The sequence below is a fragment of the Nostoc sp. genome, from assembly GCF_036917975.1.
GTDB lineage: Bacteria > Cyanobacteriota > Cyanobacteriia > Cyanobacteriales > Nostocaceae > Nostoc.
This window is the reverse complement of record NZ_JBALEJ010000024.1, coordinates 173,015-634,387: the sequence shown is the minus strand read 5'-3', so window position 1 is coordinate 634,387 and position 461,373 is coordinate 173,015. Positions and strand designations below refer to the sequence as shown.

At 42.1% G+C, this 461,373-nt stretch carries 381 protein-coding genes, 29 tRNA genes, 5 pseudogenes and 1 CRISPR repeat array (1 of these 416 running past the window's edge); of the genes and pseudogenes, 165 read left to right on the top strand and 250 right to left on the bottom strand.

From position 1 onward, the window contains the following. On the bottom strand, positions 1-2,413 hold the 5' portion of the coding sequence (locus V7K76_RS11330; protein WP_334775109.1) for a PA14 domain-containing protein. The gene continues 728 nt to the left of window position 1, outside the view; the window shows 2,413 of its 3,141 coding nt (coding positions 1-2,413); it begins with the start codon at positions 2,411-2,413; its stop codon lies beyond the left edge, outside the window. Positions 2,414-2,594: 181 nt separating this feature from the next. On the opposite strand from V7K76_RS11330, the gene ispG reads away from it, so the two are divergent. Together ispG and ctpC are read left to right on the top strand one after the other, a co-directional pair. After that, positions 2,595-3,821: a (E)-4-hydroxy-3-methylbut-2-enyl-diphosphate synthase gene (ispG, locus tag V7K76_RS11325; RefSeq protein ID WP_334775110.1), complete on the top strand. Its 1,227-nt coding sequence runs from the start codon at positions 2,595-2,597 to the stop codon at positions 3,819-3,821. Between the two features lie 220 nt (positions 3,822-4,041). Continuing rightward, positions 4,042-5,325 (top strand): carboxyl-terminal processing protease CtpC, encoded by a 1,284-nt coding sequence (gene ctpC, locus V7K76_RS11320; protein ID WP_334775111.1) that lies wholly within the window; start codon positions 4,042-4,044, stop codon positions 5,323-5,325. A 64-nt stretch (positions 5,326-5,389) separates the two neighbouring features. Here ctpC and V7K76_RS11315 read toward each other — a convergent pair whose 3' ends face one another. After that, entirely contained in the window at positions 5,390-5,575 is a 186-nt protein-coding gene (locus tag V7K76_RS11315; RefSeq protein ID WP_334775113.1) for a DDE transposase family protein, read from the bottom strand. 39 nt (positions 5,576-5,614) lie between these two features. Here V7K76_RS11315 and V7K76_RS11310 point away from each other — a divergent pair, with 39 nt between their 5' ends. After that, complete coding sequence (locus V7K76_RS11310) at positions 5,615-5,815, top strand: DUF6887 family protein (protein ID WP_334775115.1); 201 nt, start codon at positions 5,615-5,617, stop codon at positions 5,813-5,815. 82 nt (positions 5,816-5,897) lie between these two features. Here the strand turns inward: V7K76_RS11310 and V7K76_RS11305 are convergent, their stop codons facing one another. After that, positions 5,898-7,625, bottom strand: coding sequence for a succinate dehydrogenase/fumarate reductase flavoprotein subunit (locus V7K76_RS11305; RefSeq protein WP_334775116.1), 1,728 nt, complete (start codon positions 7,623-7,625; stop codon positions 5,898-5,900). Positions 7,626-8,309: 684 nt separating this feature from the next. Further along, on the bottom strand, positions 8,310-8,627 hold the full coding sequence (locus tag V7K76_RS11300) for a hypothetical protein (RefSeq protein ID WP_334775129.1): 318 nt from the start codon (positions 8,625-8,627) through the stop codon (positions 8,310-8,312). A 507-nt stretch (positions 8,628-9,134) separates the two neighbouring features. Here V7K76_RS11300 and V7K76_RS11295 point away from each other — a divergent pair. After that, on the top strand, positions 9,135-9,992 hold the full coding sequence (locus V7K76_RS11295; RefSeq protein WP_334775117.1) for a hypothetical protein: 858 nt from the start codon (positions 9,135-9,137) through the stop codon (positions 9,990-9,992). Between the two features lie 56 nt (positions 9,993-10,048). Here the strand turns inward: V7K76_RS11295 and V7K76_RS11290 are convergent, their stop codons facing one another. The 4 genes from V7K76_RS11290 to pds all read right to left on the bottom strand — a co-directional run bounded on the left by V7K76_RS11290 (position 10,049) and on the right by pds (position 14,142). Further along, positions 10,049-11,371, bottom strand: coding sequence for an ABC transporter substrate-binding protein (locus V7K76_RS11290; RefSeq protein ID WP_334775118.1), 1,323 nt, complete (start codon positions 11,369-11,371; stop codon positions 10,049-10,051). 193 nt (positions 11,372-11,564) lie between these two features. Continuing rightward, positions 11,565-11,656, bottom strand: a tRNA-Ser gene (locus V7K76_RS11285). Between the two features lie 130 nt (positions 11,657-11,786). Further along, positions 11,787-12,719 (bottom strand): 15-cis-phytoene synthase CrtB, encoded by a 933-nt coding sequence (crtB, locus tag V7K76_RS11280; protein ID WP_334775119.1) that lies wholly within the window; start codon positions 12,717-12,719, stop codon positions 11,787-11,789. After that, entirely contained in the window at positions 12,703-14,142 is a 1,440-nt protein-coding gene (gene pds / locus V7K76_RS11275; RefSeq protein WP_334775120.1) for a 15-cis-phytoene desaturase, read from the bottom strand. Before pds ends, crtB begins: the two co-directional genes overlap by 17 nt. A 591-nt stretch (positions 14,143-14,733) precedes the next feature. Here pds and V7K76_RS11270 point away from each other — a divergent pair. Next, positions 14,734-15,822 (top strand): glycoside hydrolase family 3 protein, encoded by a 1,089-nt coding sequence (locus V7K76_RS11270; protein ID WP_334775121.1) that lies wholly within the window; start codon positions 14,734-14,736, stop codon positions 15,820-15,822. Between the two features lie 67 nt (positions 15,823-15,889). Here the strand turns inward: V7K76_RS11270 and V7K76_RS11265 are convergent. From V7K76_RS11265 to V7K76_RS11135, 27 genes are all read right to left on the bottom strand, one after another. Then, a tRNA-Lys gene (locus V7K76_RS11265) sits at positions 15,890-15,960 on the bottom strand. A 154-nt stretch (positions 15,961-16,114) separates the two neighbouring features. Beyond that, positions 16,115-16,197: transfer RNA gene (locus V7K76_RS11260), tRNA-OTHER, on the bottom strand. A gap of 6 nt (positions 16,198-16,203) precedes the next feature. Continuing rightward, positions 16,204-16,279 (bottom strand) — tRNA-His (locus V7K76_RS11255). A 5-nt stretch (positions 16,280-16,284) separates the two neighbouring features. Further along, positions 16,285-16,358: transfer RNA gene (locus V7K76_RS11250), tRNA-Ala, on the bottom strand. Between the two features lie 92 nt (positions 16,359-16,450). Then, positions 16,451-16,524, bottom strand: a tRNA-Arg gene (locus V7K76_RS11245). A 6-nt stretch (positions 16,525-16,530) separates the two neighbouring features. Then, positions 16,531-16,606 (bottom strand) — tRNA-Val (locus tag V7K76_RS11240). 5 nt (positions 16,607-16,611) lie between these two features. After that, positions 16,612-16,683, bottom strand: a tRNA-Gly gene (locus V7K76_RS11235). 4 nt (positions 16,684-16,687) lie between these two features. Beyond that, a tRNA-Thr gene (locus V7K76_RS11230) sits at positions 16,688-16,760 on the bottom strand. A 182-nt stretch (positions 16,761-16,942) separates the two neighbouring features. Continuing rightward, positions 16,943-17,019 (bottom strand) — tRNA-Met (locus V7K76_RS11225). A gap of 10 nt (positions 17,020-17,029) precedes the next feature. After that, positions 17,030-17,102, bottom strand: a tRNA-Leu gene (locus V7K76_RS11220). Between the two features lie 5 nt (positions 17,103-17,107). Further along, positions 17,108-17,183: transfer RNA gene (locus V7K76_RS11215), tRNA-Leu, on the bottom strand. A 74-nt stretch (positions 17,184-17,257) separates the two neighbouring features. Beyond that, positions 17,258-17,330: transfer RNA gene (locus V7K76_RS11210), tRNA-Pro, on the bottom strand. 4 nt (positions 17,331-17,334) lie between these two features. Further along, positions 17,335-17,409 (bottom strand) — tRNA-Leu (locus V7K76_RS11205). A gap of 6 nt (positions 17,410-17,415) precedes the next feature. After that, a tRNA-Leu gene (locus tag V7K76_RS11200) sits at positions 17,416-17,518 on the bottom strand. A gap of 6 nt (positions 17,519-17,524) precedes the next feature. Beyond that, a tRNA-Gln gene (locus tag V7K76_RS11195) sits at positions 17,525-17,600 on the bottom strand. 3 nt (positions 17,601-17,603) lie between these two features. Next, positions 17,604-17,676: transfer RNA gene (locus V7K76_RS11190), tRNA-Gln, on the bottom strand. Between the two features lie 5 nt (positions 17,677-17,681). Next, a tRNA-Asn gene (locus tag V7K76_RS11185) sits at positions 17,682-17,756 on the bottom strand. Positions 17,757-17,762: 6 nt separating this feature from the next. Next, positions 17,763-17,837 (bottom strand) — tRNA-Phe (locus V7K76_RS11180). Positions 17,838-17,858: 21 nt separating this feature from the next. Beyond that, positions 17,859-17,933, bottom strand: a tRNA-Arg gene (locus V7K76_RS11175). 4 nt (positions 17,934-17,937) lie between these two features. Next, a tRNA-Ser gene (locus tag V7K76_RS11170) sits at positions 17,938-18,027 on the bottom strand. A gap of 4 nt (positions 18,028-18,031) precedes the next feature. Next, positions 18,032-18,114, bottom strand: a tRNA-Tyr gene (locus tag V7K76_RS11165). A 7-nt stretch (positions 18,115-18,121) separates the two neighbouring features. Next, positions 18,122-18,194: transfer RNA gene (locus tag V7K76_RS11160), tRNA-Glu, on the bottom strand. Between the two features lie 96 nt (positions 18,195-18,290). Beyond that, positions 18,291-18,362 (bottom strand) — tRNA-Trp (locus V7K76_RS11155). Between the two features lie 3 nt (positions 18,363-18,365). Further along, positions 18,366-18,441, bottom strand: a tRNA-Met gene (locus V7K76_RS11150). A 4-nt stretch (positions 18,442-18,445) separates the two neighbouring features. Beyond that, positions 18,446-18,518 (bottom strand) — tRNA-Cys (locus V7K76_RS11145). Between the two features lie 3 nt (positions 18,519-18,521). Further along, positions 18,522-18,598 (bottom strand) — tRNA-Glu (locus tag V7K76_RS11140). 4 nt (positions 18,599-18,602) lie between these two features. Beyond that, positions 18,603-18,676 (bottom strand) — tRNA-Asp (locus tag V7K76_RS11135). Between the two features lie 187 nt (positions 18,677-18,863). Between V7K76_RS11135 and V7K76_RS11130 the strand changes: the two genes are divergently transcribed. Both V7K76_RS11130 and V7K76_RS11125 read left to right on the top strand, forming a co-directional pair. Continuing rightward, entirely contained in the window at positions 18,864-18,986 is a 123-nt protein-coding gene (locus tag V7K76_RS11130) for a hypothetical protein (RefSeq protein WP_334775122.1), read from the top strand. Positions 18,987-19,185: 199 nt separating this feature from the next. After that, positions 19,186-20,031 carry a polysaccharide deacetylase family protein gene (locus tag V7K76_RS11125; protein ID WP_334775123.1) on the top strand — a complete coding sequence of 282 codons (846 nt, stop codon included), beginning with the start codon at positions 19,186-19,188 and terminating at the stop codon, positions 20,029-20,031. Positions 20,032-20,160: 129 nt separating this feature from the next. Here the strand turns inward: V7K76_RS11125 and V7K76_RS11120 are convergent, their stop codons facing one another. The 3 genes from V7K76_RS11120 to V7K76_RS11110 form a co-directional block, all read right to left on the bottom strand. Then, positions 20,161-20,550, bottom strand: coding sequence for an alr0857 family protein (locus V7K76_RS11120; RefSeq protein WP_334775124.1), 390 nt, complete (start codon positions 20,548-20,550; stop codon positions 20,161-20,163). Between the two features lie 16 nt (positions 20,551-20,566). After that, positions 20,567-21,073 carry an HNH endonuclease gene (locus tag V7K76_RS11115; protein ID WP_292851445.1) on the bottom strand — a complete coding sequence of 169 codons (507 nt, stop codon included), beginning with the start codon at positions 21,071-21,073 and terminating at the stop codon, positions 20,567-20,569. A gap of 114 nt (positions 21,074-21,187) precedes the next feature. Beyond that, complete coding sequence (locus tag V7K76_RS11110; RefSeq protein ID WP_334710690.1) at positions 21,188-21,439, bottom strand: hypothetical protein; 252 nt, start codon at positions 21,437-21,439, stop codon at positions 21,188-21,190. A 71-nt stretch (positions 21,440-21,510) separates the two neighbouring features. On the opposite strand from V7K76_RS11110, the gene V7K76_RS11105 reads away from it, so the two are divergent. From V7K76_RS11105 to V7K76_RS11095, 3 genes are all read left to right on the top strand, one after another. Then, complete coding sequence (locus V7K76_RS11105; protein ID WP_096535028.1) at positions 21,511-21,846, top strand: hypothetical protein; 336 nt, start codon at positions 21,511-21,513, stop codon at positions 21,844-21,846. A gap of 590 nt (positions 21,847-22,436) precedes the next feature. Then, the gene (locus V7K76_RS11100) at positions 22,437-24,470 is read left to right on the top strand and encodes a sensor histidine kinase (RefSeq protein ID WP_334952965.1); all 2,034 of its coding nucleotides are present in this window, start codon (positions 22,437-22,439) and stop codon (positions 24,468-24,470) included. Positions 24,471-24,478: 8 nt separating this feature from the next. Continuing rightward, complete coding sequence (locus V7K76_RS11095; protein ID WP_334775126.1) at positions 24,479-25,066, top strand: SRPBCC family protein; 588 nt, start codon at positions 24,479-24,481, stop codon at positions 25,064-25,066. A 90-nt stretch (positions 25,067-25,156) separates the two neighbouring features. Here the strand turns inward: V7K76_RS11095 and V7K76_RS11090 are convergent. Continuing rightward, positions 25,157-25,229, bottom strand: a tRNA-Glu gene (locus V7K76_RS11090). A 121-nt stretch (positions 25,230-25,350) separates the two neighbouring features. On the opposite strand from V7K76_RS11090, the gene V7K76_RS11085 reads away from it, so the two are divergent. Both V7K76_RS11085 and V7K76_RS11080 read left to right on the top strand, forming a co-directional pair. After that, on the top strand, positions 25,351-25,482 hold the full coding sequence (locus V7K76_RS11085; protein WP_334952968.1) for a hypothetical protein: 132 nt from the start codon (positions 25,351-25,353) through the stop codon (positions 25,480-25,482). Positions 25,483-25,556: 74 nt separating this feature from the next. Next, positions 25,557-27,443: a cation:proton antiporter gene (locus tag V7K76_RS11080; protein ID WP_334775127.1), complete on the top strand. Its 1,887-nt coding sequence runs from the start codon at positions 25,557-25,559 to the stop codon at positions 27,441-27,443. A gap of 279 nt (positions 27,444-27,722) precedes the next feature. Here the strand turns inward: V7K76_RS11080 and V7K76_RS11075 are convergent, their stop codons facing one another. Both V7K76_RS11075 and V7K76_RS11070 read right to left on the bottom strand, forming a co-directional pair. Next, complete coding sequence (locus tag V7K76_RS11075) at positions 27,723-28,322, bottom strand: cytochrome b N-terminal domain-containing protein (RefSeq protein ID WP_334775872.1); 600 nt, start codon at positions 28,320-28,322, stop codon at positions 27,723-27,725. Positions 28,323-28,693: 371 nt separating this feature from the next. Then, positions 28,694-29,389, bottom strand: coding sequence for an esterase/lipase family protein (locus V7K76_RS11070; protein WP_335029776.1), 696 nt, complete (start codon positions 29,387-29,389; stop codon positions 28,694-28,696). A gap of 637 nt (positions 29,390-30,026) precedes the next feature. On the opposite strand from V7K76_RS11070, the gene V7K76_RS11065 reads away from it, so the two are divergent. Next, positions 30,027-31,586: a hypothetical protein gene (locus V7K76_RS11065; RefSeq protein ID WP_334775874.1), complete on the top strand. Its 1,560-nt coding sequence runs from the start codon at positions 30,027-30,029 to the stop codon at positions 31,584-31,586. A gap of 152 nt (positions 31,587-31,738) precedes the next feature. Here the strand turns inward: V7K76_RS11065 and petJ are convergent, their stop codons facing one another. The 6 genes from petJ to V7K76_RS11035 form a co-directional block, all read right to left on the bottom strand. Beyond that, entirely contained in the window at positions 31,739-32,083 is a 345-nt protein-coding gene (gene petJ, locus V7K76_RS11060) for a cytochrome c6 PetJ (protein ID WP_334775875.1), read from the bottom strand. A gap of 244 nt (positions 32,084-32,327) precedes the next feature. Continuing rightward, a complete protein-coding gene (gene petE / locus V7K76_RS11055) occupies positions 32,328-32,747 on the bottom strand; it encodes a plastocyanin (protein ID WP_334775876.1) in 420 nt (139 codons plus the stop codon). A 248-nt stretch (positions 32,748-32,995) separates the two neighbouring features. Beyond that, the gene (gene psbV, locus V7K76_RS11050; RefSeq protein ID WP_334775877.1) at positions 32,996-33,487 is read right to left on the bottom strand and encodes a photosystem II cytochrome c-550; all 492 of its coding nucleotides are present in this window, start codon (positions 33,485-33,487) and stop codon (positions 32,996-32,998) included. Positions 33,488-33,622: 135 nt separating this feature from the next. Next, positions 33,623-33,838 (bottom strand): hypothetical protein, encoded by a 216-nt coding sequence (locus tag V7K76_RS11045; RefSeq protein WP_334775878.1) that lies wholly within the window; start codon positions 33,836-33,838, stop codon positions 33,623-33,625. Positions 33,839-34,244: 406 nt separating this feature from the next. Further along, a complete protein-coding gene (locus tag V7K76_RS11040; protein ID WP_334775879.1) occupies positions 34,245-35,081 on the bottom strand; it encodes a carbohydrate ABC transporter permease in 837 nt (278 codons plus the stop codon). Then, entirely contained in the window at positions 35,074-35,985 is a 912-nt protein-coding gene (locus V7K76_RS11035; RefSeq protein ID WP_334775880.1) for a carbohydrate ABC transporter permease, read from the bottom strand. Before V7K76_RS11035 ends, V7K76_RS11040 begins: the two co-directional genes overlap by 8 nt. A gap of 53 nt (positions 35,986-36,038) precedes the next feature. Between V7K76_RS11035 and V7K76_RS11030 the strand changes: the two genes are divergently transcribed. Next, entirely contained in the window at positions 36,039-36,347 is a 309-nt protein-coding gene (locus tag V7K76_RS11030) for a hypothetical protein (protein WP_334775881.1), read from the top strand. Positions 36,348-36,367: 20 nt separating this feature from the next. Here V7K76_RS11030 and V7K76_RS11025 read toward each other — a convergent pair whose 3' ends face one another. The 6 genes from V7K76_RS11025 to V7K76_RS11000 all read right to left on the bottom strand — a co-directional run bounded on the left by V7K76_RS11025 (position 36,368) and on the right by V7K76_RS11000 (position 38,227). Beyond that, on the bottom strand, positions 36,368-36,745 hold the full coding sequence (locus V7K76_RS11025) for a type II toxin-antitoxin system VapC family toxin (RefSeq protein WP_334775882.1): 378 nt from the start codon (positions 36,743-36,745) through the stop codon (positions 36,368-36,370). After that, entirely contained in the window at positions 36,735-36,980 is a 246-nt protein-coding gene (locus tag V7K76_RS11020) for a hypothetical protein (RefSeq protein ID WP_334775883.1), read from the bottom strand. Before V7K76_RS11020 ends, V7K76_RS11025 begins: the two co-directional genes overlap by 11 nt. Before the next feature lie 143 nt (positions 36,981-37,123). After that, on the bottom strand, positions 37,124-37,423 hold the full coding sequence (locus V7K76_RS11015) for a type II toxin-antitoxin system RelE/ParE family toxin (RefSeq protein ID WP_334775884.1): 300 nt from the start codon (positions 37,421-37,423) through the stop codon (positions 37,124-37,126). Further along, positions 37,420-37,641, bottom strand: coding sequence for an addiction module protein (locus V7K76_RS11010; RefSeq protein WP_334775885.1), 222 nt, complete (start codon positions 37,639-37,641; stop codon positions 37,420-37,422). Before V7K76_RS11010 ends, V7K76_RS11015 begins: the two co-directional genes overlap by 4 nt. Before the next feature lie 116 nt (positions 37,642-37,757). Beyond that, positions 37,758-38,027: a type II toxin-antitoxin system RelE family toxin gene (locus V7K76_RS11005; protein WP_334775886.1), complete on the bottom strand. Its 270-nt coding sequence runs from the start codon at positions 38,025-38,027 to the stop codon at positions 37,758-37,760. Next, positions 38,024-38,227 carry a hypothetical protein gene (locus V7K76_RS11000; protein WP_334775887.1) on the bottom strand — a complete coding sequence of 68 codons (204 nt, stop codon included), beginning with the start codon at positions 38,225-38,227 and terminating at the stop codon, positions 38,024-38,026. Before V7K76_RS11000 ends, V7K76_RS11005 begins: the two co-directional genes overlap by 4 nt. 164 nt (positions 38,228-38,391) lie before the next feature. Here V7K76_RS11000 and V7K76_RS10995 point away from each other — a divergent pair, with 164 nt between their 5' ends. Further along, positions 38,392-38,637: a type II toxin-antitoxin system Phd/YefM family antitoxin gene (locus tag V7K76_RS10995; protein ID WP_334775888.1), complete on the top strand. Its 246-nt coding sequence runs from the start codon at positions 38,392-38,394 to the stop codon at positions 38,635-38,637. Positions 38,638-38,652: 15 nt separating this feature from the next. Here V7K76_RS10995 and V7K76_RS10990 read toward each other — a convergent pair whose 3' ends face one another. Beyond that, entirely contained in the window at positions 38,653-39,873 is a 1,221-nt protein-coding gene (locus V7K76_RS10990) for an ABC transporter substrate-binding protein (RefSeq protein WP_335029785.1), read from the bottom strand. A 222-nt stretch (positions 39,874-40,095) separates the two neighbouring features. Here V7K76_RS10990 and V7K76_RS10985 point away from each other — a divergent pair, with 222 nt between their 5' ends. Then, complete coding sequence (locus V7K76_RS10985; RefSeq protein WP_334775889.1) at positions 40,096-41,514, top strand: MFS transporter; 1,419 nt, start codon at positions 40,096-40,098, stop codon at positions 41,512-41,514. Between the two features lie 91 nt (positions 41,515-41,605). On the opposite strand, the gene accD is transcribed toward V7K76_RS10985, so the two are convergent. From accD to ispD, 3 genes are all read right to left on the bottom strand, one after another. After that, a complete protein-coding gene (gene accD / locus V7K76_RS10980; protein WP_334775890.1) occupies positions 41,606-42,556 on the bottom strand; it encodes an acetyl-CoA carboxylase, carboxyltransferase subunit beta in 951 nt (316 codons plus the stop codon). A gap of 631 nt (positions 42,557-43,187) precedes the next feature. Continuing rightward, positions 43,188-43,730: an SMC-Scp complex subunit ScpB gene (gene scpB / locus V7K76_RS10975; protein ID WP_334775891.1), complete on the bottom strand. Its 543-nt coding sequence runs from the start codon at positions 43,728-43,730 to the stop codon at positions 43,188-43,190. Between the two features lie 240 nt (positions 43,731-43,970). Beyond that, on the bottom strand, positions 43,971-44,654 hold the full coding sequence (gene ispD / locus V7K76_RS10970) for a 2-C-methyl-D-erythritol 4-phosphate cytidylyltransferase (protein WP_334775892.1): 684 nt from the start codon (positions 44,652-44,654) through the stop codon (positions 43,971-43,973). A 69-nt stretch (positions 44,655-44,723) separates the two neighbouring features. Here ispD and V7K76_RS10965 point away from each other — a divergent pair, with 69 nt between their 5' ends. Beyond that, complete coding sequence (locus V7K76_RS10965) at positions 44,724-45,683, top strand: glycosyltransferase family 9 protein (RefSeq protein ID WP_334775893.1); 960 nt, start codon at positions 44,724-44,726, stop codon at positions 45,681-45,683. A gap of 284 nt (positions 45,684-45,967) precedes the next feature. On the opposite strand, the gene V7K76_RS10960 is transcribed toward V7K76_RS10965, so the two are convergent. Further along, positions 45,968-46,438, bottom strand: coding sequence for a CRR6 family NdhI maturation factor (locus V7K76_RS10960; RefSeq protein ID WP_334767536.1), 471 nt, complete (start codon positions 46,436-46,438; stop codon positions 45,968-45,970). Positions 46,439-47,105: 667 nt separating this feature from the next. Here V7K76_RS10960 and V7K76_RS10955 point away from each other — a divergent pair. Then, positions 47,106-47,552 (top strand): Fur family transcriptional regulator, encoded by a 447-nt coding sequence (locus V7K76_RS10955; protein WP_179067258.1) that lies wholly within the window; start codon positions 47,106-47,108, stop codon positions 47,550-47,552. A 283-nt stretch (positions 47,553-47,835) separates the two neighbouring features. On the opposite strand, the gene V7K76_RS10950 is transcribed toward V7K76_RS10955, so the two are convergent. After that, the gene (locus tag V7K76_RS10950) at positions 47,836-50,853 is read right to left on the bottom strand and encodes a pentapeptide repeat-containing protein (protein WP_335029775.1); all 3,018 of its coding nucleotides are present in this window, start codon (positions 50,851-50,853) and stop codon (positions 47,836-47,838) included. 409 nt (positions 50,854-51,262) lie between these two features. On the opposite strand from V7K76_RS10950, the gene V7K76_RS10945 reads away from it, so the two are divergent. Beyond that, complete coding sequence (locus tag V7K76_RS10945; protein ID WP_335029774.1) at positions 51,263-53,035, top strand: DUF3685 domain-containing protein; 1,773 nt, start codon at positions 51,263-51,265, stop codon at positions 53,033-53,035. Positions 53,036-53,063: 28 nt separating this feature from the next. After that, positions 53,064-53,780: a diacylglycerol/polyprenol kinase family protein gene (locus tag V7K76_RS10940; protein ID WP_334775896.1), complete on the top strand. Its 717-nt coding sequence runs from the start codon at positions 53,064-53,066 to the stop codon at positions 53,778-53,780. A gap of 33 nt (positions 53,781-53,813) precedes the next feature. Here V7K76_RS10940 and V7K76_RS10935 read toward each other — a convergent pair whose 3' ends face one another. From V7K76_RS10935 to V7K76_RS10920, 4 genes are all read right to left on the bottom strand, one after another. Continuing rightward, on the bottom strand, positions 53,814-53,948 hold the full coding sequence (locus V7K76_RS10935) for a hypothetical protein (protein ID WP_334775897.1): 135 nt from the start codon (positions 53,946-53,948) through the stop codon (positions 53,814-53,816). After that, positions 53,945-55,399: a dihydrolipoyl dehydrogenase family protein gene (locus tag V7K76_RS10930; RefSeq protein ID WP_335029773.1), complete on the bottom strand. Its 1,455-nt coding sequence runs from the start codon at positions 55,397-55,399 to the stop codon at positions 53,945-53,947. Before V7K76_RS10930 ends, V7K76_RS10935 begins: the two co-directional genes overlap by 4 nt. Positions 55,400-55,501: 102 nt before the next feature. Further along, positions 55,502-56,629 carry a threonine-phosphate decarboxylase CobD gene (gene cobD / locus V7K76_RS10925; RefSeq protein ID WP_335029772.1) on the bottom strand — a complete coding sequence of 376 codons (1,128 nt, stop codon included), beginning with the start codon at positions 56,627-56,629 and terminating at the stop codon, positions 55,502-55,504. 26 nt (positions 56,630-56,655) lie between these two features. Continuing rightward, positions 56,656-56,940: an HU family DNA-binding protein gene (locus V7K76_RS10920; RefSeq protein WP_010998076.1), complete on the bottom strand. Its 285-nt coding sequence runs from the start codon at positions 56,938-56,940 to the stop codon at positions 56,656-56,658. 499 nt (positions 56,941-57,439) lie between these two features. Between V7K76_RS10920 and V7K76_RS10915 the strand changes: the two genes are divergently transcribed. Both V7K76_RS10915 and V7K76_RS10910 read left to right on the top strand, forming a co-directional pair. Further along, complete coding sequence (locus V7K76_RS10915) at positions 57,440-57,736, top strand: DUF2288 domain-containing protein (RefSeq protein ID WP_334775900.1); 297 nt, start codon at positions 57,440-57,442, stop codon at positions 57,734-57,736. Positions 57,737-58,024: 288 nt separating this feature from the next. Next, complete coding sequence (locus tag V7K76_RS10910) at positions 58,025-60,547, top strand: endonuclease MutS2 (RefSeq protein WP_335029771.1); 2,523 nt, start codon at positions 58,025-58,027, stop codon at positions 60,545-60,547. Positions 60,548-60,550: 3 nt separating this feature from the next. Here the strand turns inward: V7K76_RS10910 and V7K76_RS10905 are convergent, their stop codons facing one another. Together V7K76_RS10905 and V7K76_RS10900 are read right to left on the bottom strand one after the other, a co-directional pair. Continuing rightward, a complete protein-coding gene (locus V7K76_RS10905) occupies positions 60,551-61,807 on the bottom strand; it encodes a molybdopterin molybdotransferase MoeA (RefSeq protein ID WP_335029784.1) in 1,257 nt (418 codons plus the stop codon). 478 nt (positions 61,808-62,285) lie between these two features. Then, the gene (locus V7K76_RS10900; RefSeq protein ID WP_335029782.1) at positions 62,286-62,774 is read right to left on the bottom strand and encodes an SMI1/KNR4 family protein; all 489 of its coding nucleotides are present in this window, start codon (positions 62,772-62,774) and stop codon (positions 62,286-62,288) included. Between the two features lie 189 nt (positions 62,775-62,963). Between V7K76_RS10900 and V7K76_RS10895 the strand changes: the two genes are divergently transcribed. The 7 genes from V7K76_RS10895 to V7K76_RS10865 all read left to right on the top strand — a co-directional run bounded on the left by V7K76_RS10895 (position 62,964) and on the right by V7K76_RS10865 (position 67,410). Further along, the gene (locus V7K76_RS10895; protein WP_334775903.1) at positions 62,964-63,521 is read left to right on the top strand and encodes an RDD family protein; all 558 of its coding nucleotides are present in this window, start codon (positions 62,964-62,966) and stop codon (positions 63,519-63,521) included. Between the two features lie 43 nt (positions 63,522-63,564). Further along, positions 63,565-63,759: a 50S ribosomal protein L33 gene (gene rpmG / locus V7K76_RS10890; RefSeq protein ID WP_012411241.1), complete on the top strand. Its 195-nt coding sequence runs from the start codon at positions 63,565-63,567 to the stop codon at positions 63,757-63,759. 2 nt (positions 63,760-63,761) lie between these two features. Next, on the top strand, positions 63,762-63,977 hold the full coding sequence (rpsR, locus tag V7K76_RS10885) for a 30S ribosomal protein S18 (RefSeq protein ID WP_012411240.1): 216 nt from the start codon (positions 63,762-63,764) through the stop codon (positions 63,975-63,977). 183 nt (positions 63,978-64,160) lie between these two features. Next, positions 64,161-66,221, top strand: coding sequence for a ribonuclease catalytic domain-containing protein (locus tag V7K76_RS10880; RefSeq protein ID WP_334775904.1), 2,061 nt, complete (start codon positions 64,161-64,163; stop codon positions 66,219-66,221). Between the two features lie 233 nt (positions 66,222-66,454). Beyond that, the gene (locus V7K76_RS10875) at positions 66,455-66,739 is read left to right on the top strand and encodes a type II toxin-antitoxin system ParD family antitoxin (RefSeq protein WP_334775905.1); all 285 of its coding nucleotides are present in this window, start codon (positions 66,455-66,457) and stop codon (positions 66,737-66,739) included. Beyond that, on the top strand, positions 66,739-67,044 hold the full coding sequence (locus V7K76_RS10870) for a type II toxin-antitoxin system RelE/ParE family toxin (RefSeq protein WP_334775906.1): 306 nt from the start codon (positions 66,739-66,741) through the stop codon (positions 67,042-67,044). Before V7K76_RS10875 ends, V7K76_RS10870 begins: the two co-directional genes overlap by 1 nt. Positions 67,045-67,083: 39 nt before the next feature. Then, positions 67,084-67,410: a hypothetical protein gene (locus V7K76_RS10865; protein WP_334775907.1), complete on the top strand. Its 327-nt coding sequence runs from the start codon at positions 67,084-67,086 to the stop codon at positions 67,408-67,410. Between the two features lie 270 nt (positions 67,411-67,680). Here V7K76_RS10865 and V7K76_RS10860 read toward each other — a convergent pair whose 3' ends face one another. From V7K76_RS10860 to V7K76_RS10845, 4 genes are all read right to left on the bottom strand, one after another. Then, entirely contained in the window at positions 67,681-69,288 is a 1,608-nt protein-coding gene (locus tag V7K76_RS10860; protein WP_334730993.1) for a B12-binding domain-containing radical SAM protein, read from the bottom strand. A gap of 315 nt (positions 69,289-69,603) precedes the next feature. Beyond that, positions 69,604-70,563 carry an NAD-dependent epimerase/dehydratase family protein gene (locus V7K76_RS10855; RefSeq protein ID WP_334777516.1) on the bottom strand — a complete coding sequence of 320 codons (960 nt, stop codon included), beginning with the start codon at positions 70,561-70,563 and terminating at the stop codon, positions 69,604-69,606. Positions 70,564-70,725: 162 nt separating this feature from the next. Then, positions 70,726-71,787, bottom strand: coding sequence for a uroporphyrinogen decarboxylase (gene hemE, locus V7K76_RS10850; RefSeq protein ID WP_335029769.1), 1,062 nt, complete (start codon positions 71,785-71,787; stop codon positions 70,726-70,728). Between the two features lie 367 nt (positions 71,788-72,154). Continuing rightward, the gene (locus V7K76_RS10845; RefSeq protein ID WP_334777514.1) at positions 72,155-72,838 is read right to left on the bottom strand and encodes an Npun_F0296 family exosortase-dependent surface protein; all 684 of its coding nucleotides are present in this window, start codon (positions 72,836-72,838) and stop codon (positions 72,155-72,157) included. Positions 72,839-73,650: 812 nt separating this feature from the next. Here V7K76_RS10845 and V7K76_RS10840 point away from each other — a divergent pair. Together V7K76_RS10840 and V7K76_RS10835 are read left to right on the top strand one after the other, a co-directional pair. Continuing rightward, positions 73,651-74,388, top strand: a complete 738-nt coding sequence (locus V7K76_RS10840) for a hypothetical protein (RefSeq protein ID WP_334777513.1) — start codon at positions 73,651-73,653, stop codon at positions 74,386-74,388. Between the two features lie 33 nt (positions 74,389-74,421). Next, positions 74,422-75,045, top strand: coding sequence for a hypothetical protein (locus tag V7K76_RS10835; RefSeq protein ID WP_334777512.1), 624 nt, complete (start codon positions 74,422-74,424; stop codon positions 75,043-75,045). A 194-nt stretch (positions 75,046-75,239) separates the two neighbouring features. On the opposite strand, the gene V7K76_RS10830 is transcribed toward V7K76_RS10835, so the two are convergent. From V7K76_RS10830 to V7K76_RS10820, 3 genes are all read right to left on the bottom strand, one after another. After that, complete coding sequence (locus tag V7K76_RS10830) at positions 75,240-76,559, bottom strand: ABC transporter substrate-binding protein (protein ID WP_334777511.1); 1,320 nt, start codon at positions 76,557-76,559, stop codon at positions 75,240-75,242. A gap of 43 nt (positions 76,560-76,602) precedes the next feature. Continuing rightward, positions 76,603-77,781 carry a glycosyltransferase gene (locus tag V7K76_RS10825; RefSeq protein ID WP_334777510.1) on the bottom strand — a complete coding sequence of 393 codons (1,179 nt, stop codon included), beginning with the start codon at positions 77,779-77,781 and terminating at the stop codon, positions 76,603-76,605. Between the two features lie 208 nt (positions 77,782-77,989). Beyond that, a complete protein-coding gene (locus V7K76_RS10820) occupies positions 77,990-78,649 on the bottom strand; it encodes a glycosyltransferase family 2 protein (protein WP_334777509.1) in 660 nt (219 codons plus the stop codon). An 843-nt stretch (positions 78,650-79,492) separates the two neighbouring features. On the opposite strand from V7K76_RS10820, the gene V7K76_RS10815 reads away from it, so the two are divergent. Further along, positions 79,493-82,078 (top strand): GAF domain-containing protein, encoded by a 2,586-nt coding sequence (locus V7K76_RS10815; RefSeq protein WP_334777508.1) that lies wholly within the window; start codon positions 79,493-79,495, stop codon positions 82,076-82,078. 29 nt (positions 82,079-82,107) lie between these two features. Here the strand turns inward: V7K76_RS10815 and V7K76_RS10810 are convergent, their stop codons facing one another. Next, positions 82,108-83,901 (bottom strand): alkaline phosphatase family protein, encoded by a 1,794-nt coding sequence (locus V7K76_RS10810; RefSeq protein WP_334777507.1) that lies wholly within the window; start codon positions 83,899-83,901, stop codon positions 82,108-82,110. 422 nt (positions 83,902-84,323) lie between these two features. Here V7K76_RS10810 and V7K76_RS10805 point away from each other — a divergent pair, with 422 nt between their 5' ends. After that, the gene (locus V7K76_RS10805; RefSeq protein WP_334777506.1) at positions 84,324-84,815 is read left to right on the top strand and encodes a hypothetical protein; all 492 of its coding nucleotides are present in this window, start codon (positions 84,324-84,326) and stop codon (positions 84,813-84,815) included. A gap of 1,519 nt (positions 84,816-86,334) precedes the next feature. Further along, the gene (locus V7K76_RS10800; RefSeq protein ID WP_334777505.1) at positions 86,335-87,438 is read left to right on the top strand and encodes a response regulator; all 1,104 of its coding nucleotides are present in this window, start codon (positions 86,335-86,337) and stop codon (positions 87,436-87,438) included. Positions 87,439-87,641: 203 nt separating this feature from the next. On the opposite strand, the gene V7K76_RS10795 is transcribed toward V7K76_RS10800, so the two are convergent. After that, positions 87,642-87,878, bottom strand: a complete 237-nt coding sequence (locus tag V7K76_RS10795) for a hypothetical protein (protein WP_334777504.1) — start codon at positions 87,876-87,878, stop codon at positions 87,642-87,644. A 237-nt stretch (positions 87,879-88,115) separates the two neighbouring features. Here V7K76_RS10795 and V7K76_RS10790 point away from each other — a divergent pair, with 237 nt between their 5' ends. Next, positions 88,116-89,807, top strand: a complete 1,692-nt coding sequence (locus tag V7K76_RS10790) for an NAD-binding protein (RefSeq protein ID WP_334777503.1) — start codon at positions 88,116-88,118, stop codon at positions 89,805-89,807. Between the two features lie 312 nt (positions 89,808-90,119). On the opposite strand, the gene def is transcribed toward V7K76_RS10790, so the two are convergent. Next, positions 90,120-90,650: a peptide deformylase gene (gene def / locus V7K76_RS10785; RefSeq protein WP_179068956.1), complete on the bottom strand. Its 531-nt coding sequence runs from the start codon at positions 90,648-90,650 to the stop codon at positions 90,120-90,122. A gap of 128 nt (positions 90,651-90,778) precedes the next feature. Next, positions 90,779-92,041 (bottom strand): HhoA/HhoB/HtrA family serine endopeptidase, encoded by a 1,263-nt coding sequence (locus V7K76_RS10780; RefSeq protein ID WP_334777502.1) that lies wholly within the window; start codon positions 92,039-92,041, stop codon positions 90,779-90,781. A gap of 150 nt (positions 92,042-92,191) precedes the next feature. On the opposite strand from V7K76_RS10780, the gene dnaA reads away from it, so the two are divergent. From dnaA to V7K76_RS10760, 4 genes are all read left to right on the top strand, one after another. After that, a complete protein-coding gene (gene dnaA / locus V7K76_RS10775) occupies positions 92,192-93,574 on the top strand; it encodes a chromosomal replication initiator protein DnaA (RefSeq protein ID WP_334777501.1) in 1,383 nt (460 codons plus the stop codon). 732 nt (positions 93,575-94,306) lie between these two features. Next, positions 94,307-96,952, top strand: a complete 2,646-nt coding sequence (locus V7K76_RS10770; RefSeq protein ID WP_334777500.1) for a sensor histidine kinase — start codon at positions 94,307-94,309, stop codon at positions 96,950-96,952. 87 nt (positions 96,953-97,039) lie between these two features. Next, on the top strand, positions 97,040-99,025 hold the full coding sequence (locus V7K76_RS10765; RefSeq protein WP_335029768.1) for a sensor histidine kinase: 1,986 nt from the start codon (positions 97,040-97,042) through the stop codon (positions 99,023-99,025). A gap of 144 nt (positions 99,026-99,169) precedes the next feature. Further along, positions 99,170-99,967: a Uma2 family endonuclease gene (locus tag V7K76_RS10760; protein ID WP_334776670.1), complete on the top strand. Its 798-nt coding sequence runs from the start codon at positions 99,170-99,172 to the stop codon at positions 99,965-99,967. Positions 99,968-100,134: 167 nt separating this feature from the next. Here V7K76_RS10760 and ligA read toward each other — a convergent pair whose 3' ends face one another. Next, positions 100,135-102,171, bottom strand: coding sequence for an NAD-dependent DNA ligase LigA (gene ligA, locus V7K76_RS10755; RefSeq protein ID WP_334776669.1), 2,037 nt, complete (start codon positions 102,169-102,171; stop codon positions 100,135-100,137). A gap of 866 nt (positions 102,172-103,037) precedes the next feature. Here ligA and dapB point away from each other — a divergent pair. After that, positions 103,038-103,874, top strand: coding sequence for a 4-hydroxy-tetrahydrodipicolinate reductase (dapB, locus tag V7K76_RS10750; protein WP_334776668.1), 837 nt, complete (start codon positions 103,038-103,040; stop codon positions 103,872-103,874). Positions 103,875-103,891: 17 nt separating this feature from the next. Further along, a complete protein-coding gene (locus V7K76_RS10745) occupies positions 103,892-104,578 on the top strand; it encodes a phosphate ABC transporter permease (RefSeq protein ID WP_334776666.1) in 687 nt (228 codons plus the stop codon). Between the two features lie 100 nt (positions 104,579-104,678). Here the strand turns inward: V7K76_RS10745 and V7K76_RS10740 are convergent, their stop codons facing one another. From V7K76_RS10740 to V7K76_RS10715, 6 genes are all read right to left on the bottom strand, one after another. Continuing rightward, positions 104,679-106,091 carry a right-handed parallel beta-helix repeat-containing protein gene (locus V7K76_RS10740; protein WP_334776665.1) on the bottom strand — a complete coding sequence of 471 codons (1,413 nt, stop codon included), beginning with the start codon at positions 106,089-106,091 and terminating at the stop codon, positions 104,679-104,681. Between the two features lie 100 nt (positions 106,092-106,191). Continuing rightward, positions 106,192-106,821, bottom strand: coding sequence for a precorrin-8X methylmutase (locus tag V7K76_RS10735; protein WP_334776664.1), 630 nt, complete (start codon positions 106,819-106,821; stop codon positions 106,192-106,194). A gap of 132 nt (positions 106,822-106,953) precedes the next feature. After that, a complete protein-coding gene (locus tag V7K76_RS10730; protein WP_334776663.1) occupies positions 106,954-107,763 on the bottom strand; it encodes a TPM domain-containing protein in 810 nt (269 codons plus the stop codon). A gap of 187 nt (positions 107,764-107,950) precedes the next feature. Beyond that, complete coding sequence (locus tag V7K76_RS10725; protein ID WP_334776662.1) at positions 107,951-108,490, bottom strand: DUF948 domain-containing protein; 540 nt, start codon at positions 108,488-108,490, stop codon at positions 107,951-107,953. Between the two features lie 11 nt (positions 108,491-108,501). Further along, positions 108,502-108,852, bottom strand: coding sequence for a YtxH domain-containing protein (locus tag V7K76_RS10720; RefSeq protein ID WP_179063835.1), 351 nt, complete (start codon positions 108,850-108,852; stop codon positions 108,502-108,504). Between the two features lie 353 nt (positions 108,853-109,205). Continuing rightward, entirely contained in the window at positions 109,206-109,541 is a 336-nt protein-coding gene (locus V7K76_RS10715) for a hypothetical protein (RefSeq protein ID WP_334776661.1), read from the bottom strand. Positions 109,542-110,369: 828 nt separating this feature from the next. Here V7K76_RS10715 and V7K76_RS10710 point away from each other — a divergent pair. Beyond that, complete coding sequence (locus V7K76_RS10710) at positions 110,370-111,362, top strand: metal ABC transporter solute-binding protein, Zn/Mn family (RefSeq protein ID WP_334776660.1); 993 nt, start codon at positions 110,370-110,372, stop codon at positions 111,360-111,362. Between the two features lie 602 nt (positions 111,363-111,964). Here V7K76_RS10710 and V7K76_RS10705 read toward each other — a convergent pair. From V7K76_RS10705 to V7K76_RS10665, 9 genes and pseudogenes are all read right to left on the bottom strand, one after another. Next, complete coding sequence (locus tag V7K76_RS10705) at positions 111,965-112,462, bottom strand: DUF427 domain-containing protein (RefSeq protein WP_334776698.1); 498 nt, start codon at positions 112,460-112,462, stop codon at positions 111,965-111,967. Between the two features lie 326 nt (positions 112,463-112,788). Next, positions 112,789-114,372 (bottom strand): HlyD family efflux transporter periplasmic adaptor subunit, encoded by a 1,584-nt coding sequence (locus V7K76_RS10700; RefSeq protein ID WP_334776659.1) that lies wholly within the window; start codon positions 114,370-114,372, stop codon positions 112,789-112,791. A gap of 87 nt (positions 114,373-114,459) precedes the next feature. Then, entirely contained in the window at positions 114,460-117,465 is a 3,006-nt protein-coding gene (locus V7K76_RS10695) for a peptidase domain-containing ABC transporter (RefSeq protein WP_334776658.1), read from the bottom strand. Between the two features lie 1,372 nt (positions 117,466-118,837). Continuing rightward, positions 118,838-123,145 (bottom strand): non-ribosomal peptide synthetase, encoded by a 4,308-nt coding sequence (locus V7K76_RS10690; RefSeq protein ID WP_335029766.1) that lies wholly within the window; start codon positions 123,143-123,145, stop codon positions 118,838-118,840. Further along, on the bottom strand, positions 123,142-126,408 hold the full coding sequence (locus V7K76_RS10685; RefSeq protein WP_334776655.1) for a non-ribosomal peptide synthetase: 3,267 nt from the start codon (positions 126,406-126,408) through the stop codon (positions 123,142-123,144). The genes V7K76_RS10690 and V7K76_RS10685 overlap by 4 nt, the downstream gene beginning before the upstream one ends. Positions 126,409-126,485: 77 nt before the next feature. After that, positions 126,486-126,857: a hypothetical protein gene (locus V7K76_RS10680; protein ID WP_335029764.1), complete on the bottom strand. Its 372-nt coding sequence runs from the start codon at positions 126,855-126,857 to the stop codon at positions 126,486-126,488. 195 nt (positions 126,858-127,052) lie between these two features. Beyond that, positions 127,053-127,922, bottom strand: a complete 870-nt coding sequence (locus V7K76_RS10675; protein WP_334776653.1) for a TIGR04325 family methyltransferase — start codon at positions 127,920-127,922, stop codon at positions 127,053-127,055. Between the two features lie 66 nt (positions 127,923-127,988). Beyond that, positions 127,989-133,004 (bottom strand): aminotransferase class III-fold pyridoxal phosphate-dependent enzyme, encoded by a 5,016-nt coding sequence (locus tag V7K76_RS10670; protein ID WP_334776652.1) that lies wholly within the window; start codon positions 133,002-133,004, stop codon positions 127,989-127,991. Between the two features lie 3 nt (positions 133,005-133,007). Then, positions 133,008-134,927: pseudogene (locus tag V7K76_RS10665) on the bottom strand (non-ribosomal peptide synthetase); the annotation flags it as partial. 846 nt (positions 134,928-135,773) lie between these two features. Here V7K76_RS10665 and V7K76_RS10660 point away from each other — a divergent pair. The 7 genes from V7K76_RS10660 (at position 135,774) to V7K76_RS10630 (ending at position 137,689) form a co-directional block, all read left to right on the top strand. Continuing rightward, positions 135,774-136,070: a hypothetical protein gene (locus V7K76_RS10660; protein WP_334776650.1), complete on the top strand. Its 297-nt coding sequence runs from the start codon at positions 135,774-135,776 to the stop codon at positions 136,068-136,070. Between the two features lie 81 nt (positions 136,071-136,151). After that, positions 136,152-136,478, top strand: a complete 327-nt coding sequence (locus tag V7K76_RS10655) for a hypothetical protein (RefSeq protein ID WP_334776649.1) — start codon at positions 136,152-136,154, stop codon at positions 136,476-136,478. A 138-nt stretch (positions 136,479-136,616) separates the two neighbouring features. Continuing rightward, complete coding sequence (locus tag V7K76_RS10650; RefSeq protein WP_334776648.1) at positions 136,617-136,832, top strand: hypothetical protein; 216 nt, start codon at positions 136,617-136,619, stop codon at positions 136,830-136,832. A 45-nt stretch (positions 136,833-136,877) separates the two neighbouring features. After that, complete coding sequence (locus V7K76_RS10645; protein WP_334776647.1) at positions 136,878-137,003, top strand: hypothetical protein; 126 nt, start codon at positions 136,878-136,880, stop codon at positions 137,001-137,003. Between the two features lie 52 nt (positions 137,004-137,055). Next, entirely contained in the window at positions 137,056-137,307 is a 252-nt protein-coding gene (locus V7K76_RS10640) for a type II toxin-antitoxin system Phd/YefM family antitoxin (protein ID WP_334776646.1), read from the top strand. Beyond that, complete coding sequence (locus V7K76_RS10635; protein ID WP_334776645.1) at positions 137,304-137,564, top strand: hypothetical protein; 261 nt, start codon at positions 137,304-137,306, stop codon at positions 137,562-137,564. Before V7K76_RS10640 ends, V7K76_RS10635 begins: the two co-directional genes overlap by 4 nt. Further along, entirely contained in the window at positions 137,453-137,689 is a 237-nt protein-coding gene (locus tag V7K76_RS10630) for a type II toxin-antitoxin system VapC family toxin (RefSeq protein WP_334776697.1), read from the top strand. Before V7K76_RS10635 ends, V7K76_RS10630 begins: the two co-directional genes overlap by 112 nt. Here the strand turns inward: V7K76_RS10630 and V7K76_RS10625 are convergent, their stop codons facing one another. After that, entirely contained in the window at positions 137,690-138,046 is a 357-nt protein-coding gene (locus V7K76_RS10625; RefSeq protein WP_334776644.1) for a DUF433 domain-containing protein, read from the bottom strand. A gap of 293 nt (positions 138,047-138,339) precedes the next feature. Between V7K76_RS10625 and V7K76_RS10620 the strand changes: the two genes are divergently transcribed. From V7K76_RS10620 to rpmB, 9 genes are all read left to right on the top strand, one after another. Next, positions 138,340-139,344, top strand: coding sequence for an LLM class flavin-dependent oxidoreductase (locus tag V7K76_RS10620; RefSeq protein WP_334776643.1), 1,005 nt, complete (start codon positions 138,340-138,342; stop codon positions 139,342-139,344). Between the two features lie 182 nt (positions 139,345-139,526). Then, positions 139,527-140,984 (top strand): MFS transporter, encoded by a 1,458-nt coding sequence (locus V7K76_RS10615; protein ID WP_334776641.1) that lies wholly within the window; start codon positions 139,527-139,529, stop codon positions 140,982-140,984. Positions 140,985-141,102: 118 nt separating this feature from the next. Next, positions 141,103-141,852: an SDR family NAD(P)-dependent oxidoreductase gene (locus tag V7K76_RS10610; RefSeq protein WP_334776639.1), complete on the top strand. Its 750-nt coding sequence runs from the start codon at positions 141,103-141,105 to the stop codon at positions 141,850-141,852. A 488-nt stretch (positions 141,853-142,340) separates the two neighbouring features. After that, positions 142,341-142,544, top strand: a complete 204-nt coding sequence (locus V7K76_RS10605) for a hypothetical protein (protein WP_334776638.1) — start codon at positions 142,341-142,343, stop codon at positions 142,542-142,544. Then, positions 142,525-142,878 carry a type II toxin-antitoxin system PemK/MazF family toxin gene (locus tag V7K76_RS10600; protein ID WP_334776637.1) on the top strand — a complete coding sequence of 118 codons (354 nt, stop codon included), beginning with the start codon at positions 142,525-142,527 and terminating at the stop codon, positions 142,876-142,878. The genes V7K76_RS10605 and V7K76_RS10600 overlap by 20 nt, the downstream gene beginning before the upstream one ends. A 371-nt stretch (positions 142,879-143,249) precedes the next feature. Further along, the gene (metH, locus tag V7K76_RS10595) at positions 143,250-146,777 is read left to right on the top strand and encodes a methionine synthase (RefSeq protein ID WP_335029763.1); all 3,528 of its coding nucleotides are present in this window, start codon (positions 143,250-143,252) and stop codon (positions 146,775-146,777) included. A 434-nt stretch (positions 146,778-147,211) separates the two neighbouring features. Then, positions 147,212-147,853 carry a class I SAM-dependent methyltransferase gene (locus V7K76_RS10590; RefSeq protein WP_334776634.1) on the top strand — a complete coding sequence of 214 codons (642 nt, stop codon included), beginning with the start codon at positions 147,212-147,214 and terminating at the stop codon, positions 147,851-147,853. 222 nt (positions 147,854-148,075) lie between these two features. Further along, positions 148,076-150,064: a molecular chaperone HtpG gene (gene htpG / locus V7K76_RS10585; protein WP_334776633.1), complete on the top strand. Its 1,989-nt coding sequence runs from the start codon at positions 148,076-148,078 to the stop codon at positions 150,062-150,064. 195 nt (positions 150,065-150,259) lie between these two features. Continuing rightward, positions 150,260-150,496: a 50S ribosomal protein L28 gene (rpmB, locus tag V7K76_RS10580; protein WP_292718775.1), complete on the top strand. Its 237-nt coding sequence runs from the start codon at positions 150,260-150,262 to the stop codon at positions 150,494-150,496. A gap of 291 nt (positions 150,497-150,787) precedes the next feature. Here rpmB and V7K76_RS10575 read toward each other — a convergent pair whose 3' ends face one another. Beyond that, positions 150,788-151,465 carry a DsbA family protein gene (locus V7K76_RS10575; protein WP_334950591.1) on the bottom strand — a complete coding sequence of 226 codons (678 nt, stop codon included), beginning with the start codon at positions 151,463-151,465 and terminating at the stop codon, positions 150,788-150,790. Between the two features lie 529 nt (positions 151,466-151,994). Here V7K76_RS10575 and V7K76_RS10570 point away from each other — a divergent pair. The 3 genes from V7K76_RS10570 to V7K76_RS10560 are packed head-to-tail and all read left to right on the top strand — an operon-like array spanning position 151,995 to position 153,091. After that, positions 151,995-152,204 (top strand): DUF2997 domain-containing protein, encoded by a 210-nt coding sequence (locus V7K76_RS10570; protein WP_334776630.1) that lies wholly within the window; start codon positions 151,995-151,997, stop codon positions 152,202-152,204. Between the two features lie 39 nt (positions 152,205-152,243). Continuing rightward, positions 152,244-152,630, top strand: coding sequence for a DUF1257 domain-containing protein (locus V7K76_RS10565; RefSeq protein ID WP_012406942.1), 387 nt, complete (start codon positions 152,244-152,246; stop codon positions 152,628-152,630). Continuing rightward, positions 152,630-153,091 (top strand): ferredoxin, encoded by a 462-nt coding sequence (locus V7K76_RS10560; protein ID WP_179067272.1) that lies wholly within the window; start codon positions 152,630-152,632, stop codon positions 153,089-153,091. The genes V7K76_RS10565 and V7K76_RS10560 overlap by 1 nt, the downstream gene beginning before the upstream one ends. Before the next feature lie 345 nt (positions 153,092-153,436). On the opposite strand, the gene V7K76_RS10555 is transcribed toward V7K76_RS10560, so the two are convergent. The 4 genes from V7K76_RS10555 to V7K76_RS10540 form a co-directional block, all read right to left on the bottom strand. Beyond that, on the bottom strand, positions 153,437-153,721 hold the full coding sequence (locus tag V7K76_RS10555; protein WP_334776695.1) for a YiaA/YiaB family inner membrane protein: 285 nt from the start codon (positions 153,719-153,721) through the stop codon (positions 153,437-153,439). 268 nt (positions 153,722-153,989) lie between these two features. Next, a complete protein-coding gene (locus V7K76_RS10550; RefSeq protein ID WP_334776628.1) occupies positions 153,990-155,627 on the bottom strand; it encodes a DUF4335 domain-containing protein in 1,638 nt (545 codons plus the stop codon). Positions 155,628-155,857: 230 nt separating this feature from the next. Next, complete coding sequence (locus V7K76_RS10545) at positions 155,858-156,463, bottom strand: DUF3038 domain-containing protein (protein WP_179067269.1); 606 nt, start codon at positions 156,461-156,463, stop codon at positions 155,858-155,860. Between the two features lie 756 nt (positions 156,464-157,219). After that, the gene (locus tag V7K76_RS10540) at positions 157,220-158,452 is read right to left on the bottom strand and encodes a cysteine desulfurase-like protein (protein ID WP_334776626.1); all 1,233 of its coding nucleotides are present in this window, start codon (positions 158,450-158,452) and stop codon (positions 157,220-157,222) included. 295 nt (positions 158,453-158,747) lie between these two features. Here V7K76_RS10540 and V7K76_RS10535 point away from each other — a divergent pair, with 295 nt between their 5' ends. Both V7K76_RS10535 and V7K76_RS10530 read left to right on the top strand, forming a co-directional pair. Further along, positions 158,748-158,969, top strand: a complete 222-nt coding sequence (locus tag V7K76_RS10535; RefSeq protein WP_334776625.1) for a DUF4327 family protein — start codon at positions 158,748-158,750, stop codon at positions 158,967-158,969. Between the two features lie 548 nt (positions 158,970-159,517). Continuing rightward, positions 159,518-161,137, top strand: coding sequence for a tetratricopeptide repeat protein (locus V7K76_RS10530; protein ID WP_334776624.1), 1,620 nt, complete (start codon positions 159,518-159,520; stop codon positions 161,135-161,137). A 299-nt stretch (positions 161,138-161,436) separates the two neighbouring features. Here V7K76_RS10530 and leuS read toward each other — a convergent pair whose 3' ends face one another. After that, positions 161,437-164,085: a leucine--tRNA ligase gene (gene leuS / locus V7K76_RS10525; protein ID WP_334776623.1), complete on the bottom strand. Its 2,649-nt coding sequence runs from the start codon at positions 164,083-164,085 to the stop codon at positions 161,437-161,439. Between the two features lie 213 nt (positions 164,086-164,298). Beyond that, positions 164,299-164,424 (bottom strand): annotated as a pseudogene (locus V7K76_RS10520) (serine/threonine protein kinase); the annotation flags it as partial. 554 nt (positions 164,425-164,978) lie between these two features. Here V7K76_RS10520 and acsF point away from each other — a divergent pair. Beyond that, positions 164,979-166,055: a magnesium-protoporphyrin IX monomethyl ester (oxidative) cyclase gene (gene acsF / locus V7K76_RS10515; protein ID WP_334776622.1), complete on the top strand. Its 1,077-nt coding sequence runs from the start codon at positions 164,979-164,981 to the stop codon at positions 166,053-166,055. 254 nt (positions 166,056-166,309) lie between these two features. Here acsF and csaB read toward each other — a convergent pair whose 3' ends face one another. Continuing rightward, on the bottom strand, positions 166,310-167,365 hold the full coding sequence (gene csaB / locus V7K76_RS10510) for a polysaccharide pyruvyl transferase CsaB (protein ID WP_334776621.1): 1,056 nt from the start codon (positions 167,363-167,365) through the stop codon (positions 166,310-166,312). 248 nt (positions 167,366-167,613) lie between these two features. Here csaB and V7K76_RS10505 point away from each other — a divergent pair, with 248 nt between their 5' ends. The 5 genes from V7K76_RS10505 to hflX all read left to right on the top strand — a co-directional run bounded on the left by V7K76_RS10505 (position 167,614) and on the right by hflX (position 172,219). Next, complete coding sequence (locus V7K76_RS10505) at positions 167,614-167,949, top strand: DUF2499 domain-containing protein (RefSeq protein ID WP_334776620.1); 336 nt, start codon at positions 167,614-167,616, stop codon at positions 167,947-167,949. Beyond that, positions 167,946-168,239 carry a DUF3593 domain-containing protein gene (locus tag V7K76_RS10500; protein ID WP_334776618.1) on the top strand — a complete coding sequence of 98 codons (294 nt, stop codon included), beginning with the start codon at positions 167,946-167,948 and terminating at the stop codon, positions 168,237-168,239. The genes V7K76_RS10505 and V7K76_RS10500 overlap by 4 nt, the downstream gene beginning before the upstream one ends. A gap of 34 nt (positions 168,240-168,273) precedes the next feature. Next, positions 168,274-169,047: a 1-(5-phosphoribosyl)-5-[(5-phosphoribosylamino)methylideneamino]imidazole-4-carboxamide isomerase gene (gene hisA / locus V7K76_RS10495; RefSeq protein ID WP_334776616.1), complete on the top strand. Its 774-nt coding sequence runs from the start codon at positions 168,274-168,276 to the stop codon at positions 169,045-169,047. Between the two features lie 367 nt (positions 169,048-169,414). Further along, on the top strand, positions 169,415-170,293 hold the full coding sequence (locus V7K76_RS10490; protein WP_334776615.1) for a peptidoglycan recognition family protein: 879 nt from the start codon (positions 169,415-169,417) through the stop codon (positions 170,291-170,293). Between the two features lie 180 nt (positions 170,294-170,473). Then, positions 170,474-172,219 carry a GTPase HflX gene (hflX, locus tag V7K76_RS10485; RefSeq protein WP_334776694.1) on the top strand — a complete coding sequence of 582 codons (1,746 nt, stop codon included), beginning with the start codon at positions 170,474-170,476 and terminating at the stop codon, positions 172,217-172,219. Between the two features lie 151 nt (positions 172,220-172,370). Here hflX and V7K76_RS10480 read toward each other — a convergent pair whose 3' ends face one another. After that, positions 172,371-172,574 carry a hypothetical protein gene (locus V7K76_RS10480; RefSeq protein WP_335029762.1) on the bottom strand — a complete coding sequence of 68 codons (204 nt, stop codon included), beginning with the start codon at positions 172,572-172,574 and terminating at the stop codon, positions 172,371-172,373. A 77-nt stretch (positions 172,575-172,651) separates the two neighbouring features. Beyond that, on the bottom strand, positions 172,652-172,924 hold the full coding sequence (locus V7K76_RS10475; RefSeq protein WP_335029761.1) for a hypothetical protein: 273 nt from the start codon (positions 172,922-172,924) through the stop codon (positions 172,652-172,654). 209 nt (positions 172,925-173,133) lie between these two features. Here V7K76_RS10475 and grxC point away from each other — a divergent pair, with 209 nt between their 5' ends. After that, positions 173,134-173,406 carry a glutaredoxin 3 gene (gene grxC, locus V7K76_RS10470; protein ID WP_334776614.1) on the top strand — a complete coding sequence of 91 codons (273 nt, stop codon included), beginning with the start codon at positions 173,134-173,136 and terminating at the stop codon, positions 173,404-173,406. Between the two features lie 218 nt (positions 173,407-173,624). After that, positions 173,625-174,599, top strand: a complete 975-nt coding sequence (gene gshB / locus V7K76_RS10465) for a glutathione synthase (RefSeq protein WP_334776612.1) — start codon at positions 173,625-173,627, stop codon at positions 174,597-174,599. A 570-nt stretch (positions 174,600-175,169) separates the two neighbouring features. Here the strand turns inward: gshB and ftsZ are convergent. The 3 genes from ftsZ to V7K76_RS10450 form a co-directional block, all read right to left on the bottom strand. After that, complete coding sequence (ftsZ, locus tag V7K76_RS10460; protein WP_179066944.1) at positions 175,170-176,474, bottom strand: cell division protein FtsZ; 1,305 nt, start codon at positions 176,472-176,474, stop codon at positions 175,170-175,172. A 60-nt stretch (positions 176,475-176,534) separates the two neighbouring features. Then, the gene (locus V7K76_RS10455) at positions 176,535-176,822 is read right to left on the bottom strand and encodes a hypothetical protein (RefSeq protein ID WP_334776610.1); all 288 of its coding nucleotides are present in this window, start codon (positions 176,820-176,822) and stop codon (positions 176,535-176,537) included. Positions 176,823-177,774: 952 nt separating this feature from the next. Continuing rightward, positions 177,775-178,608: a cell division protein FtsQ/DivIB gene (locus V7K76_RS10450; RefSeq protein WP_334776609.1), complete on the bottom strand. Its 834-nt coding sequence runs from the start codon at positions 178,606-178,608 to the stop codon at positions 177,775-177,777. Between the two features lie 964 nt (positions 178,609-179,572). On the opposite strand from V7K76_RS10450, the gene V7K76_RS10445 reads away from it, so the two are divergent. Continuing rightward, on the top strand, positions 179,573-180,904 hold the full coding sequence (locus tag V7K76_RS10445) for a P-loop NTPase fold protein (RefSeq protein WP_334776693.1): 1,332 nt from the start codon (positions 179,573-179,575) through the stop codon (positions 180,902-180,904). Positions 180,905-181,025: 121 nt separating this feature from the next. Further along, entirely contained in the window at positions 181,026-186,077 is a 5,052-nt protein-coding gene (locus V7K76_RS10440) for an nSTAND1 domain-containing NTPase (protein ID WP_334776691.1), read from the top strand. Between the two features lie 259 nt (positions 186,078-186,336). Here the strand turns inward: V7K76_RS10440 and V7K76_RS10435 are convergent, their stop codons facing one another. Continuing rightward, entirely contained in the window at positions 186,337-186,462 is a 126-nt protein-coding gene (locus V7K76_RS10435; protein WP_334950602.1) for a hypothetical protein, read from the bottom strand. A gap of 92 nt (positions 186,463-186,554) precedes the next feature. Next, on the bottom strand, positions 186,555-186,902 hold the full coding sequence (locus V7K76_RS10430) for a hypothetical protein (RefSeq protein WP_334776608.1): 348 nt from the start codon (positions 186,900-186,902) through the stop codon (positions 186,555-186,557). Between the two features lie 762 nt (positions 186,903-187,664). Here V7K76_RS10430 and V7K76_RS10425 point away from each other — a divergent pair. The 5 genes from V7K76_RS10425 to pheT all read left to right on the top strand — a co-directional run bounded on the left by V7K76_RS10425 (position 187,665) and on the right by pheT (position 194,052). Continuing rightward, positions 187,665-188,501: a photosystem II manganese-stabilizing polypeptide gene (locus tag V7K76_RS10425; RefSeq protein WP_334776607.1), complete on the top strand. Its 837-nt coding sequence runs from the start codon at positions 187,665-187,667 to the stop codon at positions 188,499-188,501. Between the two features lie 766 nt (positions 188,502-189,267). Next, entirely contained in the window at positions 189,268-190,044 is a 777-nt protein-coding gene (locus V7K76_RS10420; RefSeq protein WP_334776606.1) for an RNA polymerase sigma factor SigF, read from the top strand. Between the two features lie 164 nt (positions 190,045-190,208). Then, entirely contained in the window at positions 190,209-191,051 is an 843-nt protein-coding gene (locus V7K76_RS10415) for a hypothetical protein (protein WP_334776605.1), read from the top strand. A 2-nt stretch (positions 191,052-191,053) separates the two neighbouring features. Continuing rightward, positions 191,054-191,305 (top strand): hypothetical protein, encoded by a 252-nt coding sequence (locus V7K76_RS10410; RefSeq protein WP_334776604.1) that lies wholly within the window; start codon positions 191,054-191,056, stop codon positions 191,303-191,305. Positions 191,306-191,601: 296 nt separating this feature from the next. Further along, entirely contained in the window at positions 191,602-194,052 is a 2,451-nt protein-coding gene (gene pheT, locus V7K76_RS10405; protein WP_334776603.1) for a phenylalanine--tRNA ligase subunit beta, read from the top strand. 250 nt (positions 194,053-194,302) lie between these two features. Here the strand turns inward: pheT and V7K76_RS10400 are convergent, their stop codons facing one another. Both V7K76_RS10400 and V7K76_RS10395 read right to left on the bottom strand, forming a co-directional pair. After that, positions 194,303-194,650: a hypothetical protein gene (locus V7K76_RS10400; RefSeq protein ID WP_334776602.1), complete on the bottom strand. Its 348-nt coding sequence runs from the start codon at positions 194,648-194,650 to the stop codon at positions 194,303-194,305. Positions 194,651-194,729: 79 nt separating this feature from the next. Beyond that, complete coding sequence (locus V7K76_RS10395; protein ID WP_334950606.1) at positions 194,730-196,217, bottom strand: CIA30 family protein; 1,488 nt, start codon at positions 196,215-196,217, stop codon at positions 194,730-194,732. Positions 196,218-196,436: 219 nt separating this feature from the next. Between V7K76_RS10395 and V7K76_RS10390 the strand changes: the two genes are divergently transcribed. After that, positions 196,437-196,838, top strand: coding sequence for a fasciclin domain-containing protein (locus V7K76_RS10390; RefSeq protein ID WP_292852833.1), 402 nt, complete (start codon positions 196,437-196,439; stop codon positions 196,836-196,838). A gap of 203 nt (positions 196,839-197,041) precedes the next feature. Then, on the top strand, positions 197,042-197,377 hold the full coding sequence (locus tag V7K76_RS10385; RefSeq protein ID WP_334776594.1) for a hypothetical protein: 336 nt from the start codon (positions 197,042-197,044) through the stop codon (positions 197,375-197,377). A gap of 18 nt (positions 197,378-197,395) precedes the next feature. Here V7K76_RS10385 and V7K76_RS10380 read toward each other — a convergent pair whose 3' ends face one another. The 4 genes from V7K76_RS10380 to V7K76_RS10365 all read right to left on the bottom strand — a co-directional run bounded on the left by V7K76_RS10380 (position 197,396) and on the right by V7K76_RS10365 (position 206,624). Further along, positions 197,396-197,938 (bottom strand): GNAT family N-acetyltransferase, encoded by a 543-nt coding sequence (locus tag V7K76_RS10380; protein ID WP_334776593.1) that lies wholly within the window; start codon positions 197,936-197,938, stop codon positions 197,396-197,398. Next, positions 197,935-199,290, bottom strand: a complete 1,356-nt coding sequence (locus tag V7K76_RS10375) for a UDP-N-acetylmuramoyl-tripeptide--D-alanyl-D-alanine ligase (RefSeq protein ID WP_335029760.1) — start codon at positions 199,288-199,290, stop codon at positions 197,935-197,937. The genes V7K76_RS10380 and V7K76_RS10375 overlap by 4 nt, the downstream gene beginning before the upstream one ends. 220 nt (positions 199,291-199,510) lie before the next feature. Beyond that, positions 199,511-206,188 carry an O-linked N-acetylglucosamine transferase family protein gene (locus V7K76_RS10370; protein ID WP_335029759.1) on the bottom strand — a complete coding sequence of 2,226 codons (6,678 nt, stop codon included), beginning with the start codon at positions 206,186-206,188 and terminating at the stop codon, positions 199,511-199,513. Positions 206,189-206,225: 37 nt separating this feature from the next. Further along, positions 206,226-206,624 carry a tetratricopeptide repeat protein gene (locus V7K76_RS10365; RefSeq protein WP_335029758.1) on the bottom strand — a complete coding sequence of 133 codons (399 nt, stop codon included), beginning with the start codon at positions 206,622-206,624 and terminating at the stop codon, positions 206,226-206,228. 838 nt (positions 206,625-207,462) lie between these two features. Between V7K76_RS10365 and V7K76_RS10360 the strand changes: the two genes are divergently transcribed. After that, on the top strand, positions 207,463-207,681 hold the full coding sequence (locus V7K76_RS10360) for a DUF4327 family protein (protein WP_012407469.1): 219 nt from the start codon (positions 207,463-207,465) through the stop codon (positions 207,679-207,681). Positions 207,682-207,767: 86 nt separating this feature from the next. On the opposite strand, the gene V7K76_RS10355 is transcribed toward V7K76_RS10360, so the two are convergent. The 3 genes from V7K76_RS10355 to V7K76_RS10345 form a co-directional block, all read right to left on the bottom strand. Next, positions 207,768-209,051, bottom strand: coding sequence for an FHA domain-containing serine/threonine-protein kinase (locus V7K76_RS10355; RefSeq protein WP_334950627.1), 1,284 nt, complete (start codon positions 209,049-209,051; stop codon positions 207,768-207,770). Between the two features lie 166 nt (positions 209,052-209,217). Continuing rightward, positions 209,218-211,212 (bottom strand): serine/threonine phosphatase, encoded by a 1,995-nt coding sequence (locus tag V7K76_RS10350; protein WP_335029757.1) that lies wholly within the window; start codon positions 211,210-211,212, stop codon positions 209,218-209,220. A 372-nt stretch (positions 211,213-211,584) separates the two neighbouring features. Next, positions 211,585-212,388 (bottom strand): basic amino acid ABC transporter substrate-binding protein, encoded by an 804-nt coding sequence (locus tag V7K76_RS10345; protein ID WP_334776574.1) that lies wholly within the window; start codon positions 212,386-212,388, stop codon positions 211,585-211,587. 322 nt (positions 212,389-212,710) lie between these two features. Between V7K76_RS10345 and V7K76_RS10340 the strand changes: the two genes are divergently transcribed. Next, complete coding sequence (locus V7K76_RS10340) at positions 212,711-212,968, top strand: hypothetical protein (RefSeq protein ID WP_334776573.1); 258 nt, start codon at positions 212,711-212,713, stop codon at positions 212,966-212,968. 114 nt (positions 212,969-213,082) lie between these two features. Beyond that, the gene (locus V7K76_RS10335; RefSeq protein ID WP_334776572.1) at positions 213,083-214,285 is read left to right on the top strand and encodes an aminotransferase-like domain-containing protein; all 1,203 of its coding nucleotides are present in this window, start codon (positions 213,083-213,085) and stop codon (positions 214,283-214,285) included. 258 nt (positions 214,286-214,543) lie between these two features. Here V7K76_RS10335 and V7K76_RS10330 read toward each other — a convergent pair whose 3' ends face one another. Both V7K76_RS10330 and V7K76_RS10325 read right to left on the bottom strand, forming a co-directional pair. Beyond that, positions 214,544-215,377: a metallophosphoesterase gene (locus tag V7K76_RS10330; protein ID WP_334776571.1), complete on the bottom strand. Its 834-nt coding sequence runs from the start codon at positions 215,375-215,377 to the stop codon at positions 214,544-214,546. A gap of 196 nt (positions 215,378-215,573) precedes the next feature. Further along, on the bottom strand, positions 215,574-216,404 hold the full coding sequence (locus V7K76_RS10325; protein WP_334776569.1) for a metallophosphoesterase: 831 nt from the start codon (positions 216,402-216,404) through the stop codon (positions 215,574-215,576). A 527-nt stretch (positions 216,405-216,931) separates the two neighbouring features. Here V7K76_RS10325 and V7K76_RS10320 point away from each other — a divergent pair. Continuing rightward, positions 216,932-218,212, top strand: a complete 1,281-nt coding sequence (locus tag V7K76_RS10320) for an aspartate aminotransferase family protein (protein WP_334776567.1) — start codon at positions 216,932-216,934, stop codon at positions 218,210-218,212. Between the two features lie 61 nt (positions 218,213-218,273). Here the strand turns inward: V7K76_RS10320 and V7K76_RS10315 are convergent, their stop codons facing one another. From V7K76_RS10315 to V7K76_RS10275, 9 genes are all read right to left on the bottom strand, one after another. Continuing rightward, the gene (locus tag V7K76_RS10315) at positions 218,274-218,879 is read right to left on the bottom strand and encodes a DUF4129 domain-containing protein (RefSeq protein WP_334776566.1); all 606 of its coding nucleotides are present in this window, start codon (positions 218,877-218,879) and stop codon (positions 218,274-218,276) included. A 177-nt stretch (positions 218,880-219,056) separates the two neighbouring features. Further along, complete coding sequence (locus tag V7K76_RS10310) at positions 219,057-219,530, bottom strand: DUF2243 domain-containing protein (protein WP_334776690.1); 474 nt, start codon at positions 219,528-219,530, stop codon at positions 219,057-219,059. A gap of 147 nt (positions 219,531-219,677) precedes the next feature. Then, complete coding sequence (locus V7K76_RS10305; protein ID WP_334776564.1) at positions 219,678-220,070, bottom strand: pentapeptide repeat-containing protein; 393 nt, start codon at positions 220,068-220,070, stop codon at positions 219,678-219,680. A gap of 71 nt (positions 220,071-220,141) precedes the next feature. Further along, a complete protein-coding gene (locus V7K76_RS10300) occupies positions 220,142-220,579 on the bottom strand; it encodes an RrF2 family transcriptional regulator (RefSeq protein ID WP_334776562.1) in 438 nt (145 codons plus the stop codon). 568 nt (positions 220,580-221,147) lie between these two features. After that, positions 221,148-222,740 carry a serine/threonine-protein kinase gene (locus V7K76_RS10295; protein ID WP_334776560.1) on the bottom strand — a complete coding sequence of 531 codons (1,593 nt, stop codon included), beginning with the start codon at positions 222,738-222,740 and terminating at the stop codon, positions 221,148-221,150. A gap of 368 nt (positions 222,741-223,108) precedes the next feature. Next, on the bottom strand, positions 223,109-223,975 hold the full coding sequence (locus V7K76_RS10290; protein WP_334776559.1) for a DUF4435 domain-containing protein: 867 nt from the start codon (positions 223,973-223,975) through the stop codon (positions 223,109-223,111). Beyond that, entirely contained in the window at positions 223,972-225,327 is a 1,356-nt protein-coding gene (locus V7K76_RS10285; RefSeq protein WP_334776557.1) for an AAA family ATPase, read from the bottom strand. Before V7K76_RS10285 ends, V7K76_RS10290 begins: the two co-directional genes overlap by 4 nt. 161 nt (positions 225,328-225,488) lie before the next feature. Next, the gene (locus V7K76_RS10280) at positions 225,489-227,765 is read right to left on the bottom strand and encodes a pentapeptide repeat-containing protein (protein ID WP_334776556.1); all 2,277 of its coding nucleotides are present in this window, start codon (positions 227,763-227,765) and stop codon (positions 225,489-225,491) included. A 9-nt stretch (positions 227,766-227,774) separates the two neighbouring features. Further along, the gene (locus V7K76_RS10275) at positions 227,775-228,782 is read right to left on the bottom strand and encodes a zinc-dependent alcohol dehydrogenase family protein (protein ID WP_334776555.1); all 1,008 of its coding nucleotides are present in this window, start codon (positions 228,780-228,782) and stop codon (positions 227,775-227,777) included. 455 nt (positions 228,783-229,237) lie between these two features. Here V7K76_RS10275 and V7K76_RS10270 point away from each other — a divergent pair, with 455 nt between their 5' ends. Then, on the top strand, positions 229,238-229,714 hold the full coding sequence (locus V7K76_RS10270; RefSeq protein WP_334776554.1) for a GNAT family N-acetyltransferase: 477 nt from the start codon (positions 229,238-229,240) through the stop codon (positions 229,712-229,714). Positions 229,715-229,775: 61 nt separating this feature from the next. Here the strand turns inward: V7K76_RS10270 and V7K76_RS34585 are convergent. The 7 genes and pseudogenes from V7K76_RS34585 to petM all read right to left on the bottom strand — a co-directional run. Then, positions 229,776-229,871 (bottom strand): annotated as a pseudogene (locus V7K76_RS34585) (IS110 family transposase); the annotation flags it as partial. A gap of 515 nt (positions 229,872-230,386) precedes the next feature. Further along, on the bottom strand, positions 230,387-230,614 hold the full coding sequence (locus V7K76_RS10260; RefSeq protein WP_334776552.1) for a DUF2949 domain-containing protein: 228 nt from the start codon (positions 230,612-230,614) through the stop codon (positions 230,387-230,389). A gap of 509 nt (positions 230,615-231,123) precedes the next feature. Then, positions 231,124-231,630, bottom strand: coding sequence for a DUF192 domain-containing protein (locus V7K76_RS10255; protein WP_334776551.1), 507 nt, complete (start codon positions 231,628-231,630; stop codon positions 231,124-231,126). Positions 231,631-231,735: 105 nt separating this feature from the next. Further along, the gene (gene nblR, locus V7K76_RS10250; protein WP_334776549.1) at positions 231,736-232,422 is read right to left on the bottom strand and encodes a response regulator transcription factor NblR; all 687 of its coding nucleotides are present in this window, start codon (positions 232,420-232,422) and stop codon (positions 231,736-231,738) included. Between the two features lie 368 nt (positions 232,423-232,790). Next, a complete protein-coding gene (locus V7K76_RS10245; protein ID WP_334776548.1) occupies positions 232,791-233,708 on the bottom strand; it encodes an NAD(+) kinase in 918 nt (305 codons plus the stop codon). 131 nt (positions 233,709-233,839) lie between these two features. After that, entirely contained in the window at positions 233,840-234,838 is a 999-nt protein-coding gene (locus V7K76_RS10240; RefSeq protein WP_334776547.1) for an SDR family oxidoreductase, read from the bottom strand. Between the two features lie 226 nt (positions 234,839-235,064). Then, positions 235,065-235,169: a cytochrome b6-f complex subunit PetM gene (gene petM, locus V7K76_RS10235; RefSeq protein WP_292849136.1), complete on the bottom strand. Its 105-nt coding sequence runs from the start codon at positions 235,167-235,169 to the stop codon at positions 235,065-235,067. A 205-nt stretch (positions 235,170-235,374) separates the two neighbouring features. Between petM and pdxA the strand changes: the two genes are divergently transcribed. Then, positions 235,375-236,487, top strand: coding sequence for a 4-hydroxythreonine-4-phosphate dehydrogenase PdxA (pdxA, locus tag V7K76_RS10230; protein WP_334776546.1), 1,113 nt, complete (start codon positions 235,375-235,377; stop codon positions 236,485-236,487). A gap of 93 nt (positions 236,488-236,580) precedes the next feature. Next, entirely contained in the window at positions 236,581-236,814 is a 234-nt protein-coding gene (locus tag V7K76_RS10225; protein WP_334776545.1) for a hypothetical protein, read from the top strand. Between the two features lie 521 nt (positions 236,815-237,335). Here the strand turns inward: V7K76_RS10225 and V7K76_RS10220 are convergent. Beyond that, complete coding sequence (locus V7K76_RS10220) at positions 237,336-238,055, bottom strand: response regulator transcription factor (RefSeq protein ID WP_334776543.1); 720 nt, start codon at positions 238,053-238,055, stop codon at positions 237,336-237,338. Between the two features lies 1 nt (position 238,056). Between V7K76_RS10220 and V7K76_RS10215 the strand changes: the two genes are divergently transcribed. The 3 genes from V7K76_RS10215 to V7K76_RS10205 all read left to right on the top strand — a co-directional run bounded on the left by V7K76_RS10215 (position 238,057) and on the right by V7K76_RS10205 (position 241,111). Next, complete coding sequence (locus tag V7K76_RS10215; RefSeq protein WP_334776542.1) at positions 238,057-238,260, top strand: hypothetical protein; 204 nt, start codon at positions 238,057-238,059, stop codon at positions 238,258-238,260. 1,135 nt (positions 238,261-239,395) lie between these two features. Next, entirely contained in the window at positions 239,396-240,139 is a 744-nt protein-coding gene (locus tag V7K76_RS10210) for a tetratricopeptide repeat protein (RefSeq protein WP_334776541.1), read from the top strand. A gap of 78 nt (positions 240,140-240,217) precedes the next feature. After that, positions 240,218-241,111 carry an SDR family oxidoreductase gene (locus V7K76_RS10205; protein ID WP_334776539.1) on the top strand — a complete coding sequence of 298 codons (894 nt, stop codon included), beginning with the start codon at positions 240,218-240,220 and terminating at the stop codon, positions 241,109-241,111. Positions 241,112-241,114: 3 nt separating this feature from the next. Here V7K76_RS10205 and gcvP read toward each other — a convergent pair whose 3' ends face one another. The 3 genes from gcvP to gcvT all read right to left on the bottom strand — a co-directional run bounded on the left by gcvP (position 241,115) and on the right by gcvT (position 245,992). After that, complete coding sequence (gcvP, locus tag V7K76_RS10200; protein WP_334776537.1) at positions 241,115-244,093, bottom strand: aminomethyl-transferring glycine dehydrogenase; 2,979 nt, start codon at positions 244,091-244,093, stop codon at positions 241,115-241,117. A 248-nt stretch (positions 244,094-244,341) separates the two neighbouring features. Beyond that, positions 244,342-244,731, bottom strand: a complete 390-nt coding sequence (gcvH, locus tag V7K76_RS10195; RefSeq protein WP_179065104.1) for a glycine cleavage system protein GcvH — start codon at positions 244,729-244,731, stop codon at positions 244,342-244,344. 124 nt (positions 244,732-244,855) lie between these two features. Continuing rightward, positions 244,856-245,992 carry a glycine cleavage system aminomethyltransferase GcvT gene (gcvT, locus tag V7K76_RS10190; protein WP_334776536.1) on the bottom strand — a complete coding sequence of 379 codons (1,137 nt, stop codon included), beginning with the start codon at positions 245,990-245,992 and terminating at the stop codon, positions 244,856-244,858. A 190-nt stretch (positions 245,993-246,182) separates the two neighbouring features. On the opposite strand from gcvT, the gene V7K76_RS10185 reads away from it, so the two are divergent. Next, positions 246,183-246,680 carry a pentapeptide repeat-containing protein gene (locus V7K76_RS10185; protein WP_334776535.1) on the top strand — a complete coding sequence of 166 codons (498 nt, stop codon included), beginning with the start codon at positions 246,183-246,185 and terminating at the stop codon, positions 246,678-246,680. Between the two features lie 204 nt (positions 246,681-246,884). Here the strand turns inward: V7K76_RS10185 and V7K76_RS10180 are convergent, their stop codons facing one another. The 9 genes from V7K76_RS10180 to nfi all read right to left on the bottom strand — a co-directional run bounded on the left by V7K76_RS10180 (position 246,885) and on the right by nfi (position 255,903). Then, on the bottom strand, positions 246,885-247,052 hold the full coding sequence (locus V7K76_RS10180) for a type II toxin-antitoxin system HicB family antitoxin (RefSeq protein ID WP_334699671.1): 168 nt from the start codon (positions 247,050-247,052) through the stop codon (positions 246,885-246,887). A gap of 51 nt (positions 247,053-247,103) precedes the next feature. After that, complete coding sequence (locus V7K76_RS10175; RefSeq protein ID WP_334776534.1) at positions 247,104-248,930, bottom strand: tetratricopeptide repeat protein; 1,827 nt, start codon at positions 248,928-248,930, stop codon at positions 247,104-247,106. Next, a complete protein-coding gene (locus tag V7K76_RS10170; protein WP_334776532.1) occupies positions 248,920-249,174 on the bottom strand; it encodes a UPF0175 family protein in 255 nt (84 codons plus the stop codon). Before V7K76_RS10170 ends, V7K76_RS10175 begins: the two co-directional genes overlap by 11 nt. A 172-nt stretch (positions 249,175-249,346) precedes the next feature. Further along, positions 249,347-251,431 (bottom strand): tetratricopeptide repeat protein, encoded by a 2,085-nt coding sequence (locus tag V7K76_RS10165; RefSeq protein WP_334776531.1) that lies wholly within the window; start codon positions 251,429-251,431, stop codon positions 249,347-249,349. A gap of 51 nt (positions 251,432-251,482) precedes the next feature. Next, positions 251,483-251,860, bottom strand: coding sequence for a hypothetical protein (locus V7K76_RS10160; protein ID WP_334776530.1), 378 nt, complete (start codon positions 251,858-251,860; stop codon positions 251,483-251,485). A gap of 140 nt (positions 251,861-252,000) precedes the next feature. Continuing rightward, positions 252,001-252,321, bottom strand: coding sequence for a hypothetical protein (locus V7K76_RS10155; RefSeq protein ID WP_334776529.1), 321 nt, complete (start codon positions 252,319-252,321; stop codon positions 252,001-252,003). 81 nt (positions 252,322-252,402) lie between these two features. Then, positions 252,403-254,361 (bottom strand): FHA domain-containing protein, encoded by a 1,959-nt coding sequence (locus V7K76_RS10150; protein ID WP_335029756.1) that lies wholly within the window; start codon positions 254,359-254,361, stop codon positions 252,403-252,405. 217 nt (positions 254,362-254,578) lie between these two features. Next, positions 254,579-255,130: an FHA domain-containing protein gene (locus V7K76_RS10145; protein WP_334776527.1), complete on the bottom strand. Its 552-nt coding sequence runs from the start codon at positions 255,128-255,130 to the stop codon at positions 254,579-254,581. 107 nt (positions 255,131-255,237) lie between these two features. Beyond that, positions 255,238-255,903 carry a deoxyribonuclease V gene (gene nfi / locus V7K76_RS10140; protein ID WP_334776526.1) on the bottom strand — a complete coding sequence of 222 codons (666 nt, stop codon included), beginning with the start codon at positions 255,901-255,903 and terminating at the stop codon, positions 255,238-255,240. Between the two features lie 246 nt (positions 255,904-256,149). Between nfi and V7K76_RS10135 the strand changes: the two genes are divergently transcribed. The 7 genes from V7K76_RS10135 (at position 256,150) to V7K76_RS10105 (ending at position 259,285) form a co-directional block, all read left to right on the top strand. Continuing rightward, entirely contained in the window at positions 256,150-256,662 is a 513-nt protein-coding gene (locus tag V7K76_RS10135; RefSeq protein WP_334776525.1) for a hypothetical protein, read from the top strand. A 184-nt stretch (positions 256,663-256,846) separates the two neighbouring features. Continuing rightward, positions 256,847-258,007, top strand: coding sequence for a hypothetical protein (locus V7K76_RS10130; RefSeq protein WP_334776524.1), 1,161 nt, complete (start codon positions 256,847-256,849; stop codon positions 258,005-258,007). Between the two features lie 111 nt (positions 258,008-258,118). Then, positions 258,119-258,382, top strand: coding sequence for a type II toxin-antitoxin system HicB family antitoxin (locus V7K76_RS10125; RefSeq protein ID WP_334776523.1), 264 nt, complete (start codon positions 258,119-258,121; stop codon positions 258,380-258,382). After that, complete coding sequence (locus V7K76_RS10120; RefSeq protein WP_334776522.1) at positions 258,334-258,558, top strand: hypothetical protein; 225 nt, start codon at positions 258,334-258,336, stop codon at positions 258,556-258,558. The genes V7K76_RS10125 and V7K76_RS10120 overlap by 49 nt, the downstream gene beginning before the upstream one ends. Before the next feature lie 30 nt (positions 258,559-258,588). Continuing rightward, complete coding sequence (locus tag V7K76_RS10115) at positions 258,589-258,735, top strand: hypothetical protein (RefSeq protein ID WP_334776521.1); 147 nt, start codon at positions 258,589-258,591, stop codon at positions 258,733-258,735. Between the two features lie 162 nt (positions 258,736-258,897). Further along, positions 258,898-259,095, top strand: a complete 198-nt coding sequence (locus V7K76_RS10110) for a DUF6888 family protein (protein WP_323204487.1) — start codon at positions 258,898-258,900, stop codon at positions 259,093-259,095. Next, positions 259,076-259,285, top strand: a complete 210-nt coding sequence (locus tag V7K76_RS10105; protein ID WP_334776520.1) for a DUF6887 family protein — start codon at positions 259,076-259,078, stop codon at positions 259,283-259,285. The genes V7K76_RS10110 and V7K76_RS10105 overlap by 20 nt, the downstream gene beginning before the upstream one ends. A gap of 55 nt (positions 259,286-259,340) precedes the next feature. On the opposite strand, the gene V7K76_RS10100 is transcribed toward V7K76_RS10105, so the two are convergent. The 7 genes from V7K76_RS10100 to purC form a co-directional block, all read right to left on the bottom strand. Next, positions 259,341-260,609, bottom strand: coding sequence for a DNA cytosine methyltransferase (locus V7K76_RS10100; protein ID WP_334776519.1), 1,269 nt, complete (start codon positions 260,607-260,609; stop codon positions 259,341-259,343). A 49-nt stretch (positions 260,610-260,658) separates the two neighbouring features. Beyond that, entirely contained in the window at positions 260,659-261,870 is a 1,212-nt protein-coding gene (gene lpxB, locus V7K76_RS10095) for a lipid-A-disaccharide synthase (protein WP_334776518.1), read from the bottom strand. A 133-nt stretch (positions 261,871-262,003) separates the two neighbouring features. After that, positions 262,004-262,822 (bottom strand): acyl-ACP--UDP-N-acetylglucosamine O-acyltransferase, encoded by an 819-nt coding sequence (gene lpxA, locus V7K76_RS10090; protein WP_334776517.1) that lies wholly within the window; start codon positions 262,820-262,822, stop codon positions 262,004-262,006. Between the two features lie 310 nt (positions 262,823-263,132). After that, a complete protein-coding gene (gene fabZ / locus V7K76_RS10085) occupies positions 263,133-263,660 on the bottom strand; it encodes a 3-hydroxyacyl-ACP dehydratase FabZ (protein WP_334776516.1) in 528 nt (175 codons plus the stop codon). Positions 263,661-263,741: 81 nt separating this feature from the next. Continuing rightward, positions 263,742-264,608 carry a UDP-3-O-acyl-N-acetylglucosamine deacetylase gene (gene lpxC, locus V7K76_RS10080; protein ID WP_334950646.1) on the bottom strand — a complete coding sequence of 289 codons (867 nt, stop codon included), beginning with the start codon at positions 264,606-264,608 and terminating at the stop codon, positions 263,742-263,744. Between the two features lie 210 nt (positions 264,609-264,818). Next, complete coding sequence (locus V7K76_RS10075) at positions 264,819-267,389, bottom strand: BamA/TamA family outer membrane protein (protein ID WP_334776514.1); 2,571 nt, start codon at positions 267,387-267,389, stop codon at positions 264,819-264,821. A gap of 113 nt (positions 267,390-267,502) precedes the next feature. Continuing rightward, the gene (purC, locus tag V7K76_RS10070) at positions 267,503-268,240 is read right to left on the bottom strand and encodes a phosphoribosylaminoimidazolesuccinocarboxamide synthase (RefSeq protein WP_334776513.1); all 738 of its coding nucleotides are present in this window, start codon (positions 268,238-268,240) and stop codon (positions 267,503-267,505) included. A gap of 668 nt (positions 268,241-268,908) precedes the next feature. On the opposite strand from purC, the gene V7K76_RS10065 reads away from it, so the two are divergent. Continuing rightward, the gene (locus tag V7K76_RS10065; RefSeq protein ID WP_334950796.1) at positions 268,909-269,184 is read left to right on the top strand and encodes a DUF7219 family protein; all 276 of its coding nucleotides are present in this window, start codon (positions 268,909-268,911) and stop codon (positions 269,182-269,184) included. A 108-nt stretch (positions 269,185-269,292) separates the two neighbouring features. Here V7K76_RS10065 and V7K76_RS10060 read toward each other — a convergent pair whose 3' ends face one another. The 4 genes from V7K76_RS10060 to V7K76_RS10045 form a co-directional block, all read right to left on the bottom strand. Beyond that, on the bottom strand, positions 269,293-271,878 hold the full coding sequence (locus tag V7K76_RS10060; RefSeq protein WP_334950649.1) for a GAF domain-containing protein: 2,586 nt from the start codon (positions 271,876-271,878) through the stop codon (positions 269,293-269,295). Between the two features lie 114 nt (positions 271,879-271,992). Beyond that, complete coding sequence (locus tag V7K76_RS10055; protein WP_334776511.1) at positions 271,993-273,138, bottom strand: glycosyltransferase family 4 protein; 1,146 nt, start codon at positions 273,136-273,138, stop codon at positions 271,993-271,995. Positions 273,139-273,144: 6 nt separating this feature from the next. Beyond that, positions 273,145-273,789 carry a DUF4291 domain-containing protein gene (locus V7K76_RS10050; protein WP_334776510.1) on the bottom strand — a complete coding sequence of 215 codons (645 nt, stop codon included), beginning with the start codon at positions 273,787-273,789 and terminating at the stop codon, positions 273,145-273,147. Positions 273,790-273,801: 12 nt separating this feature from the next. Continuing rightward, entirely contained in the window at positions 273,802-274,956 is a 1,155-nt protein-coding gene (locus tag V7K76_RS10045) for an NAD-dependent epimerase/dehydratase family protein (protein WP_179069093.1), read from the bottom strand. A gap of 143 nt (positions 274,957-275,099) precedes the next feature. Between V7K76_RS10045 and V7K76_RS10040 the strand changes: the two genes are divergently transcribed. Next, positions 275,100-275,372, top strand: coding sequence for a hypothetical protein (locus V7K76_RS10040; protein ID WP_334776509.1), 273 nt, complete (start codon positions 275,100-275,102; stop codon positions 275,370-275,372). Positions 275,373-275,659: 287 nt separating this feature from the next. Here the strand turns inward: V7K76_RS10040 and V7K76_RS10035 are convergent, their stop codons facing one another. Next, positions 275,660-276,190 (bottom strand): hypothetical protein, encoded by a 531-nt coding sequence (locus tag V7K76_RS10035; RefSeq protein ID WP_334776508.1) that lies wholly within the window; start codon positions 276,188-276,190, stop codon positions 275,660-275,662. A 142-nt stretch (positions 276,191-276,332) separates the two neighbouring features. On the opposite strand from V7K76_RS10035, the gene V7K76_RS10030 reads away from it, so the two are divergent. The 6 genes from V7K76_RS10030 to V7K76_RS10005 all read left to right on the top strand — a co-directional run bounded on the left by V7K76_RS10030 (position 276,333) and on the right by V7K76_RS10005 (position 281,580). Beyond that, complete coding sequence (locus V7K76_RS10030; protein ID WP_334776507.1) at positions 276,333-276,557, top strand: hypothetical protein; 225 nt, start codon at positions 276,333-276,335, stop codon at positions 276,555-276,557. Positions 276,558-276,757: 200 nt separating this feature from the next. Continuing rightward, on the top strand, positions 276,758-277,111 hold the full coding sequence (locus V7K76_RS10025) for a hypothetical protein (RefSeq protein WP_334694973.1): 354 nt from the start codon (positions 276,758-276,760) through the stop codon (positions 277,109-277,111). Positions 277,112-277,189: 78 nt separating this feature from the next. Continuing rightward, positions 277,190-278,701, top strand: coding sequence for a stress-responsive protein Ycf46 (gene ycf46 / locus V7K76_RS10020; RefSeq protein WP_334776506.1), 1,512 nt, complete (start codon positions 277,190-277,192; stop codon positions 278,699-278,701). Positions 278,702-278,842: 141 nt separating this feature from the next. After that, positions 278,843-279,193, top strand: coding sequence for a DUF1257 domain-containing protein (locus V7K76_RS10015; protein WP_015136553.1), 351 nt, complete (start codon positions 278,843-278,845; stop codon positions 279,191-279,193). 288 nt (positions 279,194-279,481) lie between these two features. Continuing rightward, positions 279,482-281,344, top strand: coding sequence for a DUF4209 domain-containing protein (locus tag V7K76_RS10010; protein ID WP_334776505.1), 1,863 nt, complete (start codon positions 279,482-279,484; stop codon positions 281,342-281,344). Between the two features lie 2 nt (positions 281,345-281,346). Beyond that, positions 281,347-281,580 carry a hypothetical protein gene (locus V7K76_RS10005; RefSeq protein WP_334776504.1) on the top strand — a complete coding sequence of 78 codons (234 nt, stop codon included), beginning with the start codon at positions 281,347-281,349 and terminating at the stop codon, positions 281,578-281,580. Between the two features lie 382 nt (positions 281,581-281,962). Here the strand turns inward: V7K76_RS10005 and V7K76_RS10000 are convergent, their stop codons facing one another. The 8 genes from V7K76_RS10000 to V7K76_RS09965 all read right to left on the bottom strand — a co-directional run bounded on the left by V7K76_RS10000 (position 281,963) and on the right by V7K76_RS09965 (position 288,949). Further along, positions 281,963-282,154 (bottom strand): hypothetical protein, encoded by a 192-nt coding sequence (locus V7K76_RS10000; RefSeq protein WP_334776503.1) that lies wholly within the window; start codon positions 282,152-282,154, stop codon positions 281,963-281,965. Between the two features lie 58 nt (positions 282,155-282,212). Next, on the bottom strand, positions 282,213-282,476 hold the full coding sequence (locus V7K76_RS09995) for a DUF5678 domain-containing protein (RefSeq protein WP_334776502.1): 264 nt from the start codon (positions 282,474-282,476) through the stop codon (positions 282,213-282,215). A gap of 186 nt (positions 282,477-282,662) precedes the next feature. Continuing rightward, complete coding sequence (locus V7K76_RS09990) at positions 282,663-282,998, bottom strand: XisI protein (protein WP_334776501.1); 336 nt, start codon at positions 282,996-282,998, stop codon at positions 282,663-282,665. An 86-nt stretch (positions 282,999-283,084) separates the two neighbouring features. After that, a complete protein-coding gene (locus V7K76_RS09985) occupies positions 283,085-284,461 on the bottom strand; it encodes an alkaline phosphatase family protein (RefSeq protein WP_334776500.1) in 1,377 nt (458 codons plus the stop codon). A 15-nt stretch (positions 284,462-284,476) separates the two neighbouring features. Beyond that, entirely contained in the window at positions 284,477-285,703 is a 1,227-nt protein-coding gene (gene eboE, locus V7K76_RS09980) for a metabolite traffic protein EboE (RefSeq protein WP_334776499.1), read from the bottom strand. A 288-nt stretch (positions 285,704-285,991) separates the two neighbouring features. Beyond that, the gene (gene eboC, locus V7K76_RS09975) at positions 285,992-286,924 is read right to left on the bottom strand and encodes a UbiA-like protein EboC (protein ID WP_334776498.1); all 933 of its coding nucleotides are present in this window, start codon (positions 286,922-286,924) and stop codon (positions 285,992-285,994) included. A 96-nt stretch (positions 286,925-287,020) separates the two neighbouring features. After that, complete coding sequence (locus V7K76_RS09970; RefSeq protein WP_334776497.1) at positions 287,021-287,929, bottom strand: TatD family hydrolase; 909 nt, start codon at positions 287,927-287,929, stop codon at positions 287,021-287,023. A gap of 138 nt (positions 287,930-288,067) precedes the next feature. After that, positions 288,068-288,949: an EboA family metabolite traffic protein gene (locus tag V7K76_RS09965; protein ID WP_334776496.1), complete on the bottom strand. Its 882-nt coding sequence runs from the start codon at positions 288,947-288,949 to the stop codon at positions 288,068-288,070. A gap of 481 nt (positions 288,950-289,430) precedes the next feature. Between V7K76_RS09965 and V7K76_RS09960 the strand changes: the two genes are divergently transcribed. Both V7K76_RS09960 and V7K76_RS09955 read left to right on the top strand, forming a co-directional pair. Continuing rightward, positions 289,431-290,633, top strand: coding sequence for a 3-dehydroquinate synthase (locus V7K76_RS09960; protein ID WP_334776495.1), 1,203 nt, complete (start codon positions 289,431-289,433; stop codon positions 290,631-290,633). Between the two features lie 513 nt (positions 290,634-291,146). After that, a complete protein-coding gene (locus V7K76_RS09955; protein WP_334776494.1) occupies positions 291,147-291,488 on the top strand; it encodes a hypothetical protein in 342 nt (113 codons plus the stop codon). 170 nt (positions 291,489-291,658) lie between these two features. Here V7K76_RS09955 and V7K76_RS09950 read toward each other — a convergent pair whose 3' ends face one another. Beyond that, complete coding sequence (locus V7K76_RS09950; protein WP_334776493.1) at positions 291,659-291,964, bottom strand: HigA family addiction module antitoxin; 306 nt, start codon at positions 291,962-291,964, stop codon at positions 291,659-291,661. A 13-nt stretch (positions 291,965-291,977) separates the two neighbouring features. After that, positions 291,978-292,271 carry a type II toxin-antitoxin system RelE/ParE family toxin gene (locus tag V7K76_RS09945; RefSeq protein WP_334776492.1) on the bottom strand — a complete coding sequence of 98 codons (294 nt, stop codon included), beginning with the start codon at positions 292,269-292,271 and terminating at the stop codon, positions 291,978-291,980. 98 nt (positions 292,272-292,369) lie between these two features. On the opposite strand from V7K76_RS09945, the gene V7K76_RS09940 reads away from it, so the two are divergent. Further along, the gene (locus V7K76_RS09940) at positions 292,370-292,615 is read left to right on the top strand and encodes a type II toxin-antitoxin system Phd/YefM family antitoxin (RefSeq protein ID WP_334776491.1); all 246 of its coding nucleotides are present in this window, start codon (positions 292,370-292,372) and stop codon (positions 292,613-292,615) included. Continuing rightward, entirely contained in the window at positions 292,612-292,920 is a 309-nt protein-coding gene (locus V7K76_RS09935; RefSeq protein WP_334776490.1) for a Txe/YoeB family addiction module toxin, read from the top strand. The genes V7K76_RS09940 and V7K76_RS09935 overlap by 4 nt, the downstream gene beginning before the upstream one ends. A 1-nt stretch (position 292,921) precedes the next feature. On the opposite strand, the gene V7K76_RS09930 is transcribed toward V7K76_RS09935, so the two are convergent. Then, complete coding sequence (locus V7K76_RS09930; RefSeq protein ID WP_334776489.1) at positions 292,922-293,620, bottom strand: YdcF family protein; 699 nt, start codon at positions 293,618-293,620, stop codon at positions 292,922-292,924. Between the two features lie 312 nt (positions 293,621-293,932). On the opposite strand from V7K76_RS09930, the gene ctpB reads away from it, so the two are divergent. Next, complete coding sequence (gene ctpB, locus V7K76_RS09925; RefSeq protein ID WP_335029755.1) at positions 293,933-295,273, top strand: carboxyl-terminal processing protease CtpB; 1,341 nt, start codon at positions 293,933-293,935, stop codon at positions 295,271-295,273. Between the two features lie 275 nt (positions 295,274-295,548). Continuing rightward, positions 295,549-296,538, top strand: a complete 990-nt coding sequence (locus V7K76_RS09920) for a glycosyltransferase (RefSeq protein ID WP_335029754.1) — start codon at positions 295,549-295,551, stop codon at positions 296,536-296,538. Positions 296,539-296,622: 84 nt separating this feature from the next. Here the strand turns inward: V7K76_RS09920 and rpe are convergent, their stop codons facing one another. From rpe to V7K76_RS09840, 17 genes are all read right to left on the bottom strand, one after another. Continuing rightward, positions 296,623-297,390 (bottom strand): ribulose-phosphate 3-epimerase, encoded by a 768-nt coding sequence (gene rpe, locus V7K76_RS09915; RefSeq protein ID WP_334776486.1) that lies wholly within the window; start codon positions 297,388-297,390, stop codon positions 296,623-296,625. 473 nt (positions 297,391-297,863) lie between these two features. Beyond that, entirely contained in the window at positions 297,864-298,307 is a 444-nt protein-coding gene (locus tag V7K76_RS09910) for an RpiB/LacA/LacB family sugar-phosphate isomerase (protein WP_334776485.1), read from the bottom strand. Between the two features lie 463 nt (positions 298,308-298,770). Next, positions 298,771-300,492, bottom strand: coding sequence for an ABC transporter permease (locus tag V7K76_RS09905; protein WP_335029753.1), 1,722 nt, complete (start codon positions 300,490-300,492; stop codon positions 298,771-298,773). After that, on the bottom strand, positions 300,493-301,614 hold the full coding sequence (locus V7K76_RS09900) for an ABC transporter permease (RefSeq protein WP_334776482.1): 1,122 nt from the start codon (positions 301,612-301,614) through the stop codon (positions 300,493-300,495). 15 nt (positions 301,615-301,629) lie between these two features. Then, positions 301,630-303,609, bottom strand: coding sequence for an ATP-binding cassette domain-containing protein (locus V7K76_RS09895; RefSeq protein WP_334776481.1), 1,980 nt, complete (start codon positions 303,607-303,609; stop codon positions 301,630-301,632). A 172-nt stretch (positions 303,610-303,781) separates the two neighbouring features. Then, positions 303,782-305,137: an HlyD family secretion protein gene (locus V7K76_RS09890; protein ID WP_334776480.1), complete on the bottom strand. Its 1,356-nt coding sequence runs from the start codon at positions 305,135-305,137 to the stop codon at positions 303,782-303,784. A 97-nt stretch (positions 305,138-305,234) separates the two neighbouring features. After that, positions 305,235-305,411 carry a hypothetical protein gene (locus V7K76_RS09885; protein WP_334776479.1) on the bottom strand — a complete coding sequence of 59 codons (177 nt, stop codon included), beginning with the start codon at positions 305,409-305,411 and terminating at the stop codon, positions 305,235-305,237. A 410-nt stretch (positions 305,412-305,821) separates the two neighbouring features. Further along, positions 305,822-308,230 (bottom strand): phosphoketolase family protein, encoded by a 2,409-nt coding sequence (locus V7K76_RS09880; RefSeq protein WP_442936175.1) that lies wholly within the window; start codon positions 308,228-308,230, stop codon positions 305,822-305,824. Positions 308,231-308,252: 22 nt separating this feature from the next. Further along, on the bottom strand, positions 308,253-308,753 hold the full coding sequence (locus V7K76_RS09875) for a universal stress protein (RefSeq protein WP_334776478.1): 501 nt from the start codon (positions 308,751-308,753) through the stop codon (positions 308,253-308,255). A gap of 31 nt (positions 308,754-308,784) precedes the next feature. Next, positions 308,785-309,348 carry a DUF3611 family protein gene (locus V7K76_RS09870; protein ID WP_334776477.1) on the bottom strand — a complete coding sequence of 188 codons (564 nt, stop codon included), beginning with the start codon at positions 309,346-309,348 and terminating at the stop codon, positions 308,785-308,787. 275 nt (positions 309,349-309,623) lie between these two features. Continuing rightward, the gene (locus V7K76_RS09865; RefSeq protein ID WP_334776476.1) at positions 309,624-310,178 is read right to left on the bottom strand and encodes an HdeD family acid-resistance protein; all 555 of its coding nucleotides are present in this window, start codon (positions 310,176-310,178) and stop codon (positions 309,624-309,626) included. Beyond that, positions 310,165-310,254 (bottom strand): hypothetical protein, encoded by a 90-nt coding sequence (locus V7K76_RS34580; RefSeq protein ID WP_442936169.1) that lies wholly within the window; start codon positions 310,252-310,254, stop codon positions 310,165-310,167. Before V7K76_RS34580 ends, V7K76_RS09865 begins: the two co-directional genes overlap by 14 nt. A 603-nt stretch (positions 310,255-310,857) precedes the next feature. Beyond that, a complete protein-coding gene (locus tag V7K76_RS09860; protein ID WP_334776475.1) occupies positions 310,858-311,316 on the bottom strand; it encodes a cupin domain-containing protein in 459 nt (152 codons plus the stop codon). A 55-nt stretch (positions 311,317-311,371) separates the two neighbouring features. Continuing rightward, positions 311,372-313,768: a glycoside hydrolase family 15 protein gene (locus V7K76_RS09855; RefSeq protein WP_334776474.1), complete on the bottom strand. Its 2,397-nt coding sequence runs from the start codon at positions 313,766-313,768 to the stop codon at positions 311,372-311,374. Positions 313,769-313,813: 45 nt separating this feature from the next. After that, positions 313,814-314,752 (bottom strand): cation diffusion facilitator family transporter, encoded by a 939-nt coding sequence (locus tag V7K76_RS09850; protein ID WP_334776473.1) that lies wholly within the window; start codon positions 314,750-314,752, stop codon positions 313,814-313,816. 15 nt (positions 314,753-314,767) lie between these two features. After that, entirely contained in the window at positions 314,768-316,888 is a 2,121-nt protein-coding gene (locus tag V7K76_RS09845) for an amylo-alpha-1,6-glucosidase (protein WP_334776472.1), read from the bottom strand. 86 nt (positions 316,889-316,974) lie between these two features. Then, positions 316,975-317,787: an SDR family oxidoreductase gene (locus V7K76_RS09840; RefSeq protein ID WP_334776471.1), complete on the bottom strand. Its 813-nt coding sequence runs from the start codon at positions 317,785-317,787 to the stop codon at positions 316,975-316,977. Positions 317,788-318,212: 425 nt separating this feature from the next. Here V7K76_RS09840 and V7K76_RS09835 point away from each other — a divergent pair, with 425 nt between their 5' ends. The 3 genes from V7K76_RS09835 (at position 318,213) to V7K76_RS09825 (ending at position 319,744) form a co-directional block, all read left to right on the top strand. Next, positions 318,213-319,196 (top strand): VOC family protein, encoded by a 984-nt coding sequence (locus V7K76_RS09835; protein ID WP_334776470.1) that lies wholly within the window; start codon positions 318,213-318,215, stop codon positions 319,194-319,196. Positions 319,197-319,352: 156 nt separating this feature from the next. Next, the gene (locus V7K76_RS09830; RefSeq protein ID WP_334776469.1) at positions 319,353-319,565 is read left to right on the top strand and encodes a hypothetical protein; all 213 of its coding nucleotides are present in this window, start codon (positions 319,353-319,355) and stop codon (positions 319,563-319,565) included. Then, entirely contained in the window at positions 319,565-319,744 is a 180-nt protein-coding gene (locus tag V7K76_RS09825; RefSeq protein ID WP_334776468.1) for a type II toxin-antitoxin system VapC family toxin, read from the top strand. Before V7K76_RS09830 ends, V7K76_RS09825 begins: the two co-directional genes overlap by 1 nt. A gap of 47 nt (positions 319,745-319,791) precedes the next feature. Here V7K76_RS09825 and V7K76_RS09820 read toward each other — a convergent pair whose 3' ends face one another. Both V7K76_RS09820 and V7K76_RS09815 read right to left on the bottom strand, forming a co-directional pair. Further along, positions 319,792-320,334 carry a DoxX family protein gene (locus V7K76_RS09820; RefSeq protein ID WP_334776467.1) on the bottom strand — a complete coding sequence of 181 codons (543 nt, stop codon included), beginning with the start codon at positions 320,332-320,334 and terminating at the stop codon, positions 319,792-319,794. After that, entirely contained in the window at positions 320,331-321,260 is a 930-nt protein-coding gene (locus V7K76_RS09815) for an SMP-30/gluconolactonase/LRE family protein (RefSeq protein ID WP_334776466.1), read from the bottom strand. Before V7K76_RS09815 ends, V7K76_RS09820 begins: the two co-directional genes overlap by 4 nt. 1,074 nt (positions 321,261-322,334) lie before the next feature. On the opposite strand from V7K76_RS09815, the gene V7K76_RS09810 reads away from it, so the two are divergent. The 4 genes from V7K76_RS09810 (at position 322,335) to V7K76_RS09795 (ending at position 328,088) form a co-directional block, all read left to right on the top strand. Continuing rightward, positions 322,335-323,582 carry an MFS transporter gene (locus tag V7K76_RS09810; RefSeq protein WP_334776465.1) on the top strand — a complete coding sequence of 416 codons (1,248 nt, stop codon included), beginning with the start codon at positions 322,335-322,337 and terminating at the stop codon, positions 323,580-323,582. A gap of 689 nt (positions 323,583-324,271) precedes the next feature. Further along, a complete protein-coding gene (locus tag V7K76_RS09805) occupies positions 324,272-325,846 on the top strand; it encodes a GMC family oxidoreductase (protein ID WP_334776464.1) in 1,575 nt (524 codons plus the stop codon). Between the two features lie 295 nt (positions 325,847-326,141). Then, positions 326,142-326,540 carry a hypothetical protein gene (locus V7K76_RS09800; RefSeq protein ID WP_334776463.1) on the top strand — a complete coding sequence of 133 codons (399 nt, stop codon included), beginning with the start codon at positions 326,142-326,144 and terminating at the stop codon, positions 326,538-326,540. Between the two features lie 402 nt (positions 326,541-326,942). Then, positions 326,943-328,088: an endo-1,4-beta-xylanase gene (locus V7K76_RS09795; protein ID WP_334776462.1), complete on the top strand. Its 1,146-nt coding sequence runs from the start codon at positions 326,943-326,945 to the stop codon at positions 328,086-328,088. A 263-nt stretch (positions 328,089-328,351) separates the two neighbouring features. On the opposite strand, the gene V7K76_RS09790 is transcribed toward V7K76_RS09795, so the two are convergent. The 14 genes from V7K76_RS09790 to V7K76_RS09725 all read right to left on the bottom strand — a co-directional run bounded on the left by V7K76_RS09790 (position 328,352) and on the right by V7K76_RS09725 (position 345,652). Then, positions 328,352-329,197, bottom strand: a complete 846-nt coding sequence (locus tag V7K76_RS09790; protein WP_334776461.1) for a WecB/TagA/CpsF family glycosyltransferase — start codon at positions 329,195-329,197, stop codon at positions 328,352-328,354. Between the two features lie 154 nt (positions 329,198-329,351). Beyond that, positions 329,352-330,503, bottom strand: a complete 1,152-nt coding sequence (locus V7K76_RS09785; protein WP_334776460.1) for a glycosyltransferase family 4 protein — start codon at positions 330,501-330,503, stop codon at positions 329,352-329,354. 327 nt (positions 330,504-330,830) lie between these two features. Continuing rightward, positions 330,831-331,724: a glycosyltransferase family 2 protein gene (locus V7K76_RS09780; RefSeq protein WP_334776459.1), complete on the bottom strand. Its 894-nt coding sequence runs from the start codon at positions 331,722-331,724 to the stop codon at positions 330,831-330,833. A 127-nt stretch (positions 331,725-331,851) separates the two neighbouring features. Next, positions 331,852-332,868, bottom strand: coding sequence for a hypothetical protein (locus V7K76_RS09775; protein WP_334776458.1), 1,017 nt, complete (start codon positions 332,866-332,868; stop codon positions 331,852-331,854). Positions 332,869-332,891: 23 nt separating this feature from the next. Beyond that, the gene (locus tag V7K76_RS09770; RefSeq protein WP_334776457.1) at positions 332,892-334,163 is read right to left on the bottom strand and encodes a glycosyltransferase family 4 protein; all 1,272 of its coding nucleotides are present in this window, start codon (positions 334,161-334,163) and stop codon (positions 332,892-332,894) included. 64 nt (positions 334,164-334,227) lie between these two features. Beyond that, positions 334,228-335,055 carry a class I SAM-dependent methyltransferase gene (locus tag V7K76_RS09765; protein ID WP_334776456.1) on the bottom strand — a complete coding sequence of 276 codons (828 nt, stop codon included), beginning with the start codon at positions 335,053-335,055 and terminating at the stop codon, positions 334,228-334,230. Positions 335,056-335,101: 46 nt separating this feature from the next. Further along, positions 335,102-336,331, bottom strand: coding sequence for an O-antigen ligase family protein (locus V7K76_RS09760; protein WP_334776455.1), 1,230 nt, complete (start codon positions 336,329-336,331; stop codon positions 335,102-335,104). Next, positions 336,332-337,285 (bottom strand): glycosyltransferase family 2 protein, encoded by a 954-nt coding sequence (locus V7K76_RS09755; protein WP_334776686.1) that lies wholly within the window; start codon positions 337,283-337,285, stop codon positions 336,332-336,334. It lies immediately after the preceding gene. 24 nt (positions 337,286-337,309) lie between these two features. Further along, positions 337,310-338,632, bottom strand: coding sequence for a flippase (locus V7K76_RS09750; protein ID WP_334776454.1), 1,323 nt, complete (start codon positions 338,630-338,632; stop codon positions 337,310-337,312). 54 nt (positions 338,633-338,686) lie between these two features. Beyond that, on the bottom strand, positions 338,687-339,703 hold the full coding sequence (locus V7K76_RS09745; protein WP_334776453.1) for a glycosyltransferase family 2 protein: 1,017 nt from the start codon (positions 339,701-339,703) through the stop codon (positions 338,687-338,689). 19 nt (positions 339,704-339,722) lie between these two features. Beyond that, complete coding sequence (locus V7K76_RS09740; protein ID WP_334776452.1) at positions 339,723-340,979, bottom strand: glycosyltransferase family 61 protein; 1,257 nt, start codon at positions 340,977-340,979, stop codon at positions 339,723-339,725. 37 nt (positions 340,980-341,016) lie between these two features. After that, positions 341,017-343,221, bottom strand: coding sequence for a GumC family protein (locus tag V7K76_RS09735; RefSeq protein ID WP_334776451.1), 2,205 nt, complete (start codon positions 343,219-343,221; stop codon positions 341,017-341,019). 870 nt (positions 343,222-344,091) lie between these two features. Then, positions 344,092-344,640 carry a phosphate-starvation-inducible PsiE family protein gene (locus V7K76_RS09730; protein ID WP_334776450.1) on the bottom strand — a complete coding sequence of 183 codons (549 nt, stop codon included), beginning with the start codon at positions 344,638-344,640 and terminating at the stop codon, positions 344,092-344,094. A gap of 88 nt (positions 344,641-344,728) precedes the next feature. Continuing rightward, positions 344,729-345,652, bottom strand: a complete 924-nt coding sequence (locus V7K76_RS09725; RefSeq protein WP_334776449.1) for a tetratricopeptide repeat protein — start codon at positions 345,650-345,652, stop codon at positions 344,729-344,731. A 563-nt stretch (positions 345,653-346,215) separates the two neighbouring features. Between V7K76_RS09725 and V7K76_RS09720 the strand changes: the two genes are divergently transcribed. Continuing rightward, positions 346,216-348,264, top strand: a complete 2,049-nt coding sequence (locus V7K76_RS09720; RefSeq protein WP_334776448.1) for an elongation factor G — start codon at positions 346,216-346,218, stop codon at positions 348,262-348,264. A gap of 78 nt (positions 348,265-348,342) precedes the next feature. Here V7K76_RS09720 and V7K76_RS09715 read toward each other — a convergent pair whose 3' ends face one another. From V7K76_RS09715 to V7K76_RS09700, 4 genes are all read right to left on the bottom strand, one after another. Further along, positions 348,343-348,768: a PIN domain-containing protein gene (locus V7K76_RS09715; RefSeq protein ID WP_334950680.1), complete on the bottom strand. Its 426-nt coding sequence runs from the start codon at positions 348,766-348,768 to the stop codon at positions 348,343-348,345. Beyond that, positions 348,758-349,015, bottom strand: a complete 258-nt coding sequence (locus tag V7K76_RS09710) for a hypothetical protein (protein ID WP_334776446.1) — start codon at positions 349,013-349,015, stop codon at positions 348,758-348,760. Before V7K76_RS09710 ends, V7K76_RS09715 begins: the two co-directional genes overlap by 11 nt. A 195-nt stretch (positions 349,016-349,210) precedes the next feature. Further along, a complete protein-coding gene (locus tag V7K76_RS09705; protein ID WP_334776445.1) occupies positions 349,211-350,179 on the bottom strand; it encodes a GGDEF domain-containing protein in 969 nt (322 codons plus the stop codon). Then, the gene (locus tag V7K76_RS09700; RefSeq protein ID WP_335029751.1) at positions 350,176-354,306 is read right to left on the bottom strand and encodes a PAS domain S-box protein; all 4,131 of its coding nucleotides are present in this window, start codon (positions 354,304-354,306) and stop codon (positions 350,176-350,178) included. Before V7K76_RS09700 ends, V7K76_RS09705 begins: the two co-directional genes overlap by 4 nt. Positions 354,307-354,531: 225 nt before the next feature. Here V7K76_RS09700 and V7K76_RS09695 point away from each other — a divergent pair, with 225 nt between their 5' ends. Then, positions 354,532-354,750 (top strand): hypothetical protein, encoded by a 219-nt coding sequence (locus V7K76_RS09695; RefSeq protein WP_334776443.1) that lies wholly within the window; start codon positions 354,532-354,534, stop codon positions 354,748-354,750. Positions 354,751-355,857: 1,107 nt separating this feature from the next. On the opposite strand, the gene V7K76_RS09690 is transcribed toward V7K76_RS09695, so the two are convergent. Further along, positions 355,858-356,094 (bottom strand): hypothetical protein, encoded by a 237-nt coding sequence (locus tag V7K76_RS09690; RefSeq protein WP_179066311.1) that lies wholly within the window; start codon positions 356,092-356,094, stop codon positions 355,858-355,860. Positions 356,095-357,182: 1,088 nt separating this feature from the next. Here V7K76_RS09690 and V7K76_RS09685 point away from each other — a divergent pair. Then, positions 357,183-358,193: a cyanophycin synthetase gene (locus V7K76_RS09685; RefSeq protein ID WP_334776442.1), complete on the top strand. Its 1,011-nt coding sequence runs from the start codon at positions 357,183-357,185 to the stop codon at positions 358,191-358,193. Between the two features lie 263 nt (positions 358,194-358,456). Here the strand turns inward: V7K76_RS09685 and V7K76_RS09680 are convergent, their stop codons facing one another. From V7K76_RS09680 to V7K76_RS09670, 3 genes are all read right to left on the bottom strand, one after another. Then, on the bottom strand, positions 358,457-358,804 hold the full coding sequence (locus tag V7K76_RS09680; RefSeq protein ID WP_334776441.1) for a hypothetical protein: 348 nt from the start codon (positions 358,802-358,804) through the stop codon (positions 358,457-358,459). Positions 358,805-359,662: 858 nt separating this feature from the next. Continuing rightward, on the bottom strand, positions 359,663-360,142 hold the full coding sequence (locus V7K76_RS09675) for a YbjN domain-containing protein (protein WP_334776440.1): 480 nt from the start codon (positions 360,140-360,142) through the stop codon (positions 359,663-359,665). A 353-nt stretch (positions 360,143-360,495) separates the two neighbouring features. Next, the gene (locus tag V7K76_RS09670) at positions 360,496-365,283 is read right to left on the bottom strand and encodes a CHAT domain-containing protein (RefSeq protein ID WP_334776439.1); all 4,788 of its coding nucleotides are present in this window, start codon (positions 365,281-365,283) and stop codon (positions 360,496-360,498) included. 207 nt (positions 365,284-365,490) lie between these two features. Between V7K76_RS09670 and V7K76_RS09665 the strand changes: the two genes are divergently transcribed. Further along, positions 365,491-367,326, top strand: a complete 1,836-nt coding sequence (locus V7K76_RS09665) for a ShlB/FhaC/HecB family hemolysin secretion/activation protein (protein WP_334776438.1) — start codon at positions 365,491-365,493, stop codon at positions 367,324-367,326. A 477-nt stretch (positions 367,327-367,803) separates the two neighbouring features. Then, complete coding sequence (locus V7K76_RS09660; RefSeq protein WP_334776437.1) at positions 367,804-368,058, top strand: DUF7219 family protein; 255 nt, start codon at positions 367,804-367,806, stop codon at positions 368,056-368,058. Positions 368,059-368,275: 217 nt separating this feature from the next. Here V7K76_RS09660 and V7K76_RS09655 read toward each other — a convergent pair whose 3' ends face one another. Then, positions 368,276-369,307 (bottom strand): VOC family protein, encoded by a 1,032-nt coding sequence (locus V7K76_RS09655; protein WP_334776685.1) that lies wholly within the window; start codon positions 369,305-369,307, stop codon positions 368,276-368,278. A 937-nt stretch (positions 369,308-370,244) separates the two neighbouring features. Here V7K76_RS09655 and V7K76_RS09650 point away from each other — a divergent pair. After that, positions 370,245-370,454: a hypothetical protein gene (locus V7K76_RS09650; protein ID WP_179066062.1), complete on the top strand. Its 210-nt coding sequence runs from the start codon at positions 370,245-370,247 to the stop codon at positions 370,452-370,454. An 81-nt stretch (positions 370,455-370,535) separates the two neighbouring features. Here V7K76_RS09650 and V7K76_RS09645 read toward each other — a convergent pair whose 3' ends face one another. The 3 genes and pseudogenes from V7K76_RS09645 to V7K76_RS34575 all read right to left on the bottom strand — a co-directional run. Then, on the bottom strand, positions 370,536-370,853 hold the full coding sequence (locus tag V7K76_RS09645; RefSeq protein ID WP_334776436.1) for a threonine dehydratase: 318 nt from the start codon (positions 370,851-370,853) through the stop codon (positions 370,536-370,538). Between the two features lie 164 nt (positions 370,854-371,017). Continuing rightward, the gene (locus V7K76_RS09640) at positions 371,018-374,770 is read right to left on the bottom strand and encodes a diguanylate cyclase domain-containing protein (RefSeq protein WP_334776435.1); all 3,753 of its coding nucleotides are present in this window, start codon (positions 374,768-374,770) and stop codon (positions 371,018-371,020) included. Positions 374,771-374,897: 127 nt separating this feature from the next. Continuing rightward, a pseudogene (locus V7K76_RS34575) lies at positions 374,898-374,963 on the bottom strand (type II toxin-antitoxin system ParD family antitoxin); the annotation flags it as partial. Between the two features lie 319 nt (positions 374,964-375,282). Between V7K76_RS34575 and V7K76_RS09635 the strand changes: the two are divergent. Beyond that, complete coding sequence (locus V7K76_RS09635; protein WP_334776434.1) at positions 375,283-376,005, top strand: TerC family protein; 723 nt, start codon at positions 375,283-375,285, stop codon at positions 376,003-376,005. Between the two features lie 185 nt (positions 376,006-376,190). Here V7K76_RS09635 and ndk read toward each other — a convergent pair whose 3' ends face one another. Then, complete coding sequence (gene ndk / locus V7K76_RS09630) at positions 376,191-376,640, bottom strand: nucleoside-diphosphate kinase (protein WP_334776433.1); 450 nt, start codon at positions 376,638-376,640, stop codon at positions 376,191-376,193. 238 nt (positions 376,641-376,878) lie between these two features. Here ndk and speA point away from each other — a divergent pair, with 238 nt between their 5' ends. After that, positions 376,879-378,894, top strand: a complete 2,016-nt coding sequence (speA, locus tag V7K76_RS09625) for a biosynthetic arginine decarboxylase (RefSeq protein ID WP_334776432.1) — start codon at positions 376,879-376,881, stop codon at positions 378,892-378,894. A 122-nt stretch (positions 378,895-379,016) separates the two neighbouring features. Here speA and V7K76_RS09620 read toward each other — a convergent pair whose 3' ends face one another. From V7K76_RS09620 to V7K76_RS09610, 3 genes are all read right to left on the bottom strand, one after another. Then, complete coding sequence (locus V7K76_RS09620) at positions 379,017-380,186, bottom strand: NDP-sugar synthase (protein ID WP_334776431.1); 1,170 nt, start codon at positions 380,184-380,186, stop codon at positions 379,017-379,019. 239 nt (positions 380,187-380,425) lie between these two features. Next, entirely contained in the window at positions 380,426-381,235 is an 810-nt protein-coding gene (locus V7K76_RS09615) for a ScpA family protein (RefSeq protein ID WP_334776430.1), read from the bottom strand. Positions 381,236-382,025: 790 nt separating this feature from the next. Then, on the bottom strand, positions 382,026-382,514 hold the full coding sequence (locus tag V7K76_RS09610; protein ID WP_334776429.1) for a P pilus assembly/Cpx signaling pathway, periplasmic inhibitor/zinc-resistance associated protein: 489 nt from the start codon (positions 382,512-382,514) through the stop codon (positions 382,026-382,028). 450 nt (positions 382,515-382,964) lie between these two features. On the opposite strand from V7K76_RS09610, the gene V7K76_RS09605 reads away from it, so the two are divergent. Together V7K76_RS09605 and V7K76_RS09600 are read left to right on the top strand one after the other, a co-directional pair. After that, the gene (locus V7K76_RS09605) at positions 382,965-384,227 is read left to right on the top strand and encodes a sensor histidine kinase (protein ID WP_334776428.1); all 1,263 of its coding nucleotides are present in this window, start codon (positions 382,965-382,967) and stop codon (positions 384,225-384,227) included. Positions 384,228-384,231: 4 nt separating this feature from the next. Further along, positions 384,232-384,894 (top strand): response regulator transcription factor, encoded by a 663-nt coding sequence (locus V7K76_RS09600; protein WP_334776427.1) that lies wholly within the window; start codon positions 384,232-384,234, stop codon positions 384,892-384,894. 229 nt (positions 384,895-385,123) lie between these two features. Here the strand turns inward: V7K76_RS09600 and V7K76_RS09595 are convergent, their stop codons facing one another. Next, positions 385,124-385,549, bottom strand: coding sequence for a nucleoside deaminase (locus V7K76_RS09595; RefSeq protein ID WP_334776683.1), 426 nt, complete (start codon positions 385,547-385,549; stop codon positions 385,124-385,126). A gap of 88 nt (positions 385,550-385,637) precedes the next feature. Here V7K76_RS09595 and V7K76_RS09590 point away from each other — a divergent pair, with 88 nt between their 5' ends. Continuing rightward, complete coding sequence (locus V7K76_RS09590) at positions 385,638-386,429, top strand: ion transporter (RefSeq protein WP_334776426.1); 792 nt, start codon at positions 385,638-385,640, stop codon at positions 386,427-386,429. Positions 386,430-386,740: 311 nt separating this feature from the next. Here the strand turns inward: V7K76_RS09590 and V7K76_RS09585 are convergent, their stop codons facing one another. The 3 genes from V7K76_RS09585 to thrB form a co-directional block, all read right to left on the bottom strand. Continuing rightward, positions 386,741-388,354 (bottom strand): NAD(P)H-quinone oxidoreductase subunit 4, encoded by a 1,614-nt coding sequence (locus V7K76_RS09585; RefSeq protein WP_334776425.1) that lies wholly within the window; start codon positions 388,352-388,354, stop codon positions 386,741-386,743. A 602-nt stretch (positions 388,355-388,956) separates the two neighbouring features. Continuing rightward, positions 388,957-389,466: a hypothetical protein gene (locus V7K76_RS09580; protein WP_334776424.1), complete on the bottom strand. Its 510-nt coding sequence runs from the start codon at positions 389,464-389,466 to the stop codon at positions 388,957-388,959. Positions 389,467-389,507: 41 nt separating this feature from the next. Beyond that, positions 389,508-390,422, bottom strand: coding sequence for a homoserine kinase (gene thrB / locus V7K76_RS09575; RefSeq protein ID WP_334776423.1), 915 nt, complete (start codon positions 390,420-390,422; stop codon positions 389,508-389,510). Positions 390,423-391,037: 615 nt separating this feature from the next. On the opposite strand from thrB, the gene V7K76_RS09570 reads away from it, so the two are divergent. Both V7K76_RS09570 and glpK read left to right on the top strand, forming a co-directional pair. Continuing rightward, positions 391,038-392,330: a hypothetical protein gene (locus tag V7K76_RS09570; protein WP_334776422.1), complete on the top strand. Its 1,293-nt coding sequence runs from the start codon at positions 391,038-391,040 to the stop codon at positions 392,328-392,330. A gap of 284 nt (positions 392,331-392,614) precedes the next feature. After that, positions 392,615-394,129 (top strand): glycerol kinase GlpK, encoded by a 1,515-nt coding sequence (gene glpK / locus V7K76_RS09565; RefSeq protein ID WP_334776681.1) that lies wholly within the window; start codon positions 392,615-392,617, stop codon positions 394,127-394,129. Positions 394,130-394,678: 549 nt separating this feature from the next. Here glpK and V7K76_RS09560 read toward each other — a convergent pair. Then, entirely contained in the window at positions 394,679-395,650 is a 972-nt protein-coding gene (locus V7K76_RS09560; RefSeq protein ID WP_334776421.1) for a LysR substrate-binding domain-containing protein, read from the bottom strand. A gap of 261 nt (positions 395,651-395,911) precedes the next feature. On the opposite strand from V7K76_RS09560, the gene V7K76_RS09555 reads away from it, so the two are divergent. The 3 genes from V7K76_RS09555 (at position 395,912) to V7K76_RS09545 (ending at position 398,148) form a co-directional block, all read left to right on the top strand. Beyond that, positions 395,912-396,619 (top strand): cadmium resistance transporter, encoded by a 708-nt coding sequence (locus V7K76_RS09555; RefSeq protein WP_334776420.1) that lies wholly within the window; start codon positions 395,912-395,914, stop codon positions 396,617-396,619. Positions 396,620-396,667: 48 nt separating this feature from the next. Beyond that, the gene (locus tag V7K76_RS09550; protein WP_334776419.1) at positions 396,668-397,324 is read left to right on the top strand and encodes a hypothetical protein; all 657 of its coding nucleotides are present in this window, start codon (positions 396,668-396,670) and stop codon (positions 397,322-397,324) included. 395 nt (positions 397,325-397,719) lie between these two features. Then, positions 397,720-398,148 (top strand): YidH family protein, encoded by a 429-nt coding sequence (locus V7K76_RS09545; protein ID WP_334776418.1) that lies wholly within the window; start codon positions 397,720-397,722, stop codon positions 398,146-398,148. 265 nt (positions 398,149-398,413) lie between these two features. On the opposite strand, the gene V7K76_RS09540 is transcribed toward V7K76_RS09545, so the two are convergent. From V7K76_RS09540 to V7K76_RS09465, 16 genes are all read right to left on the bottom strand, one after another. After that, positions 398,414-399,136 (bottom strand): class I SAM-dependent methyltransferase, encoded by a 723-nt coding sequence (locus tag V7K76_RS09540; RefSeq protein ID WP_334776417.1) that lies wholly within the window; start codon positions 399,134-399,136, stop codon positions 398,414-398,416. Between the two features lie 482 nt (positions 399,137-399,618). Continuing rightward, positions 399,619-400,323, bottom strand: coding sequence for a mobilization protein (locus V7K76_RS09535; RefSeq protein ID WP_334776416.1), 705 nt, complete (start codon positions 400,321-400,323; stop codon positions 399,619-399,621). Positions 400,324-400,862: 539 nt separating this feature from the next. After that, complete coding sequence (locus V7K76_RS09530; RefSeq protein WP_334776415.1) at positions 400,863-401,579, bottom strand: pirin family protein; 717 nt, start codon at positions 401,577-401,579, stop codon at positions 400,863-400,865. Positions 401,580-402,079: 500 nt separating this feature from the next. Beyond that, positions 402,080-402,655, bottom strand: a complete 576-nt coding sequence (dps, locus tag V7K76_RS09525) for a DNA starvation/stationary phase protection protein Dps (RefSeq protein WP_334776414.1) — start codon at positions 402,653-402,655, stop codon at positions 402,080-402,082. Between the two features lie 115 nt (positions 402,656-402,770). Then, a complete protein-coding gene (locus V7K76_RS09520; RefSeq protein WP_334776413.1) occupies positions 402,771-403,823 on the bottom strand; it encodes an aldo/keto reductase in 1,053 nt (350 codons plus the stop codon). A 610-nt stretch (positions 403,824-404,433) separates the two neighbouring features. Next, positions 404,434-404,727, bottom strand: coding sequence for a CRISPR-associated endonuclease Cas2 (cas2, locus tag V7K76_RS09515; protein WP_334776412.1), 294 nt, complete (start codon positions 404,725-404,727; stop codon positions 404,434-404,436). Then, the gene (cas1d, locus tag V7K76_RS09510) at positions 404,724-405,701 is read right to left on the bottom strand and encodes a type I-D CRISPR-associated endonuclease Cas1d (RefSeq protein WP_334776411.1); all 978 of its coding nucleotides are present in this window, start codon (positions 405,699-405,701) and stop codon (positions 404,724-404,726) included. The genes cas2 and cas1d overlap by 4 nt, the downstream gene beginning before the upstream one ends. 259 nt (positions 405,702-405,960) lie before the next feature. Beyond that, positions 405,961-406,551 (bottom strand): CRISPR-associated protein Cas4, encoded by a 591-nt coding sequence (gene cas4 / locus V7K76_RS09505; RefSeq protein ID WP_334776410.1) that lies wholly within the window; start codon positions 406,549-406,551, stop codon positions 405,961-405,963. Positions 406,552-406,559: 8 nt separating this feature from the next. Then, positions 406,560-407,399, bottom strand: coding sequence for a CRISPR system precrRNA processing endoribonuclease RAMP protein Cas6 (cas6, locus tag V7K76_RS09500; protein ID WP_334776409.1), 840 nt, complete (start codon positions 407,397-407,399; stop codon positions 406,560-406,562). Beyond that, the gene (cas5d, locus tag V7K76_RS09495; protein WP_334776408.1) at positions 407,368-408,159 is read right to left on the bottom strand and encodes a type I-D CRISPR-associated protein Cas5/Csc1; all 792 of its coding nucleotides are present in this window, start codon (positions 408,157-408,159) and stop codon (positions 407,368-407,370) included. The genes cas6 and cas5d overlap by 32 nt, the downstream gene beginning before the upstream one ends. A gap of 109 nt (positions 408,160-408,268) precedes the next feature. Next, complete coding sequence (cas7d, locus tag V7K76_RS09490; protein ID WP_334776407.1) at positions 408,269-409,273, bottom strand: type I-D CRISPR-associated protein Cas7/Csc2; 1,005 nt, start codon at positions 409,271-409,273, stop codon at positions 408,269-408,271. Between the two features lie 318 nt (positions 409,274-409,591). Further along, on the bottom strand, positions 409,592-412,513 hold the full coding sequence (cas10d, locus tag V7K76_RS09485) for a type I-D CRISPR-associated protein Cas10d/Csc3 (RefSeq protein WP_334776406.1): 2,922 nt from the start codon (positions 412,511-412,513) through the stop codon (positions 409,592-409,594). 59 nt (positions 412,514-412,572) lie between these two features. Then, a complete protein-coding gene (locus V7K76_RS09480; protein ID WP_334950698.1) occupies positions 412,573-413,028 on the bottom strand; it encodes a hypothetical protein in 456 nt (151 codons plus the stop codon). Continuing rightward, positions 413,006-414,724: a type I-D CRISPR-associated helicase Cas3' gene (gene cas3, locus V7K76_RS09475; protein ID WP_334950700.1), complete on the bottom strand. Its 1,719-nt coding sequence runs from the start codon at positions 414,722-414,724 to the stop codon at positions 413,006-413,008. The genes V7K76_RS09480 and cas3 overlap by 23 nt, the downstream gene beginning before the upstream one ends. Before the next feature lie 357 nt (positions 414,725-415,081). Continuing rightward, a CRISPR array of direct repeats spans positions 415,082-416,504; the repeat unit is 37 nt; unit sequence CTTTCAAATAAATGATTCCCGGCAACGGGATTGAAAC. Positions 416,505-416,520: 16 nt separating this feature from the next. Next, on the bottom strand, positions 416,521-417,183 hold the full coding sequence (locus V7K76_RS09470; protein ID WP_334776404.1) for a Uma2 family endonuclease: 663 nt from the start codon (positions 417,181-417,183) through the stop codon (positions 416,521-416,523). Positions 417,184-417,209: 26 nt separating this feature from the next. Next, positions 417,210-417,494 (bottom strand): hypothetical protein, encoded by a 285-nt coding sequence (locus V7K76_RS09465; protein WP_334776403.1) that lies wholly within the window; start codon positions 417,492-417,494, stop codon positions 417,210-417,212. A gap of 242 nt (positions 417,495-417,736) precedes the next feature. On the opposite strand from V7K76_RS09465, the gene V7K76_RS09460 reads away from it, so the two are divergent. Then, positions 417,737-418,723, top strand: a complete 987-nt coding sequence (locus V7K76_RS09460; protein ID WP_334776402.1) for a helix-turn-helix transcriptional regulator — start codon at positions 417,737-417,739, stop codon at positions 418,721-418,723. A 76-nt stretch (positions 418,724-418,799) separates the two neighbouring features. Here V7K76_RS09460 and V7K76_RS09455 read toward each other — a convergent pair whose 3' ends face one another. The 3 genes from V7K76_RS09455 to V7K76_RS09445 all read right to left on the bottom strand — a co-directional run bounded on the left by V7K76_RS09455 (position 418,800) and on the right by V7K76_RS09445 (position 423,241). After that, positions 418,800-421,967, bottom strand: coding sequence for a plasmid replication protein, CyRepA1 family (locus tag V7K76_RS09455; protein ID WP_334950703.1), 3,168 nt, complete (start codon positions 421,965-421,967; stop codon positions 418,800-418,802). 212 nt (positions 421,968-422,179) lie between these two features. Next, positions 422,180-422,332: a hypothetical protein gene (locus tag V7K76_RS09450; RefSeq protein ID WP_334950705.1), complete on the bottom strand. Its 153-nt coding sequence runs from the start codon at positions 422,330-422,332 to the stop codon at positions 422,180-422,182. Positions 422,333-422,413: 81 nt separating this feature from the next. Then, on the bottom strand, positions 422,414-423,241 hold the full coding sequence (locus V7K76_RS09445; RefSeq protein WP_179065204.1) for a carbohydrate ABC transporter permease: 828 nt from the start codon (positions 423,239-423,241) through the stop codon (positions 422,414-422,416). Between the two features lie 181 nt (positions 423,242-423,422). Here V7K76_RS09445 and V7K76_RS09440 point away from each other — a divergent pair, with 181 nt between their 5' ends. The 5 genes from V7K76_RS09440 to folE all read left to right on the top strand — a co-directional run bounded on the left by V7K76_RS09440 (position 423,423) and on the right by folE (position 428,289). After that, entirely contained in the window at positions 423,423-424,121 is a 699-nt protein-coding gene (locus tag V7K76_RS09440; protein ID WP_334776399.1) for an aldehyde oxygenase (deformylating), read from the top strand. A 122-nt stretch (positions 424,122-424,243) separates the two neighbouring features. Further along, positions 424,244-425,263, top strand: a complete 1,020-nt coding sequence (locus V7K76_RS09435) for a long-chain acyl-[acyl-carrier-protein] reductase (protein WP_334776398.1) — start codon at positions 424,244-424,246, stop codon at positions 425,261-425,263. 149 nt (positions 425,264-425,412) lie between these two features. Continuing rightward, entirely contained in the window at positions 425,413-426,393 is a 981-nt protein-coding gene (locus V7K76_RS09430) for an acetyl-CoA carboxylase carboxyltransferase subunit alpha (protein WP_334776397.1), read from the top strand. Between the two features lie 355 nt (positions 426,394-426,748). Next, on the top strand, positions 426,749-427,474 hold the full coding sequence (locus V7K76_RS09425) for an SDR family oxidoreductase (protein ID WP_334776396.1): 726 nt from the start codon (positions 426,749-426,751) through the stop codon (positions 427,472-427,474). Positions 427,475-427,581: 107 nt separating this feature from the next. Further along, on the top strand, positions 427,582-428,289 hold the full coding sequence (folE, locus tag V7K76_RS09420; RefSeq protein WP_334776395.1) for a GTP cyclohydrolase I FolE: 708 nt from the start codon (positions 427,582-427,584) through the stop codon (positions 428,287-428,289). Positions 428,290-428,893: 604 nt separating this feature from the next. Here folE and V7K76_RS09415 read toward each other — a convergent pair. Beyond that, positions 428,894-429,550, bottom strand: coding sequence for a phosphoribosylanthranilate isomerase (locus V7K76_RS09415; RefSeq protein ID WP_334776394.1), 657 nt, complete (start codon positions 429,548-429,550; stop codon positions 428,894-428,896). A gap of 121 nt (positions 429,551-429,671) precedes the next feature. Between V7K76_RS09415 and psaK the strand changes: the two genes are divergently transcribed. The 10 genes from psaK to V7K76_RS09365 all read left to right on the top strand — a co-directional run bounded on the left by psaK (position 429,672) and on the right by V7K76_RS09365 (position 441,238). After that, a complete protein-coding gene (gene psaK / locus V7K76_RS09410; RefSeq protein ID WP_334776393.1) occupies positions 429,672-429,926 on the top strand; it encodes a photosystem I reaction center subunit PsaK in 255 nt (84 codons plus the stop codon). Positions 429,927-430,430: 504 nt separating this feature from the next. Beyond that, entirely contained in the window at positions 430,431-431,627 is a 1,197-nt protein-coding gene (locus V7K76_RS09405) for a site-2 protease family protein (protein ID WP_334776392.1), read from the top strand. A gap of 512 nt (positions 431,628-432,139) precedes the next feature. After that, entirely contained in the window at positions 432,140-433,510 is a 1,371-nt protein-coding gene (der, locus tag V7K76_RS09400; protein WP_334776391.1) for a ribosome biogenesis GTPase Der, read from the top strand. A 66-nt stretch (positions 433,511-433,576) separates the two neighbouring features. Next, positions 433,577-434,494: an energy-coupling factor transporter transmembrane component T family protein gene (locus V7K76_RS09395; protein WP_334776390.1), complete on the top strand. Its 918-nt coding sequence runs from the start codon at positions 433,577-433,579 to the stop codon at positions 434,492-434,494. Positions 434,495-435,005: 511 nt separating this feature from the next. Then, positions 435,006-435,305, top strand: coding sequence for a hypothetical protein (locus V7K76_RS09390; RefSeq protein WP_334776389.1), 300 nt, complete (start codon positions 435,006-435,008; stop codon positions 435,303-435,305). A gap of 165 nt (positions 435,306-435,470) precedes the next feature. Further along, positions 435,471-435,749 (top strand): transcriptional coactivator PipX, encoded by a 279-nt coding sequence (gene pipX, locus V7K76_RS09385; protein WP_069068710.1) that lies wholly within the window; start codon positions 435,471-435,473, stop codon positions 435,747-435,749. Further along, positions 435,746-436,414, top strand: a complete 669-nt coding sequence (locus V7K76_RS09380; protein WP_334776388.1) for a YggS family pyridoxal phosphate-dependent enzyme — start codon at positions 435,746-435,748, stop codon at positions 436,412-436,414. The genes pipX and V7K76_RS09380 overlap by 4 nt, the downstream gene beginning before the upstream one ends. Before the next feature lie 367 nt (positions 436,415-436,781). Then, positions 436,782-437,384, top strand: a complete 603-nt coding sequence (locus tag V7K76_RS09375) for a cell division protein SepF (RefSeq protein ID WP_334776387.1) — start codon at positions 436,782-436,784, stop codon at positions 437,382-437,384. A gap of 106 nt (positions 437,385-437,490) precedes the next feature. After that, positions 437,491-438,309: a pyrroline-5-carboxylate reductase gene (gene proC, locus V7K76_RS09370; RefSeq protein WP_334776386.1), complete on the top strand. Its 819-nt coding sequence runs from the start codon at positions 437,491-437,493 to the stop codon at positions 438,307-438,309. Positions 438,310-438,562: 253 nt separating this feature from the next. Continuing rightward, positions 438,563-441,238 (top strand): DEAD/DEAH box helicase, encoded by a 2,676-nt coding sequence (locus V7K76_RS09365; RefSeq protein WP_334776385.1) that lies wholly within the window; start codon positions 438,563-438,565, stop codon positions 441,236-441,238. Between the two features lie 241 nt (positions 441,239-441,479). Here V7K76_RS09365 and V7K76_RS09360 read toward each other — a convergent pair whose 3' ends face one another. Further along, positions 441,480-441,860, bottom strand: coding sequence for a hypothetical protein (locus V7K76_RS09360; RefSeq protein ID WP_334776384.1), 381 nt, complete (start codon positions 441,858-441,860; stop codon positions 441,480-441,482). 797 nt (positions 441,861-442,657) lie between these two features. Here V7K76_RS09360 and bchB point away from each other — a divergent pair. The 10 genes and pseudogenes from bchB to V7K76_RS09310 all read left to right on the top strand — a co-directional run bounded on the left by bchB (position 442,658) and on the right by V7K76_RS09310 (position 455,253). Next, positions 442,658-444,184 (top strand): ferredoxin:protochlorophyllide reductase (ATP-dependent) subunit B, encoded by a 1,527-nt coding sequence (bchB, locus tag V7K76_RS09355; protein WP_334776383.1) that lies wholly within the window; start codon positions 442,658-442,660, stop codon positions 444,182-444,184. A 411-nt stretch (positions 444,185-444,595) separates the two neighbouring features. Next, entirely contained in the window at positions 444,596-444,916 is a 321-nt protein-coding gene (locus V7K76_RS09350) for a hypothetical protein (RefSeq protein WP_334776382.1), read from the top strand. 444 nt (positions 444,917-445,360) lie between these two features. Next, complete coding sequence (locus tag V7K76_RS09345; protein WP_334776381.1) at positions 445,361-447,700, top strand: two-partner secretion domain-containing protein; 2,340 nt, start codon at positions 445,361-445,363, stop codon at positions 447,698-447,700. 529 nt (positions 447,701-448,229) lie between these two features. Further along, positions 448,230-448,589: a Mo-dependent nitrogenase C-terminal domain-containing protein gene (locus tag V7K76_RS09340; RefSeq protein WP_334776380.1), complete on the top strand. Its 360-nt coding sequence runs from the start codon at positions 448,230-448,232 to the stop codon at positions 448,587-448,589. Positions 448,590-448,611: 22 nt separating this feature from the next. Then, positions 448,612-448,873 (top strand): annotated as a pseudogene (locus tag V7K76_RS09335) (cupin domain-containing protein); the annotation flags it as partial. Positions 448,874-449,507: 634 nt separating this feature from the next. Then, entirely contained in the window at positions 449,508-450,707 is a 1,200-nt protein-coding gene (locus V7K76_RS09330) for an ABC exporter membrane fusion protein (RefSeq protein ID WP_334776379.1), read from the top strand. A 135-nt stretch (positions 450,708-450,842) separates the two neighbouring features. Beyond that, complete coding sequence (gene devC / locus V7K76_RS09325; RefSeq protein WP_334776378.1) at positions 450,843-452,015, top strand: ABC transporter permease DevC; 1,173 nt, start codon at positions 450,843-450,845, stop codon at positions 452,013-452,015. A 72-nt stretch (positions 452,016-452,087) separates the two neighbouring features. Next, complete coding sequence (locus V7K76_RS09320; RefSeq protein ID WP_334776377.1) at positions 452,088-452,780, top strand: DevA family ABC transporter ATP-binding protein; 693 nt, start codon at positions 452,088-452,090, stop codon at positions 452,778-452,780. A gap of 872 nt (positions 452,781-453,652) precedes the next feature. Next, a complete protein-coding gene (locus tag V7K76_RS09315) occupies positions 453,653-454,588 on the top strand; it encodes a M23 family metallopeptidase (RefSeq protein WP_334776376.1) in 936 nt (311 codons plus the stop codon). Between the two features lie 125 nt (positions 454,589-454,713). Next, complete coding sequence (locus tag V7K76_RS09310) at positions 454,714-455,253, top strand: late competence development ComFB family protein (RefSeq protein ID WP_118167844.1); 540 nt, start codon at positions 454,714-454,716, stop codon at positions 455,251-455,253. A gap of 189 nt (positions 455,254-455,442) precedes the next feature. On the opposite strand, the gene V7K76_RS09305 is transcribed toward V7K76_RS09310, so the two are convergent. Continuing rightward, positions 455,443-456,063, bottom strand: a complete 621-nt coding sequence (locus V7K76_RS09305; RefSeq protein ID WP_334776680.1) for a L,D-transpeptidase — start codon at positions 456,061-456,063, stop codon at positions 455,443-455,445. A gap of 690 nt (positions 456,064-456,753) precedes the next feature. On the opposite strand from V7K76_RS09305, the gene V7K76_RS09300 reads away from it, so the two are divergent. From V7K76_RS09300 to V7K76_RS09290, 3 genes are all read left to right on the top strand, one after another. Next, positions 456,754-456,906, top strand: coding sequence for a hypothetical protein (locus V7K76_RS09300; RefSeq protein ID WP_334776375.1), 153 nt, complete (start codon positions 456,754-456,756; stop codon positions 456,904-456,906). Between the two features lie 637 nt (positions 456,907-457,543). Then, the gene (locus V7K76_RS09295) at positions 457,544-458,200 is read left to right on the top strand and encodes a sigma-70 family RNA polymerase sigma factor (protein WP_099101330.1); all 657 of its coding nucleotides are present in this window, start codon (positions 457,544-457,546) and stop codon (positions 458,198-458,200) included. A 157-nt stretch (positions 458,201-458,357) separates the two neighbouring features. After that, positions 458,358-458,972, top strand: coding sequence for an anti-sigma factor family protein (locus tag V7K76_RS09290; protein ID WP_334776374.1), 615 nt, complete (start codon positions 458,358-458,360; stop codon positions 458,970-458,972). 9 nt (positions 458,973-458,981) lie between these two features. Here V7K76_RS09290 and V7K76_RS09285 read toward each other — a convergent pair whose 3' ends face one another. Then, positions 458,982-459,437, bottom strand: coding sequence for a gamma-glutamylcyclotransferase family protein (locus tag V7K76_RS09285; RefSeq protein WP_334776373.1), 456 nt, complete (start codon positions 459,435-459,437; stop codon positions 458,982-458,984). A gap of 109 nt (positions 459,438-459,546) precedes the next feature. Next, entirely contained in the window at positions 459,547-459,744 is a 198-nt protein-coding gene (locus V7K76_RS09280; RefSeq protein WP_334776372.1) for a hypothetical protein, read from the bottom strand. 128 nt (positions 459,745-459,872) lie between these two features. Here V7K76_RS09280 and V7K76_RS09275 point away from each other — a divergent pair, with 128 nt between their 5' ends. Beyond that, a complete protein-coding gene (locus tag V7K76_RS09275; protein WP_334776371.1) occupies positions 459,873-460,250 on the top strand; it encodes a hypothetical protein in 378 nt (125 codons plus the stop codon). A gap of 401 nt (positions 460,251-460,651) precedes the next feature. On the opposite strand, the gene V7K76_RS09270 is transcribed toward V7K76_RS09275, so the two are convergent. Further along, on the bottom strand, positions 460,652-461,320 hold the full coding sequence (locus tag V7K76_RS09270; RefSeq protein WP_334776370.1) for a DUF2996 domain-containing protein: 669 nt from the start codon (positions 461,318-461,320) through the stop codon (positions 460,652-460,654). Positions 461,321-461,373: the final 53 nt, after the last annotated feature.

Below are 461,373 nucleotides of genomic sequence, written 5' to 3'. Positions count from 1 at the left end.
GCAGGGCTTGAGCTACACCATTAGCAACTGCACCAATTCGCTTGCCTGCTTCAACAGGCATTAGTAAAGTATCAGCAGATGCATTTCGCCAATCCAGGAAAAGCACTTGAGCTTCACCAAATTGTTTAGCAGCAGTTTTTGCTAGTTGTTCTAGATTTCCTACTGAGTCATTGGCTTTGTTAACCCGTCCATGAGCAACAACGATAGTAGTTTTATTTGGGTCAATTTGTAAGTTTGTTTTGCCATCTTTATTGTACTGGTTCAACTCCCAGGCATAGGAAGTTCCGTTCACTGTCGTAGAATCCTTGAAGCTGTCTATGACATTAAAACTTAAGTTTGCACCGCCGCCACGTTCATAGTAGTCAAGCACAACATTAAAATAACCCCCGTTACCTGCATCGAAAACACCTGTATGGGTAACAGAAGATTGATCCACAAGTCGGTCAATTACAACGTTATTGTTGATAATAACCCGCACTCCATCATCTGAAGTAGTCAGAATTTGGTGACGACCAGGAGCAAAGTAACGTTGTGTTGTTACCCTAGCTGAAAAATTGTCAGAGTTGATTCCTGCACTAGGAGAACTGTTACCCCAGTCGCGTGAGAAGTTTTGACTACCACTACCCCAATCTTGAACAATTACAGGGGTTCCTGCACGATCAACGTTATTGAAAAACTCGGCTTTCCAGTTTCCAATAGGTATATTTGGAAGCGCTTTAGTTGCAAAGTTTAAAGCCGCACCGCCACCACGTTCATAGTAATCAATTTCAACATTAAATTTGCCACCATTTCCAGCATCAAAAATCCCTGTATTCAGAACAAATGACTGATCGACAAGGCGGTCAATGATCGTTTGTCCGTTGATTCGCACTCGTATACCATCGTCAGACTGAACACTAATCTCTTGACGACCTGCACCAAAAGATACTTGTCCAAATATGCGTGCGGAGAAGTTATCAGTAGATACCCAATTTGAAGGTGAACCATTTCCCCAGTTACGATCAAAGCCTGTATTAGTACGACCAAAACTCTCGGCAAAAACAGGGCTACCAGTTCTATCAGTGTTGTTAAAATACTGGGCTACCCAAAACTGCGATCGCGCCTCTGTGCTAGAAGATATACTCTCGTATACTTGCTGCAATGTCCAGCCTTGTGCCAAGTTATTTTGATAACTTTGCAAACCACCTACATCGGCATCACGTAGTAAAATCTTGCGGTAGGCTGTGTTAACTTTGTCCCTGCTTTCTGCACTATAGGCATAAGCCTGTCGGATTTGTTCATAAGTCATTACTCCAGAGGCAAGTTGATTACTTGATATTTGCAAACCACCAGAATCAGCTTCACGTCCAAAAACGTCACGATACAACTGCTTAATGATTTCTTGGGGAGAACTACCATCAAATGCAAAGCCTTTACCTGTGAAACTGATACCTGTTACACCTCTGAGAATTGCAATCAAGTCATCATTGCTATCTATACGAATCTCAGTATCAGAACCAACAGTAACTAAACGATAGCCATAGGCTTTACTACCGTTAGTGACATTATTAGATAAACTTTTCAACTGAATAGTGTCTTCATCTCGATTGAAAGACAAGATTTCAGCGAAATCATTGCGTCCATTTCTTGTGTAGTAAACATTGCCAGAGTTACCGAGAATGAATCGATCTCTGCCTGCCCAACCTGCTAAAAGATCCCTTTCATTATCGCCATTGCCATAGCCATCTAAAGTATCATCGCCATCGTCACCATACAGCGCATCATTGCCACTTTCACCCCAGAGTCTGTCGTTCCCCGGTCCGCCAAAAATCTTGTCATCGTTGCTACCACCATTTAATTCATCATTACCGCTTTCACCATACAATTCATCGTTACCATTACCACCCCAAAGTTTGTCGTTATTATCACCTCCCCTCAGTTGATCATTGCCATCATCACCATACAGCGCATCGTTGCCACTTTCACCCCAGAGTCTGTCGTTCCCCGGTCCGCCAAAAATCTTGTCATCATTGCTGCCGCCGTTTAATTCATCATTGCCACTTTCACCATATAATTCATCGTTATCGTTCTCTCCCCAAAGTTTGTCATCACCATTACCGCCCCAAAGTTTGTCATTATTACCACCTCCCCTCAGTTCATCATTGCCATCATCACCGCGTAGCTCATCATTACCATCTTCTCCCCAGAGCTTGTCATTACCCTGACTACCCCATAGATAGTCATCATTTCCACCGCCGTTTACCTCATCATCTCCTTCATCTCCAATGATGCGATCGCTACCATTTTCTCCCCACAGTTTGTCGTTACCAGAACCCCCCCAAATCTTGTCATCGCCATTCCTACCTTCAATATCTTGACGCTGCATATCATATCTGACTGTTGAATGAATAACAGGTATTGAGGGTTGGTTCATAAAATCAATGGCATTGCTGATAATATGTATAACTCAGCGATCGCTCTTGATCTGTTGTGCTGTGTTATTGTCTGATTTTTTTCTATCTAATCACCCAAAGAGCCACCACCTGTGGCAATCTGGGAAACAGAGATTTATTAAATCTGATATTTGAGCAACAGCAAATTTACCTAATCAGGTTATGCAAACTCTGCCCACAGTAAACACTTCAAGCATCACATCAACTCCAGCCGCCTTTGATACAACTATCAAGCGGCGTAAAACCCGCCCTGTAAAGGTGGGAAATGTCACCATTGGCGGCGGCTACCCCGTTGTAGTGCAGTCAATGATTAACGAAGACACTCTTGATATTGATGGTTCCGTAGCTGGTATTCGTCGTCTGCACGAAATTGGCTGCGAAATTGTCCGCGTCACCGTGCCGAGTATGGCTCATGCTAAAGCTTTAGCAGAAATTAAACAAAAATTAATTAAAACTTACCAAGACGTGCCAATTGTGGCTGATGTCCATCACAACGGGCTAAAAATCGCTGTGGAAGTTGCCAAGCACATAGAGAAAGTGCGGATTAATCCCGGCTTGTATGTGTTTGAAAAGCCAAACATCAATCGAACTGAATATACTAAAAGCGAATTTGACGAAATTGGCGATAAAATCCGCGAAACCTTAGAACCTCTAGTAGTTTCTTTGCGCGACCAAGGAAAATCGATGCGAATTGGTGTAAATCATGGTTCCCTCGCGGAGAGAATGCTATTTACTTACGGTGACACCCCCGAAGGAATGGTGGAATCTGCCATCGAATTCATCCGCATCTGTGAATCTTTGGATTTCCGCAACCTGGTAATTTCCATGAAAGCCTCACGAGTCCCGGTGATGGTAGCCGCCTATCGCCTCATTGCCAAGCGCATGGATGAACTTGGTATGGATTATCCATTACATTTAGGCGTTACAGAAGCCGGTGATGGCGAATACGGGCGAATTAAATCTACGGCTGGTATTGCCACCTTACTTGCTGATGGCATTGGCGATACAATTCGCGTCTCACTTACAGAAGCACCAGAAAAAGAAATCCCCGTCTGCTACAGCATTCTCCAAGCTTTGGGATTGCGAAAAACGATGGTGGAATATGTCGCTTGTCCTTCCTGTGGACGCACTTTGTTTAATCTAGAAGAAGTGCTGCACAAAGTCCGGGAAGCCACTAAACACCTAACTGGGTTAGACATTGCAGTTATGGGTTGCATTGTCAATGGCCCGGGAGAAATGGCCGATGCCGACTATGGTTATGTCGGCAAAACACCCGGTTACATTTCTTTGTATCGTGGTCGAGAAGAAATTAAAAAAGTCCCAGAAGATAAAGGTGTAGAGGAATTAATTAACCTCATTAAGGCAGATGAACGCTGGGTAGAACCTTAAAGGGGGCAGGGGGAGCAGGGGAAGCAGGGGAAGCAGGGGGAGACAAGAAGAATAAACAATGCCCAATCCCCAATCCCCAATCCCCAATACCCAATCCCCAATTTGCCAGATTGTCAAGTATTTTGTGTAAATTAGGAATACATACTCCGTCTGTACAGTGGTAGCCTGTGTTAGATTGAGCATACTGACTATAAATTTTCCCTCTGATGCAGCTGTCATTATGGTGATTACAAAAAGTAGACTTGTTTTGGGTGCTACGGCAGTGACACTCTCCACGATCGCTGTTACTAGCCTTGGCATTCATTCGCGAGGTCAGGCTTTATTTAAAGCGAGTCCTAAAAATTTAGTAGATGAAGTTTGGCAAATTGTTCAACGCCAATATGTAGACGGTACTTTTAATCAGGTTGATTGGCAGGCTGTTCGTAAGGAATACTTGAGCAAGTCTTACAGTAATCCACAGGATGCGTATAAGTCCATTCGGGAAATGCTGAAAAAGTTGCAAGACCCCTACACCCGATTTATGGACCCAGAGGAATTCAAGAATATGCAGGTTGATACCTCTGGAGAATTGACAGGGATTGGGATCACCATTAGCCAGGATGAAAAAACCAAGCAATTGGTTGTAATTGCGCCAATCGAAGATACACCAGCCTTTAAAGCTGGTGTTTTGGCAAAAGATATCATCCTCAAAATCGATGGCAAAGATACTAAGGGGATGGATACCAATCAGGCAGTATCTTTGATTAGGGGTGAAGCTGGAACCCAAGTTAGCCTGACTATTCAACGCGACGCTCAAATAAAACAGTTTGATATCAAACGGGCGCGAATTGAAATCCATCCAGTTAAGTTTTCCCAAAAGCAAACCCCATCGGGGAATCTTGGTTACATTCGCTTGAACCAGTTCAGCGCCAATTCTGGTAAGGAAATGCAAAGCGCTATCAAAAATTTAGAAAGCAAAAAGGTAGCTGGATATATTCTAGATTTGCGTGGTAATCCAGGTGGCTTACTCTTCTCCAGTGTGGATATTGCCCGGATGTGGATAGATAAAGGTAAGATTGTCTCCACTGTTGAACGCCAAGGAGAGGCAGAAAAAGAAGAGGCAAACGGACGAGCCTTAACAAATAAACCTTTGGTAGTACTGGTAGATAAAGGTTCAGCTAGTGCCAGTGAAATTCTCTCAGGGGCTTTGAAAGATAATAAGCGCGCGACTTTGGTAGGTACTCAAACCTTTGGTAAGGGATTGGTGCAATCAGTACGTCCTCTGGAAGATGGTTCAGGATTGGCGGTAACAATTGCTCACTACTATACCCCCAATGGTACAGACATCAATCATAAAGGCATTGAGCCAGATGTGAAGGTGGATTTGACCAAAAAGCAGATGGAAGATTTGTGGCTGCATGGACGCGACAAACTCGCTACCCTAGCAGACCCTCAATTCGCTAAAGCGGTGGAAGTTATAGGTAAAAAAATTGCTGAGAAGGGTACACCCACAGCAGAAAAATAAAGTTAGGAGTGAATAGTGAGGAGTTAGGAATAAAAACCATCATTGTTAACTTCTAACTCCTAACTTAAACTGGTTGGCATTTTCCAGCCCTAATAAGTCCGACACGCCGAGCGATCGCTTCTTCTGGCGAACTAAAAGGCCCCCACTGTTCTATAATTTCTAGATTATCGTTGCCAACTTGGTGGCTGGGGATAATTTCACAGTTTCCAGCAGAGCGCTTGACAATATACCAAGTTTGTGATTTGTTCATATTTTAAATAAAAATCTTGTTTTTATAGTCTGTAGAACTATGAATAAGGTAAACTATGCAGCAATGAGCGACCAAGAGCTAAAGAGTTACTTTATCACCCACAAGGATGATAAGGAAGCCTTTTATGACTACATGGATAGACGAAAATCTCGTCATCGTGATGCTGCAATAAAATTAAATGATCCGGCTTGGGAAGAAAAAATAACAGCTGTAATTCAAAAACAATTAGGCTCTGATTGATAACTTAATAATTTCATATTTTTAATCGAGGTGGACAAAATTTTTGTAGTCACCTCGATTTCTCACATAAATTTACTTTCAACTAATACTTCCGCTCTTTTGGCTCAAACATAGTAATCGCCACCGGTCGATATTGGATATCAATTCCGGCTGGTGAATAGTAAGCCATTGTGTGTTTGAGGAAATTTGCATCATCTCGCTGGGAATAATCTTCGCGGAAATGAGCGCCACGACTTTCTTGACGATTTAGGGCTGATGCCAAAATAGTCTGCCCTACTACCATCAAACTTCGCAATTCTAAAGCTTCTACCAGCTCTGTATTCCAGCAACTACCTTTGTCATCTAAATAAATTTGAGGATATTGCTGTTGTATTTCTTCTAGTTTCTGTAAACCTTCAGTCATTAACGCCTCAGTGCGGAAAACACCACAGTACTCAGTCATACAATCCTGGAAGGCTTCACGAACTTGGTTAATGCGGTACTGTCCTGGTTGTTCTAGTAAAGCTTGAATTTGTTGCTGGGCTTCTGTTACATACTGTTGCTCATCTACAGAGGGTAACTTACGTTTTTGGACAAATTTGGCGATCGCAGCCCCAGTCCGCTTACCATAAACTACACACTCTAGAAGTGAATTACTCCCCAAACGATTTGCACCATGTACCGAAACACAAGATGTTTCACCCGCAGCAAAGAAAGCATCAACTAAACCATCGTCACTACTACGAACTTGCCCATCAGTATTAACTGGGATACCACCCATACAATAGTGAATTGTCGGGCGGACTGGCATCGGTTGAGTTACCGCGTCAACACCTACTAGACGGTGTGCTTCTTCCCAACAGAAGGGAACGCGACTCATAATCTTTTCTTTGCCCAGATGGCGTAGATCCAGATAGACAAAGGGGCCGCCAGCACTACCATCAAGATGAATACCACGTCCGGTGCGAATTTCGTAAGCGATCGCTCGTGAGGTAATATCACGAGGAGCTAGTTCCATGCGACTGGGGGCATAGTTCGCCATAAAGCGATCGCCTTCACTATTAATCAGATACGCCCCTTCTCCCCGTACCGCTTCCGAAATCAGCACCCCTACCGGATATAAACCAGTGGGATGAAACTGCACAAATTCCATATCTTCTAGGGGCAAACCGGCGATCGCAGTCATTGCCAAACCATCACCTGAAGAAGCGTAATCATTAGAGGTAGTGTTATAAACGCGACCATAGCCCCCTGTGGCAAACATCACCGCCTTAGCCCGCACCACCTCTATATGTCCATCCAAAAGATGGAACATTACCACACCCTTTGCCTCATTTTCTTCTAAAATAAGACGCATTACGTACCACTCTTCATAAACTTGCACCCCATAACGCCGCAAATTGTTAACTAATTCGTGCAAAATCGCGTGACCAGTTTTGTCAGCAGCGTAACAAGTCCGGTTGTGGGAGTGTCCCCCAAAAGCCCGTTGAGCAATGCGCCCATCGGGTAATCGAGAGAATAAAACGCCAAGATGTTCCAAGTCAATTACCACATCTGGCGCTTCTTGAGTGAGAATCGCTACAGCATCTTGGTCTGCCAAGTAATCAGAACCCTTGACAGTATCAAAAGCATGTGCTTCCCAACTATCCTCTGAATCAACATTTTTCAGCGATGCAGCCATACCACCTTGAGCTGCAACCGAGTGGGAACGAATTGGGTGGGTTTTGGCAACCACAGCAATATTTAAACTAGGGTCGGTGCGGGCAATTTCCACAGCAGCGCGACATCCTGCTAATCCACCCCCGACAATAATCACATCATGTTCCAGCATATTTAGCCCCCGACTGCAAACCACTGCTGTTCTATTGTAGAGACGTGATGAATCAGGCAGTGGGTTACAACAGTGGCATCTCTACAAAAAATTCCCTGCTTATAGACCAATACGCTTGGGTTAAGACTAAAACCCTTTGTCAAAGTCAATTTTTTTAACGTAGACGCAAAGCGGTGAAGCAGCGCGGTCTTCTCCCAAAGGGAGAGGCTAGCGCCTGCCGTAGGATGCCCGAAGGCTGTAGGGGGTTTGCCCCATGAGCGACTGCTGTTAGCGCAGCATTAGCGACGTTAGGAGCGTCACCCGGAAGGCTTGCCGCAGGCTACCACTCCAGACGCAGAGAAGCCAGTGCGTTGGGCGGGTTCCCCGACTTGAAGCAACTGGCGCGGCACTGAGAGAAGAGACAAATGCTTAACTGAACTGTATTGGCTTATAGACAGGGATGTTATAAAAAATTTTTAAATTAGGAGTGAAAAGTTAAAAATGAAGAGTTATGGAACTCCAAGAAATAAATTATCCAATATTGTGGGGTGGGCATCCTGCCCGCCCAGTCCATAGGGCGGGCGAGACGCCCACCCCACAAGAGTTAATTGGATATTTTTTTATTTGTCAGTCCCTTATGGGACAGATAGAGTGACTCATAACTCCTGTAGAGAGGCGATTAATCACGTCCCTACTCCTAACTCTTTAGCTTGTTGCTTGTACAGGTTGTTGCTGAGACACATTACCTGGTATGGGTTCCATTTTGGTTCCCGGCCCTACAGGAGTGACTTCAATATGATTTAACAAGGTAGTGACAAAGGCAAACAACAAGAAAGGTAGCGATAGCAGAACGACAAGACCCGCCGTTGCTAAAGCATACACGGGTCGCTTGGCACCCATCAATGCCAAAGCTGATGCCAAACTGAGAGTAATTGTAATTAACCAAACAATTATTTGACCGTAGATATCACCGAAAGTCAGGGTACAGACAAACCGATACTTTTGAATATTATTTTCGCTCATCATATTCGCCTCAAGTCTCTCCTAATAGGTTCTACGTTAGAACTATGTTTGCCTTGTCGGCAATTTCTAAATATTTTTGCAAGCTTCGTAATATCACTTCACAATCAAGCCAACTTTGGCAGAAAGGCAGCTATTCTGGAAGAAAACTTTTTCTCTTCGTGGGAGAGGTCGTAATTTTCATAACCTCCTAAACATATAATCTCTTTGCTTAATGTCATCTATCAGATTCAGGATATTCAGAATATCTAGCAATTGTATTTGATTGTGAAAATCGCAACTCACGGATCACTGACTTCTTTAAGAAGTCGGGGATCTTGTTTGTCACAAATGATTCAGATTACTATAGTAGTTAATTTTTTGCGAGTAAAAATTAACTAGAGAAATCAAGTAAAGTCAGGATGGAAAAACAGATTTTTTGATGTTAAATTTTGAGTATTGCCCGAATTTGTTGACTTATAATCGACAAAAATCTTTATTTTTCGTGGCAACATTGTTTTAGGAGTGAACGTGAGTACTATTTTTCTTCGTAAAGGTGTTTTTTGGTTGCCAAGTGTAGCTGCTCTTACATTCCTGAGTAGCGGCTTATCTGCAAGTGCCCAGACTGTGGACAAGTTGGGAAGTCAGCCATTAACCGAGCCTTCCGCAACCGTAGCATCTCCCAACGAGTTTAGTCCAAAACTAGACACTGAAAGCCAAAATCTCTCTACAGAAACAACTGAAATATTTACAGCGACAAATTTAGCTAAGGTACAGCAGTTGCCCAACACTGCAATGGAGCAAAACACCAGCACAACAGCTACACCTGTTCCAGGCACAGTGTCAACCTCATCTGCGACGCTCACCTCTGAGGTTGTACAACCGACTTCTCAATCGGTTTCTCAAACCACTGCTCAACCATCTGCTACCAAAGTGGCGCAATCGGATATTGATTTAGGTAGAACTACCCGTGGTGGCAGCAGCTATGTTGGCGTTGCTGGTAATGTTGGTTTGAATGGTGCTGGTGACGCGTCTTTGGGCGATGGTAATTTTGCGGTAATCAGCAAAATCGGACTGACAAATTCTATATCGGTGAGACCCTCAGCCGTATTCGGGGACAACACCACAATTCTACTTCCTGTCACCTACGATTTTACCTTCAAATCAGCAGATGCTTTTAGCGAACCATTAGCGATCGCACCTTACATCGGAGTGGGCGCAGCTTACAAAACTGGTGATAACTCTAAATTCGCCTTTTTGGCATCTGCTGGCATTGATGTGCCTCTAACTCCTCAATTTACGGCAACTGCTGCTATAAATGCGGGATTTTTCGATACAACTGATGTGGGCTTGTTGTTAGGAGTTGGTTACAACTTCAATGGGCTTTAAAAGTTAGGAGTTAGGAGTTATGAATTTAATCTTAATAACTCGTAACTCCTAACTTTCTATTTGGGGGTAACTTTATCAATTACCTTGATTTTGCCATCATCTCCTACTGTCCAGACATCATAAACACCAACGACATCACCGTTAGCATCAATATCTACATTGCCACTGGCTCCTTGGTAGTTAATCTTTTTACCATCTTTAAGTAACTTTAGTCCCTCGCAGACATCAGTAACTTCTGTGCCAGGCCCATCAGCAACTTCACGGATTTTACTAGCTATGCCAACACCGGTATTTTCCTTAGCAGCTTGTGCTGCCAATGTCAATAAAGCAGCCGCATCCCAAGCTTGAGGAGCGTATTCCCCTGGCTCACTACCCTTTTTATCCTTCCACAGCTTGTTGAAAGCTGCTAATGCTTTACCATCGGAACCGGGTACTGTACCGATCGCTCCAGTTAAAATATATTTACCATCACTGCCTTTACCAACTTGTTCGGGAAAAGTCGGTGATTTTACCCCATCTGTCAGCAGAATTTGTACTCCCTTCGCCACACCTTGCTGATAGGCGGCCTTTAGGAACAAACTACCAGTTTCGGCGTAGAGTACGGCCAGTACTGCATCTGGCTTACCTGCAAATGCCGCCGCCGCCTCTGTATCAAATGTCTGAGCTTTTGGGTCGTAGCGGACAGGCTTATCTTTATCAACGATGGTTCCACCCAATTTTTCAAAGGTTTGCACGAATGCTTTTTCAAAACCAACGCCATAGTCGTTATTAATCACGACTGTAGAAACTCGCTTGAAACCTTTTTTTCTGGCAAGTTGGGCTAAAGCTAATGCTTGGTAGGTATCGGGGGGAGCAGTACGCGCCCAAAAGCCTTTATAGTCACCTTTTTGGGCTTTTTCGGTAAATACAGGACTGGTACTACCAGGGGAAACCAGCATGACTTTATTCGGTGTGGCAATGGAGACTGCTGCACTTGAAACGCTACTGGCGAAGGAACCAACTACACCTGCTACTTTATCCAAAGTTGCCAGTTTGGTCATACCGGCAGCTCCAGCTTTGGGGTCTGTTTGGTCGTCTACTTGCACCAAGGTGACAGGTTCGCCATTTACCCCACCACAAGCGTTGACTGTATCCACTAGTAAAGGTACAGAACCTAGCATCTGCTGTCCCACAGAAGCTAAGTCGCCTGTTGACGGTAGCAGGGAACCAATTTTTAGCCCTTTAGCACTACTTGTAGTAGTTGAGTTTGCTGCTGGGGTAGCGGTGCTGCCGTTGGTAGCTGTGCTGTTGGGAGTACTGTTATCACCACAAGCCCCAACTAGGAACCCAGTTGCTAGGGTAGCTAGACTTAAGGCTAAGGCGGCGCTAATTTTTTTCATAAATCTCTTTCACTCCTCAGATATTTAGGAGCCTAAAAATAAGATTCAACCTAGATTTGTAACTTAGTTGGATCTTAGTCAAGGTTCCAAAGGATAAATCATATCATCCATCTTTGGGAGTAGAAGTATTTACCCCGACATTAATATTTATTTTTGTACACAGAAGATACTCCGTGTATCAAATGCTGAAAAACGGAGAGGGAGGGATTCGAACCCTCGGTACGGAGTTGCCTGCCGTACAACAGATTAGCAATCTGCCGCTTTCGACCACTCAGCCACCTCTCCTGACTCACGAATAATAATGGTAGCAGGTTTGTTGGGAAGAGTCAATAGTCATTTTTAATTGGGCATGGGGCATGGGGCATGGGGCATTAGTCATTGGTTATTAGTGAATAACAAAGGACAAATGACTAATTCAAAGGACTTGCGATCGCATCCAAGCTATGGGCAAGGTGCGTAACTTTTTCCACTGGGGAACGAAAGCCCGTTGACTGAATACATCGTAATCGTTGCGTTCAATCGCCTCTAAAATTTGACCGTACAGCATTGATGCTGCCCACACAGGCCAACGGGCATCGGATGCTAAATAAGTAATTCCTCGGTCGGATGTGGTGTAAAATTGGCGGGCGCGGTCAATTTGAAAGCGCATCAATGCTCGCCAACGATCGTCTACCACACCTTTGAAGAAGTCTTGCTCGCTATAGTTGAATTTTGCCAAGTCTTCCAGGGGAATGTAAATCCGTCCCCGTTTGGCATCTTCTCCCACATCCCGCAGGATGTTGGTAAGTTGATTGGCAATTCCGAGAGCGATCGCTTCTTCTATGGGAACATAAGGTTGTTTATTCTGCCGCCACGGTGCTGTATATATGGTGCTATCCACACCCATAACGGATGTTGACATTAAGCCGACAGTACCAGCAACGCGGTAACAGTAGAGGTATAAATCCTCAAAAGTTTCATAACGACTGCGATATAAGTCCATGCGCTGACCGGCAATCATATCCCGAAAGGGTTGGATGTCCATCGGAAAGCGCTGGAGGGTATCAACTAAAGCTACATCGTAATTTTCTAATGGGCGTCCCGCAAAAATCGATTCCAGCTGCTGTTCCCATAGGTCTAGGGTTTCTGGCGTGGTAATAGCAGATGCGGGGCCATCCACCAATTCATCTGTACGGCGACACCAAGCGTAAATTGACCAAATAGATTGACGTTTTACCGGACTCATCAGCAAAGTACCCAGGTAAAAAGTCTTGGCATACTTTGCTGTGAGATGCCGACAAAGTTTGTATGACTCGTCTACAGAGACCAGCGTTTTCATGCGCGGCGGGGAATCAGGCAGTTGCAGCATTCGTTGCGGGCGGTCGGGTGAGCGTTTGCAGGTTTGAGGAATTTGCTACCGGGAGGGCCTCAGAAATCGCCTGCGCTGTCAGCTTACCAGAAAGTACGGCACCTTCCATACTGGCTAAGTAGCGTTGCATGGTGTAATCCCCGCTAAGATAGAAGTTACTAATGGGGGTTGTTTGCGAGGGACGGTACTGTTGACGACCAGGGGTCGCTTTGTAAACTGAACGGGGCGTTTTCACCACATGAGATTTTAGCAATGTTGCTGGATTGTCTCCCCCAAAGTGGTCGGGGAAGAGTTTTTCTAACTCGGCAATTGTTGCTGCCACAATCTCCTCATCGGATTTGGCAATCCAATCTTTTGCCGGGGCTAGAACTAATTCCAGCATTGAGCGATTGGGGTTGGCGTATTCACGGCAGGTATTGCTCATATCAGCATAAACGCTGAGGAGGGGCGATCGCGAGAATAGCAAGTGATCAATTTGCGTAAGTTTACGATCAAACCACAAATGCACGTTAATCACAGGTACGCCTTCTAAGCCTTCTAGCTTTTGGAAAAACTCCATTTCCTTCCAAGGTGCTGGCAAAATCACCTTCAGAGGGTCAACCGGCATAGCAGATGCATACAAATCCGCCGTGAAAACTTCATCTTTGTCCCCATTCAACCCCCGAATCAAGTATCCTTTGACGCTACCATCGGCGTTCAGCAAAATCTCTTTTAAAGGGGCATTCAAGCGGACTTCTCCACCGCGTTCGGTGATGTAATCCACTAATGGCTGACACAATCGTTCTGTTGGCGAACCATCCAGAAAGGCCATTTTCGAGCCATTTTTTTCCTGGAGGAAACGATTGAGGGCAGTTAAAAGAATGGTTGCTGAAATTTCATCTGGGTCGATGAAATTCAGCGACTTGGCCATGGCAATAAAAACTTCTTTATTAACCCGTTCTGGTATGTTGTGTTTACGCAGCCAGTCTGTCCAGGAATATTTGTCCATTTCTTCAACGTACTTTTGCCCCTGAATCATGACCGGCAATAACCCGATGCCAAAGCGGATTTTTTCTGGCCATGTCAGCATATCGTTGTTTCGCAGAATTGCCACTATACCATTAATCGGTGCTGGCAAATCTGGGAAGTCAAAGCGGCTGTAAGTACCTGGTGCATCCGGCTGGTTGAAGATCATTGTGTGTTCTTTCCACTGCAACCGATCTTCAATATCCAGTTCTTTGAATAACTGCAACATATTGGGATATGCGCCAAAAAAGATGTGCAGACCTGTTTCGTACCAGTCTCCATCAGCATCTTTCCACGCGGCCACTTTACCGCCTAGAACGTCTCGACGTTCCAAGACAATGGGTGTGTGACCTGCATCTGTAAGATATTTCGCGCAGGAAAGTCCTGCTAGTCCCGCTCCCGCGATCGCTACTCGCATGTAACCCTACTGCTCTTCAATATTTCTTAACCGTTTTATCGTTCTCATTATACGTTGCAATCCGTTACATTTGGCAGTTATTGTGCGATCGCTTCCGCAAAAAACTTTTGCCAAAGGGAATTTTACCTACGCGCACCTACCCAAGCAAACTATCAATACCATTGTTGGTAATAGGTTTGAGTGAGCATTTCATCTATCTTTACATGGAGGAAAATTAGGCAAACAAAAGTATTTCCTTTGACTGTGCCAATTTTAGATTTTAGATTGCCGATTTTAGATTTTTTTGGTTTATGCCTCATCCGCAAGTGGCGTGAAACAAATCCAAAATTCCAAGCCCCGTATCCTGGTAGTCGGGGTCAATCCAAAATCCAAAATCCAAAATCGGTTGATTGAAAATAAGTTAATCTCAAATGTGGTCTGAAAGTAGTTGATTTATTTGCTAATTCGTGTATTTGCTTTGAGTAAATATCGGGGGTATTGGTTAAAGACTACTTGGAAAACTTTCTGCTTCCCATAAGGTGTAGGATAAAAATCTATGTCCTCTAGGTTGAACAACCCAGTTGTTTACCGCACAACTTATAGGTAAAAGTTATGGGTGTATCGCAGAAGCTCAAGCGCTTTGGACATCACCTGATTCTAGGTATTTCTGGCACGACATTAAGTGATGATGATAAACGCGCACTCAATGAATTGAAACCGATTGGGGCGATATTTTTTGCTAAGAACTTTTTGGATGGCACCCCATATCAAGTTTGGCTGGAAAGCTTCAAGGATTTAAACAGGCAGATACAAGAATATACTGAGCGTGATTCCATGTTCATCACTCTCGATCATGAAGGAGGTCGTGTAATTCGTACACCACTGCCAATTACCCGCTTTCCTTATGGGTTGTTGCTGCGATCGCACGCTTATGAAGTAGCAAAAGCCACAGCTGTAGAACTAAAATCACTGGGTATTAACTTATCTTGGGCACCCGTAGCCGATATTTTTTCCCATCCCGACAACCCCGTGATTGGGCCTCGCGCCTTTGGTAACACTCCCGAAACTGCTACTCAAGGTGCGCGTGATTACTACCTTGGACTTCGAGATTCAGGAATTTTGGGATGCGCCAAACACTTCCCCGGACATGGAGACACCAGCAAGGACTCTCACATTGAGCTACCAATCCTGAATTTAACTCTAGAAGACCTGCAACTTCGAGAACTTATACCCTTCAAAGCCTTAATCGAAGTCCAGATTCCTTTGATTATGACTGTCCATATCTTATTTCCCAGAATAGATGCTGATGTGCCAGCAACCCTTTCCCAGGCTATCCTCAAAACCATACTTAGAGAAGAACTTGGCTTTGAGGGAGTGGTTGTATCTGATGATTTGGATATGAAAGCTATCTCAGATATGTTTATGAAAACTGGTACTGTGGCGCGGTCATTTAATGCAGGCTGTGACTTGTTTATTGTTTCGCGCAATATCAACTCATCATCTTTAGAAAGAACTTATCGGATTGCTGAAGATTTTGCTGATTCGCTCAGTAACGGTAGCTTAGATGAAGCAGTGGTAGAAGCAGCCAGAGAAAGAATTGAGAAACTACTGGCAGTAACACCGCAATATCCCATACATGCTTTGGATAAAGATGTATTATTGCAACATGCTCAACTAGCGATCGCTAGTTGCTATTCATAACCCAAGTGGATTCAAGTTACATATTAGCTAATTCTTAATTTTGAATTTTGAATTTTGAATTGTTTAATGGGTGGTATAGGGGTCGAACCTATTTCTGCGGGTTAAAAGCCCGCTGCACAGCCGGTATGCCAACCACCCTAGTTAATTTGAAAAAGAAATGAGCAAGTGCGATCGTATTACACCGCAAGTCTTGTAACACCAACACTAGATATAAATCCACCAGGGAGGTACTGCCCCTCCTATTTCTGTGTTATCAGCACAGCGCCTCGCTTTTCGGCTCCAGGTGGATAGGTGGAAGATGGAGGAATCGAACCCCTACAGTTGCCCATACCCTGGTTTTCAAGACCAGTTGCCGTCCATTCAGCGGCATCTTCCATTCAGGGGTGTCTGACGGGACTTGAACCCGTTATGACTGGTTCCACAAACCAGCGCCTCGACCACTTTGGCTTCAGATACCATCAGTGGAATCAATGGGAATTGAACCCATAACCTCCTGCTTGCAAGGCAGGCGCTCTAGCCATTTGAGCTATGACCCCGTCAAATAAGTAAAAAGAGCAAAGTAAAAACTAAAAAGAAAGAGAAATAATTAAATTCATTCTTTTGACTTTTAACTTTTGACTTGTTCAGGCGGGAGTGGTAGGACTTAAACCCACAACCTTCAAGGTAGAAACTTGAAGCTCTATTCCATTGAGCTACACTCCCAAGATTTGGTAGTCCTGGCAGGAATTGAACCCGCGACATTCTTCTTGTAAGGAAGACACTCTACCAATTGAGCTACAGGACTACGCAAGCGAGTGGAGGGAGTTGAACCCACGCACTGAGTATGGCGTACTCAGATGCTACCGACTACATCACACCCGCATCAAGCTGGTAACAGGAATTGAACCTGCAACCTACTGATTACAAGTCAGTTGCTCTGCCAATTGAGCTACACCAGCACTAATTTTGGATTTTGGATTTTAGATTGACCCCATAGCTTCAGATACGAGCTTGAGTAAAGAATTGTAGATTTGGGATGCTCCCTATTTGTTGGACAAATAAAACAAGCTTCCTCTCACACCTTTTTAGATTTTCAGTTTTGAATCAACAATCCAAAATTTAAAATCTAAAATCTAAAATTTGGTGACGGGGGCAGGAGTTGAACCTGCCGATATTCAGGTTATGAGCCTGATGAGCCACCCTTGCTCTATCCCCGCATATTCACCAATACCCCTGACTGGATTTGAACCAGCAACCTCTTCGTTCTAGGCGAAGCGCCTCTTCCGTTGGGCTACAAGGGCAAACTTGGTACTCCCGACAGGATTTGAACCTGCAAAAACTAGATCCTCGGTCTAGTGCGTCTTCCGTTCCGCCACGAGAGCGTTTAGTACCCCTGACAGGATTAAAATCTGGACTCTGATTCCAGCACGTATGCCAGTTCCGTCACAGGGGCGTATCGGGATGGCAGGACTCGAACCTGCGACTCCATGCTCCCAAAGCATGGCTTCTGGCCACTGAATTACATCCCGTTAGTACTCCTGGTGGGAGTCGAACCCACAACCAAACAGATTTTAAGTCTGCCACCTCTTCCAATTGGGCTACAGGAGCAAATTTTGGTACTCTTGGTGGGAGTCGTAGACGCGGAGCGGCTTCCCGCAGGGTACCCACAACATACCGTTTTTGAGACGGCAGCCTCTTCCAGTTGGGCTACAAGAGCAGAGTTTGGCAGCCCCGCCAGGACTCGAACCTGGAATCTTCGCCTTCAAAGGGCGCTATGTTGCCAATTACACCACAGGGCTTTATTGCCAGGGCAGGGTTTGAACCTGCAACCTCATCGTTCAGAGCGATGCGACTTACCAATTCGTCCACCCGGCAATGAATGGCTGCCTCAGTAGGACTCGAACCTACAACCGCGCGGTTAACAGCCGCTTGCTCTACCATTGAGCTATGAGGCAACGAAGCCCCCCAGGTCGGAATCGAACCGACGACCTCCTGTTCTTCAGACAGGCGCTAACTACCAACTGAGCTACCGGGGGATAAAAGAAGAGATTATGTAACGAGAGCGGAGGGAATCGAACCCTCAAATCTTCAGTTTCGTAGACTGAGATGTTATCCAGTTACACCACACTCTCAAAACGGAGAGAACAGGATTTGAACCTGCGACGGGTATTAATTACCCGCTTCCTCTTAGCAGGAGGACGCTTTTAGCCACTCAGCCACCTCTCCATAGTGGGTCGAGCAGGATTTGAACCTGCGCGCAAAAAAGAACAGTTTTACAGACTGTCGCCTTCAACCAGACTCGGCCACCGACCCATAATCATTCCCCCGACGAGAATTGAACTCGCATCTGTGCTTTGAAAGAACACTGACTTAACCATTAGTCCACGAGGGCATAATTGAGTGAATTTTGGATTTTAGATTTTAGATTTTGGATTTTGGATTAAAAAATTTAATCTAAAATTGGCAATCTAAAATCCAAAATTGTCTGACGCAGGGGCTAGGATTTGAACCTAGAACATCGGATTTGGAGTCACGAGGTGTTACCGTTACACCATCCCTGCATTTGGTGGCAGCGGCGGGATTTGCACCCGCATATACCAGGGTATGAACCTGGGGCTTTGCTGGTTAAGCTACGCTGCGACAGAGGTCAGAGCGGGATTTGAACCCGCGCTAATCGGTTTTGCAGACCAACGCCTTACCAACTTGGCTACCTGACCATTTGGGAGTCCCGACGAGATTTGCACTCGCAATCTTCAGCTTGAGAGGCTGACGGCTTAAACTATTCGCCTACAGGACTGCAACCAGGGTGACGGGACTTGAACCCGCAACATTTCCGCAGACAACGGAACGCTCTAGCCAATTGAGCTACACCCCGATTTTTTGGAATCTGTGCCTAAACTTTGAGGTTTTTAGGCACAGATTTTGTTGGTGAACTTGCCCATTTCTTATTTAGTTTTCAAGGTTCAGAAAATTTACTTTTAACTGTTAGAAACTGTTAGGAAAACAACCGAAACTCTAGGTAGCAAGCCTGTTGTGTATTACGGATGTATTCAGTGGTTTTGATGAGTGCAAAATTAGAACTTTTTTCGTTGATTGCCTCTACTGCCGATGGTTTGCAAGTAGGAGCAGCTTTGCTGACTAAGGATTATGGTTTGTTTCAACGCTTTTCCTTTAGTTCTATGTAGAAGATAACTTTGACTCTTGGGAAGCTTGTCTTTTGCTTCACTACAGATATACTACAAAATACTACAAGAGGTGTCAAGGGGTTTTAGAAAGTTTTTTTGAAATTGTCTAGAAAAGCTTCTGCACTTAGATTTGAACTTGCTAAACCCTCTGAAAAGTCAAACTACAGCTTATGATTGGGTGAGTCTTTAAAAGCCTGACGTGACAGACAACTACCTCAAGCGACAAAAAATAATTAGTGTTGTCGCGATCGCCTCTAGTATTACAGCTTGTAGTATTGCTCCAGGCACCTCCCCACAATCGGGGTTGAACCAGCCGGTAAGCAAAAACCATACTGCACTTCAAGATCCAGCGAAGGGGCAAATTAATGCCCAGCTACCGCCATCAGCCAAAGTAGAAAACCCTACTTTTACAGTCCCAGCGAAATTTCAGGGAAAAACAGTTTATAAGGTGCAACCCAGCAACAACGAAAAGGTTATTGCTTTAAGCATTGATGATGGCCCCTGGCCAAAGACAACTCTAGAAATGCTGGACATCCTGAAGCAAAATGATGTTAAAGCGACATTCTTTTGGGTAGGACAAGCTTTACAAGCAAATCCCGACCTAGCCAAGCGTGAAGTAGCCGAGGGACACGCCATCGGCAACCATACTTGGCATCATTGGTATCGGCGAATGGATGAAGCCACAGCCAAGAGTGAAATCGATCGCACATCTGATTTGATATACAAAACTACAGGAGTCAAAACGGCTCTGTTTCGTCCTCCTGGAGGCGTTTTAAACAACGGACTAGCCGCTTACGCTAAAAGCCAGAAAGACGCTGTAATTATGTGGTCGCTAACTTCAGCTGATACCGATCCTCACGCCAAACCGCAGGCATTTGTAAATAATGTCCTGAAAGGCGCGAAACCTGGTTTTATTGTTTTAATGCATGATGGTGGTGGCGATCGCCGCAGAACTGTAGAAGCTTTGCCACAAATCATCAGTGGACTAAAACAACAAGGCTATCGATTTGTGACAATTCCTGAACTGCTGCAAATGAAGGAATGACTTACCTGATTTTAGATTTTAAATTTGGGATTTTGGATTATTTAATCCAAAATCCCAAAAGGTCTGTTCGCACAGGCGAGAACAAATCTAAAATCCAAAATCCAAAATTGAGTCACCCGACTATTTTGTTTATTCGCTCAGGACAGAAGCACAAGATTGAGCTTCCTGCCAAAGTTTGTGCAAAAAGAACTCAGCGCGATCGCTCATAGCGGTGACAAACACACCTACAGAACCCTTAGAACTATCTGATAGCCAAGAACCGCGCAGGGTGACTTCCAGATATTCGGCATCGCAGGCACAGAGGGCAATGATTTCTCTGTCATCTCTTTTTACCTCAGCCCTGAGTACTTCTACTCCTGGTAAATCAACAGGAAGCAAAAAGGAAGCGGTACTGGGTTCAATGCACAAACTTTGCCCAACTCGCAGGGCTAAAATCACTCGCTGCGCTACCCATTCTTCTAGCGACAGAGTGACACATTCCAAATCAAAACTGCTTTCAGTGTAAGTTAATTTCAGCATTCCTTATGCTCTCCTGTTATTCCAGGTTTGCTTGCATATCTATCCAAAACTGTTCAGCAAAAGAAATCGCGGGGTGAATTGGCGCTTTTGGTTTGGTACGCAGTTGCATACCAGCTTCAAACAGGGTGCGATCGCCTTTACGGGAGTTACATCTTTCACAAGCTGCGACTACGTTATCCCAAGTGTGAGAACCGCCTTTAGAACGCGGCATCACATGATCTAGCGTTAGATGTTTACCGCTACCGCAATATTGGCAACTGTGATGATCTCGTCGCAACACTTCCCGCCGATTCACTGGCGGAACTTTCCACATCCGCTCATTGGAAGTGATTGTCAAGCGAATGTGTTTTGGTACATCAATTACCAAATTGGGTGAGTGAACTTGCCAGCCGCCTTCTGTGGTAAAACCCAACGGTTGCGCCTTATTGGTTACTAACAGCACAATCGCCCGCTTAATATTGACCCGACATAGTGGCAAGTAATTTTGGGAAAACACCACCACAGATTGCTCCAACACTTGCATTGCGTTCGCGCCGCGCATGGAAGATATCGTCACAGCTTAACTCCTTATAAAAAAACCCCCGCTTCAAGTTTTCGGTGAAGCGGGGGCTAGAATTGACCGGAAAATTTTCTGGTCTTATATCGGTACAGGATTCCTTTGTCTGTACCCCCCGCTTTGTTCATCTAGTTGTGGTTTTGCAATTAGTGCAATAATGCTGAGATATTTATAATCATCATTACCTTCTGTGATTTGCCCATGATTCCGGCTACCATCGCCCATAAATAAATACTCCACTTCCATAGCGGCTGATTCCCAACTGGCTCGGCAATTGGTGGCGCACAAAATTGAAGTAGAGGTGGGGTAAATGGATTTCACAGAAAATTTCACCTATTGAACATTCCTTTAAACATACTACACTTGTATTACTATCCTGTCTATACCTTTAAGGAGAAAAACTGATGCATACGATCGCCCGCACCCCAACCACTGATATGGAAGTTACCAGCATCCGCCTAGAGAGGGAACTCAAAGATAAGCTCAAAGAAATCGCTGGGAATCAGGGATATCAAGCTCTAATTCGAGATATCCTTTGGAATTATGTCCAGCAAAAATCAGGTGAGTGGAAGCCTAGATTTTCGCGATCCGACATTCGAGCTAGCATAGCTGCCACAGCCCAGCAAGAAGAACGCTGTGTACTAACAGGTCAACTAATTCAACCCCAACAACCGATGTTGCTAGGACTGACGAGGAACGGCGATATGGTTCCTCTGAGTGTCGAGAGCTTGGCTGGATAGTTTTTTATATTCAAATGAATGCAGCCCTGTTATTTTTACTAATAACTGGGCTGCATTCAAAATTTGGACTGGGGACTGGGGATTAGGTACTGGGGAGACAATAGTAACTACTCACTCATCACTCATTACTCATCACTCAATATTTTACTGAGAGTTACGGAGATCAACGAGTAGCTTGTTAAACCTACTAGATTTTAAAAAAATGTAATAAAACTTTATAAATCCAGTTACGTAATTTCACGTGATGTAAAGGGTAATTTTGCTGAAATTCCAGAGAAATTACGGTTTGTGTATACTTACGGACAGGATAAGGTTAGTAAATTATTTCCAGATAGAGCAGTTAAAAATAAGCTCACTGAAGCATTTATAGGATATCTTAAATATTCTATTACTTATCTAACATTGTAGCAATTTTCTTGATACAGGGAAAATTTGGGCATCTGAGATAGAAAAGGGCTATAACAGGTGAGAGAAAGTATTCACACAAAATTTGTCAATTATCAAGGTGTAGCAACACAACTAAAGGTGAAGAATATGCCAATAGGTTGGGTGCAAGAACAATGGAGTTATTATCCAAGGGCGTGCCAAGAATGAAGAAGCCTTTATCATCGCCGCCACATTACGTAGATGACATAGATCGACTACAACCTTACCAAGTCAAGTTGATGCAGCATCAGGAAGAACGTGCCCGCCAGTTGGTACAAAAAATTAACCAAATCATTGCTAATAGCTCCGCTACGGCATTGATGCTGCAAGAGATTGCTCAATTACTAGGAGTTGCTTTTCAAGTAGATTGCTGCTGCTTGGTTTCAGTGGCGGATGAAACATCCGACGAAGCAACTACTATTACGACGACTACTACTAATTGGTGTGGTGATGAGTATCTAGGGTTGCCACACCCAGAAGAAATGTTTTCGATGGAACAGTTACTTATGCACTCGCCAGTGTTGCAATGTGCTGCCCAACCATTGACTATTGAAGACATTTCCATCATTCAGAACAGTCTGGTAATTGGTTGTCAATATTTACCACTACCGATAAAAGCAGTTTTGGCAATCCCCACTCGGTTTGGTGGCAATAATAATGGAGTGATTAATCTGATTAAATTCCAACCTTATGAATGGAGTGAATCAGAAAAAGAATTGCTTAAAGAAGTGGAGTCGGCTTGCGCGATCGCTTTTTCTAGGGTGGCACAAGCTCAATTAATTGCTCATCAAGAGCAGTACGTGCAAAAGAGCAAGCAGCATCAAAGCTTGATTCAGCAACTGACCGTATTAAGTCGTAGCAACTTGGAGCTTAATCAAATGCTTCAGTTAGTTATCGCCTCGACTGCTGAATCTCTACAGGCAGATCGGGGTTTGCTCATATTACTGAAATATACAGATCCACTATTTAGGACTCAAGCTAAAAAACAAATTCCCAAAGCAAGAGCTACGGTGATTGGTGAATGGGCTAGGGAAGCACAAAGTTCCCGCACTAGTAAACCAGACACCTTAGCTCAGTCTTTCTTGATTTCAGAGTGTGGTTTATGCCAGCGTGCCTTCATGGATTCTGGAAAACCAGTAATCTTCGATGACTATACAGACCAAAACGAAACCTTGACAGCGGCCCCATTATTTGCCATAGAGGAATTGCCTGCGGTACTTTTAGTGCCATTAGAGAGTCAAGGTAAAATCTTAGGATTCTTGGTGCTACAGCAATCTGTGATTCGCAATTGGCAACCAGCAGAATTAAATCTTGTGGAAATGGTTTGCGCTCAAATGAGTAACGCCATAATTCAGTCACAGACATTGCGCCAAGTGCAAACTTTGGTAGATGATCGGACGGCGAAACTCCAGAGTAGTATAGAACTTCAGGCAAAATTGCATGAAAAAACACGACAATATGTCGATCAGTTGCAAAAACTTAATGAACTCAAAGATGAATTTTTGAGTAACATGAGCGATCGCCTACGCTACCCCTTGACAAATATGCTGATGTCAATTCGCAACTTGCGTTTGCCAGGAATAGCACCAGAGCGTCAAGCTAGATATCTGGATATCCTTGAGCAAGAATGTTCCAAGGAAATCAACTTGATTAATGACTTGTTGACACTCCAGAAACTAGAGTCGCCTCACGAAGCCCCGCTATTACAATCTATAGATTTAAATACTAGAATCCAAGATATAGCAGCATCTTTTGAAAAAAAACTTGCAGAGAAGGGATTAAGGATTTCTGTAGATTTACCAGAAGATTCGCTAAAACTGCAAACAGAACTGGAGAGTTTTGACCGCATCCTGCAAGAATTATTAACGAATGCCTGTAAATACTCAGAGCAGGATACAATAGTCCGCCTGGAAGCGGCTCACCGAGTCGATCAACAAATCGATCAAGTTATCATAAAGGTGACGAATATAGGACGCGCCATCTCTGAAGAAGAAGCAACCTATATTTTTGACAAGTTCCGTCGCGGAAAAGGGCGCTGGACTCCAGGGACAGGCTTGGGACTTGCTCTAGTCAAGTCTTTAGTGCAGCATTTGAATGGAGCGATCGCAGTTGAAAGTCTCCCCATCTCGGATTCTGAACAAAGCGAAATTTGCTTCACCCTGACTCTGCCCCAATTTTCTGATGAAAGCAAACCATAATTCTGAAAGTGACTAAAAAACAGAACACAACAGAGAACCCTGATTTGCAGTCTCCCAGTGATGACACCGACCTAGAAAGGGATTTGCTTGCTCAGGTAGAAATTCAAATTGAGAAAATAGCAGAGCGACAGCGGCAAATTAGTGCTAAAGTCCAAATTCCCCATCCAGTGGAGCAAATCTGGAAGGTTCTGACAAATTATGAAGCTTTACCAGACTTCCTCCCCAACCTCGCCAAGAGTTGCCTAATCGAGCATCCCAATGGTGGGATTCGACTGGAGCAAGTAGGCTCCCAACGCTTACTGAATTTCAACTTTTGTGCGCGAGTAGTTCTGGATTTGGAAGAATGCTTCCCCAAAGCAATTAATTTCCGCATGGTAGAGGGAGATTTTAAAGGCTTTTCTGGTAGCTGGTGCTTAGAGCCTTATTCCTTCGGTGAGTATATAGGAACAAATTTGTCCTACACAATTCAAGTTTGGCCTAAACTCACTATGCCAGTGGGAATTATTGAAAATCGCCTGAGTAAAGATTTGCGGTTAAATCTTCTAGCTATTCACCAACGTGTAGAAAAACTAGCCAGCAAAGAACCGTATGTATAACAGTTAAACCATCATTCAGGAGTATTACTGGATGATGGTTTTTATCGTTTAACTTCAAACAAAAAGCTTTTGCTTTTTATTGTTTTTAAGTACCCCCAGGGGAATTCGAATCCCCGTTACCTCCGTGAAAGGGAGGTGTCCTAGGCCTCTAGACGATGGGGGCATCAGACTCAGACCTTTTATAAGTTAACCAATTTCCTGGCAGTTGTCAACAGGTTTTGCCAAAAAAAGTTTGTGACAGCTAAACTGGGTGGAGGCAAAAGCTTGAAAGAGGATACAAGGATATGGAGAAACAAAAAGAAGTTCGTAGATGCTGCTACGGTCAGCCGCAGAGTGTGTCAGTTAAGGACGCTGGCGATTTAGGAGGATATACAAATCGAAAAAACGCTCAAGACAGCAAGGAACAAAGGGTATGATGTTGTACCCTGTAGAGTTAATATCTACGGTTTTTTACAAAAGATTTTGAAATAAATCGCTCAAAATCTACAACATGGAAGCATCTTTTGAAATTACCATACAGATGGCGATCGCTGTCTTTGCAGGCATTAGCGCCCAAGTGCTAGCCGCATACCTTCGTGTACCCAGCATCGTCTTGTTATTGCTGTTGGGCATCTTGTTTGGCTCTGATGGCATCGGGCTATTGCATCCCCATTCGCTAGGCACTGGACTAGAAGTTATTGTCGCCCTCGCAACGGCAATAATTTTGTTTGAAGGCGGACTTAACTTGGATCTACGAGAATTAGGCAGAGTTTCAGTCAGCCTGCAATTGCTTGTCACTCAAGGAACGCTGATCACATTACTTGGTGGGAGTATGGCAGCCCACTGGCTGGGGGAATTTCCCTGGAACATAGCTTTTCTCTACGCTTCCATAGTTGTGGTGACAGGCCCCACCGTCGTTGGCCCTTTGCTTAAACAAATTAATGTCGATCGGCAAGTAGCAACACTTTTGGAAGGGGAAGGGGTTTTAATTGACCCTGTAGGGGCTATCCTCGCCTTCGTTGTCCTCGATACGATTTTGAACGGCGATGCTAACCCCATTAAGGCGATCGTTGGTTTATTGATGCGTTTGGGTGTTGGTGCAGCAATTGGTGGTGCTGGCGGTTATCTGATGAGTTTAATTTTCAAACGCGCCAGTTTTCTGTCGTTTGAACTAAAAAATTTAGTGGTGTTGGCGATACTTTGGAGCCTGTTTACCTTATCGCAAATGATCCGCAGTGAATCGGGAGTAATGACAACAGTAGTTGCAGGAGCAGTATTTGCGAACTCCTCAGTCCCAGAAGAACGTCTTTTACGGAGTTTTAAGGGTCAGCTAACAATTCTCAGCGTCTCGGTGCTATTTATCTTATTAGCTGCTGACCTATCTATTGCTAGTGTGTTTGCTTTGGGTTGGGGTAGTTTATTCACTGTTTTGGTACTAATGTTTGTCGTTCGCCCGATTAATATTCTCTTGTGTACTTGGAACAGTGATCTAAACTGGCGACAAAAATTATTTTTAAGCTGGGTTGCGCCAAGAGGAATTGTTGCTGCTTCTGTCGCTTCTTTTTTTGCGATTTCGCTGACACAGCGCGGCATTAACGGCGGTGATTCCATCAAAGCTCTGGTATTCCTGACAATTATCATGACTGTTGTCTGCCAAGGGCTAACAGCTGGTTGGGTTGCTAAATGGCTGCAAATCACCTCTAAAGATGCAATTGGGGCAGTAATTGTGGGTTGTAATCCCTTGAGTCTTTTGATTGCCCGGTTTTTTCAAGAACGGGGAGAAAATGTGGTGATGATTGATACTGACCCCGAATGTCTTGTACAAGCTGAGGCGCAAAATCTTCGGGTGATTGCCAGCAGTGCCCTAGATGCTGCTGTTTTGGAAGAGGCTGGACTTGCCTCTATGGGTACTTTTTTAGCGATGACGAGTAATGGTGAGGTGAACTTTGTTTTGGCTCAACGAGCCGCAGAGGAGTTTAATCCGCCGCGTGTCTTAGCTGTTTTCCCCCGCGATCCGCAGGCGAGTACTTCGGTTAGTAATAAAGTTAATCAAGCTTTTATCCCAGACTTAGCTATTAAAACTTGGAATGAATATCTGAATGATGGGCGAGTTAAATTGGGGACAACCACGCTGAATGAGTCGGAATTTTCTACTCAATCCGATCGCATCCAAGAAAAGATTCGGACTGGGGTGTTGATACCGCTATTGATAGAACGAGAAGAACGCTTACAGGTAATGCCAGCTAACCAAGATTGGGAAATTGGCGATCGCATTATTTACCTGTTATACGACCCCAGACCTAGCCTTTTAAAACGTTTATCTGGTGCCACTCAATCCACTCCCCTCTCTTTAGAAAAGTTACCGGAGGTTGAAGACCTATCCCTCGCTCAATTTTAGATTTTAGATTTTAGATTTTTCCTTCAATCTAAAATCCAAAATTCAAATCCCCTCTCTTTAGAAAATTTAGCGGAGGTTGAAGACTTGTCCCTCGCTCAATTTTAGATTTTAGATTTTAGATTTTAGATTTTTCCTTCAATCTAAAATCCAAAATTCAAATCCCCTCTCTTTAGAAAATTTAGTGGAGGTTGAAGACTTGTCCCTCGCTCAATTTTAGATTTTAGATTTTAGATTTTAGATTTTTCCTTCAATCTAAAATCCAAAATTCAAAATCTAAAATTAAATGGCTTCTAACTCAACTTCCGATTCCTGCCAGAGTAAAGCAGAGAAATGCACTATGGCCAGAATTAGGGTAGCCACCGAAATCAGATAACTGTGTATTGTGTAAAGGTGTTCGACGGTAACTGTGTTAATGGCTCCACCGCCGGTTAGGATGTCGCGCAGTTGGCTACCAATGAAAGGAATAGCTTCGATGGTTCCTAGCTCAATGTTAAAACGCCAGTATCCTTCCTGAGTCCAATCTAAAATCATTGCTGTCCAATCCAGCCCGATCGCACTTAAGGTTAACAGAATCCCACTAATCCAAGCTGTGAGCCAACTCTGGCGAAATTGCCTACCTAAAAACATCACCACAATTTGAATTAAGGCGATCGCAATTAACGCGTTCCCAGCAATGTTATGCGCTCTCCAAAACAACCAGCCGTATGGCAATTGTGTATTAATCATCTTTAAGGAGTTATAAGCCCCGCCTGCTGTCGGTTCATAGTAAAAAGACAGCAGAACTCCGCTAGATACATAAATTAAACACAGAGTCAATATCACGACTGATAATATCGTCGCTATTCGTCGCAAAATCTGATCGAACTGGGTGCTTTGCATAGTTCACCCCTCCTGTTCTTAACTAAGTATTTATTCTTATTACAATTTTAGCTAAGAAATATTAATAAATGTTGCGTTTATCAGAAAAAGATAAAGTTTTTTAAATCTGATATCTTGCGCCATTCTCGATGAGCCAACTAGCCCGCCTCGCACTCAAAGTACAAGGCTAATAGCCCAAGTCCACTTTAAGTGGACTAAAACCGTTAGCTACAAGCAAGAGTAATTCATTACTATGCGATTGCTGGAACTAGTACAATACGGCGTAAATAAACCAACCATTCAAAATCAATGAAACGCTTACGCTGTATTCATTTTGAATTTTGAATTTTGAATTTTGAATTCCGCCTTGCGGTACTAGTGCAAGATATCAGTTAAATCAAATATTGCACCCAAGCTTTTAAGGGTTCTGGTGAGCCATACCAAATCCCAGGACTTCTGGGAGAATGCCTGACACCTTCAATCACCAGATTTTCTGCCCCTTCTAAATGAGCCGCTTCGATAGGGGTGATTCCATCTCCCCAAGTGTTACCCTCACCACAGGTTAATTGGTAGCTGCTGTAAGCTAACCAACTACCAGGCCGCCTTTGGCCAAAGATAGTTTTGCCAGCCACACAAATGTAACAAACGTTTTTGTGAAAGGCTCCTGGGTAGTTATTGGTGACAAAATCTAGGTTGAAGCGCGTCCAGCGTTCTTGGCTAATGTGAGGTGTACCCAAGGTGATGAGATTAGCAACCAGGGGATGTCCTTTCCAGAGAAATGGTTTGACACCACCGCGTCCCAAATAGGGTTTTTCTCCCATGTAGATGCGGGATATCCAACCTCCGGCTGAGTGACCAATTAAGTTAACTTGAGTAGCATTATATTCCTGCAATGTATGCTTGATTGTGCGATCAAGTTGTTGCAAAATAGGTGTTATCGGTCTTCCTCCCAGAGTGGGGAGCCAGTCACGCCGTCGCAGTGGTACTGTAACGGTGGGGAAGTTTAATTCTTGTAAAGATTGTTCTAGTTGGCGATAAGCGATCGCACTTTCTAGATATCCAGGTAAAATAACTGTCGGTAACGGCATTTTAAATTTTGGATGCAGTGATTGTGGGTTTGAACTTTTTGACCGAAGAAGTAGTTATGATTCAAGAGCTAGAATTGCGATCGTCTGACCGACTCCTTTGATAGAAACCCAAATAGCTCTGGTGGGGTTTAGAACGAGAATGCTCATAAAATTGTACAATTTGCAACAGTTTTAGGGGCTGCCGATGTGGTAGTATTTTTACATAGGGACTAGTCTTGGATAAGCAAGTGTGCCATCTGTTACAGAAGCGTAGTTGACTGGAAACCAGTATAAATAACAAGGCAACATCTGCTGAAGTTGTAATTTACCCAGATTTGTGCGTTTACTTAAACTTTATAAATATCCCAGATATTAATTTTAATTAGGTTTAATTGGGTGCGTCATAACAATAAGAAATCAAAAGTGTAATTTTTCAAATATCTCTTTAGCAAGTTCAAATTTTGAAGATTATGATACAGCGTCATTGATTAATTAAAAACTTGAATAAATGGCAATTTTGGCGTTTTGATTGCCAGCAGAGGAAGTTACTATTTCCTTAGAGGAACGCATCTCTTACAAGACTACAAGACATTAAAATATAGTCGGAAAGAGAAAATCGCTAGTCAACTGCAACTGAGTCGAGTGAACGATAACAGCCATGTCTTACGTCTCCCTGCTGAAAAACATACCAGAAATCTTAAGCCAACCAATTGGGATAGCAGCGATCGCATCCCTTGGTATTCACGGTGCGATCGCCATGATTGTGCCATTGATGCCTATGGAGTCTAACAAGCCCAAAGAAATAGCATCATCCAAAACAGTCGGACTTTTGGAATTGAGCCAAGCCGACCAAAACCGTTTGCCCCAAACCACGCCCCAAGTTGCTTTACAACAATTTCCTCCAGTAGCACCACTTTCAGCACCGAACTTTAGCCCCCAAGCTGGATTAACCCCATTAGCGCCACCGCCATCCAGCCAATTCGTACTGCCTCCGCTCCCCGCATCATCGAATAACTATTCAGTGTCATCCTTGCCTACAAGGCAATCCTTGCGGATGATTCCTAGTGATAATTTACGATTTGATGCCTCTAAATTTGACAGTTCTAGATACAATACCAGAGCCAAATTTTCTCCGTCGGTTCCTCGTGTCAATAATATTATTGCCAGCAATAATATTGCCAGTAATAATATTGCCAGCAATTATGAGCCATCTAAGCCGCTAGCTCTAAATAGATTGCCAGAATTGCAGTCACAGAAAATATCGGATGATATTCTGCGGAATCCCCAATCTCCAACATTCTCTAACACTACCCCTATTGCACCAGCACAGGGAAATATGACTTCGCCAATGACGCAACCAGTTAATAATGCGTCTAGAATTGCTCAAAACCCCCTGATAAATTCTCTAAAACAAGCGCCAAGAAATGGGGCTACTTTAATCGGGAGTAGGGGAATCACACCCCAGACACCTGATTTATCGGTGAAAGGAACTCAGCAGGCGATCGCACAGCTAGACTCCTACGCAAACCTGAGAAAAGAAGTCCAGCAACAATACCCCAACGCTGAACAAAAACCAGTCATTCGCCAAACATTACCCACAGATCGGCCGAATCTTCAAGGTGCCGTTTTGGGTGTATTGGTTGTAGATCCTGATGGTAAGGTCTTAGATATCAAGTTTCAAGACAAGCTAATTTCCCCGGAATTGCAACTAAAAGCAAGAGAATACTTCAACAGGCAATCCCCTAAGGGAGATAAACAGATTAGTTCTTATCCCTTTAACCTACGTTTCCAAAACAGCACTAACAATACCAGTGAGACTACTCAAGAGCAAAAGCCCTCGTTATTATCTACACCAGGAATAAATAACAATCAGCTTACGCCTTTACCAGCCGCTACTTCTAAACCGTTACCTGATTTGCGAATCAAAGATAACCAGCCTACGTCCTTACCGACAGGTATTCTGAAACCATTAGCTACACCAGGACTCAATGACAATCAACCTGAGTTATCACCGGCAGCTACTCCCAAACCATTATCTGAACTGAAAATCAAAAATAACCAGTCCATGCCTTCATCGGCAGCTACTAATTCCGAAGCCTTATTGCTGCCAAGGGTCAATAATGGTCTGGCGACACCCTCGGTTGAATCCGAGCAAAAATTAGTAGAAGTATTACGTCAAGTGAAGGAAAACAGAGAAAAGTCTAATCCAGACGAATAATCATCCGCTCGTGATTTTGGATAAAAAACTCCATCCCGCAAGTGGGGTGGAGTTTTTTATTTTTGGAGTAAAAATATCTGTTGGGTTGCGCTCCGCTCCACCCAACCTACGTATTGGGCCCACCCTACAAGAACTAGACGGTATAGCTGCATTTACCAGCCTTGTTCTGCATTATGAAAAACGTAAGCAGCTACCTCCAGAATATCCTCAGCACTTAACTTATCTTTAAAAGCAGGCATGGCATTTTTACCATTTTGTACTTGGTGGATAATCGCCTGGATTGAGTCACTATCATAATTTTCTAAGTATTTTGATAATGCTTCCTTTTTCAAAGTTTTCTGGATAATCAGGATATTACCGCCACCGATATGGCAAGAAGCGCAATTAGCCTCAAAAATTTTAGCACCGTTGGATGTTTCGGCAGCTAGTGCTGGACTAATGAATGTCAATTTGAATATGGCGATCGCCGACACTAGAATTAATAAAAGTATTCTCAACAGAATTTCCTCGCAACAAGCCTCCAGCAAGAGTATAAACGCGATTAATCCTCGATTAAGTCAAATTTGATCAAAATTGGCGGTAACTAGTTCACTCCTACATCGCTACAGGTTACTTAGCGTCTTCGGGAAGGATAGAACTTGTTACCGCCATTGATGTCTTTTGTGCGTCACTCTAGGAGTGTGGCGTGTTGCGATGAACTAATTTCAGTGAGTAATCATCTTGTGTCAAATGCTAGTGTTTCTAGCCCTCGACAGTGATTGTACCAACCATGCCAGCACCACGGTGGGGATTGCAGTAGAAAGTGTAGTCACCAGCAGGTGCATCTGCGGGGAAGATGGTTGTTTTGGTTTGACCAGGATTCAACAGCAACTTGGTATGAGACAGAGATTTTGCCAATTCAGCATTTTTAGTGGGGTTTTTGGCAGCATCAAACACAACATTATGGGGGGGAACTTTGTTGTTCACCCATTCAATTGTGTCACCTGGCTTGATGGTCAACTTTTTCGGTTCAAATGCTAGCAGTCCTTTATCGCTACCCAATTTCACCTTGTAGGTTTCAGCCGAAGCACTGGGAGTAAAAACAGCAAAGCTGTTAACAACTAAAAGGATTGTCAACACAGCTAAACTAAGGCGTCGCCAGCTTGCCGAAATTAATTTCATAGCTCTCTCCTAACAAACAAATTTTTTCCCTTTCTCATTTTAAATAAAATCAACGCCAAATATGACAATCTGTCATAGATAATTTTTTTTTAATATATGGAGAGCAATTTATTGCAAAAACCTGTGCAATCAGTAGTAAATGGGGAATAGGGAATGGGGAATGGGGAATGAGGAATGGGGAATAAATTCTTCCCAATGCCCTATTCCCAATGCCCAATGCCCTATTCCCAATGACTCAGTTCCGGGATTTAGTAATAAATTTTTCCGCCTCCCCACTTAGTACCAACGATTTTGGGTTGTAAAAGAATATGACCAGCGATCGCCTCCAAGTCATCATCTGTCAGATTTCGCACTGCTGTGAAAATATCTGCACTTTTGATACTGGGGTGGATTTCGGAAATCTCTTCTTCCCCATCGTAAGTAGTGGGATTTTTCAGGTAATCCACTAAGCCTTCAATGTTATTACGGTTGGGTGTTGCCAGTGCCAGGTCTTCTGGGGTGAGTCCCACGTTTTGATTTGTCTTGGTAACTCCACCAGCATGACATTGGGCGCAAGCGTAATTAAATAAGCGTTTGCCTTCTTTGACTTGTTTAAGGCTAAGTACGACGGTATCACCTTGAGTATTTAATGGCACTGTTCGGGTAGCTTCGTCCAGTTCCACTGCTGTCGCGCTACCGACAAGCAACTGAAACGAGAGTAAAACAGTAGCCACAACAACGCCAATTAGTCTTCTAAACATGTTTCCCCTTAAAAATTTTGACGCTCAACACAGCTAACTAAGAACGCGATTCTCAATCTCCAAGCTGCTAATTGCTAATGACTCATTGTTTTTTGTCATTAGCTATCAGTGATTAGCTAAAGCCGAGATAACCCTTTAGGTGACTTCGTTATCGCCCACCGAGTCGCTAGTACTTTTTGGGCGTATTTCAGACGATATTTGGGAAATAATTGCCTTTGCATCTTCTAACGCCAAACGGGTCTTTTGGTGTTTGTAGGCGATTCCCAGTTGGTTGCACAGAGAAAACACTTGTTCTACAGGAATGCTGTAGTCGGCTGCTATCTCTGCGATCGATAGGTCTGCAAAACCCATAATGCTTATTAACTGATAGATAGAGATTGAGTCTCTGTAATACCAATATCACGTTAGGAGTCCAATTTGTTGCCGAAAATACTGTTTGGGGATCGGCAGGGGGCAGGGGGCAGGGGAAGCAGGGGAAGCAGGGGAAGAATTTTTAACTCTTGACTAATAACCAATGACCAATAACCAATGACCAATGACCAATGACTAATGACCAATGACTATTAACGAATGGCACTAAGAAAAGCCCAAAAGCTTGTGTAGCCTCGTTCCCAGCCTCCAGGCTGGGAACGTATTCCGAGAGGCTCCGCCTCTGGTCAAGAAAGAGGAGGCAGAGCCTCCCAGAATGGGTTCCTAGCCTCCAGGCTAGGAACCAGTCATGGCAAGGGCTGTATCTTAACTTAGTGCCATTCGACTATTAGCCTTTTCCTCCGGTAAAGGTGACGCTTTGAATAAAGTAACGATTAAAAAAGGCGTAAATACCTAAAGCTGGCAAGGTGAAGACCATAGAAGCCGCCATAATGTAGTTCCAATAGCTGATGTATTGACCTTTGAAGGTGTTCAGCCCTAAAGGGAGGGTAAACATTTCTGGGTCAAATAGGATAACTATAGGTAGTAAAAAATTATTCCAACTTCCCATGAACACAAATACTGCTTGTGCTGCTAATGCTGGTTTTGCCAAAGGTAAGACAATATGTCGGAATATCCCAAAGGTATTTAAGCCATCGAGTTGAGCGGCTTCTTCTAATTCTTTAGGAAAGTTAACAAAAAATTGCCGCATCATAAAGATAAAAGTGGCATTCACCATGCTAGGCACTATCATGCCTTGATAAGAATTTAGCCAGCCGATCGCTTTTAAAATTAAAAATGTGGGAATTAAGGTAATTTGCGCTGGGACTGCTAGCACAGCCAAGATTAGGAAGAACCAAAAACGCTTGCCTACAAAGCGCAGTCTTGCCAAGGCATAACCAGCCATTGAATTTAACAACAAGTTTAAAAGGGTGACGCTGATGGCGATCGCTACACTGTTGAATAACCAGCGCCAAAATAGCGGTTCTTGGAGAAAGATTTGCTTGTAGTTATCGAGAGTAAAATTCTTGGGGAGAAAGTTGGGTTCACCACTGACAATCTCTGATAGCGGCTTAAATGATGCTGAAAGTGCCCAGAGAAAGGGGATTAGGGTAATGATGGCATAAAGTGTCAGCAGGACATATAACAGGGCTTTGAGCCAGGATAAGCCAGAGGTTTTAGTCAAATCGTTCGCCTCCGAAAAGTCGTCGCTGAATCAAAGTTATGAGAATGATCGCTGCTGCTAACAAAAATGCGATCGCAGCTGCATATCCCATTTGTAAATTCCGAAACACAGCTTGATAAATCAGCAGCACCACAGTTAAGGTAGCGTTGTTCGGCCCGCCAGTACCGCCAGAGAAGATGTAAGACTGGTCAAAAAGTTGAAAAGTCCCAATCACCCCCACTGCTACCACAAAGAAAGTTACAGGCTTAAGCAGGGGAAGAGTAATGTAGATAAATTGCTGCCACCCATTTGCGCCATCAAGTTCCGCCGCCTCATAAAGTGTTTGGGGTATATCCTGCAACGCCGCCAGATAAATCACCATGAAAAACGGCGCAGTTGACCAAATGTTCATGATCATAATGCCTTTGAGCGCAACTGCTGGATCGCCCAACCAGTTATAAGTCGGTAGCCCTACAAACGCGAGAAAATCGTTTAGTAGCCCATCAGTGTTATAAATCCACATAAAGATCAGCGTCAGGACTGCTGAAGAAGTGACTGTGGGCAAAAAATAGAGGATGCGCCACCAGTTTTTACCACGAATCCCAGAATTCAGAGTTACCGCCAGAATTAAAGCTAGTACGGTTTGAGTTGGCACAACAATTGCTACATAAGCTGCTGTGTTTCTCAAAGCAATCCAAACCCGTTCATCTTCAGCTAATCGCGTGAAGTTCCGAAAACCGATGAACTCGTACTTAATACCGCCGAGAAGTTGGACTTTTTGTAGGGAAAGAAAAACGGCGTAGAGAATGGGTAAGACTACAAAAGTTCCCAAAACTAGAATTGTGGGCATCATGAACATATACCCAGCCAAGTCTTCAGTGATGTTCCACCTGGGGTTACTCCGCCGCCTGTTGATTTCAAACATTATTTAACCTCCACCTAATCTTGCACTAACCCGGCTGTAGCGATCGGTAGTACATGATTATTTATCGTACTTCGAGCTTTGAACTCGGAACTTCGACCTTTGAACTCGAAACTCCGACCTTTGAACTCGGAACTCCGACTTTTGAACTCGGAACTTCGAGCTTTGAACTCGGAACTTCGACCTTTGAACTCGAAACTCCGACCTTTGAACTCGGAACTTCGACCTTTGAACTCGAAACTCCGACCTTTGAACTCGGAACTTCGACCTTTGAACTCGGAACTTCGACCTTTGAACTCGGAACTTCGACCTTTGAACTCGAAACTCCGACCTTTGAACTCGGAATTGCCAAAATTTTAGAATAGATGATTTTTTTAAACGAACGTTACCAATTGATTGCCGTTAAAATTGTTACCTTCGCAAACTCTTGATCGGCAGTCACCAAACTTGCTGAATTTTGGATCGCCATTGCTGCAATAATTGCATCTGGTAGTTTCAACCCATATTGCTGGCGAATTTCAATGATTTTCTTAATCAAAACAGCATCACTCGCCACTAAATTGACAACCTCAACTCGTTGCAAAAACTGCTCAAAAAGCTGACAATCCTCTTGACTCAGCCCAGAAAACGCCAGAAATTCAATTTGGCTAATAACTGAAACTCCAATCCAGTCAGCATCTTGGAGTAATTGAATCAGCTGAGAATTTCCTTGAAGCAGAGCCACAATCGCATTCGTATCCAACACGTAGCGATTACCACTCATCGCGTAGATTTCTCTGCATTGCTACCGCATCTCCCCGCCAAGTTAATCGCCCCACCAAATCAGAGAAATCATAACTAGGTTGTTTTTCCTCTGATGAAACTGGATTTAAAACAACTACAACGTCTACTTCCATCGCCGCTAACTGCGTTGGTATTTTAAGATTTAAATATCCTGATTCATCGATTTTAGTTGTAAGTTTTAAAACTTCCATTGCCACATAATTAGTAAACCTCATCTTATTCTAGATTTTGTAGAGCAAAGATTGCGAACATTTATTTTACCAACTGCTTGAGAAGTTTTGTGATCATGCCAGATATCCACCAGGTTTTGTGTGATGTTCTAACTAAAAAAGGTAGTTTTTGAGCTAACAGGAGAATTTCAAATATTTCTATCCTGCCATTGTTTAGGGTCGCGTTTGACGTGAAAGCAGGCGATAATAGTAATTACATCTTGTTCTAAAATATACATCACTCCATAAGGAAATCGACGTATTAAAACTCGTCGTACTTGTCGATACACTTGAGGATAAGATAAAGGGTTGCGTCCGATTAATGCCAAACTGCTATCGACAGCACGTACAAATTCTGAACCTAATCCAGAACTACGTTGCTCGTACCATTCAAAACCATCTTGGATATCAAGCTCTGCTTCTCGGCTAATAATTAACTGATAAATCATTGAGAAAAACCCAGTCTTTGCTTAACTTCTTCCCAGCTTGAACCCTGGTTTGGGTTTTGAAGATGTGTTTCTAAACGTCTATCCAATTCTTGTTTTTGCTCTTCGCTCAGAGTTACTGCATTAGTGTCAGTCAGAATGCTATCCCATAAATCCTCTGCAAGTTGTATTCGTTCGGATACGCTTAATTGGGAAATATCAACGTTTAATAGGGGATGCATAGTTATTTGTTATTGTTGACTAAACATCTACAATTTTAAGTCATTGCCCATTCAGATCCCCAGAACCCCTACTTTTCAAAAAAGTCGGGGGTCTTGTACCTCATAGCAGATGTAGTTCATGGGAAATAGCGGTAAATATCCTTACGGTGAAGCACCCGCACAAAGGTAACTGTATCCCCTATAAACGTAAAGCCTACGCGGTAATCACCAACCCGAATGCGATATGTACTATCAGCGTCTTTGAGCTTTTTGAGATTACTTATTTCATCCAGACTGGAATAGCTGGGAATCTCATCAAACACAAGAAATTTAACAGACTCGAACACTGAGGTACTTTTCAACGCCTTGAGGTCTTTGATAAAACTAGGCATATACTCGCAATTCATGGTTGTTCAAGTTCCTCAAGAGCCTCATTCCTGTTTAAAGGTGTTTCGCCCTTAACTGCTTGCATCGCGCGATAAAGTCCTTCGTCTTCAATCGCATCTAATAAGCGCTGATATTCCTCAAACTCTAGGACTACTTTGAGAACTTGACCTTGTTTATCCGTAATTAACTCCTGAACAAACGGATATTCTTCAGCTTTCATATATGACCTAAAGTTATTGTTTAATATCTACTATAAAGAGCGATCGCTTCCCACTCTCCATTTAAACTGAGTTTTGTAATAGGCGATCGCATGTAGTGTTGGTCATAGCCGATAAATATTGAGTAATAGTTCAGGCTATGTCTTATTAGAATATGACTATAGTCATGACTACGGTTATTATGAAATCAATTTCCAAAAATAAACTCAAATCTCAACTTCTTGAGTTCCTACGACTTGTAGAGTCGGAGGGAGAAGAAATTGTAGTTACCGATCGCGGTAAGCCAGTCGTGAAAATTTCCAAATACGCACAAGCACCTTCAACAGAGGAGTTATTTGGGGAAATACGCGGTAGAGTGAAGTACTTTGAGGATTTAACTACACCAACCACTGAGGAATGGGCGCAATTGTGAAGTAAAAAACATTACTCACTCCATCGCCTTAATTTGCTGATTAGCTTCATTCTCTGCCCTTACCATTGCCTGCTTTAATGGTTGTTGCCCCAACAAGGTGCTGACAAACTGGTTATCAAAGTTATTCACGATCGCCCCTGGATATTTCCCCACCTGCCACGGTGTAGCATAATCTACTCCTGCCACTAATGGCGATCGCAATGGGTCTTGGTCATAGCCCAAATTCTTTGCCACTGATTTACGTGTTGGCAAAGCAAACCCTGTTCCTGTCCACTTTTGCATCCCTTCTTTACCCGTGAGATAGGAAATCAACTCCCAGGCTTCGGTTTTGTGTTGTGCTTGCTTATTCATGACGTAGGCAACGGTAAAGACCATCGTGCCTTTTTTGTCATTAATAGTAGGCACTTGTGCGGTAGCAAACTCTACTTGGGGAAAGGTTTCAGTTAGATAGGGAATTGCCCAATTACCCTCAATCACCATTGCCACTTTACTTTGACCAAACATTTCACTACCTGAGTTTGTCCCCACATCCGATTTTTGGGCAGAGGATCGGTCTTTTTGATACTGGTTTACTACCAACTGCAAACCCTGTAAACCTGTCTCACTGGCAAAGGTAGCATAACCGTTTTGATCGATGAGTTGTCCACCAAAGGCTTTAATTTTATAAGCTTGACGTGCCAATTCTGGAATTTCCCCAAAGCCGTATTTGTTAATTTTGCCTGTCAATTGTTTCGAGTAGTTACGTAATTCCTCCCAAGTCGCTGGCGGACTACTCAAGCCGGCGGCGGCGAAGGCTTTTTTGTTATAAAACAGAGCCAGGGTGGAATAGTCTTTGGGAAATCCATAAATCTGGTTTTGATATTTAAAACTGTCGAGTAGGTTATCCTCAAAGTCTGCTAGGTCAAATTTGGGGGTGAGATAAGCATCTAATGGTTCTAAGACATTTTGACTCATCAAAAAAGGAGCTTCCAGCGCATCCAGATAAAAGACATCAGGCGCGGCTTCTCCAACCAAACGAGTTTTAATTACATCCATGTATTGGTCGGAAATTACCTCATATTTGACCTTAATCGTTGGATGTTGTGCTTCAAAGTCTTGCAGTACTTGTCTCAAGAGTTTTTGCTCAACGGGAGAGCCTCCCCAACCACTGAGTTTAATGGTGACTGCGGTAGATGCTAACGGTTTGCTTGGCAATTGTAGACTTTGACAAGCAATAATAGCGATCACTATTACCAATCCCCAAAAATTAAATAATCTTTTCTTGATCACAGATAGATCACAATCTCTTTCTTATTACTTATACCTTCTCTTGCTAAGGAATGAGATTTTACTTATTTAAAATTTTTGTTGAAAATTGCAAGCTAAAATAACGAAAAATTCTCAGCAACGCTAATTAAAGCATACTGATTTCCTCTGCAACCGGATTTATCCAGGGTACTTCACCCATAAACGTAGATTATGGATTCTGTTCAGGTTGAAACAACTGCACCACTGACTCTAGAAATTGCCCAGATTGCCTCACCACCAATAGCAATCTCTCCAAATTCTCGAATTCCCAAGGATAGTATTCGCACTAGTTTAAAAGCATCCACTGCGGATTCTATCTTAGCATCGGTTTATTCTCTTGGAACTAGTGGTATTTTACTCAGCAATTTATTGGTGGAATTGGGTGCTAGTCCAGTGGTATTTGGGATGTTGTCTTCTATCCCGATGTTGGTCAATCTGATTCAGCCTTTGGGTGCTTACTTGTCTGAACGCAGCACCAGCCGTTTTCAATATTCGCTTCGGACGCACGGAATTGGTCGGCTGTTATGGTTGGTTTTAGTAATTGGGATTGTCAGCATCAATTGGGGAGTAATTGATACTCAGCAATTAGTAATATTGACACTCTTGATTGTTCTATTCAGCAATCTTTTGGGAGGATTAGGAACTGCATCGTGGCTAAGTTGGGTGGCAATGATAGTTCCCCGGCGATTACGAGGCAGGTATTTTGGAACACGCAATAGTGCTGCGAACCTCACCACTTTGATTTGCGTACCAATGGCTGGACTAGTTGTATCACATTGGTATGGGGGATCTCTACAAGGTTATGGGGTAGTTCTGCTGATAAGCATTGTCTTTGGAATTATGGGATTGGGGTGTCAATATTTTCAGGTGGATATAAATCCCCAATCGCAAAACACTTATTATGGCAAGTCACCACAAACAAGTGAGATTCAATCAGACACTACAAAAGATGAATCTGAAGTACTTCAGTCAATTCATTTGCCACAAGACCAGTTAACTAACAGTATTTGGAAAAATTCTAACTTTTTGATATTTCTGTTGTATTTCTGCTTCTGGAATCTTGCTGTTAACCTCAGCAGTCCTTTTTTTAACCTCTACATGCTGGACACACTGGATTTGGATGTGAGTTACGTGACTATTTATAACAGCCTTCAGGCGGGGGCGACTTTGCTAATGCTTATTTTGTGGGGAAAATTAGCAGACAAGATTGGTAATCGTCCCATCCTCATCTGTATTGGGATTTTGGTTGGAATCACACCACTCCTCTGGCTGGGAATTGGTGCTAATCGCCTTGATATCTGCTTATGGCTACCTCTATTACACATTTTGGCTGGAGGTACTTGGGCAGCCATTGATTTGTGCAGCAATAATATACAATTAGCGATCGCACCAATTAAAAATCAGTCTATCTATTTTGCGATCGCAGCTGCCGTTGCTGGAGTGAGTGGTGCTTTGGGTACAACGATAGGCAGCTTTCTCGTCCAATTTGCTCAATCTGGAGGCTTACTGGGCTTGTTTGCCCTCTCTGGCCTATTCCGACTAGTAGCCCTTGTTCCACTCATGTTTCTTCAGGAGCCAAGGAGAAGTTAGGAGTTAGGAGTTAGGAGTAAGTTAGGAGTTAGAAGTTAGGAGTTGTAAATTTTTAACTCATAACTCATAACTCATAACTCATAACTTTTGTTTATTCTGCGGCAGTAGAAGTCAAAGACATTGTTTCCCACAAAACCATGTGAGGTGTTGTTAGTACAGGCTGGTGTAGAGCAATCAGCTGGGCTAGGGTGTTCTTTAATTGAGTACGGGGTACGATATCATCGACAAAACCGTGCTGGAGTAAATCTTCAGCAGTTTGAAAGTTTTCGGGTAGTTTTTCCCGCAGGGTTTGCTCAATCACTCGCCGACCGGCAAAACCAATGGTTGCCTTGGGTTCTGCCAAGATAATATCACCCAACATTGCAAAACTAGCGGTAACGCCGCCTGTTGTGGGGTTGGTCAAAACGGGAATATATAATAGTCGGGCATCTTTATGACGCTGTAGGGCTGCGGATATTTTCGCCATCTGCATCAAGGAGAGCATTCCTTCCTGCATTCTCGCGCCACCGGAGGTGCAAATGATCACTACAGGATATCGCCGTTGAGTGGCTTGCTCAATCATGCGGGTGAGTTTTTCTCCCACAACCGAACCCATACTACCGCCCATGAAGCGGAAGTCCATAACTCCAAGGGCAATGGGCAAACCATTGATTTGACCTAAACCAGTGTTAACTGCGTCTATTAAGCCAATTTTATCTTGTGTTTCTCGTAGGCGATCGCTGTAGAGTTTGCGATCGCGAAATTCCAGGGGATCGGTTGGACGCAAATGCTCGTCCATCGGTTTCCAGGTATTATGATCTATCAATTGCCGGATGCGCTCATCGCTGTCTACCCGATTGTGATGACCACATTCAACACAAACCATCTGATTGGCTTTCAGGTCTTTTGTATATGCCAAAACGCCACACTTGGAGCATTTATGCCAAAGTCCATCAGCAATTTCACGTTCTTGGCGTTCGAGGCTGATAGATCCTGACTTCTTTCGATTTGCAAACCAATCAAATAGAGACTTTAAACCACGTGATTCTTCGTTGTTAGCCATTTTTTATTTTATTTTAAGTGGGTATGAGGTCGAAAACATATCAAATCGTATTGCGTTGTCCTTAATCATTAGTCACTTGTCTTTGCTAATGACTTAATGACTACATCGTTAAACTACGCTTTTAAGCAATTCAGACCTTAATTTTCATCTTTGGTTGCCAGCTTAACGAAAATACTTATACCAATACAAGTCTCTTACTCTTTTTTTCAGCAGACTTAATTATATGGACGTACTGACAAAGCTATGAGAATACCAACCTCCAAATAAGATGCTCTCTCCCTCCCACCCAAATCAATTGATTCGTATTTCTAGGTTGTGAACAAGCAGCATCTGTTGCACTAGTTGTACTTGCCAACGGTTAATCGTCGTTAAGAGGGTAATACAAGTCACAAGCTGAATATTATCAAAATGTGAAGGGCGGATGGGGTAATGTTGGTTACAGTAACGAATTTTGAAGAAGAATACAGAATTCAGAATCAAGACGCTCGATAGCGACGTGCAAAGCGAATCCTTGAGCGTCTGACTCGCTCTAGGGGCATTGAAAAGAGGCAGAGGGGCAGGGTGCGGGGTGCGGAGGGGAAAATTCTTCTCCCTGCTCCCCTGCTCCCCTGCTCCCTTCTTCCCCTACTCCCTATTCCCCACTCCCCACTCCCTTTAGTTCTAGTTCTAGTTCTAATTGTTCTTCCTTGTGGTTCGTGGAAAGTATTTGCGGGAGTTGTTCAATTTGGAAGTACTGATGAAATTTCGGGGTTATTTGCAATGAGTAGGAACGAGAATCACTGTCTCGGCGCTTGCGGATGAAACCAAGTTCTACGAGTTCTGGAACGTGCTGATATACTCCTGAACCGCGTAGGTTAATCAAGTCGCTCTGGAGTATAGGACTATTAAGAGCGATCGCAGCTAAAGTCCGCAATGCACCTACACCCAATTCCACTGGTATCATAGTTTGCACCAAATCATGAAAGTCAGACCGTAGTTGCAAACTGTAACCATCTGGGGTTTCTATGACCTCTAGGGCGCTATCTCGGTGAGCATAGTTGTCCATGAGTTCAATTATGCCTTCCTTGACAGTGGCGCGATCGCACGCGGCATACTCGGCGATTTCGCCGAGCGACAAGGGTTTACCCTTTAAATAGAGAATTGCTTCTATCTTCGTCGCTGTGGCTGTAATCATTTAGTCATTGGGCATTGGGCATTGGGAATTGGGCATTGGGATGGGCATGGAGCATTGGGCATTAGTACATGACAACTAACAATCAACAAGTGTGTGGCATTCTATCGTAAATTGTCAAAGTATTTTTTAAAACTTTCAAGTTTGGCATTGGGCATCAGTTATTCTCCTCCTGTTCAACAATTCCCAATCCCCAATTCCCCATGCCCCATGCCCAATGCCCAATGCCCAATGCCCAATAACTTAAAAGCCTCTACTTGTGAGAATAAATTCTGCGATCGCTAAATCTTGTGGAGTGGTCACTTTTAAATTTGTCTCCTCTCCTTCGACAATTCGGACTTCGATGCCGCACTTTTCAAATAAAGCGGCGTCATCAGTTACTTCCCAACCTTGACGGACACCTTCAGCATGGCACTGTTTCAATAACTTGACATCAAATCCTTGGGGAGTTTGTGCTGCCCATAGTTGTCGTCTATCGGGTGTTTCTTGAATTATCCCTTGTTCATCGACAACTTTGATGGTGTCTTTGACTGGCACACCAGCAATTAAACCGGGACAATGGCGAATCGCCTCGGCACAAGAGTTAAATAAATCTGGTGTAGCCAAGCATCTAGCACCATCATGAATCAAAACTTGTTCTGCGACTACTGGCAGAGATTGCAAACCATTGTAAACAGATTCTTGCCGGGTGAAACCGCCTTGAATCAATTCTACTGGTTTGGTCAGCTTCAGATCGGCGAGAATTGCATTGAACTCTGGCCAATCGGTAGACTGAGAAATAATCCCGATCCAACTGATGCTACTGGCGGCTTCTGCGGCTAATAGAGTCCAAGCAATAATTGGTTGCGATCGCACTTTCAGCAGGAGTTTATTGCGGTTACTCCCCATCCTTTTTCCGATTCCCGCAGCTGGAATTAGTAAATACACAGAATTCCTCAATCTTTAAGCTATATATTTTCCCCTAAAATAGGGAGCGAGTAAGCGTCAATAAATATTATGCGAGTAGTAGCCCTTGTACCTGGCGGAATTGGCGACCAAATTCTCTTCTTTCCGACTCTAGATGACCTGAAGCGCCATTATCCTAACGCTCAAATAGATGTCGTTGTTGAACCCCGGTCAAAGGCTGCCTACCAAGTGAGCAAGTCGGTTCACGAGGTACTGAACTTTGATTTTCAAGACCGTAACAGTCTGGCAGATTGGGGTAATTTGGTCGGCAACATTCGCGATCGCGAATACGATGTTGCCATTGCTGTTAAGCAAAATTGGTTGGTGGGTCTTTTACTCTGGTTGACGGGAATTCCTATACGTATTGGCTACCAAGGCAAAGGATCGGGTTTTCTTACCCATGCTGTGCCGTTCAAACCATCCCAGTATGCGGCAGCATTATACCACGATTTGCTGCAACCATTGGAAATAAATAGCCCTGTCCCAGAGTTAGCAGTAAATGTGCCAAAACCAAATATTGAGTGGGCACAAAAAGAACAAAAACGTTTAGGGGTGAATGAAACAGGCTATATCTTGATTAATGGCAGTTCTGGCCAGTTATCCCAGGCTAAAGAACTGGATAAAATCTACCCTGTCGAAAGTTGGCATCAAATTATTCATGGCTTCCAAGACAAGCAGCCGGATCTGCCTGTGTTGGTCGTTAAGGGGACTGATGATGAGCAATTTGTGCGATCGCTCCTGGAGTCTTCTCCAGATATCAAAGTAACTGCCCCCGATGATATTGGCAAGTTAACTGCCATAATTGCCGGCGCAAATTTGCTGCTGTCTACTGATAGTGAGGCATTACAACTAAGTGTTGCTGTCCAAACCTATACCATTGCCCTATTTGGTCCCACCGATCCGGTTAAGTTGCTGCCGAAAAACGATAAATTTCTGGCCATTGAATCCCCCACGGGAAAAACGGCGGATATTTCACCAAACGCAGTTTTAGAGAAGATTTGGGGCGGCTAAACCAGTCGTTTTTTGAAGAATTCAGAAGTCAGAATTCAGAATTCAGAAGTCAGAATTCAGAATTCAGAACAAGAAAGCGGGAGATTCAGGCTATTGGTGTCAACTTAATGGAAAACGGGCGGTTAGAAACCGCGTCTATACAAACAAAACCCACCTCCGTGGGTTTAAAACTCTTAATTTGACTTTAGTCCGCGGAGGCGGACAATGCCAGTATAGCCGCGAATTATATTCGCCAGGTCTTAATTTGACTGAATTCTGGCTCCTGACTCCTGAATTCTTTCTGATTAAAATATCCCAAAAAAAGCATCATCTAATTCATAGCCCAGCATTTGGGCCATAGACTTCAGCCGCGATAGGCTGGGGATGTCTTGCTGTTTGAGCCAATCACCTAAAATAAAGATTTTGTGCATCAAAAATATCTCTAAGGCTTCGGGATTATACTGAATACCTTCTTGGGAACTAAACTGGTGTGGTACAAGCATGGCGGCATAACGAGCAAACTCTCCAGCTTTCCAATCTAGTAAAAATGGCAACCAGGGATATTTGGCATCTAGGCGCACAAACCACAGCCGCACCTCTGGAATTTCTGATAGTTCCCGTGGATCGCCAGGTTCGAGATCGTAATTGATATCAAAGCGTAGCTGCTGTTCATGGGATGTAACCCCATCTTGCAGCAGTTTTTCAATCACCGTTGACGCAGGCGACAGATCCAGATTGTTAATGAAGTCATTATTGAGTGCGATCGCAATTGTTATTGATTCAGCAGCCACTTTCTTGATGCTCAACTGTAGGATCGACAATATACAGTAGCAGCTTTCAGCGATTGACGCTACATTGACCTCTAAAAATCAATTAGTATTTACTGATACTTTTTTGCTGATAATTTGGTCAACCTACACAAGGTTTAAACACAAGTCTGACCTGCTCAAATTTATTTGATACTTTTGCTTAATTTTTGCTGGTTATCATAAAGATACATCTAGTTACTAGCCTTAATATTATCTGTTGGCGATGCCTGCGGCGGGCTACACCTACGCCACTCACTTCACTGATTTTTACTAAAATTAAATATTACTTTTATCATTGCTATAATTACCCACACCTAACTAAATAATTACTACACGATTAATATGGTATTCCATGAGAATTAGCCTACTTGGGTAAGGCAATGCCTGCCCCAAGGTGGACATTTACAGCAATTTTAAGTTAAAGTTGTAATGAGTTTGTTTTAGATTAAGGTCTGACAAAGTAGCCGTCATACAAGCCAAAAAAAAAATCATTATCGCCACCTGTTACTTCCGCAGCATCAGAAGCCAAAACATAAGTACAGGTAAAACAGCGGTGTGCAATAGAGTTGCATATATTAAATAACCAATAAACATTTAGATGGGAAAATTCCCTCAACAGTTAATAAGCTGTAATATGCAAAAACAAACAATTACTACAAAACCAATTCGTTCCTTAGAAGATGCGCTTGAGCGCTGTCAAATCCTGGGTATGCGCGTCAGTCGTCAGCGTCGCTTTATTCTGGAACTACTTTGGCAAGCAAATGAACACCTTGCAGCAAGAGAGATTTACGATCGCTTGAACCTACAAGGCAAAGAGATCGGTCATACTTCTGTTTATCAAAATTTAGAAGCATTATCAAGTCAAGGCATCATTGAGTGTATTGAACGCTGTGATGGGCGTTTGTACGGCAACATCAGTGACTCTCACAGTCATGTCAACTGTATAGATACAAATCAAATTCTTGATGTTCATGTAGAACTGCCAGAAGATTTTATCCGCAAAATTGAAGAACAAACAGGAGTGAGAATTACTGACTACAGTATTAACTTTTTTGGCTACCGTAATTCGCAAGAGGGCTAGGGATTGGGGATTGGGGATTGGGGACTGGGGACTGGGGACTGGGAAGAGAATCAATACTGTTCGGTTAAGACAAAAGACGCGATGAATCGCCGTCTCTACAATACAGCACTTACGGCAGCTATGAGGTACATCCTCAAAACTGAAAGCTATGCTAAGAGGGGGTAAGGATAAAAACTGTATTGCATAATAGCGGGAAGCGCTGTAATCAATATTTTGTAGAGACGGCGATTTATCGCGTCTTTATAATGATTTCTCGGAACTGTTTTGCCCAATGCCCAATGCCCTATTCCCCAATAGAATTATTGCCAAAAACCGTTTCATCATCGGCATCATCATCATATAAATCTAGTGGCAAAATTGCGCCTTCGCAGCTTTCGATTTGTCCGATCGCAGGGGTATTTTTCCAATTAACATCAATGTTTGGGGTGATTTGGACGGTGTTTAAGAAAGGCTGCTGCAATCGCAAATGTTTCAGTCTTTGAAACGACTCTTTGGAGAACAAAGCACCATTATCAGCAGCAAATTTTTTCTCAGTATCAGTGAGAATTGCATCAAATAAACAGGCATTGGTGAGATTGGCAGAATTAAGATTTGTCCCTCTTAGATTCGCCTGTTGCAGGTTTGCGCCTGTGAGATTTGCCTGTTGCAGGTTTGCGCCTGCAAGGTTTGTGCCTGTAAGGTTCGCGCCTGTGAGGTTCGCCTGTTGCAAATTGGCTCCAGCTAAATTCGCCCCCATTAACTCCGCATTGGATAAGTTTGTTTGCTCAAGATTTATCCCAGTTAACGTCACTTGTAATAAAGAGGCTCCCGATAAATTGAGTCCAGCCAGAGATTTGATTCGGGTTGCGAAAGCACTTTTATGCAAGACTGTTGTCCTCGCAATTAGCACACTCAGCATCTCTGGGTTGAATTCTGTCAAATTAACTGGATTCCCACAAGGCCAATAAGGAATTTTTGTTTCTCGGTAGCAAGCACAAAGCAATAAAAATACATTCAGTCCCACAGCAGCATTCACTTGTTCAACATTCACAGGGTTTTGTAGTGCGTGAAAATTAGTTAAAGCTTTGTGGGCTATCCCCTCATCTAACCAACGTCCTTGAGAGTAAGCACGCCAGAAAGATAAAAGACGTTGAAATAAGACTTCAAATGAAAACTTGTGTTTTTGCTGGCGACGTAATCCGGCGATCGCCAGTTCTTCAATTTCTTGGCTAAGTATGCCGTAACCTAGTAAATTATAAATATATTGGGCTAGGCTGCTGGGAGAATCAAGCGCGAAACTGGGCGTACCATAAGCCTCATCTTGGTACTGAGTCAGAAATTTAAGTTGGGCAGCAATAGCATCTGCACAAAGAAATTCTCCTAACTTGATGTGTGAAAACTCAATTAAACTACTTTGGGTTACACTTTCGCCTGAGCTTTCTACATCCCGAATTTTAAAATAAAACTCTGGTAGAGTCTTAAATTCACCAGTGACATTAATTTGATGACGTTGTGAGTGTAAAATTTGAAGAGCGATCGCTTGCATCTGCTCAAGTAAATCTTGAGGATGACGACCAGCAAGTAAATTAGCGATCGCTTCTGGAGTACGGTGGATATGAGCCGATCCTGAACGCAATAGCATTGTTTTAATGCCACCAATTAGCGGATATCCCAATAGCCATCGACTCAGACGATGATGAATCTCCCATAACAGAAAAGACTTTTGGGTATTAGCAGCTAACTGCAATAGTTCATCATCTAGCAATCCGTCGCGGTGCAAAATGCCCAACAAATGCAGCATTAGAGGTTGACGAACAAGGGCAGATAATTCTCTTAATTTGGATTGGCTGGCAAATACCCCTGACTGTTTTAGCAATGTAAATAAATTTTGAGCAATGGGTAATGATTGCACTTTTGCCCACTGCTGAAACCATTGTTTGAGTTCATCTACATCCAATGGCTGGATAATAATTCGCTTCAATAATAGCGGTAGTTCCGAGACGATTTCTGGTAACGTCGTTGAACGACACGTCAACACAACTTTGTGTCGATGCTGAGATTGAAAGTTCAATAATTGCTGAAGAAAAATTGCTTGTGCCCTGATACCCTGAGCAGAATGGGGAAGTTCATCCAAACCATCCAGCAGCAATAGACAAGGGACATTTTCTTGCTCTAACCAAGTTGAAAGATTAACAGGAAAGGCAGAATTTAAGGTTTCGATGAAAGTTTTGCCGTATTTTACATCTCGTAACCGAATTACTATCGGCATCCAAGTAGGGTATAATTCTTGTGCGACTTGTGCTGCCCAAAGTTGGCAAAAACTAGTTTTTCCATAACCAGGTTCCGACTCAATTACAGCGATCGTTTCTAAATCAGTTAGCTGTTGCTCTGCCCATGTCTTTAAATCAACTGGTTTAACAGTTTTTTGATCCTGCTCAGAAATATTTTCTTCTATTGGTAAGCCTTTTTGTGGCACATAGATATCCTGGAGAGCAAAGGATTCCATCAGCAAAGGCTGACTAAGGTTTTGAATCAAACTTGCACGGTAATGTTCTCGGTGCAAATCAATTTTCTCACCGACTGTAGAACCAACTTCTGGGGTGATGAAGCTGGGAGATAATGAAATCCCCAATCGGAAAAATTTTTGTAATTGGGCTAAAGGTGCAGCATTTTCGGTGACAACTACCAGCATGTCACCAGGAAGTGAGTTGACCAAACGCTGTGTTAAGAGTTTAGCTTCAGTTTCCTCTGCACCATTGGCAACTAACCAAGCGATGACAGCGCTATTTATTTGTTGCACTAGCAATGAGTCTGCAACCAAAGATAGTGCTTGTTCAGCTTGAGTATCAGTCAATTTACCTGGGGTGAGAGTTTTCAGCAATCCTTGTAGTTGCGGATCTTGAAGGATGAGTCTACCCACGTCTTCTATAAGAATGTGTGGCTGGACAGGTATACTTGCTCGGTCTAGCCACGGTCTTTGTAGCCTTGACTCCTGCTCTAAAATTGCTTGCAAAGCCTGGAGATAGGCAATCTGAAACGCTAGCCACGTGCCTTCGTTACGTTTTAATGGTTTTTTTTGGCTAAGGCTACGCAACAGGTTTTCTGTCAACCGGGAAATGACACTAATTTCTTCCCAAACAATATTTAAGGGCAGTTCTAAAACCTCTACCAAGGTACAGATATCAAAAGGTACAAGGCTTTTGACTTCCATATCCTGAACAATACGGTAGGCAATACCTGCCAGTTGCCCTGCTGAAAACCCTGTGATTTGATTGATTGCGATATGACGTTCTGCCAACCAGTGCCGAATACTCAGGTTCATTTAATTACATAATGAAGGCTGCATGAGGCAATTATGATCGATTTATCAGTTTGCGAAAACAGGTAACAATGTTAACAATTCAAAATTCAAAATTCAAAATTCAAAATTAAAGAAATTTCAGACGAACGCGAGTGCGTCTCGTAGAGAAGAGAAGTGCCAAGCGATAGTTAAGAGCGTTGTGGCAACTGACACTCCTCCGTCGCTCATAGCGTTGCCATGCCGTTCGCGTTAGCGTCTCTGAAAGAGAAGGCTTTACGCTAGCGCTAACGGGGGATTTAAACCCCTACTGAAATGGGTGCTACATGTAGATTGCAGGTTCTTAAACCCTTTAATTTACGATAAAGACAATAGTTTTGTATCAAAGTTGTTTTTTGATTGGTAAAAACACTGCTTGTGTATTGAGTGGATTATGAGCGATCGCCCGATAAAATTATTGTTAATCGACCAAGACCCAATTTTTCGTCTGGGTTTACAGGTAGCTTTGGAAGCAATTCCTAACTTGGTAGCGATCGCAGCAGTAGAAACTGATACCGTTGCCTTGCAGATTTTAGCAGAAATTGCCGAAAAAGACCCTAACCAGGTAAATTTGGTAGTTTTGGAGTTCGGTAATGGTCGCTCTACCACCAGTCAACAGCTAGGTTTACAATTCTGTCGCCAACTCAGAGCCTTATATCCCAACCTCCCAATTTTGCTCCTCAGTTCTGTCCAAGAACAAGGACTGCTATTAGCGGCAAAATCTATTGGTGTAAATGGCTACTGCCCTAAAGGTACACCACCGCCTGAGTTAGTCGCTGCCATCCAAGAGGTTGCAAATGGAGGTTCTTACTGGTTTGGCGATGCGGAAGCAATCATAACTCCTAATTCCCCACCCCCTAGTACAGACGCGATTAATCGCGTCTCTCCCCACTCCCCACTCCCATTTTCTAAACTCAGAAATAATTTCCGTTTGTCAGGAATCGCTAACATTGAGTCTACCCTGGCCGCAGTAACAGCACAATTACAAGTTCCCGGATTACCAGTACTAGATCGAGCAATTCTAGCTGGACGGCGGCGAGAACTGTTAGCAGCTCGTTGGTTGCTAAATCGGTTATTGGTTTCATCACAAGAAAAGCAAGAGGAAATTTCGATTGCTGATGAGTCGCCTTTGAATCCTTCGTTGAGTAGTGCCATTCAACAAAGGCAAACTGTGTCACCTTTACTTAGTCCGGGAACACTACAATCTGTCTTGTTTGCATCTTGCGTTACTAAACTTCAATTTCCTTTAAAAAATGTCACAGATATACCTTTAGAAATTGACATCTTTCGTGAAGATAAAAAACGGGAATTACTTTATCTGATACTGCAAAAATTAGCTCAACAGTTAGATGAATTACGTGCTTCTAACATTGAGATAAATCAGTTATATGAAGTAAAAAATATCTTGATACGCGACTTATGGCAAGTAGTAGTTACAGATTTCTTTGGGAAATTTTCTCGAATCCAAATAGGTAATCAAAACATAGAAATTGTTAACTTATTGTTACAAAATACAGAAATCGTGCAAAGAGATATTCTCAATAAAATTCCGCTAATTTGTGAGTTATACTCTTATCTAATATTTCAAATAGAATTGAATATTGATAATACCTCATATTCAGTAGTGAGTGCTGAGTCTAAGTCTCAGGCACTAATGATTTTAGAGAACTTGTTAATTCAGGTAGCGAATGGGGTAGTGCAACCATTGCTAAATTCTTTAGCAGATGTAGAAGAGATTAAGCAAAATTTTTATGGGCAGCAATTAATTTCCACAAGAGAGATTGAAAGATTTAGAAATGATTTGTCATGGAAATATCGATTGAGGAATTATATAAAAGAACCAAAAGCAGTTTTTGAAAGTCGCCATGAGTTATTTGTAATTGTGCCTCGTGGCATTGCCAACACTTCAGTTTATGCTCCTCGAAATCAAGAGTTAGTAAGACTTTCTAATATTCCTTTAGTAGTGACATTGCTCCTAGAATTTAGTGATGCGATCGCACCGCGTCTAAAATCACTATTATCTTTTTTAGGTAGCGGTATAGTCTTCATTCTCACTCAAATAGTTGGTCGTGGTTTAGGTTTAATCGGTCGTGGTATTCTTCAAGGTATTGGTAGCGTTTCGTCAGTAGAAAAGAATTTTAGAAGAAATAGCGATCGACCCAAGTGAAGCACTAATGACAAATGACAAATGACAAATGACAAATGATTTTATCGGACTAGCAATTTCTTATGTTTACGCCACCAGTCTGCTTGTCATTGGTGAGGCACTGCGTAGGCTATTTGGTGTGAAAGCAGATTTGACCCGCAAAGTGATTCATATTGGTGCAGGGATGTGGGTTTTCGGTGTCCTGCTGCTGTTTAATAGCTGGCAAATCGGAATTATACCTTTTGCTACCTTTATCGGACTCAATTACCTGTTTTACCGCTACCGAATCATTGGCGCAATGGATACTGAAGATAGCTCACCTGGTACAGTTTATTTTGCTATTTCAGTGACGCTGTTATTCGGGCTGCTGTGGCGACCAGATGGGCCAGTAGATAGCGTTGCGATCGCGGTTGCTGGGATAATGGCAATGACCTGGGGTGATGCGCTAGCAGCATTAATCGGTAGACGCTTCGGACAGCATAAATACCAAGTGGGAAATTCTGTGCGTTCCTGGGAAGGTTCGGCAGCAATGTTTGTAGCAAGTACAGTGGTGATTTTCTTGGTGCTGTTGCTGCTACCTGGTTCGTCGCTGAGTCCCCTAGCAACGCCTTTAGGTTTAGGATGGGCCTTATTGACGGCAGTGGTAACTGCTACTTTCGCCACCCTAGCAGAGGCAGTCTCACCCCACGGCACAGATAACCTCAGCGTGCCTCTAGTAGCAGCCGGAGTAGTGTGGATAATGCAGGCATTTTTAAATAATTTGTAATTCGCCTCGTTCCCAGTCTCCGACTGGGAATGCCTACCAGGAGGCTCCGCCTCCAGGGGCTTGACGAGAGGTAGAACCTCTCGGAATACATTCCCAGCCTGGAGGCTGGGAACGAGGCGAAACTCTTGTACAGACGCGATTCATCGCGTCTCCTAACTCCCCACTCATAAATTCCAATTGCGGCGGAAATGGAAGAAGCCTTCTAAAAACTCTTGCAAAGCAATATTGCTATTTAACTTTTGTTTACTCCACTCTTTTGCAGTCTGTTCCAGAATTACTGAGAAACTGGGATAGACAGGAGATAAATTTGCTAAATCTTTGACTTTAATTTTTTGTGATATTGCCAAGGCAATTAAATTAATTAATTCTCCAGCTTCTCCCCCCAATATCGAAGCTCCCAAAATTTCCCCATTGCGTAGCACAATTAATTTACACATACCAGTAGTTTCGCCGCAAATTTGGGCTGCTACCACTGTTTTAAAATACTGTCGCAAAACTAAAACTTCATTTCTACCAAATTGGCGTTTTGCTTGGGCTTCAGTCAAACCCACTTGCGCCAGCATCGGCACAGAAAATATCGCCCAAGGAGTGGAGCAATAATTTACTCGTAGCCTGGGGAAAAAGAGGGCATTGTTCAGGGCAATTTTGGCTTCATAATTAGCGATATTGGCAAAGTCGTAACCACCAATTACATCACCACAAGCATAAATGCGGTGGTTAGTGGTTTGTAATTTATCATTCACTACTAAACTACGTCGATGCCATTTCACGCCTACTGTTGCCAAATTGAGAGATTCAAGATTTGGCTGTTGTCCAGTCGCCACTAAAATTTCATCAGTTTCAAAGGCCTTATCTCCTGCTTGAATCCACTTTTTATCCTCAATTAGCTTCACCTGAGTTACTGGTTTTTCGGTGAGGACGCGCACACCCTCGACTTCTAACTGCGCCTGGAGCAATATGGCTATGTCAGGCTCTAAATAGGGGAGAACATAAGGATGCTTGACTACTAACGTCACACTACAACCAAACCGCGCTAAAGTTTGAGCGATTTCAATGCTTTGGGGAATTCCGCCGATAATTACCCAATTTTTGGGTAATGTCTCTCCCTGTAAGGATTGCCAAATATTAGACAGGGTTCGATAGCCAGTGTCTTGCAATCCTTCAATCTCAGGAATTTCTGGACGTGAACCAGTGGCTAGCAAATAGGTACGGGCGCGTAATAAGCGATTGTTAACTGCAAAAGCCAATTGGGGGGAAGACTGAAATTGACCACTGCCAACTATGACATCGACTCCCTGCGCGGCTAGGATGGCTGGTGAATGCTGTTCTTTAAGATTTGAGGCGACGCATTGAGCATACAGCATTGCTTCTTGCCATGCCATAGATATATGGCATTTTTCTGAGGTATTAGTGTGGGTGGCGTGAATACCAAAACCAGCAGCATTATTCAACTTCTGTGCCAGTTTAGCAATTTCCGTAAGAGTATGGTGATGAGTAAACCCATAATCTACTTTGGGTTCCACCAGGGCAACTGTAGCACGTAGTTGGGTTGCAGCAAGGGCAGCGTAATATCCAGCAAGACTGCCGCCAATAATTACAATATCGTAGTCATTAGTCACGTGAATTTAGAGTTAGGAATTAGGAGTTAGGAATTAGGAGTTAGGAATTAAGAGTTAAAACCTTTCTTCAACTTATAACTCCTAACTTATAACTTATAACTCCTAACTCTCTTTTAGCGCTGTTAGTAAGCGTTGGTTATCGGACTCTTCACGTACAGCAACCCGGAAAAAGCGATCGCCTAGTTCTTGAAAGCTAAGGCAATCACGGATTAAAATTTGATGATGTTTGAGTAATTTTTGCTGCAACTGCAAAGTAGACTGTTGAGACTCAACTAGTAAAAAGTTAGCAGCGCTTACTTGGGGTTGCAATCCTGGGATTTCAGCTAAACCCTGAAAGAGTTGGTTTCGTGCAGGTGGTAGCCATGCCCAAGTTTGCTGCTGAAACTCCGTGTCCTGGAGTGCTGCAATTGCCGCCGCTGCCGCTAGTGTGTTTACAGGCCAAGGATCGCGCCATAGCTGCCATTTTGCTAGACAATCGGGGTGTGCGATCGCATATCCTAATCGCAATCCTGGGAGACTGTAAAATTTGGTCAGCGATCGCAATACTACTAAATTTGGATATTCCTGTACCACCGGAATCAGGCTTTGTTCCTCATTGGGCGGCAGAAAATCCATAAATGCTTCATCCATCACAACCAAAGCAAATTGCTCCAAGTAGGGCAATATAGAGTCCCGCGAGAATAGCTTTCCGGTTGGGTTGTGGGGATTATTCAGCAATAATCCACAGTGAGTGCTGTTAGCGGCAGTGGGGCGTTGAACTACTGCTGTTAGCGGTAGCAGGGCATTGAGCCAGTGCTGAGTGCTGAGTAAAACTGGTAACTCAGCACTCAGCACTCGTTGCTCAGAACTAATCAGGGGACACTCCAGCACTTTCGCGTCGTATGCCTTTAGGGTTCGGTAGTAGTCGCCAAAGGCTGGAGTTATTAAAATTGTCGCGGCTAATTGAGCTAATTCCCGACCGATTAAAGTGAGTAATTCTGCGGAGCCGTTACCCGGCAGAATCCACTCAGGCGGCAATTGATGGAAGTGACTGAGAGCTAGTCTCAGTTCACTATAATTTGGGTCTGGATAGTGCTTAAGATTACCAATTTGGGACAGTATAGCAGCGATCGCGCTGTTTGGAGGCCCCAACGGGCTGATGCTAGCAGAAAAATCCAGAATAGCATCAGGGGGACAGCCAGCCAGTGCCGCTGCCCAGGCTAAATTTCCCCCGTGTGCAGGTTGCCGCATTAAAAAAGGGTTCCCGAAGACAGAACCTATGCTTTTGGGGGTGCTACCTTTTCTCTAAACAGTTTTCCTGCTGAGAAAGCAGGAACTCTCGTGGCTGGAATTTCCATCTTTTCATTTGTTTTCGGGTTGCGACCTTCACGAGCTTTACGTTCCCGTGATTCAAATGAACCAAATCCCACCAATGTCACCTTATCACCAGAGGAAACCGCTTCAATAATCGTTTCCAAAGCGGCAGTTAAGACTGCATCCGCTTGTTTCTTGGTAACACTAGCTTTTTCAGCTACGGCATCAACTAATTCACCTTTGTTCATGTCAAACTCCTGAAGGTTTACTTGAGATTTCAGTACGGATGCAAATCAATACATCTTATACTGAAAAACTTGTTCGCAGAAATACAAAAATCATCCTTTGGGAGTATTTTTACTCAAAACGGCTGTACATCCCATCGGCTCGACTTTTCAATGAATCATTCTAAGGTGTTGTAGCCTGATGTGGATAGATGAAAGCATTAATTTATATAGATTTCAGGATGTTTTGTAATTTTAGGGTAGTTGTTTCACTAAAAACCACCCCAAAAATAGGAAAAAATACCTATTAAAAACCACGATTTCCCAGAAAACGGGGAATTAGCGAGGTGGGAGATGGTTAGCGTTTGTTGGGATTAATTACCGATGTTAAAGAGTTATTGCTGAGATTAAGGAACTCTATGTGGCAGACGTGTTAAAGCATCTGGAAATATAGCCGTAAGAATCAGATTACGATTTGTAACATTTGTAGAATATTATCTTAGAAAAGACAAATCGGGAAATAATGTCGGATTTAAGAGCGGAATTAACAAAGATTTTGGATGAGGCAGAGTGGGAGTGGCTAATTCCTCATGTACAACGAGACGCAGTAATTTTGGTGGCACCTGATTTAAACTTGATAGATGTTGGAGTAGCGATCGCCAGTGATAACATTCCATCAGTGCAGCAGTGGATTGATGAGCTATTGATTACCAAACCCACGACAGTACAGGTGGGAGAATGGAATCTTGAGCGTAGTAAGCGATTTAATACTCTCATCGTCCAGCCTTACGTTTTGGCACAAGAAATAGCCGCAGCTTAAATAACTTCTGTAGATTTGGCAGCAGATTTTGTAGCAGGTTCTAAAACTCTGCTACAAAACTTAATTACGTTAGCGAGTCTTCTCCCTTGGCGTTAGCCTCTCCTTTTGGGAGAAGGGGAGACGCTAAGGAACATGGATTAAATAAGATGCAAAACTTCATCTGTCTCTAGCTTCCCTCTCCTTTATAAGGAGAGGGATTGAGGGTGAGGTAAACCAGGGAGATAAATTGTATGTCACCCATCTAGGAACTATAATTGTTACGATAATTTCAGATTAGATGTTGAAACCTTGATCCAATCTGAAACCTTAGAACTATTAGAATGGCATCGCCTCTGCCAGCACCTTGCCACCTTTGCGGCAACTAAGCTGGGGGCGACAGCTGCGCGTCATCTGAAAATACCCGATTCTCAGATCCAGAGTGAACAGTTGTTAGAGCAAACCAAAGAAGTCTACCGACTGGAAAATCGCCTGACTACGGGGCTGTCATTTGAGGGAATTCAAGATATTGGCGATTCCTTGGAACGTGCAGAACGCAGTGGAACTTTGACAGGGGATGAACTGTTAGCGATCGCCACTACCCTCGCTGGTGCGAGAAATTTGCGCCGTGTCATTGACAATCAGGAAGATTTGCCGATACTCACTGATTTAGTTGCCGATTTGCGGACTTATCCCGAACTAGAACAGGAAATTCACCGTTGTATTGATGAACGGGGCCAAGTAACTGATCGCGCGAGTCAAAAACTGGGAGAAATTCGCACAGACTTGCGCCGATTACGCAGCCAAATTACTCAAAAACTGCAAAATATCTTACAGGCAAAATCTGGCGCAGTTCAAGAACAGCTAATTACGCAACGCAGCGATCGCTTTGTCATCCCTGTAAAAGCACCCCAAAAAGATGCCATCCCCGGTATTGTTCACGATACCTCTACTAGTGGTGCAACGCTGTACGTAGAACCGAATTCAGTAGTGCCTCTAGGCAACCAACTACGGCAGATTATCAGAAGAGAACAAGCCGAAGAAGAAACCATTCGCCGCATTTTGACAGAACTTGTCGCCGCAGTCAAAGCAGATTTAGAGAGATTGTTAGCGATCGCCACCACTTTGGATTTGGCAACCGCGAGATCGCGATATAGTTACTGGCTAGGGGCGAATCCCCCGCGATTTATCCACCGGGAAGACAAGGAAATCATTACCTTGCGGAACTTACGACATCCTTTGTTAGTGTGGCAGCAACAGCACGAACAAGGGCAACCAGTAGTTCCTGTAGATTTGTTGATTAGTCCGCAAATTCGGGTAGTGACAATTACCGGGCCAAATACTGGCGGTAAAACTGTAAGCTTAAAAACCTTGGGGTTAGCAGCATTGATGGCGAAAGTGGGTTTATTTGTCCCCGCCCGCGAACCAGTGGAAATCCCTTGGTTTGATCAAGTGCTGGCAGATATTGGCGATGAACAATCCTTACAGCAAAGTTTATCCACATTCTCTGGACACATCCGCCGAATTAGTCGGATTTTAGAAGCATTGGGGAATGGGGACTTGGGACTGGGGACTGGGGACTTGGAACTGGGGACTGGGGACTTGGAACTGGGGACTGGGGACTTGGGACTGGGGACTGGGGACTTGGAACTGGGGACTGGGGAAAAGGAAATTCCTAATCCCCAATCCCTAATCCCCAATCCCCAATCCCTAGTATTACTTGATGAAGTCGGTGCAGGAACCGATCCAGTTGAAGGTAGTGCTTTAGCGATCGCCTTGTTGCAATATCTCGCTAACCATGCCCAGCTAACTATTGCCACCACTCACTTCGGCGAACTGAAAGCCCTAAAATACGAAGACGATCGCTTTGAAAATGCCTCTGTAGAATTTGACGAAAGTACTCTCTCGCCAACTTATCGTCTGCTGTGGGGCATCCCCGGACGTTCTAATGCTTTAACTATTGCCCTACGCTTGGGATTAAAACCTGAAGTAGTACAACAGGCAAAAACCCAAGTGGGAGAGGCCACAGATGAAGTTAACCAGGTGATTGCTGGCTTAGAAGCGCAACGCCGCCGCCAGGAAACCAAAGCTGCCGAAGCCCAAATTTTGTTGCAGCAAGCGGAACGTTTATACAAAGAAGTATCCGCAAAAGCCGCAAGTTTGGAGGAGAGGGAAAGCAGTTTGCGGGCTTCACAGGAAGTAGCAGTGCAACAAGCGATCGCTCAAGCAAAAGGTGAAATTGCCCAAGTGATTCGCCGTTTGCAGAAAGGTACGCCCACAGCCCAAGAGGCGCAGCAAGCAACTAATGCTTTGAATCAAATTGGCCAGCAATATCAGCCAGCAATACCAGCAAAACCAAAACTTGGGTTTATGCCCAAAGTAGGCGATCGCATCCGTGTTCCCAAATTGGGACAGGTAGCAGAAGTAATCACCGCCCCTGATGAAGATGGACAGTTAAGCGTTCGCTTTGGGCTAATGAAAATGGCTGTGAAGTTAGAAGATATAGAATCTTTAGATGGTCAAAAAGCCGAACCAGTCGTCAAACCCAAGCCAGCCCCAGCAGCAGTAACCCCGCCACCGCAAAGTGTCCCAGAAATTCGGACTTCTCAAAATACCATCGATTTGCGTGGTAAACGGGTAGCTGATGCCGAATACATTTTAGATAAAGCCATTTCGGAAGCTACAGGCCCAGTCTGGATTATTCACGGGTATGGCACTGGTAAGCTAAGGCAAGGTGTCCACGCCTTTTTGCAACAGCATCCCAGAGTGAACAACTACGAACCAGCAGAACAAGCAGATGGCGGCACCGGTGTTACCGTTGCTCACATCAAATAAAGATTACCCAAGCTGCAAAACTTGCAATTCTTCTTGTGGCGAAATTAATGTTGTACCCATCGGTAAAACAGCTAAAGCATTGGTTTGAGCTAAATTAATTAAATTGCCGGAACTATGACTACCACCAGCTTTGTGAAATTCGTAAACTCCATTAATTAAATGCAATTTACCCCAAAGGTAAGTTTCACGCTTGCCATCCGATCGCAATTCATCATGCGATCGCACTTTCAAAAATACTGATTCCCAACCTTCAGTAATTCCCGAAAGTTTCCTGATTGCTGGTAGCACAAACCGCCAAAATGTCACCAATACAGCCGCAGGATTCCCTGGTAAACCAAAATAAAGCGGGGACTGGGGACTGGGGACTGGGGACTGGGGACTGGGAAAGGTGGCGACGGTGAGGGGTTTTCCTGGCCTCATTTCTACAGCCCGAATGTGAATTTTTGCTCCTAGCGATTCGAGAATTTTGTCAACATAATCATAATCTCCTACTGAGACACCACCAGAGGAGATGACTATATCAGCGATCGCAACGGCGTGGCTAATAACTTTCTCCAGAGCAACTGGATCATCTTTCACAATGCCTAAAATTAAGGGTTCTGCACCACTTTCTCTTACCAAAGCTGCGATCGCATACTGATTAGAATCCACAATTTGCCCTGGTTGTAACGGTTGATCAATTGTTGCCAACTCATCACCAGTGGATAAAATTGCTATCCGTGGACGGCGGTAAACACTTAATTGCGGACACTGTGCTGCTGCCAATACGGCAATTTCTGAGGCATTTAACTTAATTCCTGCTGGTAGTAGTTGTGTTCCAGCTTGGTAAAAAGAGGCTTTGTGTCTGACAAATTCTTGCGGTTTTGGTGCATCTAGGATAAATACGTGCTTGTCTTCCCGGCGTGTCTTCTCTTGCATGACTACAGTATCCGCACCTGCTGGAATCACCGCACCAGTAAAAATCCGCGCAGCTTGCCCTGGTTGAATTGTAGACTTGGGCTGATACCCGGCCGGAATATCTTCAACAATTTCTAAAGCGGCTGATTGTTCGGCACTAGAGTGCTGTACATCTTCGTAGCGGACTGCATAGCCATCCATTGCCGAATTATCCCAATGGGGAAAATCTAGCGGACTGGTGACAGGCGTTGCTAAAATCCGACTATCGGCTGTGAATAAATCGACAACTTCTGTATCCCGTTGATCATCCAACGGTTGTACCAAATTTAAAATAATTGCTTCTGCATCGCTGACTGATAACATAGCGATCGCCTCCTTTTTACCTTTATCCCTGTAAAGTAACACTCACCACTCAATCAAAAGATCATATTATGATGATCTGAGATGAGCAAAAAGTTAAATGCAGTTATTCCAGATCCCCAATTTCTCACGAGTGAGAAAAAATCATTGGCGTGAGCAGAATTTAGGATTTTAATCAATTGGTCTTTATTCAATACTGTTCGGTTAAGGCAAGAGACGCGATAAATCGCCGTCTCTACAAGGAACTGATTGGGAGCATCCCATAATGTAATAAGTAGTGCGAGCGTCTCGCTCGCATAATAGATTCAAGCGAGCAAGATGCTCGCACTACAAAATCAATCTGCCAAATTGGGATGCACCCGAACTGATTATTGTAGAGACGGCGATTTATCGCGTCTTTGTGATCTAGAATTTTCATCAAAAAACCTTAACCGAACCGTATTGGGTCTTTATTTACTTTATGGTTGTAGATGAATCACAATCATAGCCAGGGACTTTGCATTCCCATTGTTTGAATCATCTCTTGAAAACAATGGCATCGAAAAATACCAGCACGACCATTAATTAAAAGCCATGCCTCCCATTCATAATTGTGGATGATCTTAGGATTTAGTAAAACAACACTGCCATCTTCTTCATCACTAATTTGTAGGGCTGTTTGCATATACTCTGTGCGTATAGGTTGGTTCCACAAACAATCTTCCCCATAAACCAAATATTGTTCATCAGTAATTGGTGGAATAAATTTAAGAGCAGCCTTCCATTCATCAATCCAATCCTGATTTTCAGCACAGAACCAATTAATTTCCTCTGTCGAATATAATCTATTAGGCCCAGGTACCGCAGGCCAACCATTTGTAATTTTCAAAAACGTTCGATATGAAGGTGGTAAAATTATACCCAAACGAGTTTCGGCAGCAACGATTTGCTCTTCTGTTGCACCGGGATAACCTAACCATTCAGATTCAATCGTCTCAGGAGAAAGTTCTATAAATCTCCAGTCTCCCTCACCCTTACTTTTTTTTTATCTTTAAAATCCGCAATTATTTTTTGGCTCTCTTTTTTAAGAAAACTTTCCCAATCCAACATATTTAAACCGCCTCTACCTTGAAAACTGTAGTTTTTTTTGTCAACCCCTAAATAAAAATCCCTATTTTGTATGACTATCGAACGACTTCCCCAAAAACACTATCCCAAAGCTGAGATTGGGCGGCGAGGTATGGCATTAGGACTAGATTTCCTTGGTGTCTGGTTAGTCAGTTCCCTGCTAGGAGGTGGCGATATCGGGATTCAATTTGTGGAAATCTTAGTTTTTGTCATACTTTGGCTAGTTTCGCGGGTGCTGCTGCCATATAACAATCAAGGGCAAAGTTTAGGGCGTTGGGCCTTCGATTTAAAGGTGTTGGAAGTCGAAGATGGGCAAGTAGTGGGTAGAATTCCAGATTTGCTCTCATTGGTGAAGCGAGAGGCGATTATCGGCTTGGGTGCTTTATTAGTGTCAATTGCCCTGAGCAATATTAGAGCCAATCCCACTGCTATACTGCTAGTATTTCCCCTAGCGATCGATTGTGGCACTGCCTTCTCTGATACCCAGATGCGGCAGGCTTTACACGATCGCTATTGCGGAACTTTCATCGTCTCGTCGCGCCGTGGCTACTCGCTCGATATAAAAATTAAAAGATTAGTTGATAATATGCGGCGGAATGTGAGAAGATAGTCATTTGTGTTTATTCTCTTCAGGCTCCACTGTTTGTAAGATTATGGCTAAGAGTAAAGGCGCCCGCATTATTATCACACTAGAGTGTACAGAGTGTCGGACAAATTCAGACAAGCGTTCTGCTGGTGTTTCACGTTATACCAGTACAAAGAATCGCCGCAACACGACTAACAGGCTAGAACTGAAAAAGTTCTGCACCCACTGCAACAAACATACCGTTCATAAGGAAATTAAGTAAAGATGAGTTATTTCCGTCGTCGTCTTTCTCCGATCAAGCCAGGAGAACCAATCGATTATAAAGATGTTGATTTATTACGTAAGTTTGTCACCGAGCGGGGTAAGATACTGCCACGTCGGATTACAGGGCTGACATCTCAGCAACAGCGAGAGTTGACATTAGCAATTAAGCGATCGCGGATTGTGGCTTTGTTGCCATTTATCAATGCAGAAGGCTAAAACAATTTTGGATTTTGGATTTTAGATTTTGGATTATTAAAGAGAAAGTCCAAAATCTCAAATCTGAATCAGAGAGTGTAAAATAGATTGCTGCATAAAAAACCCTTGGATTTAGGATTTAACACCAGTTATAAAATCCAAAATCCAAAATCTAAAATCTAAAATTATTAGAGTGCGAGAGTTGTGGAGAAGGGGACGCTAGTTGAATTTAGGGTTCAAGGCGATCGCCGTCTGGGCATCGTAGAACGTCCAGACGGTAAAACCCGCTGGTTTGTGGTAGACGAACGTGGTCAATCCCACAGCCTCGCGCCTAGACAAATAACCTATACAGTTACCGGACAGACTTACAAGACCTCTGAGATTGCCAACTTTTTGGAGCAGGTCAAGCCTTATTTAGACCCGTCTAGCTTAGAGGTAGCTTGGGAATTACTGGTTGAAGATGGGGAAACAGTTACCCCCGACCAAATGGCGAATCTGCTATTTTCCGAATCAGCTGCGCCTCTTTGTTATGCCGCCTATTGCTTGTTATCAGACGATAAACTCTATTTCAAGCAAAAAGGAGACGCTTACGAACCACGAACTACTGCTCAAGTGGCAGAACGCCAGCACCAAGTAGAAGTAGAGGCACTAAAAGCTAAAGGACAGCAGGAATTTTTAGCTCGTGTAGAGCAGTCGCTCAAAGGTGAAGCCGTAGAGTGGGGGCGTCACGATCGCCAGCGCTTAGAAGGACTAGAGAAATACGCAGCGTTAATCGCTGATACCGTGCGGACGGGGGTTAATTATGACTCCTTGGCTCGCGCTTATCCGCCCAGCGCTGCCGTATTAGAAACAATGACCATGCTGGGACGACCCACAACGCCCCAAGGGGCCTTTCAATTATTGGTAGATTTGGGTTACTGGAGTCCTTATGAAAACTTGTTCCTGCGTCGTTCTTCAATTCCGATTCAATTTCCTCATAAGGTATTAGAAGTGGCGCAACAGCGTTTGGATTTCCCGCCAATTGACTCAGATACAAACCGCCTTGATCTGACTCACCTGAAGGTGTACACCATTGATGATGAAACGACCACAGAGATTGATGATGGTCTGAGTTGGGAAGTACTACCCGATGGACGGGAACGCCTCTGGGTGCATATCGCCGATCCCACTAGATGGTTAGTACCGGAAGATGAATTAGATTTAGAAGCCAGAAAGCGCGGTACTACAGTCTATTTACCAACGGGGATGATTCCCATGTTTCCCGAAGTATTGGCAACTGGGCCAATGAGTCTGATTCAGGGAAGAGTTTGTTGCGCCCTGAGTTTCGGGATTATTTTAGGTACAACTGGGGGAGTAGAAGATTACAGTATTCATACCAGCTTGATTAAGCCGACTTATCGCCTCACCTACGAAGATGTCGATGAAATGCTGCAATTACGGGTACAAGCAGAACCGGAAATTGCGGCGATCGCTATTTGGGCACAGCGTAGGAGAGCTTGGCGTTATGCCCAAGGGGCAATTAGCATCACCATGCCCGAAGCAACGATCAAAGTCAAAGGTGAAGAGATCCACATTGATATTTTGGACGATTCCCCATCGCGGCAACTGGTAGCAGAAATGATGATTGTTGCCGGTGAAGTGGCGGCTCGTTATGGTAAAACTCATAACATACCTTTGCCCTTCCGTGGTCAACCGCAACCAGAATTACCTCCAGATGAGGAATTGCTGCTACTTCCAGCCGGATTCGTTCGCGCTTGCGCCATGCGTCGTTGTATGCCCAAGAGTGAAATGAGCATTACGCCTTTGCGTCATGCTGGTTTGGGTTTGGATACTTACACCCAAGCTACCTCTCCTATCCGCCGCTACAGTGACTTACTCACCCACTTTCAAATTAAAGCCCATTTGCGGGGTGAAGTTTTGCCATTTTCCGCAGATCAACTTAAAGAAGTGATGATGACTGTCACCAGTATCACCCAAGAGGTGACAATGGTGGAACGACAAACTAATAGATATTACGCACTAGAGTATTTACGCCGTCATCCAGAAGAAACTTGGGATGTGACAGTGTTGATGTGGCTGCGAGAAGACAGCAACTTAGCCCTAATTTTGTTAGAAGATTTAGGCTTGCAGTTACCAATGGTTTTCAAACGTTCTGTGAACTTGGGCGAACAGATAGTGGTGAAAGTTAGCCACGCCGATCCACAAAAAGATCTGATCCAATTTCAAGAAATAATTTATCAAGAAGCTCAAACAGCTGCGAATTAACTAATTTGTCATTTGTCATTTGTCATTTGTCATTCGTAATACTCGCCTAGTATTATCGATTACGAATTATTTTATACCAATTGGAAAAATGATTGCGACAGATGGAAAACTGAAACACTTATCCAATAGATGTTTCACAATCCAAAATCTAAAATCTAAAATCCAAAATTGTATTAGCCTTGCTCCAATCCCTTTCGGTTACGATATAGAGTAAACGGAATGAGGGAATAATTGTGAATATATCTTTGACCCCAGAACTGGAGCAGTTGGTTAAGGATAAGGTTAGTAGTGGTCGATATCACTCAGTAAGTGAGGTGATGGGTGAAGCATTGAGATTGCTAGATGAACGCGATCGCGTTCAAGAAAAACGTTTAGCAGAATTGAAAGCTAAAATCCAAGTTGGTATCGAAGAACTTGAACGTGGCGAAGGAATTGATGGTGAAGAGGTATTTGCAGAAATAGAGGAAGACATTCGACGCGCCCAAGCCCAAATGCAACAAGCTGAGGCTGCTAAATAATGAGTAGGTGTATTTTAGCGCCTTCAGCTAGATTAGATTTGAAAGAAATTAGTAGCTATATTGCCCGCTATAATCCTGATGCGGCTCAAAGACTCAATGAAAAAATCAAACAGCAGTGTAAACTGTTGGCTGATTTTCCTAATATGGGGCAAAGTTCCGATAATTTTGCCAGTGGTTTACGGAGTTTTCCAGTAGAAGATTACTTAATATTTTATCGTCCTATTGATGGTGGCGTGGAAGTTGTACGTATTGTCAGTGGTTATCGAGATTTAGAGACAGTTTTTTTAAGTGAGGATATTCCTTAATATTGCATTTGATGTAAGCGATCGCTATCTCTAGCCAATATGTCAAAAAATAATCACAAAGTAATTATATTTGATACCACCATGCGTGATGGAGAATTGACGCCTGGTGTAAAGATGAATTTGCAACAAAAAATCACCATCTCCCAGTTACTTGAAGAAATGGGAGTAGATATTATTGAAGTTGGTTATCCAGGAATTTATCAAAAAGATTTTGATGAAGTCTTTAATATTTCTAAAATAATTAAAAATTCTACTATTTGTGGGCTAGCAAGTTCCAATTCCAATGAAATAATCACTCTTGCTGAAGCAATTAAACCAGCAATAAGAGGTAGAATTCACATTTATACTCCAATACGGTTCAGTTAGCGCCAAAAACCCCTCAGATGCGTAGGTTGGGTGGAGGAACGAAACCCAACATTTTCGCGGGTTTGTTGGGTTTCACTTCGTTCCACCCAACCTACGATTATCCTTAACTGAACCGTATTGCTTTATGTCTTTAAACGACAGATTCATTTTAAGGTGTTTTTGCCATTCAGTGAGTGTCGAGTTAGGACTATCATACTTTGAATAGAATACTGGTTTTAGTAACGGGTAATAAGTAATTTTTTAACTCTTACCTATTAACCGTTAGCACATTTAACTGACTACTGCTTCAGCTTTTTCCTCAGTTTTTTCCTTCACTAGCACATAAGGCGTTTCTGCACCTTGTGCTAGATATTCAGCTAGCTGACTTTCAATTTGATCGCGGACTATTTGGCGATACTCTAGAAAATGCTCGTTGTGGGCGCAAGCAGAGATGTAATGCTCAATAACTCCAGGGTTACGCTTGAGAATGCTGAACAAATGATGCCAGAATTTCCAGCGGGTTTCCCGTTTGATGCCTTGTCGCCAAATCACAATCAGCAAGGCTTTCACAACAATCCACTCTGGCATTTTCGCTGGTGCTTTCCAACTTGGCAAACCCATCATCAAGAAGCAGCGATAGGTGCGATCCAAGTATTGCACTGGGTCGTATAAAGTACAAAATGCCTCAATATATTCTCGTGCAAGTTCTTCTAGGGGACGAGTGGGGACAAAGTTCATCAATGTTGTTTGATTGATGTTGGCAATATTGGCATTTTGATTTTCCCGTAGTCGTCCTTCCTTTTTCAAGCGATGCCAAAGGGCGGTATTGGGTAACGCTTGCAACATGGCAAAGGTAGTAGAGGGAATTGCCGCTTGTTCGGCAAAGCGGACAATGCGATCGCCTGCGCCTGCTTTTTCGCCATCAAACCCAATAATAAACCCAGCCATTGGGCGCAATCCCGCTTTGGTGATGGTTTGCACTGCCTCAGTTAGAGAACTGCGAGTATTTTGAAACTTCTTAGTCATTTGCAAACTATCTTCATCCGGCGTTTCAATTCCCAAAAACACCGCCGAGAAACCGCACTCAACCATCAATTCCAACATTTCTGCATCTTGTGCCAAGTCAACTGATGCTTCAGTGTCAAATCGGAAGGGATACTTATGTTCTGCCATCCAGACTTTTAACTCTTTCAGCAACAATTTTACATTTCGTTTGTTGCCAATAAAGTTGTCATCCACCATGAACACACCCCGCCGCCAACCTAGTTCATAGAGATAATCTAACTCTGCTAATAGTTGGGCTGGGGCTTTGGTGCGTGGTTTGCGCCCGTAGAGAACAATAATGTCGCAAAATTCGCACTGGAAGGGACACCCGCGCGAAAACTGCACCGACATCATGTCATAAGCATTCAATTCCAATAAATCAAAACGGGGTATTGGTGTGCTTGTGACATCAGGTTTTTCTGTAGCGCGGAAAGTGCCAGATGTTTCACCCCGTTGAATTGCCTCAATAAACATGGGTAGCGTGATTTCCCCTTCATCCAGAATCAGAAAATCTGCGCCAACATTTTCAACTTCGTGAGGTACAGAGGTGGGGTAGGGGCCGCCAACTGCAACTAGCTTGCCACGTTTTTTTGCTTCCTGGATTTGGTCAAGTAAATCTTGTTTTTGGACAATCATCGCAGAGAAAATTACTACATCTGCCCATGCCCATTCTGCTTCTGTTGCTGGGCGGATGTTGCGATCGACTAGCTTGAATTCCCATTCTTGGGGCAGAATCGCGGCTACTGTTACTAAACCTAGAGGTGGTAGTAAGACCTTGCGATCTACTAACTCCAAGATTTTTTCATAAGACCAAAAGGTTTTGGGAAATATCGGATACACTAACAGGATTCGCATGTAGTATCAATCCTCACACTTTGCTTGTTATCCCACTCTAACGAAAATAAAGAGTTATTGACTTTTTATTAAAGTTGTTTTATTTTACCACTGATGTTTTTACCTGAATGGGGAGCAAGGAGCAGAGGGGAAAGAGGTAATTTTTCATTCTTCTCTATACCTAATTCTTAATTCCCAAGTTTGTAGCTTTTTTAAACGCAGAGGAACGCAAAGTGAAGCGCAGAGGGGCGCAAAGTTTGAGCGGTAGATCCTGCATTGAATATGTTATTTATCTGCTGATATTTGACAAATACTGTCAAAAGCTACAGATTACATCTAATTTTTAGGCCGTTTTATACCACTAATTTTTAAAACATCACTCATGGTTGCACAGTAATTTGGCAAGCCGAAACTATCGGGATTGATGAATTTTTCATAAGTAAAATGCCGATAGTTCATGCAAAACCGATCCCAAGCGGCCATCTGAATGCGGAATAGAACAATAATCAAATTAGCTAAGGCTAAAGATATGGGAATACGAAAGTAAATCTTTTTGCCCAAATAAGCGCAAACTTCTTCTATTGCTTGATTAGCAGTTAACGGTGCTTGACCTAAAACAAGCCGACGTGGTTGATGGTTTTCGGCAGGATAATCGATTAAATATCGCACGACAGTGGCAATATCTCGTCCGTGGATAAAGTGAAAACTGCCATCTGCTTGCAAAAAGCGAATCAAATTAATATATTTCGTAACTTCTGGAATGCCAGATGTGACAGCAGAATAGGGTTTATTGGCATCACCGCCCACTACTAAAGTGGGAAATACTGTGGTAATTTTAGGTGCGATCGCTAAATTTTCTTTTTTCTCTAAGCACTCATACTTAGAACGGATATAATCTGTCCCAATTTCCCCGGCTTCTTTCAATGGTTGATTGTACCGATCTAAAACGCTGGCTGTCGAAAAATAAATCACCTGCTGACAACGTTCTGGATCTAGTAGTTCGAGCAACTCTATAGTCTTGACGACATTAATATCAAATGTCTCATCACCACCCCAAGCTGTGGCTGTGAGTACCGCCGTATCAATTGTGGATAGCAAATCGACAAACTGGCGAATATTCTGCATATCACCTTGCAAAACGTTGATACCTGAACGTGCGTTAGTATCAACTTGCAGTTTGCTTGGGTTCCTAACTAGTAGATATAGTTCGTGATCTGTTTCCTTAATTAAGGCTTCTGTTAAATAATGACCTACACAACCACTTGCACCAGTTACTAAAATCCGTTTCTGGCTCATAGAGAATTTTTCAAAATTTAGGAGTTAAAACTAAAGAGTAAAGAATAAAGTTAAAAGTTCCAAATCAGGAGCTACTCTGGAAATTTTAGATTTTGAATTTTGGATTTTGGATTTAAGTAAAAATCTAAAATCTAAAATCTAAAATCTAAAATTGTATGACTCCTAATTCTTAACTCCTGCAAGATTAAGTTCCTTTGCGGTTTCAAAGAAGAAAGCGACATTTTCTTCGGGAGTTTCTGGTAAGACACCATGACCGAGATTGAGAATATGACCCCAATTACCAGCTTTGCGAACGGTATCAAGGATGCGATCGCGGATAAACTGTTTAGAGCCGAATAGCACGCCTGGGTCAAGATTTCCTTGAACTTTAACTTGCTTACCCAATCTGGCCCGTGCATCTGCCATATCCACAGCCCAGTCTACACTGACAATATCAGCGCCAGATTGTGCCATTCTTTCTAACACACCCGCACTACCGCTAACTAGCAAAATCAAAGGTGTGTCGGGATGGGTTTGCTTAACTTGCTGGAAAACTCTCTGCTGATAGGGGAGAGCAAAGGTATCATAATCTTGAGGGCTTAATTGACCAGCCCAAGAATCGAACATTTGCACAACTTGAGCGCCAGAGTCAATTTGGTAGCGGGCATAGATGGCGATCGCATCTGCTAATTTAGCTAACAATTGATGCAATATCGTCGGATCAGAGAATGCCAGATTTTTGACGATGGAGTAGGTTTTAGAACCTTTTCCCTCAACTGCATAAGCTGCTAACGTCCACGGCGCACCCACAAAGCCCAACACCGTTGACTTATCGCCTACTTCCGAACGCAGCGCTTGCAAAATCGTTTTGATGAATGGTAGTGCTGCTTCTGGTTCTAAGGGATGCAAATTATCAATTTGTTCTTGAGTGCGGAGGGGTGAATGAATGATTGGCCCTTTACCTTCCGCAATATCCATGTCAATGCCCAAACCAGGTAATGGGGTGACAATATCAGAAAATAAAATTACTCCATCTGGTCCAAAAGCTCTCCACGGTTGCAAGGAAACTTCAATTGCTACTTCTGGAATTTCCGAGCGATCGCGAAATGAAGGATACTTATCTCTTAAGTCTCGATATGCTTTCATATATCGTCCCGCTTGTCGCATCATCCATACAGGGGGACGATCTACTACTTCACCACGAGCAGCCCGTAAGAGATGAGGAGTCGTTGAATAAACACCCATTTATTACTTCATCCTATTTATGCCACTGTTTAGCTTATCATTCTGGGATTACGCTTTTCCAGCAGGTTTTCAGGAAAAGGTGAATAGCAGGGCATAATAGTAATATTTTATAATATTTTGATTATTTGGAATATAAGCGCTCGGTTGGCTTAACTACAGTATTAATGCCAGCAAGCGCTAGAATTTATTGTTTTTTTATTGTTTTTTTGGCTTATTCCATAAAATTATTGCTTTGAGTCCTACGTAGAAATACAACTTTCACCTCTGCATCAAGGGAACGTTTGAGGAAAACTGCATAACAAAATGTGTCTCTATGCCAGGCAGAGAGACACATCCTTAAGGTTTTTCAACAGGGATCTCGATAAATTTATCCTTTCACTGCCACTTTCTGTTGTGAGCGTTTGAAGAGTGACATCATACCACAAGCACCTATTGCTAACACACCTAACATCGCATTAGATTCAGGAACGCTGGCTAGTCTATAGGCGTGATTATCTGTTTCAAAGGCAACACCATCTGAGCGCAGCACAACTCGGTTAAATGTTTCTCCTGTATCAGCTACAAGATTGATAAAGAGATTAGATTGAAGGCTAGTCTGGTTACCATCTGCTGTAGCAGTTGGTACATCTGCACCACTAAAAGTCTTTAACAACTGATTCCCATTGTAAATGTCAATATAGTTGTAACTATCCAATGAACCTGCATAAAAACCGTAGTAATTAACAGCTTGTTTGAAGTCAATATTGACAAAACCAGTGTCGCCTGCAACATTACTACCTACTGGGGCAATTGTTAGAAATTTGGTGTTATCCCCATAAGGTGAGGCGTATTGACCAGATACGCTACCTTGAACAATGTTACTAGTAATATTAGAATAAGTAACAAATCCATTAGGATCATTTGCTGTGCCATCGTCAAAGGTGACAGTTTTGGCATCTGTGTAGCTCGAAAACTGACCACTGTTGACTTGTAGAGTGACAGCGCTTGCTGGGTTCGCAGCCATAACCACAGCAGTCATTCCGAGTAAAGCCAAAGAGATTTTTTGCAACATTCTAGTAATAAACCTTGAAGAACACAAAGATAATTAAGACTGAACTTTTTTTGAAACCTAGCTATGAAAAACTGGTTTCCTTACTCCAACAAATTAGAAGAAAATCACAAAGATATTAGGTCTTTATATATGACTCTTGTTGGGTAAGACAAGCTCGAAGATGTAAGTTTATCTTGATGCTTTGTAATCCTATTTTGATTTTTATAACTCGCAAAAGATACGGTATATATACTAAAATATCTTTAAAGATTAAGTGAAGGTTCTTGTGCAGTTATAGCTGAGAGGACAAACGTATATAAAAAGAGTAATGAGTAATGAGTAATACCCATTACTTATTACTCATTACTCATTACTTCAAAATCAAGACAGACACAACGGGAAGAGGGGTTTTTACCTACCTTCAGATACAAGGACTGTTTCGCGCCACTTGCGGGCGAGGTTTTGAACCTTCACTTTTTCGATAAATGACTCTTGCTCACCAGCAAGGTTAAGAACCAAAAAAATCACCATTTCTGGTTTGGTTTAGTTTCCAAGACTCAAAGCCATATCTAAGATGAGCTAACTCGAAATCTTTAGCAATAAGCATGGCTTAATGAGATTAGTTAAGACTCTATTGAGAATAAACTGTGATTATTGACATAATATGCTCATCTTAGGCAAGTAGGGAGTGAAGAATAGGGACTGGTGATTGAGAAATAGGGTAAAACAAGAATCAATATTGAACTGAGGGTTGGGAATTGGGAATTGGTTAATAATCAATAGCTCTTCTTCCCTTACTCCCTCATCCCCATTCCCTACTCCCCTAACTCCCTATGCAAACTGACTCTAACAGTCCCGACCATCTTGCATCTGCTAGTAACGAGCCTAATCCAGGAAAGTATTTGATTCCGCGATCGCAGCGACAGAGGTTCTTTATTCAGTTTACCTTAATGACTCTCATTGGATGGGTTGTGGGTGGCGTTGCTAGTATCGCTTTAGAGAAAATTATTCTCCACAACCTCTCATCTAATATTGCTACCCAAGCACAAACATGGAGCATTTTGGTCAGAAGTCTCAGTAATGTTGTATTTGCCGTGATTTTCGCTGCTGACCAGAGCCTTGTTCTTTACAGATATTTACCGGGTTGGCAGTGGCTATTTGCTACTAGTATCGGTTGGCTGATTGCCAATGGCGTTTCTACAGCTTGGATTAACTATATTTCAAGAATTGCCTCATCATCTCCTGAAGATACTTTGATTTTTGGATTTTTGTCTGCGATCGCTTATATTATTTCTGGTATTTGGCTAGGAATTTGCCAATGGCTGGTATTGAGGCGATACACAGCAGACATTTGGTGGTGGAATTTTTTACCCTCAATCTCTTTCTTCTTGATTACTATTTTGGTTTGGTTGCTTTTTATTGTGCAAAATTTGATTCCAGAAACCTACCGTACTCCCATACTATATTGGAGTGGACAAGGACTGACAGCAGCGATTCTCGGAGCCATACCAGCAATTGGTTTGTGTACATTGAAAAGAAATTTACGTCCCAAACCTGGAGTTTCTTCGTGATTTTTATCCATATATTCCATAATCTTAATGTTTATGACCCGCCCGCGCATTCTCCAACCAGGTCAAAGTTATACATTTAGTAAGTATTTTGAATTACCCTATGCCCCAGCAGATATCTTGGCGGAACTGGGATGTAGTTACGAACGCACATCGCTACAACTACCACAATATTCAGGTACAATTAACTACTTAGAATTTTTGCAGCGTTACTTACAGCGCAATATCATGCGCGTAAATCCTATAAGTGAAGCTGCAAAACGTGAAGTTTTAATTGCTCCTATTTTGTTGGAAATTTGCGACCAAACGCAAACTCAACTTAACATTGAATACCCAATTAATGTTAGCGAACAACTCAGAGGAAGTTTTGATTACTATATTTCATCTTCCAATTCACTGTTAGTAGTTGAAGCCAAGCAATCCGATTTAAGCCGGGGGTTTACTCAACTTGCAATTGAATTAATCGCACTCGACCAATGGACAAATTCTCAAACACCAACTTTATATGGTGCTGTAACAAATGGAGAAGATTGGCGATTTGGGATATTTTATCCGCAAGATAAACTGGTCATGCAAGATATCAAACTTTATCGTGTTCCAGAAGGTTTGGAAGAATTAGTGCGAGTGCTTGTAGGAATTCTTACCAATGCCAGTAGCTAATTATGTACTCAAGCCACTTCACCCCAGAGGATACCACCAGTTCCCCAATGCCTAGTCTCATTTATGAAAAAAGTGAAGGTTCAAAACCTCGCCGTGAGCGAAAGAATCCCTATTTACCAAGGTAGGTAGAAACCCCACCCCAAGTATCTATCTGAATTTAATTTTGAATTTTGAATTTTGAATTTTGAATTGATTCATTTGTCATCCCAAATTAGTTCTAAACGCTCTTGTGCTATTTTGAGGGCTTTTTCAGCAGACTCTCCTAGCAATGTCGCTTCTATGGCTCGACCAAGACTGTCAGAAATACGGCTATATCCAGCAATAATCGGTTGAGAACGTGCTACAGGTAGTTGGTCAAAAAACACTTTTAACATTGGTTTTTCGGTGATAAATTGCTGATAAGCTTTGCTTTGAGCCGATGTGAGAGTAACTGGCAAAAAACCCGTCCCTATACACCATTCGGTTTGGAATTCCTCGCTCAAAACATACTCTAAAAATTTGAGTGCTGCTTGCTCTCTTGCCGGTGTGGTCTTCATCACAAATAAATTTCCGGTACCTGTGACTGTGGCAGGTCTGACACTTGCTGGTATGGGTAATACCTGATGATCGACCTCAGATTTCATAATTAAAGTCCAAGGGCCTGTTATTTGCATCGCAACACGACCCGCAATAAAAGCGTCTTCTTCATAACCTCGTTCTGGGGCAGAAAGCAATACTGAACCATCTTTCATGAGGTCTTGCCAAAATTTTAAGGCCGCGATCGCACCTGCATTTGTTAAATTGGGGCGATTATTAATTACAATCTCTCCCTCAGCACCAAGTAAAAACGGAAACCAACTAAATACAGTCCATCCTCCTTTTCCTAAAGGCAGTAACATGCCATACTGTTCGGGGCGGCGATCGCCATTACGGTCTATAGTTAATTTTTTGGCAACTTGTCTCAATTCATCCCAAGTCTTGGGTAATTCTGTGATACCCGCAGCTTCAAAAAGTTTAGGACGATAAAAAATCCCAATATTACTGGTGTGCATTGGCACTGACCAAATGTGACCATCTAACTGCATTTCTTCCAATAGATTAGGTCTAATGTCTGACTTGAGAGACGATTTGTCGAACCAATCTTCTAAAGGTCGAATTGCTCCTAATTCCACAAATTGACCTGTATATTCAGGATGGAATGCCAGCATATCTGGTGGCACATTGGCAACCACTGAGGTCAATATTTTTGGTAATTGAGGTTCACTCTCAAAGATAGATTGCACCTGAATATTAGGATGAGTCTGATTAAATTTATCTACTAGTTTTTGAAAGACATCTCGATTTGCAGGAGGATTAATAGCGTGCCATAGTGTCAGATGAATTACCCCATCTTCCTTTTGTCTTATCCCCTGACAACTAGATAAAAATATCAGACACAAACTTAGAATGATTCCTAAAATAAAAAACTGCCGAGCCGAATTTATCAACAAATACCAAAAATCTCTAATCTTGGGAGCTAAAAAATTAGTATTCATACAAAGTATTTAGACATAAATATTAGGTCAAATAGCATATTATTCAATTTATACTCACTTTTGAAATAACTTGCTCTATCAAAACTTCTAACCTTTCAGCACAGCTAGCCGCACTAAATAATTGTGCAATTTGCTCAGAGCGTTCAATGTTCTCCTGAGGAGTTTTTACATGGTCAATAATGGCTGCTGCTAATGCATCTACATTACTTGGTGGTATTATTGTTCCACATTTAAGTACTTCAGAAATCTCACGTGGGCCAACTGGGCAATCAGTGGCAATAAATGTTACCCCACTAGCTACAGCTTCTACAAGAACCAGTGGTAAGCCTTCAAAATGGGAAGCAAGTATAACTGCTCTAGACAGTGAGAAATAAGCTCTAGGATTGAGAACAGAACCGGCAAATAGCACAATTTCATCAATATCTAAAAACTTTGCTAGAGCTTGTATCTCTGTCTCTAAATCACCTTCCCCTAATAAAATTAGCCGAATATTTAAGTGATTTTCACTAACTTTAGCAAATGCTTTGAGTAAGGTTTTATGGTCTTTTTGATGGTGAAATCTAGAAGCACATACAAAGGTGATCAACTGCGAATTGTTAAACCAAGATTTGGCTGTAGGATGAAGAGGTTGGTTACTAATCTCATCTATAGCTGGATTATAGGATATCACAATTCGATGATGCTTTAACCCAATATTTGCCAATCTTTGATAGAGAGAATTGCAAACAAATATTAATCCACTAGCTTGCTGAAGCGCAAGCATATCGATTCTGCTAGCAAGACTGATAAATAAGTTTTGAATCAATGCGCTAATGGAGTTTGTTTTACATTTAACCTGTGATTCAGAAATATAATCGCTGTGAATATAGCTAATGTAGGGAACAGAGAAACTACCAGGAATGAATTTAGATAGATAAAATAGTTTAGTAATAAATGCACTATGACAAACAATAATATCCGGTTTTTGTTCAGCAATCACCCCGCTTAATTTTATTGCTACCCATATTTGGTGTATCATTCCCCCAATAATAAATAGAGTACCTGCAACTTTCATCACAATCACAGTTTTGGCTGCTTTAAAAGATACTATCCATCGTGACTCTAAAACAGTAAGCACCACAGTAGAAACTTCGTAGCCAGCTTTCGACTGAGAAGAAATTAGCGAATCAGCAACTTTTGGCGCTCCACCAATGTTATTCAAAACTATATGACAAATATGCATAGTTGCAGGTAGCGTTATACTGAGTGGATAGAGTCGAAGAAGAATTCAGTAGCGGAGCCGGAGACGTTTCCGTTAGCTCCAGTCAGAATCAAGATGCGACTCGAAAATACTCGCTATCCGCTAGTCGTACAGAATTCATTCTGACTCCTGAATTCTGACTCCTGACTCCTGACTCCTGAATTCTGTCCAATAAACCGAATTCAAGTTTTTAGGTTAATGAGCGCTGTTCCAAAACATCCTTGGTAATGCTCGTTTCTGCTCTTGTATAAACGTAGGTTTGCGGTTCTGTAACTTTTTGAGTTTTGAAAATTTTTTCTGCTCGTTTCCAAAAGTCTGTATCTTCTCCATAGGGAATATTATTAAATCCTTGCAATTCAAAAAATACTCGCCTCTTTCCAAAAAATGTCGGGCCTAAAACACATTCGCGTAAATTAATTATTTTACCTGGTTGAAAATAATCAGCGACAAAAATCTCTTCTTCAGAAAAAAATCCTCCTTCTATCAAGTCAATTTCTGGATTAGCCTGCATGTATTTAAGTCGCGACTCCAGATGATTTGGTCTATATGTATCATCGCTGTCAATAAAGGTGATGTATTTGCCAAAGGATGCTTGAACTCCGGCATTTTTAGAGTACCCTAATTTTTTATTTTGGTGTTTTAAATAACGTATATTATTAATTTTTTGCACATAGGGATTGACAATTTCAAAAGTATTATCTTTACTACCATCATCAACTACCAACAGTTCCCAATCTTTAAAAGTTTGCTCAAGGACACTATTGATGCAGGTATTCAAATATTTTTCTCGGTTGTAGGTACAAAGTATAACTGAAATTTCGGGACTGAAGTCAAAGACAATAGGACTCATAAGAGTTTAGATGTTCAATTTGTAACTAATTGAAAATTGTTCACACTAACAACACAGCATCACAACCAAATAATGATGCTATTTGTGATTTATTCACTAAGAGATAGCTACACCCGCCATTCGCGGAGCGTCTAGTAGAGAAGGCATCGCACAATACTTGCTGTACAGTAAAGGTAAGTAAATTTTACCGTGATCTACACTATACTGCCCATTGGTGTCAACTTAAGCTAAAACCCTTTTCAAATCTCGTTTCCAGCCGGAGGCTGGAAATGCTGCTCCTGGCGCATTGGTGTCAACTTAACGTGAAACTTAGTTCTAGACTTGCTTTTAGATTGCCTCGTTCCCAGTCTCCGACTGGGAATGCTCGTCGTTGGGGCTGCCGCCTCTCTTACTGGCCGCAGAGCCGCTAGGAGCATTGGTGTACCCCTACCGTGTGGTCTATTTATATCTGCGATCGCAGTTGAGTTAGACCTAATCTAATATCAGTAAAATTACTTATAATTTTCAAGAAAATAGATCATGTCCTACAGACACGGTAATGTTAATTTGTCTGCCTCTACAACGTAATTACAAGGCCAGACTAACAATCGATCACTTGTCAAAAACATTGTTTTCTCGTTTAAATGAGGGGTCTGACCCTCTATTTATCATGAGTAGGAACGGGTTTTGGTCAAATCATCCTTATTAGTAATCAACTTCTGCCTAACTTCACAGGATGACGCTGGCTGAACAAGCGATTAAACTATGGATAATGTCGAGGAACTGTTGCTTTTAACACCACTTACATAAATTTAATCTCATTGTTAAATCTAAAATCTCATCCTGCTATATAAAATACCAGTTATGTCAGCGTATCAAGGAAGTTATGGGGAGACCACTAATGTGATTATTGGTGTTCACAACCAAGAAAACCTCGAATTACAAGCGAATTCTGCTCCTGTGGGTGCTCTTGCCACAAGACAAGGAACTTTTTCTACGTTTCTTGCTCCCCTGACTCAGGATACCTTTAAACAAGTAGTTAAGGATGTCGAGCAAAAATTACAGATTGTCCATCAAACCCTGTCAATGCTGGATTCTCATGGGTTTGAAACCATTCTGCAAGAAATGTTGCATTCGATTACCTTAAAAACTGGGGAATTACTGGGTGCGGATCGGACGACGATATTTTTATTGGATGAAGAAAAACAAGAACTCTGGTCAATTTTAGCTGAAGGTGAGGGTGGTCGCTCTTTAGAAATTCGCATCCCCGCAAATAAAGGCATTGGTGGTGAAGTTGCCACTTTTAAAGAAGTTATCAATATTCCCTTTGATTTTTATAACGATCCGCGATCGCATTTTGCCCAAGAACAAGAAAAAAGAACTGGCTATCGCACCTACACCATGCTCGCTTTGCCACTCTTAAATGAACATGGGCAATTAGTCGCAGTAGTACAATTACTGAATAAATTAAAATCTGGAAATAACCACGATGCTGCACTTGCAGAGCGAATTGATACCAGAGGTTTTAGCTGTGCTGACGAACAATTATTTCAAGAATTTGCCCCTTCAATTCGCCTGATTTTAGAGTCCTCGCGCTCTTTTTATGTAGCTACCCAAAAACAAAGAGCTGTGGCGGCGCTGATGAAGGCAATTAAGTCCCTCTCTCAAAGCAGTCTTGACTTAGAAGACACGCTGAAACGAGTGATGGATGAAGCCAAGGAACTGATGAATGCCGATCGCAGTACACTATGGTTAATAGACCGCGATCGGCATGAATTGTGGACGAAAATCACTCAGGATGATGGTTCAACGAAAGAGTTGCGAGTCCCCGTAGGTAAAGGCTTTGCTGGGATCGTCGCGGTTTCTGGTAAAAAGCTGAATATTGGCTTTGATTTGTACTATGATCCTGACTCAGAGACAGCCCAACAACTAGACCAGCAAAATGGCTATCGCACCTGTAGCTTACTTTGTATGCCAGTGTTTAATGCCGATCAACAACTGATTGGCGTTACCCAACTCGTAAATAAAAAGAAAAATGGTGATTTTCCCCCTTATAATCCAGCTGATTGGCCGAAAGCTCCCGACTGCTTCCAAGCTAGCTTTGACCGCAACGATGAAGAATTCATGGAAGCTTTTAATATTCAAGCGGGAGTAGCGCTGCAAAATGCCCAGTTGTTTGCCACAGTCAAGCAACAAGAACAAATGCAACGGGATATTCTGCGTAGTCTTTCTAATGGAGTAGTTTCCACTGATAAAACTGGGTTAATTATCGCCGCCAACGAAAGCGCCCAACGTTTGCTAGGGCTGGGAATAAATGACCGTTTAGAAGGTAAATTAGTTAATGATGTTATTGGCATCAAAGAAGGTGACTTTAGCAAGTGGTATCAGGATGCTTTACATGCAGTTGACTTAAAGGGTCGTCAGCAATATTACCCCGATCGCACACTCATAACCACTGGTACAGAACAGCATAGTATTAATTTGTCGATTAACACCATTGCCGATGCTAGCGACCAAGAGCAAGTCCGGGGGGCGCTGGTGGTGATGGAAGATATCAGTGATGAAAAGCGGCTCAAGAGTACGATGTACCGCTACATGACCCAGGAATTAGCCGAAGAATTGCTGAAATTAGATGATGCTAAACTAGGAGGCGATCGCAAAGAAGTTTCGATATTATTTTCGGATATTCGCGGCTACACCACTTTGACAGAAAACTTAGAAGCAGAAGAAGTGGTGAGTATGCTCAATGAATATTTTGAATCAATGGTGGAGGCAGTCTTTAAACATAAAGGTACCCTCGACAAATATATCGGCGACGCGATCATGGCTGTTTTTGGTTCTCCTCTACCATTAGAAGAACACGCTTGGATGGCAGTGCAAACATCCTTAGAAATGCGCCATCGCCTGCACGAATTTAATCAACGTCGCCATACAGATGATAAGCCCAAAATTAAAATTGGCATTGGCATCAACTCTGATACCGTGATTAGTGGAAATATCGGCTCTAGTAAGCGGATGGAATTTACCGCTATCGGTGATGGCGTTAATCTTGGCTCCCGCTTAGAAAGTGTTAGTAAACAGTATGGTTGCGATATTATTATTAGCCATAACACTTTTCAACCATGCCAAGATCAAATTTGGGCTAGAGAACTAGATTACATTCGTGTTAAAGGTAGAAATGAACCAGTAGCCATATATGAATTATTGGGTTTGCGTTCCAATCAAATTGAAAGCGAAAAATTGCAAGTAATTGAGCATTATCATAAAGGACGTGAGTATTACCTCAAGCGGCAGTTTTCTCGTGCCAGAGCAGAGTTTGCTAATGTTTTGGCAGCAGACAGCCAAGATAAAGCTGCTATGCTGCATCTGTTGCGTTGTCAGCATTGGTTACAATCACCCCCAACAGAATCAGATTGGGATGAAGGAGTCTGGACATTTCAGGAAAAATAAGCAATTGTTCTAAAAGAAAATATGTCGTATTATTTTGCTAAACCGAGTGTACGACCAGGAAAACCAGCAACATCAAAATATCGAGTTGAACCAACAGTTTGATACTTCAAGATCGTTTTTAATCCATTAGTAGCTGGTTGAGATGTCAGAGTATGAGATTTAAAAGAAACTTTTTTTGCTCCTTTGGTCAAGGCTTCATGTAAAACACGACCTATAAGTTTTCCTTGATGTGGAATCTTCAAATTTAAAGTCTCAGCCAAGGTAATAGCCACATCAGCATTACTCACTGGTACTCGGTCTACAAAAGCTTTCTGAAAGTCAGGGCCGATCGCAGCCATATTATTGTAAGTATCAGCACGGCTAAAAGAGCCATGCATACCTTGTCCTTGCTGCAAAGAAGAGTCTGCAACCTCGACACCACAAGCGGTTGGTTCGCCACAGCCAGTATCAAATGTCCTAAAGTTTACTGCGATCGCTGGACTCGGAAGATGAGATTTACCACGAAGCCCGATCGCACTTAAGGGTAAAGTTCCTGGAATCGAACCTAATGCATCATCTACAAATAAACCGCTAACATAATCTTCTTTTAAGAGGATATCTACAATTTGTTTCGCAAGTGTTTTGCGATTTGCAGGATTAGGCAAATAAATCAAATCTGAACCACCGTTAGCAGCCACTAACACATCAGGTTTATTTGGTTCTTTACCAATTAACCCATTTTTAGAAAGCTGTCCCTGAGTTGGATCAACAGCAGCATTTTGCTTATCTGGATCAAATAAAGGCAATTTTAAACCATGAGCAATATCAATAGCGAGAAAACCAGGCGGCAAAAATCCTTTGGGAACATCTGAATAATTAAGTGTTGTTGAATAGCTGGTTTTGCTCTCCTTGCTGATGGTAGAAAAGCCGTGATCGGCTGTCACAAAAATATTTGTAGAAGCTTCTAAATTTAGCTGTTTGAGAACAGCACGAATTTGGGCGAGATTATTATCAACATTTTGACGAGCAGCGAGTGAAGTGGGGCCATTAATCCCTGGAATGAGAGTGTTTAGACTATCACCTTGATTATGCTGAGTTCCATCGGGATCACGTGACCAATAAATTAAAACAAAAGGTTTTTGCCGTTGCTTAAACAGAGGTAATAATACTTTTGTTGTGACATCAGCAAAGTATTGTTGTTGAAATATATTAGCTACTTTTGTTCCTGATACTGTGCTGTTGCCAGATTTCCCATTATCTCCTCGCGCTGGAGATTTTAAAGCAATGTCGTTTTTGGTTAACAGTTCAGTTATTTCAGAACTCAGAGGAATTCCCGTTTGAGAACCAGTGGCATCATCAATTATGATTGTAGGCTTACCAGTTCGTTGAGTTACATCTTGAATTAAGACTGGCCCAATCTTCCCCACCGCAGCGGTACTAAATCCGGCTTTACGTGCGGCATCTAATAGGCTTTCTTCGTTTAGGTAATTACCATCAAAGTGTTGGTTAAGCTCTCCCAAAACAGCGTCATTTTCTAAGAAAGGAACAGGGCTATCACTAGCATTTTTGACAGGAAAGCCGACATTAATTGTATTGCTGAAATCGCCAGTGTCACCGAGATAATGTCCAGTAGCGATCGCAGAAGCATTAGCTGAAGTAAATGTCGGAAACAGCGAATGGCTATTGACAAAATTCACGCCCTGCTGGCGAATTTCATGAAGATTAGGAGTTTCCTGAGCATTAACTTTACTAGGTCGCAATCCATCGGTAATAAAAATTATCACATTGTGTTGAGGTTTTGTATTCGCAAATCCTGAGACTGCCAACACTGTAACTAGTGTCATAGTGGCTAGTATCAGAAAAGTTTTATATATCTTAGGTAAAACAATCTGCATACATCTCCAAATGTAGATATTTCAGGCTCTTTGGGTCTTTTGTATTTAATTGAATCATGGATCAAGCTTGATTGCGTGTTAACTATAATACAATTTTTTTATACTAGAATATATTTAAGTGCGATCGCAGGTATTGTAAACAATTAAACCCGGTTATTCATCCGCCAGTCGTACAGAATTCATGCTGAATTCTGACGACTGACGCATGTATTCTGTTCGATAAAATCTTAATATTTCTCAACTAAGTTTAAAAAATCTTGGGATTGAGTTCATAATTAAGTAGCGATCGCTTTGTAAAGGTTAGTTGATATTTCTTGTCAAACTGCTAGTAAAGTTAGAAACTAAAGAAATACAACACACGCAATTATTTTATGACTGCTATTTCTAATCTTGAATTCAAACGACCAATTTGGCAAACCGCAATCATATTAACTTTGGGCTTTTGGCTAAGTGCAAGTCTAGTTTTAGACTGGGTAATTATGCCTAGCCTTTATCTTTCTGGAATGATGAGCCAAGCTGGTTTTACGACAGCAGGCTATACGATTTTTTGGAACTTCAATCGGATGGAGTTATTATCTGCTGCGATCGTATTGACTGGGGCACTAGCTTTAGGAAAAACTCAATATCACTGGCGTATTGGTAGTATTGTTTTATCTGGGCTGTTGCTAACTATAGCTATGCTTGACACCTATTTCTTAACTCCGCAGATGTGCGCCATAGGAGTTCAACTCAACCTATTTGAAGTTGCTGCTGCTATTCCATCGACAATGAATTTACTACACGGTGGTTATTGGCTACTGGAAGTAGTTAAGCTGGTGGCATGTGGCACGCTTTTAACCTGGTGCTGGCGGGAGCAAGTTTAAGTCGATGGAGAAATATAACAGTGAGAATGTCTAATTATAAATCTCACGCCAAAGACGCAAATCATTTATTTGCGTCTTTTTGCTACATATATTATGGGCTATGCATACAATTTTATATTTATATTTGTAACTTTTAAAACTTGAGATTTTTCGGTTAAATTGCTACTGTAAAATGATTCACTCATTTATATAGCAATTCTCGTTTGTATGCAATACATTTTGACCTCTCTCCAAACCTCTCTCCTAAAAGGAGAGAGGCTTTGAATCTTACTCCCCTTTCCCTTGAAGGGAAGGGGCTGGGGGTTAGGTCTGTATTCCATGCAATTGAGAACCGCTATAAGTGTAATTAAATAAGCATCTATAATTATCTTTTACTGTACATTTTCAGCCTTCCCGGACATCTGAACAAATAAATATTTATGACAATTTTCTGGAAGATACTATTAATTAGTTTTCATGTTTACTTTACTGATTTATCATGAAGTTTATATATTTCTGCTAACTTTTTTTGAAAATTATAGTAACCTGAATTTTAGTGAGTACTTTGCTTGTTATCTACCATCTAGTTGAAAACAGCTATTTTGCAGGTATTTACTACCAATGAAGAATTTCGCTGTAAATTCTTGAATTTGTCACTCTAAATTGTGCAGGTGACTATTTAGCCCCAGTCCCACACAATATTAGAATCCGTTTGCAGTACTTATGAAGAGATTCCCTTCTACTGATTTGTCTGCCTGTGCATCTCACTACACACCATCATGGCGACAATTATCAGCAAACTCATCCTTGTCCGGAGGTTTACCATTCTTGTTGTGCGATAATTTTGCCCAATCCCAACATTAAGAGTTGCTCTCCAATCACCAACCTAAGTAAGACATTGAGTTTTTTGAATGCTTAGTTTTTAATCATACTTTTTCTCTGGAAGGAGTTTCCCTCAAGAATAAACTTCTTAAAAAAGTACCCGACCACTTTCGTCATGGCTGCAAAAACATAGTTCATCAGTGCGGATTTAATGCCTAAAAGCTTTGGTTTAGTACCATTTACGTCTATATGACACTAGATTTTGGTCGCTTCCGATTTTAGCATTGGGAGCAAAAAAATTTTGCAAGAGAACTAAAGCATCTGTAATTTTAGGCTGCAAAATACGGATAACAATGATGCTTTTGTGACTGATGGGCGAGAGCCAATTGTCTATAGGTGGCACTTGAGTTACTGTTAGATTGGCTAGATTAGCTAAAGATACAGAAAACCAATCTAATTTTTGAAATACTATATCCTGGCAACTAGTCGGGCAATTTTGCTATTGGTCAGTAGCATGAATTGGTTTAGTTGTAACTCGCGGATTATAGCTTAACAGAGATTGGTGAATTAAGAGTTGGGGGGTGTGGAATCTCTGTACTAACTCAATTGTGACCACTATATTTATCTGATAGTGCTTCTAACAAAGTCGCAGTGAATTCCGAAAAGGTAATTCGCTAATTTTGCCTGCAAATATTAATTTTATTCCAAAGCAATTCCAATGAAGACACTTCCGATTAGTAGATACAGATTTTTCCAAAAGCTTCAGCCCCTATCGTTGTTAAAAAAAATCACTGGTAAGTCTGTTACTGGTTGTTTGCAGGTGTTTAGTACATCAGGCTCCTGGTCAATATATGTGGACGAGGGTAAACTAATTTATGCCTGCTACTCAGAGAAAATGTTTGAGCCGCTTTACAGAAATTTGCAGTGCTTGAGTCAGGAAATTTCTACTCTCCCTCACGGAATCAAAGACCAGTTGCGGGCAATATTTGAAACTGGTATTGAAAATCAGGCAATACCGAATCCAGATTATCTAGCTATTTGTTGGTTAGTCAATCAGAAATATATCAGTCCTTCTCAAGCAGCAATGCTGATAGAGCAATTGGCGCTAGAAGTTTTGGAGTCATTTCTGAACTTAGAAGAGGGGAGTTATGAATTTATTCCTGAAAGTTTTCTGGATGATATGCCAAAGTTTTGTCATCTAAATCTCCGCTTACTAGTTGAACAATGTCTAACACCCCAAAGCTTTGACCAAGACTCTCGTAGAGAAGTAGCTTATCGTCAAACATCACCAAATTCTCAATCGCACCCCTCACAATTTTTCCAAATAAATCAGCTACAATCTAAAGCCAAAACTACACCAAAATTACCTGAAATAAACAGCTATAAACCAGCAGCCTACTCTATTAGGAGTAATGAATATAGGGGTCAGCAAATGATTCAACCGCCTGCTGACAAAAAAATCTACACAATCTTTTGTATTGATGACAATCCTACTGTCATGAATGTTATTAAAAGTTATTTAGATGAGCAAACATTTTCTGTTATGGGAGTTACCGATTCTTTAAAAGCTTTAATGCAGATTGTCCGTATAAAACCCGACATAATTTTGTTGGATATTTCGATGCCTAATTTAGATGGATATGAACTCTGTTCTTTACTGCGTAAACACTCACATTTTAAGAATACACCTGTGATTATGGTGTCAGACAAAGTAGGATTTATAGATAGAGCTAAAGCTAAGATGGTTAGAGCATCAGGGTATTTAACTAAGCCTTTTACACAAGGAGATTTACTAAAAGTAATTTTTCAACATATTGTTTAATTTCTTAATATAAAAAAATAACTTTACTTAAGCGACTTATTATTTGGAAGATTTAAGCTTGAGCAAGCTATTTCATATTTAAACTGCATATATTAGGCAGGCAAAATGCCCACCCCACAAGAGTTATGTTTAATTAGATTATCCAAATTAGATATTTTTTAGCTTATTACCTAAATTGCTACCATTTTATTTATAGAAGATTGTCAGAGCGAATTTAAATTAATTGGAGGTAGAGGTAAGGAGTCGCTAGTGTTTTTATTGTTTGCGTCCCCCCATCTCCGCGTCCCTTTGTCCTCGATTTCCTCTGTTTGCAATACCTGCTGATAGAGACTCAACAATCGTCCGGCTTGTTGTTGGTTGAAAAGTAAGCGATCGCGAATAGTGCGGAGGTGTTTGGGTTCATCTTGTGATTCCCAGTTTTGGATAATGTGCGATCGCACCAATTCTTCTACCCAATACGCCTCAGTTTTTGGCGATAAAACAATTTTCCGATCTGATGATTTTTATCTTTATACCTTTATACTCCCAGCCCCCAGTCCCCAATCCCCAATCCCCAGTCCCCAGTCCCTTTTTCAAGCAATCGTGTTGTCAGCTACAGTTATATTCCAGGAAAGTAGGCAACAATATTCGTAAATAACTAGAAATGCAGCCCTACCTATAAAAGATGCTGCCGTTTCATGAAACCCCGAATTATTGTTTGTGGCTTAGGACGTACCGGATATAAAACCTTTCGTCTGCTGAGACATCAGGGAGCCTTCGTTGTTGGTATTCATCATCAATCTATCCCTGGCGAAACGGCAGGAGATGTGATTGTTGGCGATTTACAAGCAGCTTCTACCCTAACAGCAGCAGGAATTCAACAGGCACACACTTTAGTAATCGCTGGATCTAAAGATGCTTTGAATTTGTCTATTATGATGCAGGCGCGGGTGCTGAATCCCCAGATTCGGATTATCAACCGTTTTTATAATACAAATTTAGGCGAGCGCTTAGATCAAAGTTTGCCAGACCATTTGAGTATGAGTGTTGTCGGATTAGCAGCACCCGTATTCACCTTTGCAGCAATGGGAAACCGAGCGATCGGACAAATCAAATTATTTCAGCAAACTTGGCCAATTCATGAAGAATATATTGATGAAAATCACTTCTGGAAGGGTCGAAAGCTGAGTGAATTGTGGGAAGACCGATCGCGGATGCTAATTTATTACTTGCCAGTCAAAGGCGAGATGGATTTGGTGTCAGCTGTCATATCTGGACAAGAAATTCAAGTAGGCGATCGCTTAATTGTTGGCACTCAACCCCGCATCCGTTCTCCCCGGCGATCGTTGATTAGAAAACTGCTGAAAGTTATGACTAATTTTAGGCAGTTTCAGGAACACGGGCGATCGGTAGTGCTGGGTGCGATTGCACTATTGGCGGTGATTGCGATCGCTACATTCACCTATATGTCGGCTGAGTTGAGTTTGTCTCCTGTCGATGCTCTATATTTTTCTGTAGGCATGATTACGGGAGCAGGTGGTAATGACAAAGTAGTAGAAAATGCTCCTAACAGTATTAAGTTATTTACTGTTGTCATGATGCTGGTTGGAGCAGTGGTGATTGGTATTTGGTACGCCATGCTCACCGATTTTGTCTTAGGGAGCCGCTTTAAGCAATTTTGGGATGCAGCCCGAATTCCCCAGCGATCGCACTACATTGTTTGTGGCTTGAGTGGCATTGGCCTGAGAATTGTCCAGCAACTCTACGCCAGTGGACATGAAGTTGTAGTAGTAGAACCCGACTCCAACAACAAATATATCAACACCGCCCGGGAACTCGGTATTCCCGTTATTCAGGGCGATGCCAGCTTCCGCACAATACTCAAAGCCAGCAATATAGAATCTGCCGCCGCAGTGCTTGCTGTTACTAGCAATGATGCTACCAATCTAGAAATTGCCCTCAAAGCCAAAGGTTTGACACCCAGCATTCCAGTGATTGTTCATTATGCCGATCCCGATTTTGCTGGCATAGCGCAACAGCTATTTGGCTTCGAGGCCGTACTGAGTCCGGCTGAACTAGCAGCCCCAGCTTTTGCCGCTGCTGCACTAGGGGGACGCATCCTCGGCAATGGCATCACAGCAGATAGTCTTTGGGTGGCTTTTGCCACTGTGATTACAGCTTCACATGCCTTTTGTGGTCAGTGGGTGAAAGATGTAGCCATGTCTGCTGACTGTGTACCTTTGTACGTAGAAACTAATCACCAAACTCTTCATGGCTGGGATTTGTTAGAAACCAACCTCAGTGATGGTGATGTTTTATATATGACAATGCCAGCAACGCGGCTATATCAACTGTGGCGAGACGAGCGAGTTTGTGAATCACACGCTTAAATACAGTAGGGAATAGGGAGCAGGGAATAGGGAATAGGGAATAGAGTTGAAAGTCTCTTGGTATATGACTTTTTATGCAGTTTTGTACCTTATTTACCTGAAATCTGCTGTAATTCGTAATTCTTAAGGAGGCAGGGGAAGAAAAACTATTGATTAGGAACAAGAATTAAATAACATACAATTTATGTCCCTGGTTTACCTCACCCTCAATCCCTCTCCGATATATTGGAGAGGGATCGTGAGACAGGATGAAGTTTTACATCTTATTTAATCCACGTTACTTATTGCCCAGTCCCTAGTCCCTAGTCCCATTTATTTGTTAACTACTCGTTGTTGATATTCTTGCTCAGTAATCATATCGAGAGTGTTCTCTAGGCGATCTACAAATACGATACCGTCGAGATGATCGTACTCGTGTTGAAAAATCCGAGCGATAAAATCGGTTAATTCTTGTTTTTGTAAATTGCCTTGAGAGTCAGTGTATTCCACCTCAATAGATTTATAACGAGGAACTAATCCCCTAATTCCTGGAACACTTAAACAACCTTCCCAATCTTTGACAACTTCAGTTGAATGGGCAATGATTTTGGGATTAATCATGGCTGTAGGTTCCATTTCTGGGGCGTTGGGATACCTGGCATTAGGACGGGAAGCCACTATAAATAAACGATAGGATTGTGCTACTTGAGGCGCAGCAATTCCCACGCCGTTAGCCTTGGCCACAGTGGCGATTAAGTCTTCAATTAATTTTTGAATTTGCTCATCTTGAATATTCTCAACCCAAGCAGCTTTTTGGCGTAATGTTGGATTTCCTAATTGAATTATTGGCGCTAATTCAGTCATGATAAAACTCCTTTAAGTAATGGGCATTGGGGACTGGGGACTGGGGATTGGGGATTGGGGATTGGGGATTGGGGATTGGGGACTGGACTAATGACTAATGACTAATGACAAATGACTAATGACTGACATCATCCTTCACGTCTTACGGGCAAAGGAGCAGGTTGGACTCCTACTTGGACAATTTTGCCATTGCGTTCTACTTCTATTGGTAATTTAGTACCGATTTTGCTCTTTTCTACTAGCTTCTGTACTTCTTCAATTTTAGTCACAGGCTGGCTGTTAATGCTTTTGATTACATCACCAACTCGTAGTCCAGCTATAGATGCAGGCGATCGCGGCACAATCTCTACCAGCAAAACGCCCTCATTTGCTGTAAGATTTAAGCGATCGCCGGCGACATTTTTGATTCTTTCTTTATTTTCTGGTGTCAATGTTACCATCTGAACACCCAAATAAGGATGATCCACCTTACCTCTAGCGATTAATTCCTGGGCAATTCTTTGCACAGTGTTAATGGGGATAGCAAATCCCAAACCTTGAGCGCCTTGAATAATCGCTGTGTTCATCGCAATCACTTGACCACGAGCATTGAGCAATGGGCCACCAGAATTACCAGGGTTAATCGCAGCATCCGTTTGGATGTAATCAACCCGCTTGTCGCTAGCGCCGATGTCGCTACTAGAACGACCTGTAGCACTAATAATCCCAGAAGTAACGGTATTATTCAAGCCTAATGGATTACCGATGGCAATTACAGCCTCTCCTGGTTGCAAAGTATCGGAGTTACCCACAGATAGAGTTGGCAGATTATTCGCATCAATTTTAATCGCAGCCACATCCGTTACCGGATCTTCACCCAACACTTTACCGTCAAAAGTCCGGCCATCTTTAAGTGTGACAGTCACTCTATCAGCACCGTCTACTACATGGGAATTGGTGACAATTTGACCTGAAGAATTAATAATAAATCCAGAGCCACTACCCCGTTCTACGCGTTGTCTAGCCTGTGGGGTTCCCTCTCCAAAAAACCGCCGGAAAAATGGGTCGTTGTTAAATTCGTCTGGTACGCGAGAAGTAATTGTTCGAGAAGAATCAATGCGAACGACCGCAGGCCCCACCTGTTGCACTACTTTCACTATAAAATTAGGATCTCCAGATGAAGAGAGAATCGGCGGTGGGGCAATTGCCGGATTGGGTTCTATTGTCTTTTGGGCTTGAGTATCGCTTTGTTGAGCCTCAATTGTCTTAGCAGGTAGAAGAGAGCAGCTCCCCAGGAACACCACTGCTACCCCGGATGAGAGCATTCCCAGAATATTATTTACCCCCCATCTGTGGGGCAAACGCCTGGTATTTATCTTTTTGGGCGCTGAGTGATGGTTTATTGTCTTCATGTGTCGTTGCTTCTCCGTATCAGTCAGTGGGTGTTAGGATCTTGCCTACTGGGTATGTCCCAAAATGATTACAACTTAAAAGCTTATTTTAGGTCTAGCGTGTCTCAATGCTAAATTGATGCTTTCTCTTCTATTGTGACGTGGTGGATAATGGAAATTCCCATAGAAAGTCTGTGGAGTCAGGTACTAGAGCGCCTAAAGCTTGAATTATCCCGACCTACCTTTGAAACTTGGATTAAAACTGCTAGTGCGGAGCGATTAGAAAATAATTGCTTGGTTATTCGCACTCCTAACCCATTTGCTCGTAATTGGTTGCAGAAGTATTACATCAATACCATTGCTCATGTAGTACAAGATATTCTCGGTCATCCGGTAGGAATTTACATTACTGTTGCTCAAGGTGATGAAGTTTCTCATTTTAGTGAACGAGATGTTTCTTGGGAATCACCAAATCCCAATACTATTTCTGAAGCTGTTGCTAATCACAATCATAAAACTACTGAATTAAACTCTAAATATATCTTTTCAAGATTTGTAGTTGGTGCTAACAATCGGATGGCTCACGCAGCTTCTTTGGCAGTTGCAGAATCTCCAGGGAAAGAGTTCAATCCTTTGTTTTTATGCGGTGGCGTCGGTTTGGGTAAAACTCATCTCATGCAGGCTATTGGTCATTATCGCTGGGAAATTTGTCCTGATTGTAAAATATTTTATGTTTCTACTGAGCAGTTTACTAATGATTTAATTACAGCGATTCGGAAGGATAGTATGCAGAGTTTTCGAGAGCATTACCGAGCCGCCGATCTTTTATTAGTTGATGATATTCAATTTTTAGAAGGAAAAGAATACACTCAAGAAGAATTTTTTTATACTTTTAATACTTTACATGAGGCTGGTAAACAAGTTGTCATCGCTTCTGACCGTCCTCCTAACCAGATTCCTAGTTTACAAGAACGTCTTTGTTCTCGGTTTTCTATGGGGTTAATCGCGGATATCCAAAAGCCGGATTTAGAAACGAGAATGGCAATTTTGCAGAAAAAAGCTGAGGATGAAAATATTAGTCTTCCCCGCGATGTAATTGAGTATATCGCTTCTAACTATACTTCTAATATTCGAGAATTAGAAGGAGCTTTAATTCGGGCGGTGGCTTATATTTCTATTTGGGGCTTACCGATGACGGTAGAAAATATTACACCAGTTTTAGAACCGCCTAATGAAAAAATGGCCGCTACCCCAGAAGCTATTTTAAAGGTTGTGGCGGATAATTTTGATGTTTTAATAGACGACCTTAAAGGCAACTCGCGCCGAAGAGAGATTAGCTGGGCGCGTCAAATAGGGATGTATTTAATGCGTCAACATACATCCTTGAGTTTGCCGAGAATTGGCGAGGAGTTTGGTGGTAAAGACCATACAACGGTGATTTACAGTTGCGATAAAATTACCCAACTTCACCAGAGCGATCGCACTCTAGCACAAACCCTACGCCAACTGAGCGATCGCATCAATATCACTAGCCGTTCCCAAAAACCATCTTAACAATTCAAAATTCAAAATGACGCTCGCAGACTCGCTAACGCTACGCTAACAAAATTCAAAATTAAAGAAATTTCAGACGGGGATTTAGCGAGAAACGCGGTCTTGGGATGCATCCCAAGTGGAGCGATTTCTCAAGACAAACCCCGACTGAGATTGGTGCTACATGTAGATTGCAGGTTCTTAAACCCTTTAATTTACGATAAAAATAGATTAAGTTTTCCACAACCCGCACTCTGAATCATTTGTCTAGATGGCTCAAGAATTAGTCAAGAATATTAAGTAACGTATAAAAATTGATTAAATTTAACTGAAATTGTGGAAAAAACTGTGGAAAACTTAGTATTTTCCTGGTTAAACTTAATTAAGTATAATTACCTTGTGGAAAAAAATCAGAGTTTTTCCACAAGTTTTCCACAGATGTAAAGCAACTGCCTAACCCCGCATTTCTCACTCTTGAGAGAAGGGATTGAACTTGGCAGATTGAACTCTCCCAAAGCGCGAACCTCACGGGCGAAGTAATAAGTAAGAAGTAAGATTCATTACTCATTACTTATTTAATTATTGAGATGTGGTGAGAAATCCGGGCTAACGACTGCAACTGAACTGATTCTAACCCTGAGAAATGGTTCACCCGATTGGGTGTATGCGATCGCAACATCCAGAACTACTCTGAAAGTAGAGCCACTTTTTTTTGCTGTTAGTGATCGTGCCGACAGCTAAAAAACTTTCACAATGGCTATGATTGCCTTGAATATTATGCCAATCGCTTATATATCAAAGGGTCTAAGAGTGGATGAAACTGTAAAATCACCGCATCAAGCAGATTTTTCACCAGAGAAGATCACTCTCTTGGAAACAACTGCTGCCAATTTACCGGGGATGATTTTTCAAATTCTGCAACGGCAGGATGGTTCTATATTTATCCCTTATATTAGTTCTGGTTGTAAATATTTGTATGAATTAGAACCAGAAGCTATACAGGCAGACTATCAGGTGCTATATGAACTGATTCATCCACAGGATATACAAGCTTTTGTAGAATCTATTGCTGTTTGTCGCACCACTGGTAAACTTTGGTATTGGGAAGGTCGGATCATTACGCCTAGTGGGAAACTTAAATGGATTAAAGTTACTTCGCAACCCGTAATACAAGAAGCAGGCAATTTGCTTTGGAATGGCTTAGTTACGGATATTACAGAGCAAAAACAAGCCCAAGAAAAATTGCAAGCGAGTGAGGCGCGCTATCAAGCCATTTTAGATGCTATCCCTGATTTGATGTTTCGTATCAGCCGTGATGGCGAGTATCTAGATTTGAAAAGTGAGGGAGCAAATGTCACTCTTTCGCGAGAAGAAATAGTTGGCAAACATTTGGAAGAGTTATTGCCTAGTGATGTTGCAGCCATTAGCCAAGTAGCGATCGCTAAAACTTTAGATTCTGGAACTTTACAAACTTGTGAATATAAACTACCAACGCCTTTGGGAATCAGAGATTATGAGGCGCGGTTGGTAGTAAGTGGTCAAGATGAAGTCCTAGCAATTGTTCGGGATATCACAGATCGGAAACAAGGAGAAGTCGCTTTACAAAATCTTGCTCAAAAATTTGCCAAAGCTTTTAGTTGTAGCCCCGATTCAATTACCATTAGCACGCTACAAGAAGGGCGTTTCATCGAAGTTAACGACAGTTTTGTGAAACTCTTAGGTTATGAGCGAGATGAGGCGATTGGTAAAACTACTTTTGAGTTAAATCTTTGGGTACACGATCGCGATCGCCAAAACTTAGTACAGGAGTTACAAGCTACAGGAGTCGCTCGGAACTTAGAAGTTGAATATCGGCAAAAGTCCGGCGAGATAATTACAGTAATGCTTTCAGCCGAAGTCATTGACTTAAATGGCATTTCCTGCATTTTAGCAGTGCATCACGACATTACAGAACGCAAACAGGTAGAAGCACAATTACGCCTTTGTGCCCAACGCGATCGCTTGTTGGCAGAAACCCTAGTAAGAATTCGCTCTTCCCTTAACTTAGAAGAAATTCTCCAAACCACCGTCACGGAAGTCAGGCAATTTCTGCAAGCAGATCGAGTTTTCATTGCTTTAAACAATGCCAATTTGGGAATCAGAACTATTGCCGAATCAGTAGATCCCAAGTATCCATCTGTCTCAGGGTGGTCTACTAATGACGAAGCTTACCTACAAGAATTGCGAAGCTTACTAAAAGATAATTTTGTGCGTGTCGTTGAAGACATGACGCAAATAGCAGTATCTCCGAAAGTCAAAGCACACTGCGAAAAATTCCAAACGAAAGCTAGTCTGGCTATACCAATTATGCTAGATGACGAATTATTTGGGGCATTAATTGCCAATCAATGCTCCGGTTCGCGTCATTGGCAGCCCATAGAAATTGATTTGTTACAGCAGATGTCAGAACAGGTAGCGATCGCCATTCACCAAAGCCAGATATACCAAAAATTAGCAGAACTTAACACTAATTTAGAACACCAAGTAGAAGAACGAACAGCACAATTGCAGCAGAAAATGCAAGAAGTTGAAAAATTGCATCGCGTCAAAGATGTTGTTTTACATACAGTTGCCCACGATTTACGAACTTCAGTGATGGGTAACTTGATGGTATTAAAGAATTTGTTAAATCAGGGAGTGGGGGCTGGGGGCTGGGGACTGGGGACTGGGGATCAGGGAAAAAGGGCACAAGGACGAGTTATTGAAGAAGTCTCTCCCTTGTCTCCTTCCAATCCCCAATCCCCAATCCCCAATCCCCAATCCCCAATCCCAATATCTCGCTCAATTATCGAGCGAATGATTCAAGGCAACGATCGCCAACTAACAATGATTAACTCATTGCTAGAAATTAATTCCTCTGAAAAACAGGGTATTGAAATCAAACACGAACCTGTGCAACTTAGCACCCTACTGGGAGGAACATTCGCCCAGTTGGAACCAATGCTGACACAAAATCAAGCGACTCTGAAGAACTTGGTTCCTGCTGATTTACCGTTAGTAATGGCAGATGGGACTAAGTTACAGAAAGTTTTGGTAAATTTAATTACACATAGCTTGCACAATAATCCACCAGGATTAAACTTTACCCTCAGTGCCACCATTGAGGCGGGAATGATTCGCACTCAGATTCAAGATGACGGTGTAGTAATGAGTAAACTAGAGTGCGATCGCCTCTTCGATCTCCATGTCCGCGATCCCCAAGACTGTTGTTCTACAAGCATTGGCTTAAAAATGTATCTTTGTCGGAAAATTATTAAGGCGCATGGCGGTAACATTGGTGTTATTAGTAACCGCAAGCGTGGATTAACTTTTTGGTTTACACTACCTCTCTTCACTTCATCGGCAACAATTCACCCATAAATCACCAAAAAATGAGAGGGTGTTAATTATGGCAATGTTGAGTAAGGGAAACACCCTCAAGGTATGGGCAAAGTTGCTCGAATGCTAATGGCTACTCCATTTAGAACAGTGCAAAGCTGGTGGAGAAAAACTTTTTCTGCACCAACAACAGATGAAATCACTACTCTTTACAAAGCTTGGCGTAACCGTTTCTTGTGGCAGAGATTACATTTATGGTTATGGCTGGCGCTGATTTGTCTGTTGTCTTTTACTTTGCGAGATATTTACGGCTTGTTTTTTCCGATTGCGGAGTTGCAACAGCTGCCAGAAGTACTTACAACTCAACGCCTTGTAATCAATGTTGCAATGCTGCTGAGTATATTGATCTGTTTGGCTTTACATAAAACTAAGTTAGGTCGTCGTCATCCAGATTTATTATTTTTGGGGTCTTCTTGGTCAATTAGTTTAGCATCGCAATTATTTGCAACTCTTAGAGGTTTTGCGCTACCCGATACCATCGGTTGGTCGCTGCTGTTTTTGAGCCAAGCTGTGTTGATGCCTGTTTGCTGGATTCTTCACTTGCTGACTCAACTGAGTGTGCTGGTTTACTATTTTGGTGTGAATACGGCACTTGGGCTAAAAACACCAATCCCCGAACATCCAGAAATATATAATGTCACGTTCATTTTATACATTTTTTGGTTTTGTACTATATGTGACATGGGTGTTTATCTGTACGATCGCCTGCAACGTTCTGAGTTTTACGCCCGTCAAGAATTAGAATCTGCCTATCAGAAACTTAAGGTTGCAGAAGCTAAATATCGCAGCATTTTTGAAAACGCCGTTGAAGGGATTTTTCAAAGCACTCCCAATGGACGTTATATTACAGCAAATCCTGCTTTAGCAAGAATTTATGGCTATTCCTTACCGGAGGAGGTGACAGCAAATTTCACTGATATTGAGCAATTGTACGTCGATCCGAACCGCCGGGCAGAATTTGTGCGCCTGATGGAAAAGTATGGCAGTGTTTCGGAATTTGAGTCCCAAATTTATCGCCAAGACGGGAGTATTGTCTGGATTTCGGAAAAAGCCTACGTAGTGCGTGACGAACAGGGAAAACTGCTTTACTACGAAGGTTTGATTGAAGACATTACCCAGCGTAAGCAAACTGAAGAAGAACTACGAGTATTTTTCCATGCCGTTTCCCACGACTTACGCAACCCAGTGCTGGGTACTTTAATGGTATTGAAGAATTTGCTAAATCAGGGAGTGGGGACTGGGGACTGGGGACTGGGGACTGGGAATCAAGGGCAAGGAGGACTGGGGACTGGGGACTGGGGACTGGGGACTGGGAATCAAGGGCAAGGAGGACTGGGGACTGGGGACTGGGGACTGGGGACTGGGAATCAAGGGCAAGGGAAACAAGAGGGAACTATTGAAGAAGTCTCTTCCCAATCCCCAATCCCTAATCCCCAATCCCCAATCCCTAATCCCCAATCCCCAATCCCTAATCCCCAATCCCCAATCCCGGTTTCACGCTCAATTTTAGAGCGGATGATTCAAAGTAGCGATCGCCAACTGAACTTAATTAATTCGTTGATGGAAACTCATGTTAGCGAGGTGCAGGGTGTTGTTTTGCAACATGAATCAGTACAATTACTGTCAGTCGTCAAAGCTGCGATCGCTGATTTAGAGCCATTACTAGCACAAAATCAAGCCAAGCTGACAAATCTGGTATCCGCAGATTTGCCTTTGGTGAATGCCGATCCTACGCAACTATGGCGAGTTTTTTCTAACTTAATTGTCAATGCATTGAAACATAATCCCCCTGGATTGCTCTTGACAATCAATGCTACCCGTAAGGATGACATGATTTACTGTACTGTCAGTGATAACGGCGTAGGAATTAGTAAACAACAAAGCGCTCGGCTTTTTGACCTTTACTTTCGGGGTGCAAGTATCGGCAATTCTGTAGGTTTGGGATTAGGGTTGTATCTGTGTAAGCAAATCATCCATGCCCACGGCGGTGAAATTGGTGTCAACAGTGCATTGAATGCAGGGGCAACATTCTGGTTTACCTTACCTATTAGCTGATTTCTGTCTAATGCCCAGTTCTCAATGCCTCCATAGCCATCCTAGAAGCGTTGACTGAAGTACGGAATACGCAACGACGTTGCTGTTCCTCAAGGGTTTTCGGCATATTCCTTATAAGATCGAAAATAAATTCATGCTGTGTTTATGGCAACCCAACTCAGCCAAGCCAAATCACCAACAGAACTGGTCATCACCTGGGAAGCCTTGCCCAAGGATTTTCAACTAGAGGATGAACCAGTGGAGAATACAGGTCAGCCGCTTTTGGCTGGTGCTTTGTGTGAAAGCCTAGAAATCACTGGATTCATTCAACCCCAGATGTTGATCGCTTCCAACTTTGGTCTTTGTGCAACAGTCAACGGGCAATTTATCGCCAAAGCACCTGACTGGGTTTATGTGCCGTTGGTTAATGAAATTGTCGGTAATCGCAAAAATTATACACCCAATTTAGAAGGAAATATCCCCGCGATCGCCATCGAATTTCTCTCCGATACTGAAGGTGGAGAATATTCGGTAAAGCGATCTTATCCACCAGGAAAATGGTTTTTCTACGAACAGATTTTGCAGATTCCCATTTACGTGATTTTTGAACCTAATGGTGGTTTATTAGAATATTATCAACTAGAAAATCAACGCTACGAGTTAAAGCTGCCCGATGAAAATGGTCGTCATTGGATTGACGCAATGGGCTTATTTTTGGGAACTTGGCAAGGAACAAAAGAAGGGCGAACTGGTTATTGGTTGCGCTGGTGGGATCAAGCTGGGAATTTGTTACCGTGGGCTGTGGAACAGATTGAACAAGAACGCCAACGCGCTGAACAAGAAAGTCAACGTGCTGAACAAGAACGTCAACGCGCTGAACAAGAACGTCAGCAAAAAGAAAGACTAATTGCTTATTTACAATCTCAGGGTATTGATCCAAATAATTTGCCCCAGTTCGAGTAAGACCAATTCATGTAGACACATTCGCACAGATCCACATATTTATTCTTCCCAGTACCCAGTCACCCACGGACAATACAATTTCTTTCGCTAACAGATCCACATATTTATTCTTCCCAGTCCCCACTCCCCAGTCCCCAGTCCCCAATCCCCAATCCCCAATCCCTAATTCAATCTTCAATCATCTCCAACAATTGCGCCTCGCTTAACTGCGTAATTCCCAGAGAAACCGCTTTTTCTAACTTAGAACCGGCATCTTCTCCTAATACTAAATAATCTGTTTTTTTACTCACTGAATCAGTGACTTTCCCACCAGCTTTTTGAATCAAAACCTTTGCTTCATCACGCTTTAAGGTTGGCAATGTACCCGTAATTACAAAAGTTTTACCCGCGAACTTTTGATTACCATCGCCAACTGTTTTTGTTTCCTCGGTGGCAGTTAATTGCAATCCTTCTGCTTGCAAGCGTTCTATCAATTTTTGGTTGGCATCAATACGAAACCACTGGTACACCGATTGGGCAATTTCAGCACCAATACCGTAAATGCCTTCAATATCTGATTGTTTTGCTGTGGCTAACTGGTCTACAGTGAAATATTTCTGAGTCAACAATTGGGCATTTACACTGCCAACGTGACGGATGCCTAAACCATATAATACCCTTGACCAAGGTTGATTTTTTGATTGTGCGATCGCATCCACTAACTTCTCTGCCGACTTTTTCCCCATTCTTTCCAATGCAGATAACTTCTCTGTTGTCAACTCATATAAATCGGCAACGGAATGTACCAAACCTTTATCAACGAGTTGATATACCAACTTTTCGCCCATGCCTTTAATATCTAAGGCATCACGACTTACCCAATGTTCAATGGAACCTTTGAGAATCGCCGCACAGGAAGCATTGACGCAGCGAGTCACCGCCTCACCTGATTCTCGCACCACCGGTTGACCGCAGACTGGGCAATGGGTAGGCATCACGAAGGGTTCAGTATCAGCCGGACGGAGTTCTTTGATTACCCTCACCACTTCTGGAATGATTTCCCCAGCTTTGCGGACAATGACAGTATCACCAATGCGGATGTCTAATTGAACAATGCGATCGCTATTATGTAAAGTTGCACGGGAAACTGTTGTTCCCGCCAATTGCACCGGGCGCATCTCGGCTAACGGTGTTAAGGCCCCCGTTCTGCCAACATTTACAGCAATATTTTCCACACGGGTAGGCGCTTCTTCGGCTGGATACTTTAAGGCTACTGCCCAACGGGGGAATTTCTGCGTAAACCCTAGCTGTTCCTGAAGTTTAAAAGAACTCAGCTTCACTACTACCCCATCAGTCATGTAGGGTAAATTCAGCCGTTCCGTATCCCAATATTCATAATATTTTGCCACTTCTGCGATCGAAGCACAGAGTTTGTGGTTAGGATTCACTCGAAAACCCATTTTTTCTAGCAACTCCAACGCTTCCCATTGCGTATTGGCAATACTGGTGTCATCTCTACCAGGAATGTGCAAGGTGTAGCCAAAGAAATCTAACCGCCGTTTAGCGACAATGCGCGAGTCTAGTTGCCTGAGTGTACCAGCTGCGGCATTACGAGGATTAGCAAATAATTGCTCACCTGCTTTTTGCCTTTCCTCGTTGATTTGTTTAAACACTTCCAATGGCAAAAACGCCTCGCCTCGCACTTCCACCCTTTCGAGAATTTCTAACCCTTCAAAATTCAAACGTAAGGGAATTGAGCGAATTGTCCGCACATTTTGGGTGATATCTTCACCCGTCACCCCATCACCTCTAGTTGTCCCTCTAACTAGAATGCCATCTTGGTAAGTAAGAGCCAAAGCAGAACCATCAATTTTCAGTTCACTGACATATTCTACTAAATCTATTTTCGGTATTTGTCGCCGCCAACGCTGATCCCAGGCTTGCAATTCATCAAGATTGAAGGCATTCTCCAGACTGTACAAGGGGATATTATGCCGCACCGAGGTAAACTGCGTTGCTGGTCTCTCACCCACGCGCTGAGTCGGACTATCGGGTGCTGTCAATTCTGGATATTGAGTTTCCAGTTGTTGTAATTCTCGATAGAACTGGTCATAGACTGCATCCTCCATAATGGGAGCATCTAGGACGTAATAAGCATAGCTAGCTTGTTGCAATAACTGGCGCAATTCTTCTGTGCGCTTTACTTCCGGCTTAATCTGTGTCATTAGGATTATTACAAAATATCTAGACGAATACAATTTAAAAATGAGCAAACCTGCATAGCCAGGCTTTGTTTAGATAGCTGCGACTGACCGTCGTCGAGTCAAGGTACTTCCCATAAAAATTGGTTTGATAATCAGCTTGCCATTAACAGAGGTACTTTGAGTAAACACTACTATTTTTATAGGTTAATTAATTTAATACCAATCGTCGCATCCATCGCTAGACCTAACATTTTACGTACAGCGCTTCCTGACAATAAATCATTCCCTGTTGAAAATCTCAAAGAATGAAAGAATAACTGGGGACTGGTATTTTTACTCAGCACGGGCTAAACCTTAGCTATCCGCTAACAGCACTCAGCCTCAGCACTATAACTACTAAATAAAATGCTAATCGAGAACATAAAAAACCCCGACTTGATAGCCGAGGTAGATGGGAGAAGTCCAAATGTCGATAGAATATTGTAAAACCGAAGTCTGTTTTTCTTAGTTAACACCCAATGCAACCAAAACTAGATGGGTATATAGACAAGGTGCAATTTTAGCTATGCAGCTTCCTTTGGGTTTTTGCTAAGTTATGTAAATAAACATAACAACAATATTACAAATGGTCAACTAGACTTGACAAACAAAGGCTGATATATATTATAAGGACTACTTATTAAGGCAGTACGATCGGCAAATGAAACGGTTACTGGGTAAGATAGTGGGATGAAAACGAGAACCGATCTTTTGGGGAGTACAAAAACTAAGGGATTAGCTGCACAATTCAGGGTAGTTGGAATTAAGCCAGAGATTTGAGAAGCTAGCTACTAGATCGCGAAAGTCTTTACAATTCCTTTGTTGACTCAAAAAGTATTTCTCGACTTATGACGAATCAAGCTCCTATCCCAGTTATTGTCAACGGTGCTGCTGGTAAAATGGGCCGTGAGGTAATTAAGGCGGTGGCGCAAGCGCCTGACTTAAACCTAGTGGGTGCAATTGACCACAGTTTGGAACATCAAGATAAAGACGCTGGAGAATTGGCAGGTTTAAGCGAACCCCTGGAAGTGCCAATTACTAATCAATTAGAACCGATGTTGGGGTATGTGGCTGGTGACAGACAATCTCCTCCAGGGGTGATTGTAGACTTTACCCATCCTGACTCAGTTTATGACAATATTCGCAGTGCGATCGCTTACGGTATTCGTCCTGTAGTTGGCACCACTGGCTTAAGCCCAGCACAAATTCAAGACTTGGCAGACTTTGCCGACAAAGCTAGCACTGGTTGCCTAATTATTCCTAATTTTTCCATTGGGATGGTACTGTTGCAACAAGCTGCGATCGCAGCCTCCAAATATTTTGACCATGTAGAAATTATCGAACTGCATCACAACCAAAAAGCTGATGCTCCCAGTGGTACTGCCATTCAAACAGCACAATTATTAGGAGAATTGGGTAAAACTTTTAACCCTGCTCTTGTAGAAGAAACGGAGAAATTACCAGGAGCGAGGGGCAGTATCGCAGATGAAGGGATTAGAATTCATAGCGTGCGCTTGCCAGGATTAATTGCCCACCAAGAAGTTATTTTTGGCGCAGCAGGACAGATTTATACTTTACGACATGATACAAGCGATCGCGCTTGTTATATGCCAGGAGTGCTACTAGCGATTCGCAAAGTCTTAGCGCTAAAGTCGTTAGTATATGGATTAGAAAAGATACTTTAAACACACTCTCAGCACTCATGTTAGTACCACTGACTCGCCAGAAATTTGAACAAGTTGTCCCCCTAATTGCCACTGGTTTGCAGTACAAGTACTACTGGGGGAAATTCTCAAATTTCTTGCAACGGCTGTTAATTTCTGTAGTTGCCATAGTTGTTATTTTGCTTGTAACAGTCGTTTTCAAGCTTGAGTTTGCTTCAATAGTATTTGTGCTAGGGGTAGTTAGCGCTTTTTTTTGGTTGTGGTATCCAGTGTTTCAAGCAAGTATGCGGAATTTGCAATGCCGCCGTTATAAATACGGCGGCTTTTTCCGTGGTCGAGTCCTAGATTGGTGGATTACAGACCAGTTAGTAGGTAAACAAGAAACAGTCAACAACAAAGGCGAATTGGTGATTGTAGAAAATCGGGAAAAACAGATAAATTTAGAGATTGGTGATGACACAGGATTTACCATTGAATTTGTAGCACCATTACGTCCTGCTCACAAAATTATTACTCGTGGTCAAATTGCAGAAATGGTAGTAATGTCAAATCGCTCAGATTTGAGCAGTATTGAAGAATTTAGCGATATATACTTTCCTAATCGTGACCTATGGGTTAGCGATTATCCTTATCTGCGGCGGGATTTCTTTAACGAAATCGGTCGCCGCTTGCGTGAAGACCAACAACAAAAGCCGCGTCGGCGGCGACGTAGAGTAGAAGATTGAATAAATCGCCGTCAAGACAAAAGACTGATTATTGTAGAGACGGCGATTCATCGCGTCTCTTGCCTTAACCGAACAGATTGCTGTACCTCTTGCTTTCTTGCTAACGAGAACATCCAACTTTGATGAGTTTCCCTTGCAAACGATAATTTACCGTCCCACAAACAAAACCTGCCGACTTAGGTTCGGCATAAGACCGCGTTGGCGGATTTTGTTTATCTAGTCGCGATTTCCAATCCCTAGATATTTTATCTAGAGTAGGATATTTTCTTAAAAACTGTGAGTCTGCAACAATATCGTGAGACCCCTTAACACTGATCTTAGAACTATTTATGTATATATTATAATCATAAATAACGTTTGTATTTTTAGTGTTGATATTAATATCCTTCCCAGGAAAAGCATAGAGAATGTTATTTAAAATTCTGACATCAGATGAAGTATGAGCAAATATTTGCCCACCTTTAATTTCTGGACTCTGATTATTTAAAACAGCTGTATTGTTTATAATATCAACATGATCGCTTAAAAATGCATGAATACCCGATCCACCATTATTAAATGCAAGATTATTTTTAACTAAGGTACGTCCTTTATATGCACCTAATTTGGAGTCGTTGTCATTTCTTGTACTATCAATAATAATGCCATTACCGTCTGTAATCTTTCCAACTGCAATCCAAGGGATGTACATACGATTGTTGTAAGTTTTGTTGTTGATAACAAACATCTTGTATCCCTGCTTGTTGTCAAAATTCCAATTACTCAACATCGAAATGCCACTGCAACCATAAACACTGTACCAGGCATTATCGAACACCACATTATTATCTATCGTCACATAGTCAGATTGAATCGCTGAAATACCTGCTCCTCCACACCCATGCACTTTGTTGTTGACAATACGTATATGGTGACTATGACCATTTTTTCGTCCATCCACATTTATGCAGCTTCCACTTGTCAGTGGGTTTAGTTTGTTAGTCTTCTGACTCATCGCATAATCAAGGGTTATGTTGGCATTGTTTCCTACGACCTCCAACCCATTGATCTCAATATAAGAAGCTCCATTTGAAATTAGGATACCATTCCAGGTATTATGCTGAATTTTTGGTAAATGCCCAGGATATGCTTTATACCTAATCCAGGCATTTGCAGTTCCAGAACGTTTAATATTTATTACACTCCCATCTTTGGGTGAATTTGTGTATACTCCGTTCATAATCAAGACTGTATCGCCAGGGTTGGTAAGGTCTGCGGCCCTTTGAATTGTCCTAAAGGCTGATGAAGTAGAGAGTCCGCTATTTTTGTCGTTTCCATTACCACTAACATAGTATGTTTTCGGTGTTGAATTAGTGCTGATTAGCTCGCGACTAGATAAGCTCATTGCCTTGTTAGGAGATACCTGACGGACGGTTTCACCTAAAAATACTTTTATCCTTTCTGCGTTAACCAAAAGAACTAATACTACAGGAATTGCCAAATATGCGCTTAAACTGAAACCTCGAATTCTCATGATAAAAGGCTCCTTTATTAGCACTACTTAATAAAAATATCAGGATATCCAGTAATTTTGAATACTCTTTTGGATACAAAATAGAATATAGTCAACTTTCTTAGCTCCCTCGATTTCCATCTTGTCCATAGGCTTGCCAAGCCAAGTCTACCAATCCATCAACGATCGCAGCTGCTACAACTGCATTACCTTTGCGACTGTCAATTGTAATGTAAGGAACTAGAGAGTCTTGTAAGCGCTCCTTAGCTTCATCAACATTTGCAAATCCCACTGGAGTCGCAATTATTAAAGCAGGTCTAATTTCCTCAGATTCAATTAAATCCACCAGTGCTGTCAATGCCGTTTGCGCTTGACCCACCACAAAAATACCCTCTGGATAACGCTTTGCTAAAGTTTCTATTCCCCATGCGGCGCGAGTTTTTTCTTTTTGGGGACGCGTTAGAGCTTCCATACTGCAATACAGTGGATTAGCAAAGGTGTTTTGAATGTCGTAGGCAATACCTACTTGTACCATCGGCACATCGACCACAATCGTGGTACGTGCGGCTAGTGCTGCTGCTCCAGCTTGCAAGGCACGCTCAGAGAAACGAATCAAAGACTTATACTCAAAGTCAGCCGTGGCATAGATTACCCGACGCACAATCTCATACTCTGCGGGAGAAAAGACATGAACGCCAATTTCACTATCAATGATTGCTAAACTTTGAGCATCAGTTACGTGCCATTCCATTTTTGTTGAGTTTCTCAAATATTAGCTTTCAGCTTATCAGCTTCAGAGAGTTAAGAGTTAGGAGTTAGGAGTTATAAGTTAATTAAAAACTCCTAACTCCTAACTCCTCACTCCTCACTCCTAATTACTCACTCATAACTCATTACTGGAAGAAGACTGACTGAAAATAGGAGATAGGTAGGCAACCAAGACGCCAATGAGAAACCCGGAGATATTGCGAGTTAGAGGTACCCAGTCACTTGTACGTGTCACCACTGGCCCAATGCCAAAGGCAATAAACAAGATTCCCCACAAAGGTGAGAAAATTAAAGCCCATTGCCAAGCAAAAACTTGGCTTTTATCGCGGGGTTGAGCTGCAAATCCACAAATCACCCCACCAATCACTGAGCTAATCAAGGTGAGAATCCACTGCTCTCGTGGCAGTCCGGGGACAACATTGCAACCCCCCTTAAGTAAACAGCCTTTAACTGATTCTAAGGCTTGCAGAATGGCTTGGTCTTCGCCTTGTTCGCGGACAAAGTACAAATTACCGAAGCGGGTTTGCAATTCTATCCAGAAAGTCCGGGGTAAAAGTTCATAAACAGCATCGCCGACACTAAAACTGAGAATGTTACCGCCACGAGAATCGGCAACTAATAGAATGCTTTTGTCATCCAAACCCCAATATTTGATAACTGCCCTACCTGGGGTGCGGTCATATTGGGTCAATACTCGCAGTTTCCAGCCCGTGTCGGCTTCAAACTGCTCTAAATCTTTGACAAGCCTTTCTTCTTGCAGCACAGGCAGAGATTTTGCTAAATCTACAACTGGGGTAAAGGTGTCAGGAAGTAACTCAGGATTGTCATAAGCCAGTGCTGGGGGAGAATGCATGACCCAAATTGACCCAGCCAGAAAAAATATTGCAATGGATATCAGGATTCGTCGCCAAAAACAAGATTGCATGGACGTTTTTATATAAATATCAACGGTAGAGTGAACAAGTTGTTTTAAAAGAGTACTGTAAAAATGATAGTTCTTTACACTTGTTTACTTTACTCTAATCTAGGGGATCAAAGCAAAAGGTTTTTGGTGAGTAGGGAAGATGAAGAGAAATAACCAATGCCCAATGCCCAATGCCCCATGCCCCAATTCAATCTTCGTCATCAAAATTGGTTTCCCAGCTAGTGGCATCGTTATAACCGTCATTAACTCGGTACACCTCTGCTTTGCCCCGACGATTTTCTTGCCTGGTCCCTTCTCGTTCTCGCAACGTTAGGGGTGGTTTTTCATTACTTGGCAAGCGATCGCCTGTTCGCCTTGCAGGTTTTTGGCGCGTGAAATTTCTCCACGCAGCTTTCACGCCAACAACAATAGTACGTGTACCTACTTGCAGATTTTGAGCCTGTTTTCTTGCACTATCAAGACTTTGGTCAACTTGTTTTACAACTTGACTAGCACTTTTTACACCTTCACTGACATCATCAGTTAAGTCAGTGATTTCTAAGCCAGTCACGCGGATAGCTTCTAGAGTGGGTGGTAACTCCCGTGATAGGGTATCAAATAGCTTTTCTGCACTGCGAGCCGCACGTGCTAACTCCTGCAAAGCCGGTATTGCCGCCACTAAAACCGCAGTCAAGCTTGTGGCGACTAAAAGTAAAGAGAGTCCCAACCAAAACAGGGGTTCAATCACGATTGTGTCATTTATGAGCGTTCTAATTGCTGGGGAAGCGAATCTGAGTCTTCAGCAAATGTTTGTCGCTTCAAGACTTGGTTTTCCTGCTGACTGGCATCTACACCTGCTGCGATCGCTTCCCGTAATCTATCTAAAGTCTCATCCCAATTTCGTAGGGCGCTAGCAGAGAGACGATCTGCCTGGATTTGCACACTCGTTGATAAATCTTCTGCCAATTCTGGGATAGCATTAGCAGATTTTTTCAAAATTTTCCGCGTTTCGCGCCCTGTGCGTGGAGCCACGAGCAAACCAGTCAAAGCACCGATGGTAGCTCCCAGCATCAAACCGCCAATAAATACTCCAGAACGGTTATTAGACATATTATTGTTTCTCTCCTTACACCTATTTTAGGTGGGTTTTCTACCCTTGTAAGACTCCACCGATTTTATTCAGTTAATCTATCGTGACAAAATATCAGCCATAAATGTTGCTTTTATTCATTAATTAATATAAAAAGCATTAATTACTTATAATTCCAAATTTTTCATGTCTCCCAAAGTCTTAATACCTCCGGTAAAGCTTCTGGCGGGCGTCTCTTTGTATTAACACATCCCCCGTAGTTCCGTACCCTTCTCCTAATGGAGATGCTGCATCAAGGGCGGTAGCCCCCATACCCTCAGGAAGCAAGCTAGATGATCCCTAATTATAAATGTTCATGTGAACCTGACATAACTCATTTTGCAACTGTTCTTTTCCCAGATATTAACTCTAGCTTCGGAAAATAACGCTGCCAGATTTGCCGTCCTAGCAAAAGTAGACTGATAATTTGCCGCACTTGTTGAATTTGTATTTGTAGTACTTGATTTCTCTGCCGTAAGTGATAAATATTCTGCTGGCTGAGATAAATATTTTCGGGTGCTTTGTTTAGTGCTGCATGGGCACAACTTTCATAGGCGGTTAACCTATCTGCGATGTATGCTAGCTGCTGCTTTAGTTGACATACCCGCCAAGCCACATAGAGTAGTATCACCGAAATCAGGGTGTTAACTAGGATAACTAAAATTATCATTGTTTATCTTCACCAATATTAGCTTTGAAGAATTGTTCTATATACTTGATTTGGCTCTGATTTAATGATGAAGAAACTAGAGGATAAAAATTATGGCACAAAGTACAACCTAGATTATAGTAATAAAGTATTGCAAGGCTTTACTAGGTAAAAATTAGTGTAACAAAGGCTGATGGCAAAAAACTCGCCAATGTGCCAATTTTGTAACAACGATATATCCACACATTGCCAAACCACAGCTACAATTGCCTTAGATTCACGACTCGGTTTGCGAAATCAACCCGTATGCTCAATAAGCCCCATCATGACTACATTTCACACCTTAAGCTAATAATCCTAGTCAATTTGCGACCTTTGTGGTAAACAAGCACAATGGCATAGTCCCTTCAAAAGGCGGTGAGAGAACTACACCCTTGGAGCCTCCCCAGCATCGCCTTTATTATTGTGCTTCTACCTCTACCAGTTTTCCAGCCTGTCGCGTGAAGTTAACTAATATTTTGCCTCTAAAAACCTCACTAGTGGTCTGTCCCATTAATTTTGTGGGGCTGCTAGAACCCCGACTTCTTCAAGAAGTCGGGGTTCTGAACACCACTAACCTCTCAAAACTTTTGGGACAGACTATTAGTGGTTCATCAACCAGAAAGTGCTGGGTGCGGACTGGGAAAAGGAAGATTCTATATAATTCCTCTTCCCTTAGCATTTACCCTTTTCTCAGCCAAAGGCTTCTGCATCTCCCCTTAACTTTAACCTGAAGACTTTTCCCTAGTATTTCACTAAATACTTGAATAATAATGATTATTTTTCTTACACATCCAGTAGGAGTTGAGGATGTCACCAAAATCACCATTGAATAATTTTTTTCCAGCTATTCTTGTTGCATTGACAATTGGATTTGTTGGATGTGGAAATCAAGCTGCAAGAACTGCATTTACTCAGACTACCGCCCAGGTAAATGAGAACCTCCCCCAAGTTGTAGCAACTACAAGTGTATTGTGTGACTTAACCCGACAGGTTGCCGGGAATACAGTTAACCTCACCTGCTTAATTTCTCCTACTGCCAATCCGCAATTTTATAAACCAAAACCGGAAGATCGTAAAGCCATTGAGCGAGCTAATCTTATTCTTTATACTGGTTACAATTTTGAGCCAAATCTGATCAAGTTAATTAAAGCTACTAAAAACTCTGCACCAAAAATAGCTGTCGGTCAACTGGCAGTGCCTAAGCCACAAAAATTTCAGATAGGTGATAAGAGTGTAACTGATCCTCATCTTTGGCACAATGCCAAAAATACTATCAGAATGGTAGAGGTAATTAATAGTAATCTGAGAAAATTAGAATCTAATGATGCAGAGGCTTATAGCAGCAATACTAAAAAAATCACCAATGAACTCACTCAACTAGATAGCTGGATTAAGTCAAGAATTGCCAGTATTCCTACCAAAGAACGCAAGTTAGTTACAACCTCTGATGCACTGAGTTATTACGCCAAAGCATACGGTCTTTCATTGGCAGGAGGATTACAAGGTATTAGTACTAACGAAAAACTGACCGCCGAACGAGTCAAAAATTTGGCTACGAACATTAAACGGGCTAAAGTATCAACAATTTTTGCTGAGGTAGAAATTAATCCTAATTTGATTCAATCTGTAGCCACAGAAGCCGACGTGAAAATTTCTAAAAGGAAGCTTTATGCTGAGGGACTTGGCGAACCAGGAAGCGACGGTGACACCTATCAGAGAATGATGATTGCCAATACACGCACAATTGTGGAAGGACTTGGAGGGACGTATTTGATGTTTGAAGCGAAACCTTCTAGATAGCTATAACATCAATTTAGTAATCCTAAATATAGCAGTCCTAAATCATTCGTGAACAATAAGATCCCCGACTTATTTGAGAAGTCGGGGATCTGAGTCTCTCGATTTTCACAACTCATTTAGGATCGCTATATAGCGGTTCCCATTCAGATGAAGTACAACATTATATCGCAAGGTGTAGGGGCAATTCATGAATCATTTGTGTCAACTTAAGCTGGAAATAGCTTATCTGTTGGCTTCCATGCCCGCCAGGGAATAAATAAATGAGTAATGGGTATTACTCATTACTCATTACTCATTATTTATTACTTATTACTTATTACTTATTACTTCAAAAATAAATTCCCGGGCTTTTAGCTTAAGTCTACTGAAGTAGACTGGAGATTTTTGGCGATATTTAGTCATCTTCAGATGACTTTAGCCATGAGACGGGAATTTCAATTTCCGGCGGACAAGCGGTTTCGCCTTAAGTTGACACCAATGTTCATGAATTGGCAATATTTTCAACTTCAACCAGCAAATCAATAATGGGTTTCGCTTAGATATCATACATCGCTTTACTTACTATTGAATCCAAAATCTAAAATCTAAAATCTAAAATTGACTCACCATCCCCAAGTACCAGGAGTGCCTTTAAATGGCCCAACAATATCACTGGTTATCCAACCACCGTAGAAGTTACCTGGTTGTGGTTGCACCTCTTCGCCATTCACGTAACATTTATCCATGATATGAGCGTAAAAAGCTACATAGTCCTTGATAGATTCAAAGGCTGGTGTGGGATTTTGGTAAAACCAACCAGCATTATGGACTTCTTTTTCACCAACTCGGATTGTATAGTAACCAGCACTTCCCTTCCACTCACAAAAACTAGATTGCGGTGTCAGATGTAGATATTCCATTTTGATATCCGCAGGAGGAATGTAGTAAGAAGGAGGATGACTAGTTTCTAAAACACGTTTGGCATTGTGGGTATCTGCAATTATTACTCCGTTAAAGATTATTTGGATGTGTTTATTTGTGTCCTCGAGACGAGGAGGACGAGGGTAATCCCAAACTGATTCTTGTCCGGGAGCAGGTTCGATGCGTTGAGAATTAACCATCATTAAGAGTGCTGTTAGCGGGGTGTTCAGCCCGTGCTGAGTATTGAGCGAGGAAAAGTACTTAGTATTTATGTACTAAGTGAAGGAGCAATTCTCCTTGTGGAGTCACTGCGGTCTTTTAACTCAACCCTTTATCGTAAATTAAAGGGTTTAAGAACCTGCAATCTACATGTAGCACCCATTTCAGTCGGGGTTTGTCTTGAGAAATCGCTCCTCTTGGGCTTTGCCCAAGACCGCGTTTCTCGCTAAATCCCTGTCTGAAATGTCTTTAATTTTGAATTTTGTTAGCGCAGCGTTAGCGAGTCCGCGAGCGTCATTTTGAATTGTTAACGTACCTCTTTAAGAGCATCGACTTGCTTGGTAAATAACTCAGTGAATAAACTAAGCACAGTCCGTTCTTCGCGCACTTTTATATTGGCACTGATGGACATACCTGATTGCAAGGTGACGTTTTTACCCTTAATTACTAAAGATTGCTTATTTAATGAGACTTTTGCCGGAAATCTGTAAAACTGATGGGTTTGGTCTGGCGGTAATGCATCTGAACCTATGCCAATCACTTCTCCTTTGATATCGCCAAACTCGCTGTAAGGAAAGGAGTCAATTCTGACATCTACCTTCATACCTTTTCGCACAAACCCAATATCTTTGTTAGTGATGAAAACTTCAGCTATATAGCTTTCATTGGGGACAATTTGCAATAGTTTAGTAGTCGGAGTTGCTACAAATCCAGGATTTTTTGCTTGTAAATCGAAAACTGTCCCAGCTACAGGCGCGCGGAGTTCTTGATATTTAACGTTTAATTGTGATTGAGATATTTTACTATTGACATCTGCCAAACGCTGCTCATTATCTAGCAAAACTTTCATGAATTGGCTATCGATTGTGGCAATACGCTGTTTGTTTTCGGCTATCTTGTCCAAAATGTTTTTATCAGAAACAGCAACCGTATTGCTTGCTTCTTGTTGTCCTTTTTCTATATCAAACTGGAGGCGTTTTAGTTCTTCACCTAGTTGCGCTACTTCCGCCGTGCGGTTTTGTACTTCTTGTTGCTGGTTGAGATACTGAAGTTGAGAAATGCCACCTTCTTCTGCTAATATCTTCAGCTTCTCTAAAATTCCCTGTTGAATAGCTAAACTTGCTTTACTATCTTCTAGTTTAATTTGGTTTTGAGTAAGTTGCTTTCTGGTTTTTTCTACTTCAAATAGCGCCGCAGAAGAACGAGAGTCTAATTCTTTTTTGGCAACTCGTAGAAGTTGTTGTTCATCAATTCCCAATCCAGAATCTTGGCCAGAGTTTTTTAATTGAGTCCGAAATAATTCATTTTCTGCTACTAAGGCAGCTCGACTTTTTAATAGAAAAGCAGTTTCTTGTGGCAAATTACCGCGCAGATATAACAATTCCGATCCTGTGGCGGTACTCGCACCCATCAATCGGCGATAAATCTGGTTTTCTTTAATTAATGCAAGGCGAATTTTCTTCAAAGAATTCAATTCGGCTACAGAAGCGATAGAATCAAAAGTTAGTAATAAATCTCCTGGCTTAACTTCTTGTCCATCTTTAACATTAACTGTTTTCACCACGCCACTAACAGGAGCCTGAACTTCTTTGACTGTTCCTTGCGGCTTTAATTGCCCTGTTGCTGGCACTACTTGCTCAATTTTTGCAAAATAAGTCCAAGCAATTCCAAAACAGGCTAGTCCCATGAGTGTAACCATGATTGTACGCGACCAAATTGGAGATTGGCGCAAGACAATAGATTGCTCAAATTCCTGATTGTTTGAGTTATTTAAAGATTCTTGAGTAGCTTTCTGTTGTTTTGTAAGTAGGCTTGAATCTTGCTTCACTCCGTTTTTTTGATTGCCGTTTTTCTGATTGCCGTTGAGGTGATTGCCATTAAGTTGAGTCATAACGATTTGGGATTTTAGATTTTGGATTTTTTGTAGGGTGGGCAATGTTTCCCGATGCCAAAAACCTTTGCCCCCAGGAATGACTAATTACAAGTTTACATCTTGTTGCTGATACAGGTAATAATAATGGCCTTTAGTAGCCATTAATTCCTGATGGCTGCCTTGCTCTATAACCCTGCTATTATCCATCACAACAATCATGTCTGCATTACTCACAGTGTTCAAACGGTGGGTAATAAAAAATACTGTATCACCTTTGAATGCTTTGGCTAAGTTGAGACAGATTTGCCGTTCTGTGGGATAATCTAATGCACTGGTTGCTTCGTCTAAAACTAATAGTTTTGGTCTTTGTAAAACTGAACGAGCGATCGCAATTCTTTGTCTTTGTCCACCTGAAAGTGCAGAACCGCGCTCTCCCACCCGCGTGTTATAACCGTTGGTTAAGTTCATGATAAACTCGTGAGCGCACGCAACCTGAGCCGCTTCGATAATTTCTTCAGTTGTGGCATCGGGATTGGTTAGGGCAATATTTTCCTGAACGCTGCCGTCAAACAATAATGTCTCTTGAGGAACTACGCCTATTTGTCGTCGCAGTGAATAAAGTTCCACTTTGGCAATATCATAACCATCAATCAATATTCTGCCGGACTCAGTATCGTAAAGTCTCAGCAGTAACTTCATCATCGTACTTTTACCAGACCCACTTTGTCCGACAATACCGATAAATTTCCCTGGCTCAAATTCGAGGTTGACATTAGAAAGTTGTAGAGGGCCACTTGTACCAAAACGGAAGGAAACATTTTCGTATTTCACTGCTCCCTTAATAGTAGGTAAGGGTATATTGTAGCGGTCTGTTTCTCCTTCTTGTGGTGTATCGACAATATCGCTTAAACGTTCTAGAGACAAGGCAGTTTCTTGGAAGCTTTGCCAAAGTTGAGCCAAGCGCAAGATTGGGCTGGTGACATAACCCGATATAATCCTAAAGGCGATTAATTCACCTAAAGTTAATTCGCCTTTGAGTACTAAATAAGCTCCTACCCACAAGACTAGTAAGCTGCTGAGTTTGTTGAGAAAGTTGCTGGTAGAATTGGCAAGGGTAGAAGTCACAACTGTTTTAAAACCAGCAGCGACAAATCGGGCATAACGCTCTTGCCAGGAAAAGCGCGATCGCAATTCGATATTTTGCGCTTTTACTGTTTGAATGCCTGACATCACCTCCACTAAATAAGATTGAGTTTCGGCGTTGCGTTCGGCTTTGGCACGTAACTGTCTGCTAATGGTAGGAGAAGCAACTAAGGTGATCACAATAAACACGGGAATTGTGCTTAAGCCCACCAATGTGAGTTGCCAACTGTAAATCAGCATTACACCAATATAGACCACTGAAAACAGAGCGTCTAACCCTACTGTTAAGGCAGTACCCGTGAGGAATTGGCGGATATTTTCTAATTCGTTGATGCGAGTGGAAAGTTCACCCACCGGTCGGCGTTCAAAGTAGCGCAACGGTAGACGTAGTAAATGGTCAATAATTTCTGACCCTAAACCCATATCAATCCGATTAGTGGTATCGACAAATAGGTAGGTTCTTAAAGTAGTCAATACTGCTTCAAATAGCCCGACTACTAATAGTAAAACCCCCAAAATATGTAGTGTACCAATACTATTTTGAGTTATAACTTTGTCAATAATTAACTGAACGACTAGAGGATTTGCCAACGCTGCCAACTGTACGAAAAAGGAAGCGATAAAGACTTCTATCAGGACTCGACGGTGTTTTGACAAATAGGGTATAAACCACCGTAAACTAAAACGTTCTTGGGGTGTTTCTTTGGTAGCACTGAGTAGCAATACCCTAACTTGGGGCGGAAAGTTGGTTGGATCAACCTCTAATTGTTCAACCAATTGAGCGGGTTTGCAGCGCACAATTCCTTGAGACGGCACACCTACAACTACGGTATTGGCATCAGCTGCATATAAAACGGCAAAACTATCACCATAGCGAATCAGCGCAGGTGTCGGAATGCGCGCTATAGAAGCGACTGGTAGCTCTATTAACTGGGCTTTCAGTCCAATGGACTCTGCCAGGTAAGCAGTAACTTGAAACGATATAGTCCCCTGGCGTTTGACTTGCTCAGTTAAGATGCGGCGAACCACCTCTCGCCGAAACGGCATTTCTAGGTGCTTCGCGATCATTTGGAAGCAGGCGAAGGCTGAATTTAGTTCTCCTTTACCGCCAAAAAATGGGTATTTTTGTTTTGGCGAATTCTTGGAATTTTGGGGGGCTGTTTGTGGAACTATTTCGTCTGATGCGTAGGGGATATCTAATTTCTCTGCGCTATCTGATGTGGTGTTACTAACCACAAGTTCTATCTGATGACTATTATCTTCTAAGAGCAAATCTGAAGGATGTATACCAACCAAGCGCGCCGGATTTTGACCTATGACTTGGATATTATCTCGATCGTCGTCTGATTCTAGGCGATCGCCAGGTGACAAATCTGTGATTGTACCACCGCCACTGACAAACCAGATGCTTTCGCTATCCAGTTGATTGAATGGAGTTTTTCCTGAAGAGAGATAATGTATTTTCGCTTTTGGTAGGGCTTTTTCTGCCAATTCTCTGAGATTTAAGGTAGCGATCGCTTGCTTTTGCCAATAGGAACCGATAATATCGAAAACTTCTGCCAAATAACTGCGGTTCTTACGAGCTTCGGCAAAGGCTGGGTATGAAGCCAGAAAGCTAAAATATGCTGATGCACTCAAGGTTAAACATACTACTTCGGTGGAAGCGATCGCGATTTCACAGGGGACATCGCGCAACAAACCAATTTCGCCAATAATTTCTCCCGGTTGCAGTAATTTGAGGGTGATTGGCATTTGCGTTTGGGGGTCGTATCCCAATAGCCGCACTTGTCCCTCATAAATGATAGTGATGCGTTCTGGGAGACTTTCTTTACCGATGATTTTCTGACCTATGCGATAGCGCCAGGCTTGTAGTTGTTCTGATAAATTAGCGATCGCTCCATCTGGTAATCGATCAAACCCCTCTAGGGTGGTGAGAAATTCGGGAAAAGTACTCTTAATATAAGTCATATCAAACAAATCAAAGGGAAAAGTGAAGAATAAGGCTGAGAATATTACCCAGTATCTCTTTTATTAACAGTGGCAGTATTGGATTTTATGCCACCAACAGTAAGACTTATGTGGCATTTAGGTTGCCTAATTTTGTCAAATCACAGAGGTTATTTTTGTCTAATTTCATACCTGCGTTCACTTAACAGGGTTTCTACTTCTATCTATTGTTCAAAACCAAAGATAGTCTAAATAGATCGAGGATAAGTTATCACTTGGTTAACGCCACATAATTTATACAAGTTTAAAATCAATATTTAGTATTGCAAGTATGCAGGACGCATACTCATCATCAAAGCAATATACAGAAATGCGGCTGTTAAATTTAGGGTCGCCTATTTTTAATTTATGATAATCAACCTGAAAATATCACAGATATTTTCCTAAGTAAATACCCTAGTTAAGAATTATGTAATAAAAAAACTTTGAATTTCTGAATGATGTTTTACATATTCCTGAATACAGGGATTGACAGTATAATTGATGGCGAAAGACAATGAATCAATTCAAAATTCAAAATTCAAAATTCAAAATTAAAGACAGCCACGCCACTTGCGGGTGGGGTTTCAACAACCCTTGGGAAACAATGATTCTTTCTCTTGCGAACGCTACCGCGAACGCGCCACTTGCAGGCGTTAGCGCATAGCGGGACGTACCCCTACGGGGATCTTGCTACGCGGTAGCGTCTCTAAGAGTTGTACGGTTTTAAACCTCACTTCTTTTCATTAACTTTCCTTGTTAAATATTACCTATGACCGATTATGAAAGAATTCTCCATCACGTTTTTGCTAGCTTATTTAATAATAAAAGTAAAGGCGAAGATTTTTTGCCCTCTAAGAGGAATCAACTATTAAATTTATGAAGGAAACACAAGAACTGCCTTCAGTAAATTTACTAGTTTAATTCACATTAAGTCATTTACATCGATATGCATAAAATAACCCCACCCCACAGATGGGATGAGGTTGTTCGATTTTGCTAAGTAATTACCCGATTTTAAGCAAGATTGGCACTTAAATTTACTTGCACAATCAAATCGTTGTAATCTTTGTCACTACCATGTTTTATTAGCGATCGCATTTATACTTATATTACAATCCGGTTCAGTTAAGGATAATCGTAGGTTGGGTGGAACAAAGTGAAACCCAACAAACCCGCGAAAATGTTGGGTTTCGTTCCTCCACCCAACCTACGCATCTGAGGGGTTTTTGGCGCTAACTGAACCGTATTGACTTATATCAAACTGCCAGTAGAAGTTATTACCCACAAATAAAACAACCCCATCCCGCAAGTGAGATGAGGTTGGAAAAGTTAAGTTTTTTACTTCCCTGAGTTACTTCTTTCCTATGGTTTCTGCAATAATTTGATTTATGCAAGCCTTCATTGTTTCAGACACAGATCGTACATAGGGTTCTTTAAAAATGGAATTATGAATCCCAGAAATATCATAAATATCCACTCCCCCTAATGCCAATTTACCCCAACCCATTTTGGCATCACCCTGTCGTTGTCCAACTACAAGACCATCTTCTGTTCGGAATACGGTTGCTCGACCTGAGTAAACTTGTAGAACATATTTTCTGAGTGCTTGTATGCTGGCCTCTTGCACCATGTATTTTCGGTTGGAGTAAGGTAAGGGGCGTCCGAGAATCAGGTGAACGTGAAAGACAATCCGCCAGAGTATCTCTTTGATTTGATACTTAAGCCGCTCTATATTTCCTTTTACCTGCTCAATAACATAATTAGATGCAGTTGCTAAAAGATTCTTCCAATTATGAGAGGTTGATTTTTGCAATGGCACAGATTCAATATTTCGTGAACCATAGGTATCAAATAAAACCAGCAAATCTACTTTATTACCTTGCATGACCAATTGCCGAGCCATCTCATAAGCAATTATACCCCCAGACGAGTAGCCGCCGATCAAATAAGGCTCACAGGGCTGAATAGTCTGGATTTGTTGAATGTAGTGCGCTGCCATGTCTTCAATTCGGGTATAAGGAAGTTGCTTTCCATCTAACCCTTGTGGTTGTAGTCCATAAAAGGGTTGATCTGATCCTAAATGCACTGCCAATTCACGGAAACGCAGAACTTCTCCACCCAAACCATGTACACAGAAGAAAGGAGGCCTAGAACCGTTGGGCTGAATAGCTACTAAAGATGACCAAGGAATTGATGTTTCAGACTTGACATCAGATGTTGATGCCACTGAAATCCCAACATTTGAGGATTTTTCTCGCTCAACAATATTAGCTAATTGCTCAATAGTTGGGGCTTGCAAAAGGATAGATAGAGCTAAGTTTTTGCCTACAATCTTTTCAATCTCAGAAAAAAGACGTACTGCTAGCAGTGAGTGTCCACCCAAATCAAAAAAGTTGTCTGTTATTCCAATCGGATGAATTCCTAAAACATTTTCCCAGATTTCTGTTAATTGAAGTTGTAAAGGATTTTCTGCTGTAGCAAATATTTTTCCTATTTTAGAATTAGTTAGATTAAGCGCAGCTAAGGCTTGGCGATCAACTTGACCATTAGCATTCAATGGCAAAGAATCCACTATGACAAAGGCAGAAGGCAACAAATGCTCAGGCAACTTTTGCTGGAGAAAACTAAGTAGTTGCTCACTTCCAAAAGTCTCCCCTTCTTTAGGGACAACATAAGCAATTAAACGTTTATCCCCAGGAACATCTTCTTTGGCAATCACCACAGTTTTTTGTACGCCTGGATATTGACCTAAAATTGTTTCAATTTCAGCCAACTCAATGCGAAAACTGTGGATTTTTACCTGATTGTCTAGGCGGCCCAAAAACTCAATATTACCGTCGCTTAAGTAGCGTCCTAAATCGCCACTTCTGTAAAGGTATGCTCCAGATTCACTGCTAAAGGGATTGGGGATAAATTTCTCAGATGTTAAGTCTGGACGGTTAAAGTAGCCTTGTGCAATACCAATACCACTGATGTAGATTTCGCCAGGAATACCAATTGGCGCTGGTTGCGATCGCTGATCGAGAATGTAGATTTTGGTATTGGCGATCGCTCTCCCTATGGGAATTTCTGACCGAGTGTTACTCGCTTCAGTGGCGGTTTCTGGATCGTAAATCGTGGCGGTTAAAGTTGTTTCTAGCGATCCATAAGCATTCAGCCAGCGTACTTGCTTGCCAACTTTTTCTACCCAAGTTAAATAGGCATTGCGTGAGACTTTTTCACCACCAACCATAACTAAGCGCAAGCTGACGGGCAAGGTTTGTAAAGATATAGATGGCTCATTAACTAACTCATACCAAAAAGAAGTAGGTAGATTAACAATGGTAATCTGTTGTTGAGCAATGAATGGGAAAAACTGCGCCGTCAAGTTTTGTAGCTCTTGAGGCTGGATAATTGCAGTAGCACCAGCAATCCAAGTGGGGAAAAGTGATTCAATAAAAGAATCGCAACTGATACTAGATATTAGTAGTAGGCGATCGCGCTCAGTCAACTCCCAAGTTTCGCTAATGGCCAAGCTGTGGGTGACAAGATTACGGTGAGTAATACCTATACCGTTGGGTTTTCCATCGCAGCCGGATACATACATCACACAAGCGAGAATCCGATCTGTGGTATAATATACTAGATTTTCAGTTGAATGTACGGCAATACCTTCCCAATCAGTATCCAAACAGATAACTTGCGCTTGATGCCCAGAGAGTTTCGCAACTAATGAGCTTTGGGTTAATACTAAGGATATTTGAGCATCTTCTAAAATGAAAGCCAAACCATCTTGCCCAGATGTCGGAGCTATGGATACGTAAGTTCCCCCTGCTTTTAAAACACCCAACAGCCCCACAATCGCATCTAGGCAAGGCTCTACATTCAGACCAACGAGTACCCCCGATTTCACCCCTAGAGTTTGCAAATAGCGGGCTAGTTGATTTGCACGCTGGTTGAGTTCCTGATAGGTTAATTGCTGATTTTCAAAACTTACTGCAATATTATTTGGAGTTCGTTTCGCTTGAGCCTCAAACCACTGATGGATACAAGTATTCTGGGGATAATTAGCCTGTTTGCCATGCCAATCAACCAACACTTGATGTTGTTCACCTACTGTTAACAGGGGTAATTCAGATATCGGCAGATCGGGATTAGTGACAATACCTTCGAGTAAATTTTTGAAGTGTCCCAACATCCGCTCTATGGTACTGGCATCAAACATCTCGGCATTGTAATCAAATACCATGCCCAGGCCATTATCCTGTTCCCGCAAGACTAATGTCAGATCGTATTTGGTTTTGCCATTATAAATATAGCCAAATAAAGAAGTGATAGTCAGATCGGGTAGTTGCACTGATGCCATGCCACGACCATTAGACCAAGGAGGATTGAGGGAGAACTTTACCTGAAATAAAGACGAACTACTGCGACTTTGTTGTTCTGGTCTAAGTTCTTCAATTAACTTTTCAAATGGTAGGTCTTGATGGCTATAAGCTTCTAAGCAATCCTTACGCACGCGATCTAACAATTGTCGGAAAGTTGGATTTCCTGCTAAGTTACCCCGCATTACAAGGGTATTAGAGAAAAATCCAATCAGCCCTTCGGTTTCTACTTGTCCGCGGCTGGCACTGGCAAAGCTGATGAGTAGGTCTTCTTGTCCAGAATAACGGTAGAGTAATAGCTCAAACACTGTCAGTAGAGTCATGAACAGGGTGACACCCCATTTTTGACTCAAGTCTGTCAGGGTATGGTTTAGCGTCTTTGGTAGCAGCAGGGCAGCGCGATCGCCTCGATAAGTTTGCACACCTTGAGGACGGGGATGATCGTAAGGTAACTTAATGATCGGTAAATTGCCTTCTAGCTTTTGCTTCCAGTAGTTTACCTGTGACTCTAAAACCTCTCCCTGGAGCCATTGATATTGCCAATTAGTAAAATCAGCATACTGCACTGGTAAGGGAGTTAAAGGAGAAGCCTTCCCAGCCGACAATGCTTTATAAATGGTAGTGAAGTCTTGATAGAACACATCAGAAGAAGCTCCATCACAAACTATGCAGTGCATATTCCAGATTAGCAGATGCTCGCGATCGCTCAACTTCAGCAGCAGCACCCGCAAAATCGGCCCATTGGCTAGATCAAAAGGTTGATGAGCTTCTTTAGTTGCTAGTAGGTGAGCTTCCGCCTCTCGTTGTTCATCTGCTACTTGCTGCAAGTCAATTATTGGCAATGTTAAGGAAACATCGGTAGCAATAACTTGAGTGGGCTTTCCATTCACTGCTGGAAAAGTTGTCCGCAAAACTTCATGGCGACAGACGACTTCTCTCAAACTTTCCTCTAAAACAGCAACATTAAGATTTCCCGTAAAACGCACCACAACGGGCATATTATTTGAGGAACTATTAGGTTCAAACTGATGCAGGAACCATATCCGTTGCTGACCGAAGGAAAGTGGCAAGTTGCCATTCCGTTCACAAGCGACAATTGGAGGAATTTGCGAACTGGCGGCTGTAGTAATTTGTTTTAGAAAGTTGATGATTTCGGCTTTTTGAGTTTTTAACTCGGTGAGCAGTTCCGGTGTGAGGCTGTCTTTCACCGCCCGATAGCGTAAGCGTTCACCCTCTAGCCAAAGTTTGACATCGCGCTGACGTAGCTCAGATAGTAGTTCATGTAATGTTTTCATAGCTCACCTTCCTCGTAATCATCAGCTGTTTCACTATCAGCAGCCTGAATACCTTGGGTGGCCCAGCGCAGAGTCTCCACTCGTTCAGCCAATTCTGCTACCGTTGGTAATTCAAATAAATTGGACATCAAAATTTCTGCTTGCAAGGCTTGGCGCAGTCGAGAAACCACTTGAATTCCTAGTAGAGAATATCCACCCAATTCAAAAAAGTTGTCGTAAATTCCAACCTGTCTAACATTCAAAACCTGTGTCCAGATATCTGCAATCTGCTGCTCAATGGGAGTGCGAGGCGCTACATAGTTTGCCTCCAGTTCCGGGCGGGAAGCATCTGGCTTTGGCAATGCCTTGCGATCGACTTTGCCATTGGGGGTTAATGGCATAGCTTTTAGTGCCATAAAGATTGTTGGCACCATAAAGTCAGGAAGCTGTTGTTTCAAGAATCGACGCAATTGCGAAATCACTTGCAAGCTATCTTGACCAGTTTCGGCAACAATATAACCTACTAGACTAGTCTCATTAGGAGTGTCTTCTCGAACAATTACAACAGCTTCTTTTACTTCTGAATGTTGTAGAAGTGCGGTTTCAATTTCACCTAATTCTATGCGGAAACCACGCAATTTTACCTGATAGTCGATCCGACCCAAGTATTCAATATGTCCATCTGGTAAATAGCGAGCCAAATCTCCAGTTTTGTATAAGCGCGATTTCGGGTTTGAACTGAAGGGATTAGAAATAAATCTTTCAGCAGTAAGTTCGGGACGATTAAGATATCCCCTTGCTAGTCCTTCGCCACCAATATACAACTCACCCGATATACCAATAGGAACGGGTTGTAAATGGGAGTCTAAAATGTATGTCTGCGTATTAGCTAGAGGGCAACCAATGTCTATTGTTTTATTTGCCGTTGTCACCTTATAGCCTGTTGACCAAATCGTTGTTTCTGTAGGCCCGTAGAGGTTCCACAGACAAGCTCCCTTAGGTAATAATTGATTTGCTAGGTCTCTAGGTAAGGCTTCACCTGTGGAAATCATCTTGAGTTGAGGACTACCTTGCCATCCAGCTGCCAGTAATAGCCGCCAAGTCACTGGTGTTGGTTGCATAAAGGTTGCCCCAGAGGCGGTGAGCGTTTTTAACAGTTTAGTGCCATCAGCCGCAACTTCACGGCTCACCAACACCAACTTCGCACCTACAGACAGGGGGAGAAAAATTTCTGAAACAGCAATATCAAAGGATAGGCTAGTAACAGAGAGGAGAGTATCTTCAGCAGTTAAACCGGGTTCTTTAGCGATCGCATTCAGGAGATTAACAGCACTCTGATGTTGAATTTGAACGCCTTTTGGTTGACCTGTGGAGCCAGATGTATAGATGACGTAGGCTAAGTTATTGGAAGTGACGTTATGTGTTGGGTTATCTAACCCGTAATCTCTGGATTGCCAGTTGCTATCAAGGCAAACAATCTCTGCTTGATGGTTGGGTAGCCCCGACTTTAGCTTCTCGTGCGTTAGTAGCACTGACACCTGAGCATCTTGCAGCATAAAAGCTAAACGTTCTTGAGGATAAGCATAATCTAATGGTACGTATGCTCCCCCGGCTTTGAGAATGCCTAAAACTCCTACAACCATTTCCAAACTGCGCTCGACACACAGGCCAACTAGAACTTCTGACCCGACCCCTAAGCTTTGGAGATAATGGGCTAGCTGATTAGCTTGCTGATTCAGTTCGCGGTAGCTAATTTGTTGATCTTCAAAAACTACAGCGATCGCATCTGGAGTTTTCTCTACTTGAGCTTCAAACAGCTGGTGAATGCAAATATCTTGGGGATAAGCTGTTTGAGTATTGTTCCATGTTGCCAATAACTGTTGCTCAACTGCTGGCAAAATTGGCAATTTAGCAATAATTTGATTAGGGTTAGCAACTATGCCCAATAACAAAGTTTCAAACTCTGCCATCCGGCGGCGGATAGTATCAGCGTCAAATAAATTAGTGTTGTACTGGCATTCTAGTATAAGTTCACCATGCGATTCCGTAGCATTGATAAACAGTTCAAAATTCTCGAATGCGCGTGGATTAGAGAAAAATTCCACCTCTAACTCGATAAAGGGAAGTTTATCGCTGTCTAAGGCTTGATCGATGTTAAATATAATTGGTACTAAGGGAATACGGCTAGAATCTCGTGGCAATACTAATTTTTTGACCAGATTACCAAAGGTAAATTGTTGATGATCGTAGGCATCTAAGACAGCCGATCGCCGCGTTTGCAAGTAGTCGCTGAAAGATTTTTCGCCATCAATCTGGGTACGCAAGGGTAATAAATTTACACAGTGACCTACAAGATTATATTGCCCCAAAGCAGCTTGTCCGGCGGCTGGAATGCCTACAACCAAGTCGTTTTGTCCTGTTAGACGGTGCAGCCAGACCTCGAATCCTCCCAGGATAGTGGTCAGAAAGCTACAACCGAGTTTTGTTCCTAGTTGTTTGAGGTTGGCAACTAATTGGGGATTTAAATGCCAATCTTCGCGGGCGGCGTTAAAAGTTCTGAGTGGTGGACGAGGGCGATCGCTAGGGAAATCCAGCACAGGTACAGAGTCAGCGAATTGTTGTAACCAATATTCTTCTGTGGCGATCGCTTCTGGACTATCCGCCTCTTCTTCCTGCAAAGTCGCATATTCACTTAAGTAGTCTGGTTCTTCTAATTCAGGAACAATACCCTGTTGCAAGCCAGAATAAAGTTTACCCAAATCTGGCATCAGCACTGCCCAAGACCAACCATCACAAATGATATGATGGGCTGTCAAAATAGCTAGATGCTCCTGCGGCTGCAATTTCGCAATTTTTGCCCGAAATAGAGGGCCATGTTCCAAATCAAAAGGTTGCTCTACTTCTTGTCGCAAGATACTAGCTAATTTTTCCTGATGTTCCTGTGGTTCTAGCTTAGAAAGATCAATAATAGGGATTTCAATTTGCCGAGAAGCAACAATGCAGAGTGTATTGCCATCGGTGCTAAAAGTTGTCCGCAGTGCTTCATGACGTTGTACTAACTTTTCCACCGCAGACTGGAGAACTTTGACATCAAGTTCACCTTTTAGTCGCAGAGATTGGGACTCATTATAAGCACAATTGGCTGCATTCCCCATTTGCACAGAAGCCCAAATTTCTTTTTGTGATTCTGTGGCAGGGGCTGTTAGAAGTAATTCTCCATCTACAAATGGATCAAAATCAACCGCAGTCAATCTGGATTGGTAATCTACAGGTGATAAGCTCATAAAACTCTCTTATTTTCTCAATTTATTCAATGTGTTTAAATTTAAATTTCTCTTGGCAAACTACTAACTTTAATACATTATTTACCTACGATTGTAGATTTTAAATAATTCCGCGCTGGCACTTTTATAAATCTATATGTCAATGATGCAGCCAATAATACAATCATAAGAAATAATCCTAAAGATGTCAATGCTTGATAGTTTGTGAATATTGTGCCAAAAACCTCATGAAAATTATAAAGCCATAATAGTTTTAACAGTTCTTGAACAAACCAATGAACCATATAAATTGAGTAAGATATAGTGCCGAATCCATTTTTAAAGAAATCACTATAGTTTGATAAAGTTGAACCTGCTTTAGGTAAAGCGTAATACGAAAAGTGGAGTGTAACAACAATTAAAGCTGCTATACCACGCAGATAATTGAGAGATTTAATGTGTTTATACATTGATTGTATTAGAGTTTACTAATGAGTAAAAAACAAGGAATTAATGATTATTTTCAGAATGATGATTATACTCGTTTAATGGATATACTATTTATTAGTTTCTTGTGTTTTGGTCATTTTGATATGACCAAAACACAAGAGCCAGTCTTTAATTGTGCAGCAATTTCAATCTAACAATCACAAAATTGATTGTAGCTAATCACTAAGTCGTAGATAAAAGCCGTAATAATTGCGTACAAAACGATCGGGATTAAACGGAATGTGACAAGTACGATACCATGTCCAAGTATCGATTAATTCATAGCCAAGTGAGGACAAAGATGCGATAAATTCAGGGCGATTCTGGATTTTATATGGGCAAAAAGCGTAACCAATATTTTGTAATGTGATAAACTTTTCCCCATCATAAAATGGTACTCGGTTAATCAAGATGTGGCGTGGCTTTGTCTTCAACTGTCCCAACATTTCAGACAGTGATGGTTCTATATATTGCAGAGCACCGCAAGTGAGCAATATTTCTGCACCTTCAGCATCGGCAAATTGCGTCGTAAAAGACAAGCCTGGGTTATCGGCTTTTCTTGCCAATTGTTCTCCCGCTTTAATCACCTCTGGTATGTCACACACTATCCACCGAAGATCATTGGGATATTGCAGAAACTTTTTGTAAGTATAGTAAGCATGTCCTACGTTACCGCCGATATCGAAAATAGTTGAACTATTAGCGAATGCAGATCCTAGCCATGCAACAACCGGATAGTCCTGGGAATTGAACTCATTTGCCTCCCAAGCAGTAGTCAACTTTGCTACTGAACGGTGGTTATGAATTTCAGGTTGGTTGTAGCCAGCCTTAGCGCCTTTAGGGATCGCTTGCAAAGCCTCTGCAAATGTACTATAAACACCCCGACACGCAGTAATATTTTGGTTAAATAACCAATGGTATTGGTAGTAATCAGATATAACTGGGACTTTTGTCACAATTTTTCTGAAACTTTGCTTTAGCCGTTTTACCATTTGTTGTTTTAGCTGTCTGAAATAATCTTTATCAAAGGAAGCTATCAAAGTCATATTAAAACCTTAATGTTGGAAGATTTTTTGTTACTTTTTCGAGAAAAAAGGCTGTTTCAAAACACTTCAGGAAACACTTGCAACTTGTAAATATTTTCCAGGACGCTCGGTATCGGGGATATACCAGGCAGGGTTCCCTTGGGGATCTCGTCCTAATTTGGCATTAGGTTGCGGAGGACGATTGCGTAAACTGTTATTGGTAATTTCGCGGTTTGTTACTTCTATGGGCGGTGCAGACAAGAAGCCAGCAGCCTGCATTTCGGCAATAGTCTCTTTAAAAGCTGCCATTACTAAAGCCAGATCGGCTTCAGAATGAGCTGTGGTCAAGAAGCAAGGACGGTGATCCCAAATATGTACTCCTTTATCCCGCAGCAAGTAATACAGCAAATCTCCGTAGGGGAACTCTGGTAAAGGCTTCACCATGAAAAGGGAGCCGAAATTATAGACTGTGAACGGTGCTTGAACTTGCTGGAAATAACCCATCAGTTCTGCTACAAACTTATCGGTTCTTGCATTGAGATTTTGCTGCAAGCTGGGGCCACTTTGTTTTAAATGTTGAAGTACTGCTTTGGCGGCTGCTAGTGCTAGAGGATGGCGGACAAAGGTGCCGGCAAAGTAAGTCACGCCTACCTCTGGAACGGAGTCATCCCCAAACTGCCAAAACCCACCATCTAGAGCATCCATGTATTGTGATTTGCCAGCAATGACTCCAATTGGTAGCCCACCGCCCACAATCTTGCCATAGGTTGCGATATCAGCCTTTATACCGAAATGTGCCTGAGCGCCACCTTGATGAATTCTGAATCCGGTAACAATTTCATCGAAAATCAGAGCAATACCAGCTTTTTTAGTGAAATCACGCAATTGGTGAAGGAATTCCTTGGGTTGGTATTCAGGGCGACGGCTTTGCACAGATTCCACCATTACTGCTGCTAACTCATCAGCCCGCTCTTGGAGGATTTCTAGAGACTCAGGCGAACCATACTCTAACACCAAAATGTTCTCTACCATTTCGGGTGGGATACCAGGAGCCGCTGGAATTGACCGGAGTTTCTTTGTACCCCGAACAATTACTTCATCCAAAATACCGTGATAAGCTCCAGAAAAGATGGCGATTAAGTTACGTCCTGTGATGGTGCGTACCATCCGCATCGCTCCTAGAACTGCTTCCGAACCTGTGTTGCAAAAAGCTACTCGGTCAAAGTTCGTCACCTCACACATTAGCCGCGCCACTTCTCCAACTAAGGGAGTTTGCGGTCCAATTTCCATGCCGAGTTTCAGTTGTGCTTCAATTGCTTCAGTAATGAAAGGTGGCGACCAACCAAATAAATTCAAGCCAAAGCCGTTGCTTAAATCGACATATTCATTGCCATCAACATCCCAAAGTTTAGAACCTGATGAACGAGATGTCACGATGGGATAAACCATCTCTTTCATCGTCGGGTTAAAGCCAGAAACAGTTCTTGGATCTGCTAAATAAGGGCGATGAGATTGAGTAAATTCTTTGGATTTTTGAGTCCGTTGTGTATATCTTTGGATAATTTTGTCTAGATGAGTACGTTGTTGTGCTGTCAGAGTTTTAGTCTGGGTCTTTTCAATTCGAGCTGCTGCACCAAATGGCTTTTTAGCACCATTTGACTCTGTATCTACCAATACTGATTCTTTGCTGGTTTGGGTTGGGGGGATAGATACAGCATTTTCTGGCTTGATATGATTATTTTGAGATGTTGCCGCAGCTACAATTGGGATTGTTACAGATTGACTGTTGTTACCCAATAGCGCCAATTGCTGGCTCATAATTTGTAGCTGCTGATTAATAACATTTTCTAAGACACTAGATGCAGCAGGTTGAGTAGAAATCTGAGACGCAGATCCATTTGTATGAACTTCATGCACTACCAAAGTGGGTGATGTGGTTGCAGGTAATGGCAATGGTGCTTCTGGAATGGGGTTTGCAACGGTTTCTGTTAATCCTAGTGCAGATAAAGTTTCGGGAGATAAGCCTTGATTGATTAAGTCAGCTAGCGTTCCTAAATTTGGGCAAATTTCTAGTAAATGCCTAAGTGTGACTTTGACTTTAAATTTTTTCTTCAAAGCTAGCCCAACTTGTGTCAGAGATAAGGAATCTAATCCCATTTCTAAAAATGTTGTCGAGTCGTCAACACTAGCGATTTCCAATCCTGAAGTTTCTTCGATAATTTCTTTGAGCAGGGGAATAAGCTTTTGCTGAAGGGATGTTGTCATAGTTTGAGCCTTTTCTAATAATTGGGGATTTAAAAGTTTGGGAGTTGCTGCACGATTGGGATGAGGTGGAGGATCAATCCAGAAGCGTTGACGTTCAAAGGGATAAGTAGGTAGAGGAATTCGTTGTCGCGTTTCTCTTTGATAGAAATTACCCCAGTCAATAGATACTCCTGATAACCACAGTTGTCCTACCGCCTTGAGTAATGCTGTCCATTCGGCTTCGTTCTCAGTGTTATCACTTAGAGAAGCAACCGCAATCTGTTGTTTAATATCTTTTGCTTGTTGGCGGGCTAAGGTCGTAGTTGTGATTCTTGGCCCCACTTCTAACAGTACGCGCTCTGGCTGCTGCCAGATGGTTTGTACGCCCTCCGCAAATCGCACAGTCTGGCGTAGATGTGTAGCCCAATACATCGGATCGGTTGCTTGCTGGGCTGTAATCCAGTCGGCGGTAACTGTAGAAACAAAGGGAATTTGGGGTGGTGATAATTTAACCTTTCCAACTACCTCTGCAAAGGGGTGAATGATGCTATCCATCATTGGGGAATGGAAAGCGTGGGAAGTGTGTAAATAGCGACAGACGACTTCTTCACTTTCTAGTTGTTTTTGCAGAGCCGCGATCGCCTCTATGGGGCCAGAAACTACACAGAGGGAAGGGCCATTAATTGCGGCGATCGCCAGTTCTGCACTCAATCGCGGCTCTACTTCTTTGGCTGGTAGGCACACTGAAAGCATTGCCCCTGCTGGTAACTCCCACATTAAGCGACCGCGAGTTGCCACCAGCATCAGCGCATCTTTTAAGGTAAATACACCCGCGATACAGGCGGCGACAAATTCGCCAATGCTGTGGCCAATCATGGCTTGGGGCTTGACTCCCCAACTTTGCCAAAGTTGCGCTAAAGCATATTCAATGACAAACAATGCTGGTTGGGTAAAGCAGGTTTGCCGTAGGGAAATAGCCGCAGTTTCGCGTAGGCGTAGCCCGCCGTAGGCATCGCCCAGCGCTGGATAGATAATTTCTCGTAAATCCTTGCCCAGTAGAGGTTTAAGGATTTCAGCACATTCATCTACTACCTCCTGAAACACAGGTTCGCTGTTGTAGAGATTTAGTCCCATGTCCACATATTGCGATCCTTGTCCGGGGAACATGAAGACAACGGCTGGATTGCGGATTTCTAGATGACGGGTATTTACTTGATTTGGATCTAAAGATTGCAGGGCTGCGATCGCATCTGTGATATCGTGACAAACTATACTGCGTCGGTAGTTAAAAGCTTTGCGCCCTCGTTGTAGAGTATAAGCTACATCGGCTAAGTTAATTTCTGCATTGTACTGGAGATGTTGCTGTAAATTTGCGGTTGCAGCCTCTAAAGCTTTACTAGTTTTTGCCGAGAGCAACAATAGCTGCTTTGGGCGCTCAAATTCTTCTTTTTTTTGAATTTTGAATTTTGTTAGCGCAGCGTTAGCGAGTCCGCGTTCGCGAAGCGTCTCGTAGAGAGCGTCATTTTGAATTTTTAAAGGTGCTTCTTCTAGCACAATATGAGCATTAGTACCGCCGACACCAAAAGAACTTACACCGGCTCGTCGCGGAGTTTTACCTTCTGACCATTCAGCTAGTTGGGTATTTACATAGAAGGGGCTGTTGGCAAAGTCAATCTTGGGGTTGGGAGCTTCAAAATTTAAACTAGGGGGAATCTTTTTATAATGCAGGGCGAGAGCGGTTTTAATTAACCCTGCTACCCCAGCCGCCGCAACTAAATGTCCGACATTGCTTTTAAGAGAACCGATCGCACAAAATTGTTTAGCATCTGTATGTACACGAAATGCTTGGGTTAGTGCTTCAATTTCAATTGGGTCGCCTAAAGGTGTAGCTGTACCGTGAGCTTCAATATAAGAGATAGTTTCTGGGTGAAAGTTGGCATCAGCTTGGGCCATTGCAATGGCCTCTGCTTGTCCATCGACACTGGGAGCCGTAAAGCTCACCTTATCAGCACCGTCATTATTGATACCAGAACCTCGAATGACAGCATAGATGCGATCGCCATCATTGAGTGCATCTTCTAAACGCTTGAGGACAACTACTCCTGCACCATTGTTAAACATTGTGCCCTGAGCGCTGGCATCAAAGGGACGACAATGCCCATCCCCAGAGAGCATACTGCCTTCTTGAGCTATATAACCGCTGTTTTGAGGTGTAGTCATAGATACACCACCTGCCAAAGCCATATCGCATTGATAGTTGCTTAGAGCTTGACAGGCTTGAATAACTGCTACTAAAGATGTGGAACAGGCAGTATTTACACTGACAGCCGGGCCTTTCAGGTTGAGCTTGTAAGCAGCACGAGTGGTTAAAAAGTCTTTTTCATTGGCTAACATCGTCTGGAACTCACCGATGCGATCGACAATTTCCATACGACCAGCAATGTGGTTAGCAAAATAAGTATTTTGACCACAACCAGCGTACAAACCAATCAAACCCTCAAAAGATTCTGATTGATAACCAGCATTTTCTAGAGCTTCATAAACCAACTCCAGAAAAACTCTCGCCTGTGGGTCCATAACCACAGCTTCCAAGGGATTAATGCCAAAGAATGCGGCATCAAAGGTTTCTCCCCCAGAAATGATTCCTCTAGCTTTTACGTAGCTAGGATCTTTGCAAAGGTTCGGGTCAATACTAGGATCTAGCTCCTCATCTTGAAAAAAAGTCGTTGACTCTAATCCCTCACACAGATTGCGCCACAACTCATCGACATTTCCAGCGCCAGGAAATCTTCCTACCATGCCAATAATGGCAACACCATCAATAGGATCTTGGTTCTCGGATGCTTGCATATTTACCATTGCTTAAACACCTTGTTGATGATTACGGCGACGAGTCCGAACGGCTTGTTGGCGTTGGGCGCGATTTTGCAGCTTGTCAGAAGACGGTTGGCTATTCTGGTTTGAATGCAAATAGTTTGCTAATGAGGCAATTGTTGAATACTGAAATAGCTTCACAGTCGGTAGCTGAATCCCAAGTTCTTTTTGTACTCGTACAGCAACTTGCAGAATTGAGATTGAACTTCCTCCCAAATCAAAGAAATTATCATCAATTCCAATGCGATCGATTTTGAGCAAATCGGACAAAATACCCGCCAGCAGAAGCTCTAAATCGGTTTGGGGAGAAATATACGCTTGTTCTAGTTGCGGACGTTCTCTACTTGGTGCTGGCAATTTCTGTCTATCTAGTTTGCCATTTACAGTCAAAGGCATTGATTCTAATAACACAAAAGCTGATGGCAGCATGTGACTAGGTAATCGCTGCTCTAAAAAGCTACGCAATTGATTGGACGTGTAGCTACTGTTTTGATGAGGAACAACATAAGCAACTAACTGCTTTTCGCCTGTTTCTTCTTGGCGAGCGAGAACGACAGTTTCACGAACTTCAGGATGTTGAGCAATTTCTCTTTCAATTTCGCCTAGTTCAATTCGGAAGCCACGAATCTTCACCTGATGGTCAATGCGACCGAGATATTCTATGTCTCCATTGGGTAGATATCTTGCTAAATCACCTGTTTTATAAAGCCGCGCCTGCGGATCGTTACTTAAGGGGTTAGCAATAAAAGCTTTCGTAGTCAAATCGGGACGATTGAGATAGCCACGAGCTAAACCTGCACCTCCCACATACATTTCACCAGGAACACCAACGGTAACTAACTGTTTATGCTCATCTAGCAGATACAATTGCAAGTCAGGAATTGGACAACCAATCACACTCCCTGCTCCTGGTCTCAAGTCATCTTCTGTAATTGGACGATAGGTAACATGAACGGTAGTTTCTGTAATACCGTACATATTCACCAACCTTGGAGACTCATACCCGTGACGAGTAAACCAAGGCTTTAAGCTTTGAATTTCTAATGCTTCCCCACCAAAGATTACCCAACGTAGAGTTAAGTTTCCAGAATCAGTAATTGTCTGTTCTGTGTGGATTAATTGTTGAAAAGCTGAAGGGGTTTGATTGAGAACTGTAACTTTTTCTTTGCAGAGTAATTCATAGAAGGCTTCTGGAGAACGGCTAACTAAATATGGCACTACAACTAACCGTCCGCCATAAATTAATGCACCCCAAATTTCCCACACAGAAAAGTCAAAGGCAAAGGAGTGAAACAGCGTCCAGACATCCTGTTGGTTAAAGTTATACCAGTGTTCAGTAGCTTTAAATAAGCGGACAACATTGGAGTGATTAATTAATACACCTTTGGGCTTACCTGTAGAACCTGAAGTATAAATTATGTAGGCTAAGTTTTCAGATGTTACTGAACTCGCGGGGTTTTCTGAACTGTATTGAGATAGGATTTCTCTCTCAGAATCAAGGCAGAAAACTTGAATATGGTTTTGAGGAAGATTATTTAATAAGTGCTTTTGTGTTAGCAATACTGAAACTTGAGCATCTTCTAAGATAAAAGCGAGGCGATCAATTGGATAATTTGGATCAAGTGGCGCATAGGCTCCACCCGCCTTGAGAATACCTAACAATCCCACTATCATTTCTAAAGAGCGTTCTACACAGATGCCAACGAGGACATCAGGTCCTACACCTAAATTTTGTAAGTATTGTGCTAGTTGATTGGCTTTGATATTCAACTCACGGTAGGTTAACTGTTGGTCTTCAAACACCACCGCTACAGCCTCAGGTGTCAGTTCTACTTGTGCTTCAAACAAGTTATGAATACACGCTTGCTGAGAATAATAAATTTGAGTATGATTACACTCGTACAGTAGGTGTTTTTCAGATTTTTTCAAGATAGATAATGTTAAATTATCTCGTTCTAAGTTATTTTGTGATAATGATATTTGAGGTTGATTTGCTAGCATTTTATTTTTCTGTTTAGCCAATTTGAAATTATATTAAAAGATGAATTACACAACAAATTATGCTGCAATCTTACAACGTTTGTATTAAAGGGCACTGACTCTAATATTTAGTTCTCCCATTCTGACCTATTTCCTGAAAATCGTAGTTATTTTCAATACATCTTCATTGAAAATTAAAAATTTAGAGATGTTTGCAATGGGAGTATTAACTAGTACAACACGGCGTAAATAAACCAACCATTTAAAATAGCCAGAAACCTTACAAAATAAGCATTCTTTCTTTCTTTTTACTTTTGCCTTTTTACTTTTGCCTTCTTGTACTAGACATCTCCGAAAAAGAATTGTTTTGACGTAGCACTGCTACGTCTCTACAAGGGTTATGGATAACGCATATTTAATTTCTGGAGATGTCTACTGTACATATGCTTATTTTGAGAGAACAAAAAGAATTAATGCCTTGAGGGTCAAGAAAGACAGCGATTTTAAGCTGTTGCGCCTGCAAATTGCATCACTTGCATGATTAGGCAAAACCTGTAAATCCTCTCCCTTGCTCCCTGCTCCCCTGCCGCCTCACTGTGCAAACATATAATCACAACAGCTTACCAAGCCCCGTTGGGGCGAGTGTAGGGGTGTAGGGAAAAAGACACTTCCCCAACAACTCCTCTCTTTAAAAATACAGTCCGAGCGATCGCGAACCAACTCAATGCAGGATCATCTGTATCGCTTTATGGTTGCTCAGGGTCAGAAGCTTTATTGGCACTGAATAACACCGTGAGTGACGCGATCGCTAAAAAGGGAGGGCAGCACACTTACACTTTTACTGGGGAAGTGGGGCAACAATTCTTCTACGATACCCTGGATGGTAGCGCTGACCTAAGATACTCCCTCTACGATCCCATCGGAACAGTTCTCATTGATGGAGCTAATGTTCATAGCGATCGCCACTCTAATTGGAGCAATTTTATTCTTTCATTAACGCACCCTACGAAAGCTGCTATGCACTCAGCAATGATATGGTTAATGTCAGGTAAAAAAAGCATATCTAATTAAGATATGTAAAATCACTGGATTAAATCTAAAGGAGCATTGTATTGTCACTTTGGATATTATTCAGTCTATTAAAGCTTCAATATGCGATCGCTGCGTTTTATTTTTATTGGTATCATTACTTTTCTATTTGTTACAAATATTGTTTTTCTGCGAAGGATTGTATCTGTCCTGCTCTGCGGAGTGATGGGCTTTAACCCGGTCAGCAGTTATTATTTACTTCACGATTACGGCAAGGCAGAGGCTGCTAGTCCTTCAAGTAGGGTTGCTGCCTTGGATAATGTCCGTACTGTGCAGGAAGAGGAGCAGAAACAGAAAGTTGCAGACTGTTTTCTGGGGATTTGTATAAACATTCCAAAGATTCCCACCGGAAACCAGCCGAAACCAATTGCTTCATCTCAATATAGTTAGGACTTACGCACTGTACAAAATAACTATCTTGTGTATCAACGTAAATACGTTGTTTCAGGCTTTTATCAATCTCCCTTGATTGGGTGCGATCGCCAAAATATCATTGAAAAATCTCGCTATAAGCCTTGAAAACTATACTTGCTATTTTGGCTTTTCTGTCAATGCGTAAGTCCTAATAGTGATGAATATCAAAAGGATTTTGACAATTTCCCTCATCAGCCGCCTATCACCAATTTAACGGGAACCTGGATTCGTGGTGCAGGAGCGGGTTTCCATATTGACCAGCGAGGTTGCACAGCAGGCATTATAGGTACGCTAACCGTTGATGGTAAAGAATCTCGCCTGATCTTGTAGGTTCCTTTGACGTAAGGAAACCCAACATTCATTAGCTCAAACAAAGTGCGATCGCCTAATCTGATAGCAACTATCTTAAAGGTCAAGCGATCGCCAGAATCAGGGAAAATTGGCTCAGGCGATCGTCATCGAATTATCATCATTAGCTCAAACAAAGTACGATCGCACTGATTCTAGATACCTGTAAAATTAAGCAAGAGCAGTCACATAAAAACACAAAAAAATGACACGGATTCCATTAACAGAAGCTCAACTTCGTTTACCCGAACTGATTGCAAATCTGCAACCCGGTGAAGAAGTGCAGATTTTTGTAGGCGATGTCTACGACGGGCTACGCCTACGCACTGTCGCCAGACTAATTGCTGAACTCCAACCACCCCGCAAGCCCCGCACGCCTGGTAGTGCAATCGGAACCCTAAGCATCCTGTCCGAAGACGAAACCCACTTGAAAGACTTTCACGACTACATACCATGAAGTTTCTGCTCGATACTCAGGCATTCCTCTGGTTTTTACTCAACGATCGCGCCCTTAGTCAAGTCGCCCGTGATTTGATTGTCGATCCCCTCAATGACATCTTGCTCAGTCCTGCAACAATTGGGAAATTGCGATCAAAGTTAGTATTGGTAAGTATCAAATTCCGGGAAATTTTGAAACGTGGATGGAGCATCAAATCCAAGTTAACGAATTGGAAATATTACCGATTAAAATTGCTCATGCAGCTGCGATCGTGACTCTGCCATTCCATCATAAAGATCCTTTTGATCGGCTTTTGGTTGCCCAAGCACTCAGAGAAAAGATGCCGATCATTAGCGTGGATGCAGTGCTAGACAATTATGGAGTCATTCGCTATTGGTAACTACCATACTGCGGTCAGTCGCATCCTTCGTTTGAGAATTGCGATCGCCCATCTCCCATAGACTGGATTGAGTAGGCAGATCGACCGTGGTTGGGCGATCGCTTTATTTATCACAACTAAGTGCTGCAAATCATCTATGTCTAGCATCGCTTTCGCGATCGCTTCCAAAACTTGTAATGCTGGTGTTTTCAGATGGGGAAAGTCTTCCAGAAACTCAGCCAAACCTGATTCATCTTCTAGGTAATCAAAAAAGGTTTGTAAGGGAACCCGTGTGCCAACAAAGACAGGAACTCCGCCCATAATTTCTGGATCGGTATGAACAATCTCTTGACGATCAAGAATTTGTTGGATTTTCATTACGAGTTCACTGAATCGAGTTAATGAAATCCTAGCACTTGATCAGCCGCGATCGCCTATCTCATAGCAACTATCTTCAAAGTCAAGCGATCGCTCTGCAATGTGGTTTTCTTCTAGAGCTTGCTTCTTAGAGTTGTCTATGATAGTTTGCTAACTAGTATAAAGTACAGTATCTCTATCAACTTATCGGATTATGGGGAACATTATCGTTGATATAGCTCAAGGAGTGCGCTCAGGACTCAGCACTCAGTACTGAATAGGGTCAACCCAACTATTTGCAGAGGGTAATCATAATGCAGATTGGACTGTTCCACCAAATGTGGGCTACTCCTAATATTGAAGACCGGGAATTTTTTGCTCAGACGATCGCTGATGTGCAATTAGCTGAAACACTGGGTTTTGAATCCTGCTCTTTTGGAGAGCATCATTTTATCAGAGAACGGCCTTTTTATGGTCGATTACCAGTTCCAGAAGTGTTCATCGCTAGGCTAGCAGGGGAAACGACCCGAATTAAACTTGGCACAGCAATTAAAATTCTCACCTTAGAAAATCCACTACGTTTTGCAGAATCCGTATCTTTGCTGGATTTACTAACCAATGGCAGAGTGATGTTTGGACTAGGCCACGGAAGTCCTGCTGATATGGAACATACTGGCTTCAGCCAAGAGGAAAAACATCAAATCTTTCGTGAGCAACTTCTGGAAGTCCTAGACTACCTTTCACCCCAGCGCCAAGGCTCCCAAATTACACCACTACCCCGCCAAGGGTTAGGAAAATTGTTTTGGTTAGGAGTACGCGATCGCGAAACCATAGTCTTAGCTGCTAAACTTGGTCTCAATCTATTAGTCGGACAAGGGGAAGGTGCATCTGCTCAAAACATCTATAGCGATATCTATCGACAAGCCGGTGGGACTGGAGCATTGCGAGGATTTAGGCTAGTGTACGTTGCCCAGACAGATGCCGAAGCTCAAAATACAGTTGCCTCATCAGCCGAAGTATTCTTCAGCCTCAGAGAAAAGTTACCAGCATACACAGAAGCACAGCGTCAAGGACGCATCCCCCCAGGGCCGCCAAAAGACTTAGCAGATATGTTGAAGCGCATTAATTACATCGTCGGTTCCCCCGAAACTGTTGCCGCACAACTTAATGAGTATGTTGCAGCCACTCACATAGACCGCTTGGGGATCAAGATTCATCTGCCAGGACTGGCGAATGAACATATCCAGCGAACAATGAAACTATTTGCCCAAGAGGTTGCCCCCAAGGTGCAGTTATTAAAACAACCACAGGCAGTCTAAGCAATTCAAAATTCCCAATAAATCAAACTATAGCAGCCATCCTGCCTCTTGAATCCATACTTTCTTCAGCAAGGACAAACCGATCTTTAGTTTTTTGAACTTGGTAGCAAGGACATCACTTTACAATTAATATACGTATGCAAACTATTCATAAACGTAAAATCAAAGGCGGAGGCTAAACGTTGGCACAATTCCAAGCAGAACCTCTGGCTTTATCAGGCTCTCAAAAAAATTGGGTCTTACTCGGTGTCGGACTTGGGGTGTTCATGTCTACCCTAGATGTGGGCATCATCAATGTTGCTTTACCCACATTGGTACAAGCCTTTGGCACGAGTTTCCCTACGACCCAATGGGCTGTATTGAGTTACCAGTTGGTCAGTTCCGGTTTAGTTTTGGGAGCAACGCGTTTGGGGGATATGTGGGGCAAGAAATCCTTATACCAAGGGGGACTTGTTCTGTTCACTTTCAGTTCGCTGTTGTGTGGTTTTGCACCTAGTATTGAGTGGTTGATTGGCTTTCGGGCACTTCAAGGACTAGGTGCTGTGTTTATATCTGGGCTTGGTTTGGCAATCATCACAGAAGTTTTTCCCTCTTCCGAACGAGGTCGGGCTGTTGGTGTCATCGGTAGTGTAGTGTCACTGGGAATTGCTTTTGGCCCTTCTGCTGGTGGACTGCTCTTGAGCTTGTCAGGCTGGCATAGTATATTCTTCATCAATATACCCCTGGGAATCATCGCTAGTTTCTTAATAGCTCGCGTGGTGCCACCTTCTGGACGCGTTGAGGGCAAACAGAAATTTGACTTTTTTGGAGCCATATTGGCTTTATTGACCCTCGGTAGTTTTGGGTTGGGTATGACGCAAGGGCAAAGCCAGGGCTTTAGCAGTACTAATGCTCTGGTATTATTAGCGATCGCAACTCTAAGTTTCACGACTTTTTTAGTAGTTGAAGCGATCGTAGAGCAGCCACTACTAGAACTGCACTTATTTCGCAATCTTCAGTTGAGTATGGGTTTGCTGAGTGGCTGGCTAGCCTTTACTGTCATTGGTGGTTCGCTACTCATCGTCCCTTTCTTTCTGGAGGGAGTCAAGCAATATCCGACGATAAAAGTGGGGCTACTACTAGCCGTATCGCCTGTACTTAGTGGATTAATTGCCCCCTTGGCTGGAACACTTTCAGACCGCTTTGGTGCTAGATTGATCAGTTCAATTGGGCTGGGTTTGATGATTGGCGGCTGTCTAGGGATCAGCACCTTTGATGCTCAAATTACTGAGCTAGGCTATGTATCGCGCTATTTTATTTACGGCATTGGACTGGGTTTATTCCAATCGCCTAACAACAGCACTGTTATGGGATCAGTACCAAGGGAACGACTAGGGATTGCTTCTGGGTTGCTGTCTTTGTCACGCACCTCAGGGAACACCGTAGGAGTTTCTCTGATCGGGGCAGTATTTGGAGCCTTGATCGCTAGCATGTCTGCGGGTGCAGATGTCTCTGTTGCCCCTCCTGATGCGATCGTTGCAGGGTTCCAAGGGACTTTTCGCTTCGCAGCCATAATACTGAGTGTGGCAGCAGTTGCATCTGTTTTGAGGATCAGTAAAAGGCAGGGTGCAGGGGAGCAGGGAGCAGGGAGTAGGGAGTAGGGAGTAGGGAGTAGGGAGGCAGGGGAGGCAGGGGGAGAAACAAGAACCAGTACCCAATGCCCAATGCCCAATGCCTAATACCCAATGCCCAATTATCAATTATTAAGGAGTTAGATAAATGACAGGTAAATTAGAAGGAAAAGTAGCAATTATCACTGGTGCATCAGCAGGAATTGGAGAAGCAACGGCGATCGCTCTGGCTTCAGTTGGAGCAACGGTAGTACTCGCTGCTAGACGTGGCGATCGCATTCAAGCGTTAGCAGAACGTATCGAAGCTAGTGGTGGCAAGGCATTGCCCATTGTCACTGATGTAACTGATGAAACCCAGGTAAATAACTTGGTGGCCAAGGCAAATGCTGAATTGGGAAGGGTTGATATCCTTGTTAACAATGCAGGGATTGCTTTACTCGGCACTATTGAAGCTGGAAATAGCTCAGACTGGCGGCGATCCTTTGACCTCAACGTATTAGGATTGCTATATGCTACTCATGCGGTTTTGCCTTTATTGAAAGCGCAAAAATCGGGGCATATAGTCAATATTTCCTCAGTGGCCGGGCGGACAGCGCGGGCGGGCATTGGTGTTTACAATGCTACCAAATGGGGTGTTAATGCCCTATCTGAAGCATTACGCCAAGAAGTCCACAAAGACAACATTCGCGTCACCATCATTGAACCTGGTTTGGTGGATACGGAAATTGACAACCAAATTACCGATCCTGTTGCCAAACAACGGATTCAAGAACGACGCAAGTCAATTCAACCTCTGCAAAGCGAAGATATTGCTGCTGCGATCGTTTACGCCCTGACGCAACCACCACATGTTAATGTCAACGAAATTCTCATCCGACCAACGGGACAAGAACACTAAAGCTAAAGGTTTTGTTGAAGAGCTATAGCATTTCCCGACAAGCGTCAGGTACACCGATAGGGGCACGGCAGTGCCCATTGGTGTCAACTTAACGTGAAAACTAGCCTAGTAAAAGCTTTTAGATATTGTCTCGTTCCCAGTCTCCGACTGGGAATGCCGTCCTAGAGGCTCCGCCTCGCTTGCTGGCGGCAGAGCCACTTTTGAGTTGCATTTCCAGCCTACGGCTGGAAACGAGGTTTTAAGGGAGTTTCAGCAAAAAAATTGTGCATTAGACGTAGGTTGGGTGGAGCGGAGCGCAACCCAATATCCTGATATATGTTGGGTTACGCAAAGCCTCCACCCAACCCACCCAACCTACAATTTTTTGCAACATTTTAGCCTTGCCACGCCACTACGAGTGCGATCGCTTTATAATTGCGATATCTACGACGGGCGTAGCTGCGGCACTTTATGTCATACATTGAATATAGTTAGCAGTCGGCAATTCCATGAATATTCGTCAAGAACTTCTAAGTCTGATTGAACAACTGAGTGATGAGCAGTTATCAGCATTACTTGATTTAGCTCTTTCTTTCAAGAATGGCGAAAAATCTGTTAATCCTGCTATTGAATCTCAGGCTTATCAGGATTGGGTAAGCCCTGAAAATGATATTTACGACAAAGTATTTGCTGATGAGCTTACAGCGCGGTGATGTTGTGTTGTGTCGAGTCCCCATGCCTTCAACCGGATTGGCACAGTTTAAAGTTCGCCCTGCTGTTGTAATTTCGGCAAATCAATTGAATCAAATTCTTGATGATTTGATGGTTGTGCCTTGTACTTCCAACACTAATCGCCCTTTAACTGTGACGCAATACTTAATAACGGGCGATGAAATTGCCAGTGCAGGTATTAGAGTTGAGTCTGTAGTTCGCTGTGAGTCAATTTTTACATTAAACAAATCTATGATTCTCAGAAAGCTGGGTTCTCTTTCCTCTGAGACAATTAATCAGGTGAATTTCTGTCTAATAGCGGCTTTGGAATTATAAACAAAACCAGACTTTTGTCTCACGAAAAAACGCATTTAGCCCAGGTCGGTGTGGCTCTTGTTTGTGTAGCCGCGAATTCTATGACACTGTTGGTCAACTCTTGATGGGTTTGACCCCTCACCCCTAAAACCTTGGTTTGGCGTTGCTTTCCCGCCCTGAAATAAATTTCGGGCTAAGAGCTACTGTCCGTTGAAACGGACTAGAATCAAGAGCAATTGCAATGATGGGTTAGACCCCCTATCAATTCGCCAACAGTCTCATTCCATTCGCCAAGGCGCTCTTTATGAAGTGCTGCAAAAAATATCACAATTTGGGAAAATAATAAAGTAAGTCGAATATTATACGACTAACCCAAATTATTCTAGGAAAATATGACTCATCCTTTCCTTGAACGCCTGCGTAGTCCAGATAGCCCAGTTCTCGTTTTCGACGGGGCGATGGGAACCAATTTACAAACCCAAAACCTGACTGCTGAAGACTTCGGCGGCCCACAGTATGAAGGTTGTAACGAATACTTAGTCCACACGAAACCCGAAGCAGTTGCGAAGGTTCACCGAGACTTTCTCGCTGCTGGTGCTGATGTCATTGAAACCGATACCTTTGGTAGTACGTCCTTAGTGCTGGCAGAATATGACTTGGCAGACCAAGCCTATTACCTCAGCAAGACAGCCGCAGAATTGGCGAAGCGTGTGGCGGCGGAATTTTCCACGCCAGAAAAACCCCGGTTTGTGGCAGGTTCCATCGGCCCCACAACGAAACTCCCTACCTTGGGACATATTGACTTTGACACCATGAAAGCTACTTTTGCTGAACAAGCAGAGGCGCTGTGGGATGGTGGTGTCGATTTATTTCTGGTGGAAACTTGTCAAGATGTGCTGCAAATTAAGGCGGCGCTGAATGGAATTGAAGAGGTATTTGCTAAGAAGGGCGATCGCAGACCGTTGATGGTTTCTGTGACAATGGAAAGCATGGGCACAATGTTGGTTGGTTCTGAAATCAGCGCTGTGCTGACAATTTTGGCACCTTACCCAATCGACATTCTTGGTTTAAACTGCGCCACAGGCCCAGACTTGATGAAACCACATATCAAGTATCTGGCAGAACATTCACCTTTCATCGTTTCCTGTATTCCCAACGCGGGTTTACCTGAGAACGTCGGCGGTCAAGCACATTACCGCCTGACACCGTTAGAATTACGGATGTCATTGATGCATTTTGTTGAAGATTTGGGTGTCCAAGTGATCGGGGGTTGCTGTGGGACGCGTCCAGAACACATTCAACAATTGGCAGAACTTGCTAAAGACCTGAAGCCAAAGGTTAGACAACCTAGTTTGGAACCGGCAGCAGCATCAATTTACACCACTCAGCCTTACAACCAAGATAATTCTTTCTTGATTGTTGGCGAACGTCTCAACGCCAGTGGTTCCAAGAAATGCCGCGATTTGCTAAATGCGGAAGATTGGGATGGACTGGTTTCAATGGCGAGGGCGCAAGTCAAAGAAGGCGCACACATCCTCGATGTCAACGTCGATTATGTCGGACGTGACGGTGTACGGGATATGCACGAATTAGTTTCGCGCATTGTTAATAATGTGACACTGCCGTTAATGCTTGACTCCACCGAATGGGAAAAGATGGAGGCGGGTTTAAAGGTTGCCGGTGGTAAGTGTTTGCTGAACTCCACCAACTACGAAGATGGGGAACCGCGCTTTTTAAAGGTGCTGGAGTTAGCGAAAAAGTACGGTGCTGGTGTAATCATTGGTACTATTGATGAAGATGGGATGGCGCGGACAGCAGACAAAAAGTTTGCGATCGCCCAACGGGCATACCGTCAAGCTGTAGAATATGGCATACCACCCACAGAAATATTCTTTGATACCCTCGCGTTACCAATTTCCACCGGGATTGAAGAAGACCGAGAAAACGGTAAAGCTACCATTGAATCTATTCGGCGCATTCGTGAAGGATTGCCTGGATGTCATGTGATTTTGGGTGTTTCCAATATTTCCTTTGGTTTGAATCCAGCCTCGCGGATGGTGTTGAACTCGGTGTTTTTGCACGAAGCGACGACGGCGGGAATGGATGCAGCCATTGTTAGCGCTAACAAGATTTTACCGCTCTCGAAGATTGACGCACGGCATCAAGAAATTTGTCGGCAGTTGATTTATGATGAGCGGAAGTTTGAGGGTAATGTTTGCGTTTACGATCCCTTGGGAGAGCTTACCACAGCGTTTGCTGGGGTGACAACTAAGCGCGATCGCTCTTTAGATGAAAGTCTCCCCATCCCAGAACGTCTCAAACGCCACATCATCGACGGCGAACGTATTGGCTTAGAAGAACATCTGAAAAAAGCCCTAGAAGAACATCCCCCGTTGGAGATTATCAACACCTTTTTGCTAGATGGCATGAAAGTTGTCGGGGAATTATTCGGTTCTGGGCAAATGCAGCTGCCCTTCGTCTTACAATCTGCGGAAACCATGAAAGCGGCGGTAGCGTTTCTAGAACCCTTCATGGAAAAATCAGAATCAGGTAACAATGCCAAGGGAACTTTTATCATTGCCACAGTGAAAGGCGATGTCCACGACATTGGTAAAAATTTGGTGGATATTATCTTGTCCAACAACGGCTACAAGGTGATTAACCTGGGAATTAAACAGCCGGTGGAAAATATCATCAATGCTTACGAACAGTACAAACCTGATTGTATTGCCATGAGTGGTTTGTTGGTGAAATCCACCGCCTTTATGAAAGAGAACTTGGAGGTATTTAACGAAAAGGGAATTAGTGTCCCCGTGATATTAGGTGGTGCGGCGCTGACTCCCAAGTTTGTCTATGAAGATTGCCAAAAAACCTATAAAGGTAAAGTTGTTTATGGCAAAGATGCCTTTTCTGACTTGCACTTCATGGATAAATTAATGCCAGCAAAGGCAACTAATAACTGGCAAGATTTACAAGGATTTTTGAACGAAGTCGAAACTGCTGAAGTTTCGACAAATGGTAACAAAGAACCAAAATCTACAACTGCTGAAGAAACATTTGCTGAACCAAAAGTAGTAGATACGAGACGTTCCGAAGCTGTGGCTGTAGATATTGAACGTCCCACTCCGCCTTTCTGGGGAACGAAGTTGTTGCAGCCTAGTGATATTCCGATCGAGGAAATATTCTGGCACTTGGATTTACAAGCTTTAGTTGCTGGACAGTGGCAATTCCGTAAACCAAAGGAACAATCTAAGGAAGAATATCAGGCTTTCTTAGCTGAGAAAGTTTACCCAGTTTTAGAAACTTGGAAACAGCGAATTATTGAGGAGAATTTGTTGCATCCCCAAGTGATTTACGGGTATTTCCCTTGTCAAGCCGAGGGGAATTCTCTACATATATATGACTCAGAAAGTCAATCACAACAGGTTGCAACTTTCGAGTTTCCTAGACAGAAGTCTTTAAGGCGGCTGTGCATAGCAGATTTCTTTGCACCAAAGGAATCGGGAATTATTGATGTTTTCCCTATGCAAGCGGTGACTGTGGGTGAAATTGCCACAGAATTTGCCCAAAAGCTGTTTGCTGCCAATCAATACACCGATTATCTGTATTTCCACGGTATGGCGGTACAGGTTGCAGAGGCGATCGCTGAGTGGACACACGCCAGAATTCGCCGGGAGTTAGGTTTTGCTGCTGAGGAACCCGACAATATTCGGGATATATTAGCACAACGCTATCGTGGCTCACGGTATAGTTTTGGGTATCCAGCTTGTCCAAATATTCAGGATCAGTACAAGCAACTGGAGTTATTGCAGACTGACAGGATTAACTTGTATATGGATGAAAGTGAACAACTTTATCCAGAACAGTCTACCACTGCAATTATTACCTATCACCCGTTAGCCAAATACTTTAGCGCGTAGAATCCTACTCATTAGACATAGGAGTGAAAATGAATGTAGAGACGTAGCACTGCTACGTCTCTACAAGGGTTTTGGATAACGCATATTTAATTTCTAGAGATGTCTATTAAAGCAATAGCCTTGGTGTTAGTGATATTTTGCCCTCGAAGATCCCACTTCAAAGCCTCTCTCCTTGTAGGAGAGAGGTTTAGAGTGAGGTTCAGATGTTACTTTGATGATTTTTCCGGGAATCCTGTAGTTGTATACCCAATACGCTTGGGTTAAGGATAATCGTAGGTTGGGTGGAACGAAGTGAAACCCAACAAACCCGCGAAAATGTTGGGTTTCGTTCCTCCACCCAACCTACGCATCTGAGGGGTTTTTGGCGCTAACTGAACCGTATTGGTTGTATACCCACCAAATTTATTAATATTTCAGCTTAGGTAGGCTTATTTATGCAACTCATTACCTCGTTAGATATTAGAAATTCAGAATATTTATCAAAAAATCGCCTCATCAGTTACCATCACCAGTTGCGTCTAATTTTTTCGCTGGGTAATCAGGTAAAAAACGTTCTGGAAATTGGCATTTTTAATTCTCTGTTAACAGACATTCTAAAGAATAATGGATACAACGTCTCCACTGCTGATGTTGACCCCAGCCTCAAGCCAGAAATAATTTTAGATTTGACGACAGATTTTTTATTACCAAAAGATAAATTTGATGCGATTGTCCTGTTTCAAGTGCTGGAACACTTCCCCTACGAACAGTCAGAAGAAGCATTGAGAAAACTTGCTATTGCAACTAAGAAATTTTTGGTGATTTCAATTCCCTATTGCACTCAATACCTCTCGTTTCAAGTCAAAACCTCTTTCTCAGGCAGACCAAGGCATTTACTATTCAATGTCCCCAAATTCTGGAGTACAACGCCAGTCTGTGACGAACACTACTGGGAAATGGGTTTGAAAGGATATCCGAAAACGCGAATTTTAAACTCTGTTGCCAAAGCTGGGTTAACTGTTAAGCAAGAATTTATCGATCCTACTTATCCATACCATTATTTTTTGGTGTTGGAAAAGAATTATAGTAATACTTAGACAGCAATCTGTGGGGAGTGGGGAGTCGGAAGTAGGGGAATCCGAATCAGAAAATGGCGGCAAACAATGCTTAAAAAACGAGCGATCGCCTCAGTTATGCTTTTAAAATCCTAATTGGTATCATACCCTTCTGTGTTCTCCGGGTTTATCCTGGAAAACAGATGGCTAGGTTGTATTACCTACTATCATCGTTTCAGATACTAACATCGAAAACTACCAATTATGCTAGAACAAGGCACTATCAGTATTCATACTGAGAATATTTTCCCGATCATCAAGAAGTCGCTTTACTCAGATCACCAAATCTTCTTGCGGGAACTGGTATCCAACGCTGTAGACGCCATCCAAAAGCTAAAAATGGTATCCCGCGCTGGAGATTACGCTGGAGATATCGGCGAACCAGAAATTGAAATTGCCATTGACAAAGATAAGAAAACCCTATCCATTTCCGATAACGGCATCGGAATGACCGCAGATGAAGTTAAGAAATATATCAATCAAGTTGCCTTCTCTAGTGCTGAAGAATTTATTCATAAATATGAAGGCAAATCAGATCAACCGATAATCGGCCACTTCGGTCTTGGTTTCTACTCTTCCTTCATGGTGGCGCAAAAGGTAGAAATTGATACTTTATCTTATCAAGAAGGGGCACAGGCGGTTCACTGGACTTGTGATGGTTCGCCAGCTTTCACTCTCGAAGACTCGCCCCGGACAACTCGCGGTACTACTATTATTCTCAGCCTGCAAGGGGAAGAAGAGGAATTTCTCGAATCAGCACGAATTAAGAATCTTGTCAAGACATACTGCGACTTTTTGCCAGTCCCAATTAAACTCGATGGCGAAGTCATAAATAAGCAAAAAGCACCGTGGCGAGAGTCTCCGAGTAATCTGACTCAAGAAGATTATTTAGAGTTTTACCGCTACCTGTATCCTTTTCAGGAAGAACCTTTGTTATGGGTACATCTAAATACAGACTATCCCTTTATCATTAACGGGATTTTGTATTTCCCGAAAATGCGACCGGATGTAGATGTGACCAAAGGGCAGATCAAGCTATTCTGCAATCAAGTTTTTGTTAGCGACAACTGCGAAGAAATTATCCCGCAATTTCTGATGCCGATGCGGGGTGTGATTGATAGTACCGATATTCCCCTAAACGTATCGCGCAGTGCCTTGCAAGGCGATCGCACCGTGCGGAGAATTGGTGACTACATTGCCAAAAAAGTAGGCGATCGCCTCAAAGAACTTTTCCGCGATAACCGCGAACAATACATTAGTGCGTGGAAAGACCTCGGCACTTTTGTCAAATTCGGCGTTCTCAACGACGAGAAATTCAAAAAACAAATCGAAGATATCATCGTCTTCCGCACCACCGCCAAGCTGACAGAAAAAGTTGCTGCTGAAACTCCAGTGGTTGAAGTCCAATCTTCAGACGGGGATGCTTGGCAAGATGTGACTCCTTCACCCAGTTCTGAAAACTCAGCACCCATAGCTCCCTATACTACGCTGAAAGAGTATCTAGAACGCAACAAAGAACGCAACGAAAACCGGGTTTTCTACAGCACCGATGAAGCAACCCAATCTACATACATAGAACTGCACAAAAATCAAGGCTTGGAAGTCCTATTTATGGACTCCTTTATCGATACTCACTTTATCAACTTCCTAGAGCGGGAATATCAGGATGTCAAATTTACGCGGGTGGACTCAGATTTAGATAATACCCTGCTAGAACAAGACAAAGCGACGGAAATTGTCGATCCCAAGACGAACAAAACCCGGAGTGAGACGATTAAAGAGTTATTTGAGAAATCCCTCAACAAACCTAAACTCAACATCCGTACCGAAGCTTTGAAATCAGACGATCCTCAAGGTACACCACCTGCGATCGTGCTTTTGCCAGAGATTCTCCGCCGTCTGCGAGAAATGAACGCTATGATGCAGCAGCAGTCAGCAGAGTTTCCTGAAGATCACGTTTTGCTAGTGAATACCGCTCACCCGCTAATTCAAAATCTGGTAAATCTTAACCAAGGTAGTATCATTCAAGGTGACGGTCAATCGCCTACAGATCATTTAGTCAACTTGATTTGCCAACACGTCTACGATTTAGCGCTGATGTCTCAGAAAGGATTTGACGCTGAAGGCATGAAATCCTTCGTCGAGCGATCGAATGAGGTACTCACTAAGCTGACGGAACAAGCTAGTAAGTAGTGCTGAGTGCTGAGTGGGAAGTTAGGAGTTAGGAGTTAGGAGTTAGGAGTTAGGAACTATTTCTCCCCTGCTTCCCCCACTGCCCCACTTCCCCCACTCCCCACTCCCCATTCACCACTCCCCATTCACCACTTCTGTTGCCTTAGACCTAAAATGGAAAGGCTGTATTAAAATAACAATCTGGAGATATTTGCTATGTCCCGTCGCTGTGAACTAACTGGTAAGAAGGCAAATAACGCTTTTGCTGTTTCCCACTCCCACCGCCGTACTAAACGCCTTCAGCACGCTAATCTGCAAAATAAGCGCGTTTGGTGGGAAGGCGGAAATCGCTGGGTGAAGTTAAAGCTGTCTACTAAAGCAATCAAAACCCTACAAATTAATGGGTTAGAAGCAATGGCAAAAGAAGCTGGCATTAACCTAAATCATTACTAAGTAATGTGGATTTCATAACCCGATACTTTTGTAGGGTAGAACATAGATAATTAGGGGCGCACAGATGTCATTGGTGTGAACTTAAGCTCAAACGCTTATCCCACATACGCTTTACCCCACCCCCAACCCCTCCCCTTGGTAAGGGGAGGGGCGGTTTTGGCTTTAGACAAAACCGGGGTCGGGTGACGCGGTGAGTAATGGTCAGTGAATGAACTCAATATCACGTCTTGACAAGGGTTTTACATTAAGTTGACACCTATGCACAGATGTGCATCCCTAATACTGTTCTGGTTACGGCAGTGTTAATTCTTTTACCTTTTCGACAACCCAATCAACACGATCCTTTCCCCAAAATCTCTCGCCTTCGACTACCCAAGTCGGGACTCCGGGACAACCAAACTGCTCGTATTCTGCTAAAGCTGCTACTGCTGCCTGTTTAGCTGCTTCGCCGTATGCTAATTCTAGAATGCGATCGCCATTCAACCCAACATCATTTGCAACTTTCCTAATCACAGACTCATCGTTGACATCAAGTAAGTCAATGTACGTCGCTCGAAAAAAAGCGGTATCAAGCAGATGCTCCTTCCCAGTTCCACAAGCAGCGTAATACGCTCTCGCCGGAAGCTCTTCACGACCAAGCTGCATTTTCTCCCAACGCTTCACCCATCTCGCAAATTCTTCAAACTCTTTAAGCCGAATTTCAATGCCGTACTTTTTTGCCCACCGCAGACAATCTTCTTTGTGATACGAAGCTAATAGGGCGTTTTCAGTTCGTCCTTGCAGTTCAGCTACCTTTATACCCCGCTCCTTCGGTATGTAGATTGGTCGTCGTTCAATATCAACAGGTAAATCCTGCAATGCTTTTTCGGCAAGAGTAATACCAATATAAGAATTTGACGAGTGGTATATCGAGTAGGAGTACACTTTGATTCGCTGCGACATCTTAGCTACCGTAGCTACCTGACTCATAATATTAACCCAAGTTGCTAGTTAATATACTAATGCGATCGCATTAATCGACAGACAAAAAAATCTACAATTTAATAACCCGTAACTTTGATTAATACAATGCCTACTTACGTATACCCTAGTATCTTGCTGTTGGCTAACACTGCGTTGCATCCAACCTACTAAAAGAGAATAAGTTAAAACCAATAGTAATAATAAAGTTTTTCAAGAAATTTTATATTTTTGTGAATTTACTTGCTGCCGATACTACCTCTAATGCTTATTTCTACGACATTTGCAGCTTACTTAGCTAGCTCAGGTAGTTACCTTGACTAATCAATGAGGTTAAGAGAGACTAACTAAATACTGGTGTATGTGCTTATAATACTAATAAGTTTTGCAAAGATTCTGAGACATATATGTTGAAAGATGGAACATTAGTTAACAAATATCAAGTTTGTATCTAAGTAAAAATGTTCCTACGGCTATATTTGTAGCCTTCTGCTAAGGCAGTACAATTTAAGCGTACTTATTCTGGTTGGCCAAAAGCATGGAGACATTAGAGTTCATAATCTATCCAGACGGTCGGGTACAAGAGAAAGTCACTGGCATTGTGGGTGCTTCTTGCGCTGAGGTTACAGCAGCAATAGAGGCACAGTTGGGGCAAGTACTTAATCATGAGCCAACCTCAGAATATTTCGCCGCCAAGGTGCAGCAATCTAATCTGGCGAATACACACAGCACTTACAGCGATTGGTAAGTTTTCACAGTAGTTTAGTGTTATTAATTCAGAACCACCATGTCACACTTTAGCCAAATTAAGACTCAAATCCGTAACCTTGATTCTTTGAAAGATGCTTTGACTGAATTGGGCGTAGACTGGAAACCCGGCCCACGCGAAGTCCGTGGCTATCGCGGTCAAACCCATCCTGCGGAAGTTAGTATTGAGCAGGAAAATGGCTATGACATCGGTTTTAGATGGAACGGCAAGGAATATGAATTGGTGGCTGACTTGCAATATTGGCAGCAAGATTTGTCTGTAGACGGATTTTTGCGCCAGGTAACACAGCGCTATGCTTATCAAACAGTTGTGAAAGAAACCGCTCGTGTTGGCTTTCAAGTTTCTGAACAACAAAAAAATGAAGATGGTTCAATTCGCCTGGTAGTACAGCGCTGGAGTGCGTAATGGCTGATTTTCTGCCGTCACCGGAAGAACAAGAAGATAACCGTTCCGGTTTGGAACCAGAACTAGGGGGTTTTTTACGAGATGCCCCAGAACGTTCTGGTTTAGAACCGGAATTGGGCGGTTTGCTGCGCCAAAATGGTGTTTATGTTGATGAAATTACCTGTATTGGTTGCAAGCATTGCGCTCATGTTGCGCGTAACACCTTTTATATTGAACCAGATTACGGGCGATCGCGCGTAGTTCGGCAAGATGGGGACGCTGAAGAAATTATCCAAGAAGCAATTGACACTTGTCCGGTTGATTGCATTCATTGGGTTGATTACACTGAACTGAAAAATTTAGAAGAAGAGCGCAAATATCAGGTAATTCCTGTAGTCGGTTATCCGGTGGAACATGCAGTTGCGGCTAGCGAACGCCGGCGTAAAAAACAAAAGTTAAAGACCAAAAAATCTCGTTATTAAGATAAAAACGTTAAATCAATATAATAAAGGACTGGTATATCCAGTCCTTTTGTTTTTCGTCAACTTAAGCAGAAACTCCTTTAAAACCTCGTTTCTCCAGCCTCCGGCTGGAAATGCTGCCCCTGGTGGCTCTGCCGCCAGTAAGAGAGGTGGAGCCTCAACGACGAACATTCCCAGTCGGAGACTGGGAGCGAGGCAATCTAAAAGCCAATACGCTTGGGTTAAGCATTTTTTTCTTCTCTCTGTTTCCTCTGCGCCTCTGCGGTTCGTTAAAAATATACCGAGTTTTTTTCCTGAAATGGGTTTTTGATAAAGCCTTTTAATCCAAAATTGCTGTAATTGCCTTCATTTGAAATTTAGAGGATCGTGCTGTGAAAGCAATTTTTCTACCTTCGCCTCGTCTAACCTAGCAGTTAATCTTCTAGTTTCATGCAAGTCTCTAGTAGTTTTCGCCAAAGTAAAAGTTGAGCCAACAGAGAAAGCTAAACCCATACCCATAAAGCCTTTCACCCAGCTATCTACAGGTAAATTTACAATACCGAAGGTGGTCATAGAAATTGACAACATAAAAGCTGCCCAGGTTTGAATAATCCAAGCTGCACTATCTTTTTGATTACCAATTGTTTGCATATTTCCTACCTTTGACATAAGCTATCTATACCAATTACTAATTAAGAAATATAAGATTTAATCTGGGTTTCCAGACTTTTATCTGTAGTTGAATTTTGGATAATTGGTATTAACAGTAATTGTATTGATTGGTAGGTTTACTGGTATCACTAGTAAGACCAGTTTGATAACTGGACTTCAAAAGCAAGCTCAAGAGCAATTTGATTAAATAGAAACTGGCACAAGATTTGTACCAGTTCTATAAGTGTCATTAAACGGATTAGTTTAATTACTCATCTGGAAAAGTCTGTACCTTGCCATCAGGACTGAGAACAACTCGAATTCTGACATTTTGTCCGTGTTTATTAGCGGAAACAAAAGGTTTACCAATTTCGGGCATCCCAGCGCTATCAACAAATTCTCTTGCTGCCTTATTCAGGGGAAAAATTCGTTCAACCGTGCCGTCAACACTAACTATCACACTGTACTCTAATGTTTGTGCTAGTCCAGTGGGTGGTTGCCAACGCTTTACTAAGTATTCTCTAGCTTCTGCTACTTGAGGTGTATCAAATAATGTGCCAGTCGCTACTTCTCTGGACGTAGGAGATTTGCGTGTGTCCCCCAATTGATCGATAAAAGGATTATTTTCGGCAGTTCTAGAGGAGGGAACTTGGGAAGCAGGTTTCTCTCCAGAAGAAGGTTGTTGTAGGGAATTAATTCTTTCATTTAGCTGTTGTTGTGAGTTTAGTTGGGAGGGTTGGGTAGGAGCATTGACACGATTATTATTGGGTATGGTGTCCAGAGATGGGGGAAGAACTGGTGAGATATTAGTTGGTAAGCTGCTGGCGTTAGAAGATAGTCTAGGTGGCAAGTTTCGCAGTTGAGGGATAGCACCGGGTTGAAAACTTGACCTTGTAGGATTTTGCCCCAGATTTGGTAATATGGCAATTTCCTGACCTGGGAGTTTTTTGCTAGATGGTGCGTTAGAGAAGCTCGCCGGAGGCATTGCACTATTTTTGGGAAGGGTTGCAGTCGTCCCTTGAGGTATTGTTAATACATTTAGAGGTGGCGGCGTAGAAAAACTAGAACTAGGGACTGTTAGAGGTGCTTGGGGTAAAGTGGATGTGGCAAGTGGAGGGGTAGAACCTAGCAAGTTATCTGATGGATTGGTGGGAGTGGTTAGCCCAGGATCGGGCGTAGGAAAGTTTAGTGAGGATGAAGGTTCTAAAGCAGTCTTTACTGCTGCTGAATCTGATGTTTTGGCTGTTTGCTGTTGCTTTTCTCTAAGATTGTTCGCATATTGCCAAGTAACTGGTAAAAAACCTATACCTATTACTAATACTGCGGCAATAGGCGCCCAAGTCGGGAATCTCAGAGTCGAACTCGTGTTGTTGAGAGTTGGGAGTGCCATCACATCAGTCGAATATTCATCTAAAGCACTTGCCAAATCAAATAGTTGCAGCAGACTGAGTTGAATTACAGGGCCAGATGAGTAATTGGCAAGAGAACCGAGAAATAGATTGTGAGTTAAATAGCTGCTTGGTTCTAAGTGGATATTTGCCCCTGGAATCTGGGTATTAAAGGCATTTAATGTTTGTGTTGAAGACTTTAATTCCGGCTCATCCAATGCTGTGCTTAATTGCTGGGTAGCGGAGAAACTGACCCAAAAGCTTTCTGGAGACTGTTGGAGAAATTGCTGTACGTAGCTAGTGACAGCATCACATAAAGCTTCGAGTTGCTCGCGATCGCCCCGAATTGGAATTCTATTTTCTTCTGGTAATCGGGGATCGTCAAAACGTAACTCAAAACTTAGGTGTTTGAGGACAGTTTTACCCATCCAACGGGACAGAGGTGAACTTTGCGCGAATACTTCTAGCGTGCAAGTCGGGGGTGTGTAGCGACGAATGACAGAATTTGATAGAGGCATAGCAGGAACAACTTGGAAGACTATTTGGGATTTTGCAAAAAATTGAGCGAAAAGTTGGAACGCCGGACTCCTCCACTCAGAACTTTGTCAGGTTCCTTCAGTTATGCAAACTGGTGTGGAAGGAGGAAACAGTGTTGACAGTGCATCGCCCAAAAAGCTAACGACCATCAAAAGGGTTTTCCGATCTCGCAAACAAATCGCAAGTAAATTTTGGTTGAGAAATTTCAAATCTAAAATTTTGTTGAACGGTCTATAAGTGCTAGCCAGAGACGGCGATGCCCACCAGCAGCACTGTAAAAAAGTAAATCTACAAGCAGTTTTAGAGCCAGGTTGGTTAGTAAATCCGTTGAGATTTTCTCGTCCTCTTCCATCCGCTCTTGGTAGGTGTTGCAAAAAGCATCAATATAGTCTCCAAGTAAAGCAGCCTGGTGAGGTTCCCGGTTATTTTCTGCCATTTGTTCTAACAGACCGACAGCGCGGCGAATCAATTCCTGGTGCTGTTTGGCTAGATAGCAGATGATCAAAACAAGCGATCGCGCTTCTTCGACATCTAGCTTTTTCCGCCCTCCTTGACCTTTGCGTAGGGGATTTGATTGGCGCAGTCGCCATAAAGCTACGCGGTCTGGCACTCTTGACTCTAAATTCAGATCGGTTGCCGCCGAAAGCATCGCCTCTGAACCAATGCCAGTTAAGGTTTCTAGCGCCAACAGCACCAAGTCTAATTGGGTTTTGATATTGTCCCATTGGACTGTGTTTGGGGCTGGAAGCTTGATTAAATCCTCCCACTGGGAATTTGGAGTGGCTGAGTTGGCGGCCGAGTGCATAACTTTTAGCATAGGTGATCAAGCTGATAGGGGATGTTGCTGTTACCCATTTTGAAACCAGACTCTTCAGAATCAAGCTTGGTTTCCCATAGCTAAGAGCCAAAGGCTCCAGCTAGCTTTTTATGTGGTAAACAGTAGGTATCTTTGTCCTACTCTAGATGAAAATTTATTTTGGACAAAGTAGAAAATTATCAATTCTAGTTAAGGTTTACTGGACTTTTGCTGCTAGCTCCGTACAAGACTATTAATAAACTATTGTTTTGGATGCTAACCGCTAATTATCACTAAGTAATTATTTAGAATACCTCCTAATTTATTTGCGGTTTTAAATTTTGAAATTTCTTGATGTTTATTACTTGGTCTTTATGTATACATAATTACTATACAAATCTTTTGCCTGTTTGCTAAAGGCACTTCTGACTGCTGGATATTATCCCACACCAGGAGCAATGCTCTAACAGTGAGGTGGGGAAGCAGGGGAGGCAGGGGAGGTAGGGGGAGAGAAAGAAATAAGTGTATTTAGGAGTATTCCGGTAGTAATAAATACTACAATTTTATCCTCACTTCCCCTGCTCGCCCAGCAATCAGAAAGCTCTTTTCACGATGATCTCACTTTTTCGCGTTGCTCCCTACTCCAACGGGGCTTGGTAAACTGGCAAATATTTTTTCCACGTCACTGATTCTCGATGAAATTAAAAAACTAAAACTACCCTCCCACAAAGGTTCCAGCTTCAGCTTTAGGGTTGCCCAAAAATGGAGAAAGTGGAGCTAAAATGTCTGCTCAAAAGCCTCAATCAAGCTGTTAACTTCTTCAAGGGTGTTGTAATGCACCATACTCACCCGCACTATTCCACCTTGGGATGCTAACCCCAGGTATTCAATGAGCCGTTTAGCATAAAAGTCTCCATAGCGAATTCCTATATAGTGTTGGTCAATTTTTGCCGGAATGGTTGAGCTATTGATTCCATCTACCACAAAAGATATAGTTGGCACACGGGTTTGACGGTCAGCCCTTGATTGACCAATCACTCGCACATTAGGCTTGCTGTTGAGATAATTTAGGAGGCGATCGCTAATATGTTCTTCATGTATGCTAATTAAATCAAATGCTTGCACCATTTGATTTCTCAAATCTGGTGCTGTTTCATTCCCATAGTGTAATTGTGCTAACTCACTTAAATAATCACATAAACCTAACATTCCATAACTTAATTCAAAATTGACATTCCCTAACTGAAATTTATAAGGTATATCTGTCTGCTCAATAAAATAATGGTTAAGACCAGGCAATCTTAATAAATGTTCTTCCTTCCCATAAAGTAAGGCATGATGTGGCCCATAGACTTTATAACAACTGAAAGTATAAAAATCAACATCTAAATCTTGGACATCAATTAATCTATGGGGTGCATAAGCTACACCATCTACACAAATCATGGCATTGCGATCGTGTACAAATCTAGCAATTTCTTTGATCGGGTTGATGGTTCCCAGAACATTAGAAGCATGAGTCAAGGATACCAATTTGGTGCTACGACTCATCAATGGTTCTAAATCTGCTAAATGAAGTTCCAAAGTATCTGGATGAACTTGCCACACTTTAACCTTAATTCCTTGTTTTTCAAGAGCGACCCAAGCACCAATATTGGCCTCGTGGTCACAATTAGTCACAATCACTTCATCGCCAGGTGTAAAGGTTTGACCCAGACAAATTGAGAGAATTTTCAACATCATTGTAGTAGATGGGCCCATGACCACTTCTTTAGAAGAATTGGCATTAATGAAAGTAGCCATTCCCCTAGTTGCTAGAGCCAATCGTTCTCCTGCAAGTTGAGAAACCCCATAAGAAGCTCCCAACTGAACATCAGAACTCAAGAGAAATTCGCTAATTCTATCTACTACCTTTTTCAGGGTTTGTGACCCGCCAGCATTATCAAAAAAAGTCCATTCACCAGCTAAAGCAGGAAAATATTGACGAACTTTATCAAGATTCAGGAGCATAGTATAAGTAATCTAGACAATGTTCTTTACCCTAGCTTACTTTTGGCAAGTCGCCCAGAGAGCATCTACATCCTCTTTTGGAGTTTACAGCTTCTTGTTTCAGCTTCCGACTCTGTAATCATCTATCTAAAGGAGTATACAAAGAGTCTCTTACTGACACACCTACATTTCCAACAAGGATTAATGTCTTGATTCTTCACAATTCTCGCCAATTTTATTTGATAAGTTTAAGGGATAGTCAAAGCAAGTATTGTTTTGATTCTTAATTCCTTGATTGAAAACAAAGGAACAACCTATGAATACTACTGTTAAATACGACATCGAGGTTATCAAGGAAGAAGCACTTAAACTGGTTAAAAAGGGACTTCTTAACCGTCAACACCCGATTTATACCATCTGTAAATATATTCCCCATCGTGACTGGGTGAATTTTGAACTTGAGTTAGAAAAAAACGAATTTTTACTCAGAGATAGAATTATCGACCTACTGAATCACGAATTGTGGGAAGATGATTGAGGCTGCATTGAAAAGCAGAATTCTAATAAATCAAAATTACAAATTAGTTTTTCAGAATTAAAAACCCTCGAATTAAATCGGGGATTATAAACAAACAAGTCTGAAAATAAGCAATAAATCTTAATGAATAGCTTACATGCCTGAAAAGAGAAGAGAATCACCCCTAGCGTAGCAGTGATTATCTGTTAAAGCCTACTGGCGTGGCAAGGCTAAAATGTTGCAAAAATGTAGCGTTCGTACTACAAGGTGGTCTATATGACCAAGGTTGGGACGGTCTAATACTTCTTCTAAGATACAAGGTTAGGTGGAACGAACGCGAACAGCGTCCCGTAGAGAAGTGACACCCAACATCAACCCTCGATATTTCCGAACCCCTTTTACAGTGACATGTACTAAGTAAAATGCTAATTGTGATATATTAATTTAAATTAAGAATGATTGCAAAATAGTAAACAATTTTTGGGAATATCGCCCAAGCTAATTAAAAGGTTTACGCCGAATGGATATTTTAATAGAATAATCTCATTAAAAGATTCGCAGAAACATCAATGGACTGGATTACACTACTGCGATCGCTACAGTCTGATTTTATTAAAAGGTTAGCATCTGGTTGTCTGCTTCATTGTGAAACAGAAGGTCAATATAGTGAATTAACTGTAATCTCTGGAGAAAGGTTAAAGGCACTACGGGAATTTTGCTGGCAGATGGCTGAAAAATATAAGCGTGTTTTACCAGTCCGCGATGTTTTTATTAGCTATCTTAAAGGGAAGTTGGGTGAGGAAGTTGTCAAAGAACGTTTAGCTGATTTTATTACCGAAGTCGATTATGAAAAGCGATTCGGCGGCGATGGCAATATAGATTTTACCTTGACTTCTGACCCATCTATTGGTATTGAGGTTAAATCTCGTCACGGTCGAATTGACAGAGTAAGATGGTCAATTAGTTCTGAAGAAGTTGAGAAAAATGCAGTTGTAGTTTGCATTTTGATTCAAGAGGATGTGAGTGAAGCACAATCTGAATATCATCTTTTTTTAGCGGGCTTTCTCCCAACCCGAATGATTAAGTTGAAAACTGGTAAAATTTCTTTTGGGATAGAACAATTACTATATGGTGGTGGTTTAGGGTGCTATCTAGAACAATTACAATCTTCTATAAATAATTCTTCTAGGCAACAACCACCAATTTATAAATATCTCCCGAAACAGGAAGTTTTATCTAAACCAACTATAAATCAGGTGGTCAAACCTTATTTGAAACCTGAATATAGTGGTGAAGATTTAACTCTAGTTTACGTAAAACTAGGTGATGAATATTTTGAAAAAGGAGAATATACCAATGCAATTACCAACTATAATCAAGCTTTACAAGTTAATCATGGTGATATTAGTGTATATTATAAACGAGGTTTAGCTCACTATCAAATAGGAGATTATGAAACTGCGATCGCAGATTATTCTCAGGCAATTCAGATGAATCTTCATGATGCTAAATCTTATAATAAACGAGGTTTAGCCCTTTATCAACTGGGGCGATTAGAAGAAGCAATTAATGATTATACCCAAGCAATCAGAATTAATCCTAATGTTGCCGTAGCCTATAAAAATCGGGCTGAAGCTCGTTCTCATGCAGGAGATAATCAAGGAGCAATTGAGGATTATACCCAGGCTATTAAAATTAACCCCGATTATGCTAATGCTTATAAAAACCGTGGAATTGCTCGTTATTTATTAGGCTCTCAACCGGGATTTCTCCAAGCAATCAAGATTAATCCTCAAGATGCCATAGCTTATAAAAAACGTGGTAATGCTCGTTCCGACTTAGGAGATTTTGAGGGAGCAATTGAAGATTATACTCAAGCAATACAGATTAATTCTAATTATGCCGATGCTTATTACAACCGTGGTAATGCTCATTCAGATTTAGGAGATTTTGAGGGAGCAATTGAAGATTATACTCAGGCAATACAGATTAATTCCAACTATGCTGATGCCTATTATAATCGGGGTAATATTCGTTTAGAAATCGCAGATAAACAAGGAGCGATCGAAGATTTTCAAAAAGCGGCAGATATCTATCGTCAAGAAGGTAAGCTAGAAGCACTCAAAGATACACGAGAAAAAATATTAGATTTAGAAATAGAAGAATCATTAGATATTTTAAACTTCTAAACGATAGCCTAAGTGTTACATCTCTATTACTTGCCTCGGCAATTGGAAATTGCGGCTACATAGACAAAACCTACCTCCGCAGGTTAAAAACCATTAATTTTGTATTAGTCCACGGAGGTGGACTTTGTTTGTATAGCCGCGATTTCTAATCGCCAGGTATATTTATCAAGGATCAAGGCCAATACCGTTCGGTTAAGGTTTTTTGATGAAAATTATAAATCTTAAAGACGCGATAAATCGGCGTCTCTTGTCTTAACTGATTTTGTACAGTTTCACCAAGAATTTTGACAAACATCCTCTTAGCTGACTACAAAATTCACTAACTTCCCAGGCACCACAATAACCTTTTTAATCTCTTTACCTTCGATGTAACGTTGGGCAATTTCTGATTCACGGGCGTATTTCTCCAACGCGGCTTTATCTGCTTGTGCTGGTACTTGAATCGAGCCGCGAGTTTTACCCATAACTTGAATCACTAAAGTGATTTCATCAGCTACCAAAGCATCAGGGTCAAATGATGGCCAAGTCTGAGTATGAACTGAATTACTTTCACCCAATAAATGCCACAATTCATCAGCAATATGTGGTGCAAATGGTGCTAGTAAAACCACCAAAGTCTGAATACCTTCTGCGTAAATTGGTGAATTTTTGCTGTCAGCATCAGTTAGGGCATTACTCAACTTCATCAATTCGGAAATAGCTGTATTGAATTGATATTCGTCTTCCACATCTTCCGTCACTGCTTGAATAGCTGTGTGAATCGCCCGCCGCAATTCTTTTTCTGCTTTAGTTAAATCAGAGAGTTGGGCTTTCTTACGGGATACCCCAGCCGCAATATAATCTGTCACCAAACGCCAAACCCGATTTAAAAAGCGGAATTGTCCTTCTACATCGGCTTCATCCCATTCCAAGTCTTTTTCTGGCGGCGCTTTGAACAAGATGAACATCCGCGCAGTATCTACACCGTATTTGGCAATTACATCTTCTGGTGCTACACCGTTGCCCTTTGATTTAGACATGGTGGCATAGAGACGTTGCAACGGTTCACCTGTCTGGGGGTCGCGCGGGTCGGCTGAATTTACCAGATTAGAAGGAATCCATTTATCTTTACCACCCTTATGAGGATTTAGGTAAGTTAAACCCTGTACCATACCTTGAGTTAACAGGCGTTGGAAGGGTTCGTCAAAGTTCAGTAACCCTCTGTCCCGTAGTACTTTAGTAAAGAACCGCGAATACAACAAATGTAAAATCGCGTGTTCAATCCCACCTACATACTGATCAACTGGCATCCAGTCATTAATTTTACTAGAATCGAAAACCTGTTGTTCATTTTTAGCATCAGGGAAGCGCAAGAAATACCACGAGGAATCAATAAAAGTATCCATTGTGTCAGTTTCCCGCTTCGCTGGAGTGCCACAAGTTGGACAAGGTACATTTACCCAACTTTCCAACTGAGTCAAAGGTGAACCGCCACGTCCAGTAAATTCAACTTCTTCCGGCAACTGTACGGGTAAATCTTTGTCGGGTACTGGAACTATCCCACAGTTAGGACAATGAATTACAGGTATCGGTGCGCCCCAGTAACGCTGCCGTGAAATCAACCAATCCCGTAAGCGATATTGCACCCGCACTTTCCCAAAACCTTGTTGTTCGGCGTATTCAATTATTGCTTGTTTCGCATCTGTGGAAGTCATACCAGTAAAAGCCCCAGAATTAATTAAAATTCCTGGTTCAGTGTATGCCTGGTTATATTCAATTTGGATGAGTTGTGTAACTTCATCAACCTGTGATGTGGGAGTTAAGTCAAAACCTGCAACATCATCTGGGGAAACGATGACAAAATCAATTGGCAAATTGTAATTTTTGGCAAACTTAAAATCCCGGACATCGTGCGCTGGTACACCCATCACTGCTCCAGTACCATACTCATACAGTACATAATCAGCAATCCAAATCGGCACTTCTTCCCCTGTAAATGGGTTAATTGCCTTACCACCTGTGGGGATACCTCGCTTCGGTTTATCTTCAGCGGTACGTTCTAACTCACTTTGATGGGAAACCTCTTTAATAAAGGCTTCTACCGCTGTTTGTTGTTCTTTTGTCGTGACGCGCTTGGTTAAGGGATGTTCTGGTGCTAACACCAGGTAGCTGACACCATAAACGGTATCTGGACGTGTGGTGTAAACGGCGATTTTTTCATCTATCCCAATGATGGGAAATTCTAAGTAAGCACCTGTAGATTTGCCAATCCAGTTTGCCTGCATCGACTTGACGCGTTCCGGCCAACCTGTCAATTTATGCAAGTCATTGAGCAATTCTTCGGCGTAGTCGGTAATCTTGAAAAACCACTGGCGTAATAATTTCCGCTCAACTATTGCCCCACTGCGCCAAGAACGTCCTTCGTTATCAACTTGCTCGTTTGCCAATACAGTTTGGTCAATGGGGTCCCAGTTTACCGCTGCTTCTTTTTGGTAAGCTAACCCCGCTTGCAAAAACTGCAAGAAAATCCATTGTGTCCATTTGTAATAATCTGGTGAACAGGTAGCAAGTTCGCATTCCCAATCAATAGATAAACCAAGACGCTGCAATTGTTGCCGCATCTGAGCCATATTCTGATAAGTCCACTTTGCTGGTGGTACACCACGGTCAATGGCGGCGTTTTCTGCTGGCAAGCCAAAGGCATCCCAACCCATTGGGTGTATTACCCGATACCCTTGCATTCGCTTGAGGCGGGCAATCACATCGGTAATCGTATAATTACGGACGTGACCCATGTGTAGGCTGCCCGATGGATAAGGGAACATGGAAAGAGCGTAGAATTTTGGCTTGTTGCTAGCTATCGGTGTTTTATCTAAGCCAAGTTCTACCCATGTTTTTTGCCATTTTTCCTCAATTGCTGCTGGGCTATATCGGTAATCAACAGAATCACGTATTTCCAATGGTTTCATGCCTGTTACACTTTACTTCTACTAATTTTCTAGTATTTGACTTTACTAGTATATTTGAACCACTATGTTGAGGGAATTATTTGTCTAGTAATTTTCTAATTTAATTTACAAAATTAATTTACTATTTCTTTCTACCCTCTATTTCTATCTATTTTATATCTCTAAAGTTCTTAGACTAATAGTCCAACAACTTTAGGGATATGGAAATTGACATCGAATGGGAATATTTTCTAGCATCTTGTTAAGAATGCGACTCAAGTTATTACTAACAGGATTTTTTAAGTATTGCTGCCATACCCAGGTATCGTTATTAACATCATAAGAATCGAATGGCGATCGCTAAAACTACCTTTGCTTAACTACCAATCTGCGATTATCGTAAATTAAAGGGTTTAAGAACCTGCAATCTACATGTAGCACCCATTTCAGTCGGGGTTTAAATCCCCGTCTGAAATTTCTTTAATTTTGAATTTTGTTAGCGCAGCGTAAAGCCTTCGGCATGGCTTCGCTTAGAGCGAGTCTGCGAGCGTCATTTTGAATTTTGAATTGTTAATGATCCCTCAAACATTGAATTATTGTTGCAACTCTTAATGTTTTGCTTATAAGTTTCTAACCCGCACCTTGGTAGACTGAACTTTATACAATTGGATTATTATGGGCTGTTACGGTTTGCCAGAGCAATTACCCTTGGCTTTCTGGTAAGGCAGTCCGGTCTTCTCCCACAGGGAGAGGCTAGCGCCAAAGGGGTTTCCTACGCCACTTGCTCCACTTGGGGAGACCCCAAGACCGCAGTGGCTCCCCATGAGGAACTACCGTTAGCGTAGCGGTAGAGACGCAGGAGCGTCACCCAAAAGGTCTACTTAAGATAATAAAGACGAAAGAGCAATCAAGACATGGTAGATTCCCTCAAAAAACCAGGCTTTGAAGAAATCCGGCCAGGGATTAAAGTCCCGGCAAAAGAAACCCTGCTAACACCTCGGTTTTATACTACCGATTTTGATGAAATGGCACGGATGGATATCTCCGTCAACGAAGACGAGTTACAAGCCATTCTCGAAGAGTTTCGCACTGACTACAACCGCCACCACTTTGTTCGGGATGCCGAGTTTGAACAATCCTGGGATCATATTGACGGGGAAACTCGCAAGTTGTTCGTTGAATTTCTAGAACGTTCTTGTACGGCAGAGTTTTCCGGTTTTTTACTGTATAAAGAACTTGGTCGTCGCTTGAAAGGCAAAAGCCCGGTTTTGGCAGAGTGTTTTAACCTGATGTCACGGGATGAAGCACGTCACGCTGGCTTTTTAAACAAAGCTTTATCGGACTTTAATCTATCCCTAGATTTAGGGTTTTTGACTAAGAGCCGCAGTTATACTTTCTTCAAACCGAAATTTATCTTCTACGCCACTTATCTTTCTGAGAAAATTGGTTATTGGCGCTACATCACCATTTATCGCCATTTAGAAACACATCCCGAAGACCGGGTTTATCCAATCTTCCGGTTCTTTGAAAACTGGTGTCAAGATGAAAACCGTCACGGCGATTTCTTTGATGCGATTATGAAATCTCAGCCGCAAATGTTGAATGATTGGAAAGCACGGCTGTGGAGTCGGTTCTTCCTATTGTCGGTGTTTGCGACCATGTATCTCAATGACATCCAACGCAAGGACTTTTATGCCACCCTTGGACTGGATGCAAGAGAATACGATATCCATGTAATTCAGAAGACCAACGAGAATGCAGGTAGGGTGTTCCCGTTGATGCTGGATGTAGAGAATCCAGAATTTTATCAGCGCTTGGACATTTGTATAAGCAATAATGAGAAGTTGGGTGCGATCGCTAATTCCAATACTCCCAAATTCCTGCAATTCTTCCAAAAACTACCGCTTTACATCTCCAATGGTTGGCAGTTATTGCGGCTGTACCTAATGAAACCAATTGACACTATTTCTTATCAAGGAGCAGTTCGTTAACTTATAACAGGTTTGCGAAAGCTTTAGTGGTTCTGCAATTAGCAGAACCACTTTTTTGTTTAAGAAGGCACTCGACTTTATCCAACTACGCGGCATAAAGAGCTTAGGAGTGTCAAAGAAAGGGATTTCCAAGGAATAAATTATCCCAAAAAACGTAGACGCGGAGCGGCTTGCCGTAGGCTACCACAGAGACGCAGAGAACACAGAGAGAGGAGAGATTAAGAGGATTTTTGCGTCAGTTTTGGAATATTTTTTTATTTGGAAGTCCCAAAAGCTTGGCTCAATAATTCACGGTGCATTAATGCCCTATCTACTAAAGATTTTATTTGCTCTGATGATAATGGCTCACCATTAGCATAATGCTCCATCCAAGCTAGACTAATAAAATTAGGGTCATCTGGTAAACTGGCTAAATCCCACCCAGGTATTTCCAAATCTTCCATGAGACGATTTATCTTGGGGTCATAACTGAGAGCAAAGCAACGACAACCTTCGGCTGCTGCCATAATTAAGCTGTGCAGACGCATCCCAATTGCCATCTCGACACCGCGAAATACACCTTTCAAAAGTTGCGGATTTTCTAGACATAAAATCTGGCTGACATCTTTAAGATGTGGCTGAATGGCTTCGGCAATACTTAAATCTTCACTTTTTTGAAATGGCAGTAATAAAATAAAAGCCTGTGTGGCTTTTTGAAAGTCAACCAAAGCGCGAGTTAAATTTGCTAGACGTGTTTCTGTAAGTTGGGGATGCGATCGCAACGTTACCGCAACTCTCGGCGCAGGTAAATCCCAAAGTCCTGGTACTGGTTGCGATTCCAATGCCCAAACTGGGTCAGGAGCTATAATACAAGGAATTTGCCAATCAGATAATAAAGCCGCACTGGCGCGATCGCGGACACTAATTTTGGTACAATTACTAAAGTTCTGCCGTGCCAGCCAACGAGTTTGCGGACGCACTAACGGGCCGATACCCTGCGCCCAAGCAACAGTTTTCAAACCCATTTTTTGCGCCAATGCCATCAGTCCCCCATAATAAAATGGGCTGATAGTACTAGTAATATCTTGAATGAGACTCCCACCGCCCCAAATCAAGGCATCGCAAGAGCGTAAAGCTTGCAATACAGGTAAAGGAGCCATGCGATCGTAGGTTTCTACATTGTAGCGATCGCGCGTTTCCTCTGGATTCCCCGAAAGCACCACAGGCGTTACATGAGATGGTAACATTTGCAAAAGCGTTGCCAATAAAGCTTCGTCACCACCATTCCCTTTACCGTAATACCCAGACAATAATGCCCGCATCTTGACCATTTTGGATTTTAAATTTTGGATTTTAGATTAATAGCTTTTTTATACAGAATATCTGTCGTTTATAGTCTTTACAAAAAGCGTGGGCAATTCATGTACCCGAAGGCTTACCGCAGGGTGCATTAGCGAAACGGGCGGTTAGAAACCGCGTCTACACAAATAATATTCATTACCCAGTCGTACAGAATTCATACTGAATTCTGACTCCTGAATTCTTCTTATAGAAACAACTCCCAACTCTTAACTTTTTTATGCACGTTCTATCGATTCCTACCTGGATTATTCATATTTCTAGTGTTATTGAGTGGATTGTCGCCATTTGGTTAATCTGGACTTACGGCGAACTGACTAATAACCGCAATTGGTGGGGATTATCTCTTGCCATGTTACCAGCTTTAGTCAGCGCTATGTGTGCCTGTACCTGGCATTATTTCGACAACGCCGAATCTCTGGAATGGATGGTAACGCTTCAAGCTACCATGACTTTAGTTGGTAATTTTACGCTTTGGGCTGCGGCGTTTTTGATTTGGCGTTCTACCAAATCTGCTAACACTGTTGAACCAAAACCTATTAAATCAGAGCAATGATTTCTAAAGAAACCCTGTTTGCACTTTCACTGTTTCCCTATTTGGGTTTCTTGTGGTTTATCAGCCGCAGTCCGCAAATGCCGCGTTTAGCGCTGTATGGATTTTATGGCACTCTCGTCTTTGTCGCCATCACCATCCCGGCAGGAATTTACGCCCAATTGCATTATGGCGAGTCTTTAGCCAATGTAGATTGGTTGCATGGCGGTGCAGAACTATTTTTGACCCTTTCTAATATCTTGCTGGTGCTAGGTTTTGGGCAAGCTGTTAGGCAATTAAAAATAAAAAACTAGTGTTTGATTGCATTAAGTTATAAGGAAAAGGTAAATGGACGTAATTCCAGCGATTGATTTACTAGAAGGTCACTGTGTACGACTGTATCAGGGAGACTACGATCGCTCGCAAGTTTTTAGCGAAAATCCTGCTGATGTTGCTAAACAGTGGGTAGATGAAGGTGCTACCAGACTGCATATAGTTGATCTAGATGGTGCCAAAGCAGGTAAAGTAGTAAACTTGAGGGCAATTGAAGCGATCGTTCATGCGGTGTCAGTGCCGATTGAAATTGGTGGAGGATTGCGCGATCGTACCAGTGTGCAACAAGTATTCAATCTAGGCATACAGTGGGCAATTCTCGGCACTATCGCTGTAGAACAACCCCAACTAGTGCAAGAACTCTGTCAAGAATTCCCCGAACAGATTATCATCGGTATTGATGCTCGTAACGGACGCGTAGCAACTCGCGGTTGGTTAGAAACCTCAGAAGTTTTAGCAACTCAATTGGCTGTACAAATGCAAGAATTGGGTGCAGCCGCCATAATTTACACAGATATTCACCGAGACGGTACACTCACAGGTCCGAATTTAGAAGCTTTGCGAGAACTTGCAGCAGCAATTTCCATCCCGATAATTGCCTCTGGTGGAGTCAGTTCTCTCACCGATTTATTGAGTTTGTTGGCATTAGAATCCCAAGGCGTAAGTGGTGTGATTGTCGGACGTGCCTTGTATACTGGGGATATTTTACTCAAAGAAGCATTACGAGCGATCGGGCCTGGCCGGATTCAGGATATTCCACCGAATCTAGGTTTTTCTAGCTTTGCTTGACGATGCCAATTTTAGATTTTAACGTGAATTCGATTGTTCATATAATATCTACCCAATTTGCTCAATCAAAAAACCTCTAAGAAGGTTTTACTACGCAAAACCGTCCCTCTTCGACTCGGAGAGGGACAGACTTCAATACTGTTTGGTTAAGACAAGAGATGCGATGAATCGCGTCTAACATCCTTATTAAATGGTTCATAACAGCACTATTGCAGGGATTATAAAGGTATATTTAACTAGAATTAAGGTATTATAGCGATACTGTTTAGATACCATAAGCGGTAGGGGTTTACAGAAATGTGCCTCTACAAGGGACACGCGAGTTGAGCTATAAATTAATATCTACCGTTTTACGGGTATTAGAAAAATGAGGTTTAAAGACTGGGCGACTAGGGTGCTACTAATCTCGCTGATGTTTATGGCTTTAGTTGTAGTGCTGATAATTGGACGAGCGACAAAATTACACAATAATCCGACAACATCACATATATCCAATCCACCGGTTATGGCTTTCAGTCAATATCCGCAGGTGCAATTCCAATCAGCGAAAGAGCCAGAGAAGAAATCTCAACGTGTTCTCAAGTCCCCAGTCAATATTAACAAGCCTGTAGCAAGGTATGTAACCACTCAAGCTTTTGCACACTACAGACCTAGTTATCAAGTTGCTTCCGTTGACCCCAGTAACTATGGAGAACGTTACACCAAAGATGTGAACGGCATTCCTCTCCACAACCAACCAATTATCGTCCTTCATGAAACTGGTTATTCTGCTTCCAGTGCGATTAATTTCTTTCAAGTAGCCCATAACGATGAAGGTGTGCAAGCAAGTTACCACGCTTTAGTCAAGTTAGATGGAACGGTGGTTTATTTAGTACCACCAGAAAAACGGGCTTTTGGTGCAGCTCACTCTGTCTTTGAGACTCCAGAAGGAGTGGAAACTGTGCAGACTAACCCGACTTTGCCGGCATCAGTGAATAATTTTGCTTATCACGTTTCTTTAGAAACACCTCCAGATAGTTATGACAGTAGCAGCCAACAAACCCATAGCGGCTACACAGAAGCTCAATATCATTCTCTTGCTTGGTTAATTGCTCAAAGTCAAGTTCCAGACCATCGCATTACTACCCACCGTTTAGTAGACCGTTCTGGTAAAAAAGTTGACCCAATAAATTTTGATGGGAATAAATTTCTGAACTTACTTAATACTTATCGTCAGGTTAGACCAATTTATCGAGTCAGCCAATAATTCAGAGTTTATGCAAAATTAGGAAGAAACAAACCGTATAGTTCCAAATCTCATAGTCAAATATAGTCAAGCGAACAAATTCATAACGCATCCCTCAAAGGAGAGAGATAGCAGCCTAAACCCTGTTGTAAAATAGACATATAAGGATTCGGGGGGCCATTTAACTGGTCATAAACGCCTATAGAAACTATTTTTGGAAATCTCCAAGGTCTGAAGTCCAGCCAGCTGAAGCAACTACAGCGGTTGTACCACCAGCGCATACCAGGCGATCGCATCACCACGCCTGAGTTTTCCCAGCGTCTAGCAGCAATTAGCACAGAAGTCAATCAGCCTGTGTGCGCCTACATCAACCGTCGCGGACAAGTGATTCGCGTCGGGGTAGGCACGCCGCGCCAAACGCAAATACCACCGATGGAATTGCCGCGTTACGGTGCAGAACGACTCAGTGGTATTCGTTGTATTGCCACCCATCTCAAGCCTGAACCGCCCAACGAAGCGGCGCTCACGGCGATGGCATTACAACGCTTAGATGCCCTAGTTGTCCTTAATATTACCGGAACCGGATTTACACGGCGGGGAGGCGGTGCGACTGGGTATGTCAAAGAAGCTTATCTAGCTCATCTGACACCCCAAGAGTCTCGCACCCTGATTACTAGTCCTGCTGCATCCAAGGTAGGGGAAAGCCAAATTCAATCCCCAAGTTGGAGTATATCGCCACCTCTGGACTTGGACGATCTGGCAGACCAGGATTTAGTAGACTTGGTAGAAAATCTGGAAGCGGAATTCCAGCGCGAATTTATCGCCCAGGAAGTAGATGCTGACCACGATCGCGTGCTAATTGTGGGGCTGATGACCAGTGAGATGACTCCCCTACAATTCCAGGACAACTTATTGGAATTGGCACGTTTAGTTGATACTGCTGGCGGAGATGTATTACAAACAATACAACAAAAGCGATCGCGCATTCATCCCCAAACCGTGGTTGGCGAAGGTAAAGTCCAAGAAATTGCCCTAACAGCCCAAACACTAGGGGTTAATCTCGTCGTCTTTGACCGCGACCTCTCGCCCTCCCAAGTCCGCAACTTAGAAATACAAATTGGTATCCGGGTAGTTGACCGCACCGAAGTAATTTTAGATATCTTTGCCCAACGCGCCCAGTCTCGTGCCGGTAAATTGCAAGTAGAACTAGCACAGTTAGAATATATGCAGCCTCGGCTGGCTGGTAGAGGTCGCACCATGTCCCGATTGGGTGGTGGTATTGGGACTCGTGGCCCTGGTGAAACCAAACTGGAAACTGAACGCCGTGCCATTGGTCAGCGTATTTCCCGATTGCAAAAAGAAGTAACCCAGTTACAGGCACATCGTTCGCGGTTACGGCAGCGACGGCAGCATCGAGAAGTTCCTTCAGTGGCTTTAGTTGGATATACCAACGCTGGTAAATCTACTTTGCTGAATGCTCTCACGAATGCAGAAGTTTATACAGCCGACCAGCTATTTGCCACTCTCGATCCTACTACCCGCCGCCTGGTAATTCCTCATGGCGAAACAGATGAACATCAGGAAATTCTCATTACAGATACAGTAGGGTTCATACACGAACTGCCTGCATCTTTAATGGATGCCTTCCGCGCCACCTTGGAGGAAGTCACAGAAGCCGATGCCCTACTACATTTAGTAGATTTGTCTCACCCCGCCTGGTTGCGTCATATTCGCTCAGTTAGAGAAATCCTGGCACAAATGCCAATAACTCCTGGCCCCGCGTTGGTTGTTTTTAACAAGATCGATCAAGCCGATAGTGAGACACTAGCTTTAGCTAGAGAAGAGTTTCCCCTCGCGGTGTTTATTTCTGCGAGTCAGCGTTTGGGATTAGAAACCCTACGCCACCGCCTTGGTCAACTAATTGAATACGCCGTTGACTCTCGATAAATACCGAAGATAAATTTTAAATTTATAAAAACTAATGCCGTAGTTAATATAACTACGGCATTAGTTTTAGATATTGATACTGTTTTCTACTGTATTGAAGCTCTAATAATTGCTGTTATACCAATTCACGAAAATCCTGATAGATATAGATTTATCGTAGGGGCATGGCATTGCCCATTGGTGTCAACTTAAGCTGAAACTCCTTTAAAACCTCGTTTCCAGCCTCCGGCTGGAAATGCAACTCGAAAAGTGGCTCTGCCGCCAGTAAAGAGAGGCGGCAGCCCCAAAGACAAGCATTCCCAGTCGGAGACTGGGAACGAGGCAATCTAAAAGCTAGTTCTAGGCTTGCTTTCACATTAAGTTGACACCAATGGGCATTGCCATGCCCTTACCAGCGTATTTGTATCATTATTAAAGTGAAATGGTATTAACTCATCCCCCGGCTTGAAGCCCTACGGTGTATACACAAGTCGTAAATAGTAGTCTGTCAAGGAATAATTGACGAGTATATTTTCTGTAGAGACGGCGATTTATCGCGTCTGTATAACGTACCAGTTTTTTAGACGCGATGAATCGCGTCTCTACATGAGGGCTTTCTGGCTCATCCCAAGCGTGGGGTAAAACTGGATCTGACTTGTGTGTACACCGTAGGCTTGAAGCCGGGGGGAAATCGAAGTCATTCCGCTTTGCTTTATTTGCAATCACAGGTTTTGGATCATTTATTGTTTGGAACACTCTTATGTCCAAAAATGATAAACTCTTTACTATAAAGTTATAGTATATTCACTTAATTAGTATTCGTTATTTAATACTATAAAATATTTTTTTTTGGCTTAGATTAAAACAGGAAAAAGCCGCTATAGCCAGTGGCAAAGTTCTAAAATTAAGAAGTATTAAATCAAGTTGAGGACATCATGGCTACAAAAGTAGAAATTTACACCTGGAGGACTTGCCCGTTTTGCATTCGTGCCAAAAGTTTACTGAAAAACAAGGGCGTTGAATTTACCGAATACAGCATTGATGGAGATGAAGCAGCCAGAAGTAAAATGGCTCAAAGAGCAAATGGACGCCGCTCTTTACCACAAATTTTCATCAATGACGCTCATATTGGTGGTTGTGATGATATCCATGCTTTAGACAGTCAAGGCAAGCTGGATGAGCTACTAACTTCTAGCAATAGCGTTTAGATTTAAAAGGTTTTGCGTTAGCGACAAGCCGCTGCAAATTACACGGCAGTCGCTACAACTCTGAAAAACTATGTGCTGCATTGTCTACTGGCTTTTATCCCCATAAGACTTTACCCTCCAGGTTTTACTCAGCAGTACAGATGTACGTCAATTGGTAAGATCATCAAGAGATAATAATTGAATAACTATTTAATTTCTTGGTGATTGAGGTACAAAGGGTGAAACTGGCTTTTATCATTGATCCCATCTATTTGCTTGATCCGTGTCATGATACCAGTGTTGCTCTGATGGAAGCAGCGCAAATCCTGGGACACGAAATTTGGATAACTCAAGCAAATCTGCTGAGTGTGGTGGAGGGCAAAGCTTGGGCTGTCCTACAGCGAGTCGAACTTGTACCAGTCCAATTGGTAGATAGACGGTGGGTAGCGGCGAATCCTTGGTATAAGTTGAGCGATTCCTACTTAACGTCTTTAGAGACAATGGATGCCGTATTTATGCGGACAGATCCACCTGTCAATGATTCCTACCTCTATGCTACTTATATTCTCGATTACATTGACCAAAATAAAACCCTGGTGATTAACAGTCCCAGTGGCATCCGAGGGGCAAATGAAAAAATGTATGCCCTCCAATTTACCAAAGCCATTCCAGAGACAATTGTCAGTGCTGATAAGCAGTTTATTCGCCAATTTGTCGAAGCAAAGGGGGCAACAGTTCTCAAACCACTGGGTAATAAAGCTGGGGAAGGAATTTTGTTTTTGCAATCAGGCGATCGCAATTTTAACTCTATTGTTGAACTCAGTACCCTCCAAGGTCGAGTACCAGTAATGGTACAAACCTATCTACCAGAGGCAAAAGAGGGAGATAAGCGAATTATCTTGCTCAATGGCGAACCCATTGGTGCGCTCAATCGCCTCTCAAGCGCAACTGATTTCCGCAATAATATGGCAACTGGTGGTACTGTTGCCCAAACTGAAATTACCCCAAGAGAATATGAAATCTGTACCCAATTAGCCGAACGCTTACGCCAAGACGGCTTAATTTTTGTGGGTATTGATGTTATCGGTGGCTACTTAACTGAAGTTAACGTCACTAGTCCTACCGGAATTCGTGAGATTGACCGACTAGATGGCACTCACCTTGGTCATGAAGTTATTCAATGGATTGAACAGACACTAGAAATCAAAAAATAAATGTAAATTATTGTTTTGTTTTGTGTCCTATTCCCAGGAAACAGACTTTCTTCGGATATTTCTGGAGGCGAATTGTCTACGCAACTTGCTTTCAGTAAATATATTTACTTCTACCGAATATAAGTTTAACGGATCGCGAGGGGTAGATGTAGTGATGTCTATGACTGGCTCTAACGCATGATAACGCAGCGTTAACGAGGTAGGAACGTCTGAACTATACAACCCTTCTCCGAAATGAGACGCTACGTAAACAGGCATCTTCCCTTGGGAGAAGACTCGCTATCGATGAAGCATTTGTAGTTGGGCAGGTCTTCCTGTGTTTTTGTGAAAAAGCATAGCTGGACATGGAAGCCGCAGACTCCTGCCCAAGTTCATTTTATAAAGTAGCGTTGAGAGTTTTTTTCCAATTGGTAAAATTGGGGATGGCAATATATTGCTTACCCCCACCCTTGGTAAACCCCTGGTGGAACTAGCAGATTTTATACAGTGTTCAGCCTGAACTGAGACTGCTAAGTTAATCTAAAATCGTTCGACTGAGCGCTCACGACGAAATCTCAAATCCAAAATCTTTTAATTCTTTGGTGTACGTCGGTTTCTCAGAAAATCAGGTATATCCAATCCAGGTTTTTCTTTTGGTTCTGGAGTTGGAGTTGGAGTCGGAGTTGGAGTTGGGGAGTTAACTGTGGGTTGCGGTGTTGTTGGTCGCTTCGAGGTATTAGGTGCTACCCGAACGTTAGCTACGCTTTGTTGTACCGCAGCTTGCACTTCACCTGTAAAGCCGGTGGCAATTACAGTTATTCTCACCTCACCTTGAAGTCTGTCATCAATTACAGCCCCAAAAATAATATTGGCGTTGGGATCAACGACTTCATAGATTGCTTCTGCGGCAGCATTTACTTCATGGAGGGTGAGATCAGTACCACCAGTAATATTAAAGACAACCCCTCTAGCACCTTCAATAGAACATTCTAGTAATGGTGAAGAAATGGCTGCGATCGCAGCTTCTCTAGCTCTAGATTTTCCAGAACTCACGCCAATTCCCATCAATGCCGATCCTGCATCTGCCATCACAGCCCGGACATCAGCAAAGTCAACGTTTACCAGACCGGGGATCGTGATGATATCAGAAATACCTTGTACCCCTTGACGCAGCACATCATCTGCATAGCGAAAAGCTTCTTGCACAGGCGTTTGTTCGGGGATCACTTCCAGCAATTTGTTGTTGGGGATAATGATCAGTGTATCTACTCTACTTTTTAGTCCTTCAATACCTTGTTCTGCTTGGCTGGTGCGACGGCGACCCTCAAATACAAATGGACGTGTGACTACACCAACAGTCAGAGCGCCCATTTCTTTTGCTACTTCTGCCACAATCGGGGCTGCACCCGTCCCAGTCCCACCGCCCATACCAGCAGTGATAAATACTAGGTCTGCACCCTCCAAAGCCGTAGCAATTTCGTCCCGCGATTCTTCAGCTGCTTTTTGACCGATGGCAGGATTACCACCCGCTCCTAAACCCCGCGTTAGCTTCTGTCCAATTTGCAATCGACTGGGAGCGCCAGCTAAGGTAAGAGCTTGAGCATCAGTGTTAATCGACCAAAATTCTACCCCAGATACATCGGACTCGATCATGCGGTTAACAGCATTGCCACCACCACCACCGACACCAATCACTTTGATGTTGGCGACCCGGCCAGGAACAATCTCGCCAATTCGGCTATTTTCCGTAAAAATCTTCTTATTGTCGTGATTTTGTCCGAAGTTCATCCCAGAATTATTAAAGGGATTGGTTGAGTTAACTGCCAGAGAGAACCCCGGCTGTCCCGTAGATTGGGAATTTTTATAGTTAAGTCCTTGGTTATTATCAAGTGTCATTGGATTTGTGAAAGGGTAGATAAACGACTTTTTCAGGTGTGATTCACCTCAGAGTCAACTTTAGTTTGACAGTGCCACAATACTATGGCATTGTTCTTTATTGTTTTCACTACTGCCCAGCCTAACAGAATTGGCAGCGCGAAAATTTGCTATGGGATAAGCTTTTAAGGCAGCCGATCGCACAGCCAATTCTAGAGAAGTATACCTATATTTATCTAAAAGTGACCTGTATAACTTCAACCAGACATTAATCTCTTCGTTATTCTCAGCGCAGGGCATAACTTGTAAAGACACACTACAGGGTATTTTCTCTGCCTTAATAATAATATTGTTAATAGGTTTTACCATTGGGTAGGATTGCAACTTTAGACACAAAATTTACCTTCTACTTACTTATTTTTCAGGCTAAACTAAGCAAGAATTTACTTGTCAGACTATACCTGATTAACTTGTTGTTTGGGGAGTCTTAATGGACACTTTGTTGGAGCAGTAGTCTATCTGACGAGAACCCTCACTAGTGTAGTCAAACAATTTTGGATTTTAGGTCGCACCTTTGGTGCGCTTCCAGCGCAACTTGGATTTTGGATTGATCCTGAAATCCAAAATCCAAAATCCAAAATTCGCACGGTCAACAAATCAAGATTTTCTAAGAAGTTTCGTTACCCAATTAAGAATTACGGCACGGAGTAGTCCAAACTTATTGCCCAGAAGCAATGCTTACGCAATTTTGGGCGGCATTTTTCATGACAGATTCAAAGGGATTAGGTACTGAAGATTGGGTATTAAGAAAACTTTTCTCTAGTCCCCAATCCCCAGTCCTCAATACCGTTATCATCAGTGCCCTCTGAAAAGCGAGTCTGAGTCTTAATGGAAAACTCAAGCATTTTTCTCTTTTCCGCACTGGGTTTGGTCAAAGAGAGTATGGGCAGAAGGCATTTTGTACGCCATAAGTAGGTAGGCGGGAATAAACCAAACTATGTTACGAAACGTAAATATGGCTTAAACCCTTACCAATGACCAATGACCAATGACAAATGACGACCCCCACTAGTTAACTTTGTTTACGCCCACCTACTTAGATCATCATTAGATTGTCTGACATCTTGTACCCTACTATTAGATATTAGGATAACAATTGAGGGTCTTTTACTCGCAATGGAAATTTTATGATTGATCTTCTCATTTTAATTAGAAGTTAATGCCGATTTTCGTACGGTTTACTGGAAAACTGAAAATAATAAATATATTTATCAGCATAAAGCTTCTTAATTTACTAGGAGTTATCAATACATTAAACACGTTAGATGTTTTTAGGGATTTTGGGAGTTAATTTCTGGTCTTTTTGGTTCATCTGTACTAATGGAGATTCGGGATTTTTCAGATCAATATACTCTATTTGACTGGAATTGAATTTTGTTGCTAGAGGGCGCATTTGGGCGAGTACCTTAATTTGTTCAGACAATTGGGGGCCTGGAACGCCGAGATGCACATTTCCTAGTTCTGTTTTCAAAATTAAATTAGTTGGATTTTGGCAATTAATTTCCATTACTTTTATCGGACTCCGGCTCACAGCTTCATGGAGTTGAGTCCAGTAAGAGCAGTATTGTTTTGGCGAGCCAATGACTCTGAGATTGGGTAATTTCTTAGTGGGATTCAGTGATATGTATTTTTCTAAAGGCATCCAGGCCCCACTGGCATCTAGTAAACCGATTATTACTTTATTGTTGCCACGTGTTTGAGTCACTGCGACAGGTACTCGTTCTTGAATTTCGATGATTAATCCAGGAGGAAACAGGCGGCGTCTGACGATCGCTTGAGCAATAGTTGGTTGTTTCTTCAAGGAGTTAGCGATCGCTGACGGTTCAATGCGCCACAAAGACTGGGGGTAAGACAGCGCCAACAATGACTGAGTTGTTTGATCCGATAGTAATTTATTGCCTGATTTCATCACTATTTGTTTGGAAGCCTTGAGCATCCACACTGGTTGGACTGCCACCCACAGCAATCCACCCGCCAAACCAGTAATGGCAAAGGTTCGCCAAATAGCCTGAATAATTTTCATTTGCCGCTGCCGACGCAATTTCTGACGACGCTGGGCTAGATCCGTGCGGGAAACTGATATTATGCCAGCCATTCACACCCCTTTCTGGTTGCAATCTAAATTCCTTGACACGCTCGTATCATTATTAGTTTCAGTAAACACTCTTGGCATCTATTAGCCGCTCTCCTCAAGACTTTTTTTATTTTTAGTAACACTTTACAGTAACTACACAAGGATTATGGCGGAATGGCACTAAGAAAAGCTCAAAAGCTTGTGTAGCCTCGTTCCCAGCCTGAAGGCTGGGAATGCATTCCGAGAGGCTCTGCCTCTCGTCAAGCTACTGGAGGCAGAGCCTCCCAGAATGGGTTCCCAGCCTCCAGGCTGGGAACCAGTCAGGGCAAGGGCTGTATCTTAACTTAGTGCCATTCGATTATGGCGCTAGTACAACATGGCGTAAATAAAGCACCCATTTTAAATAGCCAGAGAGCTTACAAAATAAGCATTCTTTCTTTTTACTTTTGCCTTCTTGTACTAGTTATTAGTCCTATTAAAGTTTCCGGTGTCCATTTTTAACTGACTGTAGTCTTTTTGACAAGTTATTTGTGAAGATTTTTCCCTAAATATTACAAAATCTTAATTGATATCTGTGGGCTTTTGTTTCCTTGACAAATAGATCGTGAAGTGATAGACCAGTATTCCTGAATCTCTGTGTACCTTGCTATAATTCATACCAGTCATCCTCGTTAGTTATCCAAACTGAGAACCATGAAACTTTGTAGTTTTTTTTTACTCACTTCCTAAGCCATACAGTTTTTTGGCCGGTCAAACAAAAGCGAGAGATTTTCAAAATTTCAATACCAGGTGTAAAAAGGACAGATATGGTTAAGGCTATTAGGGTCAATTAAATTTCTACCAGACTACTGACAGTAATCCTGTACAAGTGCTGTACTTTGCAAGACACGACCAACTTGTGAATCAATCCCATGCCTACATCCCGGATTGGATTACTCGTATAAAAAATACAACTAAAGCTGCATCTACATACACCTCTAGATACATGAAAACGACGTTAAATTTGTCACGTTTTTATAAAGCATGTAACCCCAGTTACACGCTAAATATAAGTAACGTGCTAGATCGGCAGTATTACATAGATTTTGCTGATGTACGTGGTTGCAAGATTGTCGAAGAATTGCAACGGACTATCGTTCGGATATCTCCTGATGAGCCAACCTGTCAGTTATTTACGGGTCATATTGGTTGCGGTAAGTCAACGGAATTGCAGCGCCTCAAGACAGAACTAGAATTGGCGGGATTTCATGTAGTTTATTTTGAGTCCAGTCAAGACTTAGATATGGCGGATATAGATATCAGCGATATTCTGCTGAGTGTAGCCCGTCAAGTCAGTGCCAGTTTAGAAGGAATTAGCATCAAACTTAAACCTGGTTATTTTACCAATTTATTTAAAGAAGTAGGCGATTTTTTGCAAAGCCCCATAGAGCTTTCTGGACAAGCAGAGTTGTCTTTGGGTATTGCCAAAATTACCGCCAAAACCAAAGATAGCACCCAGATGCGGAATCAACTGAGGCAATATCTGGAACCTCGTACCAATAGCATTTTGCAAGCGATTAACGAAGAAATTTTAGAAAGGGCTGTTGAACAGCTAAAGCTACGGGGTCAAAAAGGATTAGTAGTAATTGTAGATAATTTGGATCGAGTGGATATGCGCCCCTTAGCATCAGGGCGATCGCAACCAGAATATCTCTTTATCGATCGAGGCGAACAGCTGCGCCGACTTAAATGCCACCTAGTTTATACAATTCCTCTAACGTTAATCTTCTCCAATGAGTACGAGACACTTAAAAATCGCCTGGGGGGAGGAATTGCACCAAAAGTACTACCGATGGTATTAGTGCGGCAAAGAGATGGCAGTGACTACGAACCAGGGATGTCACTAGTGCGCCAGTTAGTTCTAGCAAGAGCTTTTCCAGAAGTTCCTTTGAATGAAAGGTTTCTATTAGTTACAGAATTATTCGATCACCCCCAAACTTTAGATCGTATATGTCGCGTTAGCGGTGGCCACATTCGTAACTTATTGGGTTTACTTTATAGCTGTCTGCAACGACAAGATCCGCCTTTTTCTAGAGAATGCTTAGAAGCCGTAATTAAGGACTACCGCGACGATCTGCTATTAGCTATTGATGAATCCCAGTGGGAATTATTGTTTGAAGTAGTGCAGCAACAGAGAGTTAAAGGTGAGTCTGACTATCAAAGCTTACTAAGAAGCATGTATCTGTTTGAATATCGCGATCCGGTAGGGCGCTGGTTTGGTATCAGTCCAGCCTTGGCAGAAACAGAAAAAGTTTTGGCTTGGCAACAAAAAAAGTAATAGTCATTAGTTATTAGTCATTAGTTATTTCCCAATGCCCCATCCCCAATGCCCCATTCCCTATGCCCAATGCCCCATTCCCTATGCCCAATCTCCAATACCCAATGCCCCACCATATCAAATGACTAATGACAAACAGCTACACGTCTACACCAAAGAAAATCAGCATACTTTGCAAAGACTGATTAGAGCGATCGCACTTTCCGAAGGTCAATTTGCTCTAATTTTGGTTCGATGTAACTATAGGCGATTACGTGAGCAAATGTTAGAGAATATTCGCTCCACCAGCCAGGACATTAATATCAGAGAAATTTTTCTCAATCCATCAACTACTTGTTTACACAGCACAATAGTCTCAGAACTATCTTTAGATAATCCTGCCGTCCTTACAGATTCTTTGCCATCGGCTGTGATGGTTTTTGGTATTGAGTCAACTACCGATCTGGAAAACTTATTTACAGGCATCAATCAGGCACGAGATATCTATGCTGCAACTTTTCCATTTCCAGTAGTGTTGTGGCTACAAGATGAAGTGGCATCATTGCTTTCAAGATTAGCGCCTGATTTTAAAAGCTGGGCTGCAACCACTATTAAATTTGAAATGGCCAAAGCAGATTTAATTGCTTTGATTCACCAAGAAGCAGAATCTCTCTTTGCCAAAGTCTTAGAAGCCGGTGCTGAAACATTTTTATCTAATGCCTTCCTAGATTTAGATCCCAAATCCCAACATCGCCATGAAATAGAATCAGCCCGTAATGATTTGCTACGCCTGTATGGTGTTCAATTAACACCAGGATTAGAAGCGAGTTTAGAATTTGTCTTGGGGCGAGATAAATATGCCAACGATCAAATTAATGGTGCTTTAGCCAATTATCAAAGAAGCCTAGCATTATGGCAGCAAGAAGCGAGGAGAGTTGTAGAGTGGGAGAGTGATTCTTCTTTGCCCCTTTCATCAGCTTACCCTATCCCTACCTCGTCTTTACTGAAGCAAGCAATAGTGCTATTTCATCTGGGGCTTTGTTATCACCGAATGGCAGACTTATACCAGAATACTAGTAGCTATTGCGAACATGCTCTGTCGTGGTTTAAACAATGCTTAGACCTATTGGAAGAGGTACAAAGAGAAGATTTAGTTGCTAAATTTATTTTGCCTGCTTGTGAAATGCTGGAACGCTTAGAAGCCTGGGATGAGTTAAAAGAATTAGCTCAAAAATCATTACATCTACATAAAACCTATGGAACTCCCGCACAAGTTGCTCAAAATTATGGTTTTTTGGCAAATGTGGCGGCTTCGGAAGCGAATTGGGTACTGGCTCATGAATTAGCGAATACAGCACTTTCCATCTCCGAAGAAGCAACACAAGTTTCTCTGCGAGACGCTTTGCAAAGACGACGACAAGAAAGTTGGTATCTTCTCTTGCTAGCACGTACACAACGGCATCTGGGTAAGGCAGAGGAAGCTATTAATAACTTGGAATGGGCGAAGGTAGTTTGTGAACTACAACATCAGCCATTACTTTACTTAGAGATTTTAGAAGAACTGCGATCGCTTTACTTTTTTGAGCGTCATAACTACACAGAAGCCTTTAAGCTAAAGCAAGAAAAAATTAAAATAGAACATCAGTATGGCTTTCGGGCCTTCATCGGTGCAAGTCAATTACAGCCGCAACGCCCCAGAATTAACCCAGTCCTGGAACCTCACAAAATACCATTTATTCCTGAAGAAATTGCTCAAGAAATATCTGCTTCTGGACGGCAACAAGATGTTAATCACCTAATTGAAAGAATTGCCCGTGCTGACTGTAAACTCACAGTAATTTATGGACCATCAGGTGTAGGAAAAAGTTCAATTCTCAAAGCTGGTTTAGTCCCAGCACTCAAAGGAAAAGTTATTGGTGAACGCATTCCTATCCCGATTGTTTTATCTGTTTATACTGATTGGATCGCAATCTTAATCAGTAGTATCAACCAAGCCCTAACATACACAGAAATATCGGTTAGTCTTGACTCTACACCCACGATAATACTAGAAAAAATTCGGTTAGCATCTGAGCGCAATTATACTATAGTTATCATATTAGACCAATTTGAAGAATTTTTCTTTGTTAGTAATCCTCCCACTCAAAGAATAGAATTTTACAAATTTTTTAGTGAATGTTTAAATATTCCATTTGTAAAAATTATTCTTTCACTAAGAGAAGATTACTTACATCATTTACTAGAATTTGAACGTTTGAGCCATAAAAATAGTACTGGATTATATGATTTAGGCGTAATTAACAAAAATATTCTCGATAAAGACATTCGCTACTATTTAGGGAAATTTTCTAGCCAAGATGCCAAATCCATAGTTCACAGTCTGACTCAGCGTTCACATTATGAACTGAGTGAAGAATTAATTAACCGATTAGTGCAGGATTTGACAGGAGAATTAGACGAAGTACATCCAATTGAATTACAAATAGTCGGCGCTCAATTACAAATAGAAAACATCACCACACTCGGACAATATAAGCTTTGCGGTGGCTCGAAAAAATTAGTAGAACGCTGGCTTGGGGAAGTTATCAAAGACTGTGGTCAAGAGAATGAAGAGTTAAGTTGGAAATTATTATTTGAGTTAACTGATGAAAAGGGGATACGACCATTAAAAACTAAAGCTGATTTGGCAGCTGCATTAGTTAATAATCATTATATAGATACAATATCAAGCTTTGACAAAGTTGGGGAACTGATTTTAGAAATATTGGTGGGTTCCGGCTTGGTGTTGCGAGTCAGAGAAGAATTAGGCGATCGCTACCAATTGGTTCACGATTATTTAGTTGAACCAATTCGCCAAAAGAACAGCTATGGTATGCTCGCCGAATTAGAAAAAATCAAACTGGAAAAAACTCGAGCGGAAGTAGCCCAAAAACTTAGTCAAACGCAACTTAATTTAATATTGCAACGGCGACTGCGAGAAGCACGGATAGCAGGCGCAATTCTGGCAATCATGGGGGGAACAATCGCAGCATTATGGTGGCAAGCCGACTTACAGAAAAGAGCCGCAATCCGTGAAACTATACGAGCTGAACGCAGTGAAACCAACTTGAACATTAGTGCAATCACTGCTGCTAGCGAAGCTTTGTTTGCCTCTAATAAAGAATTTGATGCCCTATTAGAAAGTTTGCGGGCTTGGCGAGGACTTAAACAGGCGGATGGAGTGCAACCAGATACCCGAATGCGGGTGGTGACAGCCCTGCAACAGGCAGTTTATGGAGTAACGGAGGCTAACCGCTTGGATGGACACACTGATATTGTCTGGGGAGTAACTTTCAGCCCAGATGGTCAGTTGCTAGCATCAGGTAGCCGAGATCAAACGGTGAAAATTTGGCATCCTGATGGTACTTTACTCCAAACCCTCAAGGGTCACACTGATGCTATTACCTGTGTAAGTTTCAGCCCTGATGGTCAAACCTTAGCGTCTGCCAGCCTCGACAAAACAGTGCAGATCTGGCGTAAAAACCGGGTTACAGGTAAATTTGACCCCAAACCATATAAAACCCTGAAAGGTAATGGAGATTGGGTTTATAGCGTTGATTTCAGTCCTGATGGCAAATTGTTAGCCACTGGCAGTAAAGATAAAACCGTAAAACTCTGGCGCAAAGACGGGAGCTTAGTAAAAATACTCAGAGGGCATCAAGGGTGGGTTAACTGGGTAAACTTCAGCCCGGATGGGCAATTCATCGCCTCGGCCAGCGACGACAAGACAGTGAAAATCTGGCGGCGGGATGGTAGCCTCGTTACAACCTTACAGGGACATCAGCAGGGTGTGATTGTAGCTGTTTTCAGCCCAGACGGTAAATTTTTGGCGTCAGCAGGTCGAGATAAGACAGTGAAACTCTGGCAGAGGGAAAGTAATAGCTCTACTAAAGATGGTTTTGACTTTCGTCCTTACAAAACTTTACCGCAGCATAGCAGCATAGTATGGAGTTTGAGCTTTAGTTCTGATAGTAAAAAGCTAGCTTCCGCAGGCGAAGACAATACCATAAACCTCTGGAGTATCACTGGTACTTTACTCAAAACCTTCAAAGGACACAGCGATGCTGTTGTTAGCATTGCTTTCAGTCCAAATAACAAATTGCTGGCTTCAGGAAGTTATGACAAAAGCGTAAAAATATGGAGTTTAGAGGCTCCAACACTGTCTATTCTTCATGGGCATCAAAAGCGAGTTTTAAGCGTTGCTTGGAGTCCTGATGGTCAAATGCTAGCTTCTGGTAGTAGCGATCGCACTGTCAAACTTTGGCAACGATACACCAGTAATGGCGAGGTCAAAACCCGACTTTACAAAACTTTGGTAGGGCACACAAATAAAGTTCCTAGTGTCAGTTTTGACCCCAAAGGTGAAATGTTAGCTTCAGGAAGTTATGACAAAACTGTGAAACTTTGGCGGCTTGACGGTACTTTAATCAGGACTCTCCACGGACATACTGATAGCGTGATGAGCGTTAGTTTCAGCCCAGATGGTCAGCTTTTAGCATCAGCTAGCAAAGATAAAACAGTGAAACTTTGGAACCGTGAGGGCAAGTTGCTCAAAACCTTAGTGGGGCATCAAGGTTGGGTAAATAGCGTCAATTTCAGCCCTGATAGTCAAGTTTTAGCCTCAGCCAGTGACGATCAAACTGTGAAACTTTGGCAGAGGGATGGTACTTTGCTGAAAACTTTCTCGCCCCATGACAGTTGGGTATTGAGTGTCAGCTTTAGTCCCACTGATGAGTTGCTGGCTTCTGCTAGCTGGGATAACACAGTGAAACTGTGGCGACGGGATGGCACGTTGTTAAAAACCTTATTAAAGGGTTACAGCGATAGCGTCAATGCCGTGACTTTCAGTCCCAATGGTGAATTCCTCGCCGCCGCCAGTTGGGACAGTACAGTGAAACTTTGGAGCCGTGATGGCAAATTAATTAAAAGTCTCAATGGGCATCGCGCTGCGGTGTTAAGTGTTAGCTTTAGTCCAGATGGTCAAACATTAGCATCAGCTAGTGATGACAACACAATAATTCTGTGGAATTTAAACCTTGACGATTTGCTGGTTCGTGGTTGCAACTGGGTGGGTGATTACCTCAAGCACAACCGCAACCTTGAGGATCGCGATCGCCTTCTTTGTGATGGCATAACCCGTAAAAACCCTTTTTAGGGAACTCCAAGAAATAAATTTCTAATATTGTGGGGTGGGCATCTTGCCCGCCATATCGATATGGCGGGCAAGATGCCCACCCCACAAGATTTAATTGGATATTTTTTTATTTGGAAGTCTCTTAATTACGAATTACGAATTAGATTAAAGCCCCAATGAGCAACCGCTCTTGGTTTAGCGGTTGATGAGGCGATCAGAGTTATTAATTCAGAGCTAGAAGTGACATGACTCCGACCTAAAGGTACGGAGCTTCCAAGAATCACTTCTTAGATTTCCTAGTTGCTCCCTTGCGGGTTTCCGACTTTGACCTAGATTGAGTTTCCTCAATCCCCGGCAAACCGTCTGCATAGGCGTTTTGGATTCCCGACTGCCCATCGGTACTCACTGCTATTTTAGCACATTTAGTACTTTGACAATATTAAGCCGTGCTAGAAGCACGGGGTTTTAAACCCAATTTTCTGATAAATTTCGAGCTAATTAGCCAAAGGAGCGATCGCTCTCTAAAACTTCGTGGCTATTTTCTTCGAGAGTCTCTTGGGGCAAATTCGCTAAAAAGGCTTGTAGTCTCATCCGCTCAATGTAAGGCCAGCCGCCCTCAGACTCAATATCTTTCAGCAGTGAGTAGAGTTGCCGACGGTTAACAGGTAAACTCTCTTGAAAAATTCCATCTCGGATCTCTCGGTGTAATTGCTCTAATTGGCGCAGCAAAGCCAAAAGAGCTACAGTATCGCCTTGGCAATCTTGAACGGCATCATACACCACAGTTGCGATCGCTTGCACATTACCGGACAACTTCTCTGATTCAATATTTTTGTGAGCGTTCATGCCACCCTTTCCGCATAAATGAGGTCAACTCAAATTTACCGGAGATTTTTAATTTTCCCTAGTTTGTCCCCTCACTTGCCCGACTCAGGGATGAATATAACTAGATTTGTATCTTTATTAGAAGCAATTGCGATCGCTCCTAAAAGAGCATAATCACCTCTAGCAGAGCCTCCACAGCAGTTAGGTGCGATCGGAATGAGACTTTCTTGGATTTTGAGAACTTTGATTTTGAGTTAAAAAAAATCGTATGATCTGGCTGATTTACCCATCAAACAATGGGCTGTATGTAGTGGCGTCACATACATGATACAAAAAGACTTGGGCGACGCCGCTTTTGCCATCAGCAAAAGCAAAGTGCGAAGAGGGTAGTCTGCTTCGTACTCTTCGAGATAAGCATTTATGCTGCTCTGTGTGAGGCTTACTCATCCACCCGCCCAACTCTAACAAATGCCACCAACAGTAAAACTGCTGGTTTTTTGCTCCTATAGTGACACACATCCAAAATGGATGCAGTGTGCTATTTAGTCTGGGGTTTATACCCCAAGCTCAAGAGAGCGACACGTTTAACTACGTTTAGCAGAGAAAAGTTTGAGCAGCGGTTGACAACCTAAACACTCGGACACTTGCTTCAACTCTCTTAATCAGAGCAAAGCCATGTCCGAACAAAGGTAGCTTTTCGCAGAGTAGCGGCTTCTCATCAGAGATCAAAGCTTCGATGCAGTTTTACAACTTAGATATTAATTTTTGAGATTGAGGTTAACCATGAGGTATCGCGCTTTAATTGTTGCATTCTTGGCTTTGTGCCTGGGACTAATAACTGCTTGTAGTGATGCTCCTGCTAGTAGTAGTGGCAGAGATGTACTCACTTACGATCAAATTCGTGGCACTGGCTTGGCTAACAAATGCCCCCAACTAGCAGAAACCAGCCGTGGTTCCATTCCCATTGATTCTAGCCAGTCTTACGGCATCAAAGAACTTTGCTTGGAACCAACTAGCTTCTTCATCAAAGAAGAACCTGCTAACAAACGCCAAGAAGCAGAATTTGTTGCTGGCAAATTGTTAACCAGATACACTTCCACCATTGACCAGGTGCAAGGTAATCTAAAAGTCAACGCAGATAATAGCCTGACCTTTACCGAAACTGATGGTCTTGACTTCCAAGCGATCACCGTGCAGCTTCCTGGTGGTGAGCGAGTACCTTTCCTTTTCACCATCAAAGACTTGGTTGCTCAAAGCCAACCCAGTTTGACCAGTATTAACACCTCTACGGACTTTGAAGGCAACTTCAAAGTTCCTTCCTATCGTGGTGCTGCCTTCCTAGATCCCAAAGGTCGTGGTGTCGTTAGTGGCTACGATAATGCCGTAGCTCTCCCTGCTCAAGCAGATGATGAAGAACTTACCCGCACTAATGTCAAGCGTGCAGAAAATCTCAATGGCAAGATTTCTCTGCAAATCGCGAAAATAGACAGTTCTAGCGGTGAAATTGCTGGTACTTTCGAGAGCGAACAGCCATCTGATACAGATTTAGGTGCTGGCGAACCTAAAGAAGTCAAGATTCGCGGTCTATTTTATGGACGAGTTGAACCGACTCGTAGCTAAACCCTTGGAAGTCAGACAACTAACTGGCACTCAGAACGAAAATTCTGTAAGTATCAGACTTGATCGCAAAAGTTAACTTATTTACCCTCTATTTTCAGGAGGGTAGATAGGTTTTTTACAAAGACGGGGAAAGTTAAAGCCGAGCAAATTTGTGGGCGAAATAGCCCTGGCTAATTGGGAAAATTTTGATCCCTCAATCTTGTGGGTCACTTGATTTATCCCTTTAACCTTTTTTCTTTCATTAAAAAACTATAGACTTAAGTACAAAAAAGGGTAATATGCCCTTTTTTTTGTGGTCTTACGTAAATATACATAGTATTTTTTGAAATTATAAGTAGTTTTTAATTATTGGATAAATTTCAGTTAAATAGGCACGTAATTCTACTGTAACTCTAACTTTTGCTTATCAAACAAAAGTCCAACTCCTGTTGTTTTGTTTCTCTAAATTAAGTTCATCATTAATTAATTCAAGTTAAGTACAATCTCGGTTTTATATTTAGTGATTAATTTTATATTTTATTCCTATGTAGTTCTAAAAAACCTACAGGTCACACCAAAGATAAATAACCAATTAAATAGCGATTTCGCCCATTTAAATTTTGCTCGATTAGTCAAGTAAGCTATGGATTTTTGATAAAAAATCTTTATTATCTACCATAGTATTTGCTAGCAAACATAGTGCGATATTGTCTTTGATATCGTGCGATCGCAGCTGAATTTAAAAGTGAATAATTAGATTCTTTATTTGCTCAATAAACCCGGTGCTATGCCTACCACAGTCACCAATGAACTAAAGCACGAAATTTGGCAGTTGTTGCGAGAATATCAGCAATCTCCGTCAGAAAATGTTCGCAATCAACTCGTAAAACTCAATTTTGGACTTGTGAGAAAAGAAGCTCACTACTGGACAAATCAATGTCATGAAACCTACGATGATTTGCTCCAGGTTGGATGTTTGGGTTTAATCAGGGCTATTGAAAGATTTGAAATTTCTAAGGGACATGCCTTCAGTTCCTACGCTCTTCCTTATATTCGGGGTGAAATTCAACACTATCTCCGAGATAAAGGTGTCACCGTGCGAATTCCTCGGAGATGGTTAGCGCTGCAACAGCAAGCAATAGGAATATCACGTTCTTGGCGTGAAAAACACAATCGTCAACCAAACGACTCGGAACTAGCAGCAGCACTAGAAATTTCTCCAAATGAATGGCAAGAAATTAAATTAGCATGGATCAATCGCGCTCCCTTGAGTCTTGATGTACCAATCCAAGATGGAGAAGAAGGTTCTACCTGCTTAGGAGAATTGGTTCCAGATCCTCACTATCGCAGCTTTCAACTCGCACAAGAAGACCAACTCCGCCTGCAACAAGCATTGGTTCAGCTAGAAAAACGCACCCGCGATGTGTTGGAATGTGTGTTTTTGCAAGATTTGACACAAAAACAAGTTGCAGAACATTTGGGCATCAGTGTAGTTACGGTTTCCCGTAGAGTCAAGAAAGGACTGGATTTGATGAAAGAGCTTATGGGTGTGGCAGAGGATTAACTATAAATAAAGTTAACCGCAGTTACCCTGGGTAGGCAGTGCTAAAAATAACCCTTGAAATGTAAAAAATTAGGTTATAAAGGGAAGATACTTTGCCTTGGATATAAATTTAAGGCATGTTGATTTCCAGTTTTAAATTTTCCAATGGCTTTTGAGAACAGCTCATGGGCAGAACTTCAAAAATTACAATTGCAGCTATTCTAACTTTGGCGATCGCTGGATGTGCTTCTGAAGATACACAACAACAAGCCATCAATCCTGCGCCAATTCCCAAAATAGCAAAAAAGTCGCCACCAGCGGCTCAATCCTTTAAGAATCCAGTGATACCTGCCAAGCAGGTTTCACAAGTTAATCTTGCATCTGCTAGCTTGATTCAATCCACTAATGCTACAGAGAGGGCACGAGAACTTGTGGTATCAAAAGATCGGAGCGATCCTTTTGCACAACTTTTCGGGCAGACGACTCCCGAAATGTCTAAAACATCTGGCAGACCAGTTCCCGTATTGCCTAAGCTACCTACTGCATTAATAGTAAAACCAAAACTTCCAACACCCAAAATAGCTTTAATTCCACAGAAATTTGTACCAAAAAAAGTCAATTCTACCTTGACTTCAGTCTTACCTAAAGTTTTGCCTCAAGTTGTCGCCAACCCTACTTTAGTCTCTGTATTGCCACCGCCAGCACAACCTGACTTAGCAAGGGCAGTGGTTGTGACTGGTGTAGTTCTAATTAGTAATGAACCACAGGCAATTATCAAAGTACCCGATGAGCCGACAAGTCGCTATGTCCAGGCGGGACAGCGATTAGCAAATGGCGTACTGATTAAACGTATTGAAATGAATCAGGGCTACAACCCCATCGTGATTTTGGAACAATTTGGTATTGAAGTTGCCAAAATGGTAGGGGAAGGGGCCGTAAACTCAGCGCCGTCATCTGCATCTGCTACCGGTAATCCTGTTTCAGTGACACCGCCCCCTCCAAATTCTTTTAAAGTGGGAGCTTCATAAAGATGGGAACTAAGGAAAAAATAGAATTCGCTGGTTTGCCTTTAGCTGTTTATAGAGAAATAGCAGCGCATTTACGTCAAGTCGAAGGTGTGGAAGTGGATTTAATTCCCCAGTCATCCCAGCAGTTTGATTACAATCAAAGTCAAATTGCTGGTTTGAGCCTCTCGTGGACAGCAAATTCTGGTTTAGAAAGTCGGCAACGAGTTAACCAGATTTTGGCTTACTATCAAAATTCCTATATTAATCCTATTTAACTCATCCCCTGGCTTCAAGCCGGGGGGAAATCGAAGTCATTAGTCATTAGTCATTAGTCATTAGTCATTGGTGCTAATGACTAAATCGGCGGGCGGCTATTATCCCGGACACCCCTCTTTTTGGGATGGGATTCCCGCCGATTTTTGATAAAGTAAAAAAGCAATATTGTTCTGCCAGTCTAACGTAGTAGGATTGTTCAAGTGAAAGGGTACGCATTGCGGGACAAGTAGCGACTCAATCGCTTCTTGCACCCTAAAATGAGAACAAAAGACGATTCCTAAAACAAGCACACTCCATGCGTATTTCTCTAAATTGGCTGCGCGAACTAGTAGAGATAAAACTTAGTCCAGAAGAATTAGCCGAAACCCTGACAATGGCAGGATTTGAGGTTGAAGAAATTGAAGACCGCCGCACTTGGGCAAATGGCGTGGTTATCGGCAAAGTCCTTGAGCGTCAACCCCATCCCAATGCCGATAAATTAAGTGTTTGCCAAGTCGATATCGGTACAGGTGAGACTTTAAATATTGTCTGTGGTGCTGCCAATGTGAAGGCAGATATCTATGTACCTGTGGCAACTACGGGTACTTACTTACCCAACATCGATTTAAAAATTAAACCTGCAAAACTCCGTGGTGTCCCATCTCAGGGCATGATTTGTTCTTTAAAGGAACTTGGTTTGCCCACCGATGTAGACGGAATTCATATTTTTACCCAGGAAAATTTACCATTGGGTAGTGATGTGCGGCCGTTGTTGGGTTTAGATGATGTAATTTTAGACCTTACCGCAACTGCCAATCGCGCTGATGCTTTGAGTATGGTAGGCGTAGCCAGAGAAGTAGCAGCTTTAACTGGTGGAAAGTTGAGTATTTCTGAACCTGGTGAAGTCTCTATTACCAAAAGTACGGGAAATTTAGCTTTAAAAATTGCCGATACCCAAGCTTCTCCTGCATACATTGGTACGGTAATTGAACAGGTGAAAATTGCTCCATCTCCCGAATGGCTGCAACAGCGTTTGCGGGCGGCTGGGGTACGTCCCATCAGTAATGTTGTGGATATCACTAACTACGTTTTGTTGGAATGGGGACAACCACTGCACGCCTTTGACCGCGATCGCCTAAAATCTGTTGCAAGTAGCGAAAATTTAACAATTGGCGTCCGCTTCGCCAATAATGGAGAATCCCTCAAAACCCTGGATGGACAAACTCGCACCCTCTCAACCCAAAATTTGTTAATCACAGCTAACGAAAAACCCGTTGCACTAGCGGGAGTCATGGGTGGGGAAGAAACAGAAGTTCATCAAGGTACTCAAAGCCTAGTTTTAGAAGCAGCCTTGTTTGATTCCGTGGCAATTCGCCGTTCTTCGAGGAGTGTAGGCTTAAGAAGTGAAGCTTCTGGCAGATATGAACGGGGAGTTAACCGGGCTGAGTTGGAAATAGCTAATCGCCGCGCCTTATCCTTAATTAGTGAATTGGCAAGTGGAATTCTTGTCCAGCAGGAAATTGCCGACACCCGCCCCGATGCTTCTACTTGGAGTCGTTCTATTGCACTGCGTTTAGACCGAGTTAATCAGATATTGGGGCCCATCGAATTAGAAGAAGATACAGGCGAACTCCAAGAAAAAGATGTTGAGCGTATCCTGACTGCACTGGGATGTAAGTTAACTCCTTCAGGAGAAGATAGCAGCCATCAAGCTACGTGGTCAGTTTCCGTCCCACCTTATCGTTACCGCGACTTAGAGCGAGAAATTGATTTAATTGAAGAAATTGCCCGTCTCTATGGCTACAACAAATTCTGCGATACATTACCAGAAAAAGCGGAAGCTGGTTATCTGCCTTTAGATCAAGAACTGGTTCGCAAATTACGAGCTTTTCTGCGGGCTGAAGGATTGACAGAATTAATCCACTATTCTTTAGTCAAACCAGGAGAAGACAGAAATATAGTATTGTCCAACCCCTTATTTGTTGAATATTCAGCGCTGCGAACCGATTTGATATCGGGGTTAATTGATGCCTTTCAATACAATTTAGAGCAGGGTAATGGTGCGCTGAACGGCTTTGAAATCGGACAGATTTTCTGGCAAGAAGAAGACGGTTTGCAAGAAACAGAAGCCCTGGCGGGGATTATCGGAGGCGATCGCACCCTTGGCAAATGGTCAAAAAGTGGACGGGAAGAACCCATCACCTGGTTTGAAGCCAAAGGTATTTTAGAAAGTGTATTTCGGCAACTTAGCTTGCAAATCGAATTTCAACCCGATCGCCGCGACGAACGCTTACATCCAGGACGCACCGCTTCTCTGTGGATTCGGGGTAACAGACTGGGGATTTTTGGACAACTCCATCCCCAATTGCGACGAGAAAAAGGTTTACCAGATTCCGTTTACGTTTTCCAATTGGATCTAGATGTGCTTTTAGATTCGCTAGAACAAGATGAAATTCTTGTCCAGAAATTCCAGCCCTATTCTACTTATCCGGCTAGCGATCGCGACATTGCCTTTTTCGCACCCGTGAAAATCTCAGTTGTCGAAATTGAGAAAGTAATTACCAAAGCTGGTAAAGATTTGCTCGAATCAGTGGAATTATTTGATGAATATCGAGGCGAAAATGTCCCCGAAGGGCAGCGGAGTTTAGCATTCCGGTTAATTTATCGGGCTAGCGATCGCACTCTGACTGAGGCAGAAGTTGAACCAGTACACAATAAAGTCCGCGAAGCTTTGGTGGAAAAATTCGGCGTTAATTTGAGGAGTTAGGAGAAACGCGATTAATCGCGTCTGTACAAGAGTTAGGAGTTTTGGTCTAGTTTTCCGGTTCAACCTGTTTGATGAAGTTATACATCAGGTGTAGCGATCGCATCTAACCGATTACTAAAAAATAAATTACTACTACTTGTGGGGTGGACATCTTGTCCGCCCTTGCTTACAAGCAATCGTGTCGCCCACCCCACAAGAATGACATCTGTACATCCCTACGAAAAATCTATATTCTGTGCAAGTGAAATATTTAGCGTGATTCTATTTTAGCAACTCGCTCCTCTAATTTATTGACTTGTTGCTTCAATTCAATCACCAAAGTTGCCAGCCGATCAAACATTGGATCTTGCTGTGATAAATTCCTTCTAGAACCAGTTGACTGTCGTGGAGTAAGTGTTGTTATTGAGGGTGGAAACTGGCGGGTTTTACCTAGCTGAGACTCTATCTGATTTAACCGCGACTCAACACGATTCAAGTCTGCTTCCAGGTTATTGATGCGGGACTCAACTTGCTGCGATGAGGCAGTTTTGGAAAAAAAACTGCCCCAGATAATTGTTATTAAAATCCCGGCGATTACTAGCACCTTGACTTTTTTCATCTCAATAACTGACTTATTAGAACAGTCTATTTAAGCAGGATTTGTTGGAATACTTGCAGACAAAAAATCTCTATATATTTTATCTTTTATCCGGTTGTAAGTTAGAAAATAAACTTTGCCAATCGATAGAATTGACAGTATTTTCTCCCTGCTTAACCTCAAATGTAATGTTAGAGGCTTTTTCTAGTTTTAGCGCTTGCACACAAAGTTCTGCTACATCCTCACGACTGATTTTACCTCTAATATTGTCGCCTTGCTCGAATATTAATTCCTTACTTCCTGCATCTTCAGTTAAAGCACAAGGTCTAATAATCGTATAAGGAATTCCGCTTTCTCTTAAACTATCTTCTCCTTTCAACTTCCAAGTTAAAATTCCTCCCAATTGGTCATTTAGTTTCACTGCTGGCGGTTCTTCATCTAAATTAATCCCAGGGCGGCCAGGACGAGTTACACCTGCTGAACTGACGAGAATAAATTGTGGTAAAGTTGTCCCACCATAAGCTTTAATTGATTCCAACTGCAAAGCAAAACCACCTGGAGAAAATTTGGGATTCAAAGCGCCATCGTATTCAAATTTGCTCAACATCAGTTGGAATGAGCAAATTCTACTTTGTTCAATAGGCGGCGCATCTTTGACAACTTTTGCCCGAAAGACAGGAATTAAATCTGTAAAGGGAATGTGAATATCTATCCAAGTATTAGCTACGGTGTCGAAAGAATAGCTGTAGCCAATACCATCCCATGTTGTATCTGTCCGCAGAAAGATTTTATAACGCTGACCGTCACCTTTGACACGCAATTTTACACCAGTGTAACCAGATAAGTTAAAGGGTGGATCAAAATTCTTCGTTCTGACAGAAGCAAATCCGCCAGAGTTGGCAGTGGAGACATTACCAGCAAATAAAGCTGTATTATCTAGCAATTGGATATTACTGGCACTCACACCACCCATGACAACATCATCCAACGCTCCCCAGTAATCTTTTAATTCTGTTGATGGTTTGGTAAAATCAAATATCGGTTTTTCGTTTGCTTGGGGTAAATATTTTGCCGCAGCTTGGACTAAGTTTTTGACACCTTGATATTCTACATTTTCGGGAGTGTCGCCCACAATTTCCGGTTGGTAAAATTTAACACCTTGATAATATTTGGCTCTATCTGCTGTGTCTCCCTCAACAGGTTGTACACGTACTGCTGTGCAACAAATTACAGCTTGGATATCAGCTAGAACTAAAGGAGTTAAAGTTTCTGGTTGCGTGATATCCGCAACTACTAAATCTATATCATTACCAAGAATTGACCGCGCTTTGTCAATATCTCGAACTAGGGCGCGAACTTTATAACCTTGTTGGAGCGATCGCAGCACTACTCGTTTACCGACACCACCAGTTGCACCTGCTACTAATATTACACCCACGTTTCTTCCTCCATTGGGTCTATCTTGATTATCCTTAGGACGGCCTTGGATTAACTGCTGTACCCAGTTAAGGAAAGGAATTACCTCAAAGTAAGTCAGGGTTTCGATAAACCTGCCTAAGTCCCATTGAGAACGATTTTTGTCAGTCATATTGGCGTCCTCATAACTTTATTTAGGGTAACAATTTTCGAGAGTGGGTTGTGAGGGTGCGATCGCAACCTTTGAAACGCCGGAGGCATCGCTGCGCGAACAAAACTTGGGTAGTGTTTCCCCAGTCCCTAATCCCCAGTAAAGAGTCCCTTTTTCAATAAAAATTAAAATAGGTTTATTATCCTTTAAAATCTTTTGCAGATATTGAGGTTAAGATATATGGCTGATATTGTTGATATTGCGGTTACGGCTGAGTCTTTCAAAACACTGGTAGCAGCTGTCCAAGCGGCTGGTTTAGTAGAAACATTAAAAAGTCCTGGCCCATTCACCGTCTTTGCACCCAATGACGAAGCTTTTGCCAAGTTACCACCGGGAACTATCCAAACTCTGTTACAGAATATTCCCCAGCTAACGCGGATTTTAAAGTATCATGTCGTTCCAGGAAAGCTGCTAAAGGCTGATTTGGCACAACTCGGTACGGTTAATTCTGTAGAAGGTTCACCCATTAAAATTGATTCTTCTGATGGTTTTGAAATTAAAAATGCCACAGTTTTAGCAGCAGATATCGAAGCAGATAATGGTGTGGTACACGTTATCGATACGGTAATTTTACCGGGTTAATTCAGCTAGGGTGGGTGTTTTCCACCCTAGTTATCCAGAAATTTTATAATTAACTAACTATTGATAGTATCAAAAGGCAACTTAATAGTTGAATTTATGTTATATTTGTAATGTGATTGCTCACTCTTATATTAAGTTTAATTGCGTTCTTTTAAAATAAATTAATAAATTCTTAAAAAGCTAACATCTATCCCAACAAATTAATGCTCGATTTTAACACCTTAGCTGAGTTCTCTCGTGGCAACTGCATAAGTATTTGTGCATTTCTCGTACCAGCAAACTTACTTGTCACAATTTTAACGATGGGCTTGGTAGCGTTACGTCGTGCATCACATCAAGTATGGCAATCTGCTGCAATTGCTAGCTTTTTTGCTTCTGTAATGATCTTTCACGTATATACTTGGTTCCTAATTGGCGTGGTGATGGCTCCTACTTATATTTTGTTATGGCTAGCAATCACCTGTCTCGTGACTAATTTGGCAGCAATTCTTTTTCAAAGACGCTACAGCAACAACAACAACCCTAGTCTTTCCAACTAAAGTCTATAGGTGATATTTTCAGAAAATCCATTCATGCTCAAGGATGGCATATAGCCAAGAGTCTCGCCATTCTCCCTTAATCCAATGGTGTTCTCGCAAATACCCTTCCTGCTGCATTCCAATTTTTTGCATCACTCGTGCGGAGGCAATGTTTTCTGGGTGACAAGTAGCAAAGATGCGATGTAAATTTAACTCCTGAAAACCAAATGATACAACTGCTTTGACAGCTTCAGTTGCATATCCTTGTCCCCAAAAATCTTTAGTGAAAGAGTATCCAATAGAGCCTATTTTGTTGCCAGTATCCTGAACGGATATACGACAGATACCAATTAATTGCTTTTGGGGTTTTAAAGTCACTCCCAAGGCAAAATGCTGACGGGGTTCTTTACTTTGTAATGAAATCTCTCTTTGCAAAAAGTTTTTGGTATCTTCTTCGCTATTCGGGCCAAAGGTTAAATAACGCACAACTTGCGGATCGCTGGCGTATTGATGAACTGCTGGCCAATCTGATTCTACAAAGTCTCGTAGTATCAGACGTTGGGTTTCTAGTGGTAGATTCATTTGGGAAATTCTGCACGTAATTGATTGACTACCCGATCTAGTCCCACGGAATGGGCGGCTTTGAATAATAAACGATCGCCTGTTTGCACAAATGTCTTCAACCTAGCCACCAACTCAGCATGAGTGGCAAAGCACTCCGATGGAATACCCTCAGCACTAAGAGCGATCGCTTCGGCATCTTGTCCATCTACCAAAACCAACAAGCCGTCTAAATTCAACTTTCGGACTGTTTCTCCCACTCGCTGGTGCAACTGCTGCGATCGCTCTCCCAATTCTTTCATTGCACCCAATACGGCAATTTTCCGCTTTCCGGGTGTCTCTGCCAATAATTGCAACGCTGCAATCATCGCTTCTGGTGCAGCATTATAAGTTTCATCTAAGATTACTACATCATTGGGTAAGTTAAATCGCTGCGATCGCCCTGTGGGCATATCCACATTCACACCTGCTTTGAGGGTTTCCCAATCAATCCCCAACACCTTTGCCACCGCTAAAGCTGCCAAGAAATTAGTCGCGTTGTGACGACCAGGCAAAGGTAGAGGTAGTTGGATACCTGCGACTTTTACAATCTCGTTATCAATTAATTGCCCTTGGATATCACCACCAGAAAAGCCGTAAGTTAAAACTTCTCCGTGCCAAACTTTCGCCGCCGTAGCGATTAATAGCGGATTGTCGTGATTGAGAATTGCCACACTATCAGCAGACATTTCGGCTAATAACTCACATTTTGCCTCAGCGATCGCTTCTTCGGAACCCAGTAACTCAATATGCGCCGTCCCCACATTGGTAATCACTCCAATTGTTGGACGCGCTATTTGTGTCAGTTCGGCAATTTGTCCCCTACCCCGCATCGCCATCTCAATTACGGCGTAGTCATTTTCGGCGCCAAGTTCTAGGAGAGTTTTTGGGACACCAATTTCGTTGTTGTAATTTCCATAAGTTTTGTGAACTCGTCCCTTGGTTGCTAAGACTGCGGCGATCAATTCTTTGGTTGTAGTTTTACCCACAGAACCCGTTACACCAATTACAGGAATGTTAAAGCGATCGCGCCACCAGCGACCAAGTTTTTGATATGCCTTGAGGGTGTCCTTTACCTGTAATACAGGAAATCCCGGATTTTCGTATTCAAAATCTACAATTGCAGCGATCGCACCCTTTGCGATCGCAGTTGGCACAAATTCATGTCCATCAAACTTATCGCCTCGGAAAGCAACAAATACTTCACCCGGCTTCAGGGTACGGCTATCTGTTTGGATACCACTACTTACTTGTGTTAAAGCAGTTTCAGATAAGTTTACAGAATGGCCCAAAATAACTTCAACCAGTTGGGTTAGGGTGGCAGAGCAACGCATTTAAAGTTCAAAATCATAAAATCGAATTATGACATAATATTATTTATTTGTAATTACAAATTTTCGCTACTACACAAACCAAGTCCACCTTTCCTGCGGAACGCTACGCGAACGTGGAAAGCATGAAAAATCAAGAGTTTCCAACCCACAAAGGTGGGTTTTGTCTGTGTAGCCGCGATTTCTAATCGCCAGGGCAAGTAATTTATTTCTAAAAGGCTTTTTAATATGCTGTTAAGCTATCTACATCGCAGGATGGAAGATTTTCTACTTTTGCTTGTGCGATCGCAGATTGATTATCTGTTACTAAAGCAATTCGAGTATGAATTCTAGGCAAAAGAGTTTTCCATTGTGTATGACTCATTTTCCCTAGCAGAGAAATTTCTGGACCCTCGGTTATATCTACATCATCTTCCATGAGCAAATTCATAGTCAAAGACGATAAAAGCATATCGGCTTCTTCTTCAGTAATATTTTGAGTATCTATCAGCAGAGTTAGATTACTTTTATCAGGGTGAGTAGTCAGAGTAGAAATTACACTTGCTAAATCTTGATATAGTAGGTCTTCTGGTTGTGACCAGTCTGGGAAAATAATTAGGTTAATATCTTTTAAATTGAGTTGCTCTTTAAGAGCGATCATCTGATGTTTATAGAATAGCTCTTGGAAAAGTTCTCCCATTTGAGCAGAGTGAGAACGACTATCAAGAAAAATTGGGTTTTGGTGCATTTTTTGGTTGATTTGCTCTGCTTGTTGCCGACGCAATTCAGAGCTAATACCGAGAACAGCAGCTAACTCAATGTAAGCTTCTTCACTATTTGTAATTAAATCAAATATTTGGAGTTCTCGTAAAAGTGATGCTCCCTTTCGAGAACGAGAGGGTTCTGTTTCCATGACCACCGTTGGTAAACCTACTTCCAACGGGTCTATAAGTGAAGTCATACCAGAGTAAGGATAGGAATCTAAGTAGATGTCACAAAGTTTCAAACGTTCTTTAACATCAGCACGGTTTGGTGCTGGGTCAAGAATGATCAATCTATCCTCACTAAGACCATATTTAGCAAAAGTGGTGATTAGGCGCTTCCGAAAAGCAATACAAGGATAGGAAGATGACCAATTGGGATTAAACGGATAAAGTAATAGTACAGAATTAGGTACGCTAGCAATTATCTTTGCCCAAGTTACTTCTTGCTCTGGAATTATTTTGTAGTAATTAGCTCCTGAAACGTAAACTATAGCAGTTTTTTCAATTCCCAGGCTTTCTCGATTAATAGCACTTGTGGCAATTATTTGCTCTTCGGTTGCAAAATCAAAACACTGCGGAGGACTGTTTAATGTAATTAGCTGTTCCGTATAATGTTCTTGAGCATTATCTTCAGTCTCAGAAAGCTTACTTGAAATATAGTAATCTATATGAGGCATACCAGTTGTTACAGGAGAATTAGCATCAACCATCTGGATTCGAGCTAGCCGATACAAGGAAAGCAAGGTAATTTGATGGGTAACTGCGGTAACATTGGTAGAAATGAATAAAACATCTAAATCAGCTTCCCGAATAGTTTGTACTTGATTTATTAGGTTATTTGGAAGCTGAATAATAGCATCTGCATGACCCGTACAATATCTTTGTAAACGGTGATTGCTCACATTTAGTGTAAAGAGAATAACTTCAAATAAATCTCTATTTAAATGTTTAAATACTGACAAAGTAGCAAAAGTTTCTGTCTGTGGTTCAAAATGGCTAGCAAGAATACCCACCCTAATTTTTATTCGTTCATCCAAATATTCGGGGAATTCGTATTCAATACTTTGATTAAACTTTTGCAAGTATGATTTCATGATATCTGCACGTTTGGTGTAGATATTTTTCAAGTTTACTTTATTAAAATATAAAGGAATACAATTTGCCGTATATGTAAAAAACTCAGCAATATCTTGCCAAAATTTAGAGTCAGAATTACTGATAATGTTTCTGTGGAGATAATTAATGAAATTCTCCATATATTGATAGTAATTATCTACCTCTCCTATCTCCTGAAAATAAAGGGGAGGTTTGAAAGTAAATTTGAGATAGTCATTGAGGAACCAGCTAGGAATTTTAGTGAGGTCATAGACTGAAGGTAACTGGTGAGGACGGCAGTACAGCATTGCTACTAGAAGATACTGAATAGCATTTTGTTCATTAAATCCCTTAGTATATCTTGCTAATATGTCAGTTATAAAACTCTGTTCCGACCCTGTTATCGATTCATTCTGAATGCCACTATTTAACAATAATTGATAAGCCTCACCAAACTTGCTCAAGTAGAGTCTTTCAAGTAATTTTTCTTCTTTACCTATCCATGATTCAGCAATCTTCCTTCTCAATAAACGTAATTCTTTTAATACAGATGTGTCTGAATTTTCTTGTTGAAATTTTGCTAATAAACTATATAGTTTATTGCTTAACTCATAATTATGTGTAAACTCTTTAATATCACATTGTTCTATTAACTTATTGCATTGACTTAATTGTTCAAGCATTTGTTGGCATTTTTCTACCGCCTGTTTATTTTCATATTCCAAAATAATTCTTGCACTAATGCGAGGTAGCAAAGCTGCCCATTGAATATCAGATAAATGTCCTACTAAAGAAATTTCTAATCCTTCACTAATATCTAAATCTTCCTGCATTAGCAAATTCATAGTCACACTAGATAGTAAGATTGCAGCATCTTCGCTAGCAATGTCATTTGTGTCGATAAGTAGCGTTGTCTTTTGACTGTCTGAATAAGCTGCTAATGTTTTAATTACTCTTTCTAAAGAGAAGCTAATTAACTCTTCTGGTTGTGACCAATCGGGAAAAACAATTAAATTAATTTCTTGAAGATTTAAATGTAAAATAGTACCCTTAATTAAGGTAGCACTTACAGTATTCGCCATTGTTGACCAGGAGAACTTTTTCGCTTGTGCCAAACCTGCGGTAATTAATGAGTTGCGAACACTAGACTTTTGCACTTCACAAAGTGCATTTGCTAGTGCATTGACATCATCATCATTCACATAGATTGCTGCTTCTCCTGCTACTTCTGGTATTGAAGCATTAGGACAAGTTATTACAGGACAACCACAAGCCATTGCCTCTACTATAGGCAAACCAAAACCTTCATATTTTGAAGGATAAGCCAGTGCTACTGCACCAGAATAAGCAGTGGCTAACTCCTGATCGCTGAGTTGGAGAATATGAACAATACTGCCTAATGTGTAGCCTCTAAATTCAGGTGCTAATGTACCTCTATTTCCTGTACAAACAATATCAAAGCCTGAACTACTAGCAAGCTGAGAAAAAGCCTGAAAGAACAAAATACTATTTTTATAATTATTTTCAATACCTACTAACATAAAGTATGGTTTTGTAATGCCATACTTTGTTTTAAAGTTGTTAATTTCTTGAATATTTGCTGGTGAAAAACCGCTTTCAACTCCACAATGAGCTATGGTTATAGATTCTCTATTTATTTCAGGAAAATACCTTACCAAATCACGCGCCGTATGTTCTGAAACAGCTATGTATTGAGATGCATTTTGAATAGCCTGATGTTTTTCTCGCCACATAGGACTATTAAGATCCCATCCCATTACTTCTGGAATCATGTCGTGAGCTATAAAAACAGAAGGTGTTGTAGTCGGTGTTGTGTAATAAGAGGATATAAATATCTCTGCACCCTCTTCATCACACACTTGCTGTAGCATTTCCCGATCAGCATCAGTGTTGTTGTAGTCATAACTCGCTATAGTGCGATACTTAATACCGGGAATTTTGGGAGCAGTTCCAGTGCGGTCAAGCACAGTAATATGGTTAGCAAAGCCGCTATTTACCCATTCTTCTAATAAAGATTTCCAGACACGAGCAATCCCAGTTGTATTGATTTGGAAAAATACAGCATCAACTAGTATTATCGGTGCTAATTTTTTAATATGTGTAATTTGCTGCTGTAATTCATCTGGTTGCAAAAAGTGCCAACTATTGCTGCTTAGTTCTCTTTGTGCAATTGGAATTATTTCTAACGAATCTGCAACATTTACCTGAGCTTCATCTAAAACCCAATAAAAATAGTCACGTAAAAGAACTGGAAATTTAGTTGTTTCTTGCAACGCTTTCCAATGAGAAAAAGCATTTCTATAACCATAGTATTGCTCTTTAAATCGTAATTGTTCTTCTGTTACATATGCAAAATGTTGGAAAACTAAACCATGTCTTTCAGTCTCTTGATGTAGAAAGGGATTTACTGCTGCAACATTATGCCATTGGCCGTTTGCTGAAGGTTCCTCTAATGTCGGTGGTTCATGTGCTACCCATACTGAACCAGGCTTATATCTCCAGGTTCTCAACCACTCTTGTTGAGGATTCTGTGTATAACAATTACGAGTACTTATAATTAGATTTTCTCCTACGAAATACCAGCACCAATAATAAGCGGCAGTTTTGTTAGGATTATCAATAAACATCTGTCGTGCAGAAAAAATTTGCTCAACTTTCCATAATTCATCTGCATCTATTTGCCACAATAAACATTCTTCATGAATATTAAACAGTGGCTCATTAATCATTTCACGTTTTCCATTCCAATACATTCCCTCTGGCTTACGGTAAACTGTAATATTATCCGGATATTGCGTTGTTAGTTTATCTAAGTATTCTGTTGTGCCATCATAACTGCGACCATTATCATGGATTTTATCACTTATACTTCCACCCAGATTGAGGCTCCATGAAGTATCGTGCTTCAATTCTGCTACGCCTTCAACAATGTGCCAATGCCATTTGAAAGGCAGTTGTTTGAATATCTCAATGTGGTAGCGGATAAATGGTTGCCCATTCAGAACAATAGTAAAAAAGTGAATTGGTAATTCTGGCGTTGAGATAGAGGTGATAGGAGCCAAACTTTTCTGGCCACATGCTAGCGTTGAGGAATACTCATGGTTGACAAGACGTAGTTTAGCAATGTTATGCCATACACGTTCTGGGCCTGGCCAGGTGGGTACAACATCATGAAATGCTATCCATCCGCCGTTTTTTACCAATGAAAACGATAGCTCAAAATCTTTTAAAACATCTAAATACTGATGAGAACCATCAATAAAAATAAAATCAATATCTTTACTATTTGTCAATTTATCCCAACGTTTTAATACATCATGAGAGTAGCCACGTAGTGGTGTTACATAATGCTCAAGACCGTTTAATTGAACATTTTGCTGCCAAACTTTAAAGAATTGTCGCTCAGGAAAGTCAGCATCATTACCATCCCATGTATCAATAGAATAAATTTTACGTTTGGTTCCTATGCAAGCATATGCCATAGCAACTGTTGAGCGACCTTTAAAAGAACCAATCTCAACTATAACAGCATCTTCAGGAAGAGATTTCACCTTATTAAAAAGGTATTCTTCTTGCCCAGAAACCATGAACCCTTCAATAGATTCAACGGCATCATGGATATTTTGATAGCTGACTAGCTGCACTGTTTTTCGTTGAAATATTGCATATCCATTACGTATATTTTGGTTTGAGATAATGAGGATGTAATCAGAATCGCTCAACAGGCGATTGAAATTTTTATAGTTTTTAAATGTCGTAATATCATCTAGACAAATAAAATTGGCTCCATATACTTCATCTAGTTCAGCTTCACCAGTAAATTCTGAACCGTCAATTAAAACTAAATCAAAACAATCAATTTTGTTTTCATGTTTAATTTTTTGAATCCCGTTATCAGATACTCCAGAATTATTTACATACTCAATATCTTGTCGCAGCCAACCAAGCACACGCTCAAGAGGATAAAGATTTAGATTAGTATCATGGCTATTATAAAAATCAATAATCTCCTTTTCATCAGGAAACTTTCGTACAGAAATAGAAGAAACATTATAACATTTCACAAAATCCTCATTTTTATATTTATTTTGTAACTCAGTAAATCTAGTTTTTGAAACTTCCATGCAAAATAATATTGGCTTGTTACGGTTTTCCCGCAGGCCTGTTACAAATGCCTTGCTACTTCCTTCGCCTGAAGATGAACCAATTTCTAAAACTGTTTTAATATCTTCTTCTTGAGCAATTTTTTGAATCGCATAGTAAAAATCATCGTTTTTTATCTCTGCTGGAATTAGTGAATTTAGCTCTGAATTAGCAAGAGGATTATTATTGATTTTTTGAAGCAATACTTGTACTGAATAAAGTATATCTTCATGATTACATTGGGATATTTTTAATTCTTGATGATCGGGTAAATAATAATGGCGTCCACCATTTCGTGGATCTGATTGCTGGTATTTACGAATCTTGTCACGTCGTTTTTCTTCGCTATTAATAAATAAGTCTAAACGATAGATACTTAACTCAGCTAGGCATTGACCCTGATCCAGTAAATTATGAATAGTTTCGTGAATTTGTCCTGTATAAAAAATCTGTTTATTGTACTTGAATAGCCGACGCTGAAAATCAGGAGAATGTGGTTTACTTGTGATGTAATGATTTTTGCTAAAAGGACTAATCCATTTTCTATCAATCCAAAAATTATCAGTATTTATTTGAGTTCTAGGTAATTTGATTAATTGCAAAAATTCTAAAAGTTGGCTATTAATAAATTCATCCGAGTCAAGAACAAAAACCCAATCAGTATTGACAGCATTTAGATATACATTCCTCTGTTGAGAGTGATTTCCCAACCACGGAGAATGTATTATTGTAGCTCCATAGCTCAGAGCAATATCACATGTAGAATCATTGCTACCACCATCAACAATTATTAGCTTGTCATAAACATTAGCAAGAGATTCTAGAGCAATAGTTAACGTCTTATCTGAATTCTGCACCATCATACATACAGAAAGACTTGGCATATAACTTTTTTTCACTCCATTAAATTGATTGATGACTGTATGTTAGCTACCCCTATTGATTACTTTTACTTTGTTGTTTCTTAATTTGCTCTAAAAGAACTTTGTAATTTGTCCTATCAGGGCGTAACTTCACCAACTTTTCTAAAGGTTGAATAGCACCCTCAGAATCTTTCAATTTTAGCCGCACAATTACCAATCCTTCGAGCGCTGTTTGGTTTTCTGGTTCCCGTTGTAAAACCAACTCATAGCCCCGCACCTGTTGCTGTAATCCTGACTCAGGAGAAGCAGACGCAATTGCTGGCTGAGGTTGATTAGCATGTTGGATTGCTGGAATGACTGCAAACGCCGTAGAACCAAAAAACGAGAACATCGACACTATCGTGACAATCTTTTGTCGCCGCTGAATCTGCTTTTTGCGGGAAATTAGGTATTCTTCATCTGAACCAGCCATGCCTCACATGCTTGCTGTGGTAAATACTGAGGTATCAGCAAGCCTCCCGTTCTGAGGATACCCACTTGTTCAACAGAAACTAACATCTTGGCTAGAAATTTTTTACACAAAATTCAAATGCTGACTCTGAAGACGAGAGAACTTTATGGTAAGTCCATGCTGTAACGACAATTTGTGCCATGCGTAGTTTACCGCCGTAGGCATCGCCTTCATACTTTAAAGCAAAACCCTACAGGTCTTATTCTCTGAACAAAACATTAAAATTATATGAAGATTTGCGATGATTCTGCCTAATGCCGGATGTTTGCGATATTCTAAATAACGTTTGAATAAACAGTAGAGATTTCTACTCAATTGCAAATTTCCCTGACAGTCAAAAACTTTCAAACTAGCCCGTGTCTGATGGGTCGTTCAACAAGCACACATATTTTTTGTGATTCAAACAAATAAAATTTTCCCAGTCGTCCTTAGTCACTATAGATATATTACCAAAGGTAGTGTTGCACTCTTGTGAAAAAAGGGTAAAGGTTAAAGAGGAAAAAGAAGAGGGTAAACATAAATATCCCTTACCTCCTTTATCCCTTAACTCTTGCTGCTAAACCTTTGCCTAGCTTCTGCAAAAAGTTTAAGGACTGCTTGGTGAAATTGGAGTTTTGTGGTGGTAATTACCGTACAAAACCGAATTTACCAGTAACTTAGTGGAGTTTGTTATGGTATAGTTAGAAAGTTAAGACTAGCTTTGCCAAAATTACAGCACTCTACGGGCCGGCAACAATTGCAGAATGGAAAGCAGTTTTAATTAAGCATTTACCAACAACATCAGAATTCAATCGAGGTTATGACTCAGCAAGTGATTCACCCAATGGTGAAATTGCAGCGCAACGTGCAATCACTCATAGAATCGAATATTATCAAGCCAAGCGATAGCATCTGGAAAATCGCTTTGCTCTATGGTAATGAATGGCAGCACTGGAAACAGGAACTGCTTGACTTTGGCTTTAGTATGCAAGACCCAGTTAGCGAATTGCTAGCTGTAGAAACTTGGGATGAGGAATAGGGAATAGGGAATAGGGAATAGGGAATAGTAATTTTTAATATTCATCATTCCCTACTCCCACTCTCTTACTCCCTACTCCCCACTCCCTAAACTTTACAAGTAGCTAAAGCCGCAGCTAATTCCTTTGCAGTTTGATAGCGATCGCGTGGCAATGGTTCTGTAACGTGATCGATCACATCTCTTAATTGGGAACTAATGGTGGGAACTTTTGCCACATCAAACCTGAAGTTTCGCCCTCGTTGGCGGTAATACTTGAAAGGGTTTTCGCCTGTGAGCAGAAAAATCAGCGTTGGCCCAATTGCATACAAATCAGATTGAGTTAAAGGTTGTCCTCGTTCTTGTTCAGGAGCGCAGTAACCTTCTGCACCAATTCGAGTACCGGGCGCTGTGCCAATTTCCTTAACAGCACCAAAATCTAGTACCACTATGCGATTTACCGAACCTCGCACCATTAGGTTGGCGGGTTTAATGTCGCGGTGAATCAGTGGAGGCTCTTGGCTATGAAGATAGTCTAAAATATCGCAGGTTTGGATCATCCAGGCGATCGCTTGGTTTGGTGTCACTGGGCCAGTGGTATAGACACGTTTCTCTAAATCTTGTCCGTGGATTAGTTCCATTGCCAAGTATTTTTTTCCGTCTTCTACAAAGAAATCGTAATACTTGGGAATTCCAGGATGGTTAAGGGATTTGAGAGTGTACGCCTCTCGCTCAAATAACTCTTGAGCTTTGGCAATTCTGGCCATATCAGCATTCATTTGCTTTAACACCAGCAGTTTTGGTGTACCTGCAATCAAACCAGCCGCATCCCAAGCCAGATAGGTAGTACCCATCCCTCCTTGTCCGAGAGTTTGCAACACCTGATAATGGCGAATCTTCTGTTGCACTGAGAGAGGTTGACCGCAGTGGATACAGAATAAATTATTTGGTGAGTTGCCTTCGTGCGTGCAAGTGTAGGATAAATTTGCCGGATTTTTTGCTGAGTAAAGTGTCTCGGCAGCGTTTTCTTCTGTCCCTTGTATTTGTTGCGATCGCACACCAGTTTCTAGTACTGTGACATCCTGAATTTGGAATTGCAGTATTGGGCCTCCCTGAGCCAGTTGCAAAAGGGAATTATCTGGTAAGGGACTTTGAATTACAAGGACACCGTTGAGAAAAGTCCCATTTGTACCTTGACTAATCAGCTGCCAAGTACCGCCGTTGCTAGGGGAACCGACTTGTCTAAGTTCTAGATGATGCCGCGAAACTAAACTATCAGTTAAAACGACGTGATTATCTGCCGCTCGACCAATCCGAATTATGGAGGAGTTCTCAAAGCACCACTGCTGGAGGGGCATTTTCTGTTGCGGTTCTAACAGGGTCAGACTAACCACGATACAACCTACAAGGTAAATGGATTAGGGATTGGGGTTTGGGGATTAGGGTTTGGGGATTAGGGTTTGGAGAGTAGAAAAATTATTTCCCAGTTCCCAGTTCCCAGTTCCCAGTTCCCAGTCCCCAGTCCCCAGTCCCCAGTCCCCAATCCCCAGTCCTTAATTTTCAACTTTCCAAATTTGGGCGTACTTTTGCCCGAATTAGTATACCAGTAATGTTGTCATGACCATTGTATTGGTTTGCCAACTCAATTAAGTCTGTAACACCCCGTTCTAAGTTAGCGCCAGAACTAATTAAGGGTTCTAAGTGAGTCTGCCAGTGGGTTTCTAGTAAATCATTATCTGATAAACCGTCCGATGCCAAGAGCAGAAGAGTATCTTCATTGATGTCGAAAAAGCCGACATCGGGATCAATCGAGTTTTCATCACGAGGCCCCAAGGCTTGGGTGAGTTGGTAAGCATCTGGACGGGCGTAAGCGATGCTTGCTTCCACTCCGCGCGTAATTTCCCGTTGGCCAACTTCGTGATCTACTGTGACTTGTTCTAATCCCTGCTTGCGTGTCACGCGATAGAGACGGCTATCTCCCACATGAGCAACAGCTGCTTGAGTATCTTGAATTAAGAGCATTACCAAAGTTGTACCCATACGCCCAACTCCAGAACGGGCATCTTGTTGGTTGAGCTTGTAAATCACCTCATTAGCTAAATACACTGCCTCACGAATGCTATCTTCTGTTGGCAGTTGGTTGCCAATCCAGTGTTCTTGAAAGTATTGCCGTAGGGTGTTGACTGCTAACTCGCTGGCTATCTCGCCGCCAGCGTGTCCACCCATACCATCACAGAGAATATACAAACCATGCCCTTCTAAGACCCGACTTTTGGGAAACTCCAGCTTGTGAATTTTGGTTTCAATGCCAAAGTAATCTTCGTTATGATGACGTTGACGCCCTACATCTGTGCGTCCTGCATCTTCTAAGCTACTTAACTGCATCGCCAGCACAACAGTTGGCAAATCATCAATTTTGTTAATGATATCTTCTAGCTCATCTGATTGTGGGATAGTGGGCACAGCAGTATCTTTCTCCTCTATTGGAGGCAAAGTTGCATTTCCTAGTGCTTCTAGTTCAATAGAGATTTCCTCCAAACGCGATCGCAATTGTGCGATCGTCTCGATCTTGCCTACATCTAAATCCCCCAACATCTGGACTACAGAGCCAAATTGAGTGCGTTGAGACTGTCTAAATAGTGCTTGCCAAACCCGTCCCAAAGCTTGGATAGCTAACGGTTCCTCTGGAATGGTAGATATTTGGACTTGGGCATCTTCTGGCGACTCCGTGGCGGGCTGAGAATTGGATGATTCCACATACAACCTTTGTAGAGCCAGCGTTTGGTCTTCATCCAATCGCAAATTCGACAATTCTAAAAGGCTTTGACGACAATTTACTGGTTCCAATGCTGCCCAAAGTTGGGTCATTTCATAACACCAGTGTAAAATTTTTAACGAACTTGTTGTTTCTTCTTGCCACAGGTCAAGTAAATACTGCCAATTCGAGCGATCTTCGATGATTACTACCTGTATATCATCCTGCTGCCAGGCATCGTGAATCGGCGGTATCCCTGGCTCACCTTGGGATTGTAAGGCAATATAAAGTTGGGCAAGGTGAGGAATTCCACTTGCTTGTGCTGATGGCGTTAGCAAATCTGCTTGCTGACCTGCTAGTATTGCCTCAATTGGTGATATTTGATACGGCTGGCAGTCTAGAACTCTCACACCTACATTACTAATAGTGTCAGCTTCAGTTTGGGCAGGTAGCGGATCTAACAATTGATAGCGCTCTTGGGAGTCTAAATAGGAGCCTAATGCAATCTGAGAACTAGGGGATAGAGGAGATAAAGAAGATATTTCTCCCTCATCTCCTATATCTTCCACATCCCCCACGTCCCCTTCTATTCCTAAAGCTTCGCCAGTTGTTTCCTTAGCAATAATTGCCCAAAACACTGTTCCACATTCCGTGTCACAGTTATGACAACGTAGTGCATTCACAGGTACATCATCGGTACTGCATTCAGGACAGACCTTGTGAGTCAGGGACGTGCCACAGTTTTGACAGAATTTGTTGCTATTGGGGTTTTCAAATTTACACTGAGGGCAAATCAGCATAGTGGAAGTTCCTTTATTCCCGTTCCAAGGTGCTTCTAGCCACTAAGATCCAAGGTGCCACAATTGGCTGTCCCTGACTACAGTAAATTGTAGTTTATCAATAAATTTTGGTGGCAGTATTAATTGTGACGCATATTAGATAAATATTTCATATATTGGCAGTTAATTCCTTATAGATTAGACCTCTTGCATAAATCAAGAACCCCACCCCGCATTTGCTGACGCAAACGCTCCCCTCCCCTTACCAAGGGGAGGGGTTGGGGACTTTTGCAAGAGGTCTATTGAAGAGTGGAGAGTGGGAGCAGGGGAAGAAAAACTATTGATTATTGCCCAGTCCCCAATACCTAATCCCCAATACCCAATTCCCTATCGCTAAGAATCTGGCAATTGTGGAGGTTCCGCGTTAAACCATTTTTGATAAATTTGCTTATAAGTACCATTGGATAACAAAGTGGCTATACCTTTGTTAATTGCATCCAGATGGGGGGAGTCTTTAGGTGTAGCAATCCCGTAGTATTCTTCAGTGAGAAGGTCAGCAACAACTCTGATGCCTTTGAGTTTGCCATTTTTAATCGCATACAAAGTAGCGAAAGCATCGCTAACCACAGCATCTACGTTGCCATTGAGCAAGTCTTGGAAGAATTCTGGCCCAGAATTAAAAGTACTAATTTTGGCGTTGGGGATGGTTTTGGCAAAATCTGCCCCAGTGGAACCAATTTGGACAGCAATTTTTTTCCCTTTGAGACTGTTGAAGTCTTTAATATTTTGGTTGTCTTCGCGGACAGCGATCGCTAGTCCGGCTTTAAAATAAGGTCGTGAAAAAGCAATTGTTTTCAGGCGTTCAGCAGTAATCGTAATTCCGCTAATTGCGGCATCGACTCTTTTAGCTTGCAAGGCTGATATCATACCATCAAAGGGCAGACTTTCAAACTGGACTGCAAAACCAGGTACGGGCTGCGCCAAGGCTTTCATCAAATCAATATCAAAACCTTCTAAGTTCCCGCTAGCCGTCTGGATTTCAAAGGGGATAAAGGTGGGGTCTGTTGCCACCTTCAGGACTTGAACTCCTGGATTTGTAGTTGGATAAGAATTGTTACAGGCAATGAGTAGTAGCAAACAGCCTAAGCTCAGAATTAGCTGCCGCCATTTCAAGTTAATCAATTTCAGTATACTCATTAGTCATTAGTCATTAGCTTTGAACTTTTTTTAAGAGCGATCGCACTAGTACAAGAAGGCAAAACTTAAAATAAAGAATGCTTATTTTGTAAGCTTTCTGGCTATTTTAAATGGGTGGTTTATTTACGCCTGGTTGTACTAGTTCAACTTACAATAAACACATTTTTATTCTTGGGGCAAAACCTACGCAGTATTGGGACTGCTATAACAATTTTTTATGAACATATTAATATTTTAATTATTACCGAAAAATTGGGTTTAGAGCTACGTGCTTCTAGCACGGCTTTAAAGTAATGAGTAAGAAGTAATGAGTAATGAGTAGATGAAAAATGGGTATTTATTCATTACTTATTACTTGTTACTCATTACTCCAGAATCACCGTGCGTTAACGGCGGTGAGGATGTCAACTATGGTTGTTACCTGGAGGCGGTTTCAAAAATTACTTATAGTTCGGCACACAAAAATGTGGGTGTTTTTACTTTTGAAGAAGTCAAAATATTGAAAATGCCAGAAGGTTACAAACGCTCGATTCAAAAATGGTCTAAAATTTTTGCTTTTCAGATATTGATGAGATATTAGCCAAACTTTACTCAGAAAACACGGTAGCATTGTTCGGATTTAGAATAAAACTGACTATCAGTATTTCTTCGAGAAAATGCTGATTTCATCAACCTAGAAGACAACTTGCCCTCTATGGCTCCCACTACCCCTGCTTACCAAATTGCTGATTTATTCGCCGAACGAGCGAGAAAAATCGCACCACCAACTTACGGCACTGAGTTAACCAAAATTATCACTGTTAGCTTTGCCTACGGACTAGCTGACCCAATTCTCTTTCCCCATGCCGACTTGGCTGCTGCAAGTGCGGCTGTGCTGGCAGAAGAGGCTCCGATCGCTCTCAATTACGGACCACCTTCAGCCCAACTTTATGAGCAAATTATCCTCCGCTTGCAGGCTCAAGGAATCCCTGCCGATCGCGATCGCGTGATTATTGGCTACGGTTCTGGTCAGATTTTGGGTTTGCTACCAGATGTGTTTGTCGAACCTGGTGACGTGGTAATTGTGGAAGGCCCAACCTTCTTGGGAGTAGTTACTAGATTTCTCCAGGCTGGCGCACGCCTAATTACCATTCCTGTAGATGAATTAGGAATGGATGTGGACGCTTTAGAAGAAACTTTGAGCGATTTGAAAAAACAGGGCATTCGACCCCGATTTATTTACACCATCCCCACCTTTCATAATCCCACAGGCGCGACTATGCCATTATCTCGCCGCCAAAAATTGGTCGCATTAGCGGCTGAATATGGCGTGCTGGTGGTGGAAGACGATGCTTATAGCGATTTGCGCTTCCAAGGGGAAACAGTGCCCTCCCTGGCAAGCCTTGACAAGGATGGGTGGGTTTTATATGTGAGTACCTTCTCGAAAATTATTGCGCCCGGTATCCGGCTGGGTTGGGCTTGCGGCGATCCAGCAATTATTCAACGGCTGGCAATGTTCAAAAGTGAGGGGCCTGTGGGGCCATTTGTCAGCCATGTGGTTGCCCGCTACTGTGCTACAGGCAAACTAGATCATCATATTCAGGAGCTAATCGCCTGCTACAAACATAAGTGTAATTTGTTGTTAGAAGCGATCGCTCACGAGTTTCCCAGTGATGTAGTTGCTTTGCGACCAGGTGGGGGCTTTTTCGTTTGGTGTAAATTGCCGCCACATATCAGCGCCAAAGCACTTCTAGCTGCTGCCAATGAATACGGCATCAGCTTTCTGCCAGGAACTCGTTGCTATGCCAATGGCCAGGGAGATGATGCTATCAGACTAGCTTTTAGCTTTCAAACAACGGAGAAGATTGTCGAAGGAATTGCTGTTTTGGGAACAGTGTTGCGCGGATGGCGAAACTAATTTTGGATTTTAGATTTTGGATTTTGGATTGAAGATAATTCGTAACCTCGTTCCCAGCCTCAGACTGGGAATGCCTGTCTTCAAAGCAATACGGTTCAGTTAAGGCTAAAATCCTTTTTTTAACGAACCGCAAAGGACGCAAAGGAAGAGAAGGAAGAGAAGGAAGAGGCTTAACTGAACTGTATTGGCCCAAAACTTTTCAAAGATCCTCTTAGACCAATGACCAATGACCAATAACTAATGACCAATGACCAATGACTAATCACTAATTAAGGTAATTACAGTCACTTCTGGCGGACAAAATAAACGTCCTGGGCGGTAAGTTCCTAAACCACGATTGACATATAGTTGATTTTCTTCTACCTTGTGAAACCCTTGCGCCCACTCCCAATATCGCACTACTTTAGAACAGTCTCCCAGGAAAAATGTTATCCAACGCCGCAATTTTTTGGGAATTTGTTTGAGTAGCTTTTTGTAATAAAATACTAGAGGGCCAATACCCGGAATGACGATGTGACCACCGTGGGTATGACCAGATAGTTGCAAATCTACGCGCCATTGTTGCAATATCTTGGCTGTATCTGGGTTATGAGATAAAACGATGCGCGGTGTAACAGAATCTAGTTGATTCATGACTGGTGCGGGGTAAAATTCCCGTGACCAATAATCAGCTAGTCCAACGAATGGTAATTCTTTTCCTAGTGGATAGGCAATTTCATTCCAAAGCACATGCACCCCAATACTAGTTAACGCCTGTGTAACTTCCACTTTAGAGTGGCTGTAATAGATATCGTGGTTCCCAAGTACGGCGTAGATACCACAGCGACTTTGCAAATGCTTGAGTCGAAGCACCAGTTGGTGAATTGGTGCGGGATCGTCAGTTACGTAGTCACCAGTTAATACAATTAAATCTGGTTCAGCTGCGTTAGTAACTGCGATCGCTTTTTCTAACATATCTTCCGACAGTCGCAAACCATCATAGTGAAAATCTGACAACTGCACTAACGTTGTCCCTTGTAAAGATGCAGGAAGTTTTGCAATCTTAACCGTTATTTTATCTACTCTTAAATGTCCCGTAAATAACCAATGCATAAGCCAACCGATACTCCTCATACCAGCGCTTACAGCTTACCAAAAATAAAAATGTAACTTGATAAAATGCAATAATTTATGCCATCCACTCTAGATACAATTGACTCATTGATTCAAAATTATGCGATCAAACTAAGTATTATTAGCCTAGAATACCTGCTGTGATTGCTTTCTTTTATTTTGAATTTTGAATTACCTACTCATCTTGTAGGGTGATTATAGTAACTTCTGGGCGGCAAAATAAGCGTCCTGGGAGGTAAGTTCCCAAACCACGGTTGACATATAGCTGATTTTTTCCTACCCGATGAAAACCTTGCGCCCATTCCCAATGGTTGACTACAGAAACATTGACTTCCAAAAATGGCACTAGACGCCGGATTTTTCTGGGTATTTTTTTTGCAAACTTTTCGTAAAGCAACGCCGCAGGGCCAATTCCAGGAATCACGATTTGACCGCCGTGAGTATGACCAGATAATTGTAAATCGACTCGCCATGCTTGTAATATCTCCGCCGTATCTGGGTTGTGGGATAAAACAATGCAGGGTGTGTCGGGGTTTAGTTGGTTCATAACTGGTGCGGGGTAAAATTCCCGTGACCAACTATCCGCCAGTCCAACAAGTGGCAATTCTTTTCCTAGTGGATAGGCAATTTCGTTCCAAAGGACGTGAATACCAATGCTAGTGAGGGCTTTTGTAACTTCTGCTTGGGCTTGTTTGTGATATATATCGTGATTGCCAAGAATAGCATAGATACCATTGCGACTTTGCAGATGTTTGAGTCGAAGTATCAGTTGATGAATCGGTGTCGGATCGTCAGTTACATAGTCACCAGTTAATAAAATTAAATCTGGTTCAGCTTCGTTAGTAACTGCGATCGCTTTCTCTAACATATCCTCCGACAGCCGCAAACCATCGTAGTGAAAATCAGACAACTGCACTACCTTCTTACCCTGTAACAATGCAGGCAATCCTGCAATGTTAACCGTCAATTCTTCTGTACTCAACGGCCCAGATAACAACCAGTGCATAAGACGTTCAATAAACTTCAATCATAGCGCTTACAGCTTAACTAAACATTGTCGGTTTGTGTGCAGCGACCAATGCAACTTATTGAAAATTTTATGAAAGCTCTAGGTTCTAGCATATTTATAGTCACTGAGAAGCCCCTGCCCTCCACGAAGTTGCGGCGCGGGGAGGATGTCACTTCACATACAGCAGATTGCGCTCTAATCGAATACACGTAGAGACGTAGCAGTGCTACGTCTGTACAAGGTTTTGAGTTTTATATATGTACTTCATTTACCTGAAATGTGCTGTAAGCGTTAGCTTAAGGGATTTCCAAGAAATAAATTATCCAAAAAAACGAACCACAGAGACGCAGAGGGCACGGAGAGATGAAGAAGAGAGAGGATTGTTGTACGAGATTTTTGGATGTTTTTTAATTTGGAAGTCCCTAAGAAGATGTACGAGTTGTGCCAAACAAAAAGTTATTTTTAGAGATTTCTAGGAAACTAGTAAATAACTATATAATGAAAAACTTTCAGGAGGAGCGGTAGTGAGCCTACAAACTCTCGTTGACCAAGCCACCATCCCCCCAGATTCAGGGTCAGCATCTAGTCCCTTTGAGGTAGATAGCTTTAATGAAGCTGTCATGTCCACCTACGGCCGGTTTCCCTTAGCCCTAGAACGGGGTGCTGGATGCCGAGTTTGGGATACACAGGGACGAGAATATCTGGACTTTGTGGCGGGAATTGCCACTTGTACTTTAGGACATGCCCATCCAGCAATGGTAGAAGCGGTGACACGCCAAATCCAGAAGTTGCACCATGTCTCTAATTTGTACTATATTCCTGAGCAGGGTGAATTGGCAAAATGGCTTGTCAATCATTCCTGTGCCGATCGCGTATTTTTTTGCAATTCTGGGGCTGAAGCTAACGAAGCCGCAATTAAACTAGCACGAAAATATGCTCACACAGTATTAGACATTGAAAAACCAATTATTCTCACCGCCAATGCCAGTTTCCACGGGCGGACTTTAGCGACCATTACCGCTACGGGACAACCGAAGTATCAAAAGTACTTTGACCCCTTGGTTCCTGGGTTCCACTACGTAAATTACAACGATATTAACGCTTTGGAAGTGGCGATTAGTGAGTTGGATGAAGGCGATTATCGGGTAGCGGCAATTTTAATCGAGCCATTGCAGGGAGAAGGCGGTGTACGTCCAGGAGATGTTGCCTACTTCAAAAAACTCCGGCAGATTTGCGACGAAACTGGCATTTTATTGATTTTTGATGAAGTGCAAGTTGGTATGGGGCGCAGTGGCAAATTATGGGGTTACGAACATCTCGGCGTTGAACCGGATATTTTCACCAGTGCCAAAGGCTTAGGTGGCGGTATCCCTATCGGTGCAATGATGAGCAAGAAATTCTGCGATATTTTTCAACCAGGGGAACACGCTAGCACCTTTGGCGGAAATCCTTTTGTGTGTGGTGTAGCACTCGCTGTTTGCCAGACATTAGAACAGGAAAATATTTTGCAGAATGTGGAAAATAGGGGTGAACAGTTGCGAGATGGATTGAGAGCGATCTCAGCCAAATATCCTCAGCACGTTAGCGAAGTTCGGGGTTGGGGTTTAATCAACGGTTTGGAGTTGCGAGCCGACATTGACCTAACCGCAGGCGATGTCGTCAACGCTGCCATCAAAGAGGGCGTATTACTAGTACCAGCCGGGCCTAAAGTAGTCCGGTTTGTGCCACCGCTAATTGTCACAGAGGCGGAAGTAAACATTGCCTTGCAAGCTGTAGACAAAGCGATCGCGGTTCTCACCAAATAGAATTCACCAAATAGAATACTGTTTGTTTTGTGTAGAGACGTTGCATTGCAACGTCTCTTTTTCATTCTGGGGAAATTTCTCGATAAGCTTGCCGACACTGCTCATAATTGTCTGGCAAAATATCGGCATTACCAAAACATAATTGCTCGTGAGTAGTAATTAAAGTTTCATAAGGCTGTATGGGAGTCACAGCCGATCGCAGTAATTGCAGATATTCTCCATCTGTACGGCTGAGTTTGTGAGGTGCGATCGCCTTTTGATGTAACTGCTGCAACATTGCTAAATAAATACAACGGCAAGCTTCACGGTAGTTACCTTGACGGTAAAATTCTTGCGATCGCTCCAACAAAAGCGCTATGGATAATTCACCAGAGGGAGTTTTGACGCGAAAATCAATGAGATTGCCAGTTTTATTCAGCCAAGAATATATATAAGGACTGAATTCTCGCCATAATCGCCAACATACCCAAGCTATAAATAAGCCCAGTACCAGCCAAAACAGGAATTTCAGCAACTCAGCAAGCCAAGGACTAATCGACCATCCAGTAGGCAATTCTGGCAAAGCTTGCTCAAAGCGGTAAAACTGGTATTCCCACCATTCACCCACTTGTTGTTGGAATTGAGATAACTGCCAATTCCAGCTAGTTTTTTCAAAAGTTTCTGTCATAGGGGGGACTGGGGACTGGGGACTGGGGACTGGGGACTGGGGGAGATGAGGAAGCAGGGGGAGCAGGGGAGAAGCAAGGGGGCAGGGAGCAGGGAGAAGAATTTTCCCCTCCGCCCCCCGCACCCTGCCCCTCTGCCTCTTTTCAATGCCCAATGCCCAATGCCCAATTCCCAATGCCTAACGACTCTTTTTTATCATTATCCAGCCGATAACAACAAGTAGCGCACCGAATGCAAGAAATCCTAAATCCCAAGCTAACTGATTTGGGCCTGGTTTCACGTGATGGATACCGAGAATTTGGTGGTCAATTAAACCTTCAACTAAGTCGAATAACCCAGTTCCAATCACTATTGATCCAATAAAAGTCTGTGATGACCAAGGAACATCATCACGCCCTCCAGCACGCCATAGCAACACAAGTCCGACCACGGTAAATACCCAATCCAAGGTATGAAATAACCCATCCCACACGATGTTCAAATCTATATTTGCCGTGTTGGTCAGAGGTCGAATGTTACTGAGCATGTGATGCCACTGGAGGATCTGATGCAGTAAAATCCCATCAATAAACCCTCCAAGACCCACACCAAGAAAAATTCCAGCAGTAATCAGTGGTGCGCGTCGGTTGAAGGTTTCACTTTTCGCCTCCATTGTCAACCTCATAGATAGGCTTTTCTACAAAAATACAACTCCTTGAGGAGAAATATCTTCTATCTTGAGGCAAGTAAAATCATTCAATTTACGGCGTTTTTCAAGTAATTGAACTACACCATTTACTTGAAAAATGCTGTAAATTAATCAATCTTCAAATTTAATCTGCATACCCGCCTTCACTGGATCGAAATCTTGGGGAAAATGGGTGTTGCGATTATAGTCTGCTTTTTCCAGGTTCGCTCCTTTGAGAGAGGCTTGGCGGAGATTCGCTGACATCAATAATGCTCCCCGAAGATCGGCATCTTTCAAATTCGCTTGACCCAGATCGGCAAAACTCAAATCAGTTCCCCTCAAATTAGCGCTACTCAGGTTAGCTTCGCTCAAGTCAGCATAACTAAGGTCAGATCCTTTCAAGTTAATGCTTTGCAAGTCAGCATTACCTAGTTCTGCTTTACTAAAGTTCCGTTTTCCGGCTGCATAACTCTCCACAAGAGTAGCGGTACTATTGATGGGCTGCTGATAATTGACTTCAGGCATATAACAGCGTTATGGGTTATCTCGTTATTACTTTCATACTCAGGATGAAAATACTCTGATTTCATCCTTACCTAAATGTAATACATTAGTTCCTTCTGTTCTCGAATTGCTCTGCGATCGCAAAGGTCTTGGAGTGTATATTTTTCCAAAACAGAGTTAGCAGCCTCACGTGCTTCCTGCCAGACTTCCTGAATTAGCTCACCTTCTACCGTGTTGGGAGTCGGCTCAGAAGGAGAGACAACAATATCTGACCCTTCCATGCAGCTAAAAGCATCAAACACTGTAATCTTTGCAGGATCTCGTGCCAAAATATAGCCACCTTTGGCTCCGCGTATACTTTTAATCAAACCTCCACGTCTTAATGTTGCTAGAAGTTGTTCTAAATAGCGGTTCGGTATATCTTGCAATGCCGCTATTTCTCGAATTTGCAGGGCTTCACCCTTAGGGTAGCAGGTTGCTAACTCTAACAGGGCTAGAAGCGCGTATTCTGATTTATTAGAGATTACCACAGGCGTAATATTTTAAACTCATATCTAAAAATACAAAGTCTTGAAGTCTGTTTCCTTAAGCTAATACTAAGAAAACTTTACAATCAACCTATTGCCGACCGGCTAACTCTACTTTAAAGACCTTTTAGGATAGAAGCAAATACTTTTTTTTTTAAATTCAATAAATAAAAGTGATTGATTATTATATAGTCTTCCTATCTGAAAAGTGAGTTGAAAGCTTAGTGTATCTAGCCTTCAACCCAGTTTTAATCAGCGTAATTAGTTAAATAGGAGTCGGCGCGGTGCTGGACTTACCCATTGGTGTCAACTTAAGCTGGAAATAGCTTATCTGTTGGCTTCCATGCCCGCCAGGGATTAACAATTCAAAATTCAAAATGACGCTCGTAGACTCGCTAACGCTGCGCTAACAAAATTCAAAATTAAAGAAATTTCAGACTATCTTCAGATGACTTTAGCTATAAGACGGGAATTGAAATTCCCGTCGGACAAGCGGTTTCACGTTAAGTTGACACTAATGGGACTTACCGCGCTACTTCACCAAAATCCAAAATTTAAAATCTAACATTGACTAATTATTGTCATCTTGTGGCTTTTCCTGGAACTTATGAACATTCTGGGGTTGACTATTAGTCGGAGAATTTTGTTTTTCTAATGTTGGTACTACTACAGCAGAAGGATCTGATTGTTTTGATTCCGTTGATGGTGCTGTTGGTATAACCACAGGGTTTGACGGACTCACCTGTTGAGGGGAGGCAGAATTTTGACTAGGAGTGGGTAAGTTATTTTGTGGTAGTGGTGCGGGGGAAGCCTTTCGAGATGAGCGGATTGCCCTTAGTTTCTCTACTAGGGAGGGTGTAGGGGAAACACTAGGCGAAGGTTCAAAATTGCCGCGTTGTGATTCTGCTGTAGGGTTGGGGCTGGAAGATTCTTCTGGGGAAGAACGACGATTGCGACGGCGCGACTTGGAATTAGAGACGGGTGCTGATTGGGTTCTCTCTTCACCCGGCGGTGAGGATGTACTATCGAAGTTAGGTACTTTTGCACCTGGTTCTGGAGTTGGCTGTTCAAAAAGGGGCTTTGTGGTTGGCTGCTGCTGAGATTTGGGTAATATACTCGTGATTCCAAAACCTGCTGTAGCAGCAACTAGAGCTACACTTATACCAATCAATACCTGAGATGATCTCAGCTTTTTAGCCAGTACAGCTTCCTTGCCCATGCCTGGGTTGCCCAAGGCTGATGGTCTATGAAGAGAATTTTGGGCAGTTTTCCCAATTATAGTTGCTGCCTGCTGGGCAGATAAATTGACAGTTGGCACTGCGTAAGTGGGTAGGACTTGCGGTGTCAGATTCATTCCATTTCTAGGTAGCAATTGCAGCCACTCGGCAACTGTTGCTGGTCGAAAACGAGACTCCACCGCCATACCGCGCATTACTGCCTGGTTGACAGCAGCACTCAAGTGTGGTTGTAATTCGCGGGGGGAAGGCATTTGCTCGCGATCGCGTAATAATGCTGGCATGGGAACTTGGGCTGTCAATAGTGCATACAAGGTTGCTGCTAAACCATAAACATCGGTAGCGGGTGTGCGTGGCGCTTGTGTCAAGTACTGCTCAATGGGAGAATAACCTTCAGAAACCAAACCTGTATGAGTCTGCCTGACACCACCATTAAATTCTCTGGCAATGCCAAAATCAATTAGTACTACTTCCTGGGTTCCAAGGCGTTGGATAATGTTATCTGGTTTGACATCTCGGTGTAACAAACCGTTATTGTGTACTACCTGCAACGCTGCCCCAATTTGCTGGATGTAATGAATTGCTATTGCTTCTGGCAAAGTTATCCCTGGTAATACAAATGCGTCTCCCAAGGTTTCGCCAGGAATGTATTCCATCACCATGTACGGCAGTCCAGCTTCCACAAAAAAGTCACTAACTCGGACTATATTTGGGTGGATACACGTAGCTAATCGTCTGGCTTCATCCTGGAATTGTTTCTCGAATTTGGCAAAATCAGGATGTTGTCGCAGCCGTTCATTGATGGTTTTCATCACCACTTCCTGATCCAAGTAGTGATGCGTAGCTTTAAACGTAATGCCAAAGCCACCACGCCCTATTTCTTGAATTAGGGTGTATTTTCCATCCTGCAAAATTGTGCCTGCTAACATAAAGAGTTCTGAGTCCTGAGTGAGCAGATAAGTAGCGATTCCTGAGTCTTGAGGAATTTCCCAAAAATTTTCCCATATTTTTACAAGGCAGGGTTCTTGCCTGTCTATTTTACGGGATGATTTAGTTGTTGAAATTCCGGAAGTGAGAAAGACCTCCCCACGATCACAACAGTTTTATCTTTCTCAGATGATAACGCGGGAGTGCGGCAAGCCTAAAGCAGAAGACGGGTTAAGACTAGTTTTTAGGGATAGCGATCGCATTAATTTAACTTTATAGTGCGATCACCTGATTTTCTACCAACGCCAACACTCTTCAATTAATAATGTGTCAAAAATAACAATACTATACATGGATTAAGAATTTGGTATTATGGATTATTCTGCAAAACCCTAAATGGCTGGTTATTAATTTCCCATGTACGAATGTCCAAGTAGAGTTGTGTCTGGCGAAAGTAGATTTCTTCATAAGCAAGCCGCAAACTACGCTCAAGACTGTTCGGTTCAACATCAGTAGCTTTGTTAGAGCCAAGCACTTTGCGTAAACCAATGGACAGAATTTCCACCAAATCATGACCACAACACATTTGCCAAGGATCGTAGTTATTGCTTTTTTGACTCTTTAGCTGTTTTTGTAAATCTTCATCTCTCAAAGAGTAAGCTTGGGATTTATTCTTAACTTCCTGAATCAGCTTGAGTTCATCAATTTGTAGAGTTTGCTCATCAATGAACTTGCTAAATTTAATGCCATCAAAGGTTAAATTTAATCCTTCACATTTAGAAACCCAAAGCAAATAACCTACTGATATCCCATTTTCAAGTAATACTAATCTTATATCTGGATTAAACTGGGCAATTTTCTCTTCAGAACCAAACTCAGCGACTACTTTGTTAAATGCTGGTGAGTTAATCAGTATAGTTTCAAGATCATGGCTATCGGTGCGGAGTAGATTAGGACTGGTGTACAACAAAGTTTCAAGGCGATCAAAATCTGCATCAACAATTGCTAAAACTCCCTGAAAATTTGATTGTTCCAAAATTTTTAAAATGTCAATAGCACGCTGTTTACTAGAGGGTTTTCCTGATGTTTCGACTAATTCACAAACTAATTGATCAACAAATCGCTGATAGAAAGTTTTATCAGAACTTCCTTCCACTAATAAAAAAGTTCCAGTATACGTGCTTCGTCGTAATCGTATTTGGTTAGCAACACGGTCAACTGTCAGAAAATCTCTCACTTTTGTGGCCCTTTCAGTTCAACCGTCAAATCCCAGCGATCTTGAATAATATCTGGTGAATGAGTAGCCATTAGTATATTTAAATCTGCAAGCTTTGTAATGTCTTGCAAGTCCTTTAAAAATTGAACCTGCCATCCTACGTGTAGAGATAATTCAGGCTCATCAATTAAAACTAAAGAATTAGGTTGAACTTTAAATAGTAACTCATATAGGAGAACTAACTCATGTTGCTCACCAGATGATAAATCTATTGGTGAAAGAGCTTTTGAATCAGATAATGATGACTTATAAAGTGTAGTGAAAACAAATCCCTTGTCTTTACTAAAGTTTATCTCTTTATAGGAATAGGCAAACTTATTATTAATAATTTTCCTTAATAAATCGATCTTCCTTGCTATTTCAGCAAAAACACTCAGCTTCTTTTCCACATCTTCAACATATACCGACAAAGCATTTTTGGTGCTTTCCTCTATATCTTGAGGCTGAATTTGAAATTCTGCATCTTCATCTTTATCTAAAAGACCTACTTCTATGAGACGAGAGCGAGTTGCTTCAAGTTCGTTTAGATCATTACGAAGTTGTTGATTCGTCAAATCTGCGGATAGCTGTTGCTTCACCACCCTAACTGGAAAAGTTCTGTCAAGAGATTGAGATACTGTACCGTATTCCTTAAATTTATCTTGCATGATCTGAGCAAGTTCATCAGAATAAGCAGACACAGTAGACAACATTGAAGGTGTTCCACGATACATTCTGGAAGAACGTTTAGGTACAAAATTCAGCAAACGTTGTGATTCAATGAGGCGAATATGAATATTTTTCTTCAATTCTTCTAGCCATTCAACCTCTTCTTGTTGTCTTAAGTCTAAGGGTAATAAATTCTCAAAGCGCTCTACAATTTCTTCTAAAGAAAGAGTTTCTCCAGTAGGATTATACAGCCATTTTCGAGGAGCTATTCGTTCTAGTCCTGGTATCACATCATCCAAAATCCCAAGCCGAAAGTCTATGTCAGAGCGAATATTTATTGGCTTTAGAGAAAAAGAAGCTGGCTCTGAATCAGGCTGATAAAATTTGAAAACAATATCATTCTTTTCCAACTCTTCTGCATTCTCGGCATTTTTTATTATTTCAACACTACTATTATTATCAACTTCAACTCGGAAATTTCTAAATGGGATAGTTCTCAACTCTGAGTATCGGGAGTTAAAAAGACTATTCAAAATTCTTAACATCGCTGTTTTGCCAAAACCATTTGGCCCATGAATAATGGTGATTCGTTCATCCATGTTCAATGGAATCACATGGTCAAAAATTCCAAATAAGCCACTGACAGAAATTTGCTTAATTCGCATAATCTTTTAGTCCTATAGGCATTGGCTTTATGACTTTGATTGTAACTTCTATCTTTCTCTGGAAAGTACACAAGATACAAAGTTTTGATTGTCGAGCGCCCCAGTATACTTAGTTATATCAGTCAATGTTTAGACACCAATTGATTGAATTACGTAGTCACCTACTTCAGATAAATCAACAAATTCAGCCCCGGAATTGTACGCGAAAGTGTCCACAAAACCAACGTGATGTAAATTACACCCAAACTCCATTGATACCAAGCAAGTGCAGAGATGATACCTGGTAAGTGTTCGTCTCGCAAACGAATGTCATTAAATCCTAATTTAACTAGGTTGTTGAGGCTAAAATCATAGTAGTTGAGCCAATTCCAACGGCGATCGCACAATAAGGGCATATATCGTTCCCGAAATGTCTGATTCCTTGGTATCACTGGCAAACGCCCAATCAATAATCTTAACTGGCGAAATGTGCCGTCTTCTGTGAAGTAAGAAACATTCATTAAATTATGATAGCGACCTTGTTGGTAAAGTCGAATCAATAAAGCCATTGGTACGGGGACAATAATTATAAAAAGACACCCTAATGTCAGCCAAGGTTGTGCAGCATTGCGAAAGATCGCTAGTAAGCTGAAGAATTCTAAAACGCTAAAACTGACTAATATCGAAATGGTTTCGTAGGATGTGGGAATAATTGGTACGGGATGCAGCCGACGATAGCGATCTACTAGCCAAAATAGTAAGCCGAAATAAGCGATCGCTAATCCTCCCACGCCAAAGACTAACCAAAAATTCGTCCCATAGCCACTCAATAGCAGCAGTACACTCAACGCTAACCAACTCCAAGCTAGGAGTAGCCACCCACCGATAGAAAGGGTTTCGCCAACAATTAAGCGATCGCTCAGTTGGGTATATTTTTCTAAATCGATGTCTGCTATGGTGAGTAACTCACTACTATTACGAAAGGATTTTAGGAGACGACGGTGGGCGATCGCTTGGGCTTGAGGTGCAGAAAAACCTAATTTAATCAAATTTGTGACACTTGCACTATTAATATTTGTAGCCGTCAGACGACGACCAAACTCTATTAATCGCAGTCGTTGTTTGGTATATTCCAGTTCATTAGCATCGGCAACTTGCTGTTGCTGACGGAAGTTTTGCCCCAAATTTCGTAAAATATTTTGATTACCTTGTAATGTAGGGATGCAGAACATCTTACCAATCTCACCGGGATTACCTAAAATTTTTGCTTGGTTGGAATTAAAAGTTAAACCAGATACACTTAAACAAGCTTCTGTACCAAACCTCGCATCACTAAAATCTGCTTGGTTAAGAATGTTCGCACCTTGCAGATTTACCAATTGGTTAAACTCCGCTTCTCGGAAGCTGACAGCTTGCTCAAAAGTCGCTTCTGTTAAAAAGAGAAACTGATTAAAATCCGCTTTAGTAAACTGGATTTGATTGGCAAAATCCACATCAGAAAAATCAGCATTTCCTTGCCACTGCACACTGTTGAATTTAGCCGACTGTTTAAAAATTGCTTGGTTGAAGTTGGCAATTTTTTCAAAGATACTACCTTGAAAATCAGCGAATTCCTGAAATTTTATTTTTTTGAAATTAGCTTTTTCAAAAAAAATACTGCCCTGAAAATTGCTTGGTTGCTTGAAGTTAGCACTAGTGAAACTAACGGGACGAGCAAATCTACTTTCAGTCCAATTAGTGGGTTGGAGAAAAGTTGCACCTTGGGCATCCACAGACTGAAGAAAAAATGTATTAGAGAACTTCACTTCCCCATTGAAGCGAGTTTGCACCAGTGTTAAGACACCACGAAAGACAGTGATTTCACTGGCGGGGGTTGACTCTGTTCCTAAGAGCGATCGACAATCTTTAGAGTTGGGTAAAGCGTAGGCGTAGCCCGTCGTAGACATCGCAAGTGACTCTAGACAAACAAAGCGCAAACGTTCTAGTTCTTTTTGTTCAGTAGCAGTGAAAATGGGAGCAATGGCTTTTGCATACAATGGTGTTCTTAAACCCAAATCGCTGCCCACAAAATCCCCTAAAATCAAAGTATAAGTGAGGTCTAAACCCAGAGGTTTTGCACCTAGTTCTTTTCGCAGCAATTGGTAAAAAGCATCACGAAAGCTAGCGTTTTCTGGGCGCAAATCAATCACCATCTTCTGCAAATCTATAGTTAGATTGCCTTCACGGAGTGTCGGAGTACGCAGTCGTTCTTGTAATAATTCCAGAGTTAAGGGTGTGCGTTCTGGTTGTGCTGCCCAAACAGGTAGGGGGAGGAAGAGGAGAAGAGTTAAAACGCAGAGGAACGCATTCGCAAAGCGTCTCGCAGAGAAGTAAAGCGCAGAGGTACGCAGAGAAACCTCTCTGTGTACCTTTGCGTTTAACCTCTGCGTGCCTCTGCGTTGAAAAAATAAATTATGCAAATTGTTCGATCATTCATTGCTAATTAGCAGAACAATTTTACCCGCCACAGACCCACTTTCAATCAGTTGGTGCGCTTTAGCCGCTTCTTTTAAAGGAAACTTGTGACTAACATGGATTTTTAACTTGCCTTCATCAATCCAAGTGGCAGATTGTTCGAGAATTTCTGCATGATGCTGGAGACTCTCTTCTAATCCTAGTAATGCTGGTGTCAACATTAATTCTAAACCAATGCGGAGATTGCGTAGTCTAGCAGTTTTCCAAATAGTATTGGCATCTGGTTCGAGAATCGTCACAATATCGCCATAGACTCGCACTGCGGGGAAAGTTTTGTGAAAGGTTTCACCGCCTACGGTATCAAAAGCCAAGTCTACACCTTCGCCACCAGTCCAATCTAATACCGCTTGCACAAAGTCGGTTTTTTTGTAAAAAATTACATGATCCGCACCAAGTTCTTTGACGAAATTAGCCTTTTCCTCAGAACCCACTGTAGTGGAAACAGTAGCACCTTTGAGTTTCGCTAATTGAATTGCTACATGACCGACACCACCAGCACCCGCATGAATCAAAACCCGTTCCCCAGGTGATAAGCGTCCCCGTTCGTATAAAGCTTCCCAGGCAGTGATTAACACTAAAGGCGCTGCTGCTGCTTCGGCAAAGGAGATAGACGCGGGTTTACGTGCGACAAAGCGCTCATCCAGAACGGTATATTCAGCGTAATTGCCTTGGTGTGCGCCTAAGCCACCATAGCAAAAATATACCTCGTCGCCTGGGCGAAAACGCTGAACGCCAGCACCCACTGCCTCGACAATACCCGCACCATCACATCCTAAAATTGTCGGCGTGCGATCGGGGTAGAAAGTACCTCGACTACGAAGTTTAGTGTCAATGGGGTTAATGCCAGCCGCTACTAAACGCACTAAAAGTTCAGTATTCCCGACAGGAACAGCAGGGTTTGGTACATCCTGTATTTGCAGAACTTCGGGACTGCCTGCTGCTGTCATCAAGACTGCTTTCACAACTCTTTCCTCCTGCCTTTAGATGCACGTTCTTATGCAACTTTAGCGTAATAGGGTAGATACAGAGCTATGTTTGAGGGAAAACAGCGATCGCCGATAGGGTAGCGGTAGCAAGTCCGCAAGCGTCATAGCCCATCGTAGACATCGCATTGAGGTTATAATAAATTTACATTTAATAATTGAATAAAGCTGAGATTTGCTTTTGAATGGAGCGATAATTCTTTAGAAGGGGTGGAAATATGCGATCGCACCCTCATCCCTGATCTCACAACGTCATGTATGAATACAAGCTCTTAAAAAGGAAAAAACCGCCAAACTTGGTGTTTAACGGTTTTTAGTGTGGTGTGAGGAGTTTAACTATATATCATGATAAATTAGCTGCCCAAAAACAATGTACTCGTAACAATTTTGGTAACAGACTTTTTTGGCGATGACACTCTCAAGTCTAAAGTGTGATGAAATTACGACTTGCTAACCCAAAGGATATTGACTTTATCCTCACTCAAGAAGCTAGGGATGAGTTCAAAAACCTGATTCTATCCTGGAGTCGAGACGAACACAGCAGACACTTGCACTCCGCTGACAAGGGTTACTTCATGATTGAAAATAGTTTAGAAAAAACCAGTGGCTACGCTATCTTATCTGGCTTCAAATCACTAAACCGTAGTATTGAATTAACTCGAATCGTCATTGCTGAACCAGGGCTAGGATACGGCAAGCGTGCGTTGCATCTCGTTATCAAAAAAGTTTTTGAAGAGTATAAAGCTCATCGTTTTTGCTTGGATGTCTTTGAGCATAACCAACGTGCCAGACATGTTTATCAGTCAGTTGGCTTTCACGAGGAAGGAGTCTTGCGAGAAGCTATAAAGCAAGGAGATAAGTATTGCTCCTTAGTAGTTATGTCTATACTTGAGAATGAATACTTCCAATAAATGTTCATGTCATTTAGGGTTTCAACAACTAGCTTGTGCTTAAGCTGAAAACAAGTTGACTTTCTTGATTGATTTGTTTGAGACGTTGTTCCAGGTAATCAAGATGTGCCTCAATATCAGCTAATGCTTTACCACAGGCACGGGCACGCCGATTTTCGTTGAGAAATATTTTCCATTTTTTTATTCTCAACTACTTTGTTAAGAAATGTTTAAGAAGTAAAAAGGTAATCCCCATAAATAAATTAAGGGGATTTGATAAAGACGTATTATTTCTCTCTACGAGGCGCAATCATGAGAACGCGCTAGGCCACGACGCTCGATGACTCGCTAACGCTGCGCTATCGTTATAAATGTTTTTATTTCATTCCATAAATAAATTTAGTTGCTCTCAAACCATTTTTCTTTTTCTTTATGAGTGCCTTTTAACTTTTTACTTTTGCCCTGTTCGGTGATATACCTCAGTTATCCTAAATGACACCAAGTTGCCCTAGATAGTATTATTTGTTCTGAAGAAAATCCGGCAGTCTCTTTGACATCAAACAAGACTAACTTTGACAACTTAGTATCACACTAAATTGGTATAAATAGTATTGTTTGAGATTTCGGTAACAGCCATTTGGTAGAAACTTTTAATCCAAAATCCAAAATCCAAAATCCAAAATTGGATATGAATTATGCTGTCTCCAGCCAATCATAAATTTGTTCTAATTGGTCTAAAGTAATTAACCCATACTGCCAAAGAATCATCGCCAAAGGGCCTGGGTCTTGCTCCCGATGCCGAAGCGCCACTGCTAGTGATGCTGTGGAAATTGCCAAATCTTCTTGCAAAAAATGAATCAGTCGAGAATATTTTGATGGTGACATTTGTATCTCACCTCCTTGTGTAGAATGTATTGTCATATATCAGTTCACCATTGCTCGGTAGACAGTAGCCAGTATTTCATCTGTCACTGTGCCGTCATCGGCCATACACCCCAGCACAGTTTTTTTTGATCTGCCTTTAAGATAGGCTTTTCATAGAGGGTTTAAGAAATAGGAATTTTCTTACAAATCATCTGCCGATTCTCAAGCAGTATTTTTACTTAATTCAATTGGCTTCATCTTATTTACTTTTGCGCTTTATTTAATTACACAGGTAGTAACAAAGATTCCATAGCCTATACTCTCTTATTGGCGACTATTTGCACTTACGCCCAAGGGAATATTTTTGCAACCCAACCTAAGACTACGATTTTAGGTTGGAGACAGTAGAATTTTACATTATTACCAGAGTTTTTAAATAGTAGCGTTACAAGTGACTGTTTTACCACATCAAGTGACATTTTTTACAGAAAAAACATATATTTCAACCGTATAGGTTCTTAACCGGGTAATTACCCAAATTTTTATACCCGCAAAGTACCGGAGGCTCAAAACTCAATTTTGATAATATCACCTACTTTCAACTTCAATTCGGCAGCTCTTCCAGAGCGAAGTTCAATCACCTTATCGACTGGTGTCCTGGGGCCGTAGGTAGGACAAGGATCACTTGCACAAGGAGGTGTAGCAGCCTGAATATATTTAACTACACCCTTATGTAGAAATACTATATCCAATGGCATAGGTGTATTCTTCATCCAGAAACTAACTGGTTGTGCTGAAGGGAAAGGAAATAGCATTCCCCGGTCATCTGGCAAAGCTGGTCGATACATCAAACCCATCTCTTGCTGTTCTGGTGTCTGCGCTACCTCTAATTTAATCGTTGTGCCATTAGGAACAATGGCTTTGGCAGAAATTGGTAGTGTTTGACCTAAACTCACTGGTGCTGGAGTTTGAGAAGCAGAGGTGGGGCTGGGAGGTTTAGCTGTTGTTGGTGCGGAACAGCCCATCAGGAAAAGACTCAGCAACATCGAGAGCAAACTTAGCCGACGAGTCATATAGTTTTTCGATTTTGTGATTTAGACTTCAATTTTACAGTGTTGTCGGCAGAAAAACCCCTTGGCTGGGAGGCAACAAGGTAGCTAGACTTCCGCTACAGTATACTAGGATTCTCTTAAAACGTACCCTACACCGCGCACTGTTTGAATGAGGCGCTTTTGACCTTCATCTTCGATTTTTAGCCGCAAGTAACGGATGTACACTTCAATTACATTCGACTCACCCAGAAAGTCGTAACCCCAAACATTCTCTAAAATTTGTTCGCGGGTTAATACTTCACGGGGATGTTCCATTAAGAATTTTAATAGTTCAAATTCCTTCATTGTCAAGTCAATTGGTCGTCCGTTGTGTATGGCGCGGCGAGTTGCTATGTCTAAAATTAAATCCCCAAAGCGTAATTGCTCGGTGGTATCCACATCGGGTTTTAAGTAGAGGCGAATCAACTTCAAAAAGTCTTCTGAGCGATAAGGCTTGAGGATGTAATCATCCGCTCCAGCTTCTAGACAAGCTACCCGATCGTCAACTGTATCCCTTGCCATTAAAATCAATACAGGCGATCGCATACCAGTGCTTCTCAGATTTTTGCACAATGAGAGTCCTGATTCTCCTGCTAGCATCCGGTCTAAAACAATTAAAGCAGGTTGGCGATCGCGACAGTGTTGTAAACCACTAGCTGCATCATGAGCCACAACTGATTCATAGCCGGCTTCTTGCAAATCGCAAGCAAGCTGATTTGCAAGGCTCTCATCGGTTTCAATCACCAAAACAGAGGGACTTTGAGCAACTGTCATAACAATTTGGGATATTGGATTTGGGATTGTAAAGATATTCCAGTGAAAATCTTTACATCAGTTATAAAGTGCAAATACGAGTTTTTCGTGATGGAACAATCTGATTTGACGCGCAGCTAAGAATCTTTTAGCACGTTCAGGTATCAGCAATCGAATTTTTGGATGCAATCTTAATAACTAGGGGATTGGGGATTGGGTACTAGGTACTAGGGATTGGGTATTGGAATTAAGAGAGAGACGATAGGTGACAGAGAATAATCTTTACCCTGTAGCCCGTTTACCAGCCCCCAGTCCCCAGTCCCCAGTCCCCAGTCCCCAGTCCCCAGTCCCCAGTCCCCAGTCCCCAGTCCCCAATCCCCACCCAATCCCTACGGCAACTCTACCGAAGTTGGTTTGGCGATATGTGGCAAACCCCAACCTAATTTTTCTCGCAAAATTCGGAAAAACTCAGGCGGTTGCAGGCGAATAAATCTGGCACTATATTGCGATCGCTCCATATATACCCGATCTTCTGGTAGGATGTAGCATCCACCATTGCCATCTACCACCATCACCAGCCGAGGGATATTGACTGGGTAGATATTGACCGATTCACTATCTGGAAATACCAATGCTCTAGAAGCTAGGGAATGGGGACAAATGGGTACTAGCTGTAAAACAGGTACGCCGGGAGTCACCACTGGGCCACCAGCACTCAATGAATAAGCTGTAGAACCAGTAGGTGTAGAAACAATCACACCATCCGCAGCAATATCTACTGGCGCATGGCGTCCTATGGCAATTTCAAAATGGCACATAGAGGTCAAAGGTTCCCGATGCAGCACCATTTCATTTAAGCAGAGGGCTTCCCATAGTACTGAATCTCCCCGAAATACTTTGACGTTGAGCATGGCTCGTTCTTCAATTTCATACTCGCCTGCCATCGCCTGTTCTAGTGCTTGGGGCAATTGATTCAGAAAAGTTTCGGTCAAAAATCCCATGTGGCCAGTATTCACTGTTAGTAGTGGAATACCACAGGGAGCTACCTGACGAGACGCTGCTAAAACAGTGCCGTCTCCCCCTAATACCACTGCAAACTTCATATCTGAGTCAAAACCAGGGGGCGTTAGACCGTCAATGGGAGTGTGGCATACAGGACTTTCCGGGTTAGGGTAGCCCAATATCCCACCGATACTCGATGTGATACATACATTCCAACCGGCTGCGGTTAGCTTGTCTTTCAACTCGATAGCGACACGGCCTGCTATCGGTTTAACGTCATTGTAGATAATGCCTGCTTTCGGCACACTCAAATATCCAAATTTAGGCGATGCTTTGTATTCTGTAATCCTTACACATTTTTGGTCATGTAGTCATTAATCTAGAGTCAAATATCCAGAGTCTAGAATTTTACGACTAAATGTCTGTTTTGCAACGATTATTGGCTATTGGCTTTTGAAGACTGTTTAAAAGGAGTTTTTTTAGGTTTCTGCTTTTTATTTTTATTTTTCTGGTAGTCTACCTCTTTGAGCTTCTTCATGATTCGGCTGAAGTACTCTTGTAGATAGCTTTCTAGAGTTGTGGTTTGTTGCTGATCTAAACCAAACACTGTGTAAACTTCATCCATTGCAGCATTTAACTGTTTACCACTAGCTAATACTTCTGTAAATGCTAGCCTGTCTGCTACGTTCCATCCCCACTGGAAGAATCGCATTATGCCCCGCACAGCACGCAGCAAGTTTATTGGCATCCGCGTTACTCTAGCATCTTTTCCAGATAAGCGTTCGCATAGGTTGATGATTTCTTCTGCACTCCATGCACGAGTACCGACTACAGGAAAAGTTTGGTTTTCCGTTTCTGGTACACTCAATGCTCGGATTGCAAACTTAGCAATGTCCTGAGTGTCCATATAGGCAATGGGTGAAGAATTACCTGTTACCCAAACTGGCTGTCCTTCTAAAATGGGAATCCCGTACTGACCGATTAACCCTTGCATAAACCCAGCTAGCCGCAAGATAGTGTAATTTAAGCCTGACTCAGCTAGGAAGACTTCTGTACATCGCTTAATTTCCATAAGCGGCACTTCTGGGTATTTATCAGCATCTAAAATTGAAAAGAAGACAAAACGCTCTACACCCGCAGCTTTTGCAGCTTGAATCAATGCTACTTTGCCTTCCCAGTCCACTTGTTTGATACTCAGTGAGTCTGTAGGGCGAGATGTTGACGCATCTATAACTTGGGTTACGCCAACTAAAGCTTGGGCTAGGCTTTCGGGGTAACGCAAATTTCCGGGTACGAGTTCTGCACCCCACTCTTTGAGAAAAGCTGCTTTTTTACTGCTGCGGACAAGGCAGCGCACTTTATATCCCTCATCGATAGCACGACGAGCCACTTGTCTTCCTAAGGTGCCAGTGGCACCGACGATTAATAATGTCATGAGGGTTGTAATAAATTTTAATGTTTTATGAAAAGAATGTTATCAGAATAACCTATGCGAACAAAAGTTTACATATTTTCTCAGAAAATCTATTCATTTAGATAGACTCATGAAAAAATAGCTGTCCGGTTAACGGACAAGCTTTTTTCTCATTTCGACGAAAAAGGGAGGGGGGAGAATAAAATAACTCCTAACTCCTAACTCAGCACTCAGCACTCAGCACTAATTACTCTTCTCCGCCCTGAATTTTCAGTAACAATGCGCCTAATGCCCAGCCTACGAAAATTAGACTAAAAGATAATAGAGCTGCATTCAAAAGTTCGCCGCCCATTGGTGTGATTCTCCTTATGCAAAGTGGTGTGTAAACTAGGTCTACCAGAAGCTTTTCAACAGTTGCTAGGATTAGACCTGTGTAAACAATTTTAAACTAGTTTAGCAAGTAATCCCTACTGGCTTGGGGGGCAATCCCTACTGTTGGAAGAGTGGGAGATGGGGAAATTGGGAAAATTTGATGATAATAATTATGAAGAAAATTTATGTATCAAAATAATCAAGTTAATTTAATAAACTCTGTCAAAGAAAATCGTCCGCGTTTGGTGCTGACACTGGGAGATCCGGCGGGGATTGGGCCGGAGGTGATTTTGAAAGCTTTAGCAGATCAGGAAATTAGTCAAAAATATGACGTTGCAGTGGTGGGTAACAGGGATTTGCTGGCAGAGACTTATCGCAAACTGAATTTAACTGAGAATTTAGCACCTTTGGCAAATCCAGATGATTTGTCAGTCTGCGATGTCCAGTTGGATGAGAAAATTCAAGGTGAAGTTATCCCAGGAATAGGTAATGCGGCCAGTGGTGCGGCCAGTTTTGCCTATATGGAATATGCGATCGCTCAAACACTCGCTGGTAAATTTGATGCTATTGTCACAGGGCCCATCGCTAAATCTGCTTGGAAAGCCGCAGGCTATAATTACCCAGGGCAAACGGAACTTTTGGCGCAAAAGTCAGGTGTTGACCGTTTTGGGATGTTATTCGTAGCGCGATCGCCCCATACTGGTTGGACACTCCGCGCAATACTAGCTACCACACATATTCCCCTACGTCAAGTAGCCGATGTATTGACACCGCAGTTGTTGACGCAAAAACTAGATTTGCTGGTGGAGTGTTTGGAGAAAGATTTTGGTATATATAGAGGGAGAATTGCGATCGCCGGGTTAAATCCTCACAGTGGCGAACAGGGACAACTTGGGCATGAAGAACAGGATTGGTTAATTCCCTGGTTAGAGCAAGAGCGGCAAAACCGACCACAATTACAGTTAGATGGGCCAATACCGCCAGATACGATGTGGGTTATACCTGGTCAAGCTTGGTATGGAAATTCTTTAGTACAAAATCCTGCTGATGGCTACTTGGCGCTTTACCACGACCAAGGCTTAATTCCTGTGAAGCTGATGGCGTTTGATCGAGCGGTTAATACTTCTATTGGTCTTCCTTTCGTTCGGACTTCACCAGATCATGGAACAGCTTTTGATATTGCGGGTAAGGGAATTGCTGATGCTACAAGTATGAAAGCAGCAATACATTTAGCGGCTGAGTTGGTTAGTCAAAGATTGGCGGTCAATACGATTCCGTTAAGGCAAGAGACGCGATAAATCGCCGTCTTTACAAGAATCAGTCCTTTGTAGAGACGGCGATTTATCGCGTCTTTGTGATCTAGAGTTTTCTTCTATAGGAGTAGTTAAGTTATGCAGTCAGTGAACACAGAAACTCAATATGTTGTTTGCATTAACAACAAAGATTATCCTGCTTCTTTAGAAATTCGGAAAATTTATCAGACTGTTTCTGATTCTGATGCTGTTAAACACCAAATGATTAGAGTTATTGATGAATCAGGTGAAGACTATTTATATCCTAGCAATTATTTCGTATTGATTGAATTACCAAAAGCGGTTGCAGAAGCTTTTTATCTGGTTAGTTAAAATTTAATTATTCGTTTCAATAACTCTAAAATATATTTCAAAAAATAGCTGTTCTTCATCACCAAAGCTGCCTTGAATCATATTGTGCCAGCTATTCCTGTGTCATTAATCCGAAATATGAACACTGGAGCATTTGGGTGCTGCTGACGAGACTTATTTATAGCAGTTAATTCGTCTTTATCAGTAAAATAGTTTTCACTCTCCGGTTCCACAGCTACATACCAGTTGTAGTGAGTTTTGATTAACTCTGGTTGAACTCGGTCAAAAATAACTTTGCAGCGTTGGTAAAATGCATCTTATTGAGCTTTCCATTGAGCTTTTTTTTCTTCTGACCATTGAATATCAGGAAATATTCTTCCCCGACGAACTGTGCGACTAGACTTTGGATTAGTCATTGTTATTTTTCTCTATCTATTTATAACTTTAATACGCTTTTTTATCTCCATTAATAGATAATGCTGCAAGTACTCATTAATTACGAATTACGAATTACGTAGCTTGTTTATCGCCGGAGGCGAGTATTACGAATTAGTAATCTCATCGGGTGCTTCAAACTTGTAACCATAGCCCCGTACAGTTTTAATAAACTCCGGTACGCTGGTATCGACTTCCATCTTCTTACGCAACTGACCAATATGCACATCAACCACCCGTCCATCTCCTATGTAGTCGCAACCCCAGATTTTTTGGATTAATTGTGGGCGACTCCAAGCTTGATTAGGATGACTTGCTAAAAAATGTAAGATATTAAATTCCAGCGCTGTTAAAGCCAGAGGTTTATCGTTAAGTGTTACCTCTCGACCCTCTGGATTAATTGCTAACTGCTTGAAAACGATCCGTTGTGTTGGCGAGGGGTTGATGTAGCGTATCCGCCTCAAAAGAGCTTCGACTCTAACTTCAACTTCTGCAAGACTAAATGGTTTAGTCATGAAGTCATCAGCACCCGCGCTTAAGATTTTAATTTTATCAGCCTCATCAGTCCTACTAGTCAGTATCAGCACTAAAACATTAGTACGACTCTGCATTTCTTGGCAGAGGCTATAACCAGTAACATCTGGCAAATTCCAATCCAGAATTACTAAAGCTGGGTTAAATTGCTCAAACAACGATAAAGCAGTCTTACCATCTGCTGCTGACTCTATTTGATATTTCCGACTTAAAAAACGATAGACGAGATTTCGCACGCCGAAGTCGTCATCAACAATCAGAATTTTGGGAGTCGTATCGGAAATCATAACCATAATGCTGCCTATTGTGGATTCTGCAATTCGCTGTTATGCCAGTTTGGCTTTACGTGCTTTTGTTGAGAGTGTATTCACGCGCGTCTCTGCTGAGTGCGATCGCTACTGTAGTATTTGTGTACAATTAATTTTCCATGAAGTTTATAAAAACTTCAGCCATTATAATGCTGATAAAATGTATGACTGTTGTATGATTTTTGTATAATCTTGAATTTATTTTGTATGGCTGTAAAGGTTGACACTTAGATTTAAGTATAATTATAAACTATCTCTGTAACCGCAAATAGTCTAAAGACACATCCAAAAGCGACGGTAATTACTACAACTTTAAAAAAGCAACATAATTTTCTGAATAATTAAGTTAAGTTTCTACAAAGGCTCACAAACTAACTTATCAGCCAATCTGAATTTTCAAGGTATCTGGAAAATCTCTCTCCTAAAAGGGGCTAGGTTTTTCGTGGGCTTTTCCATAGGACGTGAAAAGTTAGATCGGTCAATCTAGATTTTCAGCTAGCAAGTATGTTTTCTTGAAGAAAATCTACCCTAAACCTCGTCTACCTTGAAAACCGTAGTTTTGTAGGTTGGGTGCAGCGATAGCGTAACCCAACATGAATAAGGTAGTAGTAATGTTGGGTTGCGTTTCACTCCATCCAACCTACATAAATATATCCTTTAAAAAACTCTAGGTTTCAACATAGATGAGGTTTAGTGTTATACCATTTTAGATTTTCGATCCATCGAAGTTGCGGCTATTTTAAATGGGTGGTTTATTTATGCCGTATTGTACTAGTACAATACGGCAAAAGTAAAAAGGCAAAAGTAAAAAGAAGGAATGCTTATTTTGTAAGCTTTCTGGGTATTTTAAATGGTTGGTTTATTTACGCCGTGTTGTACTAGTTTGTATATCTTAAAAATCTAGAAATCTCTAGAAATCTCTAGAAATATTGTAGGTTGGGCAACATGAGCGCCCGAATTATGTAACTCTTAATTTTTCTTAGTCCACGGAAGTTGACTAAGTTTTGTGTAGTAGCGAATTCTATGACTCTGTTGGCGAATTGCGATTGTCAAGCTTCTCGCCCCATAAATTGCAGTTTACATGAATTTGCCAACAGTCTCATTCTATTCGCCCAATACTTTTAAAACATCCTCTAAGTGATTGCTTTGTGTGTATCTAATATGATAGTGTAATCTACGCTTGATTTTCATAAAAATCTCTGCATGCGCCAACAAAGCTCTTTCTCAAAAGAAAAGTAAATTAATGGCTAAAAACTAGTGTATTTTGATAATACTCAAAAAACAAGCAGATTTTAACATCATTTAACAACTTTTGTAGGTACAGCATGGTTTTTCGGCACTGCTTCGTTGCATCTAACATGATAGTTTTTTTAGCATTTGGTTGTAGTAGTGGGGCAAATTCATCGATAGAAAATACTACACAAGTTGTTCAAGAAAGTAATGTAACCCAACTTTTCATAGAAGCGAAGGCTACGCAAAAGGCAGAAGATTTCTTTCATCAAGGCAATCATTTATTAGATGGACAACGTTATCAAGATGCCATAAAAGCTTATGACAAAGCGATCGCCATCAAAGTTGAAAATCCTGAAGCTTGGATTAACCGTGGCATAGCCTTAACATCGTTGCAACGCTACCAAGATGCTCTTGTATCTTACGACAAAGCGATCGCCATCAAACCCGACAAATATGAAGCTTGGTATAATCGCGGCATCGCCCTAACATCGTTGCAACGCTACCAAGATGCTCTTGTATCTTACGACAAAGCGATCGCTACCAAACCTAACAAATATGAAGCCTTAATTAACCGAGGCATAGCTCTGGCAAAGCTGCACCGCTACCAAGATGCGATCGCATCTTATAATAGAGCGATCGCCATTAAGCCGGATTTGCACCAAGCATATTACAACAAAGCTTGCTCTTATGCTTTACAAAGCAATCTGGAATTAGCAATTGAGAATCTAGACAAAGCAATCAAGCTTGTTCCTGATAAATACAAGAAATTAGCAAAAACTGACCCCGATTTTAGCAAAGTGCGTAGTGAAAAGCAGTTTCAGAAATTACTACAATAGTATTTTATTATCACTACTCAGTGTAGAATATAAGCCTAACAAGATTTTTTTCGTGATGCTAGCGGTTTACGAGTAGACATGAAAAAATTGTTAATCACCGGAGCAAGTGGTTTTTTAGGATGGCATCTTTGCCAGCTAGCAAAAGAAGAATGGGAGATTTATGGCACTTATTTATCCCATCCCTTAGAGATTCCTGAGATGAAAATGTTAAAAGCAAACTTAACAAATTTTCAGGAATTGAAACGTATATTTAATGATGTCAAACCAACGGCAGTTATTCATACTGCTGCACATTCGCAACCAAATTTTTGTCAAACCAACCCCAAAGAATCGCACGCAATTAATGTGATAGCATCCTGCAATATTGCCGGACTGTGTGCAGATAATTCGATTCCTTGTGCTTTTACCTCAACTGACTTAGTTTTTGATGGCTTAAATGCCCCATATCAAGAAACAGATGCCGTGTGCCCTGTCAATCTTTACGGTGAGCAAAAGGCGATCGCAGAAGCAGATATGCTAGAAAGATATCCGATGACCGCAGTGTGTCGAATGCCGTTGATGTTTGGTGCGGCAACACCGACAGCTAAAAGCTTTATTCAGCCATTTATTCAGACTTTACAAGCTGAAGAAGAACTAAGTTTATTTATAGATGAATTTCGTACACCAGTAAGTGGAACAACTGCCGCCAAAGGACTTTTATTAGCATTAGAGAAAGTGAACGGCATCATTCACTTAGGTGGCAAAGAGCGGATTTCGCGTTATGATTTTGGACAGATATTAGTGGAAGTATTTCAGCTTCCTAGCACTGGTCTTAAATCCTGCCGACAACAAGATGTGAAAATAGCAGCACCTAGACCAGCAGATGTTTCTTTAGATAGTTCCAAAGCTTTTGCGTTGGGGTATCAGCCTTTATCTGTAAAGGAAGAATTAGAAGAATTAGAAGAGTTAGAAATTAAGATTCCTAACTCCTAACTCCTAACTCCTCACTTTATTTTGATAAGCATCCATTGGCAGACATGAGCAAACAAAATTCCTGTCACCAAAGGCTGCATCAATGCGACCAACAGCAGGCCAGAATTTATACTCACGAGTCCAAGGCGCAGGATAAGCAGCTTGTTCACGAGAATAAGGATGCTGCCATTCTCCAGTGATGAGACTTTCGGCAGTGTGCGGTGCGTTCTTCAAAACATTATTTTGGATATCCACCTTACCTGATTCTATTTCGGCAATTTCTTGGCGAATAGAAATCAACGCATCACAGAAACGATCTAGCTCTTGTTTAGATTCACTTTCTGTAGGTTCCACCATGATTGTACCCCCTACAGGCCAGGAGACAGTCGGCGCATGGAAACCATAATCCATGAGACGCTTGGCAACATCATCGATTTCGATCGCAGCTGATTTTTTGAGCGATCGCAAATCTAAAATACATTCATGGGCAACTAGACCATTTTTTCCTTGATACAAAACCGGATAATACGATTCCAGTTTCTTAGCAATGTAGTTAGCGTTCAGAATCGCCACCTTCGTTGCATGGGTTAAACCATCTGCACCCATCATGGCAATGTACATCCAAGAAATCACCAAGATACTCGCACTACCCCAAGGCGCAGCCGCCACAGCACCAATATGCTGGGTACTGGGGATTGGGGATTGGGTATTGGGAGTTTCCTCTTTCCTAGTCCCCAGTCCCCAGTCCCCAATCCCTACCACAGCATGTCCAGGTAGGAATGGTACCAGATGAGATGCAACCCCAATGGGCCCCATACCAGGGCCACCGCCACCATGAGGAATACAGAAAGTTTTGTGCAGATTCAAGTGACAGACATCCGCGCCAATATCTCCAGGACGACAAATTCCCACTTGGGCATTCATATTTGCCCCATCCATGTAAACTTGTCCACCGTGACTGTGGACAACAGCGCAGATTTCCTGAATTGGTTCCTCAAAGACACCGTGAGTTGAGGGATATGTCACCATTAAGGCAGCTAATTCATTACTATGTTTTTCTGCCTTACTCTTCAGGTCATCAACGTCAATATTACCTTGTGAGTCACAGGCAACAGCCACCACCTTCATCCCGCACATCACCGCACTTGCTGGGTTTGTCCCGTGTGCCGAAGTGGGAATCAAACAAACGTTGCGGTGTGCTTCGCCCCGATTTTCGTGATACTGACGAATCACTAAAAGTCCCGCATACTCGCCCTGAGAACCAGCATTTGGTTGTAGAGAAATTCCCGCAAAACCAGTAATTTCAGCTAACCATGCCTCAAGTTGCTGGAATAGGATTTGATAACCTTGTGTTTGCGATGCCGGGGCAAATGGATGAATCTTGCCAAATTTCTCCCAAGTTACCGGAATCATTTCAGCAGTCGCATTCAACTTCATTGTGCAAGAACCCAAGGGAATCATCGACGTAGTTAACGACAAGTCCTTGCTTTCTAGCTTGTGCAGATAACGCAATAACTCCGTTTCTGAGTGATAGCGGTTAAAGACTGGGTGAGTGAGATAGGTACTGGTGCGCGAGAGAGGGAGATGAGAGGATGAGGAAGAAGTTAATTCTTCTAAAGTGAAGGGTAAATCATCTGTACCAGCAAAAATCTGCCAGAGGTCGATTAAGTCTTCTGGTGTAGTTGTTTCATCCAGCGAGATACCAACAGTAGTTGCATCAAAAACCCGTAGGTTAATTTGAAGCTGTTCGCTAGCTGCCAGAATATCTTTTAAATTTTGTTTTCCCAGTTCTACTCGCAGCGTATCAAAGAAATCTTTGGAACTGATGCTATACCCCAAACGCTTCAGTCCTTCCGCCAATAACACTGTCAAAGAGTGGATATTTTCGGCAATTTGCTTAAGTCCAGCAGGTCCATGATAGACCGCGTACATACTCGCCATTACCGCCAGTAGCACCTGTGCAGTACAAATATTACTAGTTGCTTTTTCGCGGCGGATGTGCTGTTCGCGGGTTTGCAAGGCGAGACGTAATGCAGGCTTACCTTGAGCATCTTTTGATACTCCCACAATTCGCCCTGGAACCAGCCGCTTATACTCTTCTTTCGTAGCAAAGTATGCCGCATGAGGGCCCCCAAAGCCCAAGGGAATACCGAATCTCTGAGTGCTACCAACAGCAATATCAGCGCCAAATTCCCCAGGAGGGGTTAGCAAAGTTAAACTTAAAGGATCTGCTGCTACCGTCACCAATGCACCCTTAGCATGGGCTTTTTCTATAAAAGCGCGGTAGTCGAAAATGGTGCCATCACTTGCAGGGTATTGCAGAACAGCCCCAAAAATTGGTTGATCGAAATCAAATGTTTGATGATCGCCGACAATGATCTTAATCCCTAATGGTTTAGCACGTGTTTGCAACACATCAATAGTTTGGGGATGACAGTCACGAGAGACAAAATAGGCATCTGCGTGATTTTTGGAGACACCATAGCTTAGGCTCATCGCTTCTGCTGCTGCTGTGGCTTCATCAAGTAAGGAAGCATTGGCAATTTCTAAACCTGTGAGGTCGATAATCAGGGTTTGGAAATTCAGCAGCGCTTCTAGTCGCCCTTGGGCAATTTCTGGCTGATAGGGAGTGTAGGCAGTATACCAACCAGGGTTTTCTAGAATGTTACGCCCGATCACAGGAGGGGTAATACTGTCGTAATATCCCATACCAATGTATGAACGGAAAACCTGATTTTTGGCTGCAACTTTTTTTAATGATACCAGTGCTGCATACTCACTTTCTGCTGCTGGTAACTTTAGCGGTTGCTTCAGCCTGATTGACTGTGGAACTGTTTGGTCAATTAGGGCATCCAGGCTAGGAAACCCCAAAACTTTCAGCATTTGGTGGATGCCATCAGTGTTAGGGCCAATGTGTCTTGGCACAAAACTACTTAACTTTTGACTTTTTTCGTCCAGCACTTGCTGCTCATTAGACTTGAGAATAGGGGCGTGTGATACCACAAATTACTCTCCAGATGGTACTATTTCATATTTTGCAATAAATACTGATGAGAAGTAGGTGTAACTTTTCAGTTTATCTAAATTTCATGACTTATTCTCGGGTGGAGTGGAAAGAGGCAGGGGGCAGGGAGCAGGGAGCAAGGGGGATAGAAAAGAGGCAAGGGAGCAGGGAGCGGGGAGAGTTGGGGAGAAGAATTTGTAGTTTTTCCCCCTGCCCCCTGCCCCCTGCCCCCCTGCTCCCTTACTCCCTACTCCCCTTCTACCAGTGCGCGATACTGAGCCGCTGTCAAGTCGTCGTCAACTTCACCAGGATCATCGACGCGCACTTTCAAGAACCATCCTTCGCCGTAGGGGTCATCTGACACTTGTTCGGGATCGTCAATCAAAGCATCATTACGTTCTATGACTGTGCCGGTCACTGGTGAATTCAGTTCTTCAACGGCTTTCACTGATTCAATTGTGCCAATTTTATCTCCCTTGCTAATAGCTTCGCCGATATCTGGCAGTTCTAAAAACACGATATCACCCAATTCATGTACGGCAAACTCAGTAATGCCAATGGTGGCAATTTCACCATCTAGTCGCACGTATTCATGAGAATCTAGGTATTTGAAATCTTCAGGATATTCAAAAGACATATCACTTCCTCTCCCTTATTAAAAAATTATTGCCTTGATAGTCATCCAAGCCATATCTGGTAATGAACCTTAGTGTAGATTGAATAACTCACAACACATTATTCCTCAAAAACCTTGGCGCTTGTTAGTTGGCAACACGATTTTTTGACCGATAGAAGGGACGTTTAACCACAACTGCTGGATAAGCTTTGCCGCGAATCTCAACTTCTAGCTGTTGACCGATACCTGCTAGCTTGGTAGGAACGTAAGCTAAGGCAACGGGATAACCCAGTGTTGGCGACAGAGTGCCACTGGTAACTTCTCCCACAACTTTACCTGCGGATAACACTTGATAGCCGTGACGGGCAATGTTACGTCCTTGAGTTTGCAAACCGACTAATCGGCGCTGCACTCCAGTAGCTTTTTGTTGTGCTAAAACTTCCCGACCAATAAAATCGCCTTTGGTATCTAAGTGAACTAGCCACCCTAAACCTGCTTCTAAAGGTGTGGTGATGTCATCGATATCTTGTCCGTAAAGTGCCATCGCCGCTTCTAGGCGCAGAGTATCTCTCGCGCCTAGTCCACAGGGAATAACACCAGCTTTATGGAGACTTTGCCACAATGCTATCCCCACATCTGGGTCTACCATCACCTCAAAGCCATCTTCTCCTGTGTAACCTGTGCGGGCTAAGAAAGCAGGTTTACCTAGTAGGGTTGCTTCCAAATGTCCAAAGGCTTTGATTGGTTGTAAGTCTTCTTGGACTAATGGCTGGAGATATTTAATCGCTTTTGGCCCTTGAACGGCGATTAAGACTTTATCTGGTGAAAGGTCTTGGAATTGCAACTTATCTAGGTCAAGGTGTTGCAATAGCCATGCTTTATCTTTACTGGAGGTTGCCGCATTAACTATGATGAATGCTTTCTGTATCCCAGTGGTGTCTTCACCTTGATAATAAACAATGATGTCGTCAATAATTCCGGCTTGGGGATTTAACAATACGGTGTATTGTGCTTGACCAGCTTGCAAACGACTCAAGTCGGAAGGTACTAGTGGCTGGAGTTGGGAAATCAGATTTTTACCTTGGAGGGTAAATTTGCCCATGTGGGAAATATCGAACATTCCGGCTGTATTTCTGACAGCCTCGTGTTCGCGGCTAATTCCACTAAATTGCACGGGCATTTCCCAGCCGCCAAAGCTGGTAAAGCGGGCTTTGAGTTCTACACCCAATTGATATAAAGGGGTTCGCGCCAGGGATTGGGCGTTGTCTTCTTGATTAGCCACGGGTAATTATTTTGCGATCGCACCTCAACATCTATCATCCTACGAGAGATTAGGGAAGAGATGACAGGGGACGGTTGATAGGAAATAATCTCTACCCTGTAACCTGTACCCTATTCCCTTGTCCCCTTTGTCCCCTTCTGTGAGGTTTAATAGTTAAGGTGAAAGTGTTGAGATTTATTAAGAAGACATTATGAAATATTGGCAACTGTTAGCTAGCTTTATTTTAGCTATGGTTCTTTTTTTGTTTCCTCTATCGGCACAAGCTGCAAGTTCTTCCAGTATTACCCGTTCTGTGGGGAATGATGAACTTAAGAGCAAGGATTACTCTGGTCAAAGTTTAATTGGTACTGAGTTTACCAATCTCAAATTAGAGAATGCTAATTTTAGCAATGCTGACTTACGTGGTGGCGTGTTTAACGGTAGCGTATTGGAGGGAGTAAATCTGCATGGTGCTGATTTTAGTGAAGGCATAGCCTATCTGACAAGGTTTAAGAATGCTGATTTAAGTGATGCTGTGTTGACCGATGCCATGATGCTGCGTTCTACTTTTGATGGCGTGGATATCACGGGTACTGATTTTACAAATGCAATTTTAGATGGGGTTCAAGTGAAAAAGCTTTGTGTTAAGGCAAGTGGTGTAAATTCTAAAACTGGCGTGGATACTCGCAAGTCTTTAGGATGTAAGTAAATTTTCACCCCTCTTCATCAATCAAGAAGAGGGGAATATTATACGCCTGATGTGAATTAAAAATGTCCCTTGTCCCATAAGGATTTTGAGGGTAGGTCAAAATTAAAGTGTTTTAAACCATTGACGAGATGACAAGGGTTTCACAAGTTAATTCACATTAGACGTATTATTTTAAACTGTTGAGGATGTAGAGAGCGATCGCGTTTACAATAACTCTAAAAAGCTTGGCTCAAGAAAAAGTTCTATTGCTTCTTGGATATTTTCTAGTGCTTCTTCAATAGTTTCTCCTTCACTGATACAGCCTGGAAGTGAGGGAACATAGACGGTGTATCCGCCTTCATCACTGGGTTCTAATAGGACTTTTATCTTCATGCTGGAGCTTTGTAACTACTTTTTTTATTTTGAATTACTTTTAGGCGATCGCTAATGATATGCTGCTTCTCTTAAACAGCTTGTATAATTTTCCCGAATTGTCATCGTCGTAGGATGACTTACACCTAAAGTTCGTTCACAAATTTTCAAAGCTTTCTCAAATAAGGGTTTGGCTTTCCTATAGCGTCTTGCATAACGGTAGAGTGCTGCGAGATTATTCATGCTAATGGCAACATCAGGATGGTTGTCTCCCAGTAGGCGTTTACTCAGTTCTAAAGCTTTCTGATACAAGGGTTCAGCTTTGGTATGGCGTCCGGTAGATTCGTAGAGTTGTGCTAAATTATTTAGGCTAGTGGCAACATCGATATGTTCTTGTCCCAGCAGGCGTTTTCTCAGTTTTAAAGCTTGCTCAAGCAAGGGTTCGGCTTCGCTGTAGCGTCTTGTATAACAGTATAATGCTGCTAAATTGTTCAGACTTGTGGCAACATGGGGATGTTCTTCTCCCAGCAGGCGTTTCCACAGTTCTAAAGCTTGCTGATACAAAAGTTCGGCTTTGGTATAGCGTCCTTTAGATTCGTAGATTAATGCTAAATAGCTGAGGCTAGTGGCGACATCAATATGTTCTTCTCCTAGCAAGCGTTTTCTCAGTTCTAAAGCTTGTTCAAGCAAGGGTTCGGCTTCGTTGTAGCGTCCCGTAGATTCGTAGAGTCCTGCTAAATTGCTGAGGCTAGTGGCGACAATATGTTCTAACCCAAGACAATTTTGAGTCAGTTCTACACACTGTTGCAACCAAGGTTCTGCTTGCTGATAAAGTCCTTGACCTTGATAAAACCAGGCTAATTTAGTAAACAGAGTAATGAGATTTTCATCGCCGACATACTGGGATAGGTGGGTTGCAACTTCTGTAATGTGCGGGATATGTGGAGTCAGGTTGAGAATATCTTCAGGGTTAGGCTGTTGCGGAATTAACTTTGCTACCTCTAACATCATGGCGGCAAATTTAGTTTTTGCTTCATCCGCCTCACTTGACTTATCCAACTTCATTTGGATAAGTTGCCGAATCTCTGGATTGAGACGATAAATTCCTTGACTTTTCTGTTGTAGCAAATGCAATTCCAGTAAATCGGCTATGGCTTTCTCGTTGAGTTCTTGTTTTTTGTCATCTTCTATCGTCTCAATAGATAAGGGAATGTCAGCTAAGGCACACAAACTTAGCAAACAGCCAAAGCTTTGGGCATTTTCATCCAATTTTTCCCAACTCAATTCAAAAGCTTCAGCTACACCATATTCAGAAGGCATCAATGAATTAGCATTGACTACTGGTTCTTGTTCCACTCGTTTATTCTCTAGCCGCGTCAGCAATGTTTCCAGAGATACATCTGGTTTTTTATCCAGATATCCTCTCACTAACTCTAACGCTAATGACAATATGTAAGCGTGAGAATCGAACCGCAGAGGCGCAGAGGACACGGAGGAAGAGGTAAGAAGGAGCGATCGCACTTTGAGGTTAGAATTGATGGCGAAGCCTCCGGTTCCGATAGTAGTAATACCTAATGCTTGACCACAACGCCGTGCGGCTCTATCGTCAACAATAGCGGCAAAGTCGGAATTTTTTAGTGCCAAACTCAATACTTGTGATTCTCCCTTTCCCAAATCCCAAGCTGCTACAACAGGAGCAATAGCATTAACTTCTACTGTTTGTATCCAAGAAATACTGGTTAATTGTGTTGACGCGACATCATCTTTTGTTGTGACTTCTTCAAAAACACCTAATGGAACTAAAATTTCTGTAAATAATTGTGGAAGTAATTTTGCTTGTTTACTTTTTAATAGAACAATCAAAGGTGAAGAGTTAATAATTACACGATTAATCGACATTTGCCATTTCCTGGGCTAACTCTTGGGCAGTATATTGCATAAAATCTACTTGGTAGCGTGATAAGGCATTAATAAATTCAGCACGAGTTAGCCCAGCAATTTCTGCTGCTTTGGCTTGTGAAATGTCACCTAATTCATACCATTTAACTGCTGCGGCAATTCGCATTTCTTGGATAAATTCTTCAGGATTTTTACGAAGTGCTGAAAATACTGTTTCTGGTAATTGGATTGGTACTGTTCGCATAATTTTATCCTCAAATTTGGCGTTTGGAATTTGAAACCGCAAAGCGATGTCTACGACGGGCTATGCCTACGCTCTATTCTTTACTGTACTTTGATTATGAGGGGAAGATCGCTGCTAAAATTTGAACTACAACTGTTGTGTGGCATCCATTTTGTGAGAAAGGGTGCGATCGTTAGCGATATGCTTCTCTTAAAAAAATGGCATAATTTGCCCTTATTGTCATTGTATTGGGATGACCTACACCTAAAGTACGTTCACAAATTGCCAAAGCTTGCTGATACAGGGGTTCGGCTTCGCTATAGCGTCCTGTAGAACCGTAGAGTTCTGCGAGATTGTTCAGGGTAGTGGCGACATCGGGATGGTTGTCTCCCAGTAAGCGCTTCCATAATTCCAAAGCTTGCTGATATAGGGGTTCGGCTTCGCTGTTGCGTCCTGTAGATTCGTAGAGTCCTGCGAGATTGTTCAGGGTAGTGGCGACTTTGGGATGGTTATCTCCGAGTAAGCGTTTTCTCAGTTCCAAAGCTTGCTGATACAAGGGTTCAGCTTCGCTGTAGCGTCCTGTAGATTTGTAGAGTAATGCAAGATTGTTTAGAGTAGTGGCGACATCGGGATGGTTATCTCCGAGTAAGTGTTTTCTCAGTTCCAAAGCTTGTTGATAGAGGGGTTCGGCTTCGCTGTAGCGTCCTGTAGATTCGTAGAGTCCTGCGAGACTGTTCAGGCTAGTAGCGACATCAGGATGGTTGTCTCCCAGTAAGCGTTTTCTCAGTTCCAAAGCCTGCTGATACAGGGGTTCGGCTTCGCTGTAGCGTCCTGTAGATTCGTAGAGTCCTGCGAGATTGTTCAGAGTAGTGGCGACATCGGGATGGTTATCTCCCAGTAAGCGTTTGTTCAGTTCCAAAGCCTGCTGATACAGGGGTTCAGCTTCGCTGTAGCATCCTGTATAACCGTAGAGTTCTGCAAGATTGTTCAGGCTAGCGGCGACATGGGGATGTTCTAAACTAAGATGATTTTCAGCTACCTTTACACATTGCTGTAACCAAGGTTCTGCTTGCTGATAAAATCCTTGACCTTTATAAAATCTGCCTAAGCTTGTGAAAGGCACAATTAAATCCTCATCGCTGAGATATTGGGATAGCTGGGTTGCAACTTCTGCAAGGTGGGAGATAAAGGGAGTGAGGTTTAAAATATCTTCAAGGTTAGGCTGTTCAGAAATTTGGTTTGCCACCTCTACCATCTGCGCGACAAAAGCAGTTTTTGCCTTATCAACCTCAGTTGACTCATCCAACTTTATTTGGAAAAATTGCCGAATCAGTGGATGTAGACGATAAATTCCCTCTCCTTTGCGCTGGAGTAAATGCAGATTCAGCAAAGTATCGTCTCTAATTTCCTCTAAATCTTCTGCATCTTCATCTGGTAAACACTGTTCTACCAACTTCCAAGGTATGGGTGCGGCTGCAAATAAACTCAATAAACAGCCCAGTTGTTTATCGTCGTCCTTTAATTCTTGCCAACTCAACTCAAAGGCTGCTAACACACCTCGTTGTGCTGTCATGTCAGCTTCCGACTTAGATTTAGAGAGGGAACGCTCATCTAATCGCTTGTTCTCCAACCGTAGCAACATTTCTGGTAAAGATAAATCCTGTTTCCGCGCCAGATAGCGCCCGACTAATTCCACACCTAAAGGTAAATATCCTAGCCACTCACACAACTGATTAGCTACAGCTAATTCTTGCTCAATTCGCCTCGGTGTTTCTTTGAGTAAAGACCTTAATAACTCCAGCGCCGCCTCTGGTTGCAGCACATCTAAAGATAACTGTGCGATGCGTCCCAACTTCTGGCGCGTAGTCATCAGCACTTTAAACCGAGAAGGTAGCGACTGAAAGTAAGGCCTAACTTGCTCGTAGTCGCTGACATCATCCAACACTAGCAGCACATCACCTTCACGCCAACGCCGCCAGCAATATTGCACTTGGGCGAGTAAATCTAAATTTTCTGGTGGGTTTAAATCAAGCTGCGTTCTAGCAAACTGTACAACTTGAATGCCCACATCCCCAGTTTTTGGTAGCAACCAGCAAAGCCCACCGTTATATGTTTCGCGGCGTTTGATGGCATATTGTAAGGCGAGTTCTGTTTTACCAACTCCACCCATGCCGGCGATCACAGCAATGGCTACTTGTTTATTATCCTGCAAAAGTTGGTGAAGATTTTGCAATTCCTCTTGACGCCCGACAAACTCCAGTACCCCAGTCAGGGGCAAATTTTGCGGTATTTCAGTAGAGACTATCGATTCCCTTTCGGGCGACTGTAGTCAGAAGTTTAAGGTGTTACCAGAAATGGTATTAGTTCCACCTTTGATATTTATTCCCTGCCAATTTTCAATAATAGTGTTCGTCAGTTGAGGTTGTGCCTCATTAGCTACAACTTCCACAGCTTGAGCAATTTCAGGGTCTTTTTTTGCCGCTTCCTCTACTTGCTGCCCAATGAGATAAGCTTGACCATAATCTAAAGGTTGTGTTTTAGACTGTTCGATAACCTTCGCCGTGCTAGGTTCCTTGCGTTTCAGCAAAACTAACAACTTTTCGCCTTCGTTCCAAGCCTTTTCGCCGATGATTTCACCAGTTTTTTCAAAGGCTTTGGTGATGACTAAAGTTGCGATCGCAACTGCTGTCAGTGATACTGGCTCCATAAGTCTGCCAAAATACACGAGATTTTACTTATGGTTCTCAGTCTACAGTCTCTAAATAGTTAATAGTGAGCAAATAACAGAAAAAATTATAAAAAATACAGCCGGGATGAAGTTTCTAACGGCCGATTTTATTCATAATATCAGAGAACAAGAATTCTGCGTAGGCGTAGCCCGTCGTAGACATCGCCAATTAAACCTCTGAACCTCAACGTTGCGCCTTTTATCCTCGACGTTGCACCTTTTATCCTCAACGTTGCGTCTTTTATCCTCAACGTTGCACTTTTTATCCTCGAAGTTGCACCTTTTTTCCTCAACGTTGAGCTTTTTATCCTTGACGTTGAGCCTTTTATCCTCGAAGTTGCACCTTTTATCCTCGAAGTTGCGCTTTTTATCCTCAACATTGCACCTTTTATCCTCGAAGTTGCGCTTTTTATCCTCAACGTTGCACCTTTTATCCTCAATGTTGGGATTTGCTACTCAAAACAGCCAGATAAATACTCTATCCCCCCTGCTCCCTGCCTCCTGCCTTCTGCCCCCTAATACTAAGGTGACTGATTTAACACCCACTTCAACCACTGCCTAAAGGAACTTACAACATTCAACTTTTGAACTCCAGTAGCACGGGCGGCGGCGAGTCCATCAACGGCGACTAATGCGGCGTATTGCAAGCCCAAAAAACTATCAACTGCTGCATAAGGGCCACCTAAAGTAATCGCCCCAGCCGCATACATTTGACCTCTATCACTACGCATTTCTACTAATTCAAAATTGTTCGCTACAGTCAATCGCCCCAGATGATTCACTGGGAGATTGTAATGTTTCACCAAATCTGCTAAGAGGGGATTGGTATCTACCTTGGCATCCAGTCCAGTAGCATCAACAATAAAGTCAGCGAGTAATTTCATTTCCCCAAAGCTTTGCTCTCGGATACTGGTAATAGTCCGGTTTTGGGCATCTCGTTCCACATCCAGCACCTCACCGAAGGTAATTTGATACCAACCTTCGCTTAACCCTTGGGCAGTAATTTGCTGCCAGTCTTGGCGGTCGGCGGTGGTAGTTCCACCCCAGTCTGCTAGTAAACGTTTGCGTTCATCGGGACTAGCTTTTTCTAACATTGCCCGGAGTTCGCCGCCCCAACAGGCTTTCGGCCAGTTAAAGGGTTGAAATTCATAATGATTTTTGACTAGGCGCGTGGCTTTTTGAAATTTGTTACCTTGGGGTTTAGGCGATCGCATTAAATGCAAAACTGCAATATTCCGATTTCGTTTTCTGGCTTCATAAATCCGTTGCACAATCCGCGAAGCCACAATCCCCCGTCCCCGAATCAATACCGTACCACCATGTTGCTCTAGTTGTTCATAAACATGATCATGAGCTTCATAAGCATTGACCACAGATTTAAAATCTTGATATTTTTCCCTATAAGCTTGCAAATCTGGGAGAAACTGAATTGCTGGATACCCAGTAGCTAAATGTAAATAACGACTAACTAAAAAAGCATAATTTCCAGGGCCGCGAGAATAGGCTACGCAATATCTGCCATCATCAGTTTTGCGAATTCCTCTAACTCGCCCATAGCGATAAATTTGATTCCAGCCAATACGCTTTGTCTCCCTATCTATGGAATCAAAGACGTTACCCGCACGGGGAGTATAAGTTTCGGCAAATGTTGGTTCAGCAAACACTTGCCACAAATACTTGAATGCTGACTTTATCTCTCCCTTGGCTAAGTCTCCCCAAGCTTCACGCAAGGCATAACTAGGCCAGCCCCAAATATTATCAGGACAAGAGTCAGAATTAGAACGCAGTCTTTCATATAAGGGAATTTGCGAATTCAAACAGAGGCGCTTGTAACGGGCATAAGGTTCTGCCTCTAATCCCAAAGCCACAATTTTGTCGGCACGTACACCACTAATTCGCAGCAAATCAGCCCATAAAAAGCTACCCAATCCCGCCCCGATCGCGAGATAATCAGATTCATCTACTGGCAATCCAGTAGCATGAAGTGGTTGCACAGCGACCTTTTGTGCTTGAAATGCCAATGGCGGGAAATTACTTGTCAAAGGCGTTAGCGGCTGGACTACAGGCAAGCTGGGGTCTGGAAGATTGGTATTTGCGTTAAAGCGAATCGTTGAAGGGGGGCTAGTATCTGGTGCGGAGGCATTAGCAACAAATGTCACCGTTATTAAATAAGGGCCAATTTGCAACGTATCGCCATTCGCCAGGACACTCCGCGTTTGTGGTTGACCATTGACATAGACACCGTTAACACTGCCTTGGTCAATCACTACTAAATGGTCTTGTTCCCACTCAATTAGGGCATGGTAGCGAGAAACTTCGTTACTGTTAAGCAGCATCCGAGAAACGCGCACTCCCTGAAGTTCAGCAGGTAAACGAGCGAATTCTCGACCAAAAGCGATCGGTATATTTAACCTTGGTTCTCGCCGTTCACCTGTCGCTGGTTCTTCCCAACTCAATTGGATTTGTAAGTCATTTGTCATTTGTCATTGGTCATTTGTCATTGGGCATGGAAAAAACTCTTCTCCAGTCTCTACTTGTCACTCCTAACTCCTAATACCATTTCTTTGTGAGGCTGCGCCAAACCCTTTTAACTTCTTTCTTTACTTTGTGTCCTTTGCGTCCTTTGCGGTTCGTTTTCCTTTCTTGTACTTAAACATGGTTTAGCGCATCTTCATACAGAATTGGTATAACTAACTCCTAATTCCTTGCTACCAAAACACTTACAGCCGCAGCTAAAGATGTCCCACACCAATGACAACCAATTTGTAGATTCTCTCCTGGGGAAACTTTATGACATTTGGGGCATTCTAAGCCATAAACTCCTGCTGGCAGTGGCGCGGAGGGTTTTGGTGGATGGTGGTGATGTCCGATGTTTACTGGTGGATGGGGTGGCAGCAAAATTGTTGCTGGAATACTACTCGTCGAAACGCTAGTAACATTGAGTTTTATTTGTCCCAAAGTAATAATAGTGCCCTCAGTTAAAGGCATTTCACCTTGGACTAATTGCCGTCCATCGACAACGGGGGGATTTTGCGATCGCAAATTTCTAATATAAAAGCGCTGCTGCTGGTGATGAAAAAAGATTTCAACGTGCAGTCCAGAGACGGTGGGATGACTCAGAACAATATCGCACCGGAGGGGGTCGCGACCGATGCGGACAGTGCCAGGATTTTGACTTGGCTGTTGCTCGTAAATGTTCTGAGTTTTATCTTGACCTGCATCGTGCCACTGTAAAGTTAGTGCGTTCATTGTTCTAACTTCGTAAATCGTATTTAGCTACTTCAACATCTTCCTGTGCGATTCCTAACACGATTGAGTAGGTGGAAGCAAGTATTTAGAAAAAACTTCAACAAGCTTTATCTGTCCGACGCTAATTTATCAGCAATGCGTGTAGTTTCTGGCAGCCGATATTTTGGCGTGCAGCGTAATACATAGTCAATGGCTGTCGGTAAGCTAATTCGATGACCACTGGAGATGTACAGAGGTTTTACTGCTGTGCGCGATCGCAAAACTGCCCCAACGGTTTCACCGTTATATATCAGTGGTTGTCTGCTACCTTTGGTTTCTGCCAATTCTTCATGCTTACCTACCAACCTCGACTTAGCGACACCAATTGTCGGCATATCTATAAGTAAACCTAAATGGCTAGCTATACCTAATCTGCGGGGATGAGCAATTCCCTGACCATCACACAGGATGATATCAGGTGTTGTTTTAATCTTTTCTAGAGCATCGAGAACGGCTGGAATTTCCCGAAATGAGAGGAATCCAGGGACATAAGGAAAGGTCGTAGGACGATGTGCTAGGCTTGTCTCGATGATTTGCAAATCAGGAAAACTCAATACTGCCACAGCTGCACGACTAATGGTTCCATCAGCTTCAAAACCCATATCTACTCCAGCAACATACTGGATAGGTTCTTGCAGTTGATCTTCAGTAATTACTCGATCTCGCAGCGCTTCTTGGATTACTATGGCTTCTTCTAGCGTCGATGGCCAAGCATGATCTCGATAAAACTTCATATTGTTGAAAATTGGAAGTAAGCTGATTAATATTAATCCTGTTAATTTGGCAAGCACAAAAACACTAATTTTTGATGTTGATATAGGGGAAATATAATTTTTGTAAAAATCTGTGTAATGACTATCTTTATACTAAATATTTTAGCTCAGATTAGCTGAGATTTTGCATCATAATGTTACTTAAGGCTGTCAAGAGGGAATCCTGAGAATATAAGTTTATTTTCCGAGATTTTTCTTTTAGTGGTTATGACACAGCCAAATATTCTCAAACTTGCAAAGCAGGGAGATGCAGATGCGATCGCATCTCTGATGAACCGCCACCTACACCCCAAAAGGATCAATGCAAAAGTTGCCTTTAAGGATGCTTGCTTAGAGGTAATACTAGAGTCTACCCAAGTACTAAATCAGCAAATTTTAGTTGCATTTATCCGCAAAGGTTTAACAGCTTTAGGGGCTGTGTCTGTTGAAATAGTCAAAGTTTATGGACAACAAACGGGTAAGGATTTTCCAGATTGGAGTAAAGAGTTTGATTTGGGTATAGAAGAAGCTGAAATAGAAGCGGTAGAGTCTTCTAATAATCATCAAAATTTAACTATTTGTATTAACTTAAGTGGCGATACCGCACAGGGATTAACAAACCAAGATTTTGAATTTATTGCTAATCAAATCAGCACTGATATTTTATCATCTTCTACTAACGTTTTTATTCAAAAAGTAAGTATTAGTAATGGTACTTCTGTGATTACAAAAGAACGTTAGGATTTAATTTTCCTCATGCATAGACGTGGATAAAGAGTTTATAACCGTTTTTTTGCAAGAAGCCTAATAAATTAAAGTAACTTTTAAATATAGGGCTGAAAAATTTATAACAATGTCGCTTTTGGCTGAAAAAGGGGAATCCTAAGATAGACGATAATTTATCAGATTTTCGCATTTATTGGTTATGAAACAGCCTAATATTCAGGAAGCTACTAAGCAAAAACTACAAAATTTTTACTGGCCTTTATGGTTTCCTTATCCTACTTCTTGGTTAAAAGCATTGATTTTAACTCTATTTTTGAGAGTTATTATATTTGTAGTCAATAATACTGGAAAGGTAGGCTACCGGATCGCCTATTTTGTACAAAGTCCCGAATTATTTGCTATATTTACAATACTGTTAATCTTATCTCCAATTCCTATAATTTCTTTTACTCATCACTGCTTACACTTGCTCATTAGTCGGTTTATATCAGAAATTCAAGCACCTGAAATAGGTAGAACAGAAGGATTACTACCAGGAATAATGAGTTGGTGGGAAGGATTGTATGCTTGGCTTGTAATTGCAATTTCTACACTGGTAACAGCTTTGTTTTCTACAATATTTCTACCATTATTTAATCCTAGCTATGCTAGACCAATTGAATATTACACCCAAATACAAAATATCAATAATAATGTAATATTAATATGTGGAATATTCTATATTTCTGCTGGGGCACTGGTTTATCAAATTGAATATTTGGTAAGACACCGAATAATATCTGCTTATAGTGGTAAAAAAGAAAAAGATATAAGCGAATCAACCATTGATTCAAATACAGATCAAGAACTCAATAGGTTGCGCGGGGAAATGGGTTTAAACAAAATGAAATCAAATATATCGAATGATGAAAAAATTACAGTTGTCGAGACTCGACGGAAGTATCGTAATTTAAATAAAAATTGGTTGATTATTTTTTTGATGTTTTCAATTCCTATAGTAATATACTTTTCTTCAAAATTTGTAGAAATACTTCCCCTAACCTCTAAAATTCCAACACAAATACCATCAAAATCTGTATTAGTTACACCCTCACCAGTGACTTCACAATCGCCGAGCGTGTTACTTAAAACTGATACATTCCGAGAGGCAGTAAGTAAAGCAATTAATGCAGCTAACCTTACTCAATCAGCAAAATCTCCAGATGAGTGGAAAACAGTTGCAGGTCAGTGGGAAGCTGCGATCGCACTTATGAAAACTGTGCCATCTTCTAGCCCAAATTATGTAGTTGCTCAACAAAAAATCAAAGAATATCAGAGAAATCTAAACTACGCTGAGAAAAATTCTGTCGGTAATAAGTAAAGCGATGTCTACGACGGGCTACGCCTACGCACCTCAAAGCTAAACTAGATAAACCAGTGCCTAGCTTGCCGCCGTAGGCATCGCTCAAATATCCGTATCAAAATAAAGCCTATGAAGACCAAAACATTAACTGCCATTCTTCACAAAGAAGAAGATATGTATGTTGCTGAATGTCCTGAAGTCGGCACAGTTGACCAAGGTGAAACAATTGAAGAAGCTCTCGCTAATCTTAAAGAAGCTACAAGACTATATCTAGAAGAATGTCCTTTGCTTGACATTGATCCTGATGAAATGCGATGTTCTGACACTAATGAGGATAAATTATCGTGCTTAATGGACTCAGGCAACAGGCGATCGTTAAACCTGGTGGTGTAGTAGAAATCTCTTCTCCTGAACTTCCAGCAGGTGCAACTGTAGAAGTTATAGTACTTCTGGAGTCACCCGCAAAGCATTCTGAAAAGTCTCTAACTAGCTTTATTGGCTCTGCTAAAGGCAGTTTTGCCACACCGGAAGAAGTGGATAAGTTTATTCGCCAAGAACGAGATGCATAAAAATTTTGGCATTCCTGAATTTGAAGTGTAATGGCGGCAGAAATTATTTTACAATTAGAGAATAATGTCAACATAGCGCGGGCTTTTGTGCCTCTTAAAAAGGAAGAATTGACTGCGATCGCACTGGCAGCTGCTAATATCTGGGAAGATAGTATATTCTTCCGTGCTTGGACTTAGTACAGATCGCCATAAAAAATGCCAAAATCAAGCCGCAAACTATCAAATCAAGCCAAATTGTATGGTAGACGTTGCCCAACTTCATGTTAAATAGTTGGATCGCTTTAAATCAGCATCCTTTTTACGGTATGGTTTTACTCGCTATCATGTAGATACAATTGTATGCCTACCGCACAACAGGCTCTTGCCTGCGTCAGAGTGTGCCAAATGCTCTCAAATGGGTATCAACCTATCCATGTATTTCGGTACAACCAAAACACCAAGACCGTGTTTATCCTTGCTGGTGTGACTGAGAGCCTAGAGATTCTAATTTTTTCGGATGGTCAATGGGGATTTAACGATGACGAAGCCCGACTTTAGCAAAATGTCTCGTCAAGAACTTAGAGCATATATTTTAGCTCATCGTGAAGATGATGAAGCGATTGAGGTATTAATCAAACGGAGAAATCCTAATAGTCCAACATACCCATTTCCTCAGACTAACGAGGATTTGAGGGAAATGGAAGAGATACTCAAGAAAAAACTGGGTAGTAGTGGAGAGGTTATCTAACTATTTGAAAGGTTTAATGATGGGTTGAGATAGTAAAATCTCGCAGATGTTACACTTAACAATCACACTGATAATATTGTGCCGCTTGCGACATATTATATTGTAATAGCTTCTCTTCTCCCAACTTGTATCGCAAACTCGGCTTAAAAGGTGAAATATTCAAACTGCGAATAATTTCTGACGCCACAGCCTTTGCTAGTAGCGGTGGTACAGAGTTACCAACTTGCCGAAATCCGTGCCATTTCGTTACATGAAATCTAAACCAATCTGGGTAAGAATGCAATCTTGCTGCTTCCCTGACGGTGATACACCGGGGCGTAGACGGATGAATCGGTCTTGGAGATGTGAAAGAACCTCTATACCTGTCTGTTCCGGCCCTTAAAGTATTGCAGACACCAGCAGGATGTAGCTTATGAAAACGACTAATTTTTTCTCTCTCGCCTTGTTGAGTATCCTGAAAACGTTTAATAGTTTCCGCAGAATGTTTTGTTCTTAAACTTGAAGAAAGTATTCGCAAGTCATATTCACGTTTGTAAGAATAATCATCATCTAGGTACTTAAGACCACGAAGTACAAGAGCATATTTACTAGGCTTTTCGTATTCTGCTACAACCCAATCTCTTGTTAATAATTCAGGATATTTTTCTATTTCAGGTAAATCTCTAATTGCATCCCAGACTGTAGGACTCGATGGAATATCAGATATTTTTTTAGAATTTAAATTATTTAGTAGCGCTTGTTTAGTAATCGGCTGAGGATATCTTGGTAACTCTACATCTTCCCTTGCACCTATCAGAAATAATCTCTCACGAGATTGAGGTACTCCGTAATTTGCAGCGTTGAGAATTTGGTAATTTTCTTCTACTTGATAGCCGTGGATTCTAAACTCGCTAATTAAGGTTTGGAGGATTTGTTTATGTTCGCCAACTGTGATACCCCGAACATTTTCCATCACAAAGAATTTCGGTTTTAGCTCAAAAACCAGCCGATGAAAGTGAAACACCAAAGAATTTCGTGGGTCATCAACAGCCCGTTTACCAATTAGGGAAAATCCTTGACATGGTGAGCCACAAATTACCACATCAATCTCGCGATCGCCAATCTCAGACCGATTCCTAATTTCTTCCCCGGTTATATCCACAACACTTTTACATAACACTGAGCAATAAGGGAAATTAAACTCATGTGTTGCACAGTGGATCGGGTCAATTTCCACAGATGCTAGCACATCAAAACCAGCTTGCTCAAAGCCAAGAGTCATACCACCCGCGCCAGCGAACAAATCAACTGCGATCGCTCTTTGTTTTTTCATCTCATAAGCCATGACACCTCTAAAGGGATTGGGTATGACGTATTAAATATAGAAAATTTTCCTAGTCCCCAGTCCCCAGTCCCCAGTCCCTAGTCCCCAGTCCCCGATCCCCAGTCCCCGGCAGCATTTGCAAAATTTCTAGAGCAGCGCGATCGCACACCCCAACTTCCCCTAAACACCGCCGCATTTCTTCATAATCTAGCAAAGTTTGCTCTCTGCGACTGGGATTGAGTAGTAATTCCATTGCTGCTTGGATAATATTTTCTGCTGTAGCTTCCTCTTGTAAAAATTCTGGCACAATCGGCTTCATCACTACTAAATTAGGTGGCGATGCAAAGCTTATAGAACCTTGGAGGATTTTACGAGCTATCCAAGCAGTTAGGGAACTGAGGCGGTAAACTACAACTTGCGGCACGTTTAACAAAGCAAGTTCCAGGTTGACAGTACCAGATTTGCTAATGGCTAAATCGGCAGCTGCAAAAACTTCCTTTTGTTGAGCTAATAGAACTGTAGCCCGTAAACCGTAACGCTTAATAGCCTCTTCAATTGGCTTTCTATAGACTTCCAGCGACAGGGGAATCCAGAAACTAACTTCAGGTAATTTAGCTTGAATAGTTTGAGCAGCTTCAAAAATAATTGGTAAAAGATATTTTAGTTCTTGGTGACGAGAGGCGGGGAGGAGTGCGATCGCAATCTCTTCTGGTGCAATCCCCAGGGTTGCACGGGCAGCTTCCCGACTGGGAGCGTTCTGCATTCGGTCAAGCAAAGGATGACCTACCCAAATAACTTCTGCCCCTTTATCACGAAAGTAACGGGCTTCTTGTGGAAAAATTGCTAACAGCTTATCTGTAAAACCAACTATTCGGTTAGTATTACGCACATTGATCGACCAAGCCCACTCTTGGGGAGCGATGTAATACACCACAGGTACATCTGGTAAATGCCGTTTCACGTAAGTCCCAATTCCCAGATTTGGACTCATGTAGTCGATTAGTACCACTAAATCAGGTGGATTTTGCTTTAAGGAAGCGATCGCCTGACGTTGCACCTGGAGGGTCGGTAAAAGATAAGGTAGCCCTTCTAGAATACCCATTGAGCCAATACTGCTAGTATTACCTAGCAGAACTGCCCCCGCCTCTACCATTTTTTCGCCTCCCAGTGCCACAATCTCTAATTCCAACCCCATCGCCACAGCTTGACGCTTCAGCGCTGAAATTAGCAGCGACCCTTGTAAATCGCCAGATACTTCGCCAGTGCTGATAAATATCCGCATTTGATAATTAAAGTTAGGAGTTAAGAATTAAAAGTGAAGAGTTAGCAGTTAGGAGTTAGGAATGAGGAGTGAAGAGTTAAAAAAATTAATTTATCAACTCATAACTCATAACTCCTAACTCCTAACTTTTAATTCACGATTCATCACTCACGCCTTTTTTCCCTTTACCGGGAATTAAACCACGTCTTCCTGGCATCTGAGAAAGTAGCAGAAAACGGCGTAGATGCTGCAACTCTTCGCTATCCCCTAACAATTCCAACTTTTCCAAGGCATCCTTAAAAGACAAATCAGAACGGTAGAGAATGCGGAAGGCTTTTTTCAGCGTCAGTAAATCTGCTGAATCCATACCAGACCGTTTGAGTCCGACAAGGTTGAGGGTTCGCACCCGCGCCGGATTTCCCTCTACCAGCATATATGGGGCCACGTCCCGATCAATACGTGCCATACCTCCCACCATTGCGTGTCTACCAATACGCACAAATTGGTGGACACCTAAAACCCCACTCAGCCTAGCGCGTGACTCTATATGAACATGACCAGCCAACGCCACAGAGTTAGCAATCACTACTTGGTCTTCAATCACGCAGTTATGAGCCACATGGACATAAGCCATTAGTAGATTGCCATCACCAATTACCGTTGCTTCGCCAGCACCAGTAGCGCGGTTAATAGTAACGTACTCACGAATCAAATTGTTATCACCAATTTTGACCCAGGTTGGTTCTCCCACAAACTTGAGATCCTGGGGTTCCATACCGATGGCCGCACCTGTAAAAATCTGATTTTGCGCCCCAATTTCACAAGGCCCCTCTAGCACTGCATGAGCGCCGATTATTGTTTCAGGTCCCACTTTGACATGCGCTCCAATCACAGCATAGGCACCGACTTGCACTGTATGGTGGAGTTCCGATTTCGGATGAATTACAGCAGTTGGATGAATTAGCGTTTTCAAGGGTGAATCTCCAGAACTGTCTTGATAAGCCAGCGCCGGGGCGGGTTTCTGGGCAGCGTATGACTCTGCTAAAAAGAGTTATATCAACTGCCGTCCCATCGAGGCGACTGACATTGTTGAGAGTGAAGTATTTTCAGTGAACGAAAGTGTCGGGCAAAGCAAGTTAAGTGTGTTTGTGAGTGCGTCTCGTAGAGAGGGCAGCAAAAATCAAGAAATTATCAGATGCTACTGTGGATTTTTTGACTGTTATCCTTTTTCAGAATGCAGTAGGGGCATTTCACGGCTATCCCCACACCACGAAAGCAAACTTTTAGTTAACTAGAGAAAACATTAATTCCCCTTCACAAGCAAGTTGACCGTCAACTTCGGCACGACCTTGCATCTTACCGAAACGACGTTGTTTTACCCATAACAGTTCCACCGTCATTACTAGTTGATCTCCCGGTATAACTTGGCGACGAAAGCGAACTTTATCGATACCAGCGAAGACAAACAGTCTATCATCTTCTACTGAAGACATTTGAGTTAGGACAATGCCCCCAACTTGTGCCATTGCTTCGACAATTAACACCCCTGGCATCAGTGGACGCCCAGGGAAATGTCCTTGAAAATAGGGTTCATTGATAGTGACATTTTTAACACCAATAGCTTTTTGACCTGGAACGTAGTCAATTATTTTGTCTACAAGTAAAAATGGGTAGCGGTGGGGTAGTAATTTCTGAATTTCTTCAGATGTGAAAGTTGTTTTAATCTCAGAACTGATTTTAGTCTCATTTATAGCCTGTGGTTCGGTAGATGTAGTTGTATAGATCGTATTCACTTCAGTGAGGATTGACATTGGCCGTGTAGTTGATTTTTCATTTGCAAGTTGAGTAGGCAAGCGTATATCGAAAGCCTTAATAATCCTAGATTTTAGGCTTTAGTTTGAATCTAAAATCCCAAATCCCAAATCTAAAATTCTTTGAGCCAGTTGAATGTGTAAATTATGACTGGCTTTATACGCCAAGAAATGAGCGCGAGGAAAATTTCCTAGTAAACTTAAATCTCCTACTAAATCCAAGATTTTATGACGGACTGGCTCATTTGCAAATCTCAATGGTGGATTTAGCCAGCCTTCTGGCCCACAAACGAGTGCATTATCCAAACTACCACCTTTAATTAACCCTGTTTTTTGTAAGTGTTCAATTTGATGCAGTAGCCCAAAAGTACGCGCAGGAGCAATTTCCGCAGCAAAGCTAGCAGAAGCTTTTCCTAGTTCAGCCGTTAGTGACCAACTATGCCATTGATTACCAATGGCTGGTAGGTCAAAATCAATACCGTAACTAAACCGGGTTTCTGGTGCTGGGAGGGCAGATACAAAAGCATCTCCTTGATAGATCCATAAGGGTTCTGTAATAGCCAAGGGAACTTGGTTATTAACGGGTTGTGATACTAAGCCAACTTGGGCAATGTTGGCTGTCCACACACTTGCTGAACCATCTAAAAGTGGGACTTCTGGCCCATCAATTTCAATCCGGGCATTATCCACACCCATACCCGAAAGTGCTGCCAACAAATGCTCTACTGTGCGAACAGATACCTCACCCTTACCCAACTGAGTTGAGAGAACGGTGTGACTAACTGCTGCAACTTGGGCTGGAATGATTGGCAAATCCGGTAAATCTACCCGCACGAAGTAGCGTCCACTTCCCGCCTCAGCAGGTAATATCCGCACTTGGGTATTCACACCGCTATGCAGTCCCACCCCTATTTGGGTGATTTCTGCTGCTAGAGTGTGCTGTTGCATAGCCGAAAAGTCAATATATTTCCTTTAGTATTGTCCATCATCTGTTTTGGTAAAATCCCTGATATTCCCCGAAAAATCTCATTAATCCCTTTATCGGAACAGTATTGAGGTAAATGTAAAAATTAGCAAGCTAATCCCAAAAAGTTATGAGTTGAGAGTGAGGAGTCAGGAATTAAAACTCATACCTCCTAACTTCTAACTCCTAACTGGTTAAAATCTTTCGCCAATACCGAAATTAATCTGGCTACCACCATTATCGTTGATACCGTAATCAATCCGAATTGGCCCCAGTGGAGACTGGACGCGAATACCAAGACCATAACCATAGCCAGTGCCGTTTTTATTCAACAATTCAGCGGCTTGAGTATTAGTTCCCAGGTCACTACCGGCATCAAAAAATAGTGCGCCGCTGACTACTGAAAAAACTGGGAATCGATACTCAACTGATGCTTGCACATAACTGCGTCCACTACCTAATTCTCCTTCTCCATAACCTCGAACGGAGTTGCTACCCCCAAGGGTAAAAGCTTCGTAGGGAGGCAAGTCACCGAGAATTGTTCCTGCTTGGAAGTTAAATGCTAGAGTTTGTGAGCCTTTTTTAGAGAAGCTAATCAACTTGATGGGTAAATATTGGCTGTAGCTACCCCGTAATCTGGTGAGGAGAATGTTGCCTAGTCCTATAGGGGCTGACTGATCAATACCGAGGCGCAGATAAGAACCTTTGGTGGGTTGCAAAGGGTTATTACGGAGATCGTGCTGTATACCGAGTTGAAACAGCAACAAATCGTCTTGACCTCCTGGAGACTCGGTTAATTGAGTGGTGGTTGGTTGTGCGACAATATTTCCATTCTGGTTAATCGGATTTCCATTACTGTCAAATAGCCCTGCTGTTTTTACAATATTGCCATTGGCATCACGGGCAGAAACTCGTTGATACTGAAAACCTGCTGAGGCTGACCATGCGGAAGTTTTGTAGGGATTAGAGGACAGGGGACGGCTAAAAGTGACACCACCACCTAAACGGAGAATGCGGGGGCTGGCCTGAGAATTTGTATCAGTGGGATTATTTGGGTCAAATGTATTAATATTCCGATCTTTGCCCTGAAAAATCAACGAAATAGAACTGCGGCGAAAAATATCGGTTGTGTAGGATGTCCGGTAGGGATCTCCCGCAATCCAGGGGTCTGTGAAGCGCAGATCAAACAGCACTAAATTCTGCTCTCCCACCTGTATCTCTGCTCCCAGTTTTTGGTTTCTACCGTTCAGGTTTTGCTGTTGATAGCTAAGGGTGCCAAAAAGTCCGCTAGCAGAACTAACCCCTGCACCAGCCGCAATGGAACCACTGCTGCGTTCAGCTACATTCACTACTACATCCACCTTGCTGGGGTCAGTACCAGGATCAAGGGACACGTTCACATCTTCAAACAGTCCCAATCCATACACACGCTGTAGGTCTTTTTGCACTGTGTTGCGGTTGAATACTTGTCCTGGCTTCAACTCCAATTCTCGTGTAATGATGTATTCTTTTGTCCGTCCCCGAATCGGTTGTCCCTTTTCGTCTGTATCCTGACCATCTTTATTGCGGAACCGGACTCTAATGTTTTCTACTACCCCTTCTGCTACTTGCAAGGTAACAACCCCGTTTTCAGAGACTTGTGGCGCTCCAACCACGTTGGCTAGCACGTAACCTTGGTCTTGATACCGCTTGTTTAACTGCTTGATGCCTTCTTGCAAGTCACGCAAGTTGAGGATTTTGCCATACTGATCGCGAAAGACTTCATCCACAGTATTAGCTGGTAGTACAGAAGCGACACCAGTACCAGGATTGGCTTGCACTTCTACTTTGCTGAGAACAGGGTTAGGCTGCACCACAAAGCTGACTCGCACTCCCAAGGGAGTATCTTCTGGCGTTGCTTGGACGTTGGAGAAGAAGCCAGTACCAAAAATGGCGTTAATATCTTCTTGCAGCTGGCTGCGGGTTGTGGTTTGTCCTGGTTGGGTACGAATTACTTTGTAAACTTGGCTTTCTAGTTCTGGTGATAGTTGTCCAGCCTGTGATTTGACTACTACTTCTGACACCAGTACGCGGGGGTCATTAGCTTCTGGGGTTGTTTCGGGTTGAGTATTTCCCGGAGTTGTCGGCGGGTTAACATTTTGCGGACTGGGAGTACCACCTGGGCTTCCCGGAGTTATCGGCGGGTTAACATTCTGCGGACTGGGAGTAGCACCTGGGCGTGGGGCGGGTGTTCTTTGTTGATTACCTGGGAATGGAATGTCTGGAGTACTTGATGGTTTTGGAGTTGTAGGTAATAAAGGTTCCGTTGTCGGTGGATTGACATTTTGTGGGACTGGAGTAGTCTCAGGAGTTGGGGAAGGCGTTGGTTGTTGAATTTGTGGAGCGGGAGACGGCTGTTGAGTAGGGCTGGGATTGAGTTGAGAGGTTTGTGCCGTTTTTAGTGTTGTAGAGGCTGACACTTTTACCCCTGGGGTTGTGTAGGTGTAGCCCAACCCAGGTATCGCAGCTGGATTGGCAGGGTAAATTGCGACAACGCGGGATTGGGGACGTTCCCCTTCTATAACCGTTATGGATTTAGATAGAGATTCTAGACTTTTACTAGAGTTAAGCTGACCAGTGTCCTTTTCTGGCTGCTGATTTGTTTCTAGTGTCAAAACTTCTGTTGTCTGTTTTGAACTGTTGGCGGTTTCGGCATTTGCACTCAATGAGCCACCCAAAGGGGCTGCAATTGCCACTACTGCCAGCAATACGGGAGATAAACGCATTTTACTTATATTCCTCTTCACGACCACACACACCATCACAAATAGTCATTAGTCATTGGTGAATAACAAAGGACAAATGACAATCCACACGAGTTTAATTGATTTTTATGCACTTAACTATTACTCTCTACTGCTTTTAGCACTCTTTGTAAAACTTCTTGATAGGCATCCTCTACTTTTCCTAAGTCCCGACGAAAGCGGTCTTTGTCCATTACCCGGCGGTTTGAGTCTTCTTCTGCGGTATCCCACAAACGGCAGGTGTCGGGGCTAATTTCATCTGCCAAGAGCAACTGCTGTTGTGAGTCCAAGCCAAACTCTAGTTTGAAGTCTACTAGGGTAATGCCGCACTTCTGCCAAAAGTTAATTAGAAATTCATTGATTTGCAATGCTAGATGTGTAATTGCGTCTACTTGTTCCGCAGTAGCTAGTTCTAGCAGGTACAGGCGATCGCGTGTCAACAAAGGATCTCCTAACTGATCGTTTTTATAATAAAATTCAACCAAAGGCTGTTTCAGAATTGTACCCACTGGTAATCCTGTTTGCTGACACAGACTGCCAGCAGCAATATTTCTGATTACCACTTCTAAGGGGAAAATCTTTACTGCCCTCACCCGCATCTGATTCGGGGCAGGGCTGTCGATAAAGTGAGTCTTTATACCATAAGCCTCCAACTGTTTAAAAAGCTGGCTGGAAATTCTACAATTTATTTCTCCTTTACCTTGGATACTGCCACGCTTTTGGGCGTTAAACGCCGTGGCATCGTCCTTAAAATCAGCCAACAAGACTTCCGGATCGTCCGTTGTATAAAGAATTTTCGCTTTGCCTTCGTATAACTTGGAATTAACAGACATGGTTGCAGGTAAAGTTTTAGGCGATGGACAAAAGTTGTCCTTTGAGGCTTCACCATTTTATCTTTAGTTATTAACTATTAGCCATTGGTGATTATTTTAATGAGGAAGCAGGGAGCAAGGGAGAAGAATTTTCCCCTCCGCACCCCGCCTCTGTGCCTCTTTCCAATGCCCAATGCCTAATGCCCTCTTGTTGGTCATTCTTCAGTAGCTAGTTGCCAGAAATTCCGAACTAAATCTCTAACTTTTAACAGAGGACAATTTGCTTTTCTACATAGTATATTTACTTAAGTGAGTTTATTGGGTAAATTGTAATTATTATTGCAAATATAATTTTGCTAATATATCTGGGTATGTTTTATTATGTATCTAATTGTTTCGACTGAAGTTGATTACAGTTTAAACTTCATAAATTAAGATGAGATAAATTGACAACTGGGAGGAAAGTCAAATATTCTCTCTAGTTACTTTAGCAGAAGCTTGTTTGTAACATTTACAACAAAAATATTTTAAGCTTTATCCTCTAGTCTCAAAATCTAAATTAACCAATTCCTGCATCACCAATTGGAAAAGGATTTGGGTGATTGGGTTTACCCCAGTCTGACAAAAGAAAGATGAGGTTAACTAGTGATTCAGTTTCAGAGATTCAAATAGAAGGAGAATTGAATACATTGGAGAATAAAATAGTGAACAAGGATGATTTTCTCTTCCCTCGTGGTCGCTACTACGGTCAGGTAAAGCCAGAAAACTTGGTTTTTAATGCAAATTTACAGGAATTTGCTCAACGTGTCAGCTACATTTGCAACTTAGAAACAGGTGGCAAACTACCTCCAGGTGCAGCTTACAAACAAATAAAGGATCTATGGAAACAGTTGAAACGCTCAAAAAAAGAGCTAGGAATTGGCGAAGAACCGTTTCAAGATGACCACGGAGAGGCTAAAGGTTGAGGGAGAGATACGAGGTCTGGCATAGAGATAAGGGGTATGAGGGAGATAAACAAAACTCTTAACTCCTAACTCTTAACTCAGCACTCAGCACTCCTAACGCCCAATGCCCTATTTAGAAAGCATTGTCCAGACACCATCCCAGGACTCTGGGGGCGGAGTTTGTTGATAATTACTCGTACGTTCTAGGTGGATATCAACTGCTTGGTCTTGGGGTTGGATGCATTTGGCGGCTTCAAAACTGGCGATCGCTTGTGAGAAGTTGCGCGATAAATAAGCCGCGCGTCCAGTATGATAATGAAACAAAAACTCTTGAGTGTTGGCATCTAGGGGAGTATTGCGATCGCCAATTAACTCGTAGATATTCACCGCTTGGTGTTTCCCTTTGACTCGAATTTTATCTAACTGGCGCACCCAAATGCGATCGCTGCACAATTGGTAAGTAAATTCGCTTAAAATAATATCACAATCATAATCCTTTGTTACCGCCTCTAAGCGCGAACTCAAATTTACAGCATCTCCAATGATGGTGTAATCCATTCGTTTGCGGGAACCAATATTACCCGAAACCACATCCCCAGAACTAATCCCAATACCAATATGAATTTGTGGTTGCGCCTGGATAATTCGTCGTTGGTTAAATTCCTCCAAGCGTTGTCGCATATCTAATGCTGACTGCACAGCCCTCCAAGCATGATTTTCTGTAAGTGGTAGCGGCGCACCAAATACCGCCATTAAGGCATCTCCAATAAATTTATCGAGAGTACCTTCGTGGTTAAAAACCGCCTCCACCATCGTTTCAAAATACTGATTTAGCAGCAATACCACCTCGGCTGCACCAAGATTTTCCGTCAGTGTTGTGTAGCCTCGGATATCAGAAAATAAGATGGTTACTTCTTTGCGCTCACCTACCATTAAAGCATCTTCCCCCAGAGCCATCACTTGTTCAGCGACATGAGGTGTTAGGTAGCGAGACATGGTAGTTTTCATCCGTTTTTCCTGACTGATGTCTTCTAACACCACCAAACCACCGCGTACACTGCCTTCTGGGTTAGTCAGGGGATTAACAGTGAGATTAGTACTGCGCTCTAATATTTGTACCTCATCAGCAGTGAGAAACTCAGATTGGGGAATGAGGGGTTGATTCCAGGGAATGAAAATATTGGGGTTAGTGCGATCGCGTACTGCTAAAATTGAATGCTGAGTCCTGAGAGTCTCACTTTTAACTCCTAACTCCTCACTCATAACTTGGTATAGTCCCACCATCAAACTTTGCTCTGGCACATAATGTTTAGCTCCAGTTTTGAGACTATCTTCTAGTCGCATTTGGAGATTTTCAATCGGCACAACTTCCCAAACTAGGCGGCCAATCAAATTTTGTTCCCACAAAAGCTTCTTGTTCTTGCTATCGGCGTCTCCTATCGGACAACCCAGCAACTCCAGTGCTGCATCATTAATCGTGACAATTTGTCCTGCCATATCTGTAGAAATTACGGCATCTGACAGACTTTGCAAAATATCTTTTTGATACTGTTTTTCTAACAGCACATTTTCAAACAGACGAGCATTTTCTAAGGCAATTCCGGCTTGATTATTAAAAGCCCGCATAAACTCTTCATCAGAAGCAGTAAAACTCCCTTGTTGCTTATTAATTAATTGCGTAACCCCAATCAATTCATTTGCAGAATTAAATACTGGCAAACAAAGAATATTGCGAGTTACATAGCCAGTTTTTCTATCTGTCGTTGGGTCAAAACGGGGGTCTTTGTAAGCATCAGAAATATTTAAGGCTTCACCAGTGGAAGCTACATATCCAGCAATGCCACGGTTAGCAGGAATGCGGATTTCTATCAAGTTTGTGCCATCTGCCGCTGCTGCCACTTTCGTCCAGAGTTGGCTCATCTCTTTACGATATAAAAATAGTGTACTGCGGTCTGCCTGCATGAGAATTCGGGCTTGTTCCATGACTATTTGCAAAGTTGCTTCTAAATCCAGACTTTGCCCTAGTGTCTGAGTTGCCCGCAATAAAGCTGTTGCGCCTCTTTGATTACGAGCAGCGACATAAAAAGATTGGCAGCTTTCTAGAATAATACCAATAGAAGCGGCAAAATCTCGAAAACGTTCTTCATCATCATGATTAAACGGAACATTCCCGGTTTTATTAGCTAGTTGGACTACCGCTACAGTCTTGTTTTTGCTACTAATAACGGGCATACATAAAATGTTACGTATTTTGTAGCCCATTTGTTTTTCAAGCTCTGGGCTAAATAGCGGATGAGTATAAGTTTCAGATATATTGAGATATTGACCTGTACTCGCAACATGACCAGGGATACCCACTGTAATAGGAATACGAATTTCTAAGAATTTTTGAGTATTATCTTGAGGAACTTTTGACCACAATTGACCTTTGTCATAGTCAACTAGAAAAATAGCTGTATGTTCTGCTTGGAGAATTTGACCGATTTTGAGGGTGATAGCTTCTAATACTTTCTCCAACATAGTTTCTAGAGCTTCATTATTGATTAGTTCAATAGCTCTCAGAAATTGTTGGAACTCAGCAGTTATGAAGTCAAGTAAGCAAACAAATTCGTTAACAGATAAGTCTTTAACGCGACGCAGTAGGGCGTGAGTACGATTAACTTGAGTCAGTTCAGTTAATGTAGCCAAGACGCTGCCAGGGTTGGGGAGTGTCATGGGAATTTTAGATTTTAGATTTTAGATTTTAGATTTTAGATTTTGGGCATGGGGCATTGGGCATTGGGCATGGTTATTTTTTTGTCTCCCTCATCTCCCTCATCTCCCCACTCCCTACTCCCTACTCCCCGATTTTGTCAACTGTTCAGAAAATATCACTTTTTGATAGTAATCTTGTAGCTGCCTGGTGGCAGCTGCCCAACCCCAACTTTCTGCTTCCTGGCGAGCATTTTTACGGATGATATCTCGTTGTTGTTTTTGTTCCAAGAGGCGAACAGTAGCGGCTAACGCCCCTTGAATATCTGCTGTTGGCTCAAAAAGATATCCATTTACGCCATCTGTCACAATATCAGGAATTCCCCCGGAACGGGCTGCTACCACCGGACAGCCAGCAGCCATCGCTTCTAGTAGTACTAAACCTAGTGTTTCTGTACGGGAAGGAAAGATGAAGGCATCAGCACTCGCAAAGGCAGAACCTAATTCTTGTCCCATGAGATACCCAACAAAATAAGTGTTTGTGCCAGCAAAGTGTTTTTGCAATGCTTGACGGTGGGGGCCATCTCCAACCAATGCTAACCGCCCTTGGGGAATTGCTTCTAAAATTGGTTTGATGCGCTCAATTTCTTTTTCAGCCGAAAGCCTCCCAACGTAAAGTAGCAATGGACTTTCTGGATGATTTTGCGATAAGCGCGATCGCATCTCTACACTAGCTAAATCGGGGTGAAATAATTCCGTATCTACCCCGCGCTGCCATAAATCTACACGTTCAATACCGTGTGCTGTCAGTTCCTCAACCATTACTGTGGAGGTACACAGATTCAAAGCTGCTTGATTATGAGCGCTTTTCAGTAATTCCCAAAGAAACCCTTCCAGCATCGCCAAACCGTAATGTTGGAGATATTGGGGTAAATGAGTATGATAAGACGCTACTAAAGGGATTTTGAGGATTTTGCTATAAAATATACCTGCTAAACCCAAAACTGCTGGATTTACGACATGAATAATATCGGGCTTAAACTCTTCTAAAACATAACCAATAGCTGGGCGGGGTAATGCCATTTGCAATTCTGGATACAATGGCAGAGGAAAGCCAGTAACACCGTAAACTTTAGCGCCTTTGTGTTCTGTGATGCCTCCATCTGGGGCAATCACCAGCACTTGATTACCACTGCGCTGTAGATGGTCAACAGTATGGCGTAGGCGCGTTACAATGCCGTCAACCTTGGGTAAAAAGGTTTCGGTAAATAGAGCAATTCTCATAAAAAACTATTCAGTCCAGGCAGATAATCTCAGCTTTGCTTGCGTTTCGGTATCAAACACAGAATAGACTCTCTCCTGTGGTGTAATCAACTCTGCACAGTCAGATTTAATATTTTGGCGCTGTTTTTGTACAAAGTCCGAGATGTCCTCAATGTTCACAATCCAATCTTTGGCATAAGCAGCTAGCACTTGACCACGTAACCCTAACTGAATAGCACGTCGTTCTAATTTTGTCCCAGTTGGATGATGGTCTGGGTCCCATTGTAGGCGGACTTGTGATTGCTTCAATGCTTTTTGCCATATACTTTTATCGGCATAAAGTTCTGGAACGTAGCTGGAATGAACAGCCGTTGCTAAAATTTCTTCAATTGCCGAACGCTTAAGCCAAATAGCTAACACTACCTCTTGACCATTTTGTGTACCCCATCCAGAACGATACATCATCCAGAGGAAGTTAGGTTTTATCCAACTCATGCGGTCAAAACTAAACTCACCACCAAAATAACCGTAAGTAGCGGCGAAGTCACCAATAGATGGACGATACGCCTGATAAACAACAATTGAATGGTCGTCATATTGTGCTAAAATATGACGACCATTTTTAGGCCAATTACTGACTTGAGTTAAATAAGCTTCTGTTATCAGCCGCACGCAGAGTTTACCCTAATTTCTGTGCCAAGAGACTTTAGGCAGAATTTGTTTGTGATCAACTCGTTTCTGATACTTAATGGCAAAGTTTAACAGAGAATCGAGTAGAGAATCAGAGAGCAAGTGAGGCTGTAAACCTAAATCGAGCAATTTGGTGTTTTTCGCGTTGAAGTAATGTTCTTCCTTCTCGACTCTGGGATTATCTAAGTGATTGATTTCTACGTTCAATCCAATAGCGTTACCAGCTTTTTTCACCATCAATGCCAATTCGCCAACGCTGAATTGTTCGGTAAATTGATTAAATACGCGGAATTCACCAGCTTCGGCAGGGTTAGCGATCGCTAATTCCACACATCTAACTGTATCCCGAATATCCAAAAATCCGCGAGTTTGCCCACCTTTACCGTAGACAGTTAACGGATGTCCAATGGCGGCTTGAATACAAAAGCGGTTCAGTGCAGTACCAAACACACCATCGTAATCTAGCCGATTAATCAATAGTTCGTCTATCCCCGTTTCTTCAGTTAAAACGCCATAAACCACACCTTGATTTAAATCCGTTGCTCGCAATCCCCAAATCCGGCAAGCAAAGTGGATGTTATGACTATCATGGACTTTGCTTAAATGGTACATTGACCCAGGCTGCTTGGGATAAGGTAGGGTATCCTTGCGTCCATTGTGTTCAATGGTGATATACCCTTCTTCTATATCAATGTTGGGTGTACCGTATTCTCCCATTGTCCCCAACTTCACCAAATGACAGTCGGGAAAATCTTCGCGCATGGCGTACAGTAAGTTCAACGTCCCAACTACATTATTGACCTGGGTAAGAACTGCGTGTTCTCGGTCAATCATGGAAAATGGAGCCGAACGCTGTTCACCAAAATGCACAAGGGCATTTGGCTGAAATTGCTGTAGTGTTTTATGGAGAAATTCGTAATTTGTAATATCGCCGATGAACAAGTCAATCGATTTACCTGTCAAATCTTGCCAGCGCTGGAGGCGTTGCTGAATTAGTGCGATGGGAGTAAGAGTTTCGACACCAAGTTCATTATCCCAGTGCCGCCGCACCAAACTATCTAAAATTCCAACTTCATAACCTCGATTGGAAAGGTAAAGAGCAGTTGCCCAACCGCAATATCCATCACCACCAATAACCAGGACTTTCATCTTCACCAGTTTTTACTCGCTGATAGGTGACATACTCCCACTCTGACGCAAGCGTACAATGTGTGCTTCTCAGCGACTCCCGGTATCCCGTCGGACATTAACTGAGCTTTGTTTTAAGTCCACGAGATGCCCCTCCGCAGACTATGCAATTTCTTACCTTGTACCCTACGAATTTTACTGCCCTGGATGAGATGCTGGCTTATTCGCGCTATGGGGCAAACCCGAAGGTGATTCGTATTAATCAAGATGTGCCTACTTACTTCTATGCTGTGCAACGGAGTCGCTTACCAATAGTCGCAATGCTGCTGGACAGAGGCTTATCAGACACCAATAGGGGTGAAGTTAACCAATACAATCCTATCAGAAAACACAGAAATTGGCGATCCGTCGCCCACCCCACTCCCAAGGGCGAGTAATAGTCGTTATTGCTCGATAGCGCAGCGTTAGCGACGCAGGAGCGTCTGACTCGCTTTCCGCGTCGCTATCATCACCCCAAAATTCATCCCAACACTTCCACTTCGTGGTAAGTGTGGGGCTTCTTTTGGATTTAGCTAAATTTATCAGGTTTCTGTCCCCTCTCAATCATCATTCTTTTTGGGCATTGGAGATTGGGCATGAGGAAGGGTGGCAAGCTTTTTTATAATCTCCCTCATCTCCCTCATCTCTCTCATCTCCTTTATCCCCATGCCCCATACCCCATAACTCAAGACTTTGTAATCCGATACTGCTGGGCAATGTAATAAAACAAACGATAGTAATCTTGAAATTTTTGGCTCTTGCTTCGTCCCCGCAAATAGTATTTTACATGACCCTGAGTTAGGGTCAGTGTCATGGAACCTACTTGTTGATCAACTTCTACAACTACTATCCCAGATACTCCTTGGGTGGTTTGAAAGTTGGGTTTTATCTTTTTCACAGACTCTTGATCTGTAACAATCGAATTTGGTAACTGATGACTTGCCCATCCCCGAATTTCCACTGAGTTATCTTGTGGTGAAATAAACGCAATTCCATCATCATTTGCTGGGGCTGCTAAAGAAGTCCAGTTACTCGGATATGGAAATTCAAAGCCATAACGAGAGTTAGTATAAGTTTTCCAGGCGATCGCTCCAGAGTTAAAATCATTTGCAGTACAACCCCACAGGATTATTAGCAGGGCAATGACTCCGCTAACGCTGGCGGCAAACCGACAAATTCTTCGCCCCAAACTACAGATTTTATTAGCAGTAGCCATTTACATTACACATTTTGTCAAGATCAATACCTTGCACTAAAAAAAGCACTCATTAAAAATTCAATATTCTTTCAGGATATTTACCATTCTCTTTTAAGCTCTCGGTAGAGAAGCTTATGAATAGTGCTTCATAAGACAACTTATGTACAGTGCATCTCAGACAGCCGAGCTAACTTTAGAGCTTTTTCACTTCCAAACCAACACATCTTTACAATTTCCAGCCAATCTCTCGGTAATTTGCATCGGTAAGCCAAACGACCAAAAACCACCAGATATTGATGTTTCTGGCTTATGTGGATATCAGTTGTTTACAACCGGAAAGGTGTTCAACTTGAATCTGCTGACGCTCCAAATCACTAAAAAATAAGCCAAGTCCGGCAATCGTTACTCTATTGTTGTTGGTTTAGCGATCGCTAATTCCCAGTTTCAGCCTGATTCATTAGCATCTCATCTCCAAATGTAAATAAATGTAACGAAACTGCCGTTAAAACGTTTTACTGTCTTGACAAGCAAGAAAAGAACCGATAACTTGATATACATACCCGGGTAAGACCGTTAATGAGTTATATGCAAACGCAAACTAAGCAAAAGGTCACTTTGTATTTATCGTCAGAGTTGCACAGAAAACTGAAGATTCGTTCAGCAATCGATTCCGAGCCAATGTCAGAACTTGCCGAGCGTGCCCTTGGTTTTTACCTGTCTAATCAAGAATTAGTTGAAGAGTTAGAAGATTCTAGTTATGGGCGGACTCATAGAGTTTATTCATGCCCGACTTGTGATAGTTCACTAGTATTACGTGATGGGGAACTGGTTACTTTAGGCAATCAACCAGGAGTCGTTGGTCAAGAGCATCTTTCTATTGATGAGATGGATGAAGATGAAACCAATCCCAAGGGCGAGGAAGAGTTAGTTCCTTGCTAGATAGATATTCATGATTTGGTTGTCTTTACCAGAAGCAATGTCTCTACTGTCTCTATAAGGTCTCAAGTAGGTCGAAGTATGAAAGAAGAGCTCAGTATCCTAATTCAAGCTCAATACCCTTTAATCTACCTTGTGACCTCCGAGGAAGAGCGGGCCGAGCTAGCAGTTTCCACAATCGCCCAGGATTTAAAGCCCCTGCGCCGAGTATTTATTTGGACAGTAACACACGGGATTGTCGAGTATGGTCAACCCCGAAATGTCACCCAACATAATACTGTGTCTCCAGAGGCAGCGATTGAGTGGATAATTCGGCAGAAAGAACCAAGTATATTTATTCTTAAAGATTTACACCCCTTTATAGATGCGCCTGCAACAAACAGATCGTTACGTGATGCGATCGCTAGCTTTAAAGGTATGCAAAAGAACATCATTTTGATGTCACCAATGCAACAAGTACCAATAGAGTTGGAAAAAGAAGTTGTTGTTATCGATTTTACACTGCCAGATATGGCAGACTTGAATAAAGTACTGACTTATCATATAGACCAAAATCGTGGTCGGCGGTTGACAACAGAAGCCAGAGAAAAACTTCTCAGAGCAGCTTTGGGTCTAACTAAAGATGAAGCTGAGAAAGTCTACCGTAAGGCACAGGTAACTAAAGGGCGTTTGACGGAAGATGAAGTAGATATCGTTTTATCTGAGAAAAAGCAACTAATTCGGCGCAATGGAATCTTAGAATACATCGAAGAAGATGAAACAATTGATGCTGTAGGTGGCTTAGAAGAGTTAAAAAGATGGCTCAAGCAACGCTCTAACGCCTTTACAGAAAGAGCGAGAGAGTATGGTTTGCCTCAACCAAAGGGAATGTTAATTTTAGGGGTTCCCGGTTGCGGTAAGTCATTAATTGCCAAAACTACTTCCCGACTGTGGGGTTTACCACTGTTGCGGTTGGATATGGGGCGAGTTTATGACGGCTCAATGGTGGGACGAAGTGAAGCAAATCTGCGAAACGCCCTGAAAACAGCAGAATCTATTTCCCCAGCGATTTTGTTCATCGATGAATTGGATAAATCCTTTGCTGGTAGTGGAGGTTCATCTGATTCTGATGGGGGGACTTCAAGTAGAATCTTCGGCTCTTTCCTCACATGGATGCAAGATAAGAAATCACCAGTGTTCGTGATGGCAACCGCCAACCGAGTAGAACGCTTACCTGGCGAATTCTTGAGGAAAGGACGCTTTGATGAAATATTCTTTGTCGATCTGCCAACACCGGAAGAACGGCAACACATTTTCAATATTCACCTGACGAAACGCCGTGAAGACATCTCTCGATTCGATCTTGAGCAACTAGCCAAGATGTCTGATGGCTTTTCTGGGGCAGAAGTTGAGCAAGCGATCGTTGCGGCAATGTATGAAGCTTTTGCCCAAGATCGGGAGTTCACCCAACTAGATATTATTGCTGCACTGAAGGCAACATTGCCGCTGTCTCGAACGATGCAAGAACAAGTAACAGCCCTGAGAGATTGGGCCAGACAGCGCGCCCGCCCCGCAGCATCCTCCGTAGCTGAATATCAGCGAATGGAGTTTTAAAAGCTTTCCTCTGCCATCCCAGGGGGAAAGGCTAGCTGAAAATGCTAGCAGTTATAAGAAAAGCCGCATCCTGTTAAGCGCGGCTTCGCCCAAAACAAACCGTTGTCGTTTTTCTCAATCTTCTCATTGGAGGAAACCCAAATGTCTCACTTTAGCACCCTGCGTACCAAAATCACCGATGCCGAAATCCTCAAGGCTTCCTTGCGCGACCTCGGCATCAGCGTAAAGACTGAAGCTGATGTCCGTGGTTATAACGGTCAGCGTGTCCGTTCTGACATCGTTGCCGTGTTGGAAGGCGAATATGATCTCGGCTGGTCTCGCAACAGCGATGGTTCTTTTGACCTAATCGCTGACTTGTGGGGCGTTGCTAAAAAGCACAACCAAACCGAGTTGATCAACTCAATCAACCAAAAGTATGCCGTTAACAAAACTTTGGCTGAAGTAAAACAGCGCGGTTTGCAAAACGCCAATGTGAAGTTGGTATTGCAATAACAATTTCTCTGCGCGTTCCCAAAGCTGCACGGGTTAACCATATAAATAGCGGTTAGCCCGCTTTTTTATCGGGGCTGAGATGTATTTCTCAGTCCCTATTTATTATATTAATTAATTTTTATAGAATTCAATTTGGAACTACTCGCTTTCTTCGGTGATTTGCTACCAAATGAGTCTTTTATTACTTCTTGTTGTAGCGATGGTGCGTTATGACTTCCACCAAACAAACCCTACAGTTTGGATAGTTTTTTACTTGAAATCCCAAATAATGCCTCATAAACTCTAAATATGTCACAATTTAGATCTGTACCACAGTTTGAGTTATCAGACTTTGATAAGTATCAATGGACAGAGATATTAGATAAAAAAATCGCAAAAGAATGCCAGAATTACAGTGAGGAATTTAGGCTAAAATCCGAAGTATATAAATCATCTGGTGACAGTATAGCTCAGGAGATTTTCAAATTTTTGAGTGAGATTACTTCTCTTCTGATGGAGCCGCAGAGCCTCCCTGCTGTAGAAGAGATGATAACCTCAGCTTTGTCTGATCATCATTTGGCTATATTAAGAGGGTTAGCTATAAAGATAACTGATCCTGAAATGCTGGCAAGGTTAGCTGACATACTCTGGATTTGTAAACGAGATCCAGAAAATGCTAGACCAATACAAATGGCTAAGGTAGCTGTAGAGTCATATCTTCAATCAGCAAGGAATCTAGAAGATACAGAAAACTGGATGAGTTGTTATGAAAGATTACAACGAGCAGCACAGTTAGCACCTCTCATTGACGGAAAAAAGAATAGTGTAATACGATATCAAGTTTTTAATCATATTGATAAACTTATAGATCGCTATCTAGGTATAGATAATGAATTTTTGACAGGTAGTGCGATGAAGGTACTCCAAGAAGAATTCGGGAAGAAGAGCCTCAATATTATCCACAGTAACTTTTCAAGCTATGCAACTAAATATGCAACCATTGCTGCACAAAAGGCAGTTTCTATGGACAAATTTCCAGATTATCACCGAGCTTTTTATCATAAAAAAGCCTATCGTGATATAGAGAGTGAATGGTACAAAATCGCTGGTGACAAAAAATCTGAACGTATTGCGAAGTTGTATCTTGCAGAAGTTGAGGTTTGGTATGCCGAGCAAGCTCTTGTTGAAAATGAACATAATTTTTATAGTGTTGCGGCTGGACGACTTGAAAATGCTCTCAGAGTTTTCAAGAAGATTGAGGATACTTTTGGAAAAAAACAAGAGACTTCCGCACGTCTAGAGGAATTACATAAGCAGATGCTCGATTATCAAAAAGAATCAATGTCTAATATATTTAATATTCCTCTTAGTGAAGGTGAAAACAACGATTTTACAAACCCTCAAATACAGCAAATAGCGATAGAATTGGTAAAAGAGAAGTCACTATATGATGCTTTATATTCTCTAGCATTCGGAGCTAATCTGATTCAGAGGTTTGAGGATGTTGAATCAGAAGCAAAGCAGGATATAGAGTCACACAAAATATCTTATCTAATTCCAATAGTTCTAGTAGATGAAGAAGGAAAAACAAAAGCTGTTAGTAGAAGTGAAGATGCTTTAGTAGAATCTATGTTCAGAATTGCTAACTTCTATCAATGTTACTACGGACTAAACTTTATTGCCCCTGCTTGTAATCAAATTTGCTCTGAACATAATATAAGCTTGGATGATCTATCTTTCATTGTCAATGAAAATCCATTTATCCCAAAAGGACGTGAGCCTCTTTATGCAAGAGGCTTGATAGCCGGATTAAAAGGAGATTTGGTTGTTGCAACACACCTATTAATTCCACAATTAGAGAACTCATTACGCCATATTTTGAAGCTCAATGGATCTATCACCTCTCACCTCCAACTTCAACATGATTACACTCTTGGTAAAGTTCTGGAATTACCTGACTTAAAGCAACTTTTAACAGAGAATACTATTTTTAGTTTGAGATGTTTGTTAATTGAACCTTTAGGTTCTAATCTTAGGAATGAGATTTGCCACGGTTTATTTGATTACCATCGATTTTTCGCACCTGAAGTATTATACCTTTGGTGGTTGACACTATATCTATCCCTTGTACCAAGCTACAGACAGTGGGCTAGTAAAACGAAAGAGGAATAAAAATGATATTTGCCCTTTCTGATGAACAAGTCCTGGTGCTGACCGAACTGCAAATGGAATCGGCACAGGATGCCCGATTAAGTGAACTGCTTGATCGCCAACAATCAGGGAATCTTACTGAAAGCGATCGCTCAGAGTTACAAACACTGATGCAGGTCTATCAAGAAGGGCTTTTAAGAAAAGCTACTGCGTTAAGCGAAGCTGTCAAACGTGGGTTGATTGAACCCTTAAGCTAGTGAGCCAGATTCCTGAACAAGTCCGGGCGCAGATACGGATACAGGCGAATCATCAGTGTGGTTATCCCTCTTTTGTCAGAGTGGGAGAATCCAATCGCCCAAATGCTTACAGGGCTTTAATTTCCACGTTTTGTCTATAAATTTTAGTTTCTATTAGAAAATAAAGCCTCAAACCTTGATGAAATCAAAGTCTCAGAGTTGGGCTGAGATTATTGTTTTCCGAGAGTGACAAAACAGGGTTATTGCCTGAGTCTCTTTTTTATGATTTCAAATCTTCACGCCATGTAAAAATAATTTGCTCCTCAGCTTGCCTAAATTCAATATTAAATTTATCAAATACAACTTCTCGCCCTAAAAGCAATTGTTCTCCGCCTGTATTGGTTTACAACCATGCGACAGGAGTAATAAAATTGTGTTCATCAATTGTCATTTCGACATTACGTAAAACATACTCAACTCTGCCACCTATAGTTTCTGCCAACAAAATTGATTTGGAATCAGCCAAAGCATAGCCTAAATCTTGACCAACTTTTAATGAAATTAAACTTAATTCAGCACCAGAATCTACTAACATTGTTGTATTAGATTCTATATCTCCGTGTTTTAAAATAACCCTATAATTTGGTTGCCAATCATGTCGAGCAACGGTGCGGAAGCGAATTGGTAAAATTTATTTCTATAGAAGCAGTGCGACGGGGAACTAGGTAAATTAAAAAAGGCTGTTTTGCAGCATTAGCTAATGATAAAACTTCGCGTAAGTTTTCACTGTGAGCAATTATTCCATTTGCATTGTAAGCGATATATTGATTTTTATATAAATCTAATAACATCTGGCGGTTACGATTCAACCACTTGAGCATTTCATCTGTTTCACTTTTAGAGGGTGTTGTGTTCATATATTTAATCTTGTCCGTGGATGTAGAATATTTCTAGCACTATTTTTAATCGTCTGGTGCAAGATTTGAACTACCAAACCTGACTTAAATCTAAAATAAACCCAGTGAAAGCGATGTCTACGACGGGCTACGCCCACGCACCGCGATTTATCTGAGTGATTGGGTTCCTTTTAACCTTCAGCCATCTTAACCAACAGCGAACTCGGTAAATTGTCGTTTAAAAGGGGAATGAAAAGCCAAAACGATGTCTTTTTTGGGTATACCTCGACTAATAAGTTCATTGGCAATACCTCCTTCAGTACCATCGTGTTGAATCCAAATTTTTTCGTTTTTAATATCTAAATGCAAAACACAGCCATATACACGGCGCTTATTTGACCACCCCGCGTGAACGACTTGGTAGCGATCGCGTTCTCTATCAAAAATCACTTCTGCTTCGACTTCTTCGTTGCTGGCTTTGATTTCGCTGTAAGCTAGCAGTAGTTCTTGAATAAGTTGACGGTACTGTTCTATTTTTGCCATTTTGCGTTCACGAAGTGTGCCGGAGGCATTCGCCTCCTCTTCTGGATCGAAAACAATCAGCCGAAGATTCTTACCAAGATATGTCCCTACTTCTGATTTAAATGTTTGAGAATCAACGAGAAAACATCTGTCGCCTCAATTCGATTTTCATCAACTAGGTGAGTTTGATGGGTGATAAATAGAGGCCCTTCATTTGGAGAGGTGGTAATATTACCATGAGAGCCACGCACCAGGGAAGCATCCAAAGGAATCACGTCCATGAGGTAGCGAAAACCTAGTTGTTTCTGAAGTAACTTAAGAGCAATTTTTCCTTGAGGAAATTTAATTTGCGGATCGAGGAAAAGTTCTACAGGATCGTAACCAGGTTTGCGGTGAATATCTACAGTTTTAGCAAAATCAGGCGCTTTTGCATCATCTAGCCAATAATAATAGGTAAACCAAGCATCAGGTTGAGCGATCGCTACCAACTCTCCCGATCTAGAATGAGCAAGATGGTAGGCTTGTTTACCTTCGTCATCCAATACCTGCGCTACGCCTTCGGTTGCTTCTAAAAGCGATCGCACTTTCGAGATATATGCTGGATCGTTCACATATATATGAGCAATTTGGTGATCGGCAACAGCAAAGGCAATACTAGCACCAAAATCGAGTAATTCTCGCCCCAATTCTTCTCGTACAGCAATTAAACCATTTTCCCGTAATACACGGTTCAAATCCACAGCTTTAGAAACTGGAGTAATACCATACTCCGAAAGAATAATTATCTGAGTATTACGTGCTTGATAATATTCAATTAAATCGCCACAAACAGCATCAATTTCTCGCAAATCTGCTTGAATCTGTGTTTGATTGTTACCAAATTTTTGCAGACAGTAATCTAAATGTGGTAAATAAACTAGTGATAGTGTCGGGCTGTAACGTTCCTCAATCCATTTTGCAGAATTGGCAATCCATTGGCTAGAACTAATGGAAGTTTTTGGCCCCCAGAAATCGAACAGAGGGAAGTTACTTAAATCAGATTGAATTTGCGATCGCACATCAGCCGGATGGGTATAAATATCAGGTAATTTTCTCCCATCGGCGGGATACATTGGGCGCGGCGTAATGGCATAATCTACTGAAGAATACATGTTGTACCACCAAAAAAGGTTGGCACAAGTGAAGTTTGGATCGATTGATTTAGCGATTTCCCAAACTTTGGGAGCCTGCACTAGTTTATTAGATTGTCGCCAAAACTTCACTTCACATTCGTCGCGGAAGTACCAACCATTAGCGACAATCCCATGTTCATCAGGCAATTTTCCTGTTAAATAAGTAGCCTGAACAGAACAAGTTACAGCAGGTAACACTGTTGCGATCGGAACTACTTGCCCTTTCGCAGCCCAAGAAGATAAAAACGGTGTGTTTTCTCCTATTAAGTTAGGTGTTAATCCTACGACATTTAGAATAACTGTTTTTTTCATAAACTTAGTTCCTTATTAATTTGCGGCTAGTTCTTTTAATACCCACTCATATTCTCGCTGAATAGAAGTCAGCAAATCTATCTTAATTTCTGATGGCAATACATCCCAAGTGTAAGTCTCAATTTCTAAATGTGAGCAAGCATTATTTGTCTGAAGTAGATGCAAAACAGTAGCAATATCATCTTGAGTAGATTGCAAAATTTGATAATCATGAATAAAAATTGGGACATGAAAATGAGTGCGCCATTCTTCAGCTAGAGATTGCTCTAAATGTGGTAGTGCAGTGATTAAGTCAGGATAGTGATGGAGTGTACCATCATTACGACGTTCTATTACCTGGTGAAGATAGGTAGATTCAGCAAAAGGACGTAAACGTTCAACTATCAAACTACGCTTCTCAACATCAGCAGGTATTTTTACTTTAATTGCAGCGCTGATTTGAATCTTGCCAATCTTAATTCCTGCCGATTGCAAACGTGTAAATACAGACTTTGGCTGCTCATATTCCACTGAAAAATGACAGGTGTCATAGCAAATCCGAACGTGTTCTAGCAATTTAGTCTCTGCTAAACTCTGTTCAATATTTAGTTTTTCTGATAAATAATTACTGCCAATTGGCAATAACCAATTTTGATAGAAATCAATTATTTCTGAGGTATTTTCAATTAAACCATCAGGCTCAGGTTCTAAATCAATATGCAGTGTCTTTCCTGTCTCTTCGTAGATACGAATCATTTCTAAAACAACTAGTGCTATATTGAAACAACTCTTTTTCAAAACTATCTCGAAAGTTGCTTGTTCTTTTTCGCACCAAGGTTTATAAGATAATGGTAGTGTAGAAATTCCGCCGTCAAGTTCTTCTGGTAATAGAGTAGCTAAAATTTGTGCCAAGTTTAATGTATAATTAACTCGTTCTTCGGTAGACCAATCTGGTAAATAAACTTGGTCTTTTACTACCTGTCGATGAAATCCGCCAAAAGGGAATCCGTTTAAAGTAAAAACATATAAATCTTGTTGAATAAGCCAAGTTTTAAATTGAGCTAAGTTATTACTTTCTAAAAGTTGTTTTGCGGCGATATCTGCTAACCTCAAGCCAATACCAAAAGGTTCTGTAGGCGATAAACGCGACTTTAGTTCAGGAATATAGGTTTTTAAATTAGCGAAAACTTCTAGCCAACTTTCTCCAGGATGAATATTGCTGCAATAAGTTAAGTGAAAGTTGCTATCTTTTGTGATTTTCATTTTTATGCCCTATATTTCATAAAATAATTAATCTGTTTTCTGAAGTTTATACAATTTCATCAAATATATACCACATATTTATGGTTAGGGGCGCATAGATGTACGCCCTTAGAGGTTGTTTACTAGCCCTGGCGATTAGAAATCGCGGCTACACAGACAAAACCCACCTCCGTGGGTTAAAAACCCTTGATTCCTCATTAGTCCACGGAGGTGGAATTGGTTTGTGTAGTAGCGAATTATATTCGCCCAAAACTTTTCAAACATCCTCTCATAACTGGGTATTCAAGTTTAAGTAACAGCAAATAGTTGTGCTAACTTCATCGAAATTGGTAACAAAATTAGCACTAATAAACCGTAATACAAACCAGCAAAACCAGATGCAACAGTTGCATCCAAGACTATTAGAGATAAAACACCTATTTTCACGGCATTTCTAATATTTTCGGCTATTGGTTCACGCGCAGCTTTGATAAAATTAGGCAAGATTCTGATAGCTAAGAAAACAGCGAATGGTAGTGCTGCGATCGCTGTATACTCTTCTAATAATCCTAAAGCTAAAACTGCCGTCAAAACTATTGCAATTAGCAGTAGTGCTAGTACTCCCGTAATTTTCTTACCTCCGTGAACTTCACCCTGACTAATTGCGGTGATCGCAGCAATATAAAGAACAGGAATCAGCGCTAAATACCAACGTTCTCCGATGATTTCGGGTACAGCACTGACACCTAACAATAAGTTACTACCACGGCACAAACCCATATTTAAAGGGCCAAAAAAAGGATGATGTTTGGCAAGTGAGTTATAGAGGAGGCATGAAAGAGTGATAAAAATAGCGATCGCAGCACTCAACCAGGATAATTGAAAAGCAGCTATAATCCCGATTGCAAATAGTATACTTCCCAAGAAAGTAGCATTTTGACGAGATACACGACCACTCGGAATTGCTCTATTTGGTCGCTCCTTTGCATCTAATTCCGCATCAAAAACATCATTAAAAACTATACCACCGCCGTATAAACCAGTTGTAGCTAATAACAACCAACCTAATGGAATTAATACGGCAAAACTTGCTTCCCCATTAATTAATTTAGTAAAAATAATCCCAGAGCCAGAAGCAGCAAAACCAACAAGAATATCCGCCCAAGCAGTAACAATATTAGCAGGACGCATCAATTCTAGATAACCCCGCCAGCCTTGAAAATTTAAGCTTGCAACATTCACTTATCTGCCTCCTTGTCTAGTAATTTCTCAAAATAAACTGCATATTACAGATAAATCAGATATTTATGCAATTCCCCACTCCCTACTCCCTACTCCCTACTCAATCAACACATAATCTGAAACTGATTTGATTCCTGGTTCCTGTCCCCGCAGTACAGAATTACCACTGAACATTTGACGCTGATCGACAAATTGGGGATTGAGCCAATCTGAAGCTTTCATCTGCCCAGTTTGACTGTAAGCAGCTAGGGCATTTTCATAACAAACTGCTCGCACATGTTCTTCAGGAATGCCTCTATCTAACATCAACTGAGCCGTTTTCGGGACTGCCAAAGGATCGCTAATACCCCAATCAGCACTACTATCTACAATGATCCGATCTCGTCCATACTTACGAACAACTTCTACCATTCTGACGTTACCCATTTTCGTCTGTGGGTAAATCGTGAAAGCTGCCCAAAAACCACGTCCTAATACTTCTTCAACGGTTTCTTCGTTGTTATGATCGATAACTACTTGTGAAGGATCTAAACCATATTCAATGCAGCGATCCATACTCCGACTAGCACCCGCCTTTTTATTGCGGTGAGGAGTATGAATTAGTACTAACATATCGAGTTCTTTAGCTAGTTCTAACTGTTGACAGAAGTACTTATCTTCTGCTTCTGTCATATCGTCATAGCCAATTTCGCCAATGGCAACAACTCCTTCTTTACATGCATAAAGTGGTAGCAGTTCCATAACTTCTGTTGCTAGTGCTTCATTGTTAGCTTCTTTCGGATTTAATCCGATTGTGCAGTAGTGCTGGATGCCAAACTGACTAGCACGAAACCGTTCCCAACCCACAAGGCTACTGAAGTAGTCTTTAAATGAGCCGGCGTTGGTTCGGGGTTGTCCTAACCAAAAGGCTGGTTCAATAACAGCGACAATACCATATTCCCGCATTACTAAGTAATCGTAAGTAGTACGGGAACACATGTGAATGTGAGGATCGATAAACATCATGGTTTTAATGATTGGGAATTGGGAAAGAGGAGGCAGGAGGCAGAAGCCAGAAGGCAGGAGGCAGAAGTACTTTAATTTTGAATTTATTTCTCCCTCATCCCCACTCGCTACTCCCTTCTATTTGTAGACAAAGAGGCGTTAGCGCAGATCGCCGCAGGCATCGCGGCTAAAATTGCTCCAAGTCAGATTACCTTGTTGAATGGATGACTGTAAATCTGGGTAATGAGAAAGCAATGCTTGCGCTTGGGGTAAAGGAGACTCAGCACAAGCTAATGCTGCTGCTTTTTGCTCGTCTATAGCCCCATTAGCCAGTACTTTTTCTAAATCTGTAATGATGGCGCTATCGGCAAACCGCCCTACAGGTCGCCAAAGTTCTGGTGTAACTGAGCGTTTAGCTGCCCAGCGTTCATGGGCATAGGCTGCCAACATCTTCGCCAATTCCGGGTTAGCACGGCGATCTAGACCCCAAATTAGATGCAACGGACTGCCGACAAACACAGCCTTCAGCACCATCTGATTCCAAGCAGCATTATCTAAATAATTTGCAGGATAGGGATTGCGTAATGCTATGGCTTGAAATACATTACTCATATTGCTGCGAATTCCCTCAGCAGTACGGTGGCGATGTAATTCTGGATGTGGTAATAATGGCAAACTTTGATAAAGAACAACTAACTCCCCCATATCGGCAGTGGAGAAGAATTGATCGAGCGATCGCAAATACCCCTGAGTATCATCGTGGGGCAAAGCTAAAAGTAAGAGTGTGCGACCTGCTTGATCTACACTCCAATGACCAGGATACCAACCGGGAATTACATCCTGTGCTACTTCTAAGTCCCGGAATGTTAGCTGCAAATCCTCTTTACCGAGATAGCGCGGCACAGCACTAAAAGCTGTAAAAAACACTCGTTCCGCAGCACCGCTAGCAATCTGTGCCTCCTTCTGTTCCAGCCAAGCAAAAGCTTTTTCTGAAACAGACTTTAACAGCCATTGATGCAGTAACTTGTTTACTTTACTCATGATAAATTCAGGAGAAGTTGCCCAACTTCTTTATGACAACTAAGTATAAAATCTACCACTAAACTTGATACTTTGGGATTGAAGTAGTTAACTCGTATTCTACTGAGATCATAAATTCACTGAATCTATAAAAATCTCCCGACTTTAAAGAAGATATTGTAAAGATATCATTTGAATTAGATGAACACTGAATTATCTTACGGAAAAAATTTAGAATTCTATGTAATAATGATCTCCATTGCATTGCCAACATCAGATAAAATATAAAGTTCAGGTATTGATAAGAATTGTAACCTCATGCTATTTTAACTTTATCTACTAAGGTAAAAGCACTTCAAAAATGTGATTAATTTAGTAGTTAAATTGGTGTAATAAATCATTTAATTGAAGTATTTAATTGATTTATTATGTCCATTGTGCCGTCAACTCTAATTGCAGCAATGTATTTATTTACAGTTATTTCAAACACAATAATATTCAAATGGCTATTCAACAAAAAACCGCTCTTAATCTGCAACCAATTAATCAATGTGTCCGCGTGACCTTCAATTATGATGTTCACTTCACTAAAGGTTTGTTTCAGCCAGATAATCCTTTACTCGCACAAGTGATTGCCGCAGATGGGGAAACAACCCCAAAGCAAGTGCTAGCAGTGGTAGATGGAGGATTTTTACAGTACCAGGATGGGTTGCTAAAAAAATTATCAGCCTATGCCCAGCGTTATGAAGATGTGCTAACACTAAGCGGTGAACCGATAGTAGTGCCGGGTGGAGAAGCAGTCAAAAACGATTCTAGATTTATAGAGCAAATTCATCAGCAGATCAATGCATCTGGATTGTGCCGTCACTCCTACGTATTAGCAATTGGAGGTGGAGCCGTTTTAGATATGGCAGGATACGCAGCAACAACGGCTCACCGAGGAATTCGACTGCTACGAGTACCAACAACAGTATTAGGGCAAAATGATTCGGGTGTAGGGGTAAAGAACGGAATCAATGCCTTCGGAAAGAAAAACTTTTTGGGTACATTCATGCCACCTTATGCTGTCTTGAATGACTTTGATGTTCTGACTAGCCTTGACGATCGAGATTGGCGATCGGGTATTGCAGAAGCGGTGAAAGTAGCGCTAATTAAAGATGCAGATTTCTTCAATTTCATTATGACTAATGCCGATAAATTGGCTAATCGAGACATGGACGTAATGGAAAGGCTAATCTATCGCTGTTCTCAGTTGCACTTAGAGCATATTGCTGGTAGCGGCGATCCCTTTGAAATGGGTTCATCGCGTCCTTTAGACTTTGGACACTGGGCTGCTCACAAACTAGAGCATTTAACTAATTACAGCCTACGTCATGGTGAAGCTGTAGCGATCGGCATCGCTTTAGATACGACCTATTCATATTTAACAGGGCAACTTTTGCAATCAGAGTGGCAACGAGTTCTAACTACACTCAAAAAATTAGGCTTTACTTTGTACGTATCAGCACTAACAGAGCAGTTAGATCAATTAGACCATCCGCATTGTATATTTAGGGGACTTACCGAGTTCCGTGAACACTTGGGAGGACAATTAACAATTACTCTTCTACAAGGAATCGGAGAGGGAATAGAAGTTAACCATGTGGATTTGTCTTTGTATAAAGATGCTATTTTAATGCTGCAAAATTGGGAACTTTTGCATTGATATCCATTGGGTGTATTAGCACAAGTGATGTCTAGAAACAAGCCATTACACTAAAATGTGCTTGTTAATGCACAAATTTACATCTGGATGATTTATGCACCCAGAGACGCAAGACCTTATTAGTCGGTTTAGCCCTCTTTTGTCAGAGTGGGAGAATCCAATCGCCCAAATGCTTACAGGGCTTTAATTTCCACGTTTTGTCTATAAATTCTAGTTTCTATTAGAAAATAAAGCCTCAAACCTTGATGAGATCAAAGTCTCAGAGTTTGGCTGAGATTATTGTTTTCCGAGAGTGACAAAACAGGGTTAGAAATTATACAGAAAATCGTCAGCCGTTTGTCTGGAATACAGAGAATAGGGGAGGACTGAATTGCTGGAATTTATTATTGTCGGAAGGCTTTGTTCAAACTACTGATTTCGATCAAGCGATCGCAACATGGAAAGGGATAGCACGTAACTGCCTGTCAATCGACGAAGCCAGTCGCACGAGACATACATGAAAAAATCAGTAAGGTGCTAGTAAAGTTAAAGCCGATAGAGTGTTACGGGTATTACGATTACTTCATCTACAACCACCAAATTTTTTGTACAATCTCCTCTGAGGAAGCGATCGCAATCGAACTTGCTTTAAAAGCAGGAAAGATGTTTGATGACGATCCTTACTATTTCAAAGTTAAGTATGATGGAGGTTCATCGGAAAAACCTGTTACCCAATTCATGCGTAATAATTTCCAACAAATTCAACGATATATGTTTTGCTTTTGGGATGTTGGATATGGGTACAAGTTTGGTTTTACTGAACATGGAGATTGGGTTGGCTTGAAGTATTTGAGTTACATGGACTATAACCCTTGATAGCAGCCTAATAACCAAATTCAGTATAGCTCGATATGAAGTCTGCTAAGTGTCCCATTTCATGCAGAATGATCGCTAAATTATTTTTATAAAAGTGAGATTTTATTAAACTACGCCTAATTACGATTCTTTTATTCTGCAAAAATATAGCTGAATTTTTACGGCGATCGCTACTTCGTGGTTCTAAATTGCAAAATACTTTTTAGTTCCTCTTCTTCTTCCTTGAGAACGTGGTAAAGTTCCCAATTTTGTTGGAGGTTTAACCAAAACTCTGAGCTATTTCCGAAAAATTTTGATAACCTTATTGCCGTACTAGGTGTAATACCTCGCTTTTGATTTACAAGCTCATTTATTCGCTGATAAGGAACGTGAAGTGCATCTGCAAGTTCTCTTTGGGTTATTCCCATTGGGTCTAGAAAATCTTTAAGTAATATTTCACCTGGATGTGATGGAGGTCTATACTTTGCAACTCTCATCTGTTGTTACCTCCTAATGGTAATCGACTATTTCAACTTCTGATGCACCCTGGAGTGTCCATATAAAGCAAATTCGATATTGGTCATTTATCCGAATGCTATGTTGACCTTTACGAGCGCCTTTTAGTACTTCTAACCTGTTACCCGGTGGAACTTTAATGTCATCTAGAGATAACGCTGCATTAAGTTGATCTAATTTTCTCCGTGCAACTTCCCAACAGTATATAGGACATTGCTTTCGAGCTTCCTTTGAGTCATTGCCATCAAAAATATCTTCGGTTCCTCGATCCTTAAATGATACTATCATAATTAGCATGATCACACGGTTATCATGCTATCAAAAAACAAAGTAATTTTTTGTAGGATGAGTAAACTAAATTAAAGTTATCGTGAGTTAAAAAAGTTATGATGTCTTCGCTTCCCGTCAACGACGCTCAAAATAATTTGCAACAGATTATCGACCAAGTTGCAGAGCAGGGTAAACCTGTGATCATTCGAGGCGATCGCGGTAATGCAATTCTGCTTGCGGAAAAAGATTGGTCTGCAATTCAGGAGACTCTTTACTTATTATCTGTCTCTGGAATGCGAGAATCTATAAAAGAAGGACTAGCAACCCCGATTCAAGAATGTGATGAGGAGTTGGATTGGTGAGTCAACAAGCTTCTGAGGAGCCACTTGCAAACCCCGAAGGAGCGAGTTGGAGGTTGATTTACACAAAACAAGCGCAAAAAGACGCGAAGAAATTAGCTTCTAGTAACTTAAAGGAAAAGGCCGAGGAATTACTCACAGTCCTTGAAGAAAATCCTTTTCAAAATCCTCCACCTTATGAAAAGCTGGTTGGTGACTTATCAGGTGCTTATTCTCGTAGGATAAATATACAGGATCGGTTGGTATATGAGGTCATCGAATCCGAGCAAGTAGTCAAGATAATTCGCATGTGGACACATTACGAGTAAATTATCTTCCCAGCCCCCCTTGGTGTTCACAATGAAAACCTCGATTCTCCCAAGCTTGCATATCTACTTCGGTAAGTTTTGTCACATTTGAGCATTGCGGTTGAATAATTTGACTTAAAATCGCCCAAAATAAGCTGCGTGTTACATCTAACCCAGTTTTAAGCCAAGATTCATTATTACCAGGGACGCCCAACTCCTGAACAATCTCTGACTCTACCCAAATACCATGAGCGCCCAAAAGAATCTGTGCCATCCATAAGGCTCTAGGTAAATGACTCGGTGAGGTAATCAACATGACTTTATGCACTCCCCAACGCCGCAAAATTGGAATACCATAATAAAAATTTTCAAAGGTAGAATTCGCACACTTTTCTAACCAAACGTTTTGTAACCCTGCCAATTCTGCCTGGAAAATTAACAGTATACAGGGATCGGGGGAACCATGAGAAATTAAAATTGGGGTTTGTGGATATTGTTTTGCTTGTTGGGCAACATAAGTCTCTCGACGAATACTGCCACCAAGCACAAAGAAGGCATCTACAGGCTGCAAGGAAGCAAAAACTAAGGTTATAGTAGTAAAAATCAGCCAAACACCCAGGATAACGTACAATCCGCTAGTTAGTTTTTGTAACAATTGCCACAAATTAGCCGATTTTTTTTTAATAGAAATTAATGATTTGATGGTAAATTTGCGTTTCATGACTTAGGTAAGAAAAGCTGATTTAATGGCTATATAACAGTGCTGCAATTCAGTGAGCAAAGTGCTATCTTATGAAAGTAATCGAAAATGCAAATATGACGCTAATCAAAGTGTCATAAGATCAGTGTGGCCTTCCGGAGAAGGCTAACAAACTGAGAAATGGTTGTTAATAACTAATGCGGTATTTTGGCATCATTGTACCCATAAAAATGATGAAGGAGCATAGTTTATTTTGGGGTATAAAAACTTAAAAATTTCTGGAAAGCCTGATTGCTAAACTGTCAACAACACAATTATTCCAGCTAAGTATACATGAACCAATCTGCGAAAAGTTACTCACCGCTCCAAGTAGCCTTGATTGGTGGAGCGATCGCCACGACTGCTACGATGTCTGTATTCGGCCCTGCTTGGACTCGTGGTGTCCGTGCTGCTCTAGCCCTACAAGACAGCCCAAAAGTGATAGTTGACCAAGTTTGGCAACTGGTAAATCATGAATATGTTGATGGTAAATTTAATCAACAAGATTGGCAAGCAACCAGACAAAGCCTGTTGAGCAAAGACTACTCTTCTCGCGAAGAAGCATACACCGCCATCCGCGAAGCTTTACAAAAGTTGGGAGATCCTTACACTCGATTCATGAACCCCGAACAGTTTGAAGCCCTGACGAACCAAACATCTGGAGAAGTCTCTGGTATTGGCGTTCGGATGGAAGTGAACGAAAAAACTCAGCGGCTAACTGTTGTCGAAGCCATAGAAAATTCTCCAGCGCTGAAAGCTGGGATCAAACCAGGCGATGAAATTTTGGCAATTGACGGCAAACCCACTCTCAAAATGAAGGTGGATGACGCCTCCAAGTTAATCCGTGGCAAAGCGGGTACTCCCATCAAACTACGACTGGGACGGACGGGTCAAAATGCCTTTGATTTGAAGCTAACAAGAGCAAGTATTGAAGTACCAACAGTACGCTATACCCTCAGACAAGAAGGGAATCGCCGCGTTGGCTATATTCGTTTGCGAGAATTTAGCGCCCACGCCGCAGACCAAATGCAACGAGCTATCCGCGATTTGAATACTAAGAAAGTTGATTCCTATGTCTTAGATTTGCGGGGAAATCCTGGCGGGTTATTGCAGGCGAGCATTGAAATTGCTCGGATGTGGTACGATAACGGCGGCATTGTCAAGACAGTAGACCGTGTGGGCAGTAGTGAAGAAACTAAAGCCAATCGCACTGCTTTGACAAATCGTCCTTTGGCGGTCTTGGTAGATGGTAATTCCGCTAGTGCTAGCGAAATCCTCACAGGGGCACTCAAGGATAACAAGCGGGCGGTAGTTGTTGGTGGTCAAACCTTTGGCAAAGCCTTAGTGCAGTCAGTTCATGAACTCGCAGATGGTTCCGGCTTGGCTGTCACCATTGCCCATTACTACACCCCAGCAGGAACGGATATTAACCATAAAGGGATTACGCCAGATATCAAGCTAGACTTGACAGAGGCACAAGAGCGTCAGTTAGCTTCTAATCCAGATTTAATCGGCACTAAGAGCGATCCGCAATATGCCCGTGCGATCGCAATTTTATCAAATAATAACTTTGCCCAGCCGCCGGCAAATCAGCCCACTCAACCCATGAGTCGTGCAGGTAACTTGAAATTTTAGTTTCAACAGGTCACGCTCAGGATTCCACAACTTCCGTGCAGCGAAGGAAGGGAGTAATGGGCGCTTCGCGACTGGGTACTGGGTAAGAAAATATGAGTAAGATTTAGTTGGATTCTGAATCCCCATCTAAATCTTCCCAGTCCCCAGTCCCTAGTCCCCAATCCCTCACCAATCAATTCTGACTCCTGAATTCTGAATTCTGGCTCCTTCTAATTGTTCCAGGATTTGGATTTGGGCATACTAACTAGTAATCCCATCTCCCAAATCTCAGATTTATGAATCATCAGTCAGTTGATGCAACCACCGCCACCAGCTTTTTACCAATGGTGTCGGTGGTTGTTCCTATTTATAACGGTGAGGCGGATTTACCAGAGTTAATCAATTGTCTATTGTCTCAAACTTACCCAAGAGAACAGGTAGAGTATTTGTTGGTGGACAATAATAGTAGCGATCGCACTCTTACCATCCTCAAAACATCTGCCGAAAATTGCCCAATTACAATTCACCCATTGAGTGAAAACCAAATTCAAAGCTCTTATGCTGCTCGTAATACTGGGATTCGCGCCGCTACGGGTGAAATTATCGTTTTTACCGATGCAGATTGCCGTCCACAACCGCAATGGTTAGATGCACTAATTAAACCTTTTGTCAATAAAGAAGTGGTAATTGTTGCTGGTGAAATTGTGGCACTACCAGGCACAACACTGCTAGAAAGACACGCAGACCTTCAGGAAACTTTATCGCAAAAGCATACCCTGAACCATTTCTTTCGTCCCTATGGTCAAACGGCTAATTTGGCGATTCGACGCATAGCCTTAGAAAAAGCGGGTTTATTTCGTCCCTATCTTACCACAGGTGGCGATGCCGATATTTGCTGGCGGATTTTGGGGGAAAACATCGGGCGTTTGGAATTTGCTCCCGATGCGATCGTTCAGCACCGCCACCGCGCTACACTCAAAGAACTGCAAAGTCAATGGCGGCGCTATGGACGCTCAAATCGCTATCTGCACGAACTACACGGTGTAGATTTGATGCGAGAGATGACACCCAAAGAATACGGCTATCGTTTGACACGTTGGTTATTGAAAGAAATACCAAGAGATATTAAAAAGGCGTTGGCGCAGCCCAACCCAGGCATCGCGGGTCAAGCCACCCTTGTAAATTTATTAAATACTCCCATTGGTTTGTTCACAGCTAGAGCGCGTACTGCTGGGCAAAGAGACGCCAAACTACCAGATAATGCCAAGATAATTGATCGACTGTAACACAACGCCTGGGCATCATCCATTGCCAGCAGACCTTATTGTCAGCAACAAGCATCTTCACGGTTTCGATTAGCTTTTGGACATTCATTTCGGGTTGCTCCACTCTGGAAGGTGCATCTTTTGGATGCAAGGAAATGAATCAGGTGAATTTGATTCGTCCGTTGATTTCAAACTTTCCCATCCGCTAGCGCCGGGTTGGTTCTCGTTGACAATCTGGCGCATTTTTTTAATGGCGGTTTTCAGGCTGGGGGCACCGAACAAGCTCGTGCCCGCTACAAATGTATCCGCTCCGGTGCGGGCGCATTCGGCGGCGGTTTGGTCATTAATGCCGCCATCCACGCTGATGCGGTAGGACAGGTTTTTTTCGCGCCGCCACCCTTGGGCCTGCCGGATTTTGGGCAGGCATTTGGGGATAAATTCCTGTCCGCCGAATCCCGGATTGACAGTCATCACGAGCAGTAGATCAATTTGTTCGAGAAACGGCTGGACAGATGCGATCGCAGTAGGTGGATTGATGGCGAGTCCGACTTTTTTGCCGAGGGATTTTATTTTGTGGATCAGGGATGGGACTTGTTCGCCAAGTTCGACGTGAATGATCATTTCGTCCACACCGGCTTTCGCAAAGGGTTCGAGCAGGATGTCTGGCTGGGAACACATGAGGTGAACGTCAAAGAAAAGTTTGGTGAGTGGGCGGATGGCTTTGACAACTTGCGGACCGAAGGAAATGTTCGGGACGAAGTGGCCATCCATGATATCGAGGTGCAGCCGATCGGCACCAGAACGTTCGGCACGTTCGGCTTCTTGTCCAAAGCAAGACTGGTTGGAGGCAAGGAGCGAAGGTGCAATCATCATTTCGACAACCTTTGATTTCATATTTTTTGCTGGCGTACAGTCACACAATTTTGGATTTTAGATTTTAGATTGACCCCAGCAATCAAGTCAGGGGCAAGTCAAGAATTTTAGATTTTGGATTTTAGATTTCTTCTCGCGTTTAAATTCGCTTGCTCTGAGACCTTTTTAAATTTTGCGGAAAGTTGCGTGGGCGGCTCTGCTGCGCCACTTCCTACAACGGGGAGCCATTGCGGTGGACGGGTTCCCCGGCATAAAGGAGCCAGCCGCGTGGGCGGGTCTCCCGACTTGAGCGGACTGGCGTCAAGCGGCGTGGGAACCCCCGCAACGGAGTGGCTTGACTTGAGCAAACTTTCTAAGACGGATTTTGAATCTTCTCCTGACGGAGAGGCTACGCCAACAATCCAAAATCCAAAATTTAAAATCTAAAATTCGGAAAGTTTCTCTCTGTTGCCCGTTCAGAGTTCCTTTTCATCTCAAAATTCCAATGCCGCTACTTTCTCAAGCCGTCGCTGGAAACGTTCATCTTGCTGGAAACGAGCAGCCAGAAATATCTGAACCAATTCCCAGGATTCGGCATATCCAGTGACTTGTCCGCCCAGACACATCACGTTCATGTCGTCATCCTCCACCCCCTGATGAGCGGAGAATGAATCCGCGATTAACGCCGCCCGCACACCTGCTACCTTGTTAGCAGCAACACAAGCTCCTATCCCACTACCGCAAATGGCTAAACCGCGAAGGATTGTGCCCTTCGCCACCGCCTGGGCTAGTGGTACAACAAAATCTGGGTAGTCATCTCCTTTAATTAACTCATAAGCACCAAAATCTTCAACCTCATAGCCAGCCTCCTTTAGAGCCGCCGTCAGTTGCACTTTCAACTCAAACCCACCATGATCCGCCGCGATCCCAATGTGCATTATTTTCCCCCCAAGCCGACGAGCAGTTTCTCTATTGGTGTTGCATCCGAACTCCACTACCAGTTGTGGATTTCCGGCAAGTCTTCGCCGTGCTGGTCGATGTAATGCTTATCCCGGATTTCTCACCAGATTTATCACTTTCTCACTAAAACATAAAGCATCAAATACTTCTTATATCTTGCTAGGTAAATAAGTTCAATTTCATCTACCACTTTTGAATGTTTTATCAGAATTTGTATAAGTTATACATAACTCAAACATTAAATATGACCATTTTTTGAATTCAAAATTCAAAATTCAAAATTTAAGAAATAATTTTGAATTGTTTAATTAAGGATACAGAGCAACTAAATTCATTTATGGAAAATGAAAAAATATATATATTTCGAGACACGTAGTGCGTTCGCTTTCCAGCGTCTCGTAGAGAGAAATATTGCGTCCGCTGACTTCACTGCGAAAAGAATTACGCAAGCTGACGGCTAAATTGGCGCACACTGAGAGTCAACAATATGGCCGCAAACGCGATTAAAATTAGCACTTGGGTCCACAGAACTTCTAGTCCCACACCTTTGAGGATGATGGCACGACAGACTTCAATGAAGTAACGCATGGGGTTCAAGTAGGTCAGCGATTGCATGAACGAGTTCATCGAGGCAATAGGAGAGGTTGCTCCACTGAGAAGCGACAGGGGCGGGTTGATAAAGAAAGTAATGAGCTGGCACTGCTGCTGGCTTTTGGCGTAGCTAGCAACCAGAATGCCGATACTGATTCCCACCGTAAAGTAAAGGATCGAAATGATCAGCAGAAGCAGTAAGTTGCCTCGAAATGGCATTCCAAAAATTAACCTACCTACCGCTAACCCCACTAACAAATCAAAGGTGAGTAGAATTAGCAGCGGAATAATTTTTGCCAGGATGATCTGAGTGCTGGAAGCGGGTGTCATGACCAGTTGTTCGATCGTTCCTGCCTCTTTTTCCCTGACCACTAATGATGCGGCTGTTTGAGAACCAAGCACAGTCATCAAAATGCCAATAATTCCCGGTACAATAAACCAGGCGGTATCTAGCCCCGGATTATAAAGCACCTCTGTTTGCATCTCAACTTGATTGCGCTGTAACGATTGGCTGGAGGGAGTATCTATTGATGGGCTGGAGGTGTTCTGCTGATTGGCGCTGTTGGTTGAAGTGTTTGAATTCTGCTGATCAGAGTTGTTGGTCGCAGAACTGACGCTCTGATCAATTGTGCTGCTGCTCGAACTATCAGAACTGATGTTTGATTGATTTGCGTTACTAGTTGTAGAGTTATTAGTTAGGGTATTAGAAGTTTGATTGATGGCATTGCTAGAACTTTGACTGGTAGAGTTATTAGTTAGGGTACTAGAAGTTTGATTGATGGCATTGGGAGAACTTTGACTGGTAGAGTTATTAGTTGGGGTATTAGAAGTTTGATTGATGGCATTGCTAGAACTTTGACTGGTAGAGCTATTCGTTGGGGTATTAGAAGTTTGATTGATGGCATTGCTACTTGAAGTCTGAGTACTACTATTGTTCTGATTGCTAGATGTGCTGATTGAAGGCTCTAAGTTTTGATTTGTCGTGTTATCGGTTAACGGGCTGGAGCCGATAGTCAGTTGACTGGAGGGATAGTCCGTTGAAGTAGTGGTATTATTAGTTGCGTTACTGGCACTGGCGACTTCTTGACTGTAGGCGTTTACTTGCGATCGCCGCTGATTATAATCGTTGACCAATTGGCTGACATAAGTCGATGCTGTAGTGGCGGTGTTAGCATTGATGGCATCAAAGAGTGCCTGCACGTCAGCCGTGCGTCTGCGGGCAATGTCATCGGCAAATTCAGGTGGAATGACAATGCCAACTGTGAGGGCACCCTTTGCTAGATCCGCCGTCATATCCTGTTGATCGGCATAGTGCTTGCTGACAGTAAAGGCATCCGTTTGGCTAAAAATTTCTGTGAATTCGCGGGAAGCACGACTATGGCTGTAGTCTGTAATCCCCACTTTCAGTCCTTTAACATCAGGATCGAGCGCGACGCCAAATAAGATCAGAAAGAGAGTTGGCGGCAACAGCAATTGGATCACCAGGGCACGGTTGTGCAAGATTTGAGTACATTCTTTCTGAAACAACGCCCAGAAGCGACTACTTAAGATTCTGTCAATCCAGTGCATCATTTAGGACTCCACCTGCATCGTTTGCAGTTTGCGCCAAGCCAGGAAGAAAAAGAGGATTGCCAGCAGCAGCAACCCTAGTAAGGGACTCCAATCACTCACCCAGCCAGAGCCACGGGCGTAGGCATTGCGTGTCAGCAGAATGTAGTGTCGCGCCGGAATCAGCAGCGATACCCACTGGATGGCGATCGGAATATTTGCGATTGGGTAAATGAAACCCGATAGCTGGAGGGAGAGCAAAAAGGCGGTGAAGGAAACGTTCTGAATCACCGTACTCTGGGAGTTGGTACTGGCACCTAAAAAGATGCCCCAGAAAACGCCACAGGCAATGTAGAGAACGGAACCCAGAATAACAGGCGTAGGGTCGCCCACAAACCACAGTCCAAAGCATAGCCAGGACTCCAGGTTGACAAGCAAAATTTCTGCCATACCCACCAGCCAAAATGCCACTGCTTTCCCCAACAGGTATTCTGTACCCGTGAGGCTAGAAGCGTACACTTGTAGAATCGTGCTTTGTTCCCGCTCTTTTGCAGTCGCTAAACCCGCCAGCAGTGGTGGAAACAGCGTTACCGTCATAGCGATCGCGCCAGGACCGATATATTTCAGGGTTTCCAAGCCGGGATTATACCATAGTCGTGATTGCAAATTGACCGGAGTAGTCGCACCAGATGATTGTAAGTTCTGGACAAAGGCGCTGTTCGTCGCGTTGGCATAGCCGCGAATCACATTCGCGGTGTTGGAATCGCTGCCATCCAGCAAAAGCTGCACGTTTGCTGTGCGATCGGCTCGGTTTAAATCCCGCGAGAATTTGGGGGGAATGATGATGCCGCCGGAAATCCACCCCTGATCCAGCAGATGAGGAAGATCCACACCAGTACCCTGTGCAACCACCTGGAAGGTCTGTGTGCGTTCAAAGGTGGCAATGTATTCCCGGCTGCTAGGGGTCATCGATAAATCTTGAAAGCCAAAGTTAATCTCGTTGACTTGCAGCGAGACGGCAAAACCATACAGCAGCAACAGCAGGATGGGTAAACCCAGTGCCATTGTTAAGCTCAGGCGATCGCGTCCCAGTTGGGTCAGTTCTTTGAGGATTTGAGCAATGATCCGTTTGGGTCGTACTGCCACAAGTATTTCTCCTAATTAATCGACTGAAATCTCAAGCCCGCGCTGCCGTGCTTGCTCCACGACGCTGATAAACACGTCTTCTAGCGAAAATGCAATTTCACTGTGACTGTGAATGGTGATCCCCAGATCCTTCAGCCAATGTTCGATTTGCGGCACCTGACTACTGGGGTCATCGAGAATGGTGTGCAACCGGGAACCGAAAATGGAGACGCGCCAGCGATCGAACTTCTGTTTGAGCAGATCAGATGCCTGCTGCAACGGTTCGCACTCCCACTCAATCAGCCGTCCCGGTTGGTCATCTTTGACTTGTCGCGGTGTCCCCTGAGCGACGAGTTCTCCAGCCACCATGAAGCCCAGGCGGTGACACTGTTCGGCTTCTTCCAGATAGTGGGTAGTTACCAAAATTGCCATTCCTTCCCGCGCAAACTGATTGATCCAACGCCAAAACTGTCGTCGTGCCAGTGGATCAACGCCCGACGTTGGCTCATCCAAAAAGACAATTTTGGGTTCGTGCATCACCGATGCGCCAAAGGCAACGCGCTGCTTCCAGCCGCCAGGTAAGTCACCCGTCATGCGATCGCCTTGTCCCACCAGGTCGCTCATCTGCAACACCCAATTTTTCTTGGCGGGGCGGTGTTTACGTGGCACTGCATAAACACCACAGTAAAATTCCAGATTTTGGTTGATCGTCAGGTCATCGTAAAGCGTGAACTTTTGAGACATATAACCAAGTTTTTGGCGCACCTGTTCACTCCGCAGTTCACCTGTTTCGCCTGCCAGCATGACCTTGCCAGAACTGGCTGTTAGCAAACCGCACAGCATTTTTATGGCGGTAGTTTTACCCGCTCCATTTGCGCCCAATAGCCCAAACACTTCTCCATATTGGATGTCTAAGTTGATGTCTTTAACCGCATTGAAATTACCGAATATTTTGTTGAGATGTTGAGCGCCGATCGCCGTCCCTAGCGATCGCTGTTGCCGAAAAATATGCGGATATTCACCTGCTGCGATGTCCCCTTTGAGGTCGCGCAGACGCAAGACGAAGGCGTTTTCTAAGGTTGGTGTATCGGTTACAACATTCTTTACCTGGATCTGGTGCCGCTCCAGAACGCCCTGGAGGTCAGTGGTTGTTTGCTGGGGTTGGGCGGTGAGGACATCCAGGTGATCGCCAAAGCGCTGCACATCAGCAATCGATTCTTGCAGATCCGCATCGTGCTTGAGCTTGTCCTCTGCCTCGTCCAACTGGTCAACGGGTAGATACACTTCCAACCTCTGCATACCCAGGCTGGCTTTCACTCTGGCTGGTGTGTCACATTGCTGAATTTTTCCCTCATACATAAAGGCGATGCGGGAACAGCGCTCGGCTTCATCCAGGTAGGGCGTGGCAACCACGGTTGTGAGTCCTTCCGTACTGGAAAGCTGCGCCAAAATATCCCAAAACTCCCGCCGCGAAATGGGATCAACGCCTGTCGTTGGTTCATCCAGCAGCACAATCCGGGGGTTGTGAATTAGTGTGCAGCACAATCCCAGCTTTTGCTTCATCCCGCCAGAGAGCTTTCCCGCTAGCCGTTCTTTGAATTGTGCCAGATCCAACAAGCCGAGGAAATGTTCACTGCGGCTTTTGAAGTCGCGATCGCTCACCTCCCGCAAACCTGCCGCATATTGCAGGTTTTCCGCAACGCTCATGTCCACGTACAGGCTAAAGCGTTGCGTCTGGTAGCCCATCTGCAACCGCGCCTCCCTGGGATGCAACCCCATCACTTCCACAATGCCGCTGGTTTGCGGCATCACTCCAGAGAGAATCTGAAAGGTCGTCGTCTTGCCAGCGCCATCGGGACCAATCAACCCAAAGATTTCGCCAGGATAAATGTCTAAATTGATGCCAGCGACAGCATCCTGGGCTTGCTTGCCATAGCGGTGCCGCAAATCACGCAGGGAAATGATCGGCGCATTGGTTCGCTGGGATGGAGTCGCTGCCTGAAGAGCCTGTGTCATGATGTTGTAGATTCCTGGCTGAGTGCAGTCCGACTTTTTTAGACATCTGGGAAAATTAATTCTGCGTTGCTCGAAATCCTTGGTAGGGACAATTCATGAATTGTCCCTACGTCATTTTCACTCCTATGTCTTTTAGATAGTGTCTAGGTTATGGGGAACCAGAGGAGGACGCTTAGAGGAAGCCAAGAAAATTGGGCAAAAGAACCGACACACGCTTTTGGGACGCTGCGGGAATGAGGATGCGTCCATCAGAGGGCATTCCCTGTTTTGCTAAACCCTGGGCATCTTTAAGGGTGAGTTCAACACCAAAGACCTGCGTCACCCGGTCTTTTTGGAAATAGATGTTTGCAGGCGTAAAGCTGGCTTTGGGATCAATACGAGTGACGGTTGCTTCCAGAGGGCGATCAGGAGCCGAATCAAGATACACCAGCGATCGCTGACCCAGCTTGACACTGCCAATCTGCCCTTCTGCCACAAAGCCGCGCAGATACAGCTTGTCCTGGTTTACCAGCGTCAGCAGTGGTGCCCCGGCAGCAATCACCTCACCCGGTTCCGCATCCCGCGTAATCACGTTGCCCACCATCGGACTCTTAATCACCAGATAATTCAAATCCGCCTGGGTTTGTGCCTGTGTTGCCTTAGCATCTAGCAGCGCTTGCTCATAGACACTGATCTGAGTTTGCGCCTGGGCAATTTGTTTCTCAATCTGCACTGCTGCCGCTGCTTTAATTGGTGTATTGCTTAACGTCGCTTGTGCTTGCGTCAGCGTGCCTACTGCCGCTCGCATGGTCTGACGGGCAGCTTCAACTTTGGCTTGGGCAGTGGCGGCAGCATTCTTATACTGATCGGCTAAATCAGCAGAGACAGCACCCTGAGCATACAAGGCTACATACCGTTTTTGTTGACTTTGTGCCAGCTTCAGATTCGCCAGTGCTGCCGCCAGATCAGCGTGATTGGAGGCAAGGGCGTTCACTGCCTGCGTCACTTTACCCTGACTATCCTGTTGTGCCTGGTGGGTCGTCACGTTTGCCTGCTGCAATTGAGCTTGCAGGATCGGCAACTGCTGCCGATAGCTCACCAAAACTTCTTTCGCCTGACGCACGCGAGCAATAGTACCTTGCAACTGTGCCTGTAAGTCCGAGTCATCCAGACGCACCAAAACCTGACCGGGCTTCACGTCATCCCCTTCCCTCACCGCCACATCAGCAACTTTGCCGCCTGTTTTGGCGGCGATGTCGGTTTCGTAGCCTTCAATCCGCCCACTGAGAAACAGTCCCTCTGGCTCGGGATGGTAGAAAAACAGGCGGTAAACCCCGTATCCTAGTCCAGCGAGAATAGCGATCGCCAGGATAATGCCTAAAGCTTTAGGCACCTTTTGCCAGGGTTTCTGGGGTGGGGGCTGAGGCTCAGAAGGCGGGGCTGCTTGCACCTCAGCAGGTTTTTGTTTTTCAATGACAGTGCTACCAGTTGTCTGGGTAGAACCACTTTGAGAATTATTTTGAGAATCATCAGCCTGTCTGGATGTCATAGTGACTCCATTGTTGTGCCAGTGGCTATCAGCTCATGTGAACTGTCATCTCTCCGTGGCGCGTAGGGCTGCGAAGCTGGAAATGATGCCTTTTTACTCACCGTTCCACCTCGGCGAATGTTCCATCCGAATACAGCTCATAGCGCTTGCCATCCAAAACTGCGATCAACGGAAAATCACTCTCCTGCTGCTTCTCCAAAGACTGCCAGCGCCGCTTTTCCCAATCCAGTGTGAACGGAGTGTTCCGACCTTTAACTTCAATCTGGGTGGTCATGTTCGATCTCCTTAAAAAATTCCAAAAATGTAGAAACAGCACATGAAAGCACGTGCTTTCATCGTAAATTAAAGGGTTTAAGAACCTGCAATCTACAACATGTAGCACCCATTTCAGTCGGGGTTTGTCTTGAGAAATCGCTCCACTTGGGATGCATCCCAAGACCGCGTTTCTCGCTAAATCCCCCGTTAGCGCTAGCGTAAAGCCTTCGGCATGGCTTCGCTTAGAGCGACGGAGGAGCGTCAGTTGCCACAACGCGGGGAACCCGCGCAAGGCACTTCTCTTCTCTACGAGACGCTACGCGAACGTCTGAAATGTCTTTAATTTTGAATTTTGTTAGCGCAGCGTAAAGCCTTCGGCATGGCTTCGCTTAGAGCGAGTCCGCGAGCGTCATTTTGAATTTTGAATTGTTAATTGAGGTTCTTCCACTTCCAGTTACGGATTTCTGGCAAGTCTTCGCCGTGCTGGTCGATGTAATGCTTATGCTCGATCAACTTGTCCTGCATCATCTGCTTGAGATAGTCTCCCTGACTACCCAAATGCAGCAGACGATCCACCACATCTTGCACTAGATGAAAGCGATCCAGGTCATTTTGCACCCTCATGTCAAAAGCTGTTGTGATTGTGCCTTCTTCCTTGTAGCCCCGGACGTGGAGATTGCGATTGGTGCGGCGGTAGGTTAGCCGATGTACTAACCAGGGGTATCCATGAAAGCCAAAGATGATGTGCTTGTCTTTGGTGAAGAGTGAATCGTAATCTATTTCGCTCAGTCCGTGCGGATGTTCGCTCTCGGACTGCAACTTCATCAGATCGACAACATTAATTACCCGAATTTTCAGATCGGGCAGATGTTCGCGCAGGATGGAAACGGCAGCCAAAATCTCTAGCGTCGGCGTATCTCCACAGCAAGCCATCACCACATCCGGCTCGGTATCCTGGTCGTTGCTAGCCCATTGCCAGATACCAATGCCTTCAGTGCAATGCACGATCGCCGCGTCCATACTCAGCCATTGCGGGAGGGCGTGTTTGCCAGCAACTACCACATTCACGTAGTGTCGGCTGCGTAGGCAGTGATCAAAGACCGATAGCAGACAGTTAGCGTCGGGTGGCAGGTACACACGCACAATATCGGCTTTCTTGTTGATCACGTGGTCGAGGAAACCGGGGTCTTGGTGTGTGAATCCGTTATGATCCTGCTGCCAGACGTGGGAGGCGAGCAAATAGTTCAGCGATGCGATTTTCCGTCGCCAGGGCAGTTCCGATGTTACCTTTAGCCACTTGGCGTGCTGGCTGAACATCGAATCAACGATACGAATAAACGCCTCATAGCTGTTGAATAGTCCGTGCCGCCCAGTTAGCAAATAGCCTTCCAGCCAACCTTGACACTGGTGTTCACTGAGCATCGAGTCCAGTACTTGTCCGGCGGGCGCGAGGAATTCATCATTTTTTTCTTCCCGTGCGTCCCACTGACGATTAGTGACTTCAAACACCGTACCCAAAAGATTCGAGAGTGTCTCATCGGGGCCGAAGATGCGGAAATTGCGCTGATTCAGCTTGACTACATCACGCAGGAATTCACTCAGCACAAGGGTATCTTGACCGTCAACGGCACCAGGTGCAGGCACATACACCGCGTGGTCGCGGAAGTCTGGCATTTGCAGGTCGTGCAGCAGTATACCGCCGTTAGCGTGGGGGTTCGCACCCATGCGGCGATCGCCCTTCGGGGCCAGTTCAGCTAATTCCGGCAGGAGACATCCGTTTTCATCGAACAGTTCTTCTGCTTTGTAGCTTTTCATCCAGCTTTCCAACTGCTGGACATGGCCGGGATGCTCGGAGTTCACCAGTAGCGGCACCTGGTGCGATCGCGATGTGCCTTCGATTTGCAAACCATCGACGACTTTTGGCCCCGTCCAGCCCTTGGGCGATTTCAGGACGATCACCGGCCAGCGCGGGCGAGTCATATCGTTCTGGTTCCGTGCATTGCTTTGGATTTGCCGAATATCTGCGATCGCCTTGTCCAGGGTGCTGGCCATAAGTTCGTGCATCCTTTCCGGCTCGTCGCCTTCCACAAAGTAAGGTGTCCAGCCGCAACCTCTGAGAAATTGCTCTAACTCCTCATGCTCGATGCGAGCTAAGACAGTTGGGTTATTGATTTTGTAGCCATTCAGGTGCAGGATTGGCAGCACAGCACCGTCGGTAATCGGGTTGAGTAACTTGTTAGACTGCCATGCGGTCGCTAAGGGGCCCGTCTCCGCTTCCCCGTCGCCGATGACGCAGGCAACAATCAGATCGGGATTGTCGAAAGCAGCCCCAAAAGCATGACTGAGGGAGTACCCCAACTCACCCCCTTCATGAATCGACCCTGGCGTTGTCGGCGCAACGTGGCTGGAAATCCCACCAGGAAATGAGAATTGCGTGAACAACTTTTTCAACCCAGCTTCGTCCTGAGTGACGTTGGGATAAACTTCGCTCCAGGTGCCTTCGAGGTAAACATTGCCCACAATTGCCGGGCCACCGTGACCAGGGCCAGCGATGTAGAGCATATCTAGGTCATATTTCTTAATCACTCGGTTCAAGTGTACATAAATGAAGTTCTGTCCCGGTGTCGTACCCCAGTGTCCAACCACTAATGGTTTGACGTGGGAGAGTTGCAGAGGCTCTTTCAGCAATGGATTGTCGTAGAGATAAATTTGCCCAACCGACAGATAGTTGGCGGCACGCCAGTAGGCATCTATCTTGTGGAGTAGTTCTGGGGAAAGGGTCTTTGTTTTTATGGTTAATGTCCCAATTTCTAAGCCGATTCCGCCAGTCTTATCAATTACTTTCACGGTTCTTCCCTCTTTATTTATCTTTATTAGGATTTGTATCTTTTATGACTAAAACAGAACAATTCGCATGATCAACCACATGATTGCTGACACTACCTACGAAAAACTCTGCGATCGCTGAGTGGTCATGCCGACCCAGTACGATCAGGTCAGCATTCCACTCTTGAGCAATACTGGAAATCGTTGCCCCTGGCTCACCAAAATGATGTTGATATTCAGTTGAAATATTTCGGGCAGTTGCCTGATGAGAGTATTCTTGTAACCAAGCTTTTGCCTGCTCAATCTCTAGCTGAAGTGTTTCCGCGCGAAATGATGGAGAAAGCCCAGTGTTGATCGGATAGGGTCCAAACATCCCACCTGACTCGAATCCTGGATCGATCCCAGTAAAATCTACGAGGCAATGAAGGATCATCAAATTAGCTTGCTCTTGCTGCGCTAAATTGAGTGCCCGATCAAACACGATGGATGTTAAAGGAGAATGATTAATGGCAACCAGAATGCGTTTAAAGTTCATTGTTTCGAGCCTTCAGGTTAATCTCACTTATCTAATGGTGTTCTACGCGACTTGCAAGCCAAAATGGAATTCCAATTCCCACAAATTGAGCCACAATCATACTGATATTTGCTTGTACAACAAAAATATCAATTGGCTCAACCAGTTGCCCTGTCCGATAGATAGCGGCTCCTTGCGGAACTGATAGTGTTTTGAGAATCAAGCCTCCAACAATTGTTTCGATACCGACTAACGTCAGTAACATTGCTGCCAAGTTGACTAGAACTCCTAGTTGTAAAACTTGAATTATTTCCTTGCGGCTAGGATGTAAAGCTGGTTCCGGGGCTGACAATTGTTGCCCAAGATGAACGTAGCGAAAGAACCAGTAAATGCTTAAGCCTAAAGCCGCAATTCCCCCAATCACGGACAGCAAACCGATCCCTGATTTGAGATTGAGGTTGAGAGTCGGATCAAGAATCGCGAACCCTAAAATGAGAAGAGAAACAATGGTTAAAACAAACTGTATCCAAAATCCACTCCACCCCAACGATCGCAGTAAACTAGCAGCTTGCTGCCTCTCTGAAGGATGAGATTTTGATTCTAGGTAGCTAGACATAAGGCATTGCTCTCTAAATCTTGGCTTTGAAAAATAGCAGGTGTGTCAAACAATTTTGGATTTTAGATTTGCGATAGCGCCGGCAGCAAGCGAGTCCGCGAGTGTCTTTTAGATTTGTTCCGTTTGACTTCGGGCGGGGCTTGAACCAAAAACAATTCAAAATCTAAAATCTAAAATCTAAAATCTAAAATCTAAAATTCGGAGTGTCAAACTGTGAGGCACACTCAACAAACGCATACCACTTGTTCTGCTGTGTGCGGTGCGGCTCTGAGTCTCTACTGTGAAGTGCGTCGCTGTCCTGAATGCAGAGTCAGCATCCAAACTCCATCAAACAAGAGATTGATTCCAATGAAAGTGCCAATTAGCCAAACTGCGCCAAACGGAAAGTTAGACCAAACGAAAATACCGAAAATAATGCCGATGATTCCGCTCACCAGCATCAATCCCCAGTTAGGTGAAATCCGGCGCATTTGAAATGCGATCGCCACTTGAATCACGCCTTGCAAAAAAATGGTAATGCCCAAGACTAACGTCAAGGCCAGCACCCCTTTTAGCGGATCTGCCACTACTAAAATTCCAGCCAAGAGATATAAAAGACCGAGAATCAGCTTCCCGATGACTTTACCTGCACCTCTCGATTGAAAGGCATAAACAATTTGAGTAATTCCGGCAAAGATAAATACCCAGCCAAATAGTAAGGTTGAAGTAAGGCTGGCAAAGAAGGGAAAGGCGATCGCAATGATGCCCAACACGATCATAAGAATAGCGATCGCGGTTGTCCATCCAGAGCTAACAACTTGCTTATCAATTTCAGGCTCAATAGTTCTCATGTTGATCTCCTTTTGAATCAAATCCTAAATGACCGCAGAGCTCTCGAAGAATTTCTTCACCGTTGCACTCGCTCATCACTTTCTGTTGATTAACTCTCGACCTCCGCAAAATTCCTGATTAGTTCCCTAGTTTTTCACTAGAACATACAACATTGAATACTTCCTGTATCTTGATAGGTAAATAAGTTCAATTTCATCTACCGCTTTTGAATGGTTTATCAGAATTTGTATAATTTATACATCAACTCAAACATTAAATATGACTTGTTGATAATTGCTTGTGGCTTCAAAACCTTATTTTGATATTTCCAGACTTAACGGGAAAATTCACGTCGTTTCCTCCGAATTCAGGGAGCATCCCAAATGTGTAAAAACACATTTTGTCATTGCGAATGAGGGAGCATCCCAAATGTGTAAAAACATATTTTGTCATTGCGTTCGCCCTTGGCGTTCCCGTAGGGTACGTAATGAAATGGAGCGTTCGCGTAGCGTCTCGTTGGCGCAGCCTCTCGTAGAGAAGAGAAGCAATCGCAACACCTAGACCTTGCGATTGCTTCATTCCGCTTCGCTTCATTCGCAATGACAATCTGTTATCTTAGTCAATTTGCAAAATTGGGATGCTCCCGCGAATGAAGCGTTCGCAATGACAATCTGTTATCTTAGTTCGCTACTAACTCACTTATCTAAATCGACAAGATTGGTCTATAGTCGGAGTCTCTTCAAATTGCACCATTATTAGAACAGCTGGCGCATCGCCTACTGTTCCAGATAAGTGACCTTTATGACCTTGCGCGTCTGCTTTCGTACCCTGATCTTCTCCAAAGGAAATTTCGCCTTCCCCCATCTCGACTCGCTGTCCGTCCATAGTCTCTACAAACCAGCGTCCCGACAAAGGGATGATCCACTGGGGTTTCGGGTTCTCATGCCAGTTACCAACCCATCCCACAGGTAGCACAGTAAAGGTGATTGTAGCACCGGACTGCTTCAAATTAGAAAGCCACTGCGGTGAGGTATCCGGGGCTATGCCTTTTTCGATGAAGTCTTCAATTTGACAACGGGATTGGTGACTTATACCGTCGTTGTCAGTCCAGACGTGCCAGTATTCAATTGTTGGTTTGGGTGATGAGTTATTCTGCATAATAATGACTCTTTTTGATCCGAAATGTATTGAAATGGGAATTATAAATTAGGAATTACGAAATTATAACCGTATAATTGTGTCCTTCCCATTTGCTGCTTTCAATCCAGAAAAAGGTAAAGTTGATTGGCTGTTCCTGATTATCAGAAATATAAATATCTACAAAATTAACTCCTAATTTTGTAGAAGTAGCAGGTGTATCTTTGACGGTTTGCCAATTATCATCTGACCAATGCAAATGAAAAGATGCTAAAGCGTGAATTCGCAATGTATAACCTTTTTTAACTTTGTCTATTTGTCGGTTAAACTTCCAAATTTCCAACAATTTACACTGCTTTCTCTCACCTAGATATCGATTGGATACCTCTGGAATCAAATCAAATACTTGACCATCATGATTTGACCGTAGCAGTTTGATATATTCCGAATGCGCCCACATCAAAGGCATTGCTGAACCTGTTGGTTTTCCTAAATACAGATGGTTTTCAGGTATATCTGCTTCATCCCAAACCTGTTCGGGTAGTAAACAAGTATCTGATGCAAATCCTTCCATCGCCTTGATATATGTTTTGACATCGCCGCCAACAGCTAATTCATAATGTCCCCGTTCTCCTGTTAAGAGAGGCCAAGCGCGTCCCTTACCAAAACCGGTATAAGGACTGTTGTCTTCTTGCTGTCCGTAGCCGTCGTGGTTGTAACGATGCCAACAAGGCCCAGCAGATGTATCGACTTTCAAAACTGCATCAATTACTTTGACAGAATCAACAATAATCGGGTCATCAGGTTTGCGAATTCCATAGCGTACTAATTGCAAAAAACCGCCATCAACAATTTCCTTCGCGGGAAATTCTGACGGTTCCCCAGGTGGTTGACTGCTGATAAAAAGAGTTCCTTGGTTAGGATTTTCGTTAGGTTGAGGATTATTAATATCTGTAGGAGTAATCCGAATGTAATGGCGTTTGATGCCAGAAACTAAAGTTCCTTCAGTAGTAACTGTCCAAGCTTCGATGTGAGATTCTAAAAAATCAGCGTATTCTTCGATAAAGTTTGCTGTTGCTTCATCGCCACGTTCACGAACAAATTGAGCAGCACAAATTAAGGCGGCAATATTAGATGCTAATGTTGATGGTGAATAACCGCTATTTTCTTCCCAGCGTTCTTGTTGGGTAGCTGGGCCTTGACGAATTAAATAACCAGCCGCCCGTAAAATCATTGGATAAATATCGAAGTTTAAACAAGTTTTCTGTTGGTGCAATAGCCATGCTAACAGAATGGGAAATGCCACCTCATCAAGCTGGATACCTGTCCAATAAGGTTTACCATCAACCCAGAAATTTTGGGGAAAACCGCCATCTTCCTGCTGACTAGTGGCGAGATAAATTAGCGATCGCACTGCTGTATCAGTTTTGCCAGCAGCCACTAAACCTGATACACTGCTAACCATATCCCGCGTCCAGACAAGGTGATATCCTCCTTGATCTTGGTCGTCTTTGGCTTCACCCCAAGGGATAGCCAGAGATGCAATTAATGCGCCAGGATAGGTTTTATCTTCATGTGCCAACAACAGACTAATGCTGTTGTGATACAACTTCCCATCATCATAAGAACCATTTTCTAATGGTTTGATGCCATCGCGCGATCGCTTCCACTGTTCGTTATATAGCTGTTTCTGCTTTTCAAAAGGAATATTGAGCGACTGAAACAGTGTGGAAATTGCATTGTGCAGATTTGTCCCAAATGCCAGTCCTAAAGTAAACTCTTTAGTGCTATCTAAATTTAGTTCTCCAGTTAATGCTATGTTGCCATCTACAGCACTATCAAACTCCCAATCCATCTGAAAGTTATCAGCTAAATCTGTCCAACCATCACTTTCACCAACGTAGCCACAAGAAAGACGGGTAAAGGGAATTGTTGCACCCAGCGCTAACCATCTTCCTCCTTTCTCGGCTGTGAGAATTCGATGTCCAGCAACTTGTACAGCGTAACCATTATTCCCTCTACCTCCAACTTCCAGATGTGGCGCACACAAAGCGTATAGCTGGAGTTGGGAAATAAAATCGCTATCTCCTGTTAACTTTGTATGTTGTAAAATACAGGATAAATGTGGGTCAGCAATCACTTCTTTGATGACAGCATAACGCCCTTGTGGATCGGAATTAGTGATCCGATATCCTAAACCATGAGTCCACATAGGTTCAACTTTTGATTCAAGATGGCGCTTCTCTTCGTGAAAAAAGCTTTTTCCATCAGAAATTAAATACTGCAAGTCCCGAACTTGGGGAGTGTCTACTGTGGGATGGTAGATTTCAGTAATAACACCATTCCAAATAGTAAACCAAATGTTACTAGAAGTAGAGTAAGCTGTTCCGACTCCATCTTTATTAGCATGAGTCCATCGAGGATCGATACCCGGTGAGCCAAAAGCCTGTCCTTGACCAAGAATTTTTACCATAATTTTTTGTACAGTTCAGGACTGTAGTTGATATTTATGAAAATTTTATTGAGAAGTTTGAGAATATTTGCGAGATGCAGTTAAGGATTTAGCTTCAATAAAAATTTGTTTGATCTCAGGATGCTTTTGGCGAATACTTGCTTCTAAACTTTCTACAGTTAAGGCTATTTGTTCACCTGTAAGATTGTGAAAAAATTGAAGTTCTAAGTTGAGTAATACTTCTTTTGGAGCAAGTTGCATTGTTAGCACCCGAATAACTTCTTTCACTCCTGGTTCTGTTTTTGACAAAGAACGGATATTAGCTATAGTTTGAGGATCGGCACTTTCACCAACTAATAATCCTTTACTTTCTCTCGCTAGTACCACTGCTACTATAGCTAAGATAATGCCAATAATAATTGAGGCGATACCGTCAAAATAAACATTATTAAATAAATGTCCTAAAAATATTCCTATTAAAGCAACAAATAAACCTAAAATGGCGGCAGTATCCTCAAATAATATTGTCAAGACTGTAGGATCTTTACTATTTTTGATAGCTTGCCAAAAATTTTGTTTCCCCTTGGTCGGCAAAAACTCTTTTAAAGCTACAGTCCAAGAAAAACCCTCCAATAGTATTGCTATACCTAACACAATATAATTCCACATTGGGTCTTCTAAAGGACTGGGGTTAATTAAATGAGTAATTCCTTGATAAATTGACATCCCGCCGCCAATGGCAAAGACGAGGAGAGCAACGATGAAAGTCCAGAAGTAAAGTTCTTGACCATAACCAAAGGGATGGCTAGCATCTGCTGGCTTTTGGCTCCTGCGAATTCCCAGCAAAAGTACCAGTTGATCGACAGTATCTACAACTGAATGAATCCCTTCAGACATCATAGCCGAACTGCCAGTAATGGCGGCGGCGATAAATTTAGTAATAGCGATCGCTAAGTTAGCACCCATCGCCGCATATATAGTTTTATTAGATGAATCAGATGCCATAAGAGTAAATCATAATTATGTAGAAACTTCTAATTCACCATCGAGATGGACAACTTCCCATTGAGTTTGTTCGCCATCGCGCCAAAAGCGCAATCCCACCGTAGCGTTTCCCACAGACAAATTTGTGAGTTCTAAATCGGGTAAGAAATCTGGTAGATTCGGCTGTACTTTTAACTGTTGTTTTGAAGCATCAGCTTTGAGTCCTAAAATGGTACGAATGAGGAATAAAATTGAACCAGCAGCCCAAGCTTGGGGTATATTAGCGTCTGGGTAGGGGACTGGAAAGTTATCATCTTCGCGTTCAATTCCCGCAAACAATTCTGGCATTCGTCCAGCTTGAAAATAACTAGCAGCAGCAAAGATACCCCCAGCAATGCGGTTAGCTTCTTGGTGATAGCCATAGTTTTTTAATCCCGCTGCGATGATCGAGTTATCATGAGGCCAAACACTACCCCGTTGATAACTAATCGGGTTATATGCCGGATTTTGAGATGAAAGAGTCCGCACGCCCCAACCACACCACATATCTGGTTGAAAAAGTCGGTTAACCAGTTTTTTTGCTCGTTCTTGTGGTACGATACCAGACCAGAGGAGATGCCCAGGATTTGAAGTGATTGATTGAATTTGCTGCTTTTTATCGTCTAATCCTAAACAATAAAAGCCAACTGAATCCATCCAGAATTGTTCATTAAATCGTTGATAAAGTTCTTCGGCTTTTTGACGCAGCTTTTTGGCTTGCTCTTTTTCGCCCCACACTTCATAAATTAAAGCTGCCCTTAGCCACGCATCATAAACGTAGCCTTGGACTTCACATAAAGCGATTGGCGGCTCAACTAACTGCCCATCGGGGTAAACTATTGCATCACCCGAATCTTTCCAGCCTTGATTGCGTAATCCTTTTGGCGAACGAGTTAAATACTCAACAAACCCATCACCATCAAAGTCGCCGTATTTATCAATCCAATTTAGCGCCTTTTCCAGTGGCGCTCGACACTCATCAAGCATACTGACATCGGCGTTCCAGTTATAGGCTTCAGCTAAAGTAACAATCCACAGGATGGTAGTATCTACTGTTCCATAGTAGGGATGATATGGAAGTAAGTTTAGTGTGGTTAACTCATCACGGCGCATTTCGTGCAGCATTTTGCCCGGTTGGGCATCGTGCCAATCATCCAACTCAGTCGCCTGGAGTTGAGCCAGTTTTAGTAAGGTGCCACAGGCAAATTCATGATAAACTGCGATCGCTTGTAAGCTAGCAATTATTGAGTCGCGTCCAAAAACGGCAACAAACCAGGGAATACCAGCAGCTGGCATCCAAAATTTATGCCCGTTATCATCCACCTCAATTCGTAGCGCTCCCATATCCGCGATCGCTTGCTGATAGTATTCGGCAATTTCAGTATTAGACGAGCGCAACTCTGTGGCATTAGTCAGAAATTCATCCCTAACTTTTCCCGCTTTTGTACTGTGAGGCACAGCACAGGTGTTTTGAGGTTCAAAGATTTTTCCATCGGCTAAGGCTGTAAAATTGACACAAGTGTGCCATGTTTTGCCAGGAGCAATGACTACATCAAACATTAAACGACCATTGGCATAGCGTGGTTCAGAAGTACCACAAACTGGCTCAATCACAATACCTCGCAAGAAAGAGCCGTTGCAATATTCAGTGGTGAGTACACCATTTTCCCATTTGGTTTGTGTCTCACCTCGCGTCAATATTTGCTGTGATTTGACATCAAAAATATCTGCAAAATCAGAGCGCACAGCTAGCATTAATTGAAACTCAACAGCTTCACTGTAATAGTTAGTTATATCAATATCTTCATGCATACCTTCCACAATGTCGCGCCGAACCGTTACAAGTAAACTGCCAGGAGCTAGAGTGCCGTTGACAATAGGAAGTTGCGGATTAGTAAATTGGTAAAGCGCATTATGATGGGTGATATTGCTAGAAGCTAACAGCGAAAGTCGATAGCGATTGAGAGAAATTTCGTAGTAAGAAATTACGCGTGTATCCCAAACAAAAAAACCTTGAGGTAAATCTTCGTCAATGGAACCATCACTAGCCGTTACTAAAAAAGATGAACCATCGTTGATGGTTATCAAACCAGGATTGACAGTAACTTTTGTAGGCATTGTCGCGTCGCTTCGCTCCGAATTCAAAATTCAAAATTCAATAAATAAATTTAGTTGCTCTGTATCCTTTTCTGGTATCCGCTCAATTAACCATTCTCTGTAAAACCTGGATACAAAGTCATCCCACCATCTACAAACAGTGTTGTACCGTTGACATAATCAGAGTCATCAGAAGCCAACCAAACTGCTGCTTTGGCGATATCTTCTACCTCACCCACACGTTTTGCTGGAATTAGTTTTAGTAACTTCGCCTCTGCTTCTGGAGTATCCCAAGCTGATTTGTTAATTGGGGTTTTAATTGCACCAGGAGCAATACTATTAACACGAATTTTATGGGGTGCAAGTTCTTGAGCAATACTTTGCATCATCATATTTATACCGCCCTTACTCGCGGCATAATTGACATGACCAGCCCAAGGAATTACCTGATGCACTGAACTGATACAAATAATCTTACCTGCGGCAGATGAAATATGGGGCTGCACACCCCGGCGCAAGAATTCTTTTGCAGCTTCCCTAGCACATAAGAATTGTCCTGTCAGGTTCACCCCAATAACTTTATTCCATTGGTCAAGGGTCATATCTACAAGCGGTGAATCTTTTTGCAGTCCCGCATTGTTGATCAAAATGTCAATAGTGCCAAATTGCTGGATCGTCTGGCTGAACATCGCCTTTATTTCGTCTTCTTTGCTGACATCAGCTTGAATCGCAAATGCTTCACCATTAGCCGCCTTAATCTCATCGACAAGCTTTTGGGCTGATTCAGCTTCCGAATGGTAATTAATAGCGACTGCTGCACCTGATGCAGCCAAATAGCGAGCGATCGCTTCACCAATTCCAGAACTAGCACCCGTCACAAGTGCTTTTTGACCTTTGAGTAGGTAAGGGGAATAGCTCATAATAATTTCTGAGAATTTTCGCTATGTATTTTCATTTGTCAAGTTTGCTGATATTGAAAACTTATGATTGAATCCAAATTGAAGCAAGCTGTCCTATGTTGAACTTTTTATACCAATTACAGATTTTGCTTATGTGTTTAATTTTTGACAGCTACAGCTATTTTGGTGATTCTGGCATCACTTTAGAGGTTTGTAAGAATAAATGCTTCTAGCCATTGGAATAATAAATATCTCTACCGAAAGAGCTATAAAAATTTCATACCGATTTCATTATTGGATAAAATCTTTAAAGGATGAAGTCAGTTGAATGTCTTTCTGAAGCTAGAGATAAATTTTATAATATTTTTTTATATTGATTGATTTACACAAGACTCATATTGAATTTTTGCGAAACTAGTACAGAATAAGTACAAAATCTCTTGAATATGTCTAGTCAAACCGATGTACAAGCACAAAGAATTAGAGCTATTGGCTTAACGGTGACAAACTGCGTAGGCGTAGCCCGTCGTAGACATCGCTCTTTGGAATTCTATACACAAGCACTTGCTTTTGAACTCGTTTCTGACATTACTGTTGAAGGACAGGATTACAGCGACTTAGAAGGTGTGACTGGGGCAAAAATTCGCATTATCACTTTGCGATTAGGTGACGAACTTATCGAGTTGATGGAGTATCTTAATATTCAGGGTAAACCCATCCCCAGCGATTCACAAAGTAATGACCTGTGGTTTCAACATCTGGCAATTGTGGTAAGTGATATGGATCGCGCTTATGCTCACTTGTGTTCATTTCCTATTGAACCAATTTCCGTTGCTCCTCAGACAATACTACCTGATAATGAAGCATCTGGTGGTGTCCGCGCTTTCAAGTTTAAAGACCCTGATGGCCATGATTTAGAGTTAATTTGGTTTCCGCCTGATAAAGGACAAGATAAATGGCATCAAAACAGGAATCGCTTATTTTTGGGAATCGACCATAGTGCGATGGCTATTTCCAATACCGAGCAGAGTCTACACTTTTACCGCGACCTTCTGGGAATGCAAATTGATAGCCGCAGTCTCAACTGGCGTGCAACCCAATCTCGCTTGGATAATTTACCAGGAGCCGAAGTCAAAATTACAGCATTGCGACCTGTTCAAAATGGTATGGGAATTGAACTGTTAGACTATATTGTGCCTGGAAAAGGTCGCCCAATGCCGAGTGACTGGAAAAGTTGCGATATTGCACACATGCAAATTGAGCTTGTTGTAAATAATCTTGAGCCGCTAGTGGATAAGCTACGGCGTAACGGGGTTCAGTTTGTATCGTCGCGGATTGTGCAGTTTGCAGATAGTACAAGTCCTTACCGCCAAGGTTGTTTAGTTAAAGACCCTGATGGACACGCAATATTGCTAATTGCGGAATCTTGATGTGGGAAGCGGTGGGTCGTTGATTGGCTATAATGCTTGTAGTGAGTAGGACATAAATAAAAATGTCAGAAAAAACTTTCGATATTGCTTACTTATCTGATAATTTACTTGATTTATTATCAGATATCCAAAATAATGTTGAGATTACGCTAACTCGTGAAGGGGTTCCTTGGGCAAAAGGTTTTACCTCTGTCTCAAGCAGAGTCTACAGTTGAAAAAGCGAGTTTAAATAATGGCTCGATGATGATGAGTAGTGAAGATGTCTTAGAACCCAGAGTTGCAGGTTTTTGGCAAGGACAGGTTAAGATTTCTGATGATTTTGATGATACTTCCGAAGAGGCGATCGCTGCTTTTTATGGGGAAGATTAATGAGTTTTCTGCTAGATACTCATATCCTGCTATGGTTTTTAGAAAATGATTCTAAGTTGTCAAATCAGGTACGAGAGGTAATTACTAATCCTGAGAATTTGATTTTTGTCAGTGCTATTAGTGCTTGGGAAATTTCGATTAAACAGACATTAACACCTAAAAATTTTTGGGATTTTTAGGTGTCAATTCCGGGGCTTTCAGCCTATTTTCTTATAAATATTCTGATTCAACTTCCAAAAATCAAAGCATCGAGGGAATAAGCACCAGGGCCTAAAACCGCGATCGCAATCAGCATAATACAGTACATAAACGCCTTTTCCCAACTTGGCGGTTCACCTTTTCCTAAAGGCCCTTTATACTGTCCTTCAGGAATTAAGTATGGATCTTGGGCTACAAAGGGCTTACTTCCAGAAATGTCTAAGTATATCGCAAAAATCATTGAGCAGAGAATGGGCAAAGTTGCTAAGAGTGTGAGGAATCCAATCATGAGAAAAATTCCGCCACCTAACATCGACGCAGCTGATAAAAAGCAAAGAAAGACAGGTGTTTTCATAGACTCAGCCCACTGTCGAAGATGGGTTAGCTTGGGATAGCCGTGTAATATAAACAACCAGCCAACGCTAACTCTGAGAAGTAAAAGCGCTAATCCGGGAAATCCGTCAGGATAGACAGGAGAGAGTGAACTTAACAAGTGTGGACTTAGCTGTGGGAAATTAAATGCAGCTAGGAAAAAAGCGATCGCTACACCCAGCCCAAATTGATAAATCATCGCTGTAAACCACGGGTATTGAGTTCGATAACATATAAGGAATGACCGGCTGTGATAAATAAGCGATCGCGAAGTGTCCCTGAAAGGGAATCGCCTTTCTTACCGCCGAAAGTCAGATTAGCAGATGTCTCCGGTACAAAAATCTTTCCTAAGCGCGTTCCGTCGGGGGCGTATATCTGCACGCTATCTTCAGAACTCGTAAAAACATTACCATGTTCGTCAACCCGCAGTCCATCGGGTTGTCCTGGATTGATGACTGCAAACACGCGGCCATTCTTTGTCCATCGACCATCTACAACCTCATAGACGCGAATATGATGAGGCCCCCCAGGAATATTAAACGCTGCTGTATCTGAAACATACAAAAGGCTTTCGTCTGGACTGAAAGCCAACCCATTAGGGCGCACCATATCTGTTACTACAGGATAAATCTCACCAGTTACCGGATCAAAGCGATATACGTAACTTCCGGGTTGTTCCTGTTCGCCTCCGTAACCTTGGTTTGGCTCGGTGATCCCATAAGGCGGATCGGTGAACCAAATTGTACCGTCGCTTTTGACTACCAAATCATTTGGACTATTCAGGCGTTTGTTGTCGTAGTGATCGACTAAAACCTTCCATTCACCATCATGTTCGCGTCGGATAATAGCACGCAGACCAGAGGAACAGGCAACCAGACGACCTTCTAAATCGCGGTAGTTACCGCTTTGATAATCAGATGGCGATCGCAGGACGCTTACACCATCGCTAGAACTCCAGCGTAACAGGCGGTTGCCGTGAGCATCACTCCACACAACACTGTCATCTTCGTGGAAGTAAACAGGCCCCTCACTATGAACGGCACCGTTTGCTAGCTTTTGGAGTGAAGCACCTGGGAATAGAATAGCATGTAGGCGATCGTCATAAATTTCAATGGCTTCAGTCATAGGAATCTCCTGTTATCTAACTTAGTTTCTAACGATAAATAGCAGGTTAAAATCTCCAGGGACAGGGAAGAAAAATTAATGCCCTTTTCACCAGTCCTCATTAATTAATAATTATCCCACTTATAAATATAAGCTACTGATAGATAATCGAGCAAAGCTTTTATTTTAAAAAAAGTATAGCAATCCGATTTGATTTCTGAACTATACCCAGGGTAGGCATTTTCAGGAAAACCCTAAATCTATCTAAAATATAGTCGTTAATGCCCACCTTACAAATACATATTTTTTTTTAAAATCAAATATGAGTCCTATCTCCCGCATTTCTCATAAGCAGTAGGGGCGGGTTAAAAAATATGACCCATCATTCATGAATGTCTCGCTTAACCCGCCCCTATGATCTCTGCTTCGGTTTGATAAATCCGGGTATCTGTGCTGTTTTCTTAGCTGTTTTCTTAAAATAATATCACATACTAACACTAATGAAAAAAGCCCAGGTAACTTCCTCTGCCATTAAATAAAAATAACCTAAAATCGACCATTAAATAGTAATAGCTTCTCTACCATTAGAGATAACTATTAGGTAGAAAAAATCTGTAAAAATCTCAACCATAAGGAGTATTATCTGTCTATCTTTTTTGGGGTGTTATTATTTATCCATTTTTTCTATAACTCGTTTAATCCCTAATAGGAAAAAAGGGTATAACTATGTTACAACAATGATGCAATCGCCGATTTTTACGCCCATATTGGGAGACTATTGAAAGAGGCAGGAGGCAGGAGGCACAATTTGGACGGGGATTCAAACCCCAACCAAATTGTAAGCACCGTGTAGACGGTGGGGTTTTAAACCCTTGTCTTGTTCTCTTCTCTGCGAGACGCTGCGCGAACGGTCACGGGCAGGAGACACCAGCGCAGTTTTCCTCCTGCCTCCTGCCCTCTGCCTCCTGCCTTCCTTGATAATTTAGAAGATGAAAATTGTAGTTACGTATATATTTTTTTGGTTTGGCATAGTTCTTGCATCAAAGTATGCATAACCCGATTTTATGAACTTCTGCAATAAGAGAGGATATGGTTATGCAGTTGGCATCTCGCAGGCAAAGTCTGTTAGCACTCGATTGGTTGAATGTGTTTCTGGCAGATATTCAAGGTGGTGTTGGGCCGTTTTTGGTGATCTACCTCACGTCGAGTCGGCATTGGAACCCGGCGCAAGTGGGTTTGGTAATGACTATCTCTGGATTGGTGGGGGTAATAGCTCAAGCACCGGCGGGAGCGTTAATTGACCAGGTTCGCCAGAAGCGATCGCTCATTGTGATGGCGGCGGTGCTAATTGCCGTCGCTTCCATTGTTACTGCCGCTATTCCATCATTTACCATGATTGCGACAGCGCAATCCTTTACCGCCATTGCGGGAGCATTCTTTGGCCCGGCGATCGCTTCTATTTCTCTAGGATTAGTTGGGCGACAGGGGATTGAGCGCCGCATCGGACGTAACCAAACCCTCAGTTCAGCTGGAAATGTGGGAGCGGCATTACTAGCAGGATTAATTGGTCAGTTTGTCGGTCAAGCTGTGATTTTTTACTTTATTGCACTGATGTCGGTAGCAGTAATTATTTGTGTGTTACGAATTCGTAACAATGACATTGACTATCGATTAGCACGAGGGGGCGATGATGGTGACCGTCAAGTGCATGTCTCTAAAATTACCAAGATTTTGAGCGATCGCCCCTTCCTAATTTTTGCTACCTGTGCAGTGCTATTTCACTTTGCCAACGCCGCGATGCTGCCTTTAGTCGGTGAAGTGCTGTCTCACCACAAGGGCGGTAGTCCACCTTTATTCATGTCTGCTTGTATTATTACAGCCCAGCTAGTGATGGTTCCACTGGGAATTTTAGTTGGTCGAGGGGCGAGCCGCAGCAAGCGTAAACCAATCTTTTTGCTGGCGTTTCTAGTATTGCCGATTCGTGGTGTACTGTATACTCTCAGCGACAATCCATTCTTTTTAGTATCTGTGCAATTATTGGATGGTGTAGGCGCAGGAATTTTTGGCGTGATGCAGCTTTTAGTAATAGCCGATTTAACTAAGGGAACAGGACACTTCAATTTAGCACAGGGAGCAATTGGGACTGCTGTTGGCATTGGTGCTTCCCTGAGTAATTCTTTGGCTGGGTTTGTAGCTAAAGCATATGGGTACAATGCTAGCTTTTTAAGTATGGCCGCGATCGCTGCCTCTGCTTTGGTTTTCTTTTGGTTCTTTATGCCGGAAACTAAATCTACATCCCATTCAGCCGACTCTAACTCGGAGTTAGCGACCGTGGGAGAATAGGTAATGGTAGTGCTTCGATACCTGGTGATTTTAGTTAGTTACATTGGGTTGGGGTTGGGCTACTTACCCGGATTGCGGATGAATCGTGCCACCATCGCCTTGGTGGGTGCGTGACACTCACATATTTCTGGATTTACTGATTTGACGCAATTCATCGCATCTCTACAGATTATTACTCTCTGCGACTCTGCGTGATCCAAATTCATATTCCCACTTCCCAACTACAAATATTTACGCCGTTCTACTTAATTTAAAATATTAACCTGCCTTCAGGCAGAAATAAATATTAGCCCATTGGGTAGAAGCAATAATTTAATTAAAGTTTTACCCTAATTATATAAATCTATCTTTACAGCTATTTATACCTAGTTGTCTTTGTCTATATTATTTGCTTGGTCTTAAGAGCCGTGAAATAAATTTCATAGTTCTTCCAGTAAACTCAAACCTTAACAAATTCAGAGTAAGCTAAAGTAAGCTTTTAGCTATTAGCCCAAAATTTATTTGAGGGCGTGATTCTGAGCCACTCCCAGCAGTATTGAGTAACGATATTAATTTTAAACAATACTAACTTTGACAACTTGGTATTAGCTTTTTAAAAAGCTTAGAAATTAATTAAAGTTATTGCCAAATTACTTTGCAGGATCAAACGAATCAAATCGTAATTAGGATGAAATTACGGATTATGAATTATGACTAGCATCACAGAACATTACAACATCATTATTATCGGTACAGGAGCAGGTGGAGGTACACTGGCTCACCGCCTCGCACCCACAGGTAAAAAAATTCTAGTACTGGAACGAGGCGACTTTTTACCGAGAGAAAAAGCTAACTGGAATCCAGAGGAAGTTTATCAAAAACATCGCTACCATACTGATGAGCAATGGTATAACAAAGAAGGTAAAGCCTTTCAGCCCCAAACAGGCTACTGGGTTGGTGGCAATACCAAACTCTACGGTGCAGCCCTAATTCGATTGCGGGAGCGAGATTTTGAAAGGGTAATTCATAAAGGAGGAATTTCTCCAGAATGGCCTTTGAAGTATCAAGACTTTGAGCCATACTACACGCAAGCAGAAAAGCTATATGATGTGCATGGACAGGAAGGAGAAGACCCCACCGAACCACCTCGCAGCGAACCATATCCCTATCCGCCAGTGAGTCATGAGCCAGATATGCAGTCCCTTGCTGATGGCATTCGGGAACTAGGTTATTATCCATTTCACTTACCACTAGGATTAAAGCTTAATGAAAGTGATCGCCTAAATAGCCCCTGCATTCGCTGCGATACTTTTGATGGATACCCCTGTCTAGTACAAGCAAAAGCCGATGCCGATGTTAACGCCATTCGTCCCACTCGCGAAAAGTATGCCAATGTTACTCTTTTAACTAATACTAAAGTCTTGCGGCTGCATACCAGTGAGTCGGGGCGAGAGGTTACGAAGGTAGAAACTGAAATTGCAGGAGAGCAATATTGGTTCACAAGCGATATTGTGGTTGTTGCTTGTGGTTCTGTCAACTCAGCTGCTTTGCTGTTACGCTCTGCTAATGACAAACATCCCAACGGATTAGCAAATAGTTCCGACCAGGTGGGGCGGAATTTCATGAAGCAACTGGAAACAGCCATAGTTTCCATACATCTAGAAGTGAATCACGCCAACTTTCAAAAAACCATCGCCGTCAATGATTTTTACTGGGGAGAACCAGATTTCCCTTATCCGATGGGCATGGTGCAGAATACGGGTAATGTGCTAGCAGATATGATTCCCGGAGAAGCACCCCCACTGATGGCTCCATTTGTCAAGCTGATTCCTCATTTTGAGCGCCATTTGCTGGCCGAGCGATCAGTTGGCTGGTGGTTACAAACAGAGGATTTACCAGACCCCAATAATCGGATTCGGGTAGTGGGTGACAAGATTCACGTTGATTATACACTTAATAATATGGAAGCAGGCGATCGCTTAATTCACCGATGGACATCTGTACTCAAGTCAATCCCTCACTCTGCTAAACACGTCTTGCCATTTAGCCTTTATCCCCGCACTCAGCTACCAGAACAAGCAGTTGGTCATCAATGCGGTAGTTGTCGATTTGGTACAGATCCCAAAACCTCAGTCCTTGACATCAATTGCCGTACTCATGATGTCGATAATCTCTATGTGGTAGATAGTAGTTTCTTTCCGTCAAATTCCGGTGCTAACCCAACACTCACGATTATGGCGAATGCGTTGCGTGTTGGCGATCTGCTTGCAGCACGCTCCGCGTAGCAAGATCCCGTTCGCCCTTGGCATCCCGTAGGGAAGAGTACACTAACCCATAGCTTAACGATTGAAATGAACAGGTTATTGGTCAAACAATTTTGGATTTTGGATTTGCGATAGCGCCGGCGGCAAGCGAGTCTTGTCTGCGACACGCTACGCGACCGAGCGTCAGATTTGGGATTTTAGATTTATTCCGCTTGACTTCGGGCGGGGCATGAACCAAAAATTCTTTTAATCCAAAATCTAAAATCTAAAATCTAAAATCGCTAGTCAAAAGTAAATAGCAAAAAGGAGAAACATTATGACGAAGGATGAACGACAAATTACACCAATTGAGCAACCACAGATTCAATCTCAACAGGACGAGTCAGAACAGATAGATTCTGATCCCTTAGCGACAGGTCTAGGTGTTGTGGGAGGTGGCTTTGCAGGAGCCGCACTGGGTCGCTCAATTGGTGGTAAGATGGGTGCTGCAATTGGTGGGCTTGCAGGGGCAATTACTGGTGGGCTTGCAGCCAATAAGTTGGCAGGATATGTAGAGGAATTTACTGAAGAACTCCAACCGACAGTTGGATTGGGATTAGGAGCAAATCATAAACCAATTGAATTACCTAGTCACTATAGTTGGGAAGAACTACAAGCACTATCAAAACCCCAAGGTGAAAAAATGCAAGCTACAAGGCTTGCACTGTTGCGATGAGACAACAAGTTGCCTGACCGCAACTGTTTTTCTGAAAATGATTTCTGCGTCATGCACTATATTCTACGATTAAGCTGTGTACCTTTATCGTAAATTAAAGGGTTTAAGAACCTGCAATCTACATGTAGCACCCATTTCAGTCGGGGTTTGTCTTGAGAAACGCGGTCTTGGGATGCATCCCAAGACCGCGTTTCTCGCTAAATCCCCCGAAGTTGCCACAACGCGGGGAACCCGCGCAAGGCACTTCTCTTCTCTACGAGACGCTACGCGAACGTCTGAAATTTCTTTAATTTTGAATTTTGAATTTTGAATTTTGAATTATATCCTCTTATTTTTCTTTCTTCCCCCTATTTATTGAGCGGACACTATAATAATCTGTGTGTTTTCTATTAAGTACAATTTATGCCTGATCGAAGAAAATTTCTCAAAAGAGCAGGATACACGACTCTTTCTGCCTTATTGACTATGGGGTTTTTACAGAAGGATAAGCAAAAAGAAGACCATAGCACGAATACTTTAGCAGCAAATTATACCAGTACCAATGGAAATTCCCCCCTTCGGCAATTAGCTGCCGCCAAAGGAAAGCGTTATGGCGCAGCAATTGATGGTGAATTTTTACAAATAGAGAAGGATTACGCTAACCTGCTTGCTCGTGAATGTTCGATTGTAACACCGAATGGTGAATTAAAATGGAATGCCACTGAACCACAGCCAGGAAAATTTACTTTTGAATCAGCAGATGCGATCGCCAATTTCTGCCAAAAGCATAATATGGAATTGCACGGGCATACCCTTTTCTGGTACACGGGAAATCCACCCTGGGTTCCTTACCCCCCTACACTTCAGATGATTGAACGCCATCTTACAGGAGTCATGGGGCATTATCGCAATAGTCCCGTTTTAAAGTCTTGGGATGTTGCCAATGAAATTATCGCTGATAATGAAAATGAAACTGACAACGCTACCTACGGTTTGCGTAAAGGGGTAAAACCAGAATTGATTCGAGACTTGTTTAAAATAGCGGCTTCAGTTGATAGCAGCAAGAAATTTTGCATCAACGAATTTGGCATCGAAGGTGCCACATGGAAATCAGACCGTTTCTTAAAAATGGTCGAATATCTGAAGAATAGTGGCGTTAAAATTGACGAGGCAGGTATCCAGTCGCATCTATGGTTTTCTACTGCCTATGCTTTTGACGAGAAAGGATTTAATTCCGTCTTAAAACGGCTTAATGATCTTGGAGTTAAGCCAAGAATCTCAGAATTAGATATTATCATTGATACCCCACTGCCCGATAGTATCAAAAAGCTAGACCAGATGGTAGCCGACAGTTACAAGCGATATCTTGACCTGTGTTTTGCGGCTGATGTTGATACTGTAATTACATGGGGAATTACCGACCGTCATACCTGGATACGTCATCCAGACTGGATGCCAGCAAAATTTAAAAACAATCCAAGCATGCAGCCATTTTTGCGTCCGCTTCCCTTAGATACGAACTTGCAACCTAAACTTGCCCGTAACGCTATTGCCCAGGCTTTTCAGTAAGCAACTTAATACTCCATCCAGAGGTAAATAGCACTTTTAAGTATTATTCCAAACGAAGTATGTGGCGAGATTCCTCCCTATTCACAACCACGAAAGTTGAATCAAACTGCAAGGAGGGAGACTAGCGTCCCTCGTCTCCCTCCTTGCACCACCTAAACAATAATCATTATTACTGAAAAAACTCAAAGATTAAAAGTGAAGTATAAACTTGAATACTCATTTTTGAAGCATATCATGAGATAAAATCTCATTTTTAGTTCAAATCACAGTAAGCCTTTGAGAGACTCGATAACGCTACGAACTTGTGAAATTTCGTACTTATAAATAGTAGCAGTTTTTTTTTGTTGACTTGAGATACTCCAAATTTCTCGTAAAAATAATGTGCTAAGAAACCAAGGCTCAACTAAGTAACGTCTCCAAAGTCTTTTCGGTTCACACAACAAGCGATACAACCATTCCAAGCCCACCTTTCCCATCCAGCGAGGAGGAGTAGGTATTGCTCCTGCTACATAGTCCATACAGGCTCCACTAGTCAAAATAGTGTTGGTATGAATATGTTCAAGATTTTCGTAAATCCAATACTCTTGGCGTGGCATACCCATTCCCACCATTAATATATGGGGTTCGTAAGCATTAATTGCAGCCAGAGTAGCGAGATTTTCTTGACTATCTTTGTCCATATCAATGTAGCCATGAGCGCAAGCAATCTGTAAACCAGGAAATTTCTGGCACAAAATACTTGCTCCTTTTTCAGCAACTCCTGACTTTGAACCTAAATAGAATACACGCCAGCCTTTATTAGCAGCTTCTGCCATCAGAGGCCATATCCAGTCAGCATAGGTTACTCTTTGTTCTCGTTTCATTGGAAAACCCAACAGTTTTCCAATTAATACTAGAGGCATACTATCAATATGGGTATATTCCGCCTTGGCATAAAAAGCTTGCATTTTGGGATCATTATGGAAGAGATAAAGACTATGCAAGTTGTGATTAGCAATAATCCATTTCTCATTCTTATCAATACATTCTTCAATCAATAAATTTAAGTCGAGGATAGAGAGTGCATCCACTTGGACACCAAGAAGTTTATAAGAAAATCGATTTTTCATGACTTGTTTTTCTTTTGATAAGTATGAGATGTTATCTCAAGGTAAAGGGGAGTATTTTAAAATTAATTTTTAGCAATATTTAAATACTTCAAGATTGAAATATTTAAAAAGACTAATTTCTCTTAGTTAAACGTATTTTTCTAGATAAATCTAACTAAGAATGACTGACTTCCATCAGGATTTCCGCGATATTCTGTGCTTTTGCATTCCAGGAATATTTTTCTGTAATTAAGGTATATGCTGTATCTACAAGTGATTGATATTTATCAATATTTGAAACAGCATCCAGCACTGTACTAGCAACTTCTTCGCTAGAATATCCTGCTACTAAAAGATGTTCTAAGTGGCGAAATTCTTCTAAACCTCGCAAGCCTTCTGGTGTTGATACAACTAACTTTCTAGTAGCAAAATAATCTAATGCTTTATTGCGGGCACCACCTGCTACTGCTTGTTTTGAGAATGGCAGCAAAGCAATATCTGCATATTTAAGATGGGCAACAAAATCTTCTCTATTAGGTAAAAACCCTAAGAAAGAAATGTTAGAGGGTATTGGTTCTAAAATATCATTACTATCCCTACCAATGACAATAAAATGTACTTTTTTTTGATTATTTTCAAGGGATTTAGCAACCTCAATGGCCATTGATACAGACATATCATTAGTCGGAAATTGAAACGTTTTCGGAGCAATAAGAACCACTATCTTAGCTGGTCTAAATGCTTGATAGGGGTCTTTATCAGGAAAACGTTCAGTATTTAGTAAATCTTCAGTCACTCCATTACCGACGCAATAAATTTGCTGTGGAATTCTACCATACCACTGGGAAATTAGTTTGGGAATTGATCCACCTGCTGCAATAATTGGACTACCAGAGAATATCAAAATTCCCTGAGCAATATACGTCTTAATACATTGTGCCAGCTCTTTTAAAGGATTGGCAACTGAAAACAAGCGCATCCAGTATTCATAGGCTGAAAATGTATGAAAATCTAATACAAGAGAAGAAGTACTGCGTTTTCTAAGCTTGAGTGAAATTAAAGCAGCCAATCCAGGTAGTGTTTCTTGAGCATATACAATATCTGGACAAAACTCGTCGATGCACTTTTCTATAGCTTGAATATATGACTTCAAACCTCTTGATTCAATCGAAAAAGAAGGTGCATAATCAACAGATGAACAATTTAATCCTAGTTGAAAAACGTCAAAATATTCCACTAGATATTGTCCTAGATAAAAAGGTCTAGTAAAGGCACCGAATGGTTGACTAGAATCGAGAGTTGAGACAATTAGTAAGCGTTTACCCATAAAATTGATTGCTGATTAATTTATGATTTAATAATTTGAAACTGCATTGATCCAATTATCAAAATAGTTATAAATCGTCCAAATATCATTGTTCTTTTCTTGCTGTTACAACTTCTATCTCGCTTTTTTCTATTCTTTAATGCTAAGTGAATATTCGATAATATAGAATAAAGAATGGATAAAAATTAGTATAAGTACATAAAGTATCGATGATTTTAATAAAAAATTGGCTGTGAAATAAAATTTACGGGAGCATCCCAATGCAAGCAAATTTACCAAAATATAGCTTTAGCTTTTATGCGAATGATCTGCACCCGTGAACGGTTACTAAACTCCTGAGTTAGTTTGATTGATTTCCTCAGAGAATGTGGGAGAAGTTGCCAAATCTTTGTAACCAATAATTGCTCTGATATAGGGTAAGAACCAGTAAAATATCCAGAACGGCCCTGAGTGTCTGCTACAAAATATAGTCCAGGATTTCAAGGGAAATCCTTTAATTTGTAGTATCTTTTTCAATCGTTCTAACATATTTAAATTGGTATCTGCCCAACTATTGCGGATAGAATTTTTAGTACAAGTACCAATATATCCAGGAGCTACCCATATTTTACAACCCAATTTCCGCGCCCTCAGGGCATAATCTAAATCTCCTAAACTGTGAACAAAAGCTGTATCAATGTTGCCAACTTTTAGGGCAACACTTTTAGGAATTAGTACGCAGTTACCGTACATAGCATCACATTGTTGGATAACGGAACTTGGTTCTAAAAATTCAAACTTGTTAGAATACCACTTTTTAGATTTTACTGCTCCTCCATAGGTTGCTCCTCCTGTAATTGCGTCTCTAGTTGAACCAACTACAATTGAGTCTGGATAACCTTGTTCAGTCAAATCTTGATGACTCTGCAATAATTTACTCACAGCATTGCCTTCTAGAAATGTGTCATCATTCAACCACAGATAGTAATCATATTGATGTTTTATTGCCTCACCAAAGGCGAGATGCATTCCTCCTACCCAAAATAAATTGCCATTACCCTGAATAATTTGTACCTCTGGGTATTCTGCCTTGATAGCCTCTGTAGTTCCATCAGAGCTACCATCATCAGTTAAATAAACATCACAATGATTTTTTTGCTGATATAAAGCATTTAGACAGGCAATAGTTGTATTCCGCCTGTTATGGCAGGTCATAATTACGGCTAGATTTGCTTGCTTCATCTCATTTTCCTCATATAATATCTACCAAAGCAATCATACAAATAATGAACTTTTATGCAATTTTTACAAATTTACCTTCATAATCCAAAGATCGGATTTTCAACTTCCGTATATTTTTTATAAAGGTTTAAAATTTAGCCATCTTTTCCATCCAACCACTGAGATTAATATCTAAGTTAAAGTTTTTTAGTTTTTGTTCCATTCTCCTAACTACCAACATATATCGATGCCAAACTGATACGCGAGGCATATTAAGTCTGACAACCTCTTGACACAACCATCGATATTTATCTGAATTGATATTGAATTTTTTCAATCTTTTTATTTGTGCATTCCAATCGTCATAAAAGAATAAGTTGAAATAATGAATGGATATAATATCATCCAAATGTTTAATTTGTATTTCTTTCGATAAACGGTTATGTAAAGGTAATGGATAACTATAATTAGGAGGAAGATGTTCGACGTTTTCTTCCAAGGCACATAAAGTTACAGATAAAACAGACTGCTCAACAAAATAAATACCCTGGGGAGGAGTAATATCCAGACGCATTACTTTTTCAAAATTCTCTTTCCAATTTGTAAATATACCTGCACTCCTTCTCACAGCAACCAAGCCAGAATTCCAGTAGGCTCTGATTCTTTTATTGCCAATTGGTGTGTCAACAAATACCTCACGCTTTACTCCCAGGACTTCATATAGTTTTTGCCAATACCATTCTTGGGGGTCTTGCAGACCTGTAGAACCAATTCCCTGACCATACTCAGGACGTATCCTTACATTACAATCTACTGGCAATAAAAATTCTTTTGGTTCAGAAAAGAAGCATTTATCACTGTCTAAAAAAACTAATATTTCTGCGTCAATATTTTGTTCTGCATAGGCACAAACTAGGGGTTTATTGGCTAAATAATATTCATGAAATTCTCGATTTATAGGAACTTGTTGATGAATCACCTGCAACGCTTCAAACGCTTGTTGGGTTTGCTTTGATATCGGTTCACCTACTCTAGGATGAAAACTATATATAGGTGTATTTTTCAATTCGCCGCAGAACTTACGAATACTTTCTGCAAGCATCAAAGATTGAGCTTCTAAACGACCAGGTTCTGTACAAATTATAAAAGCTATAGGTGTTGACATATATGAAGTATTTGTTTACTAAATTAATTACTGAATGAAGATTTATTTTCGCTCATCAATATTTCTTGAAACAAAGCTGAATAACGACGTGCTTGAAGTTCCAGAGTGAATTCTTGTTCGGCTTTTTCCCGAGCATAAAATGACAGCTTTTGTAGCCTCTGTTCATTTTCAAGCACCCAGATAATTCCTTTGGCAAAATCCTCAACTTCATAAGGTTTAGCCAAATAGCCGTTCTGCTGATGATCAACAATATCTTTTAAGCCAGTAGAATTAAAAGCCACAACTGGAGTACCACAAGCGAGTGATTCAGAAGCTGTCTGTCCAAAAGATTCTTGCAGAGACGGGACAAGCATGACATCGGCTGCTGAGTAAACAGTTGCTAAAGATATATCATCATGTAAGTGTCCCAAATAGTGGGTTTTGAAGCCCAAATCAGGTGGATTATCGGGTTGAGATGCACCAAAAATAACGATCTCAAACTTATCTTTCCAGCCAGATTTGCTTAGTTCTTGTAGTGCTGGTTGCAGGTAATGAAAACCTTTTCTAGAGTCATTGGTTGCATCTAGCGCCCCAAATAGAATGAGTTGTTTATCCAGAGGTAAATTTAGTAATTCTCGCGCTAAACCTTGATGAACAGGTTTATATTTTTGAGTATCCAGCCCATTGGGAATTACTTCAATTCGCAAATTTTTAAACAGAGAACTAGACTTGGCGCATTCAGCTAACCAAGAACCTGGCGAAACAATTGTCAGGTTTAAATTTTTCAAAGCTTTGGCCTTACGCTGCCATACCCAATGGGATAAATCCCAATCCTTTTTGCTATTAAGTTGGGGGCAGGCTCCACAAGATATTTGGTAGCGATCGCAATCTCCAGCATAGCCGCATCCGCCAGTAAATGCCCACATATCATGAATTGTCCAGACTAAAGGTCGCTTTAGTTTAGCAAGAGTTTCTATTTGCATAAAACCTGCGCTAATCCAATGCAAATTGATTATGTCTGGATTAATCTGAGCAACTTGAGAAATAACTCTATCTGGCAACCATTGAATAAAAAATGGAGTATTTTGCTTTTGAGAATAGAGCTTTAAAGGTAAAGTTTCAAATGTCAACTTTGATTTAGCGATGCCTTGAAATAATCTAATTTTAGGTGCAATTACTGTTTTGTCATCAGTATATTTTTCTTGCACCAGCATTTGTGATTGTAAGTCAATTTTTTGTAACCCTTTGTGCAAGCGATATGCAGCACGAGCCGCACCACCAGCCACATCCTGGGTGCTAAGGAGCAAGACGTTCATATTAGGAGTATTTAATTTGAAAAAAATATACTTGATACTGATTCTCTATCGCAGATAATCAGTATTACTTGTTTGGCTTGATGCCCTCACAATATAACGATCCTGGTAGATAAACTGTTCCATCAGCATTAATATCTAAGACTTCATCACTAAAGTTTGAAATATTGCTTGTATGGGCATCCAAAAATTTAATATCCGAAAAACCAACTCTTTCAAAGAGAGTTTTCATACTATGGGAATCATACATCCACTTATGTTTTTCCCCAAGGGTCGTTTCATCTATCATAGACTTACGGACATAATGTGGTATAAACCTCTTTACCATATCAATATAGAGGTATTTGAATTTGTTTCTGAGTTTATTTTGATTGATACTAAATACCTTTTCTAGGAAGGAATTAGTATTATTATTTGCTATCTCTTCTTTGATTTTAACACCTGTTCTTGCTTCTACATAGTTTATGGATGATTCGTCATTGTTTTCAAGCACTTGTCGCCAATAAGTTTTCATCAACCCGCCATGTTCTGTTCTTACCAATTGGTCGATTAACTCAATAATAATCCATTCATATTGTTTCTTTGCTTCCTCATTTTCAATACTGTCGAGAACTCTTAAATATTCACGGCATGTTCGCTCTAAGTCAGGAACAACGATGCGTAAAATACCTTGAGGTTTTAGAACTCTATAGCATTCTTTCACCAGCATTTCCCCCGTGTCCTGAGAGAAATGCTCTAGAACATGACTGCTATAAATTACATCGAAATAATCTTTAGGGTATGGAAGTGGTTGCAGTAAGTTATGGGCAATTACTTCAGGATGTTCAGAATTAAAATCTATATTGATCCATCCAGAAGAAAATCTGTGTCCACATCCAAAATTTAACTTTTTCATGCCTTCTCTCCTTTCAATTAATTATGTAAGTATGTAAACTATTTACCTATTTATATATTGGTGTTCGCTGAAAACTAAGAGTTAGAGATAGAGAAGTTGTGACATACATCAACCAATTCCAACTAGGGGTTAATAATCTGGCTTCTGAAAAATTCACTATGACGATAAGAACTAACATCTGCATTGGCCAATAATCTTCCGGTTTTTCTGCCACTGAAACAATTCGAGTCAGTGCCATTACGAAGAACCGGATAAATCCGGCTGCAAAAGTTAAGAAACCTAAAAATCCTAATTCTAACAATAGTTCTAAAAAGCCATTATGAGCATTGCTTGCCCAATCATAAGTAGCTCTCAGATTAGATGCAGCATTACTAGTCCAAAATCCAGAAAATCCATAACCTAGCCAAGGTCTTTCCAAAACCTTAGATATCACTAATTCCCAGAGATCAGAGCGCCCATTGAAGGTAAGGTCTTTACCAGAAGTACCAACTATAGTTTCAGCATTATTGATCAGTAATATTGAAAAAATAATCAGTAACATTAAAGCTGAAGTAATCATAATAACTTGTAATTTGTAATTATTCTTTTTGAAGGATTGGTAGAAGGGCAAAAGTAATATCATTGTCAATAGGATCGCCAAAGATGTTGTTGAACGTGTAAGGATAATTAGACATATAGATAGCCCACATAGTGCCCACATCAACCAGCGATATCGAGAGCTACTAAGAGCAAGATGTAAGAAAACTCCTGCACTCCAATTCATCATGTAACCTAATTCATTTTTATGACCATAAATTCCACTCCACATACCTAATAATTCAGGTGATTTGTGAATATAACCTGGTATGAATGCAGAAAATATCATAGATAATAATGTAGCTGCACCAAGCGCCCAAGCGATTAACCTCATTTGTTCCCTAAGGGGATAACGCATTGCCAAATAGATTGCAATAAAATATATTCGGATTAAACCTTTTATATCTTTAAGAGTAGAACTTAGGTCTTGTGACCATAATATAGAAAATATAACTATTGCTAGTAAAAAAAACTGTAATGGACTTTTGGTAATTACATAAATAAAACCTTTCCAGTATAAAATTAGGAAATAAAATAAGATTAAATATGAAACTATATTGAATAAGGTATCTACCTTATCACCTCCAAGGGTAGTCATAGAAACTTCTTGTGCAGGGTGTATTGTTAATGCCCCTACAGCAATGAGTAATAGCAAAATAGTTAATATTTTTTCTGTTAATTTTACCTTCATCGCTGCCATTTAATTTATTAATTTACTAAATAGATTACTATTTTTTATTGCTGAATAATTCCATCTTTTCTTAACTTCCTCTTTAAAAATATCCAATGCAGTTGCTTTATAGACTGTTTTCTGCGTAAAATTATCTGCCTCTATACTCCTCAGAATAAACGGTGGATGCTTTAAAGGAAATTCCATTGCTTGCATCGACATATTGATGAACGAAAATTCCTGGTTGGAAGTGAAGTGAGTCGCGTCCGCACCAACGCCAACATTAGAAATTAAATTGACATTGGGAATAATGCTTAAGCTCCCTTGCATCCAGCAGGCAAATGTCCATTGGTAATCCCAGGTTATACCTGTAGGATTGTTATAAACAGACTGAAATATTCGCCGCCAATAGTTTTCTGCTTTTGGGTTTATAAGAATGTCATGTAAAAGGTTTTCTACTTGCACTTCTTTCCAGAGTTTGATGGTCAAATCATAATGTTGCCAAGCACGTCTCCAACTTGCCCAACCCCAGCAGTGGTTGTAGCGAGAAAAATAGTAACTGTAATTTGTGCGTTTTCGTCCGAATTGAAGATTTTGAGCAGAAATTGTGGCGATTCTGGTATCGTTCCTATATTTCTCTAGCAGTTCTTCACTAAATCTGAAAAATGTTGGGTGAGGGATACAATCATCTTCTAAAATAATTGTTTCTTCAACATTATTAAATACCCAATCTAAACCACTAGATACTCGTTTTGCACAACCTAAGTTGATATCAGAATAATTCTTGATAACTTCGCACTCCCAATCAACTCTCTCAATAATTGCCCGAGTTGCTTCACACTTTTCTGCCTCACCTTCGCGATCAGTGCGGGGGCCATCTGCAATTACAAACAGTTTTCTTGGCTTGGCTTGACGAATAGCATCAAAAACTTTCTCTGTTGTTTGTGGACGCTTGAAAATAATAAAAGTTACTGGTGTTTGCATCATAGAAAGGTTAAATAATAACGATCAATATTTATAAAACGGAATAAGCGATCGCACCTGAATCTTAAAAATCTTTTGTGTTCTTGAATCAAATGCATTGCATATAAAACTAGCAGAAGCTTGTGAGATTATTGTTGCACTCGCAGCCCCAAGTCCACCATATTTAGGAATCAGGAATAAATTGAGAATAATATTTAGTATAGCCCCAAATAAAGTTTTACCTAAAGAAACATGGTTCAAACCTTCAGCAATAAACCAAGGTGATGTTGCAAGACCCATAAATACAAACAAAGAAGTCCAAATATGAACTGATAATATTGGTCCCGCTTCCGCATATCCACTTCCAAACATCACCATAATTATCTTTTCGGATAGGAATGTCATTGGTAGAGCAATTCCTAAAGATATACATGTCATTAGACTGAGTAATTGTCCTATTCGCTGATAGTAAAGACTTTCTGATTTTTCCTTAGCGGCGTAAATTGAAGGAGCAACAGAAGAAACAATAGCCCCCGGAATAAAATACCAAATTTCCGAAATACGGACAGCAGCAGAATAAATTCCCACCTCTCTATTGCCAATCATTTGACCTAACATTACCTGATCGATTCTCATAAAAATCATGATAGCGAACCCCGAAAAAATTAGAGGTAAACTCTCTTTAAGAAGGGTTTTGGCAGCAGACAAACTCCAACGCCATAACCACAATGAATACCCTTTAGCTTGGTAAACAATCAGTAAGCCAATTGCACTCATTGCAAATTCTGCTAATGTTACCCAAGCAAAAGCTAACAATGGTGCTTTTGTTAAAATTAGTACGATTTTGATTGCAGTATTTAGCAGAAACGCTATGTTTCTAGCGATCACACTGTATTTTGACTGCACCTGTGATTGAAACCACAAATCAATGGTATCAGTCGCCCTGAAAATTCCTGCCATTCCTAAAATTGCAACTAGCGATATCTTCAGTGTTTCATGCTCACCTAAGAAAAACATAGTGCTAACTGCCAATAAGACAGAAGCAGTTCCACCAAGCAATTTTAGCCAAAAAGTGGTTCCTAAAATTTCCTCTCTGTTTGATGATTGAGGGATAATATGCCGAATTACTACATCGTCCAGTCCTAGAGTGAAAATGGGGCTAAATAAGCTAACAAAAGCTAAAGCATAGTTAAAGAGACCATACTGCTGTACTCCTAAGTAGCGTGCTACCCATACTCCTACAACCAAACTTGCACCCATACGTAGAATGCGGTCAGCAAACAACCAACCTGTATTGGCAATAATTGCACGCAGCCCAGAACGAGATTTAAATTTTGATAAGTTTTGAATTTTTAATTTATTTAACATTATTTTTATGTTTTTATGAATTAATCATGTGACATTCCCTATCCCTATCAAGCTCTATCGTACAAATTTTTTCCAAGTTACAACATAACGTGGATTTATCCAGTATTTCACATTATTTATTGCCGTTTTTAATTTACCAATCATCAAAATTTTCAAAAAATAGCTAAATAATAAAATGATGCCCTTTGTTTTCCAAAAAAAATTATGCTCAAACAAAAATATTATTTTCAAATATGAAATGAAATCTTCAACTTTTGGAAATGGTATTGTTTTTAACTCATTCAGAGAAGTGAAAGCCAATAATAACGGTAAACTAAAATTATTTTTTTGCAGAATGTAATTAAATAAGGAATTGCGTTTCCAGAATCTCTTGTATTCATAGTTGTTATCTATATCTAAAGATTTCTTGTTATAATATTGATTACTTTGATGTATTCTATACATGACTAAAGGTTTCGATATATAAAACTTTTTAGCCCCTACCAAAGAAGCTCCCCATACTAGACAGTCATCAGCCCGGACACGCCAATCTTCTATATGTGGAATAGGCAAAATTTTTCTGATTATTTCTTTACGCATTGATAACGTTGAAGTTATAGAGCCAATCCATTCACCAGTGAATAAAGTTTTAATTACCGAATAACCCAAATCTAAATCAACTGTATCAGTTTGAAATATTCCTTCCACTGCCCCAAATTTTTTATAGGCACAAAATATAAAATCACATTCACTTCTCCTACTATAAAAATTTAGGGCAGTTTCTAAATATTCTGGTTCATAGATATCATCGGCATCTAAGAAAAATATAATATCTCCAGTTGCAGCTAAAAAGCCTTCATTAAAAGATGATAATTGTCCTTCATTTTTTTCTTTTAAAATACACTTAACATTAGTTTCTTGGGTAAATTTAGCGATGATTGCCATAGAATTATCCGTGGATGCGTCATCAACAATAATAATTTCATCAAATTGAACTGTTTGATTTAAAGCGCTTTGAATTGCTTCTGATAGAAAGCCAGCATAATTGTAATTATTAATCAAACAAGATGTTTTTATTTTTGTTATATTCATATCAAACTCGGTCTAGATTTTATTTGAAGATGGCTTTTAAAACCAAGGTAAGCTCGTCTATCGGGACATTTATATCATCATGAATTAAATGCGGATCAAAATAATCAACAGGTTTTTTGCCATCACCAATCAGGTAAAAATACTCTAATCCAATTTGGTTAGCAATTGCCCAAAAACATACATTGACATAGTTGGGAGAAAATATTTCTAATACTTTAGCTCCAGGATTGCACCAGATCAGGTTACTTAATCCAGCTCCATGAGGAGCAACAATAACTTCCGCATTCGATAGAAGAGCTATTTGCATAGCAAAACTATATTCTTCAAGGTAAACTGCTGTGAATCCATAATTTGACAAGCATTTAACTACATTTTCCTCATTCTTAACTCTTCTATATTCAGCATTGGCTCTACTTATATATAGTCTGCTAGGCGTGTTAATATCTGCTTTATTTTTCAGAAAATTTTCTCGCAAAAACTTGCATACCCAAGCGGGAGGATCACCGATACTACCAGGAAGAGAAGGAATAACAAGAGATGCAGCCTGAATGTGGAAATTGGAATCACAAAATAGCAATTTTTTTGATGAAATTCCCAGAATTTCTAGGGATTCAGGTATTGCAGAAATTCCTCTATTGACAATATATTTATCGATACTATCTAAACCCTTTGGAAGAGTTTTTTTAAGAATTTCTAGTCTTGGTAGAGCATCTAATAACCAATGAAAATATTTTCCTCCAGCACCAGTTGCTAAGATAGCAACAGTTTCAGATACTTGCTCGCATTTTGGCAGCTTTAAATAAGGAAATACATGATGTTCGCTATTCTCAATACCTGAAACATCGCAAAGCAATCTGTCATCATGTGTAATCACTGTACCCGCGTTACCAATAACTCTCCCATTGGCGATAGAAATCATAAATGTTTCAGGGTTAGAATGAATGTATCTACCATCAAATTTCCAATGAATTTCTCCCGATATTGATTTAGGAGAATTTCTCTGGGATACAGATGGTGGAAGAAATTTTGTATAGATTACATCATTCAGATTCTTTGTTTGACATAGCTGCCAATATTCTACAGATGAAGCATAGTAGCCTTTTGGTAAGTTAATGTACTTGGAGAGGAAAGGAAGAGATTGAATAGCATTAACAAGCCAATTCCTAATTTGGTTTGCAAATAACCAAATCTGGTTTTTATATACATATGATTTGACTATTTTTTTGAAAGCAATCATATCTGTGAAAGATATACCAATCTTTGAAAGAGTAGACATAAACCAAATCCAAAAGCGATAGTTGGGATAGTATTAATTAACGTTCTTTGGAAATTTTTTTTAGGCTGCTAGATACTAAATCTTGTTCAATTTGTCGTTTTTTGGTGTCATAAAAATAGTTATTAGGTTCATTTTTAGTATTCACACCATTGATTACTATCCCTAACACCTTCTGACCTGACTGAGTTAAAAACTCTTTAGCTGAATTCGCACTATTAAAGTCAACTACTCCAGGACGAACGACTAATAAGATACCGTCAGTGAGGGTACTTAAAACAGCAGCGTCTGCTATTCCTGAGAGAGGAGGCGTATCAAAAATTACAAGATCGTAATCTCTCCCAATGTGACTAATTAATGTTGCCATACGTTGAGAATCTAGCATTGCTACTGGATTGGGAGGCAAAACTCCGGAAGTAAGAACTTCCAGGTTAGGCATAACTTCTTGTACAGAGGCATCTAAAGAAACTTGACCAACGATGACATTACTTAGCCCTGTTTCATTTGTTAGCCCCCAGATATGATGCTGTATGGGATGACGCATATCTGCATCCACCAATAACACCCGACGACCCGACTGAGCCATAGTCACAGCTAAATTCGCAGATACGTCAGACTTTCCTTCTTTGGCAACGGAACTTGTAATTACAATGCTTTTGAGCGGTTTATCAGCACATAGGAACTTCAAGTTCACTTGTAGTATTTGGTATGCGTTACCAAGAGGGAAGTAAGGAATATCTCTGCCAATAATTTTGGGAATAGGTCTATCGAGTCCTGCTCTAGAATAATGAGCTTTACCACTTCTACCTTGTGTGGGAATCACTCCCAAAACACTGTATCTCAAGACTTCTTTAGCTTCTTTGACGGTCTTCACCGAGCGGTCTATCAAGTCTAAACTAAAGGCGACAATGATACCTAAGAAAAGACCAACTCCTGCACCACCAATAATAAACAGAGTTTTGCGAGGCCCTTCTGGTTTATCGGGGATTAAGGCATGGGAAATGACACGAGCATTAGGAATCTTTTGATTCTCTGCAATATCAATTTCTTGGCGTTTCTTTAAGAGTGTTTCATAAGTTGTTTGAGCTGCTTGCAACTTCCTTTCTAGCTCTCGTTGATTCTGTTCTAGCCTTGGCAAATTATTTGCTCGTTTGATGTAGGCATCTTGCTGTCGCGAGAGTGTGGCAATTTGTCTTTCTAAACCAACGCCTTCTGCCTGAGCACGAGTAATATCTGCAATTAGTCCTTGCCGCAGTTGTCCAAGCTGTAAATTTCCGTCTGTTATCTGCGCTGTACCCGCTACTTGTCCTGTCCGATCTTTTAGTAAGCTCTTAAGAGCTGCAACTTTTTCTTCTAAGTTTTTAATTGTAGGGTTTTCAGGTTCAAAACGAGTCCGCTCTAGTGCCAGCTGACTTTCTACATCTTGGAGTTGGGCAAGCACTTTCTGAACTCCAGGTGCTTGACTCAATTCAGATGCAATTACACCTTGCTTTGAATCTACTTTAGCTTCACTACGTAACTGTTCTAAACGACCTTTGACATCATCTAGTTGAGCTTGAGCTTGAGAAATTTGGTTGCCTAACTTGGAAATCGTATCGACTGCTGCGGTTGCCTCTTGTTCCAGGACAACAACTTTATTTATTTCTTTAAATCGCCGCAGTTGTGATTCGGCTCTTGTGACAGTTTCCTCAGCTTTGGGTACTTGCATTACGAGAACCTCTTTGGCTGTCCGTGCTTCAGTCTGATTCGCCTTAATATTTAGGTCGATATAACTGTCCATAACTTTATTGACGATGTTGCTAGCCAGTTTCGGATCACCGCCTTTATAAGAAAGTTGTACAATGTCGGTGCCTTTGATTCCTTCTATTTTTAGTTGTTTTGCCAAGTCGGGAATCGACAGAGGTTTGCCTTGACTATCTTTGAGGTTGAGGGAATTAATTGTTTTCTCCATCACTGGATTTGAGCCAACAATTCTCACCTGAGTTTCCAGGGGATTGTCGTTCACATTCAAAGCTTCTAGGCGTCCTATATCTTGTGGTGAGCCTGTGAGTGAGGAAGAACTATTTGTTTTAATCATCAAACTTCCTTCTGCCTTGTATGAGGGTTTCAGTGAAAATGCATACAAGCATCCAAGAGTTACAGCTATGCTAAAAATTCCGACTAGAGGTAGCCAACGCCGTTGAAGAACTTCTAAGTATTTCTGAATATTTATTTCTTCAAAGTTCGGTAAAGATTCCATTGTCATACTATATACAATCTTTTATAAAGATAAAGAATATTTACTTGCAGCAGATTTGTCTCAGTATTTCCCCGAAAGTAGGACTTTAGTCTAATTCGCAATAGTTCGCGATAGTAATATTTCCCTTGATTGTCAGCTAACGCCTTTTTGCTGAGGTTGTTCAATATCTAAAGTAAACTAAACAGTTTTAAAATCCCAATTTTAACTTAGATTGGTTGATATTTTCCTGACAGAAAACATAGGATTAATCACAACTTTCTCCTTAATTTAGTAGCTTTTCATTTTTGGTTAACTTCAGTTAATTTAGTTTTGTGTTACTACTGATGCAAGTATTCATTAGTAGTCTAACACTCCACATTATGTAAGAACACTGAATTGGATAACTTTACAAAAAATTCATACAAAACCCTGACATATCAGGATAAACGCATTTAATTATGTAGTGAAAAATACATAAAAATGACTGAAATAGGTATCAGTGAGTCGAATTTAAGAATTTAATTTGAGTATTAAATATGTTAAGTAGTACTTAATAAGCAAAGCATGTATTATACATCAGGGTTAGTCTTGTGGTATCGGGTTTCAAGTTTCCTAATAATTATCGGAAGCAATGCTCCAAAGTGAGGTGCTAAAACTAAGAACGGAAATAGGTATTTCGGGATGCGTAGGCGCAGCCCGCCGTAGGTATCGCAACGAAATAAACCTGGTTTCATTGAGAATATGGCGATGTAGTTGATAATTAAACCCCGATTTCACATTGCTCCCATAATTCTCTTACTAAAAACTCAAAGGCTTTAGCCCTATTTAATTTTCACTCCTATGTCTAGTAGAGACGCGATTAATCGCGTCTCTCCCACTCCCCATTCTCATAACAATTTATCCAAGCGGTTGGTTCTCATCGCATTGACGTGAATACTGTAATTCCAACTCATTTTGCCGTTCTCTACCTCCTCTATAGACAACCGGACAAAACTTAGTATTCGCGCTCATACAATCCATGTGTGGCGTTTTCGCACACACCACGAGTAGTCCACCTAAAACAAACAATAAACCACAAATTGCAAGCGTATTAACCCAATAAATTTCCAGCGCTCCGTGAACTACTACCTCTCGCAGTAGAGATACAATTGTTACCTCAACTGCCACTCCTACAGAGATACTATGTTCTTGCAAATAGACCATTAATAGTCGGAATAACTCGACTAAAATTAACACAAATAGTATTTTTGCAGTCATATGTTTATAGTCTAGTGGCTGCATGAGGGCGATAGCTATCCCCCACAATTGGATTAGCATGACGGCGAACAAACCCAAACACAAAACAATCACAATTAAGTCTTGAAAGGCTTCCATATTGCGAACAATTGAGTGCCGATCAAGCCAGCGATCGCTAAATAAAAATCGACTTTTCTGGCGCTTTTGCATGTACGTTTTTTCCAATCTGGACTAGTTCAGACAACACCAGCGAGTCAACCCAATAGTTTTATGTTATGCAATATTAAGCTTTTGCGCCTCAGCGAGGTTGGTAATTTAAATTTTGTACTTGTTGCAACAATTGCTCGGCATTTTTCGCCCACTGAGGATTCTTCTGAGTATTGTATAAATCTCTAGCAAATTGCAATACTTGTACTGCATCGCTATATTGCTTTAACTGCATAAAAACTAACCCTGCACCATAATAAGCATTGGGATAATTAGAATTAGCTTCGGCTGATTTTCTAAAAGCCTCTAATGCCTCTTTTAATTTACTTTGTTGAAACAAAATTGAACCGAGGTTGTAGTAAGCTTCGGGATACTTTGGATTAATTTTTACTGCCTGATTAAAGGCACTTCTTGCTTGATCGAGTTTACCTTGTTGGAGATAACACATCCCTATATGGTAAGGAGGTTCTGGTGCATTTTTGCTATATTCTATGGCTTTTTTAAAAGATGCGATCGCTCGTTTACAATCTCCTTCCTGCTCTCGTACCAACCCCAAGTTATAATGGGCGAATCCGAGTTTGGGATCAATTTCTAGCGCTCGTTGTAAGTAATCGCTAGCTAACTGTAAATTATTGCCTTCTAACAACGCACCGCCTAAATTAGCAAAAGCTGGAGCAAATTTCGGATCAGCTTGCGTCGCTCGATAAAATGCATCGGCGGCGGGTTGCAATTGTCCCGTTTGTCGGTATGCTAGCCCTAAGTTATAGTACGCTGGTGCTAATGTCGGATCTAATTTAGCTGCTTGTTTAAAGGCAGCGATCGCATCTTGTACCCTTCCCGCCTGAATTGCTTGTAAGCCTTGATTTAACCTGTCTATGGCAGTTTTAGCATTAGATTGTGCCAGCTTTGAGGCGACAGGAGGAGATAGAGCAAGAGAGGGGAAGGAAATACTCACAACCAGCAACGTTAAACTTACTAACCCTGCTATGCGATATTTAAAGAATGATAATCCCATTGATTTTCTGACTCGCAACACTTTCAGTTAAATTTACTTCATAAAAAGTTTGTTACAAAAGTTTTTGATTTGCTATAAAAATTTGTGATATTTAACTTTTCTTAAGCTAAATCTTACGACAGGCTACGATTTTTTTAACTTTCGATTAAAAGGAGCATAATAACAAATTAAAGAAGGGGTAATTTTGACTAGCGATTTTAGATTTTAGATTTTAGATTTTGGATTAAAAGAATTTTTAGTTCATGCCCCGCCCCTTGTGGGCGGAATAAATCTAAAATCCCAAATCCAAAATCTGACGCTCGTTCGCGTAGCGTGTCGCAGACAAGACTCGCTAACGCAACGCTTTCAAGCCTTGTCCCCTTGTGGGCGAGGTTAATCCAAAAGAAGCTCTCTACGAGACGCTGCGCGTAGCTTGCTTCTCTGTAAGAGTACGCGGACTCGCTTGCCGCCGGCGCTATCGCAAATCCAAAATCTAAAATTGTTTGACTCCAGAGAACTATTTTTTATCCCTTGATATCTACGGAATAATGCGGTTATAAAAGACTTACCGCAAGGGGGGTTTTATGAACAAAAAAGTAAAATCGGGTTCGCGGAATGTTGCAATTGTCGGGCCTTATTTAAGTGGAAAAACCACTTTACTAGAAAGCTTGTTATTTGTCACAGGGGCAATTTCTCGTAAAGGAAGTGTTAAGGACAGCAATACAGTGGGAGATAGTGCAGCCGAGTCGCGCGATCGCCATTTCAGTGTAGAAGTCAGCGCCGCTAGCACCGAGTATAACGGCATTCGCTTCACTTTTCTTGACTGTCCGGGAAGTATAGAATTTGCCCAAGAAACATACAATGCTTTAATCGGAGTGGATGCCGCAATTGTAGTTTGCGAACCCATCCGCGAACGAGTCCTCACCCTCGCCCCTCTATTTAAATTCCTGGACGATTGGGAAATTCCCCACCTCGTTTTCGTCAACAAAATGGATCGGGCAAATATTCACGTTTTGGAAACGTTACACGCCCTGAAAGCAGTATCTAGCCGTCCTCTGGTAGCGCATCAATATCCCATCATGAATGGGGAACAACTCACCGGCTTTATTGATATGGTGAGCGAACAGGCATATCAATATCATCCAGGCGCACCTGCTGACCCTATTCCTTTCCCCGAAAATTTAAAAGAAGAAGAACATGCAGCACGGGCAGAAATGCTTGAAGCTTTAGCAAATTTTGACGACCATTTACTCGAAGAACTTTTAGAAGACATCGAACCATCCCAAGAAGAAATCATCAAAGATTTAAAAATGGAATTAGGGGCAGATTTAGTAGTGCCCGTTTTCTTTGGTGTGGCGGAACAAGATTATGGTGTTAGACCTCTATTAGAAGGTTTGTTACGGGAAGCCCCCGAACCAGAAACCACAGCAGAACGCCGCTTAAAAAACTTAAAAGGCGATACAGCTTTAGCCCAGGTATTAAAAACTTTCTACACTCCTCAAGGTGGCAAACTCTCTCTAGTGCGTGTTTGGCGGGGCAAATTAACTGATGGCATTGTCCTCAATGGTATTCGCACTGGTGGAATTTACCGCCTTATGGGACAACAACAGCAGTTTGTTAATGAAGTTGGCGCTGGTGAAATTGTCGCATTGAGTCGTTTAGAAGGAATTAAGACAGGGGATACAATCTCCACAGAACCGCAAGCGGTGATGGAATTACCCAAAGCTGTACAGTTGGAACCTGTGTATGCCCTCGCCATTACCCCAGAAAAGCGCAACGATGAAGTTAAACTCAGCAGTGCTATTACCAAGTTGTTAGAAGAAGACTCCTCGCTTGCTTGGGAACAACACGGCGACACGCACGAGGTAATTCTTTGGGGGCAAGGTGAGATTCATTTGCAAGTCACCCTAGACAGACTGCGCCGCAAATATAACTTGCCGATGACAACCCACTTGCCGCAAGTGCCTTACAAAGAAACCATCCGCAAAACAGTGGCTTCAGTTCATGGACGCTACAAACATCAAAGCGGTGGTCACGGACAGTTTGGTGATGTTTTTCTCGAAATCAAGCCTTTACCACGTGGTACAGGTTTTAATTTTAATGAAACCATTGTCGGCGGCGTGGTTCCTAAACAATACATTCCTGGCGTAGAAATGGGCGTGCGGGAATTTCTCACACATGGGCCTTTGGGCTTTCCAATAGTGGATTTGGCCGTAACTCTAACTAATGGTTCCTATCACAACGTTGACAGTTCCGAACAAGCCTTTAAGCAAGCTGCCCGATTGGCAATGCAAACGGGGATAACCCAAGCGGAACCTACCTTGTTAGAACCAATTCTGCGGGTGGATGTTACCACACCGAGCGAATTTACCTCCAAGGTGCTGCAACTGTTGAGTGGTAGACGGGGGCAAATTTTAGGCTATGAGGGCAGAAACGATTGGCAAGGCTGGGATAATGTCTCTGCCTACTTGCCACAAGCAGAGATGCAGAACTTTATTGTAGAATTGCGATCGCTCACCTTGGGCGTTGGTTCCTTCCACTGGGAATATGACCATCTCCAGGAAGTGCCGGAAAAGCTTGCCGAATGTGTCATTCACAGCAATGGCAATGGTAGTAACGGCAACGGTAAGTAATTTTGAATTAATGTAAATTTGCGTAGCATCGCTCCAAGGCTGAGATTCCCGACTTCTTGAAGAAGTCGGGAATCTTTTTCAATCTATAAAAGGATTTGTAAACCGCACGCCTTCAACCATTGCACCTGATGCGAAGTCTTCAGTATAAATTTCTTCAATTTGGTTGAGTCGCGCCGTTGCCCAAATTTGCGCGTCCCAAAATCCGAAGTGATGGGTTTCCACGCCGCGAATTGTTTCTAAAGAGATGAGTCGTGTAATATCAACAACATGGCAAGCAGATAAATAGTTACGAATTCGCACCAGCGCCTCAGCCGGAGTTAAAAGCGATCGCCGAGTCCGGGTTGTGTCCATAAAAAACTCTCCCAACACTTGGGTACTAATTACGGCCTTACGAGAACGAATCAATTGGTCAGTAAGTGCGATCGCTCGTTCCTGTTTTGCAGTATCTAGTGGGTCGTAAATGTAAACGAGAATATTAGTATCTAGTAAAACCCTACCGTTCATAAAGGTCTTCACGCTGCCAATCCCGACCTCCAAGTTGAGCCGGTCGAGTTTTGATTTGGTCAATAAATTCTCTTTCGGCTTCCCACATTGCAAGATTGCTTTGGGGTGGAGTTATTTCACCAAGATGAAGATCAATAGCTTGGCGAATAATCTCTGCTTCACTTACACCCGCTTGTTGAGCGATCGCCTTTAGTAGATGCTCTTGACGTGGTTCAATATAAATCTGCTTACGAATTTTGCTCGACACAATTTAGGTTGTACATAATGTATACATTACATTATACATTATTTGGGAGTAGAGATGCGATCGCTCACCTTGGGCGCGGATGCAAAAGCTTTTCGCGCAGCCACTGTCCAAGGGGTTGATTTTAATGAACCTAGCACACTTCAAAATAAGTACCAGCAAAAAACTTTTCAAACAACCTCTTAAAGAAGTTGACAACTAGCAGGAGTTTTTACTTCTCGGTAGTAAAATATTTTGCACAAAGCGATCGCGTCCTGCTGCCTTTGCTTGATACAATGCCTGATCCGCTGCGGCAATCATTTCTTCTAAGTCAGAATCGGCCTGAGGAATTTCTGTCGTAAACCCAACACTAATGGTTACATGAGGACTAACTTGGGAATTTTTATGAGGAATTGCTCGTGTTCGGACAGCATGACAAATTTTGTCGGCAACATAAGTCGCCCCCTCGGTGTCTGTGTTAGGTAAAATCACAGCAAATTCTTCGCCGCCATAACGGGCAACTAAATCTCCTGGGCGTTTAATAATATCTTTGATGGCTTGAGCGATTTCTTGAAGACAGCGATCGCCTATCCGATGACCGTATGTATCATTATATAATTTGAAGAAATCAACATCGCAAAGAATTAAGGAGAGCGGACGTTGTTCGCGTTTTAGGCGCTGCCATTCTTGGTTCAAATACTCTTCAAACCGTCGGCGATTAGCTACTTGAGTTAATCCATCGATAGTAACTAATCTCTGCAATTCCGTATTCACGGCTTCCAGTTTTTGCTGTAACTGAGATTGCTCAATCAAGCGTTTGACTCGTTGTCGCAAAACTGGCCAGTGAACTGGTTTGGTAACATAATCCATTGCTCCCACTGCAAATGCACGGTCAACTGACTCTTGATCCTCCAGTCCTGTAATCATTAAAACTGGAGTGTGCTTGTTATAATCCAAAAGCTGTAACTGAGTGCAACACTCGAACCCATCCAGATCCGGCATTATGGCATCAAGGAGTACTATATCAGGGTGCAGTTGCTTAAAAACAGTTAAAGCCTCTATACCATTTTGAGCTTCTGCTATTTGATAGCCTTCCCGCTCCAAGAAATGCCGCAGTATCAGGCGAATAAAAGGTTCATCATCAACAATTAAAACTAAAGATTGGCTTTCTTGAGCAGTGGCTTTCATGGTACTTCCTTCGCAAGTTCTTTTTCTAAAGCAGTTTTAACTTGTCCATATTCCTGATATAGTTGTGAAAATAATTCTAGGATGTTTTCTAATTTACTGCTGCGCCCTTGTGCTTCTAACACCTTGCAAAGCTGCGCCAAGGCGATCGCTCCAACAGAAGCACTGCTGGACTTGAGTTGGTGAGCCGTCTTCCATAGGGTTTCGGTATCCTGATTTATAATAGCTGTGTTTATATCTTCAACTAATCTCGGTGTTTCTGTAAGATAACACTCAATTAGTTGAGCAAATACCAAACGATCTCCTTTGACCATATTCCGCAAGGATTGGAGGATTTTAGGATCAATATTATTAGCGCTTTTTAATGTCTGGTTTTGCCCTGACTGTAGAATATTTGGCGAAGGTTGCAATTCTGGGTACATCACTTTCTCTTGTTTGACTATGGAAGTGAATTCAGAACTTCTTTGAGGTGGACATTTGCTGAGAGCCTGAGCTAACTCTGGAAGCTGAATCGGTTTGCTAATGTAGTCATCCATACCAGCAGCAAGACAAATTTGGCGATCGCCCCGCATTGCATTAGCAGTTATGGCAATGATATAAGGACGAAAACCCACTCCCCATTCTTGACAGATTCTCCGAGTTGCTTCCAACCCATCCATTTCTGGCATATTGACATCCATCAACACTACGTCATAAGGCTGTTTTCGCAAAGCTGCGATCGCTTCTAGCCCATTCGTGACGACATCTGCTCCATAACCTATTTTTTGCAGCATCAATAGGGCAACTTTCTGATTGACAACCGTATCCTCTGCCAAAAGAATCCGCAGTGGCAGTCGATGGGCTAAATGCCGATCAACCAAGGGAAAATGAGAAACACTGGCTGGGATCGGCTGATTTCCCAAAAGACGGGTAATAACATCGTAGAGCTGAGACTGTTTTATGGGTTTACTCAAAGAGGCAGCAAACTGAACATCATTAAAGTCAGAGGAAGTTTCTACTTTACCCAAAGAAGTCATAATCACTAAAGGCAGATTTTGACAACTAGATTGCTTACGGATTTGACGAGCTAGGGTTATGCCATCCATTTCTGGCATCTGCATATCTAAAATGGCAATATCAAACTGTGTTCCCTGAGCAAGTTCAGCTAAAGCTTCTTTCGCAGATTTGGCAGCATAAGTTTCCATCTTCCAAGACTCTACTTGCAAACAGAGAATTTGGCAGTTGGTCAGATTGTCATCCACAATCAAGATTCGCTTGGATGCCAGATGCACTGGCGGAGTGCTTAATTCCGGTTGTTCTGACTGAGCAGCTATTTTGGTTGTAATAGTGAAGTAAAATGTTGAACCTTGGGAAGAATCAGGAGATGATAATAATTTTCCATTTTTCCATTTAGGGCTAGGATTGCCACCGACAAATCCCTGGCTTTCTACCCAAAGAGTGCCACCCATCATCTTACTAAGCCGCTTGCTGATTACTAGTCCTAGCCCTGTGCCGCCATATCGTCTAGTCATGGAGACATCAGCCTGAGTGAAAGGTTGAAATAATCGCTCTATTTTATCTGGTGCGATGCCAATACCTGTATCTTTGATAGCAAATTGAATTTGGACTGGGGACTGGGGACTGGGGATTGGGGACTGGGGATTGGGGATTGGGGATTGGGGACTGGGGGCTGGGGACTGAGGATTGGGAATTGGAGATTGGGTAGTGGGGATTGGGGACTGGGTACTGGGGATTGGGAATTGGAGATTGAGGACTAAGGATTGGGAAGAAGTTTCTTGATCCAAATCCCCATGACTCCTTATGCTGAATCCCCAGTCCCCAGTCCCCAGTCCCACAAAGAGTAGCACTTCTCCCTGTTCAGTAAATTTAATGGCATTGTTGAGAAGATTCATCAAGACTTGGCGTAGACGAGTCATGTCGCCGATAATCTGAGTTGGAACTTGGGGTTGGATCAGGTAAACTAATTCGATATTCTTTTGAGCAGCTTTCGGAGCTAAAAAGGAAATAGCCTGCTCCACACAAGCCCTTAAATCAAAAGGCTGTTCTTCTAATTCCAGTTTGCCCGACTCAATTTTGGAGAAATCTAAAATATCGTTGATGATGGCGAGTAAAGCATCTCCGCTACTGCGGACTGTTTCCACAAAGTCTTGCTGTTGAGGCGTGAGGTCAGTATCCAGCAGTAAGCCTGTCATGGCAATAACAGCATTCATTGGAGTCCGAATTTCGTGGCTCATCATCGCCAGAAACTCACTTTTTGCGCGATTTGCGGCTTCTGCGTTACGTTTTGCCTGCTCCAAGGCAAAGTTTTTCAAGGTAAGTTCTTCCCGTCGGCGCGTTTCTTGTTCCAGTAATTGAGCTTGTGCTAGAGCAATACCTAGTTGAGCCGCCACTGCTTCTAGTAATTCGATTTCGTCTTGTGTCCACTGGCGAAAATAGCTGCACTGATGTAAAACGATCGCACCATTGGGTTCTCCTTGATAGGATGTGCGGATTGACAGCATAGACTTCAGCCCAATTTTTCGGCAGATCGCTTCAGCCTCCTGGAGTAAAGGATCAACGTACACATCACAAGAAGCGATCGCACTTTCTTGTGCCATCATCTGCTCTATATAAGGATTATCAGTCAGGGAAACTTCCGATCTCAACATAGTGTAGCGATCGGGGAGTGTATTATATTCTGCCACGAATGGAATTCGGGGTGTGGGGTAACTAATGTAAGAATGAATCAGACAGCGTTCAACTTCAAATGCTTGGCCAATTTGGGTAGCAGCCGTCTCAAAGATTTTGCTAGTATCGAGACTTTGCCGAATTTCCTGAGTAATTTGTTCAAGTAGTAGAGTGCGATGCAATTGCCTTTGCAGTGCCTCCTTAGCCCGTTTGTTTTCGGTAATGTCGTGATTAATGCTAACAGTGGCGATCGTTTCTCCCTGTTCATCCTGTAAGGAAACTACGGTTGTTTCAGAAATTCCCTCACTACCATCTTTACGAATAAAGTGTATTTCCCCCGACCAGCGTCCCTGCTGGTTGATTGTTTCGAGAATTTTACTGCTTAATGTTGGGGCTACTTCCGGCTGTTGCAGAATACTGGAAGTTTTAGCTAAAACCTCTGCTTTGCTATAGCCATACATGGTTTCGGCAGCAGGATTCCAGTCAATAATATTGCCGATTAAATCTGTGATAATTACACTATCATGCATGTTTTCAAAAGTAAGGGCTTGCCGATGTAGACTCGCTTCGGCAAGCTTGCGTAAGCGCAACTCTTCGTAGACATCGCTAATATCTGTCTGAATCCCAATAAAGTGGCTTAACTTGCCATTTTCGTCATAGATCGGAGAAATACTTAATTCATTCCAGAACAAAGTACCATCTTTGCGATAGTTGCGGAGAACCACTTTACAACTCGTTCCAGCTTGAAGAGATGAGCGCAATTCATTGAGTGCTGGTTGCTGGGTATCTGTGCGCTGCAAAAATCGACAGTTTTGCCCAATCACCTCAGTCGCACTGTAGCCTGTTATTTGCTCAAAGGCGTGGTTGACGTAAATAACCGGATTGTAAGCGAGTCTAGCATCGGCAATAATAATTCCATTACTGGTAGCAGCAAGCGCCCTCTCCCTCAGTCTCAAGGTTTGTTCAACCATCTTTAAATCAGTAATGTCAAACATAAACCCCCTGAGCATGGTAGGAGTTCCTGCTTCTTCAACTACACTAACAATGTCTCGTAGCCAAATAACTCGCCCATCGGCTGCTAACATTCGGTATTCTAATTCGTGATTTTCGCACCTAGCAGTTGCTTCTTGGCGAAAACAAACAGACTTTTGCTTGTCATGTGGATGCAGATGATTAACCCAAAAATTTTCCTTGTACCATTCTGCGATCGCATAATTTAACAAGTCTACCGCTTGCGGTCCAACGTAAGTAAATCGCCAAGTCTTCAAATCTAATTCCCAAGGGATGACTTTGACAGTTTCCAACAGCTGTCGCGAACGATTTTCACTGGTGCGGAGGGCAATTTCTGTCTGTTTCTGTTCAAGAATCCGATGACTTAATTCCTGATTTATTGCTTTTATCTGTTGGTTACTTGCTTTCATCATCAAGGCGAAATAGATTGATAATATCAGGGTGATAACCATAAATAACCCTGCAATCAATACTATTTGTGCGAATAACCTCGGAGTTTGGATTAAAAGTCTCTGCCAAAGTAGGACTACAGAGATTGAAAAGACAATCCCCAGCAACAGCGCTAGTAATTCTTGTTTGCGGAAAAATTTCACAGCTTTAAACCAGTCATATCAGTACTGTTTGACCATTTATTAACCCTCCAGCACTTTCAGGGCTTATCAGAGAAAGCAGTCCCGATGAAACAAGTTTCAAAAGCGAATGGCACTAAGAAAAGATATAGCCCTTGCCCTGACTGGTTCCCAGCCTCCAGGCTGGGAACCAGTCAGGGAGGCTCCGCCTCCAGGGGCTTGACGAGAGGCAGCAGCCCCTTGGAATACATTCCCAGCCTAGAGGCTGGGAACGAGGTGACACAAGCCTTTAGGCTTTTCTTAGTGCCATTCTTTCAAAAGCCTTGAATGAAAGAATAACTGGGGACTGGGGACTGGGGATTGGTATTTTTACTCAGCACTCACCACTCAGCACTTTCAAGTCAGGAGGTAGACAGCGCAGCATCTCTTAGAGAGCGTCAGGCAGCTATTGCAGGAGTAAAGAACTATAAATAATTTCTGGACTATTACCCATTTTAAAAAGAAGAATTGTATCTCGCGCTATAGGTCTTGATACAAAGCTTCCAGTCTTGCTTCAATCCCACGCTTTTCAAGGTGAGTTACTCCTTCCTCCTGAGTACACTAACTTTTACTTCTAAAGAATTTAAAATATCAATGTCAAGGGTACAATTACGGTTTTTTTAAGTAAAATACTTGTATATAATCTTGGCAAAAAAACTTAATAATTTATAGTTATTAGGACTAGTACAAAAAGGCAAAAGTAAAAAGGCAAAAGTGAAAAAGCAGAGGAGCAGAGGGGCAGGGGAGCAGAGGAGAAAAACCACCCACAAGGGGTGGGGCTTCAACCAAGGAAGCGAGGGAGCAAGGGAGCTATCGCCCACAAGGGGCGAGGCTTTGAACCTTATCTTTTTCGTAAAAAGAAAGAATGCTTATTTTGTAAGCTTTCTGGCTATTTTAAATGGGTGGTTTATTTACGCTGTGTTGTACTAGCTCTTTCAAGGTGAGTAACAATTTTGCTCAAAAAATTCCTCTTTAATCTCTTAACTCTGTGTTCTCTGCGTCTGGAGTGGTTAAATAAATGCAGAGGCACAGAGAGAAAAACAGAGATTTTACGAGTCACCTTGAAAGGGCTAGCTGTTGGACAAATAACCTTGCATATTACCTGGAATTAAAACTATTGTGGAGTGGGCATCTTGCCCGCCCTAGTTATGCAAATTAAAAGTACATTAGCTTATTTGAGCGAACAAAATTCAGGAGTTAGAATAGTTAAAGAATAAAAGAACATTTGATGAATAAATATGCTAATTATTCTGTAGTTCTTATAAATTCTGACTCCTGGGTGCTGAATTCTTACGGCAGTTTTAGTTTTTAGCGTAAACCCAAGCGTATTGGGTTATTGTCACCTGTAAGCTGTTACCTATTTTTTTAAGATAGGTCTATTTCTGTACTTATATTTTAAATTACAGCTTCTTGGCGTTGACAATCAAAAACAACCATATAGGAAGCATTTGGTATTTCCTGAGGGAGGTGTCGCATATAGCCATCAGCATCAGAACGGGTGCGGAAGCGAGCAACAATTTCCTGTTGTGTATTAGGAACTAGACGAGCGATCGCCCAAGAATTGAGGCGTTCTTTATAAGCAATAGCCTGATTGTCTGATTTAGAAGCTTTGTTATCCGTATTTTCTGGCATAATTATGTTATCCGTATGAAGTTTAATGAAGGGCGTTAATTAGTTTCTAGGTAGGAATGCACTAACGCTTTTTTTTATGGTGCTGCCACCTTGTTATTCGATTATTAATAAATTGTCAACAGTTAGCGCTATATTTTAGACCAACTTAGTCGAAATTTTCAGATAGTTATGAATCTCAAATCCTTAATCTGCAATTGTTTCCAGCACACAAAAATGCTCAAGCAAATAGTTTGGCAATTATTTGGTTTGCATGATTTGTATGCCTACACATAAGTAAAGTCCGCATCAGTGGTAAAGCGAACATCAATGTCTGAAAAAGTACTATTAGAAACTCACTGAAAAAAGAACAATAACGCGTGTAGAATTAATAGGTAAGCAGACAACCGCTTAATTTTTTTATAGTGCGATACCTACGGTCAAGCTATATTGTGGGCATTTACGTTTTTTATAGTTAGTTTAGAATAATATTTAAATTTTCATAGTTTATAAGAAGAATTCAGAACTCAGGAGTCAGAATTCAGTATTCAGTATGAATTATGTAAGATTGGGTAATGAATATTGGTTAAAACCTTACTTCTCTACGAGACGCTACCGCGAACGTCCCGCTACGCTAATGCCCCTGGCGGACGAAAAAAATTAAAATATTCTCGCCTTAAAACTCTATCCCTTTATGGGTAGAGTATTCTGAATTCTGAATTCTGACTCCTGTTTTATTTAGATATTAAAAAAAGTAATTTTTCCTAAAACTTTTATCAAACAGAATACATGCGTCAGTCGTCAGAATACAGGAAAGGTATTCTGTATGACTGGCGGATAGCACAGCGTAAAGCCTTACGCTAATGCGAACGGCATAGCTTCTCTACGAGACGCTGCGCGTAGCTTGCTTCCCCGTAGGGATACGCTATGAGCGAGTCAGACGCTCAAGGATTCGCTTTGCACGCCGCTATCAAGCATCTTGATTCTGACTCCTGAATTCTTCTTCAATATATGTGTAGGAAAAATATGTGTTGCAATTATTTAATTTAAAACGTCTTGACTAACTGCCATAAAATAGGTAAGATTTTCCCGACAAAAATATGGTTTTGATAATGAAAACACCATTTGTAACATCAATAATTCAAAAACTAGCAGAGGAAATGGAAGCAGTAGTTTTGGTAGACCCAGAATGTACAGTTTTAGGAATGATTACGTTTAAAAATGGCAATAAAACTTTTTTTCGTAATAGCAGTTTTAGTATTAATTCTTTTGCTTCTGTAGCAATAGCTAAAGATAAAGGGGCTTCAAATTTTTTTCTAAATAAATTTGGTTATAAAGTTACTGAAGGAAAAACATTTTTTTGTGAAGAATTATGCGAAGAAATAGCCGATCTCAAGAATATAGATGCCGGATTTTATTATGCTCAAAAGTTAGGATTTCCTGTAATTGTCAAGCCGATTAATCTCAGTCAAGGAACGTTTGTTACAAAGGTTCATAGCAAGCAAGAATACTACCAAGCAGCCAAGAAAATATTGCGAAAAACTTCAGGATTTATTGTTGAGCGATTCTATAGTGGCAATGATTATAGAATTGTAATACTTGATGATGAAGTAGTTTCAGCATATCAAAGAATTCCTTTATTTCTCATAGGAGACGGTAAATCTAATATTTTGGAACTTATGCAACAAAAACAGGAAAGTTTTATCAATAATGGTAGAAAAGAAATTATAGATTTTGAAGATTATAGAATCAAAACAAACTTGCGAAGACGGAAATTAAAGTTTAATACTGTTATACCCAAGAACAATATAGTCTATCTTTTAGACAATGCAAATTTATCAACTGGAGGTGAGGCAGTAGATTTCACTGAAAATATACATCCTGATTTTCAAAAATTAGCAGTAAATATTACAAAAGATATGGAATTGAGATTAGCAGGTGTGGATATTCTGACTAACGATCTAACGTCACCAATGCTAGATTACACACTCCTTGAAGTAAATGGCGCTCCTAGCTTAACTCACTACGCTTCATTTGGTGAAGTTCAGACGAAAAGAGTAGAAAATTTATATCTCAAAGTTCTTAAAGTACTTGAAAACAAGAATAATACAGAAAAGCATTGATTTTGATTGGAGACGGAGTAACTCTTACTCCGCTTTAGCTATCTCTTTACAACCCCTTCGGGGCGGGAGTAGGGAGTAGGGAGTAGGGGAAGAAATTAGCCCTCGATTTAGGTTTAAAGCCGTACTTCGTCCCGCTACGCGCGTTCGCGCTAGCGTCTCGTCAGAGAAAAAATCCTTGTATCGCATATTAGTTGAAACCCCGCTTTTCGGAAAAGCTTTCTTAGTTTCCCTACTCCCCACTCCCTACTCCACACTCCCTTTCATTATTCCTTATCTAGTAAGGATTCAAACTCAGCTTGTAAGGCGGTTATATCTGCTAATCTTGTGACTAGTAAATTATCCTTACCAGCATCACTTAAACGTACTTTCCAATAACGAATACTGTCTGAGTTGTTCAACCAAAACTGAATTACGGTATCTACTACTTGATCTAGATTCCAACCCCATTTTGCTGGAACTGATTCTACTGATTCTAGAAATGTATCTAGTGTACATGTATACATTCCCAAATATTCCACACCTTGCTGGTGTGATTTTTGTCCACTTTGCTGTTGGTGATTAAAAAACTGCAAAAGTGGAGAGACTCCTACGATGTCAAAAGTATATTTCATGCTAGTACTCCCAGTTTTAAACTATTTTTAGGGAAGATTTAGTTTTTTCTAAAATCACGTCTGAAAGGAACTAAAGCATCTAGAAAAAGTTTAGATTTGGTTTAGATCATCGGCATTAAACCCCAGTCACGTCGCTTCTCTACGAGACGCTGCGCGTAGCTTGCTTCCCCGCAGGGGTACGCTCCGAATTCAAAATTCAAAATGACGCTCGCAGACTCGCTAACGCTGCGCTAACAAAATTCAAAATTAATGATCCCCATAAATAAATTTAGGGGCTTGTATCATGAGTCGTTTTCGGTCATAAATTAGCACTGGCAAGCGTTGAGTGCTAATATTTATTTAGAAATTTGATTGATTATTAAAGAGTTTCAGGCATTAATTAAGGGAATGTATATATTTTTAATAATTATTTAATGTTTTGCGTAAGTCCCTATCTTGTCTGCGAGATGCTAACGCAAACAAAGTACTCATAAGATATAACTTGAAAAGCGCTGTAAATTGGTGGTGCAGTTCTGAAAGTGTCACTCACCATACTGGCCTTTTGATTGAAGCAGTGATACGATTTATTTGTGTGAGGAGCAAGTTAAAAATAAAAAGCGTCTGGGGTGGAAACACGGCAACACTCCCAGGCGCTTTTTAATTGGTATACAGAAAAAGTTTTTGAGATAATCACCTAAAGTTCAAAATATCGTATAGAGCTTTTGCTGTATAATCAGTAAACTTGGTGCATTCATGGCATGAGGCGCGATCGCTCTGCACGTTGGTAAAATATTCTGCACCAAATACTTAAGCAAATAGATCGGCATCCGATGCAGCAATAGCCAAATCTAAAATCCAAAATCCAAAATCCAAAATTCCTTAAGTCGCACCAAATTCAGCCTGTAAAGCTTCATCGTTATTATCAGCGATCGTTGCCACAATGGTAATTATCCGAGATACTTCGCCAGGAGCTAATTCTGCTAAGGTGCGTGTCGATATTACAACTACGCGATTTTCAATAATACCGAAACGTGCTTCAAAAGTGCTAGAGCAGTTCAACTCCAAAAGATAACGCAGCAATCTAGGTTCATCTTTAGCAGGTAGATTTAGCACTGTAGACCAAACCGTTATGGTGTCTTCATCGGTTGTGCCATTGAGTTGGACAAAGACTTCTACACTTCCGTACTTAAACTTCCACAGATAGCCACCTTCTGGAGTGTGGCTAACCATCGCACTATCATCTTGTTCCAAAGAGTCGATGACATTTTCAATTACCTCCACATGGTTAATACTGGTTGTCTCAGTGATTAGCCCATTAATGGATTCGTTACTAGTTAGGGTTTCTGGGTAGCTTGTCATACAGATTTTTTTCTCAACATACTCGCTATTTTATCTACACATATCTGATAATACCAATTTGAAAAAAGAATGCGGCAAATGGTAAATGTTGACTGGAAGCAGGATTTGGGCGGGTGTGATGGTAAGGAAACTAGAGTCACTGCTATATCAGCAGAAAGCGATCGCTAATTTTTTGTAATCATCAGAGCTTGTTGGAGGAGCGTTGCTGATTGCGGTATGAAAAATAATTTTGCGTTATTTTAAAATCCTTGTAGAGACGTTGCATTGCAACGTCTCTACATCCAAATTCATACCTCGATTCAGCAACACCGTTGAATGATGCGATCGCAAGCAATTACTCTCTATTCCCATCTTCACCAAGGATTACCAACCATTGTAAATCCAGCCCAGTAATAAGGATGCGTCAGGGATTCATCAGGACTGTCAGCAGGTAAAGGCAAGTTCCCGGCTATTCCCAAACCTTGCACTTGTCCATCCTTTACGTAAATCTGCCCTTTGGCCATAGCTACCTGAGCCTCTCTCAGGGCTTCTGCCTTAATCGGGGCTGTTTTTAAGTTCTCATAAAATTTCGTCATCAGCGCTGCTGTCCCAGCATCATTAACCGACCAAAGACTAGCAACGCTAGTTTTCACACCTGCCAACACTGCTAAACCCGCAAATCCTAGTTCGGATTCTTCATCACCCAAAGCTGTTCTACAAGCACTCAGCACTAGCATTTCAACTTCGGGTTCATTGAACCGCAACTGTCGTAGTTGATTCAAGCGTAACTTGTCTTCCCACAGTTGAATATAGGAATTACTCAAAGCGCCAGTAGCAAAATCGGCATGGGTTGCCATGTGAATAATTCCAAAAGGTTGTTGGCGGCGGATGGTTTTGAGATTGTCTAAGGTGGCTTGCTTGTCTAACAATAATTTGCCTTGCCAGAGTTTAGACACCAGTGTTGATAATTCCAAGGGAACTGCTGGTAAAGGTTCTTGTCCTTGTGTACTCTGAGAAACCCCCAAAGCTAAAATTTGAGATTTTTTAATGTCTTTATAAAGGGTGTTAGTCAAGCTAATACTCGGCATCAAGCCAATACTATATTTTTCTACTAGAAACCCCTTACCATCATGAAGCGCTGCCATTGGGGTTGAACGTAAGCCAATATCTGGTAGAAAGACCAAATTATTGATTTGTCTTGCCTGTAAATCTGCCTCTAGTGGTGCAATAATCCAGCGATAAAGTTGTTGAGATGAACGCAAGTAACCCGTGCGGCGACGATTTTGTGGACTAACTATTTGGTCACGAAATTCTTGAGCGACTTGGAGAACTTTGGCTCTGGTAGTTTCTGGGATGCGCTTGCGGATCGGATCGCCTTTTCCTGTTACTACGACTATTTCCAGTTGGTCGCTATCTTGTTCTGCGAGAGTATTCAACTGTTTAGTAGATTTTTGAGCTTTGCCAAAACTTCCCTCTGGTATAACTTCCACAGGAACAAAGCTGATATAGATAAATGCAGGTTTAACGCCAGTAGCTTCTTCAATTTTGCGAGCAATTTCTTTGGCATCATCTAGGGTTTTGATTTGAGGAGTGGGTATGCCTAAATAGTCGGCAAAATCATCTGTGAATTTATCTTCGGGTGTGGGATCGGTATTAATAATGGGGTTGTCAATCTTAGGATTATTAAGGCCAGGGACATTCGGTTTATCTGGAGTACATTGGAATGAGCAAGGGGGAGGATTGGGGGTAAAAGTTGGGGTAGGAATTGGGGTAGGAATCTGACTGACATTAATTCCTATCTGTACAGGTGCAGAAGACGAAACGCGGTCATTTGCACTAATTACAAAGGCATTTAGTGAACCATTCACATCAGTTGGAGGGGTATACACCAAAGTATCACCGCTAGATAAGGTAGTTACACCAGGGATGACAGGAAGGCCATTGACAGTCAGGTTTCCTGTATTCACTACATCAACCTTGATGAAGGTGATGTCATTATTAGCATCGCTGACGAGTGGAGCCAAACTAGAGAACGTCAAGGTGACTGCTTGATTAGTCTGGGTATTGGGTAGGGATGAGTTTGCCGTTAATATCGGCGGGGTGTTGACAGATGTAATGGTGATTCGGGTTGGAGTGCCAGTAGCATCTCCACCATTTGGCAAAACTGGAAAGTTGCCAGAAGCGAGGATTGAAGTGTCTCCCGCATCAATTGTTCCGGCTGTGCCATTGGTACTCGTCGCATCACCTACGATAAATGGCACATTATTTTGACCACCATCATGTCGAATTGCGACATTACCTCCCGCAATCCTAGTGGTTCCTCGTTCTCCCAAATTCAAAATTCCGCCAGTAGCGATGGTAGTACCTGTGCTTCTTCCTTGCACCAGTCCATTTGTCAGCACTTGCACATTGCCACCTTGAACGGTGTTACCATCACCAAGGTTTGCTGTGGCCGTTGTGTTGATGCTGGTAAAATCAATTGTGCTGCCAGCAGGATTGGTAGTCTGTAAAGTAACGTTGCCAGATATAGCGTTGCCACCTCCAGTATTGACTACAGATGAGTTAATTGCCCCTGTGGTGATATTGCTTGCGGCATTGAGAGTTACTGAGCCACCAGTTGTATTGTCGTTGGTGTTGAGGTTGCCTAAGGTAATTGCACCATTAGTACTGGTGACACCTATACTGCCAGATGATCCATAGCCAGTTCCACTGGCAATAATGTTGCCTCCACTAATATTGCCACTTGCAGACAAAGTTACATCCCCACTTTTACCGAAATTACCAGTTGTGTTTAGATTTCCCAGTGATAAGCTGGCTCCTGAAATGCTGATTTGTCTGCCGTTAGTGTTGATGGTGTTGCCTGTACCCATCGTAAATGCGCCGACACCGTTATTGTCTGCATCTGCGGTAAATGTAATTGCTCCTCCAACATTATTCACAAAGTTTAAAGATACGCCATTGTCAATTGTGATGTTGTTAGTTGCTTGTAGAGTAACAGCAGCATCCTGACTTTGTAGAGCATTTTGGGAAATAGTGAAAGTCGCTGGAGTCGCATTTTGGAAAATTACAGGCAAAGAGCCATCCTGCGGTTGTGGAGCAGTAGCCACAATATTGATATCGGTTGGGTCTAGTAACAAGTGACCAATAATACCATTTTTAGCAGTCAGGTCAGCATTACCACTGTAAATCAGGTTTTCCTTACCCGAAACTTCCACAAAACCACCATTGCCAGAGTTAAAACCGCCACGAGCAGTAATATTACCCAAAAATTCTGTTTTCTTGTCACCCCAAATAATTATGCGTCCGCCATTTCCATTCAATTTGCTATCAGCTGCAATAACGGAGTTTGAGTTAACATAAGTCTGATCGGCGTTGGGTAAAGTCCCCTTACCTTGATAATCACCGCCAATTAGCACAGTACCGCCACCATTGGTTCCAGAGGCGTTAATGTTGGCATCAATCACCGCGACTCGTTTGCCCAAAGCAGTTACCGTACCGCCTGTTTGACTTGATACATCCACTCTTCCAGAAACAATGGTTGTCCCTGGTGTTGTGGGAATTGTCACATTAGAGGCTGTTAATTTTACCGTTCCATCAGGATTAGCAGTTAACCCCGTGTTCCCAACTGTGAGCAATTCAGGTAAAGATGCAATGGGAATTGTCCAGTTGGTGGGTTGGCTGCTACTAGAGGCGAGGGGCTGAATTTCTAGACTTAACAGATTTCCTGGCTGACTAAGACGCACCCAATTTTCCCCTGGTACGGATGTGACAGAAATCTGTCCTCCTGGTGCTGAAAGTTGCCCAGTGTTGACTACAGTACCGCCCAATAAATTCAAATTTTGCCCAGCACCTACTGTCAAATTTCCAGCATTGGCGATCGCTCCTGGCTGGTTCGTACTAAAGGCAAATCCGTTGGGGTTTCCAACTAGATTACTGTATTCATTAACACCGATAGCGTTAAACCAACTGCTGCCAAAACCAATGCCGTTAGCTGTTGTCACCGTGAAAGCACCAGGCACATTTAAACTGGCGTTTGCTCCAAAAATAAATCCGGCTGGATTCATCAAAAAAAGGTTAGGATTGCCACCTGTTACTTGAATTAAGCCATTAATAACCGAGGGATTCCCGCCTGTAATTCGACCAAGGATATTTTGCAGCGATGGACTAGCTTGAAAATTAGCGATTTGTTCTGGTGAAATCCCAAATTGCTGAAAGCTGTGGAAAAGGTTTGCACCATCTCTAGAAGTTGTGCCGCCAGTAATATCAAATCGATTACCGTTGGGTGTAACAATTGTGTTTGTCCCATCCTTAGCAGGAACTATTTGTTGTGCTTGGGCTAATCTGGGACTTATCAGCGAGGCAATAACTAGGACTGAAGCGGCGATATTAGACAATAAAGATTTTTTGCGCCGCAATATAAAGCGACCTGTGAGTAATTCTACATCGATTTGTAACTTATCTGCTAATCCGCGCCGCCAAAGTGCTTGGGCGATCGCTCGTTTAGACCAGAGTATTTGTTCTTTTTGTCTAGTAACAGAGATGCTTTGAGAATGATTTCGATACAAGTAAAGAGGCTGTTTGATTTGGCGTACCTGGGTTATTTCTGAAAGTCTTAGACACAGTTCGTAATCATAAGCACTACCACTAAAAGATGCATTTACACCTCCCACGCGATCGTAAACTGAACGGCGCATGAGGCGGAAATGGAAAGTCATGAAGTTTATCAACAGACCTTCTGGAGAGTAGGGAATGTCACAACGATCGCCATAGCCGATAACTTTGCCATCTCGATCAATATTTAAGTAGTCGGTATAAACAAATCCTGTTTCTGGGTGCTGGTTGAGAACTGTAGCGGTTTGAGCAAGAGCGGTAGGAGTTAGGATATCATCACTGTCTACGATCCCAACGTAATTGCCGCTAGTTTGGCTAATGGCCGCCTTGCAAGCCGCAGCAACTCCCTGATGATGTGCTTGAACTACCCGCACTCGCCCATCTTGTTGAGCATATCTGTGAGCGATCGCCACTGATCTATCTGTAGAGCCATCATCCCAAATTAATAGCTCAAAGTCTTGCCATGTCTGCGCTAAGACACTAGCGATCGCTTCTTGAAGGTAAGACTCGCGGTTGTAATTGACGATGACAATGGAGATCAATGGCGACATCGAAGTATTCCCAAGTTTTTTACCTGTTACCACAATATAATGCTAGGGACTATCACTTAGAATAAATCGCTGTTAATTATAGTTTTAGTTACAAATCTTTTGAAATCTGAATATCAAAAATATGATATTGAAATACTCATGCACCCATAGCATACTCAAAAACTAAAATCAGCCCAGTCCTTAGATAAGGCGTCCCACTGAGGAGAAATGAGAAAAGAAACAGAAACTAGTGTTAAGCCAAAAGCGACGACTCAGCCAAGAATTGCCTGTTTCTCTCATCAGTTAGAAACTTGGCGGAGTTTGGCAACTACTAAATGGAGTAAGCACAGTTTCAGTTTTCAGTGTGGCTTACTAATTCTGCCTGCGGTCTGGATTTTAACTGCAAATGAACTGAAAGCTACAGCGAATATTTTTACACCTGACTCAGCTAAAAATAGCAGTCAGCCAGAGTTACAAATAGTACAAGAAACAGAACCTAGCCCGACAACTAAACCCAATCAAACCGAACCGAAACCACAACCAGAAACACCACAACGCATTCGGGTTCGTAAAATCCAGGTTGTAGGTAGCACAGTTTTTAATGAAAATGACTTTAATCCAGTAGTCAAACCGTTTGAAGAACGGGATTTGACTTTAGAAGAAATCAGACAAGCCGCAGATGCTATTACCCAGCTTTACCTAAATAAAGGTTATATAAATTCCAGAGCAGTTCCAGACACTAAACAATCTAGTACCGCAGATGGAGTTGTAGTAATTCGGGTGTTGGAAGGGCGTTTGACTGAGATTGACATTGAGGGGACGCGGCGATTAAACCCATCTTATATTCGTAGTCGCATTCAATTAGGTGCTGGTATCCCTCTCAATACTGGTAAGCTCGAAGAACAACTAAAATTGTTACGACTCGATCCCCTATTTACCAATGTAGAAGCGCGTCTGCGGCCAACGGGTAAGGTTGGTCAAAGTGTTCTCATTGTGAGAGTTGAAGAGGCAAAATCTTTAACTAGTAGTTTTGGTGTAGATAATTATTCGCCTCCGAGTATTGGTGCAGAAAGATTGGGTGTTGAACTGCGCGATCGCAATTTAACCGGTATGGGAGATGAGTTGGCCGGTTCCTATTACCATACACTCTCTGGTGGTTCCGATGCCTTTGATTTTAGCTATCAGATTCCCGTGAACGCCATGAATGGCAAAGTGCAGATTCGAGCAGCATTGAATCGCAACGAAATCACTGAGCCACCTTTTAATGCTTTTGGCATTCGGGCAAACCAGGATCTTTATGAAATCAATTATCGTCAACCACTGATGCGATCGCCTAAAGAAGAATTTGCCTTATCTTTAGGATTTACCTATCAAGATGGTCAAACTTTCCTCTTTGATAACCTCGCAACTCCCTTTGGCATTGGGCCTGGTGCCAATGGCGTGAGCCGCACCAGTGTAATTACATTTGGTCAAGATTATATCAAGCGCGAACCTCAAGGAGCTTGGTTTTTGCGATCGCAATTTAACTTTGGTATTGATATATTAGATGCAACTATCAACAATAGCCCCATACCCGATGGTCGCTTTTTTAGTTGGCTAGGTCAAGCCCAGCGCGTGCAGCAACTGAGCAACAATCATTTATTGCTCATTCAAGCAGACTTGCAGCTGACACCAGATAGCCTTTTACCTTCCCAGCAATTTGTCATTGGCGGTGGACAATCTGTAAGGGGATATCGTCAAAATATCCGTTCTGGGGATAATGGATTTCGGGTAGCGATCGAAGATCGGTTTACAGTGCAGCGTAATGAATCTGGATTATCTACAATTCAACTTGCGCCATTTGTAGATATGGGAGCCGTCTGGAATCAGTCTAATAATCCTAATCAGCTACCCAATCAAACTTTTTTAGTGGGTGCAGGCTTAGGATTCTTGTGGAATCAGGCACTGGGAATTGATAATCTCTTTATGCGCCTCGATTATGGATTTCCATTCATCGATCTGAGCGATCGTGGTAATAATGCTCAAGATAATGGCTTTTACTTTAGTCTTCGCTATCAACCCTAATAATTTTGGCTCCACCGTACTTATTATGCTAAATTCACAGTTTTCAAGACGCGATAAATCGCCGTCTCTACAAGTTTTTTGGGCTTATCTGATTTCTCGTGTCTCGTTCCCAGTCTCCGACTGGGAATGCCGTCCTAAAGGCTCCGCCTCCCTTGCTGGCGGTAGAATCGCCAGGGATTGAAACCTCGTCGCACCAACCCCCTACACCCTTATACCCTTATACCCCTACACCCCTAATGAAGCCTTCTTCACCATATTGGTGTTTTCCGTAAGCAAAATGCTATTTTACTTACTAAAAATGCTATTTTGCGTTTGATTTCAGTATTTTCCACAGTTAACGACCTTTTCTTGCTGCGTTACTCTAATTTTTAAAACTAAGAATATTCAATTTTTCTGGAATTTAAATTTTCCGGTGTGTATTTACACACAGAGAAAAATTAAGTCTATAACTTTAACAAAGAATTACAGGAGTAAACTATGACAGAATCTAACTCGCAAGACAAAAACAACTTTCTTTATCCTCGTAGTCGGTATTATGGTAAATTCCAGCCAGAAAACTTAGTGTTTAATGCTAACCTCCAAGAATTTGCCCAAAAAATTAGTTACATCACCTGCCTTGAAACAGGGGGAAAACTGTCTCAGGATGAAGCTTACGAGCAAATTAAGGTACTTTGGAAACAGTTAAAACGCAGTAAAAAGCAACTGGCTATTAGTGAAAATAAAGAAGTTTAAACTAATGGGCATTGGAAAGAGGCAGAGGGGCAGGGGGCAGGGAGAAAAGAGGGAATTTTACGATTCTCCCTCATCGCTCTTAGGAATAAGAATTAAATAACATACAATTTATGTCCCTGGTTTACCTCACCCTCAATCCCTCTCCTTATAAAGGAGAGGGAGGTTAGAGATAGGATAAAGTTTTGCATTCTTATTTAATCCATGTTCCTTATACGAGTTAATTACCTTCTACCAAAGTCCAGAAATAGCCATCTGGTGAGACAAAAGAGAAACTCGTCTCGCCAAATTCATTACTAATGATGTCTGTAACTTTTTGTGCAGTACTTGCCTTGATGCGATCGCTATACTCCTGTATTCCCTTAACCCGATAGGTATATAAAGACATACCCAAGCTACCAGGTTGGGCTGCCTCAAAGCGCGATTCTAAATCAATGGATTCTGGGAATCGAATCACATAAAGTCTACCACTGCGTGTAGCCATGAGGTCAGACTGAGAAGAACGAGGATCGTCAAAGGTAGTGACAATAAACTTTTCACCAGGATTCAGGTCAAAAATATCTTTGCCGGCTGGCGAAGATTCATAGCTAGTTTCGACACCATCCCGCACACGCAGCAAACCCAAAACTTCTTCATAAAACTTTAGGGTTTCTTTGCTGTCATCTTGAACAATAATCCCCATGTGCGTAAACTGACTAGTCTTGAGTGCCGCATTCTGGTTAACTTGTCCGTAATGCGGTAGTGTATAGCCAAACCGTTGAAATAAAACCTGTCTAGCTAAGGGTTGCAGCAGCAGCATTTCTCGCACACCAACTGCTGGCTCAATAAAAGGACGACTTTTCCTCTCTTTGTTGTAGATGACTTCCCAATAAGGGTTAGAGTACCTAATAGGGAAACCTGCGGCCTTTGCATCTTCTATATGATTTAAGATACTTAAAACATCCGCAGTTAAGCTTGTTGCCCAACGATTCCCTTTAATTTTCATTGACGCTGTTCCCAAACCTTCATGGGTGGGATTTTGCCAAACCATCAGCCGAATCAAACCATGATCTGCATTTTGGTGATATAGGCGAATTGAGCGTAAAGACGAATTCACCCCATATAATTGATGGGCTACATCTGCGGTTAATTCACCCACTTCACCAATGCGATAGCCAAATTGCTCCCAATACTGAATTGCAGAAATTGGCTCTGGGATGCCGATGCAGACTTCATAGATACCTTCAATAGCGGTTTGTTGTTCGTGAGTCATAATGGGTGCTGAGTTAGGAGTTAGGAGTTGGGAGTTGGGAGTTTTCATGCAGACACATGGAAACAAGAGAAAAGGAAGTGTTTACAAAAGTATCTCAGAAAGAATCTGAAAAACAACAACCTTTTTTTGTAGCTTATGATGTACTTACAAAAGTGAGATATCTAATAGACATAGGAGTGAAAATGAATGTAGAGACGTAGCAGTGCTACGTCTCTACAAGGATTCTGGATAACGCATATTTAATTTCTGGAAATGTCTAATATATAAAGTTCAAAATTCTTCTGATTACACGTAATTAGCGATCGCAATCAAGTTTTTTTAACAGGAGTTCAGCGATTGCTTGCCGCAGGCTACCATAGAGGCGCAGAGGATACAGAGAGAGGAAAGAGAAGGAAAAAATTGCTTAACTGAAATGTATTGGGTTTGACCCCTCACCCCTAAAACCTTGGTTTGGCGTTGCTTTCCCGCCCTGAAATAAATTTCGGGCTAAGAGCTACTGTCCGTTGAAACGGACTCAAATCAGGGAAATCAAGAGCAATAGATAATGATGGGTTAGACCCCTTATTAATTCGCCAACAGTCTCATAGAATTCGCGGCTATACTGGCATTGTCCGCCTCCGCAGACTAAGGTCAAATCAAGGTTTTGAAACCCAGGATCGGTAGCTTTTGTTTGTATAGACGTGGTTTCTAACCGCCCGTTTTGCTTTCAGGGTAATGACTAATGACTAAATCGGCGGGCGGCTATACTGGACACCCCCTCTTGAAGGTATGGGATTCCCGCCGGTTTTCGTTGACATTATCAAGATGAAATTGATACCATTTCAAGGTTTTAATTTTTGTGTTATACTTAAATAAACATTGCTATTATTAAAGAATTGAAATATAGCAATATGTTTTTCCTTTAACTAAGCAAATTCCTGGGCAAGGTTGGTATTAATTGAAAATTCAAGCGTTGGAAGTCAAGGCTGGCGATCGCATTATTGCTTACTGCAACAACAAAATGCAAACCTGCAAGGTAAAACGCATACTAGATCCCGGTCAAGCTAATATCACACTATCAGTATTCACCTCTGAGAATTATCGTGGTTGCTCAGTTTCATCTATAGTTCGCTTTCATAGTAACGCTTTGGTTGATTTAGTAAGTTAAAAATCAAGTAAATATTCAATCTCAAAAATATTTCTAGTTCTTGTCCAGCTTCAAGCTGGACAAAATTTTTCTAAGAAGAATTCAGAACTCGTTCTTTTTCACATCACGAGCCATGTTGAGGTAGTAGTCGTCAAGCTTGGCATTAGGACGACGGCGGTTAGTGGTAGAAATTTTACTAGTGTTATCACGGTTCGTTTCAATTGGCTGTTTAGCGGCAGCTTGCTTTATACCTTGCACTTCATCAGATTCCAAGAAATAACCAGAACTAGTGAATCCGAAAAGCTTGGCAAAAAAACCAAATATATTTCCGACAAAATTAGAAAAACTTTGGAATAAAACACCAAACAAGCCTTCAACGCGAAGGAAAAAGTTCCGAATAGCTTGAGTTAGCCGAAGCATGACACCACCTTCAATGATTGCCTATCTATTATTGTGACTCAATTGCGATCGCAGAATTGGTGCTATGGCAAAAATCTACCAGTGGATAGGTATAACTATTTTTTTGTGGAGGTTATCCAGAGCAAACTGCCAAAGATGACAAAGTTCTGTTACCACAGCAGGCATCACTCACTCCCTAAGACAGTATTTGTATAAGAGCGATCGCGCCCGTTTGCTTTGGCTTGATAAAGGGCTTGATCTGCTGCCTCAATCAAATCCAAAGGAACCATATTAGATGTAGGAATCACTGTGGCAATTCCGATACTCAAGGTTACATAATGTTTCACAGCTGATGCAGCATGGGGAATATTTAGCTGTTCTAGAGCTTGATGAATGTCTTGGGCAACGTAAAAAGCTCCATCACTAGCAGTGCTAGGTAAGATAACAACAAACTCTTCTCCACCATAACGAGCAACTAAATCTCTAGAACGTTTAACACTTTGTTTGAAAGCTTGGGCAATCAAGCGTAAACAATCATCTCCGGCCGCATGACCATAAGTATCGTTATATTGTTTAAAATAATCAATGTCACATAAAAGTAGTGAGATAAAACCCTGTTCTCGTAAAAGATATTGCCAGACAGAATTAAGCCGATGATCAAAACATCGACGATTGGCGATTTGAGTTAATTCATCTACCATCACCATATTTTCAAGTTGCTGGTTGGCACGCTGTAATTGTTGATAAAGTTCTGATTGCTGAATAGCGATCGCTAACTGTGTTGCCAATTGCTGAAGCAGTTGGTCTTCCCAAGGTTGCCAGTCACGTGAGGCGCTAAAATGATGAGCAACCAAAAGTCCCCAAAGGCGATCGCCTTGAAAAATTGGTACAACTAGCTTGGCTCTGACTTGCAACTTTTCCAAGAACTCTACATGATAAGGAGCAAATCCGGCGGTGTAGATGTCTGGAGTGACTTGGTGCGTACTTTCTTGATAAGACTCTCCCTGTGTTTTGACAAAAGAGTTGTCTGTAATTTCCATATTCAAAATCGATTCCCAACCGGATGCTACAGACTCAGCGATCGCTACACTACTGCAATCTGGCTGAAAGCGATAGATAATGACGCGATCGGTTTGCAGAAAATCTCGAACTTCGGCAACAGTTGTATTCAAAATTTCATCCAAGTCCAAAGATTCGCGGATGTGTTGACCGATCGCATTGACCATGCGTTCCCGTTCTGTTTGCTGTTGCAGGGCAATTTGTGCCTGTTTACGAATTGTAATATCTGTAAATGATGCGACTACCCCATAGGGTTTTGATTCATCGGCTGCAAACAATGGTAGAGAATTGATTGAAATCCAAGTCAAGCTGCCATCAGGTTTGTGAACTCCCATAATGACATGAAATTGGGGTTTTCCGGTGCGTAAGGTGACAATGGCGGGGTGAGTGTCGCCTGGAAAAGTAGTACCATCTTCATGAATAGCTTGCCATCGTGGATCGATGGAAGTTCGCTCCATCATTTGCTCGGCTGTTAATCCTAAAATTCTTTCGGCACTCTGATTACAAGCAGTAATGCGACCATCAGCTTTCTGTAAGACAATACCTTCTGCCATCACTGTAATTACAGAACGATAGCGGTGTTCACTTTCCCTGAGTGCTTCTTCTATACGCTTACGTTCAGTAATATCAGTATGGGTTCCTAGCATTCGTAGGGGAAGACCATCCTCTGTGCGACTCGAAACTTGACCACGGTCTAGAATCCACTTGTAGGTTCCATCTTTATACTTGATCCGATATTCACTAACATATTGTTGGGTTTCACCGCGCAAATGCTTGCTAATCTCCTCGTAAACCCTCGCTTTATCATCTAAATACACTCGCTCTACCCATTCACTGAGGGTATTGCCAATTTCATGCTCTCCAAACCCTAATATTTCTTTCCATCGCCGAGAAAAAAAGACTTCGTTAGTTTCAGCATTCAAGTCCCAAACCCCGTCGCCATTTCCTTCCAAGGTATAGTGCCATCTTTCTTCACTGGTTTTGAGTGTGGCTTCGATTTGTTTACGTGGGGTGATATCTTCAAAAATATATAACCGCCCAAAGTATCGATCCTCAGTATCCCCAATTTGGCTGGAAAAACGGCGAATCGTTCGCCCATCGACAAATAAAATTTCATCCTCAATCGTGCAACGATTTTCTTCAGACTGCAACGGTTTACAGGATTCGGCAAATGCGGGCACATCGGCAATTAAAGGTATACAGTCAGGAATAATGTCATTATTTTTTAAAGCACCCAAGCGCATTTGGGCTTCGAGATGTTCGATGCCCCATATTTCACAGAAGCAGTGATTGAAATAGAGGATTTCGTCGGTGCGATTGTCAACAACCAAGAATCCCAGTAAAGAAATGTCAGTCATAGAACGCAGCAAAGCTTCCCGCCACTGCAATTCTGACTCTGCACACTGACGTTGTTGTAATGCAGCTTGTTGCTTGGTAATATTTTTTTCGTTGACGAGGATGATGGAGTTACCCGTTACCGGATCGCGCGTGCATCGTATATCCATCCCATGCCATTGAATCCCCTCACTGGTAAACACCTGAGCCTCTATGCTGAATACCTCACCGAAATTAATCGCTTCCATCGCTTGTTGCCCAACACTCTTGTCAACAAAGTGACTCAGGAAAATATTCTCAGTTGACGAGTTAGGGTGCAGGGTATCCCGATAACAGCGAAGGGCTGCCGGGTTTTGCATCAAAGGTACACCATCCAGCGTGTAAAGTGAGATGATGACTGTGGTATGACGTAGGGCTTCAATTGATCTCAGTGTTTCTTGGTCAATCTGATTGATAACTTCTGTTGTTACTTCAACCAGCATCGCCATTCGCCCTCGTTCAATTAGAATTCCCGAAAAAAAACAGCAAGCAGAAACGGGTTTTCCTTCTGGGTAAAATGTCCAGTTTTCAGTGATGCTTTTCCCTTGTTGAAATTCTTGCAGATAGCTTTGCATTCGAGTGTGAGTAGACAGGGAAACATCACTGAAGTTGCGATTGAGCAACTCTTCTCGACTTTGAGCATTCCAAATATGCAGAGCGGATTGATTCGCCCACCACATCTGCAAGTTTTGAATATCATAAATCCAAACTGGAGTTTGTAATCGGTCAAATGCAATCAAGTCTGCAACTGATATATTCTTCGGTAATACTGTTCTTGTTATAATGGATTCTCTAAGATTCTTATGCAAAATTCTTTTTATTGACCTCAACTTCAATTTTGGCTGATCTGTCAAAATTTTCAGGTTTTGATTGAGTTGCGGCGTTAGTTTTTGGCAAGATGCAACCCTTTGCTGATGGCGTTCTACTTTCCCAAGAGCGATTCCTAGCTCTGCGACTACTAGTTGAAGATACTCAATTTCTAAAGAACTCCATTGACGTGGGCCGCTGCACTGCTGAACAATTAGTAAGCCCCACAAATGAGGATATGTACTAGAAACTCCAGCAATTTCTTGATTATTTACTAAAATTGGTATTACTAAATTAGCTCGAACCTGCAAGTCGGTTAATAGCTTTTTGTAACAAGGGTCAAGGGTTGTAGTATTAATGTCTTCAATGACGCTAACGTATCCATCTCGATATCGCTGCACCCATGTCGCCTTGAAGCAAGGATCGTAAATCAATTGCCCTAAAATCGGTTTCCATCCATGACTTACAGACTCTTCTGCTATGACTCCATCTCCATCTGGCAAAAAGCGATAGATCATGGCGCGTAGGCGTAACCCGTCGTAGACATCGATTTCTAAAGTTTTTCTAACTTCGCTGACAATAATCTTGAGAATTTCACTCTCTTCAAGCGACTGGTGAATTTGGTCAGCCAGCATCCTAATTTGATCGAGGATTTGCTTTAAATCAATTTCAGAACCCGATAGACGATTGAATATCATGGTAATATTATAACCACAAACTATGTATATTTACTTGTCTAGTATGTAAAAATTCATTCGAGTATTTTATTATATTCCAAATTATCCAAAACGGCTAAGTTAAATTCAAGCTTACACTTGATACTTATTACTCTAATAGCCTAATGCCTGCAAGAATCACTTCTTCTGATGAGGTGTACTTCCCACTTGCAACCTGACTTTAAATGAACTGCTCAAGCTCGATCGTTAAGGAAATATTCATAAACTATTACCATATTTTTGTTCTCATATTCTAATTCGAGAAGCGAAATAACGGCAGTCCATGACGATCGCATTAAGTAAGATATTCCAGTTCTATTATATTAAATAGTACTAAAAATAGTTAAGTAGCACGGTGGTCGCACACATTCAACCCCCTTCAAAATGCACCACAACCACGTTAAGCTAAATTAGAGTAGCAATTTATTGCGCTTTTTAATATGAAAATCTCTGTTCTTGTCAAATTTTAATTTTTTCTGCTTGAGAAACCCGGAATGCTAGACCAAATTTTTGATAACCTCAACTTTCATTTCAGCGTTGAAGCCCCGATAGTTCTGCTGATCCTGATATTTTTAGAGGCGGTGTTATCTGCCGATAATGCGATCGCCTTGGCTGCGATCGCTCAAGGGCTAGAAGACAAAGAACTTGAGCGTAAGGCCCTCAACTTTGGTTTAGTCGTTGCCTATGTGCTACGAATCACCTTGATTTTAACTGCTACTTGGGTACAACAATTCTGGCAATTTGAATTATTGGGTGCTGCTTACCTGCTGTGGTTGGTATTCCAACACTTTAGCTCTCAGCAAAGTGAAGACGATGGCCATCACGAGCCGCGTTTTAATTCGTTGTTGCAAGCTATACCCGTGATTGCATTTACAGATTTGGCATTTTCTTTGGATAGCGTCACAACTGCGATCGCAGTTTCTCAAGAAAGGTGGCTGGTGCTAACAGGTGCAACAATTGGTATTATTGCGCTGCGATTCATGGCGGGATTGTTTATCCGTTGGTTAGACGAATTTGAAAAACTAGAAGATGCAGGTTATGTAACTGTAGCTTTGGTGGGCTTGCGCTTGTTATTGAAAGTGGTGAACGATGCTCTAGTTCCACCAGAATGGATCATGATTCCTGCCATCTTCCTAATTTTAGGCTGGGGATTTTCCAAGCGTGTTGCTGCTGAGTCACCCCAAGTAGAACCAGAAAAGAGCGAAGTCTCTAAATAAAAAGAGCAGGGGGAAATAACTAATAGACATCTCCGAAAAATAACGTAGAGACGTAGCATTGCTACGTCTCTACAAGGGTTCTGGGTAACGCATATTTAATTTCTGGAGATGTCTAATTCCTAATCCCCATTACCCCTTATCCCCAGAGGGGACCCCACCTTCCCCAATCCCCAGCCCCTAATGTCTTACTCGTGCAACCAAGGCGTTAAGTGTGGTTGCCAACTTACCAATTCTTCATCCTTAAACCATAAAGCGATTTCCTGTTGGGCGGTTTCTGGAGCATCAGAGCCGTGGATTAAGTTACGACCAATATTCAGTCCAAAATCGCCGCGAATTGTTCCCGGCTCTGCTGTTAATGGGTTTGTCGCACCAATAATCTTTCTGGCAGATGCAATCACGCCATCGCCTTCCCATACCGTCGCCACTACTGGGCTAGAAGTGATAAATTCCACTAAACCACCAAAAAAGGGACGTTCTCGGTGGACACCATAGTGTTGTTCAGCCAATTCCCGACTGACTTTCAGGAACTTTAAACCAACTAGGGTAAAACCTTTGGTTTCAAAGCGACGGATAATTTCCCCCACTAATCCCCGCTGTACTCCATCAGGCTTAATTGCTAAAAATGTACGTTCCAAAGCTATCTCCTAAAACTTAATAAAGTTTTTATCTAGTCAATTGTCCTTTGTCCTTTGTCCTTTGTCCTTCATCCTCTGTCTTCAGTCCAAGGGTTTTGCACTAATGACCAATGACTAATGACATACAACTCTTGACCAATCAGAGTTTATCTCAGAAATTATCTTTAGGTGCATATACGTTGCCAAATGAATGCGCTAAATTGTTAACTCGTGGGTGAAAAACAGAGGTTAGGAAGAAATGGGTGCTGAGTCAACTGCTACATCTGAAGAGGTGGTACTACCGTCCAATGGACAAAAATCTGAAGTGAAACATCATAAACAGAAAAAACTTTTACCACCTAGTCCTACCACAGGAGATTTACCTCGCCCCTGGAAAATTGAGGATAGCGAAGCCTTGTACCGCATTGAAGGATGGGGACAACCTTATTTTTCCATTAGCGCTGCCGGACACGTTACCGTGGCACCCAAGGGCGATCGCGGGGGATCTCTTGACTTGTTTGAATTGGTCAACGCCATGAAACAGCGCAACTTGGGACTTCCCATGCTGATTCGCTTTTCTGATATTTTGGAAGACCGAATTGAGCGCTTGAACGCTTGTTTTGCCAAAGCGATCGCCCGCTATAATTACCCTGGTGTCTACCGTGGCGTGTTTCCCGTCAAGTGCAATCAAGAGCGGCATTTGATTGAGGATTTGGTGAAATTTGGCAAGCCTCATCAATTTGGTTTAGAAGCCGGTTCCAAGCCAGAATTAATGATTGCTCTAGCTGTATTGGATACACCAGGAGCATTGCTCGTTTGCAACGGCTACAAAGACCGAGAATACATCGAAACTGCAATGTTAGCCCAAAGGCTAGGGCAAACACCAATCATCGTCTTAGAACAGATTGAAGAGGTTGATTTGGTAATTGATGCCAATCGCCAGTTAGGTATTAAGCCGATATTGGGGGTTCGTGCTAAACTCAGTACCCAAGGCATGGGACGTTGGGGAGCCTCTAGTGGCGATCGCGCTAAATTTGGTTTGACAATGCCTGAAGTTATTGAGGCTGTTGACAAGTTAAGAGAAGCTAACCTCCTCGATTCTTTGCAGTTGATGCACTTCCACATCGGCTCACAAATCTCTGCTATCAATGTGATTAAAGATGCCATCCAAGAAGCCAGCCGTATTTATGTGGAATTGTCGATGCTGGGGGCGGATATGAAATACCTTGATGTTGGTGGTGGCTTGGGTGTAGATTACGATGGCTCCCAAACCAACTTCTATGCATCGAAAAATTACAACATGCAGAACTATGCCAATGACATCGTGGCAGAACTAAAAGATACCTGTGCCGAGCGGCAAATTACCGTACCAACACTGATTAGTGAAAGTGGACGAGCGATCGCTTCCCATCAGTCGGTGCTGATTTTTGATGTTCTCAGTACTAGTGATGTCCCCCTCGACCCGCCAGAACCTCCGCAAGAGGGAGAATCCCCAATTATTAATTATCTTTGGGAAAGCTACCAATCCATCAACCAAGAGAATTACCAAGAGTTGTACCACGACGCTGCACAATTCAAAGAAGAAGCCATCAGCCGTTTCAACTTAGGAATTTTACGCCTCAGAGAACGAGCCAAGGCAGAACGCCTCTACTGGGCTTGTTGTCAGAAAATTCTTACCATCACTAGACAGCAAGAATACGTACCCGATGAACTGGAAGACCTAGAAAAAATCATGGCTTCCATCTACTACGTTAATATGTCAGTGTTTCAATCAGCACCAGATTGCTGGGCGATCGACCAGCTATTCCCGATCATGCCAATCCACCGCTTAGATGAAGAACCAATCCGGCGGGGAATTTTAGCAGACCTCACCTGCGACAGTGATGGTAAAATCGACCGCTTTATTGACCTGCGCGATGTCAAATCGGTTTTAGAATTGCACACCCACAAGCCCGGAGAACCCTATTATCTGGGGATGTTCTTGAATGGAGCTTACCAAGAAATCATGGGCAATTTGCACAACCTGTTTGGCGACACCAACGCTGTTCACATCCAATTAACGCCTAAAGGCTACCAGATTGAACACGTTGTCAAAGGTGACACCATGAGCGAAGTTGTCAGCTATGTGCAGTATGACTCCGAAGATATGGTGGAAAACATTCGCCAACGTTGTGAGAAAGCATTAGAAGAAAAGCGCATCACCCTAGCAGAATCTCAGCGCCTACTGCAAACATACGAGCAGAGTCTTAGAAGATATACGTACTTAAATAGTTAGGCATTGGGCATTGGGCAATTCAATTTTGGATTTTGGATTGACGATTTTGGATTAAATTTCAATTCTTTAATCCAAAATCTAAAATCTAAAATCTAAAATTCCTACTCCCCATTCCCCATTCCCTAATTTACATTTGTCCCCAACAATTCTTCTATCGCCTGTCGCTCAAGAGGTGTATGTAATGGCACTGTCTGACGGGCATCGGTAATCAGCCAGTCTAAAGCAGCGGCTTGAACATCGATCGCAGCGCCAGTTTTATCTACGCAATAACGTCCAAATACTAGTTTATCGACTAAACGGACTCCGGGACCCAGGCGCGACCATTCAAAAATCACGCTGTTATCCACTGTTGCGCCACTACATATCCAGCAATTGGGGCCAATCATCGCTGGCCCGACGATTTTAGCTCCGTCTTCGATTCTTGTCATCCCGCCAATGTAAACGGGGCCGGTGATATCTACCTTGTCCCAATTTATGGCGACATTTAAACCAGTGTAGATGCCAGGGGCGACTTGATGACCGGGGATTTGCACATTTTTGATTTCACCCAGCAGCACACCGCGAATCGCCCGCCAATAGTCTGGGACTTTACCAATATCTACCCATTCAAAGTCCATAGGGATGGCGTAGAAAGGTGCTTTGATTTCTACCAAATTGGGAAACAATTGGCTACCAATGTCATATTCGACACCAGAGGGTATATAGTTAAAAACTTCTGGCTCAAAGATATAAATACCTGTGTTGATGTTGGTGCTAAGGGCTTCTTCCGTTGAAGGTTTTTCTTGGAAAGCTTTGACCCGGCCTTCTTCGTCAGTTACAACCACACCATAGCTAGAAACTTCTTCTTTGGGGACAGATTTCGTAATAATAGTAGCGATCGCACCTTTGGATTTATGCCATTTAACCGCCGCAGTTAAATCTAGGTCAATTAAAGCATCACCACATAAAACCACAAAGGTATCATCAAAAAAGGGTGAGAAATCTTGGATGCGGCGCATTCCTCCAGCAGAACCTATGGCTTCGCCTACTAGTTTACCGTTGTCATCAATTTTCCCTTCAAAGGAATAGGCAATCTGCACGCCAAACCGCTGACCGTCACGGAAATAGTTTTCAATTTCCTCAGCCAAATGACTAACATTGACCAAAATCTGGTCAAATCCATGATGGCGTAACAGTTCCAGCAAGAACTCCATCACTGGCTTTTGCAGGATGGGCATCATCGGTTTGGGCATGGTGTACGTAATCGGACGCACGCGAGTACCCTTGCCAGCTGCCAGAATCATCGCTTTCATAAAAATTTATTCCTCAACCACAAGCCGGTTTACTTTCATCGAGTGATACTTAATCATCGTTTTTATTTCTGCTCTAAGTCATCCCTCAAAACAGGGATAACAGTAATTTAGTGGTTGTTGCAACCATCGTTATACTTAGATGACAAGCGATCGCTTATCCTTTCAATTTACTCGGATTTTAGGGCTGAATCAAAAATCTGTAAATTATCTGTAGGGATGTAGGGCTACTTTTAGCTTTCTTAGTTCATTGGATGTTCAAGGGGTCTAAGTAAGCGAATTTTAATCTCATCGTAAAACTCCTCTTGAAATAGCTCTACTTTCGATTGAGCCGAGAGTAGTAATAGCGCCCAGAAAACACCAACTAGTTGACTTTGTTTAGACTCATGTCCAGACCCATTTTGGTTGAGAAGCTTTGTTTGAGTCCACAATTCTACAAGTTGTTCTAAATTCAACCAATTTTGTTCTAAACTTAGGTCTCTTGCTGACAATCTCAACACCTGCTCTAGTTCTCCAGCGACTTCTGTCAGATTTTCCTGGTGAGCTAACTCCAGAGCCTCCCGCATACTTTGGACGCTAGGCTGACGCCTGGGACGGATAGGTTTACTGACTTTTTCTACCAGTTTCAGTTGGTTAGCCATGATCTGCAATTGCTCAATTAACTCTTGCAGAGTCACCCGACGCTTTGGTGGCGGCATTGCTGCTGGACGACGACGCAATTGCCGTTCTAATGGTAGACGATGACCCTGATGTGATACACCGTCTTCACCTTCTAATAGGGCATCATCTTCTACACCATCTTGTGCATCTCCTACAGTTGACAATTGCATCAAGGTGTTGGCTTTGAATAATACCAACATTGATGCTGATAAAAAAGCCTGTCCAGATTGAGACAAGTCCGCTTCGTAGCCTCTTGTTATTGCCCCCGGTGCCATCAATTCTAAGTAGCGGTCAATCACCTCAATCACTTGGACATCCCAAGGATCAATTTCCCCCTGCTCGGCTTGGTAAATCAAGAATGTGATTGTTTCTAATAGCTCGGAAGCTTCCATCAACAGGTTCTAAGTTAATTAATGACAGGAATTGCCTGGTGGCAGTATCTTCTAAAATTTGTAATCAATCACCATTGTGAATTGTGAGATCAGATTGTGCAACTTTTGATTTCCGCAAGGCGCACACTCATGACTCCAGTCAATAAAAAAACATCCCAAATTTTCTTGTGGGGTGAGCAGGGGAAGGCAGGGGAGGCAGAGGGAGCAGGGGGAGGGAAACAAGTTAAAAGTTAAAAGAAATATTGAATTTATCTTTCTTTTTACTTTTTACTTGGTTCTTTTTACTTGTATGCCCAATGTCCAATGCCCCAAGAAGGGATGGAGTTTCCCGCCGACTTTCAATAGACATCTCCAGAAATTAAATATGCGTTACCCAGAACCCTTGTAGAGACGTAGCACTGCTACGTCTCTACGTTATTTTTCGGAGATGTCTAATAAATAGGGAAAGGGAAAGGGGATGAAGTTTTTCCCCTTTCCGCATCTTCTGCAAGAAGTCTATTAATTTTTGACTATAGAAAACAATGCCTGGACATCAGTCAAGTATAGGTGCCAGAGTAATTCTGCTTCACCATTCTGTGCAGTGAGGAAGTTTGCCCAAGTCCTGCCAAAAGTGCCAGTAGCGAGGAAACGCAATTTCTCTATAACCTGTGCAGATGAGGAGCCGGATTTTGGTAAGCAGTGAGTGGTTGCATCATAATCTCATAATCTATTTTGGAATGAGATGGGCAATGTTGCCCATCTCAGACTTATGAAATATTTTTTGAAAGGCTGGATATTATCCGGGAGTTCCTTATTGATGATTTTTACGCCATTGGTGTATTTGTTGCTGCTGTGCGGGAGTTAAGACTGATTTAATCTGTTGTCTTTCTGACTTCTCCAGTGATTTTATTTGGTCTTTCTGTGCTTGACTCAGATTTAATTTAGCAAAAATACCTCCTCTATGACGATGATGACGATGCTGACCTGTTTGTTGACCTGTTTGCCCCTGAGCCTGACGCGCTTGCCACGCAGCCTTACGCGCTTGTTTCGCTGCCTCAAACTGTGCTTTTTGGTCTGGGGTGAAAACTGTATTTTCAATTTGCTGCCAGGTCTGTTGGTGAATGTCCTTAATTTGGGATTCTTGTAAAGATGATAGATTCAAATCTTTCCAGCGTCCATGTGGGGTTTCTGCAAGTAACACAGGTGAAGGAGAGGCTGTTTGGGCGTTAACAGCAAAGGAGGTTGCGGTTAAAGTTAAGGCGATCGCTCCAGCAACTAGCGATAATACTTTGAGTTTCATGACTTATCTCGTGGGTTTTTCCTGGTTGGATGCCATTATCATAAGGACTTATCTTTAGTAGTTACATGAGGAGAAAGTCATGGTTATACCCATGACTTTAGTCATGATTGAATTTTGACAAATATGATTGACAATAAATAGTTAGGAGTGGGGAGTGGTCACGTCGCTCCGCTCCGAATTCAAAATTCAAAATTCAAAATTAATAATCCCCATAAATAAATTTAGGGGCTTGTATCTTTTTGTTTTCAGTAAGTTAAGAGTTTGGAGTGATTTTCCAAAGAATTTAGGATTATAATAAAACTTTGCTTAGATTATTACGTAATATTTTGATATCCTGCATTTAGTCTTAATTACTCAGTCAGCGAAAAGTCTAAACGCCGGAAAATGCTGCTCAAATTGCATTCAAAACTCTTAACTATTAACTCATTCATAACTGGAGTGAAGGGATTAATGAATCGTCAAATTCAAATTAATAAACATCCTTTTCCATCTCTGCTTTATTTGGAGTGGACACTATTAGCGATCACTGCATTGACAGCAGTTATACCACCTCCATTACGGCAATTTCGTCCTAAGAATCCAGAACTATCGATTTGTGGAGTATTTCCCGAATTGTCAGTTTGTAACATATTACCAGAATTATCAATTTATAGTCTGATTATTTTTGCATTAATGGGCTTAAGATTACCCAGGAGTAACCAGATAAATAAGGTTATCTACATAACTGTTGAAATTTTATTGATTTTAACAACTGGACTTTTTGGTGAAAGGTTTGCTCGGCTTTTTCCCTTTCTATACATAATTTTAGTTACTCGCAGTTGTCTAATTTTTCAGTTACCTGGGCGTTTATTCATTACAACTTTATCATTTAGCTTATTTCTGGTGACTACACAACTCAAATACCAGTTATTCAATTTTCAAGCATCACCACAAGCACAAGAACGATATCGATTTTTGATTTTGAATTCGTCGCTGGTATTTGGCTTAAGTTTGGTTTTTGTTTTGTTAATGATGAATGCAGTATTATCTGAACGGCATAGTCGAGAAAAGTTAGCGATCGCTAATGAAAAGCTCCGTCAATATGCGATGCGAATTGAGAATCAAGCTACTTTAGAAGAACGTAACCGAATTGCTCGTGAAATTCATGATTCATTAGGACATTCTTTAACTGCTTTAAATCTGCAATTAGAAACTGCTTTAAAACTATGGCAATCTAACCCAGGTAAGGCTGAAACATTTCTCGCAACAGCGAAGGAATTAGGTTCAAAAGCGCTAAAAGATGTCCGCCAATCTGTTTCTACTATGCGTTCTGATCCCTTACAAGAACAATCTTTAGAACGCGCGATCGCTAGTCTTTCAGAAAATTTTTATCGCTCAAACGGTATTTTACCAATTTACCAAATCAACCTAGAATATTCTCTACCACCTGAAATCAATACCGCTATTTACCGGATTATTCAAGAATCTTTGACAAATATATCTAAATATGCTGATGCAACGGAGGTTAAACTAGAACTCATGAGGACAAAAGGTAATTTGCGATTGATAATTCAGGATAATGGTAAAGGTTTTGATTTAGGGCAAAATACTACTGGTTTTGGACTTCATAGTATGCGCGATCGCACTTTAGCGCTTGGAGGTAATTTTAATATTAATAGCGCTCTTGGTTCTGGTTGTAAAATTATAGTTAATATTCCATTAGCAAGGGGTTGACATAATGATTAAAGTGTTGCTGGTAGATGACCAAAGTTTAATTCGTCAAGGATTAAGGGCATTATTGGAACTAGAACCAGATTTAGAGATAGTTGGAGAAGCAGAAAATGGTGAACAGGCGATTGATTTGGTTACGAAATTTCAGCCAGATGTAATCTTACTAGATATCAGAATGCCAATTATGGATGGAGTTGCAGCTACGCGAGAGATTCAAAAACGTTTTCCTACAAGTAAGATTTTAGTACTGACAACTTTTGATGATGATGAATATGTATCAGCAGCTTTGAAACATGGAGCAATGGGTTATTTATTGAAAGATACACCATCAGAAGAATTAGCTGTTGCTATTCGTGCTGTTCATAAAGGATATACTCACTTAGGCCCAGGTATAGTTAAAAAGCTGCTGACTCAATTTTCTCATCCTGCACTAATCCAGTCCCCGCCTGTACCATCTAGTTTAGTTGAACTTACTCCTAGAGAAAAAGAGGTTTTGCAGTTAATTGCAACAGGCGCTAGTAACCGAGAAATTGCTCAAGAACTCTACATTTCTGAGGGGACGGTGAAAAATCATGTGACAAATATTTTAAACAGATTAAATTTGCGCGATCGCACCCAAGCTGCGATTTGGGCAAATACATATTTATCCTATTTGAATGAGCCAAGTTAAATAATTCGTAATTCGTAATTCGTAATTCGTAATTCGTAATTCGTAATTCGTAATTTTAACTTCTATAACAATTCTATTCGATTTTTGAGGGAAAATAGAATTGTTATATATTAGCTGTAGTGTGTGTTAACGCTAAAAGTAAAGCGTCATTTTGGGGTTTTCAGTGCGTTACAGAAACCGTAACACTACATCATATTCTAATTGTTAATGCAAGTTAACTTTTTATAGCTTATTTAAATAACTCCAAGCATTCATTTTTTAAAACGCCTTTTTTAACTTTGATGTTCCTAAATGACTTGGATATTACCTCTTCAGAAGATATATTAATTTGTGATTGATTTACATTTATTAAATCTTGAATTGAAGCACCATATACAATTTCTGATAAACCACTCCAAACACAAGCAGTTGCACACATTGGACAAGGTTCACCAGTTGTATATATGCTATAACCTTCTAAAGAGGGGTTTTTAAGTTTAGCTGTTAAACTACGAATAACGTTAATTTCCGCATGGGCTGATGGATCGTTGTCTCTCCTCACAGTATTATGAGCTACAGCTACGACTTCGTTATCTTTAACAATCACAGCACCGTAAGGCGCATCACCTTCTTTTGCTTCTGCCAAAGCTAAACGCATAAAATATTCTGGGTTCATATAAGCTGGAGTTAACATAAGGATAATGATTAATAATATCGTATTTCTAATGCTATAACTAGGAATTAAGATGTATTAATGGTCGAATATGTTACTGAGCAGGCAAGAAACAGAGTTTTACTTAAAAGACCTAGAAACACCAATCGGTAAAGTAATTAATTTAACACTTGCCTCTTTGGTGTTAATATCATCAGGAATTTTTGTGGCAGAAACATATAATATTCCTGATGATATGCGGTTTGAGTTAAATGTCGCTGATACTGCGATCGTCATCATCTTTGCGGTGGAATATTCGCTCCGTCTCTGGAGTGCGGAAAATAAAATTAAGTATATTTTTAGTTTTTATTCGATTATTGATTTAATGGCGATTTTACCATTCTTTCTCGGAATGGTGGATATTAGCTTTATCCGCCTACTAAGATGGTTTCGGATTTTACGATTAATTAGATTTATTGATAGAAAGTTTTTATTCGCCAGTATCAGCACCGAAGATGGCATGATTTTTGCGCGAATATTATTTACATTATTTGCAATTGTTTTTATTTACTCTGGTCTAATTTATCAAGTCGAACATCCAGTTAATCCTCAAAATTACGGTACTTTTTTGGACGCCTTCTATTTCTCAGTTGTCACCATGACAACTGTCGGATTTGGCGATGTGATTCCAATTTCTGAATTAGGACGCTTGCTGACAGTATTGATGATTTTTACAGGAATTGCGCTGATTCCTTGGCAAGTGGGAGATTTGATTAAGCGAGTGGTGAAAACTGCTAATCAGGTAGAAACAGTTTGTGTAGGTTGTGGTTTGACTTTCCACGATGTAGATGCTGGGTTTTGTAAAAGGTGCGGGACTAAGTTACCTAGTCGCAGGGTTGATTGAGGTGCGATCGCACTCCGGATTTGATCGGGTTCCATGTAGAGATCCTCTTAGAGTGTTCCAAAAAATAAACGATCCAAAACCCGTCAATTGGGCATTTTTTACTTGGAGTACTCTTAGAGATTGTTTGAAAAGCGATTAGAAATCGCGGCTACACAGGCAAAACCTGCCTCCGCAGGTTAAAAATCCTTGATTGGGAGCTTCATCTATCTTCAGGATATATCTTGGCAAAATTTTAGGGGTGGTTTGATAACCACCCCTTTATTTCCCTGAATATTTAGAATTTACTTGCAGCCCCTTAATGGGAAGTTAATTTACTCAGAAATATTAATTGAACTTTCAACTTGAGAATTAGCCAATGTTGGTGCAGAAAAAATCCGCGAGTACAGACTTGATGGTTGCTGATGAGCAACAACTGGTAGAACTTGACGAGCATGGGTCGCTAATTCTACTGCTTTTACATCATAAGTCTGGGTTGCTAATTTGGGATAGAAACCAATTCCGATAATTGGTAGCAGCAAACAAGCGGTAATAAATATTTCGCGGGGTTTGACATCAGATATTACAGCATCCAAGTGCAACTCTTGATTTTGCTCACCGTAGAACACTTGACGCAGCATCGACAGTAAATAAATCGGTGTCAAAATCACGCCAACGGCTGACAATAGTACAACTACAATTTTGAAGCTGGAACTGTAAACATCACTGGTGGCGATACCGAGAAATACCATTAACTCACCCACAAAACCACTCATTCCAGGTAAGGCGAGAGAAGCCATTGAACCAATGGTAAACAGAGCAAAGGTTTTGGGCATTACCTTGGCCATACCGCCCATTTTATCCATCATCAAGGTGTGAGTGCGATCGTAAGTCACGCCAGACAGGAAGAACAAGCTAGCGGCAATCAAGCCGTGAGAAACCATCTGTAGCACTGCACCGCTAATACCTAACTCTGTGTAGGAAGCAATGCCAATCAGCACAAACCCCATGTGGGCTATTGAAGAGTAAGCCAAGCGGCGTTTGAGATTGGTTTGGGCAAAGGCACAGCAAGCACCGTAGACAATGTTTACCACACCCAAAATCGCTAACACTGGCGCAAAAGTCACATGGGCATTAGGCAACATTTCCACATTGAAGCGGATGAGGGCATAACCACCCATTTTTAACAACACACCAGCCAAAATCATCGAACCGGGTGCTGATGCTTCACCGTGGGCATCAGGTAGCCAAGTGTGTAAAGGGAAAATTGGTAACTTCACGCCAAAGGCAATCAAGAAACCTGCATAAACTAATAATTCCAAGGTTTTGGGATATTCTTTCATTCCCAGAGTTGCCATGTCGAAGGTGACGGTATCTCCAGAGAATGCCATTGCAAAACCGGCAATTAAGATAAATATTGATGCGGCGGCGGTGTAAAGAATGAACTTGGTAGCGGCATAACGGCGGTTTTGTCCTCCCCAGATGGAAATCAGCAGGTAAACCGGCACTAACTCGATTTCCCACATTAGGAAGAATAACAGCAAATCTTGGGCGACAAATACACCAAGCTGGGCGCTGTACATTGCCAACATCAAACCATAAAATAATCGCGGCTTGGTAGTAACTTTCCAAGCCGCGAAGATTGCGAGGGTATTTATTAAGCCTGTCAGAAGCAGTAAGGGCATCGATAAACCATCAACCCCCACAGCCCAATGCAAACCTAACTGCGGTATCCAAGGATAGTTTTCTACAAGTTGGAGTGTTGAACTCTGAAAGTCGTAGTTATGCCAAAAGGCATAAATCATCAGTGCAAAGTCGGCGATCGCTACTCCCAAACCATACCACCGAACAGTTCTACCTTCTTTGTCTGGGATTAGGGGGATGGCTAAGGCAGCCACCAAGGGTAAGAGGATTATGGCTGTTAGCCAGGGAAATTCAATAGCATTCATCACTTCTGACAATCAATTTGCTTTCTCGCTTTTAGTTACATTATATTAAGGAATTTTTACTTTTGTAACCTTTCTTGAACTCTGAAAGATTAAATTTTTGCTTCTCGACAAGAATATATACTCATCAAATGTCAGCTTTTCAGGATAAATAAGAATAAATACTTATCGGATTTTGACGTTTTCCATTTTAAATGTAAACTTTTGCAACGTCAACAAAAAACGGTGGCTTTAGCTGCCGTTACAATTTCGTCATATTTCATGGTTAAGCCCAATTGTCAAAGTGGACATAGCTCGTAGTTTCGGCTCAACCATTAATAATGAGATAAATTCCTGCCTCCTGCCTTCCAATACTGTTCGGTTAAGGCAAGAGACGCGATAAATCGGCGTCTCTACAATAAGGGACTTCCAAATAAAAAAATAATCAATCGCTTTGGGAAGACTTGAGAGAGATATTGCTACCTTGTCTACCTCGTCCCTCTGCTCCTATTGGATGCAAAAATTAGTAATTTAATTTTTGGATGTCCCTAAGGCGATTTATCTCGTCCTTGCGATCTATAATTTTCATCAAAAAACCTTAACCGAACCGTATTGCCCTGCCTCCTTCACACTATCCGGTTGACAATTGTCCAAACTTCCCCATCTGAGCGGACATAGGGAACGGAGATTGTTTTGAACCCAGTAATGAAGGGCTTGTAATAAATCTGCCAATACATTGGACTAAGCTGATTGGCACAAGCTTTAAGAAAACGGACTTCTGCGGCTAGTTCTCCAGCTAGCTGATTAATGCGTTCAGCATGAACTTGTGCTACTTCTTTCGCTTCCTCTAGCTGCTGCTGGAGGATGAGTTGCTTTGATTCACCTTGCGATCGCACTAACTTACCTTGTTTTTGTTTGATCTTGCCTTCCAAGGCGGCGATCGCTGCATCGATGCCTTGGAGTTCAACTGATAATTGGGCATTTTCTCTGGCTTGACGGCGGTACGCTTCCACCATTGCCTGGGGGGAATCATTCTCGCCAGAGATGACATTATTAATAGTGAGTGCGGCGCGTTCTTCTAAAAGAATCTGTATTTGGGAGTTAAGCGCCGCCATTTCAGCCTGAATTTGCTCCATAAATCGACTTTTAAGTGCTGAGTAAAATAGTCATCTGATTTTTAAAAGATTTTTGCGCCTTGGGTATCAAGAGAAAGCGATCGCACCTGGGCTGTAATTCCTTCTTCTTGCCAAGCAGCTAACATCGCCGCCTCCACTGCCTCTGAGTGTAACTTATCTGCCAAAGCTAACAGTGTTGGCCCCGCACCACTAATTACCATACCATAAGCACCTGCGCTAACAGCTGCGATGTTAAGAGCATCATAACCAGGAATCAAAGCTTTACGATATGGTTGATGCAATCTATCTTGTAAAGCTGTCTTTAACCATTGTCCGTTACCAGTTTCCAAGCCGCGCAACAATAACCCCAAATGCGCCGTATTGAAAATCGCATCAGCACGACTTACTTCTGTTGGGAGAACACCCCGCGCCTCGGAAGTGGAAAGTTCAAAATCAGGAATAGCCACAACTGCGACAACATCTTTATGCCAGGGAACATCACAAATTTCCCAAGCTGTGCCACTGGTAGCAGCGAGACGACATCCTCCCAACAAAGCTGGAACTACATTATCAGGATGTCCTTCCATTGCGATCGCTAATTCCATTACCTGTGACTGACTGATCGGCGTACCCTCAAGTTGATTAGCAGCAACCAACCCAGCAACAATTGCTGTGGCTGAACTACCCAAACCCCTTGCTAACGGAACACCTAACTTAATCTCTATTTTTACAATGGGTGGTGTTTGCTCTATATGTTGATAGAACTTGACAAATGCTTGGTAGAGGAGATTATTCTCATCAGTTTGGACTCGTTCAGCTTCCGTACCAGTAACATGAATAGTTAGCCCACCCTCTTCTTGACGAGTGAACTTGAATTGGTTGTATAGCTTTAAAGCTACACCGATGCAATCAAAACCAGGCCCCAAATTAGCAGTTGTGGCGGGAACAGTAACAGTGATACTAGAAACAACAGACATTGGTAAAACTCACTAATCATCAACCAGCATCCCATGTATTGGTAGCACTTTGAGGCTAGTACCGCAAGGCGGAATTCAAAATGACGCTCTCTACGAGACGCTGCGCGAACGAAGACTCGCTAACGCTGCGCTAACAAAATTCAAAATTCATACAGCGTAAGCGTTTCATTGATTTTGAATAGGTGGTTTATTTACTCTTGCCTTCTTGTACTAGTGGTCTGTCCTATTAATTCTGATAGGTAAATCAAATTTCAATTTCTCTTCTTTCCTTCTTACTTTGCGCTCTTTGCGTCCTTTGCGGTTCGTTCTCTTAACCCTCAAATTTAATGATACACACTACTAGTTTTTGGTTGTTATTAACGATACTTTGATCTCTTATTCCTTAATCCATCTTCCAAGCCTTGAGTTCAGTAGTTGTGGCTCAGTAAAAATTCTATCTCTAATTGCCACGAATGATTTAGGACTGTTATAGTACAGATACACTATAAAAAATTACAAATTCCAAAAAATATAATTTGCAAAATTTGTAATTTACAAGGTTTTAATAAAGGTCTTGAAAGTGATTCATAAAACCCATTAGCACACATATCAAATATTAGTAAACTCTGAAAATATATGAAATTTAAAACCTTCAAATATCCTTTTGCACTCATGTTAATCAGCTTCAGTTTTTTGCAGACAGCTGATGCTCAAACTTCTGTAGCTGAAATCTCCAAGCTATCTCAAGAAGTTTCTGTACTTCGGAAACAAGGCCCAACAGGATTACAAGTATTTCTCAAATCTCATGCCAATAACTTAAATAGCGATTCTTCAGGTACAGTTCTACCTTCCCCTGTACTCCGTGTAGCCTTAGATGAACTCTGCCAGCAACGAGACTGTTACGCCTCTCATCTGTACTGGTACACTGATATAGAAGAAGCTAAAGCTGCTGCTAAAATTAGTGGTAAACCGATTTTATCTCTACGGTTATTGGGCAGGCTAGATCAAGATTTGAGTTGTGCGAATAGTAGGTTCTTCAGAGTAGCACTGTATCCGAATGTTGAAATTTCTAAACTGCTTCAAGACCGCTTCATTTTGCACTGGCAATCAGTGCGTCCTGTACCCAAAGTAACTATTGATTTTGGCGACGGACGCAAGTTAGAGCGAACGATTACAGGCAATAGCATTCATTACATATTGGATGCATCAGGTCGTCCAATCGATGCAATTCCAGGGTTATATAGTCCCAAAGAATTTTTGCGCCAGCTACAGCAGGCTGAAGTAGCTGTGAAAAGTTACAGTAAACTTACACCAAGCGATCGCGAGTCTTTTTTAAAAAAATACCATAGCGATCGCCTGAATTCAATCCAAGCCCAATGGGTTGCAGATTTATCTCGCCTGGGTATCCAGTCTCCCCCTAAGTTGGTGGAAATTCCGAAAAATCCCAGTCAGCCACCAACAGCAGCAATAGCAAGCTCTCTAGCTGTTTCTAAAATGAGAGTTGAAACACCAATGCTGACTGCTTTACAGTCTGATGCAGAACGGAATCAAAATGCCTTAGCGGAAATAACCGATCAGAAAGTGTGGGACAAAATCGCTCAACTCTATGCCGCTGATGTCAAGCTAGATCAGAACAGCATTTCTCTAATCAGAGCTAAAAAGTCTCAGTCTGCCAACATTCAGGAAGATAACTTGCCGATAATAGTAAAAAAATTTGAAGCCACAATGGCTTTAGATACAGTCAGAAATGAATACATGCTGCACAGCCAAATTCATCAATGGTTTATACAGGGTAGGCAAACAAGGAGTGTGGAAGCGCTCAATGATAAAGTATACGCCCAACTATTTTTAACTCCTAGTTCTGACCCTTGGTTGGGGCTTTTCCCCAGCGACAGTTATAGCGCTATTGATAATGATGGCATTCGTTGAAGAAGGCAGGAGGCAGGAGGCAGGGGAGGCAGGGGGCAATAACTGCCTTACTCAATATAAATAGACATCTCCGAAAAAGAATGTAGAGACGTAGCAGTGCTACGTCTCTACAAGGGTTCTGGGTAACGCATCTTTAATTTCTGGATATGTCTAATGTATAGGAACGTAATTTAAGCGCAATGTTATACAAAAAATAAGGAATTCAAAATGTACCCAAAATAATGTATATCTGATTGAACGCATTGCCTACGACGGGCTACGCCTACGCAGCATTCAAAGCGGCTATGTACACATTTGGCAACACAACTCGATCATCGGGCTACATCTTAGCACTGGACTTAGGTACGACAGGCAACCGCGCCTTTGTGTTTAACGCAGACGGCAAGATTGTTGGGCAGGCATACAAAGAACTAACTCAGCATTATCCTCAGCCTGGATGGTTAGAACATGACCCTCAACAAATCTGGCAGGATACTTGTTGGGTAATGCAAACCGCAATTAAGAATGCTCAAATTGCTCCATCAGCGATCGCAGCTTTGGGACTAACTGTACAGCGCGAAACCTGTTTGATTTGGGACAAAACTACTGGTAAACCTCTCCATAGAGCGATCGTCTGGCAAGATCGCCGCACTGCTCCCCTTTGCCACCAGTTACAAGAGCAAGGCTACGCTGAAGAAATTTACGATCGCACTGGATTAATCATCGATGCTTATTTTTCTGCTACCAAACTGAGATGGCTCTTAGACAAATTTATTGATGTTGACCTGAAGAATGTCTTAGGCGGCACTATTGATACCTGGGTGTTGTGGAACCTCACAGGTGGGAAAGTCCATGCTACTGACCACAGCAACGCCAGCCGTACAATGCTAATGAATCTTAAAACCTGTGAATGGGATGAAGTTTTATTGGATCTATTTCAAATTCCAGTTCATATTTTGCCCCAGATTCAACCCAGTTTAGGAGTATTTGGAGTTACTGATAGTAACTTATTGGGCGTTGAAATTCCCATTGCTGCCATCTTGGGAGACCAGCAAGCTGCTCTATTTGGTCATGGCTGCGATCGCCCCGGTTTAATGAAATGTACTTATGGAACTGGTAGCTTTTTAGTCGCTCATACAGGCGATAAAATTGTGCAATCGCACCACCAACTTATTTCTACTATTGCCTGGACACAAAGAAACCCAAGGGAAAATTTAGATGTAGGCTATGCCCTAGAAGGCAGTATGTTTACCAGTGGAGCTTGTATTCAATGGCTGCGCGATCGCCTCAAGCTGATTAAAACTGCTGCTGAAACTGAAGCGATGGCGAATCAGGTAAAAGATAATGGGGGAGTATATTTTGTGCCTGCATTTAGTGGATTGGGTGCGCCCTACTGGGATATGAGCGCAAGGGGAGCCTTTTTTGGCATTACCGCCAGCGTACAACCAGAGCATCTAGTTCGCGCCGTGCTGGAAGCGATCGCCTATCAAGTTCTGGAGGTGGTGCAAGCGATAAATGCATCTAGCAGTACTCCCGTCGGGCGATTAACTGTAGATGGCGGTGCTTGCGAGAATAATTTTCTGATGCAGTTTCAGGCTGATGTGTTAGGTATTCCAGTCGAACGTCCGATCATGCGTGATACGACTGTTCAGGGTGCAGCATTTGCAGCAGGTTTAGCTGTAGGATTTTGGGAGAGTTATGAAGAACTGGTGAGACAACGGCAGATTGAGTGTGTGTTTGAGCCAAAAAGCGATTTTCCCTTATCCAACTTTGCTACTTGGCAGAAGGCAGTGAAACGTACTCTCGCTTGGGAGGATTAGCCTAGACTTAAGGGACTTCCAAATAAAAAAATATCCAATTAACTCTTGTGGGGTGGGTGACACGATAGCCCGTAGCCAAGGGCGGACAAGATGTCCACCCCACAAGATTGAATAATTTATTTGTTGGAAGTCCCTAATGTTGTTGGCACAGCCTCTCGTATAGCGGTAGCACTCACGCCGAAGTCCATCAGTCACACAGAATTCAATTCGGAATTCTGGCTTCTGATTTCTGAATTCTTTTTTGTTACAGCAGTTTTTATGTATTTTAACCACATCTGTCGTAAGGGCACAGCAATACTCATAGGTGTCAACTTAACGTGAAAGCAAGCCTAGAACCAGCTTTTAGATTGTCTCGTTCCCAGTCTCCGACTGGGAATGCTTGTCTTTGAGGCTCCGCCTCTCGAACTTGCGGCAGAGCCGCTTTTGAGTTGCATTTCCAGCCGGAGGCTGGAAACGAGATTTGAAAAAGGTTTCAGCTTAAGTTGACACCAATGAGCATTGCTGTGCCCCTACTGCGTGGTCTATTTACGTGAAAATAGCTGTAAAACTTTAAATAACTGATTTTGATAAATGCTGATATGAGCCATCTAACATAGACGATATCAACATTTGCTCAAAGACTTTAGAAAGAGCAGTTTGAAAACGCTGACGATGCTTGAGTTTGAAAAAAGGTCGGACTATTTCTGCAATTGCACCTTTACCTTCTCTATTATCAATAACTCGAATTGCCCGCAGAGTTCCCAACTGGATTTCTTTTTTTACCATCAACTCAGAAATTCCAGTTGCACCCACGCCATTTTCAACCGCGGCTTTTGCCATCTCGCCACTGGTAAATACTAAAATTACATTCAGTTCACTGAGGTTAATCCCCCAATTTTGCAAGGCTTCCTCAAATCTTTGCTGTGTTCCCGATTCCCGCACCCGCATTACCCAAGGAGTTTGAGTTAGTTGGCTTAAGTCAACTTCTCCCCACTCAAACCAAGGGTGTTTTTGACCAACCACAATTTGCAAGCGATCGCTCCCCACTATTTCGTATTCTAGAGTATTCTGAAGTGCTGGCTTCACATCTCCTTCCACCAAACCTAAATCAAACTGTCCCATCGCTGTACCGACACAAATCGTTTCGGCATTGGCAAGGGTGCAGTCAATCTGAATACCAGGATATTGGCTCTTAAAGTCACTAATCTTACTTGGTAGCCAGTAGTTGCCAATTGTCAGACTCGACCCTAATTTCAATTCACCCCGTTGCAGATTGTTCAATTCTCGCAATCCCCTTTCAGTCAAGGAAACTTGATCGAGAATTTTCTGTGCTTCTACTTGTAGTAATTTACCCGCCTCAGCAATCTCGATGTGACGACCAATCCGATGGAATAGTTTCACACCGTATTCTTGCTCTAAGTTGTGAATCGCTGCACTGACGGCAGGTTGTGTAATATAAAGCTCCTCAGCTGCACGAGTAAAGTGTAAGTGCTGCGCCACAGCCAGAAAGATTTTTAGCTGCTCAAGCGTCATTCCTGCCATTTATGGTATCCCTACAACTTGGTGTCAAAATTTTAATCACTTTCATTTATCATTTTGACAAATAAAAGCATTTGATTCTATCGGTTAATTTGACTAAAGTATAAATCAAGGCTTCGGCACGGACTCAAACGGCCAAGTAGAGAGCAGAGGAGCAAGAATTTTAGATTTTAGATTTTAGATTGAAATTTAATCCAAAATCCTCAATCCAAAATCCAAAATGAATTGCCCAATGCCCAAGCATCAAAATAAGGACTTCCAAAAATGAGCGATTTAGTAACTGCAATTACCACAGGGATTACCGCATTCACTGCCACCAACATCGATGATATTGTCATTCTGACGTTGCTTTTTTCACAAATAAGTAAAACGTTCCGTAGTCGTCATATCCTGGCTGGTCAGTATCTCGGTTTTGCAGTATTGATCGTTGCTAGCCTTCCCGGTTTCTTCGGTGGAATGATCGTACCGCAGGACTGGATTAGACTACTTGGCTTAATGCCCATAATCATTGGTGTAAGCAGTTTACTAAAACGCGAAGAGGATTCACAAGAGGAAGCCGAAGAAGCTGAACCGTCTTGTCCCTCTATAATTAGAAATTTTATTTCTCCACAAACTTGCAATGTCGCTGCGATCGCCTTTGCTAATGGCAGTGATAATATCAGCGTCTATGTGCCTTTGTTTGCCAACTCGGAATTAGATAGTCTGCTGGTAATACTAGGTGTATTTTTTACAATGGTAGGTGTATGGTGTTATACCGCTTACAAGTTAACCTACTTACCTGCGATCGCCAACTTTTTAACTGAAAATGGCAACACCTTTGTACCTTGTATCTTAATTGGTTTGGGCGTGTTTATTGTCACCGAAAATGTTACTTGGACTCTTTTATCTGTAGTTTCTAGTTATATATTCTCATTAATTTTAGGTTTCAATACTCAACAGTCAAGTGAAGATCAAGAAAAGTTAAGTGTCTAAATGAATCTCAAACTGCAAAATATCTTAGCCATCAACAGGAATGAAAACATGAAAATCTGGAAATCTCTGCTAATTCTCTTAATAATTATCGCCAATCTCGCCTTTGCTCAACCTTCTTTTGCTGATAGACCAAAATTTAGCAAAAACCCTGATTACATCGAAGTCACGAAAGCAATTAATGAATTGACTCAGGCAAAAGAAGCCCAAACTCAAGTAGAAGGTGTCACCCCAGAAGAAATTCAGCAGAAAATTGATGATTTAGCATTCCAAAAATATGCTTTAGAGACAGGAATCAACTGGGGTCAATGTGAAAACAAAACAGGTAATACTGTAGCAGTATATGGTAAAATCCCAAACGGCGAAGAGAATGAAGATGCCGTATACGACAACGGTTTATATTTTTTAGCTGATGGTCAGTCCACTAAAAATAACTGGGATTGTGATGGTTTCTATCTCCCAAATGATGTCACAATTTCAGGTTTAACCGCAGATGGACAAGCTCAAGAATTTACAGAGGCAGTAGCGATCAAAATACCTGATGGCAGTAAGTTAGCGATTAAGACTAATCCAAATAATGCTGCAATTGAAATCAACGTTCCTAATGCTCAAATTGTCAAAGCTAACGAAGTTAACTGGTTTATCCCGAATGTATCACAAGCTCTAATAGATACACGCGTTCCCAATGCGCCTACCATGAAGTCTTAAATCATTGAACACTAAACAGTTACTAGGCGTGTGATAAGGGATTTAGACTGATAACTGTTTATAGATTGTTCTCAATTTCAACAGGGTAACAGCCAATTTCAGAGAAAAAACAGGACATGCACTGGTGAAAAATCTCTCTGATCTTGGCTATTTTTTTATGACCTCTGATTGCTGACAGGTTGTCTGTACCATCAATTACAAATTCCGAATTATTCAGTCAGGCTTGTTTTCTTTCGATATCTGCATTAAAATAAATTTTGAAAAAAATGTACAATCACAACAGGCATATTTCAGTAGCGTAAATATTGCGCTCTGTGCGAGTTATTTGGAAAGAGATTTCCTACTACCTTCGCATTTTTTTGATAAGAGCCGCTTTGGGGATAAGGGTGTTATTGATGCAGTTAAAATTGAAACCTACAGAAGAAGATAAAGAGAAAAAAAAGCCAGGACGACTGAATCCATCTAGAGTCCGAGATCACTTGGCAAATGAGCGTACCTACCTCGCTTGGATGCGGACAGGGATCGCTCTTTTAGGTTTTGGTGTCGTTATCGTGCGTTTGCGTGCCTTCCAAGTACCTTTAGTACCCCGTCCTGGCAATGGCTGGAAGTTAGGTTTAGTCTTCTCGCTGGTGGGTTTAATCACAGTCTGGCTCTCAACGTCACACTATTTTGCTGTCCGTCGTGATATCGAAGAAGATACTTATGAACCAACAGACCGTTGGGTATTGCTGTTCAGTCTGGCTGTGATGATTCTCGGAACTGGGGTAATCTATTTTGTTTTTACAACTTCTTTAGATCCCATGAGTCCACTTATCCCTGAGTAATACAGCAGAATTCAGAATTCTGAATTCAGAATGGGCTACGCCCCGCTACGCTAACAGAATTCAAGAGTAAAACACGCTTTATACTTGGGTAATAGACTTAGCTTGTGTACCTCACCAATTTGAAATCTGCTGTAAGGGACTTCCAAATAAAAAAATATCCCAAAACTGACGCAAAAATCCTCTCTACTTCTCTTCCCTCTGTGTTCTCTGCGTCTCTGTGGTTCGTTTCCTTGAATAATTTATTTCTTGGAAGTCCCTAAGATTTTTAAAATCGGATTTTATACAACTCGAATAATTCCCCTGATTTCTGCGTCACTATTTTAGCACCAGTCGCTTTAATGGTTTTTTCCCACTTAGCCAAAGGCTCTAAAAACACTTCAGCACCCAAATAGGTTTCTAGAACTGCCCAATCTTCTGCTAAAGGCTGTTCTGGATTGAGAACGTCAAACACAAAATGTCCGCCTGGTTTTAATACCCGCTTGACTTCTGCTAGTACAGCATCCCAATATTCGAGTGGATAATAGCAGCTAAATCCTGTGGCGATCGCAATGTCAAATTCCTCTGGTGAGTAGTTTAACTGATGGGCTGCCCCCAACTCAACACCTTTGAACAGCTTAGAATTCAACTGTGGCCCACGGGAATTAAGGGTATCCCGCGCCACATTACTGATTTCTTGCCCATGAAAAAATGCTTGCCAATCCCGCCAAGGATAAATTAAAAAGCTGATCCCACAGCCAATATCTATACAGTGCTGGTTTTTTTGAGGTTTAGCAATTTCCCAGAAAGGTGAAGCAATTCTCCCTGAGAAACTCCCAGCAATCCACTCGCGAAATATCGGCATCGCTTGTACTTCTTCTGGGAGTTCAAAGGTTTCACGTTGATACTCGCGGTTAAAGCGATAGGCTATTTGGGCTAATCTTTCGTCCCAGTTGCTTGATTTGGGTGAACTAAAGAGATTTTGGAACTGAGAATCGGACTTTTTAGACATTTAGGTTTTTGCTACTCTTTCTAAGGATTGTAGTCAAATTCACAAGAGGCAGGGGGAAGATAGAGTTTCCCCCTGCGGTTCGGAGGTAAAAACCTTGTCCCTTGTGGATGGTTCTCTCTCCTGCTCCCTTGCTTTTTCACTCATAAGCTGTTCCATATTTAAATTGCATAAGCTGGGGGGGCAAGATGCCATTGGTGTCAACTTAAGCTGAAACTCTTTTAAAACCTCGTTTCCAGCCTCCGGCTGGAAATGCTGCTCTTGGCGGCTCTGCCGCCAGCAAAAGAGGCAGAGCCTCAATGATGAGCATTCCCAGTCGGAGACTGGGAACGAGGTAATCTAAAAGCTAGTTCTAGACTTGCTTTCACGTTAAGTTCACACCAATGTCAAGATGCCCACCCCACAAGAGTTATGTTTAATTCGATTATGCAAATTAGATGTTTTTTAGCTTATCAAAAACCTACCAACACAAGCTGACGGCAAAACTATTCAAGTTTTTCATACCAGATACCTACTTTCTCAAAAGCACCATAAGCAAGCTTCAGAAAATTTACCACTCTCTGTTTCCCAATTATCCCAAATTCTTTATACTCTCTAGCCTCTGCAAACGTTAGGCGATTTTGGTCAATTATGTTTCTTTCTCTATATGCTAACTTCGGAAAATCCATAACTCTTATCTGATATTTATTGACTATGTTCTGAAAGTTGGAGTCTGACTCTAGATGCTCCCAATCATCACACAGCCCTAAATTCCTCACCAGAATATGGGGGATTTTATCACCGTAGGTATTCACTGACTGAGTAAATAGGTTGATGCTGTCGTATCCTCCTGTGGATACAAACCATTTGCAAAACGTTACTCCCTGCGAACTTCCTAGTTCAATTAATTGGTTAGATTCAATCCATCCTTGTACTGCTCTATGGGATTGTGCAGCTAAATTCACAATTACTGGCTTCTCTATCGCCCACTCAAATATTCTATCTGCCTTATTTGACTGTCGTTCATTTTCACTAAAAACGGCATATTTACATATCTCCTTATATACTCCCGCAACATCTGGATTCGATCTATCTGTCTCCACTGGTACGAACGGGATTTTCTTATCCAGGCAGTACTGAATCATTGTCCTGGTAAAGAGAGATTTTCCTACCCCGCCTTTTTCTCCATCCACAAAATGAATCGTCGGCATTACAGCCACCTCTAATAATTATTAAAGTCTGATACATCTTTCCCAAACTAAGAACTTTTTGGACATTTGCCGCCCAGTTGTTTTGTTGGTTTTATGAGAAAGTATAACCGTGATTTAGATATAGTTTTAATAATGCTTGCTCTAAAGTCTTCGGATGTTTTGCTACAGCCGTTTGAATTTCGCTATAGGTATGGTTTGCAAGCAAATTGAGTGCTTCTGTTGAAGTAAAATGATTTTCACAGTAGTACTTTTTTACTATAAAAGGGATACATACAATTTATGTCCCTGGTTTACCTCACCCTCAATCCCTCTCCTTATAAAGGAGAGGGAAGCTAGAGACAGGATGAAGCAATTAGGGGCAATTCATGTACATTAGTGTCAACTTAACGTGAAACCGCTTGTCCGACGGGAATTTCAATTCCCGTCTCATAGCTAAAGTCATCTTCAGATGACTAATATATCGCCTATATCGCCAAAAATCTCCAGTCTACTTCAGTAGACTTAAGCTATTAGCCAGTTTTAGCAAACAGACTTAAAAATTAGCCTAAATCGAAAAGCAAGATTTCGCCGCCGATGTTGGTGCTAATTTCTAGCTGTTCTTTGCCGTTGATTTGTACACCATCACCGGCTCTGAGTTCCTCGCCATTTAAGTTGACTATGCCTCGCGCTATTTGTAACCAGGCGTAGCGATCGCTTTTTACTTGATAATTAACAACATCACCTGACTCTAAAACCGATGTGTATAAATCAACATCTTGGTGAATTGTCACAGCACCATCGCGTCCATCTTTAGCAGCGATTAAGCGGAGTTTGCCTTGCTTTTCTTCGAGAGGAAAAGTTTTTTGTTCATATCTTGGCGTTATTCCTTCTCGATCGGGGAGAATCCAGATTTGTAGTAAGTGCAGTGGTTCAGTTGGTGAAGGATTAAATTCACTGTGGCTGATCCCAGTTCCAGCGCTCATAATTTGGGCATCACCAGGGCGAATCACCGATCCAGTACCCAAGCTGTCTTTATGCTCTACAGCACCTTCTAAGATATAAGTGAGGATTTCCATGTCACGATGACTGTGGGTAGGGAATCCAGCACCAGGGGCAACGCGATCGTCGTTGATCACGCGCAGAGAGCGAAATCCCATGCGGTTGGGATCGTAAAAACTACCAAAGGAAAATGTGTGATAACTATCGAGCCAGCCCATTTTAGCGTGACCACGGGCATTGCGATCGTGAATTAAGTGGGTAATTGTATTTTGAGACATAAATTTACCTCGTTGTTAATTGTTTTTAGAAGAATTTAGATTGAGAATTCTGATTGATTAGACCTAATTTGTAACTATTTAAATAGTAAATTATATACATATAAAATGAAAAGTACGCACTTAAAAGTGGCGTACTTACTAAAAAGATACTGTAAGATTTAAGAGATGTTTTCAATTGAATGGGATACACTCTTTGAAAACTAAATTACTGCAATTTCAATTTGTGAACAACAAGATTAGCTGCTAGTGGCGTGGCAAGGTTAAAATAGTGCATTAGACGTAGGTTGGGTGGAGGCTTTGCGTAACCCAACATCCTGATAGTTGGGTTGCGCTCCGCTCCACCCAACCTACAATTTTTTCTGCTTGACATGCCGTTAGTAGTCTGTCAAATTCATTTTGATGGTTAGAGAGACGCGATAAATCGCCGTCTCTACAAGTAATTTACCCATCAATTATTTCATTGACAGACTACTACTAAATCTAGTGTTTCTCAAAAGTGCTTATTTTACACCAGCAGGGATCTTTTGAGTTTTAGTAGTAGCCGCCGCTTTGCCATTCTCTGCCTTAATTTCTGCTACTTGCAGATGAGCTTCTAAGAACCAGAGTCGTTTGTCAATGGTGCGGGAAATTTCGGTGTAAAGGTCGGCAGTATCCAGGTCGCCTAATTCATCAGTTTTATCGATCGCTTCCCGGAGATGTTTAGCATAGGATGCAAAGCGATCTGCCAAGGCTGTCACATGGTCTTTGCCATCCAAAATATCTAAGGGGTATTCTGGCAGGATCGAATTACTAGCTGCGGCGCGAACTGTTCCAAAAGCGTATCCGCCTAAAGCTGTGACGCGTTCAGCTACTAGATCGATGAACTCTTCCAATTCTCCAGCAATTTCATCAAATAATAGGTGTAGCTGATAGAAGTCAGTTCCTTTAACATTCCAGTGCGCTTGCTTGGCTTGGGTTTTTAGATCCGAAGTAGCTGCCAAGGTTTGGTTGAGAAGTACCACGATTTGCACACGCGCTTCGGCGGGAATGTCAATGCGGGTGGGGTACAGACGTGATGAAATGGTGTTGTCGGTCATAGTTCTAAGTTAATGCCTTTTATATCTAACTTTACAGATTTGGGGTGGCTGTGCGAAACTCTCTGGCGACAGATTATATTAACGCCTGAATGTGTTACTGTTAATGACTATTGGGTTAACTGCGATGGTTTTCTATGGTGTTAAATGTACCACCGAAAAGGCGATCGCGAATTGTATCATTCTGCAAAAAGTCATGGGGGAAACCCAATTCAATTTTACTCACTTCATCTAAGCGTTGCAGATGTTCTGGGGAGAGGCGGACTTCTAAGGAAGCTAAGTTGTCTTGAACCTGAGTTAATTTACGTGCCCCAATAATCGGAATAATCACACCACTTTGAGCTAGTAACCAAGCTAATGCTACCTGTGAGGGTGTATGGCCAATTTCTCCTGCAACTTCACTGACAACTTGAGCGATCGCTAAATTTCGTTCTGAAATAGTTCCTAAAGCTGCATTTGCTAATCGCCCCTGTTCGCTACCCTCTTGAGGAGGCTGATTATACTTACCTGTCAGCACACCACGACCTAAAGGCGACCACGGTGTTACTGCTAAATCAAAGGCTTTGGCCAGTGGTAGCAAGTCTCGTTCTGGTGTTCGCTGAATTAAACTATACTCAATTTGCAGGGCGATAAACTGTGTCCATCCTTGGTAATGGGCGATGGTATTTGCTTGAGAAACGATCCAAGCGGGTGTATCAGAAATACCGATGTAAAGTACTTTACCTTGACGGACTACATCATCAAGCGATCGCAAGACTTCTTCAATCGGTGTTGTAAAATCCCAAGCGTGCAACCAAAATAAATCAATGTAATCGGTATTCAGCCGTTTCAGGCTACCTTCTAAAGACTGAATTAAATTCTTGCGATGGTTTCCACTGGCGTTAGGGTCGCCCTTTTTGTCATTCATTCGTAAGGGAAAGGAATATTTTGTCGCAACTACAAAGCGTTCCCGTTCTTTAGCAATCAACTCACCGACAATTTTTTCACTGCTACCATCGGTATAACCGTTGGCGGTGTCAATGAAATTGCCCCCTGCTTCTACATAGCTATCAAAGATTTTACGACTTTCGTCAACAGATGCACCCCAGCCCCAATCTTCACCAAAGGTCATAGTTCCCAAGGAGAGTTCCGAGACTCTTAACCCGCTTTTGCCCAAGAGTTTGTATCTCATGAATATTTTCTCATTAATGAAAAAACTAAGCAAATATCGTTCCAAAGGCATGATAACTGGAAATCAAGGGGATATTTGAGGATAAGCTTTTTAAAGAAGTCGGAAGTAAGTTTTGTGATGCTTTTTTAAAGTGCCTGGGATGATAGTTTCAATCCCGTTGCCGGGAATCATTTATTTGAAAGTTTCCCGGTCAAGTACCTGGACAACATGAGATCCGTTTCAATCCCGTTGCCGGGAATCATTTATTTGAAAGTTTTTGTCAGTTATGTTGTCTCCCGTCTCTTGTTTCAATCCCGTTGCCGGGAATCATTTATTTGAAAGTTTCGACAAAGACCAAATCCTGAGCAAGCGATTAAGGTTTCAATCCCGTTGCCGGGAATCATTTATTTGAAAGTCCGCGAGCCAGAAGCTAAATATAGAGCCATTCCCGCCAGCAATTTTGGCAGGTCTAATTTAAAAGTCCGTTTCCGGGATTCATTCGTAGGCTCTACATTCATACGTAAAACGCTGAAAGTATTAACTTGTCAAGGTTCTGTCGATTTGGCGGGAGGTGGGGGGTTTTCGCCCGTGCTTTGCCCTGCCAAAAAATTTCACCGCCATTATATTAACATCATACTATTATCGTCTCTTCTTGTCGAGGTTGCTCGGAACCGTAGGTAATAGTCTTACGCACCGCTCCAGCATCCAAAACATAGATACGTACTGAATCTTCGGCTGGTTTAATCAAATTTTCAACTTGAACCTTTAGTTTAGCAAACTGCATGGCAGTCAAAAAACATTCAAAAACGCTGTACTGTGTCCAAGTTCCATAACCGGAAAGCATTTTATGTAGTTTTGTTCGCCGCTTATTCGCCGCTTTACTATCGGGCAAATCGTAAATTATGAGATAAAACAAAGTACTCATCGCAGTGTTAGGGCTTTATAGGGAACCCCTTCTTGTAAATGCCGACTTAATAAACGTGCTTGCAATTCAATAGCACGACGATAGCTGCAATGATAGCCAAAGGTGGGATGCTTAAACTCGTCATTCATTTTTCGTTCCCATGCTTGCAAAAATTGTTTGCGTCCGGCTTCGGAAAGTCGATAAGCACCGAGATTATCAGTAAAATCATCGGGTTTAATTTCTTTGTGACTGATAACCGAAAGTATCAAATTATCCGCAACCAACGGGCGAAATTCTTCCATTAAATCGAGAACCATTGCAGGTTGTCCTCTAGTGGCTTCGTGCAAATAACCAACGTAAGGGTCTAAACCAGCGATATGTACCGCAGCCGTTACCTGAACTTGCAAAAGTCCATAAGCAAACCCCAATAAAGCATTGACCGCATCAGTGGGAGGACGACGATTTCTGCCATTAAATGACCATTGTTCCTCAAGCATCACCGACCAAGCCGCAAAATATTCTCGTGCAGCTAATCCTTCAACCCCACGGACTTCATCGAGGGTTGTTTTTTCTTTAACTAGCTGTTTGCGAGATTTTAGGGGATTGTCTTTTTGGTCGTGGCGGTATAAAACACTATATTGATTGTGGATTTTGCCCGTCACAATAGTTTTGACAATCTCCAAACGATGGGCTGCATCACAGTAAGCAGCATATTGTGCTAGCCGCAACTGACCATTACGCGAGTATCCCGGAAGCGCCGAACCTAAATATTTACCGAAGCCAGAAAGGTAATGTACAGGCATTCCCAATTCCAAAGCATATACTAAAGCATCGCCAGTCATCTGGGGATTTCCCATCAATACGACTTGTTCGACAGTTTGGGCGGGAACTGATTTTTTCTCCCAGTTGCCATCTTCTTGTTTTAAGGCGACTTTAAAAGCTTCCGCAGCTTTACTTAAAACTGCATCGGGTTGAGTGACGTAGAGAATAGACATGTTTTTCCTTTGTAATTGTTCAAAACCTAACCCCTCCCTAACTAGCCCTTTTAATGTGACTCGTAAAATCTCTGTTTTTCTCTCTGCGTTCTCTGTGCCTCTGCGGTTTAGAAGTGATTTATTTAACCACAGAGACGCAGAGAACACAGAGTTAAGAGATTAAAGAGGAATTTTTTGATCAAAATTTTTACCGACCTTGAAAGGGCTATCTCTCCCTAAGCCTGCCCAGGCTACTTGTGTGTACACCGAGGGGAGAAGTTTAGAGAAGGCCTTCCAGACGTAATTTTTTGATTTCTTTTGGCAAGCAAATTTTCTGCAAGCTGCAATCTTGACACTTTTTTGGGTGGTCAATTGGTGGTGGCATTGCTTTGCCAAGTGCAGCCCGCGCCGCCTGAATTGCTTGTTCTGTGGCTTGTCGCAATTCGGGAGTAAAGTTTACTCGTTGGCGGCGGCGGTTGGCGTAGTAAAAAATTTCTCCGTAGGGAATGGAATCTCCAGTGCGTTCTTCTAAACACAAAGCCGCCCCGCAGAGTTGGAAATGGTCGCTGAGGTGGTTGGCCATGCGTCCCTTTTTAAATTCCAAAGGGATTAGCTGGCGATCTATTTCTTCTACCGCATCAATGATACCGTTGATTAAGAGGCGATCGCACCACACCCACTGATGTCGATAAATTACCTTATCACCTTCAACAGATTTGCCTTCATCATCAACATTGCGGTGCAGATGACGACCAATAATTATATGTTCGTTATCGGCATTTTCCCCAAGTTCGTATTCCAGAAAAAAACGACGCGGGCAATATTCCCAAGCATTTAAATAAGCTAGGGGTAGATAGTATTTTTCGTCCATTTATCTTTTCACTTTTTTTTTGAATTTTGAATTTTGAATTTTGAATTCGCTATTTGCGTCTGTCCCATTCCCATCGCAGTTTTACGTCCTACCCCCGCAAAGAAGGCAAAGTTTGCCAAAATAGTCGCAATTCGTGCCGTTTCAGCATCACTAAATCGGTAACAAACCCAACCCTGTGCCCCAACTTCCGTACCTCCTTCCATCTTCAGGGCATAAGTTTTGAGTTCGTAGGCTGTCACCAAAGCATTCCATTCACAATTAGGAAGATGATATTGTTCCGGTGCAAAAATATTCCACCGCCGATGTAGCGAGTTAAATACTAATTCGGGTAATGGAAATGTCTGCACACTTTTATTTTGTTTGAAACTTGTAGCAGATAAAAAATGCAATTCAATATCATTTAAAACCTGCGCTGGATGAGATAATAAAGCATAATCAGCCGCACCTGCTAATTGGTGCATTCCCGGTAGTGCGTAGAGATGACGCAGTACAAACGGGAAATCTGCTAATACTAAAGATTGAGTTTCTGAACATTCAAACCCGCGCATCAACGGTTCAACTAAAGCACCATCTAATAAACTAATGCGAAAATAAAAATAATCTCCTACACGCACCCCAGCTTGACGGCGATTTCCTAACAAAGGCGAAATAGTCAATGGTGGATTTTGACTTGCATGGATAGTTTCAGCTACAGATGGGTTTGCGGCTGCTAACCATTTGAGTACTAGGGCGTGTAATGCACGAGATAAAGTAGGGGGAATATCCCCCACAGCCGCAGCCGCAAGTTCAACAACAATTGAATGTAATGTCGAAAATTTATGCTGCTGCAACGACGTTTCCGGCTCCATAAAATATTCCTGTTGGTAGATAAATTTCTTCTGGTAATTGTTGGGTTTGCTGTGTGGTCAACGTTGACTTAAAATCTTGCCAATCATCTTTTTTAGTGACTAAATATTCACCATGTAACTGCGCCTGACTTACCAAACTCACAGGCGGCATAACAATACGGTTATAAAGTAGAATTCGAGTCGAAGTTGGCAAATCTAACGGGTTTAAAGGATGCAGACAGGTGTAATCACCAGATTTATTTTGGATGACTTTATCAGGAATTTTTACCGCTTCAACTCTAATTTTTGAAGCCCATTTACCCAAACGTATCCAACGTGGTAACTTGATAGTTTCTGGGGCGATAATATAAGTACGATATTGACTACCTACAGCTAATTCTTTAGCCCTTCCGTAATTAATGGGATAATTTTTATCCGCACCTTTATCGCCAAACTGTTTTGACTTGCCATAATACCCAACTTGAGCCGCTTTAAAAGTATTAATTTGATAAGACCAACTGATAGGTTGAGCAGGGAATACATAAATTCCAGCTTGATTGAGATGGAGTAAATTTTGTTCAGCATTTGCATCTAAATATGTTGGTTTTTGTGCTAATTCTCCTTGCAGTCGGTATGGTTGAGGGATATAATTAATAGTAAACAGTGCAAAACTCAGCCCCCAATTATGTAAATATTTTTCAGTTTCATAGAGAATTCCCATCTCACGCGTAGCGAAGAAAACATTATCATGTAGCGTCAAAGTGCAGTGATATAGTGCCATAGCAAGCAATTTTTGATTGTAGAAGTAGGGTGTGTTATGCCGTAGGCTAACGCACCTTAATTTATCGATGGTGCGTTACGTTGAAGCGATAACGCACCCTACGAGATAATTACGAATTAGTTTTACCTTTCTTTTTCAAAGCTCCAAAAGATTCTGCATAGGCTTTAGTTTGTCCATATAGTGAAGCTATAGTTTCTAATAAACGCGCTTCATCTTGATAAAGTGCGTTAACTTCAGCGACTAAATCATCTAACTGTGAACCAAAAATTAACTTTGTTTTGCGTACAGGTTCGTCATTAAGTAAATTATTCGCCACCGTTTCTATGTGTTGTAAAACATCACTAATTGGAGCATCGATATCACCTTTTAAAGCATCGTGAAGTGCTTGAGTCAAATGCAAATTACTAAATATTTCACCATCGCAAAATGCAATTCCTGCCAGATAATTTCGCATTGTTCCCGTGCGCGATTCTTGAGCGCCGTATCTTTTAGTGCGTAATAAATTACCTAAAACATACAGAAAGCCTTCATAAGTAGAGTCGCGTAGAGTTTCTATTGTGGGAAATGTTACCTCTGGAATAACGTGATCTAATTCGTTAATACTGCTTCGCATTTCGCCAGCTTCACTCATTGTTCCACCTTCAAAGGGTGCATTGAATGTAAAACTGCGATGAGATGATTCGTAAGCACTCAAAGAAAAAGCGGAGTCAGAATACACTTTAGAACGTTCCGAACCACTATCACCGATCGCAAAGCCATAAATAATACAATCTGGACATTTTTTACAGGATTTCTCACCATTATATTCGCAGTATTTATCTTTATTTACATCATCCGCGCTGGTAAGATTTAAACCACGCAGTAATTCGCGTCCAGCCAGTCGTTCCGGGGTGGTTTGTTTGCGCTTAAACATTACTAAACGGCTGATTTGTTTTTTACTTTCATCTGTATTACCTAAACCCGCTTGGGTGCGTGCTGTGTTGAGAATTCCATCTGTTTGGAATACAGGGAATGACTGACTATGACGTAACAGAATGAAGTGAATATATTTCCCAGAAGCCAAGCGGGGGAATGCCGATTTAAATTCAGATTTTAAGGTTGTGAGAATAGTCATGATTTTGCTCCTGATAATTTATATTGAGAGGGTAATAACAATTCAAAATTCCAAATGACGCTCGCGGACTCGCTAACGCTGCGCTAACAAAATTCAAAATTAAAGACATTTAAGACGTTCGCGTAGCGTCTCGTAGAGAAGAGAAGTGCCTTGCGCGGGTTCCCCGTGTTGTGGCAACTTCGGGGGATTTAGCGAGAAACGCGGTCTTGGGATGCATCCCAAGTGGAGCGATTTCTCAAGACAAACCCCGACTGAAATGGGTGCTACATGTAGATGTAGTGGTCTTAAACCCTTTAATTTACGATACAAAATGAAAAGTTAGGATACTTTTGCTGTTTTCTCTTGCAAAGCTAACCAGCGATAAGCAAATTCAGCACCCGATTTAATCCGGTTACGGTTCTCTTGTAATAAAGCGCGATCGCCTTTATAAAGTTCCAAAAATAATTCGCGGACACAGGTTGTCATAAACGTATGAATTGCAGTTAATTCCCGTTCTTCTCTTGTGGTTCTATCTGTTGATTTATCCATCATTAAAGGACGCTTATAAAATTCTTGACGCGCCAAAGCATCTTTAATTTGTCCAGAGGCTTGCAAAATTAAATCATCCACATCAACTTGTTGGGGAACTGACAAAATTATCTCCAATGCTTTGGATAGGGGTAGTAATATTGTGTGACTAGATTCGCCAAGACTTGCTTGATAAAACACGCGATATTGTTTTACCAATTTTTCAATTAATGTCATCAAATAAACTCCTTCATTTGTTTCTGATTTATCTTGTTTTACCCAGAATTGGGCGTATTGCCAATAACGTTTAACTTCTTCTTGGCTAGGTATATCTCGTTTATCACGCCGTAATCCTTCTGTTGCTAAACAAAAAATATTGAGTACATTTGTTGTCACCTCCCGCACTGTTTTAATTAAATCTCGCCACTTAGCATCTGGCGGTGAACTGCGGGTATCTAAATGCAAACTGTAGGCAATTAAAAGTCGCTGCATGGCATTTTCAAAATCTTGAATACGCAATGAATTAGATAATCCTAGTAAGTTCCAAAATGATGCAGGTGCATCGAGAATTACAGACTCTTTAAAATCGCGATCGCTGTTATAAATTGGCACAGAACTACTAGTAGCTATGACCTTTACTCCTAGCAATATAGGTAGCGATAACGCTAAAAAAGCGGGTTGTACCCAAGCATCGCTGAGTGTTTTCCCCCTTGTTGTCGTGTAACTCATGGCGATAAAAGGCAAATCTTCTTTATTGTATTTATCCTCATGAAAGCGTCCTAATTTAGCCTCATCAGTTAACCAAGGGATTGATTGCAAAGCATTAATATTCATCTCCTTCTCTAGCCATTGCTTGTGGACATCCCAAAGATTGATAAATTTCATATTATTGACTAACAATTTGATAGCAGCAGCCGTCTGTGGAGAATAGACATAAGCAGGGAAAATATATAAAAATACTGGCTGTTGTTCTTCTAACTTTCCGGCTGGTACTGACCAAAAAGCTTGTCGCAATAACATTTCTAGAGCATATATTTTGGAAATTCCCCGTTTAATTTGTCTACCTCCAAGGGCATTTTTATTACTATATTGCTGTGGTTTAAATAAAACTACCGAATCCATCTGATCTTCAGATGCAAACTCACCAGAACTTAAAGAACAAATTGGTTGTTTAGCTAGCTTTGTTTTCGCATCAGCATAAGCTGTAAACTCTACACAAAATGACGGATGATTACTTTCCCATCCTTTAACTTCTAAATATTGCGCTAAATAATCAGAGAAAATCTCACGAATCGGGCTAGAATGTGATGGTAATAAGTTATTTTCACTCGCCCAATTAGCTAAATCTTCCGCCCAAATTTCAATGCGTTCTGAAATATATTCTGGTTTAAAAGTTGCGTGATTCGCAACATAATACGCTGCTGCATGATACCAGCCATAATTTACACCACCCGATTGAACTTGGGTTTCTTCGGGTGAAATTTTGTCTTGAATTCCTAATTTATTCAGTATCCAATTGATGTATTCTATTGAATCAGCAAAAAATTCTTTTTGAGTTATAAAGATAAATTCGGCAATTCTATCAGCACGAATATCCGCACCTTGATTGATAAATTCTCGCTCAGTTTCAGTTAAAGATAATTTCTCTAATCGTTTGGGAGTTGCAGGGTCTTTTATATTTGCTACTTTGACCTCAATTACCCGTGGTAGCTTGGGAATTAGTTCGGCTGGGGAAAATAATTCTAAAGTTTGCGGTGCTACTTTTAAACCCTTCCCATCTCGCTTAAAACCAATATCCCCACCCAACATTTTACTACCCAAAACTCCGCTAACTTGACTCCAAATAAATTCTTGGAGTTCGTGAATATCTGGAGTTTCAATATCTGCTGATGCTAGATAAATTACACCTTGAGCAAAAAATAAAATTGGCTCCCAATTTAGTTGTTTAGCAAAGTTCATTGTGGCATTATGAATACCATTACTCAAAATACCGATGGTATCTCGTAAGCGATGATAAACCAAGCTTTTATTAATATTTAAATACCGCAATCTTTCCCGCAGTCGTTGTCCTCCGGTTTGAGTGTCTATATCTGCTGGATCGGTAAAATGTACTGCAATATCACCAAAAGCAAGCAGATGACGTAGGGGAACTTCTAAACGGCGACGATCTTTAATTTTAGGAAGAGGCCAGTTAGCAGGGTAAAGATTTGTGCCAACTTTGTTTTGGGTATTTTGTGCCAAGTAAGCAATTTCTGTTAAATACTCCTGCCATTCTGGCCAAAATAATTCAAAGTTGAGTTTTTCTCCTAAATCACGGCAGAGATTAAGAATTTCTTCGACTTCCCAATTTTTCGGTGTTTCTTCTCCTTGTCCGTTGCAATACTTGTTGTAATCGTGCAATGTTAATCCTAAACAAAGTAGATATTTTTCAATCTCTGATAAAGGTTGAGGTAAATATTTACTGATGTTCCAAGCTGTAAGTAAGCCATTGAGAACGTGAACTAGTAAATTTTGATCGGCATAGTTTGAATACCTTTGTGCGTTTTCTTGAGCATAGCGATCGCCAAGCTGAGATAATATTTGATAATGTGATTCGTAAGAACCACCCAAGGCTGAAATTAAGGAAAATTCTTGTTCTAGGGATGGTAGTAGTTTTTGGATATATAAATGCAGAATTGGGTCTGTATCTTTGGGGAGAGTTTCTAGGAGTAGGGTTTGGAGTAAGGTGGACATAATTTTTTTTAAACGCAAAGGGACGCGGAGGGAAGCGCAGAGGTGCGCGGAGGGGAATTTTAAAAGATGGAAGATTCAAAGCGGGTACTAGTGAATTTTTTTAACCGCCATTTTAAAGCTTCGAGAAGTAATGCATCTTGATTAAATGCACAAGCATAAGCTTCTTCACTTGCATCAACTAAACGATGTAAACCAAATAATGGGCTGAGATTAAGGGTACGGCTTACTTCCCAATGGCTACTTAATTTATTTTTGTTAACTGGCACTAAAAAAGTAAGTAGTTTCTTTTGCCGTAAACAAGTAACCACGTCAGATTGAGGATGTCCAATTAAACTTAATTTATCTATTAAAGAAAGTTCGCCAAACTTTAATTCGCTACTTGGACAATTTGATTGCAAACTAATATTATTAATTCGTTCGTCAACCCATGACTGAATGCGAAGATAAACGTTGATAAAATCTTCAGGAAATTCTTCTTCACCGCGTCCTGACTTATCCTGACTTATTCGCTGCATTTAAAAATGTCTCGCGGTCAATAATTTCTACCAGTGCATAAGGTAATAATCGCAGTAAATCATAAGTGTAAAAGTTTTTCTCATCCCAAACCGCAGCTTGTAGGGTTGAACCTCCGCGAAAACTTAAAAGTTGTTTTTGGGTGGCTTGACCAACAGGGTTATTTTGCATTGCAAACCACTGTTTACGTGCTGATTCCAAATCTTGAGAATATACGCGTTGTAAGTCTTCCGTCATGCGATCGCGCACTACCTGACTAACCTTTCTATTCTCTTGAGTCATCCGCGAAAACATCCCCTGTGCTTGCAATGCACCCCAACGCTGGCGATATTTTTCAAACTCCTTGGGGGGATCAAATGCAGTAGCGATCGCATCTGCTAAACTATCTCGCGTCACCCTTTGATTTACACTAAGTTTTTCTTGCAATCTCGCCATCACCCAAGGAGTATGGCCCGGAACCAAAATAAATGCTGTATAGGCCTTAAAACCGGGATGTCTACCCAAACGTCCCAAACGCTGCATCACCGTCGCCGAATCACTGCTTTCAAAAATCAACAGGTGAATTTTAAAATCCACACCCACATCAACCGCAGATGTACCCACAACTAAAACAGGCGCTTCAGCGTCTTTCAAGTTACTTTGCACCTGCAATCTTTGCTGGCGATCGATGCGTCCGCTAATTTCTTGAACGATAACCCCCGGTAATAAAGCTTTCAGTAAACGAGTCACCTGCCCAGCTTTCGCTTTCGCCACCGAATTCACAATAATCAATCCCCTCGCTTTTGACTCCGCATTCAGAATTTCCTGAATGGTGGGAATCATTTCTTTTAACCATGTCTGCGTGTCTGCATCCTTGGCTAATTCCACAAACTCTAATTCCACAGCTTGCAGAATTTGGCGAAACCCAGTTGTTTCCTCACTTGCATAAACTCCCTCAACCGTAGCCACCTTAAAACCTGCTTTGCGTAATTGTTCAATAAAATCAGCTTTTGGCGTTGCAGAAGTAAACAAAAACCGTCTGGGACGAGATTGATTTTCTTGGCTGCGACGAATGAAAGCCAAACTATTTAAAGCAGCAGTTTCTTGATGACTACCAAAAATATGAAACTCATCAAACACCCACAAATCAGGCCATTCCGCCAATACCAACGGTAGTCTATCTCTACCATCAGCCGGATCAAAATATTGAAAGTGAGTGATGTAATGGAAAATATCAGGATTAGTCAGCAAAATTGGTTTTTGTTGAATCGCCAACAGCAATTCTTGAAACTTGTTACTCTTAACAGCTTGCTTAACCCGCCGACTTAATTCCGCACCAAATAAACGGTCTACTCGTTGAGAAGCATCTAAACCAAACAGATTATTATAGTGATATTGCTGTTCAGCTTGGTCTTCCACCAGTTCGATTGTCGGATACAACCCCATAATCCGAAAATCAGGATTGATCAGTCCTGGTAAATTTGCACCCAGCGTCTTACCATCACCAGTTGCAGCTTGATTACAGATAATATCTGCATCTCCATGTATAATTTCTTTATAAGTCTTCGCTTGGTGCAATGATAGAGGACAAGCACATCCAAGCGGTGGCTGGAGCTTGGGAGCCTTTTGAGCGACAAGACATTCAGAGGTACACCCAAGGGGACAATTCTCAACTCCTGGGTTGAGTTGAGAGTAAAGAGGTTGTAAAAAAAGTTTCACCTTACTTACCCTGTCTTATTGCACCCAGTTTAGTACTGGTTTTGGGAATATTGTTATCAAAATTTGATATCAATGTCTTTTCTTTGCTTGACCGTGGATAACTTTTGTAAAGTTACATTTTGTCAAAGTGAGAAAATGAGCTATATAATCTGTAAGCAAGCCAAATTTTTGGCACGGGAAAGCACGGGCGAAAACCCCCCACCTCCCGCCAAATCGACAGAACCTTGACAAATCAATAGTTTCACCGTTTTGAGTATTTTTTGGTTCGCTGTTAGCAATGCCTGAAATAGACTTTTAAAACAGTCCTGCCAAAATTGCTTCTAGAACTCGGTCTATAATTAGGGTGTGGCTCGCGGACTTTCAAATAAATGATTCCCGGCAACGGGATTGAAACTTGCCCAGATTGGCTAAAGAGTGCGGGGTCATTCAGCTTTCAAATAAATGATTCCCGGCAACGGGATTGAAACATTACAGGTACTCCACAGCAACACATAGTCTATGGCTTTCAAATAAATGATTCCCGGCAACGGGATTGAAACTATTTGCAGTTTTCGCTGGGCTGGCAAGTGACGCCGCCTTTCAAATAAATGATTCCCGGCAACGGGATTGAAACATTTGCTATCGAAGATTGAAACCAAGGCAAAAGTAGCCTTTCAAATAAATGATTCCCGGCAACGGGATTGAAACCCTTCATTAATACTCTCCCTGCGAATATAATAAGCACTTTCAAATAAATGATTCCCGGCAACGGGATTGAAACAACACCCAACAAGAACACTCTTTCTCGGTTTTGAGCTTTCAAATAAATGATTCCCGGCAACGGGATTGAAACATAGTCAATGTAAGCCCGTAACTTTATCAAGTCTAGCTTTCAAATAAATGATTCCCGGCAACGGGATTGAAACGATTCTGGAACAACTGGGCTAATGCCATCTTCTTCTTTCAAATAAATGATTCCCGGCAACGGGATTGAAACTCCCGCAGCGTTTAATGCTACCCATGAAGATAGTAGTAGCTTTCAAATAAATGATTCCCGGCAACGGGATTGAAACTTAGCAAGTTGAGGCGATCGCCAGCGTATGTAAACTTTCAAATAAATGATTCCCGGCAACGGGATTGAAACGATTTATCCCGCGTGATCGGAATAAATCCATAGAACTTTCAAATAAATGATTCCCGGCAACGGGATTGAAACCAAAACTACTAAAAAGCAGAAAGATGAAAAATGAAATATTTCAAATAAATGATTCCCGGCAACGGGATTGAAACCTTGAGCAATGAGCGATGGCAAGTCAACTGTATCTAACACTTTCAAATAAATGATTCCCGGCAACGGGATTGAAACATGCTTCTCGGATGAGCGATCGCAGTGAGAAGTCGGGCTTTCAAATAAATGATTCCCGGCAACGGGATTGAAACGAGACAATTATTTTTTTCGGCTTGGCTATCTGTGGCTCTTTCAAATAAATGATTCCCGGCAACGGGATTGAAACCATAGAGAGGGTAGCCCGCGACCAAGCATTCTCAACCTTTCAAATAAATGATTCCCGGCAACGGGATTGAAACGATTTCCATCTGCTGCTGCTGGTCCTAGATTTAGTCTTTCAAATAAATGATTCCCGGCAACGGGATTGAAACATCTTCCAAGAATATTGTTTTATTACTTGCAAACTTTCAAATAAATGATTCCCGGCAACGGGATTGAAACGGCTGCAAATTTGGGGCCAATATTTCCAACATTTGCTTTCAAATAAATGATTCCCGGCAACGGGATTGAAACGTTAACTGTCAACTATTTAAAGTGTGTTCGGATCAATTCCTTGCTGTTGTAATCTGGCTAAAAGATTTTGCAATTGTTCTTCAGGTGTTGAGTATCTGTCACCATACTCATCATACCAATATAACCATTCCCGCATCCTTCCTTGATAAGTACCCTGTTCCCGTCCAATACCTAAACCAATTTCTGGCATCAAAATTTTATCCCCTAGTTGTAAAATGTATTTACCTTCAACTAAGCGATAAACTTCTAAGCGTTGACGCTTCCGCCGGAGACGAGTTGGTGCATAAATCACATAATACAAAATGCCTAATTGGGCATAATCAATTTTTTTCTGTTCGTATTCGCCGTTGTAAGTTTGAGAAACAACTTCTAAAGCTAAAATTGGTGAAATGCCTTCTTCTTCCCACAAAACATAACTAGAACGTCCATTTTCTCCAACAAAACGTTCTACACCTAAACTCAAGAAACCATCAGGAACTATAGCTTCTTTACTGGGTGTATGATAAACTCCCATATTAATCCCAAAAAACCAGTCATCGCGGTTTTGCCAAATGGAAGCTAAGATGGCTAACAATAGGTTAGGAATTAATATTTGCAGTTCGTTATCCACGGGAGTATTATCTGAATCTGGTAATTCTGCTGATGAAGGTAAGCAGTCTAACGGATTGTAGTTGAACATAACTAGTCCTCAATCCTCAATACTTGTTACGCGCTGGTGTATGAATTAGGTATCATTTCTGCACTAAGGCGATAGCGATTACCTGGCTTGTGTGTATCCGAAATGGTAAATACCAAAGTCCCGTAAATATATGGGACTTTTAGATTATCTTCTTTTGCCAACCTTAAAACATCTTTTGCCAAGATATCTTGCTTTGCTAGTAACTTTATTATGTCGCTAACCTGTGTCGTTGTTAGATCGCTGACAAAAGGTATTCGACAGCGTTGCAAATTAAGATGCAACTCCGGCGATTCTAAATTATAATTTTTCATTAAGGGGATACCTCCTTAAAAAAAGTACAAAGATATTGACAGCACAACAGCAATTTAATTTGTGCTTTCAAAAGTAAAAATTCAAACGAGCGTCAAAGGAACTGGTACTTCCTTTGACGCTTATTATTTTCAATAAGTGTAGCACCTACTGAGATGTTCGTAAACACCAATCTAAAAATAGATGTTGTCATTTTTTGATATCATTTTCTGACTACACCTTTTTAAACGGACTATCCCATGTCATGTCTTCTAAACCCGATAGCAATTACAACCAAATCGCCTTTGCTCTAGAAATTCTCAAACTTCTAGCCGAAAAGCCACGGCGGCGTGAAGAATTAGCCGATTTACTCTCAGTTTTTCTCGAACAGCATGGCAAATCTACAGATGATGCTGATGTTAAGCAAAAACTTACCCGCACGATTCGCAAACTTAGAGACTGCGGTATTGAAATTAAAAGCGCACCACACCATCCCTACGAACTAGTCGAATCAAATTTCCCCGTACTTCTCTCTACCAAACAGCGAGAAGCCCTTGCAGTAGCCGCATATTTCCTAGCTGATATGGGCTTTTCGGCGCAAGCAAGCCAAATTCAACGCATCGGTAACTTAACAGAGTCAGATATTCCAGCCTTTATTAAAGTTAATTTTAGTCCTCCCGTTGACTATAGCGAAAATAAATTAGATATCATCGTTCGCCAACTACAAGAACGCCTTGTGCAACAATGCCGCTATACTATTCGCTATCAAAGTAAACCCGGAGCAGAAGGACGAATCTGGGATATTGACCGTTCAGAACTGCGACTACACGATGGTGTTTTGTACCTATTTGCATTTATCCCTGATTGGCGTTCTTGGCGGTTTGACTATTGGCATAACATCGACCAAAATCATATCTTTCGCCTTGACAAAATCGCCAGCGTTGGTGCTGCATCCGATACTCATTGGATATCTTGTGACTTTCCCACATTGAAAATCTGCTATCGCACGAGTGGACAACTATCTAATTATCAACCTCGACGCAAGGATGAAATGATTATTTACAGCGACCCAGAAGGAAATTTCTGTGACATCGAAGCAACAGTAGATTATTGGTTTTGGTTTCGCCAGCGCATCTTAAAATATGGGGTCAATGCTCAAATACTAAGTCCACAAAACTTAGCTGATGAAATTAAAAAAGAGTACGAGAAGATATGGAAAAAATTATCATCAGATGAAAATAGTAAAAATTAAAGGTTCCTCAAAGAATTTGAAACCCACGGAGGTGGGTTTTGCCCGTATAGCCGCGAATTCCATTGGCCAGGGCAGGCTATATCTGAGATAAAGACAGAGTAGACCTAGATAATCTATCGTCTACCTTTCCAGGCTTCGTTTGCATAATTTCAAACTTGCAGTCTGAAGAATAATCAGGTAACTCATAACCAACACTCTTAACATGAGCCAACATCAACTCATCTCGTTGATGCCAAACAGCAAATATTTTCTCTCTGCCATCATATAGGGTTTCTAAATCAATTTGATAAACCTCATTGACTCGCTTCAACTTCAAACCCAACAAATTTAATAGTCGGCTGAGTATTTTTATTGCCAAAACCTGCTCTTTTTCACCAACTAAATTAATCCCAAGCGCTCTTTTAATATGCTTACTATGCTGAAAAGCAACATTTTTTAGCAATATTAAATCTGCATCATTTTCAGAAAACTCTCGTTTTTCTTCAATAAACTGAAGCATTCCTAATGCTCTCATCGCTTCAACTTTGAGCGTGTAAGTTTTTAAATCTGGGAGAAAAACTTTCCCTTCACCCCAAGACAATTGCTGATGCCATTCTTGCTCATCTCTAACGTGAAAATATTCGCTCTCGTGAGTTAAGTAATAGTGAATTAAAAGTTGACGATAATATCCTTGGTCATCCTGCAACTTTAGCCACGGAGTAGCTTCTACACCATACCTTTGTCTAATAACATATTTGTTGATTTGATTCCGTTCTCTATCAGTTAGAGAATGCTTCACTAACAATTGCTCATATTCGACATAATCGATATCTTTAGCATTAGCTACAGCAGTTGCTAATGATAGTTGATTTTGCTGCTTAATCTCTTTGATTTTACGTTTAATTTCTTTGGCTTTTTGACGGCTTTGTGCCCAATCTTTTTGAACTTTGACAATTTCTAAAACTAATCTTCTACGAGTAGCTAAATCATCGGCATCAGTTGCCAAAAAGGCCAGGCGTAAATCTCGAATAATATTATTGTGAACTGCATTACTCCGCATCTGAATTTGATGCCCATCAGCAACTAAACCATCTTGCATTGATTGCCGATAGAGACGAATAGAAGCATTTACCCTTGCAGATAACTTTGCCCAAGTTCGCAAATGAATCGGGTCATAAACTAAAGGTAAATCCACATCTATTTTATGTAACGGACTCAGCAAAGCTAAGTTTTCTTTTTGATTTTCCTGATACCAATCAGATAATAAGCGATAATTTGTACTCCCACTACCAATTAAACCAATACCTCGTTTAGCGCACCAAACAATACGCGGCACATCATCTCTGACTCTTGCTAAAGCTTGTCTTGCTTCCGAGTCAGGAATTACCCCTTGAAAAATGCCATAAACTCGGTCGAAATGTTGGACATCAATACTAATTCCTGTACCAAGGCTAGGGGTAACAAAAACGCCATCATATTCCGATATTTTTTGATTAATCGCAGCAATAAAATCAACTGCTGCATGACCAGGTGTATTTGTGGTGTGACTACTAACTACCAGAGTTTTAGGAAATTGTCGCCGTAATTTTTGTAGTCGCTCTTTTAGATAACGTTCAATTGTGTCACAACTATAACGCCCAGCGCGACTATCGGTAGTAACATAACATTTACGTCCAGCAAGTAAATCTAATTCTAATTGGTGAATTAACGGTGTTGGATTCGGCGAATCATAAAAAGTCACATCCCAACCATGTTGAGGCTTCCACTGGTTGAGAACTACCCAAGGTGTTAATTTAATTCCTGCCAATCCCTGTAAATATTCTAGCGAAACATCTGATAAATCAGCATCTTGGGCAATTACTAACCCTCCAGTTGTTAAAACTGTCGCAATTAGTTGCTGGAATAACTTTAATATTTTGACACGTTTGTATTTACAAGTATTACTGTTTAACAGATGCCATAGAGATTGCTCTACTTCGTCTAAAATTAATATTGCCCCGCGCCAGTTTTCCGGGTTAAGTTTCCAAATCGAATCCACACACAAGCCGAGAGATTGCTGAGGAAAAGGAGAGCGGAGGATAGGAGGAGCGGGGGTAAGCGTTTGATCAATTTTTTTATCCCCATTTTCTTTATTTGTTCCCCATTGAATACCAATCTTTTCACACAAAAATCGTCCAAGTAGGATTCTATGGGTAATTAATAAAACTGGTTGTTTTCTATTTTTCGCCTGCTGAACAACGCTTTGCAATGCGGTAGTTTTTCCTGTTCCTTTGGCTGATTTTACTCCTACTAATCCAGAAGTGGGGAAGGGAATTTCACCTATATAAGGACGGTTGAAGGTGAGTGCAGCCGGAATGCTTAACTCGGTGTGGGGTTTGGTTTGAGCAAGATAGATTTCTAAATCAACACTTTGGCGATAAAGTTTATCGAAACTACTTGCACCCTTAGCAATAATAAATTCATCAACCCCTTTTTCCATTCCTGGAAGTTCGATGACTTTAACAGGGCAATTTTTTTGCTGGAATAAACAACCAAGTTGAGAAATAGCATTATTTACAGCAGCGATTGTCTTGGGCTGAGTTTCAAAATCAAAGCAAATGTAAAAACTGCGTTTTGTAATTGCAAAGGCTGCTAAATCGGGAATTAGCTGACGACGGGTGACTTTGCCAAATTCATCTTTAACAACCCGATAACCACTGGTAATTCCGGGAATGGCAATAGCTACATATCCTTGCGTCAACAAGGTAGCTGCTTTCTTTACACCCTCGCAGATAACCAGGGGAATATTCTGTTGCATCACCCATTGCCAAAAGCCTCCAGCTTCACCATCAGGAGTAATGGAGATATTGTCAGGCATGACCAGATTGTAACGTTCAGCCACTTGCTGCCACACTGGCAACGTTACCCGCAAACAAAACACCCGCGTTGGTGTGCTGGGAGGATGCTCATATTTGATGGACTTACCATTGTGATTTTGTCGGGGTTGGTTTGGCTTAAAACATCCCCATTCCATCATTTGCCAATTATTCAGAGGGTCTAGTCCCGAACACCACCAACCACCTTCAGTGATATGAGCATAACGCTGCAACCATCCAGCTTTCAACATTCCAGTATTGGTGCGGGGGAGTAGCTCAGAAATCAATAGGTACTCATAAGCTGTTACGCCTTGGAGTGACTTAAAATTGAGTTGCACTAAGTGTAAGTCTATACCACTGCTCTTGACTAATTCTTCAAGGTGTTGGGGGTGTAAATAGTGCAGATGCATAGGGAAAGGCTCGGAGGGAAAGTCAATGAGATTAAAACACTAACATGCATCTGCTTTTTTTCTATAAGCGAGATTGCGAGGCTTTTGTGATACTTTTTTTACTTCGTTACAGGAGACACATCGGTTAAGACTCTAGTGGGTTATTCTACCTATTAGATCCCCAAAGTAATATTTTTGTATTGTGATATTTGTTCGATTTTAATTTGGATTTATCAGTAAATTTCTGTGTAAAGGAATGCGATCGCCACAGGCCAGCCGCAAGTATCGGTATAATGAGCAAGGCATACACAATTTCTGGTATTCAAACTCTTGGAGTCACTGCCAATAATGCATTGGGCATTGGTAACTTCTTCCCCATGCCCCATGCCCTAAAACTCCATCCCGCAAGTGGCGTGGAGTTTTATTATGTTTTCCTACCGGATTTCTTTTTATGCCGAGTTTCCCTACTAATTTTTAATGCCTGTCGCCGCAATACCCTGAATAAACTGACGCTGACCGATAAGAAATAGTACCATCACTGGAACTGTGGCGATCGTCACCGCCGCCATCATCAAGGGCCAATTATTTGTAAATTGCTCTTGAAACTCAGCTAACGCCAGTTGTACAGTCCTTAATTCTGGTCGTGTTGTAAACACTAAAGGCTTAAACAAATCATTCCACTCACCGATGAAGGTGAACAAAAACAACGTCACTAACGCCGGACGGGCCAAAGGTAACATTACCCGCCACAAAATTTGCAATCGGTTCGCCCCATCTATAGCTGCGGCTTCCTCTAACTCCACAGGAATTGTCTGGAAATATTGACGTAATAAGAAAATCCCAAATCCGTTGACCGCAGTGGGTAAAATGAGTGCCCCATAAGTATTTATCAAGTGTCCCCACTTCAAAACCAAAAAGATGGGAATCACCAATAACTGAAAGGGAATCACTAAAGTTGCTAAAACGACTAATAGCAGTGCTTGGCGTCCCCGAAACTTCAATCGCGCTAGGGCGTAACCAGCCAAAGCAGAAGTGACAATCTGAAACGCCGTCACCGCGATCGCTACCAAGGTAGAATTAGCAAACGCCAGCAAAAATTTTCCCTGTTGCCACGCAATGCGGTAATTTGCTAAAGACCAGTTATTTTTGGATAAATTTTCGGGGCTGGCGGCGGTTGGTGCAAAGGAGGTGAGAAAAACCACAAATAGCGGTAGTAGAACGATAAATGCCCCTAGCAGTAAGACTACTAGGCTCAAAAAATCGCCAGATTTCAGATTCGGGTTTGGTTTAGACATAACTTGAATTGCAAAGCATTTATTTCGCTAGTACTACAGCATCGCCCCCTAGCAACAGTTAATCTATTAAACATAGTTACTTGTTAAGTTAAATTAAACCACAGAGATTGTTACCCTCAGTTCATAGGGTAAATTGAATCCTGGTGTCAAATAATTCAGGTTTACAGGAGTAAACATAACCATGCAGCAGCTTGCAGACCAATTTAAAGAATTAGATTTCAAGAGCGAAACATACAAAGATGCTTATAGCCGGATCAATGCGATCGTGATCGAAGGGGAACAAGAAGCCCATGAAAATTACATCACATTAGCGGGACTGCTGCCGGAATCTCATGATGATTTAATTCGCCTTTCCAAAATGGAAAGCCGCCACAAGAAAGGATTTGAAGCTTGTGGGCGCAATTTGGATGTCACCCCAGATTTGCAATTCGCCAAGGAATTTTTCTCTGGACTCCATCAGAATTTCCAAACAGCAGCCGCAGAAGGAAAGGTAGTCACTTGTCTGTTGATTCAGTCTTTGATTATCGAATGTTTTGCGATCGCAGCATATAACATTTATATTCCCGTCGCCGACGCTTTTGCCCGCAAAATCACTGAAGGAGTAGTAAAAGAAGAATACAGCCATCTCAACTTTGGAGAAGTTTGGTTGAAAGAACATTTCACAGAGTCCAAAGCTGAACTTGAACTTGCAAATCGCCAGAACCTACCCATCGTCTGGAGAATGCTCAACCAAGTAGAAGGTGATGCCCACACAATGGCAATGGAAAAAGATGCTTTAGTAGAAGACTTTATGATTCAATACGGTGAAGCATTGAGTAACATAGGTTTCACAACTCGCGATATCATGCGCTTGTCAGCCTACGGACTTATAGCCGCTTAAAAAAGTTAGGAGTAAGGAATGATCAGTGAGAAATTATGAGTCGTACTCCTAACTCCTAACTCCCAACTCCTAACTCTCCGAAATTTCCACGCCTCAAGACAGCATAAGCCTAATATCACTACATGTTTGGTCTAATTGGACATCTGACTAGTTTAGAACACGCTCAAGCGGTAGCTCAAGAATTGGGATACCCAGAATATGCCGATCAAGGTCTAGACTTTTGGTGCAGCGCCCCGCCGCAAATTGTTGATACCATTATTGTCACCAGTGTAACTGGGCAACAAATTGAAGGACGGTATGTAGAATCTTGCTTTTTGCCGGAAATGCTAGCTAGTCGCCGCATCAAAGCCGCAACACGCAAAATCCTCAACGCTATGGCCCATGCACAGAAGCATGGCATTAACATCACCGCTTTAGGTGGATTTTCCTCAATTATTTTTGAAAACTTTAAGTTAGAACAGTTTAGCCAAGTCCGCAACATTAAACTAGAGTTTGAACGCTTCACCACCGGAAACACGCATACTGCCTACATTATTTGTAAGCAGGTGGAAGAAGCCTCGAAACAACTGGGAATTGAAATGTCAAATGCGACTATTGCAATCTGTGGCGCAACTGGGGATATTGGCAGTGCTGTTACACGCTGGCTAGATGCAAAAACAGATGTCAAAGAACTTTTGCTGATCGCCCGCGATCAAGAACGTCTCAAAGCCTTGCAAGACGAACTAGGGCGAGGGAAAATCATGGGTTTGACAGAAGCACTGCCCCAAGCTGATGTTGTCGTTTGGGTTGCTAGTATGCCCAGAGGCGTGGAAATTGACCCTACCACTTTGAAGCAACCCTGTTTGTTGATTGATGGTGGCTATCCTAAAAACTTAGCGACGAAAATTCAGCACCCTGGCGTACACGTGTTAAATGGTGGAATTGTAGAGCATTCTCTAGATATTGACTGGAAAATCATGAAAATCGTCAATATGGATGTTCCAGCGCGCCAGTTGTTTGCTTGTTTTGCCGAATCAATGCTGCTGGAATTTGAGAAGTTATACACGAACTTTTCGTGGGGACGGAATCAGATTACCGTAGACAAAATGGAGCAGATTGGTAAGGTGTCAGTAAAACATGGATTTAGACCACTGCTTGTTTAAGAGTTAGGAGTTAAGAGTTAGGAGTTAAGAGTTAATAACTTTCATAATTCCACAGCTTCTAAAACCTCATTCCTAACTCCTAACTCCTCACTCTGAAAAACTCCTCACTCTAAAAAACTCCTCACTCTGAAAAATTCATAACCCCTACGATGGCAACTACTGAGCGTAAACCGCTACTGTTAGATTTTGAAAAACCCCTAGCAGAACTCGCAAACCGAATCGATCAGATTCGGCAACTTGCAGAAGAAAATGGCGTCGATGTTTCTGGTGAAATTCGCAAACTAGAGGCACGCGCTATGCAACTGCGTGAGGAGATTTTCAGTACTCTATCCCCATCTCAGCGATTGCAAGTTGCTCGTCATCCGCGTCGCCCCAGTACTCTCGATTACATTCAAGCTATTAGTGATGAATGGATGGAACTGCATGGCGATCGCTGTGGTGGTGACGATCCGGCTTTAGTTGGTGGTGTCGGCCGTCTGAGTGGACAACCTGTGGTGATGTTGGGTCATCAAAAGGGCCGCGATACTAAAGACAATATTGCCCGTAACTTTGGAATGCCTTACCCTGGCGGCTACCGCAAAGCCATGCGGTTGATGGAACACGCCAATAAATTTAGTATGCCCATACTAACTTTTATCGACACGCCGGGAGCCTGGTCTGGGGTAGAAGCAGAACACCAAGGTCAAGGAGAAGCGATCGCTTACAACTTACGGGAAATGTTTTGCCTGGATGTGCCAATTATCTGCACAGTGATCGGTGAAGGTGGTTCCGGTGGGGCACTCGGTATTGGCGTAGGCGATCGCCTACTCATGTTTGAACACTCCGTTTACACCGTCGCCACCCCCGAAGCCTGCGCCGCTATTTTGTGGAAAGATGCTGGTAAGGCTCCCCAAGCCGCAGTGGCTCTAAAAATTATTTCCCACGACTTGAAAAAGTTGGGAATTATCGACCAAATCCTGCCTGAACCTACTGGTGGCGCTCATTCTGACCCTTTAAAAGCCGCTACCACTCTCAAGCAAGTGCTGATGGAAAACTTGGACGAACTCAATCGTTTAACCGGTCCAGAACGCCGCCAACTGCGCTACGAAAAATTCCGCAAAATCGGAGTTTTTACAGAAGTTGCCCACTAACAACACTGCATAATGATTGATTAGTAAAGCAGCAATGCTATAATTGCCTATGTGCTTAAAGATTTTTAACAATCTAGCCATAGGCATTTGCATGTTTGGCAAATCTACTCAATTTGATTGAGTGGGTTTTGTATTGTGTAAATAATCTAATTTAAATGTACGGCGTGGTTTTCCAGGCAATGGTTTGTTGTATTCACTGGTAAAACCCACAATATGGGTAGTATTGTGCTGCATCATAGCATCTGCTTAATGGAAATCATCAGATTTTTAGATTCCTTTAATCTATCCAAACCGAGAAGTGTAAATAATTGGATGGTAATAGGCTTTGGGAACTGCCAAAAAATTGGGAGACACCATGAGTGTTGAGCAAAAACGACGCGCCCTGATTACTGGGGCAAGTAGTGGAATTGGGAAAGCAACGGCTTTAGCCTTTGCAAAAGCGGGAATAGATATTGCCTTAGTCAGCCGTTCTTTGGATAAGTTAGAGGCGGTAAGAGAAGCCGTAGAGCATACTGGGGTGGAAGCGAAAGCTTACGCTGTAGATTTAGCGCGGATCTCCGAAGTCAAAGACAACATCCAAGCGATCGCCCTTGACTTTGGTAATCTAGACATTCTGGTAAACAGTGCTGGCATCGCCTATACAGGCACTTTGAGCGAAACTCCCCTAGAAGACTGGCAGCAGGTAATTAACTTGAATCTTACCAGCGTGTTTCAGTGCATTGTGGGGATTTTACCTTCAATGCGCGATCGCGGCACAGGCACAATTATCAACGTGGCCTCAATTGCCGCCAAGCAACCCTTTCCTGGTTGGGGAGCATACAGCGTCAGCAAAGCTGGTTTGATAGCCCTCTCTCAAACCCTGGCACAAGAAGAACGCACCCACGGCATTCGTGTCACAGCTATCTGTCCCGGCGCAGTCAATACTGAACTTTGGGATACAGAAACAGTCCACGTCAACTTAGACCGTTCCAAAATGTTAACCCCGGAAATTGTGGCCCAATCAATTCTTTACACTGTTCTGTTACCACAACAAGCAGTTATTGATGAATTGACCTTGATGCCCAGCGCTGGCGCACTCTAATTGCGAAGTTAGAAGTTAGGAGTTAGGAGTTAGGAATTATAATTTTTAACTCATAACTCATAACTCATAACTCATAACTAAATTCAAACCATAACCAAGACTGAATCATGACTATTGCTAGTTCCAACGGTTCCAATTGCTCTCAATCACCTCTGATTCCCGACTTGGCAGAAGCCATAACTCCTAGACCCGATCGCAATACTCATAACGGGCGACAAGCGGATGTGTTGCCGCCAAAAGAGGAACAACTTGAGGAAATGAAGGATGCCGTGCGAGCAATAATATTGGGCGTTGGCGAAGATCCTGAACGTGAAGGACTGCTGAAAACACCCAAACGAGTAGCCGAGGCAATGCGGTTTCTTACCAGTGGCTACAACCAATCCCTTGAAGAACTCGTTAACGATGCCATCTTTGATGAAGGACATAGCGAGATGGTACTAGTTAGAGATATTAATTTCTTTAGTTTGTGCGAACACCACATGCTGCCATTTATGGGTAGAGCGCACGTTGCTTATATCCCCAACCAAAAAGTTGTTGGACTGAGTAAGCTAGCCCGGATTGTTGAGATGTATTCTCGGCGCTTGCAAGTGCAGGAGAGGTTAACCCGCCAAATTGCCGAAGCAATCCAGACCATTCTAGAACCTCAAGGCGTAGCCGTTGTGATGGAAGCTAGCCACATGTGCATGGTGATGCGGGGCGTTCAAAAACCAGGTTCTTGGACTGTCACTAGCGCAATGGTTGGTGTATTCCAAGAGGATCACAAAACGCGCGAAGAATTTTTTAACTTAATTCGCCACCAAGCGGCATTTTTTTGAGTGCTGAGTGAATGAGTGCTGAGTGCTGAGTGCTGAGGGACTTCCAAGAAATAAATTATCCAATCTTGTGGGGTGGGCATCTTGCCCGCCTTTGGTTGCTGGGCGGGCGAGACGCCCACCCCACAATAAATAGTTGGATATTTTTTTATTTGGAAGTCCCTGAGTTAAGAGTGCTGAGTGCTGAGTTAGGAGTTACAGCTATTTTCAGATAAATAGACCACACGGTAGGGTTACAGCAATGCTCATTGGTGTCAACAAATAGGGAGTAGGGAACAGGGAGTAGGGAGTAGGGAAGACGGCATTGGTCGGGGTTTCAAGCCCCGACCAATGCTATCGTCTTGAAAAACGGGGCTTGTATCCCACTGGTTGTTGGGGCTAGTTTTTTCCCCTACTCCCTACTCCCTACTCCCTACTCCCGCCCCAACGGGGCTTGGTCAACTTAACGTGAAAGCAGTCTAGAACTAGCTTTTAGATTGCCTCGTTCCCAGTCTCCGACTGGGAATGCTCGTCGTTGGGGCTGCCGCCTCCCTTACTGGCGGCAGAGCCGCTTTTGAGTTGCATTTCCAGCCTCCGGCTGGAAACGAGGTTTTAAAGGAGTTTCAGCTTAAGTTGACACCAATGGTCTTAGTAACCCAATGTTCTTTAGACTCTGAAATAGAAGTGCTACTTTATCTAAATCCTTATCTCCTGGTTTCCGTTCCACACTACTAGATAAATCAATGCCGCTAGGATTAACCTGATTTAGGGCTTCCACAATATTATCGGCTGTTAGTCCTCCTGCTAAAAACCAAGGACAACTAGGGCTAAATTGTTCTAGCATTGTCCAATCTAAAGTTTTGCCTGTACCACCCAGTTGTTGCGGATGGTAAGCATCAAGTAATAAAGCATCTACGTATTCTGTGTAATTAGTCGCTGTCTCTAGATGCTCAAGACTACGAATTCTCAGGGCTTTAATAATTTCGACATTGGGCAAAGCTTGACGTACTTGGTCGCAAAAATTTGCTGATTCATCTCCGTGTAACTGCACACCAGTCAACCCAGAATCAAGAACTATCTGAATAATTTCAGAGATACTCGCGTTGGCAAAAACCCCAATTGTGTCAATATTTGCTGGTAGTTCTGCCACTGCTGTCCGAATTTGGGATGTAGTCACGTAACGAGGTGAGGTGGGCACACAAATAAATCCTAGTGCCGTTGCGCCCAGAGAGGCGATCGCTATAGACTGTTGTGGTTGAGTAATGCCGCAAATCTTAACACGCATGAAAATCTAACAAATTTAAACTAATTATCAAAAAAGTCTAAACTATCTAAAAAACTTTTGGGCCTTGTAATTTTATAATCTTGTAGGTCTACGTTAACTTTTCTATTCAGGAGACAAAAGCTTGATTTCCTCTATTTTATTAGCAGTAGTTGCATCTGTTCCTGCAACACCTGTGTGGAATCCCACAGTCGGCATCATCATCAGCGTCAGCAGCTTAGTAATAGTTTTACTAAGTACTAAGATTGAAAAACCCCTAGTTGGCCCCAAGTTCCCTATTCTGCCAATTAGTATTCCAACATTCGTTGCTGCTATGGCTTTTGGTCATATTATCGGTATTGGCATAGTTCTAGGATTGACTAACATCGGTCGTCTGTAGTTTTGTGATGACAAAGGTGTTACTTGTAACACTGCGAACAATACACAACTCCTAAAAACGATTCTGGGCAGGGGGAATAGGGGAGCAGAAGTATTAATTATTTCAATACCCAATGCCCCATGCCCCATGCCCAATTCTCATCAATGCTTAACTTTAGAGTTTTGCTCTCCGAATTTTAGATTTTAAACTTTGGATAATGGAATTGAATATTCAAAATTCCAAATTAAAAAAGGTCTGAGAGCAAGCGAATTTAAACACGAGAATCAATCTAAAATCCAAAACCTAAAATTAATTGATCGGCCTCCGACTTAATTGCTGAGGTCAATCTAAAATCTAAAATCTAAAATCCAAAATTGTTTGATATGCATTAATTGTCTATTCTAGAAATAAGAACATTACGTCATTCGGCACTACCGAATTGATGCTCAATATAAATGTGTGTACGAATATGCATAGCATATCGGTATAAAAAGTACTGCCGATATCTAGTTATAGGACAATATAATGCAAACAAATTGGAAAATTGGGTCATTATTTGGAATTCCCCTGTTTTTAGACCCTTTATGGTTTGTGATTTTAGGGTTGGCAACTCTCAATTTTGGGGTAGCTTATCAAGAATGGGGAAATATGATCGCTTGGAGTGCTGGAATTGTCATGGCACTGCTGCTATTTGGTTCGGTGCTGTTACATGAGTTGGGTCACAGCTTGGTAGCCCGATCGCAAGGCATTAGAGTTAATTCAATTACCCTATTTATGTTTGGCGGGATTGCTGCCATTGAAGAAGAATCTAAAACTCCTTTCAAAGCCTTTCAAGTAGCGATCGCTGGCCCTTTGGTGAGTATCATCCTATTTGTCCTGCTCCGCCTAGCTGTTATTGTGATACCTGATACTAATCCCCTCAGTGTCATGGTTGGAGATTTGGCGAGAATTAACTTAGTGGTGGCTCTATTTAACCTGATTCCTGGCTTACCTCTAGATGGGGGACAAGTGTTAAAAGCAGCACTATGGCAAATCACAGGTAATCGTTTTCAAGCCGTACACTGGGCTGCAAAAGCGGGGCAAATATTGGGTTATGGTGCGATCGCTTTAGGGTTTGTTGTGGATTTTGTCACCAGAGAGTTAGTAGTTGGTTTGTGGATTGCGTTGTTAGGTTGGTTTGCTGTCCGCAACGCTAATAACTATGACAACATGACTACCTTGCAAGAAAGCCTACTCAAAGTCGTAGCGGCCGATGCCATGACCCGTGATTTTCGCGTCATTGATGCTGACCAGACATTGCGTTCCTTTGCCGATTTATATCTCTTAGAAACCTCTCCCTCACAGGTTTATTTTGCCGCTTCTGATGGACGTTATCGGGGTCTAGTTTCCATTGACGATTTCCGTTTAACCCAAAGGGGTGAATGGGAAACCCAAACATTGCACAGCATAGTCCATCCCCTGATAGAAATACCCAGCGTTGCAGAATCAACAACAATCGCTGAGGTAATTAACAAGCTAGAAAATGAGCAGTTACCTCGAATTACCGTGCTTTCTCCTGCTGGTGCCGTAGCTGGTGTAATTGATCGGGGGGATATTGTGCGATCGCTAGCGCAAAAGTTAAATTTGCAGATAACCGATGCTGAAATTAAGCGTATCAAGTCAGAAGGTAGCTATCCACCGGGGTTGCAACTGGGAGTAATCGCGAAATCGACTACAAATTAAACGTCATACACTCGTCATAGGTTTGCAATAGATACGTCAAAAGCGTGTGTGATATTTAATTTGGTATTTGGTTACAAAATGCTTTTTTTGGGTAAAAGGTAGGTTCTCCTACCTTTTTTATTTTTAAAAGTATTGACATCACTGAATACGTGAGCATTAGGCATTAGGCAAAACAGTTCCGAGTTCCGTTAGCGGTAGCGGGGCGTTTAGCCCTTGCTGATCGTTCTTTTATCCCTCAAAATTAATGGGACAGACTACTAGTCCCCAGATTGTTGACGGTGCGGCGCTTGGCGACAACACACCCTACATTAAAATTCCTTAACATAGCTGGAAATATTAGCACTAACTTACTTAGTCCCCAGTCCCCAATCCCCAATCCCCAGTCCCCAATCCCCACTCCCCAGTCCCCAGTCCCCAATCCCCAATCCCCAAAAATTAAATTAAAACTTCCAGTTTAAAGTGAGTAAAATGTAAGGGCGTGATATACTACACGTCTCACTTACCCTGGTTTTATGGCACTGCCAATTGTTGCAATTATCGGACGCCCAAATGTGGGCAAATCCACCCTGGTTAATCGACTCGCCGGGGAACAAACGGCGATTGTCCATGATGAACCGGGAGTGACACGCGATCGCACTTATCTTCCAGCTTTCTGGAATGGTCGCGAGTTTTTAGTGGTAGACACTGGTGGTTTAGTTTTTAATGATGATACCGAATTTTTACCACTGATTCGCCAACAGGCAATGACAGCCCTTGCAGAAGCGTGTGGCGCTATTTTTGTCGTCGATGGTCAAACAGGCCCCACCTCGGCAGATTTAGAAATCGCCGAATGGATGCGCCAACAACGCGTACCTGTGCTACTAGCTGTAAATAAATGTGAATCCACAGAACAAGGCTTAATGCAGGCTGCCGAATTTTGGGAATTGGGATTGGGCGAACCTTACCCCATCTCCGCGATTCATGGCAGTGGCACAGGAGAGTTACTCGACGAGTTAGTTAATCACATCCCTGCGATTGAAGACATCCCAGACACGAATGAAATCAAAGTAGCAATTGTGGGACGGCCGAATGTCGGCAAATCAAGCTTACTCAATTCTTTTGTTGGCGAAGAAAGGGCAATTGTCAGCCCCATTTCTGGCACTACCCGTGATGCCATTGATACCGTCATTGAACGAGCCGGACAAACCTACCGCTTGATTGATACTGCCGGTATTCGCAAAAAGAAACACATCGAATACGGCACAGAATTTTTTAGTATTAACCGTGCTTTCAAAGCGATTCGCCGCGCTGACGTGGTTTTATTAGTAATAGATGCCGTAGATGGAGTTACTGAGCAAGACCAAAAATTAGCTGGACGGATTATCGAAGAAGGTCGAGCTTGCATCATCGTTGTAAATAAGTGGGATGCTGTCGAAAAAGACTCTTACACAATCTACGACTACGAAAAAACTCTGCAATCACGGTTACATTTTACCGAATGGGCAGAAACAATCTTTGTGAGTGCCTTGTCAGGACAACGGGTAGAAAAAATTCTCGAATTGGTGAAAACGGCGGCGGAATCACACAAACGCCGTGTTAGCACATCAGTAATTAACGAAGTTTTAACAGATGCCGTCAGTTGGCATTCACCGCCAGCATCTCGTGGTGGGCGTCAGGGCAAGATTTACTATGGTACACAAGTCAGTAGCCAACCACCAACGATCGCACTATTTGTCAATGATTCCAAACGCTTCAACGACAACTACCGCCGCTACATTGAACGGCAATTTCGTCAACAGCTAGGATTTAAAGGCACACCAATTATTTTGCTGTGGCGGAGCAAAAAAGTCCGTGATGCGGAAAGTGGTAATGTTAATAGAGCAACTCGCGTCAAAATAAGTTAGGAATAGAGACGCGATGAATCGCGTCTGTACAAGAGAGACTCCTCATTCCTCACTCCTAACTCTAAAATGGATTTATTGCGATCGCTGCCACTTGGACTTTATTTAGAACAACCCCAAACTTGGCTGCATAAAATTGATCCGCGAGTCAAGTTCGCCTGGTTGATGAGCTTTTTAACAAGCTATATTTTAGCCAACAACAATTGGCGGGTGCTTCTGGTGGTAGTATTGATTATTGCCACCTTGATTGCCAGAATTCCCCGCCGCGTATGGCAGCAGCAAATGGGTTGGTTATTAATGCTATCGTTTTTTGTACTAGCGATCGCAGCCATCAGTCCTGATGGACTGGGTGTAGATTATCAGTCACGCCTACCAGCTAATGAACAAATCTTAACCCAGCCAGCATTCTCTAATAATATTAAAGAGCCACCAGCTGAGAAAAAAGCATACAGTTACGTACTATTTCACAAAGGCCCAGTCAAAGTTAGTCGCTACTCCTTGGATTTGGCAGTACGCCTAAGTACCCTGATCTTTACCGTCATTTACAGCACCAACTTGTATCTGCTGACAACCGCACCAGAAGAAATCACATCTGGCATAGAAAGCCTAATGCAACCCTTGCGACGCTTCAAGTTGCCCGTCACAGAAATTGCTTTAACTTTAACCTTGTCCTTGCGCTTTATTCCCTTGGTTTTAGAAGAAGTGCAAAATTTATTTCGTTCTGTGATGACAAGGGCAATTAATTGGAAAAAGCTGGGATTAAAAGGAGGATTCAAGGTTTGGATGACAGTCGCAGAGAGACTTTTAGAAAATCTTCTCTTACGAGCCGATCAAATGGCAAATGCTATGATGGTACGGGGTTTTACCAGTCCCAATGAGCATCGAGTGCAGTGGCACGACTTACGATTAAAAGGGCGTGACTGGTTAGCGATCGCAACTTTAATCTTATTCTGGGGAATACGACTAGCTATAGGAACTCAGGCGTAATTTTGCGCCGAGAAAATAGTAAGAGCAGAATTCAGAATTCAGGAGTCAGAATTCAGGAGTCAGAAGTAAAACAAAGCATTAAATCGCCGTCTCTACCAAAGACTAATTATTGTAGAGACGGCGATTCATCGCGTCTCTTGCTCTTGCCCTAACCGAACAGTATTGAGCTATAAGTAACAATATGGTAGGGTAAATTGAACAGCTACCAGCCATAAAATTGATCCCCTAGCATTTCCTGTAGATTTTAGCTATTAATCAGCCTTACTCGAACACTACAAACTAATCTCAATATTTTTGACCGACACCCTTATGAATCTCTGCACAACGCTCAGGCACAAATTCCACTACTAAAAATACTGGATAATCAATAGACCTTTTGGCATAAATGATAGTTTTCTTCCCAATCCCCAATCCCCAATCCCCAATCCCCAATTTTGTGCCATTGGGCGACAGTTGTGGCAGTATGGAAAGAAGTTGAAAAATTTGTCGTTGCCGTTGGGAACTTCAAAGGGTGTTTTTCCTTCCTACGTCGAGCTTTCAACCAGAGGATTGGGAATATTTTGTGCCTTATCCCTACAGATTGGTAAATCGAACTCACCAAAGCAGTCCTGATGAAACAAGTTTCACAGCCTTGAATGAAAGAATAACTGGGGACTGGGGACTGGGGACTGGGGACTGGGAACTAGTATTTTTACTCAGCACTCAGCACTCAGCACTTTCAAGTCAGATGGTGATATTTGTCAAACAGCCTCTACTCTTTGAATCTACGCTTCGCGGCTTCTGTTGTACCATTGCGCTTCACTACCACTAGCTTCATCTGCCCATTAGGAACTAGATCAAGGTCTTCGTAACCGCAGTTTCGCATTTTAACCAAATATTCTGACGAATGTTGGTATTATCGTCTGAATGTTTGGAATTTACTGCGAAAAGATATATATACTTCCAACTTCCACCTTGACTACACGTTGACCCTTAAATGAATCCAGAAAACGCAGAAACTTACATAAACCATCCAACTTGGGGTTTACTCTACAAAATCTGTATGGTTGATGAAAACCAGGATTTGTTCACCACACTTTATGCCCAGCGCTTATTCTTTTTGGTGGCAAATGACGTTAAAGGTGTCAAATTCCAGTCTCTAGGACGTACTGAGGCCAGAATGATGTTGGAAAATCGCTTACGTACCCTGCGGCGCAGTGGGCATTCTCAGGAGTACGATCAGCTTCAGAGTGTTTTCCAGCGCACCTTCCAATGAACAGTTCGATTTCCGAACGTATTGTTACTATTCGCTCCTCACTACCAACGTCAGTCAAACTGATTGCTGTTAGCAAGCAAGTTTCTGCCCAGGCCATTCGGTCTGCATACAATGCAGGAATTCGTGATTTTGGGGAAAGTCGTATCCAAGAAGCTGCCAGCAAACAAGCCGAGTTGCAAGACTTACCGGATATTACCTGGCACTTTATTGGACATTTACAAGGCAATAAAGCCAAAAAAGCCATTGAGCAATTCCCTTGGATTCACTCTGTTGATAATTTGAAGCTGGCACAGCGCTTAGACCAATTAGCGCAACAGCTAGGAGTGAGTCCCCAGGTTTGCCTGCAAGTGAAAATTCTCCCCGACCCCAGCAAGTCTGGTTGGAGTGTGTCAGAACTTTTAGCTGATTTACCCACACTGAATCAATACAAAAGTTTACAAATTCAAGGTTTGATGACAATTCCGCCTTCAGGATTAAAAGATTCCGAAATTCTCAGTGTGTTTAATCGCAATCGTCAGCTAGCCAAAGAAATCCAGGAGGAAAACTGGTCGCATATTAGAATGCAGCACCTATCTATGGGTATGTCAGGCGACTACGAACTGGCAGTACAAGCAGGCGCAACGATGGTACGATTAGGAACAATCTTGTTTGGCGATCGCTATTAGCCAATTAATCATCAGCCTTACAGGGCAGTATTAATAGAAGCTAAGGATTTGTTGACAAGAATTTTCTCACAGACTGGTGCAATCCGGAACAAAGGATATAGTATTGACAAGAGCAATCGCCAAGGGAAAATGGGGTATAAAGAAGTTTCCTTCGGATAAACCTTAGGATATAATCTTGACTCGTTATTATGTTTAGGCGATGCACAGACCTTTCTAATAAGTGTCGGTTCATCGCCAAAATTCGTAGTATGGGCTACAACTAGCAATACACTTGCTGAAGTATCCACCGATGTAGCGGTCGCTCCTAGCTCAACTAATCCTCAGCCAAGTCAATACAGGCTATTCGCACCAGGAGAGTACACACACAATGAACAACATTTTTTCCAAACTCAGAGACTTTGTAGGTCTAAATGAGCAAGTGGAATACGAGTATTACGAAGAAGAACCAGAAACAGATAATAATTACCAAAATCTGTATCAGCAAGAAAATCCCCAACCAGCACCACAAGAAAGCACAGCCGCTCAAAATCGACGCTGGCGGGAACCAGTGCCTACAATGGGAGATGATATGACAGCAGGTCAAAAGCCAATGGGGAATGTGATTGGTATGCCAGGAGCAATTAACGGAATTTCGGAAGTTTTAGTACTCGAACCACGCACCTTTGAAGAAATGCCCCAGGCAATTCAAGCGCTGCGCGAACGCAAGTCAGTGGTATTAAATCTGACAATCATGGACCCAGATCAAGCTCAACGAGCAGTAGATTTTGTTGCAGGTGGTACTTACGCACTAGATGGACATCAAGAACGCATCGGTGAGAGCATCTTTTTGTTTACACCAAGCTGTGTCCAAGTTAGTACCCAAGGTGGCGTTCTTCATGAAGTACCACAACCACCGGTACGTCCATCTCGCCCGACTACAGGTACTCCAAATCAAAGCTGGGGCAACGAAACTAACCGGATGGCACAATAAAGTTAAATTAGTAGTTAGTCCTTTGTCCTTTGTCATTTGTCCTGGGTTTTGCTCATAGTGACAAATGACAAACGACTAATGACCAATGACTAATGACCAATGACTAATGACTATAAAATTTGGCTTAATTGGTGGTGGGGTAATGGGAGAAGCGCTCTTATCCCGCCTTATTGCGCGTGGAATTTATCAATCATCAGAAGTCATAGTTAGCGAACCGCTACCTTCACGCTTAGATTTTTTAAAACAGCAATATGATGTTGCTGTGACTACAGATAATAGCCGAGTTTTCACCGAAGCAAAAGAAGTTCTCTTTTTGGCAGTGAAGCCGCAGGTATTTAGTGCGATCGCTCAAGAATTAGCAGATATTGATATTCTTCATAGAGAACATGCACCCCTAATTATTTCCATCTTGGCGGGTGTACCCTTAAGTCAGCTAGAAGCTGCATTTGTGCAATTGCCAGTGATTAGAGCAATGCCCAACACCCCGGCCACTGTGGGAGCAGGAGTTACCGCAATTTGTTCAGGTGCATATACCAATGCCTTGCATCACCAAATAGCACAGCAAGTTTTTTCTGCTGTAGGTGAGGTGGTGGAAGTGTCAGAAGCGCTGATGGATGCAGTTACAGGGTTATCTGGTAGCGGCCCCGCTTACGTGGCACTGTTAGTAGAAGCACTTGCAGATGGCGGAGTCGCCGCAGGTTTACCTAGAGCAATTGCCAATCAACTAGCCTTGCAAACCGTACTGGGAACAGCGAAACTGTTGCAAGAAACCAAAATGCACCCAGCAGAACTCAAAGATCGTGTTACCAGCCCTGGCGGTACAACCATTGCGGGGATTGCCAAGCTAGAACAGGCAGGATTTCGTTCCGCTTTAATTGAAGCAGTGAAAGCTGCCACAGAGCGATCGCAAGAGCTGGGAAAATGAGAGACTGGGGATTAGGGACTAGGGACTGGGGACTGGGGACTGGGGACTGGGGACTGGGGACTGGGTACTGGGGACTGGGTACTGGGGACTGGAAAATATTTTCAATCCCCAATCCCTAATCCCCAATCCCTAATCCCCAATCCCCAATCCCTAATCCCTAATACCCAATACCCAATACCCAATACCCAATCCCTAACGAAGTTGACAAAAGACTCGTTAGTATAGTAAACAATCTGGTTGCAAATGTGATTGAGTGAATTATCCTGCACCGTCTCCAGAACTTGACTTAGGGTCTATATTTCCCTTTGATCTGGATCAGTTTCAAAAAGAAGCGATCGCGTCCCTGAACGCTGGACGCTCCGTTGTTGTATGTGCCCCTACAGGTTCGGGCAAAACATTAGTCGGGGAATACGCTATTTACCGTGCCCTGGCGCGAGGAAAACGTGTATTTTACACCACTCCTCTAAAAGCGCTGTCGAATCAAAAATTACGTGACTTTCGAGAAAAATTCGGGTTTGATCAAGTCGGTCTGTTAACTGGAGATGCCTCCATTCACAGGGATGCACCGATTTTGGTGATGACCACAGAAATTTTCCGAAATATGCTCTACGGTACACCCATTGGGCAAGTAGGCATCTCATTGGTAGACGTGGAAGCGGTAATCCTTGATGAGTGCCACTACATGAACGATCGCCAGCGCGGTACTGTTTGGGAAGAATCAATCATCTATTGTCCTCGTGAAGTGCAACTGGCAGCCCTCTCAGCAACGGTTGCCAATAGCGATCAACTCACCGACTGGCTAAATCGCGTTCACGGCCCAACAGACCTGATTTACTCCGATTTTCGCCCAGTTCCCTTGGAATTTCACTTTTGCAATCCTAAAGGGTTATTTCCTCTACTGAATGATAGCAAAACTAAAATTAACCCCCGCCTTCAGAAGAAAAAGGGGAAAGGCGGAGAAAGGGACAGAGGGAGAAGTGGTAGACCGGAGGCTCCGGGTATAATTTTTACCCTCAGTCAGTTAGAGCAACGGGATATGCTACCAGCGATTTACTTTATCTTCAGCCGTCGGGGATGTGATAAGGCGGTGGCGGAAGTGGGAGATTTATGGCTGGTAAATAGTGAAGAATCCCAAATTTTACGGGAACAAATTGATGACTTTTTAGCCCGCAATCCTGAAGCTGGGCGTTCTGGACAAATTGCCCCCCTGTACCGAGGAATTGCTGCCCACCACGCCGGGATTTTGCCTGCTTGGAAAGCGCTGGTAGAAGAACTATTTCAGCAAGGGCTGATTAAAGTAGTATTTGCCACCGAGACATTAGCGGCGGGAATTAACATGCCTGCTCGGACAACGGTAATTTCTACCCTTTCTAAGCGGACTGATACTGGGCATCGCCTATTAAACGCTTCGGAATTCCTGCAAATGGCGGGACGAGCCGGGCGGCGGGGGATGGATAAACAAGGTCATGTGGTGACAGTCCAAACTCCCTTTGAAGGAGCCAAAGAAGCTGCGTATTTGGGAACATCCAAGCCAGACCCCTTAGTAAGCCAGTTTACGCCTAGTTACGGCATGGTACTCAACTTGCTGCAAACGCATACCCTAGAGCAAACCAGGGAACTGATAGAGCGCAGTTTTGGGCAGTACATGGCCACCTTGCATTTAAGACCGGAATATGATGAAATTGCCGAATTACAAACCCAATTAGCTCAACTACATGAGCAAATAGCCGCAGTTGATGAAAATGAACTGGCTGTTTATGAAAAATTGCGGCAACGGCTGAAAGTGGAACGCCAGATATTGAAAACCTTGCAAGAGCAAGCACAAGAAGATCGCAAAGAAGAATTGGTGATGATGTTGGGCTTTGCGGTATCAGGAACTCTGTTGAGTCTCAAAGGCAAAAATATCACCGTGTCTTCACCTGTAACCGCAGTATTAGTGGGAAAATCGCCTGGTTCTGGTCAAGCTCCTTATTTGGTATGCTTGGGGCATGATAACCGTTGGTATGTGGCAACCACCGGGGATGTAGTCGATTTGTATGCCGAACTGCCGCGAATTGAAGTGCCGCCTGATATGCTACCACCGCCAGAAATGCCCTTGAAGCCAGGACAGTCGCGCCGTGGTAATCAAGAAACATTTGCGATCGCATCGCGTATCCCCAATCCGATAGAATCTTTGCATCTGGCACCAGAAGTAGCAGAACAACTCAGTCGCACTACCGCCGTCCAAGAGCAATTAGAAGCTCATCCCCTACATCAATCAGGCAATGCGGCAACGCTTTTCAAACGCCGCGCCCGCTATGTCGAACTAGAAGCCGAACTCGAACAGTTGCAAGGACAAGTAGAGCAACAGTCACAACGTCATTGGGAAGAGTTTCTGAATTTAATTGCAATTCTGCAACACTTTGGCGGTTTGGATAACTTAATCCCCACAGTATTAGGGCGAATCGCTGCTGCCATTCGGGGTGAAAATGAATTGTGGTTGGGTTTAGTATTCGCTAGTGGTGAATTGGACAACTTAGATCCGCATCATTTAGCAGCAGCAGCAGCAGCTCTAGTGATGGAAACGCCCCGCCCAGATAGTAAGGTTAACTTTGAGCTTAGTAATGAAGTGGCAGAAGCCTTAGCAAAATTGCGGGGAATTCGTCGCCAAATGTTCCAACTACAACGGCGGTATAACGTAGCGCTGCCTATATGGTTGGAATTTGAGTTAATTGCCATAGTCGAACAATGGGCACTAGGAATCGAGTGGACAGAACTTTGTGAGAACACCACTTTAGATGAAGGCGATGTGGTGAGAATTTTACGCCGGACATTGGATTTATTGTCGCAGATACCCCATGTCCCCCATTTGCCAGACTCTTTCCAACGCAATGCCTATCGAGCGATGCAGCTGATTGATCGATTCCCAGTGAATGAAGTGGTTGAATAAACAAGACGCTCTTACGTACACAGAGTACTTGAGAATTTCTGCGTCTTTTTCTCTCAGGACTTAAGCAAAATTAGACGCTGTAGAGGCAATCCATGAATTGCCCCTACAATGAATTTACATTTAACCAAATAATAGTACTGGTACTTCGTTAAAAATGCTTTTTTGGTTTTGTATATCTTCTATACGTGATTAATCACGTGTGTCTCACAAAAGTTATGGTCGCTATCAACGCTATTCAATCTTAGTACACCAAGTTTCCAGTACCCTGCAACTGACGCAAAGAATTTATACATAATGGGCAGTCGCAGCCAAATAACTGAATTGCGCGATCGCTTTCTGCTTCAGTAAAGTTCAACATGGCAACATTCTGATTTGATACTGATGTCACAATAGTTGAGGCACTTGTAGAGGTATACGGACGTTTTCTCTCTGAATCTCGAATGCACACAAAATCTTGTTGACCATGTGGGTTAGTGATACAGGTACGACCGTCTCGTGTGTGCATTAATCGCTGTGTAATACTACCACTAGCATGGGCAGGATGAAATGCCACTAGCGTAGACATCATCGACACAAAAATTGAGGAAGTGGAAAGCAAATTCAGAAGAATTTTTTTGTTCATAGATTTACTTGAGAAAATTGTCTACTAGCTTAGGGTATTCGATTCACTTTCAAACTTCAAGTGAATTTTTTCTGAGAATAGTTTTATTGACATTTATTACCTAAAAAAGTTCCATATTTACACAGTTTGATCGCTAATTAGGTAGGTATGAATCAATTCAAAATTCAAAATGACGCTCTCTACGAGACGCTTCGCGAACGCGGACTCGCTAACGCTGCGCTAACAAAATTCAAAATTAAAGACAGTCACCCACAAGGGGTGGGGTTTCTACCTACCTTGGGAAACAATGAATAAACAAGAAATTGCTATATTTGATGGGAATAATCGAACTTTTGTATAACTACCTGCGGCAACCAGGGAAGGGGCTGTTCTTGTTAGCTATGTATTGAAATTAACTAAGAACTGATATTATAAACAAATTTACCGGAACATTAAGATTTTTTGACATAAACAACATGAATATTGTCTATATAGATAGCCTCATCCCAAGCATTAACTGAGTTTCAGCCATATTACCTCCCTGAAAACCCGCAACAAACCTTATTTTTTCTTAGCCAGTAGGTTTGAGAAAATCAGAAACGATTTAATAATCAAGCACTGATAAGTAGATGGGCTGAATTAAATATAATAAGACCCCCTCCCCTTGGCTTTAATCTTACTCCCCTTCTCTACCAACGGCACGCGGCGCGATGCCTACGGCGGTAAACTACGGACCGAAGGGGTTGGCGATCGGGTCTATCGGATATTTTTTACGCCCACTTACTTATTTATTTGAGTTGACAAGGGAAAACACAAACATGAAATTGGCTTACTGGATGTATGCTGGCCCAGCCCATATCGGCACTCTCCGAATCGCTAGTTCTTTTAAAAATGTTCATGCGATCATGCACGCTCCCATTGGCGATGACTACTTTAACGTCATGCGCTCCATGTTATCGCGGGAGAGAGATTTCACTCCAGTGACAACGAGTGTTGTCGATCGCAACGTTTTGGCACGCGGTTCCCAAGAGAAGGTAGTAGATAACATCACCCGTAAGGATGCCGAGGAACACCCAGATTTGATTGTGTTAACTCCCACCTGCACCTCTAGCATTTTGCAAGAGGATCTGCACAACTTTGTGGAACGGGCGCAGTTGGAAGCAAAGGGAGATGTAATGCTGGCGGATGTAAACCACTACCGCTACAACGAACTCCAAGCCGCCGATCGCACTTTGGATCAAATCGTCCAATATTACATTGAAAAAGCCCGTAAGCGCGGCGAATTGCCTGAGGGCAAAACAGCAAAACCCTCAGTTAACATTATCGGTACTACCACCCTTGGTTTCCACAATAATCACGACTGCACCGAACTCAAACGGCTGATGGCTGACTTGGGGATTGAAGTAAATACCTTAATTCCTGAAGGTGCTTCGGTGAATGACTTGAAGAAGATGTCCCAAGCCTGGTTTAACTTGGTGCCTTACCGTGAACTCGGTTTGACTACAGCCCGTTACCTGGAAGAACAATTTGGCACACCTTATATAGACATTACTCCAATGGGTGTAGTGGAAACTGCCCGTTGTATTCGCAAGATTCAACAGGTAATTAACGCTCAAGGTGCAGAAGTTGACTATGAAAACTTCATCAATGAGCAAACCCTGTATGTATCTCAGGCTGCTTGGTTCTCCCGTTCCATTGACTGTCAAAACTTGACTGGCAAAAAAGCTGTGGTCTTTGGTGATAACACGCACGCCGCCGCCATTACCAAGATTCTGACGCGAGAAATGGGGATTCACGTTGTTTGGGCTGGAACCTACTGTAAATATGATGCAGACTGGTTCCGCGAACAGGTGAGCGAGTATTGCGATGAAGTGTTAATCTCCGAAGATCATGGTGCAATTGGGGATGCGATCGCTCGTGTCGAGCCCTCCGCGATTTTCGGCACTCAAATGGAACGCCATGTTGGTAAGCGCTTAGATATTCCTTGCGGTGTAATTGCTGCACCAATCCACGTCCAAAACTTCCCCATCGGTTACAAACCATTTATGGGTTATGAAGGAACGAATCAGATTACAGATTTGATCTACAATTCCTTCACTTTGGGAATGGAAGATCACCTGTTAGAAATCTTCGGCGGCCATGATACCAAAGAAGTGATTACTAGAGGGATTTCTGCTGATTCTGATCTCAACTGGACAAAAGATGGTCAAGCAGAATTGAATAAGATTCCGGGATTTGTTCGCGGTAAAGTCAAGCGGAATACTGAGAAATTTGCCCGCGATCGCGGTTTCAAAGAAATTAACGCTGAAGTGTTGTACGCCGCCAAGGAAGCTGTCGGAGCCTAGTTTAGAGTTGAATTGAGAAGATTGAGGGGTGAGGAGTTATATACTTTTTACCCCCATTTTTTGGAAATAATCCCGCCTTGTTACCATAACAGCACTTACGTAGGGAGACGCTACGCGAGCGATCGCAATGACAAAAAACCTTACCTTTACGTAAGTAAATCCTGAATGCTTTAAGAAAATCCCACAGAAATATATGAAGTTTTGTAACTAAATCCGTAATTATTACTAGCCAAGCTGATTTCATAATTACGAGAGTTCGCAAGAGCGTTAGAAACCTAATGTTCTCGTGCCACTCTAGACTCTGTATAGTTGATTCCTTTATTGCCAAACTGTACTAATGGAAGTCAGTTGAAATTAGTACATCACAAGATACGTTCACACATTTACCAGTCTACAAGGAAAGTAAAATTCATGGAACCTCAAACTTCACAACAAGCAGTTATTGATCCTCAAAAATTACAGCAGTTACAAGACGAAATTCAGCAGGAATTGCATGAGATTCTGAAGAATAGTAAATTCAGTCAGATACTCAAAGATTACGGTATATCAACACAAGAAGTTCTGCAATTTCAGTACACACTCGATTTAACTAAACTCCAATCTAGTGATGCTGGTGGAGACGAGCAAGTTCAGAAATCTTTACTAACAATTCCAGGTAAACCAATCAGAGTATCAAATTGCACTTGTTGGTCAAATGATATAAACGACTTTGTTACCTGTCCCTGCCATTAATCTTTATAAGTTTTGTCAACTTAATATTAAACTAAACATATCTAAATGAATTAGCAATCTTCTCAGTAATTAAGTTGACAATCTTGCTACTAATGAGTAAACTTATTGGCATTTAAGTTAGAATTATTGCTTTTGATCATAGTTTTTTTAGAGACACAATCTGATTGTGTCTCTATGTTATATGATTATAAATAAGAATCTTGTCATATTTAGTAAATAAAAAAACGTATATTAACAAGTTTAACATTGTGGCTTTTTGAGATAGATATAGTTAGTTCATTGAATAGAACTACAGCGTCAATATAGCGGTGTGCAGTTCAGTGAGATACAAAAACTTTGCTGAAATGATTTGACAGCAAGGACTTTGGTGTTCTCATCCAATCGATAACCGCTATATTATACATTTAGCAAATGTTACTTTTTTAGAGGAGCTTATTATTAATTATGAGTATTCTGTGTGGCAGGTTTAAAGGGTTAGGAATTTTAATAAGTGGGGCAATAGCTTTCTCTGGAACTTCTGCTATTGCCCAAATCACCCAGGATAGCACTCTACCTAATAACTCTCAAGTTACAACACAGGGCAATATCACAAATATTGAAGGTGGAACTAGATTAGGAAACAACTTATTCCACAGTTTTAAAGAGTTTTCTGTACTCAATGGGACTACGGCTGAGTTTAAAAATACAGAGGGTATTCAGAATATTATTAGTCGGGTAACAGGTAATTCAATTTCTAATATTGATGGCATCCTTAAAGTTAATAGCCCAGCTAACCTGTTTTTAATTAATCCCAATGGGATTATTTTTGGTACTCATGCTTCTTTAAACATTGGTGGTTCATTTATTGCAAGTACAGCGAGTAGTCTGAATTTTCCCGATGGTACAAAGTTTAGTGCCACAAATCCCCAAGCCACACCCTTGCTGACAGTAAGTGTTCCCATTGGTTTGCAATTCGGAGCAACTGCGGCTCCCATCCGCAATCAATCTCAAGCAGCCAGTCCAGATGGCATAACAACGAATGACTTCAAGCAACCTGTTGGTCTACAAGTACGGCAAGGCAAAACCTTGGCCCTTGTAGGTGGTGACATAACTCTAGAGGGCGGAAATTTAACAGCACCATCGGGACAAATTGAGCTAGGAAGTGTTGCTAGTAATAGTCTAGTTAGTTTGAAACCGATAGACCAAGGCTGGAGTTTTGTATATGAAGGCGTCCAAAATTTCCAGAATATTCAACTAATCCAGCGAACTGCTGACGGTCAAGAATTTCCATCTCAGGTAGATGCTAGTGGTGAGGGTGGTGGTAATATCTACGTACAGGGCAACTTCATTAAACTAACTGGTCAGGGTGTACGTTTGATAAGTCAGACTACAGGTAGCAGAAACGGCGAAGACTTAACAATTAATGCTAGAAAATTAATTGTTCAGGATGGTGCAAGAGTAGCTACTTCTACTAGAAGCAGCGGTGCAGCAGGAAATTTGATAGTGAATGCCTCGGAATCCGTGGATCTAATTGGTAGTACCTTGCCAAATACTATTACTGGGTTTATTAGTATAAGCGCTGGTGCAGGAAAGGCGGGTGACATTACCATCAACACTAGGAGATTGCTTATTAAAGATGGGGCAGAAATAACGGCAGAGTCTAGTGGAGTGGTAGATAACTCACAAGTGATTCCATCTGAAGGAAAAGGAGGGAACATAACTATTAATGCCTTGGATTCAGTAGAGATAGCCGGAACCTCAGTGACAGATGACGCCAGTGGTTTGTTTGCTTCGACTCTAAGTTATGGAAATGCAGGAAAAGTGAACATCACCACAGGGCAATTGATTGTCCGCGATGGAGCTGAAATAAATGTGAGCGTTCAAGTTCCAGATACTCCAATTTCTACAGGAGATGCAAGTAATCCAGGTACACCAGGCGCACTCAATGTAACCGCTAACTCTATACTTATGGATCAAGGGACACTCGCTTCTGATAGTGAGTCAGGTAAGGGCGGTAACATTACGCTACAGGTGCGGGACTTATTATTGATGCGCCACGACAGCCAAATATCCACTAATGCTGGGGGTGATAAAACTGGCGGTAATATCACCATCTATGCACCAAATGGCTTCCTTGTGGCCACTCCCTTTGGAAATAACGATATCACCGCCAACGCCAACTTTGGCTCTGGTGGTAAAATCACAATCACTGCTAATAACATATTTGGTTTCGTGCCACGCACCCGTACAGACCTAGAGAGGCTGTTAAACCCTAAAGATCCACTAGACCCAAGTAGGTTGCCAACAAGTGATATCACTGCATTCTCTCAGGAAAACCCTTCATTAAATGGTACTGTACAAATCAACTCACCAGATGCCGACCCCAGTAAAGGATTGGTAGAATTGCCCGTAAATCTAGTTGATGTTTCGCAGCAAATTGTTGCTAGTTGTAATTCTAGTGGAAGAATAAGAAGGAGTTCATTTATTACTACTGGGCGTGGAGGACTAGTAGCCGATCCCACAGAGCCATTGATCGCTGATGATGCCGTGCTGGCAGATTGGATCACACTCTCCCCAGAAGTTCAGAATCGTGCTGAAGCTATTCACAAAAGAGTAGTTGCTCAGGCGCAGCGAAATACAGAAGAAAAATCACAGAAAGTGAATTCTGTCAATGAACCTACTCAAATTGTAGAAGCCCAAGGGTGGATTATAGATGCGAATGGGAACGTAGTTCTGGTTTCTCAAGTACCCACAGCAATGCCTCATAACTCTTCACTCACCGCTACATCTTGTGCTGCTCCATAGAACTGGAGTTTGGATTAGTTTAGACTTATCAAACGATTTATAGCTACTTATTAGATAATATCTAGGTTGGCTGGTGTAGTATATCAGACAAAAATATAGATATTCAATGCCATAAAATCGAGAGATATTAAAGGTTAATCCTACCGAAGTGTATATGGGGTAAGAATAAAACTATATTTGTCTGCCATAAATTACATCTCTAGATACTAGGCAGTTTCAAAACCAGGCATTTATCTTTAATATATAAGATTGCTATCTTACAGATTAGAAATCCATAAGTTAAAGAAATGCCATTTTTATATTTTCTTTGTTATTTTGTATTTAACGGGACAGTTCTTCATGATTTGGTGGGTTTAAATAACAATTAGTTAAACAATTTCCCCTCCAAAAGATGCATGTAAATTGTTTGCATTGTGCTTACTTTGCTTCTGAATCTACAAGCACAATGTAAATTGTCCAGAGAGATTACATGGTAATATTTTGAATCGGCAAATAGTTCATCTATACAAGGAAAACCTTGCCTAAAGCTATGCTTAAAACAAATAATCGGCGTATTTTTTTGACTGCTTTTATTAAACCTCTAGAAGAAAATAATCAAACAGTTAGTAAAAAGCATTTTACTCAACCTAAATTAGATTTACTACAACCATTACGTCAGTGGCTGGATCAAATTCAGATTCAGAATCGGAAATTAGCCAAATTTATTGCTAAACTAATCCCTGCTCAGTGTCCATTCGAGCGTGATATCATGCTTTTTGGTCGCAAAATAGGACACATTCCACCAATGTGCAAACTAAACCCACTTTATAACGAACTTGTTTACTTGCGTTTTCGGGCTTTGTGTTATCTAGTAGATCAGTGTGGAGAGGATATTCAATCCTACTGTTGAACATAACTAGAGAAAACACGATATGGAAATTAAAATTGAGCATCAACCTAAGACTTGAATATCTCAATGAATTGGGTGTATTTAAATGGGAAATTTGGAAAAAGGAAGTTTCCAAATTTCCTTGGACTTATGATTCTCAAGAAACTTGCTACTTTTTGGAAGGTGACGTAGTTGTTACTCCTGATGGTGGACACCCAGTGCAAATGGGTAAAGGTGATTTAGTTATTTTTCCCGTTGGTATGTCCTGCACATGGGAAATTACAATGGACGTGAAAAAACATTATAAGAAGAATTCAGAACTCAGGAGCGGAGCCGGAGACATTTCCGTTGCTCCGGTCAGAATTCAGTATGAATTCTGTACGACTGGGTAATGAATATTGGTTTAAAACCGTACAACTCTTAGAGAAGCTACCGCGTAGCAAGATCCCCGTAGGGGTACGTCCCACTACGCGCTTTCGCCCCTTGTGGGCAAAACTAGTATTAAATTAAATTTTTTCACTCATTTAAAACTCTATCCCTTCCCTACGGGACGCTGCGCGTAGCTTGCTTCCCTGTAAGGGTACATGGGTAGAGAATTCACCAATTCTGAATTCTGACTCCTTTTTACTTAATTTGATTATGATTGTTGGCGCTGTTACAACCCGGAATTTTAAAACCGTTTAATATACCTGAGTACTTTCATAAAACAAAAGTAGTTTGCTAAAAATATAAACCTCATAATTTGGTAGAGATATTTGTTGTTATCCGAGCCAGCTAAATCACTTTATCTAAGTAAAATCTCAACAATTTCCAAATTATTTTATGGACTTAGAAGTGATAAATCAACAATAACTGACTTAAGAAGTAGGAATTAGCAAACAAGTACGGAGAAAAGCCTAATCTGTTCTTTTTTCTGCGCCACTAGTTAAGAGGTAATCTATGGTGCGAAACTCAAAGCTAGGGTACAGAACGTTCCCTAAGTCTATTCTGCGTCCATCCGTTGCTATAGGTGTAACTATATCTTTATTGGTTGGCGGAATAAGTTTTTATATAGTAAAACGCTGGCAAAATTATGCAAATCCAGAGGCACAAATACCAGCAACACAATTGCCACAGTTAACAACGGTAACGGCTTTAGGGCGACTCGAACCACAGGGAAAGGTAATTAAACTCTCGGCTGCGGTATCTGCTGAAGGAAGTCGGGTAGAAAAGTTGTTGGTGAAGGAGGGAGATAGGGTAAAGGCGGGACAAATAATTGCAATTTTGAACAGCCGCGATCGCCTCCAAGCAGCTTTAAAAGAGGCGCAGGAACAGGTAAAAGTAGCCCAGGCAAACCTGAACCGAACCCAAGCAGGTGCTAAACGCGGTGAAATTAACGCCCAAAAAGCTGCGATCGCTCGTCTACAAGCCCAACGCCAAGGTGATACTAATGCCCAAGCCGCGACAATTGAGCGATTTCAAGCCGAAGTGCGTAACGCCCAAGCAGAAGACGAACGTTATCAGCAACTATATCAACAAGGCGCAATTTCTGGTTCTCAACGGGATAGTAAGCGTTTAAACTTGGAAACCGCCCAAAAAAGCTTGCAAGAAGCCCAAGCAGAGTTAAATCGTACCCAATCAACTAGCCAACAACAGGTCAAAGAAGCTACAGCAACACTTGACGAAATCGCTGAAGTACGGGGAGTGGATGTAGAAGTTGCCCAAGCAGAAATTAATCGTGCCGTAGCAGCCATGAATCTGGCAAAAGTCAATCTTGAACAGGCAGAAGTGCGATCGCCCCAAAATGGACAGGTATTTGAGATCCATACCCATCCTGGAGAATTAGTCTCAAATGATGGCATTGCAGATATCGGACAAACTAACCAGATGTATGTCATCGCCGAAGTCTACGAAAGTGATATCGGCAAAGTACATTCAGGGCAGCAAGTGCGAATAATTGGTGATTTTCTGCCGATTGAATTACAGGGAATCGTAGATCGCAAAGGCTTACAAGTGCGACGGCAGAATGTCATTAACACAGATCCCGTCAGCAATATCGATAACAGAGTAGTAGAAGTCCATATCCGACTAGATGAAGCCTCCAGCCGCAAAGCTGCCACCTTAACCAATATGCAGGTTAAGGCAGTAATTGAATTGTGAAAAGGGGATTGGGGACTGGGTACTGGGTACTGGGTACTGAGAGTGGGAGATTCTGAAGTCGATGAACAAGTCCCCAGTTCCTAATCCCTAATCCCCAGTCCCTAATCCCTAATCCCTAATCCCCAGTCCCTAATTATGAGATTGATCAAACAACTGCGACGGCGAACCCCTTTAGGATGGCTGCAACTGAATCATGAAAAAAGCCGTCTTTTTGTAGCATTATCAGGCATTGCTTTTGCGGATCTTCTCATGTTCATGCAGCTAGGCTTTCAAACTGCGTTGTATGACAGTAACACCAGACTGCATCGCAGTTTGCAAGCAGACATTGTTTTAACCAGTCCCCAAGCCCGTAACTTGCCAAGCTTGTCTACATTTTCTCGTCGGCGACTTTACCAAGCAATGGATATACCAGGGGTGAAGTCAGCAGAACCAATGTATTTCAACAACACAATCTGGAAGAATCCCCAAACGCATCGAGAGACGGGGGTGTTAGTTATCGGTTTTAACCCAGATAAGCCAGCTTTTGATTTACCCGATGTTAACCAGCAATTGCAAGCAATCAAATTACCCGATACCGTCTTGTTTGATCGTGGTGCAAGAGGAGATTATCAAAAAGCGATCGCTCAAATTGAACAAGGTAAAACCCTGACTACCGAAATAGAACGGCGTACCATTACCATTAGTGGTTTATTTCAAGTCGGGGCTTCCTTTGGTTCTGATGGCAACCTGATTACCAGCGATCAAAACTTTTTACGGCTATTTTCTGGGCGACAGTCCAACAGTGTCAGTCTAGGTTTGATTGTTCTTAAACCAGGCTATGATCCGAAAAAAGTGGCAGCAATGCTCAAAGCCTACCTCAGAAATGATGTCAAAGTATTAACCCACGCCGAATTTATTGAATTTGAAAATAATTTCTGGAGAACAAATTCCCCAATTGGATTTATTTTCAGCCTGGGTGTATCGATGGGGTTTGTGGTAGGCGTGATTATTGTCTATCAAGTCCTCTCCACCGATGTTAATGCCCACGTTCGGGAATACGCCACCTTTAAAGCAATGGGATATCGCAATTATTACCTGCTAGGTGTAGTGCTTGAAGAATCGTTAATCTTAGCAGCACTGGGCTTCTTCCCCGGATTGGGAGTGTCTTTAGCACTTTACCAATTGACTCGCACTGCCACAAATTTGCCCATGTACATGACTGCGATTCGGGCATTGCAGGTATTAGTGCTGACCATAATTATGTGTACCATTTCTGGTGCGATCGCCACCCGCAAACTCCAAGCCACCGACCCGGCTGATATGTTCTAAAAATGGGCATGGGGGATTGGGCATAGGGATAATCAACAATCTAAAATCCAAAATCCAAAATCCAAAATTGTTATGCTTCCCGTCATCTCCATCCAGAATCTCGACCACCACTTTGGTCATGGCCCACTCCGTAAGCAAGTTTTATCTAATATCAATTTAGAGATTAACGCCAGTGAAATTATTATCATGACCGGGCCCTCTGGTTCGGGAAAGACTACCTTACTGACATTAGTGGGTGGCTTGCGTTCTACTCAATCTGGTAGTTTGCGGGTTTTGGGACGAGAACTTTATGGTGCGAGTGCTGAACAACTAGTACAGGCGCGACGGCGTAACGGTTATATTTTCCAAGCACATAACCTGCATGGTAGTTTAACGGCACTCCAAAACGTCAAAATGGCTTTGGAATTACATAAACATCTTGGGTCAAAAAAGATACTAAGTAAGTCAGCCCAGATGTTAGAGCAGGTAGGATTAGGAAATCATTTGCATTACTATCCTGATAAACTATCTGGGGGACAAAAACAACGAGTAGCGATCGCTCGTGCTTTAGTCAGTCATCCTCAAATAATTCTCGCAGATGAACCCACCGCCGCCCTTGACAGTCAATCGGGACGAGATGTAGTTAATCTCATGCAAAAACTGGCAAAAGAACAAGGCTGTACTATCTTAATGGTTACTCATGATAACCGCATCCTAGACATTGCCGATCGCATTGTTGATATGGAAGATGGCAAACTCAAGTCAAAAGTAACACTATCAACCTAAAGTTGATTAGCGTATTCCATCATTCAGAGTCAACCAATTTTAGATTTTGGATTTTAGATTTACTGCACCCACTCTTGGGTTACAGCTTGATAGCGCAGCGTTAGTGAGTCCGCGAGCGTCAGATTTTAGATTTGTTCCGCCCACAAGGGACGGGGCTTGTACCGAAAGAATAATCCAAAATCCAAAATCCAAAATTCGCAGGGTCGATTTATAAAGTAAATCTTAAATGTGGGATGGCAGACTATATTTGTGCATTAAAATTATGGTTTTTTTGGCGTTAAAGCGCTACTAAGAGCAAATATTAATATATTTACATTCTTTAAACTAGTTTAACCGAGTACCGTGGGTTTAAATCCCCGCCACAAAACTTAATTACGAATTACGTTAGCGTAGCGGTAGCGAGGAACGAGCGTCATTACGAATTACGAATTATTTAATTTATCCTCGTCAATTTACTTAGTTTAAGTAATTTCCCCATACCGATTTCAACTGAACAATGTAATATTAGTGTCCAGTCGAAAAAGTGTCCAGTTGATTCCAAGATTTTCTTCAAGTATTATTTATGTAATGACTGTAACCACAACGGGTTTCCTTTGTTGCTTAACAAGTGACACATATACCAAGCTACGAGAGCATTTTTGCCATAAATCTAGTTAAATTTTATGCTCATTCTCAATGTCATACACCTTGGTTATTAGAGTTAAGACCAATTCACTAAAATTACAGATAAAATGATTTGCCCTTGTAATCCATAAATATCTAGAGAATTCCAAAAATTTATGGTTGTCAACAATATCGGCTTCAAGCAGGAAACACTGGCGATTATAAGCTAGTCTATTTTCCAACACAAGCAAGGGATTTTTTGTAGTTCTATGATTATTGAGAATAGCGGTAGTAGTTCAAACAAAAAGTTGCTCGGTTTTGATGTCAAAATTTTGACAGCTAATCGTCGTGTAATAAATGTGTTCAAGGCAATATTTGCTGTTCTCCCGATCGCTTTGGCATTGCCTGTAGATGCCTTACAAGTAAAGGTGACTCCAACTAATCCGAAATTAGGGGATACACTATCAGTGGAGATTAATCTAGATAATCCAGAAAATGGTACAAACCCAACAGTAGCTAGTGGCAAGAATACATACCCAGCCTTTGAAATTGCACCCAATCAGTATCGGGCTTTTGTTCCGACAACTCCATTAGAAACAGCTGGAAATAGAACACTTCGGATTGCGGGAGATGGTCAAGTCCAAAACTTGGCAGTGAATGTGCTTAATCGCAAATTCCCCGTACAACGCATTACTTTGCCACCTGGCAAAGCCGGAGTGGATGCTACAGAATATGAACTGAAGCGCGTGGCAGCTTTTAAAGCGCTACAAACACCAGAAAAGTATTGGAATGGAGTATTCCTAAAGCCAAACGCAGGGCGAATGAGTACAAACTATGGTGTACGTCGCTACTATAATGGTACATTTGCAAAGGACTACTATCACCGTGGTCTTGACTACGCTGGTGCTGCCGGCTCACCAGTAATTGCCCCAGCTGCTGGGCGAGTTGCTTTGGTAGGTAAGGTATCCCAAGGGTTTCGGATACACGGTAATGTAGTTGGCATTGACCACGGTCAAGGAGTAACCAGTATTTTCATGCACCTAAGTCGTATTAACGTTAAAGAAGGTGATTTTGTGAAAGCTGGTCAACTAATCGGTGCAGTCGGTTCAACGGGTGCTGCTACAGGGCCACATCTACACTGGGGTTTGTATGTCAACGGACAATCTGTTGATCCAACACCTTGGCGAACTAAAGTCGTTAACTAGTAGAGGCGGAATTAATCGCGTCTGTGCATAATTTGTATATTTTTTGCTGATAATTAATTAAGCAAAACAAATTGAATTGATACCGTCCCTACCAAGCTTTGCTAACATAAATGATGATAAGCATTATGAGCATCGAAAAAATTGTAGAACAAGCTCTCCAGGATGGTTATTTGACACCAGCAATGGAAGCAGAAGTCGGTAGAATCTGTGACAACGCCTCTGAACTCTCAATTGAAGAGTATATGGCGCTGGATCGGCTGATGGGTGCGCTATTGACTGGTGAGGTAGTGGCGGTACCTCGCAAACAATTTATTAACGTTATGGAAGAATTGGTGCTAACGGAAGCGATCGCACGAGTCGCAGAAATTGAAGCCACCAGCGAAAGTTCTCTAGATGTCGGGGATATTGCTGCTTACGCTCTCAATCGGCTACCACCTTTGTATGCTACTACAGAAGAAGGTGCTAGCTTCCAGCGTCAAACCGCTCAGGCACAACTCCAAGACTTAATTTCTCAGCAAGTAAGCGAGGCAATTAACCGTTATCTCGATCGACCCAATTTCTTCCCAGAACGGCAAGCCTTGGGTAAAAACACTGGCAATGAGGTTGTACGCCAAGTTAGTGCTTTACTACAAACTTATGCACCTAACTTTGAACAAAAATTATAATTTTAAGAGTCATTAGTCATTAGTCATTTGTTTTAGATAAAGGACAAAGGACTAATGACAATACGGTTCGGTTAAGGTTTTGTGATGAAAATTCTAGATCACAAAGACGCGATAAATCGCCGTCTCTACAAGGAACTGATTATTGTAGAGACGGCGATTTATCGCATCTCTTGCCTTAACCTTAATTTATTAATCACGTACTACGACTGTTGTCCCTATAGTTACTTGCTCATACAACAATCGGACATCAGAATTACGCATTCTTAAACAACCGTGGGATACAGCAGTTCCTACCAGGTCAATATCTGGCGTACCATGAAAGCCAATTTCATTCCGTCCATCTGACCAAAAACCAATCCATCTGTCTCCCAAGGGACTATCCGTACCAGCTTGAAATACTTTGCCCGTAATTGGGTGACGCCAGATTGGATAGTGCCGCATGTGGATCACCTGAAAAGAACCTGTAGGTGTTTCCCAACCTTTCTTACCAACAGCAATGGGGTAGCTGGCTATCACCTCATCCCCTACATATACATAAGTGCGGCGATCGCTTAAATCAACCACCACTTGCGTCTTAGTATTTGCCAACCGATTAGATGGTACTTGTTCGGCTGAAGCCTGAGACCATAGACCTTTTGGCCAGCTATCCGCAACTGGATTTTGTCTTTCTACTTGCGCCACTAGCCGCGCCTGAGTTGGTAGTTCAGTTGCTTTAGCGACATTATTCTTAATAATTTTGGTCTGAGTTTGAGGCTTAATATTAGGAGATTTGAGTGTAGAAACCCCCTGAACTACATTCTTTTTAATTATTTTTGACTTAGTTTGAGACTTAATAGCAGAAGACTTGAGTGTAGAACCCCTACGAGTAGTTGCTTTCGCTACATTCTTTTTAATTATTTTTGATTTAGTTTGAGGCTTAATAGCAGAGGACTTTGGTGTAAACATCCTCTGGGCAGTTGAGCCTTGGGTAGCTTCATCATCTGGCACAGATGCACCCAACGCAATTTCCCCTAAACTAACCTGGGAAAGATTTTTATAGACTCCCTCTGGCCGGCTTCCCTTAAGATTGGTTTGGATAGAATCTCGCCGCATCGAAGTAGATGCAGACTTTTCAGACTGCCGTTCCGCCGTAGTAATGCGCCAATGGACAGCTAAGGATAAAAATGCTGTACCAAAACAAAGCAGCATTACCATACGCCCTACAGATTCGTTTCTTACCATTGCCATCGCCTATTGTTTATCCCTGACATATTCAGCCGAGTAATTAGGTGAGTTCATCATCCGAACATCAAAAATTTATCAAAACTTATCATTTCTGCTATAAATCTGCCAACACCTCTGGGCACACTAAGACTATGCGAATTGTCCGAGCAGCAAAACTCTAGGTGAGCAACCTCATTCCTCAGAAGTTCTGGGGGTTGTAAGCCTTTAATAGGACTTTCGGGTAGAACTTTTGAAATGTAGCAATCAATCATTAATGGTGTAGGTGAAAGAAAAACCATGTTTGAAAAACTATTGCTAGCAGCCACAATTACATTTTCCCTCAATTTCTTTTTTCAAGTTCGCGTACCAGAGCAACATAACTCTAGTACTGCCTACGGGCTACAACCAGAACAATCAGTAAGTATTCTGGTAACAAAATCAAAAAATTAAATCATCATCCTAGCAACTACAGCAACCCAACTTCCAGAAATTATCACCTGAATTTTAAAAGTATCAAGAAGCTATAATTACAAAATTTTATCTTTATCCTTATAACCAGATTTAATTATTTTTATCAAGCGTATATACCCAGTTGCTAAAAGTGTCAAAGTGTGCATGCGATTACATTTTTGTTAGCAAAAACTGCCGCAACCAAAGGGAACAAGGGTTTAAGTTGAGCTAATCTCCAAATCTCTGCCACCGTTCTCCTGCAAGACGCTCGATAGCGCAGCATTAGCGTTAGCGGAGCGGTAGCAAGGTAGGAGCGTCTGACTCCCTATCGGTACGCTATCAGTGTATATCTGTCGCAAGAGCAACTTCCCCCCCTTCAAAGTGCTGAGTGCTGAGTAAAAATCCCAGTCCCTAGAACATTTTCATGTAAGGCTTTTGAAACTCGTTTCATCAGGACTGCCCCCTGCCAGGGCAACAATGAGAGCAGTATAAGCAAAAAGCGACTCTGCTTATCGCTATAAATGTATCCAAAATTGTATGCTTCAGTGTTCCAGTAATAAATCCGTCACCTGAGCATGGAACTTCTACCCCATTAGCAGGTCTAATAGAAAGGGATGATTTAGAGCCAGTACGATCTATGAGTCAATCGATTACTGTATCCTGGTCAACGGTTGATGCAAAGTATCCAGAAGCATCAGTGCAAGTTGACAAACTCCCTAACCACGATTTAATTTTGCGCTGTCAAGCCGGACTGCGACCAGATCGTGCTGCCTTTGCAGAACTACTACGCCGCTATCAAAGTCAAGTTGATCGAGTTCTATACCACCTGGCTCCAGATTGGGCTGACAGAGCCGATTTGGCTCAAGAAGTTTGGATTCGAGTATATCGGAATATTAACCGATTACAAGAGCCTGCTAAATTTCGGGGCTGGTTAAGCCGCATTGCCACCAACTTGTTTTACGACGAGTTACGGAAACGCAAGCGGGTGATGAGTCCTTTGTCACTGGATGCTCCCCGTTCGTTAGAGGATGGCGAGATGGATTGGGAAATCGCTGGCGATACTCCCGGCCCTGAGGAAGAACTGACAACTAGAGAATTTTACGAGCAATTGCGGGAAGCGATCGCGGATTTACCGGAAGTTTTTCGTACTACCATCGTCCTGAGAGAAATCGAAGGCATGGCTTATGAAGAAATTGCCGAAATCACTGGAGTTTCTTTAGGAACTGTGAAGTCAAGAATAGCCAGAGCTAGATCGAGATTGCAAGCTCACTTGCAGAATTATCTAGACTCCTAATTTACAGGATCTTGCCTCTGCCCAATGGCAGAATTTAAGCATAGATTAAGAATTACCATAAAGACGTAGATCGCTTCTGCCTTTAGGATGAAAATTGGCTAATTTTCCCCAAATTCCCGCCCAGTTTACCTGTGTATGAATTGGTAATAATGTTAAGATGACTACTGATTCTCAGTTTTACGACCGTTCTCCTTTGCAACTTCCTCAAAATTTGTCAGATGGAATGGCCAATCATACCAATGAATCAACGGGTCTTATGGATATGGTGAAGCGCGATCGCTTCGAGTTATTGAGTGCTTATCTTGATGGTGAAGTCACAGCCACCGAACGCAAGCAAGTAGAAGAATGGCTGGCAAATGATGCCTCAGTTCAATGCTTGTATGCCCGACTGTTAAAACTGCGCCAAGGCTTGCGGACGCTCCCAGTGCCCACAGCCCAACAATCACCAGAAGTAACAGTTCAGCAAGTATTGACACGTTTGCACCGCCGCTCCCGTCTAAACTGGATGGTGGGAGGAGCTGCCGTTGCTGCTTGTGCGATCGGCGTTGTATCTGGCTTCGTCGGTGGTGGTTCGAGAGTGCCGCAACTGGCACAACGACCAGAAACAGAACCGATACAAACCTCCTCAGCGTCTATAGTTCCCCCTTCGCCACTGATGGTGGGGCTAAATAACCCGGTAATTGAAATTCCGAAAGCAGCAGTAGCCTCACCGGAAAATTCAATTCATCAGGTACAGCCGCAACGCCACGACCCCAAACAAGACATCAATTAATCGCAAAGTTTACAGTTCATAACTGTACTCTAGGGTTAAACCGCAGCCGCTCCACCAGCCGTCAGGTTGGAGTAAGCCTCTTAATTGCTCAACTTGCTCTAGAGTCATTAAATAAACCCAAGCCCAACTATAAGAGCGCGACTGTGGCTCATAAACCTCGATAATTTGCCGATTGTAGAGGTTTTCTGGCGTTTGTCTATGGGGCTGGTAATCTTCCAGCACATCTAACTCATTCAAAATCTTTGGGTTGGAAAAAGAAAGTAAATATCCGTAAACTTTGCTATCACCTAACGTCATCGCTGGGTAGTCCATTGGGAGAGCAAACAATTGTCCTTTTACAAAAGCTTTTTTTACATCTACTACCTTGCCAGCACAGTATTTTTTATAGTTAGCTTCACCTGGTTTGAGTGTTCCGTAAACAAAAACCTGCACCAAATCAGAAAATTTTATATTTGATTCAACCATCGCCTATTTTTACCATCTGAATCGACAGCAATAAAAACCTATCATAGTGAATACCTCTAGATATGAATTCTAGAGGTATTTTTATTTACTCAGATTAATAGTTAAGCAATTAAGTACTACTCTTGCCCTTATTCCTGTCTAGCTTCTCTTGAATAGCTTCTCTACAAAATTCAGGAGGGTTCTCTTGTTGCTGCACTTCCTCTTTCATTGTCTTAGTCATACGTATATTCATTTTCTCGGTCAGTGGCTCCTCTCTGTCAGTAGTAAATTTTTTTAAATTTTCTGGAGTTCCTTTAGGATTAGCCATTGTTGAGAAATATAAATATAGCTTGATCTACGTGGAAGCGAGTAAATAAAATTTTAAATCGGTGGTGTTGTCATCCTTGGAAATGGTTCACCACCGATACCACTTTTACAAATGGATAATTCTATTTTATGTTCACACGTGCAGAACTCGAAATCAAAACCACTGCTGAGTTGAGAGACTTGTGTAGACGTTACGGATTAAAGCCTACTGGGAATGGAGGGTACAAGACTAGTTGGATTGTTACTTTAATGGCATTCCCACAGATAGCACTCACTCAACTAAGGCAGGGAAGAGGCTTAAAGTCACCAGGCTTCAGCGTTATTCAATTCCTTGAAGGGGTGGTAGATGAGATGAATTCACCCACTGATGAGCAAGCAGCGCTAATTAAGCTGACGATGGAGAGCAAAGCTATGAGCTATCCTGACAGATACGACCAAGAGAATTTGCTTAACTTGCACAAGGCTAAGATGCACCTTGAAATGGCGATCGGACTGCTAACCCAGTAAATCAATTTAGAACCACAACACATTTAGTCCCCATTATCCTAAGCTGAGGGACTTTTTTATGTTCCATATACCTAAAGTTGTTGGACTATTAGTCTAAGAGCTTTAGGTATATAAGATAGATAGAAATAGAGGGTGGAAAGAAATAGTAAATTAATCTTGTAAATTAATTTAGAAAATTACTAGACAAATAATTCCCTCAACTATAGACGTAGGTTGGATGGAGCGGAGCGCAACCCAACATATATCAGGATCTTGGGTTATGCAAAGCTTCCACCCAGCCTACAATTTTTTTTACAACACTCAAAGTGCTGAGTTCTGAGTAGCAAGTAGGACATCTCACTTCTTGACTCAGGACTGGCTCAAAGCCCCGCTAGTACTAACGGAACTGTTTTGCCCCATGACTAATTTATACCTAACCACTTTTGACCATCTAAGCGCTGAACTAAGCCAAAGACCAACAAATCGAGGGTAATTCTGCGCTCATCGATTAAGAATGACTCAAGAGTGCTAGGTTTTTTGCCTTCATTACAGGAAAATCCCTTTTTTCCTTGAATATCTTCTTCGGGGAAATACAGATTAAACTGACGCCGACCAGTTTCCGACCAACTGCCGATAATTTGCCAGCATTCTTCGGCGGATTCAAAGCCAGTGATAGGCACTTTCTGCTTGGCGAAAGACACCTGTAAATCTTGCACACCTTTTTGAGCGATCGCTTTTTGTAAAGCTGGCAAGTAGTCTTGCTCAATGAACTGTACAAATGGCTTATCTTCAACAGATGGGGCTTTTTCCTTTTTGGCGGCTTTAGCGGCGGCTGGTTTTTCTTCCGTTGCGTCGGCGGCGGGTTTTTCGCCTACTGCGGCTTTAGCTGCGGCTACGGGTTTTTCTCGCTTGGGTGGTACAGCAGCTGGTTTAGCAGCATTAGGATTATCTTCGGGGTTTGCGGCTTTAGGATCTGGGGTGTTGGCAGTAGGAAGGTCTGTGGCTTCGGGTGAGTCTGTAGTAGGAACTTGCTTGTCAGCAGTGTTGGGAGCTACTTCTCCCGCTTGATTGTGATTGGTTTCGTCTGCCATTGCTCAGGTCAATCCTTTAATCTAGCTTTGGGAGCGATCGCTCACCTTGATGT

What these genes read in the sequence shown, in the direction of transcription:
- V7K76_RS10175 (WP_334776534.1), bottom strand. Translation starts at nt 248,930, where the DNA reads ATGTCGATTAATCGTGTAATTATTAACTCTTCACCTTTGATTGTTCTA.
- V7K76_RS09845 (WP_334776472.1), bottom strand. Translation starts at nt 316,888, where the DNA reads ATGCCTACAAAAGTTACTGTCAATCCTGGTTTGATAACCATCAACGAT.
- V7K76_RS09770 (WP_334776457.1), bottom strand. Translation starts at nt 334,163, where the DNA reads ATGAACGTCTTGCTCCTTAGCACCCAGGATGTGGCTGGTGGTGCGGCT.
- V7K76_RS11270 (WP_334775121.1), top strand. Translation starts at nt 14,734, where the DNA reads ATGGGTGTATCGCAGAAGCTCAAGCGCTTTGGACATCACCTGATTCTA.
- V7K76_RS09415 (WP_334776394.1), bottom strand. Translation starts at nt 429,550, where the DNA reads ATGCGTGTTAAGATTTGCGGCATTACTCAACCACAACAGTCTATAGCG.
- V7K76_RS09965 (WP_334776496.1), bottom strand. Translation starts at nt 288,949, where the DNA reads ATGAGTAAAGTAAACAAGTTACTGCATCAATGGCTGTTAAAGTCTGTT.
- V7K76_RS09350 (WP_334776382.1), top strand. Translation starts at nt 444,596, where the DNA reads ATGGAACCTCAAACTTCACAACAAGCAGTTATTGATCCTCAAAAATTA.
- V7K76_RS10160 (WP_334776530.1), bottom strand. Translation starts at nt 251,860, where the DNA reads ATGGAGCCAGTATCACTGACAGCAGTTGCGATCGCAACTTTAGTCATC.
- V7K76_RS09285 (WP_334776373.1), bottom strand. Translation starts at nt 459,437, where the DNA reads ATGGTTGAATCAAATATAAAATTTTCTGATTTGGTGCAGGTTTTTGTT.
- V7K76_RS09270 (WP_334776370.1), bottom strand. Translation starts at nt 461,320, where the DNA reads ATGGCAGACGAAACCAATCACAATCAAGCGGGAGAAGTAGCTCCCAAC.
- V7K76_RS10255 (WP_334776551.1), bottom strand. Translation starts at nt 231,630, where the DNA reads ATGACTCGTCGGCTAAGTTTGCTCTCGATGTTGCTGAGTCTTTTCCTG.
- V7K76_RS11020 (WP_334775883.1), bottom strand. Translation starts at nt 36,980, where the DNA reads ATGAGGTTTACTAATTATGTGGCAATGGAAGTTTTAAAACTTACAACT.
- htpG (WP_334776633.1), top strand. Translation starts at nt 148,076, where the DNA reads ATGCTAGAACAAGGCACTATCAGTATTCATACTGAGAATATTTTCCCG.
- V7K76_RS10380 (WP_334776593.1), bottom strand. Translation starts at nt 197,938, where the DNA reads ATGAATCTACCACTAGAAACCCAACGTCTGATACTACGAGACTTTGTA.
- V7K76_RS10500 (WP_334776618.1), top strand. Translation starts at nt 167,946, where the DNA reads ATGATTTCTAAAGAAACCCTGTTTGCACTTTCACTGTTTCCCTATTTG.
- V7K76_RS09395 (WP_334776390.1), top strand. Translation starts at nt 433,577, where the DNA reads ATGGATTTATTGCGATCGCTGCCACTTGGACTTTATTTAGAACAACCC.
- V7K76_RS09620 (WP_334776431.1), bottom strand. Translation starts at nt 380,186, where the DNA reads ATGAAAGCGATGATTCTGGCAGCTGGCAAGGGTACTCGCGTGCGTCCG.
- V7K76_RS09275 (WP_334776371.1), top strand. Translation starts at nt 459,873, where the DNA reads ATGTTCACACGTGCAGAACTCGAAATCAAAACCACTGCTGAGTTGAGA.
- V7K76_RS10820 (WP_334777509.1), bottom strand. Translation starts at nt 78,649, where the DNA reads ATGAGTCCTATTGTCTTTGACTTCAGTCCCGAAATTTCAGTTATACTT.
- V7K76_RS10870 (WP_334775906.1), top strand. Translation starts at nt 66,739, where the DNA reads ATGAGTAGGTGTATTTTAGCGCCTTCAGCTAGATTAGATTTGAAAGAA.
- V7K76_RS09835 (WP_334776470.1), top strand. Translation starts at nt 318,213, where the DNA reads ATGTCTAGTCAAACCGATGTACAAGCACAAAGAATTAGAGCTATTGGC.
- V7K76_RS11065 (WP_334775874.1), top strand. Translation starts at nt 30,027, where the DNA reads ATGTCTTACGTCTCCCTGCTGAAAAACATACCAGAAATCTTAAGCCAA.
- V7K76_RS10705 (WP_334776698.1), bottom strand. Translation starts at nt 112,462, where the DNA reads ATGGTTAATTCTCAACGCATCGAACCTGCTCCCGGACAAGAATCAGTT.
- rpsR (WP_012411240.1), top strand. Translation starts at nt 63,762, where the DNA reads ATGAGTTATTTCCGTCGTCGTCTTTCTCCGATCAAGCCAGGAGAACCA.
- V7K76_RS10565 (WP_012406942.1), top strand. Translation starts at nt 152,244, where the DNA reads ATGTCACACTTTAGCCAAATTAAGACTCAAATCCGTAACCTTGATTCT.
- V7K76_RS09865 (WP_334776476.1), bottom strand. Translation starts at nt 310,178, where the DNA reads ATGAGAACTATTGAGCCTGAAATTGATAAGCAAGTTGTTAGCTCTGGA.
- V7K76_RS10540 (WP_334776626.1), bottom strand. Translation starts at nt 158,452, where the DNA reads ATGCTCCTGAATCTTGATAAAGTTCGTCAATATTTTCCTGCTTTAGCT.
- V7K76_RS10830 (WP_334777511.1), bottom strand. Translation starts at nt 76,559, where the DNA reads ATGAATACTAATTTTTTAGCTCCCAAGATTAGAGATTTTTGGTATTTG.
- V7K76_RS09720 (WP_334776448.1), top strand. Translation starts at nt 346,216, where the DNA reads ATGAACAAAAAAGTAAAATCGGGTTCGCGGAATGTTGCAATTGTCGGG.
- metH (WP_335029763.1), top strand. Translation starts at nt 143,250, where the DNA reads ATGACTCATCCTTTCCTTGAACGCCTGCGTAGTCCAGATAGCCCAGTT.
- V7K76_RS10055 (WP_334776511.1), bottom strand. Translation starts at nt 273,138, where the DNA reads ATGAGAATTGCTCTATTTACCGAAACCTTTTTACCCAAGGTTGACGGC.
- V7K76_RS09300 (WP_334776375.1), top strand. Translation starts at nt 456,754, where the DNA reads ATGTTTGAAAAACTATTGCTAGCAGCCACAATTACATTTTCCCTCAAT.
- V7K76_RS09280 (WP_334776372.1), bottom strand. Translation starts at nt 459,744, where the DNA reads ATGGCTAATCCTAAAGGAACTCCAGAAAATTTAAAAAAATTTACTACT.
- V7K76_RS09790 (WP_334776461.1), bottom strand. Translation starts at nt 329,197, where the DNA reads ATGAAAAATCGATTTTCTTATAAACTTCTTGGTGTCCAAGTGGATGCA.
- V7K76_RS11315 (WP_334775113.1), bottom strand. Translation starts at nt 5,575, where the DNA reads ATGAACAAATCACAAACTTGGTATATTGTCAAGCGCTCTGCTGGAAAC.
- V7K76_RS10895 (WP_334775903.1), top strand. Translation starts at nt 62,964, where the DNA reads ATGACTATCGAACGACTTCCCCAAAAACACTATCCCAAAGCTGAGATT.
- V7K76_RS10700 (WP_334776659.1), bottom strand. Translation starts at nt 114,372, where the DNA reads ATGACTCAACTTAATGGCAATCACCTCAACGGCAATCAGAAAAACGGC.
- V7K76_RS09640 (WP_334776435.1), bottom strand. Translation starts at nt 374,770, where the DNA reads ATGATATTCAATCGTCTATCGGGTTCTGAAATTGATTTAAAGCAAATC.
- pdxA (WP_334776546.1), top strand. Translation starts at nt 235,375, where the DNA reads ATGTATCAAAATAATCAAGTTAATTTAATAAACTCTGTCAAAGAAAAT.
- V7K76_RS09885 (WP_334776479.1), bottom strand. Translation starts at nt 305,411, where the DNA reads ATGACCACCCAGATTGAAGTTAAAGGTCGGAACACTCCGTTCACACTG.
- V7K76_RS09675 (WP_334776440.1), bottom strand. Translation starts at nt 360,142, where the DNA reads ATGACAAGCTACCCAGAAACCCTAACTAGTAACGAATCCATTAATGGG.
- V7K76_RS09970 (WP_334776497.1), bottom strand. Translation starts at nt 287,929, where the DNA reads ATGATGTTTATCGATCCTCACATTCACATGTGTTCCCGTACTACTTAC.
- V7K76_RS09800 (WP_334776463.1), top strand. Translation starts at nt 326,142, where the DNA reads ATGACGAAGGATGAACGACAAATTACACCAATTGAGCAACCACAGATT.
- V7K76_RS09665 (WP_334776438.1), top strand. Translation starts at nt 365,491, where the DNA reads ATGAGAAAAGAAACAGAAACTAGTGTTAAGCCAAAAGCGACGACTCAG.
- gcvH (WP_179065104.1), bottom strand. Translation starts at nt 244,731, where the DNA reads ATGTCTTTTGAATATCCTGAAGATTTCAAATACCTAGATTCTCATGAA.
- V7K76_RS10285 (WP_334776557.1), bottom strand. Translation starts at nt 225,327, where the DNA reads ATGCGAATTAAGCAAATTTCTGTCAGTGGCTTATTTGGAATTTTTGAC.
- proC (WP_334776386.1), top strand. Translation starts at nt 437,491, where the DNA reads ATGACTATAAAATTTGGCTTAATTGGTGGTGGGGTAATGGGAGAAGCG.
- V7K76_RS09930 (WP_334776489.1), bottom strand. Translation starts at nt 293,620, where the DNA reads ATGAAACGCAAATTTACCATCAAATCATTAATTTCTATTAAAAAAAAA.
- V7K76_RS09545 (WP_334776418.1), top strand. Translation starts at nt 397,720, where the DNA reads ATGCAGTTAAAATTGAAACCTACAGAAGAAGATAAAGAGAAAAAAAAG.
- V7K76_RS09425 (WP_334776396.1), top strand. Translation starts at nt 426,749, where the DNA reads ATGAGTGTTGAGCAAAAACGACGCGCCCTGATTACTGGGGCAAGTAGT.
- V7K76_RS09780 (WP_334776459.1), bottom strand. Translation starts at nt 331,724, where the DNA reads ATGAAGCAAGCAAATCTAGCCGTAATTATGACCTGCCATAACAGGCGG.
- V7K76_RS10735 (WP_334776664.1), bottom strand. Translation starts at nt 106,821, where the DNA reads ATGGAATGGCACGTAACTGATGCTCAAAGTTTAGCAATCATTGATAGT.
- accD (WP_334775890.1), bottom strand. Translation starts at nt 42,556, where the DNA reads ATGGCTAACAACGAAGAATCACGTGGTTTAAAGTCTCTATTTGATTGG.
- V7K76_RS10225 (WP_334776545.1), top strand. Translation starts at nt 236,581, where the DNA reads ATGCAGTCAGTGAACACAGAAACTCAATATGTTGTTTGCATTAACAAC.
- V7K76_RS09995 (WP_334776502.1), bottom strand. Translation starts at nt 282,476, where the DNA reads ATGAACACAACACCCTCTAAAAGTGAAACAGATGAAATGCTCAAGTGG.
- V7K76_RS09440 (WP_334776399.1), top strand. Translation starts at nt 423,423, where the DNA reads ATGCAGCAGCTTGCAGACCAATTTAAAGAATTAGATTTCAAGAGCGAA.
- V7K76_RS11005 (WP_334775886.1), bottom strand. Translation starts at nt 38,027, where the DNA reads ATGAATTGCGAGTATATGCCTAGTTTTATCAAAGACCTCAAGGCGTTG.
- V7K76_RS10150 (WP_335029756.1), bottom strand. Translation starts at nt 254,361, where the DNA reads ATGACAAATGACTTACAAATCCAATTGAGTTGGGAAGAACCAGCGACA.
- V7K76_RS11015 (WP_334775884.1), bottom strand. Translation starts at nt 37,423, where the DNA reads ATGATTTATCAGTTAATTATTAGCCGAGAAGCAGAGCTTGATATCCAA.
- V7K76_RS10220 (WP_334776543.1), bottom strand. Translation starts at nt 238,055, where the DNA reads ATGGTTATGATTTCCGATACGACTCCCAAAATTCTGATTGTTGATGAC.
- V7K76_RS09725 (WP_334776449.1), bottom strand. Translation starts at nt 345,652, where the DNA reads ATGGGATTATCATTCTTTAAATATCGCATAGCAGGGTTAGTAAGTTTA.
- rpmG (WP_012411241.1), top strand. Translation starts at nt 63,565, where the DNA reads ATGGCTAAGAGTAAAGGCGCCCGCATTATTATCACACTAGAGTGTACA.
- V7K76_RS09585 (WP_334776425.1), bottom strand. Translation starts at nt 388,354, where the DNA reads ATGAATGCTATTGAATTTCCCTGGCTAACAGCCATAATCCTCTTACCC.
- V7K76_RS11300 (WP_334775129.1), bottom strand. Translation starts at nt 8,627, where the DNA reads ATGAGCGAAAATAATATTCAAAAGTATCGGTTTGTCTGTACCCTGACT.
- V7K76_RS10570 (WP_334776630.1), top strand. Translation starts at nt 151,995, where the DNA reads ATGGAGACATTAGAGTTCATAATCTATCCAGACGGTCGGGTACAAGAG.
- V7K76_RS09740 (WP_334776452.1), bottom strand. Translation starts at nt 340,979, where the DNA reads ATGTCTACTCTTTCAAAGATTGGTATATCTTTCACAGATATGATTGCT.
- V7K76_RS10340 (WP_334776573.1), top strand. Translation starts at nt 212,711, where the DNA reads ATGAAAAATGGGTATTTATTCATTACTTATTACTTGTTACTCATTACT.
- V7K76_RS11000 (WP_334775887.1), bottom strand. Translation starts at nt 38,227, where the DNA reads ATGAAAGCTGAAGAATATCCGTTTGTTCAGGAGTTAATTACGGATAAA.
- cas6 (WP_334776409.1), bottom strand. Translation starts at nt 407,399, where the DNA reads ATGGAGCCGGAAACGTCGTTGCAGCAGCATAAATTTTCGACATTACAT.
- V7K76_RS10100 (WP_334776519.1), bottom strand. Translation starts at nt 260,609, where the DNA reads ATGGCTTATGAGATGAAAAAACAAAGAGCGATCGCAGTTGATTTGTTC.
- V7K76_RS11070 (WP_335029776.1), bottom strand. Translation starts at nt 29,389, where the DNA reads ATGCCGTTACCGACAGTTATTTTACCTGGATATCTAGAAAGTGCGATC.
- V7K76_RS09715 (WP_334950680.1), bottom strand. Translation starts at nt 348,768, where the DNA reads ATGAACGGTAGGGTTTTACTAGATACTAATATTCTCGTTTACATTTAC.
- V7K76_RS10740 (WP_334776665.1), bottom strand. Translation starts at nt 106,091, where the DNA reads ATGAGAATTCGAGGTTTCAGTTTAAGCGCATATTTGGCAATTCCTGTA.
- V7K76_RS10715 (WP_334776661.1), bottom strand. Translation starts at nt 109,541, where the DNA reads ATGATAATTTTAGTTATCCTAGTTAACACCCTGATTTCGGTGATACTA.
- ftsZ (WP_179066944.1), bottom strand. Translation starts at nt 176,474, where the DNA reads ATGACACTTGATAATAACCAAGGACTTAACTATAAAAATTCCCAATCT.
- grxC (WP_334776614.1), top strand. Translation starts at nt 173,134, where the DNA reads ATGGCTACAAAAGTAGAAATTTACACCTGGAGGACTTGCCCGTTTTGC.
- V7K76_RS10935 (WP_334775897.1), bottom strand. Translation starts at nt 53,948, where the DNA reads ATGAGTGGGGAGTTAGGAGACGCGATGAATCGCGTCTGTACAAGAGTT.
- V7K76_RS10640 (WP_334776646.1), top strand. Translation starts at nt 137,056, where the DNA reads ATGACACGGATTCCATTAACAGAAGCTCAACTTCGTTTACCCGAACTG.
- V7K76_RS10690 (WP_335029766.1), bottom strand. Translation starts at nt 123,145, where the DNA reads ATGAAAACATTACATGAACTACTATCTGAGCTACGTCAGCGCGATGTC.
- V7K76_RS09860 (WP_334776475.1), bottom strand. Translation starts at nt 311,316, where the DNA reads ATGCAGAATAACTCATCACCCAAACCAACAATTGAATACTGGCACGTC.
- V7K76_RS10905 (WP_335029784.1), bottom strand. Translation starts at nt 61,807, where the DNA reads ATGTTATCAGTCAGCGATGCAGAAGCAATTATTTTAAATTTGGTACAA.
- V7K76_RS09670 (WP_334776439.1), bottom strand. Translation starts at nt 365,283, where the DNA reads ATGTCGCCATTGATCTCCATTGTCATCGTCAATTACAACCGCGAGTCT.
- V7K76_RS10445 (WP_334776693.1), top strand. Translation starts at nt 179,573, where the DNA reads ATGAAAACGACGTTAAATTTGTCACGTTTTTATAAAGCATGTAACCCC.
- V7K76_RS10390 (WP_292852833.1), top strand. Translation starts at nt 196,437, where the DNA reads ATGGCTGATATTGTTGATATTGCGGTTACGGCTGAGTCTTTCAAAACA.
- V7K76_RS09465 (WP_334776403.1), bottom strand. Translation starts at nt 417,494, where the DNA reads ATGAAAAATTATAATTTAGAATCGCCGGAGTTGCATCTTAATTTGCAA.
- V7K76_RS09405 (WP_334776392.1), top strand. Translation starts at nt 430,431, where the DNA reads ATGCAAACAAATTGGAAAATTGGGTCATTATTTGGAATTCCCCTGTTT.
- V7K76_RS10130 (WP_334776524.1), top strand. Translation starts at nt 256,847, where the DNA reads ATGAAACAGCCTAATATTCAGGAAGCTACTAAGCAAAAACTACAAAAT.
- V7K76_RS09825 (WP_334776468.1), top strand. Translation starts at nt 319,565, where the DNA reads ATGAGTTTTCTGCTAGATACTCATATCCTGCTATGGTTTTTAGAAAAT.
- V7K76_RS10805 (WP_334777506.1), top strand. Translation starts at nt 84,324, where the DNA reads ATGACTGCTATTTCTAATCTTGAATTCAAACGACCAATTTGGCAAACC.
- V7K76_RS09460 (WP_334776402.1), top strand. Translation starts at nt 417,737, where the DNA reads ATGTCTTCTAAACCCGATAGCAATTACAACCAAATCGCCTTTGCTCTA.
- V7K76_RS09730 (WP_334776450.1), bottom strand. Translation starts at nt 344,640, where the DNA reads ATGCAAAAGCGCCAGAAAAGTCGATTTTTATTTAGCGATCGCTGGCTT.
- V7K76_RS10045 (WP_179069093.1), bottom strand. Translation starts at nt 274,956, where the DNA reads ATGAAAGTCCTGGTTATTGGTGGTGATGGATATTGCGGTTGGGCAACT.
- V7K76_RS09530 (WP_334776415.1), bottom strand. Translation starts at nt 401,579, where the DNA reads ATGTCTCAAAATACAATTACCCACTTAATTCACGATCGCAATGCCCGT.
- V7K76_RS10680 (WP_335029764.1), bottom strand. Translation starts at nt 126,857, where the DNA reads ATGTATAAACACATTAAATCTCTCAATTATCTGCGTGGTATAGCAGCT.
- V7K76_RS10260 (WP_334776552.1), bottom strand. Translation starts at nt 230,614, where the DNA reads ATGACAATACATTCTACACAAGGAGGTGAGATACAAATGTCACCATCA.
- V7K76_RS09455 (WP_334950703.1), bottom strand. Translation starts at nt 421,967, where the DNA reads ATGCATCTGCACTATTTACACCCCCAACACCTTGAAGAATTAGTCAAG.
- V7K76_RS11115 (WP_292851445.1), bottom strand. Translation starts at nt 21,073, where the DNA reads ATGCAAGTGTTGGAGCAATCTGTGGTGGTGTTTTCCCAAAATTACTTG.
- def (WP_179068956.1), bottom strand. Translation starts at nt 90,650, where the DNA reads ATGACTGAATTAGCGCCAATAATTCAATTAGGAAATCCAACATTACGC.
- V7K76_RS10060 (WP_334950649.1), bottom strand. Translation starts at nt 271,878, where the DNA reads ATGACACTCCCCAACCCTGGCAGCGTCTTGGCTACATTAACTGAACTG.
- V7K76_RS10185 (WP_334776535.1), top strand. Translation starts at nt 246,183, where the DNA reads ATGAAATATTGGCAACTGTTAGCTAGCTTTATTTTAGCTATGGTTCTT.
- V7K76_RS10620 (WP_334776643.1), top strand. Translation starts at nt 138,340, where the DNA reads ATGCAGATTGGACTGTTCCACCAAATGTGGGCTACTCCTAATATTGAA.
- psbV (WP_334775877.1), bottom strand. Translation starts at nt 33,487, where the DNA reads ATGTTTAGAAGACTAATTGGCGTTGTTGTGGCTACTGTTTTACTCTCG.
- V7K76_RS09960 (WP_334776495.1), top strand. Translation starts at nt 289,431, where the DNA reads ATGGCTATTCAACAAAAAACCGCTCTTAATCTGCAACCAATTAATCAA.
- ycf46 (WP_334776506.1), top strand. Translation starts at nt 277,190, where the DNA reads ATGAAAGAAGAGCTCAGTATCCTAATTCAAGCTCAATACCCTTTAATC.
- V7K76_RS10535 (WP_334776625.1), top strand. Translation starts at nt 158,748, where the DNA reads ATGAATACTACTGTTAAATACGACATCGAGGTTATCAAGGAAGAAGCA.
- V7K76_RS10635 (WP_334776645.1), top strand. Translation starts at nt 137,304, where the DNA reads ATGAAGTTTCTGCTCGATACTCAGGCATTCCTCTGGTTTTTACTCAAC.
- V7K76_RS10420 (WP_334776606.1), top strand. Translation starts at nt 189,268, where the DNA reads ATGCCTACCACAGTCACCAATGAACTAAAGCACGAAATTTGGCAGTTG.
- V7K76_RS09945 (WP_334776492.1), bottom strand. Translation starts at nt 292,271, where the DNA reads ATGATAGTATCATTTAAGGATCGAGGAACCGAAGATATTTTTGATGGC.
- V7K76_RS10695 (WP_334776658.1), bottom strand. Translation starts at nt 117,465, where the DNA reads ATGACTTATATTAAGAGTACTTTTCCCGAATTTCTCACCACCCTAGAG.
- V7K76_RS09810 (WP_334776465.1), top strand. Translation starts at nt 322,335, where the DNA reads ATGCAGTTGGCATCTCGCAGGCAAAGTCTGTTAGCACTCGATTGGTTG.
- V7K76_RS10670 (WP_334776652.1), bottom strand. Translation starts at nt 133,004, where the DNA reads ATGGTAAATATGCAAGCATCCGAGAACCAAGATCCTATTGATGGTGTT.
- V7K76_RS09470 (WP_334776404.1), bottom strand. Translation starts at nt 417,183, where the DNA reads ATGTTCAACTACAATCCGTTAGACTGCTTACCTTCATCAGCAGAATTA.
- V7K76_RS10350 (WP_335029757.1), bottom strand. Translation starts at nt 211,212, where the DNA reads ATGCTGATTTGCCCTCAGTGTAAATTTGAAAACCCCAATAGCAACAAA.
- V7K76_RS09480 (WP_334950698.1), bottom strand. Translation starts at nt 413,028, where the DNA reads ATGCAGCGAATAAGTCAGGATAAGTCAGGACGCGGTGAAGAAGAATTT.
- V7K76_RS10955 (WP_179067258.1), top strand. Translation starts at nt 47,106, where the DNA reads ATGCAAAAACAAACAATTACTACAAAACCAATTCGTTCCTTAGAAGAT.
- V7K76_RS09360 (WP_334776384.1), bottom strand. Translation starts at nt 441,860, where the DNA reads ATGAACAAAAAAATTCTTCTGAATTTGCTTTCCACTTCCTCAATTTTT.
- V7K76_RS09905 (WP_335029753.1), bottom strand. Translation starts at nt 300,492, where the DNA reads ATGATGCACTGGATTGACAGAATCTTAAGTAGTCGCTTCTGGGCGTTG.
- V7K76_RS09895 (WP_334776481.1), bottom strand. Translation starts at nt 303,609, where the DNA reads ATGACACAGGCTCTTCAGGCAGCGACTCCATCCCAGCGAACCAATGCG.
- V7K76_RS10845 (WP_334777514.1), bottom strand. Translation starts at nt 72,838, where the DNA reads ATGTTGCAAAAAATCTCTTTGGCTTTACTCGGAATGACTGCTGTGGTT.
- V7K76_RS09520 (WP_334776413.1), bottom strand. Translation starts at nt 403,823, where the DNA reads ATGAGATACAAACTCTTGGGCAAAAGCGGGTTAAGAGTCTCGGAACTC.
- V7K76_RS10915 (WP_334775900.1), top strand. Translation starts at nt 57,440, where the DNA reads ATGTCGGATTTAAGAGCGGAATTAACAAAGATTTTGGATGAGGCAGAG.
- V7K76_RS10325 (WP_334776569.1), bottom strand. Translation starts at nt 216,404, where the DNA reads ATGCACTGGTTGTTATCTGGGCCGTTGAGTACAGAAGAATTGACGGTT.
- V7K76_RS09450 (WP_334950705.1), bottom strand. Translation starts at nt 422,332, where the DNA reads ATGGGGCATGGGGAAGAAGTTACCAATGCCCAATGCATTATTGGCAGT.
- V7K76_RS10240 (WP_334776547.1), bottom strand. Translation starts at nt 234,838, where the DNA reads ATGACATTATTAATCGTCGGTGCCACTGGCACCTTAGGAAGACAAGTG.
- V7K76_RS09680 (WP_334776441.1), bottom strand. Translation starts at nt 358,804, where the DNA reads ATGAAATATACTTTTGACATCGTAGGAGTCTCTCCACTTTTGCAGTTT.
- V7K76_RS09560 (WP_334776421.1), bottom strand. Translation starts at nt 395,650, where the DNA reads ATGGCAGGAATGACGCTTGAGCAGCTAAAAATCTTTCTGGCTGTGGCG.
- dapB (WP_334776668.1), top strand. Translation starts at nt 103,038, where the DNA reads ATGACGAATCAAGCTCCTATCCCAGTTATTGTCAACGGTGCTGCTGGT.
- V7K76_RS10180 (WP_334699671.1), bottom strand. Translation starts at nt 247,052, where the DNA reads ATGAAGATAAAAGTCCTATTAGAACCCAGTGATGAAGGCGGATACACC.
- V7K76_RS09605 (WP_334776428.1), top strand. Translation starts at nt 382,965, where the DNA reads ATGAATCGTCAAATTCAAATTAATAAACATCCTTTTCCATCTCTGCTT.
- V7K76_RS10205 (WP_334776539.1), top strand. Translation starts at nt 240,218, where the DNA reads ATGAAAAAATTGTTAATCACCGGAGCAAGTGGTTTTTTAGGATGGCAT.
- V7K76_RS10040 (WP_334776509.1), top strand. Translation starts at nt 275,100, where the DNA reads ATGCAATTTCTTACCTTGTACCCTACGAATTTTACTGCCCTGGATGAG.
- ctpB (WP_335029755.1), top strand. Translation starts at nt 293,933, where the DNA reads ATGAACCAATCTGCGAAAAGTTACTCACCGCTCCAAGTAGCCTTGATT.
- V7K76_RS11010 (WP_334775885.1), bottom strand. Translation starts at nt 37,641, where the DNA reads ATGCATCCCCTATTAAACGTTGATATTTCCCAATTAAGCGTATCCGAA.
- csaB (WP_334776621.1), bottom strand. Translation starts at nt 167,365, where the DNA reads ATGGTCAAGATGCGGGCATTATTGTCTGGGTATTACGGTAAAGGGAAT.
- V7K76_RS09315 (WP_334776376.1), top strand. Translation starts at nt 453,653, where the DNA reads ATGATTATTGAGAATAGCGGTAGTAGTTCAAACAAAAAGTTGCTCGGT.
- V7K76_RS10950 (WP_335029775.1), bottom strand. Translation starts at nt 50,853, where the DNA reads ATGAACCTGAGTATTCGGCACTGGTTGGCAGAACGTCATATCGCAATC.
- V7K76_RS09590 (WP_334776426.1), top strand. Translation starts at nt 385,638, where the DNA reads ATGTTACTGAGCAGGCAAGAAACAGAGTTTTACTTAAAAGACCTAGAA.
- V7K76_RS11105 (WP_096535028.1), top strand. Translation starts at nt 21,511, where the DNA reads ATGCATACGATCGCCCGCACCCCAACCACTGATATGGAAGTTACCAGC.
- V7K76_RS09435 (WP_334776398.1), top strand. Translation starts at nt 424,244, where the DNA reads ATGTTTGGTCTAATTGGACATCTGACTAGTTTAGAACACGCTCAAGCG.
- V7K76_RS10430 (WP_334776608.1), bottom strand. Translation starts at nt 186,902, where the DNA reads ATGAACGCTCACAAAAATATTGAATCAGAGAAGTTGTCCGGTAATGTG.
- V7K76_RS10315 (WP_334776566.1), bottom strand. Translation starts at nt 218,879, where the DNA reads ATGACAGAAACTTTTGAAAAAACTAGCTGGAATTGGCAGTTATCTCAA.
- V7K76_RS09690 (WP_179066311.1), bottom strand. Translation starts at nt 356,094, where the DNA reads ATGCCAGAAAATACGGATAACAAAGCTTCTAAATCAGACAATCAGGCT.
- V7K76_RS10035 (WP_334776508.1), bottom strand. Translation starts at nt 276,190, where the DNA reads ATGGCTACTGCTAATAAAATCTGTAGTTTGGGGCGAAGAATTTGTCGG.
- V7K76_RS09290 (WP_334776374.1), top strand. Translation starts at nt 458,358, where the DNA reads ATGACTACTGATTCTCAGTTTTACGACCGTTCTCCTTTGCAACTTCCT.
- V7K76_RS10135 (WP_334776525.1), top strand. Translation starts at nt 256,150, where the DNA reads ATGACACAGCCAAATATTCTCAAACTTGCAAAGCAGGGAGATGCAGAT.
- V7K76_RS10115 (WP_334776521.1), top strand. Translation starts at nt 258,589, where the DNA reads ATGGCGGCAGAAATTATTTTACAATTAGAGAATAATGTCAACATAGCG.
- rpmB (WP_292718775.1), top strand. Translation starts at nt 150,260, where the DNA reads ATGTCCCGTCGCTGTGAACTAACTGGTAAGAAGGCAAATAACGCTTTT.
- leuS (WP_334776623.1), bottom strand. Translation starts at nt 164,085, where the DNA reads ATGAAACCATTGGAAATACGTGATTCTGTTGATTACCGATATAGCCCA.
- bchB (WP_334776383.1), top strand. Translation starts at nt 442,658, where the DNA reads ATGAAATTGGCTTACTGGATGTATGCTGGCCCAGCCCATATCGGCACT.
- V7K76_RS11290 (WP_334775118.1), bottom strand. Translation starts at nt 11,371, where the DNA reads ATGAAAAAAATTAGCGCCGCCTTAGCCTTAAGTCTAGCTACCCTAGCA.
- V7K76_RS10305 (WP_334776564.1), bottom strand. Translation starts at nt 220,070, where the DNA reads ATGCCTGAAGTCAATTATCAGCAGCCCATCAATAGTACCGCTACTCTT.
- V7K76_RS09555 (WP_334776420.1), top strand. Translation starts at nt 395,912, where the DNA reads ATGAGCGATTTAGTAACTGCAATTACCACAGGGATTACCGCATTCACT.
- V7K76_RS10985 (WP_334775889.1), top strand. Translation starts at nt 40,096, where the DNA reads ATGGATTCTGTTCAGGTTGAAACAACTGCACCACTGACTCTAGAAATT.
- eboE (WP_334776499.1), bottom strand. Translation starts at nt 285,703, where the DNA reads ATGAAAATCACAAAAGATAGCAACTTTCACTTAACTTATTGCAGCAAT.
- V7K76_RS09805 (WP_334776464.1), top strand. Translation starts at nt 324,272, where the DNA reads ATGACTAGCATCACAGAACATTACAACATCATTATTATCGGTACAGGA.
- V7K76_RS11030 (WP_334775881.1), top strand. Translation starts at nt 36,039, where the DNA reads ATGATTATTTATCGTACTTCGAGCTTTGAACTCGGAACTTCGACCTTT.
- fabZ (WP_334776516.1), bottom strand. Translation starts at nt 263,660, where the DNA reads ATGTCAATCCTCACTGAAGTGAATACGATCTATACAACTACATCTACC.
- V7K76_RS09600 (WP_334776427.1), top strand. Translation starts at nt 384,232, where the DNA reads ATGATTAAAGTGTTGCTGGTAGATGACCAAAGTTTAATTCGTCAAGGA.
- V7K76_RS10685 (WP_334776655.1), bottom strand. Translation starts at nt 126,408, where the DNA reads ATGAGCTTATCACCTGTAGATTACCAATCCAGATTGACTGCGGTTGAT.
- V7K76_RS10005 (WP_334776504.1), top strand. Translation starts at nt 281,347, where the DNA reads ATGATATTTGCCCTTTCTGATGAACAAGTCCTGGTGCTGACCGAACTG.
- V7K76_RS10415 (WP_334776605.1), top strand. Translation starts at nt 190,209, where the DNA reads ATGGGCAGAACTTCAAAAATTACAATTGCAGCTATTCTAACTTTGGCG.
- V7K76_RS09735 (WP_334776451.1), bottom strand. Translation starts at nt 343,221, where the DNA reads ATGACAATGGAATCTTTACCGAACTTTGAAGAAATAAATATTCAGAAA.
- V7K76_RS09840 (WP_334776471.1), bottom strand. Translation starts at nt 317,787, where the DNA reads ATGAGCTATTCCCCTTACCTACTCAAAGGTCAAAAAGCACTTGTGACG.
- V7K76_RS09445 (WP_179065204.1), bottom strand. Translation starts at nt 423,241, where the DNA reads ATGTCTAAACCAAACCCGAATCTGAAATCTGGCGATTTTTTGAGCCTA.
- V7K76_RS10105 (WP_334776520.1), top strand. Translation starts at nt 259,076, where the DNA reads ATGACGAAGCCCGACTTTAGCAAAATGTCTCGTCAAGAACTTAGAGCA.
- lpxC (WP_334950646.1), bottom strand. Translation starts at nt 264,608, where the DNA reads ATGCAACAGCACACTCTAGCAGCAGAAATCACCCAAATAGGGGTGGGA.
- V7K76_RS10825 (WP_334777510.1), bottom strand. Translation starts at nt 77,781, where the DNA reads ATGCATATTTGTCATATAGTTTTGAATAACATTGGTGGAGCGCCAAAA.
- V7K76_RS11045 (WP_334775878.1), bottom strand. Translation starts at nt 33,838, where the DNA reads ATGGGTTTTGCAGACCTATCGATCGCAGAGATAGCAGCCGACTACAGC.
- dps (WP_334776414.1), bottom strand. Translation starts at nt 402,655, where the DNA reads ATGACCGACAACACCATTTCATCACGTCTGTACCCCACCCGCATTGAC.
- V7K76_RS09570 (WP_334776422.1), top strand. Translation starts at nt 391,038, where the DNA reads ATGAAATTTAAAACCTTCAAATATCCTTTTGCACTCATGTTAATCAGC.
- V7K76_RS10840 (WP_334777513.1), top strand. Translation starts at nt 73,651, where the DNA reads ATGCAAACTGACTCTAACAGTCCCGACCATCTTGCATCTGCTAGTAAC.
- V7K76_RS10770 (WP_334777500.1), top strand. Translation starts at nt 94,307, where the DNA reads ATGGCTATGATTGCCTTGAATATTATGCCAATCGCTTATATATCAAAG.
- V7K76_RS09755 (WP_334776686.1), bottom strand. Translation starts at nt 337,285, where the DNA reads ATGCAAACACCAGTAACTTTTATTATTTTCAAGCGTCCACAAACAACA.
- V7K76_RS10545 (WP_179067269.1), bottom strand. Translation starts at nt 156,463, where the DNA reads ATGCTAAAAGTTATGCACTCGGCCGCCAACTCAGCCACTCCAAATTCC.
- V7K76_RS10125 (WP_334776523.1), top strand. Translation starts at nt 258,119, where the DNA reads ATGAAGACCAAAACATTAACTGCCATTCTTCACAAAGAAGAAGATATG.
- V7K76_RS10000 (WP_334776503.1), bottom strand. Translation starts at nt 282,154, where the DNA reads ATGTTAGTAGATTCTGGTGCTGAATTAAGTTTAATTTCATTAAAAGTT.
- V7K76_RS10335 (WP_334776572.1), top strand. Translation starts at nt 213,083, where the DNA reads ATGGCTCCCACTACCCCTGCTTACCAAATTGCTGATTTATTCGCCGAA.
- V7K76_RS10675 (WP_334776653.1), bottom strand. Translation starts at nt 127,922, where the DNA reads ATGACTTTGATAGCTTCCTTTGATAAAGATTATTTCAGACAGCTAAAA.
- V7K76_RS10345 (WP_334776574.1), bottom strand. Translation starts at nt 212,388, where the DNA reads ATGAGTATACTGAAATTGATTAACTTGAAATGGCGGCAGCTAATTCTG.
- V7K76_RS10555 (WP_334776695.1), bottom strand. Translation starts at nt 153,721, where the DNA reads ATGCAAACAATTGGTAATCAAAAAGATAGTGCAGCTTGGATTATTCAA.
- V7K76_RS09295 (WP_099101330.1), top strand. Translation starts at nt 457,544, where the DNA reads ATGAGTCAATCGATTACTGTATCCTGGTCAACGGTTGATGCAAAGTAT.
- V7K76_RS09320 (WP_334776377.1), top strand. Translation starts at nt 452,088, where the DNA reads ATGCTTCCCGTCATCTCCATCCAGAATCTCGACCACCACTTTGGTCAT.
- V7K76_RS10575 (WP_334950591.1), bottom strand. Translation starts at nt 151,465, where the DNA reads ATGAGTCAGGTAGCTACGGTAGCTAAGATGTCGCAGCGAATCAAAGTG.
- V7K76_RS09310 (WP_118167844.1), top strand. Translation starts at nt 454,714, where the DNA reads ATGAGCATCGAAAAAATTGTAGAACAAGCTCTCCAGGATGGTTATTTG.
- V7K76_RS09750 (WP_334776454.1), bottom strand. Translation starts at nt 338,632, where the DNA reads ATGTTAAATAAATTAAAAATTCAAAACTTATCAAAATTTAAATCTCGT.
- V7K76_RS09760 (WP_334776455.1), bottom strand. Translation starts at nt 336,331, where the DNA reads ATGGCAGCGATGAAGGTAAAATTAACAGAAAAAATATTAACTATTTTG.
- V7K76_RS10400 (WP_334776602.1), bottom strand. Translation starts at nt 194,650, where the DNA reads ATGAAAAAAGTCAAGGTGCTAGTAATCGCCGGGATTTTAATAACAATT.
- V7K76_RS10440 (WP_334776691.1), top strand. Translation starts at nt 181,026, where the DNA reads ATGACTAATGACAAACAGCTACACGTCTACACCAAAGAAAATCAGCAT.
- V7K76_RS10505 (WP_334776620.1), top strand. Translation starts at nt 167,614, where the DNA reads ATGCACGTTCTATCGATTCCTACCTGGATTATTCATATTTCTAGTGTT.
- dnaA (WP_334777501.1), top strand. Translation starts at nt 92,192, where the DNA reads ATGGAAATTCCCATAGAAAGTCTGTGGAGTCAGGTACTAGAGCGCCTA.
- ligA (WP_334776669.1), bottom strand. Translation starts at nt 102,171, where the DNA reads ATGACACAGATTAAGCCGGAAGTAAAGCGCACAGAAGAATTGCGCCAG.
- V7K76_RS09745 (WP_334776453.1), bottom strand. Translation starts at nt 339,703, where the DNA reads ATGAATATAACAAAAATAAAAACATCTTGTTTGATTAATAATTACAAT.
- V7K76_RS11085 (WP_334952968.1), top strand. Translation starts at nt 25,351, where the DNA reads ATGGAGAAACAAAAAGAAGTTCGTAGATGCTGCTACGGTCAGCCGCAG.
- V7K76_RS34580 (WP_442936169.1), bottom strand. Translation starts at nt 310,254, where the DNA reads ATGAGCGAGTGCAACGGTGAAGAAATTCTTCGAGAGCTCTGCGGTCAT.
- thrB (WP_334776423.1), bottom strand. Translation starts at nt 390,422, where the DNA reads ATGTCTGTTGTTTCTAGTATCACTGTTACTGTTCCCGCCACAACTGCT.
- hemE (WP_335029769.1), bottom strand. Translation starts at nt 71,787, where the DNA reads ATGGGTGTTTATTCAACGACTCCTCATCTCTTACGGGCTGCTCGTGGT.
- V7K76_RS10860 (WP_334730993.1), bottom strand. Translation starts at nt 69,288, where the DNA reads ATGCGAATCCTGTTAGTGTATCCGATATTTCCCAAAACCTTTTGGTCT.
- V7K76_RS09615 (WP_334776430.1), bottom strand. Translation starts at nt 381,235, where the DNA reads ATGGAAGCTTCCGAGCTATTAGAAACAATCACATTCTTGATTTACCAA.
- V7K76_RS10385 (WP_334776594.1), top strand. Translation starts at nt 197,042, where the DNA reads ATGCTCGATTTTAACACCTTAGCTGAGTTCTCTCGTGGCAACTGCATA.
- V7K76_RS10395 (WP_334950606.1), bottom strand. Translation starts at nt 196,217, where the DNA reads ATGACTGACAAAAATCGTTCTCAATGGGACTTAGGCAGGTTTATCGAA.
- V7K76_RS09855 (WP_334776474.1), bottom strand. Translation starts at nt 313,768, where the DNA reads ATGGTAAAAATTCTTGGTCAAGGACAGGCTTTTGGCTCACCGGGTATC.
- V7K76_RS09330 (WP_334776379.1), top strand. Translation starts at nt 449,508, where the DNA reads ATGGTGCGAAACTCAAAGCTAGGGTACAGAACGTTCCCTAAGTCTATT.
- V7K76_RS10365 (WP_335029758.1), bottom strand. Translation starts at nt 206,624, where the DNA reads ATGGCTGGTTCAGATGAAGAATACCTAATTTCCCGCAAAAAGCAGATT.
- nfi (WP_334776526.1), bottom strand. Translation starts at nt 255,903, where the DNA reads ATGAAGTTTTATCGAGATCATGCTTGGCCATCGACGCTAGAAGAAGCC.
- crtB (WP_334775119.1), bottom strand. Translation starts at nt 12,719, where the DNA reads ATGCTGCAACTGCCTGATTCCCCGCCGCGCATGAAAACGCTGGTCTCT.
- ispG (WP_334775110.1), top strand. Translation starts at nt 2,595, where the DNA reads ATGCAAACTCTGCCCACAGTAAACACTTCAAGCATCACATCAACTCCA.
- V7K76_RS09430 (WP_334776397.1), top strand. Translation starts at nt 425,413, where the DNA reads ATGGCAACTACTGAGCGTAAACCGCTACTGTTAGATTTTGAAAAACCC.
- V7K76_RS10730 (WP_334776663.1), bottom strand. Translation starts at nt 107,763, where the DNA reads ATGCAATCTTGTTTTTGGCGACGAATCCTGATATCCATTGCAATATTT.
- V7K76_RS10010 (WP_334776505.1), top strand. Translation starts at nt 279,482, where the DNA reads ATGTCACAATTTAGATCTGTACCACAGTTTGAGTTATCAGACTTTGAT.
- V7K76_RS10625 (WP_334776644.1), bottom strand. Translation starts at nt 138,046, where the DNA reads ATGAAAATCCAACAAATTCTTGATCGTCAAGAGATTGTTCATACCGAT.
- V7K76_RS10215 (WP_334776542.1), top strand. Translation starts at nt 238,057, where the DNA reads ATGCTGCCTATTGTGGATTCTGCAATTCGCTGTTATGCCAGTTTGGCT.
- V7K76_RS10075 (WP_334776514.1), bottom strand. Translation starts at nt 267,389, where the DNA reads ATGCGTTTATCTCCCGTATTGCTGGCAGTAGTGGCAATTGCAGCCCCT.
- V7K76_RS09870 (WP_334776477.1), bottom strand. Translation starts at nt 309,348, where the DNA reads ATGTCTAGCTACCTAGAATCAAAATCTCATCCTTCAGAGAGGCAGCAA.
- folE (WP_334776395.1), top strand. Translation starts at nt 427,582, where the DNA reads ATGACTATTGCTAGTTCCAACGGTTCCAATTGCTCTCAATCACCTCTG.
- V7K76_RS10945 (WP_335029774.1), top strand. Translation starts at nt 51,263, where the DNA reads ATGAGCGATCGCCCGATAAAATTATTGTTAATCGACCAAGACCCAATT.
- V7K76_RS10455 (WP_334776610.1), bottom strand. Translation starts at nt 176,822, where the DNA reads ATGGTAAAACCTATTAACAATATTATTATTAAGGCAGAGAAAATACCC.
- V7K76_RS10375 (WP_335029760.1), bottom strand. Translation starts at nt 199,290, where the DNA reads ATGCGTTGCTCTGCCACCCTAACCCAACTGGTTGAAGTTATTTTGGGC.
- V7K76_RS09645 (WP_334776436.1), bottom strand. Translation starts at nt 370,853, where the DNA reads ATGCTTCGGCTAACTCAAGCTATTCGGAACTTTTTCCTTCGCGTTGAA.
- V7K76_RS09910 (WP_334776485.1), bottom strand. Translation starts at nt 298,307, where the DNA reads ATGCACATTGGGATCGCGGCGGATCATGGTGGGTTTGAGTTGAAAGTG.
- V7K76_RS10015 (WP_015136553.1), top strand. Translation starts at nt 278,843, where the DNA reads ATGTCTCACTTTAGCACCCTGCGTACCAAAATCACCGATGCCGAAATC.
- V7K76_RS09535 (WP_334776416.1), bottom strand. Translation starts at nt 400,323, where the DNA reads ATGCCGACGATTCATTTTGTGGATGGAGAAAAAGGCGGGGTAGGAAAA.
- V7K76_RS09700 (WP_335029751.1), bottom strand. Translation starts at nt 354,306, where the DNA reads ATGGTTATCACCCTGATATTATCAATCTATTTCGCCTTGATGATGAAA.
- devC (WP_334776378.1), top strand. Translation starts at nt 450,843, where the DNA reads ATGAGATTGATCAAACAACTGCGACGGCGAACCCCTTTAGGATGGCTG.
- V7K76_RS09655 (WP_334776685.1), bottom strand. Translation starts at nt 369,307, where the DNA reads ATGACTCACGAACAACAAACCGCTATTGAAGGTATCTATGAAGTCTGC.
- V7K76_RS10560 (WP_179067272.1), top strand. Translation starts at nt 152,630, where the DNA reads ATGGCTGATTTTCTGCCGTCACCGGAAGAACAAGAAGATAACCGTTCC.
- hisA (WP_334776616.1), top strand. Translation starts at nt 168,274, where the DNA reads ATGGACGTAATTCCAGCGATTGATTTACTAGAAGGTCACTGTGTACGA.
- V7K76_RS09635 (WP_334776434.1), top strand. Translation starts at nt 375,283, where the DNA reads ATGCTAGACCAAATTTTTGATAACCTCAACTTTCATTTCAGCGTTGAA.
- V7K76_RS09850 (WP_334776473.1), bottom strand. Translation starts at nt 314,752, where the DNA reads ATGGCATCTGATTCATCTAATAAAACTATATATGCGGCGATGGGTGCT.
- V7K76_RS10835 (WP_334777512.1), top strand. Translation starts at nt 74,422, where the DNA reads ATGACCCGCCCGCGCATTCTCCAACCAGGTCAAAGTTATACATTTAGT.
- V7K76_RS10765 (WP_335029768.1), top strand. Translation starts at nt 97,040, where the DNA reads ATGGCTACTCCATTTAGAACAGTGCAAAGCTGGTGGAGAAAAACTTTT.
- V7K76_RS10745 (WP_334776666.1), top strand. Translation starts at nt 103,892, where the DNA reads ATGTTAGTACCACTGACTCGCCAGAAATTTGAACAAGTTGTCCCCCTA.
- der (WP_334776391.1), top strand. Translation starts at nt 432,140, where the DNA reads ATGGCACTGCCAATTGTTGCAATTATCGGACGCCCAAATGTGGGCAAA.
- petE (WP_334775876.1), bottom strand. Translation starts at nt 32,747, where the DNA reads ATGAAATTAATTTCGGCAAGCTGGCGACGCCTTAGTTTAGCTGTGTTG.
- V7K76_RS09775 (WP_334776458.1), bottom strand. Translation starts at nt 332,868, where the DNA reads ATGTCAACACCTATAGCTTTTATAATTTGTACAGAACCTGGTCGTTTA.
- V7K76_RS10110 (WP_323204487.1), top strand. Translation starts at nt 258,898, where the DNA reads ATGCCTACCGCACAACAGGCTCTTGCCTGCGTCAGAGTGTGCCAAATG.
- pipX (WP_069068710.1), top strand. Translation starts at nt 435,471, where the DNA reads ATGAATCCAGAAAACGCAGAAACTTACATAAACCATCCAACTTGGGGT.
- cas1d (WP_334776411.1), bottom strand. Translation starts at nt 405,701, where the DNA reads ATGTCTATTCTCTACGTCACTCAACCCGATGCAGTTTTAAGTAAAGCT.
- cas10d (WP_334776406.1), bottom strand. Translation starts at nt 412,513, where the DNA reads ATGTCCACCTTACTCCAAACCCTACTCCTAGAAACTCTCCCCAAAGAT.
- V7K76_RS09660 (WP_334776437.1), top strand. Translation starts at nt 367,804, where the DNA reads ATGACAGAATCTAACTCGCAAGACAAAAACAACTTTCTTTATCCTCGT.
- V7K76_RS09765 (WP_334776456.1), bottom strand. Translation starts at nt 335,055, where the DNA reads ATGAAAAAGTTAAATTTTGGATGTGGACACAGATTTTCTTCTGGATGG.
- V7K76_RS10855 (WP_334777516.1), bottom strand. Translation starts at nt 70,563, where the DNA reads ATGAGCCAGAAACGGATTTTAGTAACTGGTGCAAGTGGTTGTGTAGGT.
- V7K76_RS10610 (WP_334776639.1), top strand. Translation starts at nt 141,103, where the DNA reads ATGACAGGTAAATTAGAAGGAAAAGTAGCAATTATCACTGGTGCATCA.
- V7K76_RS10170 (WP_334776532.1), bottom strand. Translation starts at nt 249,174, where the DNA reads ATGCGAACAGTACCAATCCAATTACCAGAAACAGTATTTTCAGCACTT.
- V7K76_RS11305 (WP_334775116.1), bottom strand. Translation starts at nt 7,625, where the DNA reads ATGCTGGAACATGATGTGATTATTGTCGGGGGTGGATTAGCAGGATGT.
- V7K76_RS10920 (WP_010998076.1), bottom strand. Translation starts at nt 56,940, where the DNA reads ATGAACAAAGGTGAATTAGTTGATGCCGTAGCTGAAAAAGCTAGTGTT.
- V7K76_RS10310 (WP_334776690.1), bottom strand. Translation starts at nt 219,530, where the DNA reads ATGGAGGCGAAAAGTGAAACCTTCAACCGACGCGCACCACTGATTACT.
- lpxB (WP_334776518.1), bottom strand. Translation starts at nt 261,870, where the DNA reads ATGCGGATATTTATCAGCACTGGCGAAGTATCTGGCGATTTACAAGGG.
- V7K76_RS10550 (WP_334776628.1), bottom strand. Translation starts at nt 155,627, where the DNA reads ATGCCTCTATCAAATTCTGTCATTCGTCGCTACACACCCCCGACTTGC.
- V7K76_RS09920 (WP_335029754.1), top strand. Translation starts at nt 295,549, where the DNA reads ATGAATCATCAGTCAGTTGATGCAACCACCGCCACCAGCTTTTTACCA.
- V7K76_RS09340 (WP_334776380.1), top strand. Translation starts at nt 448,230, where the DNA reads ATGCTTAAAACAAATAATCGGCGTATTTTTTTGACTGCTTTTATTAAA.
- V7K76_RS11100 (WP_334952965.1), top strand. Translation starts at nt 22,437, where the DNA reads ATGAAGAAGCCTTTATCATCGCCGCCACATTACGTAGATGACATAGAT.
- V7K76_RS11025 (WP_334775882.1), bottom strand. Translation starts at nt 36,745, where the DNA reads ATGAGTGGTAATCGCTACGTGTTGGATACGAATGCGATTGTGGCTCTG.
- V7K76_RS10145 (WP_334776527.1), bottom strand. Translation starts at nt 255,130, where the DNA reads ATGAACGCACTAACTTTACAGTGGCACGATGCAGGTCAAGATAAAACT.
- V7K76_RS10800 (WP_334777505.1), top strand. Translation starts at nt 86,335, where the DNA reads ATGAAGACACTTCCGATTAGTAGATACAGATTTTTCCAAAAGCTTCAG.
- V7K76_RS09795 (WP_334776462.1), top strand. Translation starts at nt 326,943, where the DNA reads ATGCCTGATCGAAGAAAATTTCTCAAAAGAGCAGGATACACGACTCTT.
- V7K76_RS09580 (WP_334776424.1), bottom strand. Translation starts at nt 389,466, where the DNA reads ATGGAGCAAATTCAGGCTGAAATGGCGGCGCTTAACTCCCAAATACAG.
- V7K76_RS10605 (WP_334776638.1), top strand. Translation starts at nt 142,341, where the DNA reads ATGAATATTCGTCAAGAACTTCTAAGTCTGATTGAACAACTGAGTGAT.
- acsF (WP_334776622.1), top strand. Translation starts at nt 164,979, where the DNA reads ATGGTAGATTCCCTCAAAAAACCAGGCTTTGAAGAAATCCGGCCAGGG.
- V7K76_RS10590 (WP_334776634.1), top strand. Translation starts at nt 147,212, where the DNA reads ATGCAACTCATTACCTCGTTAGATATTAGAAATTCAGAATATTTATCA.
- V7K76_RS10025 (WP_334694973.1), top strand. Translation starts at nt 276,758, where the DNA reads ATGCAAACGCAAACTAAGCAAAAGGTCACTTTGTATTTATCGTCAGAG.
- V7K76_RS11120 (WP_334775124.1), bottom strand. Translation starts at nt 20,550, where the DNA reads ATGCTGAAATTAACTTACACTGAAAGCAGTTTTGATTTGGAATGTGTC.
- V7K76_RS09595 (WP_334776683.1), bottom strand. Translation starts at nt 385,549, where the DNA reads ATGAACCCAGAATATTTTATGCGTTTAGCTTTGGCAGAAGCAAAAGAA.
- V7K76_RS10865 (WP_334775907.1), top strand. Translation starts at nt 67,084, where the DNA reads ATGTCAAAAAATAATCACAAAGTAATTATATTTGATACCACCATGCGT.
- V7K76_RS10810 (WP_334777507.1), bottom strand. Translation starts at nt 83,901, where the DNA reads ATGACACTAGTTACAGTGTTGGCAGTCTCAGGATTTGCGAATACAAAA.
- V7K76_RS10720 (WP_179063835.1), bottom strand. Translation starts at nt 108,852, where the DNA reads ATGTCTAATAACCGTTCTGGAGTATTTATTGGCGGTTTGATGCTGGGA.
- V7K76_RS11075 (WP_334775872.1), bottom strand. Translation starts at nt 28,322, where the DNA reads ATGCAAAGCACCCAGTTCGATCAGATTTTGCGACGAATAGCGACGATA.
- V7K76_RS10655 (WP_334776649.1), top strand. Translation starts at nt 136,152, where the DNA reads ATGCGATCGCTGCGTTTTATTTTTATTGGTATCATTACTTTTCTATTT.
- V7K76_RS10710 (WP_334776660.1), top strand. Translation starts at nt 110,370, where the DNA reads ATGTCACCAAAATCACCATTGAATAATTTTTTTCCAGCTATTCTTGTT.
- V7K76_RS10760 (WP_334776670.1), top strand. Translation starts at nt 99,170, where the DNA reads ATGGCAACCCAACTCAGCCAAGCCAAATCACCAACAGAACTGGTCATC.
- purC (WP_334776513.1), bottom strand. Translation starts at nt 268,240, where the DNA reads ATGTCTGTTAATTCCAAGTTATACGAAGGCAAAGCGAAAATTCTTTAT.
- V7K76_RS09820 (WP_334776467.1), bottom strand. Translation starts at nt 320,334, where the DNA reads ATGATTTATCAATTTGGGCTGGGTGTAGCGATCGCTTTTTTCCTAGCT.
- V7K76_RS10425 (WP_334776607.1), top strand. Translation starts at nt 187,665, where the DNA reads ATGAGGTATCGCGCTTTAATTGTTGCATTCTTGGCTTTGTGCCTGGGA.
- V7K76_RS09695 (WP_334776443.1), top strand. Translation starts at nt 354,532, where the DNA reads ATGAAACAAGTTTCAAAAGCGAATGGCACTAAGAAAAGATATAGCCCT.
- V7K76_RS09990 (WP_334776501.1), bottom strand. Translation starts at nt 282,998, where the DNA reads ATGGCAAAAATAGAACAGTACCGTCAACTTATTCAAGAACTACTGCTA.
- rpe (WP_334776486.1), bottom strand. Translation starts at nt 297,390, where the DNA reads ATGATGATTGCACCTTCGCTCCTTGCCTCCAACCAGTCTTGCTTTGGA.
- cobD (WP_335029772.1), bottom strand. Translation starts at nt 56,629, where the DNA reads ATGCGGCAACCTGCACACGGGGGAAATTTAGCCTGGGCAGCGGCACTG.
- V7K76_RS09875 (WP_334776478.1), bottom strand. Translation starts at nt 308,753, where the DNA reads ATGAACTTTAAACGCATTCTGGTTGCCATTAATCATTCTCCTTTAACA.
- V7K76_RS09380 (WP_334776388.1), top strand. Translation starts at nt 435,746, where the DNA reads ATGAACAGTTCGATTTCCGAACGTATTGTTACTATTCGCTCCTCACTA.
- cas5d (WP_334776408.1), bottom strand. Translation starts at nt 408,159, where the DNA reads ATGGCACTATATCACTGCACTTTGACGCTACATGATAATGTTTTCTTC.
- V7K76_RS10995 (WP_334775888.1), top strand. Translation starts at nt 38,392, where the DNA reads ATGACTACGGTTATTATGAAATCAATTTCCAAAAATAAACTCAAATCT.
- V7K76_RS10815 (WP_334777508.1), top strand. Translation starts at nt 79,493, where the DNA reads ATGTCAGCGTATCAAGGAAGTTATGGGGAGACCACTAATGTGATTATT.
- ctpC (WP_334775111.1), top strand. Translation starts at nt 4,042, where the DNA reads ATGGTGATTACAAAAAGTAGACTTGTTTTGGGTGCTACGGCAGTGACA.
- V7K76_RS09950 (WP_334776493.1), bottom strand. Translation starts at nt 291,964, where the DNA reads ATGAGAGTTGCAAAGTATAGACCTCCATCACATCCAGGTGAAATATTA.
- V7K76_RS09375 (WP_334776387.1), top strand. Translation starts at nt 436,782, where the DNA reads ATGAACAACATTTTTTCCAAACTCAGAGACTTTGTAGGTCTAAATGAG.
- V7K76_RS10410 (WP_334776604.1), top strand. Translation starts at nt 191,054, where the DNA reads ATGGGAACTAAGGAAAAAATAGAATTCGCTGGTTTGCCTTTAGCTGTT.
- V7K76_RS09785 (WP_334776460.1), bottom strand. Translation starts at nt 330,503, where the DNA reads ATGGGTAAACGCTTACTAATTGTCTCAACTCTCGATTCTAGTCAACCA.
- V7K76_RS10490 (WP_334776615.1), top strand. Translation starts at nt 169,415, where the DNA reads ATGAGGTTTAAAGACTGGGCGACTAGGGTGCTACTAATCTCGCTGATG.
- cas7d (WP_334776407.1), bottom strand. Translation starts at nt 409,273, where the DNA reads ATGACTATTCTCACAACCTTAAAATCTGAATTTAAATCGGCATTCCCC.
- V7K76_RS10780 (WP_334777502.1), bottom strand. Translation starts at nt 92,041, where the DNA reads ATGAAGACAATAAACCATCACTCAGCGCCCAAAAAGATAAATACCAGG.
- V7K76_RS09345 (WP_334776381.1), top strand. Translation starts at nt 445,361, where the DNA reads ATGAGTATTCTGTGTGGCAGGTTTAAAGGGTTAGGAATTTTAATAAGT.
- V7K76_RS11080 (WP_334775127.1), top strand. Translation starts at nt 25,557, where the DNA reads ATGGAAGCATCTTTTGAAATTACCATACAGATGGCGATCGCTGTCTTT.
- V7K76_RS09940 (WP_334776491.1), top strand. Translation starts at nt 292,370, where the DNA reads ATGATGTCTTCGCTTCCCGTCAACGACGCTCAAAATAATTTGCAACAG.
- V7K76_RS10360 (WP_012407469.1), top strand. Translation starts at nt 207,463, where the DNA reads ATGACTCAGCAAGTGATTCACCCAATGGTGAAATTGCAGCGCAACGTG.
- V7K76_RS10270 (WP_334776554.1), top strand. Translation starts at nt 229,238, where the DNA reads ATGAAATTACGACTTGCTAACCCAAAGGATATTGACTTTATCCTCACT.
- cas2 (WP_334776412.1), bottom strand. Translation starts at nt 404,727, where the DNA reads ATGAGTACTTTGTTTTATCTCATAATTTACGATTTGCCCGATAGTAAA.
- V7K76_RS09890 (WP_334776480.1), bottom strand. Translation starts at nt 305,137, where the DNA reads ATGACATCCAGACAGGCTGATGATTCTCAAAATAATTCTCAAAGTGGT.
- V7K76_RS10030 (WP_334776507.1), top strand. Translation starts at nt 276,333, where the DNA reads ATGTACAGTGCATCTCAGACAGCCGAGCTAACTTTAGAGCTTTTTCAC.
- V7K76_RS10330 (WP_334776571.1), bottom strand. Translation starts at nt 215,377, where the DNA reads ATGCATTGGTTATTTACGGGACATTTAAGAGTAGATAAAATAACGGTT.
- V7K76_RS09985 (WP_334776500.1), bottom strand. Translation starts at nt 284,461, where the DNA reads ATGAAAAAAACAGTTATTCTAAATGTCGTAGGATTAACACCTAACTTA.
- petM (WP_292849136.1), bottom strand. Translation starts at nt 235,169, where the DNA reads ATGGGCGGCGAACTTTTGAATGCAGCTCTATTATCTTTTAGTCTAATT.
- V7K76_RS10790 (WP_334777503.1), top strand. Translation starts at nt 88,116, where the DNA reads ATGAAACCCCGAATTATTGTTTGTGGCTTAGGACGTACCGGATATAAA.
- V7K76_RS11130 (WP_334775122.1), top strand. Translation starts at nt 18,864, where the DNA reads ATGAGTGCAAAATTAGAACTTTTTTCGTTGATTGCCTCTACTGCCGAT.
- V7K76_RS11035 (WP_334775880.1), bottom strand. Translation starts at nt 35,985, where the DNA reads ATGTTTGAAATCAACAGGCGGCGGAGTAACCCCAGGTGGAACATCACT.
- V7K76_RS10530 (WP_334776624.1), top strand. Translation starts at nt 159,518, where the DNA reads ATGGACTGGATTACACTACTGCGATCGCTACAGTCTGATTTTATTAAA.
- nblR (WP_334776549.1), bottom strand. Translation starts at nt 232,422, where the DNA reads ATGACAGTTGCTCAAAGTCCCTCTGTTTTGGTGATTGAAACCGATGAG.
- glpK (WP_334776681.1), top strand. Translation starts at nt 392,615, where the DNA reads ATGTACACATTTGGCAACACAACTCGATCATCGGGCTACATCTTAGCA.
- V7K76_RS10965 (WP_334775893.1), top strand. Translation starts at nt 44,724, where the DNA reads ATGCGAGTAGTAGCCCTTGTACCTGGCGGAATTGGCGACCAAATTCTC.
- cas4 (WP_334776410.1), bottom strand. Translation starts at nt 406,551, where the DNA reads ATGGACGAAAAATACTATCTACCCCTAGCTTATTTAAATGCTTGGGAA.
- pds (WP_334775120.1), bottom strand. Translation starts at nt 14,142, where the DNA reads ATGCGAGTAGCGATCGCGGGAGCGGGACTAGCAGGACTTTCCTGCGCG.
- V7K76_RS09610 (WP_334776429.1), bottom strand. Translation starts at nt 382,514, where the DNA reads ATGAAACTCAAAGTATTATCGCTAGTTGCTGGAGCGATCGCCTTAACT.
- V7K76_RS09550 (WP_334776419.1), top strand. Translation starts at nt 396,668, where the DNA reads ATGAAAATCTGGAAATCTCTGCTAATTCTCTTAATAATTATCGCCAAT.
- V7K76_RS10940 (WP_334775896.1), top strand. Translation starts at nt 53,064, where the DNA reads ATGACAAATGATTTTATCGGACTAGCAATTTCTTATGTTTACGCCACC.
- V7K76_RS10295 (WP_334776560.1), bottom strand. Translation starts at nt 222,740, where the DNA reads ATGTTAGCAGGCACAATTTTGCAGGATGGAAAATACACCCTAATTCAA.
- V7K76_RS10450 (WP_334776609.1), bottom strand. Translation starts at nt 178,608, where the DNA reads ATGGCTGGCATAATATCAGTTTCCCGCACGGATCTAGCCCAGCGTCGT.
- pheT (WP_334776603.1), top strand. Translation starts at nt 191,602, where the DNA reads ATGCGTATTTCTCTAAATTGGCTGCGCGAACTAGTAGAGATAAAACTT.
- speA (WP_334776432.1), top strand. Translation starts at nt 376,879, where the DNA reads ATGGGTGCTGAGTCAACTGCTACATCTGAAGAGGTGGTACTACCGTCC.
- V7K76_RS10210 (WP_334776541.1), top strand. Translation starts at nt 239,396, where the DNA reads ATGGTTTTTCGGCACTGCTTCGTTGCATCTAACATGATAGTTTTTTTA.
- V7K76_RS10600 (WP_334776637.1), top strand. Translation starts at nt 142,525, where the DNA reads ATGAGCTTACAGCGCGGTGATGTTGTGTTGTGTCGAGTCCCCATGCCT.
- V7K76_RS09705 (WP_334776445.1), bottom strand. Translation starts at nt 350,179, where the DNA reads ATGAAAGCCACTGCTCAAGAAAGCCAATCTTTAGTTTTAATTGTTGAT.
- V7K76_RS09685 (WP_334776442.1), top strand. Translation starts at nt 357,183, where the DNA reads ATGAAAACACCATTTGTAACATCAATAATTCAAAAACTAGCAGAGGAA.
- V7K76_RS09815 (WP_334776466.1), bottom strand. Translation starts at nt 321,260, where the DNA reads ATGACTGAAGCCATTGAAATTTATGACGATCGCCTACATGCTATTCTA.
- V7K76_RS09540 (WP_334776417.1), bottom strand. Translation starts at nt 399,136, where the DNA reads ATGTCTAAAAAGTCCGATTCTCAGTTCCAAAATCTCTTTAGTTCACCC.
- scpB (WP_334775891.1), bottom strand. Translation starts at nt 43,730, where the DNA reads ATGATTACAGCCACAGCGACGAAGATAGAAGCAATTCTCTATTTAAAG.
- V7K76_RS11310 (WP_334775115.1), top strand. Translation starts at nt 5,615, where the DNA reads ATGAATAAGGTAAACTATGCAGCAATGAGCGACCAAGAGCTAAAGAGT.